371 protein-coding genes, 5 tRNA genes, 6 pseudogenes and 1 riboswitch are annotated in these 401,355 nt (G+C 71.1%); of the genes and pseudogenes, 178 read left to right on the top strand and 204 right to left on the bottom strand.

The features are described 5' to 3' along the window. Together ACYQ77_RS28085 and ACYQ77_RS28090 are read left to right on the top strand one after the other, a co-directional pair. Nucleotides 1-119 (top strand): annotated as a pseudogene (locus tag ACYQ77_RS28085) (IS982 family transposase); the annotation flags it as partial. A gap of 81 nt (nt 120-200) precedes the next feature. Further along, nucleotides 201-1,115: an IS982 family transposase gene (locus ACYQ77_RS28090; RefSeq protein WP_459716477.1), complete on the top strand. Its 915-nt coding sequence runs from the start codon at nt 201-203 to the stop codon at nt 1,113-1,115. Between the two features lie 31 nt (nt 1,116-1,146). Here the strand turns inward: ACYQ77_RS28090 and ACYQ77_RS28095 are convergent, their stop codons facing one another. Together ACYQ77_RS28095 and ACYQ77_RS28100 are read right to left on the bottom strand one after the other, a co-directional pair. Next, nucleotides 1,147-2,670, bottom strand: a complete 1,524-nt coding sequence (locus tag ACYQ77_RS28095; protein WP_459716478.1) for a PH domain-containing protein — start codon at nt 2,668-2,670, stop codon at nt 1,147-1,149. Then, nucleotides 2,667-3,161 carry a PH domain-containing protein gene (locus ACYQ77_RS28100; protein WP_459716480.1) on the bottom strand — a complete coding sequence of 165 codons (495 nt, stop codon included), beginning with the start codon at nt 3,159-3,161 and terminating at the stop codon, nt 2,667-2,669. The genes ACYQ77_RS28095 and ACYQ77_RS28100 overlap by 4 nt, the downstream gene beginning before the upstream one ends. Before the next feature lie 98 nt (nt 3,162-3,259). On the opposite strand from ACYQ77_RS28100, the gene ACYQ77_RS28105 reads away from it, so the two are divergent. Further along, entirely contained in the window at nt 3,260-4,300 is a 1,041-nt protein-coding gene (locus ACYQ77_RS28105; protein ID WP_459716482.1) for a WD40/YVTN/BNR-like repeat-containing protein, read from the top strand. Between the two features lies 1 nt (nt 4,301). On the opposite strand, the gene ACYQ77_RS28110 is transcribed toward ACYQ77_RS28105, so the two are convergent. From ACYQ77_RS28110 to ACYQ77_RS28120, 3 genes are all read right to left on the bottom strand, one after another. Continuing rightward, nucleotides 4,302-4,844, bottom strand: a complete 543-nt coding sequence (locus ACYQ77_RS28110) for a hypothetical protein (protein WP_459716484.1) — start codon at nt 4,842-4,844, stop codon at nt 4,302-4,304. A gap of 86 nt (nt 4,845-4,930) precedes the next feature. Further along, entirely contained in the window at nt 4,931-6,529 is a 1,599-nt protein-coding gene (locus tag ACYQ77_RS28115) for a DHA2 family efflux MFS transporter permease subunit (RefSeq protein ID WP_459716486.1), read from the bottom strand. A gap of 11 nt (nt 6,530-6,540) precedes the next feature. Then, entirely contained in the window at nt 6,541-7,014 is a 474-nt protein-coding gene (locus ACYQ77_RS28120) for a MarR family winged helix-turn-helix transcriptional regulator (RefSeq protein ID WP_459716488.1), read from the bottom strand. Nucleotides 7,015-7,192: 178 nt separating this feature from the next. Here ACYQ77_RS28120 and ACYQ77_RS28125 point away from each other — a divergent pair, with 178 nt between their 5' ends. Beyond that, nucleotides 7,193-9,559, top strand: coding sequence for a Tex family protein (locus ACYQ77_RS28125; protein ID WP_459716490.1), 2,367 nt, complete (start codon nt 7,193-7,195; stop codon nt 9,557-9,559). Here ACYQ77_RS28125 and ACYQ77_RS28130 read toward each other — a convergent pair. Both ACYQ77_RS28130 and ACYQ77_RS28135 read right to left on the bottom strand, forming a co-directional pair. Next, on the bottom strand, nt 9,556-10,530 hold the full coding sequence (locus tag ACYQ77_RS28130) for a zinc-binding dehydrogenase (protein ID WP_459716491.1): 975 nt from the start codon (nt 10,528-10,530) through the stop codon (nt 9,556-9,558). The two genes, ACYQ77_RS28125 and ACYQ77_RS28130, sit on opposite strands and share 4 nt — an antisense overlap. A 35-nt stretch (nt 10,531-10,565) precedes the next feature. Next, nucleotides 10,566-10,877, bottom strand: coding sequence for a MerR family transcriptional regulator (locus ACYQ77_RS28135; protein WP_459716493.1), 312 nt, complete (start codon nt 10,875-10,877; stop codon nt 10,566-10,568). A 77-nt stretch (nt 10,878-10,954) separates the two neighbouring features. On the opposite strand from ACYQ77_RS28135, the gene ACYQ77_RS28140 reads away from it, so the two are divergent. The 4 genes from ACYQ77_RS28140 to ACYQ77_RS28155 all read left to right on the top strand — a co-directional run bounded on the left by ACYQ77_RS28140 (nt 10,955) and on the right by ACYQ77_RS28155 (nt 14,521). Next, a complete protein-coding gene (locus ACYQ77_RS28140; RefSeq protein ID WP_459716495.1) occupies nt 10,955-11,866 on the top strand; it encodes an oxidoreductase in 912 nt (303 codons plus the stop codon). Nucleotides 11,867-11,875: 9 nt separating this feature from the next. Next, nucleotides 11,876-12,457, top strand: coding sequence for a pyridoxamine 5'-phosphate oxidase family protein (locus ACYQ77_RS28145; protein ID WP_459716496.1), 582 nt, complete (start codon nt 11,876-11,878; stop codon nt 12,455-12,457). 576 nt (nt 12,458-13,033) lie between these two features. After that, nucleotides 13,034-13,483 (top strand): hypothetical protein, encoded by a 450-nt coding sequence (locus ACYQ77_RS28150; protein ID WP_459716498.1) that lies wholly within the window; start codon nt 13,034-13,036, stop codon nt 13,481-13,483. A gap of 57 nt (nt 13,484-13,540) precedes the next feature. After that, entirely contained in the window at nt 13,541-14,521 is a 981-nt protein-coding gene (locus tag ACYQ77_RS28155; RefSeq protein WP_459716500.1) for a lactonase family protein, read from the top strand. Between the two features lie 213 nt (nt 14,522-14,734). Here the strand turns inward: ACYQ77_RS28155 and ACYQ77_RS28160 are convergent, their stop codons facing one another. Continuing rightward, nucleotides 14,735-15,505 (bottom strand): fumarylacetoacetate hydrolase family protein, encoded by a 771-nt coding sequence (locus ACYQ77_RS28160; protein ID WP_459716501.1) that lies wholly within the window; start codon nt 15,503-15,505, stop codon nt 14,735-14,737. A 116-nt stretch (nt 15,506-15,621) separates the two neighbouring features. Here ACYQ77_RS28160 and ACYQ77_RS28165 point away from each other — a divergent pair, with 116 nt between their 5' ends. After that, the gene (locus ACYQ77_RS28165) at nt 15,622-16,275 is read left to right on the top strand and encodes a S1 family peptidase (protein WP_459716502.1); all 654 of its coding nucleotides are present in this window, start codon (nt 15,622-15,624) and stop codon (nt 16,273-16,275) included. Here ACYQ77_RS28165 and cimA read toward each other — a convergent pair. Continuing rightward, nucleotides 16,248-17,885, bottom strand: coding sequence for a citramalate synthase (cimA, locus tag ACYQ77_RS28170; protein ID WP_459716503.1), 1,638 nt, complete (start codon nt 17,883-17,885; stop codon nt 16,248-16,250). The genes ACYQ77_RS28165 and cimA overlap by 28 nt on opposite strands. 47 nt (nt 17,886-17,932) lie before the next feature. Between cimA and ACYQ77_RS28175 the strand changes: the two genes are divergently transcribed. After that, nucleotides 17,933-18,055, top strand: a complete 123-nt coding sequence (locus tag ACYQ77_RS28175; protein WP_459716505.1) for a hypothetical protein — start codon at nt 17,933-17,935, stop codon at nt 18,053-18,055. A gap of 284 nt (nt 18,056-18,339) precedes the next feature. On the opposite strand, the gene ACYQ77_RS28180 is transcribed toward ACYQ77_RS28175, so the two are convergent. Together ACYQ77_RS28180 and serA are read right to left on the bottom strand one after the other, a co-directional pair. After that, on the bottom strand, nt 18,340-19,389 hold the full coding sequence (locus ACYQ77_RS28180; protein WP_459716506.1) for a 3-isopropylmalate dehydrogenase: 1,050 nt from the start codon (nt 19,387-19,389) through the stop codon (nt 18,340-18,342). Nucleotides 19,390-19,496: 107 nt separating this feature from the next. Then, a complete protein-coding gene (serA, locus tag ACYQ77_RS28185) occupies nt 19,497-21,095 on the bottom strand; it encodes a phosphoglycerate dehydrogenase (protein WP_459716508.1) in 1,599 nt (532 codons plus the stop codon). Between the two features lie 258 nt (nt 21,096-21,353). On the opposite strand from serA, the gene ACYQ77_RS28190 reads away from it, so the two are divergent. After that, complete coding sequence (locus tag ACYQ77_RS28190) at nt 21,354-21,983, top strand: hypothetical protein (protein ID WP_459716509.1); 630 nt, start codon at nt 21,354-21,356, stop codon at nt 21,981-21,983. Nucleotides 21,984-22,697: 714 nt separating this feature from the next. On the opposite strand, the gene ACYQ77_RS28195 is transcribed toward ACYQ77_RS28190, so the two are convergent. The 4 genes from ACYQ77_RS28195 to ACYQ77_RS28210 are packed head-to-tail and all read right to left on the bottom strand — an operon-like array spanning nt 22,698 to nt 26,452. Further along, on the bottom strand, nt 22,698-22,994 hold the full coding sequence (locus tag ACYQ77_RS28195; RefSeq protein ID WP_378060810.1) for a DUF397 domain-containing protein: 297 nt from the start codon (nt 22,992-22,994) through the stop codon (nt 22,698-22,700). 50 nt (nt 22,995-23,044) lie between these two features. After that, nucleotides 23,045-24,058: a ketol-acid reductoisomerase gene (ilvC, locus tag ACYQ77_RS28200; protein WP_459716511.1), complete on the bottom strand. Its 1,014-nt coding sequence runs from the start codon at nt 24,056-24,058 to the stop codon at nt 23,045-23,047. A 39-nt stretch (nt 24,059-24,097) separates the two neighbouring features. Then, nucleotides 24,098-24,604 carry an acetolactate synthase small subunit gene (gene ilvN / locus ACYQ77_RS28205; protein ID WP_396105978.1) on the bottom strand — a complete coding sequence of 169 codons (507 nt, stop codon included), beginning with the start codon at nt 24,602-24,604 and terminating at the stop codon, nt 24,098-24,100. Between the two features lie 6 nt (nt 24,605-24,610). After that, the gene (locus tag ACYQ77_RS28210; RefSeq protein ID WP_459716512.1) at nt 24,611-26,452 is read right to left on the bottom strand and encodes an acetolactate synthase large subunit; all 1,842 of its coding nucleotides are present in this window, start codon (nt 26,450-26,452) and stop codon (nt 24,611-24,613) included. 283 nt (nt 26,453-26,735) lie between these two features. On the opposite strand from ACYQ77_RS28210, the gene ACYQ77_RS28215 reads away from it, so the two are divergent. Together ACYQ77_RS28215 and ilvD are read left to right on the top strand one after the other, a co-directional pair. Then, nucleotides 26,736-27,188: a PH domain-containing protein gene (locus ACYQ77_RS28215; RefSeq protein WP_459716514.1), complete on the top strand. Its 453-nt coding sequence runs from the start codon at nt 26,736-26,738 to the stop codon at nt 27,186-27,188. Nucleotides 27,189-27,202: 14 nt separating this feature from the next. Continuing rightward, nucleotides 27,203-29,047, top strand: a complete 1,845-nt coding sequence (gene ilvD, locus ACYQ77_RS28220; RefSeq protein WP_459716515.1) for a dihydroxy-acid dehydratase — start codon at nt 27,203-27,205, stop codon at nt 29,045-29,047. Here the strand turns inward: ilvD and ACYQ77_RS28225 are convergent. Then, complete coding sequence (locus tag ACYQ77_RS28225; RefSeq protein WP_459716516.1) at nt 29,037-29,699, bottom strand: helix-turn-helix transcriptional regulator; 663 nt, start codon at nt 29,697-29,699, stop codon at nt 29,037-29,039. The genes ilvD and ACYQ77_RS28225 overlap by 11 nt on opposite strands. A 14-nt stretch (nt 29,700-29,713) precedes the next feature. On the opposite strand from ACYQ77_RS28225, the gene ACYQ77_RS28230 reads away from it, so the two are divergent. Next, the gene (locus tag ACYQ77_RS28230) at nt 29,714-30,100 is read left to right on the top strand and encodes an SRPBCC family protein (protein WP_459716518.1); all 387 of its coding nucleotides are present in this window, start codon (nt 29,714-29,716) and stop codon (nt 30,098-30,100) included. A gap of 3 nt (nt 30,101-30,103) precedes the next feature. On the opposite strand, the gene ACYQ77_RS28235 is transcribed toward ACYQ77_RS28230, so the two are convergent. After that, nucleotides 30,104-30,904 (bottom strand): hypothetical protein, encoded by an 801-nt coding sequence (locus tag ACYQ77_RS28235; protein WP_459716519.1) that lies wholly within the window; start codon nt 30,902-30,904, stop codon nt 30,104-30,106. Beyond that, nucleotides 30,901-31,431: an RNA polymerase sigma factor gene (locus tag ACYQ77_RS28240; RefSeq protein WP_459716520.1), complete on the bottom strand. Its 531-nt coding sequence runs from the start codon at nt 31,429-31,431 to the stop codon at nt 30,901-30,903. Before ACYQ77_RS28240 ends, ACYQ77_RS28235 begins: the two co-directional genes overlap by 4 nt. A gap of 826 nt (nt 31,432-32,257) precedes the next feature. Between ACYQ77_RS28240 and ACYQ77_RS28245 the strand changes: the two genes are divergently transcribed. The 16 genes from ACYQ77_RS28245 to ACYQ77_RS28320 all read left to right on the top strand — a co-directional run bounded on the left by ACYQ77_RS28245 (nt 32,258) and on the right by ACYQ77_RS28320 (nt 48,758). Further along, the gene (locus ACYQ77_RS28245) at nt 32,258-33,931 is read left to right on the top strand and encodes a nitrite/sulfite reductase (protein ID WP_459716522.1); all 1,674 of its coding nucleotides are present in this window, start codon (nt 32,258-32,260) and stop codon (nt 33,929-33,931) included. Continuing rightward, nucleotides 33,928-34,089: an Insertion element protein gene (locus tag ACYQ77_RS28250; RefSeq protein WP_396105970.1), complete on the top strand. Its 162-nt coding sequence runs from the start codon at nt 33,928-33,930 to the stop codon at nt 34,087-34,089. The genes ACYQ77_RS28245 and ACYQ77_RS28250 overlap by 4 nt, the downstream gene beginning before the upstream one ends. Continuing rightward, nucleotides 34,086-34,778 (top strand): phosphoadenylyl-sulfate reductase, encoded by a 693-nt coding sequence (locus ACYQ77_RS28255; RefSeq protein WP_459716523.1) that lies wholly within the window; start codon nt 34,086-34,088, stop codon nt 34,776-34,778. Before ACYQ77_RS28250 ends, ACYQ77_RS28255 begins: the two co-directional genes overlap by 4 nt. After that, nucleotides 34,775-35,683 carry a sulfate adenylyltransferase subunit CysD gene (gene cysD, locus ACYQ77_RS28260; protein WP_459716524.1) on the top strand — a complete coding sequence of 303 codons (909 nt, stop codon included), beginning with the start codon at nt 34,775-34,777 and terminating at the stop codon, nt 35,681-35,683. The genes ACYQ77_RS28255 and cysD overlap by 4 nt, the downstream gene beginning before the upstream one ends. Then, complete coding sequence (locus ACYQ77_RS28265; protein WP_459716526.1) at nt 35,683-36,960, top strand: sulfate adenylyltransferase subunit 1; 1,278 nt, start codon at nt 35,683-35,685, stop codon at nt 36,958-36,960. Before cysD ends, ACYQ77_RS28265 begins: the two co-directional genes overlap by 1 nt. Nucleotides 36,961-36,972: 12 nt before the next feature. Beyond that, nucleotides 36,973-38,031 carry an ABC transporter substrate-binding protein gene (locus ACYQ77_RS28270; protein WP_459716527.1) on the top strand — a complete coding sequence of 353 codons (1,059 nt, stop codon included), beginning with the start codon at nt 36,973-36,975 and terminating at the stop codon, nt 38,029-38,031. Between the two features lie 15 nt (nt 38,032-38,046). Then, entirely contained in the window at nt 38,047-38,820 is a 774-nt protein-coding gene (locus ACYQ77_RS28275; RefSeq protein ID WP_459716529.1) for an ABC transporter ATP-binding protein, read from the top strand. Then, nucleotides 38,813-39,691, top strand: a complete 879-nt coding sequence (locus tag ACYQ77_RS28280) for an ABC transporter permease (RefSeq protein WP_459716530.1) — start codon at nt 38,813-38,815, stop codon at nt 39,689-39,691. The genes ACYQ77_RS28275 and ACYQ77_RS28280 overlap by 8 nt, the downstream gene beginning before the upstream one ends. Then, the gene (locus ACYQ77_RS28285; protein WP_459716531.1) at nt 39,692-40,420 is read left to right on the top strand and encodes a sirohydrochlorin chelatase; all 729 of its coding nucleotides are present in this window, start codon (nt 39,692-39,694) and stop codon (nt 40,418-40,420) included. It begins immediately after the preceding gene. 184 nt (nt 40,421-40,604) lie between these two features. Beyond that, nucleotides 40,605-41,228 carry a cyclase gene (locus tag ACYQ77_RS28290; RefSeq protein WP_459716533.1) on the top strand — a complete coding sequence of 208 codons (624 nt, stop codon included), beginning with the start codon at nt 40,605-40,607 and terminating at the stop codon, nt 41,226-41,228. 70 nt (nt 41,229-41,298) lie between these two features. Further along, nucleotides 41,299-41,838 carry a hypothetical protein gene (locus tag ACYQ77_RS28295; RefSeq protein ID WP_459716534.1) on the top strand — a complete coding sequence of 180 codons (540 nt, stop codon included), beginning with the start codon at nt 41,299-41,301 and terminating at the stop codon, nt 41,836-41,838. A gap of 94 nt (nt 41,839-41,932) precedes the next feature. Then, entirely contained in the window at nt 41,933-42,502 is a 570-nt protein-coding gene (locus tag ACYQ77_RS28300) for a toll/interleukin-1 receptor domain-containing protein (protein WP_459716536.1), read from the top strand. 1 nt (nt 42,503) lies between these two features. After that, a complete protein-coding gene (locus tag ACYQ77_RS28305) occupies nt 42,504-44,132 on the top strand; it encodes a CATRA system-associated protein (protein WP_459716538.1) in 1,629 nt (542 codons plus the stop codon). Then, nucleotides 44,129-44,752 (top strand): hypothetical protein, encoded by a 624-nt coding sequence (locus tag ACYQ77_RS28310; protein ID WP_459716539.1) that lies wholly within the window; start codon nt 44,129-44,131, stop codon nt 44,750-44,752. Before ACYQ77_RS28305 ends, ACYQ77_RS28310 begins: the two co-directional genes overlap by 4 nt. After that, nucleotides 44,749-47,967, top strand: coding sequence for an ATP-binding protein (locus ACYQ77_RS28315; RefSeq protein ID WP_459716541.1), 3,219 nt, complete (start codon nt 44,749-44,751; stop codon nt 47,965-47,967). The genes ACYQ77_RS28310 and ACYQ77_RS28315 overlap by 4 nt, the downstream gene beginning before the upstream one ends. Before the next feature lie 17 nt (nt 47,968-47,984). Next, nucleotides 47,985-48,758, top strand: coding sequence for an enoyl-CoA hydratase-related protein (locus tag ACYQ77_RS28320; RefSeq protein ID WP_459716542.1), 774 nt, complete (start codon nt 47,985-47,987; stop codon nt 48,756-48,758). On the opposite strand, the gene ACYQ77_RS28325 is transcribed toward ACYQ77_RS28320, so the two are convergent. Continuing rightward, the gene (locus ACYQ77_RS28325) at nt 48,748-49,146 is read right to left on the bottom strand and encodes a guanyl-specific ribonuclease (RefSeq protein ID WP_459716544.1); all 399 of its coding nucleotides are present in this window, start codon (nt 49,144-49,146) and stop codon (nt 48,748-48,750) included. The two genes, ACYQ77_RS28320 and ACYQ77_RS28325, sit on opposite strands and share 11 nt — an antisense overlap. An 18-nt stretch (nt 49,147-49,164) precedes the next feature. Further along, nucleotides 49,165-49,410, bottom strand: coding sequence for a hypothetical protein (locus ACYQ77_RS28330; protein ID WP_459716545.1), 246 nt, complete (start codon nt 49,408-49,410; stop codon nt 49,165-49,167). A gap of 69 nt (nt 49,411-49,479) precedes the next feature. Between ACYQ77_RS28330 and ACYQ77_RS28335 the strand changes: the two genes are divergently transcribed. Next, nucleotides 49,480-50,442 (top strand): zinc-binding dehydrogenase, encoded by a 963-nt coding sequence (locus ACYQ77_RS28335; protein ID WP_459716547.1) that lies wholly within the window; start codon nt 49,480-49,482, stop codon nt 50,440-50,442. Beyond that, a complete protein-coding gene (locus ACYQ77_RS28340) occupies nt 50,439-50,870 on the top strand; it encodes an HD domain-containing protein (RefSeq protein WP_459716548.1) in 432 nt (143 codons plus the stop codon). The genes ACYQ77_RS28335 and ACYQ77_RS28340 overlap by 4 nt, the downstream gene beginning before the upstream one ends. On the opposite strand, the gene ACYQ77_RS28345 is transcribed toward ACYQ77_RS28340, so the two are convergent. Together ACYQ77_RS28345 and ACYQ77_RS28350 are read right to left on the bottom strand one after the other, a co-directional pair. Beyond that, the gene (locus ACYQ77_RS28345) at nt 50,844-51,191 is read right to left on the bottom strand and encodes an MmcQ/YjbR family DNA-binding protein (protein WP_459716550.1); all 348 of its coding nucleotides are present in this window, start codon (nt 51,189-51,191) and stop codon (nt 50,844-50,846) included. The genes ACYQ77_RS28340 and ACYQ77_RS28345 overlap by 27 nt on opposite strands. A 57-nt stretch (nt 51,192-51,248) precedes the next feature. Beyond that, nucleotides 51,249-51,785, bottom strand: coding sequence for a Uma2 family endonuclease (locus tag ACYQ77_RS28350; RefSeq protein WP_459716552.1), 537 nt, complete (start codon nt 51,783-51,785; stop codon nt 51,249-51,251). 23 nt (nt 51,786-51,808) lie between these two features. Here ACYQ77_RS28350 and ACYQ77_RS28355 point away from each other — a divergent pair, with 23 nt between their 5' ends. The 3 genes from ACYQ77_RS28355 to ACYQ77_RS28365 are packed head-to-tail and all read left to right on the top strand — an operon-like array spanning nt 51,809 to nt 53,036. Further along, nucleotides 51,809-52,261, top strand: coding sequence for an NUDIX domain-containing protein (locus ACYQ77_RS28355; RefSeq protein WP_459716553.1), 453 nt, complete (start codon nt 51,809-51,811; stop codon nt 52,259-52,261). Between the two features lie 59 nt (nt 52,262-52,320). Continuing rightward, on the top strand, nt 52,321-52,848 hold the full coding sequence (locus ACYQ77_RS28360) for an RNA polymerase sigma factor (RefSeq protein ID WP_459716555.1): 528 nt from the start codon (nt 52,321-52,323) through the stop codon (nt 52,846-52,848). Continuing rightward, nucleotides 52,845-53,036 (top strand): hypothetical protein, encoded by a 192-nt coding sequence (locus ACYQ77_RS28365; protein ID WP_459716556.1) that lies wholly within the window; start codon nt 52,845-52,847, stop codon nt 53,034-53,036. The genes ACYQ77_RS28360 and ACYQ77_RS28365 overlap by 4 nt, the downstream gene beginning before the upstream one ends. 176 nt (nt 53,037-53,212) lie before the next feature. Here ACYQ77_RS28365 and lepA read toward each other — a convergent pair whose 3' ends face one another. After that, nucleotides 53,213-55,057, bottom strand: coding sequence for a translation elongation factor 4 (lepA, locus tag ACYQ77_RS28370; RefSeq protein WP_459716558.1), 1,845 nt, complete (start codon nt 55,055-55,057; stop codon nt 53,213-53,215). Nucleotides 55,058-55,164: 107 nt separating this feature from the next. Here lepA and ACYQ77_RS28375 point away from each other — a divergent pair, with 107 nt between their 5' ends. Continuing rightward, the gene (locus ACYQ77_RS28375) at nt 55,165-56,622 is read left to right on the top strand and encodes a phospholipase D-like domain-containing protein (RefSeq protein WP_459716559.1); all 1,458 of its coding nucleotides are present in this window, start codon (nt 55,165-55,167) and stop codon (nt 56,620-56,622) included. Here the strand turns inward: ACYQ77_RS28375 and ACYQ77_RS28380 are convergent, their stop codons facing one another. The 3 genes from ACYQ77_RS28380 to ACYQ77_RS28390 form a co-directional block, all read right to left on the bottom strand. Beyond that, complete coding sequence (locus tag ACYQ77_RS28380; protein ID WP_459716561.1) at nt 56,623-57,297, bottom strand: biliverdin-producing heme oxygenase; 675 nt, start codon at nt 57,295-57,297, stop codon at nt 56,623-56,625. Between the two features lie 83 nt (nt 57,298-57,380). Continuing rightward, nucleotides 57,381-58,019 (bottom strand): class I SAM-dependent methyltransferase, encoded by a 639-nt coding sequence (locus ACYQ77_RS28385; protein WP_459716562.1) that lies wholly within the window; start codon nt 58,017-58,019, stop codon nt 57,381-57,383. Between the two features lie 69 nt (nt 58,020-58,088). Continuing rightward, a complete protein-coding gene (locus ACYQ77_RS28390; RefSeq protein WP_459716563.1) occupies nt 58,089-59,366 on the bottom strand; it encodes an Nramp family divalent metal transporter in 1,278 nt (425 codons plus the stop codon). Between the two features lie 71 nt (nt 59,367-59,437). Between ACYQ77_RS28390 and ACYQ77_RS28395 the strand changes: the two genes are divergently transcribed. The 3 genes from ACYQ77_RS28395 to ACYQ77_RS28405 are packed head-to-tail and all read left to right on the top strand — an operon-like array spanning nt 59,438 to nt 62,408. Continuing rightward, on the top strand, nt 59,438-60,091 hold the full coding sequence (locus ACYQ77_RS28395; RefSeq protein WP_459716565.1) for a response regulator transcription factor: 654 nt from the start codon (nt 59,438-59,440) through the stop codon (nt 60,089-60,091). After that, nucleotides 60,091-61,437 carry a sensor histidine kinase gene (locus ACYQ77_RS28400; protein ID WP_459716566.1) on the top strand — a complete coding sequence of 449 codons (1,347 nt, stop codon included), beginning with the start codon at nt 60,091-60,093 and terminating at the stop codon, nt 61,435-61,437. The genes ACYQ77_RS28395 and ACYQ77_RS28400 overlap by 1 nt, the downstream gene beginning before the upstream one ends. A gap of 53 nt (nt 61,438-61,490) precedes the next feature. Further along, nucleotides 61,491-62,408: a TAXI family TRAP transporter solute-binding subunit gene (locus tag ACYQ77_RS28405; protein ID WP_459716568.1), complete on the top strand. Its 918-nt coding sequence runs from the start codon at nt 61,491-61,493 to the stop codon at nt 62,406-62,408. Here the strand turns inward: ACYQ77_RS28405 and ACYQ77_RS28410 are convergent, their stop codons facing one another. The 8 genes and pseudogenes from ACYQ77_RS28410 to ACYQ77_RS28445 all read right to left on the bottom strand — a co-directional run bounded on the left by ACYQ77_RS28410 (nt 62,409) and on the right by ACYQ77_RS28445 (nt 70,589). Further along, nucleotides 62,409-62,948 (bottom strand): hypothetical protein, encoded by a 540-nt coding sequence (locus ACYQ77_RS28410; RefSeq protein WP_459716569.1) that lies wholly within the window; start codon nt 62,946-62,948, stop codon nt 62,409-62,411. A gap of 107 nt (nt 62,949-63,055) precedes the next feature. After that, nucleotides 63,056-63,898: a transglutaminase family protein gene (locus ACYQ77_RS28415; RefSeq protein WP_459716571.1), complete on the bottom strand. Its 843-nt coding sequence runs from the start codon at nt 63,896-63,898 to the stop codon at nt 63,056-63,058. Next, nucleotides 63,895-64,842, bottom strand: coding sequence for an alpha-E domain-containing protein (locus tag ACYQ77_RS28420; protein ID WP_459716572.1), 948 nt, complete (start codon nt 64,840-64,842; stop codon nt 63,895-63,897). The genes ACYQ77_RS28415 and ACYQ77_RS28420 overlap by 4 nt, the downstream gene beginning before the upstream one ends. Then, nucleotides 64,829-66,457, bottom strand: coding sequence for a circularly permuted type 2 ATP-grasp protein (locus tag ACYQ77_RS28425; protein ID WP_459716574.1), 1,629 nt, complete (start codon nt 66,455-66,457; stop codon nt 64,829-64,831). Before ACYQ77_RS28425 ends, ACYQ77_RS28420 begins: the two co-directional genes overlap by 14 nt. A 13-nt stretch (nt 66,458-66,470) precedes the next feature. Then, nucleotides 66,471-67,307: an EamA family transporter gene (locus ACYQ77_RS28430; protein WP_459716576.1), complete on the bottom strand. Its 837-nt coding sequence runs from the start codon at nt 67,305-67,307 to the stop codon at nt 66,471-66,473. A 15-nt stretch (nt 67,308-67,322) separates the two neighbouring features. Beyond that, nucleotides 67,323-68,168: pseudogene (locus tag ACYQ77_RS28435) on the bottom strand (formate/nitrite transporter family protein). Nucleotides 68,169-68,280: 112 nt separating this feature from the next. Then, nucleotides 68,281-69,849, bottom strand: coding sequence for a hypothetical protein (locus ACYQ77_RS28440; RefSeq protein WP_459716578.1), 1,569 nt, complete (start codon nt 69,847-69,849; stop codon nt 68,281-68,283). After that, nucleotides 69,834-70,589, bottom strand: a complete 756-nt coding sequence (locus tag ACYQ77_RS28445) for an ABC transporter ATP-binding protein (protein WP_459716579.1) — start codon at nt 70,587-70,589, stop codon at nt 69,834-69,836. The genes ACYQ77_RS28440 and ACYQ77_RS28445 overlap by 16 nt, the downstream gene beginning before the upstream one ends. A gap of 62 nt (nt 70,590-70,651) precedes the next feature. Between ACYQ77_RS28445 and ACYQ77_RS28450 the strand changes: the two genes are divergently transcribed. The 4 genes from ACYQ77_RS28450 to rpsT all read left to right on the top strand — a co-directional run bounded on the left by ACYQ77_RS28450 (nt 70,652) and on the right by rpsT (nt 73,629). Beyond that, entirely contained in the window at nt 70,652-71,599 is a 948-nt protein-coding gene (locus tag ACYQ77_RS28450; RefSeq protein WP_459716581.1) for an SPFH domain-containing protein, read from the top strand. A gap of 4 nt (nt 71,600-71,603) precedes the next feature. Continuing rightward, nucleotides 71,604-71,867 carry a type II toxin-antitoxin system antitoxin gene (locus tag ACYQ77_RS28455; protein ID WP_459716582.1) on the top strand — a complete coding sequence of 88 codons (264 nt, stop codon included), beginning with the start codon at nt 71,604-71,606 and terminating at the stop codon, nt 71,865-71,867. After that, nucleotides 71,864-73,240, top strand: coding sequence for an AAA family ATPase (locus ACYQ77_RS28460; protein ID WP_459716583.1), 1,377 nt, complete (start codon nt 71,864-71,866; stop codon nt 73,238-73,240). The genes ACYQ77_RS28455 and ACYQ77_RS28460 overlap by 4 nt, the downstream gene beginning before the upstream one ends. Before the next feature lie 128 nt (nt 73,241-73,368). Then, nucleotides 73,369-73,629 carry a 30S ribosomal protein S20 gene (rpsT, locus tag ACYQ77_RS28465; protein ID WP_459716585.1) on the top strand — a complete coding sequence of 87 codons (261 nt, stop codon included), beginning with the start codon at nt 73,369-73,371 and terminating at the stop codon, nt 73,627-73,629. Nucleotides 73,630-74,484: 855 nt separating this feature from the next. Here the strand turns inward: rpsT and holA are convergent. Then, nucleotides 74,485-75,462 (bottom strand): DNA polymerase III subunit delta, encoded by a 978-nt coding sequence (holA, locus tag ACYQ77_RS28470; RefSeq protein ID WP_459716586.1) that lies wholly within the window; start codon nt 75,460-75,462, stop codon nt 74,485-74,487. A gap of 147 nt (nt 75,463-75,609) precedes the next feature. Then, nucleotides 75,610-75,740, top strand: a riboswitch (SAM riboswitch). A gap of 11 nt (nt 75,741-75,751) precedes the next feature. On the opposite strand from holA, the gene thrC reads away from it, so the two are divergent. Continuing rightward, on the top strand, nt 75,752-77,011 hold the full coding sequence (thrC, locus tag ACYQ77_RS28475; RefSeq protein WP_459716588.1) for a threonine synthase: 1,260 nt from the start codon (nt 75,752-75,754) through the stop codon (nt 77,009-77,011). 34 nt (nt 77,012-77,045) lie between these two features. Here the strand turns inward: thrC and ACYQ77_RS28480 are convergent, their stop codons facing one another. From ACYQ77_RS28480 to nadD, 8 genes are all read right to left on the bottom strand, one after another. Continuing rightward, nucleotides 77,046-77,612 (bottom strand): hypothetical protein, encoded by a 567-nt coding sequence (locus tag ACYQ77_RS28480; protein ID WP_459716589.1) that lies wholly within the window; start codon nt 77,610-77,612, stop codon nt 77,046-77,048. A 47-nt stretch (nt 77,613-77,659) separates the two neighbouring features. Continuing rightward, nucleotides 77,660-80,065, bottom strand: coding sequence for a ComEC/Rec2 family competence protein (locus tag ACYQ77_RS28485; protein WP_459716591.1), 2,406 nt, complete (start codon nt 80,063-80,065; stop codon nt 77,660-77,662). Beyond that, nucleotides 80,062-80,874, bottom strand: a complete 813-nt coding sequence (locus tag ACYQ77_RS28490) for a helix-hairpin-helix domain-containing protein (RefSeq protein ID WP_459716592.1) — start codon at nt 80,872-80,874, stop codon at nt 80,062-80,064. The genes ACYQ77_RS28485 and ACYQ77_RS28490 overlap by 4 nt, the downstream gene beginning before the upstream one ends. 141 nt (nt 80,875-81,015) lie before the next feature. Next, nucleotides 81,016-81,873 (bottom strand): DegV family protein, encoded by an 858-nt coding sequence (locus tag ACYQ77_RS28495; protein WP_459716593.1) that lies wholly within the window; start codon nt 81,871-81,873, stop codon nt 81,016-81,018. Nucleotides 81,874-81,909: 36 nt separating this feature from the next. Beyond that, nucleotides 81,910-82,629 carry a diglucosylglycerate octanoyltransferase gene (gene octT, locus ACYQ77_RS28500; protein ID WP_459716595.1) on the bottom strand — a complete coding sequence of 240 codons (720 nt, stop codon included), beginning with the start codon at nt 82,627-82,629 and terminating at the stop codon, nt 81,910-81,912. 6 nt (nt 82,630-82,635) lie between these two features. Continuing rightward, on the bottom strand, nt 82,636-83,250 hold the full coding sequence (locus ACYQ77_RS28505; protein WP_459716596.1) for a histidine phosphatase family protein: 615 nt from the start codon (nt 83,248-83,250) through the stop codon (nt 82,636-82,638). Beyond that, entirely contained in the window at nt 83,247-83,648 is a 402-nt protein-coding gene (gene rsfS, locus ACYQ77_RS28510; RefSeq protein WP_459716598.1) for a ribosome silencing factor, read from the bottom strand. Before rsfS ends, ACYQ77_RS28505 begins: the two co-directional genes overlap by 4 nt. Nucleotides 83,649-83,714: 66 nt before the next feature. Then, entirely contained in the window at nt 83,715-84,305 is a 591-nt protein-coding gene (nadD, locus tag ACYQ77_RS28515) for a nicotinate-nucleotide adenylyltransferase (RefSeq protein ID WP_459716599.1), read from the bottom strand. Nucleotides 84,306-84,429: 124 nt separating this feature from the next. Between nadD and ACYQ77_RS28520 the strand changes: the two genes are divergently transcribed. Then, entirely contained in the window at nt 84,430-86,532 is a 2,103-nt protein-coding gene (locus ACYQ77_RS28520) for a RecQ family ATP-dependent DNA helicase (RefSeq protein WP_459716601.1), read from the top strand. Between the two features lie 726 nt (nt 86,533-87,258). Here ACYQ77_RS28520 and ACYQ77_RS28525 read toward each other — a convergent pair. The 7 genes from ACYQ77_RS28525 to ACYQ77_RS28555 form a co-directional block, all read right to left on the bottom strand. Then, nucleotides 87,259-88,581 carry an FAD-dependent oxidoreductase gene (locus tag ACYQ77_RS28525; protein ID WP_459716603.1) on the bottom strand — a complete coding sequence of 441 codons (1,323 nt, stop codon included), beginning with the start codon at nt 88,579-88,581 and terminating at the stop codon, nt 87,259-87,261. A gap of 149 nt (nt 88,582-88,730) precedes the next feature. Continuing rightward, nucleotides 88,731-89,840 (bottom strand): glutamate 5-kinase, encoded by a 1,110-nt coding sequence (gene proB / locus ACYQ77_RS28530; protein WP_459717030.1) that lies wholly within the window; start codon nt 89,838-89,840, stop codon nt 88,731-88,733. A gap of 8 nt (nt 89,841-89,848) precedes the next feature. Then, nucleotides 89,849-91,327 carry a GTPase ObgE gene (gene obgE / locus ACYQ77_RS28535; RefSeq protein ID WP_459716604.1) on the bottom strand — a complete coding sequence of 493 codons (1,479 nt, stop codon included), beginning with the start codon at nt 91,325-91,327 and terminating at the stop codon, nt 89,849-89,851. Nucleotides 91,328-91,414: 87 nt separating this feature from the next. Next, nucleotides 91,415-91,672, bottom strand: coding sequence for a 50S ribosomal protein L27 (rpmA, locus tag ACYQ77_RS28540; RefSeq protein ID WP_396105914.1), 258 nt, complete (start codon nt 91,670-91,672; stop codon nt 91,415-91,417). Between the two features lie 13 nt (nt 91,673-91,685). Continuing rightward, a complete protein-coding gene (gene rplU / locus ACYQ77_RS28545; RefSeq protein WP_396105913.1) occupies nt 91,686-91,997 on the bottom strand; it encodes a 50S ribosomal protein L21 in 312 nt (103 codons plus the stop codon). A 171-nt stretch (nt 91,998-92,168) separates the two neighbouring features. Next, nucleotides 92,169-95,381: a translation initiation factor IF-2 N-terminal domain-containing protein gene (locus ACYQ77_RS28550; protein WP_459716606.1), complete on the bottom strand. Its 3,213-nt coding sequence runs from the start codon at nt 95,379-95,381 to the stop codon at nt 92,169-92,171. 220 nt (nt 95,382-95,601) lie between these two features. Continuing rightward, the gene (locus tag ACYQ77_RS28555) at nt 95,602-96,351 is read right to left on the bottom strand and encodes a TIGR03936 family radical SAM-associated protein (RefSeq protein ID WP_459716607.1); all 750 of its coding nucleotides are present in this window, start codon (nt 96,349-96,351) and stop codon (nt 95,602-95,604) included. Between the two features lie 218 nt (nt 96,352-96,569). On the opposite strand from ACYQ77_RS28555, the gene ACYQ77_RS28560 reads away from it, so the two are divergent. After that, nucleotides 96,570-98,099, top strand: a complete 1,530-nt coding sequence (locus ACYQ77_RS28560; RefSeq protein ID WP_459716609.1) for a S8 family peptidase — start codon at nt 96,570-96,572, stop codon at nt 98,097-98,099. On the opposite strand, the gene ACYQ77_RS28565 is transcribed toward ACYQ77_RS28560, so the two are convergent. Beyond that, nucleotides 98,100-100,022 (bottom strand): TIGR03960 family B12-binding radical SAM protein, encoded by a 1,923-nt coding sequence (locus tag ACYQ77_RS28565; RefSeq protein ID WP_459716610.1) that lies wholly within the window; start codon nt 100,020-100,022, stop codon nt 98,100-98,102. Nucleotides 100,023-100,192: 170 nt separating this feature from the next. On the opposite strand from ACYQ77_RS28565, the gene ACYQ77_RS28570 reads away from it, so the two are divergent. Further along, nucleotides 100,193-100,603, top strand: coding sequence for a DoxX family protein (locus ACYQ77_RS28570; RefSeq protein ID WP_459716612.1), 411 nt, complete (start codon nt 100,193-100,195; stop codon nt 100,601-100,603). A gap of 25 nt (nt 100,604-100,628) precedes the next feature. Here ACYQ77_RS28570 and ACYQ77_RS28575 read toward each other — a convergent pair whose 3' ends face one another. Further along, nucleotides 100,629-101,441, bottom strand: a complete 813-nt coding sequence (locus ACYQ77_RS28575; protein ID WP_459717031.1) for an ABC transporter permease — start codon at nt 101,439-101,441, stop codon at nt 100,629-100,631. Further along, complete coding sequence (locus ACYQ77_RS28580) at nt 101,441-102,241, bottom strand: ABC transporter permease (protein ID WP_459716613.1); 801 nt, start codon at nt 102,239-102,241, stop codon at nt 101,441-101,443. The genes ACYQ77_RS28575 and ACYQ77_RS28580 overlap by 1 nt, the downstream gene beginning before the upstream one ends. Before the next feature lie 227 nt (nt 102,242-102,468). Between ACYQ77_RS28580 and ACYQ77_RS28585 the strand changes: the two genes are divergently transcribed. Further along, on the top strand, nt 102,469-103,191 hold the full coding sequence (locus ACYQ77_RS28585; protein WP_459716615.1) for a hypothetical protein: 723 nt from the start codon (nt 102,469-102,471) through the stop codon (nt 103,189-103,191). Nucleotides 103,192-103,230: 39 nt separating this feature from the next. On the opposite strand, the gene ACYQ77_RS28590 is transcribed toward ACYQ77_RS28585, so the two are convergent. From ACYQ77_RS28590 to ACYQ77_RS28615, 6 genes are all read right to left on the bottom strand, one after another. Next, on the bottom strand, nt 103,231-104,160 hold the full coding sequence (locus ACYQ77_RS28590; RefSeq protein ID WP_459716616.1) for an ABC transporter ATP-binding protein: 930 nt from the start codon (nt 104,158-104,160) through the stop codon (nt 103,231-103,233). A gap of 41 nt (nt 104,161-104,201) precedes the next feature. Continuing rightward, nucleotides 104,202-105,515 (bottom strand): hypothetical protein, encoded by a 1,314-nt coding sequence (locus tag ACYQ77_RS28595; protein WP_459716618.1) that lies wholly within the window; start codon nt 105,513-105,515, stop codon nt 104,202-104,204. A 102-nt stretch (nt 105,516-105,617) separates the two neighbouring features. Then, on the bottom strand, nt 105,618-106,025 hold the full coding sequence (gene ndk / locus ACYQ77_RS28600) for a nucleoside-diphosphate kinase (protein WP_396105903.1): 408 nt from the start codon (nt 106,023-106,025) through the stop codon (nt 105,618-105,620). A gap of 60 nt (nt 106,026-106,085) precedes the next feature. Continuing rightward, the gene (locus ACYQ77_RS28605; RefSeq protein ID WP_459716620.1) at nt 106,086-106,469 is read right to left on the bottom strand and encodes a DUF4233 domain-containing protein; all 384 of its coding nucleotides are present in this window, start codon (nt 106,467-106,469) and stop codon (nt 106,086-106,088) included. Continuing rightward, nucleotides 106,466-107,821 (bottom strand): bifunctional tetrahydrofolate synthase/dihydrofolate synthase, encoded by a 1,356-nt coding sequence (folC, locus tag ACYQ77_RS28610; RefSeq protein ID WP_459716622.1) that lies wholly within the window; start codon nt 107,819-107,821, stop codon nt 106,466-106,468. The genes ACYQ77_RS28605 and folC overlap by 4 nt, the downstream gene beginning before the upstream one ends. Further along, nucleotides 107,814-110,441, bottom strand: a complete 2,628-nt coding sequence (locus ACYQ77_RS28615; RefSeq protein WP_459716624.1) for a valine--tRNA ligase — start codon at nt 110,439-110,441, stop codon at nt 107,814-107,816. The genes folC and ACYQ77_RS28615 overlap by 8 nt, the downstream gene beginning before the upstream one ends. A 145-nt stretch (nt 110,442-110,586) precedes the next feature. Between ACYQ77_RS28615 and ACYQ77_RS28620 the strand changes: the two genes are divergently transcribed. Beyond that, entirely contained in the window at nt 110,587-111,549 is a 963-nt protein-coding gene (locus ACYQ77_RS28620; protein ID WP_459716626.1) for a hypothetical protein, read from the top strand. A gap of 68 nt (nt 111,550-111,617) precedes the next feature. After that, nucleotides 111,618-111,866 carry a mycoredoxin gene (locus ACYQ77_RS28625; protein ID WP_459716627.1) on the top strand — a complete coding sequence of 83 codons (249 nt, stop codon included), beginning with the start codon at nt 111,618-111,620 and terminating at the stop codon, nt 111,864-111,866. On the opposite strand, the gene ACYQ77_RS28630 is transcribed toward ACYQ77_RS28625, so the two are convergent. The 3 genes from ACYQ77_RS28630 to ACYQ77_RS28640 all read right to left on the bottom strand — a co-directional run bounded on the left by ACYQ77_RS28630 (nt 111,859) and on the right by ACYQ77_RS28640 (nt 114,215). Further along, entirely contained in the window at nt 111,859-113,394 is a 1,536-nt protein-coding gene (locus ACYQ77_RS28630) for a phytoene desaturase family protein (RefSeq protein ID WP_459716629.1), read from the bottom strand. The two genes, ACYQ77_RS28625 and ACYQ77_RS28630, sit on opposite strands and share 8 nt — an antisense overlap. Before the next feature lie 10 nt (nt 113,395-113,404). Continuing rightward, on the bottom strand, nt 113,405-113,578 hold the full coding sequence (locus ACYQ77_RS28635) for a hypothetical protein (RefSeq protein WP_459716630.1): 174 nt from the start codon (nt 113,576-113,578) through the stop codon (nt 113,405-113,407). Nucleotides 113,579-113,645: 67 nt separating this feature from the next. Then, nucleotides 113,646-114,215, bottom strand: coding sequence for a winged helix-turn-helix domain-containing protein (locus ACYQ77_RS28640; RefSeq protein ID WP_459716632.1), 570 nt, complete (start codon nt 114,213-114,215; stop codon nt 113,646-113,648). An 85-nt stretch (nt 114,216-114,300) separates the two neighbouring features. Here ACYQ77_RS28640 and fdhD point away from each other — a divergent pair, with 85 nt between their 5' ends. Further along, complete coding sequence (gene fdhD, locus ACYQ77_RS28645) at nt 114,301-115,128, top strand: formate dehydrogenase accessory sulfurtransferase FdhD (protein ID WP_459716633.1); 828 nt, start codon at nt 114,301-114,303, stop codon at nt 115,126-115,128. Here the strand turns inward: fdhD and ACYQ77_RS28650 are convergent. Continuing rightward, complete coding sequence (locus tag ACYQ77_RS28650; protein WP_459716635.1) at nt 115,115-115,705, bottom strand: RBBP9/YdeN family alpha/beta hydrolase; 591 nt, start codon at nt 115,703-115,705, stop codon at nt 115,115-115,117. The genes fdhD and ACYQ77_RS28650 overlap by 14 nt on opposite strands. A 30-nt stretch (nt 115,706-115,735) precedes the next feature. On the opposite strand from ACYQ77_RS28650, the gene ACYQ77_RS28655 reads away from it, so the two are divergent. Continuing rightward, the gene (locus tag ACYQ77_RS28655; RefSeq protein ID WP_459716637.1) at nt 115,736-116,566 is read left to right on the top strand and encodes an alpha/beta fold hydrolase; all 831 of its coding nucleotides are present in this window, start codon (nt 115,736-115,738) and stop codon (nt 116,564-116,566) included. Between the two features lie 56 nt (nt 116,567-116,622). Here ACYQ77_RS28655 and clpX read toward each other — a convergent pair whose 3' ends face one another. From clpX to ACYQ77_RS28680, 5 genes are all read right to left on the bottom strand, one after another. Then, nucleotides 116,623-117,924 carry an ATP-dependent Clp protease ATP-binding subunit ClpX gene (gene clpX, locus ACYQ77_RS28660; RefSeq protein ID WP_459716639.1) on the bottom strand — a complete coding sequence of 434 codons (1,302 nt, stop codon included), beginning with the start codon at nt 117,922-117,924 and terminating at the stop codon, nt 116,623-116,625. A gap of 230 nt (nt 117,925-118,154) precedes the next feature. Beyond that, on the bottom strand, nt 118,155-118,787 hold the full coding sequence (locus ACYQ77_RS28665) for an ATP-dependent Clp protease proteolytic subunit (protein ID WP_459716641.1): 633 nt from the start codon (nt 118,785-118,787) through the stop codon (nt 118,155-118,157). A gap of 32 nt (nt 118,788-118,819) precedes the next feature. Continuing rightward, nucleotides 118,820-119,437, bottom strand: coding sequence for an ATP-dependent Clp protease proteolytic subunit (locus ACYQ77_RS28670; RefSeq protein ID WP_459716642.1), 618 nt, complete (start codon nt 119,435-119,437; stop codon nt 118,820-118,822). A gap of 110 nt (nt 119,438-119,547) precedes the next feature. Continuing rightward, the gene (gene tig, locus ACYQ77_RS28675; protein WP_459716644.1) at nt 119,548-120,939 is read right to left on the bottom strand and encodes a trigger factor; all 1,392 of its coding nucleotides are present in this window, start codon (nt 120,937-120,939) and stop codon (nt 119,548-119,550) included. Nucleotides 120,940-121,065: 126 nt separating this feature from the next. Further along, nucleotides 121,066-121,139, bottom strand: a tRNA-Pro gene (locus ACYQ77_RS28680). A gap of 79 nt (nt 121,140-121,218) precedes the next feature. On the opposite strand from ACYQ77_RS28680, the gene ACYQ77_RS28685 reads away from it, so the two are divergent. The 3 genes from ACYQ77_RS28685 (at nt 121,219) to ACYQ77_RS28695 (ending at nt 122,716) form a co-directional block, all read left to right on the top strand. After that, nucleotides 121,219-121,289: transfer RNA gene (locus ACYQ77_RS28685), tRNA-Gly, on the top strand. Between the two features lie 273 nt (nt 121,290-121,562). Next, nucleotides 121,563-122,318 carry an SDR family oxidoreductase gene (locus tag ACYQ77_RS28690; RefSeq protein WP_459716645.1) on the top strand — a complete coding sequence of 252 codons (756 nt, stop codon included), beginning with the start codon at nt 121,563-121,565 and terminating at the stop codon, nt 122,316-122,318. Beyond that, the gene (locus ACYQ77_RS28695) at nt 122,315-122,716 is read left to right on the top strand and encodes an acyl-CoA thioesterase (RefSeq protein ID WP_459716647.1); all 402 of its coding nucleotides are present in this window, start codon (nt 122,315-122,317) and stop codon (nt 122,714-122,716) included. Before ACYQ77_RS28690 ends, ACYQ77_RS28695 begins: the two co-directional genes overlap by 4 nt. Here the strand turns inward: ACYQ77_RS28695 and ACYQ77_RS28700 are convergent. Further along, the gene (locus ACYQ77_RS28700) at nt 122,699-123,235 is read right to left on the bottom strand and encodes an N-acetyltransferase family protein (RefSeq protein ID WP_459716649.1); all 537 of its coding nucleotides are present in this window, start codon (nt 123,233-123,235) and stop codon (nt 122,699-122,701) included. The genes ACYQ77_RS28695 and ACYQ77_RS28700 overlap by 18 nt on opposite strands. 135 nt (nt 123,236-123,370) lie before the next feature. Between ACYQ77_RS28700 and ACYQ77_RS28705 the strand changes: the two genes are divergently transcribed. Further along, nucleotides 123,371-124,171, top strand: a complete 801-nt coding sequence (locus ACYQ77_RS28705; protein WP_459716650.1) for a hypothetical protein — start codon at nt 123,371-123,373, stop codon at nt 124,169-124,171. A gap of 46 nt (nt 124,172-124,217) precedes the next feature. On the opposite strand, the gene ACYQ77_RS28710 is transcribed toward ACYQ77_RS28705, so the two are convergent. Both ACYQ77_RS28710 and ACYQ77_RS28715 read right to left on the bottom strand, forming a co-directional pair. After that, nucleotides 124,218-125,018, bottom strand: a complete 801-nt coding sequence (locus tag ACYQ77_RS28710; RefSeq protein ID WP_459716652.1) for an Fpg/Nei family DNA glycosylase — start codon at nt 125,016-125,018, stop codon at nt 124,218-124,220. A 3-nt stretch (nt 125,019-125,021) separates the two neighbouring features. After that, nucleotides 125,022-125,492, bottom strand: coding sequence for a ribose-5-phosphate isomerase (locus tag ACYQ77_RS28715; protein ID WP_459716653.1), 471 nt, complete (start codon nt 125,490-125,492; stop codon nt 125,022-125,024). Nucleotides 125,493-125,519: 27 nt separating this feature from the next. On the opposite strand from ACYQ77_RS28715, the gene ACYQ77_RS28720 reads away from it, so the two are divergent. Together ACYQ77_RS28720 and ACYQ77_RS28725 are read left to right on the top strand one after the other, a co-directional pair. Further along, a complete protein-coding gene (locus ACYQ77_RS28720) occupies nt 125,520-126,281 on the top strand; it encodes a 2-phosphosulfolactate phosphatase (RefSeq protein WP_459716655.1) in 762 nt (253 codons plus the stop codon). Then, nucleotides 126,278-126,976, top strand: a complete 699-nt coding sequence (locus tag ACYQ77_RS28725; RefSeq protein WP_459716656.1) for an MBL fold metallo-hydrolase — start codon at nt 126,278-126,280, stop codon at nt 126,974-126,976. The genes ACYQ77_RS28720 and ACYQ77_RS28725 overlap by 4 nt, the downstream gene beginning before the upstream one ends. On the opposite strand, the gene ACYQ77_RS28730 is transcribed toward ACYQ77_RS28725, so the two are convergent. Together ACYQ77_RS28730 and ACYQ77_RS28735 are read right to left on the bottom strand one after the other, a co-directional pair. After that, nucleotides 126,973-128,400: an aldehyde dehydrogenase family protein gene (locus ACYQ77_RS28730; protein ID WP_459716658.1), complete on the bottom strand. Its 1,428-nt coding sequence runs from the start codon at nt 128,398-128,400 to the stop codon at nt 126,973-126,975. The two genes, ACYQ77_RS28725 and ACYQ77_RS28730, sit on opposite strands and share 4 nt — an antisense overlap. A gap of 63 nt (nt 128,401-128,463) precedes the next feature. After that, complete coding sequence (locus ACYQ77_RS28735) at nt 128,464-129,078, bottom strand: DsbA family oxidoreductase (protein WP_459716660.1); 615 nt, start codon at nt 129,076-129,078, stop codon at nt 128,464-128,466. Nucleotides 129,079-129,207: 129 nt separating this feature from the next. Between ACYQ77_RS28735 and pepN the strand changes: the two genes are divergently transcribed. Next, nucleotides 129,208-131,769 (top strand): aminopeptidase N, encoded by a 2,562-nt coding sequence (gene pepN, locus ACYQ77_RS28740; RefSeq protein ID WP_459716661.1) that lies wholly within the window; start codon nt 129,208-129,210, stop codon nt 131,767-131,769. A 188-nt stretch (nt 131,770-131,957) separates the two neighbouring features. Here pepN and ACYQ77_RS28745 read toward each other — a convergent pair whose 3' ends face one another. Further along, the gene (locus ACYQ77_RS28745) at nt 131,958-132,455 is read right to left on the bottom strand and encodes a DUF5130 family protein (RefSeq protein ID WP_459716663.1); all 498 of its coding nucleotides are present in this window, start codon (nt 132,453-132,455) and stop codon (nt 131,958-131,960) included. Continuing rightward, the gene (gene ctaJ, locus ACYQ77_RS28750; RefSeq protein WP_459716664.1) at nt 132,442-132,684 is read right to left on the bottom strand and encodes an aa3-type cytochrome oxidase subunit CtaJ; all 243 of its coding nucleotides are present in this window, start codon (nt 132,682-132,684) and stop codon (nt 132,442-132,444) included. The genes ACYQ77_RS28745 and ctaJ overlap by 14 nt, the downstream gene beginning before the upstream one ends. Before the next feature lie 301 nt (nt 132,685-132,985). Here ctaJ and ACYQ77_RS28755 point away from each other — a divergent pair, with 301 nt between their 5' ends. Then, on the top strand, nt 132,986-133,243 hold the full coding sequence (locus ACYQ77_RS28755) for a hypothetical protein (protein ID WP_459716666.1): 258 nt from the start codon (nt 132,986-132,988) through the stop codon (nt 133,241-133,243). Between the two features lie 19 nt (nt 133,244-133,262). Here ACYQ77_RS28755 and ACYQ77_RS28760 read toward each other — a convergent pair whose 3' ends face one another. Continuing rightward, entirely contained in the window at nt 133,263-133,904 is a 642-nt protein-coding gene (locus ACYQ77_RS28760; protein WP_459716667.1) for an HNH endonuclease, read from the bottom strand. A 472-nt stretch (nt 133,905-134,376) separates the two neighbouring features. On the opposite strand from ACYQ77_RS28760, the gene ACYQ77_RS28765 reads away from it, so the two are divergent. From ACYQ77_RS28765 to ACYQ77_RS28775, 3 genes are read left to right on the top strand one after another with little or no spacing between them, the layout of a single operon-like run. After that, entirely contained in the window at nt 134,377-135,348 is a 972-nt protein-coding gene (locus ACYQ77_RS28765; protein ID WP_459716668.1) for a mechanosensitive ion channel family protein, read from the top strand. A gap of 22 nt (nt 135,349-135,370) precedes the next feature. Continuing rightward, the gene (locus tag ACYQ77_RS28770; RefSeq protein ID WP_459716670.1) at nt 135,371-135,769 is read left to right on the top strand and encodes a globin; all 399 of its coding nucleotides are present in this window, start codon (nt 135,371-135,373) and stop codon (nt 135,767-135,769) included. A gap of 56 nt (nt 135,770-135,825) precedes the next feature. Next, nucleotides 135,826-137,388 carry a glycoside hydrolase family 13 protein gene (locus tag ACYQ77_RS28775; protein WP_459716672.1) on the top strand — a complete coding sequence of 521 codons (1,563 nt, stop codon included), beginning with the start codon at nt 135,826-135,828 and terminating at the stop codon, nt 137,386-137,388. On the opposite strand, the gene ACYQ77_RS28780 is transcribed toward ACYQ77_RS28775, so the two are convergent. The 7 genes from ACYQ77_RS28780 to ACYQ77_RS28810 form a co-directional block, all read right to left on the bottom strand. Then, complete coding sequence (locus ACYQ77_RS28780) at nt 137,385-137,684, bottom strand: hypothetical protein (RefSeq protein ID WP_459716674.1); 300 nt, start codon at nt 137,682-137,684, stop codon at nt 137,385-137,387. The genes ACYQ77_RS28775 and ACYQ77_RS28780 overlap by 4 nt on opposite strands. A gap of 14 nt (nt 137,685-137,698) precedes the next feature. Further along, the gene (locus tag ACYQ77_RS28785; RefSeq protein WP_459716675.1) at nt 137,699-138,334 is read right to left on the bottom strand and encodes a hypothetical protein; all 636 of its coding nucleotides are present in this window, start codon (nt 138,332-138,334) and stop codon (nt 137,699-137,701) included. Further along, nucleotides 138,327-138,755, bottom strand: coding sequence for an acyl-CoA thioesterase (locus ACYQ77_RS28790; protein ID WP_459716676.1), 429 nt, complete (start codon nt 138,753-138,755; stop codon nt 138,327-138,329). Before ACYQ77_RS28790 ends, ACYQ77_RS28785 begins: the two co-directional genes overlap by 8 nt. Continuing rightward, nucleotides 138,755-143,710 carry an NAD-glutamate dehydrogenase gene (locus ACYQ77_RS28795; protein WP_459716678.1) on the bottom strand — a complete coding sequence of 1,652 codons (4,956 nt, stop codon included), beginning with the start codon at nt 143,708-143,710 and terminating at the stop codon, nt 138,755-138,757. The genes ACYQ77_RS28790 and ACYQ77_RS28795 overlap by 1 nt, the downstream gene beginning before the upstream one ends. Before the next feature lie 107 nt (nt 143,711-143,817). Beyond that, nucleotides 143,818-147,732 (bottom strand): GGDEF domain-containing protein, encoded by a 3,915-nt coding sequence (locus ACYQ77_RS28800; RefSeq protein WP_459716679.1) that lies wholly within the window; start codon nt 147,730-147,732, stop codon nt 143,818-143,820. A 96-nt stretch (nt 147,733-147,828) separates the two neighbouring features. Continuing rightward, nucleotides 147,829-149,505 (bottom strand): energy-dependent translational throttle protein EttA, encoded by a 1,677-nt coding sequence (gene ettA, locus ACYQ77_RS28805; protein ID WP_459716681.1) that lies wholly within the window; start codon nt 149,503-149,505, stop codon nt 147,829-147,831. Between the two features lie 1,267 nt (nt 149,506-150,772). After that, nucleotides 150,773-151,213, bottom strand: a complete 441-nt coding sequence (locus tag ACYQ77_RS28810; protein ID WP_459716682.1) for a single-stranded DNA-binding protein — start codon at nt 151,211-151,213, stop codon at nt 150,773-150,775. Nucleotides 151,214-151,409: 196 nt separating this feature from the next. On the opposite strand from ACYQ77_RS28810, the gene ACYQ77_RS28815 reads away from it, so the two are divergent. Genes ACYQ77_RS28815 through ACYQ77_RS28825 form a run of 3 tightly spaced genes read left to right on the top strand, consistent with a single transcriptional unit; the run spans nt 151,410 to nt 153,827 of the window. Further along, a complete protein-coding gene (locus tag ACYQ77_RS28815) occupies nt 151,410-152,054 on the top strand; it encodes a TetR/AcrR family transcriptional regulator (protein ID WP_459716683.1) in 645 nt (214 codons plus the stop codon). Beyond that, complete coding sequence (locus ACYQ77_RS28820; RefSeq protein WP_459716685.1) at nt 152,051-152,989, top strand: ATP-binding cassette domain-containing protein; 939 nt, start codon at nt 152,051-152,053, stop codon at nt 152,987-152,989. The genes ACYQ77_RS28815 and ACYQ77_RS28820 overlap by 4 nt, the downstream gene beginning before the upstream one ends. A 10-nt stretch (nt 152,990-152,999) precedes the next feature. Then, nucleotides 153,000-153,827 carry an ABC transporter permease gene (locus tag ACYQ77_RS28825; protein ID WP_459716687.1) on the top strand — a complete coding sequence of 276 codons (828 nt, stop codon included), beginning with the start codon at nt 153,000-153,002 and terminating at the stop codon, nt 153,825-153,827. Here ACYQ77_RS28825 and ACYQ77_RS28830 read toward each other — a convergent pair. After that, complete coding sequence (locus ACYQ77_RS28830) at nt 153,824-155,806, bottom strand: cytochrome c oxidase assembly protein (RefSeq protein ID WP_459716689.1); 1,983 nt, start codon at nt 155,804-155,806, stop codon at nt 153,824-153,826. The genes ACYQ77_RS28825 and ACYQ77_RS28830 overlap by 4 nt on opposite strands. A gap of 23 nt (nt 155,807-155,829) precedes the next feature. Further along, nucleotides 155,830-157,035: an MFS transporter gene (locus ACYQ77_RS28835; RefSeq protein WP_459716691.1), complete on the bottom strand. Its 1,206-nt coding sequence runs from the start codon at nt 157,033-157,035 to the stop codon at nt 155,830-155,832. Nucleotides 157,036-157,129: 94 nt separating this feature from the next. On the opposite strand from ACYQ77_RS28835, the gene ACYQ77_RS28840 reads away from it, so the two are divergent. The 4 genes from ACYQ77_RS28840 (at nt 157,130) to ACYQ77_RS28855 (ending at nt 160,310) form a co-directional block, all read left to right on the top strand. Next, nucleotides 157,130-158,209 carry a LacI family DNA-binding transcriptional regulator gene (locus tag ACYQ77_RS28840; protein WP_459716693.1) on the top strand — a complete coding sequence of 360 codons (1,080 nt, stop codon included), beginning with the start codon at nt 157,130-157,132 and terminating at the stop codon, nt 158,207-158,209. Nucleotides 158,210-158,308: 99 nt separating this feature from the next. Continuing rightward, a tRNA-Arg gene (locus ACYQ77_RS28845) sits at nt 158,309-158,381 on the top strand. Nucleotides 158,382-158,610: 229 nt separating this feature from the next. Continuing rightward, nucleotides 158,611-159,366 (top strand): tryptophan-rich sensory protein, encoded by a 756-nt coding sequence (locus ACYQ77_RS28850; RefSeq protein WP_459716695.1) that lies wholly within the window; start codon nt 158,611-158,613, stop codon nt 159,364-159,366. A gap of 101 nt (nt 159,367-159,467) precedes the next feature. Next, nucleotides 159,468-160,310, top strand: a complete 843-nt coding sequence (locus ACYQ77_RS28855) for a hypothetical protein (RefSeq protein WP_459716696.1) — start codon at nt 159,468-159,470, stop codon at nt 160,308-160,310. Here the strand turns inward: ACYQ77_RS28855 and ACYQ77_RS28860 are convergent. Then, complete coding sequence (locus tag ACYQ77_RS28860) at nt 160,265-161,482, bottom strand: Fic family protein (RefSeq protein ID WP_459716698.1); 1,218 nt, start codon at nt 161,480-161,482, stop codon at nt 160,265-160,267. The two genes, ACYQ77_RS28855 and ACYQ77_RS28860, sit on opposite strands and share 46 nt — an antisense overlap. A gap of 217 nt (nt 161,483-161,699) precedes the next feature. Further along, nucleotides 161,700-162,311: a DedA family protein gene (locus ACYQ77_RS28865; RefSeq protein ID WP_459716700.1), complete on the bottom strand. Its 612-nt coding sequence runs from the start codon at nt 162,309-162,311 to the stop codon at nt 161,700-161,702. A gap of 228 nt (nt 162,312-162,539) precedes the next feature. Between ACYQ77_RS28865 and ACYQ77_RS28870 the strand changes: the two genes are divergently transcribed. Further along, nucleotides 162,540-164,153, top strand: a complete 1,614-nt coding sequence (locus ACYQ77_RS28870) for an ABC-F family ATP-binding cassette domain-containing protein (protein ID WP_459716701.1) — start codon at nt 162,540-162,542, stop codon at nt 164,151-164,153. A 4-nt stretch (nt 164,154-164,157) separates the two neighbouring features. Here ACYQ77_RS28870 and ACYQ77_RS28875 read toward each other — a convergent pair whose 3' ends face one another. Beyond that, complete coding sequence (locus ACYQ77_RS28875; RefSeq protein ID WP_459716703.1) at nt 164,158-164,805, bottom strand: enoyl-CoA hydratase-related protein; 648 nt, start codon at nt 164,803-164,805, stop codon at nt 164,158-164,160. A gap of 79 nt (nt 164,806-164,884) precedes the next feature. Here ACYQ77_RS28875 and ACYQ77_RS28880 point away from each other — a divergent pair, with 79 nt between their 5' ends. Further along, a complete protein-coding gene (locus ACYQ77_RS28880) occupies nt 164,885-165,814 on the top strand; it encodes a 1-phosphofructokinase family hexose kinase (protein ID WP_459716705.1) in 930 nt (309 codons plus the stop codon). 9 nt (nt 165,815-165,823) lie between these two features. Further along, nucleotides 165,824-166,582 carry a 5'/3'-nucleotidase SurE gene (surE, locus tag ACYQ77_RS28885; protein ID WP_459716706.1) on the top strand — a complete coding sequence of 253 codons (759 nt, stop codon included), beginning with the start codon at nt 165,824-165,826 and terminating at the stop codon, nt 166,580-166,582. Between the two features lie 170 nt (nt 166,583-166,752). Here surE and ACYQ77_RS28890 read toward each other — a convergent pair whose 3' ends face one another. Both ACYQ77_RS28890 and ACYQ77_RS28895 read right to left on the bottom strand, forming a co-directional pair. Next, nucleotides 166,753-167,172, bottom strand: coding sequence for a hypothetical protein (locus ACYQ77_RS28890; RefSeq protein WP_459716708.1), 420 nt, complete (start codon nt 167,170-167,172; stop codon nt 166,753-166,755). 246 nt (nt 167,173-167,418) lie between these two features. Beyond that, a complete protein-coding gene (locus tag ACYQ77_RS28895) occupies nt 167,419-168,138 on the bottom strand; it encodes a copper homeostasis protein CutC (protein ID WP_459716709.1) in 720 nt (239 codons plus the stop codon). A gap of 74 nt (nt 168,139-168,212) precedes the next feature. Between ACYQ77_RS28895 and ACYQ77_RS28900 the strand changes: the two genes are divergently transcribed. From ACYQ77_RS28900 to ACYQ77_RS28920, 5 genes are read left to right on the top strand one after another with little or no spacing between them, the layout of a single operon-like run. Beyond that, the gene (locus ACYQ77_RS28900; protein WP_459716711.1) at nt 168,213-168,740 is read left to right on the top strand and encodes an RNA polymerase sigma factor; all 528 of its coding nucleotides are present in this window, start codon (nt 168,213-168,215) and stop codon (nt 168,738-168,740) included. Then, entirely contained in the window at nt 168,737-169,504 is a 768-nt protein-coding gene (locus ACYQ77_RS28905; RefSeq protein WP_459716712.1) for an anti-sigma factor, read from the top strand. The genes ACYQ77_RS28900 and ACYQ77_RS28905 overlap by 4 nt, the downstream gene beginning before the upstream one ends. 11 nt (nt 169,505-169,515) lie before the next feature. Further along, on the top strand, nt 169,516-170,295 hold the full coding sequence (locus ACYQ77_RS28910) for an ABC transporter ATP-binding protein (RefSeq protein ID WP_459716714.1): 780 nt from the start codon (nt 169,516-169,518) through the stop codon (nt 170,293-170,295). Further along, nucleotides 170,292-171,593, top strand: coding sequence for a hypothetical protein (locus tag ACYQ77_RS28915; RefSeq protein ID WP_459716716.1), 1,302 nt, complete (start codon nt 170,292-170,294; stop codon nt 171,591-171,593). Before ACYQ77_RS28910 ends, ACYQ77_RS28915 begins: the two co-directional genes overlap by 4 nt. Further along, nucleotides 171,590-172,162 (top strand): hypothetical protein, encoded by a 573-nt coding sequence (locus tag ACYQ77_RS28920; RefSeq protein WP_459716718.1) that lies wholly within the window; start codon nt 171,590-171,592, stop codon nt 172,160-172,162. Before ACYQ77_RS28915 ends, ACYQ77_RS28920 begins: the two co-directional genes overlap by 4 nt. A gap of 126 nt (nt 172,163-172,288) precedes the next feature. On the opposite strand, the gene ACYQ77_RS28925 is transcribed toward ACYQ77_RS28920, so the two are convergent. After that, the gene (locus tag ACYQ77_RS28925) at nt 172,289-173,032 is read right to left on the bottom strand and encodes an AraC family transcriptional regulator (RefSeq protein ID WP_459716720.1); all 744 of its coding nucleotides are present in this window, start codon (nt 173,030-173,032) and stop codon (nt 172,289-172,291) included. Nucleotides 173,033-173,097: 65 nt separating this feature from the next. Here ACYQ77_RS28925 and ACYQ77_RS28930 point away from each other — a divergent pair, with 65 nt between their 5' ends. Then, nucleotides 173,098-173,664: a TIGR03086 family metal-binding protein gene (locus tag ACYQ77_RS28930; protein WP_459716722.1), complete on the top strand. Its 567-nt coding sequence runs from the start codon at nt 173,098-173,100 to the stop codon at nt 173,662-173,664. Here the strand turns inward: ACYQ77_RS28930 and ACYQ77_RS28935 are convergent. From ACYQ77_RS28935 to ACYQ77_RS28960, 6 genes are all read right to left on the bottom strand, one after another. Continuing rightward, nucleotides 173,627-174,241: a TetR/AcrR family transcriptional regulator gene (locus tag ACYQ77_RS28935; RefSeq protein ID WP_459716724.1), complete on the bottom strand. Its 615-nt coding sequence runs from the start codon at nt 174,239-174,241 to the stop codon at nt 173,627-173,629. The two genes, ACYQ77_RS28930 and ACYQ77_RS28935, sit on opposite strands and share 38 nt — an antisense overlap. Beyond that, the gene (locus ACYQ77_RS28940; protein WP_459716725.1) at nt 174,238-174,624 is read right to left on the bottom strand and encodes a VOC family protein; all 387 of its coding nucleotides are present in this window, start codon (nt 174,622-174,624) and stop codon (nt 174,238-174,240) included. The genes ACYQ77_RS28935 and ACYQ77_RS28940 overlap by 4 nt, the downstream gene beginning before the upstream one ends. A gap of 63 nt (nt 174,625-174,687) precedes the next feature. Next, nucleotides 174,688-176,055: an NAD-dependent succinate-semialdehyde dehydrogenase gene (locus ACYQ77_RS28945; RefSeq protein ID WP_459716727.1), complete on the bottom strand. Its 1,368-nt coding sequence runs from the start codon at nt 176,053-176,055 to the stop codon at nt 174,688-174,690. Between the two features lie 8 nt (nt 176,056-176,063). Next, nucleotides 176,064-177,326: an RNA polymerase sigma factor gene (locus tag ACYQ77_RS28950; RefSeq protein WP_459716728.1), complete on the bottom strand. Its 1,263-nt coding sequence runs from the start codon at nt 177,324-177,326 to the stop codon at nt 176,064-176,066. Then, the gene (locus tag ACYQ77_RS28955) at nt 177,323-177,730 is read right to left on the bottom strand and encodes a YciI family protein (protein WP_459717033.1); all 408 of its coding nucleotides are present in this window, start codon (nt 177,728-177,730) and stop codon (nt 177,323-177,325) included. Before ACYQ77_RS28955 ends, ACYQ77_RS28950 begins: the two co-directional genes overlap by 4 nt. Before the next feature lie 97 nt (nt 177,731-177,827). Continuing rightward, a complete protein-coding gene (locus ACYQ77_RS28960; RefSeq protein ID WP_459716730.1) occupies nt 177,828-178,877 on the bottom strand; it encodes an aldo/keto reductase in 1,050 nt (349 codons plus the stop codon). A gap of 91 nt (nt 178,878-178,968) precedes the next feature. On the opposite strand from ACYQ77_RS28960, the gene ACYQ77_RS28965 reads away from it, so the two are divergent. Next, nucleotides 178,969-180,048 (top strand): glycosyltransferase, encoded by a 1,080-nt coding sequence (locus tag ACYQ77_RS28965; RefSeq protein ID WP_459716731.1) that lies wholly within the window; start codon nt 178,969-178,971, stop codon nt 180,046-180,048. A gap of 9 nt (nt 180,049-180,057) precedes the next feature. Continuing rightward, nucleotides 180,058-180,426 carry a RidA family protein gene (locus ACYQ77_RS28970; RefSeq protein WP_459716732.1) on the top strand — a complete coding sequence of 123 codons (369 nt, stop codon included), beginning with the start codon at nt 180,058-180,060 and terminating at the stop codon, nt 180,424-180,426. Here the strand turns inward: ACYQ77_RS28970 and ACYQ77_RS28975 are convergent. Next, nucleotides 180,408-180,935 carry a YceI family protein gene (locus ACYQ77_RS28975; protein ID WP_459716733.1) on the bottom strand — a complete coding sequence of 176 codons (528 nt, stop codon included), beginning with the start codon at nt 180,933-180,935 and terminating at the stop codon, nt 180,408-180,410. The two genes, ACYQ77_RS28970 and ACYQ77_RS28975, sit on opposite strands and share 19 nt — an antisense overlap. Beyond that, nucleotides 180,932-181,519, bottom strand: a complete 588-nt coding sequence (locus ACYQ77_RS28980) for a class I SAM-dependent methyltransferase (protein ID WP_459716735.1) — start codon at nt 181,517-181,519, stop codon at nt 180,932-180,934. Before ACYQ77_RS28980 ends, ACYQ77_RS28975 begins: the two co-directional genes overlap by 4 nt. Before the next feature lie 108 nt (nt 181,520-181,627). On the opposite strand from ACYQ77_RS28980, the gene ACYQ77_RS28985 reads away from it, so the two are divergent. From ACYQ77_RS28985 to ACYQ77_RS28995, 3 genes are all read left to right on the top strand, one after another. Further along, a complete protein-coding gene (locus ACYQ77_RS28985) occupies nt 181,628-182,746 on the top strand; it encodes a sensor histidine kinase (RefSeq protein WP_459716737.1) in 1,119 nt (372 codons plus the stop codon). After that, nucleotides 182,743-183,387 (top strand): response regulator transcription factor, encoded by a 645-nt coding sequence (locus ACYQ77_RS28990; RefSeq protein ID WP_459716739.1) that lies wholly within the window; start codon nt 182,743-182,745, stop codon nt 183,385-183,387. Before ACYQ77_RS28985 ends, ACYQ77_RS28990 begins: the two co-directional genes overlap by 4 nt. Nucleotides 183,388-184,106: 719 nt before the next feature. Then, a complete protein-coding gene (locus ACYQ77_RS28995) occupies nt 184,107-184,649 on the top strand; it encodes an HdeD family acid-resistance protein (RefSeq protein ID WP_459716740.1) in 543 nt (180 codons plus the stop codon). Here ACYQ77_RS28995 and ACYQ77_RS29000 read toward each other — a convergent pair. Together ACYQ77_RS29000 and ACYQ77_RS29005 are read right to left on the bottom strand one after the other, a co-directional pair. Next, the gene (locus ACYQ77_RS29000; protein ID WP_459717034.1) at nt 184,627-185,631 is read right to left on the bottom strand and encodes a glycerophosphodiester phosphodiesterase family protein; all 1,005 of its coding nucleotides are present in this window, start codon (nt 185,629-185,631) and stop codon (nt 184,627-184,629) included. The genes ACYQ77_RS28995 and ACYQ77_RS29000 overlap by 23 nt on opposite strands. Continuing rightward, a pseudogene (locus ACYQ77_RS29005) lies at nt 185,617-186,657 on the bottom strand (glycerophosphodiester phosphodiesterase family protein); the annotation flags it as partial. The pseudogene ACYQ77_RS29005 and the gene ACYQ77_RS29000, both read right to left, overlap by 15 nt. Before the next feature lie 95 nt (nt 186,658-186,752). On the opposite strand from ACYQ77_RS29005, the gene ACYQ77_RS29010 reads away from it, so the two are divergent. After that, nucleotides 186,753-187,529: an SGNH/GDSL hydrolase family protein gene (locus tag ACYQ77_RS29010; protein WP_459716742.1), complete on the top strand. Its 777-nt coding sequence runs from the start codon at nt 186,753-186,755 to the stop codon at nt 187,527-187,529. A 49-nt stretch (nt 187,530-187,578) separates the two neighbouring features. Here the strand turns inward: ACYQ77_RS29010 and ACYQ77_RS29015 are convergent, their stop codons facing one another. Next, nucleotides 187,579-188,568: a serine hydrolase gene (locus ACYQ77_RS29015; RefSeq protein WP_459716744.1), complete on the bottom strand. Its 990-nt coding sequence runs from the start codon at nt 188,566-188,568 to the stop codon at nt 187,579-187,581. Between the two features lie 22 nt (nt 188,569-188,590). On the opposite strand from ACYQ77_RS29015, the gene ACYQ77_RS29020 reads away from it, so the two are divergent. Both ACYQ77_RS29020 and ACYQ77_RS29025 read left to right on the top strand, forming a co-directional pair. Next, on the top strand, nt 188,591-189,370 hold the full coding sequence (locus tag ACYQ77_RS29020; RefSeq protein ID WP_459716745.1) for a pentapeptide repeat-containing protein: 780 nt from the start codon (nt 188,591-188,593) through the stop codon (nt 189,368-189,370). Nucleotides 189,371-189,722: 352 nt separating this feature from the next. Continuing rightward, nucleotides 189,723-190,499 carry an SGNH/GDSL hydrolase family protein gene (locus ACYQ77_RS29025; protein ID WP_459716747.1) on the top strand — a complete coding sequence of 259 codons (777 nt, stop codon included), beginning with the start codon at nt 189,723-189,725 and terminating at the stop codon, nt 190,497-190,499. Here ACYQ77_RS29025 and ACYQ77_RS29030 read toward each other — a convergent pair. After that, complete coding sequence (locus tag ACYQ77_RS29030; RefSeq protein ID WP_459716749.1) at nt 190,486-191,595, bottom strand: glycosyltransferase; 1,110 nt, start codon at nt 191,593-191,595, stop codon at nt 190,486-190,488. The two genes, ACYQ77_RS29025 and ACYQ77_RS29030, sit on opposite strands and share 14 nt — an antisense overlap. After that, nucleotides 191,592-192,530 carry an acyl-CoA desaturase gene (locus tag ACYQ77_RS29035; RefSeq protein WP_459716751.1) on the bottom strand — a complete coding sequence of 313 codons (939 nt, stop codon included), beginning with the start codon at nt 192,528-192,530 and terminating at the stop codon, nt 191,592-191,594. The genes ACYQ77_RS29030 and ACYQ77_RS29035 overlap by 4 nt, the downstream gene beginning before the upstream one ends. Nucleotides 192,531-192,838: 308 nt before the next feature. Between ACYQ77_RS29035 and ACYQ77_RS29040 the strand changes: the two genes are divergently transcribed. Both ACYQ77_RS29040 and ACYQ77_RS29045 read left to right on the top strand, forming a co-directional pair. Next, entirely contained in the window at nt 192,839-193,240 is a 402-nt protein-coding gene (locus ACYQ77_RS29040) for a histone-like nucleoid-structuring protein Lsr2 (RefSeq protein WP_459716753.1), read from the top strand. 777 nt (nt 193,241-194,017) lie between these two features. Next, complete coding sequence (locus ACYQ77_RS29045) at nt 194,018-194,803, top strand: alpha/beta fold hydrolase (RefSeq protein ID WP_459716754.1); 786 nt, start codon at nt 194,018-194,020, stop codon at nt 194,801-194,803. Here the strand turns inward: ACYQ77_RS29045 and ACYQ77_RS29050 are convergent. The 3 genes and pseudogenes from ACYQ77_RS29050 to ACYQ77_RS29060 form a co-directional block, all read right to left on the bottom strand. Beyond that, entirely contained in the window at nt 194,781-195,020 is a 240-nt protein-coding gene (locus tag ACYQ77_RS29050; protein WP_459717035.1) for a dienelactone hydrolase family protein, read from the bottom strand. The genes ACYQ77_RS29045 and ACYQ77_RS29050 overlap by 23 nt on opposite strands. Nucleotides 195,021-195,099: 79 nt before the next feature. Beyond that, nucleotides 195,100-195,507, bottom strand: a pseudogene (locus ACYQ77_RS29055) (dienelactone hydrolase family protein); the annotation flags it as partial. Next, nucleotides 195,504-196,355, bottom strand: coding sequence for a class I SAM-dependent methyltransferase (locus ACYQ77_RS29060; RefSeq protein WP_459716756.1), 852 nt, complete (start codon nt 196,353-196,355; stop codon nt 195,504-195,506). The gene ACYQ77_RS29060 and the pseudogene ACYQ77_RS29055, both read right to left, overlap by 4 nt. A gap of 33 nt (nt 196,356-196,388) precedes the next feature. Here ACYQ77_RS29060 and ACYQ77_RS29065 point away from each other — a divergent pair, with 33 nt between their 5' ends. Continuing rightward, a complete protein-coding gene (locus ACYQ77_RS29065; RefSeq protein WP_459716758.1) occupies nt 196,389-196,901 on the top strand; it encodes an RNA 2'-phosphotransferase in 513 nt (170 codons plus the stop codon). Nucleotides 196,902-197,000: 99 nt separating this feature from the next. Here ACYQ77_RS29065 and ACYQ77_RS29070 read toward each other — a convergent pair whose 3' ends face one another. Further along, nucleotides 197,001-197,501, bottom strand: coding sequence for a hypothetical protein (locus ACYQ77_RS29070; RefSeq protein ID WP_459716759.1), 501 nt, complete (start codon nt 197,499-197,501; stop codon nt 197,001-197,003). Between the two features lie 557 nt (nt 197,502-198,058). Between ACYQ77_RS29070 and ACYQ77_RS29075 the strand changes: the two genes are divergently transcribed. Next, nucleotides 198,059-198,466 carry a DoxX family protein gene (locus ACYQ77_RS29075; RefSeq protein WP_459716761.1) on the top strand — a complete coding sequence of 136 codons (408 nt, stop codon included), beginning with the start codon at nt 198,059-198,061 and terminating at the stop codon, nt 198,464-198,466. Here ACYQ77_RS29075 and ACYQ77_RS29080 read toward each other — a convergent pair whose 3' ends face one another. Further along, nucleotides 198,467-198,838, bottom strand: coding sequence for a hypothetical protein (locus ACYQ77_RS29080; RefSeq protein WP_459716762.1), 372 nt, complete (start codon nt 198,836-198,838; stop codon nt 198,467-198,469). A 408-nt stretch (nt 198,839-199,246) separates the two neighbouring features. Between ACYQ77_RS29080 and ACYQ77_RS29085 the strand changes: the two genes are divergently transcribed. Then, a complete protein-coding gene (locus ACYQ77_RS29085; protein WP_459716764.1) occupies nt 199,247-200,125 on the top strand; it encodes an ABC transporter substrate-binding protein in 879 nt (292 codons plus the stop codon). Here ACYQ77_RS29085 and ACYQ77_RS29090 read toward each other — a convergent pair. From ACYQ77_RS29090 to ACYQ77_RS29115, 6 genes are all read right to left on the bottom strand, one after another. Continuing rightward, the gene (locus ACYQ77_RS29090; RefSeq protein WP_459716765.1) at nt 200,070-200,765 is read right to left on the bottom strand and encodes an SRPBCC family protein; all 696 of its coding nucleotides are present in this window, start codon (nt 200,763-200,765) and stop codon (nt 200,070-200,072) included. The two genes, ACYQ77_RS29085 and ACYQ77_RS29090, sit on opposite strands and share 56 nt — an antisense overlap. After that, the gene (locus ACYQ77_RS29095; protein WP_459716767.1) at nt 200,762-201,331 is read right to left on the bottom strand and encodes an ArsR/SmtB family transcription factor; all 570 of its coding nucleotides are present in this window, start codon (nt 201,329-201,331) and stop codon (nt 200,762-200,764) included. The genes ACYQ77_RS29090 and ACYQ77_RS29095 overlap by 4 nt, the downstream gene beginning before the upstream one ends. 580 nt (nt 201,332-201,911) lie before the next feature. Continuing rightward, complete coding sequence (locus ACYQ77_RS29100; protein ID WP_459716768.1) at nt 201,912-202,709, bottom strand: IclR family transcriptional regulator; 798 nt, start codon at nt 202,707-202,709, stop codon at nt 201,912-201,914. Nucleotides 202,710-202,839: 130 nt separating this feature from the next. Next, nucleotides 202,840-203,490 carry an iron-sulfur cluster assembly protein gene (locus tag ACYQ77_RS29105; RefSeq protein ID WP_459716770.1) on the bottom strand — a complete coding sequence of 217 codons (651 nt, stop codon included), beginning with the start codon at nt 203,488-203,490 and terminating at the stop codon, nt 202,840-202,842. After that, complete coding sequence (locus ACYQ77_RS29110; RefSeq protein WP_459716771.1) at nt 203,487-204,527, bottom strand: amidohydrolase family protein; 1,041 nt, start codon at nt 204,525-204,527, stop codon at nt 203,487-203,489. Before ACYQ77_RS29110 ends, ACYQ77_RS29105 begins: the two co-directional genes overlap by 4 nt. Before the next feature lies 1 nt (nt 204,528). Next, complete coding sequence (locus ACYQ77_RS29115) at nt 204,529-205,563, bottom strand: NAD(P)-dependent alcohol dehydrogenase (RefSeq protein ID WP_459716772.1); 1,035 nt, start codon at nt 205,561-205,563, stop codon at nt 204,529-204,531. A gap of 128 nt (nt 205,564-205,691) precedes the next feature. Between ACYQ77_RS29115 and ACYQ77_RS29120 the strand changes: the two genes are divergently transcribed. After that, the gene (locus tag ACYQ77_RS29120; protein WP_459716773.1) at nt 205,692-206,348 is read left to right on the top strand and encodes a YqeB family protein; all 657 of its coding nucleotides are present in this window, start codon (nt 205,692-205,694) and stop codon (nt 206,346-206,348) included. Beyond that, the gene (locus ACYQ77_RS29125) at nt 206,345-207,319 is read left to right on the top strand and encodes a hypothetical protein (RefSeq protein ID WP_459716774.1); all 975 of its coding nucleotides are present in this window, start codon (nt 206,345-206,347) and stop codon (nt 207,317-207,319) included. Before ACYQ77_RS29120 ends, ACYQ77_RS29125 begins: the two co-directional genes overlap by 4 nt. Here the strand turns inward: ACYQ77_RS29125 and ACYQ77_RS29130 are convergent. Then, nucleotides 207,231-208,397, bottom strand: coding sequence for an MFS transporter (locus ACYQ77_RS29130; protein ID WP_459716775.1), 1,167 nt, complete (start codon nt 208,395-208,397; stop codon nt 207,231-207,233). The genes ACYQ77_RS29125 and ACYQ77_RS29130 overlap by 89 nt on opposite strands. A 95-nt stretch (nt 208,398-208,492) precedes the next feature. Between ACYQ77_RS29130 and ACYQ77_RS29135 the strand changes: the two genes are divergently transcribed. Both ACYQ77_RS29135 and ACYQ77_RS29140 read left to right on the top strand, forming a co-directional pair. Then, nucleotides 208,493-208,996: an Lrp/AsnC family transcriptional regulator gene (locus ACYQ77_RS29135; RefSeq protein ID WP_459716776.1), complete on the top strand. Its 504-nt coding sequence runs from the start codon at nt 208,493-208,495 to the stop codon at nt 208,994-208,996. 505 nt (nt 208,997-209,501) lie between these two features. Next, nucleotides 209,502-210,323, top strand: coding sequence for a hypothetical protein (locus tag ACYQ77_RS29140; RefSeq protein ID WP_459716777.1), 822 nt, complete (start codon nt 209,502-209,504; stop codon nt 210,321-210,323). Here the strand turns inward: ACYQ77_RS29140 and ACYQ77_RS29145 are convergent. Genes ACYQ77_RS29145 through fxlM form a run of 3 tightly spaced genes read right to left on the bottom strand, consistent with a single transcriptional unit; the run spans nt 210,283 to nt 214,295 of the window. Then, nucleotides 210,283-211,728, bottom strand: coding sequence for a pyridoxal phosphate-dependent decarboxylase family protein (locus ACYQ77_RS29145; protein WP_459717036.1), 1,446 nt, complete (start codon nt 211,726-211,728; stop codon nt 210,283-210,285). The genes ACYQ77_RS29140 and ACYQ77_RS29145 overlap by 41 nt on opposite strands. Before the next feature lie 17 nt (nt 211,729-211,745). Beyond that, nucleotides 211,746-213,062 carry an MFS transporter gene (locus ACYQ77_RS29150; RefSeq protein WP_459716779.1) on the bottom strand — a complete coding sequence of 439 codons (1,317 nt, stop codon included), beginning with the start codon at nt 213,060-213,062 and terminating at the stop codon, nt 211,746-211,748. Nucleotides 213,063-213,074: 12 nt separating this feature from the next. After that, nucleotides 213,075-214,295 (bottom strand): methyltransferase, FxLD system, encoded by a 1,221-nt coding sequence (fxlM, locus tag ACYQ77_RS29155; RefSeq protein ID WP_459716781.1) that lies wholly within the window; start codon nt 214,293-214,295, stop codon nt 213,075-213,077. A gap of 64 nt (nt 214,296-214,359) precedes the next feature. On the opposite strand from fxlM, the gene ACYQ77_RS29160 reads away from it, so the two are divergent. Beyond that, nucleotides 214,360-215,244: a LysR family transcriptional regulator gene (locus ACYQ77_RS29160; protein ID WP_459716783.1), complete on the top strand. Its 885-nt coding sequence runs from the start codon at nt 214,360-214,362 to the stop codon at nt 215,242-215,244. A 19-nt stretch (nt 215,245-215,263) separates the two neighbouring features. Here the strand turns inward: ACYQ77_RS29160 and ACYQ77_RS29165 are convergent, their stop codons facing one another. The 4 genes from ACYQ77_RS29165 to ACYQ77_RS29180 form a co-directional block, all read right to left on the bottom strand. Continuing rightward, on the bottom strand, nt 215,264-216,229 hold the full coding sequence (locus tag ACYQ77_RS29165; RefSeq protein WP_459716785.1) for a YeiH family protein: 966 nt from the start codon (nt 216,227-216,229) through the stop codon (nt 215,264-215,266). Between the two features lie 78 nt (nt 216,230-216,307). After that, nucleotides 216,308-217,084, bottom strand: a complete 777-nt coding sequence (locus tag ACYQ77_RS29170; protein WP_459716787.1) for an ABC transporter permease — start codon at nt 217,082-217,084, stop codon at nt 216,308-216,310. Then, nucleotides 217,081-218,055, bottom strand: a complete 975-nt coding sequence (locus ACYQ77_RS29175) for an ABC transporter ATP-binding protein (RefSeq protein WP_459716788.1) — start codon at nt 218,053-218,055, stop codon at nt 217,081-217,083. Before ACYQ77_RS29175 ends, ACYQ77_RS29170 begins: the two co-directional genes overlap by 4 nt. 210 nt (nt 218,056-218,265) lie before the next feature. After that, nucleotides 218,266-218,940 carry a PadR family transcriptional regulator gene (locus ACYQ77_RS29180; protein WP_459716790.1) on the bottom strand — a complete coding sequence of 225 codons (675 nt, stop codon included), beginning with the start codon at nt 218,938-218,940 and terminating at the stop codon, nt 218,266-218,268. Nucleotides 218,941-218,992: 52 nt separating this feature from the next. Here ACYQ77_RS29180 and ACYQ77_RS29185 point away from each other — a divergent pair, with 52 nt between their 5' ends. Continuing rightward, the gene (locus ACYQ77_RS29185; RefSeq protein WP_459716792.1) at nt 218,993-219,688 is read left to right on the top strand and encodes a histidine phosphatase family protein; all 696 of its coding nucleotides are present in this window, start codon (nt 218,993-218,995) and stop codon (nt 219,686-219,688) included. A gap of 782 nt (nt 219,689-220,470) precedes the next feature. Here the strand turns inward: ACYQ77_RS29185 and ACYQ77_RS29190 are convergent. After that, on the bottom strand, nt 220,471-221,403 hold the full coding sequence (locus ACYQ77_RS29190) for a LamG-like jellyroll fold domain-containing protein (RefSeq protein ID WP_459716793.1): 933 nt from the start codon (nt 221,401-221,403) through the stop codon (nt 220,471-220,473). Next, the gene (locus tag ACYQ77_RS29195; RefSeq protein WP_459716795.1) at nt 221,400-223,460 is read right to left on the bottom strand and encodes a PQQ-dependent sugar dehydrogenase; all 2,061 of its coding nucleotides are present in this window, start codon (nt 223,458-223,460) and stop codon (nt 221,400-221,402) included. Before ACYQ77_RS29195 ends, ACYQ77_RS29190 begins: the two co-directional genes overlap by 4 nt. Nucleotides 223,461-223,636: 176 nt before the next feature. Between ACYQ77_RS29195 and ACYQ77_RS29200 the strand changes: the two genes are divergently transcribed. The 13 genes from ACYQ77_RS29200 to ACYQ77_RS29260 all read left to right on the top strand — a co-directional run bounded on the left by ACYQ77_RS29200 (nt 223,637) and on the right by ACYQ77_RS29260 (nt 238,762). Further along, the gene (locus ACYQ77_RS29200; protein WP_459716796.1) at nt 223,637-224,419 is read left to right on the top strand and encodes a DeoR/GlpR family DNA-binding transcription regulator; all 783 of its coding nucleotides are present in this window, start codon (nt 223,637-223,639) and stop codon (nt 224,417-224,419) included. Nucleotides 224,420-225,094: 675 nt separating this feature from the next. Continuing rightward, entirely contained in the window at nt 225,095-226,174 is a 1,080-nt protein-coding gene (locus ACYQ77_RS29205; protein WP_459716797.1) for an ABC transporter substrate-binding protein, read from the top strand. Next, the gene (locus ACYQ77_RS29210; protein ID WP_459716799.1) at nt 226,174-227,697 is read left to right on the top strand and encodes a sugar ABC transporter ATP-binding protein; all 1,524 of its coding nucleotides are present in this window, start codon (nt 226,174-226,176) and stop codon (nt 227,695-227,697) included. Before ACYQ77_RS29205 ends, ACYQ77_RS29210 begins: the two co-directional genes overlap by 1 nt. Continuing rightward, on the top strand, nt 227,687-228,661 hold the full coding sequence (locus ACYQ77_RS29215) for an ABC transporter permease (protein WP_459716801.1): 975 nt from the start codon (nt 227,687-227,689) through the stop codon (nt 228,659-228,661). Before ACYQ77_RS29210 ends, ACYQ77_RS29215 begins: the two co-directional genes overlap by 11 nt. After that, complete coding sequence (locus ACYQ77_RS29220; protein WP_459716802.1) at nt 228,658-229,659, top strand: ABC transporter permease; 1,002 nt, start codon at nt 228,658-228,660, stop codon at nt 229,657-229,659. The genes ACYQ77_RS29215 and ACYQ77_RS29220 overlap by 4 nt, the downstream gene beginning before the upstream one ends. A 10-nt stretch (nt 229,660-229,669) precedes the next feature. After that, nucleotides 229,670-232,147: a LamG-like jellyroll fold domain-containing protein gene (locus tag ACYQ77_RS29225; protein ID WP_459716804.1), complete on the top strand. Its 2,478-nt coding sequence runs from the start codon at nt 229,670-229,672 to the stop codon at nt 232,145-232,147. 4 nt (nt 232,148-232,151) lie between these two features. Continuing rightward, complete coding sequence (locus tag ACYQ77_RS29230) at nt 232,152-235,031, top strand: MGH1-like glycoside hydrolase domain-containing protein (RefSeq protein ID WP_459716805.1); 2,880 nt, start codon at nt 232,152-232,154, stop codon at nt 235,029-235,031. Between the two features lie 44 nt (nt 235,032-235,075). After that, entirely contained in the window at nt 235,076-235,549 is a 474-nt protein-coding gene (locus ACYQ77_RS29235) for a YbaB/EbfC family nucleoid-associated protein (protein ID WP_459716806.1), read from the top strand. A 14-nt stretch (nt 235,550-235,563) separates the two neighbouring features. Then, complete coding sequence (locus ACYQ77_RS29240) at nt 235,564-235,875, top strand: type VII secretion target (RefSeq protein ID WP_459716808.1); 312 nt, start codon at nt 235,564-235,566, stop codon at nt 235,873-235,875. Then, nucleotides 235,865-236,836, top strand: coding sequence for a hypothetical protein (locus ACYQ77_RS29245; protein WP_459716809.1), 972 nt, complete (start codon nt 235,865-235,867; stop codon nt 236,834-236,836). Before ACYQ77_RS29240 ends, ACYQ77_RS29245 begins: the two co-directional genes overlap by 11 nt. A 12-nt stretch (nt 236,837-236,848) precedes the next feature. Beyond that, complete coding sequence (locus ACYQ77_RS29250; protein WP_459716810.1) at nt 236,849-237,283, top strand: hypothetical protein; 435 nt, start codon at nt 236,849-236,851, stop codon at nt 237,281-237,283. A gap of 12 nt (nt 237,284-237,295) precedes the next feature. Then, complete coding sequence (locus tag ACYQ77_RS29255) at nt 237,296-237,772, top strand: gluconokinase (RefSeq protein ID WP_459716812.1); 477 nt, start codon at nt 237,296-237,298, stop codon at nt 237,770-237,772. A 12-nt stretch (nt 237,773-237,784) separates the two neighbouring features. Then, entirely contained in the window at nt 237,785-238,762 is a 978-nt protein-coding gene (locus ACYQ77_RS29260; RefSeq protein ID WP_459716813.1) for an o-succinylbenzoate synthase, read from the top strand. A gap of 1 nt (nt 238,763) precedes the next feature. Here ACYQ77_RS29260 and mgrA read toward each other — a convergent pair whose 3' ends face one another. Next, entirely contained in the window at nt 238,764-239,807 is a 1,044-nt protein-coding gene (mgrA, locus tag ACYQ77_RS29265; RefSeq protein ID WP_459716814.1) for an L-glyceraldehyde 3-phosphate reductase, read from the bottom strand. A gap of 40 nt (nt 239,808-239,847) precedes the next feature. Here mgrA and ACYQ77_RS29270 point away from each other — a divergent pair, with 40 nt between their 5' ends. After that, nucleotides 239,848-240,426 (top strand): DUF1361 domain-containing protein, encoded by a 579-nt coding sequence (locus ACYQ77_RS29270; RefSeq protein ID WP_459716816.1) that lies wholly within the window; start codon nt 239,848-239,850, stop codon nt 240,424-240,426. A 9-nt stretch (nt 240,427-240,435) separates the two neighbouring features. Here ACYQ77_RS29270 and ACYQ77_RS29275 read toward each other — a convergent pair whose 3' ends face one another. The 4 genes from ACYQ77_RS29275 to ACYQ77_RS29290 form a co-directional block, all read right to left on the bottom strand. Next, entirely contained in the window at nt 240,436-241,647 is a 1,212-nt protein-coding gene (locus ACYQ77_RS29275; RefSeq protein WP_459716818.1) for a hypothetical protein, read from the bottom strand. Between the two features lie 8 nt (nt 241,648-241,655). Then, nucleotides 241,656-242,294: a DUF3558 domain-containing protein gene (locus ACYQ77_RS29280; protein WP_459717038.1), complete on the bottom strand. Its 639-nt coding sequence runs from the start codon at nt 242,292-242,294 to the stop codon at nt 241,656-241,658. Between the two features lie 20 nt (nt 242,295-242,314). Beyond that, the gene (locus ACYQ77_RS29285; RefSeq protein WP_459716819.1) at nt 242,315-242,686 is read right to left on the bottom strand and encodes a hypothetical protein; all 372 of its coding nucleotides are present in this window, start codon (nt 242,684-242,686) and stop codon (nt 242,315-242,317) included. Nucleotides 242,687-242,877: 191 nt separating this feature from the next. Beyond that, entirely contained in the window at nt 242,878-243,303 is a 426-nt protein-coding gene (locus ACYQ77_RS29290) for a DUF6319 family protein (protein ID WP_459716820.1), read from the bottom strand. 145 nt (nt 243,304-243,448) lie between these two features. Here ACYQ77_RS29290 and ACYQ77_RS29295 point away from each other — a divergent pair, with 145 nt between their 5' ends. Continuing rightward, a complete protein-coding gene (locus ACYQ77_RS29295; protein WP_459716822.1) occupies nt 243,449-244,381 on the top strand; it encodes a hypothetical protein in 933 nt (310 codons plus the stop codon). Here the strand turns inward: ACYQ77_RS29295 and ACYQ77_RS29300 are convergent. Genes ACYQ77_RS29300 through ACYQ77_RS29310 form a run of 3 tightly spaced genes read right to left on the bottom strand, consistent with a single transcriptional unit; the run spans nt 244,378 to nt 246,493 of the window. Beyond that, on the bottom strand, nt 244,378-245,016 hold the full coding sequence (locus ACYQ77_RS29300; protein WP_459717040.1) for a LysE family translocator: 639 nt from the start codon (nt 245,014-245,016) through the stop codon (nt 244,378-244,380). The two genes, ACYQ77_RS29295 and ACYQ77_RS29300, sit on opposite strands and share 4 nt — an antisense overlap. Before the next feature lie 13 nt (nt 245,017-245,029). Then, a complete protein-coding gene (locus ACYQ77_RS29305) occupies nt 245,030-245,683 on the bottom strand; it encodes a DUF998 domain-containing protein (protein WP_459716823.1) in 654 nt (217 codons plus the stop codon). Between the two features lie 51 nt (nt 245,684-245,734). Continuing rightward, complete coding sequence (locus ACYQ77_RS29310; RefSeq protein ID WP_459716825.1) at nt 245,735-246,493, bottom strand: TetR/AcrR family transcriptional regulator; 759 nt, start codon at nt 246,491-246,493, stop codon at nt 245,735-245,737. Between the two features lie 105 nt (nt 246,494-246,598). Between ACYQ77_RS29310 and ACYQ77_RS29315 the strand changes: the two genes are divergently transcribed. Further along, the gene (locus tag ACYQ77_RS29315) at nt 246,599-247,555 is read left to right on the top strand and encodes an ATP-binding cassette domain-containing protein (RefSeq protein ID WP_459716826.1); all 957 of its coding nucleotides are present in this window, start codon (nt 246,599-246,601) and stop codon (nt 247,553-247,555) included. After that, a complete protein-coding gene (locus tag ACYQ77_RS29320; protein ID WP_459716827.1) occupies nt 247,548-248,324 on the top strand; it encodes an ABC transporter permease in 777 nt (258 codons plus the stop codon). Before ACYQ77_RS29315 ends, ACYQ77_RS29320 begins: the two co-directional genes overlap by 8 nt. Before the next feature lie 41 nt (nt 248,325-248,365). Here the strand turns inward: ACYQ77_RS29320 and ACYQ77_RS29325 are convergent, their stop codons facing one another. The 5 genes from ACYQ77_RS29325 to ACYQ77_RS29345 all read right to left on the bottom strand — a co-directional run bounded on the left by ACYQ77_RS29325 (nt 248,366) and on the right by ACYQ77_RS29345 (nt 255,137). Then, nucleotides 248,366-249,118, bottom strand: coding sequence for an NPP1 family protein (locus ACYQ77_RS29325; protein WP_459716829.1), 753 nt, complete (start codon nt 249,116-249,118; stop codon nt 248,366-248,368). 201 nt (nt 249,119-249,319) lie between these two features. Continuing rightward, the gene (locus tag ACYQ77_RS29330; RefSeq protein ID WP_459716830.1) at nt 249,320-251,863 is read right to left on the bottom strand and encodes a glucosidase family protein; all 2,544 of its coding nucleotides are present in this window, start codon (nt 251,861-251,863) and stop codon (nt 249,320-249,322) included. Nucleotides 251,864-251,892: 29 nt separating this feature from the next. Then, entirely contained in the window at nt 251,893-252,732 is an 840-nt protein-coding gene (locus tag ACYQ77_RS29335; RefSeq protein ID WP_459716832.1) for a carbohydrate ABC transporter permease, read from the bottom strand. After that, entirely contained in the window at nt 252,729-253,745 is a 1,017-nt protein-coding gene (locus ACYQ77_RS29340; RefSeq protein ID WP_459716834.1) for a carbohydrate ABC transporter permease, read from the bottom strand. The genes ACYQ77_RS29335 and ACYQ77_RS29340 overlap by 4 nt, the downstream gene beginning before the upstream one ends. Before the next feature lie 81 nt (nt 253,746-253,826). Further along, nucleotides 253,827-255,137 carry an ABC transporter substrate-binding protein gene (locus ACYQ77_RS29345; RefSeq protein WP_459716835.1) on the bottom strand — a complete coding sequence of 437 codons (1,311 nt, stop codon included), beginning with the start codon at nt 255,135-255,137 and terminating at the stop codon, nt 253,827-253,829. Between the two features lie 342 nt (nt 255,138-255,479). On the opposite strand from ACYQ77_RS29345, the gene ACYQ77_RS29350 reads away from it, so the two are divergent. Then, complete coding sequence (locus ACYQ77_RS29350; protein ID WP_459716837.1) at nt 255,480-256,154, top strand: hypothetical protein; 675 nt, start codon at nt 255,480-255,482, stop codon at nt 256,152-256,154. Here the strand turns inward: ACYQ77_RS29350 and ACYQ77_RS29355 are convergent. The 6 genes from ACYQ77_RS29355 to ACYQ77_RS29380 form a co-directional block, all read right to left on the bottom strand. Further along, complete coding sequence (locus ACYQ77_RS29355; protein ID WP_459716838.1) at nt 256,140-256,781, bottom strand: hypothetical protein; 642 nt, start codon at nt 256,779-256,781, stop codon at nt 256,140-256,142. The genes ACYQ77_RS29350 and ACYQ77_RS29355 overlap by 15 nt on opposite strands. A gap of 86 nt (nt 256,782-256,867) precedes the next feature. After that, entirely contained in the window at nt 256,868-257,839 is a 972-nt protein-coding gene (locus tag ACYQ77_RS29360; RefSeq protein ID WP_459716840.1) for an SMP-30/gluconolactonase/LRE family protein, read from the bottom strand. 8 nt (nt 257,840-257,847) lie between these two features. Beyond that, nucleotides 257,848-258,507, bottom strand: coding sequence for a histidine phosphatase family protein (locus ACYQ77_RS29365; protein WP_459716841.1), 660 nt, complete (start codon nt 258,505-258,507; stop codon nt 257,848-257,850). Beyond that, nucleotides 258,504-259,544: a phosphotransferase family protein gene (locus tag ACYQ77_RS29370; protein ID WP_459716843.1), complete on the bottom strand. Its 1,041-nt coding sequence runs from the start codon at nt 259,542-259,544 to the stop codon at nt 258,504-258,506. The genes ACYQ77_RS29365 and ACYQ77_RS29370 overlap by 4 nt, the downstream gene beginning before the upstream one ends. Beyond that, a complete protein-coding gene (locus ACYQ77_RS29375) occupies nt 259,541-260,338 on the bottom strand; it encodes an SDR family NAD(P)-dependent oxidoreductase (RefSeq protein WP_459716844.1) in 798 nt (265 codons plus the stop codon). The genes ACYQ77_RS29370 and ACYQ77_RS29375 overlap by 4 nt, the downstream gene beginning before the upstream one ends. Next, complete coding sequence (locus ACYQ77_RS29380; RefSeq protein ID WP_459716846.1) at nt 260,338-261,543, bottom strand: acyl-CoA dehydrogenase family protein; 1,206 nt, start codon at nt 261,541-261,543, stop codon at nt 260,338-260,340. Before ACYQ77_RS29380 ends, ACYQ77_RS29375 begins: the two co-directional genes overlap by 1 nt. Nucleotides 261,544-261,666: 123 nt before the next feature. Here ACYQ77_RS29380 and ACYQ77_RS29385 point away from each other — a divergent pair, with 123 nt between their 5' ends. Continuing rightward, complete coding sequence (locus ACYQ77_RS29385) at nt 261,667-262,038, top strand: nuclear transport factor 2 family protein (protein ID WP_459716848.1); 372 nt, start codon at nt 261,667-261,669, stop codon at nt 262,036-262,038. Nucleotides 262,039-262,911: 873 nt separating this feature from the next. On the opposite strand, the gene ACYQ77_RS29390 is transcribed toward ACYQ77_RS29385, so the two are convergent. Continuing rightward, entirely contained in the window at nt 262,912-264,102 is a 1,191-nt protein-coding gene (locus ACYQ77_RS29390; RefSeq protein WP_459716850.1) for a S8 family peptidase, read from the bottom strand. Nucleotides 264,103-264,382: 280 nt separating this feature from the next. Continuing rightward, nucleotides 264,383-265,987, bottom strand: a complete 1,605-nt coding sequence (locus ACYQ77_RS29395) for an AMP-binding protein (RefSeq protein ID WP_459716852.1) — start codon at nt 265,985-265,987, stop codon at nt 264,383-264,385. Nucleotides 265,988-266,094: 107 nt separating this feature from the next. Here ACYQ77_RS29395 and ACYQ77_RS29400 point away from each other — a divergent pair, with 107 nt between their 5' ends. After that, nucleotides 266,095-267,741 (top strand): bifunctional 3'-5' exonuclease/DNA polymerase, encoded by a 1,647-nt coding sequence (locus tag ACYQ77_RS29400; protein WP_459716853.1) that lies wholly within the window; start codon nt 266,095-266,097, stop codon nt 267,739-267,741. On the opposite strand, the gene ACYQ77_RS29405 is transcribed toward ACYQ77_RS29400, so the two are convergent. The 3 genes and pseudogenes from ACYQ77_RS29405 to ACYQ77_RS29415 form a co-directional block, all read right to left on the bottom strand. After that, nucleotides 267,742-268,905, bottom strand: coding sequence for a lactate 2-monooxygenase (locus ACYQ77_RS29405; RefSeq protein WP_459716855.1), 1,164 nt, complete (start codon nt 268,903-268,905; stop codon nt 267,742-267,744). Between the two features lie 19 nt (nt 268,906-268,924). After that, nucleotides 268,925-269,200 (bottom strand): annotated as a pseudogene (locus ACYQ77_RS29410) (hypothetical protein); the annotation flags it as partial. A 197-nt stretch (nt 269,201-269,397) separates the two neighbouring features. Continuing rightward, the gene (locus ACYQ77_RS29415) at nt 269,398-270,420 is read right to left on the bottom strand and encodes a hypothetical protein (RefSeq protein WP_459716856.1); all 1,023 of its coding nucleotides are present in this window, start codon (nt 270,418-270,420) and stop codon (nt 269,398-269,400) included. A 209-nt stretch (nt 270,421-270,629) separates the two neighbouring features. Between ACYQ77_RS29415 and ACYQ77_RS29420 the strand changes: the two genes are divergently transcribed. The 3 genes from ACYQ77_RS29420 to ACYQ77_RS29430 all read left to right on the top strand — a co-directional run bounded on the left by ACYQ77_RS29420 (nt 270,630) and on the right by ACYQ77_RS29430 (nt 272,596). Beyond that, complete coding sequence (locus ACYQ77_RS29420; protein WP_459716858.1) at nt 270,630-271,184, top strand: NUDIX hydrolase; 555 nt, start codon at nt 270,630-270,632, stop codon at nt 271,182-271,184. Nucleotides 271,185-271,352: 168 nt separating this feature from the next. Next, on the top strand, nt 271,353-271,628 hold the full coding sequence (locus ACYQ77_RS29425; protein WP_459716859.1) for a hypothetical protein: 276 nt from the start codon (nt 271,353-271,355) through the stop codon (nt 271,626-271,628). 344 nt (nt 271,629-271,972) lie between these two features. Then, nucleotides 271,973-272,596 carry a hypothetical protein gene (locus ACYQ77_RS29430; protein ID WP_459716861.1) on the top strand — a complete coding sequence of 208 codons (624 nt, stop codon included), beginning with the start codon at nt 271,973-271,975 and terminating at the stop codon, nt 272,594-272,596. 1,095 nt (nt 272,597-273,691) lie between these two features. Here the strand turns inward: ACYQ77_RS29430 and ACYQ77_RS29435 are convergent. The 5 genes from ACYQ77_RS29435 to ACYQ77_RS29455 all read right to left on the bottom strand — a co-directional run bounded on the left by ACYQ77_RS29435 (nt 273,692) and on the right by ACYQ77_RS29455 (nt 277,309). Next, the gene (locus ACYQ77_RS29435; protein WP_459716863.1) at nt 273,692-274,279 is read right to left on the bottom strand and encodes a cadmium resistance transporter; all 588 of its coding nucleotides are present in this window, start codon (nt 274,277-274,279) and stop codon (nt 273,692-273,694) included. Continuing rightward, nucleotides 274,276-274,458 carry a hypothetical protein gene (locus ACYQ77_RS29440; protein WP_459716864.1) on the bottom strand — a complete coding sequence of 61 codons (183 nt, stop codon included), beginning with the start codon at nt 274,456-274,458 and terminating at the stop codon, nt 274,276-274,278. The genes ACYQ77_RS29435 and ACYQ77_RS29440 overlap by 4 nt, the downstream gene beginning before the upstream one ends. A 15-nt stretch (nt 274,459-274,473) precedes the next feature. After that, nucleotides 274,474-274,989: a hypothetical protein gene (locus ACYQ77_RS29445; RefSeq protein WP_459716866.1), complete on the bottom strand. Its 516-nt coding sequence runs from the start codon at nt 274,987-274,989 to the stop codon at nt 274,474-274,476. A gap of 72 nt (nt 274,990-275,061) precedes the next feature. Then, nucleotides 275,062-276,069, bottom strand: a complete 1,008-nt coding sequence (locus tag ACYQ77_RS29450) for a tetratricopeptide repeat protein (RefSeq protein WP_459716868.1) — start codon at nt 276,067-276,069, stop codon at nt 275,062-275,064. Nucleotides 276,070-276,085: 16 nt separating this feature from the next. Continuing rightward, entirely contained in the window at nt 276,086-277,309 is a 1,224-nt protein-coding gene (locus tag ACYQ77_RS29455; RefSeq protein WP_459716869.1) for an NAD(P)/FAD-dependent oxidoreductase, read from the bottom strand. A gap of 120 nt (nt 277,310-277,429) precedes the next feature. Between ACYQ77_RS29455 and ACYQ77_RS29460 the strand changes: the two genes are divergently transcribed. Continuing rightward, nucleotides 277,430-277,636 carry a hypothetical protein gene (locus tag ACYQ77_RS29460; RefSeq protein ID WP_459716871.1) on the top strand — a complete coding sequence of 69 codons (207 nt, stop codon included), beginning with the start codon at nt 277,430-277,432 and terminating at the stop codon, nt 277,634-277,636. Between the two features lie 8 nt (nt 277,637-277,644). On the opposite strand, the gene ACYQ77_RS29465 is transcribed toward ACYQ77_RS29460, so the two are convergent. Beyond that, complete coding sequence (locus ACYQ77_RS29465) at nt 277,645-279,123, bottom strand: glutamate--cysteine ligase (RefSeq protein ID WP_459716872.1); 1,479 nt, start codon at nt 279,121-279,123, stop codon at nt 277,645-277,647. Between the two features lie 106 nt (nt 279,124-279,229). On the opposite strand from ACYQ77_RS29465, the gene orn reads away from it, so the two are divergent. Together orn and ACYQ77_RS29475 are read left to right on the top strand one after the other, a co-directional pair. Further along, a complete protein-coding gene (gene orn / locus ACYQ77_RS29470) occupies nt 279,230-279,835 on the top strand; it encodes an oligoribonuclease (RefSeq protein WP_459716873.1) in 606 nt (201 codons plus the stop codon). A 64-nt stretch (nt 279,836-279,899) separates the two neighbouring features. After that, nucleotides 279,900-279,972, top strand: a tRNA-His gene (locus ACYQ77_RS29475). Between the two features lie 1,516 nt (nt 279,973-281,488). Here ACYQ77_RS29475 and ACYQ77_RS29480 read toward each other — a convergent pair. Continuing rightward, entirely contained in the window at nt 281,489-282,715 is a 1,227-nt protein-coding gene (locus ACYQ77_RS29480) for a L,D-transpeptidase (protein WP_459716874.1), read from the bottom strand. 146 nt (nt 282,716-282,861) lie between these two features. On the opposite strand from ACYQ77_RS29480, the gene ACYQ77_RS29485 reads away from it, so the two are divergent. The 4 genes from ACYQ77_RS29485 (at nt 282,862) to ACYQ77_RS29500 (ending at nt 285,673) form a co-directional block, all read left to right on the top strand. After that, a tRNA-Lys gene (locus tag ACYQ77_RS29485) sits at nt 282,862-282,934 on the top strand. Between the two features lie 324 nt (nt 282,935-283,258). After that, nucleotides 283,259-284,725 (top strand): hypothetical protein, encoded by a 1,467-nt coding sequence (locus tag ACYQ77_RS29490; protein ID WP_459716876.1) that lies wholly within the window; start codon nt 283,259-283,261, stop codon nt 284,723-284,725. Between the two features lie 64 nt (nt 284,726-284,789). Further along, a complete protein-coding gene (locus ACYQ77_RS29495; protein WP_459716877.1) occupies nt 284,790-284,990 on the top strand; it encodes a histidine kinase in 201 nt (66 codons plus the stop codon). Nucleotides 284,991-285,016: 26 nt separating this feature from the next. Further along, on the top strand, nt 285,017-285,673 hold the full coding sequence (locus ACYQ77_RS29500) for a response regulator (protein WP_459716879.1): 657 nt from the start codon (nt 285,017-285,019) through the stop codon (nt 285,671-285,673). A 75-nt stretch (nt 285,674-285,748) separates the two neighbouring features. On the opposite strand, the gene ACYQ77_RS29505 is transcribed toward ACYQ77_RS29500, so the two are convergent. Continuing rightward, on the bottom strand, nt 285,749-286,174 hold the full coding sequence (locus ACYQ77_RS29505) for a VOC family protein (protein ID WP_459716881.1): 426 nt from the start codon (nt 286,172-286,174) through the stop codon (nt 285,749-285,751). 22 nt (nt 286,175-286,196) lie between these two features. Here ACYQ77_RS29505 and ACYQ77_RS29510 point away from each other — a divergent pair, with 22 nt between their 5' ends. Further along, on the top strand, nt 286,197-286,871 hold the full coding sequence (locus tag ACYQ77_RS29510; RefSeq protein WP_459716882.1) for a GntR family transcriptional regulator: 675 nt from the start codon (nt 286,197-286,199) through the stop codon (nt 286,869-286,871). An 86-nt stretch (nt 286,872-286,957) separates the two neighbouring features. Here the strand turns inward: ACYQ77_RS29510 and ctaD are convergent, their stop codons facing one another. Together ctaD and ACYQ77_RS29520 are read right to left on the bottom strand one after the other, a co-directional pair. After that, complete coding sequence (gene ctaD, locus ACYQ77_RS29515) at nt 286,958-288,712, bottom strand: aa3-type cytochrome oxidase subunit I (protein WP_459716884.1); 1,755 nt, start codon at nt 288,710-288,712, stop codon at nt 286,958-286,960. Between the two features lie 116 nt (nt 288,713-288,828). Continuing rightward, complete coding sequence (locus ACYQ77_RS29520; RefSeq protein WP_459716885.1) at nt 288,829-289,053, bottom strand: hypothetical protein; 225 nt, start codon at nt 289,051-289,053, stop codon at nt 288,829-288,831. Nucleotides 289,054-289,238: 185 nt separating this feature from the next. On the opposite strand from ACYQ77_RS29520, the pseudogene ACYQ77_RS29525 reads away from it, so the two are divergent. Together ACYQ77_RS29525 and ACYQ77_RS29530 are read left to right on the top strand one after the other, a co-directional pair. After that, nucleotides 289,239-290,309: pseudogene (locus tag ACYQ77_RS29525) on the top strand (transcription termination factor Rho, short form); the annotation flags it as partial. Nucleotides 290,310-290,481: 172 nt separating this feature from the next. Further along, the gene (locus ACYQ77_RS29530; RefSeq protein ID WP_459716887.1) at nt 290,482-290,853 is read left to right on the top strand and encodes a hypothetical protein; all 372 of its coding nucleotides are present in this window, start codon (nt 290,482-290,484) and stop codon (nt 290,851-290,853) included. 41 nt (nt 290,854-290,894) lie between these two features. Here ACYQ77_RS29530 and ACYQ77_RS29535 read toward each other — a convergent pair whose 3' ends face one another. Both ACYQ77_RS29535 and ACYQ77_RS29540 read right to left on the bottom strand, forming a co-directional pair. Continuing rightward, the gene (locus tag ACYQ77_RS29535; protein WP_424233108.1) at nt 290,895-291,059 is read right to left on the bottom strand and encodes a hypothetical protein; all 165 of its coding nucleotides are present in this window, start codon (nt 291,057-291,059) and stop codon (nt 290,895-290,897) included. 67 nt (nt 291,060-291,126) lie between these two features. Next, nucleotides 291,127-291,942, bottom strand: a complete 816-nt coding sequence (locus tag ACYQ77_RS29540; protein WP_459716888.1) for an SAM-dependent methyltransferase — start codon at nt 291,940-291,942, stop codon at nt 291,127-291,129. Nucleotides 291,943-292,063: 121 nt separating this feature from the next. On the opposite strand from ACYQ77_RS29540, the gene ACYQ77_RS29545 reads away from it, so the two are divergent. The 3 genes from ACYQ77_RS29545 to ACYQ77_RS29555 are packed head-to-tail and all read left to right on the top strand — an operon-like array spanning nt 292,064 to nt 296,182. Next, the gene (locus tag ACYQ77_RS29545) at nt 292,064-293,380 is read left to right on the top strand and encodes a cytochrome P450 (protein ID WP_459716889.1); all 1,317 of its coding nucleotides are present in this window, start codon (nt 292,064-292,066) and stop codon (nt 293,378-293,380) included. 10 nt (nt 293,381-293,390) lie between these two features. Further along, the gene (locus ACYQ77_RS29550; RefSeq protein ID WP_459716891.1) at nt 293,391-294,407 is read left to right on the top strand and encodes an alpha/beta hydrolase; all 1,017 of its coding nucleotides are present in this window, start codon (nt 293,391-293,393) and stop codon (nt 294,405-294,407) included. After that, a complete protein-coding gene (locus tag ACYQ77_RS29555; protein ID WP_459716892.1) occupies nt 294,404-296,182 on the top strand; it encodes an EAL domain-containing protein in 1,779 nt (592 codons plus the stop codon). Before ACYQ77_RS29550 ends, ACYQ77_RS29555 begins: the two co-directional genes overlap by 4 nt. A 28-nt stretch (nt 296,183-296,210) precedes the next feature. Here the strand turns inward: ACYQ77_RS29555 and ACYQ77_RS29560 are convergent, their stop codons facing one another. From ACYQ77_RS29560 to ACYQ77_RS29580, 5 genes are read right to left on the bottom strand one after another with little or no spacing between them, the layout of a single operon-like run. After that, a complete protein-coding gene (locus ACYQ77_RS29560; RefSeq protein WP_459716894.1) occupies nt 296,211-297,617 on the bottom strand; it encodes an aminotransferase class V-fold PLP-dependent enzyme in 1,407 nt (468 codons plus the stop codon). Then, nucleotides 297,614-299,170 carry an ATP-binding cassette domain-containing protein gene (locus ACYQ77_RS29565; RefSeq protein WP_459716896.1) on the bottom strand — a complete coding sequence of 519 codons (1,557 nt, stop codon included), beginning with the start codon at nt 299,168-299,170 and terminating at the stop codon, nt 297,614-297,616. Before ACYQ77_RS29565 ends, ACYQ77_RS29560 begins: the two co-directional genes overlap by 4 nt. Before the next feature lie 40 nt (nt 299,171-299,210). Then, on the bottom strand, nt 299,211-299,948 hold the full coding sequence (locus tag ACYQ77_RS29570; protein WP_459716897.1) for an SDR family NAD(P)-dependent oxidoreductase: 738 nt from the start codon (nt 299,946-299,948) through the stop codon (nt 299,211-299,213). Then, on the bottom strand, nt 299,945-301,810 hold the full coding sequence (locus tag ACYQ77_RS29575; protein WP_459716899.1) for an ABC transporter ATP-binding protein: 1,866 nt from the start codon (nt 301,808-301,810) through the stop codon (nt 299,945-299,947). The genes ACYQ77_RS29570 and ACYQ77_RS29575 overlap by 4 nt, the downstream gene beginning before the upstream one ends. Next, complete coding sequence (locus ACYQ77_RS29580; RefSeq protein ID WP_459716901.1) at nt 301,807-303,537, bottom strand: ABC transporter ATP-binding protein; 1,731 nt, start codon at nt 303,535-303,537, stop codon at nt 301,807-301,809. The genes ACYQ77_RS29575 and ACYQ77_RS29580 overlap by 4 nt, the downstream gene beginning before the upstream one ends. A gap of 91 nt (nt 303,538-303,628) precedes the next feature. Between ACYQ77_RS29580 and ACYQ77_RS29585 the strand changes: the two genes are divergently transcribed. Beyond that, the gene (locus ACYQ77_RS29585; protein ID WP_459716902.1) at nt 303,629-304,222 is read left to right on the top strand and encodes a TetR/AcrR family transcriptional regulator; all 594 of its coding nucleotides are present in this window, start codon (nt 303,629-303,631) and stop codon (nt 304,220-304,222) included. Between the two features lie 438 nt (nt 304,223-304,660). Here the strand turns inward: ACYQ77_RS29585 and ACYQ77_RS29590 are convergent, their stop codons facing one another. The 3 genes from ACYQ77_RS29590 to ACYQ77_RS29600 all read right to left on the bottom strand — a co-directional run bounded on the left by ACYQ77_RS29590 (nt 304,661) and on the right by ACYQ77_RS29600 (nt 307,842). Next, complete coding sequence (locus ACYQ77_RS29590; RefSeq protein WP_459716904.1) at nt 304,661-305,764, bottom strand: L-histidine N(alpha)-methyltransferase; 1,104 nt, start codon at nt 305,762-305,764, stop codon at nt 304,661-304,663. A 162-nt stretch (nt 305,765-305,926) separates the two neighbouring features. Continuing rightward, complete coding sequence (gene mctP / locus ACYQ77_RS29595; protein WP_459716905.1) at nt 305,927-307,561, bottom strand: monocarboxylate uptake permease MctP; 1,635 nt, start codon at nt 307,559-307,561, stop codon at nt 305,927-305,929. Continuing rightward, on the bottom strand, nt 307,561-307,842 hold the full coding sequence (locus ACYQ77_RS29600; RefSeq protein ID WP_459716907.1) for a DUF3311 domain-containing protein: 282 nt from the start codon (nt 307,840-307,842) through the stop codon (nt 307,561-307,563). Before ACYQ77_RS29600 ends, mctP begins: the two co-directional genes overlap by 1 nt. Nucleotides 307,843-308,134: 292 nt before the next feature. Here ACYQ77_RS29600 and ACYQ77_RS29605 point away from each other — a divergent pair, with 292 nt between their 5' ends. From ACYQ77_RS29605 to ACYQ77_RS29640, 8 genes are all read left to right on the top strand, one after another. Further along, entirely contained in the window at nt 308,135-311,722 is a 3,588-nt protein-coding gene (locus ACYQ77_RS29605) for an nSTAND1 domain-containing NTPase (RefSeq protein WP_459716908.1), read from the top strand. A 570-nt stretch (nt 311,723-312,292) separates the two neighbouring features. Continuing rightward, nucleotides 312,293-313,870, top strand: a complete 1,578-nt coding sequence (locus ACYQ77_RS29610; protein ID WP_459716910.1) for an ATP-binding protein — start codon at nt 312,293-312,295, stop codon at nt 313,868-313,870. Further along, a complete protein-coding gene (locus tag ACYQ77_RS29615) occupies nt 313,867-314,262 on the top strand; it encodes a roadblock/LC7 domain-containing protein (RefSeq protein ID WP_459716912.1) in 396 nt (131 codons plus the stop codon). Before ACYQ77_RS29610 ends, ACYQ77_RS29615 begins: the two co-directional genes overlap by 4 nt. Before the next feature lie 14 nt (nt 314,263-314,276). Continuing rightward, entirely contained in the window at nt 314,277-314,621 is a 345-nt protein-coding gene (locus tag ACYQ77_RS29620; RefSeq protein ID WP_459716913.1) for a DUF742 domain-containing protein, read from the top strand. Continuing rightward, nucleotides 314,602-315,216: a GTP-binding protein gene (locus ACYQ77_RS29625; protein WP_459716914.1), complete on the top strand. Its 615-nt coding sequence runs from the start codon at nt 314,602-314,604 to the stop codon at nt 315,214-315,216. Before ACYQ77_RS29620 ends, ACYQ77_RS29625 begins: the two co-directional genes overlap by 20 nt. Nucleotides 315,217-315,257: 41 nt before the next feature. Then, complete coding sequence (locus ACYQ77_RS29630) at nt 315,258-316,463, top strand: cytochrome P450 (protein WP_459716916.1); 1,206 nt, start codon at nt 315,258-315,260, stop codon at nt 316,461-316,463. Nucleotides 316,464-316,480: 17 nt separating this feature from the next. Further along, a complete protein-coding gene (locus tag ACYQ77_RS29635; protein WP_459716917.1) occupies nt 316,481-317,716 on the top strand; it encodes a cytochrome P450 family protein in 1,236 nt (411 codons plus the stop codon). A gap of 885 nt (nt 317,717-318,601) precedes the next feature. Then, entirely contained in the window at nt 318,602-318,829 is a 228-nt protein-coding gene (locus ACYQ77_RS29640; RefSeq protein ID WP_459716919.1) for a hypothetical protein, read from the top strand. Nucleotides 318,830-319,390: 561 nt separating this feature from the next. Here the strand turns inward: ACYQ77_RS29640 and ACYQ77_RS29645 are convergent. From ACYQ77_RS29645 to ACYQ77_RS29660, 4 genes are all read right to left on the bottom strand, one after another. After that, the gene (locus tag ACYQ77_RS29645; protein WP_459716920.1) at nt 319,391-321,538 is read right to left on the bottom strand and encodes an OmpL47-type beta-barrel domain-containing protein; all 2,148 of its coding nucleotides are present in this window, start codon (nt 321,536-321,538) and stop codon (nt 319,391-319,393) included. A 65-nt stretch (nt 321,539-321,603) separates the two neighbouring features. Next, nucleotides 321,604-325,593, bottom strand: a complete 3,990-nt coding sequence (locus tag ACYQ77_RS29650; RefSeq protein WP_459716921.1) for a ThuA domain-containing protein — start codon at nt 325,591-325,593, stop codon at nt 321,604-321,606. 24 nt (nt 325,594-325,617) lie between these two features. Further along, on the bottom strand, nt 325,618-326,766 hold the full coding sequence (locus tag ACYQ77_RS29655; protein WP_459716923.1) for a multicopper oxidase domain-containing protein: 1,149 nt from the start codon (nt 326,764-326,766) through the stop codon (nt 325,618-325,620). Nucleotides 326,767-327,159: 393 nt separating this feature from the next. Next, complete coding sequence (locus ACYQ77_RS29660; protein ID WP_459716924.1) at nt 327,160-327,819, bottom strand: TetR/AcrR family transcriptional regulator; 660 nt, start codon at nt 327,817-327,819, stop codon at nt 327,160-327,162. Nucleotides 327,820-327,903: 84 nt separating this feature from the next. Between ACYQ77_RS29660 and ACYQ77_RS29665 the strand changes: the two genes are divergently transcribed. Then, nucleotides 327,904-328,782, top strand: coding sequence for an NAD(P)H-binding protein (locus ACYQ77_RS29665; protein WP_459716925.1), 879 nt, complete (start codon nt 327,904-327,906; stop codon nt 328,780-328,782). Here the strand turns inward: ACYQ77_RS29665 and ptsP are convergent. From ptsP to ACYQ77_RS29700, 7 genes are read right to left on the bottom strand one after another with little or no spacing between them, the layout of a single operon-like run. Beyond that, the gene (gene ptsP / locus ACYQ77_RS29670) at nt 328,726-330,372 is read right to left on the bottom strand and encodes a phosphoenolpyruvate--protein phosphotransferase (RefSeq protein ID WP_459716927.1); all 1,647 of its coding nucleotides are present in this window, start codon (nt 330,370-330,372) and stop codon (nt 328,726-328,728) included. The two genes, ACYQ77_RS29665 and ptsP, sit on opposite strands and share 57 nt — an antisense overlap. Further along, nucleotides 330,365-330,631: an HPr family phosphocarrier protein gene (locus ACYQ77_RS29675; RefSeq protein WP_459716928.1), complete on the bottom strand. Its 267-nt coding sequence runs from the start codon at nt 330,629-330,631 to the stop codon at nt 330,365-330,367. The genes ptsP and ACYQ77_RS29675 overlap by 8 nt, the downstream gene beginning before the upstream one ends. A 34-nt stretch (nt 330,632-330,665) precedes the next feature. Continuing rightward, nucleotides 330,666-331,706, bottom strand: coding sequence for a zinc-dependent dehydrogenase (locus tag ACYQ77_RS29680; protein ID WP_459716929.1), 1,041 nt, complete (start codon nt 331,704-331,706; stop codon nt 330,666-330,668). Nucleotides 331,707-331,709: 3 nt separating this feature from the next. Then, complete coding sequence (locus ACYQ77_RS29685; RefSeq protein WP_459716931.1) at nt 331,710-332,156, bottom strand: PTS sugar transporter subunit IIA; 447 nt, start codon at nt 332,154-332,156, stop codon at nt 331,710-331,712. Next, nucleotides 332,149-333,609: a PTS mannitol transporter subunit IICB gene (locus ACYQ77_RS29690; protein WP_459716932.1), complete on the bottom strand. Its 1,461-nt coding sequence runs from the start codon at nt 333,607-333,609 to the stop codon at nt 332,149-332,151. Before ACYQ77_RS29690 ends, ACYQ77_RS29685 begins: the two co-directional genes overlap by 8 nt. Beyond that, a complete protein-coding gene (gene pfkB / locus ACYQ77_RS29695) occupies nt 333,606-334,550 on the bottom strand; it encodes a 1-phosphofructokinase (RefSeq protein ID WP_459716934.1) in 945 nt (314 codons plus the stop codon). The genes ACYQ77_RS29690 and pfkB overlap by 4 nt, the downstream gene beginning before the upstream one ends. Next, a complete protein-coding gene (locus tag ACYQ77_RS29700; protein ID WP_459716936.1) occupies nt 334,547-335,308 on the bottom strand; it encodes a DeoR/GlpR family DNA-binding transcription regulator in 762 nt (253 codons plus the stop codon). The genes pfkB and ACYQ77_RS29700 overlap by 4 nt, the downstream gene beginning before the upstream one ends. A 168-nt stretch (nt 335,309-335,476) precedes the next feature. Here ACYQ77_RS29700 and ACYQ77_RS29705 point away from each other — a divergent pair, with 168 nt between their 5' ends. Both ACYQ77_RS29705 and ACYQ77_RS29710 read left to right on the top strand, forming a co-directional pair. Continuing rightward, entirely contained in the window at nt 335,477-336,133 is a 657-nt protein-coding gene (locus ACYQ77_RS29705) for a DUF742 domain-containing protein (protein ID WP_459716937.1), read from the top strand. Between the two features lies 1 nt (nt 336,134). After that, nucleotides 336,135-336,767: a class I SAM-dependent methyltransferase gene (locus ACYQ77_RS29710; RefSeq protein ID WP_459716939.1), complete on the top strand. Its 633-nt coding sequence runs from the start codon at nt 336,135-336,137 to the stop codon at nt 336,765-336,767. On the opposite strand, the gene ACYQ77_RS29715 is transcribed toward ACYQ77_RS29710, so the two are convergent. The 3 genes from ACYQ77_RS29715 to ACYQ77_RS29725 all read right to left on the bottom strand — a co-directional run bounded on the left by ACYQ77_RS29715 (nt 336,727) and on the right by ACYQ77_RS29725 (nt 339,825). Beyond that, nucleotides 336,727-337,497 (bottom strand): DNA-formamidopyrimidine glycosylase family protein, encoded by a 771-nt coding sequence (locus ACYQ77_RS29715; protein ID WP_459716941.1) that lies wholly within the window; start codon nt 337,495-337,497, stop codon nt 336,727-336,729. The two genes, ACYQ77_RS29710 and ACYQ77_RS29715, sit on opposite strands and share 41 nt — an antisense overlap. A gap of 137 nt (nt 337,498-337,634) precedes the next feature. Next, nucleotides 337,635-338,756 carry a Bcr/CflA family efflux MFS transporter gene (locus ACYQ77_RS29720; RefSeq protein ID WP_459716942.1) on the bottom strand — a complete coding sequence of 374 codons (1,122 nt, stop codon included), beginning with the start codon at nt 338,754-338,756 and terminating at the stop codon, nt 337,635-337,637. Nucleotides 338,757-338,967: 211 nt separating this feature from the next. Continuing rightward, nucleotides 338,968-339,825, bottom strand: a complete 858-nt coding sequence (locus ACYQ77_RS29725; RefSeq protein WP_459716944.1) for a helix-turn-helix transcriptional regulator — start codon at nt 339,823-339,825, stop codon at nt 338,968-338,970. A 108-nt stretch (nt 339,826-339,933) separates the two neighbouring features. Between ACYQ77_RS29725 and ACYQ77_RS29730 the strand changes: the two genes are divergently transcribed. The 6 genes from ACYQ77_RS29730 to ACYQ77_RS29755 all read left to right on the top strand — a co-directional run bounded on the left by ACYQ77_RS29730 (nt 339,934) and on the right by ACYQ77_RS29755 (nt 351,008). Further along, entirely contained in the window at nt 339,934-340,962 is a 1,029-nt protein-coding gene (locus ACYQ77_RS29730; RefSeq protein WP_459716946.1) for an aldo/keto reductase, read from the top strand. A 983-nt stretch (nt 340,963-341,945) separates the two neighbouring features. Continuing rightward, complete coding sequence (locus ACYQ77_RS29735; protein ID WP_459716948.1) at nt 341,946-344,948, top strand: AfsR/SARP family transcriptional regulator; 3,003 nt, start codon at nt 341,946-341,948, stop codon at nt 344,946-344,948. Beyond that, nucleotides 344,938-346,602, top strand: a complete 1,665-nt coding sequence (locus ACYQ77_RS29740; protein ID WP_459716950.1) for an AfsR/SARP family transcriptional regulator — start codon at nt 344,938-344,940, stop codon at nt 346,600-346,602. Before ACYQ77_RS29735 ends, ACYQ77_RS29740 begins: the two co-directional genes overlap by 11 nt. Nucleotides 346,603-346,670: 68 nt before the next feature. Then, complete coding sequence (locus ACYQ77_RS29745; RefSeq protein WP_459716952.1) at nt 346,671-348,713, top strand: M14 family zinc carboxypeptidase; 2,043 nt, start codon at nt 346,671-346,673, stop codon at nt 348,711-348,713. 70 nt (nt 348,714-348,783) lie between these two features. Next, nucleotides 348,784-349,947 (top strand): amidohydrolase family protein, encoded by a 1,164-nt coding sequence (locus ACYQ77_RS29750; RefSeq protein WP_459716954.1) that lies wholly within the window; start codon nt 348,784-348,786, stop codon nt 349,945-349,947. Further along, nucleotides 349,944-351,008, top strand: coding sequence for a glycosyltransferase (locus ACYQ77_RS29755; RefSeq protein WP_459716955.1), 1,065 nt, complete (start codon nt 349,944-349,946; stop codon nt 351,006-351,008). Before ACYQ77_RS29750 ends, ACYQ77_RS29755 begins: the two co-directional genes overlap by 4 nt. Here ACYQ77_RS29755 and ACYQ77_RS29760 read toward each other — a convergent pair. After that, nucleotides 350,997-351,584: an HD domain-containing protein gene (locus ACYQ77_RS29760; protein ID WP_459717041.1), complete on the bottom strand. Its 588-nt coding sequence runs from the start codon at nt 351,582-351,584 to the stop codon at nt 350,997-350,999. The genes ACYQ77_RS29755 and ACYQ77_RS29760 overlap by 12 nt on opposite strands. A gap of 19 nt (nt 351,585-351,603) precedes the next feature. Between ACYQ77_RS29760 and ACYQ77_RS29765 the strand changes: the two genes are divergently transcribed. Beyond that, nucleotides 351,604-351,951: an MmcQ/YjbR family DNA-binding protein gene (locus ACYQ77_RS29765; protein ID WP_459716956.1), complete on the top strand. Its 348-nt coding sequence runs from the start codon at nt 351,604-351,606 to the stop codon at nt 351,949-351,951. On the opposite strand, the gene ACYQ77_RS29770 is transcribed toward ACYQ77_RS29765, so the two are convergent. The 5 genes from ACYQ77_RS29770 to ACYQ77_RS29790 all read right to left on the bottom strand — a co-directional run bounded on the left by ACYQ77_RS29770 (nt 351,938) and on the right by ACYQ77_RS29790 (nt 359,130). Beyond that, entirely contained in the window at nt 351,938-353,236 is a 1,299-nt protein-coding gene (locus ACYQ77_RS29770; RefSeq protein ID WP_459716958.1) for an ABC transporter permease, read from the bottom strand. The genes ACYQ77_RS29765 and ACYQ77_RS29770 overlap by 14 nt on opposite strands. Then, on the bottom strand, nt 353,233-353,928 hold the full coding sequence (locus ACYQ77_RS29775) for an ABC transporter ATP-binding protein (protein WP_459716960.1): 696 nt from the start codon (nt 353,926-353,928) through the stop codon (nt 353,233-353,235). The genes ACYQ77_RS29770 and ACYQ77_RS29775 overlap by 4 nt, the downstream gene beginning before the upstream one ends. Continuing rightward, nucleotides 353,925-354,926, bottom strand: coding sequence for an efflux RND transporter periplasmic adaptor subunit (locus ACYQ77_RS29780; RefSeq protein WP_459716961.1), 1,002 nt, complete (start codon nt 354,924-354,926; stop codon nt 353,925-353,927). Before ACYQ77_RS29780 ends, ACYQ77_RS29775 begins: the two co-directional genes overlap by 4 nt. Nucleotides 354,927-355,057: 131 nt before the next feature. Further along, on the bottom strand, nt 355,058-357,274 hold the full coding sequence (locus ACYQ77_RS29785; protein ID WP_459716963.1) for a M64 family metallopeptidase: 2,217 nt from the start codon (nt 357,272-357,274) through the stop codon (nt 355,058-355,060). Continuing rightward, nucleotides 357,271-359,130, bottom strand: a complete 1,860-nt coding sequence (locus ACYQ77_RS29790; RefSeq protein WP_459717043.1) for a M6 family metalloprotease domain-containing protein — start codon at nt 359,128-359,130, stop codon at nt 357,271-357,273. Before ACYQ77_RS29790 ends, ACYQ77_RS29785 begins: the two co-directional genes overlap by 4 nt. 340 nt (nt 359,131-359,470) lie before the next feature. Between ACYQ77_RS29790 and ACYQ77_RS29795 the strand changes: the two genes are divergently transcribed. Beyond that, nucleotides 359,471-360,568, top strand: a complete 1,098-nt coding sequence (locus ACYQ77_RS29795; protein WP_459716965.1) for a PucR family transcriptional regulator — start codon at nt 359,471-359,473, stop codon at nt 360,566-360,568. On the opposite strand, the gene ACYQ77_RS29800 is transcribed toward ACYQ77_RS29795, so the two are convergent. Next, nucleotides 360,549-361,919: a hypothetical protein gene (locus ACYQ77_RS29800; RefSeq protein ID WP_459716967.1), complete on the bottom strand. Its 1,371-nt coding sequence runs from the start codon at nt 361,917-361,919 to the stop codon at nt 360,549-360,551. The genes ACYQ77_RS29795 and ACYQ77_RS29800 overlap by 20 nt on opposite strands. 653 nt (nt 361,920-362,572) lie before the next feature. Continuing rightward, on the bottom strand, nt 362,573-364,276 hold the full coding sequence (locus ACYQ77_RS29805; protein ID WP_459716969.1) for a discoidin domain-containing protein: 1,704 nt from the start codon (nt 364,274-364,276) through the stop codon (nt 362,573-362,575). 284 nt (nt 364,277-364,560) lie between these two features. Here ACYQ77_RS29805 and ACYQ77_RS29810 point away from each other — a divergent pair, with 284 nt between their 5' ends. Genes ACYQ77_RS29810 through ACYQ77_RS29835 form a run of 6 tightly spaced genes read left to right on the top strand, consistent with a single transcriptional unit; the run spans nt 364,561 to nt 367,970 of the window. Further along, complete coding sequence (locus ACYQ77_RS29810) at nt 364,561-365,424, top strand: DUF1996 domain-containing protein (RefSeq protein ID WP_459716971.1); 864 nt, start codon at nt 364,561-364,563, stop codon at nt 365,422-365,424. Further along, nucleotides 365,397-365,981 (top strand): DUF305 domain-containing protein, encoded by a 585-nt coding sequence (locus tag ACYQ77_RS29815; RefSeq protein WP_459716973.1) that lies wholly within the window; start codon nt 365,397-365,399, stop codon nt 365,979-365,981. Before ACYQ77_RS29810 ends, ACYQ77_RS29815 begins: the two co-directional genes overlap by 28 nt. A gap of 58 nt (nt 365,982-366,039) precedes the next feature. Continuing rightward, nucleotides 366,040-366,408, top strand: coding sequence for a BlaI/MecI/CopY family transcriptional regulator (locus ACYQ77_RS29820; RefSeq protein ID WP_459716974.1), 369 nt, complete (start codon nt 366,040-366,042; stop codon nt 366,406-366,408). Further along, entirely contained in the window at nt 366,405-367,160 is a 756-nt protein-coding gene (locus tag ACYQ77_RS29825) for a M56 family metallopeptidase (protein ID WP_459716976.1), read from the top strand. Before ACYQ77_RS29820 ends, ACYQ77_RS29825 begins: the two co-directional genes overlap by 4 nt. 41 nt (nt 367,161-367,201) lie before the next feature. Next, nucleotides 367,202-367,582, top strand: coding sequence for a hypothetical protein (locus ACYQ77_RS29830; protein ID WP_459716978.1), 381 nt, complete (start codon nt 367,202-367,204; stop codon nt 367,580-367,582). After that, a complete protein-coding gene (locus ACYQ77_RS29835) occupies nt 367,575-367,970 on the top strand; it encodes a hypothetical protein (RefSeq protein WP_459716979.1) in 396 nt (131 codons plus the stop codon). The genes ACYQ77_RS29830 and ACYQ77_RS29835 overlap by 8 nt, the downstream gene beginning before the upstream one ends. Before the next feature lie 490 nt (nt 367,971-368,460). On the opposite strand, the gene ACYQ77_RS29840 is transcribed toward ACYQ77_RS29835, so the two are convergent. The 5 genes from ACYQ77_RS29840 to ACYQ77_RS29860 form a co-directional block, all read right to left on the bottom strand. After that, nucleotides 368,461-369,402, bottom strand: a complete 942-nt coding sequence (locus ACYQ77_RS29840; protein WP_459716981.1) for a pirin family protein — start codon at nt 369,400-369,402, stop codon at nt 368,461-368,463. Further along, on the bottom strand, nt 369,399-369,686 hold the full coding sequence (locus tag ACYQ77_RS29845) for a GNAT family N-acetyltransferase (protein WP_459716983.1): 288 nt from the start codon (nt 369,684-369,686) through the stop codon (nt 369,399-369,401). The genes ACYQ77_RS29840 and ACYQ77_RS29845 overlap by 4 nt, the downstream gene beginning before the upstream one ends. Before the next feature lie 89 nt (nt 369,687-369,775). Continuing rightward, complete coding sequence (locus ACYQ77_RS29850; protein ID WP_459716984.1) at nt 369,776-371,569, bottom strand: glycoside hydrolase family 2 protein; 1,794 nt, start codon at nt 371,567-371,569, stop codon at nt 369,776-369,778. A gap of 37 nt (nt 371,570-371,606) precedes the next feature. Then, complete coding sequence (locus ACYQ77_RS29855; protein WP_459716986.1) at nt 371,607-371,960, bottom strand: hypothetical protein; 354 nt, start codon at nt 371,958-371,960, stop codon at nt 371,607-371,609. A 90-nt stretch (nt 371,961-372,050) separates the two neighbouring features. Next, nucleotides 372,051-372,608: a TetR/AcrR family transcriptional regulator gene (locus ACYQ77_RS29860; protein ID WP_459716988.1), complete on the bottom strand. Its 558-nt coding sequence runs from the start codon at nt 372,606-372,608 to the stop codon at nt 372,051-372,053. Nucleotides 372,609-372,708: 100 nt separating this feature from the next. Here ACYQ77_RS29860 and ACYQ77_RS29865 point away from each other — a divergent pair, with 100 nt between their 5' ends. The 3 genes from ACYQ77_RS29865 to ACYQ77_RS29875 all read left to right on the top strand — a co-directional run bounded on the left by ACYQ77_RS29865 (nt 372,709) and on the right by ACYQ77_RS29875 (nt 375,611). Further along, the gene (locus ACYQ77_RS29865) at nt 372,709-373,881 is read left to right on the top strand and encodes a cytochrome P450 (RefSeq protein ID WP_459716990.1); all 1,173 of its coding nucleotides are present in this window, start codon (nt 372,709-372,711) and stop codon (nt 373,879-373,881) included. A 5-nt stretch (nt 373,882-373,886) separates the two neighbouring features. Further along, nucleotides 373,887-374,099 (top strand): ferredoxin, encoded by a 213-nt coding sequence (locus ACYQ77_RS29870; RefSeq protein ID WP_459716991.1) that lies wholly within the window; start codon nt 373,887-373,889, stop codon nt 374,097-374,099. 1,029 nt (nt 374,100-375,128) lie between these two features. Beyond that, entirely contained in the window at nt 375,129-375,611 is a 483-nt protein-coding gene (locus ACYQ77_RS29875; protein WP_459716993.1) for a YflT domain-containing protein, read from the top strand. Nucleotides 375,612-375,621: 10 nt separating this feature from the next. Here the strand turns inward: ACYQ77_RS29875 and ACYQ77_RS29880 are convergent, their stop codons facing one another. Both ACYQ77_RS29880 and ACYQ77_RS29885 read right to left on the bottom strand, forming a co-directional pair. After that, nucleotides 375,622-375,756 carry a hypothetical protein gene (locus ACYQ77_RS29880; RefSeq protein WP_459716994.1) on the bottom strand — a complete coding sequence of 45 codons (135 nt, stop codon included), beginning with the start codon at nt 375,754-375,756 and terminating at the stop codon, nt 375,622-375,624. A 285-nt stretch (nt 375,757-376,041) separates the two neighbouring features. Further along, nucleotides 376,042-377,211 carry a thiolase family protein gene (locus tag ACYQ77_RS29885; protein WP_459716995.1) on the bottom strand — a complete coding sequence of 390 codons (1,170 nt, stop codon included), beginning with the start codon at nt 377,209-377,211 and terminating at the stop codon, nt 376,042-376,044. 76 nt (nt 377,212-377,287) lie between these two features. Between ACYQ77_RS29885 and ACYQ77_RS29890 the strand changes: the two genes are divergently transcribed. From ACYQ77_RS29890 to ACYQ77_RS29900, 3 genes are all read left to right on the top strand, one after another. Next, on the top strand, nt 377,288-377,719 hold the full coding sequence (locus ACYQ77_RS29890; protein WP_459716996.1) for a winged helix-turn-helix transcriptional regulator: 432 nt from the start codon (nt 377,288-377,290) through the stop codon (nt 377,717-377,719). Nucleotides 377,720-377,988: 269 nt separating this feature from the next. Then, nucleotides 377,989-379,263, top strand: a complete 1,275-nt coding sequence (locus tag ACYQ77_RS29895) for a lectin (RefSeq protein WP_459716998.1) — start codon at nt 377,989-377,991, stop codon at nt 379,261-379,263. Nucleotides 379,264-379,349: 86 nt separating this feature from the next. Then, entirely contained in the window at nt 379,350-380,600 is a 1,251-nt protein-coding gene (locus ACYQ77_RS29900; RefSeq protein ID WP_459717044.1) for an enolase C-terminal domain-like protein, read from the top strand. Between the two features lie 3 nt (nt 380,601-380,603). Here ACYQ77_RS29900 and ACYQ77_RS29905 read toward each other — a convergent pair whose 3' ends face one another. From ACYQ77_RS29905 to ACYQ77_RS29915, 3 genes are read right to left on the bottom strand one after another with little or no spacing between them, the layout of a single operon-like run. Continuing rightward, nucleotides 380,604-381,014, bottom strand: a complete 411-nt coding sequence (locus tag ACYQ77_RS29905; RefSeq protein ID WP_459716999.1) for a VOC family protein — start codon at nt 381,012-381,014, stop codon at nt 380,604-380,606. A gap of 28 nt (nt 381,015-381,042) precedes the next feature. Further along, nucleotides 381,043-383,769 (bottom strand): glycoside hydrolase family 2 TIM barrel-domain containing protein, encoded by a 2,727-nt coding sequence (locus ACYQ77_RS29910; RefSeq protein WP_459717001.1) that lies wholly within the window; start codon nt 383,767-383,769, stop codon nt 381,043-381,045. Continuing rightward, entirely contained in the window at nt 383,766-384,635 is an 870-nt protein-coding gene (locus tag ACYQ77_RS29915; protein WP_459717003.1) for an NAD-dependent epimerase/dehydratase family protein, read from the bottom strand. The genes ACYQ77_RS29910 and ACYQ77_RS29915 overlap by 4 nt, the downstream gene beginning before the upstream one ends. A gap of 65 nt (nt 384,636-384,700) precedes the next feature. On the opposite strand from ACYQ77_RS29915, the gene ACYQ77_RS29920 reads away from it, so the two are divergent. Next, the gene (locus ACYQ77_RS29920) at nt 384,701-385,252 is read left to right on the top strand and encodes a helix-turn-helix domain-containing protein (RefSeq protein ID WP_459717004.1); all 552 of its coding nucleotides are present in this window, start codon (nt 384,701-384,703) and stop codon (nt 385,250-385,252) included. Between the two features lie 569 nt (nt 385,253-385,821). Here the strand turns inward: ACYQ77_RS29920 and ACYQ77_RS29925 are convergent. Continuing rightward, entirely contained in the window at nt 385,822-386,691 is an 870-nt protein-coding gene (locus tag ACYQ77_RS29925) for a LysR family transcriptional regulator (protein ID WP_459717006.1), read from the bottom strand. Nucleotides 386,692-386,763: 72 nt separating this feature from the next. Here ACYQ77_RS29925 and ACYQ77_RS29930 point away from each other — a divergent pair, with 72 nt between their 5' ends. From ACYQ77_RS29930 to ACYQ77_RS29970, 9 genes are all read left to right on the top strand, one after another. Then, nucleotides 386,764-387,732, top strand: coding sequence for an aldo/keto reductase (locus tag ACYQ77_RS29930; RefSeq protein ID WP_459717008.1), 969 nt, complete (start codon nt 386,764-386,766; stop codon nt 387,730-387,732). Nucleotides 387,733-388,140: 408 nt separating this feature from the next. Further along, nucleotides 388,141-389,562 (top strand): family 2B encapsulin nanocompartment shell protein, encoded by a 1,422-nt coding sequence (locus tag ACYQ77_RS29935; RefSeq protein ID WP_459717009.1) that lies wholly within the window; start codon nt 388,141-388,143, stop codon nt 389,560-389,562. Between the two features lie 3 nt (nt 389,563-389,565). Continuing rightward, nucleotides 389,566-390,957 (top strand): family 2B encapsulin nanocompartment shell protein, encoded by a 1,392-nt coding sequence (locus ACYQ77_RS29940; protein WP_459717011.1) that lies wholly within the window; start codon nt 389,566-389,568, stop codon nt 390,955-390,957. Between the two features lies 1 nt (nt 390,958). Then, on the top strand, nt 390,959-391,996 hold the full coding sequence (locus ACYQ77_RS29945; RefSeq protein ID WP_459717013.1) for a family 2 encapsulin nanocompartment cargo protein polyprenyl transferase: 1,038 nt from the start codon (nt 390,959-390,961) through the stop codon (nt 391,994-391,996). Nucleotides 391,997-392,315: 319 nt separating this feature from the next. Next, nucleotides 392,316-393,251: a 4-hydroxy-3-methylbut-2-enyl diphosphate reductase gene (gene ispH, locus ACYQ77_RS29950; RefSeq protein ID WP_459717014.1), complete on the top strand. Its 936-nt coding sequence runs from the start codon at nt 392,316-392,318 to the stop codon at nt 393,249-393,251. Next, nucleotides 393,248-394,972 carry a 1-deoxy-D-xylulose-5-phosphate synthase gene (locus ACYQ77_RS29955; protein ID WP_459717016.1) on the top strand — a complete coding sequence of 575 codons (1,725 nt, stop codon included), beginning with the start codon at nt 393,248-393,250 and terminating at the stop codon, nt 394,970-394,972. Before ispH ends, ACYQ77_RS29955 begins: the two co-directional genes overlap by 4 nt. Further along, entirely contained in the window at nt 394,972-396,069 is a 1,098-nt protein-coding gene (ispG, locus tag ACYQ77_RS29960; protein WP_459717018.1) for a flavodoxin-dependent (E)-4-hydroxy-3-methylbut-2-enyl-diphosphate synthase, read from the top strand. The genes ACYQ77_RS29955 and ispG overlap by 1 nt, the downstream gene beginning before the upstream one ends. After that, nucleotides 396,066-396,821: a bestrophin-like domain gene (locus ACYQ77_RS29965; protein ID WP_459717020.1), complete on the top strand. Its 756-nt coding sequence runs from the start codon at nt 396,066-396,068 to the stop codon at nt 396,819-396,821. Before ispG ends, ACYQ77_RS29965 begins: the two co-directional genes overlap by 4 nt. Beyond that, nucleotides 396,818-397,321, top strand: a complete 504-nt coding sequence (locus ACYQ77_RS29970) for a hypothetical protein (RefSeq protein WP_459717021.1) — start codon at nt 396,818-396,820, stop codon at nt 397,319-397,321. The genes ACYQ77_RS29965 and ACYQ77_RS29970 overlap by 4 nt, the downstream gene beginning before the upstream one ends. Here the strand turns inward: ACYQ77_RS29970 and ACYQ77_RS29975 are convergent. Continuing rightward, on the bottom strand, nt 397,318-397,656 hold the full coding sequence (locus ACYQ77_RS29975) for a cupin domain-containing protein (RefSeq protein WP_459717023.1): 339 nt from the start codon (nt 397,654-397,656) through the stop codon (nt 397,318-397,320). The genes ACYQ77_RS29970 and ACYQ77_RS29975 overlap by 4 nt on opposite strands. Before the next feature lie 22 nt (nt 397,657-397,678). Here ACYQ77_RS29975 and ACYQ77_RS29980 point away from each other — a divergent pair, with 22 nt between their 5' ends. Then, complete coding sequence (locus ACYQ77_RS29980) at nt 397,679-398,266, top strand: TetR/AcrR family transcriptional regulator (protein WP_459717024.1); 588 nt, start codon at nt 397,679-397,681, stop codon at nt 398,264-398,266. A gap of 51 nt (nt 398,267-398,317) precedes the next feature. Here the strand turns inward: ACYQ77_RS29980 and ggh are convergent, their stop codons facing one another. Continuing rightward, nucleotides 398,318-399,631 carry a glucosylglycerate hydrolase gene (ggh, locus tag ACYQ77_RS29985; protein WP_459717026.1) on the bottom strand — a complete coding sequence of 438 codons (1,314 nt, stop codon included), beginning with the start codon at nt 399,629-399,631 and terminating at the stop codon, nt 398,318-398,320. 154 nt (nt 399,632-399,785) lie between these two features. Here ggh and ACYQ77_RS29990 point away from each other — a divergent pair, with 154 nt between their 5' ends. Continuing rightward, the gene (locus tag ACYQ77_RS29990) at nt 399,786-400,907 is read left to right on the top strand and encodes an ROK family protein (protein WP_459717028.1); all 1,122 of its coding nucleotides are present in this window, start codon (nt 399,786-399,788) and stop codon (nt 400,905-400,907) included. Nucleotides 400,908-401,355: the final 448 nt, after the last annotated feature.

The raw sequence follows: 401,355 nt of genomic DNA on the forward strand, positions 1-401,355 counted from the left end.
CCATCGAAGGCGTCGGAGTCCGCATCGCCCAACGCCTCCTCGCCCTCACCGCCGCCATCTGGCACAACCGCGCCACCGGCCAAGCCATCACCCGATCCCTGACCGCCTACGACCACTGACCGAATTACGCATCAATCGTCTAGATGGTTGATTCCAAGGGGTGAGTCCGGGCATGGGACGAGGGTGTCCATGATCATTGTGTGACGAATGACGTGGACACCCTCGCGACCGCACTCTATGTCAGAACCGATGATCTGCTGACGCAGGCACCGGATCTTGCGCCGTGGCGACCAAAGATCGGGATAAAACCCCGGCTCACCGATGCTGAGCTGGTCACGCTGGCGGTGATGCAGGCGTTGCTCGGGTTCACCTCCGAAGCCCGCTGGCTGCGTCATGCCCGGGCTCATCTGGGGCACTTGTTCCGTTATCTGCCTCGCCAGCCCGGCTACAACAAGAGGCTGCGCCGGGCTTCGGCGTTGATCCGTTCGGTGATCAGAGTGCTGGCCGCCGACACCACGCTGTGGACCGACGATGTGTGGCTGGTCGATTCCACCCCGGTCGAATGCGGGCGCTCCCGCGAGACCTCGAAACGTTCCGACCTGGCTGGTTGGGCCGAGTACGGCTACTGCGCTTCGCATTCCCGGTTCTTCTGGGGTCTGCGCCTGCATCTGGTCTGCACACTGGGCGGCTTGCCGGTGGCCTATGCCCTGACCGGCGCCAAAGCCGACGAGCGGCAGACCCTGCTGGGCATGCTCACCGCCGACCCGGCACTGGTCGACCAGCGTCCCGGCCAAACGCTGATCGCCGACCGTCACTACTACGGCCGCGACTTCGAACACACCCTGCGCACCGCCGGAGTAGTGCTGTTACGCCAAGCCCGCAACGGTGAGACTCCACGACCTGGGGCGCACCTGTTCAAACCGCTGCGTCAGACCATCGAGTCGATCAACCACACCTTCAAAGGTCAGCTCGACCTGGAACGACACGGCGGACGCACTCCAGCCGGAGTCATCGTCCGCGTCCTGCAACGCATCCTCGCCCTGACCACCACGATCTGGCACAACGACCGCACCGGCCAACCAGTCAAACGATCACTGATCGCCTACGACCACTGACCTTGGAATCAACCATCTAGGCGCGGAGCAGTCAGGTGCGGACGGTGGTGGGGTGGGTGTCGGCGTCGCCCTGGTGTTCCAGGAATGGGGTCAGCAGGCCCGGCACCGCCTGCTCGGCGAAGCGGAGGCCCTCCTCCGTGCCCACGTCGTACACCGGGTACGCGCCCTTGTTCGCCGCCGTGGTGGCCTTGATGGTGATCAGGCCCGCGCGGCGTTGGAACGGGGACGACTCGATCGTCCAGCCGATCACGCCCGTGCGCAGCAGTGCCGCGGTTCGGCGGGAGCCGACGCCGTAGCGGGTCACCAGGTGTTCCTCCGCCAGGCCGTGGCCCAGGTTGCGGTACGCCTCGAACGCCAGGAACACCGCCGCCGGTGTGAGCACCACCGCGGCGATCCACGCCAGATGCAACAGCACGTCCGTCAGCAGTACGCCCAGCACGGCCAGCACCGCCACCACGCCCAGCACGCAGTACAGCGCCCACCGCACCCTGCGCCACAGTGCCGCGCGCGGGTGTCCGGTGACCGCCGTCGCGGTGGCGGCTTCCGAGCCCAGCACCTCTGCCGCCACCCGGCGCGCGACCGCGAACGGCGCCGCCGGTAACAGGGTCTTCGGGTCCGTGCGGTCGTCGTCGGTCTGCTGGCGCATGCCCGTCGCGATCACGTCCACGCGCGCGGCACCCATCGTGCGCACGCCCAGCGGCTCGATCACCTCCACCCCGCGCAGCCTGCGCCGTTCCAGCGTCAGCGACCGGGTGTTGAGCAGGCCACGCGACATCACCAGGTTGCCGTCCTCGCGGCGCAGCGAGTACCGGTACCACATCTCCACGAACAGCCCGAGCGAACCGATCACGCCGACGACGATCGCGATCGCCACCAGCACGGCGATCAGCCCGACGACCGGTAACCCGCCGAACAGGTCGCGCACGGTCCGGAACACCGCGCCCTGCAGGTTGAACCACTCGGACACCTGCATGACCGCACCGAACGCCGCCGCGCCGAGGATCGGGGTGGTCACCGACACCGGCGCGTACCGGATCCACCGCCAGTCCAGCGCCGCGATCTCGTCCCCCTGCGTGCCGGCGACGGTTTCCGTCCTGCGCAACAGTTCCCTGCGCAGCAGCTCGGCCTCCGCCTTGCTCACCGGGTCGAGCGTCAGGTGGCTCGACTCCGACGTCTGCTCACCGGTGCCGATCTTCACCCGCGCCACGCCGAACACGCGCTGCAGCGGGTTGGCGGTCAGGTCGACCGTCCGTACCCTGTCCCTCGGCACGGACCGCATCCGGTGCAGCACCCACGCGTACCGCAGCTCCACCCGCTCGTCGGTCACGCGGTAGGTGGTGTGCCGCCACCGCATCAGGTCGATGAGCGCCGCACCGGCGGTCACCACCACGACGCCACCGAACGCGATCAGCAGCACCAGGCCCAGCCCGGCCTTGGCCGCGAACCCGAGCACGAACGGTGTGGCCGTGCCGATCGCGAGCCCGCCGAAGGTGACCGCCGTGACGTGCACGGTCTTCGGGTGCAGCTGCTGCCAACCGTTGTTCGCGGTCGTCATGTCGCGTCACCGGGGTTGGCCTGCGTCACCTCGGTCAGCTTCTGCGCCAGCTCCGCCGCGACCTCGTGGTCGAGTCCCTTGATCTTGAGCGGACCTGCGGCCGACGCCGTCGTCACGGTCACGCTCGATAACCGGTACGCCTGTTCGAGCGGCCCCCGCTGGGTGTCGACGGTCTGGATGCGCGACATCGGCGCGATCCGCCACTCCTGCCACAGCCAGCCGGTGCGCGTGTAGACGGCGTCCTCGGTGACCTCCCAGCGGTGCACGCGGTACCGCCAGATCGGCATGACGATCATGTACGGGATGCCGACGAGCAGCGCCACCCCCAGCGCCAGCAGCAACCACGGCCGCGCGGGTTCGATGAGGAAGGCGAGCACGCCGAGCACCACCGTGACGACCCCGTTCGAGATCGCCTCGCTCGTCATCCAGTACCGCACCGCCCGCGGGTCGACCCTGTTCGCGGGTGGTCGCAGCCGTACCTGTGCCTCCATGGCGGCCACGGTACTGAAATCCGGGTTCGGGCACGTCCACCCGGAGTCCGGTTCTGATGTCATTCCCAGGGTGGACATCGCCGGGTTAACGTCCGCCCATGAAACGTGCGCTGATGATCTCCCTGCTGGTCCTGGCCGCACTCCTCACCGCCCCGCCGGGCGCGAGCGCGGCCGCCCTGACCTGGAAGACGCTGCCCACCGGCACCGACGCCCAGTTCCGGGGGCTGTCCGCGGTCAGCGGGAACGTCGCCTGGGTGTCCGGGCAGCGCGGCACCGTGCTCAGGACGGTCGACGGCGGCCGCACCTTCGCCCAGATCGGTCCGCCGGACACCGCGGACCTCGACTTCCGCGACATCGAGGCGTTCGACGCGAAGACCGCGGTGGTGCTGTCGATCGGCGAAGGCGAGTCGTCGCGGATCTACCGCACCACCGACGGCGGCCGTACGTGGGCCGAGACGTTCCGCAACACCGAGCCCGCCGCCTTCTACAACTGCCTCGCGTTCTGGGACTCCCGCAACGGGGTCGCCGTCGGCGACCCGGTGGCGGGCGAGTTCCGCGTGCTGACCACTTCGGACGGTGGCCGCACGTGGACACGTGTGCCGGGCCTGCCGCCCGCGCTGCCCGGCGAGTACCAGTTCTCGGCGAGCGGCCAGTGCGTGACGGTCGCCGGCCACAGGGACGCGTGGCTCGCGACCGGCGGTTCGACCGTCGCGCGCGTGCTGCACTCGAAGGACCGCGGCCGCACGTGGACCGCGTCGGTGACCCCGCTGGCCGGCAGTGCGAGCGCGGGCGTGTTCGCGGTGGCGTTCCGCAACCCGCGCACCGGCATCGCGATCGGCGGCGACTACGCGAACCCCACCGGCGCGACCGACGCGCTGGCGCTGACCAGGGACGGCGGCACGACCTGGCGGGAGCCGGAGACCGCACCCGCCGGCTACCGGTCGGCGGTCGCGTACCACCCGTTCCTGCCGACGGTCCTGATCGCGGTCGGCCCGTCCGGCAGCGACGTGTCGCTCGACGGCGGCCGCAACTGGCGCCAGTTCCACGACGGCAGCTTCGACTCGGTGGACTGCACCCGTGACGGCGCGTGCTGGGCGTCGGGCGCGCGTGGCGCGGTCGGCACCCTCACGTTCGGCTGAGTCAGCCGCGCCAGTCCGCGGGGTGCAGCGGGGCGGCGGCCAGCATGGCGCCGCCCCCGATCGTGAAGCACAGGGTGGCCGGGGAGAACGCGCTCACCTCGCCCTCCGAGTGCCCCACGAGCGCGAACACCAGCAGCCAGGCGAGCGCGCACCCGACCAGCAGGACGGTGCCGCAGATCCGCGCCAGCTTCACGGGTCCGCTGCCGACCGGGTCGCCGAACAGGCGCAGCAGGGCGAACAGGGCGACCAGGATGGCCAGCCCGAACACCCCGACGACGACGGCCGCCATGATCGCTTCCTCCGCGAACGGGCCGTCCCCGGCCCCGCCGATGCCGAAGATCGTCGGGAGCAGTGCGACGGAGTCGTCGTCGGACGGCTCGGTCGCGGCGAGGAACGGCACGAAGAAGCCGAGCACCATGGCCGCCACGCCCAGCGCGGCGACGCCGCGGAACAGGCCCTTCTCGACCCGGTGCACGCGCTCCCGCAGGTCCCGCAGCTGGACCCGCAGTTCCCGCACCTCGTCCTCGGCCGTCGTCTCGTCCATGCCGGGAGGGTAGACGGCCCGCTACGCCGAGAAGGGCACTTTCCGGGCGTTCATGCCCCGAAAGTGCCCTTCCTGTGCACTGTGGACTAGGCGCGGTCGCCCGCCCGCTCGTCCAGCACCGGCGGCGGCTCCGCGCCCTCCGGCAGCACGTCCTCCGGCTGCTCCGGCGCGGGCGGCGTGCCCTTGCCGCGCGGCAGGAACAGCGCGGGCACGAACGCGACCGCCAGGAGCACCAGCGCCCACACGAACGTGGACGAGTACGCGTCCGACATCAGGTTCGCGAGCTGCGTGCGGATCGGCTCCGGCAGGTCGGTGATCTTCGCGTTCGCGTCCGGCGCGGCACCGGCGGGGGCGTTCGCGAGCAGCGGCGCCAGCCGGTCCTTCGTCTCGTTGAACAGGATCACCGACAGCAGCGCGGTACCGATCGACGCGGCCACCTGCTGGATGATGTTCAGGCTCGTCGACGCGCGGGCGACGTCCTTCTGCCGCAGCGTCTTCAGTGCCGCCGACATGATCGGCATCATGGTCATGCCCATGCCGAGACCCATCACGAACAGCGCGGTCCCGATCGCGAAGTACGAGGTGTCGCCCTCCAGCCGCGTGAACAGCACCATGCTGCCGACGATCACGATGATGCCGAGCTGCGCGATGCGCGCCGAGCCGAACTTGTCCACGATCAGGCCGGCCGCGGGCATCATCACCATCGCACCGATGCCCTGCGGGGCCAGCAGCAGACCCGCCGACAACGCGCCCTCACCGCGCACCTGCTGGAAGTACAGCGGCATGAGCAGCATCGACCCGAAGAACGCGACGGTGAACAGCACCATCGTCACGGTGGCGACGGAGAAGCTCCGGTCGCGGAACAGCTTCAGGTCGATCAGCGCGCCCGACGTGCGGGCCGCGTGCCAGATGAACACCGCCACCAGCACCGCGCCGACGCCCGCGGGCCCGTACACCTCGGGGTGGCCGAAGCCCTCGTGCGCCGGGACCTGCGCGAGACCGTAGATCAGCGCGGCGAGACCCGGCGACAGCAGGATCAGGCCGAGCACGTCGAGCTTCTCCGCGGGCCGCGGCTCGTCCCGGTCCAGGATCTTGATGCCGAGCAGCAGCGTCACGATGCCGACCGGCACGTTGATGAAGAAGATCCAGCGCCACGACACGTCGTCGACGAGCCAGCCGCCGAGGATCGGGCCGACGATCGGGCCGAGCAGCATCGGCACGCCGATCACCGACATCACGCGGCCGACCCGCTCGGGACCGGCCGCCTTGGTCAGGATGGTCATGCCGAGCGGCATCAGCATGCCGCCGCCGAGACCCTGCAGGACCCGGAACAGGATCAGCGACTCGACCGACCACGCCATGCCCGCCAGCGCGGAGCCGACCATGAACAGGAAGACCGCGGTCAGGTAGATCCGCTTGGTGCCGAACCGGTCCGCCGCCCACCCGCTCAGCGGAATGACGGTCGCGAGTGCCAGCGTGTAGCCGGTGGCCACCCACTGGATCGTGTTCAGCGTGGTGTCGAACTCGTCGATCAGGTGGTTGATCGCGACGTTGACCACGGTGATGTCGAGCATCGCCATGATCGCGCCGAGTACGACGACCGACGCGATGGAAAGGACTCTGCGGTCGAGCTTCTCCGAGCCCGTGCCGGCCGCCGACGGCGTCGGCGGGAGCACTTCAGTCACAACTATCCCCTCTAGCAGCCAGGTGTGGTGTTGGGCTGTTCCCCCCGAGCCAGCAGCGGCGACAGTGCCTGTGAAAGCTGCTCACGCTCGTGGTCGCTCAACGACTCGACGCACTCGCGCACGGCCTCGCGGTGGGCCTGCAGGAGACCGCCGACGAACTGCCGGCCGTGCTCGGACAGGCGGACCCGCTTGACCCTGCGATCGTTGTCGTCCTCCCTGCGCGTCACCATCTCGGCCTTCACCAGGCCCTGGACGGCTCGTCCGGCGGTCGCCATCGACAGCCCGAGCAGCCCGGCGAGCTCGTGGACAGCCAGTTCCCCTTGGCTGTCGGCGAGCACGAAGAGCGCGCGCATCTGGGAGAATGACAGATCGAGTCCTCGGGCGACACCCAATATGTGCGCCTCTCCGCTCTTCTTCAGCCGCGCAAGGCAGTCCATCACCTGATCGGTGACGGACTCGACGGAGGAGAGCGGACTTACTTGCACAGTACAATCATCGCACCGACGCAACTAACTGCAAGTGACTGTGCGCCGGGTCTCACTACGCTTTCGGCGTAACTCGAGCCGTTCTGTATTACTGAGTGCAATCCGCGACCGAACGCGCACGCAGCGACGCGACCCCCGTCCATCGGGATTGTCGGGGGTGCGGGGCAGAATGCTCGCCGTGACAGCCACGGCCACTCCCCCTTCCGTCTTCCTGCGCATCGCCGAGGAACTCGGCGTCGCCGAGCGCCAGGTGCGCTCGGCCGTTGAGCTGCTCGACGGCGGCTCGACGGTCCCGTTCATCGCGCGGTACCGCAAGGAGGTCACCGGCGCCCTCGACGACGCCCAGCTCCGCACGCTGGAGGAGCGCCTGCGCTACCTGCGTGAGCTGGAGGAGCGCCGCGCCGCCGTCCTCGACTCCATCAAGTCGCAGGGCAAGCTGACCGACGAGCTGGCGGGCCAGATCATGGCCGCCGACTCGAAGGCACGCCTCGAGGACATCTACCTCCCGTACAAGCCGAAGCGCCGCACCAAGGCCCAGATCGCCCGCGAGGCCGGGCTCGAGCCGCTGGCCGACGGCCTGCTCGGCAACCCGGACACCGACCCGCTGGCCGCCGCCGCGGTGTTCGTCGACCCCGACAAGGGCGTCGCGGACGCGCAGGCCGCGCTGACGGGCGCGCGCGACATCCTGGTCGAGCGGTTCAGCGAGGACGCCGACCTGATCGGCGGGCTGCGCGAGCGCATGTGGGAGCGCGGGCGCCTGGTCGCCAAGGTCCGCGCGGGCAAGGAGACCGAGGGCGCCAAGTTCGCCGACTACTTCGACTTCTCCGAGCCGTTCACCAAGCTCCCGTCGCACCGGATCCTCGCGATGTTCCGCGGGGAGAAGGAGGAGATGCTGGAGCTGGTGCTCGACCCGCACCCCGACGACGAGCAGCCCCCCGGCCCGACCGAGTACGAGGTCCGGATCGCCGCCCGCTTCGGCATCGACGACCAGGGCCGCCCCGCCGACAAGTGGCTGGCGGACACCGTCCGCTGGGCGTGGCGCACCCGGATCATCGTGCACCTGGGCGTCGACCTGCGTGCCCGGCTGCGGCAGGTGGCCGAGGACGAGGCGGTGCGCGTGTTCGCCGCCAACCTGCGTGACCTGCTGCTCGCGGCGCCCGCGGGCACCCGCGCGACGATGGGCCTGGACCCGGGCCTGCGCACCGGTGTGAAGGTCGCGGTCGTCGACGCCACCGGCAAGGTCGTCGCCACCGACACGATCTACCCGCACGCCCCGGCGAAGCGGTGGGACGAGTCGCTGGTGAAGCTGCACGCGCTGGCCCGCGCGCACGACGTGGAGCTGATCGCGATCGGCAACGGCACCGCGTCGCGCGAGACCGACAAGCTGGCGGCCGAGCTGGTCGCGAAGAGCCCCGAGCTGAAGCTCACCAAGGTGATGGTGTCCGAGGCGGGCGCATCGGTGTACTCGGCGTCGGCGTACGCGTCGCAGGAGCTGCCGAACCTGGACGTGTCGCTGCGCGGCGCCGTGTCGATCGCGCGCCGGCTGCAGGACCCGCTGGCCGAGCTGGTGAAGATCGACCCGAAGTCCATCGGCGTCGGCCAGTACCAGCACGACATCTCCGAGACCAAGCTGTCCCGGTCGCTCGACGCGGTGGTCGAGGACTGTGTGAACGGCGTCGGCGTCGACCTGAACACGGCGTCGGTGCCGCTGCTGACCCGCGTGTCGGGCATCGGCGGTTCGCTCGCGGCGAGCATCGTCGCGCACCGCGACGCCAACGGCCCGTTCCGCTCGCGCACCGCGTTGAAGAACGTGCCGAAGCTGGGCCCGAAGGCGTTCGAGCAGTGCGCGGGCTTCCTGCGGATCCGCGACGGCGAGGACCCGCTGGACTCGTCGAGCGTCCACCCGGAGGCCTACCCGGTGGTGCGCCGGATCGTGTCGTCGACCGGTCTGGAACTGGCCGAGCTGATCGGCAACACGAAGACGCTGAAGTCGCTGCGCCCCGCCGAGTTCGTGGACGAGAAGTTCGGTCTGCCGACAGTCACCGACATCCTGGCGGAACTCGACAAGCCGGGCCGCGACCCGCGACCCGCGTTCAAGACGGCGTCCTTCAACGACGCGGTGCACACGCTGAACGACCTCAAGGTCGGGATGGTGCTGGAGGGCGTGGTCACGAACGTGGCCGCGTTCGGCGCGTTCATCGACATCGGCGTGCACTGCGACGGGCTGGCCCACGTGTCGCAGCTGTCGCGCAACTTCGTGAAGGACCCGCGCGAGGTGGTCAAGTCCGGCGACATCGTCCGGGCGAAGGTGCTCGAGGTCGACATCCCCCGCAAGCGGATCTCGCTGACGTTACGGCTGGACGAGGACACCGCCGCGCCGCGCCAGCCCCGGGACCGCGACCGCGACCGGGGCCCACGCGGCGGCGGCGGCGGTCAGCGCGGCGGGCAGCAGCGTGGTGGCGGGCAGCAGCGCCGCAACAACCAGGCACCCGCCGGTGGCGCGATGGCCGACGCGCTGCGCAGGGCGGGCTACCGGCCCAACTAGCGCCACGGGTCGATGGCGTGTTTGCCACGGGTCCGGCCTGCTTCGAGTTCCGCGAGCACGGCCGGCCCGTCGGCGAGCGCATGGACCTCCGGTTCGCCCGGCGGGTACACGCCCAGCGCGATGAGCGCCTCGAGGTCGGCGAGCAGCGCCCGGTAGATCGCCGGTGCGGCGGTCGCCAGCGCACCGATGTGCAGGCCCTTGATCTGCGGCCGGTAGGTGAAGACCAGGTCGTGGGTGGTCAGGTGGGCGTCGCCGGAGGCGGCACCGAACACCACGACACGGCCGGTGAACGGCCTGGCGACCGACAGGCTGGTCGTGAACGTGGCCCGTCCCACCGATTCGAGGACCACGTCGACGCCGCCGGTCAGCCGCATGATCTCGGCGGCGAGGTCGGGTCGCGTGCTGTCCAGGACCGTGTCGGCGCCGGTCACCGCGTCGTGCTTGGCGGGGGACGCGGTGGCGATCACGCGTGCCCCGAGGTGGCGGGCCAGGCGGACCGCGGCCTGCCCCACGCCACCCGCCGCGGCGTGGACGAGCACCACCTCACCCGGCTGGACCTGGCCCAGCGGCTTGAGCGCCGCCAACGCGGTCGCCCAGTTCAGCACCATGCCGAGGGCTTCGGCGTCCGTCCACCCGGACGGAACGGGCAGCGCGCCGGCCGCGGGCATCGCCATGTACTGCGCGAACGCGCCCGGACCGGCGCCGATGACGTGCGTGCCGACCGCGAGGGGCGCGTCCGGGCCCGCGGCGACGATCTCGCCCGCCGCCTCGAAGCCGGCCGGGTAGGGCGGCCGCGGCCCGTCGCCGTAGGTCCCGCGGGTCTGCATGACGTCGGCGAAGTTGACCCCGGCGGCGCCCACGCGGACCAGGTACTCGCCGGGTCCCGGGGCGGGGACGGGCAGGTCGGTGAGCGTCAGGTCGCCCGGCCCGCGGTGTGACCGCTGGACCAGGGCACGCATCGTTTTCTCCATGGCCGCAAGGTAGGACCCTCACGCATGTGTGAAGGTCAAGTCGCGTCCCGCAGGAAGGCGTCGAGCGCCGATCGCTGGGCGTGCAGCGCGTCGATCCGGGCGGCGAGCCGGTCGCGGTAGCTACGCACCTCGTCGAGGAACCCGTCGGTCCCGGCGTCCCTGATCAACCGGACGGGCAGCCCGGACGCCAGCAGGGTCCGGATCGCGACGACGCGGTCGATGGTGAACCCGCAGTAGTCGCGGTACCCGTTGCCGAGGCGGCCGGGAACGATCAGGCCCTCGTCCTCGTAGTACCGCAGCGACCGCACGCTCACGCCGCTCGCCCTGGCCGCGTCACCGATCCTCATGCCTACCACAACACCGTGCCGGACCTTGCTCTTCCGCGTTTGACCTGGTGCGCGCACCAGGTCCTAGCGTCGGGAACATGACCCAACACAAGATCGGCTCCGGGTTCGGGTTCCACAGCACCGCCGACGAGGTGCTGGCCGGGATCGACCTGTCCGGCAAGCTGGCGATCGTGACCGGCGGGTACTCTGGCATCGGCCTGCCCACCACGCGGGCACTCCAGCATGCGGGGGCACACGTCGTCGTCCCGGCGCGCAGGCCCGCGCAGGCCGCGCGGGCCGTGGACGCCGAAGTGGACGAACTCGACCTGTCCAACCTGGCCAGCGTGAAGGGATTCGTCGAACGCTTCCTCGCGTCCGGCCGCCGCATCGACCTGATGATCAACAGTGCGGGCATCATGCGGACGCCGGAGACGCGGGTCGGACCGGGCTGGGAGCTGCAGTTCGCCACCAACCACCTCGGGCACTTCGCGCTGGTCAAGGGCCTGCGCCGGGCACTGAGCGACGACGCGCGGGTGGTGTCCGTGTCGTCCGCGGGCCACCACCTGTCCGACATCCGCTGGGACGACCTCCACTTCGAGCGCGACGCCTACGACCCGAGCGTGGCGTACGGGCAGTCGAAGACGGCGAACAGCCTGTTCGCGGTGCAGCTGAACGCCATCGGTGTCCAGGCGTTCGCCGTCCACCCGGGAAAGATCCGCACCCCGCTGCAGCGGCACATGTCGCACGAGGAGATGGTGGGCAACGGGTGGATCGACGAGGCGGGCAACGTCGTCGACCCGACGTTCAAGACACCGGAGCAGGGCGCCGCCACCCAGGTGTGGGCCGCGACCTCGCCGCGGTTGTCCTCAGTGGGCGGTCTGTACCTGGAGGACTGCGACGTGGCGGAACTGGCCGAGCCCAACCCGGACCTGGCAGGCGTGCGGGAGTACGCGGTCGACCTCGACGCCGCCGCGAGATTGTGGGAGCTTTCCACCTTCCTGGCCAGGTAGGTTGGATTCATGGGGAAGGTATACGAGGGGATCACGCCGCGGTTGCGGGCGTTCATCGAAGAGCAGAAGGTCTTCTTCGTCGCATCAGCACCACTGGCGGCGGACGGCCACGTCAACCTGTCACCGAAGGGCAGGGAGGGCACGCTGGTAGTCCTGGGCGAGCACACGCTGGCATACCTGGACTTCGGCGGCAGCCATGCCGAAACGGTGGCGCACCTGAGGGAGAACGGCCGCATCACCCTGATGTGGTGCGCGTTCGCGGGCCCGCCGAAGGTGCTGCGCGTACACGGCAAAGGCACCCCCATCTTCCGCGACGACCCCCGCTGGGCAGAACTGATCCCGCACTTCGCAGACGCGGACGGCCCAGCAGCACGGGCCATCGTCCTCGTGGAGGCGGTCATGGTGAGCGACAGCTGCGGCTTCGCGGTGCCGTTCATGGACTACCGCGAGGAACGCACACAACACGCGCAGTACTTCGGCCGCAAGACCGACGAGGAGTTTGCCGCCTACTGCGCGAACAAACCACACAACGTGGCAAGCATCGACGGCCTGCCCGCAATCCCGGTCCCACTACCGGCACGCACGTCGTAACGACCACCCCGGCCCAACGCGCCGCCCCGATCAAGGCGCGCAGCAGCACAGCCCGAGCCACCACACCACGAGGCTGCTGCCTGCCATCCCGTCGACCTGGCGAAGCCCGATCACACCGTGTCAAGGGGGCCCGAAGCACGACGCGCCCACATGCCCAAAGCCGTCGGGCCCCCTTGACGCGGTGTGATAGCCCTCCGGGAGGTCGACGGGACGGCAGGCAGACCACTCAACAGCAGTCCTTGCCAACCCAGCCCCGTGCCCGACCCGCTGCCATCCCGGAGACCAGCCCGTCCGGCGAGGACCCCCCGGAGGGAAAACCCCGCGCAAGGTCAACCACAAAGCCCGGGACGCAAACCGCTGACCTGCGAAAACCGAAAGAAAACCGCAGCCCCAGTACGTACGGGCAGCCCCCACCACTCCCGGGGGCACCCCGCTGTCCAGTCTACCGGTGTCCACCGACAGGGGGACGGATGTCGATCTTGGCTGTGGACAACCGACCCACCTGTGGACAACCCGCGATCACCCGCGCAGGGCGGCACTTGTGCCGACCCCGTCGCCACTGGCAGCGTTCGCGACATGGCCCGACGTGCGCTGCCGAACCACCTGTGGCTGGTCCTCGCGATCCTGTTCGTGCAGATCATCCTCAACGTCTTCGGCGCCACGATCCTGCTGTACGCGCTCGGCGGCCAACCCGGCTCCAGCACCCTGTACATCGTCGTCTGCTTCTCGCTCCTCGCGTCCGTCGTGCTGGCGGTGAGCGCGTTGTTCCTGGTGCTGCGCAACCCGTGGGCGCGCTACCCGGTCATCGTCGTCGAGGGGCTGTCCGCCGCCAGCGGGCTGATATCGCTCGCCTCGGGCGCGTTCGCGGGGCTCACGAACATCGCGTTCGGGTTCGCCGTGATCACCATGCTGTACCGGCCCGAGGTGCGCGCGTGGCTCTCCGACGTGCGCACCCCGCCCGGTCAGTGGCACATGAGCGTGGCAACTTCCGGCCGACTTCCCCGGGGCGGCGGCGTCACCGACTGACCTTGCCGAGCCACACCGGCGACCCCCGCGAACATCACCTGGGGATACGGTGAGCGCATGGACGTCTGGGTTGGCAGTTACACATCCGCTACCGGGGGGAACGGCACCGGGATCAGCACGTTCCGCCGCGCGCCGGACGGCACGCTCACCCCGGACCGCGAGCTGCCGATGCTCTCGCCGTCGTGGCTGACCGCGCACCCGTCGGCGCCCGTCGTGTACGCGGCGAACGAGTCGGGTGACGGCGTGATCACCACGGTCTCGGCGGACCTCGAGGTGCTCGGCGCGACCTCGTCGGGCGGCGCGGACCCGTGCCACCTGGCGGTGTCCGCCGACGAGCGCCACCTGTTGTGCAGCAACTACTCCAGCGGCAGCCTGTCGGTGTTCGCGCTGGCCGAGGACGGCCGGATCACCGGGCAGACCGACCTCGTGCGGCACGAGGGCAGCGGGCCGCACAAGCAGCGGCAGGAGGCCGCGCACGTCCACATGGCCGTCGTGCGGGACCGCGTCGTGAGCGTCGTCGACCTCGGCACCGACGAGATCCGCAGCTACGAGCTGATGGACAACGGCAAGCTCGATCCGCTGTCGGTCTCCGCGATGCCGCCCGGCACCGGGCCGCGGCAGCTGGTGCGCAGGCCCGGCACCGACCTCGCGTACGTGGTGGGCGAGGTCGGCGGCACTCTTGTCGTGGTGCGCGAGGAGCGGCCCGGGTCGTTCACACCGGTCACCACGGTGCCCGCCACCAAGGAGCCGTGGACGGGCGAGGCGCCGAACTGGGTGGCGCACCTGGAGATCGCCGGCGACACGCTGTACCTGTCGAACCGGAACCCGGACGTCGTCACGGAGTTCGACATCTCCGCCGAGACGCCGGTCGCGGTCGCCGACCACCCGAGCGGGGCGTGGCCGCGGCACTTCGCGATCGCCGGCGGGACCGTGTACGTGGCCGCGCAGCGGGACGACGCGATCGTGGCGTTCCCGCTCGGCGGCGGCGACGCGGTCCGCTACGAGACCGGCACCCCGACCTGCGTGCTCGTCAGGTAGGGACATAGGGCGAGATCCCTGGCCCAGCGCACGAGCAGGCCGATTGTCGGTCGTGGGCGAACGGGTCGGTCAGCGCGAGTCACGCCCTCAGGCACACCGAGTTGTCGGTTTCGTGCACACGTCCGGCCGGGGGACATGCACGAAACCGACAACTCGGTGTGTTCGAGAGCGCGACTCGCGGTGTGTGGGAGCGGAACTCGCGAAGGGCGTGGGTCAGCGGGTTTCTACCGGGTTGGTCAGGGTGCCCAGGCCTTCGATGGTGATCGAGACTGTCTGGCCTGCCTTCATGGGGCCCACGCCTGCCGGGGTGCCGGTCATGATCACGTCGCCCGGGAGGAGGGTCATCACGCGGGACACCCACTCCACCAGCTTCGGGACGTCGTGCAGCAGGAGGGACGTGCGTGCGTCCTGCTTGACCTCGCCGTCCAGTGACGTGCTGATCGCCAGGTCGGCCGGGTCCACGTCGGTGTTGATCCACGGGCCGAGCGGGCAGAACGTGTCGTGGCCCTTGCCGCGCGTCCACTGGCCGTCGGCCTTCTGGTGGTCACGGGCGGTGACGTCGTTGCCGATCGTGTAGCCGAGGATCACCGACTTGGCCTGTGCGGCGGGCACGTCCCGGCACGGGCGGCCGATCACCGCGACCAGCTCGCCCTCGAAGTCCACTCTGGACGAGTCGGCAGGCAGCTTGATCGCCGCGTTGGGGCCGATCACCGACGTGGACGGCTTGAGGAACATCACCGGGTCGGCGGGCGGCTCGCCACCCATCTCGCGGGCGTGGTCCGCGTAGTTCTTGCCGATGCAGATGACCTTCGACGGCAGGATCGGCGCGAGCACCCGCACGTCGGCCATCGGCCACGACTTGCCGGTGTACGTGGGCGTACCGAACGGGTGGTCGGCGACCTCGCGCGCGACGAGGTCGTCACCCTCCCCGTCGATCGTGACGAACGCGACCCCACCCGGATGAGCAATACGAGCAATACGCACGACCCGCAGCCTACTGAGCCGTCCGGGGGCACGCCGTCTCGGCCGGTCGACGGCTTGGCAGCGCGTCCGCCGCCTGGTTGTGTCGGTAGACACCCTGCTACCCAACGGAGTCAACCATGCGAAGAATCGCGGCCATCCTCACCGCGGCGCTCCTGCTGCTGCTCGGCGCCACCCCCGCCACCGCGGCCCCCGCCCCGCTCGGCGGCGGCAGCCTCCTGTCCACGTCCGTCGGCACCTACCGCTGCACCGCCGCGTTCGCCGCGCGGAGCAGCACGACCGGCGTCCTCGTCACCGGTCCCGGCTGCGCGGCACCGCCCGGCACCCAGCTCTACAGCAACGGCGTCCTGGTCGGCCCGGTCTCCGGCTCGACCGCGAACGGCGGCGTGACCCTCGTGACCGTCACCAACACCGCCGCGTGGCAGCTCGTGCCGTGGATCCAGGTCGGCGCGACGCGCGTCTGGATCCGCGGCTCGCTGGAGACCCCGGTCGGCGGCTCGGTCTGCCTGCTCGACCGGACCGTCGGCACGCACTGCGGCACGATCGTCGCGAAGAACCAGACCGTGAACTACCCCGACGGCACCGTTTACGGCCTGACCAGGACCAACGTCTGCCTGGAGCCCGGTGGCGGGGCCATCGCGTTCGTCTCGGGTTCACAGGCGCAGGGGATCCCGCTCGGCGGCAGCGGATCCTGCAGCAGCGGCGGCACCAGCTTCTTCTACCCGGTGAACCGCGTTCTGTCCGCCTACGGGCTGACGCTCGTCACCGGCTGAGCCGCCCGCATCGCCTTGTGCACCAGGGCGTCGCACAGGGCGAGCCAGCTCGCCTCGACGATGTTGCCGTGCACGCCGACCGTGGTCCACTCGCGTTCGTGGTCGCTCGACTCGACCAGGACGCGGGTGACCGCGTCGGTGCCCGCGGCGCCGGGGAGGATGCGCACCTTGTAGTCCGACAGCCGGACGGCCGTCAGCCACGGCAGGTGCGGCTCGAGTGCCTTGCGCAGCGCGGCGTCCAGCGCGTGCACCGGCCCGTTCCCTTCCGCGGTCGCGATGACGCGCTGGTCGGCCACGTGCACCTTCACCGTGGCCTCGGACACGATCTCGCCGTCCATGCGGTGGTCGAGGATCACCCGGTAGGACTCCAGCCGGAACGGCGGAGCGTCCACAGTGGTGTCCTCGGCGACGGCGACCTCGTTGCGCAGCAACAGTTCCAGCGACGCGTCGGCGGCCTCGAACGACCAGCCGTGCGCCTCCAGCTCCTTCACCCTGCGCACCGCGGCGGTGAGCGCCGCCGGCTGGCCGGCCAGGTCGACCCCGAGCTCCTTGCCCTTCAGCTCGAGGCTGGCCCGGCCGGCCATCTCGGTCACCAGCACCCGCATGTCGTTGCCGACGACGGTGGGATCGATGTGGTTGTACAACAACGGATCCACCTTGATCGCGCTCGCGTGCAGCCCCGCCTTGTGGGCGAAGGCCGACGACCCGACGTAGGCCTGGTGGGTGTCGGGTGCGATGTTCGCGATCTCGGCAAGCGCGTGCGAGACCCGCGAGAGCTCGGGCACGGAGGCGGCCGGGATCACCGGCATACCGAGCTTCGTGACGAGGTTGCCGACCACGGCGAACAGGTCGGCGTTGCCCGCCCGTTCGCCGTAACCGTTGGCGGTGCACTGGACGTGCGTCGCGCCCGCCTGTACCGCGGCAACGCTGTTGGCGACAGCGCAGCCCGTGTCGTCCTGGCAGTGGATGCCGACGCGGAAGCCCGTGCGGGCGATGACCTCGCCCACGGTGTCGGCGAGTTGCAACGGCAGCTGGCCGCCGTTGGTGTCACAGAGGACGGTGACGTCCGCCCCGGCCTCGACCGCGGCGGTGAGCACGCGCAGCGCGGTGTCGGGGTCGTGGGCGAAGCCGTCGAAGAAGTGCTCCGCGTCGAGGAAGACGCGGCGCCCTTCCCGTGTCAGGAAGGCCACGGTGTCCCGCACCATCGCGCACGCCTCGGTGACGTCGGTGCGCAGCGCCCGCTCGATGTGCCGGCGGTCGGACTTGGCGACGAGCGTGACCACCGGCGCCTGGGACTCGAGGAGTGCCAGCACCTGCGGGTCCTGGTCGGCGGTCGTGCCCGCGCGGCGGGTGGACCCGAACGCGACGAGCACGGCGTGCTTGAAGTCGATCTCCTTGGCCCGCGCGAAGAACTCGGTGTCCTTCGGCATGGCGCCCGGCCAGCCGCCCTCGATGAACCCGACGCCGACCTCGTCGAGCAACCGCGCGACGGCGAGCTTGTCGGCGACGGAGTACGTGATGCCCTCGCGCTGCGCACCGTCCCGCAGGGTCGTGTCGAACACGTGGAACGAGTCACCGAGTGGGGTCCCGGCCGGGGTCGTGCGGTTCACGACGGTGCCTTTCTGCGTTGTGTGGCAACAAAAAAACCTCCCGCAGGATGCGAGAGGTCAGCGCGTCGGGTGTGTGGCTCGGCTACCCGGCGCGCTCGGCGATAATGATCACGGTGGAGGTGGTCACGCTGGCATGCTGCCACACGTCCGACCGGCCTACCAAGTTCTGAGCCGTTTCTCCCACATCCCGGGATCAGGGTGCGCACTCGGCGACCGCGGTGATGGCCGCGAAGACGTCGTCACCGCGGACGCGCACGGCGCGCACACCGCGAGTCGCGCTCTCACGCACACCGAGTTGTACGTTTCGTGCTGGCCTCGGGCCTGGGCACCTGCACGAAACACACAACTCGTACTGCGCGAGAGCGCGACTCGCGAGTGTCGGAGGCCCGGGTCGGGGGGTGGAAACGCGGAACGGGCGCCTCGGCTGTGCCGGGGCGCCCGTTCCGGGTGAGAACTACAGTTCGACGTTCGTCGACGGGTTGTTCGACGACACCAGTGCCGCCAGGCGGTCGCCGATCGCGAACGTGTTGCCCGGGGACGGGTGGTCACGCGTCGCCAGGTCGAACGCCACCGACGCCTCGATCCGCCGCGCGGCCTCGTGCTCGCCCAGGTGGTCGAGCAGCAGCGCGACCGACAGCACCGCGGCCGTCGGGTCCGCGATGCCCTGGCCCGCGATGTCCGGCGCGCTGCCGTGCACCGGCTCGAACATCGACGGGTTCCGCCGCGTGATGTCGATGTTGCCGCTGGCCGCGAGGCCGATGCCGCCGGTCACCGCCGCCACCAGGTCCGTGAGGATGTCGCCGAACAGGTTGTCGGTGACGATCACGTCGAAGCGGCTCGGGTCGGTCACCATGTGGATGGTCGCCGCGTCGATGTGCTGGTAGGCCACCGTGACATCGGGGTGCTGCAGCGACACCTCCTCGACCACCCGCGACCACAGCGAACCGGCGTGCGTCAGCACGTTCGTCTTGTGCACCAGCGTCAGGTGCTTGCGCGGCCGGGCCACGGCACGCGCGAACGCGTCCCGCACCACCCGCTCGACACCGTACGAGGTGTTGACGCTGACCTCGGTCGCGATCTCGTGCGGGGTGTCCTTGCGCAGCAGACCGCCGTTGCCCGCGTACAGGCCCTCCGTGCCTTCCCGGATGACGATCATGTCGATCTCACCGGGGTTGGCGAGCGGGCTCTGCACACCCGGGTAGAGCCTGGCCGGGCGCAGGTTCACGTGGTGGTCCAGCTCGAACCGCAGGCGCAGCAACAGTCCCCGCTCGAGGATGCCGCTCGGCACCGACGGGTCGCCGACCGCACCCAGCAGGATCGCGTCGTGCTGGCGCAGTTCACCGAGCACCGACTCGGGGAGCAGCTCACCGGTCGCGTGCCACCGGGTCGCACCGAGGTCGTACTTGGTGACCTCGACGTCCGGCACCACCTCGTTGAGCACCTTGAGCGCCTCGGCGATCACTTCCGGCCCGATCCCGTCGCCTGGGATCACCGCGAGCCGCATGCACACCTCCCGGAGTATCGGGCTCTGACAGATTCGTGAAGGTTACCGGGATGACCACTGATCGCCGGTGCTGGCCACCCGACTAGGTGGTGTCGCGACCGGGAAAATCAGCCGAAATCCACCATGCGGATGACCGTGGCACGCGCCGTGGCGCCGATCGACTCCAGCACAGACGGGTCGACGGGGCGGTCGACACGCAGGATCATGACCGCGTCCTCGCCACCACTCGTCTGGCTGATCTGCGCGGCCTCGATGTTGATGCCGACCTTGCCGAGCAGCGTGCCGACGACGCCCATGACGCCGGGCCGGTCCTCGTACTCGAGCAGCAGGTTCACGCCCTCGGCACGCAGGTCGAACGACCGGCCGTGCACCTCGACGACCTTCTCCACCTGCGCGATGCCGCTGACCGTGCCGCTGACGGTGAGGGTGTTGCCGTCCGGGTAGACCGCGCGGAGCGTGACCAGGCTGCGGTGGTTCGGGCTCTCCGCGACCTTGGACAGCGTGACGTCGACGCCCAGCTCCTGGGCGATGCGGGTCGCGTTGACGAACGTGACCTGGTCCTCCACGACACCGGAGAACACGCCGCGCAGCGCCGCGAGCGACAGCACCGAGACGTCCTCGTTCGACAGCTCACCGCGGACCTCGACCGCCACCGACGACGGCGGGGTGGACGAGAACGCCGACAGCACCAAGCCGAGCTTCTGGGTGAGCGGCAGGTACGGCCGGACCTCCTCGCCGACGACGCCGCCGGACGCGACGTTGACCGCGTCGGGCACGAAGTCGCCGCGCAGCGCCAGCAGCACGGAACGGGCCACGTCGGTGCCCGCGCGGTCTTGCGCCTCCGCGGTCGACGCGCCGAGGTGCGGCGTGACCACGACGTTCGGGAGGCCGAACAGCGGGCTCTCGGTGGTGGGCTCGGTGGAGAACACGTCCACGCCGGCACCGCCGATGCGGCCCTCGCGCGCGGCGTCGGCGAGCGCCTGCTCGTCGATCAGCCCGCCGCGCGCGGCGTTGACGATGATCACGCCCGGCTTGACCTTCGCGAGCTGGTCGGCGCCGATGAGCCCCTTGGTCTCGGGCGTCTTGGGCAGGTGGATGGAGATGATGTCGGCGCGGGCGAGCAGCTCGTCGAGCGTCACCAGCTCGACGCCCAGCTGCGCGGCGCGGGCGGCGGAGGCGTACGGGTCGTAGGCGATCAGCTCGGTGCCGAACGCGGCGAGGCGCTGCGCGAACAGCTGCCCGATCTTGCCGAGGCCGACGACGCCGACGGTCTTGCCGTTGATCTCGACGCCGGAGAACTTGCTGCGCTTCCACTCGTGGTCCTGCAGCGTGGCGTGCGCGGCCGGGATCTGGCGCGCGGTGGCCAGCAGCAGCGCGACGGCGTGCTCGGCGGCGGAGACGATGTTGGAGGTCGGCGCGTTCACGACGAGCACGCCGCGGGCGGTGGCGGCCGGGACCTCGACGTTGTCGAGCCCGACGCCCGCACGGGCGACGACCTTCAGGCGGGTGGTGGCGGCGAGCACCTCGGCGTCCACCTTCGTGGCGGAGCGCACGAGGAGGGCGTCCGCCTGCGCGACGGCTTCGAGGAGCGCGGGGCGGTCGGTGCCGTCGACGTGGCGGACCTCCACCTCGTCTCCGAACACGTCGAGTACCGAGGGCGCCAGCTTCTCGGCGATGAGTACGACGGGGCGAGTCTGCTGGGTCACGACGCGGGCTCCAGGATTGCGCGGCTGTTGGGGGCGCGGTTACAGCGCTGTAACCAACCGAGGGCAGTCTAGGAGGTTCGCTGAATCGTTTCTCCACCTGGTGAGCCAGGCGACAGCGTTGATTGAGCCGCATTCACCCAATCGGTGGGATTCGTGCCGATTTACCCGGGTCCGTTCCACGATGTGGACGTAACGGGTACTGGCCTGTTGTCACCGGTTTCCAGCATACGAGAACACCGGTTGTGCTGAGATGGGTTCATGGCCTGGGAGAGGTGGCGGAACGACGTTTTCGGCGACCCGTACCTGGTCTGGCACGACGGCCCGGAATTCACCGAACTCCTCCGCCGGGCCGCGGCGTCGCCCGCGGAGGTGGCCCGGATGCTGGCGGCAGGCGTCGAGGCAGGCGATCCGCTGGCGGCGACGTCGATCGCGTTCCTCGCGGACAAGGGGCTCGCGCCCGCAGGCGCGGAGGCGTTGCTGCGCGCCGCGGCGCCCGGCGCGACCGGCACGTTCCTCGTCCGGGTGGCGCAGGCACTGCACGCGCTGACCGGGGACGAGTCGTGGGCCGCCGCGGTCGTGTCGGTGCTGGCCTCGGACGCGTTCTGGGGTGTGCGCATCGACGCCGCCATGGCGCTCGCCGGGTTCGCCCCGACGGTGGACCTGATCGCGGCGCTCGGGCGTGGTGTGCGTGACGGGGAGTACCTGGTGCGGTACCACTGCGCCACCACGCTTCGGCGGTTTGCCGGGCGTCGGCGGGACATCTCGGAGTTGCGGCTGTTCGAGAAGATCAGCGGTCCGCATGACGACGTGGAGACCGAGGCCCATCGCGTCGCTCGGCGGGAGGCAGCGGACCGGCTGATGGCGGACGCGTTGCGCAGGCTCGGGTAGGACGCCGGTCGCTGTGGTGACCGGGGCCTTCGTCACGGGGATTACGGGTGGAGCGGGACGGGTCGGGCTGGGCGAGTGGAGAGGGCTGGGAGACCGGGACCTGCCGGGCGAAGCCCGGCAGCAAAGCCGCACAGCCAGGCGAAGCCCGGCAGCAAACCCGCACAGCCGGGCGAAGCCCGGCGGCAAAGCCGCACAGCCGGGCGAAGCCCGGCGGCAAAGCCGCACAGCCGGGCGAAGCCCGGCGGCAAAGCCGGGATGAGCGAAAGCCGGACGGGTGAGACCAGGCGGGCGGAGCCAGGCGAGCGATGGCCCGCGCAATACCGGGTCGCAAAGCCAGGCGCGAACTGGGCGGGCAGAGCCGGGCGAGTGAAGCCAGTCAGCCGGAAGCGAGCGAACCGGCCGGGTGCGCACAGCCGGGCCAGCAGACCCGGGCGAACGGAACTGCGCCAGGCGAGCCGAGCCCAGCAGCCGGGCGAGCCGATGTGGGCAACCCAACCGGGCCAGGCGAGCCGGGTCGGGCGGGTGACCTCGGACGGACGATGCGGCCGTGTCCGGCGAAGAGCACGCGACCAGGCCCACCGACCGCGGGGTACCTCCCGCCGCGCCGGCGCGAGCCGGTCGGTCATCCGGCACGGGGTTCGCCGGGGCGGCGAGTACGAGGTGCTCAGCGGCGACCAGTCCAGGTCGCGCGTCCCGGCGGTGTGCCCACCCGCGTCACCAGGGTTCGTCGAACTCCCCCGCCTTGGCGCCCTCCACGAAGGCGTCCCACTCCGACTCGGTGAACACGAGGACCGTGTCGTTGGGCCCGGTGAACTTGGAGTTGCGCATGGCGATGTAGGTCTTGCCGTCCGTGTGCGGGACGAACGCGATCTCGACGTACTCGCCGTTCGGGTCGGCGTCCGGTTCGGCGGCACGCTGCCACTCGGCCTTGGTGAGGTCGAGCTTGCCCCGCACGTGTGCCTTGTCGTCGAAGATCGGGGCCGACTCGCGGGTGGTCGGTTCGTCACTCATGGCGACCAAAGTACCCGGTGGCCACCAGCGCGGTGGCCACCGGGAACCCATCAGGCCGTCTCGGTGATCGGGCGGTCGACCCAGCTCATCAGGCCGCGCAGCTTCTTGCCGACCTCCTCGATCGGGTGCTGCTCGCCCTGCTCCACCAGCTTCTGGAAGTTGGGGCGACCCGCCTCGTCCTCGCCCACCCACTCCTTCGCGAAGGTGCCGTCCTGGATCTCGCCCAGGATCTTGCGCATCTCCTCGCGGACCGAGTCCGTGATGACGCGGGGACCGCGGGTCACGTCGCCGTACTCGGCGGTGTCGGAGATCGAGTACCGCATGCGCGCGATGCCGCCCTCGTACATGAGGTCGACGATCAGCTTCAGCTCGTGCAGGCACTCGAAGTACGCCACCTCGGGCGCGTAGCCCGCGTTCACGAGCGTCTCGAAACCGGCCTGCACCAGCGCCGTGGTGCCACCGCACAGCACGACCTGCTCACCGAACAGGTCGGTCTCGGTCTCCTCCTTGAACGTCGTCTTGATGACGCCCGCGCGGGAGCCGCCGATGCCCTTCGCGTACGACAGGGCCAGTGCCTGAGCCGAACCCGACGCGTCCTGCTCGATCGCGATCAGGCACGGCACACCCTTGCCGTCCACGAACTGGCGGCGCACCAGGTGGCCGGGGCCCTTCGGCGCGACCATCGCGACGTCCACGTTGGACGGCGGGGTGATCAGGCCGTAGCGGATGTTGAAGCCGTGCCCGAAGAACAGCGCGTCGCCGTCCTTGAGGTTCGGGGCGATCTCCTCGGCGTAGATGGTGCGCTGCTTGGTGTCCGGCGCCAGGATCATGATCACGTCGGCCCACGCGGCGGCCTCGGCGACCGTCTGGACGGTCAGGCCCTCCTCCTCGGCCTTGGCCCGCGACTTGGACGACTCCGGCAGCCCGATCCGGACCTCGACCCCCGAGTCGCGCAGCGACAGCGCGTGCGCGTGGCCCTGGCTGCCGTAGCCGACGACGGCCACCCGCCGGTTCTGGATGATGGACAGGTCCGCGTCGTCGTCGTAGAAGATCTCGACAGCCATGCTGGTGTGTACTTCCTTCCTCAAAGAATCACAGAAAAACTAGCGGACGCCGGTGGCGGTGATGGAACGCGGACCGCGGCCGATCGCGACCATGCCGGACTGCACCATCTCCCGCACCCCGTAGGGCTCGAGCATCCGCAGCAGCGCTTCGAGCTTGTCCACGGTGCCGGTCGCCTCGACCGTCAGCGCCTCCGGGGACACGTCGACCACCTTGGCGCGGAACAACTGCACGGTCTCCAGCACCTGCGTGCGCACCGTGGCGTCCGCGCGGACCTTCACCAGCAGCAGCTCGCGCTGCACCGACACCTGGGGGTCGAGTTCGACGATCTTGATGACGTTCACGAGCTTGTTGAGCTGTTTGGTCACCTGTTCGAGTGGCAGCTCGTCCACCGCGACGACGATGGTCATCCGGGAGACGTCGGCGTGCTCGGTGGGTCCCACCGCGAGCGACTCGATGTTGAAGCCACGCCGGGAGAACAGGCCCGCGACGCGCGCGAGGACACCCGGCTTGTTCTCGACCAGAACCGAAAGAGTGTGTGTGCTCATGTCAGATCAGTCCTCGTCGAACAGCGGGCGGATGCCGCGCGCTGCCATGATCTCGTCGTTGCCGGTACCGGCGGCGACCATCGGCCACACCTGCGCGTCCTTGCCGACCACGAAGTCGATCACGACCGGGCGGTCGTTGATCTCCATGGCGCGGTGGATCACGGCGTCCACGTCCTCTTTGGACTCACAGCGTAGCCCGGCGCACCCGAGCGCCTCCGCCAGCAGGGTGAAGTCCGGGATGCGGTGCTTGTGCGTGCCCAGGTCGGTCTGCGAGTACCGCTCGGAGTAGAAGAGGTTCTGCCACTGCCGGACCATGCCCAGGTTGCCGTTGTTGATCACGGCGACCTTGATCGGCGCGCCCTCGATGGCGCACGTGGCCAGCTCCTGGTTGGTCATCTGGAAGCAGCCGTCACCGTCGATCGCCCACACGACCTTGTCGGGCCGGCCGAACTTGGCGCCCATGGCCGCCGGCACCGCGTAGCCCATCGTGCCGAGACCGCCGGAGTTCAGCCACGTGGCGGGGTTCTCGTACTTGATGAACTGCGCCGCCCACATCTGGTGCTGGCCGACGCCCGCGGTGTAGATGGCCTCCGGGCCGGCGATCTGGCCGATCCGCTCGATGACGTACTGCGGCGACAGCGACCCGTCCTCCGGCCACTCGTAGCCGAGCGGGAACGTGTCGCGCCAGGTGTCGAGCTGCTGCCACCACTTCGCCAGGTCGGCCTGCTTGCCGCCGTCGGCGATCTCCGTGCGCACCGCGGCGATCAGCTCCGCGATGATCTCCTTGCAGTCACCGACGATGGGGACGTCCGCGCGGCGGTTCTTGGAGATCTCCGCCGGGTCGATGTCGGCGTGGACGACCTGCGCGTCCGGCGCGAACGTCGACAGCTGGCCGGTGACGCGGTCGTCGAACCGCGCCCCCAGCGCGATCAGCAGGTCGGAACGCTGCATGGCGGCCACCGCGCCGACCGACCCGTGCATGCCGGGCATGCCCAGGTGCTGGCGGTGCGAGTCGGGGAAGGCGCCCTTGGCCATCAGCGTGGTGACCACGGGGATCCCGGTCAGCTCGGCCAGCTCCTTCAGCTCGGCCGACGCGTTCGCCTTCAGCACACCGCCACCGACGTAGAACACCGGCCGCTTGGCGTTGACGATCAGCTTCGCCGCCTCGCGGACCTGCTTGCCGTGCGGGCGGGTGGTCGGCTTGTAGCCGGGCAGGCGCATCTCGGGCGGCCACGAGAAGGACGTGTTCTCCTGCAGCACGTCCTTCGGGATGTCCACGAGCACCGGGCCGGGCCGCCCCGTGCTCGCGATGTGGAACGCCTCGGCGATGGTCCTGGGGATGTCGGCGGGGTCGGTCACGAGGAAGTTGTGCTTGGTGACCGGCAGCGTGATGCCGCAGATGTCCGCTTCCTGGAACGCGTCGGTGCCGATGAGGGCCCTGGTCTGCTGACCGGTGATCGCGACGACCGGCACGGAGTCCATGTTGGCGTCGGCGAGCGGCGTGACCAGGTTCGTCGCGCCCGGGCCGGAGGTGGCCATGCACACACCGACCTTGCCGGTGGCCTGCGCGTACCCGGTTGCGGCGTGGCCCGCGCCCTGCTCGTGGCGGACGAGGACGTGCCGGACCTTCGTCGAGTCCAGGAGCGGGTCGTACGCGGGCAGGATGGTCCCGCCCGGAATGCCGAACACCACCTCGACGCCTACCGCCTCGAGCGACCGGACGAGCGACTGGGCACCGGTCACGCGGACCGGCGTGCCGGTCGGTGGGGCTGGTTTGGGTCGGGGGCTCCCGGGACGGGGCCCTGGCGTCGCGGCGACCGGGGTCGTCCGCTGTGTCGCACTGGTCATCGGCTTCAGCCTCTTGTCGGGGTCTCTACCAGGCTCTCGAACTGGCCTCACACACGAAAAAACCCCCGTCGACCACGATGGGCCGTACGAGGGTCGCGCGTTCGACGCAGCTGACTTCCTCAGCGTCGAACGCGCTGGGGAAGTACGAGACCGGTCTGCTGGGGCACGCTTGCAGACGTTAGTGCGATCGGCGTAGGGCGTCAACTCTGCGGGATTGTGATCTCGGATGATGAGAGGTCAGCTGCTCGTCCGCCCTGCTCGCGGCCGTGGCACCATGTAGGACGTGACCGTTCCGCAGCTGCCGTCACGGCTCGTGTTCAAGATTCCGTCCACGGCCGTGCTGGGTGCGCTGCTGTTCGCCATCACCGCCACGCCGTTCGCGTGGGCCGCGCCCGGTCTGTACGCCATCTACGTGATCCCGGTCGTCGCGATCGCCTGGATCCTGCGGGTCCGCACCACCGCGGACGGCGACAAGCTCGTGGCGCGGACCCTGTTCGGCAGGCACGTGCTGCCGTGGTCGGACGTGCGTGCGCTGAAGGTGTCCGAACGGTCCTGGGTGCGTGCCGTCGACGAGGCCGGGAAGGAACTCCCGCTGCCCAACGTCCGCACGCGCCACCTCCCCGCCCTGTCGCTGATCAGCGGCGGACGGCTGGACGATCCCACCGAGGCCCCCGCTCCCGCCGAAACTCCCGAGGAGGAGTCCGAGGAGCCCCGGGAAGAAGCCAAAGCTGAATAGAAGTTGGAGGAGCCGTGCCTGAGCTCCGTTCCCGTGTCACCACCCACGGCCGCAACGCCGCCGGCGCCAGGGCGCTGTGGCGTGCCACCGGCATGACCGACAGCGACTTCGGCAAGCCGATCGTGGCCATCGCGAACTCCTACACGCAGTTCGTGCCCGGCCACGTGCACCTGCGTGACCTCGGCGACATCGTGGCCGGGGCGGTGCGCGCGGCGGGTGGCACCGCACGCGAGTTCCACACGATCGCCGTCGACGACGGCATCGCCATGGGGCACGGCGGGATGCTCTACTCGCTCCCCTCGCGCGAGATCATCGCGGACAGCGTCGAGTACATGGTCAACGCGCACGCCGCCGACGCGCTCGTGTGCATCTCGAACTGCGACAAGATCACGCCGGGCATGCTGAACGCGGCCATGCGGCTCAACATCCCCACCGTGTTCGTGTCCGGCGGGCCGATGGAGGCGGGCAAGGCGGTCGTCCTCGACGGTGTCGCGCACCCGTCGTCGGACCTGATCACGGCGATCGCGGCGTCGGCGAACGACAAGGTCGACGAGCTCGGCCTGTCGGCGATCGAGCAGTCGGCGTGCCCGACCTGCGGGTCGTGCTCGGGCATGTTCACCGCCAACTCCATGAACTGCCTGACCGAGGCCCTGGGCCTCGCGCTGCCGGGCAACGGCTCGACGCTCGCCACGCACGAGGCGCGCCGCGCCCTGTTCGAGCGGGCTGGCACGACGGTGATGGAGCTGGCCAAGCGCTACTACGGCGACGACGACCACTCCGTGCTGCCCCGCTCGATCGCGACGCGCGAGGCGTTCGAGAACGCGATGGCGCTCGACATGGCGATGGGCGGGTCCACCAACACGGTGCTGCACATCCTCGCGGCCGCCCGCGAGGGTGAGGTCGACTTCACGCTGGCCGACATCGACGCGATCTCGCGGCGGGTGCCGTGCCTGTCGAAGGTGTCGCCGAACTCGGATTACCACATGGAGGACGTGCACCGGGCCGGCGGCATCCCGGCCATCCTCGGCGAGCTGTGGCGCGGCGGGAAGCTGAACGAGGGCGTGCACTCGGTCCATTCGCCGTCGCTCGAGGCGTGGCTGTCGCAGTGGGACATCCGCGCGGCGGCACCGTCGGAGGAGGCCGTGGAGCTGTTCCACGCGGCCCCCGGGGGCGTGCGGACGACGAAGGCGTTCTCCACCGGCAACCGCTGGTCGTCGCTGGACACCGACGCGGCGGGCGGCTGCATCCGCGACGTCGAGCACGCGTACACCGCCGAGGGCGGCCTCGCGGTGCTGCGCGGCAACCTGGCCGAGGACGGCGCGATCATCAAGGCGGCCGGCATCGACGAGGAGCTGTTCCGCTTCGAGGGGCCCGCGCGGGTCGTCGAGAGCCAGGAGCAGGCCGTGTCGGTGATCCTGAACAAGGAGATCCAGCCGGGCGAGGTGCTGGTCGTGCGGTACGAGGGCCCCGCGGGCGGGCCGGGCATGCAGGAGATGCTGCACCCGACCGCGTTCCTCAAGGGCGCTGGGCTCGGCAAGAAGTGCGCCCTGATCACCGACGGCCGGTTCTCCGGCGGGTCGTCGGGTCTGTCGGTGGGCCACATCTCCCCGGAGGCGGCAGGCGGCGGCACCATCGGGCTCGTCGAGAACGGTGACCGGATCCTGATCGACGTGCACGAGCGGCGCCTCGAGCTGCTGGTCGACCCGCAGGTCCTGGCCGACCGCCGGGCGAAGATGGAGTCGAGCGAGCGGCCGTGGCAGCCGGTGGACCGGCAGCGTCCGGTGACGGCGGCGCTGCGGGCCTACGCGAAGCTGGCGACGGACGCCTCGCAGGGCGCCGTCCGCGACGTCAACCGCTGAGCAACGCGCGCAGCTCGGTCGGGGTGTGGCCCACGTGGGCACGCACCGTCCGGCAGAGGTGTGCCTGGTCGGCGAACCCGAGATCGGCGGCGAGCGCGGCCAGCCCGCGCTCGCCGCGCTCGAGCCGGTCCAGCACGCGGCCGACGCGCACCCGGTTGCGGTAGCGCGTCAGCGACACCCCCAGCTCGCGGGTGAACGCCCTGCTCAGCCGGTACGGCGACACGCCGAGCGCGGCCGCGAGCGACAGCAGCCCGGCGGCCGAGGCGTCGTCGGCGGCGATCGCGTCGCGTGCCCGGTCGACCAGCAGCCGGTCGGCGGGTCGCGGCGGTGGCGTGTGCCCCAGGAGCGTGAGCAGGGCCTCGACCAGGCCGAAGTCAGGGTCGTCGGTGCCGGCGAGCAGGCGCCGGTGCGCGAGGTCGACCCGCGCGTCCACGTACAGCACGGGCCGTGCCGCGCCCGCGAGCCGCTCCCCGAGCTCCGCTGACAGGCTCACCGACGTGCACACGTCCCCGCCCGCCGGGTGCGCGAAGCTCTCCTGCTCCCCCGGCACGCCGAGGTACGCGACCGCCGGGTCCAGGTCGACCACCGCGCCCGCAACGCGGCGGCGGAACCGGCCCCGCCGCACCAGCACCAGGCGGTAGTCGTCCCGCAACTCTGCGACAGGACGTGCCCCTCGACGCGGACCCGGCGGTGGTCTGGGACGCGCTGCGTGACTTCGGGGCACTGCACGAACGGCTGGTCCGCGGCTTCGTGACGGCGTGCGAGTCCGACGGGCGGGAGCGCGTGCTGACCTTCTTCACCGGCATGGAGGTGCGCGAGCTGCTCGTCGGCGTCGACGACGAGCAGCGCAGGCTCACGTACGCGATCACCGAGGGCTTCACCCACTACCAGGGCACCGCGCAGGTGGTGGCCGACGGCGCGGGCGCCCGGCTGGTGTGGCACGTGGACCTGCTGCCGGACGAGCGCGCCGCCGACGTCGCCGCCCTGATGGCGCACGGCGCCGCGGCCATGCGGCGGACGTTGGACCGGGGCACCACCGGCGTGCTCCCCTGACCGCTACAGGCCCAGCTCGGGGTCGGTGGCCAGCGCGGTGAGCTGCTCGATGGTCAGCGGGACGGCCGGGGCGTACCGGGCCGCGGTCTGTCCGGTGGGGTCGTAGTTGTAGCCGGTGGCGCGGACCACGGCGCCGTCGTCGCGGTAGTGGATGGCCGACGCGATCCTGCTCTCGCCCTGGCTGTCGTCGGTGATCAGCAACCAGCTCCCGTCCGGTAGTTCCTCCACCTCGCAGGCGCGGCGTTCGCCGCACTGCTCCTCGGGGGAGGGGGCCGCGCCGGGTGCGATCGCCTGGACGTCGACCGCGTACGGGACGCCGTGCAGGGTGAACCGGGTGAACGCGTTGAGGTAGGTCTGCCCGTCCGACACCGACCCCGCCGCCTCACCGCCGAACGGCTGCACCTCGACCGCGGTCGCCTCGGGCACCACCGCGGCGAACCTCGTGGTCAGGTGCGCCCGCATCGCCTTGCCGCGCCCGCTGAGCTGCTCGGCCGTGTACTGCGCGGGCTCGACGCCGGGGGGCGGCCACTCGATGTCCCGCGGCTGGGCCGTGGTGGTCGTGGTGGTCGTCGCCGGTGCGCTGCCGACCGTCACCCCGTCGTTCCCCCGTGGGATGCCGAGGGCGAACGGCACCGCGACCGCGGCGACCGCGACGACGGTGGTCGCCACCCCCACCGACACGAGGGCACGCCTGCGCTTGGTCTGGCGCCGTGCGGTCGCCACCAGCTCGTCGGGGTCGAACACCAGCGGTGGTTCGCCGGCCACCGCGTCGCGCAACCCGTCGCGCACGTCCTCTTCGCTCACGACAACACCCCCTCCGCGACCGGCAGCCGCACGACCGTGCCACGCAGGGTCTCCAGCCCGCGTGCCGTCTGACTCTTGACGGTGCCGTGCGAACACCCCATGACCGCGGCCGTCTCGGCGACCGAGAGGTCGTCGAAGTACCGCAGCACGACCGCCGCCCGTTGCCGGGGCGGCAGCCGCAACAGCGCCTGGTGGACCACGTCCCGCACCCACGACCGGTGCGCGCTCGCCGCCGGGTCGGCCGACGGGTCCGGCGACTCCGGCACGTCGGCCGCGCTGTGCTCGGAGCGGCGCCACGGCCTGCGCTTCTCGTCCAGCCAGGTCCGCAACAGCACGGTGCGGCCGTAGTTGGCCAGGCTGTCGTGCTTCTGCACGCGGGCCCACGAGCGGTAGACCTTGATCAGCGTCGCCTGCATCAGGTCCTCCGCCAGGTGCCAGTCACCGCAGAACAGGAACGCCGACCTGCGCAACGAGGCGGCGTGCAGCACGGCGAAGTCCCGGAAACTCTCCTGGTCCGCATGTCGCATGTGGCTCCCTTCCACCTGTTCCCCACGACGGGGAGCCCGGGGAGGTTGCATGAGCGCTCGGAAGGTGCGGTCGGCCATTCCTGGGCTGCTGGTGGTTGGCCCCGCCTTGGGTTCCCCCGGGGGTCTTCGCCGTCCTGGGTGACGTCCTCGCCGGACGGGCGTCCTCGCCGGAGGGCGTCCTGCCGGACGGGCCTCCTCGCCGGAGGGGCTGGTCTCCGGGATGGCGGGGGTCTTGCACGGGGTTGGGTTGGCAAGGACTGCTGTTGAGTGGTGGTGCCTGCCATCCCGTCGACCTCCCGGAGGGCTATCACACCGCGTCAAGGGGGCCCGGCGGCTTGGGCACGGGGTTGCGTTGGGCTTCGGGCCCCCTTGACCCGGTGTGATCGGGCTTCGCCAGGTCGACGGGATGGCAGGCACCCTTCAGTGGGTGGTGGGGCTTGGTCCCGCTTCGCGGGGTCCGGGCGCTGCGCGCCCGGCATGCGGGCGGTACTGCGTCGGGGCGGTTCTTCCGTGGTGACGGGCGTCACCGGCCGAACGGACCTGGCACTTCCGGCGGCCGGGTGCAACCTTCAGCGGGGCCGTCTCACGATGCGGATGGCGGTGGACCACCCCGTGGACGCGTGGCACGCTGAAGTCATGTCCGCTGTTACCGAACTGCTCCTCGTGGCCCGGCGCCACGTGGACTTCGTTCGGGTTTCCAGCGCGATGTGCCGGCGGTAGCCCGCCGCCGCCGTCATCTATTTCTCGTACGCCGGCGCTCGGGTGCGCCGGCGACCTCCCGACGTCGTCCGCGCACACGGGTGCCCAGACCTCGGAGGTCGGACGGGTGTCGTCAACTCCCACCACGAAACGCCAGAAGCGCGGTGAGGGGCAGTGGGCGCTCGGTTACCACGAGCCGCTCAACCCCAACGAGCGCAGCAAGAAGGACGACAACCCGCTCAACGTCCGCGCCCGCATCGAGAACATCTACGCCCACACGGGTTTCGCCGGGATCGACCCGGCCGACCTGCGCGGGCGGTTCCGCTGGTACGGCCTCTACACCCAGCGCAAGCCCGGCATCGACGGCGGCCGCACGGCCACGCTGGAACCGGAGGAGCTGGACGACGAGTTCTTCATGCTGCGGGTCCGCATCGACGGCGGCGCCGTCACCACCGATCAGCTCCGCGTGATCGGTGAGGTGTCGCGCGACTACGCGCGGGACACCGCGGACATCACCGACCGGCAGAACGTCCAGTACCACTGGATCCGCGTCGAGGACATGCCGGTGATCTGGCGGAAACTCGAGGACGCGGGCCTCACCACCATGGAGGCGTGCGGCGACAGCCCGCGCGTCATCCTCGGCTCCCCCGTTGCCGGCATCGCCGAGGACGAGGTGGTCGACGGCACGCCCGCGATCGACGAGATCAAGCGCCGCTACGTCGGCGACAAGGCGTTCTCCAACCTGCCGCGCAAGTTCAAGACCGCGATCTCCGGGCTGCCGGACGTGGCGCACGAGGTCCACGACGTCGCGTTCGTCGGGGTCGAGCACCCCGAGCACGGGCCCGGCTTCGACGTGTGGGTCGGCGGCGGCCTGTCCACGAACCCGATGATCGGCCAGCGGCTCGGGGCGTGGGTGCCGCTGGCCGACGTGCCGGACGTGTGGGCGGGTGTGATCGGCATCTTCCGCGACTACGGCTACCGGCGCCTGCGCCACCGCGCACGCATCAAGTTCCTCGTCAAGGACTGGGGCGCCGCGAAGTTCCGCGAGGTCCTGGAGACCGAGTACCTGAAGCGGCCGCTGGCCGACGGGCCCGCCCCGGTCGTGCCGGAGGTGCCGCGCGACCACATCGGTGTGCACAAGCAGAAGGACGGCAACTTCTACGTCGGCGCCGCGCCCATCGCGGGCCGCGTCTCCGGCAGCACGCTCATCGCGGTGGCCGACGCCGCGGAGAAGGCGGGTTCGCGCCGCGTGCGGTTCACACCGCTGCAGAAGCTCATCGTCCTCGACGTCGTCCAGTCCGAAGTGGACCGGCTGAAGACCGCGCTGGCGGGGCTCGGCCTGCAGACCGACCCGTCGCCGTGGCGGCGCGGGGTGATGGCCTGCACCGGCATCGAGTTCTGCAAGCTCGCGATCGTCGAGACCAAGGCCCGCGCCGCGAACCTCGTCGGCCAGCTCGAGGACCGGCTCAAGGACATCACCGGCGACGTGACCACGCCGATCAGCGTGCACATCAACGGCTGCCCCAACTCCTGCGCCCGCATCCAGACCGCGGACATCGGGCTGAAGGGCCAGATCGTCACCGACGACGACGGCAACCAGGTCGAGGGCTTCCAGGTGCACCTCGGCGGCGGGCTCGGTCTCGACGCCGGGTTCGGCCGCAAGCTGCGTGGCCACAAGGTGACCGCGGAGGAGCTGCCGGACTACGTGGAGCGCGTGGTGCGCAACTACGTTGCCGACCGCAAGCCGGACGAGCGTTTCCCGCAGTGGGTGGCGCGGGCCGACGAGGCGGACCTGAAATGACCGAGCGGGCAACGCCTTTCTACTGCCCCTACTGCGGCGACGAGGACCTTCGCCCGCAGGAGGAACCCCACGCGGCGTGGCTGTGCGGCGGCTGCCGTCGCGTGTTCACCGTCAAGTTCGTGGGACTGAACCTTGCGAAAGAAGAGGTGACCCGGTGACGACCGCGACCGACTTCCGGCGCATAGCGGAGCAAGCGGAGAAGGACCTGGCCGACGCCACCGCGGCGGAAGCCCTGGCGTGGACCGCGGAGACGTTCGGCGACCGGTTCATCGTGGCGTCGAACATGCAGGACGCGGTGCTGATCGACCTGGCGGTCAAGGCGAAGCCGGACATCGATGTGCTGTTCCTGCAGACCGGCTACCACTTCGCGGAGACCATCGGCACCCGCGACGCCGTCGAGGTGACCTACCCGTCGGTGCGGATCGTGAACGCCGAGGCCGAGCAGTCGGTCGCCGACCAGGAGGCCGAGTTCGGGCTGCTGAACAAGACGAACCCGACGCAGTGCTGCTTCCTGCGCAAGGTGGTGCCGCTGCGCAAGACCCTCGCCCGCTACGACGCCTGGGTGACCGGTGTGCGCCGCGTCGACGCGCCGACCCGCGCGAACACGCCGATCGTGCAGTGGGACGACCGCAACGGCCTGGTGAAGATCAACCCGATCGCGCCGTGGACCGACGAGGAGTTCCGCGACTACATCGAGCAGAACGGCATCCTCGAGAACCCGCTGGTCTCCGAGGGGTACCTGTCCATCGGCTGCGCGCCGTGCACCGCGAAACCGCTGCCGGGCCAGGACGCCCGCAGCGGTCGCTGGGCCGGGCTCGCCAAGACGGAATGCGGGTTGCACGGATGACCGCCACCGTACAGACCCTGGACGCGTTGGGGCGCCTCGAGTCCGAGGCCGTCCACATCATGCGCGAGGTCGCGGGCGAGTTCGACCGGCCGGTGATCCTGTTCTCCGGCGGCAAGGACTCCACGCTGCTGCTGCACCTCGCGGTCAAGGCGTTCTGGCCGGCGCCGGTGCCGTTCCCGCTGCTGCACGTGGACACCGGGCACAACTTCGACGAGGTCATCGACTTCCGCGACCGCGTGGTCGAGCGCTACGGGCTGCGCCTCGTCGTCGCCAAGGTGCAGGACTGGATCGACGACGGCCGCCTCACCGAACGCCCCGACGGCACCCGCAACCCGCTGCAGACCGTGCCGCTGCTGGACACCATCACGGAGAACAAGTTCGACGCGGTGTTCGGCGGCGGGCGCCGCGACGAGGAGCGGGCACGGGCGAAGGAGCGGATCTTCAGCCTCCGCAACGCGTTCGGTCAGTGGGAGCCGCGCAGGCAGCGCCCGGAACTGTGGAACCTCTACAACGGCCGGCACCGCCCGGGTGAGCACGTGCGCGTGTTCCCGCTGTCGAACTGGACCGAGCTGGACGTGTGGCGCTACATCCAGCGGGAGAACATCGAGCTGCCGTCGATCTACTACGCGCACGAGCGCGACGTCTACCTGCGCGACGGCATGTGGCTCGCCGAGGGCCCGTGGGGCGGCCCGCGCGACGGCGAGACCAAGGTTCGCAAGACCGTCCGGTACCGCACGGTCGGCGACGGCTCGTGCACCGGCGCGGTCGAGTCCACCGCAACCACGCTCGACGAGGTGATCGCCGAGGTCGCCGCGTCCCGGCTCACCGAGCGTGGCGCGACCCGCGCGGACGACCGGCTGTCCGAGGCCGCCATGGAAGACCGCAAGCGGGAAGGCTACTTCTGATGAGCGATCTCCTGAGGCTCGCCACCGCGGGGAGCGTCGACGACGGCAAGAGCACGCTCGTCGGCCGTCTCTTGTACGACACGAAGTCCGTGCTGGCCGACCAGCTCGACGCCGTGCACCGCGCGAGCGTCGACAAGGGACTGTCCACTCCGGACCTGTCACTGCTCGTCGACGGGCTGCGGTCGGAACGCGAGCAGGGCATCACGATCGACGTGGCGTACCGCTACTTCGCCACCGACAAGCGGACGTTCGTGCTCGCCGACACGCCCGGCCACGTGCAGTACACCCGCAACACGGTCACCGGCGCGTCCACCGCCGAGCTGGCGATCCTGCTGGTCGACGCGCGCAAGGGCGTGGTCGAGCAGACCCGCCGCCACGCCGCCGTGCTCGCCCTGCTCGGTGTCCCCCGGCTCGTGCTGGCGGTCAACAAGATCGACCTCGTGGACTATGACGAGGGCACGTTCGAGGTGATCGCCAAGGAGTTCACGGCACACGCGACGTCGCTCGGCTACCCCGTCGGCGCCGTCCTCGCCATCCCCGTCTCCGCGCTGCGCGGCGACAACGTGGTCGAGAAGTCGCCGCACACGCCCTGGTACACCGGCCCGACGCTGCTGGACCACCTGGAAACCGTGCCGGTGGAGCCGGACCCGCACGAGGCGCCGTTCCGCTTCCCCGTGCAGTACGTGATCCGGCCGCGCACGGCGGACCACCCCGACTACCGCGGCTACGCGGGCCAGGTCGCGGCGGGCACGGTGCGGCCCGGTGACGAGGTCGTCGTGCTGCCCGCCGGCCTGCGCACCACCGTCGAGCGCATCGACACCCCCGACGGTGAGCTGCCGGAGGCGGTGGCCGGCCGGTCGGTGACGTTGCTGCTGGCCGACGACGTGGACATCGCCCGCGGGGACGTGATCGCGGCGGCGGCCGAGGCGCCCGAGCTGACCGACGACCTGTCGGCGACGCTCGCGTGGCTCGCCGACAAGCCGTTGCGGCACAACCAGAAGGTCCTTGTCAAGTCCGGCGCCAAGACCGTCCAGGCAGTGGTCACGGAGTTGCGCACGCGCCTCGACGAGCAGAAGCTCTCCACCCACGAGGACCCCGAAACCCTGACCCTCAACGAGATCGGCCAGGTGTCGCTGCGCACGGCGGAGCCACTCCCGGTCGACCACTACGCGAGCCGCGGCCGGACCGGCGCCTTCCTGGTGATCGACCCGGCCGACGGCACGACGCTCGCCGCGGGGCTGGTCGGGGCTCCTCTTCCGTTGCTGGACAAGGCTTAGGAAGGATCCCCCGTGCGCACTCGTCGTCTCGTCGCCACGATCGCCGCGTTGTCCCTGCTGGCCACGGCGTGCTCACGCGCCGACCGGGGCGACGATGGCGGGGACGCCGCAGCACAGGACAAGGGCCCCGCCGCCGAGCTGCGGCTGGGCTACTTCCCGAACGTCACCCACGCGCCCGCGCTGATCGGCCTGGAGAAGGGCCTGTTCGAGAAGGAGCTGGGCGACACGAAGCTGACCCGCCAGGAGTTCAACGCGGGCCCGAACGAGGTGTCCGCGCTGCTCGGCGGCTCCCTCGACATCGGGTTCATCGGCTCCGGCCCGGCCATCAACGCGTACGCGAAGTCCAAGGGCGAGGCCGTGCGGCTGATCTCCGGCGTCACCTCCGGCGGCGCGCAGCTGGTGGTGAGCCCGGACATCAAGAAGCCCGAGGACCTCGCGGGCAAGACCGTCGTGACGCCGCAGCTCGGCAACACGCAGGACGTGGCGCTGAAGAAGTGGCTGTCGGACAAGGGCCTGACCGGCAAGGTCGAGGTCACGAACATGGAGAACGCGCAGACGCTCGACGCGTTCCGGGGCGGCGACGTGCAGGCGGCGTGGCTGCCCGAGCCGTGGTCGTCGCGGCTCGTGCTCGACGCGGGTGCGACCGTGCTGGTCGACGAGAAGGAGCTGTGGCCGGACGGGCAGTTCCCGACCACCGTGGTGATCGTGCGGACCCAGTTCCTGAACGAGCACCCGGAGACCGTGCGCGCGTTCCTGCGCGGTCTGGTCGCGTCGATCGACTACGCGAACGAGAACAAGGCCGACGCGCAGACCGCCGTGAACACGCAGCTGGAGGCGCTGACCGGCAAGGCGCTCAAGCCCGAGGTGATCGAGCGGGCCTGGTCGAACAGCACGCTCACGTTCGACCCGGTCGCCGGTGAGTTCAAGCAGCTCGCGCAGGACCAGGTGACGGCGGGCATCGCGGAGCAGGCACCCGAGGTGGCCGGTTTCGCGGACCTGACCGAACTGAACGCCGTGCTCAAGGAAGCAGGCAAGCCCGCGGTCGACGCGGGTGGCCTGGACAAGAAGTAGGGGAGACGCGCCACCATGACCGCGACGCTCGAAGTGGGTGTTGAGACCGGCCACGCCGTGCGGCTTTCCGGCGTAGGCAAGACGTTCGGCGCGGGCAGGCGTGCCGTCACCGCGCTCGACGGGGTGGACCTCGAGGTCGCGCCCGGGGAGTTCGTGTGCCTGCTCGGCGCGTCCGGGTGCGGCAAGACGACCGTGCTGAACCTGGTGGCGGGTCTCGACGCGCCCACGGCAGGCGAGATCGAGCTGAACACGTCCCGGCCCGCGGTCATGTTCCAGGAGGCCGCGTTGATGCCGTGGCTCACCGCGTCCCGCAACGTGGAGCTGCCGCTGCGGCTCAACGGGGTCGGCCGGGCGGAGCGGCGCGCGCGGGCCGGTGAGCTGCTGGAGCTGGTGCGGTTGACCGGGGTCGGCGACAAGCGGCCGCACGAGCTGTCCGGCGGCATGCGGCAGCGCGTGGCGCTCGCCCGCGCGCTGGCGTCCGCTGTGGACGGTGGCGCGAACTCCCTGCTGCTGATGGACGAGCCGTTCTCCGCGCTCGACGCGATCACCCGGGACGTGCTGCAGTCGGAGCTGCTGCGGATCTGGCGGGCCACGCGGACCGCGGTCCTGTTCGTCACGCACGACGTGCGCGAGGCCGTGCGCCTCGGTCAGCGCGTGGTGCTGCTGTCGTCGCGGCCCGGCCGGGTCGTGCAGGAGTGGACCGTCGACGATCTCGACCCGGCCGCGCAGGCGACCGTCGTGGACGAGATCAACACCCGCCTCCACGAGGTGATCAGCAGTCATGCCTGAGAGCACCGTCGAGGACGACACCGCCTCCGTCGGAGCCGGACTCGACGCGCTCGACACGCCCTCGGCCGCGGACACCCGCAGCCGGGGGCGCAGGGTCCTCCGCCAGGTGCTGCCGCCGGTGGTCACGCTGGTCGTGATCGTCGGGATCTGGCAGGCGCTGTGGGCGGCCGCGTTCTGGCCGGAGTACCAACTGCCCGCGCCGGCGGACGTGTGGGCCCAGATCTGGGACCGCGTGACGTCCGGCGAGATCGTCGGCTTCCTGTGGGTGTCGGTGCACCGGGCCGTGATCGGCTTCCTCGTCGCGGTGGTCGTCGCGATCCCGCTCGGGTTGCTGATCGCGAACTTCTCACTGGTGCGCCGCGGGATCGGGCCGATCGTGTCCGGTCTGCAGAGCCTGCCGTCGGTGGCGTGGGTGCCCGCCGCGGTGCTGTGGTTCGGCCTGACCGACGCGTCGATCTACTTCGTCGTGCTGCTGGGCGCGGTGCCGTCGATCGCGAACGGGCTCGTGTCCGGCATGGACCAGATCCCGCCGATCCTCCCCCGCGTCGGCAAGGTCCTCGGCGCGGGCAGGCTGGCGTCGGCGCGGCACATCCTCCTGCCCGCGGCACTGCCGGGGTTCCTGGGCGGGCTGAAGCAGGGCTGGGCGTTCTCGTGGCGGTCGCTGATGGCGGCCGAGCTGATCGCGACGTCCCCGCAGCTCGGCGTCGGGCTCGGGCAGTTCCTGCACAACGGGATGTCGCTGTCGGACATGTCGATGGTGATGGCGGCGATCATCCTGATCCTCTTCGTGGGCATCGGCATCGAGCTGCTGGTGTTCCGCCCACTCGAGCGGGCCGTGCTGCGTGCCCGCGGACTGAACGGATCGTTGTAGATGGCACCCCCTCTCGTCGCCGTGGCGCACGGCAGCCGCGACCCGCGGTCCGCCGCCACGATCGCCGCGCTGCTGGACGTCCTGCGGGCGCGGGAGCCCGGGCTGGACGTGCGTGCCGCGTTCCTGGACCTGTCCGCGCCGCGGCTGCCGGACGTGCTGTCCACGCTCGCCGGTGAGGGGCACCGGGAAGCGGTGATCGTGCCGCTGTTGCTGGGGTCGGCGTTCCACGCGCGGGTCGACCTGCCCGCGCTGGTCGCGGAGGCGCACGCCCGGCACCCCCGGCTGTCCGTGTCGGTGTCGGCCGTGCTCGGGCCGGACGACCGGCTCTCCGCTGTGGCACTGCGACGGCTCGTGGCCGCCGGTGCCCGGTTGGACGATCCCGGGCTGGGGATCGTGCTGGCGGGGGCCGGTTCGTCGCACGCACCCGCGAACGAGGCGGTCGCGGCCGTGGCGGCGTCGTGGGCCCGGCGGTTCCCCGTGGCCGGGGTGCGGGCGGCGTTCGCGTCGGCCGCTGACCCGGACGTGCCGGCCGCGGTGGCGTCGCTGCGCGTGGCGGGTGCGCGGCGGATCGCGGTCGCGTCGTGGTTCCTCGCGCCGGGCAGGCTGCCGGACCGGGTCACCACCCTCGCGGGGGACGCCGTGGTCGCCGCGCCGATGGGGGACGCACCCGAGCTGGCGGCGCTGATCGTGGACCGGTACCTGGCCACCGCGGCGGTCGCGGCCGCCTGACCAGCGGTTGCTCCGCTCAGTCGCGCCCGTTCGACCATTGGGCGGCGCTCGTTTCGCAGTCAACCGTGCACTTTCGGTAACCGTGAAGGGTTGACGTGATCGCTACTCGGCAGTAGACAAGGAAGAGCCTGGGCATCACCGGTACCGGAAACACTTACCCTGCAACGGTTCCAAGGTGAGGACAATGAGGTTCACCCTGCTCAAGACCGGCATGGCGGCCGTGGCCGCCGTGGCCGCCTCCGCGGTGCTCCCGCCGACCGCGTCCGCCGCGGCGGACATCGTCTACGACTGCCAGGCCGACACCCCGCTCGGCGCCGAGAACATGACACTGAACCAGACGGTCGACGCCACGGCGCCGGCGTCGGTCGCCCCGGGCGGCGCACTGGACATCGTGGTCGACCCGGCCCCGAACCAGGTCCCGTCCGAAGCGGCGGGCTACCGGGTCAAGAACGTCCACACGTTCACCCTGAAGGTCCCGGTCCCGGCGAACGCGACGCTCACCGGCGTGGACCTGACCGGCGGCTCCGGCCTCGGCGGCACCCCGACCTGGACCGAGTCGAACGGCGTGGTCACGGTGTCCTTCGCGGGCCCGATCGCGGGCGGCAGCACGTTCGAGCTGCCGACGATCACGGCGCACCTGACGGCGGGGGCTTCAGGTGCCATCGAGTCCACCCTGTACGGCACGAGCCACGACGACCCGGGCCTGACGTTCACGGCGGTGGTGTCGACCTTCCTGGGCGACATCTCGGCCCCGACGTCGTGTTTCCCGAACCCCAACCCGGTACTCACGTCGACGGCCATCGGCTGACCGGGCGCGGATGAGAGGACGGTCCCCCTGCAACGGCGCAGGGGGACCGTCCCGCTTTATCATCACGCCCATGACCTGGGGAAGATGGCCGGCAGCGGTGGCGGGTGCCCTGATCCTCGGCGCCGTGGCCGCGGCCGACACCGTCCCGTACACCACCGACGTCCGCCCGATGATCGCCAGGGCCGAACAGTGGTACCGGGCAAGCCCGGTGTACGACCAGGACGCGTGCTTCCGCGCGGGCGACGGCTATGCGCGCACCGACTGGCGCGGCGTACTCGGCGGCTGCCACGAGCCGTACTACCGGACCGACTGCTCGGGGTTCGTGTCCATGGTCTGGGGCCTGCCCGTCAGCTACGCCACCCCGCGCGAAGGCCTGGAACACGACCTCACCGACGTCGCCCGCGTGATCACGAAGGAAGAACTCCGCACCGGCGACGCCCTGCTCGCGTGGGGCAAGCACGTCCGCCTGTTCGACCACTGGACCGACGCCGCGCACACCACGTACGTCGCCTACGACTTCGGCGCCACCCCGGTCAAACACCAGGAGTACACGTGGCAAGCCCCGGGCGAGTACGACTACGTCCCGATCAGGTACACACCGGACCGCTAAATCGCGTTGTCCTTTATTTGTCAACTATTTTCGCGGATTCGTCGCCTATGCTCGGACAGCACCAACGTTCGGGTCGAAGGGGCGACGGCACGAGGTGTCCGACTACGAATTCGATGTCTTCATCAGTTATCGCCGTGAAGGCAATCCCTACAAATGGGTGCGCAACCACTTCCACCCGCGCCTGAAAGATCATCTCGCTGATCACCTCCGCCACGATCCGAAGGTGTTCATCGACGAGGGCATGGAGGTCGGCAGCGTCTGGCCCGACCAGCTCGAAGAGGCCCTGCAGCACACGAGGATTCTCGTGCCGGTGTTCTCGCCGCAGTACTTCCGGTCGCGGTGGTGTCTCGCGGAATGGCACAGCATGGCGGCGCGCGAGAAGCTGCTCGGCCACTCCGGGTTGATCTACCCGGTGTTGTTCTCCGACTCCGACAACTTCCCCAGCTTCGCCCGGGAAAGATCGTGGCGGGACCTGAAGAAGTGGAACCACCCCGACCCGGTGTTCCAGCAGACCATCCGGTGGATCGATTTCCTGCAGGAGATCGAGAACGTCGCCATGGAACTGTCCAAGAGGATCGACAACGTACCGCCGTGGGCGCCGGACTGGCCGATCCAACGGCCGGACCCGCCCATGCCGGGCATGACGCCGCTGCCGAGGTTCTGACATGGCGGGCACGGTCGTCACCTTCTACTCGTTCAAGGGCGGGGTCGGGCGCAGCTTCGCGCTGAGCAACATCGCGATCCTGCTGGCACGGTGGGGTTACCGCGTCCTCACCATCGACTGGGACCTGGAGGCGCCGGGCCTGCCCGCGTACTTCCGGCCGCTGCTGGCGGCCCCGCCCACCACCGGGATCATCGACCTCGTCGACGACTTCGCGGCGAGCGCGCAGAAGCCGTCGAGCGCGTACATCACGGAACTGGACCTCGACGAGCCGGGCGCGGTGCACCTGCTCGCGGCGGGCGGCCAGGAGGACGAAGAGTACGCGCGGCGCGTGCAGAGCATCGACTGGGCCGCCCTGTACGGCCAGGGCTTCGCCGACGCGCTCGAGCTGTGCCGTGCGGAGTGGACCGAGGAGTACGACTTCGTCCTGATCGACAGCCGCACCGGGTTCGCCGACATCGCGAGCATCTGCACCGCACACCTGCCGGACCACCTGGTGGTGCTGTTCACGGCGAACGACCAGAGCGTGCACGGCGCGGTCGACGTGGTGCGCCGCGCGGACCGGGCCCGCGACCGGATGCCGTACGACCGCCCGCAGCTCACCGCGTTGCCGGTGCTGTCGCGGTTCGACGACCGCGTCGAGTACGAGCGGGCGGACTCCTGGTACCGCAAGTGCACCGACCTGACGACGCCGTTGTTCCAGAACTGGCTGGTGCGGAACGTGCGGCCGTCGCTGATGCTGCGCCACCTGACGCTGCCGTACGTGTCCTACTGGAGCTTCGGCGAGCAGCTCCCGGTGCTCGCCGAGCGGGTGCCGTCGGCGAGCCAGATCGCGTACGCGCTGGAGACGATCGCCGCGGTGGTGGCGCACAAGCTGGACCGCAGCGACCTGTTGGCGGACAACAGGGACGCGTTCGTGGCGGCGGCGCGCGGGCAGACCCGCGACTTCGACGTCGACATCCTGGTGAGCACCCCGCGCTCGACCCTGACGACCGCGACCGCGCTGGTCAGGGAGCTGCGCGCACTCGGCGTCCGCGCCGAGAGCTCGCTGTCCGGCGACATCGACTTCCTCACCGACCCGCGGGACTCCGCCCGCCACCTGTGCCTGGTCATCGACGGGCACGTGAGCCGCTGGCAGACCGCGGAAGCCGAGTGGTTCCTGCGCAGGACCCTCGCCGCCGACGCCGACCGCCGCCTGTTCCCCGTGCTGACGTCCACGACGGATCCCCGGGCACTGCCCGGTTTCCTCCGCAACCTGCGGCACCTGGAACTCACCCCGGTCGTGGCGCGGAGCCTCCACGCGGAACTGTCCGGTGAGGAGCCGGTCCCCGCCCCCAGGGCCGACCCGGCCCGGGTGTACGTGGACGCGACCATGACCGTCGAACGAGCCAGGACGGTGCTGCTCCCCTACACCGGCTGGCACGCGGTGGAACGCGCCGTGCGCGCCATGGAGAAAGCGGCCCGCGACGGCGACGTGGCACGGATGCGGGTCCTGGTGGCGGAACTGGAAGCCGCCACCGCACCCACCGCACAGGACAACGGTCGCGTCGCGATCCCCGGGAACGTGGCGGAACTGGCCACAGCCTTGCTCAGCAGACTCGGTTGGCGCATAAGGGAAATGAGTAATCGATGAACGATCGGCTCACCAGTCAGGACATCTCGGCACTGCTCACGCTGATGGCGGTGGCGCGCGAGATCGACAACACGGAGCTGGAGGAGGTCACCGGTATCCGCATCACCGGCGACGTCCGCAGGCGCCTCAACGGTCTCGGTCTCGTCACCAGCACCCGCCAGGGCAACAAGCCGTACGTCCACGACCTCACCGACAAGGGCTGGGTCCGCTGCCGGTCCGAGTTCACCGCACCGCGTCCCGCGCGGCCCGGCTACTACGGCTACGCGTTCTTCGCCCTCCTCAACGGCCTCGACCGGTTCCTGCACCGGGAGAACCGCCAGCTGGCGGACGTCTTCCAGGCCGAGGTCGACGCCGGTCCCGATCTGGAGACGCAGATCCGGACCGCCTACCGCAAGCTCGCACCCAAGCCCGGCGACTGGGTCCGCCTCGCCAAACTGCGCCCGCTGCTGAACGGCGCCTCGCGCGAGGACGTCGACGGCGTGCTGAAGACCCTCGGCCGCAACCAGGTGGTGACGCTCGCCCCCAACCCCAACGGCAAGGACGTGACGGCCGACGACCGGGCGGCCGCGGTGCGGATCGGCGGCGACGAGAACCACATGATCGCGATCGAGGAATCATGACGCAGGACCCGAGGGAGGCACTGGCCGCGATCCGGTTCAACTGGGCGGACACCCCGGACGACGTCTGGAGCACCTCCCCGTACCACGTCGAAGGCATCCACGAGGACGCCGAACGCGCCGTCCGCGCGGGCATCAAGGACGCGGTGGACAGCAACGGCCCGAGCCCCATCGGGCTGGTCCTGCAGGGGCAGAAGGGCGTCGGCAAGACCCACCTCCTCGGCTGGGTCCGCCGCGAGGTGCAGAGCCAGGGCGGCTACTTCTTCCTGGTGTCGCTGAGCGAGGGCACGATGTTCTGGTCCGACGTCGTGCAGCACGTCCTGTCCGGTCTGATGAAGCCGGACGACGACGGGGAACCCCAGCTGACGCGCTTCCTGCGGCGGCTCTGCGCACTGACCGGCACCCCGGACCCGGTGGCGAAGGCCATCGTCGGTGACGCGAGCGTCTCCGTCGGCGACCTCGACACCTTCGTGACCGACCTGTTCCGCTTCGACCGCGCGATCGGCAAGAGGTGCGCGGACACCGCACGGGCGCTGGTGCTCTTCGCCGCACCGGACATGAAGAAGTCCGAAACGGGCGAGGACTACTTCGACGGCTTCGACGAGCCGGAGCGGGAAGCGCGGGACAAGTGGGGCATCCGTCCCACACTCAAGCCCGTGCACGAGATCGCACAGGAGATCTTCCAGCTGCTGGCACTCACCGGGCCGAGCGTGATCGCCGTCGACCAACTCGACACCCTCGTCGCGAGGTCGACCGAAACGCCGCTGCACGCCGAGGACGACGCACAGGTGGCGGTGGAGCTGTCGAAGATCGCGGACGGTCTCATGCAGTTGCGAGAACGGACCCGGCGCACGCTCTCACTCGTCGCCTGCCTGCCGTACTCCTGGCACCTGCTCGAGGACAAGGCTGTCGACTCGGTGGCCGACCGGTTCCGCAAACTCAAGCCGCTCGACCGGATCGTCGACCCGGAACACGGCCGCGAGTTCGTCCGGAAGTGGCTGGGTGTGCCGTACTCGAAGGTCGGGTTCACACCCCCGCATCCGACGTGGCCGGTGTCGCCTGCCGCGTTCGAACCGGCCGTGTGGGACACCTACCGGGCGCGGGAGCTGCTCAAGCGCATCGACGCGCACGTGGAGACATGCCTGCGTGTCGGCCTCCACGAGCTGACGTCCTTCGACGCCGAGGTCGAGACCGAGGTCGTGGTGCCCGAGCCGGCCCCGGGTCCGGAGCCCGCGTACTTCGCCGACCTGGACGAGAAGTTCGCCCAGCTCCGGGCCGACGTCGACGTGTCAGCACCGCTCGACGAGCGGAACGAGGACCGGGTGATGCCTCGGTACCTGTCCGCCGCACTGCGGTCGTGGATCAACGAGGTCGGCAACGACGACATGGTGTGGAAGGCGGGCCCGCCACCGGAGGGGAAGCCGGTGGTGCACGCGTCGATCAAGCGCACCCTCGACGAGGAGTACGACATCGAGGAGCACTGGGTCTTCCGCGCCATCGCGGCGAAGCACCACCTCTCCGCACTGCACCGGATCCGCAACGCCCGCTCGGCCGCGGGTGTGCGGGGCAGCGCGAAGAACCGCCACCTGGTCCTGATCCGCAACCACCCGTGGTCGAAGGGTGTGAAGACCAAGCAGGAACTGGACGAGTTCCGCGCCAAGGGCGGTACCGAGGCCCGGATCAGCGAGGACGACCTCCGCACGTTCGGCGCGCTGACCGAGATGCTCACCACCCAGAGCTACGGCCTGCGCGAATGGCTCGTCGCCCGCAAACCGGCGAGCAGTTCGACGCTCCTCTCGGAACTGCTCCCGACGGCCCCGCCGCCACGCCGTTCCCCGTGGCCGGACGCCGATCCCGACACCCACGTGAACGGCAGCGGACCACCGACGAACGGACGTCATGCCGCGCCGCCAGGACCCGCACCCCAGGCGACCGCGCTCCATACCGGCACCCAACGCCACGCCACACCCACCTCCCAGGCGCGTACCGAGTCCCCCACCGCGATCACCCTCGGCGTCGACCAACCGGTGACGGTCGAGCTGGAGTCGCTGCGCAAGCACGCCGTCGTGTTCGCCGGGTCGGGGTCCGGGAAGACCGTGCTGATCAGGCGCATCGTCGAGGAGTGCGCGCGGCGCGGGGTGTCCGCGATCGTCCTCGACCCCAACAACGACCTCGCCCGGCTCGGGGATCCGTGGCCGTCGCCGCCGGACGGCTGGTTGCCCGGGGACGCCGACGCGGCCCGCGACTACCTCGACAACACGGACGTCGTCGTCTGGACGCCGGGTCGGGCGAGCGGGCGGCCGCTCAGTTTCCACCCGCTGCCCGACTTCGCCGGGGTGCTCGACGACGAGGACGAGTTCACCGCCGCGGTCGAGGTGGCCGTCGCCGCGCTGGCGCCGCACGCCAAGGTCACCGGCGCGGCCAACAAGGCGGTCCGCGGCAAGGCCGTGCTCCGGGAGGCGCTGACCCACTACGCGCGCAAGGGCTCGCGCGGCATGCTCGGGTTCATCGACATGCTCACCGACCTGCCCGACGGGGTGAGCCGGCTCGGCAGCGGGCACACCATCGCCGCCGACCTGGCCGAGAACCTCAAGGCCGCGATGGTCAACGACCCGCTCTTCGCCGGTGCGGGCGAGCCCGCGGACCCGGCGGTGCTGTTCACGCCCGCGCCGGGCAAGCGCGCCCGCGTGTCGGTGATCAGCTTCGTCGGGCTGCCCGCCGACGAGCAGAAGCAGGCGTTCGTCAACCAGCTGCAGATGGAGATCTTCGCCTGGGTCAAGCGGAACCCCGCGGGTGACCGGCCGCTCGGCGGGCTGCTCGTGATGGACGAGGCGCAGACGCTGGCACCGGCCAGTGGACTCACCGCCAGCACCCGCAGCACGATCGTCCTCGCGTCACAGGCCCGCAAGTACGGGCTCGGTCTCCTGTTCGCGACGCAGGCGCCGAAGGGTCTGCACAACCAGATCACCGGCAACGCGACCACCCAGTTCTTCGGCCGCCTGAACAGTCCGACGCAGATCGCCGCCGCCAACGAGATGGCCAGGGCGAAGGGCAGCACGCTCGACGACATCTCGGGCCTGGGGCGCGGCCAGTTCTACGTGACCGGGGACACGTTCGCGTTCCGGCGCATCGAGTCGCCGCTGTGCCTGAGCCACCACCCGGCGAGCCCACTGCGTCTGGAGGAGGTGCTCGACCGCGCTCGAAACAAGCACGGGTGATGGTTACGCTTTCGACCATGGCTGACGAGCTGGTGCACTACACGGTCGACAAGGGCGTCGCCAGGATCACCCTGGACTCGCCGCACAACCGGAACGCCCTGTCCGCGCAGTTGCGGCGGGAGCTGCGGGACCACCTGAACACCGCGGCGGGGGACGACGCGGTCAGGGTGGTCCTGCTCGACCACACCGGGCCCGTGTTCTGCGCGGGGATGGACCTCAAGGAGGCCGGGGACCCGAACTCGAGCACCGCGGGGGTGAACGAGTTCCCCGAGATCCTGACCCGGATCTGGACCAGTGCGAAGCCCGTCGTCGCGAAGTTGGCCGGGCCTGCTCGTGCCGGGGGTGTGGGGATCGTCGCGGCGGCGGACATCGCGGTGGCCGTCGACTCCGCCACGTTCGCGTTCACCGAGGTCAGGTTGGGGCTCGTGCCCGCCGTGATCTCCGTGACCGTGCTGCCGCGGCTGCTGCCCCGGGCCGCGCACGAGCTGTTCCTCACCGGCGAGAAGTTCGACGCGCGGCGGGCCGTCGAGATCGGGCTGCTCAACTCCGCGGTCGCCGCCGACGCGCTCGACGCCGAGGTCGACCGGTACACCGGCATGCTCGCCCTCGGTGGGCCTACCGCGCTCGCCGCCACGAAGGAGATGCTGCGGCGGGCTCGTGCCGCCGACCTCGCCGACGACTTCGCGGACATGCTGAAGCTGTCCGCCGGGTTCTTCGCCGGCGAGGAAGGGCAGGAGGGGATCCGGGCGTTCGCGGAGAAGCGGCCGCCGAGGTGGGTCCCTAACGGGTGACGTCGACCTGCACGAACGACGCGTAGTGGTCGCCGGTGTAGTAGACCTCGTCGGCCGCACCGGTGACCAGTCTGCGGGCGCCCCGGTCGTCGCTGCCGGGTGTCTCGACCGTGTACTCGTGGTAGTAGCCGCGGTCCCGGTCCGGCAGCAGGCCCTCGCGGTTGCCGAACACCTTGCCGTCGTCCTCGGGGAACGGGAACGGGCCGCCCTGCTCGATCAGCCGCCACGTGTCGGCGGCCTCGGCGGGCAGGTCGGACAGCGCGCGTTCCGGCATGCCCGTGCCGGGCGGAGGCGGCTCGTCGGCCAGCCGGGACTGCACGAACCAGCCCGCGAGCACCAGTACGACGAGCCCGACAAGGGCGAACGTGATACGTCTCGATGACCCCACGGGCCTCACCCTATGAAGTCACCGCGAGGCCGAGTCGACCAGATCCGCGCTGCGCTCCTCGTCGGCCGGGTCCTCGGCGCCGATCGGCTCCTCGTCACCGGGCGCCGGGCCGAACCAGGTGGACGCGTGGTCGACGATCCGGTCGATCGCCCAGGCCAGGACGACGCAGAACGGTCCCAGCAGCACCATCACGAGGGCGAACTGGAGCGGGAACGCAAGGCCGGACACCCACAACTCCACACCGTTCCACCACTCCGCCACCATGACTACGAGAGTAGACCTGTGCCACTTCACTGGTCCGCCAGATGCCCCGACTGGGTAACGTGAGCGACCATGTTCGCCGTTTACGCAGCAGAGCCGAACCCGGAGAGCCCGCTCGACGCGTTGCGGGTCGGCGAGCGACCCGAGCCTGCGGTCCCCGACGGCTGGGTGGCCGTCGACGTGCGCGCGGGCAGCCTGAACATGCACGACCTGTGGACGTTGCGGGGCGTCGGCATCAAGGCCGACCAGTTCCCGATGATCCTCGGCTGCGACGGCGCGGGCGTGCTGGACGACGGGACCGAGGTCGTCATCCACAGTGTGATCGGCGACACGTCCTACGGCGACGAGACGTTCGACCCGAAGCGCAGCCTGCTCACCGAGCGGTACCAGGGCACGTTCGCCGAGAAGGTCGTCGTGCCCGCCCGCAACGTGCTGCCCAAGCCCGCGTCGCTGTCGTTCGGCGAGGCCGCGTGCATGGGCACGGCGTGGCTGACCGCGTACCGGATGCTCTTCACCCGGTCGGGCATGCGGCCCGGCCAGACGATGCTGGTCCAGGGCGCGTCCGGCGGCGTGGCGACCGCGCTGGTCACGCTGGGCAAGGCGGCGGGCATGCGGGTGTGGGTGACCGGGCGGACCGAGGAGAAGCGCGCGCTCGCCATGTCGCTGGGCGCCGACGCGGCCTTCGAGTCCGGCGCGCGGCTGCCGGAGCGGGTGGACGCCGTGTTCGAGACCGTCGGCAAGGCCACCTGGGCGCACTCGATGAAGTCGGTGAAGCCCGGTGGGACGGTCGTCGTATCGGGTTCCACCAGTGGCCCCGACCCGAGTGCCGACCTTCAGCGGCTGTTCTTCATGCAGATCCGCGTGGTTGGCTCGACCATGGGCAACAAGGAAGAACTGGCCGACCTGCTGGCGTTCTGCGACCTGAAGGGGTTGCGGCCGGCGATCGGCGCGGAGTTGCCCATGACCGAGGCGAAGGACGGGTTCGAGCAGATGCTGGCCGGAGAAACCGCAGGCAAGATCGTTTTCACCCGATGAAGCGCACGTTCACCCTTGATGACGCGATCCAGGTGGCGCGCCGTGCACACGAGGGGCAGCTCGACAAGTCGGGCCGCCCCTACATCGGTCACCCGTTGCGGGTGATGGGCGCGCTGCGTGACGAGCAGGAGCGGATGGCGGCGGTGCTCCACGACGTCGTCGAGGACACCTCCGTGACGCTCGAGGACCTGGCCGAGAAAGGCTGCCCACAGCCGGTGCTGGACGCGATCGCCGCGATCAGCAAGCGGCCGGGCGAGGACCAGGAGGCGTACCTGGCGCGGGTGGCGCGGAACCCCATCGCACTGGCGGTGAAGCGCGCGGACATCGAGGACAACATGTCCCCGGACCGCATGTCCCGCCTGGACAAGGCGACGCAGGAGCGGCTGCTCGCCAAGTACACGTCAGCGCTGCGCCAGCTGGGCGCTTAGCGTCTTCGGCGCGATGGTCCGGTAGGCGTCCTCGACGACCTCACCGACCTCGTCCCAGTCGACCGCGACGTCCAGGTAGACCCCGAGCCAGCCGCGGTGGCCGACGTACGGCGGGCGGAAGTACCGCTCGCCGTCGACCAGCTCCTCCTGCGCACCGGGCGGCGCCGCGCACCAGAACCCGACCCGGTCGTCGTGGTGGTGGTCGGCGAACATCACGAACATCCGCTTGCGCACGAACCACGCGGGCTCGCCGTGGCTGACCTTCTCGGTCACCTCCGGCAGGGCGGTGCACAACGCCCGCAGGCGCTCGATCACGTCCATGCCCACGACGCTAACGCCCCCGTCTTGGACGAAAGTGACCTACGAGGCCGGCCCGCCTCACGAAGGGTGATGGCCGAGGAGTTCGGTGAGCACGATCCGGACCGGGAACGGTTCCTCGGTCTCGAAGACCTCCTCCGCGACGACCTCGGTGACCTGCTCGTACCCGTCGTCGACCAGCTCGTACACCAGCATCGACGGGCGGGCGGGGTCCAGGACCCAGTAGTGCGGCACACCCATGCGCTCGTAGGCGGCCTTCTTGTTGTTGCGGTCGTTGATCGTGCTGGCCGGATCGACGACCTCCACCACCAGCTCCGGCGCGTCGTACACGACCTCGCCGTCGATGTCCTCGTCCCACGCGACCTGCACGTCCGGTCGCAGTTCGGTGTCCAGCGACGGGCGCACCACGTACGGCGGCCACAGCACGGCCAGCTCCTCCGGGCACGTCTCGTCGAGCAGCTCGCCGATGCGGACCAGTGCCCGCTGGTGCCGTCTGCCGGGCGGCGGGCTGACGAACAGCACGCCGTCGATCAGCTCGTAGACGTTGCCGTCGTCCGGCATGAAGTCGAGATCTTCCACCGTGAACGGCCGGCCCATGTCGCTCATGGTGCACTGCCGGTGTGCACAACACCATCCTCAGCGCGGCGGGCGCACTGATCCGTGACGAGCAGGGCAGGATCCTGCTGCTCGAACCGACGTACAAGGACCACTGGGAGATCCCCGGCGGCATCATCGAGATCGGCGAGACGCCGTCGCAGGGGTGCGCGCGTGAGCTGGCCGAGGAGCTGGGCCTGGTCCGCGAACCCGGCATGCTGCTGGTCGTCGACTGGGCGCCGCACCCCACGCAGGGTGACCGGGTGCTGTTCGTGTTCGACGGCGGCACGCTCACGGCCGACGAGGTCGCGGCGATCCGCCTGCAGGCCGAGGAGCTGAAGTCGTACGCGTTCCTGCCGCCGGACGAGGCCTTCCACCAGCTGATCCCCCGCCTCGAACGCCGGATGCGGGCTGCCGTGCGAGCACAGGAGGAAGGCCGGACCGTGTACCTGGAGCACGGGACCGCGCACGGTGCGTAGTCCTACTCATTTCGGGCGAACGTCGGGTCCGGCGGGACGCGAGGTCCGTCACAGGTCGCATGCAGGAGCTGATCCACCGGGCGGCACGCGGTGACGAGGACGCCTGGCACGAACTGGTCAACCGGCACGCGGCCGTCGTCTGGTCGGTGACCCGGGCCCACCGGCTGCGCGGCGCGGACGCGGCCGACGCGTCGCAGAACACGTGGGCGGCGCTCGCCGAACACCTGCCGAAGCTGCGCAACCCGGAGCGGCTGGCGGGCTGGCTGGCGACGACCGCCCGGCGCGAGTGCCTGCGCATCATGCTGCAGGGCAGGCGCGAGGTCCCGCTCGACGAGATCGAGATCGAGACGTACGAGGAGCCCGCGGTGTTCCGCGACGCGCGGGACAAGCTGCTGTGGCAGGCGTTCGGGGCGCTCCCGGCGCGGTGCAGGCAGTTGCTCGGGCTGCTGGCGCACGCACCGGAGATGACGTACGTGCAGCTCAGTCGCGCGCTCGGGCTCAAGGTCAACAGCATCGGCCAGACGAGAGGGCGCTGCCTGGACACGCTGCGCCGCAAACTGCTCCTTCTCGGAGGTGGTCCCGAATGAAGTTCAGCCGCGGTGACCTGCGCCTGCTGTCGGCGCTGGCCGCGTTGTTGCGCCGGGTCGACCCGGTGCCCCAGGAGGTGCTCGCCGACGCGGCGGCCGTGGGGTTGCGCCTGCGGCCGGGCCGCGAACCCCGGTTGGCGGACCCACAGCTCGACATCGCATGGCTGATCCCGGGCACGCCTTTGTAGGCGTGTCCGGCGCGGCGCGTGCGGTTGGGCTCGGCAACCGGTGCCCCGCCGTGCGTGGGCCCCGGGCGGCACAACATCGGGGGCAGGCACAGCCCGCAGTCGATGCTGCCATCAGGCAGGCGCGGGGGCGTGACCGGACAGGCCGGTCACGCCCCCCGCAGGTCAGGACCCGCTCCCTACTTCTTCTTCGTCTTGTCCGGGGACTCGTCGGTGGACAGGGCGGCGACGAAGGCTTCCTGGGGGACCTCCACGCGGCCCACCATCTTCATGCGCTTCTTGCCTTCCTTCTGCTTCTCCAGCAGCTTGCGCTTACGGGTGATGTCACCGCCGTAGCACTTGGCCAGCACGTCCTTGCGCATCGCGCGCACGGTCTCGCGCGCGATGACCCGCGCGCCGATCGCCGCCTGGATGGGGACCTCGAACTGCTGCCGCGGGATGAGCTCGCGCAGCTTCGACGCCATCTTCGTGCCGTAGCCGTACGCCGCCTCGCGGTGGACGATCGCCGAGAACGCGTCGACCGGTTCGCCCTGCAGCAGGATGTCGACCTTCACCAGGTCGGCCTTCTGGTCGCCCGCGGGCTCGTAGTCGAGCGACGCGTAGCCGCGGGTGCGGGACTTCAGCGCGTCGAAGAAGTCGAAGATGATCTCGCCGAGCGGCATGGTGTAGCGCAGCTCGACGCGGTCCGTCGACAGGTAGTCCATGCCGCCGAGCTGACCACGCCGGGACTGGCACAGCTCCATGATCGCGCCGATGTAGTCGCTCGGTGCGATCACCGTCGTCTTCACGACCGGTTCGTAGACCTCCGCGATCTTGCCTTCCGGCCAGTCCGACGGGTTGGTCACGGTCGCCTCGGTGCCGTCGTCGAGCACGACCCGGTAGACCACGTTCGGGGCCGTGGAGATGAGGTCCAGGCCCGCTTCGCGCTCGAGGCGTTCGCGGACGATCTCCAGGTGGAGCAGGCCGAGGAAGCCGCAGCGGAAGCCGAACCCGAGCGCCGCGGACGTCTCCGGCTCGTAGCTCAGCGCCGCGTCGTTCAGGCGCAGCTTGTCGAGCGCCTCACGCAGGTCGGCGTAGTCCGAGCCGTCCACCGGATACAGTCCCGAGTAGACCATCGGCTTCGGTTCCTGGTAGCCGGCGAGCGGTTCGGTGGCGCCGCGCTTCTCGGCCGTGACCGTGTCACCGACCTTCGACTGGCGCACGTCCTTCACGCCCGTGATGAGGTAGCCGACCTCGCCGACGCCGAGCCCCTTCGACGGCTTCGGCTCCGGCGAGATGATGCCGACCTCGAGCAGCTCGTGCGTGGCGCCCGTCGACATCATCTTGATCCGCTGGCGCGGTGTGATCTCGCCGTCGACGACACGGATGTACGTCACGACCCCGCGGTAGGTGTCGTACACCGAGTCGAAGATCATCGCGCGGGTCGGGGCGTCGGCCTTGCCCTCCGGGGCGGGGACGCGGCGGACGATCTCGTTCAGCAGCTCGCGCACGCCGAGACCGGTCTTCGCCGAGACGCGCATCACATCGGACGGCTCGCAGCCGACGATGTGCGCCAGCTCCTCGGAGTACTTCTCCGGATCCGCGGCGGGCAGGTCGATCTTGTTGAGGACCGGGATGATCTCGAGGTTGTTCTCCATCGCGAGGTACAGGTTCGCGAGCGTCTGCGCCTCGATCCCCTGCGCCGCGTCGACCAGCAGGACCGCGCCCTCGCACGCCTCCAGCGCACGCGACACCTCGTAGGTGAAGTCGACGTGGCCCGGCGTGTCGATCATGTGCAGCACGTGGTCCTGGCCGCTGACCTGCCACGGCAGCCGCACGTTCTGCGCCTTGATCGTGATGCCGCGCTCACGCTCGATGTCCATGCGGTCCAGGTACTGCGCCCGCATCAGGCGCTCCTCGACCACACCGGTGATTTGCAGCATCCGGTCGGCGAGGGTCGACTTGCCGTGGTCGATGTGCGCGATGATGCAGAAGTTCCTGATCAGCTCAGGGTTCGTGAACGTCGTGTCGGCGAAAGTGGTCACTCAGGTTCCTCGCGGTGTCTACGGGTACCACACATCGTCCCACGTGCCCCGGAACCGCCTGCGTCCTCGTTCGGCGAACCACGTCGAACTGTAGTGCCATGGTACTTGTGAACACGTTTCGGTCATTGGTCGACAAGGTGGACGAGCGGCTGGGCGACGGGCTCGAGCACGTCCTGTGCACCCACCACGAACGCCGATTACGGAACCTGGGGTGGGGCGAGGTCCTCGAACCGGGCGGCGCGGAGGACCGCTTCGGCGGCCGGGCGCCCATCCGCCACGGCAACCGCATGGACGTGCTGGTCGACGGCGAGGAGGCACTGCCCGCCATCGAGCAGGCGATCAGGAACGCCAGGTCACACGTGCACATCGCGAACTGGCACGCGAGCCCGGACTTCCGCCTGACCCGCGAGGAGGACGCGCCGACGCTGCGTGACCTGCTGGCCACGACCGCGCAGCGCGGCGTGGCCGTGCGGGTGCTGCTGTGGGCGGGCCCGCCCGTGCCCGCGTTCCAGCCGACTCGCAGGCTGGTGCGTGCCGAGCAGAAGAAGTTCACCGCGAACTCCTCCGTCCGCTGCGTGCTGGACGCCCGCGAGCGGACCCTGCACTGCCACCACGAGAAGCTGGTGGTGATCGACGACACGGTCGCGTTCGTCGGCGGCGTCGACTTCACCGCGCTGGAGGGTGACCGGCACGACAGCACCGACCACCCGCCGAACCGGCCGATCTGCTGGCACGACCTGATGACCCGGCTCGAGGGCCCGGTGGTCGCGGACGTGGCACGGCACTTCCGGCAGCGGTGGGTCGAGGTGGCGGCCGAGGACATCCCGGAGCCGCGGGTCCCGGCGCGTGCGGGCGGCACGAGCGTCCAGCTGCTGCGGACGGTCCCGGACAAGACGTACGAGTTCGCGCCCAACGGCGAGTTCACGGTCCTCGACGCGTACCTGCGCGCGCTGCGGTCCGCGACGCGGCTGGTGTACCTGGAGAACCAGTTCCTCTGGTCGCCGGAGATCGCCGAGGTGCTGATCGACAAGCTGTGCGACCCGCCGGACGACAAGTTCCGCGTGGTCCTGCTGCTGCCGCGCAAGCCGAGCAACGGCTCGGACACCACGCGTGGCCAGCTGGGCAGGCTGCTCGACGCGGACGACGGCAACCGCAGGCTGCTGGCCACCACGATCAGCACGCACGACGGCGACGAGTCGGCGCCGGTCTACGTGCACGCGAAGCTCGGCATCGTGGACGACGCGTGGATGACGATCGGCTCGGCGAACCTGAACGAGCACTCGCTGTTCAACGACACCGAGGTCAACGTGGCGACCGACGACCGAGAGCTGATCCGCGCGACCCGGCTGCGGCTGTGGTCGGAGCACCTGCGGCGCCCGGTCGAGGAGCTGGGCGGCGACCCGGCCGACCTGGTCGACAACCTGTGGCGGCCGATCGCCGAGGAGCAGGCGGAGCGGGAGGCCAGGGGCGAACGCCGCACGCACCGCCTCGTCACGCTGCCCGGCGTCTCACGCCGGACGGCACGGCTGCAGGGCCCGCTGCGCGGCCTGCTGGTCGACGGCTGATCAGCGCTCGCGCGAGCCCGACCAGCCGACGCCCAGCGCCTTGCCGAGGTCGTCGAACACGCCGCGGTTGAGCCGGAACGCCTCGTTGGCCTCGGCGACGAGGTCGGCGCGCTCGCCGTCGTCCCACGGCACCGCGTCGATCAGCGCCCGGTAGCCGTCCTTGAACACCTTGGGTTTCGCGACGCGGTCGAAGATGTAGAACCGCACGCCGTCGGTGGTCAGGCCGTAGATGGAACGCAGCTTGGACCGGATGATCTGCCCGCCGGACAGGTCGCCGAGGTAGCGGGTGTAGTGGTGCGCGACGAACGCGCTGCGCGAGGAGAAACACACCGCGCGCAAGCGGTCGATGTACCGCTGGGTCGCGGGCAAGGGGGCGAGGGTCGCCTGCCAGTGCGGACCGGACAGGAACGCGAGGTCCGCGGCCAGTGCGTCCCGCCGCACGAGCGCGTCGGAGACGAACGGGCCGACGACGGCGTCACCGCGCCACCGGTCGCCCGCCTCCTCGAGCACCGTGTAGAAGAGGTAGCTCTGGCCGAGCAGCGCGGCGTAGGCGGACCGGTCCAGCCTGCCGTCCATCAGCGCGACCACGAACGGCGAGGACTCCGTCCGCTCGTGCTCGTCCCGTGTCGCGTCCCGCAGCCGGGCCGAGAGGCGTTCCACCTCGAGATCGGTCATCGTCACCCGCACTCTCTCCCGGTCAGGCCACTTAATTAAGTGAGCCTAAGCTAAGAAGATCGGGTGATCCAGTGCTCGCTCGTTCAGCGGGTCGCCGCGAAGTGGGCCACCGCCCCGGACAGCTCCAGCCGGTCGACACGCATCCCCGCGTCGGACAGCCACCGTTCCACGTCGTCGACCGTGTGGGCCGGCCCGAAGAGCCCGACGCGGCGGAACGCCTGGATCGCGACATCCTGCCGGATCCCCGCGCCGCGCACGATCGTGTCACCGACGAACCGCGCGCCGTCCTTGAGGCAGCGGGCGATCTCCCGCACGGCGGCACCCGGTTCCGGGAGGCAGTGCAGCCCGTTGAAGCACACGCACAGGTCGAACATGTTGTCCGCGAAGGGAAGGCGGGTGATGTCCGCGGCTGCCGTCGTGACGGCGTGGCCCAGGCGGGCGGCCTGCGCGCGGGTGCGGGTCAGCATCACCGGCGAGATGTCGGCGGCCACGTAACGGAGATCCTGCCCCGGCCGCATCCCCCGCAGCGCGAGGCCGCCGCCGCACGGCACGTCCAGGACCGCCGACCCGGCGGGCAGCGCCCCGATCGTGCGGATCGTCTCGTACATCAGCCGGGTGTCGGTGCCCCACAGCAACGCACCGGCGGGCCGCGCCAGCCACGCGCGCTCGACCCCGAAGTCGTACACCCGCGCCGACAGCCGGCTCCCGGCCCAGCCAGTCATGAACTCACGGTAGACCGGCGCCGGACCCGGCCGTCGCCCGACCGGGTCCAGCCACCATCCCCCCGGGTCCTACTCGAACAGGCCTGCGATCTGGTCGTAGGCGAGGTAGACGAACAACACCACGCACGCGACCAGCACCGTGTTCGACAACCACCGCGACCGGCCGTCCGCGGTCACCCGCCGCGAGTTGAGCAGCACCAGCAACGTCCCCGCGAGGAACGGCATGAACAACGCGCCGAGCGCGCCATAGGCGACGGTCAGCTGGAACGGCTGGTCGAGGAACAGCAGCACCATCGGCGGGAACGTCAGCCACAGCACGTACCCGCGGTAGGCACGACTGCCCTCCAGCTGCCCGTTCGCCACCTTCTCGTCCACCCGGTCGGCGGGTGCCCGCAGCGTCCGCCACCAGTCCGCGAACAGGAGGCTCACGCCGTTCCACACGCCGATCACCGACGTGAACGACACCGCGAAGAACCCGACGAGGAACGGGATCCTGGCCCACTCCCCGTAGTCGGCGGCGAGCGTGTCGCCGAGGTTCAGCAACCCCTTGTCGCCGGTGACCACCTCGTGACCCTGCAACAACTCCGCGCCGACGACCAGCATCGCGATCACGAACACACCGGTCGTGACGTAGCCGACCGCGTTGTCGGTGCGCATCATCGGCAGCCACGACGGGCCGCGCCAGCCCTTCGCGATCGTCCAGTACCCGTAGGCGGCCATCGTGATCGTGCCGCCGACACCGCCGATCAGGCCGAGCACGTACACGAGCGAGCCGTCCGGCAGCCGCGGCACGAGTCCCCACGCGACGTCCCCCAGGTGCGGGGTCACGAGGATCGCCGTGCCGACGACCGTCACGAACATGACGCCGATGAAGACCGTCATGACCTTCTCGAGCAGCGCGTACCGGCCGTACCAGACGAGGAGGAACCCGGCGAGGCCGCACAGCATCGCCCAGTACCGGACCGACAGGAACGGGAACATCGCGTTCAGCGGCAGACCGGACGCCGACATCGCGGTGGCGCCGTACACGAAGCCCCACACGACGGCGTACACGCCGAAGTACCACAGCGCCCACTTGCCGAGGGTGCGCCAGCCGGACAGGATCGTCTGCCCCGACGTCAGGTGCCAGCGGCCGACCGCCTCGCCGAGCGCCAGCTTGAACGCCGTGCCGATGATCACCGCCCACAGGAGCGTGTACCCGTACTTGGAACCGGCGACCATCGTCGCCACCAGGTCCCCCGCGCCGACGCCGGTCGCGGCGGCCATGATGCCGGGGCCGATCTGCTTGAGCCGGGCGCGCCAGTCCTCGGGCGCGGCCACCACTTTGTGGTCCACTTCACTCGACATGGCGAGAACGTAACCTCGGTGCACGAGCAGGCCCGCCAGACTTAACGCTCGCTTAGGAAAGAGGTCGCCCGGTGAAGGTCCTGGTCGTCGAGGACGATGACGGTGTCGCGAACGCGGTCGTCGGCGCCCTCGGCGCGCACGGGCACCTGACCGAGCGGCTCACGCGCGGCGAGGACGCGCTGACCCGCCACCACGACGCCGACCTGGTGCTGCTCGACCTCGGTCTGCCCGATGTGGACGGCCTGGAGGTGCTGCGGAAGCTGCGCAGGGTGGCGACCACGCCGGTGATCGTGCTGACCGCACGCGGCGACGAGCGGTCCGTGGTGCGCGGCCTGCACCTCGGCGCCGACGACTACCTGGTCAAGCCCGTGCGGCTCGCCGAGCTGCTGGCCCGCATCCACGCGGTGACCCGCCGCGCCCGGCCTGCCGGGGAGCCCGCGGTGGTGCGCGTGCGGGACCTGGAGATCGACCTCGACGCCCGCCGCGTGACCGCCGGGGACGGCGAGATCGAGCTGACCGCGAAGGAGTTCGACATCCTCGCCGTCCTCGCCCGCAACCACGGCGTGGCGGTCAGCAGGCAGCGGCTGCTGGACGAGGTGTGGGGCGACGCGTACCTGGCGGTGTCCCGGTCGCTCGACGTGCACCTGACGGGCCTGCGTGCGAAGCTCGCCCGGCCCGGCCTGGTCGCGACCATCCGCGGCTTCGGGTTCCGGCTGGAGGACTGATGCGGCGGCGGTTGCTGGCGGTGCTGCTGGCGTTCGCGGTGGTCGCGGTCGCCGGGTTCGCGGTGCCGCTGCTGCTGTCGACCGCCGCCAACCGGACCCAGCAGTTCGTGCTGTCCCGCACCGCGGACGCGGCCCGGTTCGCCGCGCTGGCGCAGGAGAACCGCGCGCAACTGGTCACCGAGGTCCGCGCGCACACGACCCTGTACGGCGACGGCGTGGTCGTCGTGGACACCCGCCGCCGGGTCGTCATCGAGGCCGGCATGCGGGCCACGGACCCGGACGTGGCCGCCGCCGTCGACGCCGCCCTGCGCAACCAGCCCCGGCAGGCACCCCACGACCTGCGCCCGTGGTCGGCGGGCAGTGTGCTGTTCGCGCAGGCCGTCGGCACGGGCACCAGCGTCACCGGTGCGGTCGTGCTGCGGTCGTCGGTGGCGAACGCCGTGGCGGACATCCGGTTCCGCTGGGGCGTCGTGCTGCTGGCGGCACTGCTCGCCGCCGCCGCGTGCGTGCTGCTCGTGCTGCGGATCGCGAGCTGGCTGCTGCGGCCGGTCGCACAACTGGCCGACGGTGTGCACGCCGTGGCGGCGGGCCGCGAACGCACCCACGTCGACGTGGCCACCGGCCCGCCCGAGCTGCGCGGGCTCGCCGAGGAGTTCAACCAGATGTCCGACGCGCTCGCCGAATCCGCGGGCAGGCAACGGCAACTCGTCGCGGACGCCTCCCACCAGCTGCGCAACCCGCTCGCCGCGCTGCGGTTGCGCATCGACACGCTCGCCGCCACCGACCCCGCCTACGACCCGATGGTCCGCGAACTCGACCGCCTGGAAGCACTGCTGGACGGCATGCTGACCCTCGCGTCGGCGGACAGCATGGCCACCGACCTCGCCGCGGCCGCCACCGACGCGACCTGCGACGCGGCCGCCGTGCTGGCCGACCGCGTCGAGGCGTGGCATGAAGCAGCCGACGCGGCCGCCGTGCGCCTCGAAGGAACGACCCCGGCGGCGCTTCCCGTGCGCTGCACGGAATCCGAGCTGGCCCAGGTGCTGGACGTCGTGCTGGACAACGCCATCAAGTACGCGGGCGAGGGCGCAACCGTCCGCTGGCGCCACCGCCGCACCGACAGCGAGACCACGCTGACCATCGACGACAACGGCCCGGGTGTGCCGCGAGAACACCTGCGGCGCCTCACGGAACGGTTCTGGCGCGCCGCCACCACGACTCCCGGCTCCGGCCTGGGCCTCGCCATCGCGGAACGCCTGACCACCGCCCACGGCGGCCACCTCACCGTCCGCGGCGGTGACCGCGGCGGGCTGGCCGTCGACATCACCCTCCGGACCGCGCCATGACCTGTGGACAACCCGGCGCCGCACGCCGGGAACTGTCGTACCCCTCCGGTAGCGTGGCACCCGGGGGCCGGAGGCCGACCCGCCGCGCGTTCCTGATCGCCACCGCCCTCCTCGCGACGGCGTGCACCGACAGTCCACAGCAGACGCTCCGGATCGCGGCGGGCGAGCCCGGCGGCTTCTACAAGGAGTTCGCCGACCTGCTCGCCGCCGAGACGACGGCGACGGTCATCGGCACCACCGGCTCGGTCGAGAACCTGACGCTCGTCAGCGACGGCGGGGCCGACCTCGCCCTCACCCTCGCCGACGCCGCGTCCGCCGCCTACGCGGGCCGGCCCCCGTTCACCACCCCCGTCCCGCTCCGCGCGCTCGGCCGCGTCTACGAGAACTACATGCAGCTCGTCGTGCCCGAGGACAGCCCGGTGGAGTCCGTCACCGACCTCGCAGGCGCGCGGATCTCGCTGGGCGCCGAGGGTTCCGGCGCCGCCCTGTTCGGCGACCGGCTGGTCGCCGCCTCCGGCATCACCGTCGACGTCGACCACCACCCGCTCGCCGGCGCCGTCGCCGAGCTCGCCGCGGGCACCGTCGACGCCATCCTGTGGTCGGGTGGGGTGCCGACGCCCGCGCTCGCGGACCTCGACCGCCGCCGCCCGATCCGGCTCGTCGACCTCACCGACCAGCTCCCCGCGCTGCAGGCCGCGTACGGCGCCGGGTACGAGCGGGTCACGGTCCCCGACGGCGGCTACGGCAGGCCCGTCGACACCATCGGGGTGCCGAACCTGCTGGTCAGCCACCGCGACCTGGCCGCGGACACCGCGGCGGCGGTCGTGCGCGTGCTGGTCACCCGCGCGTCCCGGCTGGTGCCGCCGCAGGCACTCGGCACGCAGTACCTCGACCAGCGCTCGCTCATCGCGACCGCGCCACTGCCGATGCACCCCGGTGCCGCGGCGGCCTACCGCGAACTGCGCGGGTAGTTACTTCCAGCCGAGGTCGGTCAGGTCGAGCAGCACGGTCGCCGTGTGCTTGTCCCCCGACTTCGGCGCGACGACGAGCACCTCCTCGTCCTTCGCCACCGACCCGATCTCGTCCTTGTCGGCCCTGACCTTCGTGTCCCCGTTCACCACGTACGCGGTCGTGAACCCGTCGCTGCTCTTCACGGTCACCCCGGTCGCGCTGACCGACGTCACCGCGCCCCGCTGCACCTGGACCGTCTGCGTGCCGCCGCCTTCCTTCGACAGCACCACCTCGCCGTGCAGGATGCCGTCGACGTCGGCGCCCAGCACGTCGCCGAACCCGCCGCCGAACCCGCCCATCCACGGCCCGCCGCCACCACGCCACGGACCGTGCCAGTCGTCGTCGTCCGCCGTGGGCGCGGACGACGTGGGCCGCGCGCCCGCGTTCGTGTCGTCACCGGACGCCGAAGCGATGCCGATCGCGCCGATGCTCACCGCACCGACGACCGCGATCGCCGCCCCCGCCCGCCAGAGAAACCGCCGGTTGTCGCTCTCAGTCATGTCTCCATGGTCGGCGGCACGACGTGGAAAAGCGTCGGACCGGCGGGCCGATCTCCCCTACGCGCGGAGCGGTAGAACCTACCGGCGCCGTACTCCGCCGGGAGTACTCAGGCGAGCCGCGTCACCTCGACCGACACCTCTATGGCCGTCGCCGCGCCGCCCGAGTACGTGCCCTTCACCGGTGACACGTCCGCGTAGTCCCGCCCGCTCGCCACCCAGATGTGCCGCGGCCCGATCTCGATGTCGTTGGTCGGGTCGAAGCCCCACCAGTCGCCGGTCCACGCCTGGATCCACGCGTGGCTCTCGCCGTTGACGGTCTCGCCGATCGCCGCGTCCGGTTTGGTGTGCAGGTAGCCCGACACGTACCGGCCGGGGATGCCGATCGACCGCAGCAACGCGAGCGTCAGGTGCGCGTAGTCCTGGCACACGCCTTCCCGCGCCTGCCACGCGTCGACCGCCGAGGAGTGCACCCCGGTCGTGCCGCGCTGGTAGGTCAGCTTGTCGTGCACCCACTCCGACACGGCGAGCACCGCGTCGACCGGTCTGCGCCCCTTGCGCAGTTCGCGGGCGACCGCGGCCAGCTCCCGGTGCTTCGGCACGTACTCGGTCCACTCCAGGTACTCGGCGTACCGGTCGATCACCTCCGACGACCGCAGCTCGGCCCAGCTGACACCGTCGCCCGGCGCGCCGCCGTCGCCGGTCTCCACCACCGACGACGACACGATCTTCAGCTCGGTGTGCGGGGCGTGCAGGTCGAACGCGGTGACCTCGGTGCCCCAGTAGTCGGTGTACCGGTAGGTCCTGGTCGGCGGCGTCGTCTCGACGCGGCTGACGACGAGGTTCTGCCACCGGTTGTTGCGTGGCGTGAGCCGGGCCTCGTTGTAGGACTGGGTGACCGGCGCCGCGTACCGGTACCCGGTCGTGTGCACGACCCTGACACGCCAGTTCACAGCGAGACCCCCGCGTTCGTCCACGCCACCCACGGCACGGAGTGGAAGTACTGCAGCGCAACGGCTTCGCCCACGTCACGCACCGTCTTCTGCAGCGACGCCAGCCGGCCGGGCAAGTCGTCGAGCAACTCCTCGGGACGCAGGAACTCCAGGTCGCTGCGTGCCTTGCCCAGCAACCGGATCGCCTCCGCCTTGGCGCCGACGCGCACGGTCGGCCGCAGGTCCAGTTGCTCCAGACAGGACTCGGCCTGCCGCAGCGCGTAGAACACCGAACGCGGGAAGAGCCGGTCCAGCAACAGGAACTGCACCACGCGGCTCACGTCCAGCGCGCCGCGGTAGGTGCGGAGGTACGTGTCGTGCGCGCCCGCGGACCGCAACACCGTCACCCAGCCCGGCGACGACGGCTTGTCCCCCACGCGCGACAGCAGCAGCCGCACGATCATGTCGACCCGCTCGACGGACCGGCCCAGCACGAGGAACCGCCACCCGTCGTCGCGGCTCATCGTCGAGTCGGCGAGCCCGGCGAACATCGCGGCCCGTTCCTCGACGAACGAGAAGAACTCGTGCGGGCCGAGGCGCTTCGCGGCGCGCTGCCGTTCGGGCACCGCGTTCCACATCGCGTTGATGCACTCCCACAGCTCGGTCGACACGACCTCCCGCGCGACGCGGGTGTTCTCGCGTGCGCTCGAGATCGACGACACGATCGAACCGGCGTGGTCGCGGGAGAACGCGACGAGGTCGGTCAGCGGCCGCACGTCGAGCGGCTGGCCGTCGGGCGGGGTGATGCCGAGGACGCCGAGGAGCTGGCGGCTGGTCGCGTCGGCGTCGACCGTCGCGTCCTCGAGGAGGTGGTGGACGGACACGTCGAGGATGCGTGCCGTGTCGTCGGCGCGCTCCACGTAGCGGCCGATCCAGTACAGCGACTCCGCGTTACGGGCGAGCACCGTCCACCCCCTGCTGCTGTTGCTGTTGTTGCTGCTGCTGGCCGGTGGTCAGCTCCGGCCCGCGTTCCGGCGCGACCTCCGCAACCGTTTGCGCCTCCCCGAGCCCGGTACCGGCCAGCTCGGCGTCCGCCGTGGACGACCGGGGCGCGAGGATCCACGTGTCCTTGGACCCGCCGCCCTGCGACGAGTTCACGACGAGACTGCCCTCGGGGATCGCCACCCTGGTCAGGCCGCCGGGCAGCACGAACACCGAGTTGCCGTCGTTCACCGCGAACGGCCGCAGGTCGACGTGCCGGGGCCGCAGCTTCTGGCCGACCTTGGTGGGCACGGTCGACAGCTGCACCACCGGCTGCGCGATCCAGCCGCGCGGGTTGGCGCGGATGCGGCGGCGCAACGCGGTCAGCTCCCGGGCGTTCGCGTTGGGGCCGAACACGATGCCGTAGCCGCCGGACCCCTCCACCGGTTTCACGACCAGCTCGGCGAGCCGGTCCATCACCTGCTGCTGCTCGTCGGGCAGCCAGCAGCGGAACGTGTCCACGTTGGGCAGCAGCATGCTCTCGCCCAGGTAGTACTTCAGGATGTCCGGCAGGTAGGTGTAGACGAGCTTGTCGTCGGCGACCCCGTTGCCGACCGCGTTGGCGATCACCACGTTGCCCGCGCGGGCCGCGTTGAGCAGGCCCGCGACGCCCAGCACGGAGTCGGGCCGGAACTGGACGGGGTCGAGGAAGTCGTCGTCGATGCGCCGGTAGATCACGTCGACGACCTGCTCGCCCTGCGTGGTGCGCATGTAGACGGTGTTGTCGCGGCAGAACAGGTCGCGCCCCTCGACCAGCTCGACGCCCATCTGGCGGGCGAGCAGCGAGTGTTCGAAGTAGGCGGAGTTGTGCACGCCCGGGGTGAGCACGACGACGTTGGGGTCGGCGACGTTCGCGGCGGCCGCGGCACGCAACGCCCGCAGCAGGTGCACGGCGTAGTCGCCGACCGCGCGGACCCGGTGCTTGGCGAACAGGTCGGGGAAGACCCGCGCCATGGTCCGCCGGTTCTCCATCACGTAGGACACGCCCGACGGGCTGCGCAGGTTGTCCTCCAGCACGCGGAACACGCCGTCCTCGTCGCGGACGACGTCGACCCCGGCGACGTGGATGCGCACCCCGTTCGGCGGGACCAGCCGGGCGGCCTGGCGGTGGAAGTGGGCACAGGAGGTGATCAGGCGTTTCGGCAGCACGCCGTCGCGGACGATCTGCTGGTCGCCGTAGATGTCGGCGAGGAACGCCTCGAGCGCCTTGACCCGCTGCACGATGCCGCGTTCCAGCCTGGCCCACTCCGACGCGGCGATCACCCGGGGGATCAGGTCCAGCGGGAAGGGACGCTCCTGTCCGGACAGCGAGAACGTGATGCCCTGGTCGACGAGTGCCCGGTCGAGTGCCTCGGCCCGGGCGCTCAGCTCGGCGGGCGCGGAACGCGCGAGCTGGTCGTGGAGCCGCCGGTAGGCCTGCCGGACCGTGCCGTCGGAGGCGAACATCTCGTCGTAGGCGCCCGCGTGCGGCCGCTTCGGGTCGAGGTAGCCGTCGAACAGCCCGGCGGGTGACGTGCTTGTCCGGGTTGATCTCTCCATCAGCAGAAACTACTCAGCTGACCGCGATCGCCGCCACCCCCGCGAGGACGATCACAGCGCCGGTCAGCCTGCGCAGCGGGTTCGGTTCGCCGAGCAGCAACCACGCGCCGAGGCTGCCGACCACGATGGACAGCTCCCGCGCGGGCGCCACCAGGCTGACCGGCGCGAGCCGCATCGCGAACAGCACGAGCACGTAGGCCAGCGGGGAGAGGATCGCGACGGCGAGCACCGGCGCCCGGTGGTCGCGCCAGATCCGCGCCACCGTGTCGCGGCGGGCCATGGCGTAGGGCGCGAGCAGCACCGACTCGACGAGCGCGGAACCGCACATGAGCAGCACCGGCGGCGTGGCGAGCGCGGTGACGGCGTGGGCGTCCCACAGCGTGTAGGTGGCGATGAGCGAGCCGGTCGCGAGCCCGTACCCGGCGCCGCTGCCGGTCCGCAGCCCGCCGATGACGAACACGCCCGCGACCACCCCGGCGGCACCCGCCAGCGCGACCGCGCCCGGCCGTTCCCCGAGCAACCAGACCGCCGCCACGACCGACAGCAGCGGCCCGGTCCCCCTGGCGAGCGGGTACACGACGGACAGGTCACCCGCCCGGTATCCCCGCTGCAGCAACACGAAGTACCCGAGGTGGATGACGCCGCTGACACCGAACGCGAGCCACCAGGACGCCGCCATCCCCTCCCGGACGACGATCACCGCCGCGAACGGCAGCTGGAACGCCAGGCCCACGACCGCGGCGAGCCACACGAAGAGCGCGCCGCCGTCGGGGACCCGTTTGGCGTAGAGGTTCCACCCGGCGTGCGCGACCGCGGCGCTGAGGACGAGCACGATCGCGACGGGGTGCACCACCCCACCCTGTCACTACCCGACGGTGCTCTTCACCGGGATTTCGACGTCCGTGCCGTTGCGGGAGGGCCCGGTCCGCGCGTGCGTCGCGTACATCGTCAGCCCGACGAACGACAGGCCGCCGACCAGGTTGCCGACCACCGTGGGGATCTCGTTCCAGACGAAGTAGTCGCCGAGCGAGAAGTCGCCGCCGAGCATCAGCCCGGACGGGAACAGGAACATGTTCACGATGGAGTGCTCGAATCCCATGTAGAAGAACACGAGGATCGGCATCCACATGGCGATCACCTTGCCCGACACGGACGTGGAGATCATCGCCGCGACGACGCCGGTGGAGACCATCCAGTTGCACAGCACACCGCGGATGAACAGGGTCAGCATCCCGGCCGCGCCGTGTTCGGCGTAGCCGACGGTCCGGCTCTCCCCGATCTCGCCGAGCCGCTGCCCGACCGCGTTCGGCTCCACCGTGAACGCGTAGGTGACGATCACGCCGATCATGAGCGCGACGACGAGCGCACCCGCGAAGTTGCCGACGAACACCAGCGTCCAGTTGCGCAGGACCGTGCGTAACCGCACGCCGGGCCGTTTGTCGATCAGCGCGAGGGGCACGAGCGTGAACACGCCGGTCAGCAGGTCGAAGCCCAGCAGGTAGAGCAGTCAGAACCCGACCGGGAACAACAGCGCGCCGACGAGCGCGTTGCCGGTCTGCACGGTGACGGTCACCGCGAACGCGGCGGAGAGCGCGAGGATCGCACCTGCCATGAACGCCCGGATGATGGTGTCACGCGTGGACATGAACGCCTTGGCCTCGCCGGCGTCGACCATCTTGCGGACGAGTTCGGCCGGGTTGACGTAGGACATGGGCGGTCGCTCCTTCGAGTCGGTGGCTCACACGGAACTTCGGTGATCCCGGCGTGACCGTTTACACCCCGCGACCAACCCGCGGAAGTCTTCCCCGGCTACCGGTGGTCACTCACACCCGCTTCGCCACCTGCCCCAGCACCTCGGGCCCGCGGGCCACGAGCCGCCGCACGGCGATCGCACCCCACCACCGGAAGGTCAGCACCCCGACCGCGACCCCGGCGGGCACCCCGAGCCACGACACCACCGGCTGGTCCGTGACCTGCCCGATCACCACCAGCGCCACGACGGGCAACGCGACGACGGCCAGCAGCAGACTGATCCCCAACTGCGTCAACGCGCGCACCAACCCGGGACTCCCACCCGCCGAGAAGGGACTGGCCCGCTGGTCGGGCATGGGGTAGGCGGTGAAGACGGACAGCACGACGACCAGCCCGGCACCCCCGCCGAGCAGGGCGGGCACCAACCCGAGCACCCAGGGGTAGGTCGCGGGATCGGACAGGGCGGGGAGGACGAGGGCGAGCAGCAACGCCACCGGCCCCACGACGAGCAGCCAGGCCACCTGCCGTCCGCGCACGTCGGCCCGTTCCGCGCCGGGCACGACGAGCGTGTGCCAGAGCGCGCTGCCGTCCATCCCGTACAGGTTGCCGGCCAGCAGGCAGCCGAACGCCACCATGGCCAGCCCACCGAACGCGGAGGGGGCGTCCTGGCCGCCCAGCATCGGCCCCACGGAGATCACGACCCCGACCAGCACGGTCGACAGCACGGCGACCCGCCTGCGAGCGTCCCGGGCCCAGGTCCGCAACTCCTTGCCGACCACGGCCCCGGTGGGTGTCGGGGGCAGCACCCCGCCGAAGGCCCGCCGCCGCACCGCACCCGCCGTCGAGGCGACCCTCGTGGCGCGCCGCACGAGCAGCACGCCCCACAACGCGAGCAGGGCGAGGTTCACCACGACCAGCCCGGCCACGCAGGCGAGCGCCACCGGCCAAGCGGAGGTCACCGCCACCGTGCCCCACCCGGACGGCGACCAGCGCAGCACCGCGGCCAGGACCGGGGACGTCCCGGCGACCAGCCCGGGCCCGAACGTCTGCACGAGCACGTTGACGACGAACCCGGACGACCCGGCCACGGCGGTCAGCAGGATGCCGAGGTCCCGCCCCCGCCGCGACCGCAGCACCGCGCCGAGCCCGGCCATCACGACCCGGGACAGCAGGACCACGAACACCAGCTGCAGCGGCGCGACCACGACGGCGACCAGCACGTGCGCCCCGTCGGCGTGCAGCAGCAACCCGAGGAACGCCACCCCGGTCACGATCGCGGGCACCCCGACGAACGCGGCCCCCAGCAGCCCGGCGGCGAGCTGCCGCGGTGACAACGGGAGGAGCGTGAAGTGCTCGGGCCGCAACGTCTCGTCCCCGCCTCCGGACAGCAGCGGCGCGAACAACCACCCGACGGTCCACATGAGGTAGACGGCGGCGAGCACGTCGCTCGAGTGGTCGAACGACACCCCGGCGACGACGAGCGTCCCGCCCGCGGCCACCATCCCCGCGAGGAAGCCGAGCCCGGTCGCGATCGCCTGCTTGCCCCGCAACGAGTGCCGCAGCACCCGCCACCGCATCCGGACCAGCACGCCGACGACGCCCCGTCCCGCGGGCGCGCCCCTCGTCACGTCGCCAGCCACGACAGCCCCTCCCCGCCACCGGTCCGCCCGCCCACGATGTGCACGAACGCCTCCTCCAGGCTCGTCGCCCCGCGCACGACGTCCACCGGCCCGGCCGCGACCACCCGGCCCCGCGTGATCACCGCGACGTGCGTGCACAACTGCTCGACCAGGGCCATCACGTGGCTGGACAGCACCACGGCACCGCCCGAGGCCACGAACCGCTGCAGGATCGTCCGGATCGTCGAGGCCGACACCGGGTCGACCGCCTCGAACGGCTCGTCGAGCACCAGCAGCCGCGGCGCGTGCAGCAGCGCGACGGCGAGCCCGATCTTCTTCCGCATGCCCGCCGAGTAGTCGATCACCAGCCGGTGCTGCGCGTCGGCCAGTTCGAGCACGGTGAGCAGCTCGTCGGCCCGCTCGGCGACCGTGGCCGCGGGCAGCCCCCGCAGCAGCCCCATGTACGTCAGCAGCTCGCGGCCGGTGAGCCGCTCCGGCATCGACATGCCGTCGGGCAGCACACCGATCAACGTCTTCGCGCGCAGCGGGTCCGCCCACACGTCGACGCCGAAGATCGTCGCGGTGCCGCCGTCGGGCCGCAGCAGCCCGACCGCCATCGACAGCGACGTCGTCTTGCCCGCGCCGTTGGGCCCGACCAGGCCGAAGAACGAGCCGGCCGGCACCACGAGGTCGATGTGGTCGACCGCGGTGGTCGTGCCGAAGGTCTTGTACAGCCGGGTCAGGCGCAGTGCCTCGCTCATGGCCTTGACAGTACGCTAAAGTGATATCACTTTGCTAGATGCGTGCCTCCGAGGGGACTGCCATGAACGCGACCGGACTCGTCGTCGACACACCACCCATGCCCACGCCGCACGTGCGCGAACGCGTCGCCTTCGGCAGCTCGGGACTCCCCGTGCTCGGCCTCGTCGTGCTCGCGTACCTCGGCGGCGCCGCGCTCCTCGTCATCGGCGTCCTCCGGCTGGCCGGTCCGGCGGACGACCCGCGCACGTCGGGCATCGTGCTGGTCGCGCTGTCCGCCGTGCTGGTCATCGGGGCGCTCATCCTCAACGTCGGCCTGATCATGGTGGCGCCCGGCGAGGCGCGGGTGCTGCAGTTCCTCGGCCGCTACGTCGGCACGGTGCGCACAGACGGCCTGCGGTTCGTCAACCCGTTCACGTTCCGGCGGCGCATCTCGACCAGGATCCGCAACCACGAGACGGCGGTGACCAAGGTCAACGACGCCGATGGCAACCCGATCGAGATCGCCGCCGTGGTGGTCTGGCGGATCACCGACACGGCCCGCGCGGTGTTCGAGGTCGACGACTACGACGAGTTCGTGACCATCCAGGCCGAGACCGCGGTCCGGCACATCGCGACCAGCTACCCGTACGACGCGCACGGCGTCGACCAGCTGTCGCTGCGCGAGAACGCCTCGGAGATCACCGAGAAGCTGTCCGCCGAGATCGCGGCCCGGGTCGAGGCGGCGGGCGTCGAGGTGATCGAATCACGCATCACGCACCTGGCGTACGCGTCGGAGATCGCGGGCGCGATGCTGCGCCGCCAGCAGGCGGGCGCGGTCGTGGCGGCACGGCAGCGCATCGTCGAGGGCGCGGTCGGCATGGTGCAGCTCGCACTGCAGGAACTGGCCGACCAGGACGTGGTCGACCTGGACGAGGAGCGCAAGGCGTCGATGGTGAGCAACCTGCTCGTGGTGCTGTGCTCGGACCGCGACACCCAGCCCGTCGTGAACACCGGTTCGCTGTACCACTGAGGCCGTGCCGGAGCGCAAGAAAGTCCTCCTGCGTCTGGATCCCGCGATCCACGACGCGATCGCCCGCTGGGCGGGAGACGAGCTGCGGAGCACCAACGCGCAGATCGAGTTCCTGCTCCGGCGGGCGCTGTCGCAGGCGGGGCGGCTGCCGGACAACGCGGGCAAGATGCCGAGGCGCGGCAGGCCCCCTAGGGAGGAACCCCTGGGCGAAACGGGTGAAGATCCCGGAAGCGCCGACGGCGGTGAACGGGGCACTGTGGAGGTGTGAACGTCACCGACGCACGTGAACTGGCCCTGTCCGTGAAGGCGGTGTTCGAGTCGGCGCGGCACGCTCTCGACGGCGCCGCCGACTCACCGCTGATCACGAGGATCACCGACCACCTCGGCTGCCCGCTCACCGAGGTCCCGAACGTCGCACTGCACCTGCCTGCGTTCGAGCACGCGAACCTGCAGCGCGGCGTGGACGCCTACCTCGCGGCACACACCCCCGGGGCGGCCTGGTTCGGGATCGCGGGCAACCGACGCTTCAACACGGTGGTCGACATGCTCGCCGAGGCGTCGGCCAACCGGCTCTACCAGCTCGGCGCGGTCGACTACACGACCGTAGCGACGGGCCCGGAGACGTCGACGGAGGCGGTCCAGCTCGGCCTGGTCTGCACGACGGCGCCGGACGGGACCCCGGTGGTCCTCGCCGTCCAGGGCGCGCAGGAGGACCGCGGCGAGGAGCGCTGCCACCTGCAGCTCCTGGCCGCGGACCGCGCCACGGCGGCGACGGTCCGCGAGGAGATCGAGCGGCTCATGCGAGAGCACGACCTCTTCCGCGGCAAGGTCCTCGCCTTCGGCACGAGCGAGCACCGGCACAACCAGCTGCTGACGTTCCTGCCGCGACCGGAACTGAACGCCGAGGACGTGGTCCTGCCGGACGGGGTGCTCACCGCCATCGAACGGCACGTCGTCCGCAGCGAGGAGCAGACCGAGGCGCTGAAGGCCCACGGGCAGCACCTCAAACGGGGGTTGCTCCTCTACGGGCCGCCGGGCACCGGCAAGACCCACACGGTCCGCTACCTGCTCAGCCGGGCGCCGGAGAGCACGGTGTTCGTGCTGAGCGGCATCGCGATGATCCGCTTCCTGCGGGCCACCACGTCGCTGGCGCGGCGGCTGGCCCCGTCGATCGTGGTGGTCGAGGACGTGGACCTGATCGCCCAGGACCGCACGGCGTCGATGGACGGCAACCCGGTCCTGTTCGAGCTGCTGAACGAGATGGACGGCATCGGTTCGGAGGCGGACGTGACGTTCGTCCTGACCACCAACCGCGTCGAGGCGATGGAGCGCGCCCTCACCGAGCGGCCGGGCCGCGTCGACCTGGCGGTCGAGGTCCCGAAGCCGGACGCCGAGTGCCGGGAACGCCTGCTCCGCCTGTACGCGAGGGCGACGACCCTGAACCTGCCCAGCGCGGACGAGGTGGTCGCGGCGACCGACGGCGTGACGGCGAGCTTCATCAAGGAGCTGGTCCGCCGAGCCGTCCTCCAGCAGGTCGAGGAGGGCAGCGAGGAGATGACGGAGGCGACGCTGAGCAAGGCCCTGGCGGAGCTGATGGACGAGCGGCAGGCGCTGACCAGGAGCATCCTGGGAGGCCGCTGAACGCCCCTGGTAGTCTCACGGGGTCGTGCCCGTGTGGCATTCCGCCCAGGAGGAAGCCCGCCGTCGCTGGTGGGGCCACCGCAGATGCGGCCACGACTTCCGTGATCTACATCGAGGAGCAGTCCCCCATGGCCAACATCAAGTCCCAGATCAAGCGGATCAAGACGAACGAGAAGGCGCGCCTGCGCAACAAGTCCGTCAAGTCCTCGGTGAAGACCGCGATCCGCAAGTTCCGCGAGGCCGCCGACGCCGGCGACAAGGCGAAGGCCACGGAGCTCCTGCAGGAGGCCAGCCGCAAGCTCGACAAGGCGGCCAGCAAGGGCGTGATCCACGCGAACCAGGCGGCGAACAAGAAGTCCGCCATGGCGAAGCGCGCGAACCAGCTCTGACCCAGAGCACCACGAAGGGCGCGCCGGCTGATGTCGGCGCGCCCTTCGCCATTTCTGCCCCACCCGAGTTGTCCACAGCCACCCGAGTTATCCACAGTTCACGATCAACCCCCGAAAATGTCACCCCCCACTGGTAGACTGGCAAGGCGGGTGGCCCCCGGGATCGGGTGGGGGTTGCCTACCGGCCGTTTCGGCGCTTGACCTGCGAAAACGCGCAATTCTCCTGGTTCACCGACAGCGATTCACACGGCCCGTTTGCTCGTCGTCGCCCGGGCATCGCGGACGGGAACACGTCGCTGATCCCGCCCACCGTCCGACCCGTGACGGTGCGGTTGACCCGGCGACACATCCCGCCCGCCACGTCGACGCAATCCACCCACAGCGCGTCGTCAAACCCCGCGACGCCCCGATCGACCCAGCGACACATCCCGCCCCCTACACCGACGCAATCCACCCACAGCGCGTCGCCAGACCCCGCGACGCCCCGATCGACCCAGCGACACATCCCGCCCCCTACACCGACGCAATCCACCCACAGCGCGTCATCAGACCCCGCGACGCCCCGGTCCATCCGGCGACGCATCCCGCCCGCTACGCCGACGCAATCCACCGACAGCGCGTCATCAGACCCGCCGCGATCCGGTTGACCCTGGGACATATCCCGTCCGCCACGCCAACGCAGTCCACCGACAGCGCGTCGTCAGGCCCGCGGCGACCCGGTCGACCCAGCGACACATCCCATCCGCTACGCCGACGCAGTCCGCCGATAGCGCGTCGTCAGACCCCGCGACGATCCGGTCGATCCGGCGACGCATCCCGGCCGCTTCCTTGGCGCGGTCCGCCGACGGTGCGTCGTCAGGCCCGGCGGCGGGCCTCCGCCAGCTTCAGCACGGCCCGCTCCAGGGCGTAACCGGCGTCCACCGCGACGCCCTTCACGTCCGCGTTGACGTCCGCCACCACCTGCATGGCCATGACCAGGCCCGCCGGGTGCCAGCCACGCGACTGGGCCAGTGCCTTGCGCACCTTCCACGCGGGCATCCCCAGCTCGCTCGACAGCCGGAACGGGTCCGCGCGCCCGGCGCCCGCCACCTTGGCCACCGTGCGCACCGCGTCCGCGAGCGCGTCGGCCACCAGCACGTGCGGCACGCCCAGCTGCATCGCCCAGCGCAGCATCTCCAGCGCGCCGGTCACGTCGCCCGTCACGGCCTTCTCCGCGACCGCGAACCCCGTCACGTCCGCCCGGCCCCGGTGGTAGCGGCGGATCGCCTCGACGGTCACCTGCCCGTTGGTGTCCGCGACCAGCTGCGCGGCCGCCGCGGCCAGCTCCCGGAGGTCGGACCCGACGGACTCGATCAGCTCGCGGACCGCCTCCATGTCCGTCTTGCCGCCGGCACGCCGGATCTCGTTGCGGACGAACGTCTCCCGGTCACCCGGTTTGGTGATTTTCGGGCACTCGACCACCTGTGCGCCCGCCGATTTCAACGCGGCGATCAGGTCCTTGCCCGGCTTGCGCCCGCCACCGTTGTGCAGCACCACGAGCTGCACGCCGTCCGCGGGCTCCTTCAGGTAGGCCGTGATCGAGGCGGCGATGTCCTTGCCCGCCTCCTGCGCGCCCTCCAGCACGATCACCCTGCGCTCGGCGAACAGCGACGGGCTGACCAGTTCGGCGAGCTCCGGACCGGTCAGGTCGGTCACCTTCACGCGGGTCGTCTCGGCCGTCGGGTCGGCGAGCCGCGCCGCCTCGACCGCCGTCTGGACGGCGCGTTCGACCAGCAGTTCCTCGTCGCCCAGCACGAGTTGCAGTGCGGGCGGGGTCACGGCGGGCGCCTTCACACCGCCATCCTCGCATCACCGGCCGCGGCCGGGACGGCGGGCACGCCACGGGCGTCGAGGACGGATGAAGCCGCTCTCGAATGATGGACCTCACATTGGCCGACTCGTGGGGTCGTGCCGTAACGTGTTCGGCAGACAACTTCATACCGCTCATCCAGAGGGGCAGAGGGATCGGCCCGAAGAAGCCCCGGCAACCGGCGTCAGCCACATCGATCGCATCCGCGAGGACGGCGACGACCACGGTGCCAATTCCGACCCGCACGCGGGACAGATGAGGAGAGACCTCGCGATGACGATCACCGCCGACGCCGGCACCACCACGCTCGATCTCGGGCCTGCCCGTGCCCTGACCTGCCGTGAGTGTGGCAACCAGATCCCACTGGCCGCCGAATTCGCGTGTGCCGAGTGTTTCGGCCCGCTGGAGGTCTCCTACGAGTTCGGTGACATCACCCGAGCGGAGATCGAGGCGGGTCCCAAGTCCATCTGGCGCTACCGCAGGCTCCTCCCTGTGCCGTCCGATGTGGACGCTCACCCCAACACAGAGCCCGGCCTCACCCGCCTGGTGAAGGCCGACCGCCTCGCCGCCGCACTCGGCGTGAAGTCGTTGTGGGTAAAGGACGACACCGGCAACCCGACCCACTCCTTCAAGGACCGCGTCGTCGGCGTCGCACTCGCCGCCGCACGGCAGCTCGGTTTCCGGGTGCTCGCCTGCCCGTCGACCGGCAACCTCGCGAACGCGGTCGCCGCGGCCGCCGCCCGCGCGGGCTGGGAGTCGGTCGTGCTGATCCCGTCCTCCCTCGAACGGGCGAAGGTGCTGACGACGGCCGTGTACGACGGCGCCCTGATCGCCGTCGACGGCAACTACGACGACGTGAACCGCCTCGCCACCGAACTGGCCGCCGAGCACGAGGACTGGGCGTTCGTGAACGTCAACGTCCGGCCCTACTACGCCGAGGGTTCGAAGACCCTCGGCTACGAGGTCGCCGAGCAGCTGGGCTGGCGGCTCCCCGACCAGGTGGTCGTACCGGTCGCGTCGGGTTCCCAGCTCACCAAGGTGGACAAGGGTTTCCGCGAGCTGACCGGCCTCGGCCTCGTCGACGACAAGCCGTACCGCGTGTTCGGCGCGCAGGCCACGGGCTGCTCCCCGGTCGCCGCCGCCTACAAGGCGGGCCACGACGTGGTGACGCCGGTGAAGCCGGACACCATCGCCCGTTCCCTCGCGATCGGCGCCCCCGCCGACGGCCCGTACGTCCTCGACGTCGTCCGCCGCACGGGCGGCTCGGTCGAGAACGTGTCCGACGAAGAGGTCGTCGAAGGCATCCGCCTGCTCGCCAGGACCGAAGGCATCTTCGCCGAGACCGCAGGCGGCGTCACCGTGGCCACGGCCAAGAAGCTCATCGAGACCGGCCAGCTCGACCCCGAGGCCGAGACCGTCCTCCTCATCACCGGCGACGGCCTCAAGACCCTCGACGCCGTGCAGGACCAGGTGGGCCCGCGCGCGACGGTGCCGCCGTCCGCGGACGCCGTCCGCCAAGCACTGGCCGACTGAGCCCCAGCTCGACGCGCTCTGGCCCGAATCGCGGTCAGAGCGCGTCGAGCATGTTCAGCAGGAACCCAGGCGCACCAACGCCAAGCACCAGCCCGAGCGCCACGCCGACGGTCGCGTCCACGACGTCCGCACCGGGCTCGTGCACGGCACGCAGCGCGGCCCCACGATCCGATGTGGACAGCCGCGACACCGTGTGCCCGTTGCGTTCCAACCGTGCCCGCCACCGCCTTTCGTGGCGAAGCAGGTACTCCCGCCCCGCCACGGTCGCCCGGACGTTGAACGTCGACCGGCGCAGCCCACGCCGCCCGCAGTCCAGCGGCATCGGCTGCCCGTCGACCGTCAACGCGACCGCGTGTCGGCTGTTGGGCACGATGCGGGGCGGCCGGACAAGCCACACGAGCCGTCGCTTCAACGCATCGGGCAGCTGCAGTGACGCGCTCAGCGTCACCACCGCCTGCCACGGCCCGTGCACCGTGACGACCCGTGGATCCCACGTACCCGTCACCGTGAACATGCCGAACCGGAGATCCTGGATCCGGACGACGACCGGTTCGGTCGGCAGGTCCTCACCAACGACGGCTTTCCGCAGCTTGTCGAACACGCGGCACAAGCTAACCGACCCGTCGACAGGCACACCATCGGTTACGCCTAGGGAGAACCAGGCGGTGCCCGCGACGCCCCACGCGTGACTGCCCTCGGCCCGGAGTCCGTCGCCACGATCGCCGTGTCCCCCCTCGTGTCGGTCCGCAACACCAGCGCCCCGGTCTGTGCGAGCAACCGCATCGTGAACGGGCTGGGATGCCCGTAGCGGTTTCCCGCCCCGACACTCACCAGCGCGATCCGCGCCCGCGCCGCCGAGAACAGCTCCGGCGACGTGTACCGCGAGCCGTGGTGCGGCACCTTGATCACGTCGGCGGACAGGTCCACCCGCGCGTCCAGCAACCGCGCCTGCGCGGACAACTCCACGTCCCCGCTCAGCAACACCCGCCCGGCAGGCGTGGTGGCCCGCAACACCAGCGACGCGTTGTTGATCTCCGTACCGTCCGACTCCGCCCTGGGCATCACCTCCTCCTCATCCGGCGCCAGCACCTCGATCACCAGCGCGGGCCATGCCAACCGCTGCCCGGCGGTCATCTGGACCACCGGCACCCCTGCCGCACGTGCCTTCCCGCGTACCTCCTCCCAAGCCCAATGCGGTTCACGGGCCCGGCTCACGCCCACCGCGCCCACCGCCCGGTCCGCCAGCACCGCGTCCAGCCCACCGACGTGGTCCGCGTGCAGGTGGCTCAACACCACCAACGGCACCCGCGACACGTCCAACCGGTCCAGGCACCCGTCCAGCGGCACCGCCTCCGGCCCGGTGTCGACCACGACAGCGCGCCCGGCATCGCCGGTCGCGAGCACCAAAGCGTCCCCCTGTCCGACGTCACACGCCACGACGGCCCACCCGTCCGGCGGCCACCCCGGCGAGATCACCCGCAACGGCACCACCACGACCAGCAGCCCGGTCAGCAGCACCGCGACAAGCGTCCGGAAGCGCCGCGTGCGCAACGCCGCCACCAGCAACCCCACGCACCCGGCGAGCAACACCCCGCCGAGCCAGCCGTCCGGCCAGTCGATCACCGCCCCGGGCACCGCGGACGCGTGCCGAGCGACGAAGATCAGCCAATCGGCCTCCGGCCCGGCCACCCGCACCAGCACCTCGGCCGGCCACGGCGACACCGGTGCGACCACCGCCGCCAGCACCGCGAGCACGGTCGCCGGCGCGACCACGGGGGCGGCCAGCAGGTTCGCGACGACCGCGACGAGGCTGACCTCGCCCGCGAACCCCGCCACCACCGGCGCTGTGACGACGTGCGCGGCCGCGGGCACCGCCAGCGCCTCGGCAAGCCCACGTGGCACACCGCGCGCCGCGAGCCGGTCCGCCCACCTGGGGGCGATCAACACGAGCCCGCCGGTCGCGAGCACCGACAGCGCGAACCCGATGCTCACGGCCATGGCCGGATCCCACAGCACCAGCACGATCACCGCGACGGCCAGCGCAGGCAACGCCGCCCGCTGCCGTCCGACGGCGAGCGCCAGCAGCCCGACCGCACCCATCGCGCCCGCCCGCAACACGCTCGGCTCGGGCCCAGCCAGCACCACGAACCCGACCAGGGCGAACATCGCCCCGGCGGCCGCGGTCCTCGGCCCGCACCGCAGCGTCCGCAGGAGCAGCAGCGCCGCCACGCAGACGATCGCCAGGTTGCTACCGCTCACCGCCAGCAGGTGCGCCAGCCCTGCCGCTTCGAACTCGCCCACCACCTGCTGGGGCAGTCCGTCCGTGTCGCCGACGACCAGCGCGGGCAGCAATCCGCGCGGCTCCGGGTCGAGCACACCCGCCGCGTCCCGCAGTCCGCCACGCAGGGTCTGCGCGACCCGCTGCCACACCGCGGCCTCGGTCACCGCCTCCGGCGGCCCCCGTACCCGCAGCACGGCCACGGTCATGCCGCCCGGCTTGGCGGGAGCCATCGCCGCGGTCGCGGTCAGCTGCTGGCCAGGAAGCAGCGCGCGCCACCGGTCGGCCGACGCGATCACCACGACCGCGCCCGTGGATCGCACCGGACGGCCGGCGACCACCGCGCTCACCACCCGGGCCGGCACCACCACGGTCCACACGCCGCCCTGCTGCCCGCCGAAGCCGGAGGAGACCACCGGTTTCGGTCGTTCGGTGACCTCGACCCGGACGATCGCCGACGCACCCGCCCCTGCCAGTGCGCGGAGCGGATCCTCCGCGACGGCGCGCAGCCGCACCGTGCCCGCCAGCCCCACCAGCAGGCCGCACACCAGCAACGACCACGCCAGACCGCGGCGCCACCACCGTGCGAGCGCCGAACGTCCACGGGACCGGACCAGCACCGCGATGCCCACCGCGACCCCGATGGCTCCGGCGACGGCGGCCCACCACCAGCCGAGCAACAGCCCCGCCATCGTGGCCAGCCACACCACGAGCGCGGCGGGCACCAGCCGCCAGTCCTGCCTGCCGCCGACCTCGAGCCCCAACCCGCTGATCATCGCGCGACGACCAGGTCCTGGAGCTTCGCGAACCGGCTCGGTCCGATGCCGTCGATCTCCCGCAGCTGGTCGACGCTGTCGAACCGGCCGTGCTCGGTGCGCCAGTCGACGATGCTCTGCGCGGTCACCGGGCCCACTCCGGGCAACGTGTCGAGATCGGTCAGCGTGGCCGAGTTCAGGTCGATCTTCTGCGGTTCACCGGGCGCCGTCGCCCCGCTCACCGGCTCGGCACCGGGTGGCGGTGGCACGCCGACGTAGATCTGTTCTCCGTCGGCGAGCTTGCGGGCGAGGTTGAGCGCACCGAGGTCGGCCCCGGGCACCGGGCCACCGGACGCGCGCAGGGCGTCGGCAACGCGCGCGCCCTCGGACAACGTGACCAGGCCCGGCCGGGTGACCCGGCCCACCACGCTGACCACGATGGACGACTCGGCCGCGGCCTCGCTCGCCGCCGCGACCGGTAGCACCGGCGGTGGCTCGTGTTCCGTGCCGCCCGACGTCACGGCGACGCCGACGGCGATCATGATGACCAGGACGAGCCCGCCGACCGCCGCGACGGCCAGCTTCCGCCTGCGGCCACCGGCCGATTCGGGCGTCCACTCCGCCACCAGCCGGCCCGCCCTGCCACGCCGCCACCACGGCTCACGAGGTGGCGGTTCGGGTGGATCGGCCGAGACGTCCTCCCACTCCTGGTCCGGCGGAAGCTCGGCGGTCTCGGTCCTCGGTTCCGCGCGGGCCTGTGCCATGAGGCTCGTCAGCCGGTCCCGGGTCTCGTCGTTTCGCCGCTCGCGGCGTGCAGTCGTTTCGATCACGGGTTCGACGATATGCGGGAGCGGGCGGACGGGCGGGCCGGTGGACGTTCGCTGTGGACAAGTCGGTGGGCTGTGGACAACTGCCCGCGACAGCGGACCACGGGCACGGAATTGTCGGTGCGCCGTGCGACGATGCGGGGTTTACCGGTCGGCCGGGCACACGACGACGGCGAGCATGCCCGGACCCGTGTGCGCACCGATCGCCGCGCCGAGTTCCGACACGAGGCACCCGGACGACGGAGAGATCCGCTCGTCCAGCCGGGTCGCGAGTTCCACCGCGCGATCGTGGGCGGCCAGGTGGTGCACGGCCAGCTCCACGCCGTCCGACCCACTGGCCACACTGGCCTGTTCCGCCAGGTCGACCAGGCGCGCGACCGCCCGGTTCGTGGTGCGCACCTTCTCCAACGGCACGATGTGGCCGTCCTTCACGTGCAACACCGGCTTGACCGCGAGCGCGGTGCCGAAGAACGCGGCGGCCGACCCGATCCGCCCGCCTCTGCGCAGGTATTCGAGGGTCTCGACCATGAAGAACGCCGTGGTGCGCGCGGCCGCCGTCACCGCGGCCTCCTCGACCGACTCCCCCGTGCCGCCTGCCGCCGCCACCGTCGCGGCACGCAGGACCGCGAAACCGAGCCCCATGACCGTCGTCCGCGAGTCGACCACCCGGACGCGGTCGACCCCGACCTCCTGGGCCGCCAGCCGCGCCGAGTCCCAGGTCCCGGACAGCTCGCGGGACAGGTGCACCGACACGATGCCGTCCGCCCCCTCGTCGAGCAGCCGCCGGTAGACCCGCGCGAACTCGTCCGGGTTGGGCCGGGAGGTCGTCACCGTGTGCTTGCCGGTCAGCGCGGTCGCCACCTCGACCGGTCCGAAGTCGACGCCGTCCAGCCCGGACCGGTCGTCGATCAGCACGTGCAGCGGCACGACGTGCACAGCGTGCCGGTTGGCGAAGCCATCCGGCAGGTACGCACTCGAATCGGTGACCACGGCGACCGGCACGGTCGGGAGCCTACGTTGTCGGCGGGAAGATGACGGTCATCGCGGCCGGTCGAGCAGCGCACCGGCCGTGTCGGCCAGGGCCTTGCCCACCAGCTCGTGCGCCTCCCAGCCCCAGTGCATGCCGTCCGGGTTGCCCCGGCCACCCAGCACGTGGTCGCCGACCAGCGACGCGAGGTCGAGCAGCGGCACGCCGGCCCTGTCGCCCCACGCCTGGATCGCGGCGGTTCCGGTGGCCCGCCCGGTATGCACGAACCCGTACGAGCTGGCCCTGTGCACCGGCGGCAGGACCCCCACCGCGGGCAGGTCCGGGCGCAACGCACGGATCGAGCCGAGAACCCGGTCGAGGTAGCGGACGGTGAGCGTGGGTGGCAGCGCCACCGGGCGGCCGCGGAGTGCCCTGGCCAGCCACGGCTGGGCGGCGACATACCGGTCCCGTGCCCAGCGGCGCAGGGGTTCGGGCCGCAGGTAACGCAGGCCTTCGCGCAGGTAGGTGGGCAGCGGCGAGGGCAGCGTGTCCATGCTGCCGACCGCCAGCACGAGCACGTCGGCCTTCGGCAGCTCGGTCCACACCCTGGGGTCGCTGGTGAGCGACCAGAACGCGTCCCGGGCCGTCCAGCCGGACCTCGCGAACAGCTCGGCGTGACCGCCCAGGACGGCTGCGGCGCGGTTGGGCCACAGCCGCTCGTCGTCGGCGGGATAGGGGCCGTCCGGTCCGTGGAAGCTCAGCGAGTCCCCGAACACCAACAGGGTCGTCAACGCAGGTCAGCCGGTGATGCCGGCGTTGTACACGATCAACCGCCACGCCAGACCGCTCGTGGCCCGGCGCGCGAGCACCACCCAGTGGCAGTTCCCGATGCCGCCGAGCTTCGCCCAGGTGCTGACGGGCAGCTCGAGGAGGTACCCGGTCAGCGCGGTGATGAGCCCGCCATGCGCGCACAGGACCGCCGTGTCCTCAGTGGACTGGTCGAGGTCGGCGACCACCTCGGCGGCACGCGAAGCCACCTCGACCCGCGCCTCGCCACCGGGCGGCGTCCAGGTCGGGTCGGTCTGCCAGATCTGCCGGGCACCCGGCCACTGCTCGTCGACCTCGGGGCCGGTCATGCCCTGCCAGAGACCGAGGTGCGTCTCCCGCAGCCGCTTGTCGAACCGCAGCGGCACACCGGTGGTCTCGGTGAAGATCGTCGCCGTGTCCGTGGCCCGCTTCAGGTCCGACGCGACGACGACGTCCGGCGAGAACCTGGCCAGCGCCGGGACGGCGAACCTGGCCTGGTTGCGGCCCACGTCCGTGAGCACCGAATCCAGTTGGCCCTGCATCCGGCTCGAAGCGTTGTAGTCGGTCTCGCCATGTCGCCACAGGACGAGCCGGCGCAGGGTCACGTCGAACCGCCCTCGGTACCGTTCGGCTCGGCCGGCATGCCGTCCGGGACGAACTCGATGCGGGGGCAGTCCTTCCACAGCCGCTCGAGGCCGTAGAAGGCGCGCTCCTCGGCGTGCTGGACGTGCACCACCACGTCGACGAAGTCGAGCAGCACCCAGCGGCCTTCACGTGCACCTTCACGGCGCACCGGCTTGGTGCCCGCCGCGCGCATCTTCTCCTCGACGTTGTCGACGATGGCGCCGACCTGCCGCTCGTTCGGCGCGGAGGCGATCACGAAGCAGTCCGTGATGACCAGCTGGTCCGAGACGTCCAGCACGATCACGTCGCTGGCCTTCTTGTCGGCTGCCGCATTGGCGGCGACCAGCGCCAACTCCCGTGCGTCGTGCGTTGCGGCCACGTCACTCCTCGTTCGTCAAAGCGGCAGTTCAACCCTGAGAGAGTACCCGTGCGGAGGCTTCTCGGGTTAAGCCTCCCGATAGAGATCTCTCTTGCTGATGTACTGGACAACGCCGTCGGGGACCAGGTACCAGACCGGGAGGCCGGAAGCGACCCGTTCACGGCACGCTGTCGAGGATATCGCCATCGCGGGCACGTCGATGAGACTCACCGAACCGGCGGGGAGGTGCCTGCTGTCCAGCCGGTAGCCGGGCCTGGTCACGCCGACGAAATGGGCGAGCGAGAACAGCTCCTCCGCCTGCCGCCAGGACAGGATCTGTTCGAGCGCGTCCGCGCCGGTGATGAAGAACAGCTCGGCGTCCGGGTGGATCCCGCGCAGGTCGCGGAGCGTGTCGATCGTGTAGGTGGTGCCCCCGCGCTCGATGTCCACCCTGCTGACCGAGAAGCGCGGGTTGGACGCGGTGGCGATCACCGTCATGAGGTAGCGGTCCTCGGCGGCGCTGACCTTCCGGTTGCTCTTCTGCCAGGGCTGCCCCGTCGGCACGAAGATCACCTCGTCGAGGTCGAACTTGGCCTGGACCTCGCTGGCGGCAACGAGGTGCCCGTGGTGCACGGGATCAAAGGTGCCACCCATGATCCCGATCCGACGACCTGTCATAGCTGGTCAGCGTACGTGCAGCGGCTTCCGGCCGGATGTGTCGCCCACCACTTCTCCGAACGAAAGTCCCATTCGCTCGGGCTTGTCCTGGCCCACTCGCGCCCGATGCGCCATCGTGGATCCCGTGGACGAGCAAGCACTTCGCAACTCAGCAGAAACCCGGCTCCGTGCCCTCGCCGGCGAAGGCGCGACCTTGCGGGAAGACCAGTGGACAGCGATCAAGGCGCTGGTGGTCGACCGCAGGCGAGCGCTGGTCGTGCAACGCACGGGGTGGGGCAAATCAGCCGTGTACTTCCTCGCCACCGCACTGTTAAGGGAACTGGGCAACGGGCCGACGGTGATCGTCTCGCCGCTGCTCGCCCTGATGCGCAACCAGATCGCCGCGGCGGCGCGGGCGGGGGTGAACGCGGCGACCATCAACTCCGCCAACCTCGACCAATGGCTGGACGTCCAGGCCGACGTCCTCGCGGGCCGCACGGACGTGCTGCTGGTCAGCCCGGAGCGGTTGAACAACCCGGACTTCCGGGAGACCGTGCTGCCGGAGCTGACGGCGTCGGCCGGGATGCTGGTGGTCGACGAGGCGCACTGCATCTCCGACTGGGGGCACGACTTCCGGCCGGACTACCGCAGGCTCCGCACGCTGCTGACCAGGCTCCCGGAGGGTGTGCCGGTCCTGGCCACCACGGCGACGGCGAACGACCGGGTGGTCCGGGACGTCGCCGACCAGCTCGACCTGGGCAAGCAGGACACGCTCGTGCTGCGCGGCGAGCTCGACCGGGAGAGCCTGCACCTCGGTGTGCTGGACCTGCCGACTCCGCAGGCGAGGCTCGCGTGGCTGGCAGAACACCTCGGCGAGCTGCCGGGCTCCGGCATCATCTACACGCTGACCGTCGCGTCGGCGCACGAGGTGGCGTCGTACCTGCGGGACAGCGGGTACGAGGTCGCGGCGTACTCCGGCAAGACCGAGCCCGCCGAGCGGGAACGGATCGAGCAGGACCTGCTGGCCAACCGGATCAAGGCGGTCGCGGCGACGTCGGCGCTGGGCATGGGGTTCGACAAGCCCGACCTGGGGTTCGTCATCCACCTCGGCTCTCCCGCGTCGCCGATCGCCTACTACCAGCAGATCGGCCGTGCGGGACGTGGCGTCGAACGGGCGGAGGTGCTGCTCCTCCCCGGCACCGAGGACCGGGCGATCTGGAAGTACTTCGCGTCCCTGGCGTTCCCGCCGGAGCCAGCGGTGCGGCAGGTGGTAGACGCTCTGACCGCCGCCGACCGCCCGCTGTCCACAGTGGCCCTCGAACCGCAGTGCGACCTGTCCCGCTCACGGCTCGAGATGGTGCTGAAGGTGCTGGACGTCGACGGCGCTGTCCGGCGGGTGAAGGGCGGGTGGACCGCCACCGGAGGTGAGTGGCAGTACGACAGCGAGCGCTACCGCGGCATCGCCGAGGCGAGGCAGGCCGAGCAGCAGACGATGCTCGACTACCAGTCGACGGACAAGTGCCGCATGGAGTTCCTGCTGCGGCAGCTGGACGACCCGCATGCCGCGCCGTGTGGCCGCTGCGACAACTGTTCCGGTCCCAGGTGGAGCACCGAGGTGTCGTTGGACCGGGTCGAGGAGGCGAGCGAGCGGTTACGTCGCCCTGGCGTCGAGGTCGATCCGCGTCGTCAATGGCCAAGCGGTATGGCGCGACTGGACGTTCCTCTTTCCGGTCGAATCGGCGCCGAGGTGGTCGCGGAACCTGGTAGGGCGCTGGGCAGGCTGACGGATGTCGGGTGGGGCAACCGTTTGCGCGACATGTTCGCACCCACCACAGCGGACGGATCGGTGCCGGACGACGTGGTGAACGCGTGCATCAAGGTGCTGGCGTCGTGGGACTGGACGGAGCGGCCGGTCGGTGTGGTGACGATCGGGTCGCAGAGCAGGCCGAAGCTCGTGTCCAGTCTCGGTGAACGGCTCGCGGCGATCGGACGGCTGGAGTTACTCGGCCAGATCGGTTCGGAACCGTCCGGGGAGCACCGCGCGAACAGCGCGTTGCGCCTGGCCCAGGTGTGGCGGAAGCTCACGGTCGACGCGCACCTCACGGAGCGGCTCTTCGCGGTGAACGGGCCGGTGTTATTGGTCGACGACCGCCTGGAGACGGGCTGGACGATGACGGTCGCGGCCAAGCTGCTGCGAGAGGCAGGAGTACCGGCGGTCCTGCCCTTCGTACTGGCGACCACCACCTGAGACCCGCGCAGATCCCTCCGGAACGCGACCCGAGCATGCCGGGCGCGGAGTTCAGGCACGGCAAACACATGGTGGGTGTGTTTGCCGTGCCCTCCCACCGCGTCGCCATGGGCGACTCGCTGTTTGAAAACTACACAGTGGTTGAACCTGTCATGCGTGTCATCGGAGCCGAGGACGGTGGCAGCGATGGTAAGACTGGCCACGGCGCGGTTGCGTTTGAGGCGGTTGATGCCGCATTCGACGGCGTGGCGTTGGGTGTGGATCTCGGGGTCGAACGCGGGTGGTCGACCACCCGCTCGTCCTTTGTTCTCGCGGTGACGGAGCTGGTCGACCGGTTGTGGGATGGTGGCTGCGTTCTCGCAGGTGGGTGCGGTTGGCGCGGGACGCGTAAGCCCGGTCAGCCAACACCCGGCCCGGGGGTCCGCTGTCGGCCGCCCCGGTGCGGGGCACCCGGATTCCCTCGGTCTAGGTGGTAAACCCGACCCCACCGGGTGGCTCAACCTGCAGATTCCCTTTCCGCGGGCCAACTGCGGTGCTGATGCGCCCGAGAGATCGTCGAGGCGACGCTCACGATCTACCGGAGACCTCGCCTAGTTGATCAACGACACGCCGACACCACCCACGACGGTCCGGTCACCAGCTCCCAACAGGAAACACGCTCCAACCACGACCCCAAGATCCAAGCAGTCTCGCCGGGTCCACTTACAGGTCCTGTGAATTCACGCGTCAGTCGTTGCCGAGGTCGGCGAACACCTTGCGCTTCAACGGAGGTACGAGTGCGAAAACGCGCAGGGCGATCTTGAACATGGAGCGGCCCAGCCAGTTGTTCGAGATCGTCTGCTTCGCGGTACGGAGGGACAGGCGGACGGCGGCGAAGCCGTAGTCAATCATCTGGGTCTCGTAGTCCCGGATGGCGGCGAGCAGCTCCCGCTTGCCCTGTGCGGCGTCGATCAGGTTGCGCGCCAACAGTTGGGCGTCCCGGAGCGCGGTGTTCGCACCGATGCCGCGGAAGGGCGTCATGCTGTGGATCGCGTCGCCGAGGACCGTGATGTTCGTGGTCTCCCACTGGGTCACGGGCACCGAGGTGCGGATCGGCAGGAGGGTCACGGTCTCCCCCGGTGTTTCCGCGACCATCCGGCGCAGGTCCGGGTGCCAGCCCGCGATCTGGCGGCCGGCCAGGTCCCGCAGGCCGGTACCGTCCAGTGTGGACAGCCGCGCCTCGTCGCACGGGTACTTGCCCTCGTTCGCGGCGTAGGCCCACATGAGGTAGCTGGTGGTGTTGTCGAAGTGGAGTCCGAGCCGCGCGGACTCGTCGTTGCCACCGATGGTGTTCGCCGTGGCGGACAGCAGGCTGTCGCTGAGGTCGTGCGGGGCCATGAACATGCCGCAGCCCGATGGCGGCAGCACGTTGTTCGGGCCGTCTTGCAGGTGGCGCGGCAGCCAGCGCCGGACCTCGTCGGTGAGCGGGAGCTTGCCCGCGATCGCACGGATCCCGGTGTCCACGCGCCGGGCCTCGGGCAGGTACTGGCGCGTCACGCGCGAGTTGGCCCCGTCGGCGCCGACGAGGACGTCGACGGTCGCGGTGGTGCCGTCGGCGAAGTGGCAGGTGACGGTGCCGTCGTCGGCGCGCTCGTACCGCTCGAACTCCTTGTCCAGGTGCAGCACGTCGTCCAGTCCGGCGGACAACACCTGGTGCAGGGTGATCCGGCTGACCGAGTGGTGCGACCGGGCTGGGTCGCGTCCAGTCCCGGACGTGACGTCGTCCTCGATCATCAGCAGCTCATCGAGCTGTTCGTTGACGAACCTGAAGGCACCACCCGAGCTGCCGCAGGTCTCGACGAAGGCCTGCCACTGGTCGGCGGGCAGGCACTCGTGCAGGGCAGCGGCACCCTTGGGGTTGATGTGCACGCGGTAGCCCTGGAGCCGTTCGGTCCGGACCCCGCTGCGTTCGTAGACGGCGACAGGGACACCGGCCTTGCGCAAAGCCTGCGCGAGGCACAGCCCGCCCGTGCCGCCGCCGATGATCCCCACCCGGAACTGCCTGGTCATGTTGATCCCTCCGTCGCGTCGATCGTGACAGAGCGATAATCAATCGTTTGTATGACTAAGTCAATCCTCTAGTTGACTAAGTTGGACGTGACGGAGCACACTCGGGTCTGTGCAGCGGGATGGTCAGTACGACCAGAGGAAGGGCCTGCTCAGTGGCGGAGGGGAACCAGGTCGTCGGCGTGGACGACCTCTCGCCGGTGTTCCGGGGCCAGTTCCTCGCTCGAGTGACCGATCAGCATGGGCAGCTCGGAGGCGTCGAAGGCCACGACTCCCCGGGCCACGACGTTGCCGTGCGGGTTGGTCAGCTCGACGACGTCGCCTGCCTCGAACTCGCCGGTGACCGAGGTGATGCCCGCGGCCAGCAGGGAACGGCGACGGTCCACGACCGCCTTGACGGCACCGTCGTCGAGCTGCAGCTTCCCTCGGGGATCGGCGGCGTAGGCCAGCCAGAAGCGGCGTGGGGTCAGTCGGCGGCCCACCGCCGCGAAGGCGGTGCCGACGTCGGCGGGGCCGAGGGCCCTGGCGGCGTCGGAGGCGGCGGCGAGCAGCACGGGGACACCGGACGCCGACGCCAGCCGGGCGGAGGCGAGCTTGGTCGCCATGCCGCCGGTGCCGACGTCCGACCCGACGTCGTCGGCGTCCACCTGGGCCAGGTCGGCGTGGTCGTGCACCTCGGCGATGCGCTTCGCGTCCGTCCGGCGGGGGTTGCCGTCGTACAGGGCGTCGACGTCGGAGAGGAGGACCAGGGCGTCGGCGCCGACGAGGTAGGCGACGAGCGCGGCGAGGCGGTCGTTGTCGCCGAAGCGGATCTCCTCGGTCGCCACCGTGTCGTTCTCGTTGACGACCGGGACCACGCCCAGCGCCAGCAGGCGGGACAGGGTGCGCTGGGCGTTGCGGTAGTGGGAGCGTCGGACGACGTCGTCCGACGTGAGCAGGACCTGGCCGACGCGGAGACCGTAGCGGGCGAACGACGACACGTAGGCGTGGCCGAGCACCAGCTGGCCGACGCTGGCGGAGGCCTGCTGGGTGGCCAGGTCGCGGGGGCGGCGGCTGATGCCGAGCGGTGCGAGACCGGAGGCGATGGCGCCGGAGGACACCAGCACCACCTGGCTGCCCGCGGTGCGGCGGGTGGCCAGCGCGTCGACGAGGGCGTCGAGGCGGGCCGGGTCCAGGCCGCCCTCCGCCGTGGTGAGGGAGGACGAGCCGACCTTCACCACGATCCGTCGGGCGGCCGCCACCTGCGACCTGGTCGCGGACAGCACTCCGGTCACGACAACTCGTCGTCTTCCTGCTCGTCGGTGTCCTGGTCGGCCGGCTCCTGGCTCGACGGCGTGCGGCGGGCGATCTTGGCCGCCTTGCGCTCGGCCGCGCCGACACGGGTGTTGCGCTCGAGCCGGGGGTCACTGCCGCGGTTGTGCATGACCACGTCGATGCCGGCCGGGGTCGAGGGCTCCCAGTCGAAGGTCACGCCGCCGATGGTGACCGGACAACCGGGCTTGGCGCCGCGCTCCGCCAGCTCCTGCTCGACACCGAGCCGGTTCAGGCGGTCGGCGAGGTAACCGACGGCCTCGTCGTTGTCGAAGGCGGTCTGGCGGACCCAGCGCTCGGGGCGTTCGCCGCGGACGATGAACCCGCCCTCCTGCTCGGGGTCCTCGACCACCGTGAAGCCCGCGTCGTCGACCGCGGGCGGGCGGAGGACGATGCGGCTCGCCTCGAGCGACGGGCGGGAGGCGCGGTCCTCCTCGACGATCTTCGCGAGCGCGTAGGACAGCTCGCGGAGACCTTCGTGGCTGGCGGTGGACACAGCGAAGACGGGGAGGCCGCGTGCCTCCAGGTCGGGACGGACCATGTCCGCGAGCTCCCGGGCGTCCGGCACGTCGATCTTGTTGAGCACCACGACGCGCGGGCGTTCGGCGAGGCTGCCGCCGAGGCCGGGCGTGTAGCGGGCCAGTTCCTCCTCGAGGGCGTCGACGTCCGAGACCGGGTCGCGGCCGGACTCGTAGGTCGCGCAGTCGACGACGTGGACGAGCACGGAGCACCGTTCGATGTGCCGGAGGAAGTCGAGGCCGAGGCCTTTGCCCTGGCTGGCACCCGGGATGAGGCCCGGCACGTCGGCGACGGTGAAGGTGGACTCGCCCGCGGTGACGACGCCGAGGTTGGGCACGAGCGTGGTGAACGGGTACTCGGCGATCTTCGGGCGGGCCGAGGACAGCACCGAGATCAGGGACGACTTGCCCGCCGACGGGAAGCCGACGAGGCCGACGTCGGCGACGGAGCGCAACTCCAGCACGAGGTCCGCGATCTCGCCGGGCTCGCCGAGGAGGGCGAAGCCGGGGGCCTTGCGGGCCTTGGACGCGAGGGCCGCGTTGCCGAGACCGCCCCGGCCACCCCTGGCGGCGACGAAGCGGGTGCCGTTGCCGATGAGGTCGGCGAGCACCTCGCCGTCCTCGGTGAGCACGACCGTGCCGTCGGGCACCTTGAGTTCGAGCGACTCGCCGGCCGCGCCGTCGCGGTTGCTGCCCTGCCCCTGCTTGCCGTTCGAGGCACGGGCGTGGGGGCGGAAGTGGAAGTCGAGGAGCGTGTGCACCCCGGAGTCGACGACGAGCACGATGTCGCCACCGTTGCCACCGTTGCCGCCGTCCGGGCCACCGAGCGGCTTGAACTTTTCGCGGTGCACCGAGGCGCAGCCGTTGCCACCGTTGCCGGCGGCCGCGTGGATGACCACACGATCAACGAATCGGGACACTGCGAAAACCTTCCTGGAACGCAAAAGAGGGACGGGCCGCTAACTCGTCGGCCCGCCCCTCGTGGGGTCTTGCTTCGGTCGCGGGCTTCAGCCCTCGACCGGGACGATGTTCACGGTCTTGCGACCGCGCTTCTCGCCGAACTGGACCGCACCCGCGGCCAGGGCGAACAGAGTGTCGTCACCGCCGCGGCCGACGTTGACGCCCGGGTGGAACTTGGTGCCGCGCTGGCGGACCAGGATCTCACCGGCGTTGACCTGCTGGCCGCCGAAGCGCTTCACGCCGAGGCGCTGGGCGTTGGAGTCGCGTCCGTTGCGGGAGCTGGACGCACCCTTCTTGTGTGCCATGGCTGTTCAGCTCCTACTTGGTCTTGATGCCGGTGACCTCGACGCGGGTCAGCTTCTGCCGGTGACCCTGCCGCTTGTGGTAGCCGGTCTTGTTCTTGAACTTGTGGATGCGGATCTTCGGGCCCTTGGTCTGGGCCTTGATGACACCGTTCACGGACACCTTCGCCAGGGCGTCGGCGTCCGTTGTGACCTGGTCCCCGTCGACGACGAGCAGTGCGGGGAACGTGAGCTCGGCGCCCGGCTCACCGTCGAGCTTCTCGACCTCGACGATGTCGCCAACGGCGACCTTGTACTGCTTGCCGCCGGTCTTGACGATCGCGTACATCGGACGCAACTCTCCTGCTACTCGACTGCTTCGGAAAACCTTGGGGCTACGCGGCGACCGGGCGAGATGACACCGGGCTCGCGCACGAGTCGGCCCACCAAAGCGGCGGGCCGACCCCCAGGATACGTGTCTGCCGGAACGGGGATCAAACCGGGGTCAGCCAACCCGGGCTCAGCCATCGTGCCGGACGCTGACCGGAGGCCCGGCCGGACGCGAGGCCGCGCGGCGCGGCTGCCTGCGTGGCGGCGTCGCGGGCGCGGGCACCGACGGGGCGGTCGTGGCCTCGGACTGGTCGACCGTGCCGTTGGTCCGCTCCTCCGGGCGCTCGCCGGACTCCGACGGCTCCGAGGACGGCTGACCGGCGTCGAGGCCGTCAGCGACCGGCTCGGCACGATCTTCGGCGTCGTCGGCAGGCGCACCGGCGGCCGGGGAGCCGCTGGTGACGGAATCGGCGTCCGTCTCGGCGGAGGCGGGCTCGCCGGCTCCGGGTGCGTCGGCCGCTGACGCGGCAGTCGCGGGCTCGGTGACCTCGGGGGCGCCGGTCGTGGCCGCCGCGTCGTCGGCCGGGACCGGCTCCGCGGGCTGCTGCGTGGCCGGCTCGGCCGAGGGGGCCGGGCCGGTGTGGACGCCGTTGGTCTCCGCTCGGCTCGCGGCGGCCTCGGTGCTGGTGGCGTGGCCGGCGGCGCGGGCCTCGGCCCGGTTGCGGGTGCGGTGGCGGCTGCGGTCGCGCGCAGGCTCCTCGGCGCGGACCTCCGGCTGGGCATCCTTCTGGGCGTCCTGCTGAACGGCCTGCTGGGTGTCCGGCTCGGCGGTCTCGGACTCCGACTGCTCGGCGGGCGTGACCTTGGTGGCCTTGGCGATGTCGCGGACGGCCTCCTTCGCGGCCAGGGCAGCGGCTTCCTTGGCCTGGTCCTTGCTCGCGGCCTTGTCCTTGCCCTCGTCACCCCGGCCGCGGGAGCGGCGGGTGCCGCCACGGGACGGCTCGGCGTGGGTGTGGCCGTTGCCGTTGCCGGGCTTGCTGACCGGCTCGGTGGAGACGAGGACGCCGCGGCCCTTGCAGTGCTCGCAGGTGGTGCCGAACGCCTCGAGGAGACCGGTGCCGACCCGCTTGCGGGTCATCTGCACCAGGCCGAGGGAGGTGACCTCGGCGACCTGGTGGCGGGTGCGGTCGCGGCCGAGGCACTCCGTCAGCCTGCGGAGGACCAGGTCGCGGTTGGACTCCAGCACCATGTCGATGAAGTCGATGACGATGATGCCGCCGATGTCGCGCAGCCGGAGCTGGCGGACGATCTCCTCGGCCGACTCCAGGTTGTTCCTGGTCACCGTCTCCTCGAGGTTGCCGCCGGAGCCGGTGAACTTGCCGGTGTTGACGTCGATGACGGTCATCGCCTCGGTGCGGTCGATGACCAGGTAGCCGCCGGAGGGCAGCCAGACCTTGCGGTCCAGCGCCTTGAGCAGCTGCTCCTCGATGCGGTACTCGGCGAAGACGTCAGTGTTGCCGACGTGCTTGCGGAGGCGGTCGGCGAGCTCGGGCGCGACGTGGCTGACGTACGCGTCGACGGTCTCCCACGCGGTGTCGCCCTGGACGACCAGCGCGGAGAAGTCCTCGGTGAACAGGTCGCGCACGACCTTCACCAGCAGGTCGGGCTCCTCGTAGACGAGGGACGGCGCGCCGACCTTGCGGACACCGTTGGTGCCCTCGGTCTTGTCCTTGATGACCTGCCACTGGGCCTGGAGGCGGCGGACGTCGCGCGCCAGCTCCTCCTCGCTGATGCCCTCGGAGGCCGTGCGGATGATCACACCGGCGTCCTCGGGGACGACCCGCTTGAGCACGTCCTTGAGGCGGCGGCGCTCGTTCTCCGGCAGCTTGCGGGAGATGCCGGTGGCGCCACCACCCGGCACGTACACGAGGAAGCGGCCGGGGAGGCTGATCTGGGTGGTCAGGCGGGCGCCCTTGTGGCCGACCGGGTCCTTGGTGACCTGGACGAGCACGCTGTCACCCGTCGACAGGGCCTGCTCGATCTTGCGGGCCTTGCCCTCGAGGCCGGCGGCGTCCCAGTCGACCTCGCCCGCGTAGAGCACGGCGTTGCGGCCGCGGCCGATGTCGACAAACGCGGCCTCCATCGACGGCAGCACGTTCTGGACGCGGCCGAGGTACACGTTGCCGACGAGGGAGCCGGAGCCCGACGAGGTGACGAAGTGCTCGACGAGCACGCCGTCCTCGAGCACGCCGATCTGGACCCGGTCGCCGCGCTCGCGCACGACCATGGCGCGGTCGACGGCTTCGCGGCGGGCGAGGAACTCAGCCTCGGACAGGATCGGGGCGCGGCGGCGGCCTGCCTCACGACCGTCGCGGCGGCGCTGACGCTTGGCCTCCAGGCGGGTGGAGCCGCGGACGCTGCGCACCTCGTCGCGGCCGTCCGACTCCGGCTTCTCCTTGTCCTCGCGGGCCTCGCGCACGTGGACGACGGTGTTCGGCGGGTCGTCGTCGGTCGGGGCGCCGTTCTCGTCGTCGGCACCGCCGCGGCGCCTGCGCCTGCGCCGGCGCCTGCGGGTGGCGCCGTCCTCGCCGTCGGCCTGCTCCTGCTCGTCGGTGTCCTCGGCCTCGGACTCCTCCTTGGCCTTCCGTTTGGCGGGCTTGTCCGTCTTGTCGGCCTTGTCCTGCTTGGCGGCCGGTTTCTGCTCGTCCTCGACCAGCTCGTCGGCAGCGCCGTCGTCCTGGCCGCCCTTGCCACGGCCACGGCCACGGCGGCCGCGACGGCGGCGGGGCCTGCCTTCCTCGGAGTCCTCGCCGATCGTCTCGTCGGTCTCGTCCGTCTCGTCCTCGACCAGCTCCGGCTCGTCCTTGGGCCGGGCGGCGGGGCGGGACGGCGCCGCGGTGGGCTCCGGCGGGAGGAACAGCGGCGACGCCGAGGCGAACACCGGGGTGGGCGGCGTGACCCGGGCGGACTGGGACTGCTCGGGGGTCTGGGTACGTGCGGCGGCCGGCTCGCTGAAGCCCGGCGTGCCCGCGACCCGGGGCGTGCTCGGCTGGGCGGCGGGGGCCTGCGACTCGGCCTGCTCGGCAGGGGCCTGCTCACCGGCGGCCGCCGGGTCCGGCGCGGTCGCCACCGCGGCGGCCTCCTCCGCGACGGCCGGGTCGGCCGTGAGGACGCCCAGCGCTTCGGCCACGCGCAGCGCCAGCTCACGGTCGATGCTGGACTGCACGCTGCGGCCGTCGACACCGAGTTCGGTGACGGCCGCGAGCACCTCACGGCTGCTGCGGCCCAGCAGCTTGGCAAGCGCGTGCACGCGGATCCTGGCGGGCAGGTCCGCGAGTGCGGCGGCGATGGGTGTGGTGGTGTCCCCGCCGGTGTTTCCGGCAGGCGTCGACATATCCGACATGTAGCTCCTTCACCCCCGGGCGCGTCCATCAGCGCCGGCGCTGTGCACCAGCACTCTCGGACGCGGCCACACAGGGGCCTCGTTGTCCTCGCCTCACCGTGCTCCTACGGTGACGCGTGTTGTCGTTCCGCCGCTGGGCGGCGGGAATCCTCGCCTCTCGCCGTGTGTACCGGGCCAGCCCGGCGACCACGGCAGGTCAGTCACAACGTCGCGCCGGGCGTCACCCGGATGCCGAAGCCCGTGCGGCCCGGTCCGGGGCCAACGGGTCGGACAGACCTCCGCTGTCGTCTAGCCGCCCCTGGGCCATCCGGGTCGCCTTCGCGGGCACCGGCGGTTCCAGGGCGGCGACGACGCGGAGCGCGCTCAGCACGTCGTCCGGTCGAACGGCAGGTGTCAGCTGCCGGACAACCACGACGAGTATCCCACATGGCACGGGCGGAGTGGTTGAAGGAGACACGACCGGGTCATCTTCGACCCATCCGGTGACGATCGCGGAGCGTGCGTCGATGGTGCGCATTCCGTGCTTGGTCAGGCGCTCGACCTCGACGACCTCCTCGGCGACCAAGCGTTCCCAGGCGGCTTTCAGCGTGTCCGACGCCACGCCGGGAAGTTCGATCCGCCACCGGCTCGCCTCCATCCGGTCCGCCAGCGCGTCCCCTCCCGCGCCCACCGGCACGCCGACCGCCTCCAGCAGGTCGAGCCCCGGCGGCATGGCCGCATCCAGCACGCGGACCAGCTCGTCCGGTTCGAGCGCCTCGACCAGCTGTATCTCGACGTACTCCGCCTCGCTCGCGACCCCCGTCGGCGACGCGCCGATCCACGAGATCTTCGGGTGGGGGTTGAAGCCCTGGGAATACGCCATCGGCACCCGTGCCCGGCGCAGGGCGCGCTCGAACGCGCGGGCCACGTCCCGGTGTGAGGTGAACCTCAACGGGCCGCGCTTCGCGTACCGAAGCCGCAGCTTCTGCACCGCAGCGGCGGAGGGGTTCGGGCGGTCGTCGCGGGTCAGCGTTACTCCTTCTGGTGGTATCGGGCTGGTCCGGTGGTGTTCACTTGCGGATGCTGGCACCGTACCCCCAGGTCCAATTCGGTCGGCGAGCTTGTCTGTGGAGCGGCAGGCTGGCTACCGTCCGGTCATTGGAGTGCCGGCGCCCCCGAACCGGCCGCCCCAACAGATGGAGGTCACCCGTGCCTCTGCTGCGCCGTCTACCGGCGGCAGCGGTCAGCGCCGCGGTGCTCGCGACATCCCTGGTGACGACCGGTATGACCGCGAGCGCCCAGGTCGCGGACCCACCGCCCGACGCGTGCTCGAGTGGCAGCACCGAACTTCGGTACCTGGTCGTGCTCGACCCCGGCACCACCCAGCCGGACGCGGCGGCCGAGATCGCGGCGGCGTGCGGCGCGCTCACCGCCTACTACCCGCAGATCGCCGTCGCGGTGGCCAGCTCGGCCGACGACGGGTTCACCGAGCGGATGGGCACCGGCAGGGCGTTCAGCGCGGAGGGCGCCCTGGCGGCCAAGCAGGGGCCCCGCAAGGACGAGACGGTCGCGGCCGTCCAGACGGTCACGACCAATCCGGCCGAAGTGGACCAAACGGACCGAACCGGCGATCAGTGGGACATGGCCATGATCGGGGCGGACCGGGCACGGCGGATCAACCCGGGCAGCAAGGACGTCGTGGTCGGCGTTCTCGACTCCGGCATCGACCCGAACCACCCCGACCTCTCCGCCGCGCTGGACAAGACAGCGTCGGCGGGCTGCCTGTCCGGCAAGCCCGACAACACCCCGGCCGCCTGGGAACCGACGACCTCGCCGCACGGGACGCACGTGGCGGGCACGATCGCGGCGGCCGACGACGGGCACGGCACCGCCGGGGTGGCGCCCGGGGTGCGGATCGCGTCGGTGAAGGTGGTCGACGACCAGGGCTACATCCTCCCGGAGTACGCCGTGTGCGGGCTGATGTGGGCCACCGCCAACAAGATGAAGGTGACCAACAACAGCTACTTCGTCGACCCGTGGCTGATGACGTGCGACCGGGACAGCGAGCACGTCGTCTACGAGGCGGTCCGGCGCGCCGTGGACTACGCGACGCGCAACGGGGTGCTGACGGTCGCGGCGGCCACGAACGAGGCCGCCGACCTGGCCGACCCGAGTGGACGGACCGCGGAGAACCCGGTGGCGGCGGAGGGACAGGCGGAACGCCGCACGCTGGACGGCAGCTGCAAGGTGCTGCCCGCCGGGCTGCGCGGCGTGGTGGCCGTGTCCGCGGTGGGCAGCAACGAGCTGAAGGCCAGCTACAGCTCCTACGGGCTCGGCGTGATCGACGTGACCGCGCCCGGCGGCGAGACGAAACCGAAGGCGTACGACCCGACCGGCGCCAAGCAGGAGGACGACTCCTGCGTGCTGTCCACGGTGCCGGACGGCTACGACCGGTTCTGCGGCACGTCGATGGCCACGCCGCACGTCGCCGGGGTGGCCGCCCTCATCGCCTCCGAGCACCCGGAGGCGACGCCGCAGACCATCACGAAGATGCTGACGGAGGAGGCCGAGCCGCTGCCGTGCCCGGCCGACTACGACCTCGACGACACCGGGGCCCAGGACGCCTACTGCACGGGTTACAAGCCGTACAACGGTTTCTACGGCCACGGCCTGGTCGACGCGCTGGCCGCCGTGACCGGCGACACCGGCACCGGCCAGGCGGCGACCTCCGGGGAGTGACTACACCGGCGTCAGCGGCAGCAGCTTCCTGCCGGTGGGGCCGATCTCGATGTCGGTGCCCATCGCCGGGCAGACACCGCAGTCGAAGCACGGGGTCCAGCGGCAGTCGTCGAGCTCCTGTTCGGACAGCGCGTCCTGCCAGTCGTCCCACAGCCAGCCCTTGTCGAGGCCGGAGTCGAGGTGGTCCCACGGCAGGACCTCGTCCTCCGTGCGCTCACGCGTGGTGAACCACTCGAGGCTCACGCCGAGCGGCGTCAGCTCCGCCTCGGCGGCAGCGGTCCAGCGCTCGTAGGAGAAGTGCTCGCTCCAGCCGTCGAACCGGCCGCCCTCGCGCCACACGCGCTCGATGACGCGGCCGACGCGGCGGTCACCGCGGGACAGCAGTCCTTCGATGAGGCTCGGTTTGCCGTCGTGGTAGCGCATGCCGATGTTGCGGCCGAGGCTGCGGTCGGAGTTCACGGCGTCGCGCAGCTTCCGCAGGCGGGCGTCCACCGTGTCCGGGTCGCACTGGGCGGCCCACTGGAACGGCGTGTGCGGCTTGGGGACGAACCCGCCGATGGAGATGGTGCAGCGGATGTCCTTGCGGCCACTGGCCTTCCGGCCTGCGCGGATGACCTCCTGGGCCATCGCGGCGATCTGCAGCACGTCGTCGTCGGTCTCGGTCGGCAGGCCGCACATGAAGTACAGCTTCACCTGCCGCCAGCCGTTGGCGTACGCGGCGCTGACCGTGCGGATGAGGTCCGCCTCGGACACGGTCTTGTTGATGACGCGGCGGATCCGCTCGCTGCCACCCTCCGGCGCGAACGTCAGACCGGAGCGACGGCCGTTGCGGGACAGCTCGTTCGCGAGGTCGATGTTGAACGCGTCGACGCGGGTGGAGGGCAGCGAGAGGCCGGTGTTGGTGCCCTCGTACCGGTCGGCGAGGCCCTTGGTGATCTCGGCGATCTCCGAGTGGTCCGCACTGGACAGCGAGAGGAGGCCGACCTCCTCGAACCCGCTCGCTTCCAGGCCCTTGTGGACCATCTCGCCGATGCCCTGGATGGACCGCTCGCGCACCGGACGGGTGATCATGCCCGCCTGGCAGAACCGGCAGCCGCGGGTGCACCCGCGGAAGATCTCGACGCTCATCCGCTCGTGCACGCTCTCGGCGAGCGGGACCAGCGGCTGCTTCGGGTACGGCCACGCGTCGAGGTCCATGGTGGTCCGCTTGGCCACCGTCGCGGGCACGCGGTCGCGGTTCGGGACGATCGGGTCGAGCGCGCCCGTCTCGTCGAACGTGACGTCGTAGAACCGCGGCACGTACACGCCGCCGGTCTCGGCGAGCCGGGTCAGCACCTCGTCGCGGCCGCCGGGGCAGCCCTCCTGCTTCCAGGCGCGGACGATGGCGGTGATCTCGAGGACCGCCTCCTCGCCGTCACCGAGCACGGCGGCGTCGAGGAAGTCGGCGATCGGCTCCGGGTTGAACGCGGCGTGGCCGCCCGCGATGACGAGCGGGTGCTCGTCGGTGCGGTCCTCGGCGTGCAGCGGGATGCCGGCCAGGTCGAGCGCGGTCAGCAGGTTGGTGTACCCGAGCTCGGTCGCGAAGCTGACGCCGACCAGGTCGAAGGCGCCGAGCGGGCGGTGCGCGTCCACGGTGAACTGCGGCACGCCGTGCTCGCGCATGAGCGCCTCGAGGTCGGGCCACACGGCGTAGGTGCGCTCGGCGAGGACGTCCTCGAGTTCGTTGAGCACCTCGTAGAGGATCATGACGCCCTGGTTGGGCAGGCCCACCTCGTACGCGTCCGGGTACATCAACGCCCACCGGACCGTAGTGGCGTCCCAGTCCTTGACGGTGGAGTTCAGCTCCCCACCGACGTACTGGACGGGCTTGGACACCCTCGGCAGCAACGGCTCCAGACGAGGAAAGAGGGACTCGACGCTCATAGTGGCCCCAGCGTAACCCCCGCAGGCCGGGACGCGGGGCGGCGGCTCTCCTCGGGGCCCGGCAGAGCCGTGGTCAGGGCAGGCGACGGGACGTGCCCGCTCGTGTTGCCAACGTGATCTCACAAGCGGATAGTTGAGCCCTGAACAATCCCCTTCGACGGAGGTTCGGTATGGACGTCGTCGCACTCATCGGTCGGATCCTGTTCGTGCTCCTGTTCCTCGGGTCGGCCTTCGGCCACCTCACCCAGGCCGACGCCATGGCCGGGTACGCGTCCTCCCGCGGGGTGCCCGCCGCCAAGCTCGCCGTGCTCGGCAGCGGCGTGCTGATGCTCGTCGGAGCGCTGATGGTGCTGCTCGGGATCTGGCTCGACCTCGGCGCACTCCTGCTCGTGATCTTCCTGGTCCCGACGGCGGTCCTGATGCACCCGTTCTGGAAGGAGACCGACGCGATGACCAAGCAGACCGAGATGATCTCGTTCCAGAAGGACATCGCGCTCGCCGGCGCCGCCCTGCTGATCCTCGCGCTGTACGCGGGTTACGGCTCCGAGCTCGGGATCACGATCACCGGTCCCCTGTTCTGACGCGCACGGCGTCCTGCTGCCGCGGTCAGCGCAGCAGCAGGACGCCCAGCCTGCGGGCGGACACCACGACCCCCACCGCGACCATCACCGCGAAGTACAGGACGTGCCAGAGCATGCCGACCTCCACCACACCGCCGCACAGTCCGCGCATCAGCTCGATCGCGTGGTACAGCGGCAGGCACCGCACCACCGCCTGGACGACGCCGGGGTAGACGTCCAGCGGGAAGAACGTGGTGGAGAACAGGAACATCGGCAGCAGGGCGAGCTGGATGAGGTCGAAGTCCTGCCAGGAGCGCATGAACGTCGTGCAGGCCATCCCCACGGCGGCGAACGAGAACGCCACCAGCAGCGCGGCGGGCAGCGCGAGCAGCGCCCATGGTGAGGCGAGCAGTCCCATCGCCAGCATCACGGTCAGGAACCCGCCCGCGTACAGCCCGCCACGCACCAGCGCCCACGCGATCTCACCGATGGCGACGTCGACCGGGCCCAGCGGCGTCGCCAGCATCGCGTCGTACAGCTTGGCGTACTTGAACTTGAAGAAGACGTTGAACGTCGCGTCGTACACGGCGCCGTTCATCGCGGACGCGGCCAGCAGCGCGGGCGCGACGTACGCGACGTAGCTGACGGGCTCGCCGCCCGGCCCGGCCACGTCGCCGACGAGCGCCCCGAGCCCGACGCTCATGGCGAACAGGTAGAAGAGCGGCTCGCAGAACCCGGACACGACCGCGAGCCAGGCGCGGCGGTTCACCAGCAGCGACCGCTCGACGAGCGCGCGTGCGCGGCCCGCGTACATGCCCGTCGGCAGCACCCGCAGCAGCAACCCGCCCCCGGCCGCCATCACGCGGCCAGCCTTCCGGTGAAGGTGCGGACCCCGCACCAGCAGCCGGCCGCCAGCAGCACCAGCAGGTAGGCGAGGTGGCCTGCGGCGGCCATGAGCGGGAGGTCACCGAACGCGGCGCCCCGGCTCAGTTCGGTGCCGTGCCACAGCGGCGTGACCCACGCGAGCGGCCGCATCCAGCCGGGCAGCTGTTCGACCGGGAAGAACGTGCCCGCGAACAGGGTCATCGGCATGACGACGAACCGGAACAGGGCGGTGAACTGCTGCCCCTCGGTCTGCAACGTCGCCGAGTACGCCGCGACCGGGGCGGCGAACGACAGGCCCGCGAGGACCGCCGCCGCCAGCGACCCGAGCACGCCGAACCCGGTGACCGCGCCCAGCACGGCGGCCACCACCAGGTAGGCGGCGCCCGACGCGGCCAGCCGCAGCCCCACCCACGCCAGGTGCCCGGCGAAGATCTGCCCCGGGGTGATGGGTGAGGCGGCGATGCCGAGGTAGGTCTGCTGCCACTTGAACGCGGACAGGATCGGGTAGGTCGACTCGAACGCGGCGATCTGCACCGAGCCGGCCGCGAGCAGCGCGGGCGCCAGGTACACCACGTACTCGAGGCCGCCGATGGCGGCGCTCGGCCGGACCTGCGAGCCGAGGCCGAACCCGAGCGCGAGCAGGAACAGCACGGGCTGGCCGACGCTGGAGACCACGGTCGCCCGCCAGTTGCGCCGGTACCAGGTCCACATCCCCTCGACGACGATGTACGCCGCGTGCACCGGGTTGACGACCCGGCCACGTGCTCCCGCCATGCTGGTCCTCCTCGACCCATCATCACCGCCGATCGGGGGATGGCGGAAGGACCATCCGGATGACGAACCACATTCCGTGCTTGAAGCTTCACCCTTTCGCGGGCTGCTCTCGGTCGGGCGCACAGGCCACACTTTCTGGTGGTTTCATTTGCCTTGGAGGAAAACCGCCGGTGGCCCTGCGCGCACGTCCCTCACGTCACGACACGACGGCGATCCAGTTCCTTTCCGTGGCAGCGGATCTGCTGGACGCCTTCCTGCAGGCGGAACCCGTCGACGACGCGCAGTCCCAGCGCCTCGGTCACATCAGCTTTCCCACGGCACTGGACTGGCTGCGCACCGACGACGTGATCCGGCTGGCACCGTCGTGGTCCGGGGAGGCGGCGCGGCGGCGCGCGTTCTTCAGCCGGTGGGCCACGCGCGGGGACTTCCTCGCGGACGCCGTGGTCTACGCGCTGCTGCGGGAACAACCGGTGATCCCGGCGCAGCGGCACAACCCGGACGTGCCGGTGTCGCGGTACATCGCCGACGTCACCGACGACCTGCTGGCGAACCTCGTGCGGCACCCGAAGAGTTACCTCGTGCTGCACCTCGCCCCGTTGCTGCCCCGCCACCCCCACCTGGCGGCCGCGTTCACACCGGGTTCACGGGCGGCGACCCGCGCATGGGCCGACATCTACCGCAGGCTCGCGGACGGCCTCGACCTCGTGCTGCGTCCTGAGTGGACGTTCAAGCGCCTGTCGTCGGTGCTGCAGGCCATGTTGGACGGTTTCGTGCTCCGGCACCGGGTGCAGCCGCAACGACACCAGCGCCAGGGCTGGCAGGACGCGAACATGCTCGCGGACGCGGTGATCGCGTTGCTGCTCGGCGCGGTCGACTGGGACCTCACCGGGTTGTCGGGCCGGGCGGCGCTCGACCGGTTCGCCACACCGCAGCCCGCGCGTCCTTTCTGAGTCCAGCGTCCACTGTGGCCCGACATCCGGAGTTCCGGCTCAGTCGACGAGCGTGCGGCCGGTGAGGCGCAGGAACACGTCCTCGAGGGTGCTGCGGCGCACCAGGCTGGAGACCGGGTCCACGCCGTTCTGGTGCACCGCGCCGAGCACCGCCTCGCCGTCGGCGGCGTAGAGCAGCACGCGGTCGGGCAGCACCTCGACGCGGTCGGCGAGGCCGGTCAGCCGGTGTTCCACGGACGTGGTGTCCTGGCCGGGCGGAAACCGCAGCTCCACCACCTCCTTCGTGGAGTAGCGGCCGATCAGCTCCGCCGGGCTGCCCTCGGCGGCGATGCGGCCGCGGTCCATCACCACGAGCCGGTCGCAGAGCTGTTCGGCCTCGTCCATGTAGTGGGTGGTGATGATGAGGGTGACGCCGTTCTGCTTGAGCCGGAACAGCCGGTCCCACAGCAGGTGTCGGGCCTGCGGGTCGAGGCCGGTGGTCGGCTCGTCGAGCAGGAGCAGTTCGGGGTCGTTGATGAGCGAGCGGGCGATGGTGAGCCGCCGTTTCATGCCGCCGGACAGCGCATCGACCTCGTCGTCGGCGCGTTCGGTCAGCTGGGCGAACGCGAGCAGCTCGGTGGCCTTCGCGCGGACGTGGGCCTTCGAGAGGCCGAAGTAGCGGCCGTAGACGTGCAGGTTCTGGCGGACCGTCAGCTCGGTGTCGAGGTTGTCCTGCTGGGGCACGACACCGAGCCGCGCGCGGACGCGGGGGCCGTCGTGGTCGGGGTCCATGCCGAGCACCCGCAGCTCCCCGCCGGTGCGCGGGGACACGCACCCGATCATGCGCATGGTGGAGGACTTGCCTGCCCCGTTCGGGCCGAGGAAGCCGAACGCCTCCCCCTGCCGGACCTCCACGTCGATGCCGTCCACGGCCGGCAGGCGGCCGAACCGCTTGACGAGCCCCCGCGCCACGACCAGTGCGTCTCCCACGCTCGGAGCGTAAGGCGCGGGGCTCGACGTGCCCTGCCCGTTTAACCCGAGCGGCCGAACCTCTTCGTGAAACGCTCGAGCTCGGCCTCGAGCGCCTTCACCTTCTCGCGGATCTTCTCGGCACGCTCGTCCGCGTTCGCGAGCAGCTCGTCGCCGCCCGCGGTGACGGTGATGCCGCGGGCCTGCGCGGTGGCGACGAGCGACCGGTTGACCGCCGGGTCGGCGAGCACCAGCGCGGACACGACACCCGCGCTGAGCTCCTTGGTCCGCCCGAAGGACGCCTTGTAGGCGATCTCGGCGGGGATGCGAAGGTCGAGCTCGAACTTCTCGAGCTGGTCCTTGGCGGTGGCGATGGTGATGGTGAGCAGGGCCTGGCCGAGCGCGTCGAGGAGGCGCTTGCGGCCGGGGAACCACGGCACGGGGAGGTTCTCGACCTGCTGCTGGACGGCGTCACCGACGAGGTAGTCGACGATGTGGCGGGTGCGCACCTCGGTGACCTTCCCCCATTCGACGTCGTCCCCGTCGAAAGCCACCTCCCGCGGCGAGTAGGCGACGCCCCCGAAGCGGTTCAGCTTGACGATGAGGCCGCGGACGCGCTTGGGCACCTTCGGGTGCTCGGCGAGCAGGTCACCGACGCCGATGGACCAGTCACCGGGGATGGGGCCCGCGGGCGGCCTGCGCTTGGCGAGGAGCTTCTGGAACATCTCGACGAGTTCCCGCACGTCGGCTTGGTCGGCGTGGTCCTCGGGCTCGTCGGCGAGGCTGGGCTCGCCATCGGGTGCCACGTCGGCGACGGGCGCGGCCTGCGGGCCAGGGCCCATCGGCCCGGCACCGGCGAACGCGCCAGGGCCGTGGCTCGGGGAGGCAGGGCCCGCGGGCGGCATGCCTGGGCGGGCCCCCGCCGGCGGCGCACCGAGCCCGGCGGCCGGAGCGCCGGGGTGCGCGGCGGGAGGAGCCGGCGGCCGAGGACCTGGGCCACCGAACTGGGCGGGCGGGGCACCCGCCGGGCCACCGATGCCCGGCCGAGGACCAGCGCCCTGCGGGGCCGGGCGAGAGCCGCCGTTCTGCGGGGCGCTCGGGGACTGGCCGGGGCGGGGGCCACCGGGCGCGGCCATGTGCTGCGCCGCCGGGCGGGGCGAGCCTGGGATCACCTGGGTGATCTCCGGGTCGTCGGTGTCGGGGGCGGCCGGTGCGGCGTCACCCGTCGGGACGACCTGCGTGGCGTCCGGGTCGTCGTCGGTGGTCATGCGGCGGGAGGCGGCTTCCGCCGCGTCCTTGACCTTCTCGGCCGCCTTCTCCGTTGCCGACAGGGCACCCTTGAGCAGCCCACGACCGAACCCGCCGATATCTGGCATCTGTCACTCCCCCACTCCGGATGGCGAGCTCACCATAGCGCTCCCACCAGCGGTGACAGGGGCGAATCGCGGGGCTCGGCGTGGCCGAGCCCCGCGGCTGGCTCAGACGCCCGGGAACCAGAGGTCGATCTCGCGCTTCGCGGACTCCGGGGAGTCGGAGCCGTGCACGATGTTGTACTGGACCTCGAGGGCGAAGTCGCCGCGGATGCTGCCGTTGTTGGCCTGCACCGGGTTGGTGGCGCCCGCCAGCTGGCGGAAGGCGGCGATGGCGTTCTCGCCCTCGACGACCATGGCCGCCACCGGGCCGGACGTGATGAACTCCAGCAGCGACTCGAAGAACGGCTTCTCGGCGTGCTCGGCGTAGTGCTGCTCGGCGACGCTCCGCTCGACGTTGCGCAGCTCCAGCGCGGCCAGCTTCAGGCCCTTGCGCTCGATGCGGGAGATGACCTCACCGACCAGGCCACGGCTGACGCCGTCCGGCTTGACCAGGACCAGGGTGCGCTCGCTCACGACTACGGGTACTCCTTTTCGGGGGACTGACTGCGCGAAAAGCGTAGCTGGCAGTTTTCGCTACTCCGACGGGGTCGCCTGCTGGCTGGGCAGGCGTCCCTCGGCCATGCGTTTGGCGACGTCGTGGCGCATCCACAGCAGCACCGCCCACACGAGGCCGAACACCAGGCCCAGCACGCCGAGTGCGACGACCGCGAACCAGCACGCGACCATCACCACCTGCAGGCCCGCGGCCACCCACCTGCCCCACGGCTTGCGCAGGAACGCGCAGGTCACGAGCAACGCCAGCGCCAGCGCGCCGACCAGCACGCCCTGCCACGTCCCGATGCCCTCGCCGAGCTTCGCGACCACCGGCAGCGCCAGCAGGACCACGATCACCTCGAGGACGAGCGTCGCCGACATCACGCCGACGAACGACCGCATGGGATCGACCGGCTTGCTCATGCGGGTGGCCTGCCGAGCAGCGCGCGTGCCTCGCCCGCGGTGACCACGGAGCCCGTCACGACGACCCCCACCCCCGACGGCGGTTCCTCCGCGTCGGCCTCCGCCAGGGCGATGGCCGTCTCGATCGCGTCGTCGAGGCGGGGCCGGACGTCGACGCGGTCGGGGCCGAAGATCTCCGTCGCCAGCTCACCCAGCTCCTCGGCGGGCATGGCGCGCTCCGACGAGTTGGTCGTCACGACGAGCTCGTGGAACACCGGCTCCAGCGCGGACAGGATGCCGCTCACGTCCTTGTCCGCCATCACGCCGACGACGCCGACGAGGTTGCGGAAGCTGAAGTCCGCGTCCAGCGCCTCCGCAAGCGCTTGCGCGCCATGGGGGTTGTGCGCGGCGTCGACGAAAACCGTTGGCGCGGAACGGACCCGCTCCAGCCTGCCCGGCACGGTCACCGACGCGAAGCCCTCGCGGATCGCGTCCGGGTCGAGCATCCGCTGCGCGCCCGCGCCGAAGAACGCCTCCACCGCCGCGAGCGCGAGCGCCGCGTTGTTCGCCTGGTGCGGACCGTGCAGCGGCAGGAAGATCTCGTCGTACGCGCCGCCGAGGCCCTGCAGCTTCAGCATCTGCCCGCCGACGGCCACGTCCCGGCGCAGCACGCCGAACTCCAGGCCCGCCCTGGCGACCGTCGCGTCCACCTCGACGGCCCGGCGCAGCAGCACCTCGGCCACCTCGGGCTTCTGCTCGGCGATCAGGGCGATGGACCCCTGCTTGATGATCCCCGCCTTCTCGGCGGCGATGCCGGTGATCTCGCTGCCCAGGAACTCGACGTGGTCGATGTTGACGGGCGTCACGATCGCGACCTTGCCGTCGGCGACGTTGGTGGCGTCCCAGGTGCCGCCGAGGCCGACCTCCACCACCGCCGCGTCGACCGGGGCGTCGGCGAACGCGGCGAACGCCATGCCGGTGAGCACCTCGAACTTGCTCATCGGCACGTCGGAGCCGCGGTCGATCATCGCGATGTACGGCTCGATGTCGCGGTACACCTCGACGTACCGCTCCGGCGAGATCGGCGCGTTGTCGACCGCGATCCGCTCGGTGACCAGCTGCAGGTGCGGGCTGGTGTAGCGGCCGGTCCGCAGACCGATGCGCGTGAGCAGCGCATCGATCATGCGGGTGACCGAGCTCTTCCCGTTGGTGCCCGCCACGTGCAGGACCGGGTAGGCCTTGTGCGGGTCGCCGAGCAGGTCGACGAGCAGCCGGATCCGCGCCAGCGTCGGCTCGATCTTCGTTTCGGGCCAACGGGTGTTGAGCTCCGACTCGACCTGCCGGAGATCATCCAGGACGGACTCGTCAGCCACCGAAGGACTCCAGCCGCGCCGTGATCCTGGCGATGTCGGCGACGGCCACCTCACGACGGTTCTTGATCTTCGCGACGACGTCGGCAGGCGCCTTGTCGGTGAAGTTCGGGTTGGTCAGCTTCGCGTCGCAGCCCTTGAGCTCCTTCTCCGCCACGGCGAGGTCCTTCTCGAGCCGCTTGCGCTCGGCCACGAGGTCGACCGTGCCGGACAGGTCCAGCTCGACGTGCACGTTGCCGTCCGGCAGCGACACCTCGATCGACGCGCTCGGCGTGAACGACTCGCCCGGCGCCTCCAGCCGCGCCAGCGACGAGACCGCGGTCGCGAGCGACCCGAGCCCGGCCTCCTCGACGCCGACCAGCCGGGCCTTCACCCGCTGGCCGGGCTTGACGCCCTGGTCGGACCGGAACCGCCGGACCTCGGTGACGAGCTTCTGGACACCGCCGATCCGGCGGGCGGCGCCGGCGTCGGCCGCCGCCCCGGTCGGCTTCGGCCACGCCGCGACGACCAGCGACTCCTCGCCGGTCAGCGTGGTCCACAACCGCTCGGTGACGAACGGGACCAGCGGGTGCAGCAGCCGCAGCACGGTGTCGAAGACGTGCCCGAGGACCGCGCGCGTCGCGTCGGCGCGGGCGCCCCCCTCGCCGATCTGGACCTTCGCGATCTCCAGGTACCAGTCGCACAGCTCGTCCCACGTGAAGTGGTACAGCGCGTCGGAGAGCTTCGCGAACTGGTAGTCCTCGAACAGGCCGTCCACTTCGGACACGACGGCGTCGGTGAGGTCGAGGATCCACCGGTCCGCGTCGGTGAGCTGGTCACGCGGCGGCACCTCGCTGGCCACGGTGGCGCCGTTCATCAGCGCGAACCGGGTGGCGTTCCACAGCTTGTTGCCGAAGTTGCGCGAGCCTGCCGCCCACTCCTCGGCGAGCGCCATGTCGCTGCCCGGGTTCGCGCCGCGCGCGAGGGTGAACCGGACCGCGTCGGCGCCGAAGCGGTCGAGCCAGTCGAGCGGGTCGATGACGTTGCCGCGCGACTTCGACATCTTCTTGCCGGACGCGTCGCGGATGAGCCCGTGCAGGTACACGTTGTCGAACGGCTGCTTGCCGTCCATCGCGTACAGGCCGAACATCATCATCCGGACGACCCAGAAGAACAGGATGTCGTAGCCGGTGACGAGGACGCTGTTCGGGTAGAACTTGTCCAGGTGCGCGGTCTTCTCCGGCCAGCCGAGCGTGGAGAACGGCCACAGCGCGGACGAGAACCACGTGTCGAGGACGTCCGGGTCCTGCGTCCACTCGTCGCCTGCCGGCGGCTCCTCGTCCGGGCCGACGCAGACGACCTTGTCGTTGGGCCCGTACCAGACCGGGATCCGGTGACCCCACCACAGCTGGCGCGAGATGCACCAGTCGTGCATGTTGTCGACCCAGTCGAAGTACCGCTTCGACAGCTCGGCCGGGTGGATGGTGGTGCGGCCGTCGCGGACCGCGTCCCCCGCCTCCCGCGCCAGCGGCTCGACCTTGACGAACCACTGCAGCGACAGCCGCGGCTCGACCACGGTGTCGCAGCGCGAGCAGTGGCCGACGGCGTGGACGTAGGGCCGCTTCTCGGCGACGATCCGGCCCTGCTCGCGCAGCGCGGCGACGATCGCGGGCCGCGCCTCGAACCGGTCCAGCCCCTCGAACGGGCCGTGGGCGGTGATGTTCGCCCGCTCGTCCATGATGGTGAGGTTGGGCAGGTCGTGGCGGCGGCCGATCTCGAAGTCGTTCGGGTCGTGCGCGGGGGTGACCTTGACCGCGCCGGTGCCGAACTCGGGGTCGACGTGCTCGTCGGCGACGATCGGGATCATCCGGCCGGTGAGCGGCAGCTCCACCTCGGTGCCGACCAGGTGGGAGTACCGCTCGTCGTCCGGGTGGACGGCGACCGCGGTGTCACCCAGCATCGTCTCGGCCCGCGTGGTGGCCACGACGATCGAGTTGTCCCCTTCGCCGTAGCGGATGGAGACCAGCTCGCCCTCATCGTCGGAGTATTCGACCTCGATGTCCGACAGCGCGGTGAGGCAGCGCGGGCACCAGTTGATGATCCGCTCGGCCCGGTAGATCAGGCCGTCCTCGTAGAGCCGCTTGAAGATCGTCTGGACCGCCTTGGACAGGCCCTCGTCCATGGTGAACCGGTCCCGGCTCCAGTCGACGCCGTCGCCGAGGCGGCGCATCTGGCCGAGGATCTTGCCGCCGTACTCGGCCTTCCACTCCCAGACCCGCTCGACGAACGCCTCGCGGCCCAGGTCGTGCCGGGTCTTGCCCTCCCGGGACAGCTCGCGCTCGACGACGTTCTGGGTGGCGATGCCCGCGTGGTCCATGCCGGGCTGCCACAGCGTCGCGTACCCCTGCATGCGGCGGCGCCTGGTCAGCGCGTCCATCAGGGTGTGGTCGAGCGCGTGGCCCATGTGCAGGCTGCCCGTGACGTTCGGCGGCGGCAGGACGATGCAGAACGCCGGGGCGTCGCCGTCCGGGTCCGGGGAGAAGTAGCCCGCGGCTACCCACCGCTCGTACAGCTCCGCCTCTACCGTGGCCGGCTCCCAGGCCGGCGGGAGGTCTGTGGGCTGCTGCGATGCGGTGTCAGTCACGCCCAAAAGTCTACGAACCGCGACGGGACGCCTGCATTCGAGTTCCGCAGCCCACACGTTGTTAACGCGCGGGTCCGCCGGATCGATGAGCTGAGCACCGGAAGGTTCATGTTTTGCCTGGTTGCGGGGCAAGGTAGGGGAGCAGGTGAAGGCTCGGCAGCATGCCCAGGATCAGCCGGCCCCCGAGGCCGACTGGGCGGACACCCTCGAACGCGCGGCCAGCGAGGACGTGCGGGAACTGCTGCGCGCCGAACAACGGCGCCGCCGCGGCCGCAGGCTCGCGGGCGCGCTCGTCGTGCTCGCGGTCGCCGCGGTGGTGACGCTGCTGGTCAGGAGCAGCCTGTTCACGGCGGTGCCCGGGGACCCCGTGCCGGGCGGCGCGCCGTCGCGGCAGGCCGCCCAGCTCGACCTGACGCGGCCGTTCGCGCCCACCCCCGCCGCCGACTGGGCCGACGGGGCGGACGGGATCACGGCCCCCGCGCCGAAGGCGGTGGGCGGGTTCAGCGCCGCGCAGGTCGCGGAGGCGACCGGGCTGGTGCGGGAGGCGCTGGTCGCGAGCAGGATCGACAACCGGCTGGTGGTCGGGCACGACCCGGCGGGCTACCTCGGCCTGCTGGCGCCGGACGCGCGGCGACAGCTCCAGCCGCTGTTCGGGGACGGGCACGAGCCGGAGGTCCAGTCGCTCGTCAGCATGGTGGCCTCCGGGACCGAGCTGCTGCCGGTGGACCCCAAGGTGTCCGGCTCGATGTCGGTGCGCGCGGGCGGGCCCGGTGAGCTGGTCGTGCACACCAACTACGTGTTCGCGTACGCGTTCCGGCCCGACCGGCCGACGAAGCCGGCCGACGCGATGGACGTGATCGTCGTGGTCCGGGCGGACGTGGACTACGTGCTGCGCAGCGGCGAGCGGTGGACGCCGGGCAGCCGCGGCCTGTGGTTCGGCGACGCGTCCGGCTTCGGCTACTCGATCGGGTGCGATGCCTACCGGAAGGGGTTCCTCGCCCCGGTCGCCGCGGAACCCTCCGTGACCGCCCCGGCCGAGGACGGTCGCCCGGACGCGTTCTTCGACCCGACCGCACCACTGCCTGCGGCGGGCGGGTGCCACCCCTGAACCGGGCATGTTTCGGGGCCGTCGCGCGTTGAGGTAGGCGAGACGGTTCCTTCCCGACAGGAGTGGTGATGACCGAGGCCCCCGCGAAGCTGACGATGTACTCGACCACCTGGTGTGGCTACTGCCGGCGCCTGAAGTCGCAGATGGATCGCGACGGCATCGAGTACACCGAGGTCGACATCGAGCGCACGCCGGGCGCGGCCGAGTTCGTGATGAGCGTCAACGGCGGCAACCAGACCGTGCCGACGCTCCACTTCCCCAACGGCAAGGCACTGACGAACCCGACCCTGGCCCAGGTCAAGGCCGAGCTCAACTAGCGCGGAGCACCGCCTGTGCGGCGTTGTGGCCGCCGATGCCGCTGACCCCGCCGCCGCGGCGGGCGCCGCTGCCGCACAGGAGGAGGTTGGGGACGTCGGTCTCGACACCCCAGCCACCGCCGTCGTCGCTGAACGGCCATGCCAGGTCGCCGTGGAAGATGTGGCCGCCCGGCATGGCCAGCTCGTCCTCGATGTCGAGCGGGGTCCGCGCCTCGACACACGGCCTGCCGTCCTCGTCGGTCGCGAGGCAGTCCTCGATCGGTTCGGCGAGGTGGCGGTTCAGGCCGGCCAGGTAGCGCGCGCACAGGTCCGCTCGCCTGCCGGTGTTGTCGGACGTGAACAGGTCCGCGGGCGTGTGCAGGCCGAACAGGGTCAGCGTGTGGAGTTCACCGTCCACAATGGAGTCGTCGGTCAGCGTGTGGCAGTACATCTCGCCCGGCAGTGGATCCGGTACCGCGCCGGAAGCGCTTGCCGCGTAGGCGTTTTCCAGTTCCACATAGGACTCGTCGAGGTGCAGCGTGCCCGCGAACGCCTGCCGCGGATCGACGCCACTGCGCAACCGCGGCAACCGAGACAGCAGCATGTTGATCTTCAGCTGGGAGCCGGCGGGCGGGGTGGCGGCGCGGCCGCGCAGGCGGTCGAGCACCGCGGGCGCCACTCCGGACAGGACGTACGACGCCGCCACCGTGTGCTCGGCGTCGTCGGCCGTGTAGGTCACCTCGGCCACGGCGCCGTCGGCGTCCACGCGCGACACCTCGGCCGACGTCCGCAGCACCGAGCCCGCCTCCTGGGCGACCCTGGCGAGTTCCCCGGTCACGGCTCCCATGCCACCGACGGGCACCCGCCATTCCCCGGTGCCGTCACCGATCAGGTGATACAGGAAGCAGCGGTTGGCGAGCAGTGACGGCGACCGCAGCGACGTGTGCGTGCCGATCAGGGCGTCGGTCGCCACCACGCCGCGGACGACGTCGTCGGCGAACGTCTCCTCGATGGCGGTGCCGATCGGTTGCTCGAACACCTGCTCCCACAGGCGTTCCCCGGCCGCCTCCGTGACACGCGCCCGGAACGCGGCACGCGAGGGCACCGGCTCGAGCATCGTGGGCGCGACCGCCTGGGCCATCGCGGACAGCGACGAGTACCACGACATCCACCGGGTGAACTCGTCGTCCGAACCGGTGAGTTCCCGGAACGAGGCGGCGGTCGCCGCACCCGGGTCGCGCTCGACCAGCAGTCCGGCCGGGCGACCGTCCCGTTCGACCGGCGTGTAGGACGACACCGCACGCGAGCGCAACGCGATCCGCAGCCCCAGATCGCGGACGATCGCGCTGGGCAGCAGGCTCACCAGGTACGAGTACCGGGACAGCCGCGCCCCGACCCCGGGGAACGGGGTGGCGCTGATGGCCGCGCCACCGACGCGGCCGAGCCGTTCGAGCACGAGCACGGACTTGCCTGCACGGGCCAGGTACGCGGCGGCGACCAGTCCGTTGTGGCCACCGCCGACCACCACCACGTCGTAGCGTTCGGTCACGCGGATCACGCTACCGGGCAACACCGAGCCTGCGGGCCCGAACCGTGCGGGGCGCCGGCCTCGGCGCCGGCCTGGGCTCGTCGCGCGACTCGCGGGCGGCCCTGGCGAGCCGGGACGCGTCGGCCTCCCGGACGAGGTCGGCGTGCCGCGCCTCGACGAGTGCGTGAGCGCTGAAGACATCCATGACGATCTCCCTTTTCCGGGCAGGTTGACGAGAGCCGTCGTCGCACGACGGCTGGTTCGGCGGGTGGTCAGTCCTTCTGCGGCGCGACCGTGGTGGAGAAGAAGAGGTTCACCGACCGCGACCCCTCGGGCCGTGCCGCGGGGTTCTCACGCCGTTCGCGGTAGCGGTCCATCAGCTTGCGGATCTCGGCCCGGAACTCCGCGACCTCGTCGGCGGTGAGGAAGTCGGTGGTGTTGTCGACCCCGAGCGCCTCCCGCCACTCCGCGGGCTCGGCGGTCACCGAGAGGTGCCGTTCCTTGATCTGGTTCAGCGTGTAGTCGAGGAAGGCGCCCGACGCCGCCTGCGCCGCGACCGCGCCCTCCGTGTCCAGGCCGACGTCGGTGAACCGCGTGGACTGCACCGCGAGCCGCCACGGCTTCTCCCGGCCCTTCCCGCCTTCGGCCTGCACGACGTACTCGTACTTGGCGAGCATGTTCAGGTGGTACGAGCAGCTCGCGACGCTCTCCCCGGTCTCCTGGGCGCACTGCGTGGCGGTCGCACTGCCCTCGCGAGTCAGGAAGTCCAGGAGCTGCCACCGCAGAGGGTGGGCCAGCGCTCGGAGCGCCTTCGGATCGGTGATGTTCCGCTGCTCGACCATGCTTATCAAGGTACCTTGCTCAAGACTTCCTTAGCAAGAGTCCTTTCTAAAGATTCCTTGTTAAGTCGAACTGTAGGCTGTATGCATGGGACGAGTCACCGTTCGGCGCCCGGTTCTGCGGCTGTCCGAGGACGGCAGCAGGCGGCGTCAGGACGCGCTCGCGGCCGAGGAGCCGCTGGAGCTGCGGGTCGGCGGCAAGGCACTCGCGGTCACGATGCGCACCCCCGGCCACGACGTGGAGCTGGCCCACGGCTTCCTGCTGACCGAGGGCGTCATCGGCGCCGCGGCGGACGTCAGCACCGCGCGCTACTGCGACGGCGTCGACGACTCCGGCCGCAACACCTACAACGTGCTGGACCTGGCCCTGGCGCAGGGCGTCGAGCCGCCGGACACCGGCGTGGAGCGCAACTTCTACACGACCTCGTCGTGCGGGGTGTGCGGCAAGGCGGCGCTGGACGCGGTGAAGCTGAAGACCCGGTTCTCCCCCGCCGCGGACGAGTGCCGGGTGTCCCCGGAGACCCTGACGACCTTCCCGGACAAGCTGCGCGAGCAGCAGCGGGTGTTCGAGTCGACAGGCGGTCTGCACGCGGCGGGCCTCTTCACCACCGACGGCGACCTGCTCGTGGTGCGCGAGGACGTCGGCCGCCACAACGCGGTCGACAAGGTGACCGGGTGGGCGCTGCTGAACGGCCACGTGCCGGTCGGCGGCTCGGTGCTGATGGTGTCGGGCCGGGCGAGCTTCGAGCTGGTGCAGAAGGCGGCGATGGCGGGCATCCCGATCCTGGCGGCGGTCTCGGCGCCGTCGTCACTGGCGGTGGAGCTGGCGGACGAGCAGGGCATCACCCTGATCGGCTTCCTGCGCGGCACCAGCATGAACGTCTACACGCACACCGAGCGCATCACCGGTTCGTGACCATCCTGGTGTGCCGGTCGGCGACCCAGTCCCGCACCGCGGGCCACGGCCCGTAGCCCGCGTGCCCGTCCAGGTGGGCACCGCCGGGGATGATGTCGAGGTCGATCTTCAGCTCGGACGCCATGTCGACCGCCTCGTCGACGGAGCACGCCTCGTCGTCGTCGCCCACCACCAGCTGGGTCCACCCGGCCGCGCGCCGCAACCCCGCCGCGTCGAGCGGGGCGGGCGTGAACCCGTGCACGTCGGGGTGGTGCCAGCGCGGCCCGGGCGGCGACACCAGCATGGCCCGGTCGAACCGCAGCGGGTGCCGGTCGGCGTCGACGAGCTGGGCGGCGTGGTGCAGCCACAGCGCGGCACCGCACGAGTGGGCGAGCACGATCCGCTCGTCGTCGGCGGGTGCGGCCTCCAGGTGGTGCCGCAGCTCGACGAGCCACAGGTCCAGCCGGGGCCGGTCCGGCTCGGACAGCTGGGGCACCTCGACCACGCACCCGGTCTCCGCGAGCTCGTGGGCGAGCCAGCTCTGCCAGTGCGGCGGCGCGGCGCCCATGTGCCCGTGGAGCAGCAGAACGTACGGCATGCGGCCATCCTCGCACCGTTAGGGTGTGGTGTGCCTGCTTTCCTCGCCGCCGACGGGATCAAGCTCCACTACGACGACGCCGGCGAGGGCCGGACCCTGGTCGTCCTGCCGGGCGGTGCGGGCAGGCACCCCGACTACCTCGGCGACCTGGCCGGTCTGCCGGGCAGACGGGTCACCGTCCACTTCCGGGGCGCGGGCGACTCGCCCGCCGCGCCGACGGCCGAGGCCGGCTCGTACTGGCACCAGGCGCACGACCTGGAGGCCCTGCGCACGCACCTGGGTCTCGAGCAGCTCGACCTGGTCGCCCACTCGGCGGGCACGCGGGTCGCGATCGCGTACGCCGCCCAGTACCCGGACCGGGTGGCGAGCATGCTGCTGATCACCCCGCCCGCGGCGTACCTGACCGGCACCCCGTCGGACGTGGACGAGATCACCGCCCACCGCGACGGCGACCCGGTGTTCGACCGGGCGATGGCGGCGATGCGGGACGGCCCGCAGGACCCTGACCAGGACGCCTTCGAGGCGTGGCAGGCGCTGACCGCCCCGGCGACCTACGCGGCATGGACCGGGAAGGAACAGGCACACGCGAAGGTCGGCCGGACGCTGTGGTCCACGGTCCAGGCGTTCCTCAGCGTGACCCCACCGGACGACCTGCGGGAACGCCTCGCGGCGGTGACCGCGAAGGTCCGGGTCATCGCGGGCGCCGAGGACGCGACCACGGGTCTCGCCCCGGTCCTGGCCGTGGCCAGGCTCTTCCCGAACGGCGAGGCCGTGGTGATCGACGACTGCGGCCACTACCCGTGGGTGGAACAGCCGGAGTCGTTCCGCCGGGCCGCCGACCCGTTCGTCACCGGGGCCTGAACAGCGACGAGGGGCGTGGTCACCCACGCCCCTCGGCCAAGCTCAGCGGAACAGGATCAGGCGGACTTCTCGCGACGCTCCCGCCGCGACGGCTGCCGCGCCACGATCGTCGGGTTCACGTTCTCGCGCACCGTCTGCTCGGTGATGACCACCTTGGCGACGTCGGACCGCGACGGGATGTCGTACATGACCGGCTGGAGGACCTCCTCCATGATGGCCCGGAGGCCACGGGCGCCGGTGCCGCGGAGAATCGCCTGGTCAGCGATGGCCTCGAGCGCGGCGTCGGTGAACTCCAGCTCGACGCCGTCCATCTCGAACAGCTTCTGGTACTGCTTCGACAGCGCGTTGCGGGGCGTGGTGAGGATCTGCACCAGCGACGCCTTGTCGAGGTTCGTCACCGAGGCCACCACCGGCAGACGCCCGATGAACTCGGGGATCAGACCGAACTTGATCAGGTCCTCGGGCATGGTGTCGGCGAAGAAGTCGGTGGTGTCGATCTCCGCCTTCGACCGGATCTCGGCGCCGAAGCCCAGGCCGCGCTTGCCGACCCGGTCCTGGATGATCTTCTCGAGGCCCGCGAACGCGCCCGCCACGATGAACAGCACGTTCGTGGTGTCGATCTGGATGAACTCCTGGTGCGGGTGCTTGCGACCACCCTGCGGCGGCACCGACGCGGTGGTGCCCTCCAGGATCTTCAGCAGCGCCTGCTGCACGCCCTCGCCGGAGACGTCCCTGGTGATGGACGGGTTCTCGGACTTGCGGGCGATCTTGTCGACCTCGTCGATGTAGATGATGCCGGTCTCGGCGCGCTTCACGTCGTAGTCGGCGGCCTGGATCAGCTTCAGGAGGATGTTCTCGACGTCCTCACCGACGTAGCCCGCCTCGGTCAGCGCGGTCGCGTCGGCGATGGCGAACGGCACGTTCAGCAGCTTCGCGAGCGTCTGCGCCAGGTACGTCTTGCCGCAGCCCGTCGGGCCGAGCAGCAGGATGTTCGACTTGGTGAGCTCGACGGTCTCCTCGCGGGACTCGCGGCCCTCACGCCCCTCCGGCCGGGCACGGTCACCGGCCTGGATGCGCTTGTAGTGGTTGTAGACGGCCACGGCCAGCGTGCGCTTGGCCTCGTCCTGGCCGATGACGTACTGGTCGAGGAACTCGTCGATCTCGGCGGGCTTGGGCAGCTCGTCGAGCTTGACGTCGCCGGCCTCGGCCAGCTCCTCTTCGATGATCTCGTTGCAGAGGTCGATGCACTCGTCACAGATGTACACGCCGGGGCCGGCGATGAGTTTCTTCACCTGCTTTTGGCTCTTCCCGCAGAAAGAGCACTTCAGCAGGTCTCCGCCGTCGCCGATACGCGCCATGACCGCTGACCTCTGTCCCCTCCGGCCCGCTCCGGGGAGCGAGCCTGGATCTGTGGCCTGTAACGGGCCTTCGAGTGAGTGTCGCGCACTCCGCTCCAGGCCCGGTCGTGCCTGTTGCCTTCGACGGTACCTGCCAACCCCCACTCAATGGGAGAACCTGACCGCCGAGTTGTCGGATTCGGCCGATCAGGTGGCCCCGGAAACACGGTCCGGAGCCACCTGACGCCGGATCAGGGCCGGTTCGCCGACAGCTTCCGGTACGGAAGCACGTCGTCGACGATGCCGTACGCCTTGGCCTCGTCGGCCGTCAGAATCTTGTCGCGCTCGATGTCCTTGCGGATCTGCTCGGCGTCCCGGTTGGTGTGCCGGGCCAGCGTCTCCTCCATGAGACGGCGCACGCGCTGGATCTCGTTGGCCTGGATCTCCAGGTCCGAGACCTGCCCGTACACGCCCTCCATGGCGGGCTGGTGGATCAGCACGCGGGCGTTCGGCAGCGCGTAGCGCTTGCCGGGGGTGCCCGCCGCCAGCAGCACCGCGGCCGCGGAGGCGGCCTGGCCGAGGCAGAAGGTCTGCACGTCAGGACGGGCGAACTGCATGGTGTCGTAGATCGCCATCAGCGACGTGAACGAGCCACCGGGCGAGTTGATGTACATGGTGATGTCGCGGTCGGGGTCGACCGACTCCAGGTACAGCAGCTGCGCCATCACGTCGTTGGCCGACGCGTCGTCGATCTGCACACCGACGAAGATGATCCGCTCTTCGAACAGCTTGTTGTACGGGTTCGACTCCTTGACCCCGTAGCTCGTGCGCTCGACGAAGGACGGCAGCACGTACCGGGACTGCGGAGCGTAAGGGTTGCTCACGGTGTCATTCTCCTAGGTTCCGTGACCCGGCGTCAGCTGCCGCTGCCGTTGGGGGTCTGGCTCGCGCGGGTGACCACGTGGTCGACGAAGCCGTACTGGCGAGCTTCCTCGGCCGTGAACCACCGGTCGCGGTCCGCGTCCTGCGTGATCTGCTCGACGGACTGCCCGGTCTGCTCGGCGGTGAGCTCCGCCATCTCACGCTTCCACTTGTTGAGCACCTCGGCCCGGATCGCGATGTCGGAGGCCGTGCCGCCGACACCGCCCGACGGCTGGTGCATCATGATCCGCGCGTGCGGCAGGGCGTAGCGCTTGCCGGGCGTACCCGCGCTGAGCAGGAACTGGCCCATGGAGGCCGCCATGCCCATGGCCCAGGTCTGGACGTCCGGCTCGATGAGCATCATCGTGTCGTAGATCGCCATACCCGCCGAGACGGAACCGCCCGGCGAGTTGATGTAGAAGACGATGTCCTTCTCGGCGTCCTCGGCGGCGAGCAGCAGCAGCTGTGCCGTGATCCGGTTCGCGATCTCGTCGTCGACCTCGGAACCGAGGAACACGATGCGCTCACGGAGCAGCCGCTCGTACACCGAGTCGTTCAGGGTGAGTCCCGCGGTGCCCGACCGCATGTCGGGCGTCTGCCGTGGATGCGTCACGTCTGCCTGCCTTCTCCGCTCTGGTTGCGAGGTTGATCTGGTGTCACGTCCGACATTAACGAAGGCGGGCGGCATCGAATGCCCGACACCGCCCGAGTTCGCTCAGAGCGTCACTTGGTCTCCGCGTCCTCGACCGGCGCGTCAGCGGCCTGCTCCACCGGCGCCGCCTCCGCGGCGGCCTCCCGCGGGCCGAACAGCTCCTCGAGGTCCACCGCGTTGCCGCTCGCGTCCGTGACCGTGGCCACGCGCACGACCGAGGCCAGCGCCTTGCCGCGGCGCACGTCCGCGAAGATGGCGCCGAGCTGGCCGGACTGCTGCGCACGCTGCACGTACTCGTCCGGGCTGATGCCGAAGCGCTGCGCCTGGTAGATGATCCGCTCGGTCAGCTCGTTGTCGTCGACGCTCACGTTCTCGGCGTCGGCGATCGAGTCCAGGATCAGCTGGGTCTTGACGGCCTTCTCGGCCTCTTCCTGCACGTCGGTGTTGAACTGCTCCAGGGTCTGGCCCTGCGACGTGAGGAACTCCTCGAACTTGGCCTCGTCGTGGTCGAAGGCGTGGACCGCGTCGTGCTTGCGGACCTCGACCTCGGACTCGACGACCTTCTCCGGCAGCGGCACCTCGGTGACCTCGAGCAGCGCCTCGAGGACCTTGTCACGCGCCTGGACGCCCTGCTGCATCTTCTTGACGCGGGTCAGGCGCTCGCGCAGGTCGGCCTTCAGCTCGTCGATGGTGTCGAACTCCGACGCCATCTGGGCGAACTCGTCGTCCGCTTCGGGCAGCTCGCGCACCTTGACCGTGTTCACCGTGACGGTGACCTCGGCGTCCTGGCCCGCGAACTCGCCGGCCACCAGCTTCGTCGTGAACGTCGCCGACTCGCCGGCCGACGTGCCGATGATGGCCTCGTCGATGCCCTCGATCATCTCGCCGGAGCCGACCTCGTAGGACAGGCCGCTGGTCTTGGCCTCCTCGACCTCCTGGCCGTCGACCGTGGCCGACAGGTCGATCGAGACGAAGTCGCCGTTCTCCGCGGCGCGCTCGACACCCGTCAGCGTGCCGAACCGGGCGCGCAGCTCGTCCAGCTGCTCGTTCACCTCGTCGTCGGTCAGCTCCAGGTCGTCCACCGTCACCGACAGCTCGCCGAACGCCGGGACCGTGATCTCCGGGCGCACGTCCACCTCGGCCGTGAACGCGATGTGGTCGCCGTCCTCCAGCTTCGTGACCTCGATGTTCGGCTGGCCCAGCGTGCGGACCGAGCCCTCCGTGATCGCCTCCATGTACTTGGCCGGGATGGCCTCGTTGACGACCTCGTCGAGGATCGGCGCACGGCCGATGCGGGACTCGATGACCCGGGCCGGCGCCTTGCCGGGACGGAAGCCGGGGATGCGGACCTGCGAAGCGAGCTTCTTGTACGCGCGGTCGAAGTTCGGCTTGAGCTCGTCGAACGGCACCTCGACGTTGATCCGGACCCGCGTCGGGCTCAGGTGCTCGACGGTGCTCTTCAACGTGATCTCCTGGGTAGCTGGATTGACCGGTATGGGCTCTCGCGAGTGTATGGAACTCGCGGGCAGGCGAGGCGAGCGGGGGCCGACCTGCTGGTCTGACTCATCTGCAGGCCGGCCGCGCCAGGGTCGGGATGACAGGATTTGAACCTGCGACCCTCCGCTCCCAAAGCGGATGCGCTACCAAGCTGCGCCACATCCCGGCAGCCCCTCACCAAGGGACACCGGCCACAGCTTAACGCGGCACGCTAGGCTGTTCCCGCGCCACCTCTCGTGGCGCATGCGGGTGTAGCTCAATGGCAGAGCCCCAGCCTTCCAAGCTGGTCATGCGGGTTCGATTCCCGTCACCCGCTCGTTCGGGGCTACTCATGCTCGCGGAGAGCGCTCGCCGGGCTCACTCGCCATGTTTTGTGGGGGCGCGGCCCCCACGCCCCACCCGGCGGGGCTTCGCCCCCCGGACCCCCCGGTGGTTGCGCTGCTTGGTCGCGTTCCTGTCGTGCCGCGGGGCTGTGGCTGATCTTCGTGGTCTCGTGCTTGCCGAGCGTCGGCGTCCTAGTGCTTGTTGTGTGCGGTTGGACACGGGCTGTGCGGGTGGGTGGGTCCGGGGTGGCGATTACCATCCCGCCATGGAGATTCGTGGGAAGGCGGCTCTTGTGGCCGGGGCCTCTGGGGGGCTGGGGGCGGCCATTGCCCGGCGGTTGCGGGACGAGGGGTGTTCGCTCACGGTCGCCGGGGGGCGCGGGGACGGGGTCGAGGCGCTTGCCGACGAGGTCGGCGGGGGTGCCGTGGTCGCCGAGCTCGGGGCTCGGGACGAGGTGCGGCGGGTGGTGGACGCCGCCGGGGCGGTCGACCTGCTCGTCGTCTGCGCGGGCGGTGCCGGGGCGGGGGCGTTCGCCGGGTTCGGGCTGGACGACATCGACCGGGTGATCGACGACGGGTTGCGGGGGCCGCTCGCGCTCACGCGGTTGGCCGGGGAGGGGATGGTCGCGCGCGGGAGCGGGCACGTCGTCTTCGTGTCCTCGTTCGCCGGGAAGACCGCCGGGGCCGGCACGGCGTTGCGGAGTGCCGCCGCGTTCGGGGTTCGCGGGTTCGCGCTCGGGTTGCGGCAGGACTGGGCGCCGTCCGGGGTCGGGGTGTCCCTTGTGAACGTCGGGCACGTCGAGGACGTCGAGAGCGCTGACGGGGTCGCCCTGCCCGCCGGGTTCCGGCCCAAGTCCCCTGTGGACGTCGCCGCCGCGGTGGTGCGGGCGGTGCGGCACGACCGGGCCGAAGTGGACGTCGCCGATCCGGTGATGCGTGCCGGTGTCGTGTTCGGACAGTTGGCGCCGCAGACCGCGGCCCGGCTCAACCGGCTCGCGGGCGATCAGGCTGGTGGGTTGTGACGGTCTTCGTCCACCGGTTGCGGGTTCGCTACAACGAATGCGACCAGCAGGGCGTCGTGTTCAACGGGCACTACCTGTTCTACTACGACACCGCGATCACCGAGCTGTGGCGCGACCGGATCGGGCCCTACCAGGAGACCGTCTCGCGCGGGTTCGACATCGTGGTGGCCGAGGCGACGTTGCGGTACCGCAGTTCCGCGCGGTTCGACGAGCTGGTCGACATCGCGATGCCCGTCGCGCACCTCGGGAACACCAGCATGGTCATCCGGCCGGAGTTCCGGGTCGGCGACCGGCTCGTGGCGGACGGGGAGATCCGGCACGTGTTCGTCGATCCGTCCACTTTGGTCAAGAAGCCGATGCCGGACGACATCCGCGCCGCGCTAGCGGGTAGCGCGTAGGTACTCCACCTCGAGCACCGGCCTGCCGTCGCCGAAGTCGGTCTCGCGGGTCTTGCCGGTCTGGGTGAAACCGAACGACTCGTAGAAGTGCCGCGCGCGGTTGGCGCCCGTGATCGTCCACAGGTGCACCCGGCGCAACCGCGCCTCGACGATCAGCTCCCACGCGTTGTCCATCAACGTCCACGCGACGCCGGTGCCCCACGCGGAGGGGTGGGCGTACAGGTCGAAGACCTCGCCCTCGCGCACGCCGTAGTCGACCGGCCCGAAGTACGCGAACGCCACGACCCGGTCCCCGCGCTCGGCGACCAGCAGGGTGTTGCGCACGAACTCGCGGGACGCCATGACCGACTTCCACATCTCGCGCCGCTCGTCGGTGAACCTGCGCAGCCAGCGGCTCTCGAAGAGGTCCCGGTGCGCCACCCGCCACGCCTCGGCGTGCACCTCGCCGATGGCCGTCACGTCGTCCTGGGTGGCCTCGCGCACCAGGACCGGCACGTCCGGACCCCGGCGGAAGACCATCTCCCCACCATAGGTCAGACCACTGCCGGGTGGCATCCCTTACGAGCGGATTACGCCACCACGCGGCCCAGGAACTCTGCGCGTAGCGTCCCCGTTGTCCGTTCACAAGGCTTTGCCCGTCGGAAGGTGCACGTGATGGGGACGATCGTCGTCGTGGTGCTGGTGCTCGTCGTGGTGGCACTGGCGGCGACCTACATGAAGAACCAGGCCAACGCCAAGCAGCAACGGCTCGAGGACGCCAAGGCCGACGCCCGGCGCTGGGTCGAGCGGCTCGGCGGCCAGGTGATGAACCTGGTCGGCACGAACGAGGCCGCCAAGCAGGCGCTGGCCGACGCCTCCGAGCGGTACACCGCGGCGGGCTCGCAGATGGAACAGGCCGCCACGGCCGAGCAGGCCCGGCTCGTCACCGCGACCGCCATGGAGGGCCTGTACTACGTGCGTGCGGCGCGGCTGGCCATGGACATGGACCCCGGCCCCGAGCTGCCCGCGGACGCCGAGCGGGAGCGGGCGGGCAAGGTCACCGAGGACCGCAGGGTCAACGTCGAGGGCCGCGACTTCGAGGCCTCCCCGATGCCCAGCGACGCGACGCCGCACTACTACCCGGGTGGCCGCGTGGCCGGGCGGCCGGTGCCGCAGGGCTGGTACAGCGAGCCGTGGTGGAAGCCCGCGCTCGTCGCAGGCGCATGGGGTGTCGGGTCGATGCTGCTGTTCAGCGCCATGTTCTCCGGCATGTACGGCATCCCCGACGCGCAGGCCTGGGAGCAGGGCTACGACGCGGGCCAGGCCGACGCCATGGAGAGCGGCGACGCCGGTGACTACGGCGACGGCGGCGACTACGGCGACGGTGGCGGCGACTACGGCGGGGACTACGGCGGCGATTTCGGCGGCGGCGACTTCGGCGGTGACTTCGGCGGCGGTGACTTCGGCGGCTTCTGACCCGATGCCGTGAGGGGCGCCTTCGCGGAGGTGCCCCTCACGGCGTTCACGCCTGGCAGGTGGGGCACCAGTAGAGGTTGCGGGCCGCCAGCTCGGCCTTGCGGACCGGGGTCCCGCACACCAGGCACGGCATGTCGTGGCGCCGGTACACGTACACCTCGCCACCGTGCCGGTCCACCCGCGGCGCCCGGCCCGTCACGTGCGGCAGGTGCTCGTCGCGGACGGTGTCGATGCGGCCCTTGCGGACGCCGTCCTTCATCAGGTCGACCAGGTCCGCCCACATGTCCTTCCACAGCACGTCGTCCAGCGACCGGCCCGGCAGCATCGGGTTCACGCCGTGGCGGAACAGCAGCTCCGCGCGGTACACGTTGCCGACGCCGGCGACGATCTTCTGCTCCATCAGCAGCGCCGCGATCGGCAGCTTCGACCGCGTGATCCGCGCGTACGCCACGCCGGGGTCGGCGTTGCGGCGCAGCGGGTCCGGGCCCAGCTTCGCGAGCACCTCCCGCTGTTCCGCGACGTTCAGCACCTCGCAGCGGGTCGGTCCGCGCAGGTCCGTCCAGTGCGTCTCGCCCACCATGCGCATCCGCACCTGCCCCACCGGCAGCGTGGTCGGCAGGGGCTGCTCGGTGAACGTCCCGTACAGGCCGAGGTGGACGTGCACGATCGCGTCCGGGCCGTACACGTGGAAGAGGTGCTTGCCGTACGCCTCCGCCCGCGTCAGCACCCTGCCGTCCACCGCGGACGCCGGGAACCGGCCCTGCGGGCTCGTCACAGAGACCGGACGTTTCCCGTACCGCTTGGTGTGCAGGCGGGCGAGCCGGTGGAGCGTGTGTCCCTCGGGCACGGCTCAGGCGGGCAGCGGCGGCGGGGTGCCGGTGCGCTCGTAGTCGGTCAGCATGGCGATGCGCCTGGCGTGCCGCTCGTCGCCGGAGAACGGGGTCGCGAGGAACTTCTCGACGATCGCCGTGGCCTCCTCGACGCTGTGCATGCGGCCGCCGACGGCGACGACGTGCGCGTTGTTGTGCAGGCGGCCCAGCTCGGCGGTCTCGGTGTTGTACGCCAGCACGGCACGGCAGCCGGGCACCTTGTTGGCGGCGATCTGCTCGCCGTTGCCGGAACCGCCGATCACCACGCCGAGGCTGCCCTCGTCGGCGACCGCGCGGCGCGCGGCCTCGACGCAGTAGGGCGGGTAGTCGTCGGCCGCGTCGTAGACGGCCGGGCCGACGTCGACGACGTCGTGACCGGCGTCGGACAGGTGCTTGACGAGATGCGCCTTCAGCTCGAAGCCGGCGTGGTCGGAACCCAGGTAGACACGCACGCCCGGCATTCTGCCAGTTCTGGAAGCATGTGCCCGGTGACGGTCTTCGAACAGGACGGCTACGACCTTCGCGTCGAGTGGGGCCTGGACGGTGTTCGCGCGCTCGGTCCCCACTGCGCGGTGCTGGTCATCATCGACGTGCTGGTGTTCACGACCACGGTCGACGTGGCGCTGGGGCGGGGCGCGCGCGTGCTTCCGCTGCCGTGGCGCGACGAGCGGGCAGCCGAGGCCGCGAAGGCGGCCGGGGCCACGCTGACCCCGACCGGCCTGCACAAACTCGACGGGGAGCAGAAGTCCGGGTGGACGCTGCGGCCGTCGTCGCTGACCCAGTTGCCCCCGGACACGTTTCTCGGGATCACCTCGCCGAACGGCGCGACGCTGGCCGCGGCGGCCGCCGAGACGGGTGCCACCGTGCTCGCGGGCTGCCTGCGCAACGCGTCGGCGGTGGGCGCGGCAGCGGCCGGGATCGCCGGGGACCGGCCGGTCGGCGTGATCGCGGCGGGTGAGCGCTGGCGGCCGCAGCAGACCCTGCGGCCCTCGGTCGAGGACCACCTCGGCGCCGGCGCGATCGCGGCGGCCGTGACCGGGCGTGCCGCGCCGTCGTCGGAGGCGACGCTCGCCGCGCTGTCGTACCAGGCGGTGCACGACCGGATCCCCGAGGTGCTCGCCGATTCGATCTCCGGGCGTGAGCTGGTCGCCGCGGGTGTGCCGGACGACGTGAAGCTGGCGGGCGACGTGGACGTCAGCACGGTCGTGCCGGTGCTCCAGGACGGTGTGTTCACCGCATGAGCGGCCGGTGGGTCGAGGTCGCGAACGGGGTGTACGCGCGGCGCTACGTCGAACTGGACCAGACGCTCGGGCTCGTCGTCGGTGACACCCACTGCCTGGTGATCGACACCGGCACGGACGAGGTGCACGGCGCGTCCATGGCGGCCGCCGTGCGGTTCGTGACGCCGCTGCCGTGGACCGTGGTGATCACGCACGCGCACTTCGACCACTTCTTCGGCACGGCCGCGTTCCTGCCCGCGTCGGTGATCTCCCACGAGCGGTGCCGGGCGCTGATCCTCGCCGAGGGCGAGCGGCAGCGGCGGGCGTGGTCGGCGAAGTACCGGTCGGAGGGCAAGGCGGAGCAGGCGGAACGGCTCGCGGCGGCGCAGCTGGTCGCGCCGACCGAGGTGATCACCTCACAGGTGCTGCTCGACCTGGGCGGGCGGACCGTGACGCTGATCCACCCCGGCCCCGCGCACACCGACCACGACCTGTTCGTGCACGTGCCGGACGTCGACGTGGTGTTCGCGGGCGACCTGGTCGAGCAGGGCGCGCCGCCGTCCGTCGGCCCCGACTCGAACGTGCCGAACTGGCCCGCCGCGCTCGACCGGATCCTCGATCTGAGGCCCGCCGTGGTGGTGCCCGGTCACGGGGACCCGGTCGACGCGGAGTTCGTGCGGCGCCAGCGCAACGAGCTGGCGCGCGGCAGGCGTTAGCTCTGGATGGCCTTCAGCTCGGTGAACTCCTCCAGCCCGAAGCGGCCGAACTCACGGCCGTTGCCGGACTGCTTGAAGCCGCCGAACGGGGCCTTCGTGTTGAACGCGGCGCCGTTGATGTCGACCTGGCCCGCCCGCAGGCGGCCCGCGACGGCACGAGCGCGGTCGGCGTCGCCGCCGAACACCCCGGCCGCCAGGCCGTACTGGGTGCCGTTCGCGATGCGCACGGCGTCGTCGTCGCCGGTGTACGGGAGCACCGACAGGACCGGGCCGAAGATCTCCTCCTGCGCGATCGTCATGTCCGGCTTGACGTTCCCGAAGACCGTGGGGCGCACGAAGTAGCCGCGGCCCTCGACCGGCTCGGGGCCGCCTGCCGCCAGCGTCGCGCCCTCCTCGATGCCCTTGCGGATGTAGCCGACCACCCGGTCGCGCTGGGCCGCCGACACCGACGGGCCGATGCGGGTCGTCTCCACCGCCGGGTCGCCGGGCACGTACTTCGCGGCGGCCGCGGCGGCCACCTCGACGGCCTCGTCGTGCCGGTCCGCGGGCACCAGCAGGCGAGTGAGCGCACTGCACGCCTGGCCGTTGTTCATGTAGGCGTTCGCGACGGTGATCTTGACCGCGCGCGCCAGGTCGGCGTCGTCGAGCACCACCGACGCGGACTTGCCGCCCAGCTCCAGCGCGATCTTCTTGATCGTCTCGGCGCCCACGGCCGCGACCCGGCGGCCCGCCCGGGTGGAGCCGGTGAACGAGATCATGTCGACCAGCGGGTGCGCGGCCAGCGCCTCGCCGACGACCGGGCCCGTGCCGTGGACCATGTTGAACACACCGGCGGGGAGCCCGGCCTCCTCGATGATCGCGGCCAGCAGGCCCGCGGTCAGCGGCGCGACCTCGCTGGGCTTGAGCACCACGGTGTTGCCCGCGACCAGGGCGGGCGTCACCTTCGCGACCATCTGCTGCAGCGGGAAGTTCCACGGGGTGATCGCGCCGACGACACCGATCGGGTCACGCACGACCGTCGAGTTGCCGAACGTCACCGGGTCGAGCGCACCGGCCTCGACCTCCTCCAGCACGCCGGCCGTGATGCCGACGGGGTTGGTGACCTGCACCTTCTGGGCGAACGTGATCGGCGTGCCGACCTCGGCCGTGATCGTGGCGGCCAGCTCGGCCGCGCGGGCGCGCAGCCCGTCGTTGATGCGGCTGACGGCGGCGACCCGCTCGGCCAGCGGGGTCGCCGCCCAGGCCTCGAACGCCGACGCGGCAGCGCGCACCGCCGCGTCGGCGTCGCTCTGGGTGCCCGCCGGCACCGACGCGATGACCTCTTCCGTCGCCGGGTTGATGACGTCGATCCGCTCGCCACCGGCGCTGCTCTCGGTGAACGAGCCGTTGACGAAATGAGCGGTGCTGACGGTAGGGGCGGCCATCGGTCCTCCGTGATGTGACGCGTAAACGGGAGTCGACCCCCAGCCTGTCACATCCGGGTGGGGTCAGTCGAAGGACAGATCGCCGGTCCTGGTGCGCTTGAGCTCGAAGAAGTTGGGGAAACTCGCCAGCGCGACTGTGCCGTCGAACACCTTGAGCGCGTCCTCGCCGCGCGGTATGGAGTTCATCACCGGGCCGAAGAACGCGACGCCGTTCACGTGGATCGTGGGGGTGCCGACGTCCTCGCCGACCGGGTCCATGCCCTCGTGGTGGCTCTTGCGCAGCGCCTCGTCGTGGTCGCTCGTGTGCGCCGCGGCCGCGAGCTCCGCGGGCAGGCCGACCTCGGCGAGCGCCTCCTTGATGACGACGTCCAGATCCTTGTTGCCCTGGTTGTGGATCCGGGTACCCATCGCGGTGTACAGGTCGCGGAGGACCTCCTCGCCGTGCTGCTGCGCGGCGGCGATCGCGACGCGCACCGGCCCCCAACCGTTGTCCAGCATCCTGCGGTAGTCCTCGGGGAGGTCGCGGCCCTCGTTGAGCACGGACAGGCTCATCACGCGGAACCGGAGGTCGACGTCGCGGTGCTTCTCCACTTCGAGGATCCACCTGGAGGTGATCCAGGCAAACGGGCACAACGGGTCGAAGTAGAAGTCGATCTTCGTCTTGCCGGTGGAAGTCATGACAGGAACAACCGGCAAAGGCGAAGAGTTCTTCCCGTTCTTCACGTCCGGCGGGCCAAACCGTACCGCCGGGTGATTGGATGCCGATGAACAGGATTGTCAGTACCGAACAACGACCTGAGGTGACCAGTGGCTCCGCCCAACCTGACCCGTGACGAAGCACAACAGCGCGCGGCGCTGCTCGACGTGCGGTCCTACGACGTCGAACTGGACCTCACGGACGGTGGCGGCAAGCCGGGCGACGCCACGTTCCGGTCCACCACCACCGTGCGCTTCGCGAGCAAGGAGGCGGGCGCGGACTCCTGGATCGACCTGGTCGCCGCGTCCGTCGAGGACGCGACGCTGAACGGCACGGCCGTCGACGTCTCCGGCTACCGCGAGGACAAGGGCATCGCACTGCCGTCGCTCGCCGAGGAGAACGAGCTGACGGTCGCGGCGACCTGCCGGTACATGAACACCGGTGAGGGCCTGCACCGCTTCGTCGACCCGGTCGACGGCGGCGTGTACCTGTACACGCAGTTCGAGACGGCCGACGCCAAGCGCATGTTCACCTGCTTCGACCAGCCCGACCTCAAGGCGACGTTCCGGTTCACCGTCATCGCCCCCGCGGACTGGAAGGTGATCTCGAACGCGCCCGTCGAGTCCAGCGAGGAGACCGAGGGCGGCGCCGTCCGGCACGTCTTCGAGACCACGAAGCGGATGTCGACGTACGTGACCGCGCTCGTGGCCGGGCCGTACGCGGAGTGGCGCGACGAGTACACCGACGAGTCGGGCACGATCCCGCTCGGCATCTACTGCCGCGCCTCGCTCGCCGAGCACATGGACGCCGAACGGCTCTTCACCGAGACCAAGCAGGGTTTCGACTTCTACCACCGCAACTTCGGCGTGCCCTACCCGTTCGGCAAGTACGACCAGTGCTTCGTGCCGGAGTTCAACGCGGGCGCCATGGAGAACGCGGGCTGCGTGACCTTCCTCGAGGACTACGTGTTCCGGAGCAGGGTCACCCGGTACGCCTACGAGCGGCGCTGCGAGACCGTGCTGCACGAGATGGCGCACATGTGGTTCGGCGACCTCGTCACCATGCGCTGGTGGAACGACCTGTGGCTGAACGAGTCGTTCGCGACGTTCGCGTCCGTGCTCGCGCAGGCGGACGCCACCGAGTACGTGCACGCGTGGACGTCGTTCGCGAACATCGAGAAGTCGTGGGCGTACCGGCAGGACCAGCTGCCCTCGACGCACCCGGTCGCCGCGGACATCCCGGACCTGCAGGCGGTCGAGGTCAACTTCGACGGCATCACCTACGCCAAGGGCGCCTCGGTGCTCAAGCAGCTCGTCGCGTACGTCGGGCAGGAGCAGTTCCTGTCCGGGCTGCGGGTGTACTTCGCCAAGCACGCGTGGGGCAACGCGACGCTCGCGGACCTGCTGGCGGCGCTGGAGGAGGCGTCGGGCCGCGACCTGTCGTGGTGGAGCGCGCAGTGGCTGGAGACGACCGGCCTGAACTCGCTGCGCCCGTCGTTCGAGGTGTCTCCTTCCGGTGAGTTCACGTCGTTCGCGATCACCCAGGGCGGCGCCAAGCCGGGTGCCGGTGAGCTGCGCACGCACCGGGTGGCCGTCGGCGTGTACGACGACCAGGACGGCAAGCTCGTCCGCACGCACCGCGTCGAGCTGGACGTCACCGGCGAGCGCACCGAGGTGCCGGAGCTGGTGGGTGTCGCGCGCGGCAAGCTCGTGCTGGTCAACGACGACGACCTGTCGTACTGCACGATGCGCCTCGACCCGGACTCGCTCGCGACGCTGGTCGACCGGATCGGCGACATCACCGAGCCGCTGCCGCGCACGCTGTGCTGGTCGGCGGCGTGGGAGATGACCCGCGAGGCCGAGCTGAAGGCACGTGACTTCGTGACGCTGGTGTGCCACGGGCTGCCCGCGGAGACCGAGGTCGGTGTGGTGCAGCGGCTGCTGCTGCAGGCGCAGACCGCGATCAACTCGTACGCCGACCCGGCGTGGGCGCCGACCGGCTGGCGGACGTTCACCGACCGGCTGTTCGAGCTGGCCGCCGACCCGGCGACGGCGTCGGACCAGCAACTGGCGTTCGTGAACGCGCTGACCGGGGCGCGGCTCGAGGACGACCAGCTGGCCGTGCTGCGCGGGTGGCTGGACGGGTCCGCGCCGCTGGCGGGGCTCGTGGTGGACACGGACCTGAAGTGGCGGCTGCTGCAGGCGCTGGTGGCACACGACGCGGCGGAGGACGCCGAGGTCGCGGCGATGCTGGCGGCCGACCCGACGGCGACCGGGCAGCGGCAGGCGGAGCGGACGCGTGCGCTGCGGCCGTCGGCCGAGGTGAAGGCGGAGGCGTGGCGGCGGGCCGTGCACGACGACGAGCTGCCGAACGCCATCAACGAGGCGATCATCGCGGGCTTCTCGCACCCGACGCAGAAGGAGCTGCTGGCGCCGTACGTGTCGCGGTACTTCGCGGACGTGGCGGACGTGTGGGCCCGGCGGTCCAGTGAGCGGGCGCAGCCGGTGGCGCTGGGCCTGTTCCCGTCGTGGGCGGTCTCGCAGGACACCGTGGCGGCGTCCGACGAGTGGCTGGCCGACGAGTCCCACCCGCCCGCCCTGCGCCGCCTGGTCTCGGAAGGTCGCGCGGGCGTGGTCCGCGCCCTGGCCGCCCGAGCCTTCGACACCGAGTAACCCGGCGAGTCCCCGTCCCCCAACACCGCGAGTCGCGCTCTCACGCATACCGAGTTGTCAGTTTCGTGCACATGACTTCTGCACGAAACGTACAACTCGGTGTGCACGAGAGCGCGACTCGCGGTGTTGGGGGGCACGCGCCAGAACGCCGCGCCTTCCTGGGGAGGGCGCGGCGTCCGGGGGGTCTGCTAGTGCTTCGTGCCTGCCTGGTCGGTGAGCATGCGCAGGCCGCTCACCAGGCCGCCGATCAGGTCGCCCTCCTTGAAGGACGCGACCATGCTCATGACCGCCAGGTTGCAGGCGCGGTCGGGCAGGCGGCGGCTGGACTCCGCGCCGGTCACGACCTCGACCTTGCGCTGGCCGGGCGACACGGCGATGAGCACCGCGGCGGGCGCGTTGTCGCCGGACTCGGCGTGCAGCTGCTCGGCGGTCGCACGGGTGTCGTCACCCAGCTCGCCGAGGTAGACGCTGAACGCGAGCCCCGTGGTGCGGGCGGAGAGCGTCAGGGCCTCGTCGAGCCGCGCGAGCTGCACCGAGCTGAACGGCAGCTCGGCCTTGGCCGGCGTGTACTCCTTGGCGACCGACACGCGGCCGCTCGCGGTCACGACCGCGCCGTACCCGTGCTCGACGTCCTCGGCGACGACGTCACCGGGCTTGCCGTGGAGAACGACCTCACCAGCTGCCACGAGCGCCTCCCTTGGCCGTGGGGCGCGGCTTGCCGCCACCGGTCGGTACGGCGGACGCGTCGGCACCCGCCGGGTTGGCGGTCCACCAGACCGCCGGGTACTCCCAGGGCTGCCCCGGGCGGTACCGCGGCGCCTTGGCGAACTTGTCCCGCAACGTCAGCAATGCCACCAGGCCGTAGATGGCCAGCGGGATCACCGCGTAGATCAGAAGTGTCTGCACGACGCTCACGCGCGACACCCTACCCAGCACCGCGCGGACCGCGACACTCGGCAGCCGGACGACCGGCCGAGATCACATCGAGTGATCAACTACTGCGGGCCGGTAGCCGCGCTGGGCCGTGCGCGCGCGTTTGCGTTCGTACAGCGGGATGAAGCACCGACTGCGAACGGCCCCATCTCACGGACTGACATCGCATCGTCACGCTTTACGTCTTGTCGATTACAGTTCCAGCTCATAGCTTTCACCTGTACGGCCCTTGCGGTCCCTTCCCCGGCACTCTCCGTGCCCGTATCGCCGAGGAGTCCCCGTCATGCAGACCACCACCCCGACGATCATCACCCATTCGGACGAGTGCGCCGCCATGGGCAGCCGCGTCACCCGCGGCACCAGGGTCACGGCAGGCACCAGGGTCACCCGAGGCACGAGGGTCACGCGGGGAACGCGCGTCACGGCAGGCACGAGGGTCACGCGCGGCACGCAGGTCACCAGGGGCACGCGCGTCACCGCCGGCACCCGCGTCACGAGGGGCACGCGGGTCACGCTCGGCACCCGGGTGACGGCGTCCTAGTTCGCGCGGGAGGGCCGGTCTAGGCGGCCGGCTCTCCCAGGTAAGGCAGCCACTGGGGGTCGGTGTCCACGACACCGGCGAGCAGGCGCCAGTGCGTTCCGCGCGGCGCTCTCGGCACCACCCGCAACCGCCAGCCGAGCTCCGAGAGCAGCTTGTCGGCCTTGCGGTGGTTGCACCTCACGCAACACGCGACGCAGTTCTGCCACGTGTGCTCGCCGCCGCGACTGCGCGGGATCACGTGGTCGATGGTCTCCGCCCGGCCACCGCAGTAGGCGCAACGATGTCGGTCCCTGTGCATGAGCCCGGCTCTCGTCAGCGGCACCCGCGCCCGGTAGGGCACGCGGACGTAGCTGGAGAGGCGGATCACGGAGGGGACCACGACGCTGTCGCTCGCCGAGTGCAGCACGATCCCGGCCGGGTCGCCGTGCACCACCTCGGCCTTGCCGCAGACCACTAGCACCACCGCGCGGCGCAGCGGGAGGGCGGTCAACGGCTCGAAGGTGGTGTTCAGCAACAGCACGCGGCGCTTGCCCCAGGGCAACGCGCCGCTGGGCGGCGGCTCAGGCGCGCCGGCATCCGACGGTTCGGCTTGCGAACGCAGGGGCGTCCGCGACGCCGGCCCACGGGCGGCGCCGATCGGAGTCGGATGTCGGTCGGGCACGCGACCACCTCCACCGGATCTGGCAGCCATAGCAGACCACAGATCACCCCCTGAACGCACGTGTGTTGTGCAACGTGTCCGGCCACTGTGCTTGATCGGTGACCGAATCGACCTTGAGGCCCGGGACCGCTTCCACCGAGTTGTCCACAGGCAAGATCGACTTCACCGGTCCTGACGGTGACCACTGGTAGACTGGCAAGGCGGGTGGCCCCCGGGATCGGGTGGGGCCTGCGTTGGGGGCGATTCGCGCGGTTCGCGCGGTTTCCGCGGTGGTGCGATGGGCTTCGCGTGAGGCTGCTCGGCGGTCGCGGTGCCTGGCTCGGATGCGGCCGCCGGCCGGTCGTTGTGCCGGGTGTGGGTGTCGTCTCCCGCCGGTGTTTTCCTTGCGGTGCCGGTGATCGCGCGATGCGCGCGATTTCTGTCACACCAGCCGCTTCACACGCGTCGTTGCCGCGCCGTTATCGTCGGGCCCGTGACCGATTTGGAGTTGTCATTCGAGGCGCCCAAGTGCGATCCCGGCGACAACTGGTGCGAGACCGTGGGTCAGCTGACGGGTAGCCAGTGGCTCGCGCAGTCCGCGAACTGGCTCATCGCCAAGCCGCTCACGATCATCCTGATCCTGATCGTCGCGATGATCATTCGCTCCCTCGCGCGCAGGTTGATCGACCGGCTGACGCGTGCGACCGGCGGCAAGGTGCCGACGTTGCTGCGGCCGCTCAAGGAACGCGCGCCGCAGGCCCTTGGCACGCTGCTGTCCGAGCGGCGGGCCCAGCGGGCCAAGACGATCGGCTCCGTCTTCAAGTCGATCACGTCGGTGATCGTGTTCGGGATCGCGTTCATGATGATCCTGGCCGAGCTGGGGGTGAACCTCGCGCCCGTGCTGGCCTCCGCGGGCATCCTCGGCGTCGCGGTCGGGTTCGGTGCGCAGAACGTCGTCAAGGACTTCCTGTCCGGGGTCTTCATGATGCTCGAGGACCAGTACGGCGTCGGCGACGTCGTCGACGTGGGCGAGGCCTCCGGCACCGTCGAGGCCGTCGGCCTGCGGATCACCACCATGCGGGACATGAACGGCACGGTCTGGTACGTGCGCAACGGCGAGATCCTCCGCGTCGGCAACTCCAGCCAGGGGTTCGCGGTCGCGGTCGTCGACGTGCCGATCGGGTACGGCGCCGACGTGGGGCAGGCCACCGACATCCTCGACCGGGTGGCGCGCGACGCGGTCGAGCACGAGCCGGTGTCCGAGGACGTGATCGAGCCGCCCGAGGTGCTCGGTGTGGAACGGGTGTCGGCGACCGAGGGCATCCTGCTGCGGATGACCGTGAAGGTCCGGCCCGGCCGCCAGTGGTCGGTCCAGCGGGCGCTGCGGGCCCGCATCATGGGCGCGTTCGAGGACGCGGGCATCCCCGGGCCCCTGCCCCGCCCCTTCCCCGCCACGGAGGCCTGAACGCTGATGGCAGGATGGAAACGTGGCAACACCGACACCTGAGGAAGTGGCGAGCTTCTACGAAGCCGTCGGCGGCGAACCGGTCTTCCACGGCATCGTCGCGCGGTTCTACGAGGAGGTCGCCAAGGACGAGGTGCTGCGCCCGCTGTACCCCGAGGAGGACCTGGGGCCCGCCGAGGAACGCCTGCGGCTGTTCCTCATGCAGTACTGGGGCGGCCCGCACACCTATTCGGAACGCCGTGGCCACCCTCGGCTGCGGATGCGTCACGCACCGTTCTCGATCGGCCCGATCGAGCGGGACGCCTGGCTGCGGTGCATGCGCACGGCCGTCGACGAGGCGGGCCTGTCCGAGGAGCACCGGCGCCAGCTGTGGAGCTACCTGGAGATGGCCGCCAACAGCCTGATGAACAGCTGGATGTGAGCCGGCGCGCCGAATTCCCGCCCGGATGGCGGCGATTGCTGGCAGGATGACCGATCGTGCGCAGAGCCGGAGACAGCCCCGAGGACGCCTCCGACTGGTGGCGCGACGCGACGTTCTACCAGGTGTACGTGCGTTCGTTCGCCGACTCGGACGGTGACGGCGTCGGCGACCTGGACGGCATCCGCGACCGCCTCGGCTACCTGGAGCTGCTCGGCGTCGACGCGCTCTGGCTGACGCCGTTCTTCCGCTCCCCCATGGCCGACCACGGCTACGACGTGGCCGACCCGAGGGACGTCGACCCGCTGTTCGGCGACCTCGACGCGTTCGACCGGCTGGTCGCCGAGGCGCACAGCCGCGGCATCCGGATCACGATCGACCTGGTGCCCAACCACACGAGCGACGAGCACGTGTGGTTCCAGGAGGCCCTCGCCGACCCCGGCGCCCGGGACCGCTACATCTTCCGGCCCGGCCGGGGCGACGGGCCGCCGAACAACTGGATCAGCGTCTTCGGCGGGCCCGCGTGGACGCGCGTCGACGACGGTCAGTGGTACCTGCACCTGTTCGACGCGCGGCAGCCGGACCTGAACTGGACGCACCCCGAGGTCCACGCGGACCTGGAGCACACGCTGCGGTTCTGGCTGGCCCGCGGCGTGGACGGCTTCCGCATCGACGTCGCGCACGGCATGGCCAAGCCCGCCGACCTGCCGGACATGGACCTGCGGGCGGGCAACCGGATCGGCCAGCACGACCTGTTCGACCCCCGGTTCGACGACGACGGCGTGCACGACGTCCACCGGCTGGTCCGCCGCGTCCTCGACGAGCACCCGGGCGCCATGGCGGTCGGCGAGATCTGGGTGACCGACAACGAGCGGCTCGCCCGCTACCTGCGGCCCGACGAGCTGCACCTGGGCTTCAACTTCCGGCTCGTGCTGGCGCCGTTCGACGCGGCCGCGCTGCGCACCGCCATCGAGGCGTCGCTGGAGACCGCTGCCGTCGCCGGGGCGCCGCCGACGTGGACGCTGTCCAACCACGACGTGGCCCGCGAGGTGAGCAGGTACGGCGACGGGCACCACGGCGAGCAGCGGGCGCGGGCGATGGCGCTCGTCGAGCTGGGGCTGCCCGGTGTGGTGTACCTGTACAACGGCGAGGAGCTGGGCCTGCCGAACGTGGCGCTGCCGGACTGGGCCATCCAGGACCCGAAGTACTTCCGCTCCGGCGGCGAGGTCCGCGGTCGCGACGGCTGCCGCGTGCCGCTGCCGTGGGAGGGCGACGAGCCGCCGTTCGGCTTCTCTCCGGGGACGTCGACGTGGCTGCCGATGCCGCCGGAGTGGGCGAAGCTGACCGTGGAGCGGCAGCTGGAGGACGCGGACTCGACGCTGTCGCTGTACCGGCACGCGATCGAGCTGCGGAAGTCCCATCCGGCGTTCGCCGGCGCCGAGCTGGAGTGGTACGGCGCGCCGGAGGGCTGCTTCGCGTACCGCCGCAAGGGCGGCGGGCTGGTGTGCGTCCTCAACGCGTCGGCGACCGCGGTGCCGCTGCCCGCGGGCGAGGTGCTGCTGACCAGCGGCTCACTGTCCGACGGCCTGCTGCCGCCGGACACCGCCGCCTGGCTCGTCTAGAAGCCGGACCCCGCCTCGCCGAAACCCGGGTCCAGCTCGGGTGACTCCGGCTCGGGGTCGTCGTCGGACAGGGCGGCGCCCGCGACGAACGCCGCCGTCGGGCCCACGCCCCACGCGACGTTGCGGATCGCGTTGGCCCGGCGTTGCTTGGCGCTCAGCGGCTCGACGGGCTCCGCCGGGTACTGGACGTGCCTCGGCCGTGCGGGACCGTCCTCCGGCTCCCGGCCGTCCCACTCGTCGTGCCTGGGCACGGTCTGGTCCAGGAACCGGCGTGCCGGGTCCTCTGGCTCGCTCATGCGGTCATCGAACCCTAGACGAGCAACGGCAGCAAGGCGTGCCTGCGCCGGACCACCGCACCGAACCGGGCGTCGATCCGCAGCCACGCGTCGGTGGCCGTGACCCGCACGTGCTCGCTCTCGCCGGAGCCGAGGAACCCCATGCCCGACATGGCGAACAGGCAGCGCATCGGGATCTTCACCTCGAGGCCGTCACCCGACACCGTCAGCACCGTCTGGTCGAGCAGCGACGCGGGCGGGGTGCCGTGCGGGCCCTGGTTCTCCCGTGCCAGCTCCAGGCCGCGCTCGGTCAGGTCCGCCACCACCTTCGCGGGCAGCTGCTCCTCCACGACCTGCCAGTGCGCCTGCGGCGGCAGTGCCGACCGCCACTGCATGTCGACCGCCCGGCCGGGGTCGACCCGGTCGGCCCGCGACACCGCGAGCGCGGCCAGCAGGTCGTTGCCGAACACCGTCACGTCCGCCGGCTCCATGGTGCCGAGCACGGTCCGGGTGGCGAGCACGTCGAACGGCGTCGCCACCCAGGCGTCGATCCGGCCGCCGTCGCGGGTGCGCAGGCGCACCACGGTCTGCCCGTCGAGGCGGACCGCCCGGGCGACGAACGCGCCGAGGTCGTCCCGTTCGGACTGGTCCGAGAAACTCAGCTCAGGCACCGTTGCTCCCACTGCGGTACGCGGCAAGGAAATCCCGCTCGCCCTCGGTGAGCCTGCGCGGTCGGCCGCTCGCCGTGTCGTACGGCACGAGCAGCGTCTCCGCGGTCACCGCGGGCATCTCCTCCAACGGTCCGATGTGGACCTTGTAGTCGAGGGTGAAGGCCGCGTGCCGCATCTCCCGGACGCTCATCGACACCCGCACGGGGCTGCCGTCGGCCACCAGCGGCATCAAGTAGTCCACGACCAGCCGCGCCACCACGACACCGCGCGCCATGCCCTCGGCGCCCTGCCGTGCCGCCTCCGTGAAGAGCAGCTCGACGCGGGCCTCTTCCAGCAGCGTCACGGTGTTCGCGTGGTTGACGTGACCGTACGCGTCCATGTCCGACCAGCGCGGCCGGACCTCGGCGATGAAGACACCCACTACCGCACCATACTGCGCACCTGCCGGGTGGCGACCGACAGTGTCGCCAGGTCCAGCTTGCCCACCCGCCGGATCTCCTCCAGCGACTCGCGCGACCGGGAGATGCGCCGGGAGTTGGCGTGCTCCCAGTTCTCGATCTTCTCGTCCGCCGAGGTGCCGGGGTCGCTCTGGCGCAGCACGTCGAGCGTGATGGCACGCAGCGACGAGTACAGGTCGTCCCGCAGCGCCAGCCTGGCGAGCGCGTGCCAGCGGTTGCCGCGTTCCAGCGCGCTGATCGAGGTCAGCATCGAGTCGATGTTGAGGTGCTCGGACAGCGCGTAGTACAGCTCGGCGGTCTCGCGCGGGCTGCGCTCGGTGTCCAGCCCGTCGCGGTCGGCCAGCTCGGCGACCTCGGTGATGTCCAGCAGCGCGTAGCAGTCGAGCAGCGACGCGATCCGCTGCGCGAGCGCGGCGGGCGTGCCGACGGCCACCAGTTCGTCCGCCGCGCGGGCCACGGACTCCTGCTCCGCGCCGCGCAACATGCCCGGCACGTCCGGCGCCAGCTCGGCGACCACCTTGTGGAACCGGTTGATCTCCGCGCCCACCGCGAGCGGCTGCGGCCGGTTCGACAGCAGCCAGCGGGACGCGCGGTCCAGCAGGCGGCGGGTCTCCAGCGTCATGTGGTCGGCCGTGTCGGTCGGCACGACGTTGTCGAGCGCCCTGATCTCGCGCCACAGCTCCGGCAGGTCGTAGATCTTGGTGACCGCGGTGAACGCGCGCACGGCGTCGGTCGCGGACGCGTTCATCTCCTCGGCCAGCCGGTACGCGTACGACACGCCACCGCCGTCGACCACCTCGTTGACGACCAGCGTGGTGGTGATCTGGCGGCGCAGCGGGTGGTCGTGGATGTGGTCGGCGAACCGCTCCCGCAGCCGCGTCGGGAAGTACTCCGGCAACCGCCGCGAGAACACGTCCGCGTCGGGCAGCTCGGAGGCCAGCACCTCGTGCTTGAGCCGCAGCTTCACGTGCGCGAGCAGGGTCGCCAGCTCCGGGGAGGTGAGGCCCTCGCCCCGCTTGTCCATGTCCCGGAACTGCGCCTTGGTCGGCAGCGCCTCCAGGTTGCGGTCCAGCCCGGACTTCTCCTCCAGGTCGTTGACCAGCCGCGCGAGCACGGTCAGCATCGACACCGCGTGCGCACGGCTCACGCCGAGCACCGCGTTCTGCGAGTAGTTGTCGGCCAGCACGAGGTGCGCGACCTCGTCGGTCATCTCCGCCAGCAGCTCGTTGCGCTGCTCCTTGGCGAGCGTGCCCCGCGCGACCAGCTGGTCGAGCAGGATCTTGATGTTGACCTCGTGGTCGGAGCAGTCCACGCCCGCCGAGTTGTCCAGCGCGTCGGTGTTCACCTTGCCGCCGGCCCGCGCGAACTCGATGCGGCCGCGCTGCGTGAGCCCGAGGTTGCCGCCCTCGCCGACGACCTTGACCCGCAGGTCGGCGCCGTCGACGCGGACCGCGTCGTTGGCCTTGTCGCCCACGTCCGCGTGCGACTCGGTCTGTGCCTTCACATAGGTGCCGATGCCGCCGTTCCACAGCAGGTCGACAGGAGCCAGCAGGATCGCCTTCATGAGCTCCGGCGGCGACAGCTTCGTGACGCCCTCCGGCAGGCCCAGCGCGACCCGCGCCTGCTCGCTGACCGGGATCGACTTCAGCGTGCGCGGCCACACGCCGCCACCCTCGCTGATCAGCGACCGGTCGTAGTCGTCCCAGCTGGACCTCGGCAGCTCGAACAGGCGCCGCCGCTCCGCGTAGGAGGTGGCGGCGTCCGGGTTCGGGTCGATGAACACGTGCATGTGGTTGAACGCGGCGACGAGCCGGATGTGCTCGGACAGCAGCATGCCGTTGCCGAACACGTCCCCGGCCATGTCGCCGATGCCGACGACCGTGAAGTCCTCGGTCTGCGTGTCCTTGCCGAGCTCGCGGAAATGCCGTTTCACGCTCTCCCACGCGCCGCGGGCGGTGATGCCCATGGCCTTGTGGTCGTAGCCGACGGAACCGCCGGACGCGAACGCGTCGCCGAGCCAGAAGCCGTAGCTCGCGGCGACCTCGTTCGCGATGTCGGAGAACTTGGCGGTGCCCTTGTCGGCGGCAACGACCAGGTAGGTGTCGTCGCCGTCGTAGCGGACCACGTCCCTGGCCGGTACGACCTCGCCGCCACGCAGGTTGTCGGTCAGGTCCAGCAGACCGGAGATGAACATGCGGTAGCAGGCGATGCCCTCGGCCATGAAGGCCTCGCGGTCGTCGCCTGCGGGCGGGCGCTTGACCACGAACCCGCCCTTGGCGCCCACGGGCACGATGACCGCGTTCTTCACCGCCTGCGCCTTGACCAGGCCGAGGATCTCGGTGCGGAAGTCCGAACGGCGGTCCGACCAGCGCAGGCCGCCGCGCGCGACGGGGCCGAACCGCAGGTGCACGCCCTCGACGCGGGGCGAGTACACGAAGATCTCGAACTTCGGCCTCGGGTCGGGCAGGTCGATGACCTGCGCCGGGTCGAGTTTGATCGCCAGGTACGGCCGCGGCTCGCCGTGCTCGTCGCGGACGTTGTAGTTGGTCCGCAGCGTGGCCCGGATGAGCGCGAGCAGGCTGCGCAGGATGCGGTCCGCGTCGAGGCTCGTGACCTCGTCGATCATCGTGGTGATCTCGGCGATCTGGGATTCCACCGCCCGCTCGCGCACCTCGTCGGCCTTCGACAGGTCGAACCGGGTCTCGAACAGGCGGACCAGCGCGACCGCGACGTGCGTGTGGTCGAGCACCGCGGACTCGACGTCGCCCTGGTCGAACGGGACACCCGCCTGCCGCAGGTAGCGCGAGTAGGCACGCAGCAGCGCCGCCTGCCGCCAGCTCAGGCCGCCGCGCAGGACCAGCGAGTTGAACCGGTCGGACTCGGCGTCGCCGCGCCAGATCGCGCCGAACGCGTCCTGGAACAGGGTGCGCTGCCGCAGCTGCTGGTCCGGGGTCTTGTCCTCGACCTCGGCCGGGTCGACCCGCAGCCCGAAGTCGTAGATCCACCAGCGCGTGCCGTCCTCGCGGTGGATCTCGTAGGGCCGCTCGTCGACGACCTCGACGCCCATCTGCTGCAGCACCGGCAGCATCTGCGACAGCGTGACGCCCTCGCCGGCCAGGTACAGCTTGAAGCGGCGCTCGCCCGGCTCGGCGTCCTGCGGGCGGTAGAAGGACATGCCGAGGTCGCCCTCGGCACGCAGCCCTTCCAGTTTGCGCAGGTCGGCGAGGGCCTCGGTGGCGGCGAAGTCCTCCTTGTAGGCCTCGGGGAAGACGCTCGCGAAGCGCTGCCCCTGTTCGGTCGCGGACTCGGCGCCGACGGCCACCATGTCGTTGTCGCGGCGCGCGCCGCTGTCGACCCGCTCGCGCTGCTCGGCGAACACGGCCTCGACGAGCCGGTCGTCCCAGGTGCGCACGGCCTCGGTGAGCCGCTCCTGGATGCGGTTGACGTCCGCGTCGACCGGCACCGACGGGTCGGTGTGCACGGTGAAGTGGACCTGCGCGAGCGGGTTCTCCCCGATGCGGGTGGAGAACTCGAGGTTCGTCCCGTTCAGCTCGTCGATGAGCACCTCGGTCATCGCGAGGCGGGACGTGGTGGTGTAGCGGTCGCGCGGCAGGAACACCAGGCAGGAGAAGAACCGGCTGTACGGGTCGCGGCGCAGGAACAGCCGCAGCCGGCGGCGGTCGGCGAGCGCGATCACGCCGGTGGCCGTCTGGTACAGCGTCTCCGTGCTGGTGGAGAACAGCTCCGAGCGCGGCCAGTTCTGGATGACCTCGAGCATCTTCTGCCCGGTGTAGGACTCCAGCGGGAAACCGGCGCGGTGGATGACCTCGCGGACACGGCTCCCGACGACCGGGATGTCCAGCACGTCCTCGTGCAGCGCGGTGATGGTGAAGACGCCGAGGAAGCGGTGCTCGCCGGTGACCTCGCCGTTCTCGTCGAAGGTCTTGACGCCCACGTAGTACGGGTAGGTCGGCCGGTGGACCGACGACGGGGCGGAGGCCTCGGTGAGGATCAGCAGGTCCGGGGAGGCGGCGTCGACGTCGGCGTCCGCGCCCGGGGTGAGGTTGCGGGTGGCGAGGCTGTCCTGGCGCAGCACGCCGAGACCGCTCGCGAGCACGGCCTTGAGCGCGCGGCGGTCGCCGTCGCGGACGAGGTCGTAGCTGCGGTAGCCGAGGAAGGTGAAGTGGCCGTCGGCGAGCCAGCGCAGCAGGTTCGCGCCTTCGATGGCCACGGCCTCGTCAACCGGCGGGTTGGCCTCCAGCTCGTCGGCGAGCGCGCGGGCGGTACCCATCATGCGGTCGGTGTCCTCGACGACCTCGCGGACGTCGTTCAGGACGGCGAGCAGGCGGTTCTCGATCTCGCGGCTGCGGTCCGCGTCGCGGATCAGGTCGACCTCGATCGACATCCACGACTCGGCCAGCGCCTCCGCGGGCGGGTCGTCGGCGTCGGCGGCGGTGAGGATCTCCCGCAGCCCGCCGGTGACGTCCCGGCTGACCACGACGATCGGGTGCACCACCCGGTGCACGGGCAGGCCGCTGCGCACCAGCTCGGCGGTCACCGACTCGACCAGGTACGGCATGTCGTCGGTGACCAGCTGCACGATGGTGCCCGCGGTGCGCCAGCCGTCGGTCTCGGCGTCCGGGTTGAAGACGCGGACCGCCGGCCGGCCGGGCACCCGGCGTGCGGCGAGGTCACGGTGCGTGCGCACGATCCCGACGAGGTCGACCGGGTCGGTGTCGTTGACCTCCTCCGGCGGGATGTAGCGGTAGTAAAGCCGGATCAGGTCCGCCATGTCCGGGGCGGCCGACGCGGCCTGCTCGATGAGATCGTCCCGGAGTTGTTCCGGGCTCTCCTCGGTTTGTGTCCGGTCCAACCCACCGGTTCTGTCGGTGCGGGTGCGGGTTCCGGTCGAGCTCATGTTCAGGCGACTCCACGATTGGCGGCACGACGATGTGCCACAGGCGGCACACAGACTAAGCGATCACGCGAGGGCGACGGGCCAACCGTACGACGTAACCCTGGTCCTCATTCAGGCGACCGGTGGCGACCCCGGACCCCCGACTGCTGCCGGTCGGCGTCGTCGGAGACGAACGAGTCGAACCGCTCCGGAGCCCGGTGGACCTCGGCGTCTTCGGCCGTGGACTGGTATGCGGCGAGCGCCTCGGTGAGCAGGCTGGCGATCGTCGCGGAGGACCGCTCCCCACGCCGGGGCAGGTCGTCGGGCCGCGGTTCGGGCCCGATCGGCGCGTCGTAAGAAGTTTCCTGAACCGGTTCCTTGACCGGTTCTGTGACCTTTTTCTCCACGGCCCCGAACTCGGCGAACGCCGCCCCCAGCGACGAGCGCGGCGCCCCGGTGTCGGCGGGTTCGGCGCCGAACAACTCGTCGGCGGGCGACTCCACCGCCGCCGAGGACTCGATCCGCGCCCACGACTCGGCGGGCTTGCGCGCGGGCAGCTCGGGCGCGTCGTCGAACTCGGCACGCAACCCCGGCACCGGCCCGGTGAGCGCGTCGAAGGCGGCCATCAACCGGGACCGCCCGCCCACTTCCGGCTCGATCGACGCCGGTGTCGCGGGCTCGGTCAATGACTCGGGCGCGGGCCGGACCGGTTGTTCGGGCTCGAACCGCGCCGGTGCGTCGGGTTCGGGCCGCGTCAGTACCTCGGGCTCGAACCGCGCCGATGTCTCGGGCTCAACCCGCGTCATTGACTCGGGCGCGGGCTGGATCAGCGACTCGGACCCGTGCCGGACCTGCGACTCGGACCCGAACCGTGCCGGTGCCTCGGGCTCGAACCGGACCGGTGCGCCGGGTTCGGGCCGCGTCAATGACGCGGGCTCGAGCCGGGCCGGTGGCTCGGACTCGAGCCGGGCCGGTGCGTCGGAATCGAACCGGACCGGTGCGCCGGGATCGAACTGGGTCAGTGGCTCGGGCCGAGCCGGTGGCTCGGCCTCGGGCCGGGCCGGCGGCTCGGTTACGTCGGCGGGTGGCGGGGGCGCGGGGGCCGCCTGGCGCGTCCCGTTCCGCTCCCGAGCCGCCTGCGACTTCGCGTTGAGCGCGGACATCATGCGGGCCAGCTCGGCCTTGGTCTCCTCATAGGAGGAGCGCTGGGCGTTCTCGGCGCCACGCAGCATCCCCCCGGAGGACAACCCGGCGAGACTGGAGAAGAACCCGTCGTCGGTGCTCGACAGCCGCGGCGCGCCGACGCCCGAGCCGGGGCTCGCGGAGTTCTCGCCTTCCGGCGAGGCGGAGGAAGATCCGCTGGCTCCCTCAGCGGAGCGGCTCGCCTCTCCCTGAGGCCCAGCGGCCAGGCTCGCGTCGTCCTCGTTCGCTGCGGCGAACGGCGAAGCATGGCCCGCGCCGTCCTGGCTTGCTGCGGCGACCGGCGAGGCATGGCTCGCTTCGGGGTGGCTCGCTGCGGTGAGCGGCGAAGCGTGGCTCGCTTCGGGGTGGCTCGCTGCGGTGAGCGGCGAGGCATGGCTCGCTTCGGGGTGGCTCGCTGCGGTGAGCGGTGAAGCGTGGCTCGCTTCGGGGTGGGTCTGGGTGGCCCGGTGGGGTGCCTCGTCGCGGGTGTGGGGGTCGCCGGGGCTTGTTTCCGTAGCCGGTGTTGCCTGCGGGGGCTCGCTCGTGGGGCCTTCCGTGCTTGTTGCCGGGGTGGGGTGGATGGTTCTGCGCGTGGTCAGGCCCGGCTCGTCCGGGCCGTCGTGCGGCGCGCCGTGGCGGGCGGGAAAGCGAGTGCGGTCGATGCCGGTCGTGGCTTCGCCGATCCGGGACTCGCTGAAGGACGGTTTCGTCGGGGTGGCCGCGCGCTTGCCCTGGCTCGGTTCGTCCGCGGTGGAGGGCCAGTCAGCGGGCAGGGCCTCGTCCGGCTGGCTTGCTTCTGCCTGTGCCCGTCGCTCCGCCCGTGTCCAGCGCGGGGCCTCCGCCGGTTCCGCTGGCCAGCGGGACTTCGCGCCAGGGGGTTGTTCCTCGCCCGCCCTTCTGCGGCCGCCGCTGCCCGACGGGATGCTCAGGGAACTCAGGATCGAGCGGCCTGGTTGCTGCGGCTCGGTCGGGCGAGCCTGGCTCCGCGGCGCCGCCTGCTGCGCCTGGCTCACCGAACCAGCCTGGCCCTGTGACGCGGCGTGGTGTGCCTGGCTCTGCACGTCCGCTCGGGGCGCTTGACTGGGTGTGCCGGCCTGCTGCGTTGGGCTCCCGGCCTGGCGCGTGTGGCTCTGGGGCTCGGGCTGGTGTGGCTGGTTCAGCGGTCTCGTCGGGGTTTCCTCCGACAGTGCCGACTGCAGTGCGGCCGCGGTCTCCGACAGCGAGCTCCCCGTCGCGGGTGCCTGCGCTGAGGTCAGTGCGTTGCGGGCCGCGGAGAGGATACCTGTCGGGTCGAGGTTTTCGTCGGTTGCCGGGTGGTCTGTCTGCACCACGCCGGTGCTGATGCTCATGTCCTTGCCGCCCGCGGCGGCCCAGTCGGACTCGCGGATCGTCGCCGCGAACTCCTCCGCCTGGTCCCTCGTCGTGGCGGGGAGGAGCACGGCCAGTTCGCTGCCGTCGGATCTCGCCACTTCCGCGTTGTCCGGTGCCATGTCGCGGACCTTGTCCGCGAGACCGGCCATGATGCCCGTGTCCGGGCCGCGGTCGTCGGTGCCGTCCTTGGTCGAGTCGAAACGGACGAGCGTCAGCGCGACCGGGCGCTCGCCGGTGCGGACCGCGCGCAGCCTGCGGATCAGGCCCTCGCGGTCGAGCAGGCCGTTGTCCTTCGCCATGTCGACCGTGCCCGCCAGTTCCGGTGCGGCGGACGGGGTCTGCTGCTCCCCCGACGGCCGCTGCTGCGCCGGCTCCACCTGTGCTGGCGGCGCCACCGCGACCGGCAGGCCGGCCGGGTGCGCGAGCCGGCGCATCAGCGCGGCCACCGACTGCTGTGCCGTGTCGCGGACGCCGTGGTTGGAGCCGACCTCCACCAGCACGATCCGCGCGGCACGTGACACCGCGCGCATGCGCCGGTGCTCGGCCGCACGCGCCGCACGCATCGCCTCCAGCGCGTCCGCGGCGCGGCCCGCCTGCTCTTCCAGGCGGGACACCTCCGTCAGCGCGTCGGCACGCAGACCGTCCAGCGCATGCCGTTCCGCCACCCACGCGGCCTGGTCCAGCAGGTGCCTGCCCCGGTCCGTCTGGCCCGACGGCAGGTACACCCGCGTCGCCACCGCCAGCATCAGCCTGCCGACCGACGCCGCCGACGTGGCGCGCACCGGCTCGTCGACCGTCGGGTGCGCGGCGTTCAGCGCCTCGCTCAGCTCGCCCTCGTCGAGCAGACCGCACACCAGCTCCAGCACGAGCCGTGCCCGCAGCCGGTCGCTCTCCGAGCGCAGGTCGGGACGCAGCCTGGTCAACAGGGCGAGCCCCTCGCGGGCCGCGGTGATCGCGTCCTCGGTGTCGCCGTACCAGCGGTGGTAGCCGGCGGTGCGCACGGCGAGCCGGGCGCGTTCCATCCGCCGCACGTCCGCCGCGATCCCGCTGTCCGCGGCCAGCAGCCGGTCGGCCTCCGAGAGCGCGTCCTCGACGTCGTCGCGGCGCGCCACGTGTGCGACGCAGCCGACGAGCCTGCCCAGTGCGGCCGCACGCACCGCGGGCGGGGTCTGCCCCGCCTCCAGCACCGGGCGCAGGAGCGCGCCGCCCAGGAGCGGTTCGCCGACCTGCTGCGCGCACGCGGCGAGGTCGATCCGCACCGCGGCCGCGACGTCCCGGGCGCCGCCGGTCTCGGCCAGCGTGAGGGCGGCGAACCCGGGTTCGACCGCCTGCGCGTGCTGGCTGATCCGGACCAGACCCGACGCGAGCACGGCCTGCGCCCGCATCACCAGGTTCCTGGTCTCACCGGAACCCGCACCCGTCGAGGCGTCGGTGGCGCCGACCAGCAGCGCGCGCCGGGCGAGCTGGACACTGAGCTCCGGCGCGCTCACGCGGAGCGCCTCCGCTGAGCTCACGAGTGCGGCGCACTCGTGCAGCCCACCGGTCGCCGGTAGGTCGTTCCAGGCCGCCGCCACCGCACCCCCAACCTAGTCGCGGGTCAACTTGCGGTAGGTGACCCGATGCGGGCGGGCGGCTTCCTCTCCGAGGCGCTCGATCTTGTTCTTCTCGTAGCCCTCGAAGTTGCCTTCGAACCAGAACCACTTGGCGGGGTTCTCGTCGGTGCCCTCCCACGCGAGGATATGCGTCGCGACGCGGTCGAGGAACCACCTGTCGTGAGAGATCACGACCGCACAGCCGGGGAACTGCTCCAACGCGTTCTCCAGCGAGCCCAACGTTTCCACGTCGAGGTCGTTCGTCGGCTCGTCGAGCAGGATCAGGTTGCCGCCCTGCTTGAGGGTGAGCGCCAGGTTGAGCCGGTTGCGCTCGCCACCGGACAGCACGCCCGCCGGCTTCTGCTGGTCGGCGCCCTTGAACCCGAACGCGCTGACGTACGCGCGGGACGGCATCTCGACCTGGCCCACGTGGATGTAGTCCAGCCCTTCCGACACCACCTCCCACACGTTCTTCTTCGGGTCGATACCGCCCCGCTCCTGGTCGACGTAGGACAGCTTCACCGTCTCGCCGACCTTGACCTCGCCGCTGTCCGGCTTCTCGATACCCACGATCGTCTTGAACAGCGTCGACTTGCCGACGCCGTTCGGGCCGATCACGCCGATGATGCCGTTGCGGGGCAGGCTGAACGACAGTCCGTCGATCAGCACCCGGTCGCCGAAGCCCTTCTTCAGGTTCTCGACGTCGACGACCACGCTGCCCAGCCGCGGCCCCGGCGGGATCTGGATCTCCTCGAAGTCGAGCTTCCGCGTCCGCTCGGCCTCGGCCGCCATCTCCTCGTACCGCTCGAGACGGGCCCTGGACTTGGTCTGGCGCGCCTTCGCGTTCGACCGCACCCACGCCAGCTCGTCCTTCAGGCGCTTCTGCAGCTTCTGGTCCTTCTTGCCCTGGACCGCGAGCCGCTCCGCCTTCTTCTCCAGGTAGGTGGAGTAGTTGCCCTCGTAGGCGTGCGCCCGGCCGCGGTCGAGCTCGAGGATCCACTGCGACAGGTTGTCCAGGAAGTACCGGTCGTGAGTGACCGCCAGGACGGCACCCGCGTACTGCGCGAGGTGCTGCTCCAGCCACAGCACGCTCTCCGCGTCCAGGTGGTTGGTGGGCTCGTCCAGCAGCAGCAGGTCCGGCTTCGACAGCAGCAGCTTGCACAGGGCGACCCGGCGGCGCTCACCACCGGACAGCACCGTCACGTCCGCGTCCGGCGGCGGGCAGCGCAGCGCGTCCATGGCCTGCTCGAGCTGGGAGTCCAGGTCCCACGCGTCCGCGTGGTCCAGGTCCTCCTGGAGACGGCCCATCTCCTCCATCAGCTCGTCGGAGTAGTCCGTCGCCATCTTCTCGGCGATCTCGTTGAAGCGGGTCAGCTTCTGGTAGATCTCGCCGACGCCCTCCTGGACGTTGCCGAGGACCGTCTTGTCCTCGTTCAGCGGCGGCTCCTGCTGGAGGATGCCGACGGTGTAGCCCGGGGACAGGAACGCCTCACCGTTGTTCGGCTGGTCCATCCCCGCCATGATCTTGAGGACGCTGGACTTGCCCGCGCCGTTGGGGCCGACCACACCGATCTTCGCCCCTGGGTAGAAGGCGAGAGTGACGTCATCGAGGATGACCTTGTCGCCGTGCGCCTTGCGCACCTTCTTCATGGTGTAGATGAACTCGGCCATGGGCGCGATCGTAGAGCGGCCGGTGGTCGGCACTGAGCGCGGTGTGGCTGTTTTGCCTACGCGAACGATGTCAAGTCACGTGCCTCCTCCCGCCGGGCCGCGGCCTGTGAGATCAACTCCTTCCAGTACATGGGTGGTTCACCCGACCGGGGTCCGCTGGGCGCATGCCGGGTGCGGAGGACTGACGCGCCAGGTGGTGCCGAGCCCGCCGACACCGGGACCGCCTAAGCGCGACCCAGGCAGACGGTGGCACGCACACCGGCGGACATGCCCAACCACATGATGGGCGACACCCCACCAGGGCGGGCACCGACCAGCGATGCCAGGACCGCCGAAACGCGAGGCAGGCAGAACGTCGGTGGCGCGCACACCCACGCACCTGCCCAACTGCCCAACCAGCACACGAACGGCAACACCTGCCACGGTGGTGCCAGGCCAGCCGACACCGGGACCGCCGAAACGCGACGGGGGCCGCCCGCGCACATGCCCGACCAGGGCACGGAGGGTCGACACCCCGGTGAGTGCCCGAGCCCGCCAACGCCGGGGACCCCCAGAGCGCGACGCAGGCAATCGGTGGCACGCACACCCACGCACACGCCCAACCACACACGAGGGCCAACACCCACCAGGGCGGTGCCCAACCAGCCGACATCGGGACCGCCGAAACGCGACGCAGACAGCCCGCGCACATGCCCGACCAGGGCACGGAGGGTTGACACCCCCGGCAGGTGCCGAGCCCACCGACGCCGGGACCGCCACAAGCGCAACGCAGGTAGTCGGTGGCAGGCATACCCACGCACAGGCCCAACCAGCGCACGAAGGTCAACACCCGCCAATCTGGCGCCGAACCAGCCGATGCCAGGACTGCCAACCGCGACGCAGACAGCCCAGGACATGCCCGACCAGGCACGGAAGGTTGACACCCCCAAGCGGGTGCCGAGCCCGCCAACGCCGGGACCGCCGAAAACGCGACGGGGGCCGCCCGCGGAGATGCCCGACCAGGGCGCGGAGGGTAGACACCCCCGGTAGGTGCCCGAGCCCGCCAACGCCGGGGACCGCCAGAGCGCGACGCAGGCAATCGGTGGCGCGCACACCCGCGGACATGTCCAACCGGCACACGGAGGGCAACACCCGCCACGGTGGTGCCGGGCCAGCTGACGCCGGGACCGCCGAAAGAGCGACGCAGGCAGGACCTCGGTGGCGCGCACACCGATGGGACCTACCCGGCACGCGCTCGGCGGGGCCGGGGCTCGCCAGGCAGCCAGCGTCACGCCGCCGTTGCCACCTCCTCTCCTGGTGACCCGGGTTGGCCTTCTGTGCCGATGAGGGGGAGTTGGTCCGTGGACTCCCACGCGCGGCGGTTGACGATCACGGTGTGCCACGCCAGGTCGGGGCCGACCGAGTAGGCGGTGATCTCGGGGCTCACGCGGAGTGCGCCGTCCTCCGTTGTGTACTCGCGGACCTTGAACCGGCCGCTCACGACCACCTGGTCGCCCTTCTCCAGTGCGCCGAGCCCCTCGGCGAGCCTGCGCCAGCCGGTGACGCCGAAGTACATGCGGTCGCCGTCCACCCACTCCTCCTTCTCCTTGTCGAACTGTCGTTCCTGGCACGCGATGCGGAAGTAGGACACCTTGATGCCCGTCGCGGTCACGCGGGTGGTCACGTCGGTGACGACCCGGCCGGTCACGGTGATGGGGGTTGCGTTCATGTGCCCAGCGTGCCGGGGACGGGCGGGGGACGGCGGAAGTTACCGGTGGGTTGTGGATGAGCGGCCGGGCTGTGGACAACGGGGGGCGAAACCCGAGTCGGGGCGGTGTGGATGTCGGTGGGGTGTGGTAGGCGCCATGAAACGAGTGAGTACTCACTCATTGACTTGAGTGAGTACTCACTCATACAGTGGTGTCATGGTCGAGGACGAGAAGAGGCGCCGGGCACCCGCGATGAGCCAGGAAGAGCGGCGGGCCGCGATCGTGCGGTCGACGCTCCCCCTGCTGATCGAGCACGGCGGCAACGTCTCCACGAGCCAGATCGCCGCCGCGGCGGGCATTGCCGAGGGCACGGTCTTCCGCGCCTTCAAGGACAAGCAGGACCTCCTCATCGCCTGCATGCGTGCCGGCATGAACTCCGACGAGGAGGTCGCCGTCATCGAGCGCATCGGCACCGAAGGGCCGCTGGCCGACCGGCTCACCCGCGGTGTCGAGGCGATCAGCGGCTACCTCGACCGCGTCTGGGCCATCGGGCAGGCGATGCGGGCCGGGGGCGTCTCCCCCGAGGACATGCACAGGCGCATGCACGGGGACGACGAGGAAGGCGAGCCGGGGCCGCCGCCGGAGATGCTCCGCGTCACCCGGGCCATCGGCGGCCTGTTCGACGAGGCCACCGACAACCTCCGCGTCGACGCCGAACGGGCCACGCGGATGTTGCTCGGCCTCGTCCTCAGCAACCGCATGCAGGGCCAGGGCTTCGGCACGGCCGCCGACGACCCGGCGCAGATCGTCGACCTGTTCCTGCACGGGGTCATCCACACGGACAAGGGGAGAACAGCATGAACGACCTCATGATCGAGGCCACCGGGATCACCAGGAAGTTCGGCGACGTGACCGCGCTCGACGGCGTGAGCGTCCAGGTGCCGCGCGGGTCCGTGCTCGGGCTGCTCGGCCACAACGGGGCGGGCAAGACCACCCTCGTCAACGTCCTCACCACGATGTTGCCGCCCACGAGCGGGACCGCCCGCGTCGCCGGGTTCGACGTGGTGCGCGACGGCGACGAGGTGCGCGGCCGCATCGGCCTGACCGGGCAGTTCGCCTCGGTTGACGAGCAGCTCTCCGGGTTCGACAACCTGGTGCTCATCGCCAGGCTGCTCGGCGCGAACCGCCGCGAAGCCAGGGAACGGGCCACCGAACTGCTGGACCTCTTCGACCTCACCGCCGCCGCCAGGCGGCCCGCCAGGACCTACTCCGGCGGCATGCGCAGGCGGCTCGACCTGGCCGCGAGCCTCGTCGGCAGGCCGGACGTGATCTTCCTCGACGAGCCGACCACCGGGCTGGACCCGGCGAGCCGGATCGGCATGTGGGAGATCGTCGAGGAGCTGGTCGGCGACGGTACGACCGTATTGCTGACCACGCAGTACCTCGAGGAAGCCGACCGCCTCGCCGACGCGATCACCGTGCTGTCGGCGGGCAGGGTGGTCGCCTCCGGCACGGCCGCGGAGCTGAAGTCGCAGGTCGGCAAGCGGGCCGTGCACGTCACACTCGCCTCGCCGCAGGACGCGCCCGCCGCGATCGTCTCGCTCGAGAAGCACGGCCTCGCGCCCGTGCTCGACGAGCCGCGCGCCGAGCTGCGCACCCCCGTCGACACCTCCGCTGACCTCGCCGTCGTGGTCCGCGCGCTCGACGAGGTCCACGTCGAGGTGGCCGAGCTCGCGCTCACCGAGCCGAGCCTCGACGACGTCTACCTCACCCTCGCCAAGAACAAGGCCGCCTGAAGGAGCCACCATGACCACCGCAACCCTCGCGCCCGCCGTGGCGCTCCCCCGTTGGCGGGGCACCGGCACCGCGTCGCAGATCGCCATCCTCACCGGCAGGTCGCTGCGCGCCGTGGTGAGCGACCCCAAGCTGGTGATCTTCAGCGTGCTGCAGCCGCTGATCATGTTGCTGCTGTTCAGCCAGGTCTTCAGCGGCATGGCGAACACGGCGAGCTTCCCCGCCGGTGTCACCTACATCAACTACCTGATGCCCGCCATCCTGGTCACGACCGGCATCGGCGCGGCGCTGCAGTCCGGCATCGGGCTCGTGTCGGACATGAAGAACGGCGTGCTGGCCCGGTTCCGGTCGCTGCCGATCAGCCCGAGCTCGGTGCTGGTCGCCCGCAGCCTGTCGGACCTGGTCCGCACCGGGCTGCAGCTGGTGATCCTGCTGGTCGCGGCCGTGGTGCTGTTCGACTTCTCCCCCGCCGGTGGCGTACTGGGCGTCCTGCCAGCGTTCTTGCTGGCCCTGGCCGTCAGCTGGGCGCTGTCGTGGATCTTCCTCGCCGTCGGGGCGTGGGTGCGCAACGCGGAGTCCATGCAGACCATCGGGTTCCTCGCGATGTTCCCGCTGATGTTCGCGTCCAGCGCGTTCGTGCCGGTCGACGGGCTGCCAGCGTGGTTGCGAGCGGTCGCGACGGTCAACCCGCTGACCTACGCGGTCGACGCGTCCCGCAACCTGGCGCTCGACATGCCGGTCGGCAACGGGGTGGTGGCCGCGCTCGCGGCGAGCGCCGGGCTGATGGTGGTCGGCGCCGTGGCCGCCGTCCGCGGCTTCCGGCGGCCGCTCGCCGGTTAGGCCTTGTCGGACATCTTCTTCAGCATGGCGTTGTACGCGGCGAGGTCGGATTCCTCGCCCTCCGCGTCGGCCCGGCGGTCCTGCCGCCGGGCCTCGCGGTCGTCCGCGCGAGCCCACTGGACCAGCAGCGCGACCAGCACGATCAGCAGCGGCAGCTCACCGGCGGCCCACGCGATGCCGCCGCCCAGCCGCTGATCGGACAGCAGGTCGAAGTTCCACCGCAGTGCGAGCCGCTGGTAGAACTCCTCGCCGATGACCTTGTCCATGCCCATGAGGATCACGCCGAAGAACGCGTGGAAGGGCAGGGACGCGAACACCATGCCGAGCCGGGCGATGTGCGGCAGCCTGCGGGGCGCCGGGTCGATGCCGATCACCGGCCAGTAGAAGACGTAGCCGACGAGCAAGAAGTGGGCGTTCATCAGCAGGTGCGCCCAGTGCTTGTCCAGGGCCCAGTCGAACAGCCCGGAGAAGTAGAGGACGTAGAACGACCCGACGAACAGCACGAGCGCGACGATCGGGTTGGTCAGGAACTTCGACAGGGGCGAGCGGACGAGCGCCAGCAGCCACTCGCGTGGGCCGGGCGTGCCGTCCTTGCCCGCCACCGGCAGCGCACGCAGCGCCAACGTGACCGGGCCGCCCAGCACCAGCAGCACCGGCGCCAGCATGGACAGCATCATGTGCACTTCCATGTGCACGCTGAACATGGCGGGCGCGTACCGGCCGATGCCCGCCGACGTGGCGAAGAGGATCACCGCGCAGCCGGCGAGCCATGCGACGACCCGCCCGACCGGCCAGTGGTCGCCCCTGGCCCGCAGCCGGTACACGCCCATCAGGTACAGCACGGCGAGGACGATCGCGAGGGTGCCGAAGATGAGGTCGAACCGCCACTCGGTGAGCAGGTTCACGAGCGTCGGCGGGCCCTCGAGCGGGTAGCCGAGCGCCAGCTCGACCTGGTCGGGCAGGTAGTCCAGCGGTGGTGGCGGGGTACGGGCCAGCGCGACGGCGATGCCGAAGGTGAGGAACATGACCAGCACCTCGACCGCGGCGAGCCGGACGAGCAGCCTGCTCGTGCCGCCCTCCTGGATGGCCTTCACGCTGTACTGGCGGTGGACGTAGCCGAACGCGCCGAGCAGCAGCAGCGCGACGATCTTGGCGACGACCAGCAGCCCGTATGAGGTGGCGAACACCTCGCTGACCGGCACGCGCACCCAGGCGTTGATCACACCGGAGACCGCCATGGCGATCCAGCACACCAGCGCGACGGCGGAGAACCGCGTGACGGCGGTGGTCATGGCGGGGCCGCGCTGGAACCGCCGCGCGTACATCATCAGCGCGACCAGGCCGCCGACCCACAGGGACGCCGCGACGAGGTGGTAGACGAGGCTGTTGCTGGCGAGATCGTGGTTGCCGCCGGAGGACGAGTGGCCGGTCATCGGCACCGGCAGCACACCGAACACGGCGAGGCCGAACAGCACGGTCGTCCAGCCCCACGACAGCACGACGAACCCGGCGAACGCGATGACCAGCGCGACGCCGCCGGTGATCAGCCAGGCCTTCGCCTGCTCGAGCAATCCGATCAGCTCGAACATCAGCGACGGGTCGCGCAGGATCGCGGCCACCGGCCGCCCGACCGCGTCGGCGACCAGGAACGGGACCGAGGCGACCGCGCCCGCGAACCACGCCAGCGCCGACCACGCCGCGGTCCGCAGCGCCGCGTAACCGCCTGCGCCGAGGATGCCCGACTTCTGCGGTGCGACGAGGAACGCGGCGAACAGCAGCGACCCGACGGTCAGCACCGCGCCCGCTTCGGCGAGCACCCGGACGGCGGCGCCGACCTGCACGTCCACGGTCACGTCCGGCGCGGTGTAGCTCAGCAGCACCACCGCGACCAGCGCCGCGAACGGCGTCGCGACGAAGATCAGCGGGACGACGCTGGGGATCCGCGCGTGGGCTCTTGTCGCGGTGCTGTCGACGGACACGCTCTGACTGTAGTCACCGACGACTAGAGCGTCGCCGGTGCGACCTCGTCCTCGGCCTCCTCGGCCGCCGCCTGTTCCCGTCTGCGTGCCGCGGCCGAGGCGAGCGCGGCGGGTGCGATCAGCAGCGCGATGCCACCCGCGAAGCCGATCGCGAACTCCAGGTTGGTCAGCTGCGCGACGCCACCGATCATCGGCGGGCCGATCAGGAAGCCCGAGTAGGCGATGGTGGTGACGAAGCCGATCTCCCGCTCGCCGCCGGTGCCGTCGCCGCGCCTGCCGACCGCGCCCGCGAGGTCGAGCGCGACCGGGAAGGCGAACGCGAGACCGCCGCCCGCCAGCGCGAACCCGGCGTAGGCAAGCCAGTCGACCGGCACGATCGCGATCACGATCAGCCCGGTGCCTGCCATCAGCGCGCCGCCGACCAGGATCTTCACCGCGCCGAGGCGGCGTTCGATCTGCTCGCCGAGCAGCCGGACCACGCCCATGGCAATACAGAAGACCGAGAACGTGACCGCGCCGGCCGCCTCGCTCATGCCGCGCTCGCGGACGGCGAACAGCGCCGACCAGTCGCCGCTCGCGCCCTCGACGATGGCGGAGAACAGGGCGATGAACCCGAGCAGCCACAGGACCGGGCGGCGCAGCATGCGGCGGTCGGGGCCGCTGTGCTCGCCGGTGTCGACGGCGGCCACCTCACGCGGCACGAACCGGATGACGCCGACCGTCAGCAGCGCCGCGACGCCCGCGACCAGCGAGAAGTGCGGGACGAGCCCGAGTTCGTGCCCCGCCGCGAAGGCGGCGCCCATCGAACCCGCGAGGGCCCCGAAGCTGAAGAACGCGTGGAAGACCGGCATCAGCGCGCGGCCGGTGCGGCGGATGACGGTGACCGCGGCCACGTTCATGGCCACGTCGAGCATGCCGACGGAGGCGCCGAGCAGGACGAGCACCAGGCCGAGCTGTAGCGGCGAGGCGACCATGGCGAGGATCGGCAGGACGACGGCGGTGGCCAGCCCGGACCCGAGGACCATCACCGGGGCGCCGAACCGCGCGCACAGGCGGCCGGTCAGCGACGCGGCGGCGATCATGCCGATGCTGGCGCCGAGCAGTGCGAGGCCGAGGACGCCGGCACTGGCGCCGATCTGCTCGGCCAGTGCCGGCATGCGTGGCGCCCACGAGCCGATCACCACGCCGTTGAGCGCGAACACGATGAACACCGACAGCCCCGAACGCACCTGTTCCTCCTTCGATCCCCTCGGGAGCCATCGTACTGAAGCGCTTCAGTCATGGCTACGAGTTTGCTGAAGCACCTGGTCGTAGGCTTGTGCGGTGCACCAGGACCGGGAGAGGCGACCCACGCTGGACACCATCGCCCAGCGCGTCGGCGTCTCCCGGGCGACGGTGTCGAACGCGTACAACCGGCCAGACCAGCTGTCCAGCGAACTGCGCGAGCGGATCATCGCCACCGCCAAGCAGCTGGGCTACGCGGGACCGGACCCCGTCGCGCGGAGCCTCGCCACGAAACAGGCCGGCTCGGTGGCGTTCATGCTGTGCGACGGGCTGTCCTCGGCGTTCTCCGACCCGGCCCTCTCGATCATGCTCGACGCCCTGTCCTCCACAGTGGACAGCGGAGACCGGTCGCTGCTGCTCCTGCCGGGCGTGAACGGCGACGGACCGCGCGCCCAGTCGGTCATGCGGGCGCAGACCGACGTCGTGGTGGCCTACTCGCTGCCCGACAACGCGCCGGCGCTGGAGGCCGTGCGCGCCCGCGACCTGCCCCTCGTGGTCGTCGACCAGCCCGCCGTGCCGGGGTCCGCGCGCGTCCGCGTCGACGACAAGGGCGGCGCGTACCTGGCCGCCAAGCACGTCGCCGACCTGGGCCATCGCCACGTCGGCATCCTCGGCCTCGGCCTGAGCGCGGACGGCGCAGGCGGCCCGGTCAGTCCACAAAGGATCGAACAGGCGCACTTCGAGGTCACCCTCGACCGCCTCGCCGGCTACCGGAAAGCCCTGGATGAACACGGTATCGTCGCGTCCGCGGCGCCGTTCTGGGAGGCGCCGGGCAACGCGCGCGAGATGGGCAGGGAGGGCGCGAGGTGGCTGTTCGGACGCGAGCCGAGACCGACCGCGGTCCTCTGCATGTCCGACGAGCTGGCGCTGGGCGCGATCCGCGCCGCGAACGACCTCGGGCTGTCCGTGCCGGGAGAGGTCTCCATCGTGGGCTTCGATGACACCCCGGCCGCCAGTTGGAGCGATCCGCCGCTGACAACCGTCCGGCAGGACCTCGTCACCAAGGGCCGCCAGGCCGGTGAGCTGGCATTACAGGTCCTCGACGGCGCAAGACCGGGCAGACCGGTCACCATCGGAGTCGACCTCCAGGTCCGCGGTTCGACCGCCACGCCGGTGTGACGTCGGGACGACTTGGCCAGAACGAGAAACGCCAGAGCGTCCGCGAACGATCAGACCCACTGGGACAGCCATCCGCCCCCGGGCGGCCGGTTGCCTCATGCCCTCGTAGCTCAGCGGACAGAGCAGGAGCCTTCTAAGCTCTGGGTCGCAGGTTCGAGTCCTGCCGGGGGCGCGCGAGTTTCTGGGTGACCCCTGTTCGCGGAGAGCGCGAACCAGGGGTCACTCGCGTTTGATCTCTGGGGGGGCGACCCCCAGACCCCCGGCCGCTCGCGCCCTCGGGCGCCTTGCCGCGTGGGCCCGTGAGTGAAACTCCGCCGGTGCCGATGCGCCGCGGTCGCGCTGGCCAGACTCGTGTTGCGCTCGTCGTGCCCTGTTCAGGTCCGGCGCTGACAATGGTGTGCATGGGTGAGCGCGGGCGGGACGGGTTGCGGGCCGGGGCGGTGCTCGCCGCGGCTGTGGTGCAGGTCGCGGCCGGGGTCGTCGGGGGTGCCGGGTTGTGGGGTGAGGCGGTCGGGGACGTCGCCAACTCGTACCCGACCTTGTTGCTGCCCGCCGGGGCGGCCTTCACGATCTGGTCGTTGATCTACGTCGCGTTCTTCGCGCTCGCCGTCCGGCAGGCGTTGCCTGCGCAGCGGGGGCGGGCGGTGCACCGGCGGACCGGGTGGTGGCTCGTGGGTGCCGGGGTGCTGAACGCCTCGTGGGTGCTGCTGTTCACGCAGCGGGTCGTCGTCGGGGCCCAGGTCGTGATCGTTGCCTTGCTGGTGTGCCTCGGCGTGGCGGCGGTGCGGTTGCGGGCGCCCGCCGACGGGTGGGGTGACCGGCTGTTGTCGCACCTGCCGGTCGCCGTGTACCTCGGGTGGGTCGCCGTGGCCGCGGTCGCGGGTGGGGCCACCACGTCCGCCGCCTACGGGGCCGCGCCCACCTCGGGTGCCGCGATCGCCGCGCTGCTGCTGACCGGGGCCGCTGCGGCCGTGGCGGTGTTGCGGCTGCCCGCGGTGGTCGGGTTCGCCGCGGCCGTGTGCTGGGCGCTGGCCTGGATCGCCGCGGGGGTGGACGTGACGTCCGTGCGGGTGGCGGCGCTCGTCGCGGTCGCCGCCGTGGTGGTCACGGCCGTCGTCCGGGTCTGGCGCGGGTCGCGGGCCGCCGCCTGGGGCTGATCAGGCGTTCTTGCCCGGCAAGCGGCGTCGCTGCCGTGACTCGCCCGTCTCGTACGCCATGATGGACGCCGACAGGTCGTACGGCGACGCAGGTGGGTGACATGCCGGAGCACGCACGCGTCCTCGAGCTGATCCAGGCGGTGGACCTCGAACGGCAGGACGCCGGGCGGGTCGCGGCCTGGCTCGCCGAGCACCGCGCCGCTGTGGTGGCCGCGGTGCTCGCCTGCGACCACGACGGTGCGCGCGGGCTCGGGACACAGCTGGCCGCCGCCGTCTGGCCCGCCGCCGGTCTGATCCAGGACCCGGCGTGGTGGACCGAACTGGCCCAGGCCGGTGAGGCACTCGCCGTCGCCGACCGGGATCCCTCCGCGCTGGCCGGGCTGCTGCACCTCGCCGCGACGACGTTCGCCGAGCACGGGGACCGGGTGCGGGCCGAGGAACGGCTGGTGCGTGCGCTGGCGGTCACCCGGCGCGAAGGGCTGCCCGACAAGGACCGCGTGCTGAGCGACCTGGGTGCGCTGTACCGCGACTGGGGCCGGCTGAGCAAGGCGCTCGACGCCTACCTGGGGCTGGTGGACGTGCGGCGCGACGCGGGCGACGCGGCGGGCACGGCGGCGGCACTGGCCGAGGTCGGCGCCACCATGCACGCCGCCGGGCGGGTGCGGTCCGCCATGGACTACTTCGACCAGGCCGACGACGTCATGAGCGAGGCGGGCGGGTCGCCGGTCGAGCACGCCCGCGTCCTCGTGTGGTGCGGGCGCACGCGGTGGGAGCAGGGCCTGCACGGACCCGCGCGGCACCGGTGGAGCCGGGCGCTCGCCATGCTGGTCGACGTGGACGAGGCCGAGGCCGACCGGGTACGGGCCTTGCTCGCGACCGGACCGGAGGGCCAACCGGACTACCTGTCGAACACCTCGTCGTCGCCGTCGGGCGGGGTCGGGTAGCTCAGTTCGAAAAGGTCCAGCACGTCCGGGACGGTGAATACCTGCGGGTGGTTGCGGCCGTTCATGCTGCGCACGACACCGAGCCGCTGGAGTTGTTTCGTCAGGCTCGCCGCCTGTTGCACGGTGATTCCGCAGCGCTGCGCTATCTGCAGGTTGGTGGTGACCGGGGTGGCCGCGAGGTCGCGGGTCACGCGCACGATTCCGTCCATGCGCCTGCCGATCCTGCCGAGGTGTTCCTCGCTGATTCGTTCCGCCCGCTCGATGAAACGCAGCTGGTTGCGGCACAGGTCGGCGATGCCGGTCGCGAAGAATACGAGGAAAGCGTCGAGATCGCCCTTGTGCACCATGTCGAGAATCCGGTCGCGGTATTCGTCGCGGTGCCTGCTCAGCCATTCCGACACGGGCAGCAGCGGGTCGGCCAGCGCGCCTTCGCGGATGAGCGCGAGGGTGATGTAGAGGCGGGAAAGGTGGGCGGCGTGCGCGACCGGCGAGAGCACCGACAGCTGGTAGTGGCCCAGCGCGACCCGCGCCAGCAGCGGCGCCTCGCAGCCGGAGTCCACCCACGCCGACCACTGCATGCCGCTGGTCTGCAGCTCCGCGCCCGGCGGGACCGCGATCAGGTACGCGTCGCGTGGTTCCGGCCCACCAAGCCAACCTGGCGTCGTGCGCCAGTTCACCTCGATCACGTCGTCGCCGTCGATGTGGCCCAGCGACTCGGCCTTGCCGTCGAGGATCGCGCCCAGCTGGCTGAGCAGCGCGAGGTTGATCGCGCCGCCCGCGCGGACCCAGGCCACCGCCTCGTCGTTGGCGCGCAGATATCTTCGCAGGCCCAGGTCGACGTCGGGTTTCCCGGCCGTGCCTGGCAAATCCGCGAGAAGCAGTTCCCGCAATGCGCCGAACACACCGCCGAGTTCGCCGGAGCTGTGCACCTCACGCAGTTGGGCCAAACGGACGAGCCCGGCCCGGTTCGGCAACCGGGCGGCGGCCTCGTCGAGCCTGCCCAATACCTGTTCGGCCTCCGCGAGAATCCGGTAGGTCTGCGGCAGCAGCCGCACCATGGACGGTAACGGACGGGGCAGGAACGCCCCTTCCAGGCGCAGGCGCGCGGGAATGTCAGCGATGCCGTCAGCGAGGAACCACCGGCCCGTCTCGGCAGGCATTGCGTCAGGCATGGCGGAAAGACTGGCCGACCGGACCGAAAATCGGCAAACCTTTCAAAGCGCACACGCAAGATCACCATCCAGGAATCCGCACCGGGTCCGAGGGCGAAGCCCGGGCGATCCCACCAACGGCCGCCACGCCGCCACGATCCGCCGGTCCCCTCCCTCCGGACCGCACCTCCAGACTCCCACCAGTAGTCGAACAAATGTTCGAGCCGATGTCAAGGCGCTACCGGCGGGCCCGCGTCCGGCGGACCAGCACGTAGACCAGCACCGCGAGCACGATCAGGGCGAGCGGGACGTAGACGAGGTAGTGGTCGACCGTGGTGAGGGACGCGGAGAAGGCGTAGCCGAGCAGCACGCAGCCCGCGCCCCACAGCACCGCGCCCGCGACGTTCCACGGCAGGAACACCCGCAGGTAGGGCATGCGGGTGGCGCCCGCGATGCCCGGGGTCAGCGCGCGCAGGATCGCGGTGAAGCGGCCGAGCAGGACGGCCTTGCCGCCGTGGCGGCGCAGGAACTCGTCGGCCCGCCGCCACTTGTCCTCGCCGATGCGCCTGCCGAGCCGGGAGGCGCGCAGGCGGGGCCCGAGGTGGCGGCCGACCTCGTAGCCGACGCTGTCGCCCGCGGCCGCGGCGACCACCGCGATCACCACCATGAGGCGGAGGTCCAGCCAGCCCTGGTGCGCGGCGAAGCCTGCGACGAGCAGGGCCACCTCGCCGGGAAAGACCATCCCGACGAGGACCGCCGCCTCCGCGAACGCCAGGCCGCCCGCGACGAGGTACAGCCAGGGACCGGCGTTCTCCCCGATCCGTTCGAGCAGCTCGAGCACGTCCGCCACTGTCCCACCGGCGGCGGAGGTGCGCCCGTCGTGCGGGCTGCTATCTTCGATGGCAGTTGATCGTGAGGAGCTTCTTTCCGATGGTGGCCGAGGACGACATCTCCGGGTAGATCCGGAGCCTGACCGGCGGTGCCCTCTGGTGGTGACGCCGCGCCCGGTCGTGCCTTCCTCCTGCCCTGTCGACCTCGGGCGGTCCTCCTGCGCCCGCTGTGCCATGAGAGCTTCCACATGTCCAAGATCGTTGCTGCCAACCTGTCCTTTTCCTGGTCGGACGGGACCCCTGTGTTCTCCGACCTCTCCTTCACCGTCGGCGCCGGGCGGACCGGGCTCGTCGCGCCCAACGGGGCCGGGAAGAGCACGCTGCTCAAGCTGATCGCCGGGGTGTACGTGCCCGACCGCGGGTCCGTGACCGTCGACGGCGTGCTCGGGTACCTGCCGCAGACGCTGCCGCTCACCGGGGAGCCGACCGTGGCCGACGTGCTGGAGATCGCACCCGTCGTGGCCGCGATCGCCGCCATCGAGGCCGGCGACGCGAGCGAGGAGAACTTCACGGTCGTCGGGAACGACTGGGACGTCGAGGAACGCGCGCTGGCGCAGCTCGACCGGCTCGGCCTCGGCGACGTCACGCTCGACCGGACGCTCGGCACGCTCAGCGGCGGTCAGGTGATCTCGCTCGGGCTGGCCGCCCAGCTGTTGAAGCAGCCGGACGTGCTGCTGCTGGACGAACCGACGAACAACCTCGACCGGCAGGCCCGCCACCGGCTCCACGACGTGCTCGGCGACTGGAAGGGCAGCCTGCTCGTGGTGAGCCACGACCGGGCGCTGCTCGACCGGATGGAGCGGATCGCCGAGCTGGAACGCGGGCGGCTCAGCCTGTTCGGCGGCAACTTCTCCGCGTTCGAGGCCGCGAAGCGGGCCGCGCGCGAGGTGGCCGAGAAGAACCTGCGCTCGGCCGAGGCCGACCTCAAGCGGGAGAAGCGGGAGATGCAGGAGGCGCGGGAACGAGCGGCGCGGCGGGCCGCGACCGGGGCGCGCACCAACACCGACATCCCGCGGATCATCCGCGGCGGGCTGAAGCGCAAGGCGCAGGAGTCCGCGGCGCGGGCCGACGACGTGCACTCGCGCAGGCTCGAGGAGGCGCGGGCGCGGCGCGACGAGGCGGACCTGGCGTTGCGGGAGGACGACACGATCGCGTTGTCGCTGCCCGGCACCGAGGTGCCGGCGGGCCGGACCGTGTTCCACGGCGAGCGGATCCGCGTGCGGGACCTGTTCGCGGGCGAGGGCGTGACGCTCGCGGTGCGCGGGCCGGAGCGGATCGCGCTGACCGGCGGCAACGGCACCGGGAAGTCGACGCTGCTGCGGGTGATGAGCGGCGACCTCGAACCGGACGGCGGTCTCATGCACCGGGCGGACGGGCGGGTCGCGTACCTGTCGCAGCGGCTGGACCTGCTCGACCTCGCGGCCAGCACGCGGGCGAACCTGCGCTCGTTCGCGCCGTCGCTGTCGGAGACGGAGACCATGCACCTGCTGGCCCGGTTCCTGTTCCGGGAGGAGCGGGCGCAGCTGCCGGTCGGCGCGTTGTCGGGCGGCGAGCGGTTGCGGGCCACGTTGTTGTGCGTGTTGCGTGCCGAGCCGGCGCCGCAGTTGTTGCTGCTCGACGAGCCGACGAACAACCTCGACCTGGTGAGCGTGGAGCAGTTGACCGGCGCGCTGGGCGCCTACCGCGGCGCGTTCGTGGTGGTGAGCCACGACGACCGGTTCCTCGCCGACATCGGGGTGACCCGGTGGCTGCGGCTCGCGGACGGGACGTTGAGCGAGGCCGGACCGCCCGAGGAGCGGTGACGGATCACTCCCGCAGGGCGGCCAGCGGGCCCACGTACATCTGCGCCTTGATCGCCTTGAGAGTGTGCGGGGTCTTGCCCGTGAGCCCTCGGGCGCGGTCCAGTGCCTCCTCGAGCACGTCCGTCTCGGGCACGGCCTTGTCGACCAGCCCGGCCGCCGCCGCGTCGGTGCCGCCGTAGCGGCGGCCGGTCGTCATCGCCTCGTGGGCGGTCGCGGGGATCAGCTTGCTCTGGATCAACGCGGCCATCCCCGGGGTGAACGGGATGTTGATGTCGACCTCCGGCAGGCAGAAGAAGCCGCGGTCGGCACGCATCACGCGGAAGTCGTGGGCCAGGGCGAGCATGGCGCCCGCGGCGAACGCGTGCCCGGGGATGGCGGCCACGGTCGGGGCCGGGAACTCCAGCACGCGGGCGAGGAGCGCGTGGACCTGCCCCACGTAGCTCTGCAGCTGATCGCCGTGCTGCCCCAGCCAGTCCAGGTCGAGCCCGTTCGAGTAGATCTTGCTGCTCGCCGTGGTGACCAGCGGCGCGGGGCTCGCCTCGACCTCGTCCAGCGCGGCGTTCACCGCCGCCAGCCAGTCCGGGTGGAAGCGGTTCTCACCGTCTCCGAGGTCGAGCACCCAGACGTCGTCGTCCCGCTTCAGCGTTGGCATGCCGCCACAATACTGACGAGTAACTTAGTCGGCCAGGGTCCGGCGCGTAGTGGTACTTCATGGTGGGTATGTCCCTTTCGTGACTGATCGGGTGAGTGTGTTCGCGCCGTCTCCGCAGCTGACCGTGACCGTCGAGGACGTGGACGGGAAACCGGACGTGCACCTGCACGCGGGCGGCCAGGGGTTCTGGCAGGCACGGATGATCGTGGCGCTCGGCACGCCCGTGACGCTGTGCTGCGCGCTCGGCGGCGAGACCGGCCGGGTGCTGCGGCACCTGCTCGCCGAGCACGACATCGAGGTCCGCGCGCGGGACGTCGCCGCCCGCAACGGCGCCTACGTGCACGACCGCCGCGACGGCGACCGCGACCAGGTCGTCGAGCAGCTGCCGGACTCGCTGACCCGGCACGAGCTGGACGACCTCTACGAGCTGGCCGTGGTGGCGGGGATGACCTCCGGCGTGGCCGTGCTGAGCGGGTCGGTCGACTCGTCGACCGAGGAGGTCGTGCCCGTGTCGACCTACGAACGGCTGACCGCCGACCTCGTCGGCAACGGCTGCCGGGTGGTCGTCGACCTGGCCGGGGAACGGCTGTCGGCCGCGCTCGCCGGCGTGCCGACCGTGGTGAAGGTCAGCCACGAGGAGCTGCTCGACGACGGCCGCGCCGACGACGACGGCGTGCCCGCGCTCACCAAGGCGGCGCGGGCGATGGTCGACGACGGGGTCGAGCTGGTGGTGGTGTCCAGGGCGGCGGAGCCCACGTTGGCGGTGACCGCGGACGACGCGCTGCTGGTGCGGGGACCGTCGCTGGCGCCGGTCGACACCCGCGGCGGCGGGGACTCGATGACCGCGGGCCTCGCCGCGGCGTTCGCCCAGGGCGAGGAGGTGACGGCCGCGCTGCGGCTCGGCGCGGCGGCGGGCTCGCTCAACATCACCCGGCACGGGCTGGGCAGCGGCAGCGGCGACGCCGTGCGGGCGCTGGCCGAACGGGTAGAAATCACGTCGGCGGGGTAGCCGGGAGGCATGGGTCCTCGCGTGCTGGTGACGAACGACGACGGCATCGACTCCCCCGGTTTGCTGGCACTCGCGGAGTGCGCGCACGACCTCGGCTGGACGACGGTGGTGGCCGCACCCGCCACCGAGTCGAGCGGCACGAGCGCCGGGCTGACCGCGGCCACCGACGAGCGGCAGGTCGCGGTCGAGCGCAGGACGCTCCCCGGCCTGCCGGACGTCGAGGCGTACGCGGTGGCCGCGCACCCGGGTCTGATCGTGCTCGCCGCCTGCCACGACGGGTTCGGCGAACGGCCGGACCTGGTGCTGTCCGGGATCAACCGGGGTGGCAACGTGGGCCGCGCGGTGCTGCACTCCGGCACCGTCGGCGCCGCGCTGACCGGCGCCGTCAACGGTGCGCGGGCGGTCGCGGTGTCGCTTGACCTGCCGCTCGCCCCGGAGCTGGAACCCATGTGGGAGCGGGCGAAGCGGGTCGCCAGGCAGTTCCTGCCGGTGGCGGCCGAGCTGCCGGAGGGCGCGGTGCTCAACGTGAACGTGCCGGACGTGCCGGACGTGAAGCCGGCGCGGTGGGCGCGGCTCGCGACCTACGGGCGGGTGCAGCAGAAGGTCACGCAGCTCGACGAGGGCGCGATCGAGGTCGGCCACGTCGAGGTCGAGGGCGAGCTCGAGCCGGGCACCGACGCGGCGTTGCTGGCCGAGGGCTATGTGACCGTCACGCCGTTGCGCTCCGTGCACGAGGACGACGCACTGATGGGTGGTGCCCTGCCCTGACGGCGAGGGGCCGGCCGCCGGCAGCCGGAGAAAAACTGGAAGGAGTTCTCGCCCCTGAGACGGCCGACCCGATTCCGGAGGTTAATGACCGCGGACGGCGGCCGACAAGGATCCGCACACCATTGTGTGCGCCTTCCGGAAATCCGTAACGATTTCCGTCGGTGCCGCGACTACACCGGCACCGGAACACCGTCCCCGAGCAGGTTGTCGACCAGCTCGGACAGTGTCGCCAGCAGTTGCTGCAGCAGCAGGTTCAGCGCCGCGGGCAGCGTCGGCACGACCAGCGTCCGCGCGCCGTCCGGGAACTGCTCGGCCAGCCGGTCCTGCGCGGCGGCCGTCTCGTCGAGCGCCGGTCCCGCGAGATCCCTTCTGCCCTCGGACATCCCCGCGAGCAGCGCGTCCAGCTCGGACAGTGCCGCGTCCGCACCCGCCACGTCGCCCGCGTCGGCGGCGGTCCTCAGTTCGTCCTGGAGGTGCCGCACGGCGGCCGCGTCGTCCCGCGGCCGCGCCGACGCGCTGGACACGACGCCGGTGCCCGCGACCGCGAACACCGCGGCCACGGACACGATCCGCGCCAGGGCCTTTTTCATGTCTTCCCCTTTCCCCGATTTCGAGATCGGCACATCAGGATCTCGCCGGGGCCATCGTCGCCGGATATCCACCCGCCATGTCAACCACCCGGCCCAATGCAGGCGCCTTTCGCATTCGCTGCGTCACCCGCGCAGGCCGCTCACACGGCCCAGCACCTCATCCGGTCGGCCCAGCATCGGACGTACGGGCGGGCACTCTGCGTGACGTCGCAGGGACGACACGTCCTCGTCGGAGCGGTTTGACGGCTAGCTCGGGCGAACCGCGCACAAAGCGATTACTTCGTCCACGTCCGTCTCGAAGCGGTCGTACCCCGCGGGCACGCCGGCACCCGCGTACGAGACGTCGCCACCGGGCGCGCCCGCGACGGGGCGCCGGGGCGCCGCGTGCAGGTCGCGCACACCGGTCTCCGCGACGACCCGTGCGGCGTTCGCGGCCCGCACCCCGCCGCACGCCATGACCTCGATCCGGTCCCCCGCCTGCGCGACGAGGTCCTTGATCAGCGGCGCGCCGTCGAGCGCGGACCGGCGGCGGCCCGACGTCAGCACCCGCGTGAAACCCAGCGCCACCAACCGTTCGAGCGCGTCCCGGGAGTCGGCGCACACGTCGACGGCCCGGTGGAACGTGGTCTGCATGCCCTCGGCCGCCGCCACGAAGTCGGCGCACACGTCGTCGACGCGGCCGTCCCCGGTCAGCGCGCCGACGACCACACCGGTCGCCCCGTGCGCACGCGCGACCGCGATGTCCCGGACGATCAGGTCCAGCTCGTCGCGGTCGTAGCGGAAGTCGCCGGGCCGGGGCCGCACCAGGACGTGCACCTCCACGACCGCCGACGCCGCCTCGATCAGCGCGGCACTCGGCGTGAGGCCCCCGTCGGACAGGCCCGCGCACAGCTCGACGCGTGCCGCTCCGGCCGCCGCCGCGACCCGCGCACCCGCCACCGACTCGACACTGATCTCCACCCGCACAGCACCAGTATCAGGCGTGACACAGGCCACACCGGTTCGAGAACCCGCGCGGAGACGTGGTCGTCTAGCCGGGTATGCGTGACGAGGAGGAGCTCGTCCGGGCCGTGGCGAAGGGGGACCGGACAGCGTTCGAGCAGCTGTACCGGCGCACGTCGCCGTGGCTCGCCGTGCGACTGCGGCGGCGCTGCGCCGACGACCAGATCGTCGCCGAGGTCCTGCAGGAGACCTACCTCGCCGTGTGGCGGGCGGCGGGGAGCTTCGCCGGCGCGGCCGTGAACGGGTCGGCGGTCGGGTGGTTGTGGACGATCGCGGCCCGGCGGCTGGTCGACGCGTTCCGCAGGCGGGCCAAGGACAGCGCGGTGCCGCTCGCCGCCGAGCCGGTCGCGCCCGCCGCCGAGGACGAGGCACTGTCCGGTGTGGTCGGTGACCGGGTCGGGGACGCGCTCGACCGGCTCGCGCCGGAACTGCGGCAGGTCCTGCAGGCGATGGTGGTCGACGGGCTGACCGTCCGCGAGACGGCGACGTTGCTGGGGGTGCCCGAAGGCACGGTGAAGACGCGGGCGCGCAGGGCACGCCTGGCGATGCGGGAGGCACTGACATGACGTGGCACGCGTCCGACGACCTGCTCCAGGGCTACGTCGACGGGGACGACCTCGCCGCCGACGTCGTGTGGGCGGTCGAGGTGCACATGGAGACCTGCGCCGGCTGCCGCGCCCGGCTCGCGGACAGGGCGGACGCGGTCGTCCCGCTGCTGGACCGGGTGTGGGCGGACCTCGAACCGGCCCCGGAACCCGCGCCCGTCCGGCGGGGCCGGCGGCTCGCCACGTGGGCCACGCCCGCCATGGGCCCGTGGCTCGCGATGACCGTCCTGGTCACGCTGACCGCGCTGCTCGCCGACCAGCTCATCCCGCGGCCGTACCCGTCGCTCGCGCTGCTGCTCGCCCCGATCGCACCGGTCGCGGGCGTCGCGGCGGCGTGGGCACGCGGTCTCGACCCGGCGCACGAGCTGGTCGCCGCCACCCCGCGCAGCGGCCTCTACCTGGTGCTGCGGCGCACCCTCGCGGTGCTCGCGCTGGTGCTCCCGCTGCTGGCGGTCACCACGTGGGCCTCGCCACTGCGGTGGCTCCTGCCCTGCCTCGCGTTCACGGTGGCCACGCTCGCGCTCGGCGGTTTCCTCGGGGTGCGCCGCGCGGCGGCCGGCCTGGTCACGGGGTGGGCCGCGCTGGTGATCGGGCCGAGCCTCGTCACCGCGGCACCACCGCTCGTGCTCGAACCGGCCGCGCTGGGCATCTGGGCGGCGGTGCTGGCGGCGGGCGTGGCGGTCGTCCGCCTGCGCGCCGACGTCTACCTGCGACTCGACAAGTAAGGGGAAACCACATGCCTCGCACGGTCAGCGCGGCCGAGGTCGCGCCGACGACCTACCCGTTCGAGATACAGGCGCGCGGGCTGCGGGTCCGCGCCGGGCGGCGGATGGCGGTCGACGGGGTCGACCTGTCGCTCACCACCGGCGTGCACGGGCTGCTCGGCCCCAACGGCGCGGGCAAGACCACGCTCATCCGAGCACTCGCGACCGTGCTGCGGCCCGCGGGCGGCGAGCTGGCGTTGCTGGGCGGCGCGGACCTGCGCGCGGTGCGCCGCAGGCTCGGCTACCTGCCGCAGGAGTTCGGCTTCTACCGCCGTTTCACGGTGCGCGAGTTCGTCGAGTACATGGCGTGGCTCAAGGAAATGCCGAAGGCGGACGTGCCGGGCGCGGTGCAGCGCGCGATCGAGCGGGTCGGCCTCGCGGACCGGGCCGACCACAGGCTGAAGACGTTGTCCGGCGGCATGGTGCGGCGGGCGGGCATCGCGCAGGCGATCGTCAACGACCCGGCGATCCTGCTGCTGGACGAGCCGACGGCCGGGCTGGACCCCGCGCAGCGCATGGACTTCCGGCGGCTGCTGCGGGAGTTCGCCGACGACACGTGCGTCGTGGTGTCCACGCACCTCGTCGAGGACGTCGCCGCCGCGTGCACCGACGTGGTGCTGCTCGACGCGGGCCGGGTCGTGTTCGCGGGCGCGGCGGCGGAACTGGCCGCGGCGGGCAGCGACGACGACGCCGGTGACAGCCCGATGGAACGCGGCTACACGGCCCTGCTCGCGCGCGGAGCGGACCGGTGATCCTGCGCACGGAACTGCGGCGCTCCACCGCGCCCGTGCTGGGCGCCGGCCTGGTGGTGTGCTCGCTCGGTCTCCTGTACTCGCTGACCGGGCCGTGGGTCCACGGCACCGCGCCGTGGCACGAGGAATGGACCGGGCTCGCGCAGTGGACCCGGTACCTGACGCTGTTCCTGTGGCCGCTGGTGCTGGGCATCGGCGCCTGGCAGGGCCTGCGGGACAAGCGGTCGCGGGTGGGCGAACTGTTCGCGACCACGCCGAGACCCGGGTGGCGACGTCTCATGCCGACCGCTGCGGCGGCGGCGATCGCGCTCACCGCAGGCTACGTGGTGCTGCTGGTCGTCGGCGGTGTGCAGGTGGCCGTGCACACGGACTACGTCCACCTGAAGTGGTTGCCGGTGGCCGGGGTGATGGTGCTCGCGCTGACCGGGATCGCGTTGCTGGGCTTCGGGATCGGCAGGCTCGTGCCGTCGCCGGTCACGCCGCCGGTGCTGGCCGTCGCCGCGCTCGCCGCGCAGGTCGCGGTGGTGCAGCGGGGGTGGCCGTTGTTGCTGACGCCCGCCTTCGAGGGACCCGACGTCACCGCGTTCACCACGGTCGACATCTCCGTGTCGCTGGCGCAGGCCCTGTGGTTCGCGGGCGTCGGCGCGACGGGGTTCTGCCTCGCGCTCGCGGTGCGGGCCAGGGCACGGGTCGCCGCGCTGCTGCCGGTGGCGCTGAGCGCCGCCGTCGCCGTGCCTGTGCTGTCCGGTGTGGACAGCCCGGTGGTGGCCGACGAGGACGCGCTGGCGCTGGTGTGCGCCGACCGCGTGTGCGTACGGCGAGTGCACGCCGACGTCCTGCCCGCGCTCACGGGACCGGCCAGGGAAGCGCTGGCACTGCTGGGAAAGCTCCCGTCGCCGCCGACGTCGGTCACCGAGTACCCGCCGTCCGACGACTTCCGGTCGCCGTCGCCGGACGTGGTGCCGGTGCTGTTCTTCAGCACACCCGGCACAGTTCCCGAGCGGCTCCGGCTCACCCTGCTCGCCGGCGCGGGCACCCCGTCGTGCGTGCACACCTCGGACTGGGCGGACACGGTGAGCCAGACCGGTGCGCGCATGGTCGCGGCGGCGTGGTTCACGGGGAAGCTCGAACCGCTGCCCGGCTACCGGTACGTGTGGGACGAGGCCGAGGACGAGATCCGCGCGGCGTGGCGGGAACTGCGGTCGCTGCCCGAGGCCGAGCAGGTGGCACGGGTGGCCGCGTACCGGGACGCCGCGCTCCAGTGCCGGGGTGACCTGTCCACGTTGGTGGCGCCATGAGGTGGCTCGTGCTGTACGTGCGGTCGCGCCGTGCCGCGGCGAGCACGGGGATCGCGCTCGCCGTGGCCGCCGCGATCGGGCTGCCGGCCGCGGTGAGTGAGGCGGAGACCACCCGGCTGGTGCTGGCGTTGTTCGCGGTCACCTCGGTGGTGGCGGTCGCGGCGACCTCCCTCGCCGGGCCGGACCCGGGCCTGGACCGGACCGCCGCACTGGACTGGCGGCTGCGCAGGACCGCGCACGTGGTGGCCGTCGGCGGGCTGGCGGCGGGTGCCGTGGCGTCACTGGGGGTCGTCGCGGCGGACGTGGTCGTGCGCAACGCGGCCGGGCTGACCGGGCTCGGGGCGCTGGGGGTCACCGTGCTGGGCGGCGGGCTCGCGTGGTGCCTGCCGGTGGCGTGGACCGCTGTCGGGGTGACGGTCCTCTTCGCGGTGCCGGAGCCGGGCGCGCCGCTGCTGACGTGGCTGGTGCAGCCCGCGGACTCGGGTACGGCCACGGTCGCGGCGTGCGTGCTCGGGGTGTCCGGGCTGGTGGCGTACACGCTTGCGGGTCCGTCGACCCACACTCAGTAACGATGTTCGCTCCGCAAGCTCCGCTCAGAAACGATGTTCGCTCCGCAAGCTCCGCTCAGAAACGATGTTCGCTCCGCAAGCTCCGCTCAGAAACGATGTTCGCTCCGCAAGCTCCGCAAGCTGCGCTCAGAAACGCTGCGCGTACCACGTCGGTGGTTCGCCGAACATGTCCTTGAAGTCGCGGATGAAGTGGCCCTGGTCCGCGTAGCCGAGGTCGGCGGCGAGCGCTGCCCAGTCGATCGCGCCGCCCGCCGCCATCCGCTCGGTCACCTCGTGCAGGCGGTAGCGGCGGATCACCCACTTGGGGCCGATGCCGACGTACTCGGCGAACAGCCGCTGCACGCCGCGCACGCTGGTCCCGAGCAGTTCGGCGAGCGTCTCCACCCTCGTCACCTCGGGACGGTCCGCGATCATCGCCACCGCGTCGGCCGCGGCGAACGCCTTCGGGTCGTCCTCGGGCAGGTGCGCGAGCAGGAACCGCTCGACCGCCGCCTCGTCCGGGTCGTCCGGCACGTCCTCGCCGAACACGTCGGCCGCGGGCACCACCCGGTCGCTGATCGTCGAGACCGGCGCGCCGAGCCACGGCCGGAAACAGCCCGGCCGGAACGCGACGCCGAACACGCGGCCCCTGCCTTCCAGGACCTTGATCTGGTAGCCGCTGACCACGCCGTTCACGTCCGCGCGGCCCTCGCCGAACGACAGGTGCACGTTCGGGTACGGGACGATCTTCTGCCGGTACGGCTCCGCGTAGTCCCACTCCACGAACCAGTACCGGTCCACCCACCGCCGCAGCGCCTCGGACGGCTGGGGGTAGGCGTGCCGCTGGTACTTCGTCCACGCCCCGCCGACCTCGCGGACATCCCTTCGCACGGCTGCCGAGTCTATGTCGCGTTCGTCCAATACCGACGACCTGCCACCGACCTAACCTCGCCGGCATGTCACACATGTCCACCGCGGGCGGCATCCTCGCCGACGTCGTCCGTGCCATCGAAACGAGCCAGCTGACGAACCCGACGCCGTGCGCGGAGTTCGACGTCCGGGAGCTGGTGCACCACCTGTTGTACTGGGGGCCGTCGCTGGAAGGCGCCGCCCGCAAGGAGAACGTGCCGCCGTCCGATGTGGACGGCAGCGACTGGCGCGGCGCGCTGCTCGCCCAGGTGACCCGCACGGTCGAGGCATGGGCGCCCGCGTCCGCCTGGGAGGGCGACACGAGCATGGGGCCCGCGAAGGTCGTCGGCGAGATGATCGTCGGCGAGTGGGTCGTGCACGCCTGGGACCTCGCCCGTGCCACCGGGCAGCGCCTCGACCTGCCCGGTGACCTGGTCGCGTACCTGTACGACGGGGTCGCGGCGGGCGCCGACCAGGGCCGGGAGATGGGGTTGTACGGACCGGAGGTGCCCGTGCCCGCCGACGCGCCGCTGTTCGACCGCGTCCTTGGCCTGACCGGCCGTGACCCGGCCTGGGTCAGTGCCGGTGCCGCAGCTCCCTCGGCTGCCGGCTGATCCACACCAGCCGCTCGAAGTCGACGGCGACGCCCCGCAGCAGCAGGTCCACCAGTGTCCGCGCGTCCTGCGGGGCGTCGCCGAACAACGCCCGCTGGTAGACGGTGGCGGCGAGCAGGTCGACGACCACGTCCGGGTCGACGTCCTCGCGCAGCTCGCCGCGGCCGACCGCCCTGCGCACGGCGACCGCCGCCGCCTCCCTGGTGGGCGCGACCAGCGTGTCCACCAGGTGCCTGCGCAGCTCCGGGTCGGCGCAGTCCGCGACGAGCGGGGCCAGGACGCCGGCGGGCAGCCGGTCGTTGAGCATCTCGGTGAGCAGGTCGACGCTCTGGATGAGGTCGCAGCGGGTGCAGCCGTTGTCCGGGGCGGGCGGGCTGACCAGCAGGGTGGCGAGCGCGTCGATGACGAGGCGCTGCCGGACCGGCCAGCGGCGCCGGATCGCGGCCTTGGTGGTGCCCGCGCGGGCGGCGACCGTCTCCAGCGCGAACCCGGACCAGCCGCGTTCGGCGAGGACGGCGACCGTCGCGTCGAGCACCGCGCCGTCGATCGCGGTGTCGCGTGGCCGGCCGGGGCTCACGCGGTCCCGTCCTGCGGGTACCAGCGCAGCTCGACGGTGTTGCCGTCCGGGTCGGACACGTACACCGAGGTCGCCTCGCCCCGCGCGCCCCACCGGCCGACCGGGCCCTCCAGCACGGTGAACACCCCCGAGTCGATCACTTCCTGCCAGTCGAGCGGCTCCACCACGAGGCAGATGTGGTCCACGTTCGACTCCCCTCGCGGCTTGCTCATCAGGTCGATGATCGTCCGGTCGCTGATCCGCACGGACGGGAACGGCACCGTGCCCGCCCGCCACTCGTCGACCCGCAGCGGCGCGAGGCCGAGCGGACCGGTGTAGAAGTCGAGCGACCGCTCCACGTCCGCCACGTTCAGCACCACGTGGTCGAGCTCCACAACACGCATGACTTTCCTCCAGTAATTTCGATCCGAACCGGACCGGATCGTAACAACCGGAGGTGGCGTTGCCTAGCCCGCGATCCAGACCGTCTTGGGGTTCACGAACGAGCGGACCCCGAAGGAGGCCAGCTCACGGCCGTAGCCGGAGTTCTTCGCACCCCCGAACGGCACCTCGGGCGTGGACTCGGTGAACTTGTTGACGTAGATCATCCCGGTCTCGACCTCGGCCACGAACCGCCGCTGCTCGGCGGGGTCCGTCGTCCACGCGCTGCCGCCGAGGCCGAACGTGGAGTCGTTCGCGATGCGGATCGCGTCATCGACGTCGGCCGCCTCCCACACCAGGGCGACCGGCCCGAAGAACTCCTCGCGGTGGCCGGGCGAGCCGTCCGGGATGTCGGCGAGCACGGTCGGCGGGTAGTAGTTGCCCGGCCCGTCGAGGGGTTCGCCGCCGGTGAGCACGCGGGCGCCCGCCTTGACCGTGTCGGTCACCTGCCGGTGCAGCGTCGCCACGGCGTCGGCGGACGACAGCGGACCCACGTCGGTGTCGTCGTCCATCGGGTCACCGACCCGCAGGGACGCCATCTTCGCGACGAACTTCTCGGTGAACTCGGCCGCGATGTCCCGGTGCGGCACGAACCGCTTGGCGTTCACGCACGACTGGCCGTTGTTGAGCAGCCGCGAGGTGACCGCGTTCGCCACGGCGTCGTCGAGGTCCGCGGACGGCATCACGATGAACACGTCGCTGCCGCCCAGTTCCAATACGCTCGTCTTGATGTTGCGCCCGGCCACGGCCGCCACCTCCCGGCCCGCCGGCTCGCTGCCGGTGAGCGTCACGGCACGCACCCGGTCGTCGCCGACGATGTCCGCCACCGCGCTCGACGGCACCAGCAGCGTCTGGAACACCCCGTCGGGGAACCCGGCGCGGCGCAGGAGGTCCTCGATCGCCAGCGCCACCTGGGGCACGTTCGACGCGTGCTTGAGCAAGCCGGTGTTCCCGGCGAACAGGGCGGGCGCGACGAAGCGGAACACCTGCCAGTACGGGAAGTTCCACGGCATCACGGCGAGCACGGGCCCGAGCGGCTCGTAATGCGTGTAGACGGTGGCGCCGTCGACGGGCCACGGCTCGTCGGCGAGCATCTCCGCGCCGTGGTCGGCGTACCAGCGGCAGCCCTTCGCGGACTTGTGCACCTCCGCGACCGCTTCCTTGAGCGTCTTGCCCATCTCGGCGGTCGCGAGCCGCGCGAGGTCGCCTGCCTCGTCGTCGAGGAGGTCGGCGGCGCGCCGCAGCAGGCCGGCCCGCTCGTCGTAGGTGGTGTGCCGGTAGTCGCGGAAGGCGTCGGCGGCCCGCTGGATCTTCGCGTCCACCTCGGCGTCGGTGAGCGGCTCGAAGGACCGCAGCTTCTCGCCGGTGGCCGGGTTCACGCTCTCGATAGCCATGCTCGCGGCTACCCGACCCCGTCGGCCTCCACACCCCGGTGACGTTGTTCGTCGCCGGGCGCACGGGTGTGGTGCGCAAGAGCTGACGCCTTCGCCGCCAGGTACCGCTGTTCCTGCAGCGACCGGGTGCGGTGCGCGGCCTCGCGGTACGCGACCACGGCGCCGTCGACGTCACCGGCCATCTCCAGCAAATACGCCCGTACCGAATAGAGCCGGTGGTGGCCGGCCAGCCGCGTGTCCCCTGCCAGGGACTCGACCATCGCCAGCGCGGGCGCCGGGCCGCGGGCCATGCCCACCGCGACCGCGTGGTTGAGCGCCGTCATCGGGCTGCCGGTCATCGCCACCAGCACCCCGTACAGGGCCTCGATCTGCGGCCAGTCCGTCTCCCCGGCCGTCGGCGCCTCGTCGTGGAGTGCCGCGATCGCGGCCTGCAGCTGGTAGGGCCCGGACGGGCCCGCCGACATCGCGGCCGTCACCAGCGCGACACCCTCGTCGACGAAGTCCCGGTGCCACCGCGAACGGTCCTGTTCGGCGAGCGGGACCAGCATGCCGTCGGCGCCGACGCGGGCGTCGCGGCGGGCGTCGGTCAGCAGCATCAGCGCGAGCAGGCCGGCCACCTCGCCGTCGCGCGGCATCAGGCGGTGCACGACGCGGGTCAGCCGTATGGCTTCCCGGGACAGCTCGGCGCGGTAGGCCGACGGGCCCGCGGTGCTCGAGTAGCCCTCGGTGAAGATCAGGTACAGCACGTGGAGCACGGCCGCGAGCCGTTCCTCGCGGTCGGCTGGCATGCGGAACGGCACGCCGCTCGCCTTCACCCGCTGCTTGGCACGGGTGATGCGCTGCGCCATGGTCGGCTCGGGCACCAGGAACGCCCGCGCGATCTCCGTCGTCGTCAGACCGGCGACCGACCGCAGCGTGAGCGCGATCTGGTGGGTCACCGGCAACGCCGGGTGGCAGCACATGAACAGCAGGATGAGCGTGTCGTCGGCGTCCTCCGCGGGCGCGACGGCCGGCATCGTCCACGTGTGCTCGCGGCGCTGCCTGGCCTGCTCGTTGCGCAGCAGGTCGGTGAGCCGCCGGGACGCGACCGTGATCAGCCACGCCTTCGGGTTGTCCGGCAGACCGGTGTCCGGCCAGCCGGTCGCCGCCGCGATCAGCGCCTCCTGGACCGCGTCCTCGGCGGTGTCGAAGTGGCCGTAGCGGCGGACGACCGCGCCGAGGACCCGCGGCGCCAGCTCGCGCAGCAGGCCCTCGACCGCGGTGGCCGTCACGCGATGTCCGCCAGGCCGTCGATGAGCGGCCGGACGTCGACGTAGCCGCGGGCCTGGACGTGCTCGGGTGCGGGCGTGGCCGCGAGCTTGGCGGCGATCTCCGTGGCCCGGTCGTAGCTGGCGCAGTCGACGATCGTGAGGCCGACGACCACCTCGGCGGTCTCGGCGTACGGCCCGTCCGTCACCACGGTCTGGCCGTCCTTCTCGGTGACGCGCCTGGTCAGCACGGGTGCGGCCAGGCCGTGAGCCGCGACGAACTCGCCGGACTCGACCAGCTCGTTCGTCCACCTGCCCATGAACTCGCCGAGCGCCGCGACCTCCTCCGGCCGCCACGCGCGGCTCTCCGGGGTGTCCTTGCCTGCCATCGCGTCGTAGTCGGCCTGCGAGGCGTAGTGGAGGATCATGTACTTCACGGTTCCGCTCCCATCCCGTCGGGTGTGGTGTCGTCCGGGACGTCGAACCCGCCTCGCGCCGCCACGACACCCGATTATGTGACGCCGGTCACGCGGCTGCGCGGTCGTCTGCCGGGCGGCGGCGCAGGCGGGCGTCCGTGAGCACCGGCGGCCGCCACGCGCCGTCGGCACGGTACAGGTCGGTACCGGGCGGGACGATCTCGTCGATGCGGTCCAGCGTCGCGTCGTCCAGTTCCAGCCCGGCGCCCTTCAGCGTCGCCTCCAGCTGATCCATGGTGCGCGGGCCGATGATCACCGACGTGACGGCGGGGTGGGCGGCCGCGAAGGCGACGGCCAGCTCCGGCAGCGTGCACCCGAGCCCGTCGGCCACCTCGACCAGCTGCTCCAGCGCGTCGAACTTGGCCTTGTTCTCCGGTAGCGACGGGTCGAACCGGAACGGGGTGATCGCCGCCCTGCCCGTCGACAGATCGACGTCCTGGCCGCGGCGGATCCTGCCGGACAGGAACCCGGACGCGAGCGGGCTCCACGTCAGCACGCCCATGCCGAGCCGCGCGGCGGTCGGCAATACGTTCGTCTCGATTCCCCTCGCCAGCAACGAGTACGGCGGCTGCTCGGTGCGGAACCGGTACAGGCCACGGCGTTCCGCGACGTGGTAGGCCTCGACCATGTCCGAGGCCGGGAAGGTCGAGCTGCCGAACGCGCGGATCTTGCCCGCCCGCACGAGGTCCGTCAGCACCGACAGCGTCTCCTCGACGTCGGTCGTGTGGTCGGGCCGGTGGATCTGGTACAGGTCGATCCAGTCCGTGCCGAGGCGCCGCAGGCTCTGCTCGACCTCGTGGACGATCCAGCGGCGCGAGTTGCCGCCCTTGTTCGGCCCGTCGCCCATCGGGAAGTGGACCTTGGTGGCGAGCACGACGTCGTCGCGGCGGCCCTTGAGCGCCTTGCCGACGATCTCCTCCGACTCGCCCATGGAGTACATGTCGGCGGTGTCGACGAAGTTGATGCCCGCGTCGAGCGCGGCGTGGATGACGCGGACGGCGTCGTCGTGGTCGGAGTTGCCGACCGAGCCGAACATCATGGCGCCCAGGCAGTGGACGCTCACCTCGATGCCGGTGCCGCCGAGTACGCGGTAGCGCAACGTCTTCCCCCTCCGGGTGATTGTGGTCAGGCCCGGACGGTATGTGCTGGAGCGAACTCCAGGTCAAGCGTTAAGCTGAGAAGTGAGGTTGATGTTCGCTGCGCTCGCAGCCCACGGTCACACCTATCCCCTGCTCCCCCTTGCCGTCGCGGCGGCCACCGCCGGTCACGACGTCGTGTTCGCGGCGGGGGAACCGTTCCTCCCCGTGCTGCGCAAGGCCGGGCTGTGCGCGCGGCCCGCCGGGCTCGGCATGCGTACGGCGTTCACGGGGAGCGCGGCGGGACCGGAGGCCGTCGGCCGGGTGCTCGGCGACGTCCTGCCCCGGCGCATGGTCGCCGACCTGGAGCCGCTGATCGCCGAGCACCGGCCGGACGTCGTGATCCACGACGTCGCCACGCTCGGTGCGCCACTCGCCGCGCGGCTGCACGACGTGCCCGCGCTGGGTCACACGTTCGGGCGAATGTTCTCCGACGACATGTCGACCGCGATGGTCGAGGCGTACACCGCGTTCGCGGCCGAGCTCGGTGTCCCGGCGGACGTGGGCGGCCCGGTGCTCGACATCTGCCCGGACTCCCTTCAGGACAAGGACTTCCTCGCCCGTGCGGACCGGGTTCCGGTGCGGCCCTGCGGGTGGCGCGAGTGCGGTGCGCTGGTGGAGCGGACCGCGGGCAGGCCGCTCGTGTACGTCACGCTGGGCACCGCGTACGCGACGGCCGACGTCCTGCGCACGCTCGTCGACGGGCTCGCCCGGCTGCCCGTCGACGTGCTCGTCGCGACCGGACCGGCGGTGGACCCGGCCGCGCTCGGGGACGTGCCGGAGCACGTGCGGGTGCGGGACTGGGTGCCGCAGTCGGCGTTGCTGCCGCACGTCGACCTCGTGGTGCACCACGGTGGGAGCGGCACGATGCTCGGCGCGTTCGCCGCCGGGAAGCCGCAGCTGGTGGTGCCGCGGGGCGCGGACCACTTCACCAACGCGGCGGCCGTTGTGGACGCCGGAGCCGGTCTTCGGTTGCTCGGCCCGGAATTGTCGGTGGACGCGGTTACCGTGTCCGCGGGCTCGCTGCTCGCCGACGGGGAACGGCAGGCGGCGGCCCGGCGGGTCGCCGAGGAGATCGCGGCGATGCCGTCCCCTTCGGACATCGCCGTCCGGCTGCCCACCCTGATCGGCTGAAGGAGAACGATGCGCGCCAACTACCCGTCCGGCGGCGACTTCGAGGACGTGTACGGCTACTGCCGTGCCGTCCGGGTCGGCGACCACATCCACGTCGCGGGGACCTGTGCCCGCGACCTGGACGGCACGGACACCTACGCGCAGGCGAAGGAGGCGCTCTCGATCATCGAGAACGCGCTCAAGGAGGCGGGCAGCGGTCCGGCCGCGGTGGTGCGGACGGTGACGTACGTGACCGACATCGGCGACAAGTCAGCCGTCGCGAAGGCGCACGCCGAGATGTTCGGTGACGTGCGCCCCGTGGCCACCCTCGTCGAGGTCAGCGCGCTGGTGGACCCGCGCATGAAGGTGGAGATCGAGGCCTATGCGATAGAGAGCTGAGTCGCGGCCAGCGACAGCGAGAAGCGCAGCCGCCTGCCGGTCATGCCCTTCATCGCGGTGACACCCCACGCGTAGCGGTCCACCTCGGCGCTCGCCCGCAGCCGCAGGCGGTCGTCGAGCACGTGGACCTCGTCGATCCGCACGTCGAGCGGTTCGGTGCGGCCGCGCACGGTCAGCGCGCCGCGCAGGACCCAGCCGCCGTCGCGGGCGACGCCGTTCGCCGTGAACGTGATGTCGGGGTGCCGCGCGACGTCGAGGTACCGCGCCGAGCGCACGGTGTTGTCGCGTGCGGCGAGACCGGTGTCGACGGTGCCTGCCGCGATCGTGGCGCGCACGGTCGACAGCTCGGCGGGGGACGCGACGTGGACGACGCCCTCCCGCAGCGCGAACGTGCCGCGTACCGGCGCGAGCCCGAACATGTGGCGGGTCGCGAACGAGATCGTCGACTCGCCCGGCTCGATGCGGTAGGTGCCCGCGGTCGGCACGGTCACGGTCTCGGTGCTGGTCATGGGAGGTGTCCTTCCAGGTCGCACCGGCGCTCGGCGGCGCCGGCGATGTGGGGTATCCGGGCGCCGAGCGGGCCGGGATGGTCGAAGCGGTGCAGGTCGACGACGTGGAAACCGGCGCGGTCGATGGCAGGCCCGGTCTCCCGGTTCGGGTGGCAGCGGGCACCGGCGAACGCGGCGACGAGGTTCTGCCCTCGGCGGACCCACGTGCCGCGCGGCGCGGCGACGTGCTCGGCGAACAGGAACCGTCCGCCGGGCCGCAGCACGCGGTGCGCCTCGGCGAGCGCGGCGTCCTGGTCGGCGACCGAGCACAGCACGAACGAGCAGACGACCGCGTCGACGCTGCCGTCGGGCAGCGCCAGGTCCTCGGCCCGCCCGTCGCGCACCTGTGCCGACAGGCCGAGCCGGCCCGCGGCGGCTGCCGTGCTGTCCCGCGCGCCCGGCCGGGGTTCGACGGCGATCAGCCGCACGTCCGGGTGGTAGAAGCGCAGGTTGCCGCCGTGGCCGGGGCCCAGTTCGAGCACGGTGCCCCGCACCGCGCCGACGAGCGCCGGCCAGAGCGAGGTTCGCGGAACTGTCGTCGTCATGGCGGTAGCGTCGCGTGCCGCGGCGGACCGGCACATCGACCGGCTGGTGGGTTCGAATTCGACTTTGGTCGATGGTCGGCACGCCGTCCGGCTCGTACGCTCGGGTCCGTGTACGACCGGCTGTGCGGCCGCAGGCTGTGGCTCACCATGACGATGATCGGCGTCTTCATGGCGGCGATCGTGTACGGCGACATCGCGGCCGGGAACTCGGCGGCGATGACGGCGCTCGAGATCGCCGCCGGTGCCGCCGGGCTGGCGCTGTTCCCGCTGCTGTTCACGCGGCCGATGCCGACGACGCTGGTGCTGACCGCGCTGGCCGCGGTCGCCGCCACCGGCACCCCGCTGGCGAACATCGCGACGCTGCACATCGCGCGGAGCCGTGACCTGCGGGTGGCGATCGCGGTGGCGACGGCGGGCACGGCCGCGCACGCGGTGCGGGCGCTGTGGCAGCCGACGAGCGGCCTGTCGTACGGCTGGTGGCTGACGCTGGTGGTCGTCATGCACGCGGGCCTGGTCGGCTGGGGCCAGCTGGCGGCGGCGAGGGCGGCGGTGATCACGTCGCTGCGGGAGCGGGCCGAACGCGCGGAAGCCGAGCAGGGCAGGCGGGTCGCGGAGGCGAGGGCGGCGGAGCGCGCGGCGATCGCGCGGGAGATGCACGACGTGCTGGCGCACCGGCTGTCGCTGCTGGCGACGTACGCGGGTGCCCTGGAGTACCGCCCCGACCAGCCGCCGGCACGCCTGTCGCAGGCGGCGGGCGTGATCAGGACGACCGTGCACCAGGCGCTGAACGAACTGCGCGACGTGATCGCCCTGCTGCGCGACGAGCCGGACGACCTGGCCCGCCCGGTCCCCGCGCTGGCGGACCTGCCGTCGCTGGTCGCGGAGTCGAGGGCCATCGGCACGCAGGTGGAGCTGAACGGCGGGATCGGGCTGGCGGAGGTGCCGGGCACGACGGGCCGGACCGCGTACCGGGTGGTGCAGGAGGCGCTGACCAACGCACGCAAGCACGCCCCGGGGCAACCGGTGCGCATCCGGCTGGACGGCACCCCGGGCAGCACCCTGGAGATCGACGTGTCGAACCCGCTCGGCACGCGGTCGTCGATCCCGGGTGCGGGCACCGGCCTGGTGGGCCTGACGGAACGGGTCCGCCTGGCGGGCGGCCGCCTCGACCACCGGGCCACCGCGACGGAGTTCCAGGTGTCGGCGTCACTACCGTGGCCGGCATGATCCGGGTGCTGATCGTCGACGACGACGCACTGGTCCGCGCGGGCCTGACGATGATGCTCGACGGCGCGGACGGCCTCCGCGTGGTGGGCGAGGCGGGCGACGGCGACCAGGTGCAGGCGGCGCTGGACGCACACCCGACGGACGTGGTGCTGATGGACATCCGCATGCCGAGGGTGAACGGCATCGCGGCCACCGCCAAGGTGCGGGCCAGGAGGGACCCACCCGAGGTGATCGTCCTGACGACGTTCGACTCGGACGAGAACGTGTTGCGCGCACTGCGAGCGGGCGCGAGCGGCTTCCTGCTGAAGGACGCACCCCCGGCGGAGATCGCGACCGCGGTCCGCCGGGTGGCGGCGGGCGACCCGATGCTGTCGCCGGCGATCACCCGCAGGCTGATGGACAGAGCGGCGACGGAAGCGGGCGCGTACGCGAAGGCCCGGGCGGCGCTGGCCACCCTGTCGGCCCGCGAACACGACGTGGCCGTGGCGGTCGGCCAGGGAAGAACGAACGCCGACATAGCCGCGGAACTACATGTGAGCGTGGCGACGGTGAAATCCCACATCACGCGCGTACTGATCAAGCTGGACGTGGGGAATCGGACCCAGATCGCGCTGCTGGTCCACGACGCCGGGTTGGTCTGAGCCCGGTTGGCCTCCGGCCCCCGGTGCCACGCTACTTCAGGGTGCCGACAATCCCGTGTCTTCGCGGGCCGGTTGTCCACAGGTGGGTTGGTTGTCCACAGGTCGCGGCCTCGTTGCCTCGGGAGGCGGTTGTCCACAGCTGCCTTGGTTGTCCACAGGCGGGCCTTGTGTCCGGGGTTTTGTCGGTGGGTGCCGGTAGACTGGACAGCGGGGTGCCCCCGGGAGTGGTGGGGGCTGTCCGTACGTACTGGGGCTGCGGTTTTCTTTCGGTTTTCGCTGGTCAGTGCCGTTGTGGCGGTTTGTGTGCCCCGGGTTTGGTGGTGTGGCTTGCCTGGGTTTTCCCTCCGGGGGGTCCTCGCCGGACGGGCTGGTCTCCGGGATGGCGGGGGTTTGGTCTCGGGTTGGGTTGGCAAGGACTGGTGTCCGTTTTCTGCCTGCCATCCCGTCGACCTCCCACGGGCTATCACACCGCGTCAAGGGGGCCCGGGCGGTTTGGTCATCGGGTTGCGTCGTGCATCCGGGCCCCCTTGACACGGTGTGATCGGGCTTCGCCAGGTCGACGGGATGGCAGGCAGTCCTTGTGGGGTGCGCTGCGCTCGGCTTTGCGTGTGGTTGGTGCGGTTCCGGGCGCGGCGGTCTTTGCGGTGCCGGCCCACCCGGTCGGCGGAATCTCCAGGTACCGCGTTGCCGGAACGCTGCCGCGGGTCGACGATTCGGGTGTGCTGGAACTTCTTTCGCGTCGGTGGCAGCTCGTCGTGCTGCGTGGGGTCGTCGCCGTGCTCTTCGGGGTCCTCGCCATTGTGTGGCCCGGGCTCACCGTGCTGGCGCTCGCGCTGTTGTTCGGGGTCTACACGCTGCTCGACGGGATCACGTCGATCGTCATGGGGATCGGGCAGGGGACCGACCGGGTGTACATGATCACGCTCGGCGTGCTCGGTGTGATCGCCGGGGTGATCGCGCTCGTCTGGCCGCAGATCACGGTCATCGTGTTGCTCGTGATCATCGCGGTGTGGGCGATCTTCGCCGGGGTCATGCAGATCGCCGCGGCGATTCGGTTGCGGAAGGTCATCCGCAACGAGTGGTTCCTCGCCGTGTCGGGGATCGTCGCGCTCGTGCTCGGGTTGTTGCTGATCGTGCAGCCCGCCGAAGGGGCGATCGCGCTGGTTGTCGCGATCGCCACCTTCGCCATCGTGTGGGGGCTGACCCTCGTCGTGCTCGGGTTCCGCCTCCGGACGCTGGCTAGCGCAGGCCGGCCCGTTTAGCCACCGTCACCAGCAGGGCGGGGTCGTCGGAGATCAGACCGTCGACCCCGAGCGCGATCACGCGGTCCATCGTGGCCTCGTCGTTCACCGTGTACGGGACAACCTCCAGGCCGTACCGCTGCTGCAGCACGGCGACCGGCGGGCCGTGGTAGTACGACGGGTCGGTGCGCAGGTACCAGTCCGCCGACGGCACGGCACTCTGCGCCGGGTCGTGCACCTGCCAGTTCGACGACACCGTCGACGCGCCCGCGGCACGCACCAGCTTCCCCAGATCCCGGTACCGCCACCAGTCCAGACCGCCGGTCCACGGGCTCGTCACCGACGGATCGCCGTACGCGGCGCGCAGCGAACACTCGTCGGCGAGCGTCCGGCACTCGGCCGGACCGTACTGCCACACCAGCGCCACCGTCTCGATGCGCGGGTTCAGCTGCCGCGCGTACCGGATCGTCCGCCAGTCGAACGACTGGATCGTCGCCCGGTCCGTCCACCCGTCCAGCGCACGCACCAGCTTGCGGGTGAAGGTCCGGTAGTCGACCGTGTCGGCCACCAGCGGGCTGATCTTCGTCTCGATGTTCAGCCGGATGTCCTCGCGGGACGCGGCGAGGTCGAGCACCTCCCGCAGCGTCGGGATCCTCTCCCCCGGCACCGGCTGCTGGGCGGGCAGCGCCGGCAGCGTCTTCGACCCGCAGTCGACGGTGCGCAACTGCCTGAGCGTCAGGTCGTGGATCAGCCTGCCCACGTACGGGAACTCCGGGTCGCCCGGCGTGGCCGGCGCGGTGTCGACGCAGTGCGAACCGTTGACCGCGCGGTCGTGGCTCACCACCAGCACCCCGTCCTGCGTGACACCGGTGTCCAGCTCCAATGTGGACACGTCCGGCATGGCGAGCGCGTTGCGGAACGCGGCAAGGGTGTTCTCCGGCAGCACGGCACGGCCGCCGCGGTGCGCCTGGATGTCGAACGGCGACGCGTACCGGCGCGGCAACCGGAAGTGGTTCTCCTCGGCCACCGTCCGCAACCGGTCCGGGTAGTCGGTGATGATGCCGTCCACGCCGTCGGCGACGAGCTTGCGCAGCGTCGGGTAGTCGTCGACCGTCCACGGCACGACCTTGACGCCGTTGCGGTGCGCGTGCCGCACCATTTCCGCCGTCACGTACGGCCGGTAGCCGGGGTCGGTGACGGAACCGCCCTGCGGGAACCCGTGCACCGGCGAGAACGTGGTGGCGCCGAACGTCGTGATGGCGCGGATCGGGTCGCCGCCGAAGTCGTCGATGTCGATGCCGCCGAGCCACGGCGACGCGCCGGGCTGCCCGGTCTGCAGGAAGTCGTGGTTGGTGAGCGCGACGAGCGGCAGTCGCGGCTCGACCTGGCGCATCCGCATGAGCGCGCCCCAGTCGAAGCTCTGGATCGTCACCCTGCGCAGGAACCCGGCCTCCCGGATCTCCTTCGCGGCGATCTGCACGAACTGTTCGCGCGGCGCGGTCTCCTGCGGCGCGCCCGCCTCGACCTTGGTCTCGACGTTCAGCGTCACGTCGTCCGCGCGGTAGCGCTTCACCAGGTCGAAGACCTCGCGCAGCAGCGGCATCCGGGAGCCCGGCGTGACCTCCTGCTCCGGCTTGCCGGCCAGTTTCAGCGTGCCGCAGTCGAGCGTCCGGACCTGCGCGAGCGTCAGGTTCTTCACGTACTTGCCGACGTACGGGAACTCGGGGTCGCCCGGGGTGACGGGCGCGGTGTCGAGGCACTTGTTCGCCGCGACCCGCCGGTCGTGGGTGACGACGGCCTGCCCGTCCTCGGTGATCTGGATGTCCAGCTCCAGCGTGGTGACGCCGAGGCGGAGCGCGTTGCCGAACGAGCTGAGCGTGTTCTCGGAGCGGAGCCCGAGCCCGCCGCGGTGGGCCTGGATGTCGAACGCCCTGTCGTGCTCCTTGCCGGGCCCGCGATCCGCGGTCGCGACAGCGGTGCCGCTCACCAGCAGAGCGCCGGCGAGCAAGCCGATCCATTGCCTTCTCATGAGCGCACATGGTCGTTGCGGGTCCGGGCGGGCCGGGGTGCGTGAGCTTGCCCGGAAGTGAACAACTCGTGTACCGCAGGGGTTACCTTGGACGGATGCACTACCGCAGATACGTGGCGATCGGTGACTCCTGCGCGGAGGGCCTGGACGACCCGTACCCGGACGGCAGCGGCTACCGGGGCTGGACCGACCTGGTGGCGGGCGAGCTGGCGCGGACGTCACCGTCGCTCGAGTACGCGAACCTCGCGGTGCGCGGCAGGCGGCTGGACCAGATCCTCACCGAGCAGGTGCCGCTCGCGGTAGCGCACCGTCCCGACCTGGTCATGCTGTTCGGCGGCGGCAACGACGTGCTGCAGGGCCGCTGGCAGACCATGGCCCGGTCGCTGGACGAGATCGTGGCGACCGTGGCCGAGGTCGCCGGGACGGTAGTGCTGTTCACGCTGCCCGACATCGCGCGGCTGCCCGGTCTCGGCAGGCTGCGCCCCCGCGTGCGGCAGCTGAACGACCTGATCACGGCGACGGCCGCGAAGTACGGCACGCTCCTGATCGACGTCCGCGACGACGAGTTCTGCGACGACGAACGCCTCTACGGCGGCGACCGGCTGCACCTCGGCCCGCTCGGCCACCACCGCGTCGCGGCCCACGTGCTGACCGCGATGGACCTGACCCCGGACCCGGCGTGGCTCGCGCCGCTCCCGCCCGCGACGCGCGATCCGTTGTGGCGCACGGCGGTCCGGCACTGGACGTGGCTGCGTCAGCACGTGTACCCGGCCGTCCACGGCACGATCCGCAACAAGCTGATCGGCCGCCAGCCAGGCGACGGCTTCGTGGCCAAACGCCCGGACCCGGCCCCCGTCACCCCGGTGCCGTGACAGGCGCGTTCACGGCGTTCAGTGCCGTGAACGCGCCTTTCGCGGCGGGTCAGCCGCCGTTGACCGGGCGGTACCTCGGCGTCGGCTGCACGCGCTTCGTCGCCGGGGCGGCTGTTTCCACGGCGTCGAACAGGGCGCGGCCCAGCTTCTGGCGGGCCCGCAACGCCGGGTGGGTGGCACCGAAGTCGGCGTCGTTGACGGTCGCGTCACCGGTGAACGGGCCCGCCGCGAACAGCGAGTAGATCGCGCCGGGAGCGCCGTCGGCGGTGAACACGACACCCGCCTCGTTGCGGCCCGCGTTGAACCAGCCCGCCTTCGTGGCGACGCGCAGGCGTTCCGGCGTGGTCAGGCGCAGCCGGACGCCGTCGGTGAACGCGGACGTGGAGCGCAGCACGTTCAACAGGTAGTCGGTGGACGTCGCCGACAGCAGCTCGCCCGCGACCAGCTTGGACAGCAGCGTGTGCGTCTCACGGGGTGTGGTCTGGCCGAGGAAGAAGCGGTTCGGGTTCGACACCGGCACGACCTGCGTGTGCACGAAACCCTTGCCGCGCAGGATCTCGTTGAGCTCCAGCGCGGGACAGACGAGGCCGCACAACCGCACGGCGGTGTTGTCGGACACGGTGAGCAGGTTCGCCATCGCGTGGCCGAGCGTGATCGAGCTCGGGTAGGCGCGGTCGAGCGCGAAGATGCCGTCGGTGTCCTGGATGACGATGTCGGCGGTGACGTCGACGCGCTGGTCGAGCGTCAGCAGCCCGCGGTCGACCTTGTCGAGCACCGCGGTGGCGACCGCGATCTTGTTGACGCTGTAGGCCTCGACGACCGTGTCGGCACCGGCCTCGACGACCGTCGTGCCGCCGACGGTGACCAGCGACGACCACGTGCCGCCGGACTCCTCGACCGCGCGGGCGTACACGCGGGAGACGCGCCGGGCCGGGTCACCGGTCTCCTCGGCGGCGGCGGACGTGGCGGTGGGGCCGAGAACGGCGGTGGCTGTCGCGACAGTGCCGAGGCTCAACGCGGACCTGCGGTTCAGTTTCACGCGCACACGCTACCGTGGAGCCATGTCCTCGTTGCGGGCCGACTGCGGCAGCTGCTTCGGCTTGTGTTGCGTCGCACCGGCGTTCGCGAAGTCCAGCGACTTCGCGATCGACAAGCCGGCCGGTACCGCGTGCGTGAACCTGCTCGCGGACTTCCGCTGCGGCATCCACGAAAACCTGCGCCCCCAAGGATTCCCCGGCTGCACGGTGTTCGACTGCCTCGGCGCGGGGCAGCAGGTGGCACAGGTCACCTACGGCGGCGTCTCGTGGCGGGACGCCCCGGAGACCGCGGGCGAGATGTTCGGCGTGTTCGCGGTCATGCGTCAGCTGCACGAGATTCTCTGGTACCTCACGGAAGCGTCCGCGAAAGCACCGGCCGACGACGTGTCGACAGCGCTGAAGGACGTCGAGGACCTCACCCGCGCGAACCCGAAAACTCTTCTGGAAACCGACATCGACGCGCTGCGCCACCGCGTCCGCCCGCTGCTGGCCCGCACGAGCGAGAGCCTGCGCGCGGGCATCCGCGGCAAGAAGGACCACCGCGGCGCGGACCTGATCGGCGCGAAGCTCCGCACGGCCGCGCTGCGCGGCGCGAACCTGCGGGGCGCGTACCTGATCGGCGCCGACCTGCGCGAGGCCGACCTGCGGGAGGCGGACCTGCTCGGCACGGACCTGCGCAACGCGAATGTCCGGGGTGCCGACCTGACGGGTGCCTTGTTCCTCACCCAGTTCCAGCTGAACGCCGCACAGGGCGACGGCACCACCCGCATCCCGACGGGCCTCACCCGCCCGACGCACTGGTAGTTGTCCACAGCCGCCCCGGTTATCCACAGATTTCTGCAGCACCCCGAAATTGTCGGTCCCTACCGGTAGACTGGCATGGCGGGTGGCCCCCGGGATCGGGTGGGGGTTGGCCACCGGGCCGTTTTCGCGGTTCGGCGGTTTGCCACGGACGGCGTGTTACCGGCACGCGGTCTGCTGGGCCTTCGAGGCGCGCTGCGGGAACCGCGGCCAGACCGGCGGTGATCCAGAGCGCAACCTCATGTCCGGAAAGACCCTGCCGCGCGAACGAACAGCACACCCGCCCCGAGCAGAGTTCCCCAACACGCCACCGCACGCTCACCGCGTTCTCATCGGTTGTCCGACCAGCGCGCGGATGATGCGAACCGTGCTGGCGGACGCGGCGCCCACGACCGGGCTGGTACTCGCCGTGCTCGGCGACTCGGTCGGGGCAGGCATCGGGGATCCCGCACTCGGCGGGGGATGGCGTGGTTTCGCACCACTGCTGGCGGAGGCGCTCGGCGGCGCGCGCCTCACCAACCTCGCGGTCAGCGGCTCCCGCATCGGGGGCGTGCTGGAGTCGCAGCTCCCGGCCGCGCTGGCCCTGCGGCCGGACGTCGCGGTCCTCCTGGCCGGGATGAACGACACCATGCGGTCGGACTTCGACCCGGCGCGGCTGCTCGCCGACCTCGACCACGTCGTCGGCACGCTCGTCGCCGCCGGGAGCACCGTGATCACCGCCCGGTACCACGACCACCACCGGGTGTTCCGGCTGCCCGGGCCGCTCAGGAGAGCGCTTGCTTCGCGCATCGCGGCGCTCAACGACGTCCTCGACGCGGTCGCCCGCAGGCACGGCATCGGGATCGTCGACCTCGGGCAGGTGCCCGGCATCTACACGCCGGAGGCGTGGGCCGTCGACCGGCTGCACCCGTCCGAGCTGGGCCACCGGATGCTCGCCCGCGCGATCGCCGCCCAGCTCACCGCGTTCGGCACGATCGTCCACAAGGAAGTGTCGCTGCAGTGCGCGGGCGGCCGGACGCCCGGCAGGCCAGCCCGCTGGGCGTGGCTGGTGTTCAAGGGCCTGCCGTGGCTGGTCCGCCGCGGCCGCGATCTCGTGCCCTACGCGCTGGCGGCGCTGCTCAGGCGCTCATAGCGGTGTGCAGCTCGAGCATCGCGTCGATGGTCGAGGCCCACGGGAACTGCTCGGCGCGTTCGCGTGCCGCCGCCCGCCGCCACGCGACCGGCCACGACAGCACCTCCCGCACCCCGTCCGCGAGACCGCCCGGGGTGGCCGGGACCGCGACCCCCGCGCCCGGCGCGAGCAGTTCCGGCGCGCCGCCGGTCGCCGACGTGATCACCGGCGTGCCGCACGCCATCGCTTCCAGGATGGACAGTCCGAACGTCTCGGCGACGCTCGGCGCGAACGCCACGTCCGCGCGCGACAGGGCACGCGCGAGCGCCGCCCGGTCCGACACGTGCCCGTGGAAGTCCACCGGCAGCCCGCGGGCGAGCTTGCGCAACGCCGTGTGCTCCGGACCGTCGCCGTAGACGTCGAGCCGGACCGGCGTCCCGGACGTCACCAGCTCGCGTACCGCGCCGACCACGGCGCGCGGGTTCTTCTCGTGCGACAGCCGCCCCGCGTACACGAGCCGCGCGGGTCCCCCGTCGCCGCCGCTCCGTTGTGGACGGAACGTGTCGAGGTCGACACCCAGCGGTATCCGCCGCAGCGACGGCACGGGCAGACCCGCGAACTCCCGCTCGGCGTACCGGGACGTGACGACGACCGTGTCGAAGCGGTGCACCAGCCCCTTGTTCCACCCGCGCACCACCGGTGCCAGCACCCGGCCCGCGCCGGCGCGCCACAGCCGGGGCACCCGCGCCTCGATCCAGCGGTCGAGCCGCTCGTGCGACAGCAGCACCGTCGGCACCCCGCGCTCCCGCGCCCAGTCGCAGACGGCGAGCAGCGTCGTCTTGTCCGACACCTCGATCGAGAGGTCGTCCCCGAGCGACGCCAGCTCCCGCAGCACCGCGGCCGAGCGCGGCATCACGCGGTAGCCACCGCTGACCGGCACCCCGGGCAACGTGATGACCAGGCCCGCGTCCGTGCGCACGCGTGCCCGGTGCCTGCCGGGCACCACGAGCACCCGCTCGTGACCGGACGCCACGTACCCCCTGCCGAGCGTGTCGACGACGGTCCGCAGGCCGCCGGAGGTGGGGCTGTAGAAGTTCGCGAGCTGGACGATCTTCATCGCCGGGCGCGGTTCTCCAGGGTCGCGAGGCGCTTGCGCGTCGGCCAGCGCACGTCGGTGGCCCAGCCGAACTTCTCGAAGACCCAGATGAGGCGGGCCGAGATGTCGATCTGGCCGCGCTGCACGCCGTGGCGGGCGCACGTCGGGTCGGCGTGGTGCAGGTTGTGCCACGACTCGCCCATGGACAGGATCGCGAGCGGCCAGAAGTTCGCCGACCGGTCGCGTGCGGCGAACGGGCGCGAGCCGATCATGTGGCAGATCGAGTTGACCGACCACGTCACGTGGTGCAGCAGCGACACCCGCACGAGCCCGGCCCAGAAGAACGCCGTGACCGCGCCCCACAGCGACCAGCTGAGCAGGCCGCCGAGCACGGCGGGCGCGATGAGCGTGACCGCGGTCCACAGGCCGAACCCGCGGTGCACGCGGACGATGTCGCGGTCGGCGAGCAGGTCGGGGGCGAACCGTTCCGCGTTGGTGAGGTTGCGGTCGAAAATCCAGCCCATGTGTGCGTGCCAGAAGCCTTTGGCGAGCGCCAGTGGCGACGTGCCGAACGCCCACGGCGAGTGCGGATCACCGTCGCGGTCGGAGAACGCGTGGTGCCGCCGGTGATCGGCGACCCAGTGGGTGATCGGACCCTGCAGCGCCATACTCCCCGCAATCGCGAGACCGATCCGCAATGAGCGGGTGGCCTTGAACGCGCGATGCGTGAAATAACGGTGGAATCCGACGGTCACACCGAGACATGTCGCTGTGTAGAAGAACACAGCGAGTACGACATCGAGCCATCCGAGACCCCAGCCCCACGTCAGCGGTATCGCCGCGAGGAGCGCCAGGAACGGGCCGAGGATGAACAGGTAGGTTCCAATCTGTGGCCACGTCCCGCGCGGCGGGCCGTGTAGCGGGCGCACTCCGGTGTTCACGACCGTCGTCTCCATGGGTACACGTAAGCAGACGCGGCTGAACAGCGGGAGACCGGCCGGACGAATGGGACGTCAAAGCCCGGCGAACAGCGGTTACGGTCCGGCGGGGAGGGGCCCCGGGAGGGGGATCCGGGGGACCCCGGCGAGATCTCCCTCTCATTTCCGACGCCGTGTCCCCGCGCCGTCACCCTCCGTTCTACATCGGACTCGCACCCAAAATGACGTGATCACTTGCGCTTTTGGCGGATTCAGCTGATTATTTGCTCAGTTGCGGGCAACAAACCAGCGGGTATGCACGAATCGTGCACGTCAGGAGCAGCCAGATGGCACAGCAAGTATTGGTACAACTCGTCGACGATCTCGACGGCACGGCTTCTACCGATGTTTCCACGGTCTTGTTCAGCCTCGACGGCGTGACCTATGAGATCGACCTGTCGGAGGAGAACGCGGAGCGGCTGCGGGGAAGTCTGGCCGAGTACGTCGAGGCGGGCCGCCGCGTCGGTGGCCGAATCAAGCGCGGCGGCAAGTCGGGGCAAAACGGCTCGGGCGCCGCGGGGGACGCGGGGCTCGTCCGGAAGTGGGCGAACGAGAACGGATACGGCCTGTCGGGCCGTGGCCGAATCCCGTCCCACGTCGTGGAGGCTTACCGGGCCGCGAAGGCGGAGTCGGAGCAGAAGGCCGCGAAGCCGGCCCCGAAGCGCCGCACCCGGGCAAAGAAGAACTGATTCCCACCCCGCGAGTCCCCCTCCCCAACCCGCGAGTCCCCCGTTGAGGACCCGCGAGTCCCCGGTTCAGACCACGCGAGTCTCCCATTCCGGACCCGCGAGTCTCCCGTTCGGGACCAACGAGTCGGCGCTTCGCGACGCCGGGCCAGGAGCGCGAACCGCCGACTCAGCAGTCCCGGGACGGAGACTCGCGGGTCCTGAGAGGGCGACTCGCGGGTTCCGAGACGGGGACTCGCGGGTTCCGAGAGGGGGACTCGCGGGTTCCGAGACGGGGACTCGCGGGTTCTGGGAGGGGGACTCGCGGGGGGGTGGTGGAGGTTGGGTCGGGGGGTGGTGGACACGCGGGGTTCGCGGTGCGCTTATTTGCTGCCGTGCGGGGGCGTTCGGGTGTAGGTTGGTGGCAGTTGGGAAGCACCTCGTCCGGGGAGACGAGAACCGCGGAGGCACCGGGCGATCCCGTTGAGCCGTCCCGCTTCAGGCCATGCGTGCCAGTGCGGTCCCAGCCTGTCCAGAAGGGACGTACCGCCATTACGACCACGAACTCGGAGCCCGCTCAGACGGCTCCCACCGCACTCTTCAGCCACCCGCTGACCCAGCACGCCAACGGCAAGGCCGCGGCCCCGGGCAACGGCCAGCCGGTGTACGAGAACCTCTTCCAGGAACCCGCGATTCCCACCCATCGGGAAACGCTGGACTGACCCGGAAAATCTCCGGCTGGATGTCGATCCGGCGCCTGCTCCCACGACTTAGAGTCAGGCAACCGGAAAGGACTCCAGCATGGACAAGGTCATCTCCGCCGACGGCACCCCGATCGCGTACGAGGCCGTCGGCAGCGGCCCCACCGTCGTGCTCGTCGGCGGCGCGTTCTGCGACCACAACGCCACGGCGGAGCTCGCCCAGGCACTCGCGGGCGACTTCACGGCGGTCTCGTACGACCGGCGTGGCCGCGGCGAGAGCGGTGACACGCTCCCCTACGCCGTCGACCGCGAGATCGCGGACATCGAGGCGCTGATCAGGCATTTCGGCGACCGGGCGGTGCTCTACGGCATTTCCTCGGGTGGCGCGCTGTGCCTGCGCGCGGCCGCCGCGGGCGCGCCGGTCGACGCGGTGGCGGTGCTGGAACCGCCGTACCGCGTCGGCGCGGACGCGCCGAAGGTGCCCGACGGCTACACCGACACGCTCGTCGAGCTGTGCGCGGCCGGCAGGCGGGGTGACGCGGTCGCGTTCTTCATGACGCAGGCCGTCGGCCAGCCGCCGGAGGCCGTCGAGCAGGCGCGGAAGCTGCCGATGTGGCCGGGCCTCGAGGCCATGGCCCACACGCTCGCCTACGACGCGCACGTCATGGGCGGCGACCCGAGCGCGCTGCCGGAGGACATGCTCGCGAACCTCACCGTGCCGGTGCTCGCCGTGCACAGCGAAGCCAGCCCGGACTGGCTGGCCGGCGGCGCCGCGGCTGTCGCGAAGACGGTGCCGGACGGCAGGCTCGTCAGCCTGCCCGGCGGCTTCCACGAGGTGCCCGCGGCCACGCTCGCCCCGGTGCTCAGGGAGTTCTACCCGCGCTGAGGTGCTCGGCGAAGAAGGCCTCGATCCGGCGCCATTCCTGCGCGGCGGACTCCGGTTCGGGCCCCGAATGCGAGGCACGGAGCAGCGGCCGCAGCCACCGCGGGCCGCTCTCCTCCTCGTTGAGGAACGCGTGCCCGGCGTCCGGGTACTGCGTGACGTCGTGCACGACCCCGGCACGGTCCAGTGCGGCCGACAGCCGCGCTGGCGCGTCCCGCAGCGGGCGGTCGCGCGCGCCTGTACGCCGCGAGCACCGGGCACGCCCCGGCCATCGCCTCGTCGAGGTTCCTCGGCAGGAAGCCGTAGTTGGCGGACACCGCGGCCATGGTGTGCACGGAGAGCAGCGCGAACCCGCCGCCCATGCAGAACCCGATGGCGCCGACGCGGCCTGTGCAGTCGGCCGACGACACGAGCCATGTCCGCGCGGCCTCGATGTCGGCGAACGCCCTGCCCTTGCCCGCGACCATCGCGACCATCGTCGACACCAGGCAGCGCCGCGCGCCGCCCTGGCTGTACAGGTCGGGCGCGAGCGTCAGGTACCCCATGCCCGCGAGCCGGTCGGCGTGCTTGCGCATCTCCTCGTCCAGGCCCCACGCCTCGTGGATCAGCACGACACCCGGCCACGGGCCGGTGCCGTCCGGTCGTGCGAGGTATCCGCGCAGCCGTTGCGTGCCGTCCACGCGCGGTGGGATGTCGATCTGCGTCACGCCTTGCCATCCTGCACGGGTTCGCGCCGGTGCGCCACGGCCAGCACGGCGAGGTAGCGCCGGGCCGCGACCCCGCCGAAGTCCGCCCGGACGATGTCGGCGATGCCCGACAGCAGCGGCGCGCGCCGCTCCGGCGGCACCCGCAGGTACGGCGAGTAGGTCGACAGCAACGCGACCGCGTCGTCCGCGCTGTAGGTGGTTTCCCACTCGTACGACCGGATCACGGGCGGGGTGAACAACGCGCCCGCCCGGCTGTGCCCGGACTTGGTCTCCGCGACCTCCCACACCGCGCCGATGTCGTCGGCGGCCGCGTGCACGTCGGCGAGGACCGCCTCGGCCGTCGGTGAGAGCCCGAAGTCGATCTCCGGCGCGTACTCGCGGTGCAGCCGCTCGGAGGCCTGGTAGATGTCGTTGAACGTGCCGCCGGCGACGGTCCGGTTGGTGACGAGCACGAGCGGACGGCCCGGTTCGAGCACGTCGGCGGCCAGCCGCCACCGCACGTCCGGAGCCACCCAGTGGTAGGCGGTGGCGGAGAACAGCATGTCGTAGGTGCCGTCCGGCGCCCAGTCGTCGAAGCGCGTGACGTCGACCGTGAACGGCTGCCCCGCCAGGTTCGCCCGCGCCCGCTCGGCCAGGGCCGCGCCGGGTTCGACGGCGTGCACGCGCCAGCCGCGGGCCAGCAGGTCACGGGTCGCGGTGCCCGGCCCTGGCCCGACCTCGAGCACCCGCGCGCCGGCCGGCACCCCGGTGAGCGCGGCGATGTCGTCGAACACCGCGGCCGGGTAGCCCGGGCGCACGCGGTCGTACCGGTCCGCGATCTCGTCGAACCTCAGCCCGAGTCCGTCCATGACCGCGAGTCTGCCCGATTAGAGTCAGCGGCCATGCACGACGTTCGGCTCAGCAAACGGATGTCGCACGCGCTGCGGCACGCGCCGTGGCTGTACGAGCTGGAGCTGGACGAGGCGGGCTGGACGCCGGTTCCGGACCTGCTGGCGGCGCTCGGGGTGAGCCGCGAGCAGCTGGAGGGCGTGGTGCGGGAGAGCCCGAAGCAGCGGTTCGAGGTGGCCGGCGACCGCATCCGCGCCCGCTACGGGCACAGCGTGCCGGGCCGTATCGCCGGGGTGCCGGGGACACCGCCCGCCGAGCTGTACCACGGGACGTCGGTGTCGGCGGCCGACCGCATCCTGCGCGAGGGGCTGCTGCCGATGCGGCGGCAGTACGTGCACCTGTCGGTGACGCGGGAGATGGCCGAGTCGGTCGGCAGGCGCAAGGGTGCGCGGCTGCGGGTGCTGACAGTGGACACGCCCGCGGCGCGGGCCGCGGGCGTGGAGTTCCTGCGTGGCAACGAGATCGTGTGGCTGGCAACGCACGTGCCCGCCACGTTCCTGCGCTAGGAGAGGCGGCCGGCCAAGGCCCGCGGCACCGGTTCACCGGGGGACTGCGAACCGATGGCGCGTCGAGTCAGGCCGTGGCCGACCGCCTTCGCTGCCCGGTCACCTGGTGGGGGAGTCACCGGGCTTGATGTTGGTGATCACCGGTTGCTGCGGCGGGACCGCGTGCCGGGGCGGCGTGGTGCCGGCGGCAGGCGGCTGCGGTGCCGTGCGCGGGTCGTGCGACACCGGCGTGCCCGCAGGCGGTGTCACCATCGTGTCGGTGTTGCTGGCCACCGGCTCGTGCCGGTGGTCCTCTTCCTTGCGGAGCTGTTCGGCGAGCTCGTCACGTTCGCGGGCGGCGGCCTTGGCCTCCTTGCGCGCCTCGCGGTAGCGGGCACGGTTCTCCCGGGCCCTGCGCCCCGCGGACAAGATCATCGACAGCCCGATCAGGAAGACCGCCGCGACCACGAGGCCGGCGACGAACGCCTGCATCACGGTCACGTCGGCGATGTCACGGCCGAAAAGGTTGACGGCCTGTTGTTCACCACCGGTGTTGTAGGCGATAAGCAGCACTCCAACGGCGCCACTCAGCACCACCAGCAGCAAGCCGAGGACTAGCATGCTCCTGCACCTCCTTGGAAGCCTTCTGGTGAGCTGGTACCCACTGCGAGTGCCCGTCAACCATCTCTCCGTGAAATCCCCAGTGACCGACTTGGTTCAGACCACAACGCGGGTTCCTGGCCCCACGACGACGTCCGGGTACGACCGCGGTCGCGCCACCGGATCACCACACGGGGCGTCCCACCGTCCACAAGGGACCAATCAAGCGTCCATCGCGTAGCAGATGTTGACGCATGTGACGCGCCCCGGATTCAACCTGAGCGCGTCCATCAGCAAGCCTCTGACCTGCGAAAACGCCGCCCCAGTACGTACGTGAACCCCCACCCGTTCCCGGGGGCCACCCGCCATGCCAGTCTACCAGCGGGTACCGACAATTTCGGGCCGCGGCGGGAAACTGTGGATAACCGGGTGACCTGTGGACAACTCGCCGCCGGGGGGCGGCCTCCGCCGGTCCGGGTTCCGCTCCTCGAACGCTGGCTCCGCGGATCCCGGCGCGTTCATCACCGACAAGTTTTTTTGTCTTGACAACTTCTATTGTCGGATGCGAGCGTAAGGGCATGCACAACACAGCCACTCGCACTCAGTCAGCCACCGCCTCGACCGCTCGCGCCGGTCAGGTCATCAGCCTTGTCGCGGCCGCGTTCCTGCTGTTCGACGCGGTCATCCACGTGCTCGCGATCGGGCCCGTCGTCGAGTCGTTCGAGCAGCTCGGGTTTCCCGCCTGGCAGGCCCTGCCGATCGGCGTGGTCGAGCTCGTCTGCCTCGCGCTCTACGCGGTTCCGCGCACGTCGGTGCTCGGCGCGGTGCTGCTCACCGGCTACCTGGGCGGCGCCGTCTGCGCGCACTTCCGCGCCGAGTCGCCGCTGTTCTCGACGACCTTGTTCCCCGTCTACCTCGGCATCGCGGTCTGGGCAGGGCTCTACCTGCGCGACGCACGCGTCCGCGCACTCGTCCGGGGTGCTTGATCAGTCCTCGTCACCGGTGCGGCGGCGGCCGATCAGGAACATCACGAAGCCGACCGCCGCACCCGCCGCGGCCACCTCGACCCCGAGGGTCAGGCCGAGCGCGACCAGCACGACAGCGAACACCAGCACTCGCACCAGCGCCTCGCGCAAGGTGGGTGCCCAGTCACCGACGACCCGTTCCGCGACACGTAAGAACCGGTCCCGGCTCGCCGGGCGAAGCGCGTGCTTCGCCGGGTGGCGCGGGGCCGGACTCGTCACCGGCTCCGGCTCGGCGTCAGCCGCGAGCCAGACGGTCCTGCGGACCGGCCGCTCCACGTCCGATGATCTTCCTTCTTCTGGTGTCATCGTGGTCTCGGGCCTTATCCTGGTCACCGTTTCGTGCTTTTCCTCTTCGTCCTCATGCAACGGGGCACGCCTGGGGGCACGAAACGATTCACGTGGCTCCCTGTTCCAGCAGGGAGCCACGTTCGGGTCAACCGCCTCCGAGCCCAGACGTTCCCGTCCATCTTCTCTTATCGATCTTGTTATTCCGCCGTGACCCGCCCGGTGAGCGATGAACGGTGCGTATAAATCGTTGAGCGGACAGCTACACCCGGTCAGTCGGATTCGGTGCCGATGCAGCTGCACATGCATACGTCGAGTGCGTGTTCACCTGCGAAGTCGCCACTCAAAACTCGACCGGGTGACTCCGAGGCCGTCACCAACGGGTGGCGAGGTGATCGCCCGCACACTCACGTTCTGTCACGGATTTGTCAGCCCGCCGGACGTACGCTGAGCGCCATGCGCGTCGTCTCGCTGCTGCCCGCGGCCACCGACATCGTCGCGACGCTCGGCCGCGCCGGCGACCTCGTCGGCCGCACGCACGAGTGCGACTGGCCCGCCGAGGTGGCCTCCGTGCCGGTGGTGACGTCGAGCTCGATCGCGGCCGACCGGACCAGTCGCGAGATCACCACGGCCGCGAGCCACCACGGCTCCGGGCTCTACGGGCTCGACGCCGCGTTGCTCGCCGACCTCGCGCCCGACCTCGTGCTGACGCAGGACCTGTGCGACGTGTGCGCGGTGTCCTACCGCCGGGTGTCGGACGCGGTGCGCGCCATGGACGCCGGCCCACGCGTGCTCAGCCTCGAGCCGTCGACGATCGCCGAGGTGCTCGACTGCGTGCGCGTGGTCGGTGACGCGCTCGGCGTCCCCGCCGACGACCACGTCGCCGCCCTCACCGCTCGCCTGGCAGCGGTCAGGCAGGCCGTGGCCGGCCGACGCCGACCTCGGGTGGCGGCCATCGAGTGGCTGGACCCGGTGTGGCCCGCGGGTCACTGGGTGCCGGAACAGATCGAGATCGCGGGCGGCGTGCCGCTGCTCGCGTCGGCCGGTGCGCACACCGGACCGTCCACCTGGGAGTCCGTTGTGGACGCCGAGCCGGACGTGGTCCTGTTGCTGCCGTGCGGTTTCCCGCCCGAGCGCACGCTCGCCGAGCTGCACCTCGTGCCCGCCCTACCGAACCTCTGGGTCCTCGATGGACCGTCCTATTTCAACCGTCCGGGGCCGAGGGTCGTGCGCGGCGCGGAGGTGCTGGCGCACGTCCTGCACGGCGTGGACTTCGGCGTCACCCCGGAAGAGGCCCGTACCGTTCGGCCCACCACGCGTGCCAGCGGTTCGTGAGGTCGGCGAGCTGGTCGTCGTCGAGTCCGTAGGTCGAGAGGACGGCCATGGCGACGCCGTCCGGCTTGGCCTCGGTGGGCGGGCAGGACGCGACGACGAGGAGACCGCCGCCCCACGCGTCGACCGTGACACCCAGCTGGTTGTCGGCGCGGTACCACGGTTCGGTCGTGACCTTCTCGCCCACGAGGTCGACGACGGCGGCGGCACCGAGACCGAGGTCGGCGGCCAGGTCGCGGCCGTTCTTGTTGGGGCTGTTGAGGAAGACGGTGCGGCGGGGCGTGCCGGGCTGCCGTTCGACGGCGAAGCGGAGCTGCTGCAGGAAGGTGGTCCAGCCCTCGGTGATGTCGTCGTAGTAGGCGTCCCAGTCGGGGTTCACGCCGCGGGGCGCGCGGGTGAGCGTGACACGGGTGCCGTCGCCGTCGGGTTCGAGGCGGATGAGGTCGCCGTCCTGGACGCTGAGGGTGCGGGCGGCGGGGTCCTCGGTGACGTGCTCGAAGTAGATGAGGTCGATCTCGGCGTCGAGGCCGTCGAACTCCCAGCCGTGCCAGTGGCGGATGGTGTCCTTGTCGCGCAGGGCGTGCCAGACGGCGTCGACGGGGGCGGCGACGGTGACCTCGATGCGGGGCGGTTCGTCGGTCATGGCGTTCCTCGCTGTTCCGGGGCGGGGTGGCCGCCCGCGATCATCCGGTAGGGGCGGCCGTCGGGGGTGTCGAAGCGGGCGACGACGGCGCGGACGGCGGCGGCCAGCTCGTCGGTGAAGGCGTGCACGTCGGCAGGCTGCCCGAAGCGGACCTCGGCCTCGATGGTGAAGGTGAGCAGCCGCTTCGCCTGCGCGCCCGCGGCGGCCTGCATGCGGGCGACGTCGCGCACGGTGGCGGCGGCGACGGTGACGAGGTGCTCGGCCGCGTACTGGTCGTGGACCCGGGTGAACTCGCCGTCGATGACCGTCGGATCGACGACGAGCGCGCCGGGTTTCGTGCGGAGGATGCGCTCCGTGCAGCCACGGCGGGGACGTTCCTCGACGAGTTCGAGCAGGCCGGCGTCCTCGAGCGCGCGCAGGTGGTAGTTGACGCGCTGCCGGGGCATGTCCAGCGCGGCGGCCAGCTGGGTGGCGGAGGCGGGCTCGCGGAGGCGGGCGAGCAACTGCCGCCGGATCGGCGAGAGCGCCCGCCGGACCTTCTCCGGCTCGTCGAGGTAGGTGGCCACGGCTCATGGTCGCAATTGACAGATTTTTTTGTCAATAGACTTGAGCGATTGGTCGTCGGCAGCGGGGTTGTCCACAGGCAAGATCGACATCTGGGTGGTTGTCGGTGGTCACCGGTAGACTGGACAGCGGGGTGCCCCCGGGAGTGGTGGGGGCTGCCCGTACGTCCTGGGGCCGCGGTTTTCTTTCGGTTTTCCCAGGTCAGCGGTGTCCCGGGTTTGTGGTTGACCTTGTTGTGGGTTTTCCCTCCGGGGGGTCCTCGCCGGACGGGCTGGTCTCCGGGATGGCGGCAGGTCGGGCACGGGGCTGGGTTGGCAGGGACTGGTGTCCGTGGTGGTGCCTGCCATCCCGTCGACCTCCCACGGGGCTATCACACCGCGTCAAGGGGGCCCGGCGGCTTTGGGCATGGGGCTGGGTTGAGCTTCGGGCCCCCTTGACCCGGTGTGATCGGGCTTCGCCAGGTCGACGGGATGGCAGGCACCCCTCAGGGGGTTCTGGGGCTTCGCCCCGCTTCGCGGGGTCCGGGCGCTGTGCGCCCGGCATGGTGGATCGTGTGGGAATGTGAGGCGAACGCCGGGCGGCTCAGACCCCGCTGACCAACGACGGCCGGGTCGCGAGTAGGTGTGCGAACCGGGCCGCGCCGGCGCGGGCCGCGCGCTCGAGATGCCAGCGGCGCGCGTGGAACTCGGCAGCAGGGACGGAAAACGCCACCGCGCCCGTCACGCGGTTCTCGGCGTCCAGCACCGGTGCCGACAGGCACGCCAGTTCCGGTTGGAACTCCTCGATCTCCAGCGCCATCCCCGCCCGCTCGACGTGTTCCAGCTCCGTGTCCAAGTCAGTCGCCCGGACCGTCGTCCTGCCGGTCAGTCGTGGCATGCCCGCGCCCGCCAGGTAGTCGCGGCGCTGGCGCTTGGGCATCGACGCCAGCAGGACCTTGCCGAAGGCCGTGGCGTGCGCCGCCTCGTGGAAGCCGAAGTCGAGTGGGGTGGCCCGCGGGAACTGCGGGGAGTCGGCGACCGCGGCCACGACGATGTCGGTCTCGCGGAACACGGTGTAGTACGCGGCGGCTTCCGCCCTGCGGTGCAGGCGGTGCAGCTCGTCCTGGAGTTCCTGGCCCACGTCCAGTTCCGCGCACAGGCGCTGGTACAGGCTCCCGACCTTGTACCCGAGGCCGAACCCGCGGCCGTGACCCAGCCTGATCAGGTAGCCCTCGTGCACCAACGTGTTGAGCAGGTGGTACGTCGTCGACAGGTTGTAGCCCGCGCGCCTCGCCACGGCCTTCGCCGTGATGCCGTCGCCTGCTGAGCCCACGATGTCCAGCACCCGCAACGCACGCTGCGCGGAACCGATGAGCCCGCTGGTGTCGCGCGGTTCGGTCACCGACGCACCTCCCCGTGACGGCAGGGTGGCGCACCTCGTCATGCGCCACCCCGCCGACACTACGTCAGAGAACCGCCCGGCAAAAGGTCCGACATCCCATCGACGGGTATTCACGAAAATGTAGAACGATTTAGTTGGCGACTGCCTCCGGGTACCTCGTGTGCAACAGTCCCCGGCAGAACCCCGCGTTGCCCTCGATGCTCACCCGGACGGACCGCGCGTACCGCAGTCGCAGCGGGGCCTCCGCCACCGGGATGGCCTCTCCCCTCTCGTCGAGCAGCAGCGGGGATTCACTCGAACAGTCCAACCCCAACGCTGCCCGGCGCCGCAGCAACGACGTCAGCGCCGGGGACGCGGGCACCTCGCCGAGCGTCACGCCCGCCGGGTCCGACAGCCGCATGCACAGCCGGTCCAGGCTCGCCAGGTACGCCTTGCGCTGGAACACCAGCCGCAGCTCGTCCAGCTCGTCCACCGCCTCGCCCGGGAACGCACCCGTGAAGCCCGCCGACGCCGCCACGCCCGCGTTGATCTCCTCCGCGGCGAAGTGGTCCGCCAGCCGGACGTCCACCGACGTCACCGACGGCAAGCCACGCACCGCCTCGTAGGCGTCCGCCACCATCAGGTACGCGAAGTTCGGTGCGCAGAAGTACGTCGGCAGCCGGAGCCGGACGTGGGCGTGCCCCTGCACGACCGCCGCCTCGCTGACGAAGCCCAGGTCGGTGATCGGCTGGTCCAGCTCCGGATCGACGACCGTGCCGAGTGCGTCCCACAGGGCGCTCATGCGGGGACCTTCGGCGCCGAGCCCACGGCCTCGCCCGCGTCGGCGGTCGAGGACGGCAGCGCCAGCTCCGGTGGCACCTCGATGTCGTACAGCTTCGCCGCGTTCAGGCCCAGGACCTTCTTCTTGATCTCCACGGTCAGCGGCGCGTACTCGCCGAGCATGTCCTCGGGGATCTGGAAGTCCACGAACTTCTCGATCAGCCACCTCGGCGTCCAGATCGCGTAGTCGCTCGCGAACGTGATCCGGTTCTCGTCCAGCCAGTACAGCAGCTCGCCGATGATCTGCGCGAAGTACCTCGGGCGGGAGTGGATGAACGGCAGCGCCACCGCGAGTCCACCGTAGACGTTCGGTTCCTGCGTCGCGATCCAGCAGAAGTCCTCCAGCCTCGGCAGGCCGACGTGCTCGACGATGAAGTTGAGGCCGGGGAACGTCGACGCCACGTCGTCCACGTCCGCCACGTCGAAGGCGTCCCGGTTGAGCGGGTAGATCGTCGGTCCCTTGTGGATGTGGATGTTGCGGATGCCCAGTTCCTCGCACTTCTCGAGGTACCGGTACGACCACGGGTCGGTGAGCTTCCAGCCCTTCGACTCACCCTTCCACTCCGCCGTGTACAGCTTGACGCCCCGCAGGTTCCACCGCTGCGACAACGCTTCCAGCTTGTCGAGCCCGGCCTCGCCGTCGCGCGGGTCCCACGAGCCGTTGACGATGAACCGGTCCGGGTGTTTCTCGGCGAGCACGCCGTCCTGCTCGGTGGTGTTGAAACCGTTGACGTAGAAGTCGGTCAGGTACGTCGGCTGGAAGATCGCCCTGTCGACGTGGCCGACCTCGAACAGGTCGTGCAGGATCCGTTCCTCCGACTGCTGCCAGAACTCCTCGAGCGTCCACACCTCGGACTCCGGCGAGAGGTTCCTGTGGTAGTCGTAGAAACAGTTGATGAAGCCCTCGCCGTAGCGGTTGGCCTGGTTGGACGGGCGGCCGTCCCAGAAGTGGATGTGGCTGTCGACGACGAAGTACTTCTGTCCGTCCTTCTCGTACATGTCAACTCCGTTCCGGCACGAGGATCCCGCGCCCCTGCAGCCGTCCGTTGTCGAGGTCGTCCATGGCCTCGTTGACCGCGTCGAGCGGGTAGGTCTTCGTGTGCAGCGAGACCTTGCCCTGCGCGGCGAGGGTCATCAGCTCCGCGAGGTCGTTGTACGAGCCGACGAGGTTGCCGATCACGTTGATCTCGCTGGAGATGATGTCGATGGTCGGGATGTCGACGTGCCCGCCGTAGCCGATCACGAAGTACGACCCGGCCCGGCGCAGCATCGCCACGCCGTCGGCCTCCGTGCCCTTCTCGCCGACGAAGTCGAACACGATGTGCGCGCCTTCGCCGCCGGTCAGGTCCATGACGGCGTCGACGTGCTGCCCGTCGGCGACGACGGTGTGCGCGGCGCCGTAACCTTTCGCCAGGTCGAGCGCGGCCTGCGACCGGTCGACCACGATCACCTCCGACGGCACCATCGCGGCGAGGCACTGGATGCCGATGTGCCCCAGCCCGCCCGCGCCGATCACGACGACCCGCGTGCCCGGGTACAGCATCGGCACCGACTTGCGCACCGCGTGGTAGGCCGTCAGTCCCGCGTCCGCGAGCGCCGCGACGTCGGCAGGCCGCAGCGACGGGTCGAGCTTCACCACCGAACGTGCGTTGGTGAGCAACAACTCCGCCATGCCGCCGTCGGAGTCGATGCCGGGGAACCGCGAGTTCGCGCAGTGCACGTCGTCGCCTGCCCGGCAGGCACGGCACAACCCGCAGGTGGCGAGCGGGTGCAGGATCACCGTGTCCCCCGGGGCCACTGTGGACACCGCGGAGCCGACGGCGCGCACCCACCCCGCGTTCTCGTGCCCGATGGTGTACGGCAGGGTCACCCCGGACTTCTCCGCCCACTGCCCCTCGACGATGTGCAGGTCCGTGCGGCACAGCCCGGCGCCGCCGATCTCGACCAGCACGTCCAGGGGGCCCGCGACCGCCGGCTCCGGGACCTCCTCCACCACCGGGCGCTTGTCGTACTCGTGCAACCGTACGGCTTTCATCACCGCTCCCTCTCCTGGCGTGTTTCCCAGCGTGGAACCGCTGCCCACCACGGTCAACGCGCCAGATTTCACCGGCGTGGAATAGGGCCGCCGATTTCACGGAGCGACAAAACGGCACAATGGTCGTCGTGGGGGACGAACGGATCTCCGAGAGCACGGGCACGCGACTGGTCAGGTGGGCAGGCCTGCCGGTCGCGGGCGCGGTCGTGGTCTGGCTGCTGAAGCTGCTGGCGAACTGGGCCGTGACGTGGCCGTGGGCCCCGTTCCGGGGGCCGATGGAGCTGGTCGACTCGGTCCCGGAGCCGTGGGCGACCGTCGGCGCGCTCGGCGTCGGCCTCGTCGGCGGCCTGGTGCTGGCGCTGATCGCGCACGGCGAGCGGCTGGACGTCACCGTGTCGCCCGGCCACGTCCGGCTGGTCGGCGACGAGTACGACGAGACGTTCGCGCGGGACGACGTCAGCGCGGTGTTCGTCGACCGGAACCAGCTGGTGCTGCTGGGTTCCGACACCGGGGAGCTGGTCCGCCGGCCGTCCGAACTGGACGTCGCGGCGCTGCGGGCCGCGTTCACCCGGCACGGCTACCCGTGGCGCGACGGCGACCCGCACGCCGGCGAGTACCGCAGGTGGGTGCCCGGTGTCGAGGGCCTGCCGCCCGGCGCGAACGCGTTGCTGACCGCGCGGGCGAAGAACCCCGATGACGCCGACGAACTGCGTGCGGAGCTGGCCAGGCTCGGTGTGATCGTGCGGGACGAGAAGCGCAAGCAGTACTGGCGGCCGGCCCGGTGAGTGACTGGGCACGGGTCCGCGCGCACCTGCGCGCCCACCGCTACGAGCTGGCGGTGCGGGCCGCGGACGAGTTCCCGGACGTGCCCAAGGTCGCCGGGACTCCCCTGCTCACGACCCCCGCGTGGGTGCCGGACGCGCCGATCCCGTTGTCCGCCTTGACGATCGCGATGGCCGACGCGCCACCGGTGGACCTGCCCGCCGCCTCCGGGCACCCGGACTTCCCGAGCTACTCGGCCGCGATGGCCGCACTCGACGCGCCGGCGGTGTTCGAGAACCGCCCGACGTGGCGGCTGCTCGACGCATCCCTCGCCGGGCCGGAACCGCGGCTCGTGTTCGGCGACGGGACGTACTTCGACAGCATCGACACCGGTGAGGCGGCCGCGCACGAGTACGCGGCCGGCGGGCCGGCACCGTTGCGCCAGGCGGTCGGCGACCCGACCGACCTGGCGAGGCGCCCGGCGAACATGGCGATCAGCGCGCTGACGATCCGCCGGGACGACGACGGCGACACCTTCCTGCTGCACTGGCGCGACCCGGCCAAGGTCGGCCACGCGGGCGGGCTGTACCAGGTGGTGCCGGTGGGCGTGTTCCAGTCGTCCGGGCCGGACGACTTCGACCTGTGGCGGTTCCTGCTGCGCGAGTACGCGGAGGAGGTGCTCGGCGAGCCGGAGGTCACGGCGCCGGACTACGCGACGTGGCCGTTCGCGGTCGCGATGACCGGCAACCCGGGGGTCGCCGCGCACGTGCTCGGCCTCGGCGTGGACCCGCTGACGTTCGCGACGGACCTGCTGGTGCGGGTGGTCGTCGACGCGCCGGTGTTCGACGCGGTCCTCGGTGCGCGGGTCGCGGTCAACGACGAGGGCGCGGTGACCGCGCGCCCGTTCACCGCCGAGGCGATCGAGGGCCTGCCGATGCAGGCAGCGGGCGCGGCTCTGGTGCGGCTGGCGCTGGCCGCCGGTACAGGACGGTGAGCGGCAGCAGGGCGAGCACCGCGCCGACGACCGTCACCAGCGCGTAGCCGCCGAGTCCGAAGAGGACACCGGAGCCGAGGCTGGCGAGCGCGGACGTGCTCCACACGACGGCATCGACCGCGCCCTGCACGCGCTGGTCGGAGGTCGCGCGGGACAGCAGTGCGGACCCGCCGACGAACACGAGGTTCCAGCCGTACCCGAGCAGGAACATCGCGACCGACAGCCCGCTCACGTGCCCGACGCCGAACGCGGTGACCGCGGCGAGCAGGAGCAGCGCGACACCACCGAGGATGACCGCCCGGCCGCCGAACCGGTCCGCGAGACGCCCGGACAGCGGTGCCAGCGCGAACATGCCGATCATGTGGACGGAGAGCACGACCCCGAGCACCTCGAGCCCGTGGTGGTGCGCCTCCAGTTCCAGCGGCGTCATGGTCATGACGGCGACCATGGTCAGCTGTGCGCACACCATCGAGACGAGCGGCGTGACCACGGCGGGCGCCCGCAACGCGGCGAACGACGTGCGGCGCGCGGGCGGCGCGGGAGTGCGGCGCAGGGTCGTGGTCACGAGCAGCGCACCACCGGTCATCACGAACGCCACCAGCATCGGCCCGGCGAGCGAGGGCAGCCCGACAGTGCCGGCCAGCGCGGCGCCGGGCGCGATCAGGTTGGGCCCGACGACCGCGCCGACCGTCCCGGCCCAGACGATCAGCGAGATCGCGAACCCCTTGCGGTGCGGCGGAAAGGCCTCGGCGGCGAGGTAGCGGGAGAGCTGCGCCGCGCCGTTGCCGAGCCCGAGCAGGAACATGCCGGCGATCAGCAACGCCATGGCGGTACCCGCGGCGAGGGCAGCGCCGGTCATGGCAGCGCCGTACGGGAAGAGCAGCGCGGTCTTGCTGCCCCGCAGGGAGATGAGGTGCCCGGCGCCGAGCGTGCCTGCGGCGGTACCGAGGACGCCTGCCGCGCCGGGGAGGCCGCTCCACCCGTCACCGGCGGTGTGGGAGGCGATGAGGGTGGCGGCCGTGCTGGCCCCCGCCATGGCCGTGTTCATGGCGGCGACACCGACGAAGAGGGCTTTCATGGTGACTCAGCGTAGGTACCGATGTCGCCGGTTCGAAGGGGTTTTCGCAGGCATACTGGGGGTCCGACCGTTCGTCCGGAAGGAATGCGGGCCCCATGACCTTTCGATCGGAAAAACCGCTGGACGCCGTGGACTGGCGGCTGGTCGCGGAACTGCAGGCGGACGGGCGGCTGTCGTACAAGGAGCTGGGGCGGCGGATCAACCTGTCGGCCCCCGCGGTGGCGGAACGCGTCCGGCGGCTGGAGGAGTCCGGGGTGCTGACCGGGTACCGCGCGGTCGTCGACGCACGGCGGGCCGGGTACCCGATCCTCGCGTTCGTGCAGATGCAGTGCAGCCTCGGCGCGTGCCTGCTGAAGACCAGCACGGCGGGCGACTACCCGGAGATCGTGGAGGTCCACAAACTCAGCGGCGACCACTGCACCATGATCAAGGTGCGCGCAGCGTCGCTGGCACACCTGGAGGGCCTGTTCGAACGCCTGGGCAAACACGGCGAGATGCGCACCTCGGTAGTGCTGTCCACCCAGTACGAGGGCAGGGCGGTGGAACCCCCGGTGGACGACTTCCTGCACGCCACCCCAGCAGAAGGCTGGCAAGCCTGACGCAGAAGCAGGGCAAAGCCCCCAACACCCCCTGAGGGGTGCCTGCCATCCCGTCGACCTGGCGAAGCCCGATCACACCGGGTCAAGGGGGCCCGAAGCACGACCCAACCCCATGCCCAAGCCGCCGGGCCCCCTTGACGCGGTGTGATAGCCCGTGGGAGGTCGACGGGATGGCAGGCAGACAACGGACACCAGTCCTTGCCAACCCAACCCCGTGCCCGACCCGCTGCCATCCCGGAGACCAGCCCGTCCGGCGAGGACCCCCCGGAGGGAAACCCAGGCAAGGCACACCACCAAACCCGGGACACCAAGATCAACCGCAGCCTCCGGCCCCCCGAAATCCAGCGTACCGACCACCACCGACAGAAACCGGCGGCACACCCCGGTTGTCCACAGCCCGACGGCGCAGGACGACCTGCCCGTGGAAGGCGTCCTGCGTCATCACCGGGATGATCGTCGCGATTTTCTGTTATGCCAACTGGCACAAATGCGCTATGGTCCACCCGTGAACGAACCGAGGAAGCGCGGGCGGCCGAGGAAGAACGCGGACGCACTCGCCAGGTGGACCCCGCCGGAAGGCTGGTCACGGCTGGTCGCCTGGCTCTCCCCCGAGGAGAAGAAGGCGCTCAAGCACGTCGCGGTCGAGGCGGAGGTGTCCGTCGCCGACCTGGTGCGGGCGCTGGCGAGCGGGCTGGCGAGCGGGGCGATCACGCACGACGAACTGGTGGGCCCTGTCGCGAAGGGAAAGTCGGTCATGGAGAAGATCCCCACGCTCTTCGAGCGGGACGACAACTTCCACGTGGTGAACCGCCCGCGTGCCGAGTGCGCGTGGGTGTTCGAGGGAGCGGGCGTCGGCACCGAGAAGCTCGACGGCACGAACGTGCGCCTGACCGTCCGGTCCGGGCAGCTGGTGCGCGTCGAGAAGCGGCGCAACCCCAGCAAGGAGCAGAAGAAGCTGGGCATCGTCGACGGCTGGTACGTCGACACCGCGGAAGGCGCGGGCGAGGACAAGTGGATCCTGGCGGCCGCCGGCAACACCGACGTCACGGGCTGGCCGGACGGCGAGCACCCGTGCGAGGCGCTCGGGCCGCGCATCCAGGGCAACCCGCTCGGCCTCGACGACCACGTGTGCGTGCCGTTCAACACGGCCGCGCCGACGCTCGACGACGTGCCCCGCGACTACGACCAGCTGTGGGACTTCCTGGCACAGCTGGAAAGCCGCTACGCGCCGGGGCACCTCGCCGAGGGCATCGTGTTCCACCACCCGGACGGGCGGCGCGCGAAGATCAAGCGGAAGGACTTTCCCCGGAACGCGGCCGCGGCGTAGGCGTGTAGAGCACGCCGAGGAACTCGACCAGCAACCGTTCCCGCAGGCCGGGGGGCGCGGCGCTCAGCATGGTGTTGATCTCCGCCATGCGCTTCGGGGTGCCCGCGCCCTCCAAGCCCGCCATCGCGAGCAGCCCGGCGAACTGTTCCGACGTCAGGCCCGACGGGTCGAGACCGGCGATCGCGGCCATCAGCTCCGACGGCAACGACACCGGGCCCGCGGCACGGGCGGCCGACACCGCGTCCGCCAGGTCCGCGAGCAGCCCGGCCTCGCTGCCGTGGTTGGCGGCCGTCACGGTCAGGTGCAGGTTCGCGGGCGAGGACTCGAACCCGAACTGCGGCTGCAGGTACCAGCCGCGCTCGGTCATCTCGTCGGCCACGGTGAACACGTCGAACCCGTCGTCGGCGGCCACCACCGACAGCAGCGTCGACTGCGGCGTGCCCTGGATCCGCAGGCCCTCGATCTCGCCGATGCCCGTCCGCAGCGTGCGCACCGCGGCCAGCACCGTCGCCGCGAGCGACCGGTAGCCGTCGTCACCGACGTGGTTGAGCACCGCCCACGCCGCCGCGAGCGGACCACCGGACCGCGTCGACTGCATGGTCGAGTTGAGCATCGTGTAGCCGGGCCACGCCGCGCTCGCGAAGAACTGCGTCCGCCGCAGGTCGGCGGACGCGTGCAGCAGCACCGACGTCCCCTTCGGACAGTAGGCGTACTTGTGCAGGTCCACCGACAGGCTGGTCACGCCCGGCACGGACAGGTCGAAGTCCGGCACAGGCTCGCCGAGCGCGCGGAAGTACGGCAGCACCCAGCCGCCGATGCAGGCGTCCACGTGGCACCGGACACCCCGCTCCGCGGCGGCCGCGGCGATCGGCGGCACCGGGTCGATCACGCCGTGCGCGTACGACGGCGCGCTCACCACCACGAGCACGGTCCGGTCGTCGATGGCCGCGGCCATGGCAGCGGGGTCGGCGCGGAAGTCCGCGTCCACCGGCACCGTCACGGCCTCGACGCCGAAGTAGTGGGCGGCCTTGTGGAACGCGGCGTGCGCGGTCGACGCGAGCACGATCTTCGGCCGGTCGAGGTCGGGCCGCGCCGCACGGGCGGCGTGCACGGCGAGCATGCAGCTCTCGGTGCCACCGGACGTCACGCTGCCGACGGTCCCGGCGCCGCCGCCGAGCAGCGCGGCCGCCGCGGCGACGACGTCGTTCTCCATGCGCAGCAGGCTGGGGAACGCGGTCGGGTCGAGACCGTTGGCGGAGCCCGCGAGCGCGTACGCCCGCGCCGCCAGGTCGTCCACACCGGACAGCCCGCTGTCGTACACGTACGCGAGCGTGCGGCCGCCGTGGGTGGGCAGGTCGCCCGCCCGCATGGCGCGCAGCTCGTCGAGGACCTGCTCAGCCGGCAGGCCCGCGGTCGGCAAACTCACGAGAGCAACTCCTTGCGCCGCAACAGAGGCAGCGCGGCCAGGGTGAACAACGCGGGCACCAGTGCGACGCCGGTGATCACCGCGACGACCGCGCTCGACGGCTGTGCCACCGTCTCGCCGGTCGAGGACACGTACCCGCCGACGGCGAGGATCCCGCCGTACAGCGCGGGGCCGAGCGCGAGGCCGAGCGTCTCCCCCGCGGTCCACACACCCGCGAAGACACCCGCCCTGACCTGCCCGGTGCGGCCCTCCTCGCGCCCGATCACGTCCGCGAGCAGCGACAGCGGGAACACCTGCAGGCCCGCGTACCCGACGCCGGCCACCGCCACGAACAGCACGATCAGCACCGGCGGGAACACCCGCGCGCCGAGCACGCCGAGCAGCCCGGCGGCGAACACGACCGTCGCGACCACGTACCCGGACCGCTTGCCGCGCCTGCCCCCGACCCGTTGCCACAGCGGCATCACGAGCAGCGCGGGCCCGACGAACGCGGCGAACAGCAACGGCTGCCACGACTTGTCGCCCAGCCCGACGCGCGCGAGGTAGTCCACGCCCGCGAGCAGCGTGCCGATGCCGACGGCCTGGATGACGAACGCGGTCAGCAGCACGCGGAACGGCGGGCAGTCCCGCACGGCCGCGACCGTCTCCCGCCACCCGGCGACGGACGGCAGCGGCGGCGCGACCCGCGTGCGCGCGGTGCCGAGGAACACCCCGACCGCGCCGACGACGATGAGCACGCCGACCGCGATGCCCATGACCCGGTACCCGGCGAGGCCGCCGACGGCGTCGCGGACCGCGGGCGCGCCTGCGCCGCTGATCAGGATCGCGACGGCGAGCACCGCGATCCGCCACGCGGTGATGCTCGTCCGCTCCGCCGGGCTGGTGATCAGCTCGGCGGGCAGCGCGTTGTAGGGCACTTGGAAGAACGCGAACGCGGTGGCGCACACCAGGAACACGAACGCGACGTACAGCGCGTCGACCGCGGGCGAGCCGGTGTCCGGGCCTGCGAACAACGCGGCGAACGTGATCGCGAGCGCGATGCCGCCCCACAGCAGGTACGGCCGCCGCGCGCCCAGCTTCCCGGTCGTCCGGTCGCTGATCCGGCCCGCGATCGGGTTGAAGACGACGTCCCACGCCTTCGGGAGCAGCACCAGCAGCCCGGCCACCGACGCGCCGACGCCGAGCGTGTCGGTCAGGTACGGGAGCAGCAGCAGACCCGGCACGGTGCCGAACGCGCCGGTCGCGAGCGACCCGAGCGCGTAGCCGAACCGCGTGCGGACGGTCAGCTCCGGAACGTGAGAGGTTTTCGTCATTGCGGCGGCAGCCTACGTTCGGGACCCGGCCGCGTCCACCCCGGACCCCGGCCACGAGAGCGCGAGCACACACTGGCCCTTCTCCAGCACGACGTCCCCGGGGGCACCGGTCGTGCCGCCCGGGTAGGCGTCGATGCGCAGCCCCTCGGTGCCCGGCCTGCCCGCCGCCTCCCACGCCTGGACGTGCGCGCGGAGGTCGTCGGCGACCTGCGTGTTGCCGTGCGCGTGCACGGTGAGGTCGTCGCCGTCGACGCCGATCAGCGCAAGCCCGTCGTCGGCGAGGATGCCCGCGGTGGCGGCGGCCTCCTGGGCACGCATGGGCGCGGCCGCGAGCCGGGCGGGATCCGCGTCGGCCTTCTCGGACAGCGCGCACCAGCGGGGTTCGTGCACGGCGAGCCACAGGGTGAAGCCGTCGAAGAGCTGCAGGGCGCTGGGCGCGGCGCCGATCGTCTCGACGTCGGGGGTCTCGGCGAGCACGTCGACGAGCGCGTCGCCGTCGACCTCGCGGGCCACGGGCAGGTTGAGGGTGAGGTCCGTGGCCGGGTCGAGGACGTAGGTCTTCTCCGGCCCCGCGAACCGGCCGCGCATCCGCATGAACCCGCACAGCACGGTCGACCTGCTGGTCCAGTGGTCCCCCTCGCGCTCGAACGCGACCGAGCGCTGCACGCCGTTCAGGTCGAGCGGCACCACGAGGCGGCCGTCGGGGGTCAGCTGGTCCAGCCACGCGGGCGCGAGGTCCCACACGCCGACGGTCGCGATGATCCGGTGGTACGGGGCGCGGTCGGGGTGGCCCAGCGCGCCGTCGCCGGTCACCACGACCACGTCCGGCAGGCCGGCGGCGTCGAGGTTCTCCTTCGCCCGCTCGACGGTGTCGGCGTCCAGGTCGACGCTGGTGACCTTGCCCCGCTCGCCGACGATCGTGGCGAGGAGCGCGGCGTTGAACCCCGTGCCCGCGCCGATCTCGAGGACCCGCTGGCCACGGCGGACGCCGAGCTGGTCGAGCATCAGCGCCATGATCATCGGCTGGGACGACGAGCTGATCGGACGGCCGTCGGCGTCTCTCTTGGTGACGATCGGCTCGTCCCGGTAGGCCGCGTCCGGCGGCAAGTCGGGCAGGAAGAGGTGGCGCGGCACGGTCCGCAGCGCCTCCGCGACCAACGGGTCGGTGGCGGCACCGTGCCCGCGGATGTAGTCGAGCAGTTCCTGCCGCAGGGTGTTCAACTCACCGGGCAACTCCGACCTCCTGTCGCTGTCGAGGAAATGCTGCCACTACGCACAAGCCCCCATACTCTCTTCGGTGAGCGACGAACCTGATCTCGCGTCGCTGCGCCTGTTGGTGCAGGTGGCGGAGCTGGGCAGTGTGGGGAAGGCGGCGCGGGCGGTCGGGATCGCCCAGCCGTCGGCCACCAAGCGGCTCGCCGCGCTCGAGCGCCGGGCCCGCCTGCCGCTGTTGGTGCGCACCCCGCAGGGCTCGGCGCTGACCGACGACGGCAAGCTCGTGGTGGCGTGGGCGACGAAGCTCCTGGCGGCGGCCGAGGAGTTCCGGACGAGCCTGTCCGCGCTGCGCGCCGACCGCGCGGCGACGCTGCGGATCGCGGCGAGCATGACGATCGCGGAGGCGCTGCTCCCCCGGTGGCTGTCCGACCTGCGCGGCCAGGAACCGTCGGTCCATGTCGGACTGACGGTGACGAACTCCGCGGAGGTTGCCCGGCTGGTGCTGAAAGCGGCGAACGTGGACCTGGGCTTCGTGGAGGGGCCCGGTGTGCTGGACGGCCTGGCGAGCCGGGTGGTGGGCACGGACGAGCTGATCGTGGTGGTCACGCCCGCCCACCCGTGGGCCAGGCGGCGCCGCCCGCTGACCGCGCCGGAGCTGGCGGCGACCCCGCTGGTGGTGCGGGAGGCGGGCTCGGGGACGCGGGAGACGCTCGACCGCGTGCTGGCCCGCCACGACCCGGTGACCCCGCAGCTGGCGCTGGGCTCGAACGCGGCGGTGAAGGGCGCGGCGGTCGCCGGCATCGCACCGGCGGTGCTGAGCAGGCACGCGGTGGAGGCGGAGCTGACGGCGGGCACGCTGGTGCCGATCCCGGTGGCGGACCTGAGGCTCGAACGCCGGCTGCGCGCGGTGTGGCCGAAGGGGCAGCGCTTGTCGGGCCCGGCGGCGACGTTGTTGCAGGTGATCTAGCGCTGCGGGGGTGACCGCACTAGACCAGCAGCACGCCGATGGTCGTGAGCGTCAGCAGCAGCGCGCTGCCCGCGCCGGCGACGGCGAGCGACGGCCCGCCGGTCCGCACGACGGCACGCAGGTCGACCGCGGCGCCGAGGGCGAACATGCCCGCCCCCAGCAGCAGGTTCGTGACCACAGTGGACACCTCGACCACCGCGGCGGGCACCACGCCGAGCGCCCGGACCACCACGAGCGCGACGAACCCGGTGACGAACCACGGCACGAGCGGCGGCCGGGCCGCGGGGGCCGCGACACCGCCCCCGCGCACGGGCACCCGCTTGCGCACCCCCAGGCCGATCACCAGCGGCGCCAGCAGCACCACCCGCGCCAGCTTGATCACCACCGCGACCTGCAGCACCACCCCGCCCGCGGCGCCGCCGATCGCGACCACCTGACCCACCTCGTGCACGCTCGCGCCGGTCACCACCCCGAAGTCCTGGCCGGACAGCCCGAGGCACGACGCCACCAGCGGCAGGACCCCGATGGCCGCCGTGCCGAGGACGGTGACGGCGGTGATCGCGGCGGCGATGTCCTCCTCGTCCCCCTCCGCCACGGTGTTCACCGCCGCGACGGCGGACGCGCCGCAGATCGACACGCCGGTCGCCAGCAGCAGCGACCGCGCATCCCCGAGCCGTCGCCCGAGCCGCCGGGTGACCGCGAAGGTGACCGCGACCGAGCCGAGCACGACGGCGAGCACCGCGGGTCCGAACCGGACGACGTGCGCGACCGCGAGCTGCAACCCCAGCGACATCACGCCGGCCCGCAGCAGCCACGTCTGCGCGAACCGCAGCCCCGGCCGGAACTCCGCGCGGTCACCGGCGAACGACCGCCAGGCCACGCCGAGCAGGATGCCGACGATCAACGCACTGGCGGCCGGCACGAGCGAGCCGGCCACCCGGCCGACGACGGTCGCGACGGCCACGAGCACGAGTCCGGGGAGCACACCACGAGCATGGGGCGATGTCCCGCGGGCGGCTAGCCACCATCGGGACATCACCTCATAGCCAGCGGCTATGACCGGTCATAGCGACTTCTGATAGGCCCGGAACGCGCGGGTGGCGATGAACCCGGTCACCACGGCGACCACGAACAACCCGGCGAGCCGCGGCAGCACCGCACCCCAGTCCGGGTCGGCGGACAGCGCCTCGCGGGACGCGACCACCGTCCAGTCGACCGGGTTGTACGACGACACCGTCTGGATCCACTCCGGCGCCGCCTCCCGCGCCATCATCGCCGAGGACAGGAACGACAGCGGCAGCGTCAGCATCGTGGAGAACCCGATCAGCGACTCGGACGTCCGCACGATCAGCGCCATCCCGTTGGACAGGCAGGAGAACGCGGCCGCGAGCAGCACCGACGCGAGGAACATCACCAGCACGCCGAGCACACCACCGGGGAACGAGGCGCCGAGCGCGAGCCCGACCAGCACCACGATGATCCCCTGCACGACGATCGTGACCGCCTGGTTGAGCACGGACGCGAGCATCATCGCGCCGCGGCTGACCGGGGAGGCCAGCATGCGGTCCATGACCCCGCGCTCCATGTCGTCGATGAACGCCATGCCCGCCCAGCCGCTGGTGAACAGGACGGTCATGACGACCACACCGGGCGTGAGGAAGTCGATGTAGGACCCGGTCGCGAAGCCGGGCAGCTCCGTGATCCGCTTGAACAGCTGGCCGAACAGCAGCAGCCAGATCATCGGCTGGATCAGCATGATCACCACGAACGCCGGCTGGCGCAGCGTGGCCATGAGCAGCCGTCCGGTGAGGAAACCGGTGTGGGGCGCGAGCGTCGTCATGCCACCGCCACCTCCTCGGCGGCCGCGAACGTGCGACCGGTGTGGCGCAGGTAGACGTCGTCGAGCGCGGGCCGGGCCACGGTCACCGCGGCCACCGAGACCGCCGCCCGCTCCAGCTCGGCCAGCACCGACGGCACGGCGGACGCGCCGTGGTCGACGCGGGCGCGGATGGTCCGGCCGGACACGGTGACCTCGCGCGCCATCGCCTCGATGGCCGTGCGGGCGGTCTCGACCGGCGCGTCCGGGGCCAGCTCGACCACCACGGCGTCGCCGCGCAGCTCGCTCTTCAGCTCCTCGGGGCTCCCCTGCGCGACCAGCCTGCCGCGGTCCACGATCACCAGGTGGTCGGCGAGGTGGTCGGCCTCCTCCAGGTAGTGGGTCGTGAGCAGGATCGTCAGCCGCTCCTGCCTGGCGAGCCGGGCGATCTCCGCCCACATCTCGCTGCGGGCCTGCGGGTCGAGCCCGGTGGTCGGCTCGTCGAGGAACAGCACGGACGGCCGGTGCACGAGCCCCATGGCGACGTCGAGCTTGCGCTGCATGCCCCCGGAGTACGCCTTGACCAGGCGTTTCGCGGCGGCGGTCAGGTCGAACAGCTCGAGCAGCTCGTCGACCCGCTCCTTGGCGGCGCGCCCGCGCATGCCGTGGATGTGCGCCGCGAGCAGCAGGTTCTCGCGGCCGGTCGCCTGCCGGTCGGTGCCCGACCCCTGCGTGACCACGCCGATCGCGCGCCGCACGTCGGTGGGCCGGGCGAGCACGTCGACCCCGGCGACGGTCGCGGACCCGCTGGTCGGCGTGGACAGCGTGGTCAGGATCTTGATGGTGGTCGACTTGCCCGCGCCGTTCGGCCCGAGCAGGCCGAACACGGTTCCCTCTGGCACGGAGAAGCTGAGCCCGTCGAGGGCCGTGACCTCCCCGTAGGACTTGACGAGGTCGACGGCCTCGATGGCCGGCGCCCCGGTGGAATGCCGCATCGGACGATTCCCCTCCTGGTCGGTGTCGACCAGGCACGTCCGCGCGCACGGCTATTCTGGAGGTGCAGCCTGGTGCCGTGCCTTCGCGGGGACGAGCCTGGGTTTCTGGTCACTGGCCGGGTGTTGCCGCACCCGGCCAGTGCTGTATTCGGATTCCGTATATCCGAAGTCGAGTATGGTCGCGACGTCACAGTGACGTCAATAGTGGTGTCACAGCTGCTTCCAGTTGACGTCAATCTCCGGCTGTTCGGCCACCGCGGCGTCCCAGTCGGCCTCGCTCGGGACCCCGTCGGCGAGCTCGTGCGCCCGCCGCCACGCCCGGACCTCGGGCAGGTCCTCCTTGGCCAGGCGGTCGATCGTGGCCTGCACGAAGTCGCGCTCCGCCCGCCGCAGCGTCTGCACGTAGTCGACCTCGATCGTCCACAGGTAGGGCATCCCGTGGTCCACCATGGCCGCCATGACCCCGTCGTTGGAGGCGATCTCCGCGTCCAGCCGGGTGCGGCGGACCTCCAGCAGCCGGATCACCACGTCCGGGGACAGCACCGGCATCAACGACAGCGCCGCCTCGAACTGCAGGTACTCCTTCACCGGCACCGCGAGCAGCTCCGACAGCCAGTCGACCAGCTCGATCCGGCCGGGATCGGTGATCGCGTAGACGGTGCGCTCGGGGCGCCTGCCCTCGCGGACGGTCTCCTGGACGTCGATCAGCTTGTGCCGCACCAGCGAATCGACGACCGAGTACAGCGAGCCGTAGTTGAGCTTGATGCTCTGTTCCTTGGCCCGTTCCCGCAGCGTGCTCGACATCTCGTACGGGTGCATCGGCTTCTCCGCGAGGAGCGCGAGCACCGCGAGCGCGAGCGGGTTGGCGACCTTCCGCTTGCCCATGTGGATACCTTAGCTCAAATACTCGACTTCGAGTATTCGGTTGAATGGGCCCGTGAGCAACTCAGAGGAGTACCGCCAGTTCCGCTTCACCCTCCCGGCGGGTGCGACCGAGATCCTGCTGGTCAGGCACGGTGAATCCCAGCCGGCCCGCGAGGACCGCCCGTTCCCCGAGGTCGACGGCCAGGGCGACCCGCCGCTCGCCGAGATCGGCGAGGAGCAGGCCGAGCTGGTCGCGAAGCGCCTCGAACACGAGACGCTCGACGGCATCTACGTGACCACCCTGCGCCGCACCCACCAGACCGCGGAGCCGCTGGCCAAGCGGCTGGGCATCACGCCGGTGGTCGAGCCGGGCATGCGGGAGGTCAACCTCGGCGAGTGGGAGGGCGGGCTGTTCCGGATCCGCGTCGCGCAGCAGGACCCGGTCGCGCAGGAGATGTTCGCCAAGGAGCGCTGGGACGTCATCCCCGGCGCCGAGTCGACGGAGGCCTTCGCCGCGCGCATCCGCGCGGCGCTGACCCGCATCGCGGCGGCGCACACGAACCGGCGGGTCGCGGTGTTCACCCACGGCGGCACCATCGGCCAGGTCGTCTCGATGGCCACGGGCGCGCGCCCGTTCGCCTTCATCGACGCCGACAACGCGTCGATCACGCAGCTCGTGGTGTGGGGCGAGCGGTGGCTGATCCGGCGGTTCAACGACACCGCCCACCTGGACCCGCGCTTCACCGTGCGGACCGAGCCACTGACGTAGCGTCGTACCGGCGGCCCGACGACCTGGCAGCTCGACGCTCCGACAAGCTGGAGCTGCCGTGCGGAGAATGCCCCCGCGCCCGGGGAATCCCCAGGTGCGGGGGCATTTTCACGGGCGGAGTTATACGCATTTTTCCGAAAGTTACACAGCTCCCCTGATCAGGTGGTCATCGCCTTTTCCCCGGTCTGCAACTTGCACCTGGAGATCGTTTCCGGGCACAGTGACGCCACACGAGCCCGGTCCCCGCTCCCAGCCTTCCCGTGGACCGGGCACATCGGCGGGTGGCACGTCGTCGAGCGGTCCTCCCCGTTGCGCTCCGGCGTGCCGCCCGCCTCCGGAAACCCTTGGGGGGAGAGTGAGTGCCGAGCACGACCGGCTCCTGGCCGCGGTGGCCCCACTGCGCGCCGCCGGCTGGGTTTTCGTACCCACCACACTCGCCGCACCGACGAGAACAAGAACGGTGGACGCGCTTTTCGGCCTGCACACCCACGGCGACCTGGAAGACAACATCCAAACGTGGGAACAATGGGCAATAGCATCCCGCACAAGAAAATCCCCCACCCACGAAACACCTCTATGGCACAGCTCAGGCCCCCTGGAAAAAATAATCCAAGAACTGCTGTCCCTCCCCTGAAACCCCGCGAGTCACGCTCTCAAACAGCGCGAGTCACGCTCGCAGGCATAGCGAGTTGCCGGTTTCGTGCAGATGGGGTGTGCACGAAACCGACAACTCAGTGTGCCTGCGAGCGCGACTCGCGGTGTTCGGGCGGGGGACTCGCGGGTCAGTGGCGGCGGGACTGCAGGGCTATCTCCTTCGGGGTTGCCACCTTGTCCAGGAAGATCAGTTCGTCCATGCGGCAGTTGCACGGGTTCCGTTCGACGGTGTTCTGCGGGAAGCTGCCGCCGATCTTGATGCCGCGCGGGTCGGTCGCCGTCGTGACGTCCGGTTCCGGGTCGCCCGCCAGCAGCCACGGGTCGCCGGTGACCGTGTAGAAGCCGTCGAGCGCGCCGCCGTTGCGGTACAACGCCATCACACCGGTGTCGTAGTCGAACGTCGCCGCCAGGTGCACCCACTCGCCCGGCGGCAGCACCTCCTGCCACGGCGCCGACGCCGCGAACGTCTGCGACGCGCCGCCGTCGAGCCGCCGGCCCAGCGCGACCACCTTCAGCTCGCCGCCCACGTTGATGACCTCGAGCAGCGCACGCACCGCGTGCCCGTCGGAGTCACCGGTGAGCACACCGGCCAGCCCGATCGCGTTGTAGTGGTCGGCCGGGTCCGGGGTCACGGTGTTCGGGCTCGGGTTGACGCCGGTCGTCTTGAACCAGCCCATCACGGTGATCTGGCGGGCCGCGTTGAACGCACGCAGCGACGGCACCCCGGTCGGCGAGTACACGCCGGCCTTCCAGTCGTCGTTGCTCGCGACGTCCGAGTTCTGCCCCGTCTGCAACGCGTGCCGGAACCCGTCCCGCACCCGGGGCGCACCGTTGACCAGCCACAGGTCCGTGCCCGACCGGCCCTGGTCCCGCTCGACCGCGCCACCCTGTCCCGGGTGCTCGAAGTCGTAGTAGGCCACCAGGTTCCGCGCGAGCGACGGCACCACGCCCGGGCGGTGGCCCGCCCCCGCCGAGGTGGCGGAGGCGGGCGCCGTGCCGGACAGCGTGGCGGCGACCGCCACGCACGACAGCCCGATCAGCAGCCTCCGCACGACGATCACGCCGCCGAGCCGGTGACGCGGAAGTCCCGCGCCCGGCCGATGTTGTCGAACGACCCGAACCCGGTCCGGCCCGAGCCGAAGGTGTGGTCGACGGCCGTCATGAGCAGCTTCCCGTCCACGCGGACGGCGATCTCACCGGTGTCCGCGCAGTGGGTGACGCGCACGTCGTGCCACGCCGTGTCGGTCACCGCGGGCGGCGCCCCGCGCGACATGACCTCGCTCCACTGGTCGTCGATCCGCAGCCGGTCGGCGTTGTTCACCACGAAGATCCCGTTGTGCGGGTAGATCGTGTTGTCGGTCGACAGGTGCGCGTAGTAGAACTCCGTGTCCGAGCGGTACCCGAACACGATGATCACGTCGCGGTTCGTCACCTCGACGGGCGTGTCCAGCCGGACCTTGGCGTCGACGCGCACGTTGCCGAACGCCGGGCCCTTGTCCAGCACGGCGTACTCGAACGGCCTGCGCGGACCGGGACGGGACTCGCCTGCCTCGGCGAGGATCACGTCGTCGCCGCGGAACCGCCACTTGGCGGGCGTCACCGGCGACCACGAGCCCGCGCCGCCGGCACCGGTGACCCTGGTGTGCCCGGCCGCGCAGCTCGCGAACCGCTGTGTGCCGGTCACCTTGTAGACCTTGCCGTCGGCCTTGGCCACCAGGTACAGCTCACCGCGCCGGTCCTGCCCGAACCGCAGGTCGACGCGGGCGTGGCCGACCAGCTGCTGGAAGTCGGTCCGCTGCCCGTTCGCGTAGACCTGGAACTGGTGGATCCGCGCCATCGGCCCGCCGCGGCGCATCTCGCTCGCCTCGGTGTAGAAGATCCGGCCGTCGACGAGGTCGGTGAACACGTACTTGCCGCGCAGCTCGGGAATGCCGCCGCGGTAGACGAAGCCACCGCTGATCGCGTGCCCCGAGTCGGAGCACAGCGGGTGCCCCGGCGGCGGGTTGTGGTCGAACGCGGCGACCGGGTAGGTGTAGCCGTACTGCTCGTCGTCGGCGGGCAGCGGGTACACCGAGCACTGCGGGTCGTTGCGCTTGTAGAGGAACGGCCCTTCGCGGTCGCTCCAGCCGTAGTTGTCGCCCGCCCTGACCTCGTACACGGCCTCCACGCGGTGCTCACCGATGTGGCCGAGGTACATCCGGCCGGTCGCCGCGTCCCAGCTGAAGCGGTGCGGGTCGCGCATGCCGCGTGCGTAGATCTCCTGCAGCACACCGGCCTGGCCCGCGTACGGGTTGTCGCGCGGGATGCCGAACCGGCCGCCGGTGCCGTTCGTGCCCGCGGGGTCGATCCGCAGGATCTTGCCGTACGGGTTGGTCAGCTCGAGCGGTTCGGTCGTCGTGGCGCCCAGGCCGCCGTCGCCGGAGGCGATGTACAGGACGCCGTAGTCGCGGCTGCCCGGCCGCGCGTACGGGTTGAAGTCGATCTGCTGGATGGCGTGGACCTGCCGGGCCTCCGCGATGCGCATGATCTCGCGGTGGGTGCCGGAGAACGTGTCGGCCGACGGGTCGGTCGCGGTCCACTCGGTGATGATCGAGTGCAGGAACGGCGTCGCGCTGTGCGACGGCCAGGTCGTCGGTTTGCTGAACGCGGCGCCGTTCTCGGTGTGCACCGTGTAGAACTTGCCGTTGCGCCTGAAGTCCGGGTGGAAGGTGATGAACCCGGAGCCGCTGCCGAGGCCGCGGCCGGAGAAGAAGTCCGGGAACCGCGCCTTGATGTCGAGGTAGACGTGCTGGGTGCCGTGGTCGAGCAGGTACATGGTGCCGTTGAGGTCCGGCACGTACAGCCGGCCGGAGCCGTCCGGCACCTCGCCGAGGAAGTTGATCCGGTTGTAGCGGATGAGACGCGGGTCCGGCGGCGGGTCCGGCGGCGGGGGCGTCAGCTGGGACTGGGGCAGCTGCGCGAACTCCGCGACCGTGAGCCCGAGGCTCGAGGGGACGGGATCCGGCAGGGGGTCTTGGATGGGTTCGTCGGCCTGTGCCGCCGCGACCGGTGGCACCGCAAGGCCGGCCGCGACCACCGCACCGGCGATCGCTACCAGCCACCGTCTGGGTTTCGACATGTCCGCCCACTTCCCTGTGGGTTCGAGTGGTCAGGAAAGCGCTTTCCGGCAAGCGCTTTCCTGACCCTACAGACGGCCTCCGCCCGCACGCAAGACTCGGTAGCCGCACGACCCCGATCGGTCATTTTCGGACAGGTTCGATCAGTCCCCGGCCGGTTTCGGGTTAGATTCGTCCCGTGTTCGCCGCCGAACGTCGCCAGCGCATCCTCGACCTAGTCCGGTCAAGCGGGGCCATCTCCCTGCGCGAACTGGCACGGCAGGTCGAGACGTCGGAAGTCACGGTGCGCAGGGACCTGCGTGCCCTGGCAGCACAGGGCCTGCTCGACCGCCACCACGGCGGCGCCGCGCTACCGGGCGGCCTGTCCCACGAGCCGACGTACTCGGAAAAGGCGTTGGTGGCAGCGGACGCGAAGGCCGCGATCGCCGCCATGGCAGCGGAACTGGTGAGCGACGGCGACGCGATCGTCGTCGGCGCCGGCACGACGACACAGGCGTTCGCTGCCCGCCTGACCCGGCACACCGAGCTGACGGTGGTGACCAACTCCCTGCTGGTGGCAACGGGCCTGGCGGGCGCGCGCGGCGTGGACGTGGTGGTGACAGGCGGTTCGCTGCGGGGTTCCATCCACGCGCTCGTCGGCGGCACGACGGAACAGGCACTGGCGACGGTGCAGGGCACGAGGGCGTTCATCTCCGGCAACGGCCTGACGGCAGCGCGCGGCCTGTCGACCCCGAACCTGACGGTGGCAGGCGTGGACCGAGCGTTGGCAGCGGCCGCGGACGAGGTGGTCGTACTGGCGGACCACACGAAGATCGGCACGGAGGCGCTGCTGCAAACGGTGGCCCCGGAGGACATCCAGCACGTGGTCACGGACGACGCGTCGGACCCAGCGGAACTGGACGCGCTACGCGAGCTGGGCATCACGGTCCACGTGGCAGCAACAGCAGTGAACGCCTCATAGCCAGGCGACCGGATGCGCTGAAAGACGCCGTCGAGCCTCGCGCGAAAGGCGCGACCACCACGCAAGAAGCCAGGCGCGAAGCGCCCGGCCCGCGAAGCGGGAGAAGCCCCCAGAACCCCCTGAGGGGTGCCTGCCATCCCGTCGACCTGGCGAAGCCCGATCACACCGTGTCAAGGGGGCCCGAAACCCAACGCACCACGCACCCAAGCCGCCGGGCCCCCTTGACGCGGTGTGATAGCCCTCCGGGAGGTCGACGGGATGGCAGGCAGACCCACCGACACCAGTCCCTGCCAAACCAACCCCGTGCCAGACCCCCGCCATCCCGGAGACCAGCCCGTCCGGCGAGGACCCCCCGGAGGGAAAAACCCAGGCAAGCCACACCACCAAACCCGGGAACACAAACCGCCACAACGGCACTGACCAGCGAAAACCGAAAGAAAACCGCAGCCCCAGTACATACGGGCAGCCCCCACCACTCCCGGGGGCACCCCGCTGTCCAGCCTACCGGTGACCACCGACAGAGGGACGAAAGTCGATCTTGCCTGTGGACAAATGTTCAGGCTGTGGACAAAGTGCGCGGCTTTGCGAAGTCTTGACAGATAAGTTTCGATTGTGACTGAATTTGACCGGCTAGGTCGCCGAGGGCGCGACCTCTGATCGGCCAGGAGAGTGCCAATGGCGGCATCCCGTTCCCTTCGCCCTGTTCGTCTCGCCGGCATCGCCGCGTTGGCCGCGGCTCTCACGCTGGCCGGCTGCACCAAGTCGGAGGACTCCGGCGGTGGCAGCACCCAAGGCACGGGCGGCGCCCAGGTCGCGCAGGAAGACGACAGCGGCCCCACCTGCACGCTCGAGCAGTACGGCGGCGAGAAGCTCGCCCTCAAGAACGCGATCGTCGGGTTCTCCCAGTCGGAGAAGGAAGCCAACCCGTTCCGGATCGCGGAGACGCAGTCGATCAAGGACGAGGCGCAGAAGCTGGGCATCAAGCAGCTGCTGACCACCAACGCGAACTCGCAGCTGTCGAAGCAGATCTCCGACATCCAGGACATGATCAACAAGGGTGCGCAGGCCCTGATCGTGGCGCCGCTGAACTCCGACGGGCTCGAGCCCGCGCTGCAGGCGGCCCGCGACAAGAACATCCCCGTGCTCACCATCGACCGCAAGGTCAACTCGGAGCCCTGCAAGGACTACGTCGCGTTCCTCGGCTCCAACTTCGTCGAGCAGGGCAAGCGCGCGGCCCAGGAGATGGCGAAGGCCATGGGCAACAAGGGCAAGGTCGCGATCCTGCTGGGCAGCTCCGGCAACAACGTGACCACCGACCGCACCAACGGGTTCGTCGACGAGTTGAAGAAGATCGCGCCGGACATCGAGATCGCCGCGCAGCAGACCGGTGACTTCGCCCGCGACAAGGGCCAGCAGGTCATGGAGCAGCTCATCCAGGCGCAGCCCGACCTGACCGGCGTGTACGCGGAGAACGACGAGATGGCACTGGGCGCGCTGGTGGCGCTGAAGTCCGCGGGCAAGACGCCCGGCACCGACATCCACGTCGTCTCGATCGACGGCACCCGCAACGCCGTGCAGAAGATCGTCGACGGTGAGATGTACGCGGTCGTCGAGTCCAACCCGCGCTTCGGCCCGCTGGCCTTCGAGACCCTGCAGAAGTTCCTCAACGGCGAGGCCGTGTCCCAGAACGTCGTCATCAGCGACAAGCTGTACGGCAAGGACAACGCCGCCGCCGAGGTCTCGAACGCGTACTGATGACGGCCGTACTGTCCGCGACCGGAGTCGGCAAGCGGTTCCCCGGCGTCGTCGCGCTGTCCGAGGTCGACCTCGACCTGGCGCCCGGCGAGGTGCACGCGCTGGTCGGCGAGAACGGCGCCGGGAAGTCGACGCTGATCAAGGTGCTGACCGGCGTCCACACCCCCGACGGCGGCACGCTGACCTACCGGGGCGAGCCGGTCTCCTTCGGCTCGCCCATGGCGGCGCAGGACGCCGGCATCGCGACCGTGTACCAGGAGGTCAACCTGGTGCCGTTGCAGTCGGTCGCGAGCAACCTGTTCCTCGGGCGCGAACCCAGGACCCGGTTCGGGCTCGTGGACTTCCGCGCCATGCGGCACCAGGCGCGGGAGTTGCTGTCCTCCTACGGCATCGACGTGGACGTCGAACGTCCACTGAGGACACTCGGGATGGGCGTGCAGCAGATGGTGGCCGTCGCGCGGGCGGCGGCCACCGAGGCGCGGGTCGTGATCCTCGACGAGCCGACCTCCTCGCTCGAACCCCGTGAGGTCGACACGCTCTTCGGCATCGTCGAGGCGCTCAAGGCCGACGGGGTCGCGGTGCTGTACGTGAGCCACCGCCTCGACGAGCTGTACCGGATCTGCGACCGGGTCACCGTCCTGCGCGACGGCCGTGTCGTCCACACCGGGCCGATGGCCGACCTGCCACGCCTGCGGCTGGTCGCGCTCATGCTCGGCCGCGACCTCGAGGAGGTCCGGCGCGAGGGCGCGACGAAGTTCGAGGGCGAGCACACCGCGGCCGACACCGGTCCCGTGCTCGCCGCGACCGGACTGACCGCCAAGCACCGGCTCGACGGCGTGGACGTCACCGTCCGGCCCGGCGAGATCGTGGGGCTCGGCGGGCTGCTCGGCGCGGGCCGCAGCGAGACCGCGATGGCCATCGCCGGTGCGCTGCCGCTCGACGCGGGCGAGGTCACGGTGGCAGGCAAGCGTTTGCGCACCGGTTCGGTCGCCGCCGCCATGCGTGCCGGGGTCGTGATGCTGCCCGAGGACCGCAAGGCCGACGGCATCCTGCCCGACCTGTCGGTGCGCGAGAACATCGTGCTGGCCGCGCTCCCCCGCCTGTCGCGCACCGGCGTCGTGTCCCGCAAGCGGCAGGACGCGATCGTGGACACGTTCATGAAACGCCTGCGCATCAAGGCGTCCAGCCCGGACCAGCGGGTCGGCGACCTGTCCGGCGGCAACCAGCAGAAGGTGCTGCTGGCCCGCCTGTTGTGCACGGAACCGAAGGTGCTGCTGCTCGACGAACCCACGCGCGGCATCGACGTCGGCGCGAAGGCCGAGGTGCAGGGCCTGGTCGACGAACTGGCCGCCGAGGGGCTCGGCGTCGTGCTGATCTCCTCGGAGTTCGACGAGGTGATCGAGGGTTCGGACTCGATCGTCGTGTTGCGGGAGGGCCGCGTGGTCACCAAACTGCACGGCGCGGACGTCAACGAGGCCGCGCTGCTGTCCGCGCTCGCGGAGGAGCCCGCCGATGACGACTGAGACGACGGACGTGCGGGCACCGGCGAAGAAGAAGGACACCAGGGCCTGGTTGCGGGACAACGGCGTCTACGTCGCGATCGCCGTGCTCGTGGTCTACAACCTCGTCTTCACCGAGAACTTCGCGACCGTCGCGAACCTGAACACCCAGCTGGTGCAGGTCGCGCCGGTGCTGATCGTGGCGCTGGGCATGGCGCTGGTGATCGGCACCGAGGGCGTCGACCTGTCGGTCGGCTCGGTGATGGCGATCGCGGCCGCGATCCTGCCGCTGTACCTGGGGTACGGCCTCCTGCCCGCGATCGGGCTCGCCCTGGTGGCGGGCGCGTTGTGCGGGATGGCGAACGGGACGCTCGTCGCGGTCGTCGGGATCCAGCCGATCGTCGCCACACTCGCGCTGCTGGTCGGCGGGCGCGGGCTCGCGCTGGTGTTCGCCGACGGGCAGCTCAAGGACATCCGCAACCCCGAGCTGCTGGAACTGGGTGGCGGCAAGGCACTCGGCATCCCGTACATCGTGCTGATCGCGGCCGTGCTGGCGGTGCTGGTGTGGCTGCTCGTCCGCTACACCACGTTCGGCCGCCAGCTCGTCGCGATCGGCGGCAACCGGTCGGCGAGCCTGCTGGCGGGCCTGCCGGTGCGGCGCGTGCTGATGCTGACGTACGTCATCTCCGGCGTGCTCGCCGCCGTCGCGGGGGTGCTCGCGACCGCGCGGCTCACCGCCTCCGACCCGTCGGCGATCGGCAACCTGTTCGAGCTGTCCGCGATCACCGCGGTCGTGGTCGGCGGCACGCCGCTGTCCGGCGGGCGGGTGCGGATCCTCGGCACGGTCGCGGGCGCGGTGCTGATGCAGCTGATCACCGCGACGCTCATCAAGCACGACCTGCCCGACTCGACCGCGCAGATCGTGCAGGCCGCGATCATCGTCGTGGCGGTCTACCTGCAGCGCTCCCGATCAGGTGGTGGATCATGACGACCACTGAGGCACCGGCCGCCGAGTCCGTCGCGACCAACCGGACGACCCGGCGGGAACGCGTCGCGGGGCTCGTGCAGCGCCGCGGGTCGATCGTCGTGCTGGCGCTCGTGGTGGTGATCGCGTCGTTCTCGTTCGACTCGTTCGCCACCGTCGGCAACGCGCAGAACATCGCGATCCAGAGTTCGTTTCTCGCGATCGTCGCCCTGGGCATGACGTTCGTCATCATCTCCGGTGGCATCGACCTGTCCGTCGGCTCGGTGTACGCGCTCGGCGGCGTGCTCGCCGCGTACGGCATCCAGTGGGGCAGCCTCGTCGGGCTGCTGCTGCCGCTCGTGGTGTGCGGCGCGATCGGCCTGCTCAACGGCTGGCTCGTGGCGTACGGGCGGCTCGCGCCGTTCATCGTCACCCTCGCCACGCTGCTCGGCGCGCGCGGCCTGCTGCTCGCGATCACCGACGAGGGCTCGGAAACCCGCCTGATGCCGCGCGAGGACTGGCTGACGAAGGTCGGTCAGGGCACGTTCCTCGGCCTCGGCATCCCGGTGTGGATCACGATCGTGCTGTTCGCGATCGGCATGCTCGTGCTGCAGCGCACCCGGTTCGGGCACGCCACGTTCGCGATCGGCGGCAGCCGCGAGGCGGCCACGCTCATGGGCCTCCCGGTCGCCCGCAACACGATGCTGCTGTACCTGGGCAGCGGGCTGTGCGCGGGCCTCGCAGGCGCGCTGGCCGCCGCGTACTCCGCGTCCGGCGTCACGATCGTCGGCGAGGGCCTCGAACTCGACGCGATCGCGGCGGTCGTCATCGGCGGCACGCTGCTGACCGGCGGCGCGGGCACCGTCGCGGGCACGCTCGCCGGCGTCCTCCTGTTGCGCGTGATCCAGAACGTCATCAACCAGATCGGCACCCTTTCCTCCCACTACCAGTCGGTGGTGAGCGGCGCGTTCCTGGCCGTCGTCGTCGCCGTACAGGCATATCTGTCCCGCGCGTCAAGATAAGGAGGCATCCGTGTCCCGAAGAGCGCTCGCCATCGTGGCGGCGTCCTTGGTCGCGGTGGCGCTGGCACCAGCGCTGCCCGCGGTCGCGGACCCCGTGTGGCAGCCCGGCACCCCGCCCCTCACGACCCCCTGGACCCACCTGGTGGGCCCGGACAACGCCCTGCCCGAGTACCCCCGGCCCCAGCTGACCCGCCCCGAGTGGAAGAACCTCAACGGTGTCTGGGAGTTCGCGGGCGCCGCCGAGGGTGAGGCGCCGCCGATCGGCGAGTCGCTCGGCGAACGCATCCTCGTGCCCTACCCCGTGGAGTCGGCGCTGTCCGGCATCCAGCGCACCGAGGAACGCATGTGGTACCGCCGCACGTTCGACGTGCCGTCGCGCTGGCGCGGGCAGCGGCTGATCCTGAACTTCGGCGCGGTCGACTACGACACGCGGGTGTGGGTGAACGGCAAGCAGGTCACCACGCACCGCGGTGGCTACGACTCGTTCTCGGTCGACATCACCGCCGCGCTGAAGTCGCGTGGCAGCCAGGAGATCGTCGTCGGCGTCGAGGACCTCACCGACAAGACGTGGCAGCCGATCGGCAAGCAGCGGCAGGTGCCCGACCGCGGCATCTTCTACACCGGCAGCTCCGGCATCTGGCAGACGGTGTGGCTGGAACCCGTACGGTCCCGGCACGTCACCAAGCTCGACATGACGCCCCGCCTTGCCGACAGCAGCCTGCGGCTCACCACCCGCTCGAACATCGAGGGCACGGTCGAGGCCGTCGCCTACGACAAGGGCCGGATCGTCGGCCGGGTCCGCGGGCCCGCCAACGAGGAGCTCAGGGTGCCGGTGCCCAACGCGAAGCTGTGGTCGCCGGACTCGCCGTTCCTCTACGACCTCAAGGTGACCCTGTACGACGGCCGCACCAAGGTCGACGAGGTCGGCTCGTACTTCGGCATGCGGGAGATCGGCACCAAGCCCGGCGCCGACGGCAAGCTGCGCATGACGCTCAACGGCAAGATCCTGTTCCACATGTCCACGCTGGACCAGGGTTTCTGGCCGGACGGCATCCACACCGCGCCCACCGACGCGGCCCTGCGGTTCGACCTCGAGCAGCACAAGGTGCTCGGCTTCAACACGGTCCGCAAGCACATCAAGGTGGAACCCGACCGCTGGTACTACCACGCCGACAAGCTCGGTCTGCTGGTGTGGCAGGACATGCCGTCGATGCGGACCGTCGACGAGGAGGCGCCGCCCGCCGCGCGCACCCAGTTCGAACGCGAGCTGCACACGATGGTGGAACAGCACAAGAGCTGGACCTCGATCGTGGTGTGGGTGCCGTTCAACGAGGGCTGGGGCGAGTGGTCCAAGGAGGACACCGGCCGCATCGCCGACGACGTGAAGGCGCAGGACCCGAGCCGTCTCGTCAACGCGCACAGCGGCGTGAACTGCTGTGCCTCCCACGGTGACTCCGGCCGCGGCGACATGATCGACCACCACGCGTACGTGGGCCCGGCGACCCCGTCGCCGGACGGGCGGCGCGTGTCGGCCGACGGCGAGCACGGCGGGTTCGGCCTCGAGGTCGACGGCCACATGTGGTTCGGCGAGGGCCACGCGTACGAGATGGCGCCCGACTCCGCGACGTTGACCCGCCGGTACGTGGAGAACCAGCAGGACGTCATCACGTCGGCCCAGCGGTGCGGCATCTCCGGCGCGATCTACACGCAGATCACCGACGTCGAGCACGAGGTCAACGGCTTCTTCACCTACGACCGCCAGGTGGAGAAGATGGACTTCGCGCAGGTCAGGGCCATCAACGAGAAGATCATCCGGGAGGCCGACGGGTCCGGCGATGGCGCGGAGCCGCCACCGCCCGGCACGCCGGGCGCGGACGGGATCGCGTACTACCCGTTCAGTGAGGGCACCGGGACCACCACGTCCGACGAGGTCGGTTCCCATGACGCGACGCTCGTCAACGGTCCTACGTGGACAGCGGGCAAGAACGGCAACGGCCTGCAGTTCAACGGCGGCAACACCTACGTGGACACCGGCGCGTCGCTGGTGAACACCGCCATCGGCAACTACTCGGTGGCCGCGTGGGTGAAGCTCGACAGCCTCGGCGGGTTCGCCACCGCGGTCAGCCAGGACGGCGACACCAACAGCGCCTACTTCCTGCAGTACTCGGGGCAGGACAACCGGTTCGCGTTCAGCTTCGTCGGCGTCCGCGCGCTCGCGCCCGCGCCGCCGAACACCGGGCAGTGGTACCACCTGGTGGGGGTGCGGGACGTGACCACCGGCTCGCTGAAGCTGTACGTGGACGGCCGGCTCGCGGGCTCGGCGTCCGCGTGCGTCGGCTCGGCAGGCCCCGGCAACACCGTGATCGGGCGTGCCAAGTACGGCGGCAACCAGGTCGACTTCTGGCGTGGCGGCATCGACCAGGTGCACGTCTACGACCGGGCGCTGACCGACGCCGAGGTCACCCAGCTGTACACCTCCGGAAGGTAGTCACATGCGCCGGGCCGCTGTCCTGCTCGTGGCGGTGCTGGTGACGACGCTCGCGCCGGCCGTGGTTCCCGCCACGGCCGGCGCGGCGCCGTCCGGGCACGGCACGTCGTTCCTCGACCACCGCGCGCTCCTCGGTGACCTCGCGGAACCCGAGTGGTACGAGGCGAACATCCCGTTCCTCGACGTGCCGGACCAGCAGCTGCGGGACGTGTACCACTACCGGTGGAGCACGTACAAGCGGCACCTGCGCTACACCGATCGCACGAACGGTTACGTCATCACGGAGTTCCACAACCCGCCCGGCTACTCGGCGCCGCTGGGCGGGATCGTGGCGGCGGCCGGGCACCACATCGCGGAGGGCCGCTGGCTGCGCGACCGCGGCCCCGTCGACGACTACCTGCGGTACTGGCTGCGGGGTCCTGGCGCGAGCGAGAAGCCGCGCGAGGACTACGTCAACGAGGACACCGACGACTGGGCGCACCAGTACGCGTTCTGGGCGGCTTCCGCCGCGTACCAGCGCTACCTGGTGACCGGGGACCGCGCGTCGGTGGTCGTGTTGCTGCCGGACCTGGTGCGGCAGTACGACAAGTGGGCGCCCCAGTTCGACCCGCGGCTCGGGCTGTACTGGTCGGTGCCGGTGTGGGACGCCATGGAGTACACGGCGTCGGCGTACGAGACCGACCCCGCCGACCCCTACCACGGCGGCCACGGCTACCGGCCGACGCTGAACGCCTACCAGTACGGCGACGCACGCGCCATCGCGGCGATCGCGCGGCTGGCGGGCGATCCCGTGCTGGCGCGCCGCTTCGACGCCCGGGCCGGCGCCCTGTCGGACGCCGTGCACAGGCACCTGTGGGGCGGGGACTTCTTCCACCACAAGGCACGCGCGGACCTCGACCCGTCGGAGTCGCTCGTCGCCGACCGCGAGCAGATCGGGTACGTCCCGTGGATGTTCGGCATGGACCGGCCGTCGGACGACGTGGCCTGGTCGTTCCTCACCGACCCGCTCGGGTTCGCGGCGCCGTACGGGCCGACCACGGTGGAACGGCGTTCGCGGTGGTTCATGCACGACGCGCTGACCGGCTGTTGCCGGTGGAACGGCCCGAGCTGGCCGTTCGCCACGTCGCAGACGTTGACCGGGCTGGCGAACCTGCTGAACGCGCGGCCGCAGCCGTACGTGTCCCGCGACGACTACTACGCACTGCTGCGTGGTTATGCGTTGACGCAGTACAAGAACGGGCGGCCGTACGTCGCGGAAGCGCACCACCCCGACGAGGACCGGTGGATCTACGACGGGCGCGGGCACAGCGAGCACTACAACCACTCCACGTTCACCGACCTGGTGATCAACGGGCTGATCGGGGTGCGGCCGGGTGACCCGCTGGTGGTCAACCCGCTCGTGCCGCGCGACTGGGACTGGTTCGCGCTGGAGAACGTGCCCTACCGCGGGCACGACGTCACCGTGCTGTGGGACCGGGACGGGTCGCGGTACGGGCAGGGCGCGGGGCTGCGGGTGTACGTGGACGGTCGCCTGGCGCGGTCCCGTGGCTCCCTGGGCGCGCTGTCGGTACCGGTCGCCACCCGGCCCGTGGTCCAGCCCGCCGAGGTGAACGACGCGTCGAACCCTTCCGGCACCGGCTATCCACGTCCGTTCGCGTCGTACACGAACGCGATCGACGACGCGTGGGACGTGCTGGACGGCCGGATCTACTACGACGACATCCCGCACAGCAGGTGGACGAACTACAACTCCCCCAACGCGTCCGACCACCTCGGCGTCGACTTCGGGGTGCCGACACCCGTGCGGGACGTGCGGATGTACCTGTACGACGACGGCGGCGGGGTGCGTACACCCGCGTCGTACGACCTGGAGTACTGGACGGGCACGCAGTGGCGGGTCGTGCCGGGCCAGCAACGCAGCCCGCTTGCGGGGAACACGGAAAACCGCGTCATGTTCCCCGTGCTGACGACGACCCGGCTGCGCGTCACGTTCGAGAACCCGCCGGGCGCGAAGGTCGGCGTGACGGAACTGGGCGCGTGGTCACCGTCGTCCCCGTCGCTGACGCTGACGGACACGACGACGACGTACACGAACGGCACCGGCCGGGTGGTCGAGGACGTCCGCGTGACGCTCGCCGTGCCCCCGGGCTGGCGGGCAACCCCGCTCACCCCGGCCACGGCCGCCCGTCTGCGGCCAGGCGCCCGGCTCGTCACGCGGTGGGCGGTCACCCCGCCGCCCGGAATCGCGCCCGGCGACTATCCGATCCGCGCGTTCACGGCGACGACGGCCGGCGAGTACGGCGTGTACCGCGTCCCGTTCGACCCGGCGAACTACCCGGTGGTGGACCTGGCGGAGCTGTCGTCTTTCACGGCACACCAACCGTTCCCTGGCGAGGCGGTGCCCGCGCTGACCGTGGCGGACGGCCTGACCGCCACCGGCACGTCGCCGTACTTCGCGCTGGTGTCGTCCGGCGTTGCCCCGTCCTCGCCGCACGCGGTGTCGGTGCTGACCGTGGGCTCGTTCGCGAACACGGGCGCGCCGGAGGACAGCGTGTTCGTCGGGTGGGTGAAGGACAAGGACAACTACGTCACCGCCTGGTACAACAACACGCGCACGTCGTCGGGCCTCAACGTCCGGGTGAACGGCCGGTTCCTGGACACCCCGGGCGACGCGGCCGTGACCCTGGCGCCCGGCGACCGGTTCGCGCTGCTCCACCACGAGGGCACGATCACGTCGTACGCCATGAGCGGTGGAACATGGCGTTCATTACGTTCGACATCGATCGGTGACGCTCTTACTCCCGACCATCACTACGGGCTGGGCGTCCGCGCGTCGAACGGCACACTGACGGTCGACAATCTCACCGGCCTGGGTGATGCGTAACGACCCAGCCACTCGCGGTGACCTGGTGCGTTAGCCTTCGAAACATGGCAAACCCGTTCGACGGCCTCGACCCGGACACCGTGCTGGAGCAGCTGCGCAAGCAGGCGGAGGACCTGGAGACCAAGGCCGCCCGGCTACGCACCGAACTGAACAACGCGACCGCGACGACCGTGTCCCCGGACGGCGCCGTGACGGTCACCCTGTCGCCGACGGGTGCGCTGCAGGACATCACGTTCGGGGCCGCCGCGTCGAAGGTCCCACCGGAGAAGCTCGGCCCGCTCGTCATGCAGACCGTGCACGCCGCGCAGCGCAAGGTCTCCGAACGCGTCACCGCGTCGCTGACCGGCCAACTGGGCGACTCCGGGGCACTGGACTTCATCACCCAGTTCATGCCCAAGCCCGAACCACCCCCCACCCGCCCCACCCCAGCCGAGGACGAGGACGGCGCCATCCTCCGCAAACGCAAGGGCGGCAGACCCCACCCGGGCCACGACACCAGCGGCGGCCTGCTGCGCTGAGAGGAGACGGCACGATGAACGACGGCATCCAGGTCGTCCCCGAGGAGCTGGAGACGTTCGCGAGCGGGATGCACCAACGCGGCGAGGAGATCGCCGGGCTGGCGAGCACGGTCAAGGGCATCGACCTCGGCGTCACCTCGCTCGGCCTGCTGGCACAGGCGTTCGCCAGCAACGCCATCGAGTCGACGGTCGAGACCGGCGAAGGCATTCGCCTCCTCGGCCTGCACATGAGCAGCGACGCCACCTACACCAACGACGCCGCGGCCTCGTACCGCAACGAGGACCACACGCACGCCGACCGTTTCGGGAGCCCGGATGTTCACTGACATGAACACGAGCGGCGCCGGCCTGGTCGACGCACTCGCCGAGCTGGCCGGGGCGATCGGCGACGAGAACAGCAACGGGCTGGACGGTGCGCTCGGCATCGGCAACGTGCTGATCGAAGGCCTGGGGGTCATCGCCAACCCCCTGGACGCGCTGGCCACATCGGCGATCGCCTGGATCATCGACCACGTCTCGATCCTGCGGTGGCCGCTGGACGTCACCATCGGCGATCCCCGCGTGGTGGCGTCGACCGTCGCGACGCTCAACGACACGGCGCTCGCGCTCGACCGGCTCGCTGCCGAGCAGAGCAGCGCGATCACCAGGGACGTGCCCACCTACGTGTCGGGCAACACCCGGTCGTCGATCGCGTTCTCGAACCACATGCGGTTCCGGGCCACCCAGCTCCACGGCGCGAGCCTGGCCTGTGTCGGGGCGGCACAGGCCATCGCGATGGGCGGCACGCGCATCGCAGCGGTGCGCTCCGCCATCCGCGACCTCATCGCGGAGTACGTGTGGAACCTGCTCCAGCTCGCCGCGGAGCGGCTGCCGATGGGCTTCCTCACCGCAGGGGCCGCGATCGCGGACTTCTGTGCCCGTGCCATGTCCTGGGCGGCCAAGCTGATCGACAACATCGGTGGCATGCTGCGGAAGCTGCTGGACGCCCTGGCCGACATCGGCAAGCAGGTCAAGCAGATCGCCACGACCGTCACCAAGCTGGTGAGTCCTGTGCTGAGCGGCACCAAGTGGGTGCCCAGCCCCGGGCTGATCCCCCGGATGGCGGTGGGCTGGGCCACCGAGGCGGCGAAGGTCGACAGCACCGAGCAGGCGACGTCCGACCGGTCAGCGGCGGGCCAGGAACGGGTCGGCCAACTGCACACCGAGGAAGACGACCGACAGGACAACCCACCGCTCGGGCCGACCCGTGAGGCCGACTGGTGGACCAGAAAAGGCGACCTGTACTGACGAGGGGGACTCATGACGGGCAATCCGCGGCACCACGACCGCGCGCGGAAACTGCTGCTGACCGCGGTCATCGCGCCGGCGCTCGTGTTCGGTGTGGTCACCGTCGCCATGGCGGCGGTGACGCGGAACACCCAGAGCATGCTGATCTCGGCCGGTACCGCTGTGGCGCTCGGCGGTGTCGGTGCGTGGATCTGGTGGGGGACGCGCTCAAAGCCACACCTGTGGCCGTCCGCGGTGTCCTTCACCGGCTGGTTCGGCGCCGTGGTCTTCGTGATGATGGCCTCGGGGTCGGGGATCGACGACGAGCTCGAGTGGTCCGAGACGCCGTTCTACGTCGCGGTCGCGGTGGTCGCGGCAGGGCTGGCGCTCCTCGGCTGGTTACCCGCGCGGCGTGCCGCCCAGCTGGTGCTCGCCGACCTGGACCGAGCCGCCGTCGCAGAAGACTGACACCATGTGCACATGCCGCTCGTTGTGGTGATGGGAGTCACCGGATCCGGGAAGAGCACCGTCGGTACCGCGCTCGCGGAGCGGATGGGGGTGCCGTTCGCGGACGCGGACGACTTCCACTCGCCGGAGAACGTGGCCAAGATGCGGTCCGGGGTGCCGTTGACCGACGTTGATCGGCGGCCGTGGCTCCTCGCGATCGGAACCTGGCTGGCCGAGCACGAACGGGGCGCGGTCGTCACCTGTTCGGCGCTCAAACGCGCCTACCGGGACACGCTCCGCGAGGCCGCGCCCGACATCACCTTCCTGCACCTGCACGGCGACAAGGACACGGTCCGCAAGCGGGTCGCGGCACGCACCGGGCACTTCATGCCCGAGTCCCTGGTCGACTCGCAGTACGCCGACCTCGAGCCGCTCGGGGCGGACGAGCGCGGCGTCGTCGTGGACTTCGCGCTGCCGGTCGATGTCATCGTGGACCGGTTCCTGGAGTAGCTTCGAGGCCTGATGAAGACCATGATCGATTTCGAGCAGGCCCGGGTGTACGCGATCCCGATGGTGACGCGGTTCCGCGGCATCGACGTGCGCGAGGGCATGCTCATCGAAGGGCCCGCCGGGTGGGGCGACTTCTGCGCCTTCCCCGAGTACGACGACCGCGAGGCCGCCTCCTGGCTGACCACCGCCATCGAGGCGTGCACCGTCGGCTGGCCGGACCCGGTCCGCGGCCGCATCCCGGTCAACGCGACCGTGCCCGCCGTCGCACCGGAGGTGGCGCACCGGATGGTGGCCACGTCCGGCTGCCACACGGTGAAGGTCAAGGTCGCGGACGGGTCGTTGGCCGACGACGTCGCACGGCTCGAGGCCGTCCGGGACGCGCTGCCGGACGGGCGGATCCGCGTCGACGCGAACGGGGCGTGGGACGTCGACACCGCCGTCGACGCGATCCCCCGGCTGGACCGGGCCGCGGGCGGGCTCGAATACGTCGAGCAGCCCTGCGCCACCGTCGACGAGCTGGCCCAGGTGCGGCGGAAGGTCGACGTGCGGATCGCCGCCGACGAGTCGATCCGGCGGGCCGACGACCCGATGAAGGTCGCGCTCGCCGGGGCCGCCGACATCGCCGTCATCAAGTGCACGCCACTCGGCGGGGTGCGCAGGGCGCTGCGGGTCGCGGAGGCGTGCGGGCTGCCGTGCGTGGTGTCCTCGGCACTGGAGACCTCCGTGGGCCTCAGTGCCGGGCTCGCGCTGGCCGGGGCGCTGCCGGACCTGGACTTCGCGTGCGGCCTCGGCACGCTGTCGCTGCTGGAAGGTGACGTGGTCGGCCCGGCCCGCGCGCTCACCCCCGTCGACGGGTACCTGCCGGTCGCGCCGGTCACCCCGACCCCCGACCCGGCCCTGCTCGACCGCTACGAACTGACCGACCCCGCCCGCGTGCGGTGGTGGCGGGACCGGCTCGCGCGCCTGGTCGAACAGGGCCGGGTGGTCTGACCTACTCGGCGCTGGAACCGGCCCACAGGTTGATGCCGCTCTCCACCGCGTACTTGTCGATCTCGGCCAGCTCCGAGTCGGTGAACTCCAGCGCGGACAGCGCACCCAGGTTGTCGTCGAGCTGCTGGACACTGGACGCGCCGATCAGCGTGGACGTCATGCGCGGGTCGCGCAGCGTCCACGCCAGCGCCAGCTGCGCCAGCGACTGGCCACGCGACTTCGCGATCTCGTTGAGCGCGCGGATGCGGCCCAGGTTCTCCTCGGAGAGCATCGACTGCGACAGCGAACCGTCGCGCGCGGCGCGGGAGTCGGCCGGGATCCCGTCGAGGTAGCGGCTGGTCAGCATGCCCTGCGCGAGCGGCGAGAACCCGATGCAGCCCACGCCCAGCTCACCGAGCGCGTCCAGCAGGTCGGGCTCGATCCACCGGTTCAGCATCGAGTACGACGGCTGGTGGATCAGCAGCCGCACGCCCATGCCGGCGAGCAGGGCGTGCGCCTCGCGCGTCTTCGCGGCCGAGTACGAGGAGATGCCGACGTAGAGGGCCTTGCCCTGCTGCACCGCGGACGCGAGCGCGCCCATGGTCTCCTCGAGCGGGGTGTCCGGGTCGTAGCGGTGCGAGTAGAAGATGTCGACGTAGTCCAGGCCCATGCGGGACAGGCTCTGGTCCAGGCTCGCCAGCACGTACTTGCGGGAGCCGCCGCCCTGGCCGTAGGGACCGGGCCACATGTCGTAGCCGGCCTTCGTGGAGATGATCAGCTCGTCGCGGTAGGGGCGGAAGTCCTGCGCCATGAGCGTGCCGAAGTTGGCTTCCGCCGACCCGTACGGCGGGCCGTAGTTGTTGGCCAGGTCGAAGTGCGTGACCCCGCGGTCGAACGCGCGGCGCAGAATCGCGCGGCACTGCTCGAGGGGCACCTCGGTGCCGAAGTTCTGCCACAACCCGAGCGAGATCGCGGGCAGGCGCAGGCCGCTGTCGCCGGTGCGCCGGTAGGACATCGCGTCGTCGTAGCGGTCGTCCGCTGCCTGGTAGGCGGGCGGAATGGTCATCTCGGTCTCCTCGGGGGCGCGTCGCGGGTACCGTGATGTTATGTCCGCGCTGGTGGCGAACGCCGGATGGATGGGGTGGAACGCGTTCCTCGCCCTGGTGCCGCTCGTGCTCGCGAGGTTCCTGTTCGGACACCGGGAACGCCCCCGCTGGCTGCTCATGTCCGGCGGTGCCGCGTTCGTCGCGTTCCTGCCCAACGCGCCGTACGTGCTGACGGACGTCCTGCACCTGCCGCGCGACCTGCACTACGTCGACGGCTGGGTCGCGGGCGGTCTGCTCGCGCAGTACCTGACGCTGTTCGCGATCGGGTTCGTGGCGTACGTGCTGTCGCTGGTCCGCTTGGAACGGTGGCTGGCCGACCACGGCGTGTCCCGTCGTGCCGTGCTGTTCACGGACCTGTCACTGCACGCCCTGTGCGCGGTGGGCATCGTGCTGGGGCGGGTGTTCCGCTTCAACTCGTGGGACCTGGTGACGAACCCGGGCGGTCTGCTGGACGTGGTCCGCGTGCCCCAGCCCCGCACGGTGCTGGTGCTGTTCGTACTGTTCGCGGTACTCGCAGGCGGCGCGGCACTGGCACGCGCGCTGCCCGCGATCATGGACCGCGCCGTCCGCCTCGGCTGACCGCGCTGGTCAGTCGTCCTCGTACTCGTCGTCCCCGATGACCTGCGGCGCGGTCAGGACGTCACTGCCGAACGTGCCCTCGGGGTCGGCTTCGATGAGGACCTTGCGCTTGTGCTCCTCGTCGTCGTCCTTGTTGCGGCCCGTGCCCACGGGCGCACCGAAGGGTCCGGCACCGGCCCCACGCCCGGCGGCCGCGAGCCCACGTCGAGCCGCCGCCTCTTCAGCGGCCAGGGCCCCGGCGCCGGCACCGAGACCGGGCGCGAGCCCAGGTCCGCGCCCAGGCGCACCCGGCCCGCCGACGCCCGGTCCGCGGACGCCGGGTGGGTTGCCGCTCCCCGGTCCGCCGCCTCGACCGCCCGGCCCACCAGGACCGCCTGCCGTGCCCCCGGGGCCACCCCGGACGACACCACCCGGTCCGCGGCCTGGTGCGGCGTTCCCACCGGGCCAACCGACCGGCGGCGCGGCGGTGGGAGGCAACTGCGCAGCGGGCGGCAGCGGGTACGAACCGGGCGCACCACCACCAGGCACAGGCCGAACGTCACCGGGCGCAGGCCGGACATCGCTGGGCGCGGTCTCGTACCCGGGCGGCCGGTGCCAGGTGGCGTCGCCTGCGGGCGCGGAGTAGTTGCCAGGTCCAGGTCCAGGTCCAGGTCCCGTTCCGGGCCCGGTCTCGCGACGCGGTGCCGCGTCGATGCTGTCGCCGGTGTCGGCGGGCGTCACCGAGATGCCGCCCCCGGTGTGGTTGGTGCTGGCGAACTGCTGGGGCAGGTAGGTCTCGTTGTGGTTGCTGGCGTTGTCGTACCCCTCGAAGACGCGGATGTTGTGCTGCGCCTTCTGCTGGTACTCGCGCGTCTGCGCGTCGGTGTCGACCTCGAACGGCACGAGCTGCTCGAGCAACTCGGTCGCGGGCTCCGGCGGCATGGGCTCAACACTGGCGGCGGCCCGGTGAAAGGACCCGGCCTGCCGATCAAGCAGATCCTGCGCGAGGTAGAGGTACTCCGCCCCCTCGGCGGCGTGCTGCGCCAACGGCCGCGCAGCCCCATGAGCCCCGTCGGCGGCGCTCCCCTGCCACCCGCTCTCGATGGTCGCCATGAGCCGCCGGATCCGCTTCTCCCGCGCCTGCTCAGCAGCAGCCTCTTCCCGGGAAATCCCTTGAGCGGCCTGCAGCGTCTCCGACCCCGGGCCGGTGGTCAGCTCGTCATAGATCTGCTGAGGCGTCATCCAGAAACTCATTGCGCCGCCTTCATCGTCTGCAGAACTTTGCCCGCCACCATCGCTGCCGTGTCACACGGATCTTTCTTGCCCACGTTCTTCGAGGACAGGTGCAATACGATCTCGAAAGCGATCTCGTCGGAGGTGCCGATCACAACGGAACACTCGCCGTCCTTCCGGTAGTCCAGCACACCGTACGCAACGGCCGGATACCCCTCGACCGGATCCATCGGCTCGAAGAACGCCAGCTTTCCATCTTCTTCCGCCCGGTAGATGGCGCTCACGCCGCGGGGGTTCTCATCCAGGGAAGCGACCTCGACGAGCGCGCCTCGATCCGCCCTACCGCGGAACTCGCACGCCATGCCGAGCCCACCGTCCCGCAACAACCCTGGCGAGCCGACGTTCAACGCGTCGGTCTGGGTAGTGGTCAGCGCTCGACATGGGTCCTGCTGAAATTGCTCCGTGTCCAGCGGATCCCTCACCGCCGGAGCGCCCGCGTACGGGAGAGCGTCTTCCCCGGCGCCACCACTCTCGGTCGACGTCGTCGTGGTGCTCGTATCGCTCGTCGGCCGCTCCGGCACCGGCTGCGGGCTTCCCTCGCTCGTGCTCGTGCACCCACCCGCAACGAAGACCACTAACAACACAGACGGCCACATCGACGTACGGACGCGCACGACTAGATCTCCTGCCCCGAGCTGACGGAGGTGGAGCCCGTTGTCTTGTACAGTTCCTCGACATTGCGGTGTTCCACGCCGAGATAGTCGTCCAGCGCGTTCTGGTACAGCTGCGCCTGATCGATGCAGTACTTCTCGTTCTGCTTCAGATAGGCCAGGTATGCGGTGCCGTAAGAATTGGCCGCGTTAGCCACCCCCGCGCTGGCGAAATCCAATCCTGGCCCCTCGACAATGGTCAACCGCTGGGAGTTCTGGAACGAACGGTCGTAGTCGTCGGCGAGGGCGAGCCACTCTTTGATCAGTTCACCCAACGTGACCTCGTCGTAGGAGAAGCCGCCTGTGGTGATCGTGCCTTCGGTGTTGCCGCTGACCACGCCTCGAATGGTGGTGCCACGACGTAGTTCGCCAGCCATCGGTCCCCCCGTTCGCTGTCGGACAGTGAACGCCTGTGCGTGTGCAGTAGTAGAGACTACGACAGGGCCGCAGACCGGCAGGACGGAATCGAACGACATCTACACGAAAGGCGCGCCCACGACACGCGGGCGCGCCTTCGCGACGAAGCGGGTCAGCCGTCCTGGAGGTCGGCGAGGGCTTGCTTGACCTTGGACAGTTCGGCCTCGAGTTCGGCGAGGCGGGCCTGGTGTTGCTGGCGGGCGACGTCCAGCACGGACTCGATGGCCTTGGAGATGTCCTCGTGCAGTTCGGCGGCTGCTCGGGAGACCGCCGCGGCCGGGATCTGCAGGCCCTGGACCACCCGGCTGCCGGAGTGCGACAGGTCGGCCTGCCACTCGCCCTCCATGGTGCCGGTCACCGTCAGCGTCAGCTCTACCGTGCGGGTCTTGCGGGCCGTGCTCGCCTTGCGGCCGCGCTTGGCGGGCTGCTCCGGCGCCGGCTCCTGGGCGACAGCCTGCTCCGGCGCGGCGGGCGCCGCGGCGGGGTCTGGCTGCACGGTCTCGGCCTCGGCCGGGGCCTCGCTCGTTGGGGACACCATCACGCTCCTTCGTCACGGGACACACCGTGGGAGAACGAATATTAGAACACGCGTTCGCCTCGCGCATCCGCGGTGGGTTCGGGAACCTCCGCGCGCATCATCGCGTCTGTGCGTCGTGGCGAAAGTGCGGGTCGGGCTGTGTGTGATGGCGGCCGCCCTGGTATTGGCGGGGTGCACGGCCGGGGTCGACGGCAGGCCCGTGCCCGGCGACGACGAGCCGTTGACCTCGGCGGCGCTGGGTGAGCTGACCACCGTCGACCCGTGCAGCCTCACCGGGCCCGGCGCGTTCGACGGGTTCGGGTCGGCGCGGATGCCGGGCATGCCGACCTTCGACGACTGCCGGGTGACCGTGGCGGTCGACGGCGGGCACGCGCACGTCTGGGTGGGCCTGCTGCGTGACTCGGCGACCCTGCGGGACGGGATGACCACCGTCGACCGGCCCGGCCGGGGCACCACGATCAGCAGCCTCGACGGCACCTGCGCCGCCGCGCTCGTGCTCGCCGACGGGGTCGCGCTGACCGCGTCGGCCGAGCCCGCGTACGGCTCCGCCCCGGACGAGTACACGCTCTGCGGGCTCACCGAGGGCGCCCTGCGCGGCGCCTACCGGGTGCTCGACGGCGGCCGCGTCGACCACTGGGTGCCGCCGGTCAGCTCGCTCGCCGTCCTCGACGCCTGCGACGTGGTGATGATCCGCCACGTCCAGGCCGCGCTCGACCTGGACACCGTCGACGAGTCACCGTTCCCCGCGGGGCACCGGTGCCGCTGGGGCGACCCGGACGGCGACCCGCCGGGCGTGGACGTCGAGTTCCGGGTCGCCGAGTCGCCCGCCGGCGCCGACGTGCCCGCCGGGACCGGCGCCGAGCTGGTCGGCGGCCGTGGGACGTGGCTGGTCGAACAGTCCGACGGCGACTGGGTGACCTGCACGGCCGTCACCCCGCACGTCGAGTTCGCGCCCGGCTCGGGCACCCACGAGTACGCGCTGCTCCGCGTGGTCACGGCGCCGCGGCGGGGCCGCGACGTGTGCGCCGCCGCGAGGACGCTCGCCGAACGGGTCTGGCCCGAACTGCCGCAGCTCTAGTCCTTGCGGCCGGTGACCGCGATCGTCGCGCCGAGGCCGATCATCATCAGGCCGCCGGCGCCGCCGACCAGCTCCAGCCTGCGCGGGGACCGGGAGAACCACGCCCGCGCGGTCGCCGCCAGCAGGGCCCACACGCTGTCGAGCACCAGCGCGATCACCGGGAACAGCGCGCCGAGCACCAGCATCTGCAGCGGCACGCCACCCGCGGCGGGATCGGTGAACTGCGGCAGTGCCACCACGAAGAACACGATCGACTTCGGGTTGGCGACGCCGACGACGATCCCGTCGCGCAGGGCGCGCCGCGACGGGAGCACCGCCGGGATGCCCTCCGCCAGCGCCTCGGTGACCTTGCGGCGGTGCCGGATCGCCTGCACGCCCAGGTAGACGAGGTACGCGGCGCCGACGAGCTTGATCACGGTGAACACGGCCGCCGACCGCTCCACGACCACGCCGATGCCGATGGCGACGGCCACGACCTGCAGGTACACGCCGATCGCGTTGCCCGCCACGGTGAGCAGCGCCTCGCGGCGGCCGACGGTCAGCGCGCGGCCGATGGTGAACAGCACGCTCGGCCCCGGCACGGCGACGACCACCACCGACAGCAGGGCGAACGCGAGTACGTGGCTGAGCGACATCACGTCGCCGAGGTTAGACCGGGGCCAGGACCACGTCGCGTGGTTTTGCGGCACGCACGAGCCCCAGCGCGAGCACGAGGATCGCGGCGACCGCGGTCAGCGCCATGGCCCGCTCAACCAGCCCGAGTGGCACGAACCGCCACCACGGTCCGTAGCCCATGCCCATGCGGACCACCCCGACGAGGATCAACCCGAACCACCCGAGTGACACGGTGGCAAACCCGCGTGCCGCCCAGCGCCACGCCGACCGGTCCGGGAACACCTTGTGGGCGATCAGGAGCACGGCCAGCGGCAGCGACACGAACCCGACGACGCTCGCGTAGCGGTGGATGGTGCCGCCGATGCTGGGCCCGACCGTCCAGTCGGTCTTCGTGAACGCCACGACCACGAGCAGGCTCGCGGTCCACAGCGCGCCGAGCACGACGGCGCCGGAATAGGGGCGCACCCGCCCGTGGCGGACCACCGCGGCGAACCCCAGCGCCGAGCCGAGCGCGATCAGCAGCACCGCGAGGTCGAACACCCACTTGTTGGGCCCGAGCGCGTACTCGGACAGCGTCCTGCGGACCACGTTGATCTCGTTCGTCGGCGGCACGACGTGCAGCGACAGCATCAGGACGATGCCGAGCAGGAGCGTCACGACGCTGGCCAGCGCGCTTCTGGAGGGCATGGCTCCGAGGCTAACCGCGGAACATGAGAAGAACGTGAGAAGACAAATCGGTCATCCGCGGGTGCGGATGAGCGCCTCGATGCCGTCCAGCACGCGTTCGAGCCCGAACCGGAAGTCGTAGTCGAGGTCGTCGAACCCCTCGTCCTCGTCGAAGGTGCCCGCGTCGACCACGGCGTGCAACGCGGGGTACTCCTCGGCCGGGGTCAGCTTCTTGATCAGCTCGCCGTAGCGGGGCATGACGCGGGCCATGGTGGGGTCCTCGTTGCCGACGGCCTCGGTCAGGTCGCTGTTGAGCGTCGCGAAGCTGCGGGTGAAGCTCGTGATCAGCAGGATCGCCGACAGCTTCTCGTCCTCCCGCAGCCCGGTGCCGCCGAGCGCGCGCAGGCCCTGCTCCATGAACCACAGCTGGTTGGGCATGATCGGCGGGCCGGACACCGGGATGCGCAGGATCCACGGGAACCTGCGGTACGCGGCCAGTTCGACCTCGGCCCACCGGTTGAGCCGCGCGCGCCACGTGCCCTCGGCGGGCACCTCGACGTCGACCTTGCCGAACGCGCCGTCGATCATCAGCGCGAGCAGCTCGTCCTTCGACGCGACGTAGCGGTAGAGCGACATGGCCGACGCGCCCAGCTCCTTCGCGACCCGGCCCATGGACACCCCGCCGATGCCCTCGGTGTTCGCGACGTGCACGCCCGCGTCGACGATCTGCTCCAGCGACAGCCCGCGCTTGGGGCCCTTGGTCGGCCGGTCGCGCACGCCCCAGGCCAGCTCGAAGCTCGCGGGGAGCCCGGTCTCCGTCTCGTCGCTCATCAACCCTGACCCAACTCAGGGACATCCCTGATGTCACTGTTTATGCCATACGCAGTACAGTTTATGTCGTACGCAGTAAGCCCGCCGAACTTCCAGGGGGAACCCATGCCCGGCGAACCAGCGATCGAGGCTACCGGCCTCACGAAGTCCTACGGCCCGGTGCGGGTACTCACCGGTGTCGACCTGCACGTGCCGCGCGGCAGCGTCTTCTCGCTGCTCGGCCCCAACGGCGCCGGCAAGACCACGACCGTGCGCATCCTGACCACGCTGACCAGCCCCGACGACGGCCAGGCCAGGGTCGCGGGCCACGACGTCGTCCGCGAGCGGGCGCTGGTGCGCCGCAGCATCAGCCTCACCGGCCAGGACACCGCGCTCGACGAGCTGCAGACCGGCGCGGAGAACCTGCGGATGATGGGCAGGCTCGCCCGCCTGTCGCGCCGCGCGGCCGCGGCCCGCGCCGGCGAGCTGCTCGAACGGTTCGACCTCGTCGAGGCGGGCACCCGCCGCGTCGGCACGTACTCCGGCGGCATGCGCAGGCGCCTCGACCTGGCCGCGAGCCTGATCGTGCCACCCGCGGTGATCTTCCTCGACGAGCCGACGACCGGGCTGGACCCGCGCAGCCGCGCGGCGATGTGGGACGTGATCGTCGACCTCACGCGCACCGGTGTGACGGTCTTCCTCACCACGCAGTACCTCGAGGAGGCCGACAAGCTGGCCGACCGGATCGCGCTCGTCGACGGTGGCCGCGTCGTCGCCGAGGGCACCGCGGCGCAGCTGAAGCAGCAGGTGTCGGGGCACCGGCTGGACCTCACGCTCACCGGCCCGGCCGCGTTCGACGCGCTGACGGCCCACCTCGGCGACCGTGCGCTGCTGCCCGACCGCGCCCGCCACACGCTGTCGGTCGCGACCGACGGCAGCGCGGGCCACGTCCGCGCACTGCTCGACGAACTCGATCCCGCCCGCACCGCGGTGGCGCGCTTCGCCGTGCACTCCGCGACCCTCGACGACGTGTTCCTGGCGCTGACCGGGCACGTCACCACGAAGGAGCCCGCCGTTGTCTGACCTCGCCGTCCGCCCCGCCTCGCCGCTCGGCGACCTCGGGGCGATGGTCCGCCGCGCGACCACCCTGACCCTCCGCAACGGCGACGCGCTGCTCACGTCGCTCGCGCTGCCGATCATGCTGATGCTGCTGTTCGTCTACCTGTTCGGCGGCGCGATCGACACCGGCACCGAGTACGTGACCTACGTGGTGCCGGGCGTGATCATGCTGTGCGCGTCGTTCGGCGCCTCGCTCACCGCGGTCGCGGTCACGAACGACATGACGAACGGGATCATGGACCGCTTCCGGTCGATGGACGTCCGCGGCGTGTCCGTGCTCGGCGGGCACGTCGCCGCGAGCACCGTGCGGAACCTGGTGTCGACCGTGCTGGTGCTCGGAGTCGCGTTCCTGATCGGCTTCCGCCCGTCGGCGTCCCTCGTGGACTGGCTGGCGACCGCGGGCCTGCTGGTGGTGGCGGTCCTGGCGCTGTCGTGGGCGTCCGCGGCGGTCGGCCTGCTCGCGAAGACCCCGGAGGCGGCGAGCGGGTTCACGTTCTTCGTGATGTTCCTGCCGTACCCGAGCAGCGCGTTCGTGCCGGTGGAGACCATGCCGTCGTGGATCCACGGGTTCGCCGACAACCAGCCCTTCACGCCGCTGATCGAGGCGCTGCGCGGGTTCCTGCTCGGCACGCCGGTCGGGAACAGCGCGTGGGTCGCGCTCGCCTGGTGCGCCGGCATCCTCGCGGTGTCGGTCGCGGCGACCGGGTACCTGTTCCGGCGCCGCACGGCGTGAGGTGGGAAGGGGGGCGGACCAGGGGGCCGCCCCCCTTCCGCTCACGCGTAGGGGTTGAAGGGGATCCCGGCAGGCTTGGCCTTCGCGAGGTTGCCCGCGAAGGCGCTGTCCTTGATCGCGAGGCTCGCGCTGCCGAAGTCGGCGGCGACGAGGCGGTCGCGGATGCCCGCCGGGTAGTTGTCCCAGCTGACGAGGTCCGGGTACTGCCAGGTGCCGTAGTGGTTCTCCGGCACCTCCGTCTTGCCTGCCAGGCGGAAGCAGTGCGTGGACAGGCCGTCCTTGTGGTAGATGACCTTCGCGTGCGTGCCCTCCCAGCCGACCTGGTCACGCGGGTAGGTCGAGTAGTCGCCGTGCGCGGACACCGACACGTACTGCGCCTGGTCGTTCTGCACCCAGATCACGACGTGCTCGATGTCGTGGCGGTGGCCGCAGCAGTCCCAGCCCGGCACGGCCTGGTCCTTCTCGAAGTACAGGTCGTACAGGTAGGCACACCAGCCGTTGTCGCACTTGCTGCGCGAGTACGAGTTGGTGTTGTCCAGGTCGGACTGGTCGTGGCAGTTGCCGTTGAGCGCGCCGGAGTTGTTCAACCCGGGCGCGATGGTGCCGTCCGGGCCGATGGCAGGGGTCGGGTAACAGCCGTCGCCGTCGTAGTCGAAGGCGGGCTGCCACTTCCCGTCGGCGGCGGCGTGGCTCGCGGGCAGCGCCCGGGGCGGGTCCGCCCACGCGACGCCGGGGACGAGGATGGTGAGCAGGGTGGCGGTCACGGCGACGAACGCCGCTCTTCTTCCACGCATCGCAGGGCCCTCTCCATTGATCGCGGGAATGACGCCATCAACGTAAGCGGGCGTGATCAGCGCGGGTCAACCGCCGAAGGTCGCAATGGTGACCGTTCGCGCACGGTCCGTCGACCGCGAGGACAGCCGACAAACCCGGCCACGGCACGACGCACCGGCCCCACCTCCGCGAGCGGATCGCGGCGGTGGGGCCGGGCGGCACTACCGGTAGGTCACGGTCAGGCTGCCGGAGCCGCGCACGTCCGCGCGAACCTCGGCGCCCCTGGTCGTCGGCACGACCTCGAACGCGACCCGCTTGCCGTTGTACGTCACCGAGACCGGCTGCTTCCCGGACGGCAGGACCGCGCCCACCGTCAGGTCGGCGCGCACCTTGTCGAGCCGCACGGTCGTGGTCAGGCGGTTGCCGGACGACGACGCCGACACGTCCACCGAACCGTGCTTGCCCAGCCGGATGTGCTTGCCGGCCACGGACTTCTGCCCGGGCGGCAGCTGCGGCACCACCGACAGCTCACCCGTGCCCAGCGACGGGGACACGCCCAGCCACTGGTGCACGACCGGCCACAGCGTCCCGTACGTGCCCCACGCCTGCAGCGACATGGAACGGTCGTAGAACGGCCGGTCGATGTTCGCCACGAAGTCCGGGGACGGGGCCACCTCGGGCATGGCGCCCGGGGTCTCCCACACGCTCGGGTCGAGCTGGATGCGGACGTTGCCGTCGATGTACGGCTGCTGCTGCGCGAGCCGGCCGAAGTTGCCCTCCGCCACCGCCATCACGGCGGTGTTGAGCGAGTACGTCGACCGCTCGCTCTTCACCGTCGACACGACGCTGTCGCACGACGGGCCCGGGTTGCCCTCCGGCGCGGACGTCGGGCCGGTACCGGTGTGGTAGAGCCCGAACTCGCCCGTGTAGCACGGCTTCTCCCGCTGTGCCAACGCGACCGGGCCGTGCGCCGGCGACGCGAGCGCGTTGCCGCCGGGCAGCTCGATCTCCATCGGCGTGACACCGGTCCAGTGCCGCTGGAAGACCGGGCGGTTGTCGTTCGCGGGGTCGGCCGGGTCGTCGATGGACTCGGCGTAGCCGTTCGCGTCACCGCCCGCCCACCAGACCGCCTCGAACTGGGCCTGGAGCGCGGACGCCTTGCCGGTGGCCCAGGCGGCCGTCGCCGTGTCGCCCTTCGACGTGGCCATGTCGGCAAGGTCGAGCAGGCCGCGGATGTAGTACGCGGTGCTGTCCAGCTTCTCCACGCCCATGCCGGAACGCTCGACGTTGCCGAGGCCCTCCAGCCAGCCGTCGCCGTCCTCGTCGAGGTTGGCGTCGACGTAGCGCAGGTTGCGGACGGTGAAGTCGTACAGGTCGTCGCGGAAGCGGTTGTCGCCCGTCCACCGCCACACCAGCGCGACCGCGCTCGGGAACTTCACCGTCTCGTCGGTGTTGCCCGCGTCGTCGTTCGCGCCGAAGTACACGTCGCCGGTGGAGACGACCTCGTGGACCAGCTTGCCGCTGCCCTCGTTGATTACCTCGCTGACGTCCCGCAGCGCCCGCAGGTGCGCCTTGATCGGCTCGAACTGCCCGGCCGCCACGGCCGCGAACGACGTGTACTCGCCGTCGGTGCCGAAGAGCCACGGGTAGTCCGGGAACCCGGCGCCGAACCAGCGGGCCTCGGCCAGCGTGCCGGCCGGCGCGGGGTACGCCCTGCCCTCGTCGGTGTCGCGCAGCGCCAGGTCGTGCGCCTCCTGCACGGAGTCGGCCAGGTTCTGCTTGCTCCACTCGACGCTCTGCTGCAGCGCCCGGTCACCGGGCAGGTCGACGACCGTGTTGCGCGCCAGCGCACGGCGGCTGTCCACCTTGGACCGCAGGGCGGCGACCGGGTTCCGCGACGCCTTCGCGTACTCCGACCGCGCCGAGGACAGGCCCTTGTCGGAGCCCGCGACCGTGAACCAGACGGTGGTGGCCCTGCCGGGCTTGAGGTCGACGGAGTAGTCGAGCCGCCCGCCGGTGCCCTTGCCGAACGCGGAGTCGTCGCAACGGGGCGGCGCCGTGCCGTCGGCCGGGCACACCACGGCCGGGTCCTGCGGACCGCGGTGGTCGGGGCCGAGCTCGTGGCCCACCGGCCGGGCCGACGACCCGACGACCGCCGCGTAGTCGTGGCCGCCGCCGGTCTCCCGGAATCGCAGCGTGCCGTCGGCGTAGGAACCGGTGTCCGGCAGGTTCGCCTGGCCCGCGTTCGGGGTGGTCCAGCCCCACGGGTAGGCGGGCATCAGCTCGGAGTGCGCGTCCATCGCGAGGTCCACGGTCCGTGCCGTGTCGCTGCGGAACGTCAGGCCGATCACGTTGGCCCGCACCCCGTCGGGTGCGAAGTCGACCCGGTCGACGGACAGCCCGGCCGGTGCGTACGCGAACCGGTGGTAGCCCCACCCGGTCGTGTACTCCTCGGCTGGGGTGTCCGCCCCGAGCCACGCGCCGTCGACGGCGAACCAGATGCCGTCGAGCAGCTTCACGGGCGGCGTCCACACGCCACCCATCTCACCGCGGATGTGCCAGCCGCTCGCCGGGTACAACCCGTTCGCGTCGCCCATCGCGATGGTGCGGTCACCTGTCACCAGTGCCCGCCGGTCGGCCAGTCTCGTCGTCTCGGACAGCTCGGCGAGGTGGCGCCCTTCGAACGCACCACCCGCCAAACCGCCGCTCGATCTGTCCTCCGCGCTGGCCGGTACCGCCAGCGCGGTTGCGACGAGTGCCAACACGGAGCCGAGTAAGACCGGCCGTTTCCTCATTACTTGACGCCTCCTGCGGTCAGGCCTGCGATGATGCGTCGCTGGAAGATCAGCACCGCGATGACGAGCGGCACCGTGACGATCACGCCGGCGGCCATCTTCGTCCCGAACGGACTGTCGTAACCGGAGATGCCGGTGAACTGGGAGATGGCGACCGTCGCGGTCTTCATCTCCTTCTCGTTCACCATGGTCAGCGCGATGATGTACTCGTTCCACGCCGCGATGAACGTGATGATCGCGGTGGTGAACATGCCCGGCGCGGCCAGCGGCAGGATCACCTGGCGGAACGCCTGCCCTCGGGTGAGACCGTCCACCATGGCCGCCTCCTCCAGCTCCTTCGGCATCTGCCGGAAGAACGTGGCGAGCGTCCACACCGCCAGCGGCAGCGCGAACGAGAGGCTGGGCAGGATCATCGCCTGGTAGGTGTTGATCCACTTGATGTCGATGAACAGCTTGAACAGCGGCACGATCAGCGCGACGCCGGGGAACATCGAGGTGGCGATGATGATCCCGGCGACGACGTTCTTGCCCCGGAAGTCCAGCCGGGCGATCGTGTACGCGGCGAACGTGCCGACGATCAGGGTGAGGATCGTGGTCGTGCCCGCCACGAACACGCTGTTCAGGAGCGACCGCCAGAAGCCGACGCTCGGGCTGAACACCGACTTGAAGTTCTCGAGCGACCACGGGCTGGGCAGCACCGAGTTCGAGCCGATGTCGTTCGGCCGCCGGAACGCGGAAACGACCATCCAGTAGAACGGGATCAGGCAGTAGACGACGATGATCCCGATACCGATGTTGAGCAGCCAGCGGCGACCGCCGGGGGCCCTCGTGTCACTCATGTCGTCACCATCCCGGGGACACCCTTCGGGCGCTGCTTTTGCTCCTTGGCACGCGTGCGCGCCTCACCGATGACGTCGGCGCCGAGCAGCTTCACGAACGCGTACGCGACGAGCGCGACGTACAGGAACAGCACGACCGCGTACGCGGCGGCAGGCCCGAAGTTCAGGTTCGTCGCCTGTTCCTGGGCCAGCATCGACAGCGTCTCGACGGACGACTTGCGCTGCCCGATCATCACGTACGGCAGGTCGAACATCCGCAGCGCGTCGAGGCCGCGGAACAGGATCGCGACCAGCAGCGCGGGTTTCACCAGCGGCAGTGTGATCCGCCAGAACTGCTTCCACGCCGAGGCACCGTCCACTCTGGCCGCCTCGTAGACGTCGTTGGAGATGATCTGCAGGCCCGCGAGCACGAGCAGGCCCACGAACGGCGCCGTCTTCCACACGTCCGCGATGACCACGGCGATCTTCGCGTGGAAGCCCTCCGTGGTCCAGAGGACCTGCGAGTTCAGGATCTCGTTGGCGACACCGTCGGCCTGGAAGATGAACTGCCACATGATCGCCGACACGACGGTCGGGATGGCCCACGGCACCAGGATGCTGGCCCGCACGAGGCCCTTGCCGCGCAGCGCGTGGTGCATCACCAGCGCCATCGAGACACCGATGACGATCTCGAGGACCAGCGTGGTGACGGTGAAGAACGTGGTGTTGACGAAGGCGTTCCAGAACCGCTCCGCGGTCTCGCCCTTGAAGATGTTGGCGTAGTTCTCGACGCCGACGAACGTGTCGCCCTTGACGACGAAGCCGCTCTCGTCGAGTCCCTCTTTCCGCTGGTACAGCGACTCGCGCAGCGCCGCGATCAGGGGGTACAGGATCACGAGCGCGAGGACGAGGAACGTCGGCGTCAGCAGCATGAACGCGAGGCGGCCGTGCTTCTGCGGGTCCCGCTTCGCGGTCGACGGTTGTTTCTTCGGATCGCCTGCCGCGGCCTGCGGCGGCGCGGTGGTGGCTGTCACGTCAGCACTCCCAGGTGGTGATACAGGGAAGCCGGCCGGGCAAGTCCTGAAGAGGGCCTGCCCGGCCGGCGGTTCTCGGAGCTACTGCGCGGTCAGCGACTCGAGCTTCGACTGCAGTTCCTTCAGCGCGTCGTCGGTGCTCGTCTCACCGTTCATCGCGCCGTACGCGGCCTCCTGCATGGCCGCCGTGACCTCGTTGTACTTCACGGCCTGGGGCCGCGGCACCGCGTTGAGGATCGACTCCTTCAGCGTGGTGAGGTACGGGAACTGCTTGACCAGCTCCGCGTCGTCGTACAGGTTGGCCCTGGTCGGCGCCTGGGACGTGGCGATCAGGTTCGACCGCTCCGCTTCCTCGCTGGTGAAGAACTTGATGAAGTCCAGCGCGGTCGCCTTGTTCTCGGCGAAGGCCGAGATCGCGAAGTTGTGACCGCCCAGAGTGGACACACCGGGGCCGTCCTTGCCCGGCAGCGGGGCGACGTCGAACTTGCCGGCGACCTTGGACGAACCGTCGGTCGCGTTGGCCAGCGCGTACTGGTACGGCCACTGGCGGTGGAAGATCAGCTGACCGTCCTGGAACGCGCGACGGCCCTCCTCCTCCTTGTAGGTGACCGCGGCGGCCGGGATCTCCTTGGACTTGACGCCCTCCACCAGGAAGTTCAGGCCGTCCTTGGCCTCCTGGGTGTTGACGGTCGGCTTGCCGGACTCGTCCAGGATGGACCCGCCCGCGGACTGCACGGCCTCGGAGAAGTTCACCGTGAGGCCCTCGTACTTGTCGAACTGGCCCGCGTAGCAGCCGACGTTCTTGCCCGCCGGGGTCGCCTGGACCTTGGCGCAGGCGTCCTTCATCTCCGCCCACGTCTTCGGCGGCTCGGTCACGCCCGCGGCCTGGAGCAGGTCCTTGCGGTAGTAGAGCAGGCCACCGTCGGAGTACACCGGGACGGCGTAGAGCTTGTCGCGGTACTTCGCGGTGTTCACGGCCGGCTCGAGGAAGTTCTCGAGGTCGAACTGGTCCTCCGGCAGCTGCACGACCCACTGGTTCGCGGCGAACTCGGCGGTCCACACCACGTCCAGGTTCAGGATGGTGAACTCCTTGGACTGCGCCTGGGCGTTCTGCACCATCTGGTTGCGCTGCTCGTCAGCGGCCTCGGGGAGCTCGGTGATCGTCACCTTCTCGTCCGGGTGCTCCGAGTTCCACTGGTCTACCAGCTTCTGCATGTTGCCCGAGGTGTCCTTGCCGGTCGCGAACTTGATCGGACCGCGCCCCTCGAGCGCACCGGCGTTGGCGCCACCGCCACCGCCACCGCCGTCGGAACCGCTATCGCCACAACCGGCCAGCACGACCGCCGCGACGGCAAGCAAGGCGGCACCGCGCACCCTTGCTTTACCCATCATCTCGTTCTCTCCTGTCGATCAAAACGGAACACACACCCGCCCGGGCCCCTGGGCCATTGGGGACCTGGGCGGAACACGGTATACACGAAACTGGCGGAGCGGACCCGATGGGGACACGGCGGCACGGCGGCACGTTGAGGCCAAGCCGATTGCGCGGCTCGTGTCCCGAGTCATCCTCGACTCCTCTTCGCCGGTCCATTTCGGACCGGACCTGACTGTGACCAGCTACGGCTGGCACACTACTCGCCAACTTGATCGGTTAACGGCGGCCAAGCGTGGACCAGGGTCCGCGCGAGTGTCAACCCCGCAATTGTTATGGAGTGGACAGGAGATCAGACCGCGATGACAGCCCAGTCCGGTGAACGGTTCGAGGAGTTCCCGACGCCGCCGAACGGCCTCCGGATGCCGGTACACACACCGCCGAACGGCGGTGCGAGTCCTCGTGCGATCGCAGTCTTCGCCTGCGTGGCCGGGCTGGTCGTGGGCGCCGCGGTGGCGTCGGGGATTTGGTTGCTATTCGGCAACGGCGGCCCGTCGTCGTCGCCGGTTTCCGCCCCGGCACGACTGGGCGATTACTACCGGTTTCCCGACGTGCCCGAGCTGTCGTCGGGCGACGCCCAGCGCACGACGGTCGAGCGCCAGGAGCGCTACGACCGGGAGAACTCGGCCCGGTTGTCGCAGGCCCACGACGGGGCGGGCGCGGTCGTCCAGCAGTACGCGAACGCCGACCTCGACGAGATGTTCTCGCTGGAGGTGGTGCGCGCGCCGAGCCCGTTCCCGCCGTACGTGCCGTTCACCGACCCCGAGGACCTCGGCGTCGACAAGCCGATCGAGGAGGTCCTGCGGTACGGGGCGGTGGCGTGCGCGGTCCGCAACGACCCCGGCCAGCCGCCGAGGGTGATGGCCTGCACGCGTTCCGCCGACGACCTCACGGTGTCGATCACGCACGTCACCGCGGACATCGACCCCGAGGACGTCGCCGCGCTGGTCGACGACGCCTGGTCAGAGGTGAGCTGACACCCGCTCGCCCGCGCGGCGCACCAGCCGCGCGAACTCCCGCCGGTCCAGGTCGCCCCGCGCGATCCCGGTCAGCACGACGACGTGGTCGTCGACCGCCGCCATGGCGACGCCGACCGTCACCACCCCGTCACCGGACGACACCCGCGCGGCGAACGCGTACCCGTCCGCGGGCTGGTCGAGGCGGCTGAACTCGACGGTGCCGTCGTCGAAGGTGGTGGTCGCGCAGGTGCCGACCAGCTCGTCGAGCCGGTCGCGGTCCCAGGTGGGCACGTCGTCGGCGGGCGCCACCAGCTCGAGGTAGGCGGTGCCGTCACGGCGCGCGGAGACGGCGCGGGCGGTGCTTGCGGTGGCCGGTTCCGGCCGTGCCCGCAGCAGCTCGGCGCACTCGGCGGGCTCGAGACCGGCGGGCAGACCGGTGCCTGCCCGGGCGAGCTGGTCGGGTGTCAGCGCCGCGACCTCGTACCCGTCGCCGAAGTCGGCGCCGGTCAGCAACGCCTCGTCCGCGCTGCCCGCCCGGTCCTGGACCAGGGCCACGACGACCACGAGGACGAGGAGCGCCAGCGCGGCCGCCCACCACGCCACCCGCCGCTTCCCGCGCGGCTCGATCCCGAACTCGTCCGTCACCGGCCCGATCCTGTCAGAGCACGGCCCGCACCCGGTCGACGGCCGGTGGCCGCTCCTTCCCCACCCCGAACACCACGCCGCGCGGGCTACGGCAGCGAGAACCAGGCGACCGCGCGTTCGTGCAGGCTGCCGAGGTACACGACGCCGTCGACCTCGCGGACGCCCGTGACCATGTGGTAGTCCGGGCGCACGGACCGGTAGTCGTGCACCACCTCGCCGGTCGTGCCGTCGACGGCGCGGACCCACACCACCCGCTTCTCCTTGACCTGCAACGGCTCCGGCAGCGCCCACGCCGCCTTGCGGATGGCCGGGTGCAGCCGGTGCGCGAGGTCCAGCGCGGCGATCCTCGGCGACGCCATCGCGACCCACACGAGCCCGTCGGAGCCGGTCGCGATGTTGTCCGGGAACGCGGGCAGGCTCGCCACCAGCGTCGTGTGCTCGCCGGACGGCAGCGCCACCCGGTCGAGCCGGTACGACCCGCTGCTCGCGACCACCACCCACGACTCGTCGGGTGCGAGCGCGACGCCGTTCGCGAAGTGCAGCCCGGTCAGCAGCACGTCGAGCGTGCCGTCCGGGTCGCGGCGCAGCAGCCGGCCGGTGCCGCTGTGCTCCAGCAGGTCGGCCTTCCAGTGGTCGAGGTCGAACCGGGACGTCGAGTCGGTGAAGTACACGGTCCCGTCGGCCGCGACCGCCGCGTTGTTGCACACCCGCAGCTCCGGGCCGCGCGGCACCAGCACCTCGACGTCGCCGGTCTGCCGGTCGACCAGGAGGAGCCCGCGTCGCGAGTCGCACACCAGCAGGCGACCGTCCGGGTACCACTCCAGGCCGAGTGGGCGGCCGCCGGTGTCGGCGATCGTGTCGAGCCTGCGGCCGTCCTGGGTGAGCCGCAGGATCCGGCCGTCCTCGACGCCGGTGTACACGTGGCCCTTGTCGACGAGCACGTCCTCGGCGCCGTACCCGTTGACCTGCACCACCGTCAGTGCGGGCAGCGGGTCCGGGTCGGCCTTCGGCGCCGCGGGCGGGCGCCACACCCGCGGGCTGATCTTGGGGCGTGCCATGCGTCCTCCTACCGGTAGGTCAGCAGGTCGCGGTGGGGACCGTCGAAGTGACCGTGCTCGTTGACCGACACCAGGCTCACCCCGGACCGGCCGCGCACCAGCTTGGTGATGCTCGCGTTCGCCATGGTCCGGTTGAGCGCGAGGTACCCCGCGGCAGGCGCGGACAGCAGCGTCGCGCAGATCGCGCTGATCACGCCCGCCGAGGTGAACACGAGCGCGGCGGTGCCGCGCGGCAGCCCGGCGAGCACCTCACCGAGCGCGTCGCGGACGCCGCCGGTGAACTCGGCCCACGTGCCGGTCGAGCCCGCGGCGTGCCCGCCGCTGATCCACGCCTCGATGGCCTCGTCGAGCTGCCGCTGGAAGTGCCGGGTCGCGTCCTCCAGCTCGGCGACCGGCTGCCCGGACGGCACGAGCCCGAGGTGGTCGTACTCGTTCCACCGCGCGTCCTCGCGGACCGGCAGCTCGACCCCGGCCTCGGCGAGGCACGCGGACGCGGTCTGCAGCTGCCTGCGCAACGTGCCGCTCCACACCGCGTGGACCGCGAGCTCGCGCCGCCGCAGCTCCTGGCCGAGCACGACGGCCTGCTGCTTGCCGGTCGCGGACAGCAGGTCGTAGTCGGGCCCGCCGAACGACGCCTGCCCGTGACGCAGCAGGTAGACGGCGGTCACGTGATCGCCTTGCGGCAGCGCTCGTCGAGGTAGGCGACGAACCGGGGAAAGCCGGCGAACGCCTCGTTGTGCGTCTGTCCACTGTGGTAGCGGTAGTAGATCTGCTGCATGATCACCTGCAGCCGGAACCAGCCGAACACCTCGTAGAACACCCAGTTGTCGGCGGAGAGGCCCATGCGGTCGCAGTAGTAGGCGACCAGTTCCCTGCGCTTGGGCATGCCGGGCAGGTGCGACGGCTGGCGCCGCGACAGCTGCGCGACCTCGTCGTCGTCGGCCTGGATCCAGTACGCCATGCAGCCCGCGAGGTCCATCAGCGGGTCGCCGAGCGTGGCCATCTCCCAGTCGAGGACGCCGACCACCGTGAGGTCCTCGTCGAGGACCACGTTGTCGAACCGGAAGTCGTTGTGGATCACGCAGGTGCGCACGTCGGCAGGCTGGTTGGCGTCGAGCCAGGTCATCACCGCCTCGCCGTCCGGCGAGTTCGGGGTGCGTGCCTTGCGGTAGCGGTCGGACCAGCCGCGCACCTGGCGGGCGACGTACCCGGCGCCCTTGCCGAGGTCGGACAGGCCCGCCGCGTCCGGGTCCACCTCGTGCAGCTCGATGAGCCGGTCGAACGTGCGGTACGCGAGCGAGGACGCCTCGTCCGGTGACAGCGTCAGCCCGTCCGGCAGGTCGCCGCGGAGGATGATGCCGTCGATGCGGTCCATGACGTAGAAGTCCGAGCCGAGCACGTCGTGGTCGGTGCACAGCGCGAGCACGTTCGGGACGTACGGGTAGACCGGCTTGAGCTTCTCCTGCACGGTGTACTCGCGGCGCATGTCGTGCGCGGAGGCCGCCTTGTGCCCCTTGGGCGGGCGGCGCAGGATCAGCTCGCGGTCCGGGTAGGACAGCAGGTAGGTCAGGTTCGAGGCGCCGCCGGGGTACTGGCGCACCTCCGGCGGGCCACCGAGGCCGTCCACTCTGGACGACAGCCACTCGTGCACGGCCGCCGTGTCGAACGCGTCCTCGTCCCGCAGCGCACCTGGCTGGTCCTTCACCGTTCTCCCTTCTCCACGGCCGCCCGCAGCCGTGTCCAGTACTTCCGCACCTGCCCGTCGGTGCGCCCGAACCGCTTGAGCAGCGCGGAGCGGCGCCCGTCGGGATGGGTGAGCAGGAGGAACTTCTTGCGTGCCACCGCGTCGAACACCTGGTCCGCGACGTCCTCGGCGGTGATCTTCGACGACGTCATCAGCCGGTCCATCAGCGTGGCGAGCGCCGGGTCCGGGCTGCGCAGCCGGTCGCCGAGGTTGGTCCGCACGAACGCCGGGCAGACCACGGTCGTGTGCACGCCGTAGGGCTCGAGCTCGAGGCGGAGCGTGTCGGAGAGCGAGATGACGGCGGCCTTGGTGACGTTGTAGCTGCTCATCGCGGGGAGGTTCATGATCCCGGCGAGCGAGGCGACGTTCACCAGGTGGCCGCTGCCGCGTGCCTTGAAGTCCGGCACGAACGTCCGGCAGCCGAGGACGACGCCCTTGACGTTGATCGCCCAGATCCAGTCCCAGTCGCCCGCGCCGATCTTCTCGAACCGGCCGCCCGCGCCCACGCCCGCGTTGTTGACGAGCACGTCCAGCCCGCCCCACTCGCGCTCGCACCACTCGCGGGCGCCCGCCCATGCCGCTTCGTCGGTGACGTCGAGCCCGATGGCCGACGCCCCGATCTCCTCCGCGGCGCGCGCCGCGGCTGCGACGTCCACATCGGACAGGAGAACCCGCCGGCCCGCGCCCGCGTAGCGCGCGGCAATGGCCCGCCCGAGCCCGGACGCGGCGCCGGTGACGAGTACGCGGTCGGCCATTACTTGTGGGCAGCCATCTCGTACCGGGCGACGAGGCCCATGTGGACCTCGTCGGGCCCGTCGGCGAGCCGCAGGGAGCGGGCGCTGGTGTAGGCGGCGGCGAGCGGGAAGTCCTCGGACAGCCCGGCGGCGCCGTGCAGCTGGATGGCCATGTCGATCACCTCGAGCGCCATGTTCGGCACGGCGACCTTGATCTGCGACACCTCGCTGCGCGCGCCGGCGAGGCCCTTGGTGTCGAGCAGCCACGCGGTGTGCAGGACGAGCAGCCGCGCCTGGTTGATGGCGATCCGCGCCTTGGCGATGCGCTCCCGGTTGCCACCGAGGTTGGCGAGCGGCTTGCCGAACGCCTCCCGCTTGCTCGCCCGTGCGCAGGCCAGCTCGAGTGACCGCTCGGCGAGCCCGATGAGCCGCATGCAGTGGTGGATGCGGCCCGGCCCGAGCCGCCCCTGGGCGATCTCGAACCCGCGGCCAGGCCCGGCGATCACGTTGCTCAACGGCACCCGGACGTCCGTGAAACTCACCTCGCCGTGCCCGTACGGCTCGTCCCGGTGCCCGAACACGGACAACATGCGCTCGACCTTCACCCCTTCGGTGTCGATCGGCACGAGCACCATCGAGTGACGCCGGTGACGGTCAGCCTCGGGGTCGGTGAGCCCCATGAAGATGACGACCTTGCAGTTCGGGTGGCCGACGCCCGTGCTCCACCACTTCCGCCCGTTGATCACGACCTCGTCGCCGTCGACGACGGCGGTGGCCGCCATGTTGGTGGCGTCGGAGGACGCGACGGCGGGTTCCGTCATGCAGAAGGCGGAGCGGATCTCACCGCGCAGGAGCGGCTCGAGCCACTGTTCCTGCTGGTCAGGGCTGCCGTACTGGGTGAGGACCTCCATGTTGCCGGTGTCGGGCGCGTTGCAGTTGAAGACCTCGGGGGCGATGAAGGAGCGCCCCATCTGCTCGGCGAGCGGCGCGTACTCGACGTTGGAGAGGCCGGCGCCGCGGTCGGTGTCCGGGAGGAAGAGGTTCCAGAGGCCTGCCTCGCGCGCCTTGGCCTTGAGCTCGTCGATGACGGGCAGGACCGTCCAGGGGTCGGTGCTGGCGTGCAGGGCCCGGTGGTACTCGGGCTCGACCGGCTCGATCTCGGTCCGCACGAAGTCGGACACCCGGCGCAGGTAGTCGGCCGCCGTGGCCGAATGCGAGAAGTCCACGAAAGGCACCCTAGCCGCGGAAAACCGAGTTCATCGATGCAGAACAGGTTCTCTTCGCCTGAGACCTGCGTCACTGCCCAGAGCCCTGTGGTCACGCCGCCCAAAGCGGCCTAGGGTGCCGCCATGCAGGCGAATCCCGCCACCCGGTTCAACGACTGCGTCAACCACGCTGACCTGCACGGACTGGCAGAGTTGATGACGGACGACCACCGTTTCGTGGACGCCGCGGGGGCCGTCGTGCGGGGGAAGCAGGCGTGCCTGGCCGCGTGGCGCGGGTTCTTCGCCGCTTTCCCGGACTACCGGAACACGTTCACCTCTGTGGCGACGCGCGGGCACGTCGTCGTGATCGAGGGCTGCTCAGTCTGCGCCGAACCGGAACTGGCGGGCCCAGCCCTGTGGACGGCGATCGTCGAGGGTGAGCGGGTCGCGGAGTGGCGCGTGTACGAGGACACTCCCGCGACGAGAGCCGCGCTGGGCCTGGCGGGTCCTATGTAGACCGCTGGCCGCCGGCCCCCTCGAACCACACTACCGGCGCCCACCGACAAAACCGGCCCACCGCAACGAGGTTGTCCACAAGCGGGCAACGACCCGCCCCCAGCACCCGGCAAAGCCACGCTCGTCACAGCCAGCTTCCAGGTGCTACCCATCGCAGACCCGATCCCAAGCCCTCGCCCCGCCAACGAACACCCACAAACAACGGAACGCCCGGCCAAGCCCCCAACCCGAAGTCCGCTCACACCACAACCCACAGCGAGAACGCACCCACGCCCCCGCCACAACCAGAGCCCAGCCCCGCCCCACAGACAAACCCCCATCCCACGCCCCAACAACAAACAACGGAGCACCCGACCAACCGCCGACCGGTGCATGCCCCAACCAGGCAAATCCCCACAGGCAAGCCCCGAAACCACCCCACCCCGGGCTCGACAAACCCAACAACCACCCGACCACCCCCGGCCGATGCATGCCCCAACCAGGCAAATCCCCACAGGCAAGCCCCGAAACCACCCCACCCCGGACTCGACAAACCCAACAACCGCCCGCACAAAAACGGAGCACCCGACCGCCGGCCGGTGCATGACCCACCCCGGCAAATCCCCACAGGCAAGCCCCGAAACCACCCCACCTCAGGCTCGACAAACCCGCCCGCACAAAAACGGAGCGCCCGACCGGAAATCCGGCCGAGCGCTCCGCAAACCCCAGGGCCCGCACACGACAACCGACGACGCAGAGCGTCTCGCGCGCGCGATGCCCAGCCCCCACCCGATCCCGGGGGCGTCCCGCCGTGCCAGTCTACCAGGTGGGGGTGACAGGAACGAGGGGGTCGGTGTTGGTTGTGGACAACTCAGTGGGTTGTGGACAACTCTGTCAGGCGCCCGTGTAGAGCAGCAGGTTCGGCGTGCCCGGGCTCGCGTTGGTGATCTTGTCCGGGGTTGCCGCGCCGGTCAGGCCCGTGGCCACGTCCGCCGGGGTGGCGTCCGGGTTGGCCGACAGGAACAGCGCCGCCGCGCCCGCCACGTGCGGGGTGGCCATCGAGGTGCCGCTGATCGTGTTGGTGGCACCGTCGTTCCACGACGACGTGATGTCCACGCCCGGCGCGTACAGGTCCACGACCTCGCCGTAGTTGGAGAACGACGCCTGGCCGTCCGCGTCGTCCGACGCCGCCACGGTGATGGCCTCGGTGACGCGGGCGGGCGAGAAGTCGTTCGCGTCCGCCGACGAGTTGCCCGCCGCGATCGCGAACGTCACGCCCGACGAGATGGCGCCGCGCACGGCCTCGTCCAGTGCCTCGTCGACGCCGCCGCCGAGGCTCATGTTCGCCACCGACGGGCCGCTGTGGTTCTGCGCCACCCAGTCGATGCCCGCGACAACCTGCTCGGTCGTGCCGGAACCGCTGTCGTCCAGCACGCGGACGCCGACGATGTCGACGCCCTTGGCCACGCCGTACTCGGCGCCGCCGATGGTGCCCGCGACGTGCGTGCCGTGCCCGTGCCCGTCGGCCGGGTCGTTGTCGCCGTCGATCGCGTCGAAGCCGCCGGTCGCCCGGCCCTCGAACGTCGGGTGGTCGACCATGACGCCGGTGTCGATCACGTACGCGGTGACGCCGTCACCCTTGTTGGTGTAGGTGTACGAGTCGTCCAGCGGCAGGTCGCGCTGGTCGAGCCGGTCCAGACCCCACGACGGCGGACTGTCCTGCGTGTCGTTGATGGTGAACTTCTGGTTCGCCTGCACGAACTCGACCGCGCCGTCCGCGGCGAGCCGCTTCGCCTCCGCCTCGGTGGCGTGGACGGCGAACCCGTGCAGCGCGCTCGAGTACGTGCGGCTGACCTGTGCGCCGTACTTGGCCGACAGGCTCGACGCCTCCGCCGCGACGGACGCGCTGCGGACGCCGTCCTTCAGCACCACGATGTAGCTGTCCGCCACCGCGTTCTCGCTGCCGGCCAGCAGGATCTGCCCCTCGGCCGCTTGTGCGGGCATCGCCGCGATCGCCGTGGCGACCGCCACCGCACCCGCCACTCCCGCGCCGGCGATGAGCCGGCCCCGACCCGTGAGTTTCATTGCTCACCCTTCCAGTCCCCGACTGATAAAAGGACGAGCCGCACTGCGCAATTGCTGCCCCTAATACGGCCGTCCCATGGTCATGCAACCTCCGGGCGACAACGAGAAGCAATGACTGACCGTTACCAGTTTTAGCCCGAACGGAGTATAAGCAACGCGCTGACCTGGGTTAACAGCACGACCCGACGATCGTCTGGAATTGTCGGGACAGAATTCGCCCGCATTATGGGACGCAATTACCGACGATCTGCGGTTGCGCCGAAAATACGGATGTGATAACTCAGCCCAGTTTGTTGCGCAGCAGTTTGCCGGTCGCGTTGCGCGGCAGCTCGTCGACGAACACCACGTCGCGCGGGACTTTGAACCGCGCGAGGTTGGCCTTCACGTACGCCTTCAGCTCCTCGCCGTCGACGGTCACGCCCGGCCTGCGCACCACGTACGCCGCGAGCCGCTGCCCGTACTCGTCGTCGGCCACGCCCGCGACCGCCGCCTCGGCGACGCCGTCGTGTTCCAGCAGCAGGTTCTCGATCTCGCCGGGGAACACGTTCTCGCCGCCGGAGACGATCATGTCGTCGTCGCGGCCGTCGATGAACAGCAGACCGTCCTCGTCGTAGTGGCCGACGTCCCCACTGGACAGCAGCCCGTCGATGATCTCCTTGTGCCTGCCGTCGGTGTAGCCCTCGAAGGACAGCATGCTGCCGACGAACACGCGGCCGGTCACGTGCGGCGCGGTGATCTTGCGGCCCTCGTCGTCGTAGAGCGCGACCCGGCAGCCGACCGGCGCGCGGCCGACCGTGCCCGGCGCCTTCCGCCAGTCCTCCGGCGTCGCGACCGTCGCGACCGCGACCTCCGTCGACCCGTACAGGTTGTGCACGACGTCGCCGAACGCCTCGGTCGCCCGGTTGCCCAGCTCGGGCGGCAGCGCGGAACCGGCGCAGAAGATGATGCGCAGCGACGACGTGTCGTACTTCGCCAGCACCTCGTCGCCGAGGTCGAGGATGCGCCGCAGCATGGTCGGCACGAGCACCAGCGCGGTGGCCTTGTTGTCCTGGACGGCGCGGACCGTCGCCTCCGGGTCGAACTTGCGGCGCAGCACCACGGTCGAGCCGAGCGACAGCGACAGCAAGAACTGCGACAGACCGGTCCCGTGGAACAGCGGGGCGGCCATGACCGTGCACTCCCCGGTCCGCAGCGGGATCCGGTCGAGGAACTGGGCGGCGGCGAGCGGCGAGCGGACCGTGCGCGGCGCGCCCTTCGGGGTGCCGGTGGTGCCGCTGGTCAGCAGCACCAGACCGCCGGGGTTCGGCGGGTTCGGCACGGGCCGGTCGTCGGTCTTGGCGATCAGCTCCTCGAGGGTGGGCACGTCGTGCCCGTCGTCGTCGACCCACGCGAGGACACGCTGGACGTCGCTGTCAAGGGCGTCAACCAATGAGGTGAATTCCTGGTCATAGACGACCGCCTCGACCTTCTCCCGGCGGGCGACGTCCACGAGCTGCGGCTTCGCGAAGCCGGTGTTCATGAGCAGGATGCGGGCGCCGAGCTTCCCGGCGGCGATCATGGTGTCGACGGCGCCGCGGTGGTCGCGCGCCATGAGCGCGATGACCGACGTCGCCCCGAGCCCGCGGTCGGCGAACGCCCTGGCCAGGGCGTTCGCACGGGTACCGAGCTGGTGGTAGGTGAGCGAGCCGAGCTCGTCGACGATGGCGACGGCCGTGTCGTCGCGGTCGGCGGCGACCTGCGCGGCACCCGCGATCGGGCCGAGCCGCCGCAACGTCAGCAGCGAGCGGAGTGCCTGGTCAGGGCGGGCGACGGGGGCCAGCCCGGCGCGCCTGAGCACGTCGAACCCACGGATCGCGGCCGGTACCTGGGAGAGCGCCCTGAACACTCGCTGACCTCCTCGTCACGTCCCTGACCCCGAACCTACTGGCTAGTTAACTAACGGGCCAGTGGTGCCGTCCCAAAATTGTCGGTGGTCGAGCGCACAATGCGGGCATGCGTGTCGTGGTCGTGCCGGAAGCGGACGGCGCCGGGCGGGTGCTCGGCCCTTCCGGCGTGCCGGAACGCGTCCGTGACCTGGCCGCCTGGATGGCCGGGCGGGACGCGCGCTGGGTGCTGCCCTCCGTCGAGGCGCTCTACCCCGACCTGCTGCGCGCGGGCGTGCGCATCGACCGCTGCCACGACCTCGCGCTCACCGAGGGCATCCTGCTGGCGTTCGAGGAGCGCCCAGGCCGCCCCCGCAACCTCGCCGCCGCGTGGGCACGCATGCGTGACCTGCCGGAGCCGGACGATCCCCGCCCCGCCGCCCGCGCCGAGCAGCCCGCGCTGTTCGAGGCGGAGCGGGAACCGGTCCCGGCGGGCGCCGACCCGCTCACCGCGGCGGCCGCCGTGTACGACGACCAGCAAAAACGCATCGCGGCGACCGCGCACCCGGACCGATTACGCCTGCTCGTGGCGGCGGAGTCCGCGGGCGCGCTGGCGGCCGCGGAGATGACGCACCACGGGCTCCCGTGGCGTGCGGACGTGCACACGGCTCTGCTCACGGAGCTGTTGGGCCCGAAACCGCCCGCCGGCACCCGGCCGAAGGTCCTCGCGGAGCTGGCCGAGGAGATCACCGAGGCGTTCGGGCTGGTCGGCGCGCCCGAGTCGCGGCAGGTCAACCCGGACAACCCGGCGAGCGTGGTCCGCGCGTTCGCCAGGGCGGGCGTCGACGTGCCGTCGAGCAGGGCGCACGTGCTCAAGGAGGTCGACCACCCGGCCGTGGCCCCGCTGCTGCGCTACAAGGAACTGGCGCGGCTGTGGGTGGCGCACGGCTGGTCGTGGCTGGACTCCTGGGTCGCGGCGGGCCGGTTCCGCCCGGAGTACGTCGTGGGCGGCGTGGTCTCGGGCCGCTGGGCGACGCGGGGCGGTGCCGCGCTGCAGCTGCCGAAACAGCTGCGCACGGCGGTCCGCGCGGACGACGGCTGGTCCCTGGTGGTCGCGGACGCGGCACAGCTGGAGCCGAGGGTCCTCGCGGCGCTGGCGGGCGACCGGAAGCTCGCGGAGGTGTCGCGTGGCGTGGACCTGTACGCCGGCCTCGCGGAGGAGGTCTTCGACGGCGACCGAGGCCACGCGAAGATCGCCATGCTGTCGGCCATGTACGGCGGCACGAGCGGCGGCGCCGGTCCCCTGCTGGCGAAGCTGCGCAAGCGGTTCCCGCAGGCCGTGGAGTACGTGGAGGCCGCGGCCCGCGCGGGCGAGGAGGGCCAGGTCGTGCGCTCCCGCCTGGGCAGGACGTCGCCGCCGCCGAGCGAGAAGTGGCGTGTGCTGATGGGTTCCCCGGACGTGGACGAACGCCGCTCCCGCCAGGCCGCCCGCGACTGGGGGCGGTTCACGCGCAACTTCGTCGTGCAGGCGAGCGCCGCGGACTGGGCGCTGACGCTGCTGGCCACGCTGCGGCAACGCATCGCGGGCACGGCGGCCCAGCTGGTGTTCTTCCAGCACGACGAGGTGATGGTGCACTGCCCGGCGGAGATCGCGGACCAGGTGGCGGACGCCGTCCGCGCGTCGGCGCTGACGGCGTCCAGCCTGGTGTTCGGCGACACCCCGGTGCACTTCCCGCTGGAGGCGACGGTGGTCGACTGCTACGCCGACGCGAAGTGACTAGGCGCGGCGCAGGGTGTCCGGGGACAGGTCCGCGAGGGTGCGGTTGCCCGACAGCCCGAGCGTGAGGTCCAGCTCGGCGAGGATGCCGCGCAGCGCGTGCCGCACGCCGTCCTCGCCGCCGAGGGCGAGGCCGTACACGTAGGGGCGGCCGAGCAGCACGGCCTTCGCGCCGAGGGCGACGGCCTTGAGCACGTCGGCGCCGGTGCGGATGCCGGAGTCGAACAGCACGTCGAGCCGGTCACCGACGGCGGCGGCGATCTCGGGGAGCACGTCGAGGGCGCCCACCGCGCCGTCGACCTGCCTGCCGCCGTGGTTGGAGACGACGATGCCGTCCATCCCGGCGTCACTCGCGCGCCGGGCGTCGTCGACGTGCTGGATGCCCTTCAGCACGATCGGGCCGTCCCAGTGCTCGCGGAGGAACGGCAGCTGGTCCCAGTGGTGGTCGGTACCGGTGAACATCGGGATCCACTGCAGGATCGCCGCGGTCGGGTCCTCCTCCGGCGTCTTCGCGAGCATCGCGCGGAACGCGGGGTCGGAGAACGGGATCGCGGTGCCGATGCCGCGGATGAACGGCAGGTAGGCCTGGTCGAGGTCGTTGGGCCGCCACGCGAGCGTCCAGGTGTCGAGCGTCAGCACCAGCGTCGTGAACCCGGCGGCCTTCGCCCGCTGGAGGATGCTGATCGTCACCTCGTTGTCGTTGGGCCAGTACAGCTGGAACCAGCGCACCCCGTCCCCGTTGGCAGCGGCGACGTCCTCGATCGTGGTGGAGGAGGCCGTCGAGAGCACCATGGGCACCCCGACCGAGGCGGCCGCCCGCGCGGTCGCGAGCTCACCCTCCGGGTGCACGATCGACTGCACCCCGACCGGCGCCAGCAACACGGGCGCGGGCAACTCGGTGCCGAGCACGGTGGTGGCCAGGTCGCGCTTGGTCGCGTCGGTGAGCATCCGCGGCACGATCCGCCACCGGTCGAACGCGTCCCGGTTCGCCCGCATCGTCGCCCCGGACCCGGCCCCGCCGGCCACGTACCCGTAGGGCCCGTCGTCGAGCTTCTCCCGCGCGGCCGCCTCGAGCCGCGTCCCATCCGTGGTGAACGGCGGCACCTGATCGCCGAGCCCTTGGAGGTAGATCTCGTTCTGATAAGCGCCGTACTGACCAGCCACTTTGCCGCTCCCTACCGCCTCAGGCCGTCTCCAGGCCGTCCGAGTCGTCCACCGATGCGTGCCCATCTTTCATGGTCACCGAGCCGTCGTCGCCACCCAGTACGCGATCAATCGCCTTCCTCGCCCGTTCAGCGCTGGCGGGCATCAGGTGGGTGTAGACGCGCATGGTGAACGCCGGGGCCGAATGGCCCAGCCACTCCGACAACGCCTTGATCGACTCCCCGGCGTCGAGCAGCACCGAGGCGTAGAAGTGGCGGAGCGCGTGCACCCCGTCCCGCCGAGGCGTCTTCACGAGCCCGGCCCGCTCGAACGCCGGGTCCCACGTCCACCTGGTTGAACACGTTGCGGACGATCACCGAGCCCCTCGGGTTGACCAGGATCAACGATGCCACCTCGGGCTCACCGTCCGGCTCCTTCCACGGCAACGTGGTCTCGGTGGGCGGGTGCCGCTCCGCGGAATGGTTGCGCACGCCTCCGGGCGACCTCGTGAAGTCAATTCAACAACACTATTTCACCAGCGACGGCCGCGTCATGATGGTTTCCAATATTTCGTACCCCGATGGACCGGTACGACGCATTTGCCTTCAGGATGAAGCTGACACCCGAATCCTGAACAACTGCCAAAGCCGTCTGGGCTGAATCTGAAATCCTCAGATTCAGCCCAGATTTCGTTTGGTCAGCTCCGCACCAGCCTTGCGCCACCTCCAGTAGGTTCCACCAAGACACAAAGCCGGGATCTTCGGACTCCAGGCGCCATCCAGCCGACAAGGCATCGAAGAACGCATCGTCACCCGTCATCCCACCCTTGAGCTGCCCGATGAAGATCAGGCGCGTCCCGCCCGCCTCCTCGAACGCCCGCAGGACTTCCGACGCCATGGTGTTGCCCCACCCCGGTGGCCAGCACAGGAAGAGCACCGCGTCGCCGTAACCCTCCTTGTTGGCCTCGAACTCCTCCAGGTCGCCAACGTGGTGCCACACCACGTCCGAGTGCCCCGCGGCTCGCGAGAAGGAAGCGTTGTCAACCTTGTCCGGCGGCTCGAAGTCATACGCCGCGACGTCGACACCTCCGGTAGCCAGTTGCTCGGCCCAGTACCCGCGGCCGGCACCGAGTTCGACAAGTTGTCGACCAGCACAGAAGGAGGACACCCATTCGACCGTCTGCGGCGACGGGATCGCGTAGGCATATATCTCCTGCAGCAGCATCTGCGCGTAAGCGAACCGGGCACTACCCTCCGGATTTCCCCCGTTCACTACCTGCCGCCCTTCGTGCTCATTCACGAACGGAGCAACAATGTCCCAGTACGGGTTGGCGCTAACAGCACGGCGGCCAGTCACGTAATGCGTGAATCGCAGGTCGAATGCCGCGTCAACTTGAAGGTTCCCAGTACCCGGCAAGGTCGGAGCCATTTCGAGGTAGTTGCTCACCTTCGGGAACTCAGCACGAAGTCGCTTCTCGTCGTCCAACAGTGCGAGCAGTTCGCTACGACGTTCGGCAGTCAGCGCAAGTTCGGCCACCCGTCCGATTCTGGCATCAAACCGCTACCGTCACCACCACACCCGACCAGGCGAAAGATGGCCATATCGCTAGACGTTCATGGTTCCCACTGCTACGACGCCGATCGAGCATCGCCATTGCAACGCAACCGACGACGACGCGCCTACTATCCCGCCCTGACCAGCTACCAGAACGCCGCCGCAACCGCCATCCCAGTGAAGGTAGGGCCATGCCCACCGCCAAGCACTCCGTGAGCGTCGCCGGAGTCGTCATCGACGAGAGCGACCGCGTCCTACTCATCCAGCGCTGCGACAACGGCCACTGGGAACCACCGGGCGGCGTACTGGAGCTGGACGAGACGTTCGAACAGGGCGTGATCCGCGAGGTACAGGAGGAGACGGGCCTCCGCGTGGAGGTGGAACGGCTGACCGGTGTCTACAAGAACATGAACCGCGGCGTCGTCGCTCTGGTGTTCCGCTGCCACAAAGCAGGAGGCCGCGAGGCCACAACGCCAGAATCCCGTCGCGTCGAGTGGATGACTCCAGACCAAGCCGCCGCCGCGATGACCCCGACCTACTACATCCGCATCACCGACGCCTTCGAGCACAACGTCAAGCTGCGAGCCCACAACGGCATTGACCTTCTCGAAGGCGCGCTGCATGAACCGAACAGTTTGACCACAACCAGCACTGTCAGCGCGGGCCGACCATCGCCCCACACGCCCTGCGACGTACTGGCCGTTGTGTTCAGACGTTCTCTCCTTGTTCAAGGCAGGCCAGGATAAATAGGCCGTCTGTCCGATAGAGACAGTGGTATCGCCGTGCAGGCATACAGCCCTCCCTTAGGAGCATCCCAGTAACCATCAGGTAACGGTTCATACTGGGGAAGTCGCGTTCGACAGGCGGCGCACGACGCCCTGTTTGATCGAGATGGATAATGGGAGGTGACCTCCGTGGCGAACATTCTGATCGGATACGACCTGAACACGCCAGGCCAGGACTATCAGAGCCTGACTGACCGGATCAAGGAGTTGGGCAGCGGCTGGTGGCATCACCTGGACAGCACGTGGATTATCGTTACCCGGCTCTCCACGGCAGACGTTCGGGACGACCTGAAAAGGTTCATCGGCAGCAATGATGAGTTGTTTGTGGTGGACATAACCGGCGAGTCAGCAGCGTGGACCGGCTTCAACACCGAAGGTTCATCTTGGCTCAAGACTCATCTGTAGGGACCAGAGCCCTTCGGGCGGGGCAGGTCTCCGGGACGGCGGGGGATGCAGGCACGCTGTGGTTCGTCGGGGGAACGTCCTGCCCCGTCGACCCACACAACGGCTATCGCACCGCGCCAAGGGGGTAGACCCAGCCCAAAGGGCCGACTGCGAGGTAGGTGCCCCCTTGACCCGGCACGATCGGGCTACGCCAGGTCGACGGGATGACAGGAAGCCCCCTCCTTCATGCGGATTAACGTAACACGAGTTGAATCGCGGACGATTTCGCTCGCATGACAGTGCATCGCCGCGGTCCGGCCCCACCGGTATCAGAACCGGAACCGCTTTCACTTGGTAAAATTGTCGTGACCATCGATGATCTGCGCGCACTAGTCGAGCTTCTGCAGTCAGAAGACGCAACAGCCGATACGATCGAAATGACATTCACTGGCGGAACTTTCACTGATCCGGAAGACTTGCGAAAACTTACAGACGCAGAGTTAGCCAGCGTCACGGTAAAGACCAGAAGCGTCGAGGTGTCATTAAGCGACAACGATGCGCTTGTCGTCGGCGATGCCAGATTGTCCGCACTAGTAAGCCACAGCTGGGCAAGACGACGTCGCGTAACGAGGCTGCCTGCTGCGATGCGCAGGCGGGCTTCATGGGTGATGGTAGTGACACCATTGATATTTGGCGCCGCGGGCCTACTATCCGGATTTATCCTGTCCATAGGCGACCTCTCTACGCTTCTTCGAAGCATATTCATCGGCACAGCAATAGGCACTACACTCGGAGTGCTGATTTCTATCGCCACCTTTACATATGCGCGATCTACTGTGGATTACGCTATTGTCATTCCCCTTACCTTAGAAGAATACCGAGAGCAGAGAGGGGACAGTCGTCGACATCTACAGATCGCTATTATCGCGCTCGCGGGAGTCGTTGTCGCTTTGCTCGGCGTACTTGTTACTTTACTAGTCGCCCAGTAGCCACTTTGGAGCGAGTCGACGCGAAATCCAGATCGTTGAGCAGGGCCAGCACGCGGCGTCAACGATGACGTAGTCACCGCAGAGCGGCGCGTAGCGTCCTTAGTGCCGCGCTGACCCTGCTCAGGATTGCTTCGTACCGGGGTGAGGGAGGTGTGGGCGAACCATTGCGTCAGGATTAGTGCCGATCGTGGTCGCGACGGCTAACGTTTCGGCTATGACGCGTCTGGTCTGCCCTGAATGCAATCGGCCCATGGTTATCCAGGTCAAGGGCGGTCCTAGCCGTAGTGTGGGTGTAGAAGTCAGATGAGCCCTGCGCCACCGTTAGAGCACCAGTACTTCCTCCTGCCTGTTTCCTGCCGAATTTGGCTCTATGGGATCAAGGCGGCGCTAGCGCGCCGCACGGGCGGACGGCCTGCCGCTCCGCTCACGGCCGCCGCCCGCCACCTCGACTAGCGACGCCGAGCACCCGCGAGCCATGGCACCAGCGACTCACCAAGGCCGTCCCCTCGAACCAGCCGGTGATCCTTTAACACCGGCCCGCCGCCATCAAGGGCGCTCCTCCGTCGCGTCGGCTTCGCCGATGAGCTGCGCCCACCCTTGACGGCAACGACCCGGCGCTAACCGACGGCCCGTGCGAAGGAACGGACCACACCAGGCCACGACCTCCTGGAGCACCAGCCATGCGCCGTCACCATGTCAGCCCCAACCAGACCGTCCTCTGCCTCTCCACGAACTCACCGAGGCATAGGCACCGACCGCCTCCGTCCCCCGCTCAGGACGTACGAGGGCCCCGCGGACCGGTCGCGAAGGACCATGCCCGCGAGGGCCGTCGTGCTGGTCAGACGGGCAGGGCCAAGATCAAGCCCAGGCCGTCTCCAGGCCGTTGCACGTCCACCAGTGACGAGAACCGGCGAGAACTGACGCGATGCGTTTCCGCAGGTCAGCGGGCTACCAGAGCGGCAGATTCCTGGCCGGGCCGGACCCGGACACAGAAGATCTCGTTCTGATACGCACCGTACTGGCCAGCCACGCTGCCGCTCCCTACCGTTTCTCCGCCGTGGAACAGGTGACAATCTGCCACGTTCCGGTCGTGGATCAGAGACCGAACGCGCCGCCTTCGACGAGGATCAGCGTGCCGATGCCGATCAGGACGGCGGGCAGCAGCACGTGTCCCCAGCGGGACAACGCCTTCGCGACCGCCGGGCGGGTCGCCAGGAACCGTCCCGCGGCGACCCATACCGCGACCAGGGCCAGGAACACGAGCACGTACACGCTCATCCCGCCGACGCCCGCGGTCGCGAAGACCGGCACGTAGACCCCGATGTTGTCGCCGCCGCCCGCGAAGGTGACCGCGGCGACCGCCAGGACGTTCGGTCCGCGCGGCTCGCCCGTCTGCTCCTCGTCGGGGGCCGCGCGGTGCCGCCACGCCTGCACGGCCGCCTTGACGCCGATGGCGAGCGGCAGCAGGCCGAGGTACGGGACGGCGGCCTCGGGCAGGAACGTGGCGCCGAACGCGGCTGCCACCGCCACGACGAGGATGCCCGCGAAGCCGAGGTACTGGCCCGCGGCGATCTTCCTGGTCGTGCCGCCCTGGGCGAAGAACAGCGCGAGAACGAGAATGTCGTCGACGTTCGTGACGGCGAACAGGGCGACAGCCTGGCCGACGGTGCCCGGCACCGTCACCGGGAGATCTGGCTCGGCGTGCCCGGCGCGACGCCGCTCACCTGCCCGGCGATGTTCCGCGACACCACGAGGTCGGCGAGCGGGAACTGGTGCTGGGCCCCGCCGTCGAGGCCGGTCGACTCCTGCGAGCCGAGCCCGTCATCGAACTGCGCCGCGGTGAACCCGCGCGTCAGTTCCACCGCGCCATTCAACAGCTACCGGCCCTGCGGACCGAACGGCGGCCCGCCCTGCGGACCGAAGTCCTGCACCGGCCCCCGCGGCTGCGGCGGACCCTGCGGCGGACGCGGCCCGTACTGCGGACCCTGCTGCGGGATGGGCGGCGGGTAGCCACCGGGCTGCGGCGCGAACCCGCCGTGACCCGCGGGTGCGGGCTGCTGCGGGAACCCACCGGGCGGGCTCGTGGGCGGCGGACCGTAACCGGCCGGCGGCGGGAAAGCCTGCTGCTGCCCGAACGCGGCCTGCGGCGCCGGACCGCCAGGCGCCGGACCGCCGGGCGGCGGGCCGTACCCCGCCTGCGGCTGCTCGGCGGAGTGGTCCTTGTTCATCAGCATCGGAATCAGCAGGAACACGGCGCCGAGCGCGCCGAGACCGAGACCGAGGAACGGCTGCCACGGTTCCGCCCAGTACAGCAGCTTGAACTGGATGCTCGTGAAGTGCAGCAGAGCCGATCCGAACCCGATGAAGGCCAGGATGGCGCCGAGGCGGGTCATGATCGTCCCCTCGTGTGGAAGAAGCTGGCTCAGCACCGACGCGCCCCGGACCCGCGTGGTTCCGGCGGAACACTAACGACTGCGGGACCACATCCGCCACAACCCGAACCAACTGTTCGCAACCGCGACCGCCGCGGCTCCGAAAGCCACGCCCAGTAAGGGAACGAACACGCCACCGAGCGCGGTGACGACCGTCCACACGAGCAACGCCGTGTACGACACCCCGAGCGCGACCCCGCCGACGACCACGAGCGGCACCCGCCGCCACAGCACCCTCGCGCGGGCCCGCGCTCCGAGCGGCAGCGTCGCGTACCCCCGCCACGCCAGCACCCCGACGAACAGCAGCGCCCCCAGCCCCACCCATGCCAGCGACGCGAACACCAGCACGACTGCCAGCCCCGCCTGCCACGCCGCCGCCCGCCGCAGCGCCAGGTACCACGCCACCCGCTGCACCCGCTCGAACCCGGGCTCGCCGCGGGAGCGGACCGGCTGTCTGCGCCGCCGCCGGGCGTCGTCGGCGGGGCGGTACTCGAGCCGCTCGACCTTGGCCGCGACCTCGTGGTTCCCCGGGTCGAGCCGCAGCGCGTCGCGGTAGGCCTGCTCGGCGAGCATCCAGTCGTGGGCGAGCATGGCGGCGTCGCCGAGCACCTCGTGCGCGCGGGCCTCCTCCGGTGCCAGCGCCACCGCGGACCGGGCGGCGCGCACCGCCTGCTCCGGTTCGGCGTGCGCGAGCGCCTCCGACAACGTCACCAGCCCGCGCCAGTCGTCGGGGGCGCGGCGGACGGCCTCGCCCGCGGAGACCACGGCCTCCTCGTACCGGCCGAGCTCGACCAGCGCGAGGCTGGCGAGCCGGTGCGCCCACGCCGGCTCGCCCAGCGCCATGGCGCGCTTGGCCGCCTCCAGCGCCTCGCGTGCCTCGTCGACCTCCAGGTACGCGGCGGACAGCCGGCACCACGCGGTCGCGTTGCCGGGGTAGGTCTCGAGCGCGGACTCCAGCACGGCGATCGCCGCCCTCGGCCTGCCCTCGTCGGCCAGCCGTTCGGCCCGCACGAAGACCGCCTCGATCGAGCCGTCCGCCATGCGCCCTCCCCGGTGGCTACCCCACCAGGCTCGCCAGATCGGCGTCCACCAGCTTCGCGGGCTCCACCCTGGCCCGCGCGTCCACGAGCGCGCCCAGCGCGTCGCCGTCGTCCCACATGTTGACGTTCATCGCCGCGCGCACCGCGCCGTCCCGCAGCCAGAAGGCGATGAACTCGCGTCCTTCCAGGTCACCGCGCACGACCAGCTCGTCGGCGAACGGGTCGGCGAGGCCGCGGAACTCCATGCCGAGGTCGTACTGGTCGGAGAAGAAGTACGGGCTCGCGGTGTACGGCTCGGACGCGCCGAGCAGGTTCTGCGCCACGTGCGCGCCCTGGTCCTTCGCGTTGGCCCAGTGCTCGACCCGCACCCGCTGCCCCAGGCCGGGGTGGAAGTGCGCGGCGATGTCGCCGATCGCGTACACGTCCGGCGCCGACGTCCGCAGCGACGCGTCGACGGCCACGCCGTTGCCCTCGGACAGCTCCAGGCCGGCGTCGTGCGCCAGCTCGGTCCTCGGCCGCGCGCCGACCGCGAGCAGCAGCACGTCACCGGTCACCTCGGTACCGTCCTCGAGCCGCACACCGGTGGCTACCCCGTCGGCGCCGGTGTACTCGGCGACCCCGACACCGAGGCGGAACGTCACGCCCTCGGTCTCGTGCATCTTGCGGAACACCTCGCCGACCGTGTCGCCGAGGACGCGGTGCAGCGGCAGCGGCAGCGGGTCGATGACCGTGACCTCCGCGCCGTGCTTGCGGGCCGCGGCCGCGACCTCACAGCCGATCCAGCCCGCGCCGATGATCACCACGCGCTTGCCCTCGGTCAGCTCGGCACGCAGGTCACGGCTGTCGTCGAGGCGGCGGAGCCTGCGGATGTTCGGGTAGTCGGCGCCCGGCACCCGCAGGCGGCGCGGCGTGGAGCCGGTGGCCAGCACGAGCCGGTCCCACGGCTCGGTCGCGCCGCCGACGTCGATGGTCCGGTCGCCGAGGTGGATGGCCGTCGCCCGGGTGTGCAGGCGCAGCTCGATGTTCTTCTCACCGTAGAACGACTCGTCGTGAACCCAGTCCGGGTCCTCGGTGTCCCCGAGCAGGATGCCCTTGGACAGCGCGGGCAGCTCGTAGGGCCGGTGCCGCTGCTCACCGACGAGCAGCACGTCCCCGTCGAAGCCCTGCTCACGCAACGCACCAGCCGCCGAGGCGCCGGCGAGCCCGGTCCCCACGATCACGATGCGGCGCGGTTCAGCCATGGTCGGTCAAGCCTTTCGTCGAAGATGGTGTGTTCACGCGTCACGACCCCGTCGTCGCGACGTCTCTGTGTCGAACGAATAATTGAGCGGCGAACCAGCCAACGGCCGGAGGATGAGAATGTGACCAACCATAAGGAATGGTCGATCACGTGTCGCGACATAGCCGGCCGCAGACGTGACCTGACGGTGTTCGTCCGCCAGGGCCGGGTGGTGCTCGTGGCCCCACCTGGGGAGACGGCCGTGCTCAACCCGCTGGACGTCGGCAGGCTGCGGGCCGTGCTCCGCGACGCCGTCGTCGACGCGGCCACCACCCAGCAGGAGAGCTGACAACTCCGCTACACCCCGGGCCACGTGTGCACGGGTTCGTTCGTGTGCATGTGGGTGGCGTAGCGGCGGGTCATCTCCCGCAGCGCCTGCTCGCGCGTCACCGACCGGGTCTCCTCCAGCGCGCGCACGGTGTCGACCTGCCACGTCGCCCCGTTGCGCCCGGAGATGCAGCGCCGTTCGATCACGCCGAGCAGCCGGTCCCGCTGGTCGGGGGCGACGCCCCACATGTCGAGGCCGGTGTGCGCGAGCGGCAGCAGCCTGCGCAGCACCAGCTCGGTGACCGGCACGTCGCCGATCCCGGGCCAGTACACCCTGGCGCCGATCCCGCCCTTGGCCGCGGCGTGGAAGTTCTCCTCCGCCGCCGAGAAGCTCATCTGCGTCCATAGTGGACGCTCTTGGTCGGCCAGCGCCCTGACCAGCCCGAAGTAGAGCGCCGCGTTGGCCATCACGTCCACGACCGTCGGGCCTGCGGGCAGCACCCGGTTCTCGACCCGCAGGTGCGGGCGGCCGTCGACCACGTCGTAGATCGGCCGGTTCCAGCGGTAGATCGTGCCGTTGTGCAGGCGCAGCTCGCTCAGCTGCGGGGCGCCGCCCTCGGCCAGCACCCGCACCGGGTCCTCGTCGTCGCACAGCGGCAGCAGCGCCGAGTAGTACCGCACGTTCTCCTCGAACAGGTCGAAGATCGACGTGATCCACCGGTCGCCGAACCAGACACGCGGCCGCACACCCTGCGCCTTCAGCTCGTCCGGCCGCGTGTCGGTGGACTGCTCGAACAACGCGATGCGGCTCTCCGCCCACAGCTGCTTGCCGAACAGGTACGGCGAGTTGGCGCCCAGCGCGACCTGGATGCCGGCGACGACCTGGCTCGCGTTCCAGAAGTCGGCGAACCGCTCCGGCGCCACCTGCAGGTGGTACTGGACGCTGGTGCACGCCGACTCGGGCGCGATCGTGTCCGCCTGGGTGCGCAGCCGCTCCTCACCCGCGATGTCGATCTCCAGGTCCTCCCCGCGGGCAATGAAGATCTGCTGGTCGAGCAGCTTGTAGCGCTGGTTCGACGACAGGGTGTCGGCGTTCATGTGGTCGTGCTGCAGCGTCGGCAGGATGCCGATCATCACGATGTTCGCGTCGACCGTCCCGGCCTTGTCCTCCGCCGCGTTCAGCGACGCGCGGAGGCTCTCCTCGAACCCGGACAGCCCGTCCGGCCCCAGCTCACGCGGGGCCAGGTTGATCTCGATGTTGAACTGGCCCAGCTCGGTCTGGAAGTCCGGGTCGGCGATCGCCGCCAGGACGTCCTCGTTCTTCATCGCCGGGTCGCCCGCCGCGTCGACCAGGTTCAACTCGACCTCCAGCCCGGACATGGGCCGGTCGGTGTCGAACGCCGACTGCTTCAGCATCTGCGCGAACACGTCCAGGCACAGGCGTACCTTCTCCCGGAACCGCTGCCTGTCGGCGCGGGTGAACTCGGTCCGCTCGACATCCTTGCCCATCCGCATCGCCCCACTAGGTGATATCGCGTACCGGGAAGCCTCGCGCCAAGCTGTTACCCCCGCAAGCTGCGAGATCAAACCAGCGTACCGGGATAAGCTCCGTCGGGTGACGGACAACCTGGTGTGGATCGACTGCGAGATGACCGGCCTCGACCTGAGTAAAGACGCACTGATCGAGATCGCGGTTCTCGTGACCGACTCCGAGCTCAACATCGTCGACGAGGGCGTCGACATCGTCATCCACGCCGACGACGCCCAGCTGGACGCCATGCCGGACGTCGTCCGGGAGATGCACGCCACCTCCGGCCTCACCCCGCTCGTGCGCCAGTCGACCGTCTCGGTGGCCGAAGCCGAGGCCCAGGTGCTCGACTACGTGCGCAAACACATCCCGGACGCCCGCACCGCGCCGCTCTGCGGCAACTCCATCGCCACCGACCGCGGCTTCATCGCCCGCGACATGCCCGCCCTCGACGCCCACCTCCACTACCGGATGATCGACGTGTCGTCCATCAAGGAGCTGTGCAGGCGCTGGTACCCGAGGATCTACTACGCGCAGCCCGACAAGGGCCTCACGCACCGCGCGCTCGCGGACATCAAGGAGTCGATCCGCGAGCTGGAGTACTACCGGGGCACCGCGTTCGTCCCCGCCCCCGGGCCGACCAGCGACCAGGCAAAAGCCGTGGCAGAGGCCCTGATGAACCGCAAGTCGTAACCTGCTGTCGGGCCGTCCCCCGGGCACGTTACGATATGCGCGCTGCCCGGTTGCGGCGGCGATGGTGGGTGTAGCTCAGCTGGTAGAGCACCTGGTTGTGGTCCAGGATGTCGCGGGTTCAAGTCCCGTCACTCACCCGTGGATGACCCTGTTCGGTGGCCCTTCGGGGCCACCTTCCCGGGCGGGTTCGTCATCATGTTGGGGGGCCGAGCCCCCCAAGCCCCCCACGGTGCGGTTGGTTCGGCCTGACTGCGTTGTCGGGTTTCTCGGTTCGCCGTTCTGGCCGGATCGGTTTGATCGCGTCGGCCCCCGGGCTTCCGGGCCGCCCTGCGGGGCGGATCCGCCCTCCGCCGTGTCGCCCCGGACTTCCGGCCCCGCCCTGCGGGGATCCACTCTGGCCGCCGCGCCCCGGACTTCCCGCCCGCCCTGCGGGCGGAACCGATCCACGCATCGCCCCGGGCCTTCCCGGCCCACTATCCGCCGGATCCCCCCGGCCGCGTCACCCCGGGCTTCCCGGCCCACCCTGCGCGGATCCACCCCCGCCGCCTCGCCCCGGACTCCCCGCCCACCATCTGCCGGATCCCCCCGGCCGCGTCACCCCGGACTTCTCAGCCCACTCTGCGCGGATCCACCCCGGCCACCTCGCCCCGGACTCCCCGCCCACCATCTGCCGGATCCCCCCGGCCGCGTCACCCCGGGCTTCCCGGCCCACCCTGCGCGGATCCACCCCCGCCGCCTCGCCCCGGACTCCCCGCCCACCATCTGCCGGATCCCCCGGCCGCGTCGGCCCAGACTCCCAGCCCCACCTGCACGGATCCGGCCTCGCCGCGTCGCCGCAGGACTTCCGCCCTCATCCGCCGGATCCGCCCCACCGCGTCACCCCGGACTCCCGGCCAACCTTCAGGCCGAACCGCCCCACCGCGTCACCCCGGGCTTCCCGGCCCACCCTGCGCGGATCCACCCGGCCACCTCGCCCCGGACTTCCCGCCCGCCATCTGCCGGATCCGCCCGGCCGCGTCGGCCCGGACGTCCAGCCCTCACCTGGGCGGATCCACCCCGGCCGCGTCGCCGCAGGCCTCCTTCCCCCATCCGCCGGATCCGCCCACCGCCTCGCCTCGGACTTCCCGGCCCCGCCCTGCGGGCGGAACCGATCCACCGCGTCGCTGCGGGCTTTCGCCCCACCGTCCGCGTGGTTGTCCAACCATGTTGCCGCGGGCTTCCCGGCCAGCCCTGCGGGCGGATCCACCCGGCCGCGTCGTCCCGGACTTCCCACCCCCTGCGCGGGTCCATCCGGTCGCGCGTCGCCGGACTTCGCGTCCCACCGTCCGCTGGATCGGCCTGGCGCCGCCGCGGGGCTTTCCGGCCTGCTCTGGGGGCGGATCTGCCCGGCCGCGTTGGTGCGGGCTTTTCGGCCCGCCGTCCGTCGGATCCGTTTGATCGTGTCGGCCCCGGCCTTCCGGCCCGCCCTTCGGGCGGGACCGGCCTCGCTGCGGGCTTCGGGTCGTCATCCGCTGGATTCGCCGGTTGCGCCGCGTCCGGCTTCTGAGCCCGCCCTGCGGCGCCGCGTTGATGTGAGCTTTCCGTCCGTGTGCGGGGGCGCTTGAGTTGGCGAGGCCCCCGGGAGCGTTGCTCCCGGGGGCCTGTTCGTGCTGTCTAGCGCTTGCCGCCCTTGGTCCACTCTGCCCATGGGATTTGCCAGTCGCCCAGGCCGTCCCATGGTTCCAGGATCTGGCCGCCGCTGTTCTTGACCACGATCACGTCGCCCTTCTGGCTGATTTCCTGCAGCCAGGCGGCGTTCTCCGTGGTCATGTTGAGGCAGCCGTGGCTCACGTTGCGGTGGCCCTGGTCACCCACCGACCACGGGGCCGAGTGGTAGAAGATGCCGCTGTTCGACATGCGGCTCGCCACCGCCACCGTCGTCCGGTAGCCCTCCGCCGCGTCCGTCGGGACGCCGTAGGTGCTCGAGTCCATCGTGTAGTTGGTGTGCTCGCTCATCACGACGTAGGTGCCCGACGGAGTCTCGTGGCCCGGCTTGCCCATCGAGATGGGGATCGTCCGCGCGACCTTGCCGTTCACCGTGACCGTCATCTGGTGCGTTGCGCCGTCCGCGACGGCCACGACGGCCTTCCCGACCGTGATGTTGGCCACGCGGCTCTCGTTGCCGAACACGCCGTTGCCGAAGTCCTTGCCGAAGATCGCCGCGTTGACCGTGATCTTCGTCCCAGCCGCCCAGTAGGTCTTCGGGCGCCAGTGGACCTCGCTGTCGTCGAACCAGTAGAACGCGCCCTCGGTGTGCGGGGTCGTCGCGATCTGGATCGCCTTCTCCACCGCCGCCTTGTTCTCGATGTTCACGTCGAAGTAGAAGGCCAGCGGCTGGCCCACGCCCACCGTCTGCCCGTCCAGCGGGTTCATCGACAGGTCGGCCTTCAACCGCGGCGTCGCCGTCGTGAACACGGACTTCACCGTCGTCCGCTTCTCGTCCGTGCCCTTGCCCGTCGCCGTCGCCGTGTAGGTCTTGCCGAACCCGAGCGGCTCCGTCGTCTGCCAGGTCGTCTTGTCCGGCGACAACTGGCCCCGGACCTGCTCACCCTGCTCGTTGACCACCCTGACCTGCGTCAACATGCCGTCGACGGCCGCGATCGTCACCGGGTTGCCCGGCACCACGTCCGCCGCCTTGTCGGCCGGTGTGATCGCCAGCTTCACCGGCTTCTTCGGCGGCGCCGGTTTCGCACTCGATGTCGTCTTCTGCTTGTCCGCCGCGGGGGCAGGCTCCGCCTGCCCGGTCGTGCACGACGTGATCATCAACACGGCGAGGCCCAGCACCCCGCCGAGCAGCGCACCCCGCCGTCGGCCACCCCAGCCCATCCCGTACCGCCCCATCCAACCGTGATCGTCATGCATAGTGTGCCGGATGCGTCCACCGCCCCGGAGCAGGCCATCCACTCCGAAGGGGAATCCGGTTTCAGGGGTCCCCAGGGCACGTGATACCGTTCTTCACGTCGCGCCGGAGAGATCCTCTCCGACACGCGCCGCTAGCTCAATTGGCAGAGCAGCTGGCTCTTAACCAGCGGGTTCGGGGTTCGAGTCCCTGGCGGCGTACTCGCCCGGAGGCCGAGTCCTGTTCGTTGCTTGTCGCAACTTCCCAGGGCTCGGCCTTCGTCATTTCTTCTGGGAGCCGAGCCCCCAGACCCCACGGTGTGGCCTCTCCTGACCCAGCGTGGTTGCCCTCCCCGACCCAGGCGTCGGTGAGTTTCTCCGGCCAGCGGTTGCCTTCCCGGCCCAGCGTCGGCGGCTTTCTCGGTTCTTGCTCGTCCTCAGTGGACTCCTGGCCGGTTCCTGCCGATCCGGATTGTTCCGGGACCCCTCCCCGCTTCCGCGCAGGACAATCACCCTGCCGTCGCGTTTCTGGGGAAAGGGCCATCGATGGACAGCTCGCCGCGGTCTCCCTCGTGGGCCGCCTACGTCGATCCCGACGCCACGCCGCCCTATGGCATCGCCCTCCCCACGGCGCGGAAGGCCGCCGAGCCGTTCGCCGCGGCTGCCGGGAACGCCTCCCTGCTCGGGGTGGGGTACTTCCTGCTCGGGCGTGTGGTGCTCGGGGTCACGGCCTTGCTCGGGTCCCTGCTGCTCCTGGTGCTCCACCTGACCGCATGGCCGACGTTGTGGTTCTCGTTCGTCGTCGTCGGCTGGTGGGGTCTGGGCGTCGTGCACGGGTACCTGCTCGCGCGGACACATCCGCGGGCCCGGCCGGCGACCCGGCAGTGGGTCGTGGCGCTCGCCGCCGCTCTTCCCGTGTTGCTGGCGTTCGGGCTCCTGCGGTTCGACGCGGCGGGTATCGGTCAGGACGTCGCCGCCGGGCGTGCTGACGGGGACTGCGCCGCCGCCCTCGCGGCCACCGACCGGCTGTGGTTCGGGAACCGGCTCGCCGACGTGCCGCTGGCCGAGCGGGCCGACGACACCGTGGCCGCCTGCGACCGGCTCCGCACCGCAGGCGAGGAGCTCGACACCGGGCTCGCCGGGGACACCGGCGCACTCGCCGACGGGTTCGCCCGACTCGACGGTGTGCTCACCGACCTGCCCGGGCACGAGGAGATGGTCAGGTCCACCGTGCGCCGCTTCGTCGACGGGCTGCCCACCGACGACCCCTGCCGCACGACCGCCGTCACCGACTGGTTGACGGACGAGAAGCCCGGCGGGGTGCTCCGGGCCGCGTCCGACGTCGTGCCCGGGGTCGCGCCCGCCGCGATCGTCGCGTGCGCGGACGGCTTCATGACCGCCTCCGACTGGCAGCGCGGGCGCACATACTACCAGCAGCTGCTCGACGAGTACCCCGACCACGAGCTGGCGGCCAAGGCCCAGCAAGGCGTCGTCAAGGCCACGCGGGCCATCGAACTCGCCAACGTGCGGAGCCTGCTCACCACGACCGGCGACGCGCAGCCCGCCTACTGCAGCACACCCGCGCCCTACAGCGGCGCCAAGCCGTACGTGCCCGGCAAGCCCAACCGGTCACTCGTCTACGGCAACGCCGCGCACACCGGGAAGATCCCCGCCGGCTGGCGCGCCAAGGACGCCGCGGACGCGGTCGTCGTCATCTGCGCAGGCGAGACCGAGTACGGCGCGGCCGTCGCGACCTGCCCGTACGAGGCCGACACCATCGCCGGGTACGTGGACGTCACGTTCCGGAAGATCGCGATCCCGCTGAAGCTGTTCGAGGTGCGGACCGGGAAGCTCGTCGCCCAGTTCACGCTGCAGATCAACGGGGCCAGCTGCCCGGCGGTGCTCAAGTACACCTCCTACTCCTATGTGGACTTCGGGCCGCCGTCGGAGGTGTACGTGACCGCGTCGGTCAACGACGTGCGGGCCGCGTTCCGGCCGCTGCTCGTGCCGTGAACCACCGCCAGGAGTACAGCTGGCTGTACCGCGCCGACGCCCGTCGACGCCTATCGTCGCCACCATGCCGGACCGCGAACGACCCGCCCACCCGCGCCGCATCGACGGCACGCAGAACCGGCTCATCGCGGTGAACGTCCTGCTCGGGGGCGCGCGCCGGGCGTTGACGCGGGACCCCGGCGCGGCCGACGCCATGCTCGGCCGCGCCCAGGACGAGGTCGAGGCGGCGCTCGCCGAGCTGCGCGGGTTCCTGCCGCCGGGGTGAGCGGCCGGTGCGTGGACAATCGCGCCATGCGGATAGTGATCGCCGAGGACGACCCGTTGCTGCGCGAGGGCCTCGCGCTGCTGCTGCGCGCCGAGTCCCTCGACGTCGTCGCCACCACCGACAACCCGGACGCGTTCCTCGCCGCCGTGGACGAGCACGAGCCCGACGTGGCCATCGTGGACGTCCGGATGCCGCCGACCCACACCGACGAGGGCATCGTCGCGGCCGTCGAGGCCCGGCGGCGCAGGCCGGGGCTGGCGGTGCTCGTGCTGTCCGCGTACGTGGAACAGGCGTTCGCCACCGACCTCCTCGCCGGCGGCGGCGCGCGGCTCGGGTACCTGCTGAAGGAGCGGGTCGGCCGGGTGGAGGAGTTCCTCGACGCGCTGCACCGCGTGCGCGACGGCGGCATGGCGATCGACCCGGACGTCGTCGCGCAGCTGCTGGCCCGCACCCGCCCGGACACCAAGCTCGAGCGCCTGTCCCCGCGTGAGCGGGAGGTGCTGGCGCTGATGGCGGAGGGCCTCGGCAACACCGCGATCGCCGAACGCCTCGTGGTCACCGACGGCGCCGTGCACAAGCACATCCGCAGCATCTTCGCGAAGCTCGACCTGGCCCCCGACGACCGCGCCGACCGCAGGGTCACCGCGGTGCTGCGCTACCTCGAGGCCGACGCCCGCCGGTAGCGACGGCGGAACCGCGTCGTCCGGCCGGTGCCGCGCCTGCTTCGGCGCCGCGCCGTCGCGTCCCGGCGCTGACCGCTACACGGCGAACACCTGGGAGTCGTCGGCGAACGCCTTGAACTCGAGCGCGTTGCCCGCCGGGTCCAGCAGGAACATCGTCCACTGTTCGCCGGTCTCGCCCTTGAACCGGACGTAGGGCTCGATGACGAACTCCGTGCCCGCCGCGCGTAAGCGGTCGGCGAGCTTCTGGAACTCCGGCACGCTCAGGACCAGGCCGAAGTGCGGCACCGGCACGTCGTGCCCGTCGACGGGGTTGTGGACGCGCTGCTGCCGCTCCGGGGCCAGGTGCGTGACGAACTGGTGGCCGTGCAGGTTCCAGTCCACCCACGTGTCCGAGCTGCGGCCCTGCTCGAGGCCGAGCACCTCGCCGTAGAAGCGCCGCGCCTCCGCCAGGTCGTCGACCAGCATGGCCAGGTGGAACCGGGGGATCGGGAGTTCCGTCATGTCCTCATGTTAACATTGCGACATGACCGCTCGAGTGGCCCCCGCACGGCGGCGGGGTCTGGCCGACGAGGTCGCGGACCGCATCCGCGACGCGATCTTCAGTGGCGCGTACCCGCTGGGCGCCCAGCTGCGCGAGCTGGAGCTGGCCGCCGCTCTCGAGGTCAGCAGGGGGCCGGTCCGGGAGGCGCTGCTGCGGCTGGAGCGGGAGGGGCTGGTGCGCAGCGAGTGGCACCGCGGCGCCACGGTGATGACGCTGACCGGCGAGGACATCGCGGAGCTGGACAGCCTGCGCGGCGCGCTCGATCGCCTCGCCGTCGAACGGGTGGTCGCGCACGCCTCCGACGACGACCTGGCCACCGTCGAGCAGGCCGCGAAACGGATGGCGCACGCCGAGGACGAGCACACGATGGTGCGGCTCGACATCCGGTTCCACGACGCCGTGTACGCCGCGACCAGGCACCGGCGGCTCCTGCACGCCTGGCAAGGGATCCGCTCGCAGGTCCACCTGTTCCTGCTGACCAGGATCGGGGTCAGCGCCGACGACTACCTGGCGCACATCCCCGAGGAGCACGACGAGCTGGTCGCGGCGCTGCGCGCCCGCGACGCCGAGGCCGCGCTCGAGAAGTTCGCCCTGCACCGCAAGCACGCCTTCGAACTGCTCATCGGCTCCCGATTACCGGAACCCACCGCCGAGTGAACGTCCCGGCCCGCGGCGCTCAGCGGGCAAGCCGCGGCGTGCGCACTGCCGCGTCCCCGCAGGCGGCGTGACCGTCTGTGGTGTCGTCACTCGTCCGAGGGCTGCATCGCGTCGCCCAGCTTCTCCGACGGCGCTTGTGGCTGCTCGTCGGTGTGCCCGCCCCACGGTCCGACGTACTTGTTCGCCCGCCACTCCTCGATGGCGTGCGGGTAGTGCAGGTCGAACGCCGGACGTTCGGAACGGATCTTCGGCAGCTCGGTGAAGTTGTGCCGCGGCGGCGGTGACGACGTGGCCCACTCGAGGGAGTTGCCGTAGCCCCACGGGTCGTCCATCGTGGCCGGCTCGCCGTAGCGGTAGCTGCGGAAGACGTTCCACACGAACGGGAGCACGGACGCGCCGAGGATGAACGAGCCGATCGTGGACACCGTGTTCAGCGCGGTGAACCCGTCGGTGGCCAGGTAGTCGGCGTACCGGCGCGGCATGCCCTCGTTGCCCAGCCAGTGCTGCACCAGGAACGTGCCGTGGAACCCCAGGAACGTGGTCCAGAAGTGGAGTTTGCCGAGTGGCTCGTTCAGGTACCGGCCGGTGATCTTCGGGAACCAGAAGTAGATCCCGGCGTAGGTGGCGAACACGATCGTGCCGAACAGGACGTAGTGGAAGTGCGCGACGACGAAGTAGGTGTCGGTGACGTGGAAGTCGATCGGCGGGGACGCCAGCAGCACGCCGGTGAGCCCGCCGAGCAGGAACGTGACCAGGAAACCAATCGAGAACAGCATCGGTGACTCGAAGGTCAGCTGCCCTTTCCACATCGTGCCGACCCAGTTGAAGAACTTGATGCCGGTCGGGATGGCGATCAGGAACGTCGACATCGAGAAGAACGGCAGCAAGACCGCACCGGTCGCGAACATGTGGTGCGCCCACACCACGATGGAGAGCGCGGCGATCGCGAGCGTCGCGTAGATCATGCCGCGGTAGCCGAACAGCGGCTTGCGGCTGAACACCGGCACGACCTCGGTGATGATCCCGAAGAACGGCAGCGCCACGATGTACACCTCGGGGTGGCCGAAGAACCAGAACAGGTGCTGCCACAGGATCGCGCCACCGTTGGCCGGGTCGAACACGTGCGCGCCGATGAGGCGGTCGGCGAGCAGGCCCATCAGCGCGGCGGTCAGGATCGGGAACGCGATCAGGATCAGAATGGTGGTGATCAGGATGTTCCAGGTGAAGATGGGCATCCGGAACATCGTCATGCCGGGCGCGCGCAGGCAGACGACCGTGGTCAGCATGTTCACGCCGCCGAGGATCGTGCCGAGACCGGACAGCACGAGCCCGACGATCCACAGGTTCCCGCCGATGCCGGGACTGCGCGTGACGTCCGACAACGGTGTGTAGGCGGTCCAGCCGAAGTCGGCGGCGCCCGCCGGGGTCAGGAACGAGCCGATGACGATGAGCCCGCCGAAGAGGAACAACCAGTACGACAGCGCGTTCAGGCGCGGGAACGCCACGTCGGGCGACCCGATCTGCAGCGGGAGGACGAAGTTCGCGAAACCGAACAGGATCGGGGTCGCGTAGAGCAGCAGCATGATCGTGCCGTGCATGGTGAACAGCTGGTTGTACTGCTCCTGCGACAGGAACTGCAGACCCGGCCAGGCCAGCTCGGCGCGCATCAGCAGCGCCATCACGCCGCCGGTCATGAAGAACACGAACGACGTGACCAGGTAGAGGACGCCGATCTGCTTGGGGTCGGTGGTCCGGAAGACCCCGAGGAAGACCGCGCCTTTCCGGCCCCGCACGGCGGCGCCGGCGTGGATGCGGATCGGCACCGGTTTGACGGCGGTCATGGGAGGCTCCCCACCGGGTGGACTCGCCCTCGCCCGTCCCATGGTTCTCGCCTTGCCCCGGATCGGCAAGTCCGCGGCGGGTGACCGGGAACAAACCGGTCACCCGCCGCGTTGTGTCACTTGGCGAGCGTCTCCAGCTCGGCCAGCGCGGCGGCCAGCCGGAAGTACTTGCTGTTCGCCAGGTCGCGCACGGTCTTGATGTTGAACGCGGCGGCCAGCTTCTCGGCGTCGCCCTCGCTGACACCCGAGATGGCGGCCACCGGCGAGTCCAGGATCTCGGTGACGCCCAGGTCCTCGTACGCCTTGTCGAGCTGCTTCGCGAGGTCTACGGAAACGGCCACTGTCACTTGCTCCTTCGTCGGTGGGGACTGACGGGGGAACCTTAGACGGTTGCGCACCGTGCGGGCGGGGCGGTAGCCTCGGGTCACCGCTCGTGGTTGCGGACCTCTTCCCCCACTGAGCCTCTTCTTTCTCTTTTTCTTCACACAGTCCTCGCGCGACTGTGCGTTCACCTTAAGGATTTCCCATGTCTGTCAACGGAATACTCGACATCGTCGGCGACCGCGCGTTCGTGCGCGCCGACGGCTACCTGCCCGGTCCCGGGGACACCTCCGTCCCCATGGGACTGGTGCGCGCCAACGACCTGCGGCGCGGCGACACCGTCACCGGCGAGGCCCGGTCCGGCAAGCTCGCCGTGGTCGAGAGCGTGAACGGCCAGCGGCCGCGGTACTCACGTCCCGCGTTCGCGGACCTGACTCCCTTGTACCCCAACGAAAGGCTCCGCCTGGAGACGGAGCCGCACGCGCTCATCACCCGGGTGAGCGACCTCGTCATGCCGGTCGGCAAGGGGCAGCGCGCGTTGATCGTCGCGCCGCCCAAGGCGGGCAAGACCACGGTGCTGCAGGCGATCGCGCACGGCATCGCCAAGAACCACCCGGAATGCCACCTCATGATGGTGCTCGTCGGCGAGCGCCCGGAGGAGGTCACCGACCTGTCCCGCGGTGTGCCCGCCGAGGTCGCGGCGGCGACGTTCGACCTGCCGCCGCGTGACCACACCGCCCTCGCCGAACTCGCGATCGAACGAGCGAAACGGCTCGTGGAACACGGCCGGGACGTGGTCCTGCTGCTGGACTCGCTCACCCGGCTCGGCCGCGCGTACAACCTCGCCGCCCCCGCGACCGGCCGGATCCTCACCGGCGGCGTCGACTCCAGCGCGCTGACCCCGCCGAAACGCTTCCTTGGCGCGGCACGCAACATCGAGAGCGGCGGCTCCCTGACGATCTTCGCGACGGCGCTCGTCGAGACCGGTTCCGCCGGCGACTCGGTGATCTTCGAGGAGTTCAAGGGCACCAGCAACGCCGAGTTGCGCCTCGACCGCCGCATCGCGGAACGTCGCGTGTTCCCCGCGGTGGACGTGCGCGGGTCCGGCACCCGCAAGGAGGAACTGCTGCTCAGCCCGGGCGAGCTGGCCGCGACCCGCGCGCTGCGGCACGCACTCGACACCCGCGAGCCTGGCCAGGCCATCGACGTCGTCCTGGAGGGCCTCCGCAAGACCCCGACGAACACCGCCTTCCTGACCGGCCTGACCCGACGCTGACCCCGCGAGTCACGCTGTCGCGCACACCGAGTTGCCGGTTTCCCTGCACCTCGGCCGACCGCGGCGGGTGCACGAAACTGACAACTCGTACTGTTCCAGCGCGTGACTCGCGAGGGTCGGGGGCGGGGCGGGTGGGGTGAACCGTGCGCGGGCGGTTTCCGTGTATGGGGGTATGGCGCGGTTGTGGGTCGTGGTGGTGGCCGCCCTCGTGCTGAGCGGGTGTGCGCAGGAGGCGCCGCCGCCGCCCGAGCGGGTCTACACCGTCGAGGAGCTTGCGGACAAGATCGGGTGCGAGCCCGAGTTCCAGGGCAAGACCAGCGACTTCCGGCAGGCGGCCTGCGCGACCGACGCCACCCGGTACATGCTCCTCGACTTCACCACCGAGGAGAAGAAGCGGGCCTGGCTCGACACGGCGCTGCTCTACGGCGCCACGTACCTGGTCGGCGAGAAGTGGGCCCTCACCAGCATCGAGGTGGCCGACATGGAACGGCTGCGCGGGGAGATCGGGGGCACCCTCCGGGGCGACCCCACCATGCAGCACTGAATCGGCGCGCCCCTCGCGAAAGAGGCGCGCCGACCGGGTGGCTACTGGGTCACGACGAGCACCGCCGCCGGGCGGCCCATGCTGTCGTCGTCGCCATCGTCGTCGTCCTCCTCGCTGTCGTTGCACGCGGCCAGGAGCGGCAGGGCGGCCAGCGCCCCGATGACGGCCAGCATGCGGAGCGAGCGGCGGGTGGGGTCGTGCGCCACGGGGAACATCCCTTCGGTCGACGATATGTCCGATTCCGTTGTATCGCACATCGGACGCCCCCGCTCATCACGCCTTCCTGGCGACCCCCGCGAAGGACAGCTCGTTCATCTCCGGGTCGTCGGAGATGTCGCCGGCACCGCCGGGACGCCAGGTACCCGTCGGCACGAGACCCGGCTCCACCAGCGCGAAGTCGCCGAACAGCGCCGAGATCTCCGCGCGGGTGCGCGGGAACACCTGCCCGGCGCCCCGGTTCTCCCGCACGACACCGGCCACGGCGTGGATCTTGTCGCCCTGGATGTCGTCGGTCATGTGCGTGATCGCGAGGTGGCTGCCCGGCGCGAGCGCGGACCGGTACCGCTCGACCAGCGCCGCGGGGCCTGCGTCGTCCGGCACCCAGTGCAGGACCAGCAGGAACAGCAGGCCGACGGGCTGGTCGAAGTCGATCAGCGAGCGCGTGACCGGGTGGCCGAGGATGCGCTCCGGGTCGCGCATGTCCGCCTCGACGATGCCCGCGCGCTCGTTCGCCATCAGCATCAGCTCACTGTGCGCGACCGCGATCGGGTCCTTGTCGACGTACACGACCCGGCAGTCGGGGTGTTCCTGCTGCGCGATCTCGTGCACGTTGCCGACGGTCGGGATGCCGGAGCCGATGTCGAGGAACTGGCGGATGCCCTCGCCGATCATGAAGCGGACCGCGCGGGCGAGGAAGGCGCGGTTGAGCCGGGCAGCGGCCCTGATCCCCGGCACGGCGCGTTCGACCTGGTCGGCCATGGCGCGGTCGGCCTCGAAGTTGTGGCTGCCACCGAGGAGATAGTCGTAGGTCCTGGCCCCGCTCGGCGCGGACGTGTCGATGATCCCGGGCACCCAGTCCTGCTGTGTCACGCCGCACCTCGATTTTGCGAGAAAGCTCCACGAAAATCCCGCGATCCCACCCGTTCGGGTGCTGTCGTAGACCACTCGGGGCCCCTTACTGTAATCCGTCTCGCGAGGCGAGGAGATGCGGATGTCCGTTCCGGTGGCACCCGGGCGGTGGCCTGTACTCGGCCACACCCCAGCGCTGCTGCGACGCAGATTCGGCTTCACAGAAGGTCTTCACGCGTACGGTGACGTCGTGCGCGTGTACCTCGGCACGCTCCCGATGTACTTCGTCACCACCCCGGAGCTGACGCACCGCGTACTCGTCACCGACTCGGCGAGTTTCGGAAAAGGCGCCATGTTCGACAAGTTCCGACCTTTCGTCGGCAACGGCCTCGTGAATTCCGGTGGCGCCTTTCACCTGCGACAACGCAGATTGGTTCAGCCCGCGTTCCACCGCGACCGCATCGCGCGATATGCCGAGAAAATGGCAACCGCGGTTTCCCGTTTGAGCGGCTCGTGGCGCCCGGGGGAACGGCGCGAGATCAACGAGGACATGCAGGCACTCGCGGTGACCATCGTCGGCGAGGCGCTGTTCGGCACCGAGTTCGGCCGCACCGCCATCGAGGAGGCCCGCCACTCGATCCCCATCGTGATCCGGCACGGCATGGTCCGCGCCCTGTCCCCCGCCTTCGTCGGCCCGCTGCTGGTGCGCGGCAACCGCCAGTTCGACCGCGCGGTGCGCCGCATGCGCGCCGTGGTCGGCCAGGTCATCACCGACTGGCGCGCGAGCGGGGCCGACCGGGGTGACCTGCTGTCCATGCTGCTCTCGGCCCGCGACGAGGACGGCGAGCCGATGACCGACCGGCAGGCCTACGACGAGGTCGTCACGCTGCTGTCCGCGGGCATCGAGACCAGCGCGCTCGCGCTGGCGTGGCTGTTCCACCGGATCGCCACGCACCCGGACGTCGAGCGGCGCGTGCACGAGGAGATCGACCAGGTGCTGTCCGGCCGCCCGGTCACCGCCGACGACGTGCCGAAGCTGACCTACGTGCAGCAGGTGATCAACGAGACCCTGCGGATGTACCCGATCTGGATCCTCATGCGCCGCACGCTGCGCCCGGTGCGGCTCGGCGGCGTCCGCCTGCCCGCGGGCACCGAGGTCACCATCAGCCCGCACGCACTGCACCACGACCCGCACACGTTCCCGGACCCGCACCGCTTCGACCCGGACCGGTGGGCGCCGGACCGCGCCAAGGACATCCCGCGCGGTGCGTTCATCCCGTTCGGCGCGGGCAACCGCATGTGTGTCGGCAACGCCTTCGCCATGACCGAGATGGTCGTGACGGTGGCGACGATCGCGAGCCGCTGGCGGCTCGAACCCGTCCCCGACCGGCCCCTGCGGGTCAAGTACACCTCCACCGCCTATCCCGCGCGGCTGTCGATGACGGCCGTCCCACGCTGAAAGGTGCCCGTTGTTCGCCCGACCCCCACGGCGGCTCGCCATGGCGATCGCCGCCGCCGCGTCCGCGCTCGTCCTGTCCGCACCCACGGCGCAGGCGGCCCAGCCGACCTGCGCAGAGGAGCGGTACCCGGTCACGATCGCCGGCCTCGCGCAGACCATGGCGGCCACGCTCTGCGTCCCCGCCGGTGGCGCGCAGGCCGTGCAGGTGCTCGTCCCGGGCGGGTTCTACAACCGCGGCTACTGGGACATCCCCGTCGACCCGGCGACGCACTCGTTCCGCAAGGCCATGAACGACGCGGGCTACGCGACGCTGGCCGTCGACCGGCTCGGCACCGGGCGCAGCTCGGTCCCGCCGAGCGTCCTGCTGACGGCGATCACCCAGGCATCGGCCGTGCACCAGGTGGTCGGGAAGCTGCGCGAGCGGTTCCGCACGGTGTTCCTCGGCGGGCACTCGCTCGGCTCCGCCATCTCGATCATCGAGGCGGCCACGTACCGCGACGTGGACGGCGTGCTGGTCACCGGCATGGGCCACCACCTCAACGCGCTCGGCCTCGCGCCGATCGCCGCCACGTTCGTGCCCGCCGTGCTGGACCCCGCGTTCGCGGGCCGCGCGCTCGACCTCGGCTACCTCACCACGATGCCCGGCACGCGCTGGCGGTCGCTGCACGCGCCGGGTCCCTACGACGCGGCGATCGACGCGCTCGACGAGTCGACGAAGGACGTCGCCGCGCCGACCGAGCTGGTCGACGCCGCGCTGCTCGGCACCGTCACCCCGTACACCGCGAAGGTCGGCGTCCCCGTGCTGACCGTCATGGCGGGCAACGACCCGACCTTCTGCGGACTGCTCGCCACCGACTGCTCGTCGTCGGCGAGCCTGCTCGCGGCGGAGGCCCCGTTCTACGGGTCCGCCGCGCGACTGCGGGCCTACGTCCTACCGGGCTACGGCCACGCGCTCAACTACGCCCCGAACGCTCCGGACCTGCACGATGTGGTGGTGCGATGGGCAGATCGGATGATCCCCCGATGACGAAGCCCCTGCCGAACGGGCCGAGAGCGCCGGTGCCGAGAACGCCGGAGCAACGGGAGAAGGCACGCGTCAAGGTCGCCAGGAAGTGGGCGTACCTGATCAGCACGACGGCGTACGTGCCGTTGAAGCACACCGACATCGAGGCGCCGTTGCTGGAGATGGTCCGCGAGCTGTTCACGGCGCTGGCCGCCGAGCCGCTCGGCATCGAGGACGCGGAGCGGGTCGGCGCCCGTCTCGTGTCGCTGAACTGCGTCGACAAGTCGAGCCTGCAGTGCACGGTGGACGTGCTGGCCGGGCCGCTGCTGTCCGACGACGACGTGCGGCACCTGCCGCCGGAGCGGGTGGTGCGGCTGCTCGGCGCGCTGTCGGCGGGCTTCGCCGAGGCGATCCGGCGCCGCACCACCGACCAGCAGGAGGCCATGTGCCGTTCCCTGATGGAGGTCGCCGCGAAGGCGATGCGCGCGGCGGAGAGCAGGCAGACCGACTTCGGTGACACGTCGACCGAGCTGACGCTGCTGCGCCGCCAGCTCAGCCACCAGCTGCTGCACGACCCGCTGACGGGCCTGCCGAACCGGCAGTTCCTCAGCACGCGGCTGGAGGAGGTGCTCGCGTCCGGCAGCCCGACCACGCTGTACCGGGTCGAGCTGAACGGGTTCTCCGTCTTCAACGAGGGCCTCGGCGGCCCGGACGCCGACACGCTGATGACGTCGATCGCCGTGCGGCTGCGGACCGCGCTGTCCGGCGAGGGCACGATGGTGGCCCGGTTCGACCGGGCCGGTTTCGTGGTGCTGCAGGAGCACGACGACAACGCGCGACCCGCCGAGGTGGTCGCGACGATCATGGCCGCCGTCACCGGGACCACGCGCGTCGCCGGCGTCGGGCTCGCGACGAGCGCCAGCGTCGGCGTGGTGCAGAGCCCACCGCACCGGGCCGATCCGGTGGAACTCGTGCAGGCGGCGGACATCGCGCTGCGGCACGCCAAGGACGAGGGCCCCGGCCGGTGGCGGCTGCTCATGCCGGACGAGGACGCGCACGACCGCAAGCTGCTGCGGTTCGCGGCGACCCTGCCCGCCGCGCTGGAGAACGGGCAGCTCGCCGTCGGGTACCGGCTGCGGGTGGCGCTCGCCGACCGGCAGCCCGTCGGCGTCGACGCGTTCCCGCGCTGGCAGGAGGCCGGGCTGTCCGAGCAGCGGTGCGTCGAGTTGGTGGAGGCGACGGGGCTCAGCCCGAAGCTCGGCCGGTGGGTGCTGCGGGACGCGTGCGACCGGCTCGCGGGCGCCGCGCTGCCGCTGTCGGTGAACCTGTCCCGCAACCAGTCGGCCGCGCCCGACCTCGTCGACTCGGTGCTCGGCGTGCTGGACGAGGCCGCGATGCCCGCCGACCGGCTGCAGGTGGCGATGCCCGCGCGGGAGGTCTTCGACGGGCGGGCGCGGACCATGGACAACCTGTCCTCGCTCGCGGCGGCGGGTGTCGGCACGGCGGTCCACGACTTCAGCGGGGACGCTTCCGACGTCGTGCGGCTCGCCGGGCTGCCGCTGCGCGCGGTGGCCCTGACCGAACGGCTCGTGTCGCAGGCCAGGGGCGCGCCCCGGAAGTCGTTGGTGGCGAAGGCGCTGACCGGCCTCGCGGCGATGGTGCACGAGGCGGGCGCCACGGTCGCGGTCGACGACATCCGCAGCAAGCAGGAGGCGGAGTGGTGGCGCGGCGTGGGCGCCGACACCGCGTCCGGTCCGCTGTTTCCCGGTCCGGACCCGGAGGTGCTGTTCCCGGACTGACCCGGCGGTGTGCGGGCCCGGCAACCGTTCAGCAGCGGTCGCGGGGCGGGAGGCCCGTCGTGTCGGTGACGCGGTCGCGGTACGTGCGCGCCGCGAACTCGGCGAACCGGGTCACGTCCGCGGCCGTCGACACCAGTCCGAAGGACACGCGGACCGCGCCCGCCGACGGGAGGCCGATCAGGTCGAGGTACTCGTCGAGCGAGGCGGTCCGTGTGTGCCGCAACGGCTTCAGCGCGGCGACGTCCAGCCCGAACGCGTTCTCGCCGACGCCCGGGTTGCAGAAGCAGCCGGTGCGCAGCGAGATCCCCGCCGCCGACGACTCGGCCGCGACCAGGCGCTCGTCGACCACCTTGCCCGTCGCGTCGAGGAAGTTGAACGCGACCGTGCCGCCGCGGGCGTCTCGCGTGGCCGGGCCGTACACGCGGGTCATCGGGCTGCCGTCGCTGTGCCGCAGCTCCGCGAGGCGCGACAGGAACCAGCCCGTCAGGCACGCCACCCTCGTGCCGATCAGCGGCACGCCGATGTCCGCCAGCCAGTCGAGTCCGAAGTGGACGTCCGGGATGGACAGGAAGTTGAGCGTGCCGTCCTCGAACGCGCTCTCGTCGGGCGCCATGGTGTGCCACGGCCTGCCGACGCTGACCGCCTGGATCGTGCCGCCCGAGAACCACGGCCTGCGCAGCCGGGCGAGGGCGTCCCGGCGCGCGATCAGGCAGCCGACGCCGGTCGGGTACCCGAACAGCTTGTACCAGCTCACCAGCACGAACTCGGGCCGCACCGCGGACAGGTCCAGCACGCCCGTCGGCAGGTACGCCGCCGCGTCGAGCAGCACCTCGTAGCCGCGGTCCTGTGCCGCCCCGATCCACGTCAGCGGGTGGCGGACGCCGCTGAAGTTGCTCTGCGCCGGGTAGGCGAACAAGCCACGGCCCTTGCCCAGCACCGCCATCAGCGCGCCGGTGTCCACGCGCAGCTCGGATGCCCGTGTCGGCACGTACACGGTCCGAGCGCCGGCCCGGCGGGCGAACTCGCGCAGCCCGTTCACCGAGTTGTGGTTGTCGACCGTGAGCACCAGCCGGGTGCGCCTGCCGAACGGGTACGCCTCCCCCACGAGCCGGGCCGCGCCGGTCGCGTTCGGTGTGAACACGGCCGCGTACTCGGCAGGCGATGCGTTGAAGTGCGCCAGCACCCTGGCCCGCGCCTGCTCCACCAGCGCCGTGGCCGCCTCGCTCGTCGGGTTCACCGAGTGCGGGTTGCCGAACAAGCGGCGCGCGAGGCGGTCGGCGTGCGCGCGGTGCTGTGCGCGGGCGGCCAGCCCCGCACCGGTGTAGTCGAGGTACAGGTGCCCCTGCTCGTCGAGGTAGCCGTACTCGGTGCCGCGGAGCTCGTCGAGGCGGGTCGTCGTGGCGTACTCCGGGTAGTCGGCGAGGATCGCGGTCATCGCGCTCGCCCGGCCTTGCGCCGCAGCACGACCAGGGTGAGCGCGGCGAACAGCACCGAGAAGCCCGCCAGCAGTGACCAGTGCGTCCACAGTGGATGGTCAAAGCTGTCCTCGTAGGACGCGAGCAGCGGACGGCCGAGCGGGGACGCGCCGTCCCGCCACAGCGCGGGCAGCCCGGCGGTGTGGCCGAGCGCCTCGAACGCCCACCGGTTGCTCATCGCGTGGCTGAACCACCGGCCGACGTCCGCCATCACCGGCACCGGCAGGAACGCGCCGACGAACAACACCTGCGGGAAGCACAGCATCGGCAACGTCAGCGCGGCCTGCGACGGGTTGTGCACCGCCGACGCGGCCAGCAGACCGAGCGTCAGCGCGGCGAGCGAGGCCAGCGCGACCGTGCCGAACAACGCGAGGTGGCCGGTGAACGCGAGGTCGGGCAGCCGGCCGGTGAGCGACAGCAACCCGAGCAGCAACGCGTCCACCAGGCACAGCAACGGGAGCAGAGCGGCCACTTTGGACAGCAGGTACGCGCCGAGCCGCAACCCGGCACGGCGCTCGCGGCGCAGGACGGCGAACTCGTCGCAGATCTGCGCGAGACCGTAGGTGAGGCCGAAGAAGAACCCGCCGAACGCGATCCAGAACAGGATCATCACGGTCGTGTTCGGCGACGGCGCGGCCGGGTCGAACGCGCCGGGCCGGAACAGCATGAGGAACATCACCGCGATCATGACCGGCGACCCGACGAGGATGGCGAGCGTGATCCGGTTGCGTGCCAGGAGTTCCACGGCTCGCGCGGTCAGCAGCGCCCACTGCCGGACCGCCGGGACCCGCCGCCGTGGCGGCACGGGGGCCGGTGGCTCGAACACGACCGGCGACGGCGACCACGCGACGTCCCCGTCGAGCAGCCGCCGGTAGCTCTCCTCCGGCGCACCGGGAAGGGGTGGCCCGGCGTAGGTGACCCGGCCGTCGACGAGCACGATGACCTGGTCGGCGTGCGCGATGTCGGCCGGGTTGTGGGTGGTGTGGACGACCGTGCGGCCCGCGTCGGCGAGCTGCCGGAGGTGGTGGACGAGGTCCGCGCCGGTCGCGGGGTCGAGACCGCTGGTCGGCTCGTCGAGGAACAGCACGTCCGGCTGCCCGAGCAGTTCGACGGCGATGCTCGCCCGCTTGCGCTCGCCGCCGCTGAGCGTGGCGACCGTCGCGTGCTCGCGGTGGGTCAGCCCGAGCGTTGCCAGCACGGGCCCGACGTCCGGCGCCTCGCCACGCAACCGGGCGGCGTAGGAGAGCGTGCGCCGCAACGGGAGGTGCGTGTGCACGATGTCGTCCTGCGGCACGTACCCGACCTCGACGGGATGCGTGACCTGCCCGGAGGTCGGCGCGCGCACCCCGGCCAGCAGTTCGAGCAACGTCGTCTTGCCGGCACCGCTCGCCCCGATGATCGCGACCAGCCTGCCCGGGCCGACCTCCACGGTGACGGGTTCGAGCGTGAAACTCCCCGCGGTCCACGACGCCGCCAACGCCTGGACACAGGGCACGGTCCGCGTGACAGCCATGCCGCCTCCCCAGCGATCACTACCCAGTGTGCCGCACGGATCAGCGCAACGCGATGCTGTGCCCGCCGTTCACCCGGATGGTCTGCCCCGTCAGGAAGGCGGCGTCGGCGGAGGCGAGGAACGCGACCGTGCCCGCGACGTCCGCGGGCGCGCCCAGCCTGCGCAGCGGCACGTCCCCGGTGTACTCGGCCAGCTCGGCCGGGGTCGCGTCCGCGTGCCGTTCCACCGGCACCCACCCGGGCGCCACCACGTTCACGGTGATGCCGAACGGGCCCAGTTCCCGCGCCCACACGCGGGTGAGCGCCTCGAGCCCGGCCTTCGCCGCCGCGTACGCCGACCACCCCGGCAGCGCCCGGTCGACCATGTCCGAACCGATGTGCACGATCCGGCCGCCGCCCGCGGCCTTCATCCCCGGCACCACGGCCTGCGCGAGCAGTGTGGGGCTCTTGACGAAGAACTCCAGCTGGTCCAGGTGCGTGCGCCAGTCCAGGTCCGCGAACGCCACCACCGGCTGCGGCCCGGTCGCGTTCGCCACCAGGCAGCCGACCGGTCCGAGCCGCTCGGTCACCGCCGCGACGAGCCGGGTGACGTCGGCCTCGTCGGTGACGTCACCCGGCGCGGCGACCGCTTTCCCGCCCGCCGCGAGGATGCCCGCCACCACGTCGTCGGCCGGGCGCAGGTCGTTGACGGCCACCGCCCAGCCGCGCGCGGCGAGGGTGCGGGCGATCGCCGCACCCAGGCCGCGCCCGGCACCCGTGACCAGGGCGGTGCCGGTCACTCGACCGGCGCCGCGAACTGCGCCGAGTAGAGGCGGTGGTAGGCGCCGCGCTGTGCCAGCAGCTGCTCGTGGTTGCCCTGCTCGACGATCCGGCCCTGCTCCATCACGAGGATGAGGTCGGCGTCGCGGATCGTGGACAGGCGGTGGGCGATCACGAAGCTGGTGCGCGACGACCGCAGCGCCGCCATCGCGTGCTGCACCAACGACTCCGTGCGGGTGTCGACCGAGCTGGTCGCCTCGTCGAGGATCAGCAGCGACGGGCTGGCGAGGAACGCGCGCGCGATCGTCAGCAGCTGCTTCTCACCGGCGGAGACGTTCGACGCCTCCTCGTCGATCACCGTGTCGTAGCCGTCCGGCAGGGTGCGCACGAACCGGTCGACGTACGTCGCCCGCGCGGCGGCGATGATCTCCTCCTCGGTCGCACCCGGCTTGCCGTAGGCGATGTTGTCGCGGATCGTGCCGCCGAACAGCCACGTGTCCTGCAGCACCATGCCGATCTGCGACCGCAGGTCCTCCCGCTTCAACGCCGTGATGTCCACGCCGTCGAGCGTGATCCGGCCGGCGTCCAGCTCGTAGAACCGCAGGATCAGGTTCACGAGCGTGGTCTTGCCCGCGCCGGTCGGCCCCACGATCGCCACCGTCTGACCGGGTTCCGCCACCAGCGACAGGTTCTCGATCAGCGGCTGCTCCGCGCGGTAGGAGAACGACACGTCCTCGAACTCGACGCGGCCACGCCGCTGCGCGGGCAGCGTCGCGTCGGCCGGATCCGGCTCCTGCTCCTCGGCGTCGAGCAGCTCGAACACCCGCTCCGCCGACGCGACCCCGGACTGCATGAGGTTCGCCATCGACGCCACCTGCGTCAGCGGCTGCGTGAACTGCCGCGAGTACTGGATGAACGCGGTGACCTCGCCCAGCGTCATGGTCCCGGACGTGATCCGCAGCCCGCCGACGACCGCGATGACGACGTAGGACAGGTTCGACAGGAACATCATCGACGGCATGATCAGGCCGGACACGAACTGCGCGCCCGAGGACGCCTCGTACAGGTCCTGGTTGCGGCGCCGGAAGTCCTCCTCCGACTCCTTCTGCCGGCCGAACACCTTCACCAGCTGGTGGCCGGTGAACGACTCCTCGATGTGCGCGTTGAGCGCGCCGGTGTGCTTCCACTGCGCGATGAACAGCTTCTGCGCGCGCTTGCCGATCTGCCCGGTGATCACCACCGAGACGGGGATGACCGCGAGCGCGATCAGCGCCAGCAGCGGCGAGATCGTGAACATCATGACGAGCACGCCGACGACCGTCAGCAGGGACGTGAGCAGCTGGCTCAGCGTCTGCTGCAGCGTGGTGGAGATGTTGTCGATGTCGTTGGTGACGCGGGAGAGCAGCTCGCCGCGGGGCTGGCCGTCGAAGTAGCGCAGCGGCAGCCGGTGCAGCTTCGCCTCGACCTCCTCGCGCAGGTCGTAGACGACCCGCTGCACGACCGAGTTCAGCAGCCTGCCCTGCAGCCAGCCGAAGATCGACGACGTCAGGTAGAGGCCGAGCACCCACTGCAGCACGGTCGCGAGCGCGGAGAAGTCGATCCCGGCGCCGGGCAGGCCGCGGTAGCGGGCGAGGACGCCGTCGAAGATGATGTCCGTGGCGTGGCCGAGGATCTTCGGGCCCGCGACCGAGAACCCGACGCTGATCACGCCGAGCACGACGACCATCACGAGGTTCACCCGTTCCGGCCGCATGCGGGCGACGAGCCGTTTCGCGGACGTCTTGAAGTCGTCGGCCTTGCTGACGGGTCCCTGCATGCCGGGGAACCCTCTGCCGATGGGGCCGCCCGGCGCCGGACGACGGGTTGCGGTGGGGGCGCTCATGCTGCCTGCTCCGGGGTCAGCTGGGACTCGACGATTTCCAGGTAGGTCGGGCAGCCGGCCATCAGCTCGCGGTGCGTGCCGATGCCGACGACCGCACCGTTCTCGAGCACGACGATCTGGTCGGCGTCGAGGATGGTGGACACCCGCTGCGCGACCACGATGACCGCGGACCGCTCGGTGTGCGGCCGCAGCGCGGCGCGCAACGCGGCGTCGGTGGACAGGTCGAGCGCGGAGAACGCGTCGTCGAACAGGTAGATCTCCGGCCGCCGTACCAGCGCCCTGGCGATCGACAGGCGCTGCCGCTGCCCGCCGGACACGTTGGTGCCGCCCTGCGCGATGGCCGACTCGAGGCCGCCCATCTCCTCGACGAAGTCCCTGGCCTGCGCGATCTCCAGCGCCTGCCACAGCTCGTCGTCGGTGGCGTCGGGGTTGCCGTAGCGGAGGTTGGACGCGACGGTGCCGGTGAACAGGTAGGCCTGTTGCGGCACGAGCCCGATGCGGCTCCGCAGCACGTCCGGGTCCAGCTCGCGGACGTCGGCGCCGTCGACGAACAGCGTGCCACCGGTGACGTCGATCAGCCGCGGGATGAGCGACAGCAGGGTCGTCTTGCCCGCGCCGGTGCTGCCGATGATGGCGGTGGTCTTGCCCGCCTCGGCGCGGAAGGAGATGTCGCGCAGGACGGGGTCGGCCGCGCCGGGGTACCGGAACTCGACGCCGCGGAACTCGACCTCGGCCCGGGCGGGCAGCTCGGTCACGGGTGAGGCGGGCGTCTTGACCGACGACTCGGTGCCGAGCACCTCCTGGATCCGCTCGGCGCAGACGGCGGCACGCGGGATCATCATCGAGATGAAGGTGGCCATCATGACCGACATCAGGATCATCAGCAGGTAGGACAGGAACGCGGTCAGCGCGCCGACCTGCATCTGCCCGTCGTCGACGCGGTGCGCGCCGAACCACAGCACGGCGACGCTGGAGACGTTCAGGATCAGCATGACGGTCGGGAAGATCAGCGCCTGCAGCCGGCCGACCCGCAGCGCGGTGTCGGTCAGCTGGCGGTTGGCGTCACCGAAGCGGTCGGTCTCGGCCTTCTCCCGGACGAACGCCCGCACCACCCGGATGCCGGAGAGCTGTTCGCGCAGCACGCGGTTGACGTGGTCGATCCGGTCCTGCATCAACCGGAACTGCGGCACCATCCGCGACACGATCAGCCCGACGGAGATCGCCAGGGCGGGCACGCACACGAGCAGCAGCCACGACAGCCCGACGTCCTCCTGCAACGCCATGATCACCCCGGCCACGCACATGATCGGCGCGGCGATGAACATCGTGCAGAACATGACCACCAGCAGCTGCACCTGCTGCACGTCGTTGGTGGTGCGCGTGATCAGCGACGGCGCCCCGAAGGTCGCCACCTCGCGGGCCGAGAACGCGCCGACCCGGTGGAAGATCCCGGACCGGACGTCCCGCCCGAACGCCATGGCGACCCGGGCCCCGTACCAGACGGCGCCGATCGAGCAGAGGATCTGCAGCAGCGTGACGGCGAGCATCCAGCCGCCGGTCTCGACGATGTAGCCCGTGTCCCCGCGCGCGACACCGAAGTCGATGATGTCGGCGTTCAGGCTGGGCAGGTAGAGCGAAGCGACCGTGCCGATCAGCTGCAGTACGAGGACGGCGGTGAGCTCGCGGCGGTACGGCCGCAAGTAGGTCACCAACAATCGGTTCAGCAAGGCTTCCCCCCTGGGAAGAAACGGGGCGTGTCTAACATGGTGCAAGGTAGACCAGTTTGATAGGAAACGCAACGTATCTTAAGGCGGTCGGGTGACCGAGACCAGGACACGCAGGCGCGGTGAGCAGCTCGAGCAGGCCATCCTCGAGGCAGCGTGGGCCGAGCTGGCCGAGGTGGGCTACACAGCTCTCACGATAGAGGCGGTGGCAAAACGGGCAGGGACGAGCAAGCCCGTCATTTATCGCAGATGGCCGAGCCGCGCGCACCTCGTTATCTCGGCGTGGGCCCGGCAGCAACCGATTCGTCCGGTTACCCCGGATCTGGGTTCGCTACGGGCTGACCTCGTCTGGCTCTTCACCCGCGTCGCCGACCGCACCGCGGGGATGATGTCGGAGACCATCGCGGGCGTGATGGCGGAGGCGTTCAAACACCCCGAGGTGCAGTCGCTGCTGAAGGAGCGGATGAATTCCGCCCCGTTGGTGATGTCGATCCAGAAGATCGTCGACAACGCCGTCGAACGCGGCGAGATACGCCCGGTGACGCTGCCGAAGATGGCCACCAGACTCCCGCTGGACCTGATCCGCAGCGAAGCGATCACCTGCGGCACCCCCATCCCAGACGAAACCATCGAGGCGATGGTCGACGACGTTTACCTGCCGCTCCTGAAAGGCCTCGCCACCGAGTGACCTTTTCGTTCACGAAAACGACAAAGGCCGCATTCCCGCAAGCAACGCGGCAATGCGCCATCTTGCGGGAGAGGCGCCGAAGGCGCCAACCCACCCCGTCGAGAAGCCGCGCGAACGGGATACCCCGGAAGAGGTTCGGTGGTGGCGGAGGCTCGAGGTCGATGGTTGCGCAGCAATCCGGCGAAGCCGGACGCCGAAGGCGCCCTTGACGCGTGAGTGCGCCACCCGCACAATCCGCCGCCGCCACCGAACACCACGGAACGGAAACCCCGGAACCCCGCACCCGAACGGCAAACAACCGCGGCCTCCGGCCCCCCGAAATCCAGCCTAGGGCAGACCACCGACAAGATCAGCCGCCAAGGCCCGAGTTGTCCACAGGCAACGGCCTCCGGCCCCCGATATCCAGCCTAGCCACCACCACCGGCAATCAGCCGCAGGTTATCCACAGGCCGACAACATCAGCAGCGCCAACCCGAACGCCCCACCAGTTCCGTGGCAACTGTCCGCGGTGACCGCCAGCCCGGCCGCCTCCAGCATCGCCGACAACCCCTCCGCCGAGTACTTGCGCGACAGGGCGACCCGGATGGTGTCGTCCGGGGCGAAAGGAACGGTCGACCGGTTCGCCAGTCCGATCACCACGTCCGCACCGGTCCGGTTGCGGTACGCCGCCTTCATCACGAGGGCACGCCCGTCCTCGACGTCCCCCAGCAGCTCGACGGCGTCCTGGTCCACCACGAGATCGGTGTGCGCGCGCAGCCCGGCGGCGACGAACTCCCCGAACGCCGTGCTGTGCTCGTACTCGCCGACGGCGTCGACGACCAGGTCGGCGCCGAGCCCCATCGTCACCTCCACCTCGAGCAGCAACCGGTCCCCTGGCCGCAGCAGACCGGCGAACCGCCGCAACAACGCGGTGTCGTCGTCGACGTGGCCGATCGTGTTGCCCAGCAACGAGAACAGCACCGGGGTCGGCCCGAACAGCTCGTCGAGCAGCCTGCGCAGCGCGTCGACGTTCTCCGCGAACGTGAAGTCCCACGGCAGCGACAGCACGCGGTCGGTCGGCAGACCCAGCCGGCGGATCAACCCGCGCACCGCCAGGTGCAGCAGCTCCTCGCCGGCGTCGACCGGCAGGTAGCAGAGATCCGCGTTGGTGCGCGACAGGTCCTCGAGCAGCACCCCGTCCTTGCGCCCGTCCCCCGGCCCGAAGCTGACGTAGTGGCACGGCTCGGCGGGCATCCCCGACCGCGCCTCCTGCCACCGCCGCGGGAACGACTCGACGCTCTGCCTCGGCGGCCCGCACAGGGGATCACGGCAGACCGACGTCCACGCCACCGCCGGGTCGACGCCCGTGTACGCGTGCCCGCAGGTGATGCGTTTGCCGTTGCCTGCGTCGTCGTAGCCCCTGCTCAGGTCGCTGACCAGGCGCATGAAGCGTGCGGTGCGGTCGTCCGGGCCCAGTTCCAGCCACGCGGGACCGTCCGGCTCCACCCTGGTGCGCGGTACGGGCGGTCGTGTCGCGGCCCGCGCGATCTCCCCAACAGCCATCGCAGGGCTCCCCTTCCGCAGATGGCGTTCGCACTTCAGAAGGGTTCTGATTCTGCATCTGCACGTGCATCTGCACAAGCCAAACTGCGCGCGAGAACAACACGAAAGGCGCTTTCGAAACAGCGGGCTGTTTCGAAAGCGCCTTTCCGTTCCCGGCAATGATCAGTGCGCGGCGATGGGCCTCAGGTCCTCGTCGTGCTCGTCGACGTGGTAGTCCTCGCCGGTGGTGTCGTCCGCGCCGTTGGACGCGCCCGTCCGGCGGATGATCAGCGTGAGGATGACGGCCACCAGCAGGTTGGCGATCAGCGCGACGAAACCGACGTAGATCTGGACCGTCGAGCCCTCGAACGGCTGCCACCCGAAGATGTTCAGCTTGTCCAGGGCCAGCGCCGACCCACCGAAGTGCGCACGGCCGCTCGCCGGGTTCGGGATCTGGTACAGCAGCACCATCCCCCAGAGCATGCCGACGGCCCAGCCCGCGACGAGCGCCCAGCGGTGCAGCCACTTCGTGTACAGGGCGATCGCGACGGCGGGCAGCGTCTGCAGGATGATCACGCCGCCGATCAGCTGGAGGTCGATCGCGTACTGCGGGTCGATCACCACGATGAACAGGATGGCGCCGAACTTGACCACCAGCGACGCGAGCTTCGCCTGCTTGGCCTCGTCCTTCGGCGTCGCGCCCTTGCGGATGTACTCCTTGTAGACGTTGCGGGTCCACAGGTTCGCCGCGGCGATCGACATGATCGCGGCGGGCACCAGCGCGCCGATGCCGATCGCGGCGAACGCGATGCCCGCGAACCACGACGGGAACTGCGTGTTGAACAGCTCCGGGATGATCGTGTTGCTGTCCGGGCGGCCGGTCGCGTTGTTGGTGATCGGGGTGACGCCCGCCGCGATCGCGACGAACCCGAGCAGCGCGAGCAGACCGAGGAGCAGCGAGTACGCGGGCAGCGCGGACATGTTCCGCTTCAGCACGTCCCGGCCCCGCGAGGCGAGGACGCCGGTCACCGAGTGCGGGTACAGGAACAGCGCCATCGCCGAGCCGAGCGCCAGCGTCGCGTACTGCAACTGGTTGTTGCTGTTCAGCAGCACGCCGTCGGCGGGCGCCTCGCTCTTCGCGAACTTGTCACCGGCCGCGGAGAAGATCGAGTCCCAGCCGCCGAGCTTCGACGGCAGGTAGATGACCGCGACCAGGATGACGACGTAGATCAGGATGTCCTTCACGAACGCGATCAGCGCGGGCGCCCGCAGACCGGACTGGTAGGTGTAGAGCGCCAGGATGATGAACGCGATCAGCAGCGGCAGGTGGCCGAGGAACCCGGCGCCGTTGAAGCCCATCGACCGCAGGACCGCCTCCAGGCCGACGAGCTGCAGCGCGATGTAGGGCATGGTGGCGACGATGCCGGTGATCGCGACGATCAGCGCCAGCAGCGACGAGCCGTACCGGCCGCGCACGAAGTCCGCCGGGGTCACGTAGCCCCGCGCCCGCGACACCGACCACAGCCGCAGCACCGGCAGGAACACCAGCGGGTAGGCGATGATCGTGTACGGCAGGGCGAAGAAGCCCATCGCGCCCGCGCCGAACAGCAGCGCGGGGACCGCGACGAACGTGTACGCCGTGTAGAGGTCGCCGCCGACGAGGAACCAGGTGATCCACGAGCCGAACTTGCGGCCGCCGAGGCCCCACTCGTCGAGGTGGTCCAGCGTCGCCGCGGCGCGCCAGCGGGACGCGACGAACCCCAGGACGGTGACGAGCCCGAACAGGAGGACGAAGATGATCAGTTCTGTCCACTGCATCACTCGGCCCTCCCCTCGTCGAGCGTGTCGACGTCCGCCGGCTCACCGGCGGCCGGGCGCACGGGGGTCTTCCTCGTCATCCGGTACACGACGATCGTGGACAGCACGCCGACGATGATCACCGCGAACTGGAACCAGTAGAAGAACGGCATCCCGAACAGTTCCGGCGACGTCCGGTTGTAGATCGGGGTGAAGAGGACGATGAACGGGAGCAGGAGCAACAGGTTCCACGGGTTGAACACCAACCCCGTGGTCCGGCCGCCTGGCTTGTCGGACGACATAAGGCCCTACCTCGTTGTTTGGCGTGACCGACGACAGTGCGGCATACGATAGATCCGATGATCACGACGGGCCAGCATGCGTGTCCGCAGTGTTATACGAGGTGATCAGGCAGCGTGCGCGGCGGGCCCGCGGCGTCCTGCCCGCCCCCAAGCCGGGCAGGACGCCACCCTTCCCCTCCGGCCACGAACTTCGCGCCCTGGCCGGATTTCTAGAGCATCCGGGTTGTTCAGTGTCCTGACGTTGGACTTTGAACAACGCACTCTGAACAATGGGCTCGCTTGGGGGTGAGTGGTGCCACGACGCGAGAACCCGCTGGGGCCGGCCGAAGACGAGCTGATCCGGTTCGCCGCCGATCTCCGGGTGCTCCGGGAGGAAGCGGGCACACCGACCTACCGGCAGCTCAGCGCCCGGGCCCACTACTCGGCGGCCGCGCTGTCCGAGGCGGCGAGCGGGCGCAAGCTGCCGAGCCTGCCGGTCACGCTGGCCTACGTCCGCGCCTGCGACGGCGACCCGGTCGAGTGGGAGCGGCGCTGGCGGGAGCTGGCCCCGGCGCACGCGAAGCCACCGGCCGAACCGGAGACACGACCCGACGAGACCGTCCCGTATGCCGGGTTCGCCCCGATCGAGGACCCGGAGCTGTTCGCCGGCCGCGACGACCTGGTCGCCGAGCTGGTCGCGCGGGTGCGCGAGCAGCGGCTCACCGCGGTCGTCGGCGCCTCGGGCAGCGGCAAGACGTCCCTGCTCAGAGCCGGTTTGCTGCCCAGGGTGGGCGACCACGTGGTGATGACGCCCGGGGCGCGGCCACTGGAGGAGTGCGCGGTCCGGCTGGCCGACGAGGTCGGCATGGCGCCGTGCGACCTGTACCGCGAGCTGGCCGCCGCGCCCGAGAACCTCCACCTGCGGATCCGGCAGGCACGCGCGGACCAGGCGGACGACCTGGTGTTCGTGGTCGACCAGCTCGAGGACGCCTTCGGCACGCAGGAGGGGGACGCGTTCCTCGCCGCCGTCGTGCACGCGGCCACCGCCGCCACCAGCCGGGTCCGGTTCGTGCTCGCGGTCGGCGCGGAGGTCGCCGACCGCCTGCCCCCGGCCGCGCGGGACGGGCAGCTGCACGTCGGCCCGATGTCCGCCGACGGCCTGCGCGAGGCGATCACCGATCCCGCGGCCGCCGCGGGCTGCCGGGTCGAGACCGCGCTCCTGGTCCGGCTGATCGCCGACACCGGCGGGCCGGGCACGCTGCCGTTCCTGCAGCAGGCGCTGCTCGGCGTGTGGCGCCGCCGCCGCGGCACGACGCTCACCGTCGCGAGCTACGACGCCACCGGTGACCTCCCGCAGCTGATCGCGGACGCCGCGGAGCGCGCGTTCACCGCGCTCGACGCCGACGGGCAGCGGCTCGCGCGGCACCTGCTCCCCCGGCTGGCGTCCGGCCCGCGCGGGTTGCGCCGCGACGACCTCGACAGCGACATGGCGGCGGTGCTCGACGAGCTGGTGCGGGCCAGGGTCGTGGTCGCCGACCACGACGGTGTCGCGCTCGCGGGCCGGTCGCTGCGTGACCGCTGGCCGCGGCTGCGCGGGTGGCTCGCCGAGGACGGCGACCGCCTGCGCGTGCACCGTGAGCTGGCCGACGCCGCGGCGACGTGGGACTCGCTCGGCCGCGACCCCGGCGCGCTGTACCGGGGCGTCCGGCTCGACGCCGCGCGGTCGCGGCTCCACGACCCGGTGATCACCGCGCGGGAACGCGACTTCCTCCAGGCCAGCGTGGCCGCGCACACCGGGGAGCGGCGCCGCGTCCGCGGCCTGCGTGCCGGGCTCGCGCTGCTGTCGGTGCTGGTGGTGCTGGCGACCGGTGCTCTCGCGTACGCGGTGCGGGCCGGCCTGTCTGCGGAGGAGCAGCGGAACGTGGCGCTCGCGCAGAGCGCGCTGCGGGAGGCGGCCACGCTGCTGGACACCGATCCGGCGCTGGCCACGCAGCTGACGGTCGCCGCGCACCGGCTCGTCCCGACCGCCGCCGGCCGGACCGCGGTGCTGACGTTGTTCGCGGACCCGTACGCGGCGCGGGTCACCGGGCACGCTGGCGTCGTGCACGCGCTGGCGGTCAGCCGGGCGGGCGACCTGCTCGCGACCGCGGGCGACGACACGACGTTGCTGTGGGACATCAGCGACCCGTACCACCCGCGCCGCATGTCCGAGCTGCCCATCGACGCCACGTCGGTGGTGTTCTCGGCCGACGGCAGGACCGCGGTGACCGCCAACGAGCGGGGCGCGCTGTTGTGGGACGTCAGCGACCCCGCGCGGCCGCGCAAGACCTCCGTCGCGGGCCGCGACCCGCGCGGCGAGACGCCCACGGACGTCGCACTCGGCTCCGACGGCAGGACGCTCGCGGTGACCAGGGCGAACGAGGTGCGGCTGTACGACGTGACGGTCAGCGACCGGCCGCGCAGGACCCGCACGCTGATCGGGCACACCGGGACGGTGACGTCGGTGTCGATCAGCCCGGACGGCACCGTGATCGCGACGGCGAGCGAGGACCACTCGGTCCGGCTGTGGCCGGTGGCAGGCGGCCCGCCGATGGTGCTCGCCGGTGACGAGGCACCCGTGACCGCACCCGTGCTGGCGGTGGAGTTCAGCCCGGACGGCGAGGTCGTCGCGACCGCAGGCGAGGACGGCTCAGCCCGCCTGTGGCGCGTCGCGGACGGCGCACAGCTGGCCAGCCTCGTCGTGCGGGCGGGCCCGGTGCGGGCCGTGGCACTCGGCGACGGGTTGCTGGCCGCGGCGGGCGACGACCGCTCGACGGTGGTGTGGGACGTGACCGACCTGGGGCGGCCGCGCGAGCTGGTGGCGCTGACCGGCCACACGGACTCGGTCACCGCGGTCCGGTTCACCCCCGACGGCCGGAACCTGATCACGTCGAGCCGCGACCGGACCGTGCGGGTCGTGAACATCGCGGAGGCGGTGACGGGCCGCGTGGCCGGTGGCTCGCTGGCATGGGGCCGCGACGGAACCGTGCTGGCAAGCGGCGGCGCGGGCAGGGTCCTCCTGTCCGACGTGCGGGACAGGTACGCGCCGAGAACCGTGGGAACGGTCCCGGGCCGGGCCCCGTCGTTCGCGGCAGGACTCCTGGCGGCGGGCGGCAGGTTGTGGGACGTGACGGACCCGGCCCGCCCGGTGCCCCATGCCGACCTCGGCAACGCCACAGGCAGCGCACTGAGCCGCGACGGCCGCCTCCTGGTCACCACGTACCGGGACGCCTACCCGCGCCTGTGGGACGTCGCGGACCCCGACCACCCGCGTGCGCTGGCGGACCTGCCCGCGGCGGGCGCCCGCACAGCGGTGTTCGGCGGCGGCGTCGTGGCGACGCTGGGCAGCGAGATCACGGTGTGGGACGTGAAGGACCCGGCCAACCCGGCGCCGAGGACGTTGTTCACCAGGAACTGGACGGGCCTGGCGCTGCGCCCGGACGGAAAGGTGCTGGCCGCGATAGCCGCCGACGGCACGGGCTGGCTGATCGACACCCGGCGCATGACCGTGCTGGCGAAGTTCCCGGCCGGCCCGACCACGGCACTGGCCTTCGCACCGGCCGGGCGAGCACTGGTGACGGCGACGGGCCCGGCGCCGAGGCTGTGGGACGTGTCGAACCCGCGAAGCCCCGCCGAGGTGGCGACCCTGAGGAGCGACAACGGCCGGACCATCACCGCGGTCGCGTTCAGCCCGGACGGCGGCTCCTTCGCGACGACGAGCGCCGACGGCGCGGTACACGTCTGGGCCGCGACGGTCGGCCAGGTCGAGCGACGCGTGTGCGCGATCGCGCATCCGCGTATCACTGCTGAGCAGTGGGAGCGGTACCTGCCCGGCGTGCCGTATCGGCCGCCTTGCCCTTGACTGTTGGGGCTTGGCCGCTTCGGTTTGCGGACTGCCCGGTTTCCGTTGCCCGCGGTGCGGGCGGGCACAGCCCGCGGTGCGGGCGGGCGGGCACAGCCCGCGGTGCGGGCGGGCGGGCACAGCCCGCGGTGCGGGCGGGCGGGCACAGGCCGCCAAGCCTATTGACCGAACCCCGTCATCCGTCGATCGCTGGCTCCGCAAAACAGGTCATAAAACGAAGCCGTGGCGAGTGGCGGCCGGTGCCGTAGCTCATCGTCCAGACAGGACGGTCTGCATTGGCGTCTTCAGGACATCGTGGTGTACCTGACAAAGATCACATTCACTCGGTTGGCGGTGATCGGGATCTTGGCTGGTCATGGGGGCCGCTGGGGGTGGCGGAGCGTGACTGGGGTCTGACGAATTCAGCCTATCCAGTGAATGTCCCTCCTTGACCCTTGGGATAACCTCGTGTCTCGCTGCTTACGGTGCGGTGCTGAGGGTGAGCTTCGAGACGGAGGGCGGATCCGCGGGGCACCTGCAGCCGGCCCGGCGGGCAGCGCGGTCCCCCCGAATCCCGACCATAAGGTGATCATGACAGTCTCATCGCCCGTGTCGTCATCGCCGCGGCACGCGGGCCCGTGGACCTGCATCGCCGGTGTCGCCGGCTACGTGGCCGTCTCCCCACTGATCTTCCGTGAGCTGGATTCCCCGATCTGGATCGTGGTGTGGCTCGCGGTCGGTGCGATCGCCATCGGCGTGGTGGCCGCCGGGGCCGCCCGCACGGCGCGTGCCGGTCGCGAGCACATCGACGAGCTGCGCCGGCTCGACGACGAGAACCACAACCTCGCCGCGCTGGCCGAAACCCGCCACGTGGCCCTCGAAACCCTGGTCGAGCACCAGTTACCCGCCGTCGTGAACGGCATGGGGGCGCCGCCGCTGCCCGACCTGTCCACCGACGACGTGTCCGCGCACATGCTCGCCCAGGCGGCTGTCCACTTCGGCCGGTTGCGGGACGACCAGCTGGCCAGGCAGGACGCCGTGGCCGCGGCGGTCGTCGCGCTCGGCAGGAAGGTGCAGGCCTCCGCGCACCGCATCCAGGAGGAGGCGGCGCGGATGGTGCAGGCGCACCCCACCGACCCGGACGTCCTCCACACCAGCATGCGTGTCGACCACGCCGCCGCCCAGCAGGCGCGCAACGCCCAGACCCTCGCCGCGCTGTGCGGGGAGTGGCCCGGCCAGCAGTGGCACGAGGCGCTGCCGCTCGCGGACGTCGTGCGTGGCGCCGCCGGCCGCATCACCGCCTACCAGCGGGTCGAGGTGTCGGGTGACCCGGCCGTCGCCGTGTCGGCGCGTGTCGTCGAGCCGCTGATCCACGTGGTGGCCGAGCTGCTGGCCAACGCGACCCAGTCCTCCCCGCCCACCACGCAGGTCCTGGTCACACTGCGGCAGGTGCAGCGCGGCGCCGTGATCGAGATCGACGACGGCGGTGTCGGCCTCGACGACAAGCGGCTCGAGCAGGCCCGTGAGATCGCGTCCGGCCGTCGGCCGGTCGGGCTCGCCGACCTCGGCGAGATCCCGCAGACCGGGTTGCCGGTGGTCGGCGCGTACGTCCGCCGTCACGGCTTCCGCGTCGACGTCACCGAGTCCGTCTACGGCGGTCTCCGCGCGATCGTGCTGGTCCCGACCGAGCTGACCGAGGCCGTCGCCCCGTCCGGCATGGTCGCCGCGCACGCGCTGACCCGCCGTCAGGAACGCCACGCGCTGGCCCCCGCGCCCGCGCCCCGCGAGCCGGAACCGGAGCCCGACTGGGAGACAGTGCGCCAGAGCGGCGAGGTCGAGCTGCCGCCCGAGCCGGAGCCGTTGCCGCCGCTCGTCCCCAGCAGCGAGGACAGCACCTCGGGTGACCTGCCCGCGCTGCCGCGCCGCCGGTCCCGCCGCGGGCACTCGGTCCCGCAGCCGCCGCAGGTGGACTGGCCCGCCGAGCGGGACGTCGAGGAGGCCCCCGAGCAGGCGGGCCAGTGGATGAACGCGTTCCTGTCCGGTGCCGCCGCGGCGAACGGAGACCTGGACGACGACGAGAAGCCCGACTACGACACACCCGATTACCCAGACATGTCCGGGGAACGCTCCCCGGACATCCGGCAGAACACCTCGGAGGACCTTCGATGACGACCCAGCCCGTCGACAACAGCTGGATGCTGGAGTTGATCAGGACGGTGCGGGGCGTACGGCATGTCGTCGTGCTCACGTCCGACGGCCTGCTGAAGGTTCGCACCGACCACACGCCCGCGGACGTCGCGGACAAGCTCGCCGCCGCGTGCGCCGGGCTCACCGCGCTCGGCCAGGGCATCAGCAAGGAGTTCGGCACCGGCGCCGGGCCCCGGCAGGTGATGGTGGAGTTCGACGGCGGCTACCTGTTCGTCCGCGGTGCGGGCGACGGGTCGCGGCTCGCCGTGGTGACGGAGCCGGTCATCGACCCGGCGCTGGTCGCACAACAGATGCAGGCACAGGTGCTCGTGATCGGCGAGCGGACGCTCTCGACGCCGACCCGCACCGGCTGAGCCCCGGGACGGACATGGACGACTACCGCGACAGCCCTGTTCGGCCCTACATCCTCACGTCCGGCCGGGCACACCCGTCCCGCAACACGATCAGACCCGAGACCCTCCTGGTGGTGGACAGAGACGCGCCACCACCGGTCTCCGCGTCCAGAGAGCACCGGGCCCTGCTCGACATGTGCAGAGGCATGCTCTCGCTCGCCGAGGCCGCCGCGCACCTGCGGCTGCCCGTGAGCCTCGTGGTCGTGATCGCGTCGGACCTCGTCGACTCAGGGCACCTGTCGATCCGCTCCGCGCCGCGCCACTCCCTGCCCCCAGCTGAACTCCTGGAGAAGGTGCTAGATGGTCTCCGCAAACTCTGACTGGTCCGAGGAGCGGTACGTCGCCGCCACGGTGGCGCAGTCGGTGAAGATCCTCGTCGTCGGCGCGTTCGGGGTCGGCAAGACGACGCTGATCGGCTCGGTCTCCGAGATCGCACCGCTGCGCACCGAGGAGACGATGACGTCCGCGAGCGTCGGCGTCGACTCGCTCGCCGGTCTCGACGACAAGTCGACCACCACGGTCGCCATGGACTTCGGCCGCATCACGGTGAGCCCGGAGGTGGTGCTGTACCTGTTCGGCACGCCGGGCCAGCGGCGGTTCTGGGACCTGTGGGAAGGCCTCGCCGAGGGCGCGGTCGGCGCGCTCGTGATCATCGACACCCGCCGCATCGAGGACAGCTTCGAGGTGTTCGACCAGCTCGAGACGCGGACGGGCATGCCGTTCGCGGTGGCCGTCAACGAGTTCCCGGACGCGCCGAAGTACACCACCGAGCAGCTGCGCGAGGCGCTGGACCTCCTGCCGGACACCCCGATCGTCGAGTGCGACGCCCGCAACAAGGAGTCGTCCGCGCACGCACTGATCACCCTCGTCGAACACGCTCTCCACTTCCCCGCATCGCAGAAGGCGCTCACGTGACCACATCAGCAACATCGCGGCACCGGCGGCGGTTGACGGACATGACCGGTCTGACGCCGCTCATCGAGACCACCACCACGGCCGACCCGCAGGCCGCCTACCGTGAGCTGCAGGAACGCTTCGGCCCGGTCGCGCCGGTCGAGCTGGAGCCGGGCATCCCCGCGTGGCTCGTGATGGGACACCACGAGATCTGCCAGGTGGTCCGCAACGAGCAGCTGTTCTCCCGCGACCCCAACAACTGGCGGCTGTTCACCGACGGTGTCGTGGCGCCGGACTCCGGTCTCGGCCCGATGATGTTCCCGCGCGACAACGCCTACTTCGCCGACGGCGAGAAGCACCGCAGGCTCCGCGGCCCGATCGACGACGGCCTGGAGAGCCTCGACGAGCACCGCATGGCCCGGTTCATCCGCGCCACCTGCACCGACCTCATCCGCGACTTCGAGCACCAGGGCAAGGCGGACCTCGTGTCCGACTACGCGGCCGTGGTGCCGATGCTGACCGTTGCCGGGTTCTTCGGCATCGGCCGCGAGCAGGGCCACGAGCTGCGGGCCGCGCTGATCGCGTTGTTCTCCTCCGCAGAGGACTCGCAACCGGCCGCCCACAACCTGGAGCGGATCCTGACGGGCACGATGAACGCGCGCCGCAACGTGCCCACCGACGATCTGACCACCGCCTTCCTTCGTCATCCCAACCTGCACAACGACTTCGAGATCCAGCAGTCGATCGTGCTGATGATCTCCGCGGGCTACGAGACCACGACGTCGTGGATCGCGCAGACCCTGCGGCTGATGCTCACCGACAGCCGGTTCGCCGGCCGCATGCGCGGTGGCCGGCTGGGCATCGACGACGCGCTCGACGAGGTGCTGTGGCGCGACCCGCCGATGTCGAACATGCCCGCCCGCTACGCGCTCGTGGACTGCGAGCTCGCGGGAGCGCACATCCAGCGCGGTGACGCCCTCATCCTCGGCCTGTCCTCGGCGAACAACGATCCGCGCGTGCACACCGACGACTCGTGGCTCGAGGTCGGCAACCGCTCCCACCTCGCGTGGAGCGCCGGTCCGCACGCCTGCCCCGCCCAGCGACCAGGGAGAATGATCACACGGATAGCGGTCGACACCGCCCTGCACCGCCTCCATGATGTTTCGTTGGCGATTCCGGCCGACGAGGTGATGTTGTTGCCGTCACCGTGGACGCGGTGTCCTGCCAGCCTGCCGGTCCGGTTCACTCCGCCAGTCCGCAACTCCTAGGCGCAGGAGGCATTCTGATGACCGACTCGGTCACCGCCGACGTCCCGACCATCCACCTCGATCCCCTCGGTACCGACCACCACGGGGAAGCGGCGCGGATGCGGGAACTCGGTCCGGTCGTACGAGTCATCCTTCCCGGCGACGTGGCGGTCTGGGCCGTCACCACCCACGAGCTGGTGCAGCAGCTCATCACCAACCCGTTGGTCAGCAAGGACTGGCGCAACTGGAGCAAGATCCAGTCCGGTGAGATCACCGACGAGTGGCCGCTCGTCGGGATGATCAAGGTCACGAACATGGTGACCTCGGACGGCGACACGCACCAACGGCTCCGCAGGCCCGTCACGCGTACGTTCACCCGCGGCCGGGTGGAGGACCTCCGCCCCAGGCTCGAGGCGAACGTGACCGAACTGCTCGACGCCCTGCCGTCGCACGCGGTGGACGGTGTCGTGGACCTGCGTCCGCACTTCGCGTACCCGGTGCCGATGAACATGATCTGCGAGCTGTTCGCGGTGCCGGTCGAGTGGCGCAAGCGGTTGCGTGAGCTGGTGGAGAGCATCTTCCTCACGAACGTGACGCCCGAGGAGGTCGTGGCCACCCAGCGGGAACGGCACGAGATGCTCAACCGCCTCGTCGACCTGCGGCGCGAGGAACGCGGCAACGACCTCACGTCCGCGCTCATCGAACTCGGTGAGCAGGGCGAGGAGACGTTGACGCAGGAGGAGCTGATCGACACGATCTGGCTCTTCCTCACGGCGGGCCACGAGACCACGCTGAGCCTCATCGTGAACGGCGTGCGGGCGCTGCTGACGCACCCGGCGCAGCTGGAGCTCGCGATGAACGGCGACGCCGCCACCTGGAACGCCGTGGTCGAGGAGACCTTGCGCTGGGACGCGCCGATCGGCAACTTCCCGGCCCGGTACCCGTTGGAGGACATCGAGATCGCGGGCGTGCCGATCCCGCGCGGCGAGGCGATCCTCGCGCCGTACAGCGGTGTCGGGCGGGACCCGGAGCACCACGGCGACCGGGCGGACGAGTTCGACATCACCCGGCCGCCGACGAAGCACCTCGCTTTCGGCGGCGGCCCGCACGTCTGCCTCGGCGCGCACCTCGCCCGGCTGGAGGCCAACGTGGCGTTGCCGATGCTCTTCTCGCGGTACCCGAACCTGTCGCTGGCCGCGCCGGCCGACGAGTTGCCGCCGGTCCCGTCGTTCTTCTCCAACTCCGCCGCTTCGCTGCCGGTTCGCTTGGGCTGAAACGTTTGCAAGGGTGCCCGTGGGGACGTCGGGCGTCGCCGTGGGCACCCTCGCGCGGCCGGCGCTGAGGTCGTTCAGCACCTGACGCGGCATGGCGCTGCCGCGTTGGTTGCCCTCGGCCAGTTCCGCGAGCAGGTCCGCGAGGGTGGCCCGGTGGCGCCGGACGGCCTCGGTCAGCAGGGCGCGCGCCTGGTCGGGATCGGTGAGCCGGCGGCACGCGTCGAGCACCGCCCTGGCCACCGGGGCGAGTGGCACGCCGTCCAGGAGGACCGGCGCCGGTGGCCGCCTCGTTCGTTCGACGATGAGGTGGGTGCTGCGGAACGCCCTGCGTTCGTGCGGCACCACCAGGTGGATCCGGCGGTTGGGCGGGACGCCACGCAAGCCGTGCCGCCTGCACGCTTCCAGGCCGCTGATCACGGCGCGGGGGCCGGTGAACATCAGGGCCGCTTCGATCACCTGTCTCCTCGTCGGTGGTGTGGCGCCGAGCAGCACCACGCCGGGCAGCAGTTTGTGCCAGGGTCCGCCGGGAGCGCAGCGCCGGTAGGCGGTTCGCGGGTTGACCCCGAGCTCGGCGAGCCTCGAGATCGTGATCACTCCGTGCCGGCCGGCGGCGAGCAGTTCTTTTTCACGCATGCCCGTTCCATCGGCCACCGCGGAGGGTTTCCGTAGCCCCAGATCATGGGGGTGCCCATTGGGACATCCTCACTCTCGGTGCAGCTGCTTTCCACCCTGTTGAGCCACGATTGACGGTCGTCGCCACCGCCGCCCACGATCGAACCGCACGGCGATCCACGGGAGGAGTTGCGTGAGAAGGTCCCGGTTCCGCGGCACGGCGGCGGTGGCGGACAACGGCACCTACCACGTGTCGGGGTACCTCGATGCGCGGTGCCCGGGGTCGGTGATCAGCGGGCGGTTCGCTTCCGCAACCTGTCGACCGGCAGCGCGTGGCAGACGTTCGACGTCGCGTGCGACAGCGGGGGCAGCACGGCCACGATGGTCGAGGCGGACGGCGTCGGCGATCCTGGCGACGACCTCGGCATCGTCGTGTGCGCCGACGGTCTGCTGGTGCACACGCAGTGCGGCGGTGAGGAGACCGTGCGGCTGCCCGAGTGAGGGAATCGGTTCGGCCCAAGGGAAAAGCCTCCTCCGACCGGTCCAGCGCGACTGGTCACGGAATTTCCTCGGCATCGCAACGGGTTCTGCCGGACGACCCGCGGCGTGTCGTTCCTGCTGGTGGTGTCGCCGGACCGCGGGGTGGCGTCCCGGCGATGGCGGCGCGGATCCCAAGGCGCAGCAATAACTCTGGCTCGCGCCCGTCGTCCCCGGACCGGTATTGGAAGCAAAGGAAAGCCTCCCCGGCGGGCGGCGACCGCCCGGGGAGGCTCCGTTCGCGGAGTCCGCGATGTTCTGGCCGCACACCCCCGAGGCGATGGCTGTGTCCGTGGTGTATGCGACCGGTCGAGCGCGTCCAGCGGCGGGTTTCCTCGGCATCGCAACGGGTTCCACCGGGACACCCGCGCGGCGCCGTTCCCGCAGGTGGTGTCACCGGTCCACGAGGGTCGCATTCCGGTGACAACTCTGGCTCGCGCCCGTCGTCCCCGGACCGGTACTGGAAGCACAGAAAAGCCTCCCCGGGCGGGCGGTGACCGCCCGGGGAGGCTCCGTTCGTGAGCGTCAGGCGCGGCGCGCCGTCGAGACGCCCACGTCCGAGTTGACGGCCGCGGTCACGATGCGGTCGCGCATGGCGCCGGTGATGACGCCGTTCTGCACGAGTTCTCTCGTCACGGCCTTCACGTGGCGGACGAACTGGTTGTGGGTGGACCAGTCGCCGTCCTCGTCGATGACGTCGTTGATCGTGCAGCCGTTGCCCGTGTCGATGTTCGGGACCTGGCTGTCGATGTCACCGATGATCACGGTGTCGCGGACGTCCGAGTCCGGGCACACGTCCGGGCCCGGCGCGGGGCCGGACTCCACGACGGTGAACGAACCCGACAGTTCCGCCGACGTGTTCCCCGCCTTGTCGGTGGCCCGGTAGTAGAACGTGTGCGCACCGGCGGTGTTCACGACGACCGGCGCCGTGTACGCGGTCCAGGCGCCACTGTCCAGTTTGTACTCGACGGAGCCGACGCCCGAGCCGGTGTCCAGCGCGGAGACGGTGATGTTCGCCGCGTCGAGGTACTGCCAGCTCGAGTTCTGGGTGCCGGACACCACGGCGGAGACGGACGGCGGGGTCTCGTCGACCTCACCGGACACCACCGTGAACGTCACGGAACCCTCGGTGGACACGTTCCCCGCCTGGTCGGTGGCGCGGAACAACACCGTGTGCGCACCCGGGCCGGAGACCTGGACGGCCGAGGTGTACGCGGTCCACGCACCGCCGTCGACCTTGTACTCGATCGACGCGACGCCGGAACCGCCGTCGTTGTCGGTGGCGGTGACCGTCACCATGGCGGAGCCGATGTAGGCGCCGTTCTCGTCCTGCTGGCCGCTGACCCGGCCGGACACGGTCGGGGCCGTCGCGTCCTGCTGGACCACGGTGAAGTGGGCCATGCCCTCCGGCGAGACGTTGCCCGCCTCGTCGGTGGCGCGGTAGCTCACCATGTGCATGCCGGGCGTGTTCACCGCGACCGGCGTGCTGTACGCGGTCCAGGCGCCATCGTCCACCTTGTACTCCACCGACGCGACACCGGACTCGGCGTCCTCGGCGGACAGGGTGACGGTGGCGACGTCGACGTAGTTGCCCTCGGCGTCCTGCGTGCCGGAGACCTCGGCGTCGACCGTCGGCGGCGTGGTGTCGGTCTGGTCGGCCACCACGGTGAACTGCTTCGAGCCCTCCGTGGAGACGTTGCCCGCCTCGTCCGTCGCCCGGTACAGCACGGTGTGCTGGCCCAGCACAGACACGAGCACCGGCTGGGTGTACGGCGCCCACGCGGCACCGTCCAGCTTGTACTCGGTGGTCGCGACACCGGAACCGCCCTCGTTGTCGGTGGCGGTGACGGTGACCGTGGCGGACTCGACGTAGTTGCCGTTCCCGTCCTGGTTGCCGGTGACCGTGGCGGTCACCGTGGGCGGCGTGGTGTCCTCGCCGCCGCCACCCTCGACGACGGTGAAGGACCGCGAGCCCTCCGCCGACACGTTGCCGGCCACGTCCGTCGCGCGGTAGGCGACGGTGTGCGCGCCGAGCGCCGACACCGCGACCGGCGCCGTGTACGGGGTCCAGGCGCCCGCGTCCAGCTTGTACTCGGTGGACGCGACACCGGAACCGCCGGTGTTGTCGGTGGCGGACAGGTTCACGGTCGCCTGGTCGACGTAGTTGCCGTCGCCGTCCTGCGTGCCGGTGATCGTGGCGGTGACCGTGGGCGGCGTGGTGTCCTCGCCGCCACCGCCCTCCACGGTGAACTCGCCGACCATGGTGCTGTGGCCGGGGATGGTGCAGTGGAAGCGGTACTTGCCCGGCGTCAGCGTCACGGTCGCCTCGTGGCGGCCGCTGTTGGCGTCGAACGGGTTGGCCAGGATGTTCAGCGACACGTCGTGGTTGTAGCCCGGCGTGGACGTGTCGAACGTCAGCGTGTGCGACATGCCGGTGGTGTTGCCGGTCGCCTCGCTGTTCTCGAAGACGATCGTGGTCTCCCCGGCCACCGCGGTGGTCGGGAACGACTTGTACGCGGAGATGCTGTCGTCCGCGGTGAACGTCAGTGTCTGTGCTGCGGCCGCGGCGGTCGCGGGCGGTGGTTCCGCTGCCGGGGAGGCGGACGCGGGTAGCGCCACCAGCCCCAGAACGGCCACCGCGGCGCCTACCGCGGCGATGAGACGTCTGGACATGTCAGGAAAAGTCCTCCAAGGGGGACGGCCGGGCGGCGCCACGAGGACACCGCCCGGCCACCCTGCTACAGGGGCCGCACCCGGATGTTGCGGAACTCGATGAGGTCGTTGTTGCTGTGGTTCTGGAGGCCGATGAAGCCCTCCGCGAACTGGCGCAGCGTCGTGTTCGGGTCACCGGCGCGGGAGGACTCCTGCCCCGGTGCGTTCTCGAACTCGTTGATCACCACGCCGTTGCGGATGATCGTGTAGTGCTGGCCGACAACACGGATCTCGTAGTCGTTCCACTGGTTCTTCGGGGTGGTCCCGGCATTGGCGAGCGTGTTCGGGTCGAAGTTGTAGACCGACCCGGTCTTCTGCGGCTCGCCGGTCTCACCGTCGTAGATCTGGATCTCGTGACCGCAGTAGATCGCGACCCAGGCCTGCGACGTCCGCGCGGACCCGACCGTGCCACAGCTGCCCGCGGGCCGCTGGTCGAGCGGGGTCCTCGGGTCCGGGAACCGGACGAACACACCGCTGTTGGCCCGGAAGCCCTCCGGTGCGATGTCCTTGAACTGCAGCTTCACCGAGAAGTCCCGGTAGGGGTTCTTGGCGTACCACAGCATCCCGAGCCCGCCGGTGCCGCGCAGCGCGCCGTCCGGCTGGACCGTGAACTGCCCCGACGGTGCCATCGCCCAGTTGTTGAACGAGGACTCGGTGCCGTCGAAGATCGCGTCGTAGCCGTACTGACCGGGGTTGCCGATCACGGACGCCTGCGCCGCCTTGTTCAGCTTGTCCTGCTGGTTGGCGTTGATGATGCCGAGCTGCTTGAGGTTCTTCGTGACCGTCTGGACGTGGTTCACGAAGCCCGCGTGCGACGACCAAGTGATCTCGTCGTCGATCAGGTCGTCGATCTTGCAGCCGCCACCGGTGTTCTTGTTCTGCACGGTGGTGTCCACCGCGTCCTCACCCGGGCCGAACTTGACCGTGGTGGTCGGGTCCGACACCGAGCAGCCCACGTTCACCGCGGTCCGCGAGACCACCACTTCGCCGTCGGCGTAGGTCGTGGTCAGCTTGGCGGTGTACGGGCCGGTGCGGGTGTAGGTGTGCTTCGGGTTGGCCTCCGTGGAGATGGTGCCGTCGCCGAACTCCCACTTCCAGGACACGCCACCGGACTTCGCACCGTAGAACTGGTGGGTCAGCGCCCGGTTCTGCACCGCGACGTTCGACGCCGCCGGCGTCGGGGTCGCGGCACCGCCGATGTAGCTGATCTTGATCAGCTTCTGGTTCGGCGCGATGGTGAAGAAGCCGCTGCCGTAGTCCATCATGTACAGCGCGCCGTCCGGACCGAACTTGGCGTCCATCCAGCTCTGCAGCTTGTTGTCACCGGAACCCGGCGGGATGATCTGCCGCAGCGTCTCGGCGAACACGGGCGGCTGCGCCGTCGGCACGCCGGCCGGGTCCACCGTCACGGCGATCCGGTTGTTCGCGTTGGACTGGTCACCGATGAACCACTTGTCGTCCCAGTACTCCGGCCACGCGACACCGCTGTTGGTGTTGACGCGGTCGTAGTGGTACGTCGGGCCGGACATGACCGCCTGGCCGCCACCACGCAGGTACGGCTGGGTGTAGGTCGCGTCCGCGGCGACGTACGTCGGGATGTTGCTGTTCGGGCGGTTCGGGAACACCGGGCCGCCACCGTCGGGCGAGTACCAGATCATGTTCTTCTTCACCGGCGGCAGGTTGATCAGACCCGTGTTGCGCGGCGAGGTGTTGATCGGGTTGTCACAGTCGTACCAGCCCGTGAGGACGGCCGCGTCGCTGCTGCTGCGGTCGCGGTACGGCTGCTTGTTGCCCATGCAGTACGGCCAGCCGTGGTTGCCCGCCTCGGTGATGATCGTGGCGGTCTCGTACTTGGCCGGGCCGAGCTCCGGGCTCGGCGACGACGCGTCCGGACCGACCCACGCGGCGGTCAGCCAGTTGGTGACCGGGTCGACCTGGATGCGCGACGGGTTGCGGACACCCATGACGTAGATCTCCGGCAGCGTCTTCGCGGTCCCGGGCGGGAACAGGTTCCCCTGCGGGATCGTGTAGGTGCCGTCGGCCTCCGGGTGGATCCGCAGGATCTTGCCGTTCAGGTTGTTGGTGTTGCCCGAGGTGCGGCGAGCGTCCTGGAAGGACACCCCCTTGTACTCTTGCGTCCAGTTGTTGCCGGAGTACCCGTTCGAGCCCTGCGACGAGTTGTTGTCGCCGGTGCTGACGAACAGGTTGCCGTCCTTGTCGAACGCCATGCCACCGCCTGCGTGGCAGCAGCTGTGGATCTGCGCGTCCCAGGACAGCAGGTCCTTGCGGGTCGACTGGTCGATCGTCACGTTCGCCTTGTCGAAGGTGAACCGCGAGATCGTGCGCTTGCCGATCCGGTTCTCGCGGTCGATCGACTCGTGCGGCATCCAGTAGGCGTAGACCCAGCCGTTCTCGGCGAAGTTCGGGTCGAGCGTCAGACCGAGGAGACCCTCCTCGTTCTTGACCAGCTCGTCACCGCTGCCGCGGTTGCCCATCACCACGAGCGTGGTGAGCAGCTTCGCCTTCTTGGTCGCGGGGTCCCACAGGTGGATCGTGCCGCAGCCCTTGCCGATGTTCGGGTTGGTCCAGTCGTTCGGCTGGGGCACGGCGTTGTTCGCGCACGCGCCGCGGCCGATGTAGAAGACCTTGCCGTCCGGGGCGATGGTCAGGCCGTGCGGCTCGCCCATCTGGTCGAGCTGGCCGGCCGCGTTGTTCGCGTTCAGCTTCTCGATCTTGTAGTTGGACGCGATGGTCGCCTTGCAGTCACCGCGCACCATGCCGGTGGTCCACTTCAGCGCGCCGAGGATGTGGTTGCGGAACGCCTCCTCCCCGTAGCTCGCCTCGGTGCGGCCCATGCCGGTGTAGAAGGAGCGGCCACCCTCGTAGTCACGGCACCACGAGATCGGGTGGAACGCGCCGTTCGCGCCGGTGCCCGGGTCGTAGGTGTTCTCCCGGACCTGGGCGATGGTGTGCACCTGGCCGATCGGGTTCTGCTCCCAGTTGAGGAAGCGGTCGGTGCGCTTCCACGTGTAGCCGAGGCCCTCGTTGGCCGGGTGGTGCCGGTCGAGGACGTCGATCGTCGCCTCCTGGACCGCGGGCTCCGGCGGCGGCGGGAGCTGCGACGGGTCGGCCACGAGGTCCCAGTCGGCGAGCTGCACCAGCGGCTCACCGGAGTTCGCGGTGATGTTCAGCCGGTAGTGCAGGTACGCGGTGGTGTTCGTGAACGTGAACTCGCGCTTCTGGAACCGCTGCGGGAAGTCCTCGTTGGTGCGGGTGTCCAGGTCGGTCCACGTGGCACCGTCGTTGGAGCCCTGCAACGTCCAGTTCTTCGGGTCGCGGCCGTCGAAGTCGTTCGCCGAGGTCAGCGCGTAGCTGTTCACGGCGAACGGCGCGGCGAGCTTGTAGGCGACCCATCCCGTCGGGTTGAACGTGAGCCACTTCGTCGCCGGGTCGCGGTCGATCAGCTTTTCTTTGGTCTCGTTCGGCGGGTTCTCCGCGCTCGCGGTGACCGAGGAGACCAGCCGGGCGCCCACCGGACGGGCGCCGATGAGGCCGGTAAACCAGGTCGAGTTCTCCTGGGCGCGGGCCGCGTCGGAGATGCCGAGGAAGCCGCCGCCCGCCTTCATGTAGGTCTGCAGCGCGGCTTCCTGGGTGCTGTTCAGCGCGACGCCCTGCGCCGACAGGTAGACGACGCCGCGGTACTTCGCGAGGTTCGCGGAGTTGAACGCGGCCGGGTCGGACGACACGGTGACGCCGATGCCGTTCGCCGAGGCCAGGCTGGTGATGGCGTCCGTGGCGCGGACCACCGGGTCCTTCTGCTCCGCGGCCGCGCCGCGGAACACGAGGATGTTGATCCCGCCCGCGGTGGCGGTGGACGCCGGTGCCGCCGCGGCAGGTGCCGGTACTGCCGCGACTGTGCTGATGAGAGAAGCACCGAGAGCAAGCGCTGCCCCCAGCGCCGTGTATCTGATGGCTCGTCGCCTTCGCGACCAGCCGATAGAGCCTCTTCGCCCCATGGTCGGGCTGTCCTTTCTCTGCGCTTACTTGTGGCCGTGCGGGGTCGTGGTGGTCGAGCCGCTCTTCTTGACCTTCTTCGCGGAGGGGTTGTCCGGCGCGATCGGCGCGATGCCGTCGTGCGGACCCGTCGGCACCGGGGTGCCGCCCATTGCCTTCATGTCCATGGAGGTCATCTCGTGGCCGTGGAAGCGGTCGATGGCCTCCTGCGCGCCCGGCGGCATGCTGCCGTCGGGGTTGCGGACCAGGAAGACACCGGACATCCCCGCGTCCGAGTGCCCCTGGACGTGGCAGTGGTACATCCACGCGCCGGGACCGACGCCCTCACCCGCGATCACCTGGAAGCCGAACGAGCTGCCGGGGTCGAGGTTCTTGTTGTCGATCACGGGGCTGTTGTCGCTCGCGCTCGCGAGCATGCCGGTGCGGGTGTCGGCCCAGCGGTGGGCGTGCAGGTGGAAGGTGTGCAGCAGGTTCCCGTGCCCGATGCAGATCCACTCGACGCGCTCACCCTGGTTCGCCTCGAACATGGGCGTGTCCGGGGCGATCTTGTTGTTGATGGTCTGTTCGTTGAACACGACCGTGTACTGCCGGTCGGGCAGCAGGTCGCCGCGCTTGCGGACGATCAGGCCGCCGTACAGGCCGCGCATGAGACCGATGGTCCCGTGGTCGCCGCGCATCGCGTGGTCGTGGTAGTGCCAGTAGCCCGCGCTGCCCGGCATGTACACGCCGTCACGCTGGTACGTGGTGCGGGTGCGCCAGGTGTAGACGCGGGTCTCGCGGGGGTTGTTGAAGGAGCCGTTGAACGGCGCGCCGTCCGAGTTGGTGTCGTAGTTGACACCGTGCGGGTGGATCGACAGCCGCTCGTCGGTGTTGTTGACCAGTTCGATCTCGAGCGTGTCGCCCTCGTAGATCTCGAGGAGCGGGCCGGGGATCGTCGGCTTGCCGGGTTCCAGGGCGTAGCCGACGAGGTTGGTGCCTGCGATGACCTCGGCGTAGAGGGTGATCTGACGGGTCTGGCCTGCCGCGGCAGCCGAGGCTGACGCGGACTCGGCTCCGGCCGCCGCGGAGAAGGCGGCGACGCCGCTGGCCGCTACGGCGGGGGCGAGCACGCCCGCTGCCGCGGCACCGGCGAGCATCGATCGGCGCGAGAGCGCCGGTCGGCCGTCTCTGTCCATTGTGGAACTCCGTTCATGGGCACGGGAATGAGCGGTCGCACGGACCGCTCGGGTTGCTGCTGGGATCAGACGACGCGGCATGACGCATGGATGGCACGTGGGTGACGTCCGTTGTCACGCTGCCTCGCCTTTCGACCCGGGGTGGCTGCCGGGCGTCCCTCTGGTGGCGTGGACATAGCCGCTTCCGACTAAACGACTCGAACTTATGTCGATCGTCGACGAAAGTTAAGGCCCAAATGGCGTAACGGACCGGACAGTCTCTGACAGCGGCTTCACCCTGGGGATGGTCAACGGGCTGGTTAGTACACCGGGTGGTCGAATTTGACCGCCGTGTCCGAACCTGGCCGAAGAGCGGACGGGAGCAAGGGGTCCGTCATCGCGCAGGGCCCGGGGTCAAGGGCGGGTTGCCCGGTCCAGCCACTCCGCGAGCATGGCGCGTTCCGTGTCCGTGAGGCCCGGCAGGTCGGGGACCACCGTGCGGAAGGCGACCGCGGCCGCGACCGGGCCGTCCTCCGCCAGCGCGGGGGCGTCGGTGAGGATCCGGTGGGTCACCGCCTCGTACATGGCGTCCGCCAGGCCCTCGTCCGGGTCGGGGGTCGTCAGCAGGGTCAGGACCGCGCCGGTGCACGCGGCGTGGATCAGCTCCACCGCGCGCTGCTCGGACACGCGGAGCCTGCCGATCGCCGCGACCCGGCGGACCTTGGCCCGCAGCTTCTCGCGGCCCGCGATGGTCGCCGGGGACGGCGGGCGGCCCGCGAGCAGGACGTACAGCGCAGGGTTGGCCAGGCCGAAGCCGACGTGCGTGTCCCAGCCGGCGCGCAGGTCGGCGAGGGGGTCGTCGCCGTCGGGGATGCGGGACTTCGCCGCGACGTAGGTCGCGAACACGTGCTCCGCGACGGCGTCCAGGAGACCGTCCTTGTCGCCGAACATGCGGTAGATGGCCGGGGCCTGCATGCCCGCGGCGTGGGCGACCCCGCGGGTGGTCACCGCGGCCGGCCCCTGTTCGCGCAGCAGCCGGGCCGCGACCTCGACGAGGTTCGTCCGGACGTCCATGGTTCCAACGATAACAGCTTCTTGCTATCGACGTATTTCCAGTGTTAGCGTCGAAGTGATTCCATCGATATCACGAGGTGAAGCATGATCGTCGTCAGTGGGGCCACCGGGAAGCTCGGGGCACTGGTCGTCGAGCGGTTGCTGGAGCGGGTGCCCGCGGCGCAGGTCGGGGTGAGCGTGCGCGCGCCCGAGAAGGCCGGGCACCTGGCCGCGCGCGGGGTCCGGGTGCGGCAGGGCGACTTCGCGGCTCCGGACACGCTGGCCCACGCGTTCGAGGGCGCCACGCAGGTGCTGCTGGTCTCGGTGAACGCGATCGGACCGGAGAAGGTCGCGCAGCACACCGCCGCGGTCGACGCCGCCTACGCCGCCGGGGCCAAGCGCGTCCTCTACACGAGCCACCAGGGCGCGGCCGACGGCTCGCTGTTCGCGCCCATGGTCGACCACGCCGCCACCGAGTCCTACCTGGCGGGGCTGGGCACGCCGTTCACGTCGCTGCGCAACGGCTACTACGCCGACACCATCCCGCTCCTGTTCGGCCGGGCACTGGAGACCGGTGAGCTGGTCGCCCCGGCCGACGGGCCCGTGTCGTGGACCGCGCACGTCGACCTCGCCGAGGCGGCCGCCCGCGTCCTCACCGACGAGGGCCGGTTCGACGGGCCGACCCCGCCGCTCACCGCGCCCGAGGTGACCGACCTCGACGGAGTCGCGGCGGTCCTCGGCGAGCTCAGCGGCCGGACGGTCCGCCGGGTCGTCGTGGACGACGACGAGTGGGTGGCGGGTCTGGTTGCGCAGGGCTCGCCCGCGGACCGGGCGACCATGCTGCTCGGCATGTTCCGCGCGTCCCGGCGCGGCGAGTTCGCCGTCACCGATCCCGCGCTGGAGGAGCTGCTCGGCCGCCCGGCCACGTCACTGCACGCGTTCCTCCGCGACCGCCTTGCGGGCGGCTTCGGCGGTCGGGGCTGACAGGGCCAGCCCGGCCAGGCGCTTGCAGTCGTCCGTCGTGCGGGTGGCCAGTGCCGCCCGCACGGCGGGCACCGACGGCGCCGACATCGACAGCGTCGTCACGCCCATGCCGACGAACACGCACGCCAGCAACGGGTCGCTCGCCGCCTCACCGCAGACGCCGACCGGCTTGCCGAGTTCCTGCCCGGCGGACGCGACCAGCGCCACCAGCTCCAGCACCGCGGGCTGCCACGGGTCGAGGAGGTCCGCCAGCTCGCCGTTCATGCGGTCGGCGGCCATCGTGTACTGGCTCAGGTCGTTGGTGCCGATGGACACGAAGTCCACGGCGGCCAGGATCTGCCTGGCCTTCAACGCCGCCGCGGGCACCTCGATCATCACCCCGGCCGTCCGCAGGCCCGCCTTGTGGACGGCGGCCGCGAACTCCTCGGCCTCCGAAGCGGTCGCGACCATGGGCGCCATCACCCACACGTCGGCCGTCGTGGCGCTCGCCGCGCGGGACACCGCCTCGAGCTGCTCGGCCAGCACCGACGGGTCGACCCGGGACGTGCGCAGGCCGCGCACGCCCAGCGCCGGGTTGTCCTCCTCCGCGAGGCCGAGGAACGGCAGCGGCTTGTCCGCGCCCGCGTCCAGCGTCCGCAGCACCACCTTGTTGTCCCCCGCGGCCTCGAACAGCTCCCGGTACGCCGTCTCCTGCTCGGCGACCGGTGGGGCCGTCGTCCGGCCGAGGAACAGGAACTCCGTGCGGAACAGCCCGACGCCCTCGCCGTCGGGCGCGAGGTCGGCCGCGCCGCCGACGTTCTGCAGCAGCGGCACGGCGACCCCGTCGGCCGTGCGGCCGGGACCGGTCAGCGCCGCGTTCCGCGCGCGTTCCGCCTGTCCCGCGGCGACGATCTCGGCCGCCTCCGACGGCGTCACGACCGCGACCGCGCCGGTCGTGCCGTCGACCGAGACGGTCGTCCCGTCGGTCACGTCGAGGATGCCGGCGCAGCCGACGACCGCGGGCAGTCCCCTGGCACGCGCCAGGATCGCGGTGTGGCTCGTCGGGCCGCCGCGGCGGGTGACGATCGCGCGGACCGAGTCGTCCAGCAGCGCCGTGTCCGCCGGCGACAGGTCGTCGGCGACCAGCACGTACGGCACCCCGGGCCGGGGCAGGCCCGGCATCGGCACGTCGAGCAGCCACGCGACCGCGCGGTCCCGCAGGTCCGCGAGGTCGGCCGAGCGCTCGGCGAAGTAGCCGCCCAGCTCGGCGAACGTGGCCTGCTGGTCGGCGATCGCGTCCGTGATCGCCCACGCGGCGGGCCTGCCCGCGGCGACCTTCGCGGCGACCGCGTCGGCGAGGGTCATGTCGGCGGCCATCATCGCCTGCGTGGCGAGGACCTCCGCCGCCGGACCGGTCACCCGCGCGGCCAGCTCGTCGAGCGAGGTCGCCACGAACTGGAGCGCCTTCGCCGCCCGCTCCGCCTCGTCGGGCCCCGGCGCGGGCACGTCCGCGGGCAGGACCGGCGGGGCACCCATCGCGTGGACGGGGCCCGCCGTGCGGCCAGGGCTGACGCCGAGACCGTGGAGATGGCCGTGCAACTGCTCAGGCATCGAGATCCTGCTCCAGGATCTCGGCCATCGCCGCCAGCGCGGCGTCGGCGCCCTCGCCGTCCGCGGAGATGGTGACCGTGTCACCGCCGTGCGCGCCGAGCGACAGCACCGCGATGATGCTGCGCGCGTCGACCGGCGGCTTCGCGGCCGTGCCGATCCGCACCGTCACCGGCTGGGCCTGCGCGGTCTTCACGACGATCGCCGCCGGCCTGCCGTGCAGGCCGATCCGTGACCCGACAACAACGTCCCTCGTGGGCATGCGTCCTCCTCGACGGGCCCTGCGACAACAACTACTACGGCTGGATGGTCACCTTGATCGCCGAACCGGACGACACCAGCTCGATGGCGTCGTGCAGTTCGGACAACCGCAGGCGGTGCGTGATCAGGTCGGCGACCGGCACCTGGCCGGACGCGATCAGTTCGAGGGCCTTCTTGTTGTGCGCGGGGCTGGAACCGTTGGCGCCCACGATGGTCAGCTCGCGGTAGTGCACCAGGTTCGAGTCCAGCGTGATCGTCGGCTTGTCCTTGGGCAGGCCGCCGAAGAAGCTGATCCGGCCGCTGCGCGCGGCCATCTGCAGCGCGTCCTCCTGCGCGGCGCCGGACGCGGCCGCGGTGATCACCACGTCGACGCCGCGGCCGTCGGTCAGCTTCTTCACCTCGTCGACCGCGTCCACCTCGGCCGAGCAGATCGCCGCGTCCGGGTGCACCTTCTCCGCGGACATGTCCAGGCGCGCCCGGTTCAGCTCCACCAGGAACACCCGGTTGGCGCCGCGGGCCCGCGCGAGCCGCACGTGCAGGCAGCCGATGGGCCCGGCGCCGACCACGACCACGTCGTCGCCGGGGCCGACCTTCGCGAGCTCCTGCCCGTTCAGCACGCACGCGAGCGGTTCGGCGACCGACGCCTCCGCGAAGTCCACGCCGTCGGGGATCCGGTTGAGCCCGTCGACCGCAAGCACCTGCCGCGGCACGACCAGGTACTCGGCAAACCCGCCGTCGTAGTGGTAGCCGACCGAGGTCTGGTTGGGGCAGACCTGCATCCGGCCGTCCCGGCACTCGGTGCACTGACCACAGGGGACGGCCGCGATGACCTGCACCCGGTCGCCGGGCGCCCAGCCGGACACGGCCGAGCCGACCTCGACGACCTCGCCCGCGATCTCGTGGCCGATCACGCGCGGCGGCACCAGGTGGTGGTGACCGTGGTTGAAGATCTTCACGTCGGTGCCGCAGGTCGAGCACTGCTGCACCGCGATCTTCACCTCGTCCGGGCCGGGGCCCGGCTCGGGCGCCTCCTCGAGGCGGATGTCACCGGGGGCGTAGAAACGCGCCACCTTCATGGGTTACAGGTCCTTCCCTATCGATTCGAGCAGGTCGTGGACCGCGTCGACGCTCGCGGAGGTGCGCAGCTGCTCGGCCTGCGCGGGGTCCATGAGGATCTGCGCAAGCGCGGACAGCACGGTCACGTGCTCGTCGCCCTTCGCCGCGATGGCCACGCAGATGGTGACGGTCTGGCCGTCCCAGTCCACGCCGTCGGGGAACTGCAGCACCCCGAGCGTCGTGCGGCGCACCAGCGCGCGGCTCTCGTCGGTGCCGTGCGGGATCGCGACGCCCTCGCCGATGAACGTCGACACGGACTTCTCGCGCTCCAGCATGGTGTCCGGGTAGCCGTCCTCGACCGCGCCCAGCTCGGTGAGCACCGCGCCGCACTGGCGGATCGCGTCCCACTTGTCGGCGGCCGTCAGGCCGAGGCGGATGCCCTCCTTCGGGAGGACCGATGAGTCAGCCACGGATCTCGCCGCCTTCCTTGATCGCGTTCTCGAGCCGGTCGAACGCCGGGTCGCCGAGGAACATCCGGAACTCCACGACCACCGCGTGCGGCACGGTCGAGCGGGCCCGGTCGGCGAGGTCGGCGTGGGTGAGCACGAGCCGTGCCCCGGCGGGGATGTCGTTGACCGCCACGTGTTCCACGGTCACGCCGTACGGCTTGAGCCGCGTGCGCATCTGGGACGCCAGCATCACCGACGAGCCCATGCCGGCGTCGCAGGCGACGACGATGCTGGTCACCTCGCTGCCCAGGATGACGGGCTTGGTCGCCACGGCGCCGTTGGCGGACGGGGCGTCGGCGGCCGGGGCGGCGGCCGCCGACGGTTCAGGGGCCGGGGCGGCGACGGCTTCTTCCTCGGTGTCCGCGCCGTGGCCGAACTTCATCAGCGCGGCGGCGACGACGAACGAGACGACCGTGGCGACGGCGATGCAGAGCAGGACGCTCAGGTGACCACCGCGTGGCGTGACCGCCATGTAGGCGAAGATGCTGCCCGGCGCGGGCGGCGCGACCAGCCCGGAGTTGGTGACCAGTGCGGTGCCGACACCGGCCATGCCGCCGGCGATCGCGGCCAGGATCAGCTTCGGCTTCATCAGCAGGTACGGGAAGTAGATCTCGTGGATGCCGCCGAAGAAGTGGATGATGATCGCGCCGGGCGCGCTCGGCCGGGTCTTGCGCGGGCCGAAGAACCAGAACGCGAGCAGCACGCCGAGGCCGGGTCCGGGGTTGGTCTCGATCATGAACAGGATCGACTGGCCCGCTTCCCGCGCCTGCTCGACGCCGAGCGGGCCGAACACGCCGTGGTTGATGGCGTTGTTGAGGAACAGCGCCTTCGCCGGTTCGACGATGATCGACACCAGCGGCAGCAGGCTGTTGTCGACGAGGAAGTCGACGGCCTTGCTGGCCGCGGTGGTGAGCGCCTCGACGACCGGGCCGATGCCGATCAGGCCGAGCAGCGCCATCAGGCCACCGAGGATGCCGGCCGAGAAGTTGTTGACCAGCATCTCGAAGCCGGACCTGACCTTGCCCTCGATCGCGCGGTCGAACCACTTCATCAGCAGCGCCGCGAGCGGGCCGATGATCATGGCGCCGAGGAACATCGGCACGTCGGCGCCGACGATCACGCCCATGGTGGCGATCGCGCCGACCACCGCGCCGCGCTGGCCGTGCACCATCCGGCCACCGGTGTAGCCGATCAGCAGCGGCAGCAGGAACTTGATCATGGGGTCGACCAGCTGGGCCAGCGTCTCGTTCGGCAGCCAGCCGGTCGGGATGAACATCGCGGTGATCAGGCCCCACGCGATGAACGCGCCGATGTTGGGCATGATCATGCCCGCCAGGTTGCCGCCGAACCGCTGGACCCGGGCGCGGATCCCGTTGCCCTGTAAGTTCTTCAGCTGGGAGACGTCAGTCGTCATTGAATCCGCTCCAGTTTCTCCGAAAGGTCGATCGAGGCGTGGACCAGCACGGAGTCCCGGTCCACATCCCCGGGGCCCGGCATCCGGCTGCCCGGTAACCGGACCGCGGCCGCACCCCACGACAGCGCCTCGACGAGGGCATCCCTGCCGGCCACCCCGCCGGCCAGATACCCGGCGAGCATCGCGTCGCCCGCACCGACCGCACTGCGGCCGCGGTCGACGGGCGACTCGCCGTAACGCACCCCCTGCTCGTCCACCAGCACCGCCCCGTCGGCGCCGAGGCTGGCGAGCACCGTCTCCGCCCCCTTGTCACGCAGGACCTGCGCGGCCCGCACCGCGTCGCCCAGCGTGGCGATCTCGAAGCCGACCGACTCGGCCAGCTCTTCCCGGTTCGGCTTCACCAGCGCGGGCCCGGCGCCGAGCGCCGCGGTGAGCGCGGGCCCGGAGGTGTCCACGACGAACCGGATGCCGCGTTCGGTGAGCCGTGCGCCGAGGTCGCGGTAGAACGTGTCCGGGACCCCCGGCGGCAGGCTGCCGCTCGCCACCACCCAGTCGGCGGTGGCGGCGGTGTCCAGCACCGCCTTGACGATGCGTTCCAGGTCGTCCTGCCCCAGCTCGCCGCCCGGCTCGTTGATCTTGGTGACCTCGCCGTCCGGTTCGACGACGCTCACGTTGGACCGGGTGTGGCCGGTGACCGGCACCGCGCACACGTCGATGCCCTCCTCCTCCAGGAGTTCGCAGAGCTGCCTGCCCTCCGGCCCGCCGCGGGGCACGACGGCGCAGGTCGGCAGCTTGTGCGCGGCGAGGGCGCGGGCGACGTTGACGCCCTTGCCGCCCGGGTCGAGGCGGGTCCCGCTCGCCCGGACCAGCGCACCGCGAACCAGTTCCGGGACCTCGATGGTGCGGTCCAGGCTGGGGTTCAACGTGAGCGTGAGGATCATGCGCGGATCACCCTCGGTCCCTGCCCTTCGATCTCCGCGGCCAGCTGGGGGTCCATCCCGCTGTCGGTGATGAACAGGTCGATGTCCGACAGCTCGGCGAAGCGCGAGAGGTGGTCGGAGGACAGCTTCGTGTGGTCGGCGAGCAGCACCGTGCGGCGCGCCGCGCCGACCATGGCCTTCTTCACGGCGGCTTCCGCCTGGTCGGGCGTGGTGAGGCCGCGCTGGACGGACATGCCGTTGGTGGCGATGAACGCGACGTCCACATAGGACTGCGCGAGGGCCTCCAGCGCCCACGGGTCGACGCAGGCCAGCGTGCGGGAGCGGACGCGGCCGCCGATGAACAGGACGTTGAAGTTCGTGCGGCCCGCGAGCGAGAGCGCGATGGGCAGCGCGTTCGTGAGGATCGTGAGCTGCCGGTCGACGGGCAGGATCTCGGCGAGCCGGGCGGTGGTGGTGCCCGCGTCGAGGAGGATCGAGCCCTCCTCGGGGACCTCGGCGAGCGCGGCCTTCGCGATCCGGTCCTTCTCGGCGCCCAGGACGGCGTCGCGGGCGGCGAGGGCGGGCTCGAAGCCGAGCCGCTCGACGGGGATGGCGCCGCCGTGCACGCGGCGGAGCAGCCCGTGGCGCTCGAGCACGGAGAGGTCGCGCCGGATCGTCTCGCCGGTGACCGCCAGCTCAGCGGCCAGGTCGGCGACGTCGACCCGCCCTTCGCGGCGGGCCCGGTCCACGATGTGCTGCTGACGCTCTTCTGCGTACATGTGGATTTACCACCGTTTCATCTGTGTATCGTTGTGTTTACCTGGTTTAGCCACATCAAGTCAACACCTGGTTTACCGCAGGAGCCGCCCGTCCGGCCTCTTGCCGCGCGATGTGAAATCGACGTAATATCCGGCCCGACCTAGGCCGACCAGTGGTGGTGAGCAGGCTTGTACTACGGCGGCTGGGGCAGTTACCAGGACTGGGAAGCGAACGACTTCCGCCCGAAACCGCCATCCCCGGAGCCGGAGCCGGACGGCTCGGTGAGCGGGACCCTCGCACCACCCACCCCCGCGGTACTGCCGATCGGACCCCGCTCCGCGGTCCCGGCGGGCCGCAGGTCGCTCGGCCGCCGCGACAAGAAGCCGAAGAAGCTGCTCCCCCTCGCCCCGCCGCCGACCCCGGCACCGGAACCCGACCTGGTGTCCCCGCTTGCCGACGCGGGCCCGTGGGCCGATCCGAAGGAGCCGGAGCCGCTGTCGATGGAGGCGAGCAGCCCCCGGCAGCTGGTGCGCCCGTACACGAGGACCGGCGGCCGCACCCATGTCGGCTACCGGCTGGAACTGGAGACCCTGCTGTCGACGGCGCTGACGCACGAACGCGAACGCCACGCGCTGCGTGACGACCTGCGCGCCATCTGCGACCTGTGCCTGACCCCGCACTCGACCGCCGAGGTGTCCGCCCACCTGCGCCTGCCCCTGGGCGCGGCCCGCGTGCTGATCGCGGACGTCGTCGACCTGGGCCTGCTGCACGTCCACGAGTCGGCCGCGGACAAGCCGTCGATGGATCTCCTTTACCGGATCGCGGCGGGCCTGAAGAATCTCTGACGTGAAGGACATCGTCCGCCACGGGTACGACGTGCTGTCCCGCGTCTACCAGGACGCCTACCCGACGGGCACCAAGTACCGGCCGTGGCTCGCCGACCTGCTCGGCAGGCTCACGCCGGGCAGCACGGTGGTGGACCTGGGCTGCGGCTGCGGCCTGCCGACGGCCGAGGTCCTGTCGGCGGCGGGCCACGACGTGACGGGTGTCGACTTCAGCGAGGTGCAGGTCCGGCGCGCCCGTGACCTGGTCCCGGGCGCCCGGTTCGTGTGCGCGGACGCGACGGAGGTCGACTTCCCGGCGGGTTCCGTCGACGCGGTCCTGTCGTTCTACATGTTCATCCACCTGCCGCTGGCCGAGCAGCCGCCGCTCCTGGCGCGGATCGCCCGCTGGCTCCGCCCCGGCGGCTGGTTCCTGGCGACCATGGGTCACGGCGCGTGGACGGGTGTCGACGACAACTGGCTCGGCGGTGGCGCCCCGATGTGGTGGAGCCACGCGGACGCCGACACCAACCGACGGTGGCTCACGGACGCGGGTCTCGTCGTCGAGCACGAGGAGTTCGTGCCGGAGGGCGACGGCGGCGTGGTGCTGTTCCGGGCTAGGACGGCCCGGTCTGGCAGCGGGGGCAGTGGTAGCTGACGCGCTCGCCCGGCGTGTGGACGACCGGGCCGCCGCACCGCAGGCACCCCTGCCGGAGCCGCCCGTACACCCAGAGCGACCGGCCGCGACGCGGGTCGCCGGTCGTGTTGCGGACGGGGTTCAACGCGTTGCGCAGCAGGAGTTTCCGCGCCCACCGCACGACCTTGTCGGCGTCCACTTCGGACACCGGCGTCCACGGCGTGACACCGAGCAGGAAGCACAGCTCGACCTTGAAGACGTTGCCGACGCCGGCCATGACCGTCTGGTCCAGCAGCGCCTCCCCGAGCGGGCGCGCCGGATCGGCCGTCAGCCTGCGCACCGCCTCGGCCTTCAGTTCGTCGGACCAGGCGGGATCGAGCAGGTCGGGCCCGAGGTGGTCGACCAGCCGGTGCTCGTCCCGGGTGGCCACCAGCGCCATCTCGAGCAGCAGTTTGCCGACGGCCGTCTTCCCGGGGATCCCCAGCACCGCCCGCGTCTGGAAGTTGATCTGCGGGCGGCCGGTGTAGACCCGCCAGGAGCCGTCCATGCCGAGGTGGCAGTGCAGGCTCACGTCCCCGCCGAACCGCAGGAAGAGATGCTTGCCCACGGACACCGCGCGGTCGAACACCCGCCCCGTGAGGTCCACAGTGGACAACCGGGGGTGGCGGAGGTCGGCACGGGTGAGGGTGACACCGCCCAGCGCCTCGGTCAGCCGGTGGGCCGTGGCGTAGACGGTGTCGCCTTCTGGCATGCACCCACCTTAACCAGCACATCAGGCACGCACAGCTCCGTCCGGCCACACCACGCGTTCCTCCGCCAGGCGACCCGGCCGAAGACAGCGGCAGGCGCCGCACCCGGTCTGGGTGCGGCGCCTGCGCGGATGTTCAGCTAGGCGACGGCGAGCGCGCGCTGCCGGACCATGGTCGCCGCCAGGGCGAGCCACGCGATCAGCACGCCGCCGGTCATGGTCAGTGCCATGGCCGGGCCGTCGTTGCCCAGCACGCCGACGACCGGGGCGATCAGCGCGCCCAGCCCGAACTGCGCCGCACCCAGCAGTGCGGCCGCGGTGCCCGCCGCCTCGCCGTGGCGGGACAGGGCCAGCGCCGGGGCGTTCGGGAGCACGAAGCCGACCGCGCCGAGCAGGAGCAGCAGCGGCACCAGGAACCCGGGCAGACCGCCGAAACCGGACGCCGCGAACACGACCAGCACGGCACCGAAGGCGAGTGCGGCGGCCAGCGCGCCGAACACGATCTGCTGCGCCGACCAGCGGTTCAGCAGCACCACGTTCAGCTGCGACGCCCCGATCAGCGCGACCGCGCCGATCGCGAACACCAGCCCGAACTCCTGCTGGGACAGCCCGAACGTGTCCTGCAGCACGAACGACGAGCCGGACACGTAGGAGAACAGCGCGGACATGCCGAGCGCCGCGACCAGCGCGAGCACGACGAACTGCTTGTCGGTGACGAGCATCCGGTACGTCGACAGCACGGGCCGCAGCGAGCCGGTGCGCCTGCGCTCCGGCGGCAGCGTCTCCTTCAGCAGGAAGATCGCGACCAGCAGCAGCGCCACCCCGAGCGCCGCCAGCACGGCGAACACGCCGCGCCACGAACCGGACAGCAGGATCCCGGCGCCGATCGACGGCGCGAGGATCGGCGCCGCGCCCATCACGAGCATCAGCCGGGACAGGATGGTCGCCGCCGCGCGGCCCGTGAACAGGTCACGGACGACGGCCATCGCGACCACCATGGCCGCCGCGGCTCCGACACCCTGGAGCGTCCGCAGCAGGCCGAGCACGACCACGTTCGGTGCGATCAGCACGAGCAGCGACGCGGCGATGTGCACCGCCGTGCCCGCGATGAGCGGCTTGCGCCTGCCGACCGCGTCGGACAGCGGGCCGATCACCAGCTGCCCGAGCCCGAGGCCGACGAGTGTGCCGGTGAGCGTCAGTTGCACCGCCGACTCCGACGCCATGAGGTCGGCGCCGAGCGCGGGCAGTGCGGGCAGGTACATGTCGATGGTCAGGGGACCGAGAGCGATGAGCGCGCCGAGAACGAGGATGACCTTCAGTCTCGCGGCTCCAGTTGGCGACTCTGCCGACTGCTCCGAACGGTCCAAGGTAGACGGACGGGACCGGGGGTCTGGGGGTCGCTCCCCAGAAGGACGCAGAGTGGCCTGTTCCATGGTCGGGTGCAACTCCGCGCGTGCCGACTTTGTTCCCGCGTCAGGTCAGAACGGCGATTTTCGTTGCCAGCGCACGGAGTTTGCGTTCCGTTTCCGAACCCTTCGCCGCCGTGTAGGTGCACAGCCGCTGGTCGGGTGCATTGGGGACGGTGAACGCCTCGAACGTGACGACGAGCTCACCGACCTCCGGGTTGCGGATGCGTTTGACGCCGTGGTCGCGGTCCAGCACGTCCTGCGCGTCCCAGAACCGGCGGAAGTCGGCGCTCGCGTCCCGCAGCTCGCACATCACCTGGTGCGGCCTGCCGTGGTCGGGGAAGTGCCCGACCTCGGCCCGCAGCGCGGACACCAGTTCGCTCGCGATCTCCTCCCAGTCCGGGTAGAACTCGCGGGACTCCGGCCGCAGGAACACCAGCCGCGCCGCGTTCAGGTCAGCGGCGGGCAACGTCTCGAAGTCGAAGGTGAGGCGGTTCGCGAGCCGGTTCCACGCCAGGATGTCCATGCCCGGCCCGTAGACCATCGCGGGCACGGTGTCGTCCATGGCCTGGAGCAGCTCCAGGATCTGCGGCCGCACCGAGGGCCGGTCGGCGTTCGCGCACGCGCCGCCCGCGTTGCGGTGGCTGGGCAGCGTGATGTTGCGCAGGTAGGTGTGCTCGGCCGCGGTGAGCCGCAGCGCACGGGCGATGGCGTCGAGGACGGCGTCGGAGATCGCCGGCGCGCGGCCCTGCTCGATGCGCGTGTAGTAGTCGACGCTGATGCCCGCGAGCTGCGCGACCTCCTCACGACGCAGGCCGCGGACCCTCCTGCGCGCGACTCCGTTCGGCAGGCCGAGCGCGGCCGGGTCGAGCGCGGCGCGGCGGGCCTTCAGGAAGGGCGTGATCTGGTCCTCAACCTGTCCCATGCCCACCAGTATCCCGCAAGGTGGTTCTGCCAGGCCCAGGTTGAAGGGTGCCTGGCGGCCCTGTCCCGCGGCCCGGAAGGTGGAGGTCGTAGGACAGGAGGAGATTTCATGAAGCGCAGGACTCTCGGGGGCACGGGCATCTCGGTGAGCCAGTACGCCCTCGGCGCGATGATGTTCGGCAAGATCGGCAACCCCGACCACGACGAGAGCGTCCGGATCATCCACCGCGCGCTCGACGCCGGCATCAACTTCGTCGACACCGCCGACATCTACTCGGACGGCGAGTCGGAGGAGATCGTCGGCAAGGCGCTGAAGGGCCGCCGCGACGACGTCGTGCTGGCCACGAAGGTGCACGGGTCCATGGGCCCGGACGCCAACCACGCGGGCAACTCGCGGCGGTGGATCGTCCGCGAGGTGGAGAACAGCCTGCGGCGGCTCGGCACCGACCACATCGACCTGTACCAGGTACACCGTCCGGACCCGGCCACGGACATCGACGAGACCCTCGCCGCGCTCACCGACCTCGTCCGGTCGGGCAAGGTGCTGGCGGTGGGCAGCTCGACGTTCCCGGCGGAGCAGATCGTCGAGGCGCAGTGGGTGTCGGAGAAGCGCGGCCACGTGCGGTTCCGCACGGAACAGCCGCCGTACTCGATCCTCGCCCGCAGCGTCGAGGCGGCGGTGCTCCCCACCGCCCAGAAGTACGGGATGGGCGTCCTGACGTGGGGCCCGCTGTCGGCGGGCTGGCTGTCGGGCAAGTACACGCGGGCAACGGACGTGACGACGAGCGACAGCAGCCGGGTCGCGATCGAGTCGCACAAGTTCGACCCGGCGCGCCCGGAGAACGCGGCGAAGCTGGCGGCGGTGGGCGAACTGTCGAAGCTGGCCGCGGACGCGGGCCTCACCCTGCCCCACCTGGCGGTCGGCTTCGTGCTGTCCCACCCGGCGGTGACGTCGGTGATCATCGGCCCGCGGACGATGGACCAGCTGGAGTCACTGCTGGCGGGCGCGGACACGGTGCTGACGGCGGACGTGCTGGACCGCATCGACGAGATCGTGCCCCCGGGCACCGACCTCAACCGCGCGGACAGCTACTACACCCCACCCGCACTGGCGGACGCCTCCCTGCGCCGCAGGTAGCGGCCCGCCCGTGAGCCCGGCTTGGCCCCGTCCTGAAAGGCGCGTTCAGACATCACGCCTGTCCTGAACGCGCCTTTCAGGACACGAAAGCCAGGCGGAGCACCCGGCCCACAACAGCCCCAAGCGGGCACCGACGGGCAAGCCCAAGCCCCGGGCGCAAGCCCAACAAAGGACTGCCTGCCTGCCATCCCGGAGACCAGCCCGTCCGGCGAGGCCCCCGGAGGGAAAACCCACAACAAGGCCAACCACCAAGCCCGGACACACGGACCGCCACATCGGCACTGTCCTGAACGCGCCTTTCAGGACACGAAAGCCAGACGAGGCACCCGGCCCACAACAGCCACAAGCCGCACCGACGGGCAAGCCCAAGCCGGGCGCAAGCCCACACACAAGGACTGCCTGCCTGCCATCCCGTCGACCTGGCGAAGCCCGATCACACCGTGTCAAGGGGGCCCGAAGCCCAAAGCACCACGTTCCCAAAGCCGCCGGGCCCCCTTGACGCGGTGTGATAGCCCTCCGGGAGGTCGACGGGATGGCAGGCAGACAACGAACACCAGTCCTTGCCAAACCAGCCCCGTGCCCAAACCCCCTGCCATCCCGGAGACCAGCCCGTCCGGCGAGGACCCCCCCGGAGGGAAAACCCAGGCAAGGCACACCACCACGCCCGGGGCACACAAACCGCCACAGCGGCACTGACCTGCGAAAACCGAAAGAAAACCGCGGCCCCAGTACGTACGGACAGCCCCCACCACTCCCGGGGGCACCCCGCTGTCCAGTCTACCGGTGCCCACCGACAAAACCACGGACACAGCCGCAGCCTGTGGACAACCACCCCACCTGTGGACAACCACCCCACCTGTGGACAACTCAGGGCCACCACCGGAAAACACTGTCCGACCAAGCCGGTCTTGGACTAGACCTTATGGTCGGAAGCAACCTCACGGCGTGCTCAGGTGTCAGAAAGGGTGAGGGGAGGTGGGGCCGTGCGCTACCGCATGCTGGGCAACATCGCCGCGTACGACGGTGCCCACTGGCAACCACTGGGCGCCGCCAAGCCCCGGGCGCTGCTCGCGGCGCTGCTGATCCGCGCAGGCGATGTGCTGAGCATCGACCAGCTGCTGTTCGAACTCTGGGGCGACCGCCCGCCAAGGAGCGCGCCCACCCAGATCCACGGCTACGTGCTGCGCATCCGCCGCATGCTCGGTGAGACCCACGCGCAGTCCCTGGTCACCGCGGGCCCTGGGTACCGGCTCGTCGTCGGTGAGGGGGACATCGACACGCGGGTGTTCGCGCAGCGTTCGGCACGCGGCCGGGACGCGCTCGAGCACGGCGACGTCGAGCACGCGGCGGAGCTGCTGGGTGGCGCGCTCGCCATGTGGCGCGGGCCCGTGCTGGCCGACGTGCCCGCCTCGCCGCTGGTGAACGGCATCCGGCGGCGGCTGACCGAGCTGCGGCACATCACCTGGGAGGCCCGTGTCGAGGCCGAGCTGGCGCTCGGCAGGCACACCGGCCTGGTCGAGGAGATCGAACGCCACGTCGACGCCCACCCCCTGCGGGAGCGACCGTGGCGACAACTGATGCTCGCCCTCGACGGGGCTGGCCGCCGCGACGAGGCCATCGCCGCCTACCGGCGCCTGCGCACGATCCTCGTCGACCACAGTGGCATCGAACCCGGCCCTGAGCTGCGCCTCCTCTACGACGACCTGCGAAGACCGCGCCCGCACCTCGTGCCGAAGGTGCCGAAGCTGGTGGGGCGCGCCGCGGAGCTGACCGCGCTGGACGCGCTCGCCGAGACGGAGACAGGACAAGGCCCGGTCATCGCCGCCGTCACCGGGCCCGCCGGGATCGGCAAGACCGCGCTCGTGCGGCACTGGGCCGGCCGGGACGGGTTCCCCGACGGCAGGCTCTACGCCGACCTCAAGGGCTACGGCCCCGGCTCCCCCGCCGAACCCGGCGCCGTGCTCGCCACCTTCCTGCAGGCCCTCGGCGTCCCCGCCGACGCGATCCCCGACGACGAGGACAGCCGGGCCGCGCTCTACCGGTCGCGGCTCGCGGGCGGCCGGGTGCTCGTCGTGCTCGACAACGCGCGGGACGCCGCACAGGTGCGGCCGCTGCTGCCCGGGCCGTCGCCCACGATGGTCGTGGTGACCAGTCGCGACGACCTGCGCGGGCTCGCCGCGACCCACGGGGCGCACCTGCTGCGCCTGCCCGTCCTCGAACCCGCCGCCGCGGTCGCGCTGCTCGGTGGCGCCGACGCGGACGTGGCGGAGCTGGCCGCGCTGTGCGGGCACCTGCCGCTCGCGCTGCGGATCGCGGCACGCAAGCTCGCCGCCCGCACCCCCGTGTCGGCGCTGGTCGAGGCGTTGCGCTCGGGCGACCTCGACGGGTTCGCACACCGCAACGCCGCGGTCCGCGCCGCGTTCGCCGCCTCCTACCGGGCGTTGCCCGAGGCCGCCCGGCACGTGTTCCGGCTGCTGGGCCTCACCCCGGGCCGCGAGTTCACGGCACACGCCGTCGCCGCGCTCGCCGGGCTGCCGGTGCCCGCCGCGGCGGCCGTGCTCGACCGGCTCGCCGCCGCGCACATGGTCGAGCCCGCCGGCCGCGGCCGGTTCACCTGCCACGACCTGCTGCGCAGGTACGCGGTCGAGCTGGCGCCCGCCGACCCGGCGGCCCGGCGACGGCTCGCCGACCACTACCTGGCGACCGCGCTGCACGCGGCCACGTTCGTCAGCCCGCACATGGCGCGCGTGCCCGGTCCGCCGGTCGCGGCCGAGCCGGTGCCGTTCGCCGACCACGCGGCCGCGGTGGCGTGGCTCGACGCGGAACGCGCGAACCTCGTCGCGGTCGGCGGGTGGCGGCTCGTCGACGCGCTGCGCGGCTACTTCTCGATGCGGTCCTGCCGCGGCGACTGGGCCACGGCGGCACGGGCCGGGCTCGCGCTCGCGGTGGCCGAGGGCTCGGCCGCCGGGCAGGCGGCGATGGCGATCTCGCTCGGGCTGCTCTCGTGGTGCGAGGGCCGGTACGCCGACGCGGGCACCCACTACCGGGAGGCCGCGGTGTACGCGCGGCAGGCACGCTGGCGGGAAGGCGAGGCGACCGCCCTCAACGGCGCGGGCCGCGCGGAGATCGGGCTGGGCAGGCCCCGTGAGGGCAGGCGGGTGCTGACCGAGGCGCTCGCGATCGACCGCGCCACCGGGTTCCGCGCCGGGGAGGCGCGGGAACTGCACAACATCGGGCTCGCCATGCAGCACGAGGGCCTGCTCGAGGCGGCCGTCACGCACCAGGAGCAGGCGCTGGCGATCTACACGGAGCTGGGCGACATCCGCGGCCAGTGCGTGGTGGCCGACGCGCTCGCGTGGGCCCGCCAGCTCGCCGGGCTGCCGACCGACATGTCCGAGCACACCGCGGCCCTGGCGCTGGGCGCGGGCCTCGGGTGGGACGCGGCGCAGGCCGGGGTGCTGCGCACGATCGCGGCCCGCCACCGCGACGCGGGCCGGTTCACCACCGCCCGCGAGTACGCCACCCGCGCGCTCGCGCTGGCCAGGGACGGCGGCGAACACCAGGTGCGGGTGGACTCCCTGACCGTGCTCGGCGACGCGCTCAGCGGTCTCGGCCTGTACGCCGAAGCCCGCCGCGCCTACACCGAGGCCCTGTCCGCGGCGGCCACGTCCGGTTTCGTCACCGGCCGCGTCGACGCGCTGCTGGGCCTCGCGCAGCTGCACGTCCGCAGCGGTGAGCCGGCGACCGGTGAGGTGTGGGCCCGCAACGCGGTCGCCGCCGCCCGTCGGCACGGGCTGCTGCTGCGGGAGGCGTGGTCGCTGACCGCGCTCGCGGGCGCCACCGCCGCCCGGGGCAGGCACACCGAGGCGGTCCGGTACGCGAAGGACGCGCTCGCCGCGTGCGAACGCAGCGGGCACCACGCGGGCGCCGCCACCGCGCTCACGCTCATGGGCCACCTCGCGAACGTGCAGAGCCATGCCGGCTGACCTCCGCTTCCGGCTGCTCGGGCCGCTCGAGCTGGCCGTGTCCACCGACAGCGCCGAGACCGACTGGTCCGCGATCGCGTCGACGAAACGGCGGGCACTGCTCGCCGCGCTGCTCATCCGCGCGGGTGAGACCGTGCGCGTCGACCAGCTCGTGCACGAGCTGTGGGGCACCCGGCCACCGGACAGCGCGACCACGCAGGTGCACCAGAACGTGATGTGGCTGCGCCGCACGATCGGTGACGAGCACGGCCGGGTCCTCGTCACCGACGGGCACGGGTACCGCCTGGACGTGTCCGCGGACCAGCTCGACGTCGGCCGGTTCGACGACCTCGTCCGGCGTGGCCTCGCGGCGCTGCACGACGGCGACCCGGAGACGGCGGCAGGCCTGCTGCGGCAGGCGATCGGGCTGTGGCGGGGGAACCCGCTGTCCGACGTGCCGCCGACCGAGCTGGTCGCCGCCGCGGCGCAGCGGCTCAACGAGCGGTGGCTCGACGCGTGGGAGAACGCCGTCGAGGCCGAGCTGGCCTGCGGTCGGCACGAGTCGGTGGTCGCCGAGCTGATCCAGCAGGTCGAGGTGCACCCGCTGCGGGAGCGGCCGTGGCGGCAGCTGATGACCGCGCTGCACCGCACCGGGCGGCAGGCGGAGGCGCTCGCGACGTTCCAGCGGGTGCGGCAGCTGTGGGTGACCGAGCTCGGCGAGGAGCCCGGCGTGGAGCTCCGCCGCCTGCAGCAGCGGATCCTCGCGCCCGCCGAGCGGATCGTGCCGCGCCAGCTGCCGGTGGCGCCCGGGTTCGTCGGCCGGGCCGCCGAGCTGTCGCAGCTGGGTGGCGGCACCACCGCGGTGGTCGGCGGCGCCGGGGTCGGCAAGACCGCGCTCGCGCTGCACTGGGGCGCGTCGATGAGCGAGAAGTTCCCCGACGGCCAGCTGTACGCCGACCTGCGCGGCTTCGACCGCCGCCCGCCGCTGCCGCCCGCCGAGGTGCTCGGCCGGTTCCTGCAGGCGCTCGGGGTGCCCGTGCCCGACGGCGAGGACGAGCGGGCCGCGGTCTACCGGACCACGCTCGCCGACCGCGAGATGCTGATCGTGCTGGACAACGCCCGCGACCCCGACCAGGTGCGGCCGCTGCTGCCCGGGCAGTCGCCGTCGGAGGTGCTGATCACCAGCCGCGACGACATGCGCGGGCTGGTCGCGACCCACGGCGTGCACCGGGTGGCGCTCGGCCCGCTGCGCCCCGACGACGCCGTCGAGCTGCTGTCGGCGGTGCTCGGCCCGGCGGACGCGGAGTTCGGCGAGCTGGCGCGGCTGTGCGACCACCTGCCGCTGGCGCTGCGCATCGCGGCCGCCAACCTGTCCGCGCGGCCACAGCAGACGGTGGGCGACCTCGTCGACGCGCTGCGCGGCGGGGACGTGCTCGCCGAGCTGTCCGTGGCCGGCGACCCGACGGTCGGGCTGCGCGCGGCGCTGGACCTGTCGTGCGCGGACCTGCCGAGGGACGCGCTGCTCGTGCTGACGCAGCCGGAGATCACGACCCCGGTCCCGGGCCTGGACCGGCTCGCCGCGCGGCACCTGGTGACGCAGCACGGGTCCGGCCGCTACACCGTCCCGCCGCTCGTCCGCGCCTACGCCAACACGGTGACAGGACTGTATTTTTGATTCGATCTCTTGACTGACGCGTCCCGTGGTGAATGATTCACGCATCAACCACCCGTCTGGGAGGCGACATGTCAAGACGCGGATGGGGTCTCGCGACCGCCGCCGTGCTGGTCCTTTCCACTGTGTCCGCCGGGTTCTCGGCCACCGCGGCCCCGGCTCCCGCCACCGCGGAGGGACTCGCGCTCGTGCGGGTCCAGTTACCCGCGGAGTCCATGTTCGACGAACTCGTGGCGAGCGGCGCGGACATCGCGGCCCGCCCCGGCAAGCTCATCGTCGACCTCGTCGTCACCCCGGGCGAGCTCGACGCGCTCACCGCACGCGGCGCCACGACCGTCCAGGTGATCCAGCGCGACGGCGACGGCACCGCCCGGTACGCGCAGACGGCGCGGGCGGCACGGACCGCCGCCGCCGACACCCTGCACTTCCTGTCCGCGAACTGGTGGACCGCCGACGGCACCACGTTCCTGCAGACGCTCGTCGCCACCACCGCGGTCGCCGACCCGGACGTCGAGATCACCGTCACCTGGACCGCCGAGAACGGCGCCACGGGCTCGTACCCGTTGCAGCGCTTCGAGGACGCCGGCGAGTACCAGTACCACGTGGCCGAGCCGCAGGTGCTGCCCGCGAAGCCGGTGAAGGTGACGGCCACGTCCAGCCTCGGCGGCGTGTCCCGCGCGATCACGCCTGCCGCGTGGCCGGGCGCGACCCCGCCGGAACTGCCGAGCGGCTACCAGAAGGACTTCATCGACGCCTACATGACGCCGACCGACATCAAGGCCAGGGTCGCCCGGCTCGGGCGCCAGTACCCGGACCTGGTCGACGTCGTGAACCTGCCGAACAAGACGCAGGGCTACCGCCGCACCGCCACCGCCTACCTCGGTGACCCGGCCACCGCGGCGGTCGTCGTCGAGTCGAAGCAGTTCGGCGACCAGGGCCCGAACGGCTGGCAGGTCAAGTCGGTCGACCCGGGCAGGCCGAACCGGCCCGCGCAGGCGACGTGGCGCGACCGCGTGCTCACCGTGTCGCTCGCGACCGACCGCACCGGTGCCGTCATCTCCACCACCGACCAGGTCGCCGCGCTCATCACGGCCCGCTTCCCGCAGCGCTTCACGGCGTTCGTCGAGGACGGCTCGGCGGGCAAGGTCATGCCCGTGGCCGGCCCGGTCACGATGGACGACGGCCTCGACGGGTCCGTGTCGCGCAAACCGTGGACCGTGCAGGCGCTGCGGATCGGCGTGCACCGCGACGGTTCCCGCACGGGCGTGCTGGCGTACTCGCAGGAACACGCCCGCGAGTGGGCCACCCCGCTGGTGACGCTCGAGTTCGCGGAGCGGCTGCTCGCCAACTACGCCACCGACGCGGCGACCAGGCAGCTCCTCGAGGACGTCGAGGTGTTCGTGATCCCGGTGGTCAACCCGGACGGCGCGAACTACTCGTTCAACGACGCCAACTTCCAGCGCAAGAACATGGTCAACCACTGCACCGGTGTCCAGCGCGACCCGAGGTACGCCGACTCGTGGGGCGTCGACGTCAACCGGAACTACACGGTCGGGTCCGTGTTCGACGGGTACACCGGCGCGTCCGCGACGAACTGCCTGTCCGGCACGTTCGCGGGCACCGGTGAGCTGTCCGAGGCGGAGTCGGCGAACGTCATCGAGCTGGCGAAGGCGCACGACAACATCCGGTTCGCGATGAACGTGCACAGCTACGGCGGTTACTTCATGTGGCCGCCGGGCGCGTACGCGATGCCCGGACGGGTGACGCTGCCGCGGCCGTCGGCCGAGGAGGCGGCGCTGTTCCAGGCGTCGGCGAAGCGGATCGTCGGCGCGATCGCGTCGTCGCGGGGCACCGTGACGTGGCCCTCGCGCACCGGCCCGGTCGCGGACGTCCTGTACTCGGCCGCGGGCAACTCGGCGGACCAGCTGTACTACGAGCTGGGCATCTTCGCGTGGGACTTCGAGGTCGGCAACGACCGGTGGAACGCGGCGACCGGCCAGTGGGAGGGCGTCGGCTTCCAGCCGCCGTTCCCCGAGGCGCACGCCGAGTCCCAGGAGTACGCCGACGGTCTGGTGGAACTACTGCGCGTGGCACGCGACTACGCGCAGGACTGATCGGGCGTCCATAAGGGACGAACGGCCCGGGGAGCGTCGCGTTCCCCGGGCCGTTCGCGATGGACCAGGTATGACCACCACCAGGCCGCTCACCGCGCTGCGGGCCGCGCGGCTCTTCGACGGCGAACGACTCGTCGACGACCCGCTGGTCGTCCTGGACGGCGGCCACGTCGCGGCGGCCGGCGTCCCGGTGCCCGACGTGGACACCACCGACCTCGGTGACGTGACGGTCCTGCCCGGCCTGATCGACACGCACGTCCACCTCGCCTTCGACGCGAGCCCCGACCCGGTCGGCGCGCTCGCCGCCAGGTCCCCCGACGAGGTGCGGGCCGCGATGGCGGCCGCCGCGATGGCCACCGTGCGGTGCGGCGTGACCACCGTCCGCGACCTCGGCGACCGCGACTACCTCTCCCTCGACCTGCGCGGCACGCCCGGCCTGCCCACGATCGTGGCCGCGGGCCCGCCGATCACCACGCCGGGCGGGCACTGCCACTACCTCGGCGGCGCGGTCGAGGACACCGAGACCGCGGTCCGCGCGGCGGTGCGGGCACGGGCGGAACGCGGCTGCGACGTCGTCAAGGTCATGGCGAGCGGCGGCACCCTCACCCCCGGCACGCACCAGCACGTCCCCCAGTTCGGGCTCGCGACGCTGCGCGCGATCGTCGACGAGGCGCACAAGCACGGGCTGCCGGTCACCGCGCACGCGCACGCCAGCGCCGCGATCGCGGACGCGCTCGACGCCGGGGTCGACGGGATGGAGCACGTGTCGTTCTGGTCGGCGGACGGCGTGGACGACCGGCCGGACCTGCTGGCGGCGATCGTCGAACGGCAGGTCGTGGTCGGCGCGACGCTGGGGACGGTGCCGGTCGCGGGCCTGGTGCCGCCGCCGCAGGTCCTGGCGCGGCTGCCGAAGCTGCAGGCGGTCCTGGCCCGGCTGATCGCGGACGGCGCGCTGGTCGTCGCGGGCACGGACGCGGGCATCGGCCCGCCGAAGCCGCACCCGACGCTGCCGCACGCCATCGGGCACCTGCTGAAGCTCGGCATGAGCCCGCTCGACGCGCTGCGGACCGTGACGTCCGTGGCGGCCCGGGTGTGCGGGCTGGCGAGCAGGAAAGGCAGGCTGGCGCCGGGGTTCGACGCGGACCTGGTGGTCGTCGGCGGTGACCCGTTCACCGACCCGGCCGCGCTGTTCGACGTCCGCGCGGTGTACCTCGGTGGGAGGATCGTGGCGTGAAGGTCGTGTTCGCGAGCCTGCCCGCCTACGGGCACCTGTACCCGTTGCTGCCGTTGGCGCTGGCGTGCGCCGACGGCGGGCACGACGTGGTCGTGGCGACGGGTGAGCCGTTCCTCGACGCCCTGCCCGTCCGGACCGCGCGCGGGATGGCCGAGGGCGTGGTGCTGCACGACATCGAGCAGGAGACGTTCCGCAACCACCCCGGGCTCGAGCCAGGGCCGGAGTTCGCGGGGTGGATGTTCGGGGAGACGACCATCCGGCACGCGCTGCCCGCGCTGCGGGCGGTGGTCGAGCGGGAGCGGCCCGACCTGGTGGTGCACGATTCGTTCGACATCGCCGCGCCGGTCGCCGCGGCGGAGGCCGGGGTCCGCGCGGTCGCGTTCGGCCTCGGGCAGTGGCTGCCGCTGTTCCGCCGGTTCTACGAGATCGCGGGCGCCGACCCGGACATGCCGGGCGGCTACCTCGACATGATGCCCGCCGCGCTGCAGAACCCGGCGCCGCTGCCGGACACCCGCACGGCGATCCGGCCGGTGCCGTGGGCGCCGTCGATGCCGTCGTGGGCGCCGCCGACCGGGCGGACGGTGTACGTCACGCTGGGCACGGTCGCGTTCGGGGCGGTCGATGTGCTGCGCCGGGCGGTGCTGGAGACGGCGGCGCACGACGTGGACGTGCTGGTGGCGGTCGGGCCGAAGGGCGACCCCGCGTTGCTGGGTGAGGTGCCGTCGAACGTGCGGCTGGCGCGGTTCGTGCCGCAGGCCGAGGTGTTCGCGCACGTGGACCTGGTGGTGCACCACGGTGGCGCGGGCACGATGCTGGGCACGGCGGCGGCCGGGCTGCCGCAGCTGGTCCTGCCGCAGGGCGCCGACCAGCACGTCAACGCGGCGGCCGTGCAGCGGGCGGGCGCGGGCCGGGCGCTGGCGAACGGGGAACAGACGCCGGGCGCGATCGGGTCGGCGGTCGGTCACCTGCTCACCGAATGCCAGGAACGCGCGACCGCGCAGGCGCTGGCCAAGGAGATCGCGGCGATGCCGTCCCCGGCCGAGGTGGCGTCAGCCCTCTAACGCCGCGAGTTCGGCGGCGAGGTTGCGGCGGGCGGCGGCCTCCCGGTGCCGGGCCAGCGGGTACAGCGGGTCCTTGGCCAGCAACGACCGCAGCACCGCGGCCCGGCCCGCACGCCACTGGTCGTCGGTGACGTGGGCGTACTCGGCCCGCACCGACTGCCGGTAGCGCTCGTACTCCTCCGGCGGCGCGGCGAGGATCGCCAGGTCCGCGTCCAGCAGCGCCTGCGCGGCCCGGTCGCCCGGCGGGGCCGTGTGGCCGGCCGTCGCGAGCACGAGCCCCGCCACCCGTGCCACGTCGTCCTCGGCGAGCCCGGCGGCGGTCAGGGTGGCCCGTGCCCACGCCGCGCTGGCCCGTTCGTCCTCCCCCGGCCGCCCGTCGTACACCACGTCGTGCGCCCACGCCGCCAGCGCGACCACCGCGCGGTCCCGGCCCTCGGTCATGGCCACGGCGTCCCGCACCACCTGCCTGACGTGCGTCAGGTCGTGGTACTTCCGGTGCGGTTCCGCGTAGCGCTCGGCCGGCTGTGCCGATCCCGGTGTGCCGCCCAGCGCCAGCACCGCCTCGTCCCACTCCACGCGCTCCATAATGGCAACCATGGTGACCGCCGACGACGTACGTGCGATCGCGACCAGCCTGCCCCGCACGGTCGAGCGCCTGGTCCGGGACCGGGTGAAGTTCAACGTGGGCCGGATCGTCTACGTCGCGCTGTCCCGCGACGAGCTGACCATGGGCTGCGGCTTCCCCAAGGAGGAACGGGAAGCCGCCATCGAGGCCGAGCCGCACAAGTTCGCCATGCCGAGCGTCGGCGACCAGCGGTACAACTGGATCCACGTCGACCTCGCCGCCATCGACGAGGAGGAACTGCGGGAGCTGGTCACCGACGCATGGCGCATGTGCGTGCCCAAGAAGGTCGCCAGGGAGTACGACGCTAGGCTCGCATGACGGTCGCGATCGGGATCCGTGCCGCCCGCGCCGCCGGGACCAGACCGCCCAGCACGCCCGCGATCAGGCCCGCCGCGACCCCGGCAACCCCGGCCTCCCACGGGAACGTCACGTTGTCGAGCATCGGGTGCCGGTCGCCGAACAGCCTGCCCGCCGCCGCCAGCCCCGCGACGCCCGCGCCGATGGCCGCCACCGCCGTCAGCAGGCCGGTCAGCAACGTCTCGGCCAGCACGATGCCCGCCAGCAGCAGCCTCGGCGTGCCGACGGCCCTGCGCAGCGCGAACTCCTCGATGCGCTCCCCGACCGTCGCGAGGCCCACGTTCAGGATGCCCGCGGATCCGATGAGCAGCACCAGGATCGACACGCCGAGGAACACCCAGCGCATCATCTGGATCTCGCCCGGCATCATGTCCTCGGCGCGGATCGTGTTGACGTACAACGTGCTGCCCTCGCCGAGCGCCTCGATCTTCCTGCGCAGCGTGTCGACGAAGTCCGTCGCGGTCGGGGCGGCCAGCAGTTCCGGGGTGCCGAACAGCGGGTTGGTGAGCACGTCGACCGGCATCCAGTTCAGCAGCTCGTCGGACCGCACGTAGGCCTGCGGGTTGCTGTTGCCGTCGTCGACCACGCCGGTGATCCGCGGCGTCGAGTTCGCGGTCGCGCCATCGAACCGCATCTCCGCGGGCACCTGGTACCTCGTGAAACCCTTGGCGGCGGCCGTGTTCAGCACGAGCCTCGGCGCCATGGACGGCGCGCCGTCGAAGTCCAGCCACTGTCCTGATCGGACGTGGAGCGGCCGGAACTGCCGGACGTCCCCGGTCAGCGCCACCACCCGCAGCTCGATGGCCTGCCCGGACGGCTTGCCCTCGTTGGGATCGACGCAGTTGCCCTGCGCGTCGCAGCTCATCGGGGGAGCCCAGCCGCCACCGCTGCCGTCCAGCGGCGCGCCGCCCTCGTTGATGGGCCGCACCTTCGGCTCGCCGATGATCGCGTTGGTCCCGAGCAGCGCCACCACGTCGTCGCGGCCCGCCACCGCCGCCATCACGAGCTCGCCCGCGTTCTGGCTCGACTGCACGTGGATCTGCTGCGTGCCGTCGACGCCCATGGACAGCTCGGTCGAGGCGACCAGCGCGCGGTAGGCGATCACCTGACCCGCCTGCGCGGCGACGACCCCGAGCACGCCGAGGAACAGGCTGATCATCGACAGGAACGTGCGCAGCTTGCGGGCCCGGATGCCCTGCCCGCCGATGATCAGCGCGGACCGGAACCGCCCGGAGAACCGGATCACGCTCGCACCTCCGCCGGCACCAGCACGCCGTGGTCGAGGTGCAGGACGCGCTGCATCTTCGCGGCGTGGTCGTGGTCGTGGGTGACGAGGATGAGCCCGCAGCCGCGGTCGGTCGCGGAGCGCAGCGCCTCGACCACGAGGTTGCCCGTGTCGGTGTCCAGCGCGCCGGTCGGCTCGTCGGCGAGCAGGACCTTCGGTTCCCGCACGAGCGCGCGGGCGATCGCGACCCGCTGCTGCTCACCGCCGGACAGCCGCGGCGGCTTGTGCTTCGCGAGGTGCCCGATGCCCATCATCTCCAGCGCCGCGAGGGCCTTGGCCTTGCGTTTGCGGCGCGGCAGCCAGCCCTGGCCGTTGACCAGCGCCATCGCGACGTTCTGCGCCGCGGTCAGGTGTTTGAGCAGGAAGAACCGCTGGAACACGAACCCGAACTCGGCACTGCGCAGCGCGGCGGCCTTCCGTTCCGGGATGCGCGTGATGTCCCGGTCCCCCAGCAGGTACCGCCCCGCGTCCGGCCGGTCGAACAGGCCGATGAGGGAGAGCAGCGTGCTCTTGCCGGACCCGGACCGCCCGAGCACCGCGATGCTCTCTCCACTGTGGAGGGTCAGGTCGACGCCGGCGAGGATGGTGCGCGGTTCCTCCTGGCCGGTCAACGTCTTCGTCAGTCCGGTGATCCGGATCAGCGGCTCGCTCACTTGCCACCCGGATTCGCGTTCTCGTCGGCCGCGGGCGCCAGGTTCGGACCCGGCACGGCCAGCTTCTCCGTGCCGGTCAGCCCGGACTTGATCTGCACGACCTTGCCGTCGGTGAGCCCGAGCACGACGTCGACGATCTTCCTGGTGCCGTCGTCCGCCACCACCTCGACCTGCCCCTTGCCCTGCCCGCCCGCGACGGCCTCGACCGGCACGACGAGCGCGTCGGCCGCGGTCTGGGTGACGATCTCCAGCGTCACGGCCGCACCGTTGATCAGCTTGGTGCCCGAGGGCGCCGTGCACACCAGCCGCAGCCCGGAGGCCTCGGAACCGGACGGCTGTGGTTCGGTCTCCTGCCCCTTCTCCTCCTCCGGCGACGGTGGGAGCGCGCTCTCCCCGGGCTTCTCGCCGGCGGGCGGCTCCGGGTCCGCGGGCGGCGGCGCGGGCACGGTCCCGGCGGGCAACGCGGCGATCGTGCCGCGCACCCCGCACGGGAACGGCCCCGGCCCGTTCTTGATCTGCCCGCGCACCTGGGTGAGCCCGTCGGCGATCTGGTACGCCTTGTCACTGTCGATCTCCGCGACGATCCCGTACCCGGCGAGCTTCGCCGACACCACGGGCATCCCGGCGGCGACCGACGCCTTGTCGTCGACGAGCCGCCCCGCGAACGTCGCCCCGGCGGGCACCTCCACCCAGTGCGGTTCCCCGTCGGCCCACACGGAACCGACGCGCACCGGTTCCGTCGGCGTGCTCTCGGGCGGGTCGACGTCGAGGAACCGCATCTCCCCGCCGACCGGCGCGACCACCCCGAACACCGGGCTCATGGTGACCGTGCCCGCGAGGCTGACCGAGTTGGTCAGGTCCTGTTTCGCGGGCGTCACCGTGGTCATCACGGTGCCGCGGTCGGCAAGCGCGGGCAGCGGCGCGGCCGCCTCCGTGGTGCTGCACGCGACCGACACCGCGAGCACGGACAGCAATGACCCGACATGGACGAGCTTCAACGCGGCCCCCAGACCTGATCTACGTTCCTGACCGGTATGACGCCTCGGAAAGCCACGAGGTTGCCCGGCGGTGGCCGCACGCTACCGCACGGGCACGGCGTGAACGCGGATCGGTTTTGGTGACAGCAGTGTCAGCACTGGCCTGTCGACGGGCCTCCCACGGTGTTCGCGATCCCGAGGTCGTCCGGTGCCGTCGTGTTCGCGGTGCAGGTCAGCGGTCCCGCGACCGTGACCCCCGCGACGACGGGAGCACGGTTGCCGGTCAACGTCACCGGGCCGCGGACCACGCCGCCGAGCACCTGGACCTCGCCCCGCACACCGGTGACCGCCAGCGGGCCGGCCACCGTGCTGTGGAAGGACACCACGGTCCCGGTCGCGCTCAGCGGGCCGTTGATCGTCGCGTTCGTGGCGACCAGCGCGCCGCCGCTCGTCACCGTCACCGGACCGGTCACCGTCGCGCCGTCGAGGCACGTCACGCCGGTCCGCACGACCAGCGGGCCCACCCGTCCGGTCACGGTCGTCGTGCACGCGGGTGGTGGCCGCAGCAGCGTCACGTCGAACGCCGACGACGGGCCGACGTTGCCGCTCGGGTCGATCGCGCGGTACTCGACGGTGTGCGTCCCGTAGTTGGTCGGCACCTCGTCCCACGGTGAAAGCCGTGGCACGCCGAGCTTCCCGTACACGAGGTCGTCGATCTCCGTGCCCTGCGGGGTGAACAGGAACGGCGCGTCCGGGTCGGTCGGCCACCCGAAGTAGTTGAACCAGCCGTCGCCGTCGGTGCGGAACTCGCGCACGACGTAGCCCGGGGTGTCGTCGGCGCCGTCCAGGTCCATCGTGAACGGTCCGTTGTAGACGTACGAGGAACCGCCGGACAGCAGCGGTTCCGACAGCGCGTACGCCGCGCTCGGGCCGGTCGCGTCGACCGTCCACGTGCGCACGTCCGTCCCCACGGTCGCGGTCAGCGTGTGCGTGCCCGTCAACCCCGACCGGGCCAGGTCCACGGCGCGGTCGTTGTCGCCGGTGTCGAGCACGGTGCCGTCGAGGCGCCACGTGATCGCGTGCACCGCCGACGTCGGGTGCGTGGCCTCCGCGTACACCACGTCGGTGCCGCCGACCGCGCGGGTCGTCGGCGTCGAGCCGGTGAACGCCGCGGGCGCGGGCACGTCCGGCGTGGTCAGCGCCGTGTCGACCGTCCACGTGCGACGCTGGGTCAGCGCGGCCGACCCGCGGATGGCCGGATCCCGGACGAAGGAGGTCGGGTCCGTGACGGTCGCGGTCACCTCGTGCACGCCGGGCGCGAGGCCGGACGGGTCGAAGTTGCGCGTGCCGGTCGCGGCGACCACGCCGTCGACGGTCCACATGACGTCGAGCTGGTGCGAGACCGGGTACATCGTCTCGACCCACAGCACGCGGTCCGCGCCCACCCGGCCCGCGGGCACACCGTCGGCGAGGATGTTCGTCTTCGCCGAGATCCGCTGCGTCATCTGCTCGCGGCTGATCTGGTCGAAGTAGTAGCCGAGCGTCTTCATCATCGAGTGCGCCGCGGGCCGCCACACACCCGTGCCCGAGTACAGACCGCCTTCGTAGCGGCCGATCGGGCCGCCGGACTCGCTGGTCTCGCCGAGCCAGCGCCACCACTTCTTGTGCTGCGCCAGCATCTCCTGCTCGGTCAGCAGCGTGTGGTGCGACGACGACGGTTCCCCACCCGCGTACGGGGCGCCCCGCTCGCCACGCGCGTAGTAGTCGTACTCGTCCTGCAGCCCGCCGAGCGAGTGCCCCAGCTCGTGCGGGGTGATCAGCGCGGACATGGCGTTGCCGCCCGACGCGGTGGCGTTCGCGCCGCCCGCGCCGCCGTAGGTGTCGCTGTTGCCGAGCGCGAGCAGCTGCCGGTTCCCGCGCGTGGTGCCCGGCACCAGGTCCGCGTACCGGTTGGCGGCGGTCCCGTTGACGGTCAGCAGCCGCTGCACGCTGTTCGGGTTGCAGCCGCCCCAGAAACCCATGCCGAGCGGCGTGTCGACGGTGCCGGAGGCCAGCCCCGGATCACAGTCCACACCGGACTCGGCGGAGGTGATCTCCACCGCGTAGACGTTGACGTAGCTGCGGTAGGACTTGAACGGCTCGATCGTCCACAGCACGTTCAGGTGCTTGTCCAGGTGCGCGCGGAACTCCGGCATCTCGGCGGCCGTGTACCCGTCGCCCATGACGACGAGGTTGAACCGCTTCGCCGGGTCGCCGGTCACCTGCACGGGCACGACCGTCGCGTCGCCCGGCGCGGCGGCGGCAGCGGGCGGCGCGGCCACGACCGCGGCGGCCACCGCCAGTGCGGCCAGCGCCGCCCGCCCCCTCATCGGCCGATCACCGTGCAGCGCGCGGTGGCCTTCTTCGCCGGGTCGCTCTCGGACGTCGCCGTGAGCGTCACCTGTGTGGCGATCGGACCGCTGCCGGTCTTCTTCGCGTACACCGGAACCTTCACGTAGGCGCCGAAGTCCGCCGTCGTCAGCGCGTTCGGCACCGCGACCTCCCAGCCGCCGCCCGCGACCGACGCGGACACGCGGTACACGTCGCCGCCGGTGTACTTCGACACGTCCTCGGGGTGCGTCCCGGCGGGCGCGGCGTTGCGACCGGTGTTGAACAGCGGGAACTCACAGGTGGCGAGCCCGTCGCGGTCGGGGAGGCCGAGCGTCGGCAGCACCTTCACGCCGCGCTTCTGCGGGCCGGCGCCGTCGAGCGAGCGGATCGCGACCGTGTAGGACAGCGCGCCGGCGCGGTCACGCTTGACGTCCAGCACGTAGAAGTGCAGCCGGTTGGCCTCGTCGACGTACTCGTACTCGCTGCCGGAGTTCGTGCCCGCGTGGAACAACGCGTCGGACAGCTGCCGGTAGTCGCCGATCGTGATGGGCACCTCGGTGCCGTCCGGGAGGACGTAGTCGGTCATCCCGATGTCCTGCGGGTTGGCGTCGATGACCCACTCGAACGGCGCGCGGTCCTGGTCCTTGGTCTTGGCGAGCAGCACGCCCGCGTCCGGCGTGAACGAGTCGGCGCCCATCCGGTCCACGACCTCGACCGTGTAGTTCTGGTAGCCGCGGCCGTCGCAGAACGGGTCGGTGCTCGTGTCGCACGGCGGCGCGAGGTCGCCGCCCTCCATCTGGATGTTGACCCCGGACAGCCCGGTCGGTCCCGGCTGGACGGTCCGTGCGGTGATCTTCGCGATCACCATGCCGGAGTCGGCGAGCGCGGCACGGGACAGGCGCAGCACGTTCTGCTCGTCGACCATGTTGAGCTTGATCTTGTTGCGCAGCATGTGCTGCGCACCCATGGAACCGCCGCCGGTCGGCGGGATCATCCACCGGCTGTGCGGACCGCCCGGCCCGTTGAACGAACCACGCGACAGCATCTCCCAGATGCCGGTGTACGCGCGGCGCGGCGGGTTGCCGTAGGGGTTGTTGTAGTTGTCACCGATGCCGAGGATGTGGCTGAACTCGTGCGCGTACACGCCCATGCCGGAGCTCTCGGCCTGCGTCGACGAACCACCGCCCGCGTTGGGCCAGATGGTCGAACCGGACGCCCAGGAGGTCCAGTCGACGTAGCGGGTCGGCGACCAGTTGGGCAGCGCGGGGTCCGGCGGGCCGAACTCGTCGGTCACGTCCTCCGGCGTCGCGAACTTCATCATGCCGAACTCCTGCCAGGTCGAGGACTCGTCCTGGCCCGCGGAGAGGAAGAACACGAAGTCGAAGCCCGCGGGCACCTCGGCGCCCTGGTCCGCGACCCACGCGGCCCGCCCGTCGGTCCGGATGTTGCGGTTGCAGTTGTCCCCGGCCGGGCAGGCGGCGCCCGCCTGGAACTCCATGGCGTACTCGTGGTCCTTGCCCGGCATCGTGTACGGGCCGAAGGCGGTGAGGTCGACGCCGTAGCGGCCGCCGGAGTCCTCCATCCAGTACTCGTGGATGGTGTGGCCGCGGTTGAGTTCGTTCGGCTTGTTGAGGAAGTCCTGGTAGAACTGCGCGACCTGGTCCTCGGGGATGTCGTGCGCCTCGCTGCTCGGGTTCGCGAACACCGTCGAACCCTGCGGCTGCGTCACGACGAACGGCTGGTTCGGGTAGTCCAGGAGGACCAGCGCGCCCTTGAAGGTCCGCACCGACCCCTTGACCGACGGGTCGGCCCAGTTGGTGCCGGGGACCTTCGTGTAGTCCTTCTCCCAGGTCATGTGGTCGGGGTTGACCCAGTCCTGGGGGTCGATCGGCGCCGGGAAGCCGCTCTGGGCGGCGGCGACGCGGGCCGAGGTGTCGTCGGTCTGTTGCCACGGCTGCCGTTGCGGCCAGTGGTCGAACTGCCAGGGATGGGCCGGTCCGGCGGGCGGTGCGGCGAGCGCGGGCCCGGCGGTCATGCCGGCGGTCAGTGCGGCGGCGGAGAACAGGGCGGTCACCACGAGGGCAGGGCGACGAGTCACACACGGGGACGCTAGCCGCGCACTTGACCCACATCATCGATCCGATGTAGGGAACGTCCTGCGCACGATCCGACATGTGTCGAAAAGGGGAGGTCGCATGCACCCGCAACCTGCCGTCGACGATCTTGCGCACCGCATCGGCCGTCCCGTGCTGCTGGAGGACCACGCGCAGAGCGTGCTGGCGTACAGCACCCAGAACGGCCCGATGGACGACGTCCGGCGCGACTCGATCCTCCGCCGCCACACGGCCGACGAGGTGCGCCAGCACTTCCGCGCCGCGGGCATCTTCGAGGCACGCGGCCCCCTGCGCATCCCGGCGTCCGGCGACGTCCTCCCTCGGGTGTGCGTCCCGGTCCGGCACCGGGACCGGCTGCTGGGTTTCCTGTGGCTGATCGACGAACCACCGATGCCCGACGAGGCCGTGGCGGAGGCGACGGTGGTGGCGGCGGACCTGGCCGTCACCCTGCTGCACGAGGCGCTGGCCGCGGACCTGACCACCCAGCGGGAACTGGCGGCGGTGTCCGGCGTGCTGCTCGGCGACGACCCGACGGGCGCGCAGGTGCTCGTCGAGGAGAGCGGTTTCCCACCGCTGCCGGTGACCGTGCTGGTGGTGCGCGGCCCCCGCGACACCCTCGAGTCGGGGCTGCTGGTGGCACGGCAGCGGTTCCCGTCCCGCCACCTGCTCCGCGCGGACCACGGGGTGCTGCTGTGCGCGGGCCGGGTGGCGCTCGCCGAGGTGCCTGCGCTGTTCCCGCACGCGGTGGTGGGCGTCGGCGACCCGAGACCGTCGTTGGCGCAGGCGGCCGCGTCGTACGCCGAGGCGCTGCACGCGTCGGTGGTGGCGGAGCGGGTGCCGTCGTTCGGCCCGGTCGCCACGTGGTCGTCGCTGGGCGTGTACCGGATGCTGGCGCACGTGCCCGCCGACGCGATCCACCCCGGGGTGGGGGCGTTGCTGGCGTCGCCGGAACACGTGCCGCTGCTGGCGACGCTGGAGACGTACCTGGATCTCGCGGGCAGTGCGGTGGAGACGTCGACCGCGCTACGCCTCCACCGCACGTCGCTCTACTACCGCCTGCAGCGCGTGGAGTCGTTGACCGGCACGAACCTCAAGGACGGCCACGACCGCCTGCAGTTGCACCTGAGCCTGAAACTCGCACGCCTGCACGGCCGGTTCCCTACTCCGTCATCACGATGAAGTCGCCGTGGGTGCCGTAGCCGAGCACGGGTTCCGCGAACTGGGTGCCCTCGAAGGTGACCATCCAGTACCGGTGGCGGTACTGGAAGACCATGGGGTGCGGGATGTTCGTGCCGTACGGCGCGTTGAGCGTCCCTTGTGGACGCATGGCGAGGTCGTACGTGCGGTACACGCGCGCGTCGCCGTCGCTGGCGAGCACGTACCACCGCCCGTGGATCCGCTGGATGATCGTGCCCTCGGTCTGGTCCAGCGTCAGGTCGGCGCCCACGAGCGACAGGCTCTCCAGCGACCGCCCGCGTGCCAGCGCCGGGTGGAAGACGAACGCGGGTGACTGCGCCGGGCTCTCGACGAACGCGACGTGCCACTGCCCGTCGATGCGGGTCATGGCCGGGTCCCACGAGCTGACGCTGGTCGGCAGCGGCATCCGTCGCGTGGGCAGCACGTGCACGCCCGACAGCACGTTGGCCCTGGTCCGCACGTACCGGACGTGCACCCCGGCGAAGTCGAAGTCGCCCCAGGAGGACATGGCGAGCACGAACTCGTCGCCGTCGATCACGATCTGGCCCGCGTGGTCGCCGAGCACGACCCCGTCGCGGGCGAAGAACAGTTGCGCCACCTGGGTCAACCGCGTCGGGTTGGCGAGGTCGAGGGTCCACACACCCCAGTGCGCCTGCTGGAAGAACCCGAGACCGGCGTTGGTGAGCGTGAGGTAGAGCTTGCCGTCGCGGATGTAGGGGCGCCCGTCGGCGTACTGCACGACGTGCGGGTCCCGCACCCCGGCCTGCCCGTAGTACCCGGCACGAACCCGCCCCGTGGCGCCCTCGTACCCGTAACTGAGCCGCCCCAGCACCCGCGGGTCGCGCAGGTCGATCAGCGCCCGGACCCCGTCGCGGTTGGTGAGCAGCGGTTGCCACCCCGAGCCGGTGTCGGCGAGCACGGTGACCGCGTTCTCGTTGACCACGACCGCGAACCCGGCGCCGGCGGGCAGGTCGACCGCCGCGGACGCGACCACGGTGGTGCTCCCGCCGACGGTCACCTCGATGGTCGCCGCACCGGCGGAGTACCGGCCGAGCACGGCGGTCCCGTCCCCGACAAGCCCCGCGGCGACGGTGCCGGACGAGCGCGTGAGCACGGTGCAGAACGGCGCCACCGGCCGGATCCCGGTGGCGACCGCACCGGTCCGCGCGGGCGCGTCGTACTGCACGAACCGAGGTGCGATCAGGTCGAACGGCCGGTATTGGTGGCGGATCCGGAACTCAAGCCCTGCCGCGGCCGCCACCCCGGGTAACGCCAGCCCCGCCAACCCGGCGACGGCCGCTCCCCGCATCAAGGTTCGCCTGTCGAAAGACATCGTCGTCCTCCTTCATAGGTTGCCGCCCACCCACTTAACGCGGTTCCCGGCAAACAATCAACGACGAAATCGAACAACTTCAAACACCTCGCTCGCCGCGGGAAGCAGCTCTCAAACCCCGAACAGCCCGCGAGCCAAAGCCCGCCCGAGACAAGGGCGCAAGCCCACCAGCAGAGGACTGCCTGCCTGCCATCCCGTCGACCTGGCGAAGCCCGATCACACCGTGTCAAGGGGGCCCGAAGCACGACCCAACCCCGCACCCAAATCCCCGGGCCCCCTTGACGCGGTGTGATAGCCCTCCGGGAGGTCGACGGGATGGCAGGCAGCCACGGACACCAGTCCTTGCCAACCCAACCCGAGACCAAACCCCCGCCATCCCGGAGACCAGCCCGTCCGGCGAGGACCCCCCGGAGGGAAAAACCCAGGCAAGGCACACCACCAAACCCGGGAACACAAACCGCCACAACGGCACTGACCAGCGAAAACACGTCCACCCAGTACATACGGCAGCCCCCACCACTCCCGGGGGCACCCCGCTGTCCAGTCTACCGGTGACCACCGACAGGGGGACGGATGTCGATCTTGCCTGTGGACAACCACCCCACCTGTGGACAACGTCCCGGGGCCGCCCGAACGGACGGCCCCGGGAACGATCACCGATACACCCGCACGTAGTCGATCACCATGTTCTGCGGGAACTGCGTGCTCGCGTTCGGCGGCCCGGGCCAGTCACCGCCCACCGCGTTGTTCAGGATGATGAAGAACGGGTGGTCGTAGACCCAGGGTCCGCGGGTCGAATCCAGCGTGTCCTTGTTGACGGTGAAGAAGTTGTTGCCGTCCACGAAGAACCGCATCTGCGCGGGCCCCCACTCGACGGCGAACACGTGGAACGCCGCGTTCGCCGCCGTGCCGAGGTTCAGCGGCGAGCCGTACCCGCCCGCGCCGAAGTACGCGGGCGCGTGCAGCGTCGAGTACACGTTGTTCGGCTCCTTGCCGACGTGCTCCAGGATGTCGATCTCACCGCACGCCGGCCACGGCCGTCCCTGGAAGAAGTTGCTGCCCAGCAACCAGAACGCTGGCCACAACCCCTGCCCGCTCGACACCCGGATGCGCGCCTCCACGCGCCCGTACGTGAAGTCGAACTTGCCGGACGTGTTCAACCGCCCCGACGTGTACTGGCACGTGGTGCTCCCACCGGACAACGGGTCCGGCGGGCACGACGACCCGGGCGTCACCTCGCGGCGCGCCTGGATCACGAGGTTGCCCGTGCCGTCCATGCGCGCGTTGTTGTTGTTCGTGTAGTACTGCAGCTCGTTGTTGACACCCGGGCCGACCTCGGGTGTCCACTTGGCAGGGTCCGGTGTGGACCCGTTGGGGCCGTTGAACTCGTCGCTCCACGCGAGCCGCGTGAAGTCCGGCGTCGGCAGGGCCGGCGGCGGTGTCGGGTTGCCGCCGGTGCCGTAGACCTGGAACTCCCACAGCGAGTAGCCGTACCCGTTGGAGCGCGCGGTGCCGTACATCCGGACGTACCGGCCGGTGCCGTTCACGGTCAACGTCTCCTTGAAGCCGCGGCCCGCGTTGGTCTGATAGATCGTCGTCCACGAGGCGTTGTCGTTCGACACCTGGATCTGGTAGGCCGTCGCGTACGCCGGATCCCATTGCAGGACGACCTTGGTGACCGTCGCGGGCGCGCCGAGGTCGACCGTGATCCAGCCCGGGTCGACCCAGCCGTTCGTCGCACTGGTCGCCCAGCGGGTGGCCGGGTCGAAGTCGGTCGCACGCCCGGGCACGCAGCCCGAGCACGCGCCGTCGTTCTGGAACGTCGACGCCGTCGCCGGCTTGTTGTACGACAGCAGGCCGTTCTCGACCGGGCCGCCGCCCTGCGTGCCGAACACCTGGAACTCCCACAGCGAGTAGCCCCACTGCGTGGCGCGCGTGGTCAGGTTGAGCCGGACGTAGCGACCGGTGCCGGTCACCGGAAGTGCCTGCACACCACCGGTTCCCGTGGCCGTGGTGTACACAGTGGACCACGTGCTGGCGTTCGCGGAGATCTGCACCGAGAAGCCGCGCGCGTAGGCGGCCTCCCAGTTGACGCGGACCTCGTCGACGGCGTAGGTCCCGCCGAGGTCGACCTGCAGCCACTGCGGGTCGCTGAACTGGCTGGACCACCGGGTGCCGGTGTTGCCGTCGACCGCGGCGGTCGCCGGGAACGCCGCCGCGTTCTCGGTCGACGACGCCGTGACCGGTTTGCCCTGCGAGACGAGCGCGCCCGCCGCCGTGGCGGGCGACGGAACGTTGAGCAGGGTGACCGCGAGTGCCGCGACCACCCCCGACGAGAAGAAACGACGAAATCTCATGCGTGCTCCTTTGCACGCGACGGGGGCGCGTCCGGTCGCGAACCGTCGGCGTGGAACAGGGAGGGAATAGAGGCGTGAGAGCGCTCTCCCAAGGACAGAGCGTGGCGATCCGGACGAAACCTGTCAAGACTGAGGGCCGTTGGGCGGCAGCGGCTAGGCCAAAAGGGGTCATTTGTTCCTGGGCAGAACAAAATCGTTGACCGGCGAGTGTGACCCCGGTCATCCTCGTTCGTGAGAGCGCTCTCTCGTTCCCCTGCAGGAAACGTCGAGGGAGTTTGTCTTCAATGGCGAAGAGACGAATCAGATGGCTCACGCTCGGCCTCGCGGCCGTCGCGGCGGCCGGCGTGGTCGCGAGCGGCGGCATCACCGGCGACCCGGAGCAGGCGCAGGCCGTCATCCGGGTCGCGGAGTTCCCGGCCGACTGCCGGCTGAGCCACCGGCTGCCGGACGACCCCATCGTGCTGCCGAACCTGCCCGGCGCGTCCCACTCACACGACTTCTTCGGCAACCACGCGACGAACGCGAACACCACGACCCACCAGCAGCTGGCCGGCGCCACCGGCAACTGCGACCCGGCCGTGGACATCTCGTCGTACTGGGTGCCGACCCTCTACCAGAACAACCAGCCGGTGGTGCCGACCGGCATCACCTTCTACTACCTGGGCGAAGGCGTGAACAACCCGGCCGCGATCCGGCCGACGCCGTACGGGCTGAAGATCGTCGCGGGCAACGCGAAGGCCACCGGCGACGCCGACTCGATCGCCCGCTGGTCGTGCCTGCACGCCGGGCACGTCGCCCCGTCGAAGAACTTCGTGACCTGTCCGGCCGGCACGCAACTGGAGACCTACCTGGACTTCCCGCAGTGCTGGAACGGCACCACGCTGGACTCGCCGGACCACAAGTCCCACATGGCGTACCCGGTGGCGGGCAACTGCCCGTCGTCGCACCCGGTCCCGGTGCCGAAGCTGCGGATGGTGCTGCGGTACCCCGTCAGCGGCGACCCGTCGGGCCTGCGGCTGTCGTCCGGTGACGGGCGAACGTTCCACGGCGACTTCTTCAACGTCTGGCCACCGGCGGAGATGGAGCGCCGCGTGCGGGACTGCATCAACCCGGTGATCAAGTGCGGCCACGACGGTCGGCCGCTCTGATCCCGCTCCTGTCCGCCGCACTCCTCACGGCGTGCGGCGGGCAGGGCACGGCACCGGCCCGGAACCCTGCACCGCAGGCCGGTCCCCAGGCGGTCGCGTCGAGCAGCGGCTCGCAGAGCGCTCTCGACGCGACCGCCGTGGCCTTCGCGGAACTGGTCATCGCCACCGACGGCCAGGCCGTGAAGCTCCTGGACCTGGGTGCGGACCGAGCCAAGTCGGCCGGTCTGCGCGAACTCGCGGGCACGCTGGCGTCGGCACGCAGAGCGGAGGCGGCGCGCCTGCGCGGCATCCTCGACGACGCCGGTGTCGCGTACGTCGACAACCACGCGGGGCACGACATGCCGGGGATGCCGACGGAGGCGGAGCTGACCGCGCTCGCCGCGGCCCCGGACTTCGACGCCCAGTTCACGAAGCTGACCAGGGCGCACCTGACGGAGTCGGCGACGGTCGCGAAGTCGGGGGCGTCGTCGGTGGCGCACGCGGCGACGCAGGCGGTCGCGGACGCGATGGTGCTGGAACGGGAGAGCGCGCTCCGCGCCCTCGACGCACTCGGCTGACGGACTCCGTTCGGGGAGGCCGGGCAGACCGGTCCTGGCCGGAGCCTACGATCGGGCCATGGTCAGCAGCCTCGGCGAGCTGGAGCGTGCCGTGATGGAGGTCCTGTGGGACCGCGGCACGCCGGCGGCCGTGCGCGACGTGGCGAGCGCGCTCGCCGAGCGGGAGCTGGCGTACACGACGGTGATGACCGTGCTGGATCGCTTGGCCAAGAAGGGTTTCGTCCGGCGGCAGCGCGACGGGCGGGCCTGGCGGTACGAGCCGGAGAACAGCCGCGAGGGCTACGTCGCGCAGCTGATGCTGGACGCGCTGGCCCTGACCGGTGACCGGGACGCGGCGCTCACCCGGTTCGCCAGGTCGGTGAGCGGCACGGAGGCCGAGGTGCTGAGCCAGGCGCTCGCGCAGGCACGGCGGGACGAGCGGGAGTGACCACGTCGGTCCACCTCGTGGTCACACTGGCCGTCTGCCTGGCGGCGGCCCGGCCGCTGGCGGACGCGCGCTGGGTGTGGCGGTCGCCGAGGACCGGGATCCTGCTGTGGCAGATGGTGGCGCTGACGGTCGTGCTGTGCGCGGGCGGCATCGCGTGCCAGGTGTCGCCGTGGCTGGGGAGCGCTCTCGCGGCCGCGCTGGTCGCCGCGGTGGCGTCGCGGTGGGCGGCGACGGTGCGGGCACGGCGGCGGCACCGGCAGGTCCTGTCGCTGGTCGCGCGTTCCGACAGCGCGCTCCCGGGGGTGCTGGTGCTGGACCACCCGCTGACCGTGGCGTACTGCGTGCCCGGGTGGCGGCCGCACGTCGTGCTCAGCTCGGGTGCGCTGGCCGCACTCCGGCGCGACGAGGTGGCGGCCGTTCTGGCGCACGAGCAGACCCACGCCCGCGAGCGGCACGACCTGGTGCTGCTGCCGTTCCTGGTGCTGCGCCCGCTGTGCCGGTTCGCGGCGGACGCGGTCGCGTTGCTGGTGGAGATGCGCGCCGACCAGAGCGCGGCGCCGGGTTCGCTCGCGACCGCACTGCACCGGTTCACGGCGGTCACGCCCCCGGGCGCACTGGGCATGGCGGACGCGGCGGTGGTCGCACGGCTGCAGCGGTTGCAGCAGGAACCGCTGCCTGCGGCGGTCTGCTGGCTGGTCGTCCTCGTTGGACTGACGTTGGTGTCGACCCCGCTGAGTTTCCTGGTGTGGTGACTTCCTACGATCCGTAGTAGTCGAGTTCTGATGGGAGCGCGGTGATCGAGATCCTCGCGGCGGTGCTCACGTACGTGTCGCTGGCAGCCGCGGTGTGGGCGGCCGTGCTGGTCGTGGCGGGCAAGCCGGTCCAGCTGCGGGAGTGGCACGGGCTGTGGCTGTACGGCGTGGTGCTGCTGCTGGAGGTCGGGCTGCTGGTGCAGCTGGTCGCCGGCATCGTGCGGCTGACGACCGACGACCGCGAGGTGGACGCGCTCGCGTACCTCGGCTACCTGATCACACCGCTGCTGGTGCTGCCACTGGCGGGTTTCTGGGCACTGCTGGAACGAACGCGCTGGGGCCCGGCGGTGATGGTCGTCGGTCTCCTGACCGTGCCGGTCCTGATCCTGCGACTCGGCCAGGTGTGGGACGCCCATGTCTGACCTCGCCGCCCGCACCCGCTCCGGCCCCGGCAGGCTGCTGATCGCCGTGTACGCGATCTTCGCCCTGGCCGCGACCGCACGCTCGGCGGTGCAGCTGGGGACGCACTTCTCGCAGGCCCCGCTCGCGTACCTGCTGTCCGCCTTCGCGGCGGTCGTGTACATCGTCGCGACGGTGTGCCTGGCCCGCGGCAACCGGACCTCGCGACGGATCGCCACGGTGTCGATCCTGGTGGAGCTGGTCGGCGTGCTCGTCGTCGGCACGCTCTCCCTGCTGGTCCCGGCCCTCTTCCCGGACGCGACCGTGTGGTCGGACTACGGGCAGGGCTACGGGTACGTGCCCGCGGTCCTCCCCCTGCTCGGCCTGTGGTGGCTCCGCTCGACCCGCTGAGTTGTCCACAGCCCAACCGGTTGTCCACAGCCAAGCCCCGAACCCCACCGAATGTCGGTGGGTACCGGTAGACTGGCAAGGCGGGTGGCCCCCGGGATCGGGTGGGGCTCGAGGTTCTGTCCTGTGTGCGGGCGGACAAACGCGTTTTCGCAGGTCACGGGCTTGTCTGGGCGGTTCTGGCTTCGGCGTCGACGCTGGCCTACGCCTGCGATGGCAGGAGAAATTCCGCTGGGGTTTGCCGTGTGCCTGGACACGGTCGTTGTCCGTTCAGCCGTGTGCTGAGGTGCCATTCGTGGGGCGGGTGGCTTCTCGGGTCCCAGCGCACGTTCTGGATACGTCTCGCCCTTCGCGGGGCTGGCTCGCTGGTTTGAAGAGGGCGCGACGTGGTGGCTGCCTCGGCCGTCCCCCGCCGGCATTCGGGACCGCTCCGCGGGCCGGGCGCGCAGCGCCCGGCACCCCGAAGCCTCAAACCCGTCCCGCCGGGACTGCCTCAGTGCGACCGGCGGCGCTTGCGCGGCGCCAGCCGCACCCCAGGCAGGTCAGGCGCCGGAATCCGAGCCCCGTCATGCCCGGCCACCGCACCAAACCGGACATCCGCCGCCTGCCAGTCCTCCCGGGCGGTGGCGATCTCCTCATGGCTGCGCCCCACGAAGTTCCACCACATCACCAGCTCGTCCGGGAAAGGCTCGCCGCCCAGCAGCAGTGCGCGCCCCGCCCCGTCGAGCCGCAGCTCCGTGCGGCCGGTCCCCAGGTACAGCAGGTGCCCGGGCGGCACATCGCACCCGGCGACCCGCACGGGATCGATCGCCAGCACCGCGTGTTCGTGGTCCGGGCGCACCGGGAGCACGGCGGCACCCGTGACCGCCAGCTCGGCGCCCACGATCGGGGTGTGCGCCGTCGCCGGGGACGTGACGTCGGCCAGTGAGCCCATCAGGACGGTCGCCGTCACGCCCGCCGCCGCGTACACGGGCAGGGACACGTGCTGCTCGAAGTCCGGCGCCATCGACGCGCGCTCGGCGGGCAGCGCCACCCACAGCTGGAGCCCCTGCAACGGTCCGGACGACACCGAGAACTCCGAATGCGCCACGCCGCGCCCGGCGGTCATCAGGTTCAGCTGTCCGGGCCGGACCATGACGTCGGACCCGAGGCTGTCGCGGTGGTGGATCTCACCCGCGAGCGGCCACGTCACCGTCTGCAGCCCGGTGTGCGGGTGCGGCAGCACGCGCATCTCCGCCTCATGTGGACCGAACGAGTCCAGGAAGCACCACGCACCGACGGTCGGCAGGCCGCGCTGCGGCATCACGCGGTCCACCTGCATGGCACGCAGCCCGCCCAGTGGCACGGCCCTGGGCGTGAACAGTTCCGCCACCGCGTGGTCGTCCGCCTCGGTGTGGCACAGCGTCACGTCCGGGCTGGTCTCGAGGTTGCTCACGGCGCCTGGACGTGCCCGTCGTACTTGTCCGTCTTCTTGATGTACCCCGCGATGAACTCGCACATCGGCACGATGACCTTGCCGTTCGCGACGACGTCGTCCAGGGCCTCCGACGCGAGGACCTTGCCGAGGCCCTGCCCGCCGAACGCCTTGTCGATCTCCGTGTGCGTGAACACGACGCGGTCGCCGGTCCGGTAGTACTGCGTGAAACCGGCGAGCTTGTCGTCCGAGTACACCTCGTACCGCAGCTGCTCGCGGTTGTGCACGACCTTCGTGTCCGCCATGGCCCGCCCTTCCGTGTGGTCATACCGACCCTACGGTCAACCGGCGGGGTTCGCCCCCAATTCCGTGTTGTCCTGCACCAACGGACGCGTTACCCGTCTTCGCCGCGTGACCGGCGGTGCGCGGCCTCGATCAGCTGGTGCAGTTCCTCGGTCGGCACGCTCGCGGCCGGCAGGGTGTTGACGCGCCGGATCTCGGCCGGGTCCACCTTGTGCTCGCGCGCCTCGGTGAGCAGGCCGTTCACCTCCTGCTCGGTGTCGGTGAGCTGCGTGTAGCAGTAGCCGGCGACCTGCGGGCTGCCGACCAGCGCGGTGACCAGGCGTTCGTAGGCGGCGAGGAGCGCGTCGGCGTCCGCGACCGTGCGGTAGCCGAACCAGCGCTCCCCCGCGCCGGGCGTGTAGCTCAGGCCGCCGAACTCCGTCACCATCAGCGGCTGGTCGCCGCGCACGGGGTCGCCCAGCATGATGCGGCGCGGGCCGGGCCAGTCGCGCCGGAGCGCGCCCTCCACGGCCTCGGGCGTCCCGTACCGGGACGCGAGCGCGTCCGCCGACGGGCTGTAGTCGTGCACGGTCCAGATGTCACTCGTCGTGTGTTCCCAGCCGTCGTTGGAGATCACCGGGCGGGTGCCGTCGACGGCGTGGGTCAGGTGGTACAGCGACTCGAGGAAGTGCCGCTGCCTCGGGTCGGACGTCAGCGCGGGTGTGCCCCAGCTCTCGTTCACCGGCACCCACGTCACGACCGACGGGTGGCTCATGTCGCGGCGCACCACCTCGAGCCACTCGGCGGTGAAGCGGGCCACGCCGTCGGTGGAGTACTCGTACGCGTTCGCCATCTCGCCCCACACGACGAGCCCGAGCCGGTCGCACCAGTACAGGAACCGCGGGTCCTCGACCTTCTGGTGCACGCGGACCCCGTTGAAGCCCAGCTCCTTGATCAGCTCGACCTCGCGCCGCAGCGCGTCCGCCGACGGCGCGGCCAGGTGCGACTCGGGCCAGTAGCCCTGCGCCAGCACCATCCGCAGGAACAGCCGTTCGCCGTTGAGCACGAACCGGCCGTCGCGCACCTCCGCGTCCCGCAGGCCGAAGTAGCTGCCGACCTCGTCGACCACCTCGCCGTCGCGCAGCAGCGACACGGTCGCGTCGATCAGCGTGGGGGTGTCCGGGCTCCACCGGAAGTCGCCGTGCGGCAGGGAGATCGTGCGTTCGACGTCCCGGCCGTCCACCAGGTACCGGTCGTCGGCGAGCACGCGCTCTCCGAGCGACAGCCGCACCCGGACCGACAGCCCGGCCGCGCCGACCGTGCGCACCCGCACCCGCACCGAGCGGGACACCAGCGACGGCACCCACTCCAGGCCGGTGACGTACGCCGACGGCACGGCTTCCAGCCACACCGGCTGCCAGATGCCGGTGGTCCGGTGGTACCAGATCGCGGCCGGTTCGGGCTCCCAGTACTGCTTGCCGCGTGGCTGCGTCATGTCGTCGACGCTGTCCTCGGCCCGCACGACGACGACCTGGGGTCCGTCCGGCACGAGCGCGTGCGTGATGTCCACATGGAACGGTGCGTGCCCGCCGACGTGCGCGCACACCTCGGTGCCGTTCACCCACACCCGGGCCCGGTAGTCGACGGCGCCGAAGTGCAGCAGCACCCGGTCGCCCGCGGGCGCGTCGAACGTCCTGCGATACCAGACGACCGGGTGCGGCGCCGGGTCGTGCACGCCGCTCGCCGCCGACTCCGGCGGGAACGGCACGGTGATCCGCGCGCCGAACGGGCGGTCGCCACGCCACCACGCCGCCCGCACACCGGCGTTGTCGTCGTCGTGGGCGAACTCCCACTCGCCGCACAGGTCCTGCCATTCCGGTCGGGTCAGCTGTGGCCTGGGGTGCATGCCCGACACGCTACCGCTACCGGCGCCGCGAGGAGCGTCAGACGGCGACCTTGCCGTAGTTCCGCGCGGTGGCAACGGTTCCGGCGACGAACGCCGTCACGACGCCCAGCACCTGGATCACGGTGCCGATCGCGATGTTCGTGCCGTAGACACCCGTCAGGTTGTCGATTCCCGTTGAGCTGACGAGGAAACCGACGGTGATGAACAGTCCGATGGCGGCGCCGACGGCGGGTGCCCACCGGAACCTGGCGAGCGCGACGAACAACGCGCCGGCGAGCAGGATCAGGATCCCGGGCGGCGGGTAGAAGGGGAAGGGAACACCGGCGGCCCAGAGGATCCCGATGCCGACAGCCCCGACGATCATGGCGGCGATGGTGAGCTTCTTGGTCATGCCTCAAAGCATGGGCCACCGCGGCGGCCCCGTCGTCGTACCGTCGAGGGCACCGCGCGTACGTCGAGCGGCGTACGAGTGACCCTCGAGCTACGACGACTTCTCGAGCAGCGCGCGGACGGCGGGCAGCACGAGGTCCCGCACGACGGCCGGGTCGGCGCCCGCGAGCGGCTGGGTGGCGGCGACGCCACGCATGAGGCTGATGCCGAACAGCCAGGCGAGCACGAGGTCGGCGCGCAGGGCCGCGTGCGGCTGGTCCGTCAGCGTGGCAAGGGTTTCCGCGTAGCCCGCGTTCAGCTTCTCGCGGATGGCGGCGGCCTCGTCGTCGGTGCCCAGCGTGCGCAGCAGCGCGGTCAGGACCTGGTCCCTGCGCGCGGCCGACGACGGGTCCAGGAGGTTGTCCAGCATGTCGGCGACGAGCTTCGCCGGATCGGTCTCCGCGCGCCGGTGCCCGGCCGTGGCGTCCTCGAACAGTGCCTCTTTGGAGCCGAAGTACCGGAACAGCAATGCCTGGTTGACACCCGCACGGGTGGCGATGTCACGCACGGTCGTCCGGTCGTAGCCACGCTCGGCGAACAGCTCGATGGCCGCGTCCCGCAGCGCCTGGCGGGTGGCCGCCGAGTCCCGCCGCCGTGTCTCTTCGCTCACCGGAACCTCCAAAGCGGACACACTAGCCGGTATGCCCCGTAACCGCCTTGACACGCTGCGTAGCGTGTAAGCAGGTGCTTACAACGTGGGGAGATGTGCGATGACCGTCGCCTACCCGTTCAACGAGGCCGGCAGCCTGGACCTGCACGAGGCGTACCGGGAGGCGCAGAAGGCGGAAGGGATGCTGCGGGTGCGGCTGCCGCACGGGGAGCCGGCGTGGCTGGCGACGAGGTACGCGGACGCGCGGCTGGTGCTGGGCGACAAGCGCTTCAGCCGTGCGATGGCCGCCGACCGCGACGAGCCGAGGATGCAGGCGGGCAGGCTGACGGGCGGCATCCTGTCGATGGACCCGCCGGAGCACACCCGCCTGCGCACGCTGGTGGCGAAGGCGTTCACGGTGCGGCGGGTGGAGGAGCTGCGGCCCCGCGCCCGTGCGATCGCGTCCGGTCTCGTGGCCGACATGAAGAAGGCCGGCCCGCCCGCCGACCTCGTCGACGCGTTCGCGCTGCCCCTGCCGGTGGCGGTGATCTGCGAGCTGCTGGGCGTGCCGGTGGCGGACCGCCCGAAGTTCCGCGTGTGGAGCGACAACGCGCTGTCCACGACCCGCCTGACGGCGGCCGAGTTCATGGCGAGCCGCGAGGAGATGCGCGACTACATGCGCGGCCTGATCGCCGGGCACCGCGCGCAGCCCGCCGACGATCTGATGACGGCGCTGATCGAGGCCCGCGACCGGGAGGATCGCCTGTCGGAGCTGGAACTGGTCGACCTGTGCGTGGGCATCCTGGTCGCCGGCCACGAGACGACGGCGAGCCAGATCCCGAACTTCGTCGTCACCCTGCTGGACCACCCGTCGGCACTGGCCCGCCTGCGCTCCGACCCGTCGCTCATCCCAGGTGCCGTGGAGGAGCTGATGCGGTTCGTGCCACTGGGCGCCGGAGCGGGCTTCCCGCGGTACGCGACAGAGGACGTGCAGGTCGGCGACGTGCTGGTGCGCGCAGGCGAGCCGGTGGTGGTCGCCGTGGGCGCGGCCAACCGCGACGCCCTCCGCTTCGACGACGCCGACGAGCTGCGGATCGACCGGCCACCGGCAGCACATCTGGGGTTCGGCCACGGCGTGCACCACTGCCTCGGCGCGGCGCTCGCTCGCATGGAGCTGCAGGAGGCGCTGCGGGCGCTCCTGGCGGGGTTCCCGGCCCTGCACCTGGCCGGCGACATCGAGTGGAAGACGGAGATGATCGTGCGCGGCCCGGTGACGATGCCGGTGGGGTGGTGACGGCGATGGCGTGGCAGGTGAGCGTCGACCGGGCCGTGTGCCTGGGGTCGGGGATGTGCGCCGCGCTGGCGCCGGAACTGTTCGAACTGGACGACTTCGCGAACCCGGTGAACCCGGACATCGAACCGAACGAGGTGGCACTGGACGCGGCTGATCAGTGTCCAGCGCAGGCAATCTCGGTGCGGGAGAACGGGGTGGAGATCGGGCCGCGGCCGTAGGGGGCGGCCTCCGGCCCCCGTAATCCAGCGTACCGACGACCACCGACAAAACGGGATCGCCCATCCACAGGTCCGGCCCCGATCGGACGCCCCGCCCACGAATCGAGCCGGATGGCCTGTGCACAGAACCGGCTTGCCGCCGAAACCCAACGCAACGGCCACCACCCACGAACCACGGCACCCAAGACCCGTGGCTCTCGGCCCGCACCCAGCTTCGAGAACCACTACCGACAGAACCGAGCCACCTGTCGCCAGCCCGGCGACCCCAGCCGCCGAAATCCAACGCAACAGCCACCACCGAGAACCCGAACCGCGCCCCAGCCCCCGACGACTCCCTGCCTCGGAACCTGGCACGACTCCCGGGCCGACAAGCCGCATCCGCGCTACCCACAGACCGCGCCCCGGCCCGTAGAACCCCACCGCCCATGGAACCGAGCTGTCCATCACAGCCCCGAAATCCAACCCAACGGTCACCACAGACATCCGCAGAACCCACAGATTCCGCAGCCTCCAGCCCTCGGCTCCCCGCGGCCATCCCTGACGAAACCGAACCGCCTACCCACACCTCGACCCCGGGAACCCAAGGCAGGAACCACCACCGACAGAACCGAGCCCATCCACAGCCCAAACAACCCCAGCGCGGACCCAACAGCCACCGACGAAACCGACCACCGCCGCACAGCCCCGCGGCCTCCGGCCCCCGGAATCCAGCGTAACGACCACCACCGACAAGATCGGCCGACCACAGCCAACCTGTCCACAGGCCGACGCCTCCGGCCCCCGATTTCCAGCGTAACGCGGACCACCGACATCGCAGCCGGGCAATCACCGGGTTGTCCACAGCCCACCTGGTTGTCCACAACCACGCAGCTCAGGCCCCGAAACTGTCACCCCCATCCCGTACGCTGGACACCGGGGGCCGGAGGCCAACAAGCTGAGAACCCCCTGTGAACTCCGGTCGACAGGGCACAGAACCTTCACATCGGACGTTGACCCCAGTGAGACACACACCCACTGGAGGTGACACCGATGACGGCAGCGTTCGCACCCACCAACAGCCTGCCGACGATGCCGGAAGGATGGCCGATCGGCTCGTACGAGACCTACCAGGAAGCGCAGCGGGCGGTCGACCACCTGGCCGACAACGAGTTTCCCGTGCACGACGTCACGATCGTCGGCGTGGAGCCGATGCTCGTCGAGCGGGTTTCCGGTCGGCTGACCTGGGGACGGGTCCTATCCGCGGGAGCAGCGTCCGGCGCCTGGCTCGGCCTGTTCGTCGGCCTGCTGCTGAGCCTGTTCTCGACCACCGGCGGCCTCGCGCCCATCCTGATCGGCATGGTGTCCGGCATCGTGTTCGGACTGGCCTCCGCCGCCGTCCGGTACGGCGCCACCCGCGGGCAACGTGACTTCGTGTCACAGAGCCAACTGGTGGCCCGCCGCTACGACGTGCTCTGCAAGCCCCGCAACGCGGAGCTCGGCCGCACGCTTCTGTTGAGCATTCCACAGAACTGACCGCCGGCGTTCATGCGCTGTGCACGACGCGCTGCTTCGCCCGGGACATCCCGAGCGAAGCAGCGCGCTTTCTCGTCCGTTCCGGCGTGACCGTCGCCATGATCACCAGCGCGGCGGCCACGACCGTGCGGATCCCGTGCCACACAACGACTTCCAGCCACAGGCGAGCTTCGTGTCCCCGCGCCACCGACGGTCCCCACACACAACGACTGCCGTCCGCAGACGCGCCGGACGCAAGGCCCGCGGCCTCCGGCCCCCGGACACCACACTACGGCACAGCACCGACAATCCCTTGCCACACAACAGCGGTTGTCCACAGGTGGGCCGGTTGTCCACAGCGACCCACGTCGCCGGGCGTTCGGTGTCGGTGGTCGCCGGTAGTGTGGTGTCCGGGGGCCGGAGGCCGCCCCGCCGGCGCGAACCCTCGGCGTCAGAGGCGTTCCAGGATCGTCGCGTTCGCCTGGCCGCCTGCCTCGCACATCGTCTGCAGGCCGTAGCGGGCACCGCGATCGACCATGGCGTCGACCAGCGTGCCCATCAGACGAGTGCCGCTCGCGCCCAGCGGATGCCCCAGCGCGATCGCGCCGCCGTTCACGTTGACCTTCCCCAGGTCGGCACCGGTCTCCTGCTGCCACGCGAGCACCACGCTCGCGAACGCCTCGTTGACCTCGAACAGGTCGATGTCCGCCAGCGTGAGCCCCGCCCGGCGGAGCACGCGCTCGGTCGCCGGGATGATCGCCGTCAGCATGAGCACGGGATCGGCACCCGTCACGGCGAAGCTGTGCAGGCGGGCCTTCGGGGTCAGGCCCAGGCGGGCCGCCGTCTCGCTGGACGTGATCATCACGGCGGAGGCTCCGTCGTTGATGGGGCTCGAGTTGCCCGCGGTCACCGACCAGTTGATCTGCGGGAAGCGGGCGGCCATGCCCGGGTCCTCGAACGCCGGCGTCAACCCCGCCAGGACCTCGACCGTCGTGGCCGGGCGGACCGACTCGTCCATGGTCACGCCGTCCACCGGGACGATCGCCCGTTCGAAGCGGCCGTCGGCGTGGGCGGCTGCCGCCTTCTGGTGGGAGGCGGCCGAGAACTCGTCCATGGCGGCGCGGCTGATGCCCCACTTCGCGGCGATCAGCTCCGCGCTGATGCCCTGCGGCACGAGGCCGTCCGGGTAGCGCTCGGCGACCCCGGGTCCGAACGGGTCGGCGCCGGCGGGGACGTTCGACCACATCGGCACGCGGCTCATCGACTCCACCCCGCACGCGATGACCACGTCGTAGGCACCCGCGATGACACCCTGCGCGGCGAAGTGCGCGGCCTGCTGGCTGCTGCCGCACTGCCGGTCGACCGTGGTCGCGGGCACCGACTCGGGCAGGCCGGCCGACAACGCCGCCCAGCGCGTGGTGTTCATGGCCTGCTCGCCGACCTGGTCGACGGCACCGCCGATGACGTCATCGATCGTGGCGGGGTCGACGCCGGTGCGGTCGACCAGCGCACGGAGCGTGTGCGCGAGCAGCTCGACCGGGTGCTTTCCGTGGAGTGCGCCGCCCGGCTTCCCCTTGCCGATCGGCGTCCGGACCGCATCGACGATGACCGCGTCTCGCATGACTGACCTCCTCGGTTGGATTACCCAACTCTCTCACCAAGTGAGTTGGATTTCCAGACGGAGTATCGTGACGCCCGTGACAGGTCGTGACTGCTCCATCGCCAACGCGCTGGCCATCGTCGGCGAACGCTGGAGCCTGCTCGTGCTCCGCGAAGCCACGCTCGGCGTGCGCCGCTTCGACCAGTTCGCCCGCAACACCGGCGCGAGCCGCGACATCCTCGCCGCACGTCTGAAGACTCTCGTGGCCGCGGGCGTCCTGCGGCGCGTGCAGTACACCGACCGCCCGCCGCGCCACGAGTACGTCCTCACCGAGTCCGGCCGCGCCCTGCGCCCGGTGCTGATGGCGCTGATGGAGTGGGGCAACAACTACGCCACCGACGGCGAGCCCCCGACGGCGTGGCGCCACGAGTGCGGCGCCGAGTTCCACCCCGAGATGGTCTGCTCGTCCTGCGGCGCACACGCCGACGAGACCAACCTCCAGACCATCCGCATGGGCCAGGTCCGCTGACACCCCCGCGAGTCGCGCTCTCGCGCATACCGAGTTGTCGGTTTCGTGCACATGGCCATCCCTCGGCGTCTGCACGAAACCGGTAATTCGATGTGCGTGAGAGCGCGACTCGCGGGTGCCGGGCGGGGGACTCGCGGGTGGGCGCTGGGGCTGAGCTGGGCGGAACCGGTTTCAGAAAATTCGTTTCGCCTCTTGTCGGGGTGGTCTGGACCATGGCACGCTTTGTTGTCTGGGACAACAAACACATACGACCGTCGGCGGTGACAAAGATGTCCACGCGACCCTCTCGACGACCCCGTTTCGGCACGGTCCTGGCGACCGCGGCCGCGCTCGGCCTCTCCACGTTGGCAGCCGTGGGGAGCCCGGCGACGACCGATCAGCACGTGATCCCGGTGGCAGACGTCGGCATTGCCGCGACGACGTTCGCCGACGAGTTCAACGCACCGGCCGGCACGCCGGTGGACGGCTCCAAGTGGACCTTGGAGACCGGTGACAACGTCAACAACCACGAGCGGCAGTGGTACACCAACAGCACCAGCAACGCCGCGCACGACGGCCAGGGCAACCTGGTCATCACGGCGAGGCGGGAGAACCCCGGCAACTACCAGTGCTGGTACGGGCGGTGCGAGTACACCTCGGCCCGGCTCAACACGGCGGGCAAGTTCTCCCAGACGTACGGCACGTTCGAGGCCCGCATCAAGATGTCGCGCGGCCAGGGCATGTGGCCGGCGTTCTGGATGCTGGGCACCGACATCGGCAGCGTCGGCTGGCCGCAGAGCGGCGAGATCGACATCATGGAGAACGTCGGGTTCGAGCCCAACACCGTGCACGGCACCCTCCACGGCCCCGGCTACTCCGGCTCCGGCGGCATCGGCGCCGGCTACTCGATCGGCAGCCCGTTCGCCGACGGCTTCCACACCTTCCGCGTGGAGTGGTCGCCGGACCGGATCGTCTGGAAGGTCGACGGGAACACCTACCAGACCCGCACGCCCGCCGACCTCGGCGGCCGCCAGTGGGTGTTCAACAAGCCGTTCTTCCTGATCCTGAACCTGGCGGTCGGCGGCTACTGGCCGGGTGACCCGAACGCGAGCACGCCGTTCCCGAACACGCTGACCATCGACTACGTGCGCGTCACCAACGACGTGCCGGGCGGCGGGGGCGGCAGCGGGGTCCCGATCCGCGGCATCGGCGGCAAGTGCGTCGACGTGGCGGGCGCGAACACCGCGAACGGCACCCCGGTGCAGCTCTACGACTGCAACGGCACGGCCGCGCAGCGCTGGTCGGTGAACTCGGACGGCTCCATCCGCGCGCTGGGCAAGTGCCTGGACGTCACGTCGGGGTCCACAGCGGACGGCGCGAAGATCCAGCTGTGGGACTGCAACGGCACCGGCGCGCAACGCTGGGCCATCTCCGGCGCGAACGACATCGTCAACATCGCGGCCAACAAGTGCCTCGACGCGACGGGCAACAGCTCCGCGAACGGCACGCGCCTGCAGATCTGGACCTGCACCGGCGGCGCGAACCAGAAGTGGACGGTCGGCTGACCGTTCCGCGATGACCCCGGCGGGGGGATGTCGTCCCGGCAATGGCGACGTCCCCCCGCCGGTCCCGGTCCTAGGCTGGGACCGTGATGCAGGAGACGCAGGCGCCGTGGCCGGGGCGGGACCGGCTGTCGATCACGTCGGTGCGCGCGATCGTGACCGCACCGGAAGGCATCCCGCTGGTCGTGGTGCGTGTGGACACCTCGGAGCCGGGCCTGTACGGACTCGGCTGCGCCACCTTCACGCAACGCTTCCACGCGGTCGCGGCCACCGTGGACCGGCACGTCGCGCCGCTGCTGACCGGCCGCCACCCCGCGGACATCGAGGACATCGGCCGGCTCGTGCACCTGTCGTCGTACTGGCGCAACGGGCCGGTGCTGAACAACGCGCTGTCCGGGGTGGACCAGGCGCTGTGGGACATCGCGGGCAAGCGGGCCGGGATGCCGGTGTACGAGTTGCTCGGCGGCCGCGTCCGCGCCGCCGCCGACACGTACCTGCACGCGTCGGGCGCCACCGTCGAGGAGACGCTCGAGGACGCGCAGCGGCTGCTGGCGACCGGTGTCCGGCACGTGCGGCTGCAGGTCGGCGGGCCCGGTCTCGGCACGTACGGGGCGCCGGGAACACCCGGCGCCTACCCGAAAGCGCCCTATCCGGACGGATGGGACGTCAACCGGTACCTCGTGGCGACGCCGAGGCTGTTCGAACAGGCTCGCGCGGTGCTCGGCGACGAGGTGGAGCTGCTGCACGACGTGCATTCCCGGCTCACGCCGAAGCAGGCGGTGGTGCTGGCGCGGGCGCTGGAGCCGTACCGGTTGTTCTTCCTGGAGGACGTGGTCGCCCCGGAGCACTACGACCGGCTGCCGTCGGTCCGCGAGCAGTCGCCGGTGCCGATCGCGGTCGGCGAGCAGCTGTCGTCGGTGACGGACGCCGCCCGGTTCGTGCAGTCGCACGCCGTGGACCTGTTGCGGGTCCACGTGTCCACGGTCGGCGGGGTGTCCGCGTGCCGGAAGCTGGTGGCGTTGTGCGAGTTCAGCGGGGTGCGGACGGCGTGGCACGGTCCCGGTGACGTCTCACCGGTCGGCATGGCCGCGAACGTCGCGCTGGACGTGACCACGTCGGCGTTCGGCATCCAGGAAGGACACGTCTACGAGGAGGCGGTCCACGAGGTCTTCCCCGGCACGCCGGTCGCGGTCGACGGCTACCTGTACCCGTCGGACGCGCCGGGGTGGGGCGTGGACCTCGACGAGGAGCTGGCCGCGCGGTACCCGCCGGAGACAGGCCTGCACGAGCGCTGGGCGGCCCGGGTCCGCCGTCCGGACGGCGGACTCGAGTCGCCCTGAGGCTCACGCCCCGGAGATGTTGACCATCCAGGCGGTGCCGAAGCGGTCGACGCACATGCCGAACTCGTCGCCCCACATCTGCTTCTCCAGCGGCACGGTGACCGTGCCGCCCTCGGCGAGCCGGTCCCAGTAGCCGCGCAGTTCGTCCGCGTCGTCGCCGCTCAGGCTCACCGTCATGTTGTTGCCCGGCTGGTACTCCATGCCCGGCGCGTTGTCGGCCCCCATGATCGTGTAGCCGCTCTTCGTCTCGAGCATGCCGTGCATGATCGAGTCCGGATTCGGTGCCTCTCCGGAATGGTCGATGTCACCGTACGTGTTCAGCGTGAGCGTGCCGCCGAACACCTGCTCGTAGAACTCCATCGCCTGCCTGGCGTTGCCGTCGAACGTGATGTACGGATTGAGTCTTGATGCCATAGCCGGTCATCCTCGCAGATCACCACGGTCACGACAACGGTGTGAACACGACCGTGAACGTCGCCTTCCGCAGCGTCAGCTCGTACTCGGACAACGTGCCCGGACCACACGAAGCGGTGCCGATGCCCTGCTGTCCGATGTCGATCGTCAACCACACAGCGTCACCGGCGGTGAGTTCGTTGCGGTGCGTCGCGGCGGCCAGCTCGGCGTCGGTCCAGCGGCGCGCGGTGAACGCGAAGTCCCCCGCGACGCGCAGCCCGGCGCCGTCCGCGCCGGTCAGTTCGACCCAGCGGACGTCCGCGCGCCTGCCGTTCTCCTGTGGGCGGACGTACGGCGTCTGCAGGTCGTCCACTGTGGAGTCCCAGCGGCCGAACATCGTCGCGTGGCCGGTGTCGGCGTACGCCTCGCCGGGGCCGCGGCCGAACCACGTCACGTTCTCGATCGCGGCGGGCAACGGCAGCGTGATGCCGAGTTTGCCGATGGGTTCCGGCCAGGCGCCGGCCGGCTCGACCGACACGGTCAGCGCCAGGCCGTCGGCCGCCGACGACCACTCGTACGTGACGTGCGCGCCCCTCGCCAGGGCCGCGGGCGCGGTGCGTTCCCGCACCACCAGGGTGTCGCCCGCCTCGACGCCGTCGAGCCGGTGGGTGAGGCGGTGCAGGCCGATGGCCCGCCACGTCTCGTCGGTCCGCGCGTGCTCGCCGCGGTCGTTGTCGGTCGGGGCCCGCCACAGCGCGAGGTGCGGCGCGCCGACCGGCAGCCCGCCGACGGCACGCAGGCGCCCGGTGCGGTCGAACTCCCCCGGCCCGAAGCGGAAGCCGTCGTCCGTCCGCTGTGGACGATCGGCGCCCGGGGTCACGGCCCGGGGCGGCGCGGACAGCTGGTGCTGCGCCCAGGCGATCTCGTGCCCGGCGTCCGCCCACGGTTCGTCGGCCGCCAGCACGGCGCGGACGGTCAGCCACGTCTCCTCGGCGAACGCGGGCAGCTCGGGCAGCGGCGCCGAACCCGTCGACAGGTCCAGCTCACCCGACCGGTCACCGGCGGTCCACTCGAACCGCAGCGGCGGCGTCGGGCGCAGCTCCTCGACCGTGACCCGGCCGTCCGCGAACGCGATGCGGACCGGCTCGTAGACCTTCTTCACGTCCAGCAGGCCCGGCGACGGCGTGCGGTCCGGGAACAGGAGGCCGTCGATCACGAAGTTGCCGTCGTGCAGCGGTTCGCCGTAGTCGCCGCCGTAGGCGTACTCGTGCACGGGGTGGCGCAGGCCGTGGTCGATCCACTCCCACACGAAACCGCCTGCCACGCGCGGGTACTTGTCGAACAACGCCACGTACTCGGCGAGCCCGCCGGGACCGTTGCCCATCGCGTGCGCGTACTCGCACTGCAGGAACGGGATGCCGGGCTCCTGCCCGATCTTGTCGACCTCGGCGTGGGTGGCGTACATGCGGCTGTACACGTCCACGTAGGCGCAGTCGGCGTCGCCCTCGTAGTGCACGGGCCGGGACGGGTCGCGCTCCCGCACCCAGTCGGCCATGGCGGCGAGGTTCGCGCCGGTGTGGCTCTCGTTGCCGAGCGACCACAACACGATGCTCGGGTGGTTCTTGTCCCGTTCGACCGTGCGGCGCATGCGGTCCAGGTAGGCGTCCCGCCACTCCGGCACGTCCGACGGGTTCTTCTCCCACCCGGTGAAGAGGAACCCGTGTGTCTCCAGGTCGCACTCGTCGACGACCCACAGGCCCAGCTCGTCGCACAGGTCGAGGAACGCGGGGTGCGGCGGGTAGTGGCTGGTGCGCACGGCGTTGATGTTGTGCCGCTTCATGAGCAGCACGTCCTCGCGCATGGTCTCGTACGGCACCGCCCGCCCGTGGTCGGGGTGGAACTCGTGCCGGTTCACGCCACGCAGCGCCAGCGGCGCGCCGTTGACGAGCAGCACACCGTCCACGATGGACACCGTGCGGAACCCGACGCGCAGCCGCACTGTCTCGTCGCCCGTCGACACGGTCGCGTCGTAGAGCCTCGGCCGTTCGGCGCTCCACGGCTCGACCGGGACCGTGACCTCCTCGCCCGCCGGGATCTCGACGCCCAGCTCGGGCACCGACACCGTGGCGGGCACGGACGCGTCGACCCGCAACGTGCCCTGACCGTCCGCATAGGACGCGTGCACGAACACGTCGTCCAGGTCGCCGCGCTCCTCGATGGTCACCGAGCGGAAGATGCCCGGCAGCCACCACTGGTCCTGGTCCTCGAGGTAGCTCGCGGCCGACCACTGGTGCACGCGCACGGCCAGCACGTTGCGGCCCGGCCGCGGCGTGACGTCGAACTCGGCGGGCAGCCGCGACCCGGTGAAGAAGCCCAGCTCCTCGCCGTTCAGCCACACCTTCGCGCACGACTCGACACCCTCGAACCGCAGCACGACCGGCCGCCCGGCCCAGCCGTCGGGCAGGTCGAACGCGACGCGGTGGTCACCGGTCGGGTTCTCCTCGGGCGGGTGCGGCGGGTCGACCGGGAACGGGTAGACCACGTTGGTGTACCAGGGGTTCCCGTACCCGCGCAGCGGCCAGTGGCACGGGACGGCGAGCGCTCGCCAGTCGCTGTCGTCGAAGTCCGGGGCCGCGAAGTCCGCCGGGACGTCCGCGACCGGCGAGAGGCGGAACCGCCACTCACCGTCGAGCGCGAGCCGCGGCGCGTCGGTGTGCAGGTACGCGCGGGGAGAGCGGATTCCCCGGTGCGGCACGACGTCGTCGTAGTAGGTCACGGTGCTCCCAACTCGGCGGGCGTGATGTCGAACAGGTGCGCCGGGGTGAACCCGAGCAGCTCGGCGGCCGCGGACGTGTCGATCGGGACCGCGCGGCCGGGGAAGGCACGCCGGCGCGGCACGTCCGGCAGGTAGCGCGCGAGGAGGTCCTCGGTCGGGTACGGCGAGAGCGTCTCGGGCGCGGCCAGGTAGAGCGGGTGGGCGCCGGTGACGTCGGCGGTGAGCCCGAGCCAGCAGGCGGTGGCGGCGTCGCGCATGTCGAGGTAGCTCCACAGCTCGTGCGCACCGGCGCCGGGGTCCTCCCGGTACTCCCGCGCGTACGGGGCGAGGAACTCCGGCGTCCCGAGCTTCGGGAACCGCAACGCGACGACGGCCATCCCGTCCCGCCGGGCGACCATGGCGGCGGTGGCCTCGTCGGCCTGTTTGGACAGTGCGTACGGGTCGGCGGCCTGCAACGGCATGGCCTCGTCGATCGGCACGTAGTCCGGCGCGGCGGGCCGCGGCGCGAACGGCAGCCCGGTGATCGACAGGCTGCTGGCGATCACCGCCCTCGTCACCCCGGCCCGCGCGGCCTGGTCGAGCACCACGAAGGTGGCGGCGGAGTTGCCGACGAAGACCTCTTCCGGCGTCCCGTGCTCGGGCGAGGGGAGGGCCGCGAGGTGGATGACGGCGTCGACGCCGGCCATGGCCTTGCCGACCAGCTCGACGTCGCCGGCACTGCCGGTGAAGAACGTTTCAACGGTGCCCGGATCAGCGCGGTCGAGGCCGACGACGGAAGCACCCTGTGCCGCGAGAACGCGCAGCACCGCGCTGCCGAGCCGGCCGGCCGCCCCGGTGACCAGGACCCGGCTCGGTACGTGACTCATCGAGGGCAAGCATAGATTCGCACCTATTGACAAACACTTCTTTTATGTAAACACTCGTAGGCACTATGAAAGACTTGTTGTACGTGGAGGCCTTCGAGCAGGCGGAGGCACTGCTCAAGCCCCAGCGCGTCGAGGTCCTGCGCCACCTGGCCGAGCCGAGCTCGTGCACCGAGGTGGGCGCGAAGCTGGACCAGACCCCGCAACGTGTGTACTACCACGTGAAGCGGCTCGTGGACGCGGGCCTGGTGACGCAGGTGTCGGAGCGCAGGGTGCGCGGCATCATCGAGGGCATCTACCAGGCGACCGCACGGTCGTACTGGCTGTCCCCGAAGCTCATCGGCACGATCGGCGGCAGCCGCGCCCGGGACGAGCTGAGCCTCGGCTACCTGATCGAACTGGTGGAAGAGGTACAACAAGACCTGGCGACGATCGACCGGACCCGCCCGGAACTACCCACCCTCGGCGTCTCGGGCCACATCGCCCTCCCCCCGGAAAACCGCAAAGCCTTCTTCGACGAGTTGCGGTCGACGATGCAGTCGCTGTTCACCAAGTACGGCGGCCCGGAAGGCGACACCTTCAACCTGGCGATCGCGGTGTACCCGAAGGAAGAGGACTGACCCCGCCGCGCCCGATCCCGCACCACCACCCGCATGCCTCCCGGGCGCGAGCCCGCCACACCACACAAAGGACTGCCTGCCATCCCGTCGACCTGGCGAAGCCCGATCACACCGTGTCAAGGGGGCCCGAAGCCCAAAGCACCACGTGCCCAAAGCCGCCGGGCCCCCTTGACGCGGTGTGATAGCCCGTGGGAGGTCGACGGGATGGCAGGCACCCACGGACACCAGTCCTTGCCAACCCAGCCCCGTGCCCGACCCGCTGCCATCCCGGAGACCAGCCCGTCCGGCGAGGACCCCCCGGAGGGAAAACCCCGCGCAAGGCCAACCACCAAGCCCGGGACGCAAACCGCTGACCTGCGAAAACCGAAAGAAAACCGCAGCCCCAGTACGTACGGGCAGCCCCCACCACTCCCGGGGGCACCCCGCTGTCCAGTCTACCGGTGTCCACCGACAGGGGGACGGATGTCGATCTTGGCTGTGGACAACCACCCCACCTGTGGACAAACGACTCCCGAGCACGCGGGATTGTCAGTGCCCTGCCGTAACGTGGAACCGGGGCCGGAGGCCGCCTACCCGACCGTCTCCAGCAACCGAGCCAACACGGGCGACCGGTTGCCGCGGGCCCAAGCCAGCGCCATCTCCCACGCGGGCAATTCCTCCACCAACCCCCGGTACACCACCGCCGACTCGTCCATCCGCGGCGTCGGCGCGATCAGCAGCGACACCCCGACCCCGGCCGCCACCAGCGCGACGATCGTCTGCACGTCGACGGCCTCCTGCACGATTCGCGGCGTGAACCCCGCGTCCCGGCAGAAGCCGACGATCCGGTCATGCACAGCGGGTCCGGACTCGCGCCCGTACAGCACGAACGACTCCGCCGCCAGATCCGCCAGTGACACCCGATCGCGCGCCGCCAACCGGTGGCCGGCGGGCAGGGCGACCAGCAGTGGATCATGCGACACCGTCCGCAACTCGAGGTCCGGCGCGGGCACCGGCGGCCGCAGCAGACCCACATCGAGCGCGTCGTCGGCCAGCGCCGCCAGCTGCCGCAGCGTCGTCATCGCCGTCACCTCGATGCGGACCGACGGCCACGCCGCGCGGAACGGGCCCAGCAGACCGGGCAGCGCCTCGAACGTCGCCGACTGCACGAACCCGACCCGCAGCACCCCCAGCTCACCCCGGTGCGCCCGCCGCGCCGACGCCACCACCTCGTCCGCGCGGCGAACCAGGTCCCTCGCCCCCGCCGCGAACACCTCGCCCGCCGGCGTCAGCGCCAGCGACCGCCCGCTCCGGTCGAACAGCGGCACCCCCACCGCCCGCTCCAGCGCCGCCACCTGCCGGGACAGCGTCGGCTGCGTGACGTGCAACCGTTCCGCCGCCCGGCCGACGTGGCCCTCGTCGACGATCGCCACGAACGCCCGGGCCTGACGTAGTTCCATGCGATACACGTATCAGAAACGTCCAGCATTTGCATTGGACGTATGCGACCAACTGAACCTAGTGTCGATTCCGTGCAGACGACAGAACTTGGCCGCACCGGCGAGCAGGTCAGCAAGCTCTCGCTCGGCGCGATGCTGATGGGCACCCGGACCGACGAACAGACCTCGTTCGGCATGCTCGACCGCTACCTGGACGCCGGTGGGTCCTTTGTGGACACGGCGGACTGCTACGCGTGGTGGCCGGCGCCGGGCAACACCGGCGGGGAGAGCGAGACCGTGCTCGGCCGGTGGCTCGCCGCCCGGGGCAACCGGGACCGCGTTTTCCTGTCCACGAAGGGCAGCGCGTGGGTGTCCGACCCGGACCGTTACCGCGACAAGCCGGGACGACCCGTATACGCGGGCGCCGGTGCCGCCACCCTGCGCGCCGCGCTCGAGGGGAGCCTGCGCAGGCTCGGCACCGACCACGTCGACCTCTACTACGTGCACGTCGACGACCTCGCCACCCCGCTGGAGGAGACCCTCGAGACCCTCGCCGGGTTCGTCGCCGAGGGGAAGGTCCGCCACATCGGCTGGTCGAACGTCCGGACGTGGCGGCTGGAGCGCATCCTGGGACTGTGCGACCGCCACGGCTGGCCCGCGCCGGTCGCGTTGCAACAGCAGCACTCGTACCTGCGCCCCGCCCCCGGCGCCAACTTCCTGTCCATCGTGGATGACGAGCAGCTGGACCACCTGCGCGCGAACCCGCGCGTCTCGCTGGTCGCGTACTCCCCCATCCTCAAGGGCGCCTACGACGACCCGGCCGCGGCGGCCGCGCTCCCCGACTACGCGGGCCCCGACGCCGACGCGCGCATCGCGCGGGTGACCACACTGGCCGGCGACCTCGGCATCACCCCGAACCAGCTCGTGCTGACGTGGCTGCTGCACCAGACCGACCCGACCCCCATCACGCTGACCGGGCCGCGCACACCGGCCCAACTGGACAACTCGCTCGCCGCGCTGGACATCAAGCTCACGGACGAGCAACTCGCCTTCCTCGGCTGACGTTCACCCAAAAGAAGCGGCACGGCTGACGGTATGTTCCGTCGGCCGTGCCGTTCGCACTGTCCGAAGCAAACCCACGGTAGACGTGCCGCCGACCGGACTAGTCCATTGCGGTGGTCGCCGGACTCTCACCTGAGTGCGCCACGAGGCCGGGTCTGACACGTTTGTTCGAGCGACCGCCCGTTCGGCCCAGCACCAGATTACTCAGCGAACATACCCCCGGGGCGTTACCGCTGAACAGAGTGAGAAAACGACAATTACCCGTTCCCGTCGGGCTCACTCGCTTGGGCGACTGTGCTCGTATTGCCCCGGTGCTAGCTTCGGATCGTCGACAAAGATTCACGTATTTCCGGATCCCCGGTATTTCACCTTGTCCAAAAACAATTCCTTTGATTGGTGGTGTGCGTTGTGACGGTGACGGAACCGGTGGCGCCCGGGGTCGGCGCGGACGGTGCGCGGCCGCAGCAGAGCCTGGCGACCGCCGCGGCTCGGAACCTGGCCACGACGAAGAAGTCCGTCCCGCAGATGCAGGGCGTCTCGTCGCGGTGGCTGCTGAAAATGCTGCCGTGGGTGCAGGTTTCCGGCGGTACGTACCGGGTCAACCGCCGCCTGTCCTACGCGGTGGGCGACGGCCGGGTGACGTTCACCGACGACGGCGGGGCGATCCGGGTAATTCCGGCGGAGCTGGGGGAACTGCCCTTGTTCCGCGGTTACGACGACACCGAGGTGCTCGCCGCGCTCGCCGGCGGGTTCGAGCAGCGGGAATTCTCGGCGGGCGACACCATCGTCGAATTCGGGCACGAGTCGAACGAGGCATTCCTGATCGCGCACGGCAAGGTGACGAAGGTCGGCCCCGGCCGCTACGGCGACGAGACGGTGCTGGACACGCTCGCGAACGGCGACCACTTCGGCGACGAGACGCTGGTCGACCCGCAGAGCATGTGGGAGTACACGGTCAAGGCGCAGACCGCGTGCACGGTGCTGATGCTGCCGCAGCGCGCCTTCGACGAGCTGCTCGACCGCTCGGAGACGTTGCGCGCGCAGGTCGCCGCGTTCCAGTCGGGCAAGGCCGCGGCGCAGAACCCGCACGGCGAGGCCGCGATCGAGCTGGCGTCCGGGCACGCCCAGGAGGCCGAGCTGCCCGGCACGTACGTGGACTACGAACTCTCCCCCCGGGAGTACGAGCTCTCGGTCGCGCAGACGGTGCTGCGGGTCCACACGCGCGTGTCCGACCTCTACAACGAGCCGATGGACCAGGTCGAGCAGCAGTTGCGGCTGACCATCGAGGCGCTGCGCGAGCGCCAGGAACACGAGATGATCAACAACACCGACTTCGGGTTGCTGCACAACGCGGACCTGTCGCAGCGCATCCACACCCGCTCCGGCCCGCCGACGCCGGACGACTTCGACGAGCTGCTCGCGACCGTGTGGAAGAACCCCGGCTTCTTCCTCGCGCACCCGCGCACGATCGCCGCGTTCGGACGGGAGTGCAGCAAACGCGGCATCTACCCGGACGCGATCGACGTCAACGGCCACCGCGTGCCCGCGTGGCGGGGCGTGCCGATCTTCCCGTGCAACAAGATCGGCGTCTCCGAGCACCGGACCAGCTCGGTGATCCTCATGCGCACCGGCGAGGAGCAGCAGGGCGTCATCGGCCTGCACCAGACCGGCATCCCCGACGAGTACCAGCCGAGCCTCTCCGTGCGGTTCATGAACATCAACGAGCAGGCGATCATGTCCTACCTGGTCAGCGCGTACTACTCGTGCGCGGTGCTGGTGCCGGACGCTCTCGGCATCCTCGAGAACGTCGAGCTGGGCAGGGAAGGCTGAGCCGTGACGACCACTGTGGAGCTCCAGGCCACCGTGCGGCGCACCCTGTCGACAGAGGCCGCGCGCAACCTCACCACCACGACGAAGTCCAAGCCGCAGATGCGCGGCATCACCACCCGGTGGCTGCTGAAGATGCTGCCGTGGGTCGACGTCGCGGGCGGCACGTACCGGGTGAACCGGCGGCTCTCGTACGCGATCGGCGACGGCCGCCTGACGTTCGTCAGCGAAGGCAGCACCATCCGGGTCGTGCCGGCCGAGCTGCGGGAGCTGCCGCTGCTGCGGGACTTCACCGACGACGCGGCGCTCGGCGCGCTGGCGGGCCGGTTCGAGCAGCGGGAGTACGGACCGGGTGAGCTGATCGTCCAGGCCGGACAGCCCCGCGAGGAGCTTTTCCTGCTGGCGCACGGCAAAGCCACCAAGCTGACCCCCGGCCAGTTCGACGACGACCAGGTCACGAAGGTGCTCGCGGACGGCGACCACTTCGGCAGCGAGATCCTCACCGGTGCACCGGACCGGTGGGCGTTCAGCGTCAAGACCACCACCCCGTGCACGGTCCTGGTGCTGCCCGGGCGGTCGTTCCAGCAGATGAACGGCCAGTCCGACGCGCTGCGGGAACACATCCGGACAGTGCTCTCCCAGCCCGCGAAGGCGCAGAACCGGGCCGGTGAGGCGGCGATCGAGCTGTCGTCGGGTCACGCGGGCGAGGTCGAGCTGCCCGGCACGTTCGCGGACTACGAGCTGACGCCGAGGGAGTACGACCTGGACGTCGCGCAGACGCTGTTGCACGTCCACACCAGGGTCGCGGACCTCTACAACGACCCGATGGACCAGACGCAGGAACAGCTGCGCCTGACCATCGAGGCGTTGCGGGAGCGGCAGGAGCACGAGCTGGTCAACAACCCGTCGTACGGGCTGCTGCACAACGCGGACCTGTCGCAGCGGATCTTCACCCGCTCCGGCCCGCCGACCCCGGACGACCTCGACGAGCTGCTGTCACGCAGGCGCAAGTCGAAGTTCTTCCTGGCGCACCCGAGGGCGATCGCCGCGTTCCGGCGCGAGTGCACCAAACGCGGGATCTACCCCCAGAACGTGGTGTTCGAGGGGTCGACCGTGCAGACGTGGCGCGGGGTGCCGATCCTGCCGTGCGACAAGATCCCGATCACCGAGGGCGAGGTGTCGTCGATCATCGTGATGCGCACGGGCGTCGAGGACCAGGGCGTGATCGGCCTGCACACGGTGAACATCGACGACGAGGTGCAGCCGAGCATGAACGTGCGGTTCATGGGCATCGACGAGAAGGCCATCCTGTCGTACCTGGTCAGCGTGTACTTCTCGGCGACGGTGCTGGTGCCCGACGCGCTCGGGGTACTGGAGAACGTCGAGCTGGGGCGCTGACATGGTGGCGCCGGAACGGATCGACACCGCCGAGACCGCTCGGCAAACGCTTGCGTGGAGCCGGGAGCTGGTCGACCCCGCGTTGCGGGCGGCGGTGGACACGCTGCCGACGTCCATGCGCCGCATCGCCGGCTACCACCTCGGCTGGTGGGACGAGCACGGCGCGCGGACGTCGTCGTCGGGTGGCAAGGCGCTGCGCCCGACGCTCACGCTGCTGAGCGCCGCGCTGGTCGGCGGGTCGCCGAGGGAGGCGGTGCCCGCGGGGGTGGCGGTCGAGCTGGTGCACAACTTCTCGCTGCTGCACGACGACGTGATGGACGGCGACCTGACGAGGCGGCACCGGCCGACCGCGTGGAGCCTGTTCGGCGTCGGCGCGGCGATCCTCGCGGGTGACGCGCTGCTGACGCTGGCGCTGGACGTGCTGGCGGCGAGCGGTCATCCGGCGTCGGGACCGGGCATGCGGATGCTGAGCGCGGCCGTGCAGGAGCTGGTGGACGGCCAGTGCGCGGACATGGACTTCGAACAGCGGTCCACTGTGGACATCGCGGAGTGCCAGGCGATGGCGACGGGCAAGACGGCCGCGCTGATGGGGTGCGCGTGCGCGATCGGCGCGTCGTTCGGCGGCGGTTCGGTGGCGCGGGTGGGGCACCTGCGCGCGTTCGGCGAGCACCTCGGGCTCGCGTTCCAGCACGTCGACGACCTGCTGGGCATCTGGGGCGACGAGCGGACGACGGGCAAGCCGGTGTTCTCGGACCTGCGCAACCGCAAGAAGTCGCTGCCCGTGGTGTACGCGCTGACGTCCGGCACGGCGGCGGGCGACGAACTGGCCGCGCTGTACGGACGCCCGGAACCACCGGCGGACCACGAGCTGCGCCAGGCGGCGGACCTGGTGGCACAGGCGGGCGGCCGGGCGTGGAGCCAGAGCCAGGCCGACCACCTGATGGCCACCGCACTGACCCACCTGGACCACCTACCGAACACGGCGGCATCAACAGAACTGACCGCCCTGGCCCACCAACTGACCACCAGAACCCACTGACCCCGGACCCCCCACCCCGCGAGTCTCCCTTCCAAGACCCGCGAGTCTCCCTCCCAGGACCCGCGAGTCCCCCTTTCCGGACCCCTGAGTCGGCGGTTCGGGTAGGCCGCCAACCGCCGACTCACCGGTCCCGAACGGGAGACTCGCGGGTTCCGAACGGGAGACTCGCGGGTTCCGAACGGGAGACTCGCGGGTTCCGAACGGGAGACTCGCGGGTTCCGAACGGGAGACTCGCGGGTTCCGAACGGGAGACTCGCGGGTTCTGGGCGGGAGACTCGCGCGGTTTGGTGTTGTTCGGTCGTCTACGCAAGGAGAGTCCATGGCCGGCCCGGCTCCCCATACGGTTCTGCTCGCCGCGCCGCGGTCGTTCTGCGCGGGTGTCGAGCGGGCCATCGAGATCGTCGAGCACGCGCTCGCGCAGCGTGGGCGGCCCGTCTACGTGCGCAAGCAGATCGTGCACAACGCGCACGTGGTGGCGGACCTCGAGCAGCGAGGCGCGGTGTTCGTCGACGAGCTCGCGCAGGTGCCGCCCGGCGCGACCGTCGTGTTCTCCGCGCACGGCGTCTCGCCGGCCGTGCGCGCGGAGGCGGGGCGGCGGCACCTGCGCGTCATCGACGCCACCTGCCCGCTCGTCACCAAGGTCCACGCGGAGGCGCGGCGGTTCGCGGGCCGCGGCGACACCGTCCTGCTCATCGGGCACGCGGGTCACGAGGAGGTGGAGGGCACGCTCGGCGAGGCGCCTGGGCACACGATCCTCGTCGAGGACGTCGAGCAGGCGTGGGCGGTCACCGTGCCCGACCCGGAACACGTCTCCTACCTGACGCAGACCACGCTGTCGGTCGACGAGACCACCGCGATCGTCGGGGTGCTGCGCTCCCGCTTCCCGTTCCTGAAGGGCCCCGCGTCCGCCGACATCTGCTACGCCACCACGAACCGCCAGCACGCGCTCGCCACCGTCGCCGAGCAGTCGGACCTGGTGCTGGTGATCGGCTCGACGAACTCGTCGAACTCGGTGCGCCTCGTGGAACTCGCGCGGCGCGCGGGCACCACGGCGCACCTCATCGACGACGCGGGCGACATCAGACCGGAGTGGCTCGACGGCGTGCGCACGGTCGGCCTCACGGCCGGCGCGTCGGCGCCGCCGGAGCTGGTCGACGAGGTGGTCGCCGCGCTCGGGCCGGTCCGGGTGCTGGAACACCGGACCGCGACGGAGGACATCCGGTTCACGCTCCCGTCCTCGGTGCGGCCGTCATGACCGACCTCGCCGAGCTACGCCGGATGTCCGTGCCCGCGCTGCGGGAGCTCGCCGCCGAGCTGCGGGCGGTGCTGATCGACAAGGTCAGCGCCGCGGGCGGGCACCTCGGCCCGAACCTCGGCGCGGTCGAGCTGACGATCGCGCTGCACCGCGTGTTCCGCTCCCCCGACGACGTGCTGCTGTTCGACACCGGGCACCAGGCGTACGTGCACAAGCTGCTGACCGGCCGCGGCTTCGACGACCTGCGCCAGGCGGGCGGCACGTCCGGCTACCCGTCGCGCACCGAGTCACCGCACGACGTGATCGAGAACTCGCACGCGTCCACCGCGCTGTCCTATGCGGACGGACTGGCGAAGTCGTTCGCCATCACCGGCGCCCGCGACCGGCGCGTGGTCGCGGTCGTCGGCGACGGCGCGCTGACCGGCGGCATGGCTTGGGAGGCGCTCAACAACCTCGGCGCGGCGCCCGCGCGGCCGGTCGTCGTGGTGCTCAACGACAACGGCCGCTCCTACGCGCCGACCGTCGGCGGCCTCGCCGAGCACCTCGCGGCGCTGCGCGCGGGCACGAGCGGCGCGAACCTGTTCACCGCGCTGGGTTTCGCGTACACCGGCCCGGTCGACGGGCACGACGTCGTCGCGGTGGAGACCGCCCTCCGGGACGCGGCCGCGCTGGGGCGGCCGGTGGTGGTGCACTGCGTCACCGAGAAGGGGAAGGGATACCCACCCGCCGAGGAGGACGAGGCCGACCGCATGCACGCGGTGAGCCCCGCGGCCTCGGCGGGTGGGCGGTCCTGGACGTCGGTGTTCGCCGACAGCATCGCCGCCATCGGCGCGGACCGGCCGGACGTGGTGTGCCTGACCGCGGCGATGGCGCTGCCCGCCGGGCTCGGCGAGTTCGCCGCGCGGTTCCCGGCGCGGGTGTTCGACGTGGGCATCGCCGAGCAGCACGCGGTCACGTCGGCCGCGGGGCTCGCGATGGGCGGGCTGCACCCGGTCGTCGCCGTCTACGCCACGTTCCTGTCCCGCGCGTTCGACCAGGTGCTGATGGACGTGGCGCTGCACCGGCTCGGCGTGACGTTCGTGCTCGACCGCGCGGGCGTGACCGGCCCGGACGGCGCGAGCCACCACGGCATGTGGGACGCGTCGGTGCTGCCGGTGGTGCCGGGCCTGCACCTCGCCGCGCCGCGCGACCCGGCGACGCTGCGGGAGCTGCTGCTGGCCGCGGTGTCCATCCCGGACGCGCCGACCGTGCTGCGGTACCCGAAGGCGACGGCGGGCCCGGACATCCCCGCGGTGCGCCGGGCCGACGGCTACGACGTGCTGCTGGAGGCGCCCGAGGCGCCCGTGCTGCTGGTCGCGGTCGGGCCGCTCGCGGGTGCGTGCCTCGCCGCCGCCGACGAGCTGGCGCGCCACGACGTGCCCGCGATGGTTGTCGATCCACAGTGGACGATGCCGCTGCACCCCGGGCTGCTGCGGCTCGCCGCCGGGTTCCCGCTGGTGCTCGCGGTCGAGGACACCACGGCCGTCGGCGCGCTCGGCGCCCGGCTCGGGCAGGCGCTCGCCGCGGCGGGGGAACGCACGTGCGTGGCGACGTTCGCGCTGCCGAACGGGTTCCTGCCGCACGCGTCACGTGAGGAGATCCTGCGCGCGCACGGCCTCGACGGGAACGGCATCGCCTGCACCGTCCTCAAGCGACTCACCAGGATGAAGGCGGTGGTGTGATGACCGCGGTGGACCTCGGCGTCCCGGTGGCGGGTCCGCGACGGCGGCGGTCCCGGCAGGTGATGGTCGGCGACGTGCCGGTCGGCGGGGGCGCGCCGGTGACGGTGCAGTCGATGACGACCACCGTGACGGCCGACGTCGAGGCGACGCTGCGGCAGATCGCCGAGCTGACCGCGGCGGGCTGCCAGATCGTGCGGGTCGCGGTGCCGTCGGCCGACGACGCGGACGCGCTCGCCGACATCGCGAAGAAGTCCCCGATCCCGGTCGTCGCCGACATCCACTTCCAGCCCAGGTACGTGTTCGCCGCGATCGACGCCGGCTGCGCGGCGGTGCGCGTGAACCCCGGCAACATCAAGAAGTTCGACGACCGGGTGGCCGAGATCGCCCGCGCGGCGGCCGACGCCGGCGTCCCGATCCGCATCGGCGTCAACGCGGGCTCGCTCGACGCGCGGCTGCTCGCCAAGTACGGCAAGGCGACGCCGGAGGCGCTCGTCGAGTCGGCGCTGTGGGAGTGCTCGCTGTTCGAGGAGCACGGGTTCACCGACCTGAAGCTGTCGGTGAAGCACCACGACCCGGTGGTGGTGATCGCCGCGTACCGGCAGCTGGCCGCGCGCTGCGACTACCCGCTGCACCTGGGCGTCACCGAGGCGGGCCCGCGGTTCCAGGGCACGGTCAAGTCGGCGGTCGCGTTCGGGGTGCTGCTCGCCGAGGGCATCGGCGACACGATCCGGGTGTCGCTGTCCGCGCCGCCGGTGGAGGAGGTCAAGGTCGGACTGTCCATCCTGGAGTCCCTGGCGCTGCGCCCGCGGCGGCTGGAGATCGTCTCGTGCCCGTCGTGCGGGCGGGCGCAGGTCGACGTGTACCGGCTGGCGGAGCAGGTGACCGCCGCGTTCGACGGTTTCGAGACACCGCTGCGGGTGGCGGTGATGGGGTGCGTCGTGAACGGGCCGGGCGAGGCGCGGGAGGCGGACCTCGGGGTGTCGTCGGGGAACGGCAAGGGGCAGATCTTCGTACGAGGCGAGGTGGTCCGGACGGTCCCGGAGAGCCAGATCGTCGAAGCCCTGCTCGACGAGGCGATGAAACGGGACTGGACGTGAGCATTTACGTGGTGGGGCTGTTATGGGTCCTGGGGGTCGGGCTGGTGGCGGGCACGCTCGCCTACCTGGTCCGGCGGATCGGTGAGACGCAGGGCGTCGTCGACAACAACGAGGCGGCGGGCCAGGTGTTCACCCTGGTCGGCGGCCTGCAGGCGGTGCTGCTGGCGTTCGTGCTGATCTCGCTGTTCGACGGCGTGACCGCGGCGGAGGACGGCTCGTACGAGGAGGCCGACAGCCTGGTGGCCGCCGTGTGGGCGGCGCAGGAACTGCCGGACGGCGCCGGGGTGGCGACGCAGGCGCGGGCGTACGCGGAGGAGGTGATCGAACGGGAATGGCCGCGCATGAGTGAGGGCACCGCGGTCGACGGCGCGGGATGGACGGCGCTGGAACGGCTGCGCGCGGCGGTGGCGACCGCCCCGGCCATCGACGAGTGGGCGGTGGACCGCAAGAACGAGGCCAACGACCAGCTGTGGACCGTCTACCAGCAGCGGCAGGAACGGCTCAACACCGCCACGAGCGGCGGGGTGAACTCGGTGGTGTGGTTCGCGTTGCTGGTCGGCGCCGCCATGGCGGTCGCGCTGCCGATCCTCTTCGGTGGCCCCAAACCGGCGACGCACATCCTCATCGTGTCGATACTGGCGGGCACGATGGCGCTCCTGTTGTTCGCGACGCAGCAGCTGCAGAACCCGTACGGCGGTGGCGCGCAGGTGAGCCCGGCCGCGTTCGAGTCGGCCCTGGACCGGCTGAGATGACCGACTGCCTCATCGGCGTGCACGTGACGCTCCTGGTGACCGTGACGGTCTGCCTGTTCCCGCAGGAACCACCGCACCACCCGCCGCCCGCCCCGCCGCCGACCACGACGACCGCGCCACCACCCCCGCCGACCACGACGCGACCACCGGCACCGCCACCGGCACCGCCACCGACGACCACGGCACCGCCCGCCCCGCGACCACCGGCCGCCCAGCCGCCTGCCGCCGAACCGCCGAGCCCGACCACGGTCCCCACCCTGCTCCCGACGACCACGACGGTGGCGGTGGTCCCACCGCCGGTGACCACCCGTCCCACGACCGCGCCGCCACCCACGACCACGTCGTCCCGGCGGCCGCTGCACATCGTGGACAAGCCGGACGTGGCCGCCGTCCCGTCGATGCAGGAGGCGACGGAGGAGAAACGCCGCTGGGGCCTGACGATGCTGATCATCGTGATGGCGGCGGGCGCGGCGGCGGCCAGGGTGGCGAGGCGGCGCTAGGACGGGCCCAGCGCGGCGGCCGGGCGCGGACCGCCGGGCCGGGGCTCCTTCAGCTCGACGAACACGGAACGGGTCGGGGTCTCACCCACGTTGCGGCCCTGGTGTTCCTGCGCGTCCAGCCAGCGGACCTGCCCGGCGGGCAGGTCGACCGGCACCTCCCGGCCACCGGCCGTGATGACGCGCTGGAACGAGGACAGCGTCACCATCACGCTGTCCGGGTGGGCGTGGAGGTGCGTCGCGTCGCCCGGCATGTCGCGGTACTCGAGCACCCGCACGCGGTCGTTCTCGAACACGACCCGGTACAGCTCCGGATCGGTGACGACTGGGTCGTTCATGGGACTACGGTACCATCATGGTATGGCAGTGCCATATGAATCGACCGGGCGGGTTCGGCAGAAGCAGCGGACCCGGGACGCGCTCGTCGAGGCGGCACGCGAGCTGGTCGAGGCAGGTGCGACCCCGACCGTGGAGCAGGCGGCCGACGCCGCGGGCGTCTCGCGGACGACGGCCTACCGCTACTTCCCGAACCAGGAGCGGCTGCTCCTCGCGGCGATGCCGGTGATCGACCGGACGAGCCTGCTCGACGAGGACGCCCCCGACGACGTCGCCGCCCGGCTCGACCTGGTCGTCACCGAGCAGACGACGATCCTCCGCAGGTGGGAGCCGCAACTGCGGGCCGCGCTGCGGTTGTCGCTGGAGCAGGAGACCCGCCCGGCGCTGCGGCGGGGCAGGGCCATCGGGTGGTTCGAGGACGCGCTGGCACCCCTGGCCGGGACGCACCCGCACGTCGACCGGCACCGGCTGGCGATCGCGATCCGCGCGGGCTGCGGCATCGAGTCGTGGGTGTGGCTGGTCGACGTCGCGGGGGTGTCCCGGGAGGAGGCCGTGACCCTCATGCGCGAGTCGGCGCAGGCGCTGCTGACCGCTGCCCTGTCGCGGAGCTAATCGAGCCAGGCGGGTTGGTCCACGCGGCCCGGCCCGGATCCGCGACCGCGTTCACGACGTGTGCAACCAGTCCAGCACGACCGTGGCCGTCCACGACTGCTGCCGCGACCCGAGCGGTTCGCCGGTGAGCGGGTGGTAGTACTCGGCGAAGGAGCCGTCCGCGGCGAGCCGCAGGCACTCCGACCGCAGGTGGTCGGCCTCGCCCTGCCAGCCGCGCTGCTCGAACGCCCACCCGAACAGCCACGCGATCACCGGCCACACCGGGCCGCGCCAGTACTCGCGCGGCCGGAACCCGACGTCGTTGGGCGACACCGACGGCGGGATCCGCGCGAACAACGACGGGTGCCCCGCCCAGTCCGGGCCGGTCAGCGTCGCCAGCATCGCCTTCTCGACCTGGTCGGGCAGGCCACCGCACAGCAGCGGCGCGAACCCGGCGATCGTGCTGGACGACAACCACCGGTCGCCGCGCAGGTCGCGGTCGCGGGCCAGCCCGGTCAGCTCGTCGTAGGACGCGGCGACCGCCGCGCGGGACCGGCGGGCCCAGCCGCGGAGCTGCCGGATCCGCCACGGCGGCTGCCCGCTCTCCTCGCCGAGCGTCGCGAGCACCTCGCTGGCCAGCGCGAACAACGCGGTCACGAACACGTCGCCGACGAGGAAGCTCGACGTGCGCACCACCGCGTCGGCGTCGTAGCGGACCTTGCGCATCTCCTCGATCAGCCACAGGTACCGGTCGTACTCGGCGTCGCTCGGCCGTTCCGCGTCGGCGGCGACGAGGCCGCGGTCCAGCCGCACGTACGGCGGCAGGTCCGGACCGGGGACCACCTCGGCGTACGGGACGTCCCAGCGCGGCGAGTTGTCCATGCCGGACTCCCAGCCGTGCACGATCGCGAGCACGCCGGTGCCGAGCGGGTCGCGGTGGCGCACCAGCCACTCGTGCCAGCGGTACAGCTTCGGCCACGCCGTCTTCAGCAGCTTGAACGCCACCTCCCGCTCCCCCTGCGAGCGGGCGATGTCCACGACGCGCCGCAACGCGATCGCGTGCACCGGCGGCTGGCAGATGCCGGACGTGCGCGGGGAGTCGGGGGCGTCGGCGTTCAGCTCCGCCGCGCCCCAGCGCTCCGGGCCGGGGAAGTAGCCGGTGCCCTCGGAGAAGACGATGTGGGGGATCATGCCGTTGCGCCACTGCGCGTTCAGCAGCGTCTCCAGCTCGCGGGCCGCGCGCGCCACGTTGAGGTGGGCGAGCCCGATCGAGATGAACGCGGTGTCCCAGCTCCACATGTGCGGGTAGAGGCGGGGCGCCGCCGTGATCATCGTGCCGATGTCGTTGCCGGACAGGGTCCAGGCCGCGCTGGCGGCCAACTGCACGGACCCCAGGTTGGGTCTCACCTGACCTCCGAAAAAAACTTATGTCTAAACTTTAGACAGAAGTGACGCTCCTCAAACCTAGGCTGGAGCCATGGCCGACGTCAACCGGGCAATCACGAGCAGCGGAGCGGCATCAGCGGGGAATGTTGTCGCGGTGTTACGCGAATCGGGCCCGCTCACCCGCCAGCAGCTGCAGGCGCTGCTGGGGCTCTCCCGCGCCACGTTGGTCGAGCGGCTGGACACGCTCACCAGGCTGCGCATGGTCCGCACCGCGGGGCACGACGCGTCCAGCGGCGGCAGGCGCGCGGCACTGCTCGAGGCGGACCGCACCAGCCGCGTAGCGGTGGTCGCGTGGCTGGGGGCGAGCCACCTGTCGGTCGGCGTCGCGGACCTCGCCGGGACGGTGCTGGTGGACCACACGGAGCGGTTGCCGCTCGGCCACACCCCCGGCGACGTCGTGCCGTGGCTGGTGGACACCGCGCGCAAGCAGCTGACGGACACGGGCCGGGCCGGTGACCTCGCCGCGGTCGGCCTCGCGGTGCCGGGCCAGATCGACCAGGAGACCGGCATCTCGATCACGCCGCCGACCATGACCGCGTGGCGGGACGTGCCACTGCGGGACGGCCTGGCCGACGGCCTCGGGGTCGAGGTGCTGCTGGAGAACGACGCCAACGCACTCGCGTACGGCGAGTACCTGGCAGCCGGGCGGCGGCAGTCGACGGTGCTGGGCGTCGCGGTCGGCACGGGCATCGGCGCGGGCGTGGTCATCGGCGGCAGGCCCCACCGCGGCGCCACCGGATGTGCCGGCGAGATCGGCCACATCCGCATCGAGGACCACGACGAACGGTGCACCTGCGGGCGGCGGGGGTGCGTGGCCGCGCTGGCCAGCGGGAAGGCGCTGATCCGGCAGCTGCGCGGGGAGGGCGTGCGGGCGCTGCCGGACGTGATCCGCCGGGTCGAGTCGGGCGACCCGCACGCGGTCGCCCTGGCCGGTGACGCCGGCCGCCTGGTGGGCACGGTACTGGCGACGGTCGTGACGATCCTCAACCCGCACGTGGTCCGGGTGGGCGGCGAGATCGGCGCGCTGGTCCCATTCCGGGAGGGACTGGCGGAGACGTTGACGCAGCAGGCGCACGAGGTCGCCGCGCAGGGGTTGGACGTCGGGCCCGCTGTGCTCGGGGAGCAGGCACCGCTGGTGGGCATGGCGGGGCTGGCCGCGGAAGCGGTCTTCGCACCGGCGGCGATCGACAGGTTGGCTGCGCGTTCGCTGTCGTGACGTTGGCGGCTGGGCGGCGCGTCGGGCTTGTGCGCGGGGGCTTCGCCTGCCCGGCAAGGGCTCGTCGAGCATTGCCTGCAACGCGGGTCGGCTTGGGGCTGCCGCTTCTTGTGGGCTCCGCCGCTCTTGTGGGCTCCGCCCGCAGGGCAGGCTCGCCAGGCAACACCAGCAACGTCCGCAACGCCAGCCAGCGTGGCGGGCTCTGCCCGCGGAGCGGGCGTGGCGGGCTCTGCCCGCGGAGCGGGCGTGGCGGGCTCTGCCCGCGGAGCGGGCGTGGCGGGCTCTGCCCGCGGAGCGGGCGTGGCGGGCTCTGCCCGCGGAGCGGGCGTGGCGGGCTCTGCCCGCGGAGCGGGCGTGGCGGGCTCTGCCCGCGGAGCGGGCGTGGCGGGCTCTGCCCGCGGAGCGGGCGTGGCGGGCTCTGCCCGCGGAGCGGGCGTGGCGGGCTCTG

The sequence above is a fragment of the Actinophytocola sp. KF-1 genome (assembly GCF_054661535.1).

Coding starts and splice junctions, on each gene's coding strand:
- ACYQ77_RS28095 (WP_459716478.1), bottom strand. CDS start 2,670: ATGACGACCGCGAACAACGGTTGGCAGCAGCTGCACCCGAAGACCGTG.
- ACYQ77_RS28100 (WP_459716480.1), bottom strand. CDS start 3,161: ATGGAGGCACAGGTACGGCTGCGACCACCCGCGAACAGGGTCGACCCG.
- ACYQ77_RS28105 (WP_459716482.1), top strand. CDS start 3,260: ATGAAACGTGCGCTGATGATCTCCCTGCTGGTCCTGGCCGCACTCCTC.
- ACYQ77_RS28110 (WP_459716484.1), bottom strand. CDS start 4,844: ATGGACGAGACGACGGCCGAGGACGAGGTGCGGGAACTGCGGGTCCAG.
- ACYQ77_RS28130 (WP_459716491.1), bottom strand. CDS start 10,530: ATGGAGAAAACGATGCGTGCCCTGGTCCAGCGGTCACACCGCGGGCCG.
- ACYQ77_RS28135 (WP_459716493.1), bottom strand. CDS start 10,877: ATGAGGATCGGTGACGCGGCCAGGGCGAGCGGCGTGAGCGTGCGGTCG.
- ACYQ77_RS28140 (WP_459716495.1), top strand. CDS start 10,955: ATGACCCAACACAAGATCGGCTCCGGGTTCGGGTTCCACAGCACCGCC.
- ACYQ77_RS28145 (WP_459716496.1), top strand. CDS start 11,876: ATGGGGAAGGTATACGAGGGGATCACGCCGCGGTTGCGGGCGTTCATC.
- ACYQ77_RS28150 (WP_459716498.1), top strand. CDS start 13,034: ATGGCCCGACGTGCGCTGCCGAACCACCTGTGGCTGGTCCTCGCGATC.
- ACYQ77_RS28155 (WP_459716500.1), top strand. CDS start 13,541: ATGGACGTCTGGGTTGGCAGTTACACATCCGCTACCGGGGGGAACGGC.
- ACYQ77_RS28165 (WP_459716502.1), top strand. CDS start 15,622: ATGCGAAGAATCGCGGCCATCCTCACCGCGGCGCTCCTGCTGCTGCTC.
- ACYQ77_RS28175 (WP_459716505.1), top strand. CDS start 17,933: ATGCGAGAGGTCAGCGCGTCGGGTGTGTGGCTCGGCTACCCGGCGCGC.
- ACYQ77_RS28180 (WP_459716506.1), bottom strand. CDS start 19,389: ATGCGGCTCGCGGTGATCCCAGGCGACGGGATCGGGCCGGAAGTGATC.
- ACYQ77_RS28190 (WP_459716509.1), top strand. CDS start 21,354: ATGGCCTGGGAGAGGTGGCGGAACGACGTTTTCGGCGACCCGTACCTG.
- ACYQ77_RS28195 (WP_378060810.1), bottom strand. CDS start 22,994: ATGAGTGACGAACCGACCACCCGCGAGTCGGCCCCGATCTTCGACGAC.
- ilvC (WP_459716511.1), bottom strand. CDS start 24,058: ATGGCTGTCGAGATCTTCTACGACGACGACGCGGACCTGTCCATCATC.
- ilvN (WP_396105978.1), bottom strand. CDS start 24,604: ATGAGCACACACACTCTTTCGGTTCTGGTCGAGAACAAGCCGGGTGTC.
- ACYQ77_RS28210 (WP_459716512.1), bottom strand. CDS start 26,452: ATGACCAGTGCGACACAGCGGACGACCCCGGTCGCCGCGACGCCAGGG.
- ACYQ77_RS28240 (WP_459716520.1), bottom strand. CDS start 31,431: ATGCGACATGCGGACCAGGAGAGTTTCCGGGACTTCGCCGTGCTGCAC.
- ACYQ77_RS28250 (WP_396105970.1), top strand. CDS start 33,928: ATGACCGAGCGGGCAACGCCTTTCTACTGCCCCTACTGCGGCGACGAG.
- cysD (WP_459716524.1), top strand. CDS start 34,775: ATGACCGCCACCGTACAGACCCTGGACGCGTTGGGGCGCCTCGAGTCC.
- ACYQ77_RS28265 (WP_459716526.1), top strand. CDS start 35,683: ATGAGCGATCTCCTGAGGCTCGCCACCGCGGGGAGCGTCGACGACGGC.
- ACYQ77_RS28275 (WP_459716529.1), top strand. CDS start 38,047: ATGACCGCGACGCTCGAAGTGGGTGTTGAGACCGGCCACGCCGTGCGG.
- ACYQ77_RS28280 (WP_459716530.1), top strand. CDS start 38,813: ATGCCTGAGAGCACCGTCGAGGACGACACCGCCTCCGTCGGAGCCGGA.
- ACYQ77_RS28285 (WP_459716531.1), top strand. CDS start 39,692: ATGGCACCCCCTCTCGTCGCCGTGGCGCACGGCAGCCGCGACCCGCGG.
- ACYQ77_RS28290 (WP_459716533.1), top strand. CDS start 40,605: ATGAGGTTCACCCTGCTCAAGACCGGCATGGCGGCCGTGGCCGCCGTG.
- ACYQ77_RS28295 (WP_459716534.1), top strand. CDS start 41,299: ATGACCTGGGGAAGATGGCCGGCAGCGGTGGCGGGTGCCCTGATCCTC.
- ACYQ77_RS28305 (WP_459716538.1), top strand. CDS start 42,504: ATGGCGGGCACGGTCGTCACCTTCTACTCGTTCAAGGGCGGGGTCGGG.
- ACYQ77_RS28310 (WP_459716539.1), top strand. CDS start 44,129: ATGAACGATCGGCTCACCAGTCAGGACATCTCGGCACTGCTCACGCTG.
- ACYQ77_RS28315 (WP_459716541.1), top strand. CDS start 44,749: ATGACGCAGGACCCGAGGGAGGCACTGGCCGCGATCCGGTTCAACTGG.
- ACYQ77_RS28320 (WP_459716542.1), top strand. CDS start 47,985: ATGGCTGACGAGCTGGTGCACTACACGGTCGACAAGGGCGTCGCCAGG.
- ACYQ77_RS28330 (WP_459716545.1), bottom strand. CDS start 49,410: ATGGTGGCGGAGTGGTGGAACGGTGTGGAGTTGTGGGTGTCCGGCCTT.
- ACYQ77_RS28335 (WP_459716547.1), top strand. CDS start 49,480: ATGTTCGCCGTTTACGCAGCAGAGCCGAACCCGGAGAGCCCGCTCGAC.
- ACYQ77_RS28340 (WP_459716548.1), top strand. CDS start 50,439: ATGAAGCGCACGTTCACCCTTGATGACGCGATCCAGGTGGCGCGCCGT.
- ACYQ77_RS28345 (WP_459716550.1), bottom strand. CDS start 51,191: ATGGACGTGATCGAGCGCCTGCGGGCGTTGTGCACCGCCCTGCCGGAG.
- ACYQ77_RS28350 (WP_459716552.1), bottom strand. CDS start 51,785: ATGGGCCGGCCGTTCACGGTGGAAGATCTCGACTTCATGCCGGACGAC.
- ACYQ77_RS28360 (WP_459716555.1), top strand. CDS start 52,321: ATGCAGGAGCTGATCCACCGGGCGGCACGCGGTGACGAGGACGCCTGG.
- ACYQ77_RS28365 (WP_459716556.1), top strand. CDS start 52,845: ATGAAGTTCAGCCGCGGTGACCTGCGCCTGCTGTCGGCGCTGGCCGCG.
- ACYQ77_RS28380 (WP_459716561.1), bottom strand. CDS start 57,297: ATGACCGATCTCGAGGTGGAACGCCTCTCGGCCCGGCTGCGGGACGCG.
- ACYQ77_RS28385 (WP_459716562.1), bottom strand. CDS start 58,019: ATGACTGGCTGGGCCGGGAGCCGGCTGTCGGCGCGGGTGTACGACTTC.
- ACYQ77_RS28390 (WP_459716563.1), bottom strand. CDS start 59,366: ATGTCGAGTGAAGTGGACCACAAAGTGGTGGCCGCGCCCGAGGACTGG.
- ACYQ77_RS28400 (WP_459716566.1), top strand. CDS start 60,091: ATGCGGCGGCGGTTGCTGGCGGTGCTGCTGGCGTTCGCGGTGGTCGCG.
- ACYQ77_RS28410 (WP_459716569.1), bottom strand. CDS start 62,948: ATGACTGAGAGCGACAACCGGCGGTTTCTCTGGCGGGCGGGGGCGGCG.
- ACYQ77_RS28425 (WP_459716574.1), bottom strand. CDS start 66,457: ATGGAGAGATCAACCCGGACAAGCACGTCACCCGCCGGGCTGTTCGAC.
- ACYQ77_RS28445 (WP_459716579.1), bottom strand. CDS start 70,589: ATGAGCGAGGCACTGCGCCTGACCCGGCTGTACAAGACCTTCGGCACG.
- ACYQ77_RS28450 (WP_459716581.1), top strand. CDS start 70,652: ATGAACGCGACCGGACTCGTCGTCGACACACCACCCATGCCCACGCCG.
- rpsT (WP_459716585.1), top strand. CDS start 73,369: ATGGCCAACATCAAGTCCCAGATCAAGCGGATCAAGACGAACGAGAAG.
- thrC (WP_459716588.1), top strand. CDS start 75,752: ATGACGATCACCGCCGACGCCGGCACCACCACGCTCGATCTCGGGCCT.
- ACYQ77_RS28485 (WP_459716591.1), bottom strand. CDS start 80,065: ATGATCAGCGGGTTGGGGCTCGAGGTCGGCGGCAGGCAGGACTGGCGG.
- nadD (WP_459716599.1), bottom strand. CDS start 84,305: ATGACAGGTCGTCGGATCGGGATCATGGGTGGCACCTTTGATCCCGTG.
- ACYQ77_RS28525 (WP_459716603.1), bottom strand. CDS start 88,581: ATGACCAGGCAGTTCCGGGTGGGGATCATCGGCGGCGGCACGGGCGGG.
- rpmA (WP_396105914.1), bottom strand. CDS start 91,672: ATGGCACACAAGAAGGGTGCGTCCAGCTCCCGCAACGGACGCGACTCC.
- rplU (WP_396105913.1), bottom strand. CDS start 91,997: ATGTACGCGATCGTCAAGACCGGCGGCAAGCAGTACAAGGTCGCCGTT.
- ACYQ77_RS28550 (WP_459716606.1), bottom strand. CDS start 95,381: ATGTCGGATATGTCGACGCCTGCCGGAAACACCGGCGGGGACACCACC.
- ACYQ77_RS28565 (WP_459716610.1), bottom strand. CDS start 100,022: ATGAGCGTCGAGTCCCTCTTTCCTCGTCTGGAGCCGTTGCTGCCGAGG.
- ACYQ77_RS28570 (WP_459716612.1), top strand. CDS start 100,193: ATGGACGTCGTCGCACTCATCGGTCGGATCCTGTTCGTGCTCCTGTTC.
- ACYQ77_RS28575 (WP_459717031.1), bottom strand. CDS start 101,441: ATGGCGGCCGGGGGCGGGTTGCTGCTGCGGGTGCTGCCGACGGGCATG.
- ACYQ77_RS28580 (WP_459716613.1), bottom strand. CDS start 102,241: ATGGCGGGAGCACGTGGCCGGGTCGTCAACCCGGTGCACGCGGCGTAC.
- ACYQ77_RS28595 (WP_459716618.1), bottom strand. CDS start 105,515: ATGCCAGATATCGGCGGGTTCGGTCGTGGGCTGCTCAAGGGTGCCCTG.
- ACYQ77_RS28605 (WP_459716620.1), bottom strand. CDS start 106,469: ATGAGCAAGCCGGTCGATCCCATGCGGTCGTTCGTCGGCGTGATGTCG.
- ACYQ77_RS28625 (WP_459716627.1), top strand. CDS start 111,618: ATGACCGAGGCCCCCGCGAAGCTGACGATGTACTCGACCACCTGGTGT.
- ACYQ77_RS28635 (WP_459716630.1), bottom strand. CDS start 113,578: ATGGATGTCTTCAGCGCTCACGCACTCGTCGAGGCGCGGCACGCCGAC.
- ACYQ77_RS28640 (WP_459716632.1), bottom strand. CDS start 114,215: ATGGTCGAGCAGCGGAACATCACCGATCCGAAGGCGCTCCGAGCGCTG.
- fdhD (WP_459716633.1), top strand. CDS start 114,301: ATGGGACGAGTCACCGTTCGGCGCCCGGTTCTGCGGCTGTCCGAGGAC.
- ACYQ77_RS28650 (WP_459716635.1), bottom strand. CDS start 115,705: ATGCCGTACGTTCTGCTGCTCCACGGGCACATGGGCGCCGCGCCGCCG.
- clpX (WP_459716639.1), bottom strand. CDS start 117,924: ATGGCGCGTATCGGCGACGGCGGAGACCTGCTGAAGTGCTCTTTCTGC.
- ACYQ77_RS28690 (WP_459716645.1), top strand. CDS start 121,563: ATGGAGATTCGTGGGAAGGCGGCTCTTGTGGCCGGGGCCTCTGGGGGG.
- ACYQ77_RS28700 (WP_459716649.1), bottom strand. CDS start 123,235: ATGGTCTTCCGCCGGGGTCCGGACGTGCCGGTCCTGGTGCGCGAGGCC.
- ACYQ77_RS28705 (WP_459716650.1), top strand. CDS start 123,371: ATGGGGACGATCGTCGTCGTGGTGCTGGTGCTCGTCGTGGTGGCACTG.
- ACYQ77_RS28720 (WP_459716655.1), top strand. CDS start 125,520: ATGTGCCCGGTGACGGTCTTCGAACAGGACGGCTACGACCTTCGCGTC.
- ACYQ77_RS28725 (WP_459716656.1), top strand. CDS start 126,278: ATGAGCGGCCGGTGGGTCGAGGTCGCGAACGGGGTGTACGCGCGGCGC.
- ACYQ77_RS28730 (WP_459716658.1), bottom strand. CDS start 128,400: ATGGCCGCCCCTACCGTCAGCACCGCTCATTTCGTCAACGGCTCGTTC.
- ACYQ77_RS28735 (WP_459716660.1), bottom strand. CDS start 129,078: ATGACTTCCACCGGCAAGACGAAGATCGACTTCTACTTCGACCCGTTG.
- ACYQ77_RS28755 (WP_459716666.1), top strand. CDS start 132,986: ATGCAGACCACCACCCCGACGATCATCACCCATTCGGACGAGTGCGCC.
- ACYQ77_RS28780 (WP_459716674.1), bottom strand. CDS start 137,684: ATGAGCGAGCCAGAGGACCCGGCACGCCGGTTCCTGGACCAGACCGTG.
- ACYQ77_RS28795 (WP_459716678.1), bottom strand. CDS start 143,710: ATGAGCTCGACCGGAACCCGCACCCGCACCGACAGAACCGGTGGGTTG.
- ettA (WP_459716681.1), bottom strand. CDS start 149,505: ATGGCCGAGTTCATCTACACCATGAAGAAGGTGCGCAAGGCGCACGGC.
- ACYQ77_RS28810 (WP_459716682.1), bottom strand. CDS start 151,213: ATGAACGCAACCCCCATCACCGTGACCGGCCGGGTCGTCACCGACGTG.
- ACYQ77_RS28815 (WP_459716683.1), top strand. CDS start 151,410: ATGGTCGAGGACGAGAAGAGGCGCCGGGCACCCGCGATGAGCCAGGAA.
- ACYQ77_RS28820 (WP_459716685.1), top strand. CDS start 152,051: ATGAACGACCTCATGATCGAGGCCACCGGGATCACCAGGAAGTTCGGC.
- ACYQ77_RS28825 (WP_459716687.1), top strand. CDS start 153,000: ATGACCACCGCAACCCTCGCGCCCGCCGTGGCGCTCCCCCGTTGGCGG.
- ACYQ77_RS28850 (WP_459716695.1), top strand. CDS start 158,611: ATGGGTGAGCGCGGGCGGGACGGGTTGCGGGCCGGGGCGGTGCTCGCC.
- ACYQ77_RS28855 (WP_459716696.1), top strand. CDS start 159,468: ATGCCGGAGCACGCACGCGTCCTCGAGCTGATCCAGGCGGTGGACCTC.
- ACYQ77_RS28860 (WP_459716698.1), bottom strand. CDS start 161,482: ATGCCTGACGCAATGCCTGCCGAGACGGGCCGGTGGTTCCTCGCTGAC.
- ACYQ77_RS28870 (WP_459716701.1), top strand. CDS start 162,540: ATGTCCAAGATCGTTGCTGCCAACCTGTCCTTTTCCTGGTCGGACGGG.
- ACYQ77_RS28875 (WP_459716703.1), bottom strand. CDS start 164,805: ATGCCAACGCTGAAGCGGGACGACGACGTCTGGGTGCTCGACCTCGGA.
- surE (WP_459716706.1), top strand. CDS start 165,824: ATGGGTCCTCGCGTGCTGGTGACGAACGACGACGGCATCGACTCCCCC.
- ACYQ77_RS28890 (WP_459716708.1), bottom strand. CDS start 167,172: ATGAAAAAGGCCCTGGCGCGGATCGTGTCCGTGGCCGCGGTGTTCGCG.
- ACYQ77_RS28900 (WP_459716711.1), top strand. CDS start 168,213: ATGCGTGACGAGGAGGAGCTCGTCCGGGCCGTGGCGAAGGGGGACCGG.
- ACYQ77_RS28905 (WP_459716712.1), top strand. CDS start 168,737: ATGACGTGGCACGCGTCCGACGACCTGCTCCAGGGCTACGTCGACGGG.
- ACYQ77_RS28910 (WP_459716714.1), top strand. CDS start 169,516: ATGCCTCGCACGGTCAGCGCGGCCGAGGTCGCGCCGACGACCTACCCG.
- ACYQ77_RS28920 (WP_459716718.1), top strand. CDS start 171,590: ATGAGGTGGCTCGTGCTGTACGTGCGGTCGCGCCGTGCCGCGGCGAGC.
- ACYQ77_RS28930 (WP_459716722.1), top strand. CDS start 173,098: ATGTCACACATGTCCACCGCGGGCGGCATCCTCGCCGACGTCGTCCGT.
- ACYQ77_RS28940 (WP_459716725.1), bottom strand. CDS start 174,624: ATGCGTGTTGTGGAGCTCGACCACGTGGTGCTGAACGTGGCGGACGTG.
- ACYQ77_RS28945 (WP_459716727.1), bottom strand. CDS start 176,055: ATGGCTATCGAGAGCGTGAACCCGGCCACCGGCGAGAAGCTGCGGTCC.
- ACYQ77_RS28955 (WP_459717033.1), bottom strand. CDS start 177,730: ATGATCCTCCACTACGCCTCGCAGGCCGACTACGACGCGATGGCAGGC.
- ACYQ77_RS28965 (WP_459716731.1), top strand. CDS start 178,969: ATGTTCGCTGCGCTCGCAGCCCACGGTCACACCTATCCCCTGCTCCCC.
- ACYQ77_RS28970 (WP_459716732.1), top strand. CDS start 180,058: ATGCGCGCCAACTACCCGTCCGGCGGCGACTTCGAGGACGTGTACGGC.
- ACYQ77_RS28975 (WP_459716733.1), bottom strand. CDS start 180,935: ATGACCAGCACCGAGACCGTGACCGTGCCGACCGCGGGCACCTACCGC.
- ACYQ77_RS28980 (WP_459716735.1), bottom strand. CDS start 181,519: ATGACGACGACAGTTCCGCGAACCTCGCTCTGGCCGGCGCTCGTCGGC.
- ACYQ77_RS28990 (WP_459716739.1), top strand. CDS start 182,743: ATGATCCGGGTGCTGATCGTCGACGACGACGCACTGGTCCGCGCGGGC.
- ACYQ77_RS29010 (WP_459716742.1), top strand. CDS start 186,753: ATGCACTACCGCAGATACGTGGCGATCGGTGACTCCTGCGCGGAGGGC.
- ACYQ77_RS29020 (WP_459716745.1), top strand. CDS start 188,591: ATGTCCTCGTTGCGGGCCGACTGCGGCAGCTGCTTCGGCTTGTGTTGC.
- ACYQ77_RS29025 (WP_459716747.1), top strand. CDS start 189,723: ATGATGCGAACCGTGCTGGCGGACGCGGCGCCCACGACCGGGCTGGTA.
- ACYQ77_RS29030 (WP_459716749.1), bottom strand. CDS start 191,595: ATGAAGATCGTCCAGCTCGCGAACTTCTACAGCCCCACCTCCGGCGGC.
- ACYQ77_RS29035 (WP_459716751.1), bottom strand. CDS start 192,530: ATGGAGACGACGGTCGTGAACACCGGAGTGCGCCCGCTACACGGCCCG.
- ACYQ77_RS29040 (WP_459716753.1), top strand. CDS start 192,839: ATGGCACAGCAAGTATTGGTACAACTCGTCGACGATCTCGACGGCACG.
- ACYQ77_RS29045 (WP_459716754.1), top strand. CDS start 194,018: ATGGACAAGGTCATCTCCGCCGACGGCACCCCGATCGCGTACGAGGCC.
- ACYQ77_RS29060 (WP_459716756.1), bottom strand. CDS start 196,355: ATGGACGGACTCGGGCTGAGGTTCGACGAGATCGCGGACCGGTACGAC.
- ACYQ77_RS29065 (WP_459716758.1), top strand. CDS start 196,389: ATGCACGACGTTCGGCTCAGCAAACGGATGTCGCACGCGCTGCGGCAC.
- ACYQ77_RS29070 (WP_459716759.1), bottom strand. CDS start 197,501: ATGCTAGTCCTCGGCTTGCTGCTGGTGGTGCTGAGTGGCGCCGTTGGA.
- ACYQ77_RS29075 (WP_459716761.1), top strand. CDS start 198,059: ATGCACAACACAGCCACTCGCACTCAGTCAGCCACCGCCTCGACCGCT.
- ACYQ77_RS29085 (WP_459716764.1), top strand. CDS start 199,247: ATGCGCGTCGTCTCGCTGCTGCCCGCGGCCACCGACATCGTCGCGACG.
- ACYQ77_RS29090 (WP_459716765.1), bottom strand. CDS start 200,765: ATGACCGACGAACCGCCCCGCATCGAGGTCACCGTCGCCGCCCCCGTC.
- ACYQ77_RS29105 (WP_459716770.1), bottom strand. CDS start 203,490: ATGAGCGCCCTGTGGGACGCACTCGGCACGGTCGTCGATCCGGAGCTG.
- ACYQ77_RS29110 (WP_459716771.1), bottom strand. CDS start 204,527: ATGTACGAGAAGGACGGACAGAAGTACTTCGTCGTCGACAGCCACATC.
- ACYQ77_RS29115 (WP_459716772.1), bottom strand. CDS start 205,563: ATGAAAGCCGTACGGTTGCACGAGTACGACAAGCGCCCGGTGGTGGAG.
- ACYQ77_RS29130 (WP_459716775.1), bottom strand. CDS start 208,397: ATGAAAGCCCTCTTCGTCGGTGTCGCCGCCATGAACACGGCCATGGCG.
- ACYQ77_RS29135 (WP_459716776.1), top strand. CDS start 208,493: ATGACCTTTCGATCGGAAAAACCGCTGGACGCCGTGGACTGGCGGCTG.
- ACYQ77_RS29150 (WP_459716779.1), bottom strand. CDS start 213,062: ATGACGAAAACCTCTCACGTTCCGGAGCTGACCGTCCGCACGCGGTTC.
- ACYQ77_RS29170 (WP_459716787.1), bottom strand. CDS start 217,084: ATGACGACGCTCGCGCCCCACACCGGTTTCCTCACCGGACGGCTGCTC.
- ACYQ77_RS29175 (WP_459716788.1), bottom strand. CDS start 218,055: ATGCGGCATTCCACCGGGGCGCCGGCCATCGAGGCCGTCGACCTCGTC.
- ACYQ77_RS29180 (WP_459716790.1), bottom strand. CDS start 218,940: ATGGGCAAGCGGAAGGTCGCCAACCCGCTCGCGCTCGCGGTGCTCGCG.
- ACYQ77_RS29195 (WP_459716795.1), bottom strand. CDS start 223,460: ATGTCGAAACCCAGACGGTGGCTGGTAGCGATCGCCGGTGCGGTGGTC.
- ACYQ77_RS29205 (WP_459716797.1), top strand. CDS start 225,095: ATGGCGGCATCCCGTTCCCTTCGCCCTGTTCGTCTCGCCGGCATCGCC.
- ACYQ77_RS29210 (WP_459716799.1), top strand. CDS start 226,174: ATGACGGCCGTACTGTCCGCGACCGGAGTCGGCAAGCGGTTCCCCGGC.
- ACYQ77_RS29215 (WP_459716801.1), top strand. CDS start 227,687: ATGACGACTGAGACGACGGACGTGCGGGCACCGGCGAAGAAGAAGGAC.
- ACYQ77_RS29220 (WP_459716802.1), top strand. CDS start 228,658: ATGACGACCACTGAGGCACCGGCCGCCGAGTCCGTCGCGACCAACCGG.
- ACYQ77_RS29230 (WP_459716805.1), top strand. CDS start 232,152: ATGCGCCGGGCCGCTGTCCTGCTCGTGGCGGTGCTGGTGACGACGCTC.
- ACYQ77_RS29235 (WP_459716806.1), top strand. CDS start 235,076: ATGGCAAACCCGTTCGACGGCCTCGACCCGGACACCGTGCTGGAGCAG.
- ACYQ77_RS29240 (WP_459716808.1), top strand. CDS start 235,564: ATGAACGACGGCATCCAGGTCGTCCCCGAGGAGCTGGAGACGTTCGCG.
- ACYQ77_RS29245 (WP_459716809.1), top strand. CDS start 235,865: ATGTTCACTGACATGAACACGAGCGGCGCCGGCCTGGTCGACGCACTC.
- ACYQ77_RS29250 (WP_459716810.1), top strand. CDS start 236,849: ATGACGGGCAATCCGCGGCACCACGACCGCGCGCGGAAACTGCTGCTG.
- ACYQ77_RS29255 (WP_459716812.1), top strand. CDS start 237,296: ATGCCGCTCGTTGTGGTGATGGGAGTCACCGGATCCGGGAAGAGCACC.
- ACYQ77_RS29260 (WP_459716813.1), top strand. CDS start 237,785: ATGAAGACCATGATCGATTTCGAGCAGGCCCGGGTGTACGCGATCCCG.
- mgrA (WP_459716814.1), bottom strand. CDS start 239,807: ATGACCATTCCGCCCGCCTACCAGGCAGCGGACGACCGCTACGACGAC.
- ACYQ77_RS29270 (WP_459716816.1), top strand. CDS start 239,848: ATGTCCGCGCTGGTGGCGAACGCCGGATGGATGGGGTGGAACGCGTTC.
- ACYQ77_RS29275 (WP_459716818.1), bottom strand. CDS start 241,647: ATGACGCCTCAGCAGATCTATGACGAGCTGACCACCGGCCCGGGGTCG.
- ACYQ77_RS29280 (WP_459717038.1), bottom strand. CDS start 242,294: ATGTGGCCGTCTGTGTTGTTAGTGGTCTTCGTTGCGGGTGGGTGCACG.
- ACYQ77_RS29290 (WP_459716820.1), bottom strand. CDS start 243,303: ATGGTGTCCCCAACGAGCGAGGCCCCGGCCGAGGCCGAGACCGTGCAG.
- ACYQ77_RS29295 (WP_459716822.1), top strand. CDS start 243,449: ATGGCGGCCGCCCTGGTATTGGCGGGGTGCACGGCCGGGGTCGACGGC.
- ACYQ77_RS29300 (WP_459717040.1), bottom strand. CDS start 245,016: ATGTCGCTCAGCCACGTACTCGCGTTCGCCCTGCTGTCGGTGGTGGTC.
- ACYQ77_RS29305 (WP_459716823.1), bottom strand. CDS start 245,683: ATGCCCTCCAGAAGCGCGCTGGCCAGCGTCGTGACGCTCCTGCTCGGC.
- ACYQ77_RS29310 (WP_459716825.1), bottom strand. CDS start 246,493: ATGAGCGACGAGACGGAGACCGGGCTCCCCGCGAGCTTCGAGCTGGCC.
- ACYQ77_RS29315 (WP_459716826.1), top strand. CDS start 246,599: ATGCCCGGCGAACCAGCGATCGAGGCTACCGGCCTCACGAAGTCCTAC.
- ACYQ77_RS29325 (WP_459716829.1), bottom strand. CDS start 249,118: ATGCGTGGAAGAAGAGCGGCGTTCGTCGCCGTGACCGCCACCCTGCTC.
- ACYQ77_RS29335 (WP_459716832.1), bottom strand. CDS start 252,732: ATGAGTGACACGAGGGCCCCCGGCGGTCGCCGCTGGCTGCTCAACATC.
- ACYQ77_RS29345 (WP_459716835.1), bottom strand. CDS start 255,137: ATGATGGGTAAAGCAAGGGTGCGCGGTGCCGCCTTGCTTGCCGTCGCG.
- ACYQ77_RS29350 (WP_459716837.1), top strand. CDS start 255,480: ATGACAGCCCAGTCCGGTGAACGGTTCGAGGAGTTCCCGACGCCGCCG.
- ACYQ77_RS29360 (WP_459716840.1), bottom strand. CDS start 257,839: ATGGCACGCCCCAAGATCAGCCCGCGGGTGTGGCGCCCGCCCGCGGCG.
- ACYQ77_RS29375 (WP_459716844.1), bottom strand. CDS start 260,338: ATGGCCGACCGCGTACTCGTCACCGGCGCCGCGTCCGGGCTCGGGCGG.
- ACYQ77_RS29385 (WP_459716848.1), top strand. CDS start 261,667: ATGCAGGCGAATCCCGCCACCCGGTTCAACGACTGCGTCAACCACGCT.
- ACYQ77_RS29390 (WP_459716850.1), bottom strand. CDS start 264,102: ATGAAACTCACGGGTCGGGGCCGGCTCATCGCCGGCGCGGGAGTGGCG.
- ACYQ77_RS29400 (WP_459716853.1), top strand. CDS start 266,095: ATGCGTGTCGTGGTCGTGCCGGAAGCGGACGGCGCCGGGCGGGTGCTC.
- ACYQ77_RS29420 (WP_459716858.1), top strand. CDS start 270,630: ATGCCCACCGCCAAGCACTCCGTGAGCGTCGCCGGAGTCGTCATCGAC.
- ACYQ77_RS29445 (WP_459716866.1), bottom strand. CDS start 274,989: ATGACCCGCCTCGGCGCCATCCTGGCCTTCATCGGGTTCGGATCGGCT.
- ACYQ77_RS29450 (WP_459716868.1), bottom strand. CDS start 276,069: ATGGCGGACGGCTCGATCGAGGCGGTCTTCGTGCGGGCCGAACGGCTG.
- ACYQ77_RS29455 (WP_459716869.1), bottom strand. CDS start 277,309: ATGGCTGAACCGCGCCGCATCGTGATCGTGGGGACCGGGCTCGCCGGC.
- ACYQ77_RS29465 (WP_459716872.1), bottom strand. CDS start 279,123: ATGGGCAAGGATGTCGAGCGGACCGAGTTCACCCGCGCCGACAGGCAG.
- ACYQ77_RS29480 (WP_459716874.1), bottom strand. CDS start 282,715: ATGGGGCGGTACGGGATGGGCTGGGGTGGCCGACGGCGGGGTGCGCTG.
- ACYQ77_RS29490 (WP_459716876.1), top strand. CDS start 283,259: ATGGACAGCTCGCCGCGGTCTCCCTCGTGGGCCGCCTACGTCGATCCC.
- ACYQ77_RS29495 (WP_459716877.1), top strand. CDS start 284,790: ATGCCGGACCGCGAACGACCCGCCCACCCGCGCCGCATCGACGGCACG.
- ACYQ77_RS29500 (WP_459716879.1), top strand. CDS start 285,017: ATGCGGATAGTGATCGCCGAGGACGACCCGTTGCTGCGCGAGGGCCTC.
- ACYQ77_RS29505 (WP_459716881.1), bottom strand. CDS start 286,174: ATGACGGAACTCCCGATCCCCCGGTTCCACCTGGCCATGCTGGTCGAC.
- ACYQ77_RS29510 (WP_459716882.1), top strand. CDS start 286,197: ATGACCGCTCGAGTGGCCCCCGCACGGCGGCGGGGTCTGGCCGACGAG.
- ctaD (WP_459716884.1), bottom strand. CDS start 288,712: ATGACCGCCGTCAAACCGGTGCCGATCCGCATCCACGCCGGCGCCGCC.
- ACYQ77_RS29530 (WP_459716887.1), top strand. CDS start 290,482: ATGGCGCGGTTGTGGGTCGTGGTGGTGGCCGCCCTCGTGCTGAGCGGG.
- ACYQ77_RS29545 (WP_459716889.1), top strand. CDS start 292,064: ATGTCCGTTCCGGTGGCACCCGGGCGGTGGCCTGTACTCGGCCACACC.
- ACYQ77_RS29555 (WP_459716892.1), top strand. CDS start 294,404: ATGACGAAGCCCCTGCCGAACGGGCCGAGAGCGCCGGTGCCGAGAACG.
- ACYQ77_RS29560 (WP_459716894.1), bottom strand. CDS start 297,617: ATGACCGCGATCCTCGCCGACTACCCGGAGTACGCCACGACGACCCGC.
- ACYQ77_RS29565 (WP_459716896.1), bottom strand. CDS start 299,170: ATGGCTGTCACGCGGACCGTGCCCTGTGTCCAGGCGTTGGCGGCGTCG.
- ACYQ77_RS29575 (WP_459716899.1), bottom strand. CDS start 301,810: ATGAGCGCCCCCACCGCAACCCGTCGTCCGGCGCCGGGCGGCCCCATC.
- ACYQ77_RS29590 (WP_459716904.1), bottom strand. CDS start 305,764: ATGGCTGTTGGGGAGATCGCGCGGGCCGCGACACGACCGCCCGTACCG.
- mctP (WP_459716905.1), bottom strand. CDS start 307,561: ATGCAGTGGACAGAACTGATCATCTTCGTCCTCCTGTTCGGGCTCGTC.
- ACYQ77_RS29600 (WP_459716907.1), bottom strand. CDS start 307,842: ATGTCGTCCGACAAGCCAGGCGGCCGGACCACGGGGTTGGTGTTCAAC.
- ACYQ77_RS29610 (WP_459716910.1), top strand. CDS start 312,293: ATGACAGTCTCATCGCCCGTGTCGTCATCGCCGCGGCACGCGGGCCCG.
- ACYQ77_RS29615 (WP_459716912.1), top strand. CDS start 313,867: ATGACGACCCAGCCCGTCGACAACAGCTGGATGCTGGAGTTGATCAGG.
- ACYQ77_RS29620 (WP_459716913.1), top strand. CDS start 314,277: ATGGACGACTACCGCGACAGCCCTGTTCGGCCCTACATCCTCACGTCC.
- ACYQ77_RS29625 (WP_459716914.1), top strand. CDS start 314,602: ATGGTCTCCGCAAACTCTGACTGGTCCGAGGAGCGGTACGTCGCCGCC.
- ACYQ77_RS29630 (WP_459716916.1), top strand. CDS start 315,258: ATGACCGGTCTGACGCCGCTCATCGAGACCACCACCACGGCCGACCCG.
- ACYQ77_RS29635 (WP_459716917.1), top strand. CDS start 316,481: ATGACCGACTCGGTCACCGCCGACGTCCCGACCATCCACCTCGATCCC.
- ACYQ77_RS29645 (WP_459716920.1), bottom strand. CDS start 321,538: ATGTCCAGACGTCTCATCGCCGCGGTAGGCGCCGCGGTGGCCGTTCTG.
- ACYQ77_RS29650 (WP_459716921.1), bottom strand. CDS start 325,593: ATGGGGCGAAGAGGCTCTATCGGCTGGTCGCGAAGGCGACGAGCCATC.
- ACYQ77_RS29655 (WP_459716923.1), bottom strand. CDS start 326,766: ATGGACAGAGACGGCCGACCGGCGCTCTCGCGCCGATCGATGCTCGCC.
- ACYQ77_RS29660 (WP_459716924.1), bottom strand. CDS start 327,819: ATGGACGTCCGGACGAACCTCGTCGAGGTCGCGGCCCGGCTGCTGCGC.
- ACYQ77_RS29665 (WP_459716925.1), top strand. CDS start 327,904: ATGATCGTCGTCAGTGGGGCCACCGGGAAGCTCGGGGCACTGGTCGTC.
- ptsP (WP_459716927.1), bottom strand. CDS start 330,372: ATGCCTGAGCAGTTGCACGGCCATCTCCACGGTCTCGGCGTCAGCCCT.
- ACYQ77_RS29675 (WP_459716928.1), bottom strand. CDS start 330,631: ATGCCCACGAGGGACGTTGTTGTCGGGTCACGGATCGGCCTGCACGGC.
- ACYQ77_RS29680 (WP_459716929.1), bottom strand. CDS start 331,706: ATGAAGGTGGCGCGTTTCTACGCCCCCGGTGACATCCGCCTCGAGGAG.
- ACYQ77_RS29690 (WP_459716932.1), bottom strand. CDS start 333,609: ATGACGACTGACGTCTCCCAGCTGAAGAACTTACAGGGCAACGGGATC.
- pfkB (WP_459716934.1), bottom strand. CDS start 334,550: ATGATCCTCACGCTCACGTTGAACCCCAGCCTGGACCGCACCATCGAG.
- ACYQ77_RS29700 (WP_459716936.1), bottom strand. CDS start 335,308: ATGTACGCAGAAGAGCGTCAGCAGCACATCGTGGACCGGGCCCGCCGC.
- ACYQ77_RS29715 (WP_459716941.1), bottom strand. CDS start 337,497: ATGCCAGAAGGCGACACCGTCTACGCCACGGCCCACCGGCTGACCGAG.
- ACYQ77_RS29720 (WP_459716942.1), bottom strand. CDS start 338,756: ATGTACCTGCCCGCACTGCCCGCGCTCGGCGCCGACCTCATGGCGTCG.
- ACYQ77_RS29725 (WP_459716944.1), bottom strand. CDS start 339,825: ATGGGACAGGTTGAGGACCAGATCACGCCCTTCCTGAAGGCCCGCCGC.
- ACYQ77_RS29730 (WP_459716946.1), top strand. CDS start 339,934: ATGAAGCGCAGGACTCTCGGGGGCACGGGCATCTCGGTGAGCCAGTAC.
- ACYQ77_RS29740 (WP_459716950.1), top strand. CDS start 344,938: ATGCCGGCTGACCTCCGCTTCCGGCTGCTCGGGCCGCTCGAGCTGGCC.
- ACYQ77_RS29745 (WP_459716952.1), top strand. CDS start 346,671: ATGTCAAGACGCGGATGGGGTCTCGCGACCGCCGCCGTGCTGGTCCTT.
- ACYQ77_RS29750 (WP_459716954.1), top strand. CDS start 348,784: ATGACCACCACCAGGCCGCTCACCGCGCTGCGGGCCGCGCGGCTCTTC.
- ACYQ77_RS29765 (WP_459716956.1), top strand. CDS start 351,604: ATGGTGACCGCCGACGACGTACGTGCGATCGCGACCAGCCTGCCCCGC.
- ACYQ77_RS29785 (WP_459716963.1), bottom strand. CDS start 357,274: ATGAGGGGGCGGGCGGCGCTGGCCGCACTGGCGGTGGCCGCCGCGGTC.
- ACYQ77_RS29790 (WP_459717043.1), bottom strand. CDS start 359,130: ATGACCTGGGAGAAGGACTACACGAAGGTCCCCGGCACCAACTGGGCC.
- ACYQ77_RS29795 (WP_459716965.1), top strand. CDS start 359,471: ATGCACCCGCAACCTGCCGTCGACGATCTTGCGCACCGCATCGGCCGT.
- ACYQ77_RS29800 (WP_459716967.1), bottom strand. CDS start 361,919: ATGTCTTTCGACAGGCGAACCTTGATGCGGGGAGCGGCCGTCGCCGGG.
- ACYQ77_RS29805 (WP_459716969.1), bottom strand. CDS start 364,276: ATGAGATTTCGTCGTTTCTTCTCGTCGGGGGTGGTCGCGGCACTCGCG.
- ACYQ77_RS29810 (WP_459716971.1), top strand. CDS start 364,561: ATGGCGAAGAGACGAATCAGATGGCTCACGCTCGGCCTCGCGGCCGTC.
- ACYQ77_RS29820 (WP_459716974.1), top strand. CDS start 366,040: ATGGTCAGCAGCCTCGGCGAGCTGGAGCGTGCCGTGATGGAGGTCCTG.
- ACYQ77_RS29835 (WP_459716979.1), top strand. CDS start 367,575: ATGTCTGACCTCGCCGCCCGCACCCGCTCCGGCCCCGGCAGGCTGCTG.
- ACYQ77_RS29845 (WP_459716983.1), bottom strand. CDS start 369,686: ATGGCGGACACGAAGGTCGTGCACAACCGCGAGCAGCTGCGGTACGAG.
- ACYQ77_RS29850 (WP_459716984.1), bottom strand. CDS start 371,569: ATGCACCCCAGGCCACAGCTGACCCGACCGGAATGGCAGGACCTGTGC.
- ACYQ77_RS29855 (WP_459716986.1), bottom strand. CDS start 371,960: ATGACCAAGAAGCTCACCATCGCCGCCATGATCGTCGGGGCTGTCGGC.
- ACYQ77_RS29865 (WP_459716990.1), top strand. CDS start 372,709: ATGACCGTCGCCTACCCGTTCAACGAGGCCGGCAGCCTGGACCTGCAC.
- ACYQ77_RS29870 (WP_459716991.1), top strand. CDS start 373,887: ATGGCGTGGCAGGTGAGCGTCGACCGGGCCGTGTGCCTGGGGTCGGGG.
- ACYQ77_RS29875 (WP_459716993.1), top strand. CDS start 375,129: ATGACGGCAGCGTTCGCACCCACCAACAGCCTGCCGACGATGCCGGAA.
- ACYQ77_RS29885 (WP_459716995.1), bottom strand. CDS start 377,211: ATGCGAGACGCGGTCATCGTCGATGCGGTCCGGACGCCGATCGGCAAG.
- ACYQ77_RS29895 (WP_459716998.1), top strand. CDS start 377,989: ATGTCCACGCGACCCTCTCGACGACCCCGTTTCGGCACGGTCCTGGCG.
- ACYQ77_RS29900 (WP_459717044.1), top strand. CDS start 379,350: ATGCAGGAGACGCAGGCGCCGTGGCCGGGGCGGGACCGGCTGTCGATC.
- ACYQ77_RS29905 (WP_459716999.1), bottom strand. CDS start 381,014: ATGGCATCAAGACTCAATCCGTACATCACGTTCGACGGCAACGCCAGG.
- ACYQ77_RS29915 (WP_459717003.1), bottom strand. CDS start 384,635: ATGAGTCACGTACCGAGCCGGGTCCTGGTCACCGGGGCGGCCGGCCGG.
- ACYQ77_RS29920 (WP_459717004.1), top strand. CDS start 384,701: ATGAAAGACTTGTTGTACGTGGAGGCCTTCGAGCAGGCGGAGGCACTG.
- ACYQ77_RS29925 (WP_459717006.1), bottom strand. CDS start 386,691: ATGGAACTACGTCAGGCCCGGGCGTTCGTGGCGATCGTCGACGAGGGC.
- ACYQ77_RS29945 (WP_459717013.1), top strand. CDS start 390,959: ATGGTGGCGCCGGAACGGATCGACACCGCCGAGACCGCTCGGCAAACG.
- ispH (WP_459717014.1), top strand. CDS start 392,316: ATGGCCGGCCCGGCTCCCCATACGGTTCTGCTCGCCGCGCCGCGGTCG.
- ACYQ77_RS29955 (WP_459717016.1), top strand. CDS start 393,248: ATGACCGACCTCGCCGAGCTACGCCGGATGTCCGTGCCCGCGCTGCGG.
- ispG (WP_459717018.1), top strand. CDS start 394,972: ATGACCGCGGTGGACCTCGGCGTCCCGGTGGCGGGTCCGCGACGGCGG.
- ACYQ77_RS29970 (WP_459717021.1), top strand. CDS start 396,818: ATGACCGACTGCCTCATCGGCGTGCACGTGACGCTCCTGGTGACCGTG.
- ACYQ77_RS29975 (WP_459717023.1), bottom strand. CDS start 397,656: ATGAACGACCCAGTCGTCACCGATCCGGAGCTGTACCGGGTCGTGTTC.
- ACYQ77_RS29980 (WP_459717024.1), top strand. CDS start 397,679: ATGGCAGTGCCATATGAATCGACCGGGCGGGTTCGGCAGAAGCAGCGG.